General features: G+C 72.1%; 320 protein-coding genes and 1 pseudogene (2 of these 321 only partly in view). 152 read left to right on the top strand and 169 right to left on the bottom strand.

What is annotated here, in order from left to right; translation table 11 throughout:
- Both K4G22_RS26450 and K4G22_RS26445 read left to right on the top strand, forming a co-directional pair.
- Window positions 1-667, top strand: the end of a protein-coding gene (locus K4G22_RS26450) for a sodium:solute symporter family transporter (RefSeq protein ID WP_228082958.1). Its footprint begins 839 nt before the window's first position; only the last 667 of its 1506 coding nucleotides appear in the window; its start codon lies beyond the left edge, outside the window; it ends in the stop codon at window positions 665-667.
- 34 nt (window positions 668-701) lie between these two features.
- Entirely contained in the window at window positions 702-1394 is a 693-nt protein-coding gene (locus K4G22_RS26445) for a TetR/AcrR family transcriptional regulator (RefSeq protein ID WP_228082957.1), read from the top strand.
- A 374-nt stretch (window positions 1395-1768) separates the two neighbouring features.
- On the opposite strand, the gene K4G22_RS26440 is transcribed toward K4G22_RS26445, so the two are convergent.
- On the bottom strand, window positions 1769-2128 hold the full coding sequence (locus K4G22_RS26440) for a barstar family protein (protein WP_228082956.1): 360 nt from the start codon (window positions 2126-2128) through the stop codon (window positions 1769-1771).
- A 228-nt stretch (window positions 2129-2356) separates the two neighbouring features.
- Between K4G22_RS26440 and K4G22_RS26435 the strand changes: the two genes are divergently transcribed.
- Window positions 2357-2815 carry a VOC family protein gene (locus K4G22_RS26435; RefSeq protein WP_228082955.1) on the top strand — a complete coding sequence of 153 codons (459 nt, stop codon included), beginning with the start codon at window positions 2357-2359 and terminating at the stop codon, window positions 2813-2815.
- 68 nt (window positions 2816-2883) lie between these two features.
- Here K4G22_RS26435 and K4G22_RS26430 read toward each other — a convergent pair whose 3' ends face one another.
- The 4 genes from K4G22_RS26430 to K4G22_RS26415 all read right to left on the bottom strand — a co-directional run bounded on the left by K4G22_RS26430 (window position 2884) and on the right by K4G22_RS26415 (window position 6547).
- Window positions 2884-3357, bottom strand: a complete 474-nt coding sequence (locus K4G22_RS26430) for a VOC family protein (RefSeq protein ID WP_228082954.1) — start codon at window positions 3355-3357, stop codon at window positions 2884-2886.
- A gap of 108 nt (window positions 3358-3465) precedes the next feature.
- The gene (locus K4G22_RS26425) at window positions 3466-4242 is read right to left on the bottom strand and encodes an MBL fold metallo-hydrolase (protein WP_228082953.1); all 777 of its coding nucleotides are present in this window, start codon (window positions 4240-4242) and stop codon (window positions 3466-3468) included.
- Window positions 4243-4694: 452 nt separating this feature from the next.
- On the bottom strand, window positions 4695-5804 hold the full coding sequence (locus K4G22_RS26420; protein ID WP_228082952.1) for a Gfo/Idh/MocA family protein: 1110 nt from the start codon (window positions 5802-5804) through the stop codon (window positions 4695-4697).
- Window positions 5801-6547, bottom strand: coding sequence for a sugar phosphate isomerase/epimerase family protein (locus K4G22_RS26415; protein ID WP_228082951.1), 747 nt, complete (start codon window positions 6545-6547; stop codon window positions 5801-5803). Before K4G22_RS26415 ends, K4G22_RS26420 begins: the two co-directional genes overlap by 4 nt.
- Window positions 6548-6945: 398 nt before the next feature.
- On the opposite strand from K4G22_RS26415, the gene K4G22_RS32050 reads away from it, so the two are divergent.
- From K4G22_RS32050 to K4G22_RS26390, 6 genes are all read left to right on the top strand, one after another.
- Window positions 6946-7020: a putative leader peptide gene (locus K4G22_RS32050; RefSeq protein WP_425336814.1), complete on the top strand. Its 75-nt coding sequence runs from the start codon at window positions 6946-6948 to the stop codon at window positions 7018-7020.
- Between the two features lie 223 nt (window positions 7021-7243).
- Window positions 7244-8380: an ABC transporter substrate-binding protein gene (locus tag K4G22_RS26410; protein WP_228082950.1), complete on the top strand. Its 1137-nt coding sequence runs from the start codon at window positions 7244-7246 to the stop codon at window positions 8378-8380.
- Window positions 8377-9264, top strand: a complete 888-nt coding sequence (locus tag K4G22_RS26405; RefSeq protein ID WP_228082949.1) for an ABC transporter permease — start codon at window positions 8377-8379, stop codon at window positions 9262-9264. The genes K4G22_RS26410 and K4G22_RS26405 overlap by 4 nt, the downstream gene beginning before the upstream one ends.
- Entirely contained in the window at window positions 9240-10025 is a 786-nt protein-coding gene (locus K4G22_RS26400) for an ABC transporter ATP-binding protein (RefSeq protein ID WP_228082948.1), read from the top strand. Before K4G22_RS26405 ends, K4G22_RS26400 begins: the two co-directional genes overlap by 25 nt.
- Window positions 10022-11398, top strand: a complete 1377-nt coding sequence (locus tag K4G22_RS26395; protein ID WP_228082947.1) for an LLM class flavin-dependent oxidoreductase — start codon at window positions 10022-10024, stop codon at window positions 11396-11398. The genes K4G22_RS26400 and K4G22_RS26395 overlap by 4 nt, the downstream gene beginning before the upstream one ends.
- A gap of 120 nt (window positions 11399-11518) precedes the next feature.
- Entirely contained in the window at window positions 11519-12658 is a 1140-nt protein-coding gene (locus K4G22_RS26390) for an LLM class flavin-dependent oxidoreductase (RefSeq protein WP_228082946.1), read from the top strand.
- Window positions 12659-12719: 61 nt separating this feature from the next.
- On the opposite strand, the gene K4G22_RS26385 is transcribed toward K4G22_RS26390, so the two are convergent.
- Window positions 12720-13532 carry a thioesterase II family protein gene (locus K4G22_RS26385; RefSeq protein WP_228082945.1) on the bottom strand — a complete coding sequence of 271 codons (813 nt, stop codon included), beginning with the start codon at window positions 13530-13532 and terminating at the stop codon, window positions 12720-12722.
- A gap of 254 nt (window positions 13533-13786) precedes the next feature.
- Here K4G22_RS26385 and K4G22_RS26380 point away from each other — a divergent pair, with 254 nt between their 5' ends.
- Together K4G22_RS26380 and K4G22_RS26375 are read left to right on the top strand one after the other, a co-directional pair.
- Window positions 13787-15064 (top strand): FAD-binding protein, encoded by a 1278-nt coding sequence (locus K4G22_RS26380; protein ID WP_228082944.1) that lies wholly within the window; start codon window positions 13787-13789, stop codon window positions 15062-15064.
- 79 nt (window positions 15065-15143) lie between these two features.
- The gene (locus K4G22_RS26375; protein WP_228082943.1) at window positions 15144-15386 is read left to right on the top strand and encodes a DUF2630 family protein; all 243 of its coding nucleotides are present in this window, start codon (window positions 15144-15146) and stop codon (window positions 15384-15386) included.
- Here the strand turns inward: K4G22_RS26375 and K4G22_RS26370 are convergent, their stop codons facing one another.
- Window positions 15387-17360: a protein-arginine deiminase domain-containing protein gene (locus tag K4G22_RS26370; protein WP_228082942.1), complete on the bottom strand. Its 1974-nt coding sequence runs from the start codon at window positions 17358-17360 to the stop codon at window positions 15387-15389.
- A 132-nt stretch (window positions 17361-17492) separates the two neighbouring features.
- On the opposite strand from K4G22_RS26370, the gene K4G22_RS26365 reads away from it, so the two are divergent.
- The 3 genes from K4G22_RS26365 to K4G22_RS26355 all read left to right on the top strand — a co-directional run bounded on the left by K4G22_RS26365 (window position 17493) and on the right by K4G22_RS26355 (window position 20473).
- Window positions 17493-18824 carry a sensor histidine kinase gene (locus K4G22_RS26365; RefSeq protein WP_228082941.1) on the top strand — a complete coding sequence of 444 codons (1332 nt, stop codon included), beginning with the start codon at window positions 17493-17495 and terminating at the stop codon, window positions 18822-18824.
- Window positions 18825-18869: 45 nt separating this feature from the next.
- Entirely contained in the window at window positions 18870-19541 is a 672-nt protein-coding gene (locus K4G22_RS26360; protein WP_228082940.1) for a response regulator, read from the top strand.
- A 113-nt stretch (window positions 19542-19654) separates the two neighbouring features.
- On the top strand, window positions 19655-20473 hold the full coding sequence (locus K4G22_RS26355) for a TrmH family RNA methyltransferase (protein WP_228082939.1): 819 nt from the start codon (window positions 19655-19657) through the stop codon (window positions 20471-20473).
- Between the two features lie 7 nt (window positions 20474-20480).
- On the opposite strand, the gene K4G22_RS26350 is transcribed toward K4G22_RS26355, so the two are convergent.
- From K4G22_RS26350 to K4G22_RS26335, 4 genes are all read right to left on the bottom strand, one after another.
- Entirely contained in the window at window positions 20481-20750 is a 270-nt protein-coding gene (locus tag K4G22_RS26350) for a hypothetical protein (protein ID WP_062214039.1), read from the bottom strand.
- 115 nt (window positions 20751-20865) lie between these two features.
- Complete coding sequence (locus tag K4G22_RS26345) at window positions 20866-21075, bottom strand: DUF397 domain-containing protein (RefSeq protein WP_228082938.1); 210 nt, start codon at window positions 21073-21075, stop codon at window positions 20866-20868.
- A gap of 234 nt (window positions 21076-21309) precedes the next feature.
- Window positions 21310-23232 (bottom strand): AMP-dependent synthetase/ligase, encoded by a 1923-nt coding sequence (locus tag K4G22_RS26340; RefSeq protein ID WP_228082937.1) that lies wholly within the window; start codon window positions 23230-23232, stop codon window positions 21310-21312.
- A 69-nt stretch (window positions 23233-23301) separates the two neighbouring features.
- Window positions 23302-24609: an acetyl-CoA C-acetyltransferase gene (locus K4G22_RS26335; protein WP_228082936.1), complete on the bottom strand. Its 1308-nt coding sequence runs from the start codon at window positions 24607-24609 to the stop codon at window positions 23302-23304.
- A gap of 136 nt (window positions 24610-24745) precedes the next feature.
- Between K4G22_RS26335 and K4G22_RS26330 the strand changes: the two genes are divergently transcribed.
- The 4 genes from K4G22_RS26330 to K4G22_RS26315 all read left to right on the top strand — a co-directional run bounded on the left by K4G22_RS26330 (window position 24746) and on the right by K4G22_RS26315 (window position 29183).
- Complete coding sequence (locus K4G22_RS26330; RefSeq protein ID WP_228082935.1) at window positions 24746-26077, top strand: 3-oxoacyl-ACP reductase; 1332 nt, start codon at window positions 24746-24748, stop codon at window positions 26075-26077.
- Window positions 26078-26084: 7 nt separating this feature from the next.
- Window positions 26085-26963: a MaoC/PaaZ C-terminal domain-containing protein gene (locus K4G22_RS26325; protein WP_228082934.1), complete on the top strand. Its 879-nt coding sequence runs from the start codon at window positions 26085-26087 to the stop codon at window positions 26961-26963.
- Between the two features lie 201 nt (window positions 26964-27164).
- Window positions 27165-28184: a peptidoglycan-binding protein gene (locus tag K4G22_RS26320; RefSeq protein WP_228082933.1), complete on the top strand. Its 1020-nt coding sequence runs from the start codon at window positions 27165-27167 to the stop codon at window positions 28182-28184.
- Between the two features lie 156 nt (window positions 28185-28340).
- A complete protein-coding gene (locus tag K4G22_RS26315; RefSeq protein WP_228082932.1) occupies window positions 28341-29183 on the top strand; it encodes a S1 family peptidase in 843 nt (280 codons plus the stop codon).
- A gap of 56 nt (window positions 29184-29239) precedes the next feature.
- Here the strand turns inward: K4G22_RS26315 and K4G22_RS26310 are convergent, their stop codons facing one another.
- Window positions 29240-29908, bottom strand: a complete 669-nt coding sequence (locus K4G22_RS26310) for a TetR/AcrR family transcriptional regulator (protein ID WP_228082931.1) — start codon at window positions 29906-29908, stop codon at window positions 29240-29242.
- 119 nt (window positions 29909-30027) lie between these two features.
- Between K4G22_RS26310 and K4G22_RS26305 the strand changes: the two genes are divergently transcribed.
- The 3 genes from K4G22_RS26305 to K4G22_RS26295 all read left to right on the top strand — a co-directional run bounded on the left by K4G22_RS26305 (window position 30028) and on the right by K4G22_RS26295 (window position 33349).
- Entirely contained in the window at window positions 30028-30486 is a 459-nt protein-coding gene (locus K4G22_RS26305) for an SCP2 sterol-binding domain-containing protein (RefSeq protein ID WP_228082930.1), read from the top strand.
- Window positions 30487-30493: 7 nt separating this feature from the next.
- Complete coding sequence (locus K4G22_RS26300; RefSeq protein ID WP_228082929.1) at window positions 30494-31708, top strand: acyl-CoA dehydrogenase family protein; 1215 nt, start codon at window positions 30494-30496, stop codon at window positions 31706-31708.
- A gap of 483 nt (window positions 31709-32191) precedes the next feature.
- Complete coding sequence (locus tag K4G22_RS26295) at window positions 32192-33349, top strand: serine hydrolase domain-containing protein (protein WP_228082928.1); 1158 nt, start codon at window positions 32192-32194, stop codon at window positions 33347-33349.
- 8 nt (window positions 33350-33357) lie between these two features.
- On the opposite strand, the gene K4G22_RS26290 is transcribed toward K4G22_RS26295, so the two are convergent.
- Both K4G22_RS26290 and K4G22_RS26285 read right to left on the bottom strand, forming a co-directional pair.
- Window positions 33358-34224, bottom strand: a complete 867-nt coding sequence (locus K4G22_RS26290) for a glutathione S-transferase C-terminal domain-containing protein (RefSeq protein WP_228082927.1) — start codon at window positions 34222-34224, stop codon at window positions 33358-33360.
- A gap of 302 nt (window positions 34225-34526) precedes the next feature.
- Window positions 34527-35681, bottom strand: coding sequence for an LLM class flavin-dependent oxidoreductase (locus K4G22_RS26285; protein ID WP_228082926.1), 1155 nt, complete (start codon window positions 35679-35681; stop codon window positions 34527-34529).
- Window positions 35682-36087: 406 nt separating this feature from the next.
- Here K4G22_RS26285 and K4G22_RS26280 point away from each other — a divergent pair, with 406 nt between their 5' ends.
- From K4G22_RS26280 to K4G22_RS26240, 9 genes are all read left to right on the top strand, one after another.
- Window positions 36088-36903 (top strand): GntR family transcriptional regulator, encoded by an 816-nt coding sequence (locus K4G22_RS26280; protein WP_228082925.1) that lies wholly within the window; start codon window positions 36088-36090, stop codon window positions 36901-36903.
- Window positions 36904-36923: 20 nt separating this feature from the next.
- A complete protein-coding gene (gene atzF, locus K4G22_RS26275; RefSeq protein ID WP_228082924.1) occupies window positions 36924-38726 on the top strand; it encodes an allophanate hydrolase in 1803 nt (600 codons plus the stop codon).
- A gap of 253 nt (window positions 38727-38979) precedes the next feature.
- A complete protein-coding gene (locus tag K4G22_RS26270; protein ID WP_228082923.1) occupies window positions 38980-42108 on the top strand; it encodes a glycosyl hydrolase 115 family protein in 3129 nt (1042 codons plus the stop codon).
- Between the two features lie 58 nt (window positions 42109-42166).
- Window positions 42167-43021 (top strand): formate dehydrogenase accessory sulfurtransferase FdhD, encoded by an 855-nt coding sequence (fdhD, locus tag K4G22_RS26265; protein WP_228082922.1) that lies wholly within the window; start codon window positions 42167-42169, stop codon window positions 43019-43021.
- A 156-nt stretch (window positions 43022-43177) separates the two neighbouring features.
- On the top strand, window positions 43178-44011 hold the full coding sequence (locus tag K4G22_RS26260; protein ID WP_322785138.1) for an aldo/keto reductase: 834 nt from the start codon (window positions 43178-43180) through the stop codon (window positions 44009-44011).
- A 225-nt stretch (window positions 44012-44236) separates the two neighbouring features.
- Window positions 44237-44827, top strand: coding sequence for a sigma-70 family RNA polymerase sigma factor (locus K4G22_RS26255; protein WP_425336753.1), 591 nt, complete (start codon window positions 44237-44239; stop codon window positions 44825-44827).
- Window positions 44824-45561 carry an anti-sigma factor gene (locus K4G22_RS26250; protein ID WP_228082919.1) on the top strand — a complete coding sequence of 246 codons (738 nt, stop codon included), beginning with the start codon at window positions 44824-44826 and terminating at the stop codon, window positions 45559-45561. The genes K4G22_RS26255 and K4G22_RS26250 overlap by 4 nt, the downstream gene beginning before the upstream one ends.
- 160 nt (window positions 45562-45721) lie before the next feature.
- On the top strand, window positions 45722-47290 hold the full coding sequence (locus K4G22_RS26245) for a molybdopterin-dependent oxidoreductase (protein WP_228082918.1): 1569 nt from the start codon (window positions 45722-45724) through the stop codon (window positions 47288-47290).
- A 64-nt stretch (window positions 47291-47354) separates the two neighbouring features.
- On the top strand, window positions 47355-48041 hold the full coding sequence (locus K4G22_RS26240) for a fasciclin domain-containing protein (RefSeq protein ID WP_425336752.1): 687 nt from the start codon (window positions 47355-47357) through the stop codon (window positions 48039-48041).
- A 10-nt stretch (window positions 48042-48051) separates the two neighbouring features.
- Here the strand turns inward: K4G22_RS26240 and K4G22_RS26235 are convergent, their stop codons facing one another.
- From K4G22_RS26235 to K4G22_RS26225, 3 genes are all read right to left on the bottom strand, one after another.
- Window positions 48052-48822, bottom strand: coding sequence for a class I SAM-dependent DNA methyltransferase (locus K4G22_RS26235; protein WP_228082917.1), 771 nt, complete (start codon window positions 48820-48822; stop codon window positions 48052-48054).
- 64 nt (window positions 48823-48886) lie between these two features.
- On the bottom strand, window positions 48887-49192 hold the full coding sequence (locus K4G22_RS26230; protein WP_228082916.1) for a 4a-hydroxytetrahydrobiopterin dehydratase: 306 nt from the start codon (window positions 49190-49192) through the stop codon (window positions 48887-48889).
- A 69-nt stretch (window positions 49193-49261) separates the two neighbouring features.
- Window positions 49262-51397, bottom strand: a complete 2136-nt coding sequence (locus K4G22_RS26225; RefSeq protein ID WP_228082915.1) for a phage holin family protein — start codon at window positions 51395-51397, stop codon at window positions 49262-49264.
- Window positions 51398-51547: 150 nt separating this feature from the next.
- On the opposite strand from K4G22_RS26225, the gene K4G22_RS26220 reads away from it, so the two are divergent.
- Both K4G22_RS26220 and K4G22_RS26215 read left to right on the top strand, forming a co-directional pair.
- Entirely contained in the window at window positions 51548-52324 is a 777-nt protein-coding gene (locus tag K4G22_RS26220; RefSeq protein ID WP_228082914.1) for an MBL fold metallo-hydrolase, read from the top strand.
- A gap of 5 nt (window positions 52325-52329) precedes the next feature.
- Window positions 52330-52956 carry a DedA family protein gene (locus tag K4G22_RS26215; protein ID WP_228084236.1) on the top strand — a complete coding sequence of 209 codons (627 nt, stop codon included), beginning with the start codon at window positions 52330-52332 and terminating at the stop codon, window positions 52954-52956.
- Window positions 52957-52986: 30 nt separating this feature from the next.
- Here the strand turns inward: K4G22_RS26215 and K4G22_RS26210 are convergent, their stop codons facing one another.
- Window positions 52987-53595, bottom strand: a complete 609-nt coding sequence (locus K4G22_RS26210) for a hypothetical protein (protein WP_228082913.1) — start codon at window positions 53593-53595, stop codon at window positions 52987-52989.
- Between the two features lie 179 nt (window positions 53596-53774).
- Complete coding sequence (locus tag K4G22_RS26205; protein WP_228082912.1) at window positions 53775-54827, bottom strand: MBL fold metallo-hydrolase; 1053 nt, start codon at window positions 54825-54827, stop codon at window positions 53775-53777.
- Between the two features lie 160 nt (window positions 54828-54987).
- On the opposite strand from K4G22_RS26205, the gene K4G22_RS26200 reads away from it, so the two are divergent.
- Complete coding sequence (locus K4G22_RS26200; RefSeq protein WP_228082911.1) at window positions 54988-55803, top strand: methyltransferase domain-containing protein; 816 nt, start codon at window positions 54988-54990, stop codon at window positions 55801-55803.
- Between the two features lie 778 nt (window positions 55804-56581).
- Here K4G22_RS26200 and K4G22_RS26195 read toward each other — a convergent pair.
- The 13 genes from K4G22_RS26195 to K4G22_RS26135 form a co-directional block, all read right to left on the bottom strand.
- Window positions 56582-57061 (bottom strand): anthrone oxygenase family protein, encoded by a 480-nt coding sequence (locus K4G22_RS26195; RefSeq protein ID WP_228082910.1) that lies wholly within the window; start codon window positions 57059-57061, stop codon window positions 56582-56584.
- 110 nt (window positions 57062-57171) lie between these two features.
- Window positions 57172-58161, bottom strand: coding sequence for a zinc-dependent alcohol dehydrogenase family protein (locus K4G22_RS26190; RefSeq protein WP_228082909.1), 990 nt, complete (start codon window positions 58159-58161; stop codon window positions 57172-57174).
- The gene (locus tag K4G22_RS26185; RefSeq protein ID WP_228082908.1) at window positions 58158-59018 is read right to left on the bottom strand and encodes a carbohydrate ABC transporter permease; all 861 of its coding nucleotides are present in this window, start codon (window positions 59016-59018) and stop codon (window positions 58158-58160) included. The genes K4G22_RS26190 and K4G22_RS26185 overlap by 4 nt, the downstream gene beginning before the upstream one ends.
- A complete protein-coding gene (locus tag K4G22_RS26180; protein WP_228082907.1) occupies window positions 59015-59974 on the bottom strand; it encodes a carbohydrate ABC transporter permease in 960 nt (319 codons plus the stop codon). Before K4G22_RS26180 ends, K4G22_RS26185 begins: the two co-directional genes overlap by 4 nt.
- 46 nt (window positions 59975-60020) lie before the next feature.
- On the bottom strand, window positions 60021-61376 hold the full coding sequence (locus K4G22_RS26175) for an ABC transporter substrate-binding protein (RefSeq protein ID WP_228082906.1): 1356 nt from the start codon (window positions 61374-61376) through the stop codon (window positions 60021-60023).
- A 91-nt stretch (window positions 61377-61467) separates the two neighbouring features.
- Entirely contained in the window at window positions 61468-62229 is a 762-nt protein-coding gene (locus K4G22_RS26170; RefSeq protein WP_228082905.1) for a DeoR/GlpR family DNA-binding transcription regulator, read from the bottom strand.
- A 286-nt stretch (window positions 62230-62515) separates the two neighbouring features.
- Entirely contained in the window at window positions 62516-62740 is a 225-nt protein-coding gene (locus K4G22_RS26165; RefSeq protein WP_228082904.1) for a LapA family protein, read from the bottom strand.
- A 73-nt stretch (window positions 62741-62813) separates the two neighbouring features.
- Window positions 62814-63230, bottom strand: a complete 417-nt coding sequence (locus K4G22_RS26160) for a CBS domain-containing protein (RefSeq protein ID WP_228082903.1) — start codon at window positions 63228-63230, stop codon at window positions 62814-62816.
- A gap of 111 nt (window positions 63231-63341) precedes the next feature.
- Complete coding sequence (locus tag K4G22_RS26155; protein ID WP_228082902.1) at window positions 63342-63851, bottom strand: DinB family protein; 510 nt, start codon at window positions 63849-63851, stop codon at window positions 63342-63344.
- Entirely contained in the window at window positions 63848-65860 is a 2013-nt protein-coding gene (locus tag K4G22_RS26150; protein ID WP_228082901.1) for a prolyl oligopeptidase family serine peptidase, read from the bottom strand. The genes K4G22_RS26155 and K4G22_RS26150 overlap by 4 nt, the downstream gene beginning before the upstream one ends.
- Before the next feature lie 50 nt (window positions 65861-65910).
- The gene (locus K4G22_RS26145; RefSeq protein ID WP_228082900.1) at window positions 65911-67323 is read right to left on the bottom strand and encodes a M20/M25/M40 family metallo-hydrolase; all 1413 of its coding nucleotides are present in this window, start codon (window positions 67321-67323) and stop codon (window positions 65911-65913) included.
- The gene (locus K4G22_RS26140; RefSeq protein ID WP_228082899.1) at window positions 67316-68152 is read right to left on the bottom strand and encodes a M55 family metallopeptidase; all 837 of its coding nucleotides are present in this window, start codon (window positions 68150-68152) and stop codon (window positions 67316-67318) included. Before K4G22_RS26140 ends, K4G22_RS26145 begins: the two co-directional genes overlap by 8 nt.
- 23 nt (window positions 68153-68175) lie before the next feature.
- Window positions 68176-69072, bottom strand: coding sequence for a helix-turn-helix domain-containing protein (locus K4G22_RS26135; RefSeq protein ID WP_228082898.1), 897 nt, complete (start codon window positions 69070-69072; stop codon window positions 68176-68178).
- A gap of 127 nt (window positions 69073-69199) precedes the next feature.
- On the opposite strand from K4G22_RS26135, the gene K4G22_RS26130 reads away from it, so the two are divergent.
- The gene (locus K4G22_RS26130) at window positions 69200-69991 is read left to right on the top strand and encodes an NAD(P)H-dependent oxidoreductase (RefSeq protein ID WP_228082897.1); all 792 of its coding nucleotides are present in this window, start codon (window positions 69200-69202) and stop codon (window positions 69989-69991) included.
- 48 nt (window positions 69992-70039) lie between these two features.
- Here the strand turns inward: K4G22_RS26130 and K4G22_RS26125 are convergent, their stop codons facing one another.
- A complete protein-coding gene (locus tag K4G22_RS26125; protein WP_228082896.1) occupies window positions 70040-70510 on the bottom strand; it encodes an SRPBCC family protein in 471 nt (156 codons plus the stop codon).
- Window positions 70511-70707: 197 nt separating this feature from the next.
- On the opposite strand from K4G22_RS26125, the gene K4G22_RS26120 reads away from it, so the two are divergent.
- Window positions 70708-71745, top strand: coding sequence for an Rv2578c family radical SAM protein (locus K4G22_RS26120; RefSeq protein ID WP_228082895.1), 1038 nt, complete (start codon window positions 70708-70710; stop codon window positions 71743-71745).
- A gap of 28 nt (window positions 71746-71773) precedes the next feature.
- Here K4G22_RS26120 and K4G22_RS26115 read toward each other — a convergent pair whose 3' ends face one another.
- The 10 genes from K4G22_RS26115 to K4G22_RS31720 all read right to left on the bottom strand — a co-directional run bounded on the left by K4G22_RS26115 (window position 71774) and on the right by K4G22_RS31720 (window position 146839).
- Window positions 71774-72529 carry a Clp protease N-terminal domain-containing protein gene (locus K4G22_RS26115; protein ID WP_228082894.1) on the bottom strand — a complete coding sequence of 252 codons (756 nt, stop codon included), beginning with the start codon at window positions 72527-72529 and terminating at the stop codon, window positions 71774-71776.
- A 114-nt stretch (window positions 72530-72643) separates the two neighbouring features.
- Complete coding sequence (locus tag K4G22_RS26110; RefSeq protein ID WP_425336751.1) at window positions 72644-76633, bottom strand: discoidin domain-containing protein; 3990 nt, start codon at window positions 76631-76633, stop codon at window positions 72644-72646.
- 440 nt (window positions 76634-77073) lie between these two features.
- Window positions 77074-78057 (bottom strand): NAD-dependent epimerase/dehydratase family protein, encoded by a 984-nt coding sequence (locus K4G22_RS26105; RefSeq protein WP_228082893.1) that lies wholly within the window; start codon window positions 78055-78057, stop codon window positions 77074-77076.
- The gene (locus K4G22_RS26100) at window positions 78054-78647 is read right to left on the bottom strand and encodes a dTDP-4-dehydrorhamnose 3,5-epimerase family protein (RefSeq protein ID WP_228082892.1); all 594 of its coding nucleotides are present in this window, start codon (window positions 78645-78647) and stop codon (window positions 78054-78056) included. Before K4G22_RS26100 ends, K4G22_RS26105 begins: the two co-directional genes overlap by 4 nt.
- A 26-nt stretch (window positions 78648-78673) precedes the next feature.
- On the bottom strand, window positions 78674-79786 hold the full coding sequence (locus tag K4G22_RS26095) for a DegT/DnrJ/EryC1/StrS family aminotransferase (RefSeq protein WP_228082891.1): 1113 nt from the start codon (window positions 79784-79786) through the stop codon (window positions 78674-78676).
- Window positions 79787-79800: 14 nt separating this feature from the next.
- On the bottom strand, window positions 79801-81045 hold the full coding sequence (locus K4G22_RS26090; protein WP_228082890.1) for a class I SAM-dependent methyltransferase: 1245 nt from the start codon (window positions 81043-81045) through the stop codon (window positions 79801-79803).
- 153 nt (window positions 81046-81198) lie between these two features.
- Window positions 81199-94347, bottom strand: a complete 13149-nt coding sequence (locus tag K4G22_RS26080) for a type I polyketide synthase (RefSeq protein ID WP_322785137.1) — start codon at window positions 94345-94347, stop codon at window positions 81199-81201.
- A gap of 37 nt (window positions 94348-94384) precedes the next feature.
- Window positions 94385-112036, bottom strand: coding sequence for a type I polyketide synthase (locus tag K4G22_RS26065; protein WP_228082889.1), 17652 nt, complete (start codon window positions 112034-112036; stop codon window positions 94385-94387).
- Window positions 112037-112103: 67 nt separating this feature from the next.
- A complete protein-coding gene (locus K4G22_RS26060; protein WP_228082888.1) occupies window positions 112104-134381 on the bottom strand; it encodes a type I polyketide synthase in 22278 nt (7425 codons plus the stop codon).
- A gap of 26 nt (window positions 134382-134407) precedes the next feature.
- The gene (locus K4G22_RS31720; RefSeq protein ID WP_425336813.1) at window positions 134408-146839 is read right to left on the bottom strand and encodes an SDR family NAD(P)-dependent oxidoreductase; all 12432 of its coding nucleotides are present in this window, start codon (window positions 146837-146839) and stop codon (window positions 134408-134410) included.
- A gap of 462 nt (window positions 146840-147301) precedes the next feature.
- Between K4G22_RS31720 and K4G22_RS26035 the strand changes: the two genes are divergently transcribed.
- The 4 genes from K4G22_RS26035 to K4G22_RS26020 all read left to right on the top strand — a co-directional run bounded on the left by K4G22_RS26035 (window position 147302) and on the right by K4G22_RS26020 (window position 151747).
- Window positions 147302-147838 (top strand): PH domain-containing protein, encoded by a 537-nt coding sequence (locus tag K4G22_RS26035; RefSeq protein WP_228082887.1) that lies wholly within the window; start codon window positions 147302-147304, stop codon window positions 147836-147838.
- On the top strand, window positions 147835-149388 hold the full coding sequence (locus K4G22_RS26030) for a PH domain-containing protein (RefSeq protein WP_228082886.1): 1554 nt from the start codon (window positions 147835-147837) through the stop codon (window positions 149386-149388). Before K4G22_RS26035 ends, K4G22_RS26030 begins: the two co-directional genes overlap by 4 nt.
- A gap of 123 nt (window positions 149389-149511) precedes the next feature.
- Complete coding sequence (locus K4G22_RS26025) at window positions 149512-150279, top strand: thioesterase II family protein (protein WP_228082885.1); 768 nt, start codon at window positions 149512-149514, stop codon at window positions 150277-150279.
- Between the two features lie 196 nt (window positions 150280-150475).
- Window positions 150476-151747: an activator-dependent family glycosyltransferase gene (locus K4G22_RS26020; RefSeq protein WP_228082884.1), complete on the top strand. Its 1272-nt coding sequence runs from the start codon at window positions 150476-150478 to the stop codon at window positions 151745-151747.
- 79 nt (window positions 151748-151826) lie between these two features.
- Here the strand turns inward: K4G22_RS26020 and K4G22_RS26015 are convergent, their stop codons facing one another.
- Genes K4G22_RS26015 through K4G22_RS26000 form a run of 3 tightly spaced genes read right to left on the bottom strand, consistent with a single transcriptional unit; the run spans window position 151827 to window position 202678 of the window.
- On the bottom strand, window positions 151827-167225 hold the full coding sequence (locus K4G22_RS26015; protein WP_425336750.1) for a type I polyketide synthase: 15399 nt from the start codon (window positions 167223-167225) through the stop codon (window positions 151827-151829).
- 11 nt (window positions 167226-167236) lie between these two features.
- Window positions 167237-192454, bottom strand: coding sequence for a type I polyketide synthase (locus K4G22_RS26005; protein ID WP_228082883.1), 25218 nt, complete (start codon window positions 192452-192454; stop codon window positions 167237-167239).
- Window positions 192455-192490: 36 nt separating this feature from the next.
- Entirely contained in the window at window positions 192491-202678 is a 10188-nt protein-coding gene (locus K4G22_RS26000; protein WP_228082882.1) for a type I polyketide synthase, read from the bottom strand.
- A gap of 633 nt (window positions 202679-203311) precedes the next feature.
- On the opposite strand from K4G22_RS26000, the gene K4G22_RS25995 reads away from it, so the two are divergent.
- Window positions 203312-204379 carry a glucose-1-phosphate thymidylyltransferase gene (locus tag K4G22_RS25995; RefSeq protein ID WP_228082881.1) on the top strand — a complete coding sequence of 356 codons (1068 nt, stop codon included), beginning with the start codon at window positions 203312-203314 and terminating at the stop codon, window positions 204377-204379.
- On the top strand, window positions 204376-205371 hold the full coding sequence (gene rfbB, locus K4G22_RS25990; protein WP_228082880.1) for a dTDP-glucose 4,6-dehydratase: 996 nt from the start codon (window positions 204376-204378) through the stop codon (window positions 205369-205371). The genes K4G22_RS25995 and rfbB overlap by 4 nt, the downstream gene beginning before the upstream one ends.
- Before the next feature lie 43 nt (window positions 205372-205414).
- Here rfbB and K4G22_RS25985 read toward each other — a convergent pair whose 3' ends face one another.
- Window positions 205415-206824 (bottom strand): NDP-hexose 2,3-dehydratase family protein, encoded by a 1410-nt coding sequence (locus K4G22_RS25985; protein WP_228082879.1) that lies wholly within the window; start codon window positions 206822-206824, stop codon window positions 205415-205417.
- An 849-nt stretch (window positions 206825-207673) separates the two neighbouring features.
- Between K4G22_RS25985 and K4G22_RS25980 the strand changes: the two genes are divergently transcribed.
- From K4G22_RS25980 to K4G22_RS25940, 9 genes are all read left to right on the top strand, one after another.
- On the top strand, window positions 207674-210484 hold the full coding sequence (locus K4G22_RS25980) for a helix-turn-helix transcriptional regulator (protein ID WP_228082878.1): 2811 nt from the start codon (window positions 207674-207676) through the stop codon (window positions 210482-210484).
- A 72-nt stretch (window positions 210485-210556) separates the two neighbouring features.
- Window positions 210557-211147 (top strand): hypothetical protein, encoded by a 591-nt coding sequence (locus K4G22_RS25975; protein ID WP_228082877.1) that lies wholly within the window; start codon window positions 210557-210559, stop codon window positions 211145-211147.
- A 146-nt stretch (window positions 211148-211293) separates the two neighbouring features.
- Window positions 211294-211545, top strand: coding sequence for a hypothetical protein (locus K4G22_RS25970; RefSeq protein ID WP_228082876.1), 252 nt, complete (start codon window positions 211294-211296; stop codon window positions 211543-211545).
- Window positions 211508-212041 carry a DUF6879 family protein gene (locus K4G22_RS25965; RefSeq protein WP_228082875.1) on the top strand — a complete coding sequence of 178 codons (534 nt, stop codon included), beginning with the start codon at window positions 211508-211510 and terminating at the stop codon, window positions 212039-212041. The genes K4G22_RS25970 and K4G22_RS25965 overlap by 38 nt, the downstream gene beginning before the upstream one ends.
- A gap of 5 nt (window positions 212042-212046) precedes the next feature.
- Window positions 212047-212895, top strand: coding sequence for a helix-turn-helix domain-containing protein (locus K4G22_RS25960; RefSeq protein ID WP_228082874.1), 849 nt, complete (start codon window positions 212047-212049; stop codon window positions 212893-212895).
- A gap of 259 nt (window positions 212896-213154) precedes the next feature.
- Window positions 213155-213913, top strand: a complete 759-nt coding sequence (locus tag K4G22_RS25955) for a hypothetical protein (RefSeq protein WP_228082873.1) — start codon at window positions 213155-213157, stop codon at window positions 213911-213913.
- Between the two features lie 21 nt (window positions 213914-213934).
- Complete coding sequence (locus K4G22_RS25950; protein ID WP_228082872.1) at window positions 213935-214828, top strand: phosphotransferase; 894 nt, start codon at window positions 213935-213937, stop codon at window positions 214826-214828.
- Window positions 214771-215259 (top strand): class I SAM-dependent methyltransferase, encoded by a 489-nt coding sequence (locus tag K4G22_RS25945; protein WP_228082871.1) that lies wholly within the window; start codon window positions 214771-214773, stop codon window positions 215257-215259. The genes K4G22_RS25950 and K4G22_RS25945 overlap by 58 nt, the downstream gene beginning before the upstream one ends.
- A gap of 25 nt (window positions 215260-215284) precedes the next feature.
- Window positions 215285-215815, top strand: coding sequence for an HAD domain-containing protein (locus K4G22_RS25940; protein ID WP_228082870.1), 531 nt, complete (start codon window positions 215285-215287; stop codon window positions 215813-215815).
- Between the two features lie 68 nt (window positions 215816-215883).
- Here K4G22_RS25940 and K4G22_RS25935 read toward each other — a convergent pair whose 3' ends face one another.
- From K4G22_RS25935 to K4G22_RS25920, 4 genes are all read right to left on the bottom strand, one after another.
- Window positions 215884-216627 (bottom strand): protein kinase family protein, encoded by a 744-nt coding sequence (locus K4G22_RS25935; protein ID WP_228082869.1) that lies wholly within the window; start codon window positions 216625-216627, stop codon window positions 215884-215886.
- 83 nt (window positions 216628-216710) lie between these two features.
- A complete protein-coding gene (locus K4G22_RS25930; RefSeq protein ID WP_228082868.1) occupies window positions 216711-217742 on the bottom strand; it encodes a transcriptional regulator in 1032 nt (343 codons plus the stop codon).
- A gap of 22 nt (window positions 217743-217764) precedes the next feature.
- Window positions 217765-217959 carry a DUF397 domain-containing protein gene (locus tag K4G22_RS25925; RefSeq protein ID WP_228082867.1) on the bottom strand — a complete coding sequence of 65 codons (195 nt, stop codon included), beginning with the start codon at window positions 217957-217959 and terminating at the stop codon, window positions 217765-217767.
- Window positions 217956-218777: a helix-turn-helix domain-containing protein gene (locus tag K4G22_RS25920; protein WP_228082866.1), complete on the bottom strand. Its 822-nt coding sequence runs from the start codon at window positions 218775-218777 to the stop codon at window positions 217956-217958. The genes K4G22_RS25925 and K4G22_RS25920 overlap by 4 nt, the downstream gene beginning before the upstream one ends.
- A gap of 208 nt (window positions 218778-218985) precedes the next feature.
- Between K4G22_RS25920 and K4G22_RS25915 the strand changes: the two genes are divergently transcribed.
- From K4G22_RS25915 to K4G22_RS25900, 4 genes are all read left to right on the top strand, one after another.
- Window positions 218986-219177: a hypothetical protein gene (locus K4G22_RS25915; RefSeq protein WP_228082865.1), complete on the top strand. Its 192-nt coding sequence runs from the start codon at window positions 218986-218988 to the stop codon at window positions 219175-219177.
- Between the two features lie 85 nt (window positions 219178-219262).
- Window positions 219263-219634 carry a DUF7848 domain-containing protein gene (locus K4G22_RS25910; protein WP_228082864.1) on the top strand — a complete coding sequence of 124 codons (372 nt, stop codon included), beginning with the start codon at window positions 219263-219265 and terminating at the stop codon, window positions 219632-219634.
- Between the two features lie 21 nt (window positions 219635-219655).
- A complete protein-coding gene (locus K4G22_RS25905; RefSeq protein ID WP_228082863.1) occupies window positions 219656-220084 on the top strand; it encodes an NUDIX hydrolase in 429 nt (142 codons plus the stop codon).
- 36 nt (window positions 220085-220120) lie between these two features.
- The gene (locus K4G22_RS25900; RefSeq protein WP_228082862.1) at window positions 220121-220510 is read left to right on the top strand and encodes a hypothetical protein; all 390 of its coding nucleotides are present in this window, start codon (window positions 220121-220123) and stop codon (window positions 220508-220510) included.
- Window positions 220511-220538: 28 nt separating this feature from the next.
- On the opposite strand, the gene K4G22_RS25895 is transcribed toward K4G22_RS25900, so the two are convergent.
- On the bottom strand, window positions 220539-221336 hold the full coding sequence (locus K4G22_RS25895; protein ID WP_228082859.1) for an aminoglycoside phosphotransferase family protein: 798 nt from the start codon (window positions 221334-221336) through the stop codon (window positions 220539-220541).
- 179 nt (window positions 221337-221515) lie between these two features.
- Between K4G22_RS25895 and K4G22_RS25890 the strand changes: the two genes are divergently transcribed.
- The 4 genes from K4G22_RS25890 (at window position 221516) to K4G22_RS25875 (ending at window position 225511) form a co-directional block, all read left to right on the top strand.
- Complete coding sequence (locus K4G22_RS25890; protein WP_228082858.1) at window positions 221516-222760, top strand: serine hydrolase domain-containing protein; 1245 nt, start codon at window positions 221516-221518, stop codon at window positions 222758-222760.
- A 140-nt stretch (window positions 222761-222900) separates the two neighbouring features.
- Window positions 222901-223908: an ABC transporter ATP-binding protein gene (locus K4G22_RS25885; protein ID WP_228082857.1), complete on the top strand. Its 1008-nt coding sequence runs from the start codon at window positions 222901-222903 to the stop codon at window positions 223906-223908.
- Window positions 223909-223949: 41 nt separating this feature from the next.
- Window positions 223950-224720 (top strand): ABC transporter permease, encoded by a 771-nt coding sequence (locus K4G22_RS25880; RefSeq protein ID WP_228082855.1) that lies wholly within the window; start codon window positions 223950-223952, stop codon window positions 224718-224720.
- Entirely contained in the window at window positions 224717-225511 is a 795-nt protein-coding gene (locus K4G22_RS25875) for an ABC transporter permease (RefSeq protein WP_228082854.1), read from the top strand. Before K4G22_RS25880 ends, K4G22_RS25875 begins: the two co-directional genes overlap by 4 nt.
- Before the next feature lie 72 nt (window positions 225512-225583).
- On the opposite strand, the gene K4G22_RS25870 is transcribed toward K4G22_RS25875, so the two are convergent.
- Window positions 225584-226729, bottom strand: coding sequence for a glutathione-independent formaldehyde dehydrogenase (locus tag K4G22_RS25870; protein ID WP_228082852.1), 1146 nt, complete (start codon window positions 226727-226729; stop codon window positions 225584-225586).
- A gap of 118 nt (window positions 226730-226847) precedes the next feature.
- Between K4G22_RS25870 and K4G22_RS25865 the strand changes: the two genes are divergently transcribed.
- From K4G22_RS25865 to K4G22_RS25830, 8 genes are all read left to right on the top strand, one after another.
- Entirely contained in the window at window positions 226848-227363 is a 516-nt protein-coding gene (locus K4G22_RS25865) for a GNAT family N-acetyltransferase (protein ID WP_228082844.1), read from the top strand.
- Window positions 227364-227415: 52 nt separating this feature from the next.
- Window positions 227416-228192 carry a TetR family transcriptional regulator gene (locus tag K4G22_RS25860; RefSeq protein ID WP_228082842.1) on the top strand — a complete coding sequence of 259 codons (777 nt, stop codon included), beginning with the start codon at window positions 227416-227418 and terminating at the stop codon, window positions 228190-228192.
- Between the two features lie 146 nt (window positions 228193-228338).
- The gene (locus K4G22_RS25855) at window positions 228339-229307 is read left to right on the top strand and encodes an HpcH/HpaI aldolase/citrate lyase family protein (RefSeq protein WP_228084231.1); all 969 of its coding nucleotides are present in this window, start codon (window positions 228339-228341) and stop codon (window positions 229305-229307) included.
- A gap of 692 nt (window positions 229308-229999) precedes the next feature.
- Entirely contained in the window at window positions 230000-230647 is a 648-nt protein-coding gene (locus K4G22_RS25850) for a phosphatidylserine decarboxylase (protein ID WP_228082841.1), read from the top strand.
- A 61-nt stretch (window positions 230648-230708) separates the two neighbouring features.
- Window positions 230709-231488, top strand: coding sequence for a CDP-alcohol phosphatidyltransferase family protein (locus K4G22_RS25845; protein ID WP_425336812.1), 780 nt, complete (start codon window positions 230709-230711; stop codon window positions 231486-231488).
- A 141-nt stretch (window positions 231489-231629) separates the two neighbouring features.
- Complete coding sequence (locus K4G22_RS25840; RefSeq protein WP_228082838.1) at window positions 231630-232274, top strand: MBL fold metallo-hydrolase; 645 nt, start codon at window positions 231630-231632, stop codon at window positions 232272-232274.
- Window positions 232275-232362: 88 nt separating this feature from the next.
- Window positions 232363-233148: an exodeoxyribonuclease III gene (locus K4G22_RS25835; RefSeq protein ID WP_228082836.1), complete on the top strand. Its 786-nt coding sequence runs from the start codon at window positions 232363-232365 to the stop codon at window positions 233146-233148.
- Between the two features lie 138 nt (window positions 233149-233286).
- On the top strand, window positions 233287-233709 hold the full coding sequence (locus tag K4G22_RS25830) for a DUF6278 family protein (RefSeq protein ID WP_062214124.1): 423 nt from the start codon (window positions 233287-233289) through the stop codon (window positions 233707-233709).
- A gap of 116 nt (window positions 233710-233825) precedes the next feature.
- Here K4G22_RS25830 and K4G22_RS25825 read toward each other — a convergent pair whose 3' ends face one another.
- The 3 genes from K4G22_RS25825 to K4G22_RS25815 all read right to left on the bottom strand — a co-directional run bounded on the left by K4G22_RS25825 (window position 233826) and on the right by K4G22_RS25815 (window position 236592).
- Window positions 233826-234590 (bottom strand): GntR family transcriptional regulator, encoded by a 765-nt coding sequence (locus K4G22_RS25825; protein WP_228082834.1) that lies wholly within the window; start codon window positions 234588-234590, stop codon window positions 233826-233828.
- 65 nt (window positions 234591-234655) lie between these two features.
- Window positions 234656-235396: a hypothetical protein gene (locus K4G22_RS25820; RefSeq protein ID WP_228082833.1), complete on the bottom strand. Its 741-nt coding sequence runs from the start codon at window positions 235394-235396 to the stop codon at window positions 234656-234658.
- A gap of 137 nt (window positions 235397-235533) precedes the next feature.
- Window positions 235534-236592, bottom strand: coding sequence for a helix-turn-helix transcriptional regulator (locus tag K4G22_RS25815; RefSeq protein WP_483414801.1), 1059 nt, complete (start codon window positions 236590-236592; stop codon window positions 235534-235536).
- A gap of 127 nt (window positions 236593-236719) precedes the next feature.
- On the opposite strand from K4G22_RS25815, the gene K4G22_RS25810 reads away from it, so the two are divergent.
- Window positions 236720-237151 carry a DUF3224 domain-containing protein gene (locus tag K4G22_RS25810; protein ID WP_228082829.1) on the top strand — a complete coding sequence of 144 codons (432 nt, stop codon included), beginning with the start codon at window positions 236720-236722 and terminating at the stop codon, window positions 237149-237151.
- 128 nt (window positions 237152-237279) lie between these two features.
- Window positions 237280-237786, top strand: a complete 507-nt coding sequence (locus K4G22_RS25805; protein WP_228082828.1) for a general stress protein — start codon at window positions 237280-237282, stop codon at window positions 237784-237786.
- A 28-nt stretch (window positions 237787-237814) separates the two neighbouring features.
- Here K4G22_RS25805 and K4G22_RS25800 read toward each other — a convergent pair whose 3' ends face one another.
- The 3 genes from K4G22_RS25800 to K4G22_RS25790 all read right to left on the bottom strand — a co-directional run bounded on the left by K4G22_RS25800 (window position 237815) and on the right by K4G22_RS25790 (window position 240747).
- Window positions 237815-238579, bottom strand: a complete 765-nt coding sequence (locus K4G22_RS25800; RefSeq protein ID WP_228082826.1) for a class I SAM-dependent methyltransferase — start codon at window positions 238577-238579, stop codon at window positions 237815-237817.
- 61 nt (window positions 238580-238640) lie between these two features.
- Window positions 238641-239423: an SDR family NAD(P)-dependent oxidoreductase gene (locus K4G22_RS25795; RefSeq protein ID WP_228082824.1), complete on the bottom strand. Its 783-nt coding sequence runs from the start codon at window positions 239421-239423 to the stop codon at window positions 238641-238643.
- 22 nt (window positions 239424-239445) lie between these two features.
- On the bottom strand, window positions 239446-240747 hold the full coding sequence (locus K4G22_RS25790) for an enolase C-terminal domain-like protein (RefSeq protein WP_228082822.1): 1302 nt from the start codon (window positions 240745-240747) through the stop codon (window positions 239446-239448).
- Between the two features lie 289 nt (window positions 240748-241036).
- Between K4G22_RS25790 and K4G22_RS25785 the strand changes: the two genes are divergently transcribed.
- The 3 genes from K4G22_RS25785 to K4G22_RS25775 are packed head-to-tail and all read left to right on the top strand — an operon-like array spanning window position 241037 to window position 243699.
- The gene (locus tag K4G22_RS25785) at window positions 241037-241819 is read left to right on the top strand and encodes a FadR/GntR family transcriptional regulator (protein ID WP_228082820.1); all 783 of its coding nucleotides are present in this window, start codon (window positions 241037-241039) and stop codon (window positions 241817-241819) included.
- 45 nt (window positions 241820-241864) lie between these two features.
- Window positions 241865-242848 carry an aldo/keto reductase gene (locus tag K4G22_RS25780; protein ID WP_228082819.1) on the top strand — a complete coding sequence of 328 codons (984 nt, stop codon included), beginning with the start codon at window positions 241865-241867 and terminating at the stop codon, window positions 242846-242848.
- The gene (locus K4G22_RS25775; RefSeq protein ID WP_228082817.1) at window positions 242845-243699 is read left to right on the top strand and encodes an amidohydrolase family protein; all 855 of its coding nucleotides are present in this window, start codon (window positions 242845-242847) and stop codon (window positions 243697-243699) included. The genes K4G22_RS25780 and K4G22_RS25775 overlap by 4 nt, the downstream gene beginning before the upstream one ends.
- Window positions 243700-243742: 43 nt before the next feature.
- Here K4G22_RS25775 and K4G22_RS25770 read toward each other — a convergent pair whose 3' ends face one another.
- Both K4G22_RS25770 and K4G22_RS25765 read right to left on the bottom strand, forming a co-directional pair.
- The gene (locus K4G22_RS25770; RefSeq protein WP_228082816.1) at window positions 243743-245014 is read right to left on the bottom strand and encodes a cytochrome P450; all 1272 of its coding nucleotides are present in this window, start codon (window positions 245012-245014) and stop codon (window positions 243743-243745) included.
- A 155-nt stretch (window positions 245015-245169) separates the two neighbouring features.
- Window positions 245170-245844 (bottom strand): AAA family ATPase, encoded by a 675-nt coding sequence (locus K4G22_RS25765; RefSeq protein WP_228082814.1) that lies wholly within the window; start codon window positions 245842-245844, stop codon window positions 245170-245172.
- Between the two features lie 441 nt (window positions 245845-246285).
- Here K4G22_RS25765 and K4G22_RS25760 point away from each other — a divergent pair, with 441 nt between their 5' ends.
- Window positions 246286-247548 carry a glycoside hydrolase family 99 protein gene (locus tag K4G22_RS25760; protein WP_228082812.1) on the top strand — a complete coding sequence of 421 codons (1263 nt, stop codon included), beginning with the start codon at window positions 246286-246288 and terminating at the stop codon, window positions 247546-247548.
- Window positions 247549-247758: 210 nt separating this feature from the next.
- Here K4G22_RS25760 and K4G22_RS25755 read toward each other — a convergent pair whose 3' ends face one another.
- Complete coding sequence (locus K4G22_RS25755; RefSeq protein ID WP_228082811.1) at window positions 247759-248604, bottom strand: hydrolase; 846 nt, start codon at window positions 248602-248604, stop codon at window positions 247759-247761.
- A gap of 459 nt (window positions 248605-249063) precedes the next feature.
- Here K4G22_RS25755 and K4G22_RS25750 point away from each other — a divergent pair, with 459 nt between their 5' ends.
- Window positions 249064-249978, top strand: a complete 915-nt coding sequence (locus K4G22_RS25750) for a GNAT family N-acetyltransferase (protein ID WP_228082810.1) — start codon at window positions 249064-249066, stop codon at window positions 249976-249978.
- On the opposite strand, the gene K4G22_RS25745 is transcribed toward K4G22_RS25750, so the two are convergent.
- Window positions 249956-250993 (bottom strand): aldo/keto reductase, encoded by a 1038-nt coding sequence (locus K4G22_RS25745; protein WP_228082809.1) that lies wholly within the window; start codon window positions 250991-250993, stop codon window positions 249956-249958. The genes K4G22_RS25750 and K4G22_RS25745 overlap by 23 nt on opposite strands.
- Before the next feature lie 107 nt (window positions 250994-251100).
- Here K4G22_RS25745 and K4G22_RS25740 point away from each other — a divergent pair, with 107 nt between their 5' ends.
- Entirely contained in the window at window positions 251101-251721 is a 621-nt protein-coding gene (locus tag K4G22_RS25740; RefSeq protein WP_228082807.1) for a TetR/AcrR family transcriptional regulator, read from the top strand.
- Window positions 251722-251982: 261 nt separating this feature from the next.
- Here the strand turns inward: K4G22_RS25740 and K4G22_RS25735 are convergent, their stop codons facing one another.
- Window positions 251983-252537 carry a DinB family protein gene (locus K4G22_RS25735; protein ID WP_228082805.1) on the bottom strand — a complete coding sequence of 185 codons (555 nt, stop codon included), beginning with the start codon at window positions 252535-252537 and terminating at the stop codon, window positions 251983-251985.
- Between the two features lie 108 nt (window positions 252538-252645).
- Here K4G22_RS25735 and K4G22_RS25730 point away from each other — a divergent pair, with 108 nt between their 5' ends.
- The 3 genes from K4G22_RS25730 to K4G22_RS25720 all read left to right on the top strand — a co-directional run bounded on the left by K4G22_RS25730 (window position 252646) and on the right by K4G22_RS25720 (window position 256915).
- The gene (locus tag K4G22_RS25730; RefSeq protein ID WP_228082803.1) at window positions 252646-254442 is read left to right on the top strand and encodes a gamma-glutamyltransferase family protein; all 1797 of its coding nucleotides are present in this window, start codon (window positions 252646-252648) and stop codon (window positions 254440-254442) included.
- Between the two features lie 134 nt (window positions 254443-254576).
- Window positions 254577-255950: a hypothetical protein gene (locus K4G22_RS25725; RefSeq protein WP_228082801.1), complete on the top strand. Its 1374-nt coding sequence runs from the start codon at window positions 254577-254579 to the stop codon at window positions 255948-255950.
- A 140-nt stretch (window positions 255951-256090) separates the two neighbouring features.
- On the top strand, window positions 256091-256915 hold the full coding sequence (locus tag K4G22_RS25720) for an inositol monophosphatase family protein (RefSeq protein WP_228082800.1): 825 nt from the start codon (window positions 256091-256093) through the stop codon (window positions 256913-256915).
- 41 nt (window positions 256916-256956) lie between these two features.
- Here K4G22_RS25720 and K4G22_RS25715 read toward each other — a convergent pair whose 3' ends face one another.
- A complete protein-coding gene (locus tag K4G22_RS25715; protein ID WP_228082799.1) occupies window positions 256957-257550 on the bottom strand; it encodes a GNAT family N-acetyltransferase in 594 nt (197 codons plus the stop codon).
- 207 nt (window positions 257551-257757) lie between these two features.
- Here K4G22_RS25715 and K4G22_RS25710 point away from each other — a divergent pair, with 207 nt between their 5' ends.
- Both K4G22_RS25710 and K4G22_RS25705 read left to right on the top strand, forming a co-directional pair.
- Window positions 257758-259194, top strand: a complete 1437-nt coding sequence (locus tag K4G22_RS25710; protein ID WP_228082797.1) for a phytoene desaturase family protein — start codon at window positions 257758-257760, stop codon at window positions 259192-259194.
- A gap of 123 nt (window positions 259195-259317) precedes the next feature.
- Window positions 259318-260460: a glycerate kinase gene (locus K4G22_RS25705; RefSeq protein ID WP_228082795.1), complete on the top strand. Its 1143-nt coding sequence runs from the start codon at window positions 259318-259320 to the stop codon at window positions 260458-260460.
- 338 nt (window positions 260461-260798) lie between these two features.
- On the opposite strand, the gene K4G22_RS25700 is transcribed toward K4G22_RS25705, so the two are convergent.
- The 4 genes from K4G22_RS25700 to K4G22_RS25685 form a co-directional block, all read right to left on the bottom strand.
- Window positions 260799-261923 (bottom strand): hypothetical protein, encoded by a 1125-nt coding sequence (locus K4G22_RS25700; RefSeq protein WP_228082793.1) that lies wholly within the window; start codon window positions 261921-261923, stop codon window positions 260799-260801.
- A 385-nt stretch (window positions 261924-262308) separates the two neighbouring features.
- Complete coding sequence (locus K4G22_RS25695; RefSeq protein WP_228082791.1) at window positions 262309-262989, bottom strand: GNAT family N-acetyltransferase; 681 nt, start codon at window positions 262987-262989, stop codon at window positions 262309-262311.
- Between the two features lie 100 nt (window positions 262990-263089).
- Entirely contained in the window at window positions 263090-263662 is a 573-nt protein-coding gene (locus K4G22_RS25690; RefSeq protein ID WP_228082790.1) for a hypothetical protein, read from the bottom strand.
- Window positions 263659-264807, bottom strand: coding sequence for an ROK family glucokinase (locus K4G22_RS25685; protein WP_228082789.1), 1149 nt, complete (start codon window positions 264805-264807; stop codon window positions 263659-263661). Before K4G22_RS25685 ends, K4G22_RS25690 begins: the two co-directional genes overlap by 4 nt.
- 269 nt (window positions 264808-265076) lie before the next feature.
- On the opposite strand from K4G22_RS25685, the gene K4G22_RS25680 reads away from it, so the two are divergent.
- On the top strand, window positions 265077-266096 hold the full coding sequence (locus tag K4G22_RS25680) for a LacI family DNA-binding transcriptional regulator (RefSeq protein WP_228082787.1): 1020 nt from the start codon (window positions 265077-265079) through the stop codon (window positions 266094-266096).
- A 123-nt stretch (window positions 266097-266219) separates the two neighbouring features.
- Here K4G22_RS25680 and K4G22_RS25675 read toward each other — a convergent pair whose 3' ends face one another.
- The 3 genes from K4G22_RS25675 to allB form a co-directional block, all read right to left on the bottom strand.
- Window positions 266220-266666 carry a guanyl-specific ribonuclease gene (locus K4G22_RS25675; RefSeq protein ID WP_228082786.1) on the bottom strand — a complete coding sequence of 149 codons (447 nt, stop codon included), beginning with the start codon at window positions 266664-266666 and terminating at the stop codon, window positions 266220-266222.
- A gap of 109 nt (window positions 266667-266775) precedes the next feature.
- Complete coding sequence (alc, locus tag K4G22_RS25670) at window positions 266776-267942, bottom strand: allantoicase (RefSeq protein WP_228082784.1); 1167 nt, start codon at window positions 267940-267942, stop codon at window positions 266776-266778.
- Between the two features lie 11 nt (window positions 267943-267953).
- Entirely contained in the window at window positions 267954-269408 is a 1455-nt protein-coding gene (gene allB, locus K4G22_RS25665; protein ID WP_228082783.1) for an allantoinase AllB, read from the bottom strand.
- 153 nt (window positions 269409-269561) lie between these two features.
- Here allB and K4G22_RS25660 point away from each other — a divergent pair, with 153 nt between their 5' ends.
- From K4G22_RS25660 to aceB, 3 genes are all read left to right on the top strand, one after another.
- On the top strand, window positions 269562-270350 hold the full coding sequence (locus tag K4G22_RS25660; protein WP_228082781.1) for an IclR family transcriptional regulator: 789 nt from the start codon (window positions 269562-269564) through the stop codon (window positions 270348-270350).
- Window positions 270351-270736: 386 nt separating this feature from the next.
- Window positions 270737-271357 carry a nucleotidyltransferase family protein gene (locus K4G22_RS25655; protein ID WP_228082779.1) on the top strand — a complete coding sequence of 207 codons (621 nt, stop codon included), beginning with the start codon at window positions 270737-270739 and terminating at the stop codon, window positions 271355-271357.
- 81 nt (window positions 271358-271438) lie between these two features.
- Complete coding sequence (gene aceB, locus K4G22_RS25650; protein WP_228082774.1) at window positions 271439-273034, top strand: malate synthase A; 1596 nt, start codon at window positions 271439-271441, stop codon at window positions 273032-273034.
- 39 nt (window positions 273035-273073) lie between these two features.
- On the opposite strand, the gene K4G22_RS25645 is transcribed toward aceB, so the two are convergent.
- Entirely contained in the window at window positions 273074-273847 is a 774-nt protein-coding gene (locus K4G22_RS25645) for a class I SAM-dependent methyltransferase (RefSeq protein ID WP_228082772.1), read from the bottom strand.
- Between the two features lie 117 nt (window positions 273848-273964).
- On the opposite strand from K4G22_RS25645, the gene K4G22_RS25640 reads away from it, so the two are divergent.
- Window positions 273965-274441 (top strand): Lrp/AsnC family transcriptional regulator, encoded by a 477-nt coding sequence (locus tag K4G22_RS25640; RefSeq protein ID WP_228082770.1) that lies wholly within the window; start codon window positions 273965-273967, stop codon window positions 274439-274441.
- A 43-nt stretch (window positions 274442-274484) separates the two neighbouring features.
- Here the strand turns inward: K4G22_RS25640 and K4G22_RS25635 are convergent, their stop codons facing one another.
- From K4G22_RS25635 to K4G22_RS25605, 7 genes are all read right to left on the bottom strand, one after another.
- On the bottom strand, window positions 274485-275756 hold the full coding sequence (locus K4G22_RS25635) for a sulfite oxidase (RefSeq protein WP_228082768.1): 1272 nt from the start codon (window positions 275754-275756) through the stop codon (window positions 274485-274487).
- A 144-nt stretch (window positions 275757-275900) separates the two neighbouring features.
- Complete coding sequence (locus K4G22_RS25630; RefSeq protein ID WP_228082766.1) at window positions 275901-277280, bottom strand: 8-oxoguanine deaminase; 1380 nt, start codon at window positions 277278-277280, stop codon at window positions 275901-275903.
- Between the two features lie 48 nt (window positions 277281-277328).
- Complete coding sequence (pucL, locus tag K4G22_RS25625) at window positions 277329-278219, bottom strand: factor-independent urate hydroxylase (RefSeq protein WP_228082765.1); 891 nt, start codon at window positions 278217-278219, stop codon at window positions 277329-277331.
- Window positions 278220-278223: 4 nt separating this feature from the next.
- Window positions 278224-279075 (bottom strand): 2-oxo-4-hydroxy-4-carboxy-5-ureidoimidazoline decarboxylase, encoded by an 852-nt coding sequence (gene uraD / locus K4G22_RS25620; protein ID WP_228082764.1) that lies wholly within the window; start codon window positions 279073-279075, stop codon window positions 278224-278226.
- A 93-nt stretch (window positions 279076-279168) separates the two neighbouring features.
- Entirely contained in the window at window positions 279169-279573 is a 405-nt protein-coding gene (locus K4G22_RS25615) for a helix-turn-helix domain-containing protein (protein ID WP_228082762.1), read from the bottom strand.
- The gene (locus K4G22_RS25610) at window positions 279570-279872 is read right to left on the bottom strand and encodes a YkoF family thiamine-binding protein (RefSeq protein WP_228082760.1); all 303 of its coding nucleotides are present in this window, start codon (window positions 279870-279872) and stop codon (window positions 279570-279572) included. The genes K4G22_RS25615 and K4G22_RS25610 overlap by 4 nt, the downstream gene beginning before the upstream one ends.
- Before the next feature lie 89 nt (window positions 279873-279961).
- The gene (locus K4G22_RS25605; protein WP_322785135.1) at window positions 279962-280360 is read right to left on the bottom strand and encodes a DUF5955 family protein; all 399 of its coding nucleotides are present in this window, start codon (window positions 280358-280360) and stop codon (window positions 279962-279964) included.
- 418 nt (window positions 280361-280778) lie between these two features.
- Between K4G22_RS25605 and K4G22_RS25600 the strand changes: the two genes are divergently transcribed.
- Window positions 280779-281675 (top strand): hypothetical protein, encoded by an 897-nt coding sequence (locus K4G22_RS25600; RefSeq protein ID WP_228082759.1) that lies wholly within the window; start codon window positions 280779-280781, stop codon window positions 281673-281675.
- 6 nt (window positions 281676-281681) lie between these two features.
- Here K4G22_RS25600 and K4G22_RS25595 read toward each other — a convergent pair whose 3' ends face one another.
- Genes K4G22_RS25595 through K4G22_RS25580 form a run of 4 tightly spaced genes read right to left on the bottom strand, consistent with a single transcriptional unit; the run spans window position 281682 to window position 286681 of the window.
- On the bottom strand, window positions 281682-282863 hold the full coding sequence (locus tag K4G22_RS25595; RefSeq protein WP_228082758.1) for an XdhC family protein: 1182 nt from the start codon (window positions 282861-282863) through the stop codon (window positions 281682-281684).
- Between the two features lie 16 nt (window positions 282864-282879).
- Window positions 282880-285282 (bottom strand): xanthine dehydrogenase subunit D, encoded by a 2403-nt coding sequence (pucD, locus tag K4G22_RS25590; protein WP_228082754.1) that lies wholly within the window; start codon window positions 285280-285282, stop codon window positions 282880-282882.
- A 2-nt stretch (window positions 285283-285284) separates the two neighbouring features.
- Complete coding sequence (locus tag K4G22_RS25585) at window positions 285285-285803, bottom strand: (2Fe-2S)-binding protein (protein WP_228082753.1); 519 nt, start codon at window positions 285801-285803, stop codon at window positions 285285-285287.
- Window positions 285782-286681: an FAD binding domain-containing protein gene (locus K4G22_RS25580; RefSeq protein ID WP_228082752.1), complete on the bottom strand. Its 900-nt coding sequence runs from the start codon at window positions 286679-286681 to the stop codon at window positions 285782-285784. Before K4G22_RS25580 ends, K4G22_RS25585 begins: the two co-directional genes overlap by 22 nt.
- Window positions 286682-286975: 294 nt before the next feature.
- Between K4G22_RS25580 and K4G22_RS25575 the strand changes: the two genes are divergently transcribed.
- On the top strand, window positions 286976-288613 hold the full coding sequence (locus tag K4G22_RS25575) for a PucR family transcriptional regulator (protein WP_228082750.1): 1638 nt from the start codon (window positions 286976-286978) through the stop codon (window positions 288611-288613).
- A gap of 236 nt (window positions 288614-288849) precedes the next feature.
- Complete coding sequence (locus K4G22_RS25570) at window positions 288850-289629, top strand: hypothetical protein (RefSeq protein ID WP_228082748.1); 780 nt, start codon at window positions 288850-288852, stop codon at window positions 289627-289629.
- A 325-nt stretch (window positions 289630-289954) separates the two neighbouring features.
- Here K4G22_RS25570 and K4G22_RS25565 read toward each other — a convergent pair whose 3' ends face one another.
- Window positions 289955-290656 carry a GntR family transcriptional regulator gene (locus K4G22_RS25565; protein ID WP_228082746.1) on the bottom strand — a complete coding sequence of 234 codons (702 nt, stop codon included), beginning with the start codon at window positions 290654-290656 and terminating at the stop codon, window positions 289955-289957.
- A gap of 149 nt (window positions 290657-290805) precedes the next feature.
- Here K4G22_RS25565 and K4G22_RS25560 point away from each other — a divergent pair, with 149 nt between their 5' ends.
- From K4G22_RS25560 to K4G22_RS25550, 3 genes are all read left to right on the top strand, one after another.
- Window positions 290806-291630: a (2Fe-2S)-binding protein gene (locus K4G22_RS25560; RefSeq protein WP_228082744.1), complete on the top strand. Its 825-nt coding sequence runs from the start codon at window positions 290806-290808 to the stop codon at window positions 291628-291630.
- A 180-nt stretch (window positions 291631-291810) separates the two neighbouring features.
- Window positions 291811-292803, top strand: coding sequence for a DUF2637 domain-containing protein (locus K4G22_RS25555; protein WP_228082742.1), 993 nt, complete (start codon window positions 291811-291813; stop codon window positions 292801-292803).
- 61 nt (window positions 292804-292864) lie between these two features.
- Complete coding sequence (locus K4G22_RS25550; protein ID WP_228082741.1) at window positions 292865-293347, top strand: DUF456 domain-containing protein; 483 nt, start codon at window positions 292865-292867, stop codon at window positions 293345-293347.
- Between the two features lie 22 nt (window positions 293348-293369).
- On the opposite strand, the gene K4G22_RS25545 is transcribed toward K4G22_RS25550, so the two are convergent.
- Together K4G22_RS25545 and K4G22_RS25540 are read right to left on the bottom strand one after the other, a co-directional pair.
- Window positions 293370-293894 (bottom strand): methylated-DNA--[protein]-cysteine S-methyltransferase, encoded by a 525-nt coding sequence (locus tag K4G22_RS25545; RefSeq protein ID WP_228082739.1) that lies wholly within the window; start codon window positions 293892-293894, stop codon window positions 293370-293372.
- 100 nt (window positions 293895-293994) lie between these two features.
- Window positions 293995-295449 (bottom strand): AlkA N-terminal domain-containing protein, encoded by a 1455-nt coding sequence (locus K4G22_RS25540; protein WP_228082738.1) that lies wholly within the window; start codon window positions 295447-295449, stop codon window positions 293995-293997.
- Between the two features lie 338 nt (window positions 295450-295787).
- Here K4G22_RS25540 and K4G22_RS25535 point away from each other — a divergent pair, with 338 nt between their 5' ends.
- Entirely contained in the window at window positions 295788-297149 is a 1362-nt protein-coding gene (locus tag K4G22_RS25535) for a cytochrome P450 (protein ID WP_228082737.1), read from the top strand.
- Window positions 297150-297175: 26 nt separating this feature from the next.
- Here the strand turns inward: K4G22_RS25535 and K4G22_RS25530 are convergent, their stop codons facing one another.
- Window positions 297176-297643, bottom strand: a complete 468-nt coding sequence (locus K4G22_RS25530) for a PPOX class F420-dependent oxidoreductase (protein ID WP_228082730.1) — start codon at window positions 297641-297643, stop codon at window positions 297176-297178.
- Window positions 297644-297712: 69 nt separating this feature from the next.
- Window positions 297713-300109 carry an endopeptidase La gene (gene lon / locus K4G22_RS25525; RefSeq protein ID WP_228082728.1) on the bottom strand — a complete coding sequence of 799 codons (2397 nt, stop codon included), beginning with the start codon at window positions 300107-300109 and terminating at the stop codon, window positions 297713-297715.
- 240 nt (window positions 300110-300349) lie between these two features.
- Between lon and K4G22_RS31710 the strand changes: the two genes are divergently transcribed.
- Complete coding sequence (locus K4G22_RS31710) at window positions 300350-300478, top strand: LPFR motif small protein (RefSeq protein ID WP_265590253.1); 129 nt, start codon at window positions 300350-300352, stop codon at window positions 300476-300478.
- Window positions 300479-300490: 12 nt separating this feature from the next.
- Here K4G22_RS31710 and K4G22_RS25520 read toward each other — a convergent pair whose 3' ends face one another.
- Entirely contained in the window at window positions 300491-301309 is an 819-nt protein-coding gene (locus K4G22_RS25520) for a helix-turn-helix domain-containing protein (RefSeq protein ID WP_228082727.1), read from the bottom strand.
- 216 nt (window positions 301310-301525) lie between these two features.
- On the opposite strand from K4G22_RS25520, the gene K4G22_RS25515 reads away from it, so the two are divergent.
- The 14 genes from K4G22_RS25515 to K4G22_RS25455 all read left to right on the top strand — a co-directional run bounded on the left by K4G22_RS25515 (window position 301526) and on the right by K4G22_RS25455 (window position 314350).
- Window positions 301526-303175, top strand: a complete 1650-nt coding sequence (locus K4G22_RS25515; RefSeq protein ID WP_228082725.1) for an acyl-CoA dehydrogenase family protein — start codon at window positions 301526-301528, stop codon at window positions 303173-303175.
- A 218-nt stretch (window positions 303176-303393) separates the two neighbouring features.
- On the top strand, window positions 303394-304041 hold the full coding sequence (locus K4G22_RS25510; protein ID WP_228082724.1) for a hypothetical protein: 648 nt from the start codon (window positions 303394-303396) through the stop codon (window positions 304039-304041).
- Complete coding sequence (locus K4G22_RS25505) at window positions 304041-304547, top strand: hypothetical protein (protein WP_228082723.1); 507 nt, start codon at window positions 304041-304043, stop codon at window positions 304545-304547. Before K4G22_RS25510 ends, K4G22_RS25505 begins: the two co-directional genes overlap by 1 nt.
- A gap of 213 nt (window positions 304548-304760) precedes the next feature.
- Window positions 304761-304844: a putative leader peptide gene (locus K4G22_RS32045; protein ID WP_312846103.1), complete on the top strand. Its 84-nt coding sequence runs from the start codon at window positions 304761-304763 to the stop codon at window positions 304842-304844.
- Between the two features lie 156 nt (window positions 304845-305000).
- On the top strand, window positions 305001-306695 hold the full coding sequence (locus tag K4G22_RS25500) for a nitrite/sulfite reductase (protein ID WP_228082721.1): 1695 nt from the start codon (window positions 305001-305003) through the stop codon (window positions 306693-306695).
- On the top strand, window positions 306692-306877 hold the full coding sequence (locus K4G22_RS25495; protein WP_228082719.1) for a hypothetical protein: 186 nt from the start codon (window positions 306692-306694) through the stop codon (window positions 306875-306877). The genes K4G22_RS25500 and K4G22_RS25495 overlap by 4 nt, the downstream gene beginning before the upstream one ends.
- An 11-nt stretch (window positions 306878-306888) precedes the next feature.
- Window positions 306889-307605: a phosphoadenylyl-sulfate reductase gene (locus K4G22_RS25490; RefSeq protein WP_228082717.1), complete on the top strand. Its 717-nt coding sequence runs from the start codon at window positions 306889-306891 to the stop codon at window positions 307603-307605.
- Between the two features lie 41 nt (window positions 307606-307646).
- On the top strand, window positions 307647-308192 hold the full coding sequence (gene cysC / locus K4G22_RS25485) for an adenylyl-sulfate kinase (protein WP_228082715.1): 546 nt from the start codon (window positions 307647-307649) through the stop codon (window positions 308190-308192).
- Window positions 308193-308218: 26 nt separating this feature from the next.
- The gene (gene cysD, locus K4G22_RS25480; protein ID WP_228082713.1) at window positions 308219-309154 is read left to right on the top strand and encodes a sulfate adenylyltransferase subunit CysD; all 936 of its coding nucleotides are present in this window, start codon (window positions 308219-308221) and stop codon (window positions 309152-309154) included.
- Entirely contained in the window at window positions 309154-310506 is a 1353-nt protein-coding gene (locus tag K4G22_RS25475; RefSeq protein ID WP_228082711.1) for a sulfate adenylyltransferase subunit 1, read from the top strand. The genes cysD and K4G22_RS25475 overlap by 1 nt, the downstream gene beginning before the upstream one ends.
- 213 nt (window positions 310507-310719) lie before the next feature.
- Entirely contained in the window at window positions 310720-311841 is a 1122-nt protein-coding gene (locus tag K4G22_RS25470; RefSeq protein WP_228082709.1) for an ABC transporter substrate-binding protein, read from the top strand.
- Window positions 311842-311893: 52 nt separating this feature from the next.
- Window positions 311894-312685 (top strand): ABC transporter ATP-binding protein, encoded by a 792-nt coding sequence (locus tag K4G22_RS25465; RefSeq protein ID WP_425336811.1) that lies wholly within the window; start codon window positions 311894-311896, stop codon window positions 312683-312685.
- On the top strand, window positions 312672-313586 hold the full coding sequence (locus tag K4G22_RS25460; protein ID WP_228082705.1) for an ABC transporter permease: 915 nt from the start codon (window positions 312672-312674) through the stop codon (window positions 313584-313586). The genes K4G22_RS25465 and K4G22_RS25460 overlap by 14 nt, the downstream gene beginning before the upstream one ends.
- Window positions 313583-314350 carry a sirohydrochlorin chelatase gene (locus K4G22_RS25455; RefSeq protein WP_228082703.1) on the top strand — a complete coding sequence of 256 codons (768 nt, stop codon included), beginning with the start codon at window positions 313583-313585 and terminating at the stop codon, window positions 314348-314350. Before K4G22_RS25460 ends, K4G22_RS25455 begins: the two co-directional genes overlap by 4 nt.
- Window positions 314351-314362: 12 nt before the next feature.
- Here K4G22_RS25455 and K4G22_RS25450 read toward each other — a convergent pair whose 3' ends face one another.
- From K4G22_RS25450 to K4G22_RS32040, 3 genes are all read right to left on the bottom strand, one after another.
- Window positions 314363-314869: a winged helix-turn-helix domain-containing protein gene (locus K4G22_RS25450; RefSeq protein WP_228082701.1), complete on the bottom strand. Its 507-nt coding sequence runs from the start codon at window positions 314867-314869 to the stop codon at window positions 314363-314365.
- Between the two features lie 27 nt (window positions 314870-314896).
- Window positions 314897-315796 (bottom strand): TauD/TfdA dioxygenase family protein, encoded by a 900-nt coding sequence (locus tag K4G22_RS25445; protein WP_228082699.1) that lies wholly within the window; start codon window positions 315794-315796, stop codon window positions 314897-314899.
- Between the two features lie 313 nt (window positions 315797-316109).
- Window positions 316110-316247: a putative leader peptide gene (locus K4G22_RS32040; protein ID WP_425336749.1), complete on the bottom strand. Its 138-nt coding sequence runs from the start codon at window positions 316245-316247 to the stop codon at window positions 316110-316112.
- A 347-nt stretch (window positions 316248-316594) separates the two neighbouring features.
- Between K4G22_RS32040 and K4G22_RS25440 the strand changes: the two genes are divergently transcribed.
- Together K4G22_RS25440 and K4G22_RS25435 are read left to right on the top strand one after the other, a co-directional pair.
- Window positions 316595-317101, top strand: a complete 507-nt coding sequence (locus K4G22_RS25440; RefSeq protein WP_228082698.1) for a cysteine dioxygenase — start codon at window positions 316595-316597, stop codon at window positions 317099-317101.
- 52 nt (window positions 317102-317153) lie between these two features.
- Window positions 317154-317549, top strand: coding sequence for a rhodanese-like domain-containing protein (locus tag K4G22_RS25435; RefSeq protein ID WP_228082696.1), 396 nt, complete (start codon window positions 317154-317156; stop codon window positions 317547-317549).
- Between the two features lie 401 nt (window positions 317550-317950).
- Here K4G22_RS25435 and K4G22_RS25430 read toward each other — a convergent pair whose 3' ends face one another.
- Window positions 317951-318946, bottom strand: a complete 996-nt coding sequence (locus tag K4G22_RS25430) for an NAD-dependent epimerase/dehydratase family protein (protein ID WP_228082694.1) — start codon at window positions 318944-318946, stop codon at window positions 317951-317953.
- Between the two features lie 91 nt (window positions 318947-319037).
- Between K4G22_RS25430 and K4G22_RS25425 the strand changes: the two genes are divergently transcribed.
- The 3 genes from K4G22_RS25425 to K4G22_RS25415 all read left to right on the top strand — a co-directional run bounded on the left by K4G22_RS25425 (window position 319038) and on the right by K4G22_RS25415 (window position 320682).
- Window positions 319038-319235: a hypothetical protein gene (locus K4G22_RS25425; protein WP_228082692.1), complete on the top strand. Its 198-nt coding sequence runs from the start codon at window positions 319038-319040 to the stop codon at window positions 319233-319235.
- 164 nt (window positions 319236-319399) lie between these two features.
- On the top strand, window positions 319400-320077 hold the full coding sequence (locus tag K4G22_RS25420; RefSeq protein WP_342399149.1) for a phosphotransferase: 678 nt from the start codon (window positions 319400-319402) through the stop codon (window positions 320075-320077).
- A gap of 44 nt (window positions 320078-320121) precedes the next feature.
- Window positions 320122-320682 (top strand): GNAT family N-acetyltransferase, encoded by a 561-nt coding sequence (locus K4G22_RS25415; RefSeq protein ID WP_228082689.1) that lies wholly within the window; start codon window positions 320122-320124, stop codon window positions 320680-320682.
- A gap of 10 nt (window positions 320683-320692) precedes the next feature.
- Here the strand turns inward: K4G22_RS25415 and K4G22_RS25410 are convergent, their stop codons facing one another.
- The gene (locus K4G22_RS25410) at window positions 320693-321922 is read right to left on the bottom strand and encodes an SAV2148 family HEPN domain-containing protein (RefSeq protein WP_228082688.1); all 1230 of its coding nucleotides are present in this window, start codon (window positions 321920-321922) and stop codon (window positions 320693-320695) included.
- Between the two features lie 123 nt (window positions 321923-322045).
- On the opposite strand from K4G22_RS25410, the gene treY reads away from it, so the two are divergent.
- Window positions 322046-324472 carry a malto-oligosyltrehalose synthase gene (treY, locus tag K4G22_RS25405; RefSeq protein ID WP_228082687.1) on the top strand — a complete coding sequence of 809 codons (2427 nt, stop codon included), beginning with the start codon at window positions 322046-322048 and terminating at the stop codon, window positions 324470-324472.
- 8 nt (window positions 324473-324480) lie between these two features.
- Here the strand turns inward: treY and K4G22_RS25400 are convergent, their stop codons facing one another.
- Both K4G22_RS25400 and K4G22_RS25395 read right to left on the bottom strand, forming a co-directional pair.
- Window positions 324481-325404, bottom strand: a complete 924-nt coding sequence (locus K4G22_RS25400) for an aminoglycoside phosphotransferase family protein (protein ID WP_228082686.1) — start codon at window positions 325402-325404, stop codon at window positions 324481-324483.
- A gap of 40 nt (window positions 325405-325444) precedes the next feature.
- Window positions 325445-325966, bottom strand: coding sequence for a DinB family protein (locus K4G22_RS25395; protein ID WP_228082685.1), 522 nt, complete (start codon window positions 325964-325966; stop codon window positions 325445-325447).
- A 251-nt stretch (window positions 325967-326217) separates the two neighbouring features.
- On the opposite strand from K4G22_RS25395, the gene K4G22_RS25390 reads away from it, so the two are divergent.
- A complete protein-coding gene (locus tag K4G22_RS25390) occupies window positions 326218-327138 on the top strand; it encodes a lytic polysaccharide monooxygenase auxiliary activity family 9 protein (protein WP_228082684.1) in 921 nt (306 codons plus the stop codon).
- 112 nt (window positions 327139-327250) lie between these two features.
- Here K4G22_RS25390 and K4G22_RS25385 read toward each other — a convergent pair whose 3' ends face one another.
- Entirely contained in the window at window positions 327251-327814 is a 564-nt protein-coding gene (locus K4G22_RS25385) for an FHA domain-containing protein (protein ID WP_228082683.1), read from the bottom strand.
- A 207-nt stretch (window positions 327815-328021) separates the two neighbouring features.
- Between K4G22_RS25385 and K4G22_RS25380 the strand changes: the two genes are divergently transcribed.
- The 3 genes from K4G22_RS25380 (at window position 328022) to K4G22_RS25370 (ending at window position 331816) form a co-directional block, all read left to right on the top strand.
- Window positions 328022-328942, top strand: coding sequence for a GNAT family N-acetyltransferase (locus K4G22_RS25380; RefSeq protein ID WP_228082682.1), 921 nt, complete (start codon window positions 328022-328024; stop codon window positions 328940-328942).
- Window positions 328943-329011: 69 nt separating this feature from the next.
- The gene (gene treZ, locus K4G22_RS25375) at window positions 329012-330805 is read left to right on the top strand and encodes a malto-oligosyltrehalose trehalohydrolase (RefSeq protein WP_228082680.1); all 1794 of its coding nucleotides are present in this window, start codon (window positions 329012-329014) and stop codon (window positions 330803-330805) included.
- A gap of 42 nt (window positions 330806-330847) precedes the next feature.
- The gene (locus tag K4G22_RS25370; RefSeq protein ID WP_228082678.1) at window positions 330848-331816 is read left to right on the top strand and encodes a carbohydrate kinase family protein; all 969 of its coding nucleotides are present in this window, start codon (window positions 330848-330850) and stop codon (window positions 331814-331816) included.
- Here K4G22_RS25370 and msrB read toward each other — a convergent pair.
- The 4 genes from msrB to K4G22_RS25350 all read right to left on the bottom strand — a co-directional run bounded on the left by msrB (window position 331770) and on the right by K4G22_RS25350 (window position 335096).
- Window positions 331770-332186: a peptide-methionine (R)-S-oxide reductase MsrB gene (gene msrB / locus K4G22_RS25365; RefSeq protein ID WP_228082677.1), complete on the bottom strand. Its 417-nt coding sequence runs from the start codon at window positions 332184-332186 to the stop codon at window positions 331770-331772. The genes K4G22_RS25370 and msrB overlap by 47 nt on opposite strands.
- 46 nt (window positions 332187-332232) lie before the next feature.
- Window positions 332233-333627 (bottom strand): UDP-N-acetylmuramate--L-alanine ligase, encoded by a 1395-nt coding sequence (gene murC / locus K4G22_RS25360; RefSeq protein ID WP_228082676.1) that lies wholly within the window; start codon window positions 333625-333627, stop codon window positions 332233-332235.
- An 80-nt stretch (window positions 333628-333707) separates the two neighbouring features.
- Window positions 333708-334175, bottom strand: a complete 468-nt coding sequence (locus tag K4G22_RS25355; protein ID WP_228082675.1) for an indole-3-glycerol phosphate synthase — start codon at window positions 334173-334175, stop codon at window positions 333708-333710.
- Between the two features lie 138 nt (window positions 334176-334313).
- Window positions 334314-335096, bottom strand: coding sequence for a dihydrofolate reductase family protein (locus tag K4G22_RS25350; protein WP_228082673.1), 783 nt, complete (start codon window positions 335094-335096; stop codon window positions 334314-334316).
- Between the two features lie 66 nt (window positions 335097-335162).
- On the opposite strand from K4G22_RS25350, the gene zapE reads away from it, so the two are divergent.
- From zapE to K4G22_RS25335, 3 genes and pseudogenes are all read left to right on the top strand, one after another.
- The gene (zapE, locus tag K4G22_RS25345) at window positions 335163-336263 is read left to right on the top strand and encodes a cell division protein ZapE (protein WP_228082671.1); all 1101 of its coding nucleotides are present in this window, start codon (window positions 335163-335165) and stop codon (window positions 336261-336263) included.
- A 135-nt stretch (window positions 336264-336398) separates the two neighbouring features.
- Window positions 336399-337695: pseudogene (locus tag K4G22_RS25340) on the top strand (MbnB/TglH/ChrH family RiPP precursor modification enzyme).
- 5 nt (window positions 337696-337700) lie between these two features.
- On the top strand, window positions 337701-338606 hold the full coding sequence (locus K4G22_RS25335; RefSeq protein WP_228084229.1) for a TIGR04222 domain-containing membrane protein: 906 nt from the start codon (window positions 337701-337703) through the stop codon (window positions 338604-338606).
- Between the two features lie 59 nt (window positions 338607-338665).
- Here K4G22_RS25335 and hemQ read toward each other — a convergent pair whose 3' ends face one another.
- A complete protein-coding gene (gene hemQ, locus K4G22_RS25330) occupies window positions 338666-339376 on the bottom strand; it encodes a hydrogen peroxide-dependent heme synthase (RefSeq protein ID WP_228082669.1) in 711 nt (236 codons plus the stop codon).
- 5 nt (window positions 339377-339381) lie between these two features.
- Window positions 339382-340779, bottom strand: coding sequence for a protoporphyrinogen oxidase (gene hemG / locus K4G22_RS25325; protein ID WP_228082667.1), 1398 nt, complete (start codon window positions 340777-340779; stop codon window positions 339382-339384).
- A gap of 130 nt (window positions 340780-340909) precedes the next feature.
- On the opposite strand from hemG, the gene K4G22_RS25320 reads away from it, so the two are divergent.
- On the top strand, window positions 340910-341974 hold the full coding sequence (locus K4G22_RS25320) for a DUF4349 domain-containing protein (protein ID WP_228082665.1): 1065 nt from the start codon (window positions 340910-340912) through the stop codon (window positions 341972-341974).
- Between the two features lie 39 nt (window positions 341975-342013).
- Here the strand turns inward: K4G22_RS25320 and hemE are convergent, their stop codons facing one another.
- Window positions 342014-343045, bottom strand: coding sequence for a uroporphyrinogen decarboxylase (hemE, locus tag K4G22_RS25315; protein WP_228082663.1), 1032 nt, complete (start codon window positions 343043-343045; stop codon window positions 342014-342016).
- A 132-nt stretch (window positions 343046-343177) separates the two neighbouring features.
- Between hemE and K4G22_RS25310 the strand changes: the two genes are divergently transcribed.
- The 7 genes from K4G22_RS25310 to K4G22_RS25280 all read left to right on the top strand — a co-directional run bounded on the left by K4G22_RS25310 (window position 343178) and on the right by K4G22_RS25280 (window position 350422).
- Window positions 343178-343771 (top strand): DUF3000 domain-containing protein, encoded by a 594-nt coding sequence (locus tag K4G22_RS25310; protein WP_228082661.1) that lies wholly within the window; start codon window positions 343178-343180, stop codon window positions 343769-343771.
- 202 nt (window positions 343772-343973) lie between these two features.
- On the top strand, window positions 343974-344633 hold the full coding sequence (locus K4G22_RS25305) for a response regulator transcription factor (RefSeq protein ID WP_228082660.1): 660 nt from the start codon (window positions 343974-343976) through the stop codon (window positions 344631-344633).
- 102 nt (window positions 344634-344735) lie between these two features.
- Complete coding sequence (locus K4G22_RS25300; protein ID WP_425336748.1) at window positions 344736-345998, top strand: HRDC domain-containing protein; 1263 nt, start codon at window positions 344736-344738, stop codon at window positions 345996-345998.
- A 126-nt stretch (window positions 345999-346124) separates the two neighbouring features.
- On the top strand, window positions 346125-347336 hold the full coding sequence (locus tag K4G22_RS25295) for a thiolase family protein (RefSeq protein WP_228084227.1): 1212 nt from the start codon (window positions 346125-346127) through the stop codon (window positions 347334-347336).
- A 46-nt stretch (window positions 347337-347382) separates the two neighbouring features.
- Complete coding sequence (locus tag K4G22_RS25290; RefSeq protein ID WP_228082658.1) at window positions 347383-349509, top strand: 3-hydroxyacyl-CoA dehydrogenase NAD-binding domain-containing protein; 2127 nt, start codon at window positions 347383-347385, stop codon at window positions 349507-349509.
- A 10-nt stretch (window positions 349510-349519) separates the two neighbouring features.
- Complete coding sequence (locus K4G22_RS25285; RefSeq protein ID WP_228082656.1) at window positions 349520-349945, top strand: PIN domain-containing protein; 426 nt, start codon at window positions 349520-349522, stop codon at window positions 349943-349945.
- 75 nt (window positions 349946-350020) lie between these two features.
- Complete coding sequence (locus K4G22_RS25280; protein ID WP_228082652.1) at window positions 350021-350422, top strand: VOC family protein; 402 nt, start codon at window positions 350021-350023, stop codon at window positions 350420-350422.
- On the opposite strand, the gene K4G22_RS25275 is transcribed toward K4G22_RS25280, so the two are convergent.
- From K4G22_RS25275 to acnA, 11 genes are all read right to left on the bottom strand, one after another.
- Window positions 350391-351278, bottom strand: coding sequence for a sigma-70 family RNA polymerase sigma factor (locus K4G22_RS25275; protein ID WP_228082650.1), 888 nt, complete (start codon window positions 351276-351278; stop codon window positions 350391-350393). The genes K4G22_RS25280 and K4G22_RS25275 overlap by 32 nt on opposite strands.
- Complete coding sequence (locus K4G22_RS25270; RefSeq protein WP_228082648.1) at window positions 351275-351667, bottom strand: VOC family protein; 393 nt, start codon at window positions 351665-351667, stop codon at window positions 351275-351277. The genes K4G22_RS25275 and K4G22_RS25270 overlap by 4 nt, the downstream gene beginning before the upstream one ends.
- 155 nt (window positions 351668-351822) lie before the next feature.
- Window positions 351823-353739 carry a 1-deoxy-D-xylulose-5-phosphate synthase gene (gene dxs, locus K4G22_RS25265; RefSeq protein ID WP_228082646.1) on the bottom strand — a complete coding sequence of 639 codons (1917 nt, stop codon included), beginning with the start codon at window positions 353737-353739 and terminating at the stop codon, window positions 351823-351825.
- 158 nt (window positions 353740-353897) lie between these two features.
- Window positions 353898-355127: a sugar ABC transporter permease gene (locus tag K4G22_RS25260; RefSeq protein WP_228082644.1), complete on the bottom strand. Its 1230-nt coding sequence runs from the start codon at window positions 355125-355127 to the stop codon at window positions 353898-353900.
- Entirely contained in the window at window positions 355124-355942 is an 819-nt protein-coding gene (locus K4G22_RS25255; RefSeq protein WP_228082643.1) for an ATP-binding cassette domain-containing protein, read from the bottom strand. The genes K4G22_RS25260 and K4G22_RS25255 overlap by 4 nt, the downstream gene beginning before the upstream one ends.
- Window positions 355943-356053: 111 nt before the next feature.
- Complete coding sequence (locus K4G22_RS25250) at window positions 356054-357166, bottom strand: sugar ABC transporter substrate-binding protein (protein ID WP_228082641.1); 1113 nt, start codon at window positions 357164-357166, stop codon at window positions 356054-356056.
- Between the two features lie 281 nt (window positions 357167-357447).
- Window positions 357448-358629: an ROK family transcriptional regulator gene (locus tag K4G22_RS25245; protein WP_228082640.1), complete on the bottom strand. Its 1182-nt coding sequence runs from the start codon at window positions 358627-358629 to the stop codon at window positions 357448-357450.
- A gap of 201 nt (window positions 358630-358830) precedes the next feature.
- A complete protein-coding gene (locus tag K4G22_RS25240; RefSeq protein WP_228082639.1) occupies window positions 358831-359754 on the bottom strand; it encodes a carbohydrate ABC transporter permease in 924 nt (307 codons plus the stop codon).
- A gap of 49 nt (window positions 359755-359803) precedes the next feature.
- Window positions 359804-360724: a carbohydrate ABC transporter permease gene (locus K4G22_RS25235; RefSeq protein ID WP_322785134.1), complete on the bottom strand. Its 921-nt coding sequence runs from the start codon at window positions 360722-360724 to the stop codon at window positions 359804-359806.
- A 142-nt stretch (window positions 360725-360866) separates the two neighbouring features.
- A complete protein-coding gene (ngcE, locus tag K4G22_RS25230) occupies window positions 360867-362279 on the bottom strand; it encodes an N-acetylglucosamine/diacetylchitobiose ABC transporter substrate-binding protein (protein ID WP_228082637.1) in 1413 nt (470 codons plus the stop codon).
- Window positions 362280-362560: 281 nt separating this feature from the next.
- Window positions 362561-365281 (bottom strand): aconitate hydratase AcnA, encoded by a 2721-nt coding sequence (gene acnA, locus K4G22_RS25225; protein WP_228082636.1) that lies wholly within the window; start codon window positions 365279-365281, stop codon window positions 362561-362563.
- Window positions 365282-365616: 335 nt separating this feature from the next.
- Here acnA and K4G22_RS25220 point away from each other — a divergent pair, with 335 nt between their 5' ends.
- A complete protein-coding gene (locus K4G22_RS25220) occupies window positions 365617-366489 on the top strand; it encodes an aminoglycoside phosphotransferase family protein (protein WP_228084226.1) in 873 nt (290 codons plus the stop codon).
- 1052 nt (window positions 366490-367541) lie between these two features.
- Here K4G22_RS25220 and K4G22_RS25215 read toward each other — a convergent pair.
- Complete coding sequence (locus K4G22_RS25215; protein ID WP_228082635.1) at window positions 367542-367931, bottom strand: GntR family transcriptional regulator; 390 nt, start codon at window positions 367929-367931, stop codon at window positions 367542-367544.
- A gap of 1 nt (window position 367932) precedes the next feature.
- Window positions 367933-368916 carry a DUF1648 domain-containing protein gene (locus K4G22_RS25210; RefSeq protein ID WP_228082634.1) on the bottom strand — a complete coding sequence of 328 codons (984 nt, stop codon included), beginning with the start codon at window positions 368914-368916 and terminating at the stop codon, window positions 367933-367935.
- 189 nt (window positions 368917-369105) lie between these two features.
- On the opposite strand from K4G22_RS25210, the gene K4G22_RS25205 reads away from it, so the two are divergent.
- Window positions 369106-370635: a helix-turn-helix domain-containing protein gene (locus tag K4G22_RS25205; RefSeq protein ID WP_228082633.1), complete on the top strand. Its 1530-nt coding sequence runs from the start codon at window positions 369106-369108 to the stop codon at window positions 370633-370635.
- A gap of 152 nt (window positions 370636-370787) precedes the next feature.
- On the opposite strand, the gene K4G22_RS25200 is transcribed toward K4G22_RS25205, so the two are convergent.
- Complete coding sequence (locus tag K4G22_RS25200; RefSeq protein ID WP_228082630.1) at window positions 370788-375728, bottom strand: hypothetical protein; 4941 nt, start codon at window positions 375726-375728, stop codon at window positions 370788-370790.
- A 692-nt stretch (window positions 375729-376420) separates the two neighbouring features.
- On the opposite strand from K4G22_RS25200, the gene K4G22_RS25195 reads away from it, so the two are divergent.
- The 3 genes from K4G22_RS25195 to K4G22_RS25185 all read left to right on the top strand — a co-directional run bounded on the left by K4G22_RS25195 (window position 376421) and on the right by K4G22_RS25185 (window position 379070).
- Window positions 376421-377899 carry a hypothetical protein gene (locus K4G22_RS25195; protein ID WP_228082629.1) on the top strand — a complete coding sequence of 493 codons (1479 nt, stop codon included), beginning with the start codon at window positions 376421-376423 and terminating at the stop codon, window positions 377897-377899.
- A 397-nt stretch (window positions 377900-378296) separates the two neighbouring features.
- Window positions 378297-378569, top strand: coding sequence for a hypothetical protein (locus K4G22_RS25190; protein WP_228082627.1), 273 nt, complete (start codon window positions 378297-378299; stop codon window positions 378567-378569).
- Between the two features lie 84 nt (window positions 378570-378653).
- On the top strand, window positions 378654-379070 hold the full coding sequence (locus tag K4G22_RS25185) for a winged helix-turn-helix transcriptional regulator (protein WP_228082625.1): 417 nt from the start codon (window positions 378654-378656) through the stop codon (window positions 379068-379070).
- Between the two features lie 392 nt (window positions 379071-379462).
- Here the strand turns inward: K4G22_RS25185 and K4G22_RS25180 are convergent, their stop codons facing one another.
- Complete coding sequence (locus K4G22_RS25180; RefSeq protein WP_228082624.1) at window positions 379463-380194, bottom strand: class I SAM-dependent methyltransferase; 732 nt, start codon at window positions 380192-380194, stop codon at window positions 379463-379465.
- A 200-nt stretch (window positions 380195-380394) separates the two neighbouring features.
- On the bottom strand, window positions 380395-381264 hold the full coding sequence (locus K4G22_RS25175; RefSeq protein WP_228082622.1) for an isocitrate lyase/PEP mutase family protein: 870 nt from the start codon (window positions 381262-381264) through the stop codon (window positions 380395-380397).
- A 127-nt stretch (window positions 381265-381391) separates the two neighbouring features.
- Between K4G22_RS25175 and K4G22_RS25170 the strand changes: the two genes are divergently transcribed.
- The 5 genes from K4G22_RS25170 to K4G22_RS25150 all read left to right on the top strand — a co-directional run bounded on the left by K4G22_RS25170 (window position 381392) and on the right by K4G22_RS25150 (window position 386809).
- Window positions 381392-382657: an Nramp family divalent metal transporter gene (locus K4G22_RS25170; protein WP_228082620.1), complete on the top strand. Its 1266-nt coding sequence runs from the start codon at window positions 381392-381394 to the stop codon at window positions 382655-382657.
- A gap of 67 nt (window positions 382658-382724) precedes the next feature.
- Window positions 382725-383960 carry an arginine deiminase gene (locus K4G22_RS25165; protein WP_228082619.1) on the top strand — a complete coding sequence of 412 codons (1236 nt, stop codon included), beginning with the start codon at window positions 382725-382727 and terminating at the stop codon, window positions 383958-383960.
- A 171-nt stretch (window positions 383961-384131) separates the two neighbouring features.
- Window positions 384132-385130 (top strand): ornithine carbamoyltransferase, encoded by a 999-nt coding sequence (gene argF / locus K4G22_RS25160; protein ID WP_228082618.1) that lies wholly within the window; start codon window positions 384132-384134, stop codon window positions 385128-385130.
- A gap of 65 nt (window positions 385131-385195) precedes the next feature.
- The gene (locus K4G22_RS25155) at window positions 385196-385765 is read left to right on the top strand and encodes a GNAT family N-acetyltransferase (RefSeq protein WP_228082617.1); all 570 of its coding nucleotides are present in this window, start codon (window positions 385196-385198) and stop codon (window positions 385763-385765) included.
- 279 nt (window positions 385766-386044) lie between these two features.
- On the top strand, window positions 386045-386809 hold the full coding sequence (locus K4G22_RS25150; RefSeq protein ID WP_228082616.1) for an alpha/beta fold hydrolase: 765 nt from the start codon (window positions 386045-386047) through the stop codon (window positions 386807-386809).
- Between the two features lie 4 nt (window positions 386810-386813).
- On the opposite strand, the gene K4G22_RS25145 is transcribed toward K4G22_RS25150, so the two are convergent.
- The 8 genes from K4G22_RS25145 to K4G22_RS25110 all read right to left on the bottom strand — a co-directional run bounded on the left by K4G22_RS25145 (window position 386814) and on the right by K4G22_RS25110 (window position 396867).
- Complete coding sequence (locus tag K4G22_RS25145; RefSeq protein WP_228082615.1) at window positions 386814-387458, bottom strand: NADPH-dependent F420 reductase; 645 nt, start codon at window positions 387456-387458, stop codon at window positions 386814-386816.
- 461 nt (window positions 387459-387919) lie between these two features.
- The gene (mmuM, locus tag K4G22_RS25140; RefSeq protein WP_228082614.1) at window positions 387920-388825 is read right to left on the bottom strand and encodes a homocysteine S-methyltransferase; all 906 of its coding nucleotides are present in this window, start codon (window positions 388823-388825) and stop codon (window positions 387920-387922) included.
- A gap of 4 nt (window positions 388826-388829) precedes the next feature.
- A complete protein-coding gene (locus tag K4G22_RS25135) occupies window positions 388830-389753 on the bottom strand; it encodes an LLM class F420-dependent oxidoreductase (protein ID WP_228082613.1) in 924 nt (307 codons plus the stop codon).
- Window positions 389754-390114: 361 nt separating this feature from the next.
- Window positions 390115-392868 carry an AfsR/SARP family transcriptional regulator gene (locus tag K4G22_RS25130; RefSeq protein ID WP_228082612.1) on the bottom strand — a complete coding sequence of 918 codons (2754 nt, stop codon included), beginning with the start codon at window positions 392866-392868 and terminating at the stop codon, window positions 390115-390117.
- A 125-nt stretch (window positions 392869-392993) separates the two neighbouring features.
- Complete coding sequence (locus K4G22_RS25125) at window positions 392994-394262, bottom strand: MFS transporter (RefSeq protein WP_228082611.1); 1269 nt, start codon at window positions 394260-394262, stop codon at window positions 392994-392996.
- A 45-nt stretch (window positions 394263-394307) separates the two neighbouring features.
- On the bottom strand, window positions 394308-395303 hold the full coding sequence (locus K4G22_RS25120) for an aldo/keto reductase (RefSeq protein ID WP_228082610.1): 996 nt from the start codon (window positions 395301-395303) through the stop codon (window positions 394308-394310).
- Window positions 395304-395359: 56 nt separating this feature from the next.
- Window positions 395360-396121, bottom strand: a complete 762-nt coding sequence (locus K4G22_RS25115) for an IclR family transcriptional regulator (protein ID WP_228082609.1) — start codon at window positions 396119-396121, stop codon at window positions 395360-395362.
- Window positions 396118-396867, bottom strand: a complete 750-nt coding sequence (locus K4G22_RS25110) for a thioesterase II family protein (RefSeq protein WP_228082608.1) — start codon at window positions 396865-396867, stop codon at window positions 396118-396120. Before K4G22_RS25110 ends, K4G22_RS25115 begins: the two co-directional genes overlap by 4 nt.
- A gap of 1210 nt (window positions 396868-398077) precedes the next feature.
- Here K4G22_RS25110 and K4G22_RS25105 point away from each other — a divergent pair.
- The 3 genes from K4G22_RS25105 (at window position 398078) to K4G22_RS25095 (ending at window position 400908) form a co-directional block, all read left to right on the top strand.
- Window positions 398078-398815, top strand: coding sequence for a helix-turn-helix transcriptional regulator (locus K4G22_RS25105; RefSeq protein WP_228082607.1), 738 nt, complete (start codon window positions 398078-398080; stop codon window positions 398813-398815).
- Between the two features lie 33 nt (window positions 398816-398848).
- The gene (locus K4G22_RS25100; protein ID WP_228082606.1) at window positions 398849-399658 is read left to right on the top strand and encodes a helix-turn-helix transcriptional regulator; all 810 of its coding nucleotides are present in this window, start codon (window positions 398849-398851) and stop codon (window positions 399656-399658) included.
- A 152-nt stretch (window positions 399659-399810) separates the two neighbouring features.
- A complete protein-coding gene (locus K4G22_RS25095) occupies window positions 399811-400908 on the top strand; it encodes a polyprenyl synthetase family protein (protein ID WP_228082605.1) in 1098 nt (365 codons plus the stop codon).
- A 24-nt stretch (window positions 400909-400932) separates the two neighbouring features.
- On the opposite strand, the gene K4G22_RS25090 is transcribed toward K4G22_RS25095, so the two are convergent.
- On the bottom strand, window positions 400933-402312 hold the full coding sequence (locus K4G22_RS25090) for a class I SAM-dependent RNA methyltransferase (RefSeq protein WP_228082604.1): 1380 nt from the start codon (window positions 402310-402312) through the stop codon (window positions 400933-400935).
- A 212-nt stretch (window positions 402313-402524) separates the two neighbouring features.
- On the opposite strand from K4G22_RS25090, the gene K4G22_RS25085 reads away from it, so the two are divergent.
- Both K4G22_RS25085 and K4G22_RS25080 read left to right on the top strand, forming a co-directional pair.
- Window positions 402525-403187: a potassium channel family protein gene (locus K4G22_RS25085; RefSeq protein WP_228082603.1), complete on the top strand. Its 663-nt coding sequence runs from the start codon at window positions 402525-402527 to the stop codon at window positions 403185-403187.
- A 61-nt stretch (window positions 403188-403248) separates the two neighbouring features.
- A complete protein-coding gene (locus tag K4G22_RS25080; protein ID WP_228082602.1) occupies window positions 403249-403914 on the top strand; it encodes a potassium channel family protein in 666 nt (221 codons plus the stop codon).
- A 46-nt stretch (window positions 403915-403960) separates the two neighbouring features.
- On the opposite strand, the gene K4G22_RS25075 is transcribed toward K4G22_RS25080, so the two are convergent.
- The 7 genes from K4G22_RS25075 to dut all read right to left on the bottom strand — a co-directional run bounded on the left by K4G22_RS25075 (window position 403961) and on the right by dut (window position 410168).
- Entirely contained in the window at window positions 403961-404734 is a 774-nt protein-coding gene (locus K4G22_RS25075; protein ID WP_425336747.1) for a DUF3159 domain-containing protein, read from the bottom strand.
- Window positions 404735-404738: 4 nt separating this feature from the next.
- Window positions 404739-405140: an OB-fold nucleic acid binding domain-containing protein gene (locus K4G22_RS25070; RefSeq protein WP_228082601.1), complete on the bottom strand. Its 402-nt coding sequence runs from the start codon at window positions 405138-405140 to the stop codon at window positions 404739-404741.
- A gap of 30 nt (window positions 405141-405170) precedes the next feature.
- Window positions 405171-405851: a response regulator gene (locus tag K4G22_RS25065; protein ID WP_228082600.1), complete on the bottom strand. Its 681-nt coding sequence runs from the start codon at window positions 405849-405851 to the stop codon at window positions 405171-405173.
- Entirely contained in the window at window positions 405826-408396 is a 2571-nt protein-coding gene (locus K4G22_RS25060) for an ATP-binding protein (protein WP_228082599.1), read from the bottom strand. Before K4G22_RS25060 ends, K4G22_RS25065 begins: the two co-directional genes overlap by 26 nt.
- A gap of 63 nt (window positions 408397-408459) precedes the next feature.
- Window positions 408460-408765 carry a DUF6343 family protein gene (locus K4G22_RS25055; protein WP_228082598.1) on the bottom strand — a complete coding sequence of 102 codons (306 nt, stop codon included), beginning with the start codon at window positions 408763-408765 and terminating at the stop codon, window positions 408460-408462.
- Between the two features lie 124 nt (window positions 408766-408889).
- The gene (locus tag K4G22_RS25050; RefSeq protein WP_228082597.1) at window positions 408890-409654 is read right to left on the bottom strand and encodes a DUF3710 domain-containing protein; all 765 of its coding nucleotides are present in this window, start codon (window positions 409652-409654) and stop codon (window positions 408890-408892) included.
- Window position 409655: 1 nt separating this feature from the next.
- Window positions 409656-410168, bottom strand: a complete 513-nt coding sequence (gene dut / locus K4G22_RS25045) for a dUTP diphosphatase (RefSeq protein ID WP_228082596.1) — start codon at window positions 410166-410168, stop codon at window positions 409656-409658.
- A gap of 186 nt (window positions 410169-410354) precedes the next feature.
- Here dut and K4G22_RS25040 point away from each other — a divergent pair, with 186 nt between their 5' ends.
- Window positions 410355-410807 (top strand): DUF3093 domain-containing protein, encoded by a 453-nt coding sequence (locus tag K4G22_RS25040; RefSeq protein ID WP_228082595.1) that lies wholly within the window; start codon window positions 410355-410357, stop codon window positions 410805-410807.
- A gap of 19 nt (window positions 410808-410826) precedes the next feature.
- Here K4G22_RS25040 and K4G22_RS25035 read toward each other — a convergent pair whose 3' ends face one another.
- The 3 genes from K4G22_RS25035 to K4G22_RS25025 form a co-directional block, all read right to left on the bottom strand.
- Window positions 410827-411126 carry a DUF4193 domain-containing protein gene (locus tag K4G22_RS25035; RefSeq protein ID WP_062214304.1) on the bottom strand — a complete coding sequence of 100 codons (300 nt, stop codon included), beginning with the start codon at window positions 411124-411126 and terminating at the stop codon, window positions 410827-410829.
- A 295-nt stretch (window positions 411127-411421) separates the two neighbouring features.
- Window positions 411422-412714: a sensor histidine kinase gene (locus K4G22_RS25030; RefSeq protein WP_228082594.1), complete on the bottom strand. Its 1293-nt coding sequence runs from the start codon at window positions 412712-412714 to the stop codon at window positions 411422-411424.
- Window positions 412715-412717: 3 nt separating this feature from the next.
- Window positions 412718-413371 carry a response regulator transcription factor gene (locus K4G22_RS25025; RefSeq protein ID WP_228082593.1) on the bottom strand — a complete coding sequence of 218 codons (654 nt, stop codon included), beginning with the start codon at window positions 413369-413371 and terminating at the stop codon, window positions 412718-412720.
- A 293-nt stretch (window positions 413372-413664) separates the two neighbouring features.
- Between K4G22_RS25025 and K4G22_RS25020 the strand changes: the two genes are divergently transcribed.
- Window positions 413665-413826 carry a hypothetical protein gene (locus K4G22_RS25020; RefSeq protein ID WP_228082592.1) on the top strand — a complete coding sequence of 54 codons (162 nt, stop codon included), beginning with the start codon at window positions 413665-413667 and terminating at the stop codon, window positions 413824-413826.
- Window positions 413827-413917: 91 nt separating this feature from the next.
- Here the strand turns inward: K4G22_RS25020 and K4G22_RS25015 are convergent, their stop codons facing one another.
- The 3 genes from K4G22_RS25015 to K4G22_RS25005 are packed head-to-tail and all read right to left on the bottom strand — an operon-like array spanning window position 413918 to window position 416718.
- Window positions 413918-414745: an inositol monophosphatase family protein gene (locus K4G22_RS25015; RefSeq protein ID WP_228082591.1), complete on the bottom strand. Its 828-nt coding sequence runs from the start codon at window positions 414743-414745 to the stop codon at window positions 413918-413920.
- A gap of 46 nt (window positions 414746-414791) precedes the next feature.
- Entirely contained in the window at window positions 414792-415919 is a 1128-nt protein-coding gene (locus K4G22_RS25010; RefSeq protein WP_228082590.1) for a ferrochelatase, read from the bottom strand.
- Window positions 415920-415935: 16 nt separating this feature from the next.
- Window positions 415936-416718 carry a hypothetical protein gene (locus K4G22_RS25005; RefSeq protein ID WP_228084302.1) on the bottom strand — a complete coding sequence of 261 codons (783 nt, stop codon included), beginning with the start codon at window positions 416716-416718 and terminating at the stop codon, window positions 415936-415938.
- Window positions 416719-417102: 384 nt separating this feature from the next.
- Here K4G22_RS25005 and sepH point away from each other — a divergent pair, with 384 nt between their 5' ends.
- Complete coding sequence (gene sepH / locus K4G22_RS25000) at window positions 417103-418152, top strand: septation protein SepH (RefSeq protein WP_228082589.1); 1050 nt, start codon at window positions 417103-417105, stop codon at window positions 418150-418152.
- Between the two features lie 10 nt (window positions 418153-418162).
- On the opposite strand, the gene K4G22_RS24995 is transcribed toward sepH, so the two are convergent.
- Entirely contained in the window at window positions 418163-419002 is an 840-nt protein-coding gene (locus K4G22_RS24995) for a sulfurtransferase (protein WP_228082588.1), read from the bottom strand.
- 84 nt (window positions 419003-419086) lie between these two features.
- Here K4G22_RS24995 and K4G22_RS24990 point away from each other — a divergent pair, with 84 nt between their 5' ends.
- Complete coding sequence (locus K4G22_RS24990; RefSeq protein ID WP_228082587.1) at window positions 419087-419872, top strand: VOC family protein; 786 nt, start codon at window positions 419087-419089, stop codon at window positions 419870-419872.
- Window positions 419873-420088: 216 nt separating this feature from the next.
- Here the strand turns inward: K4G22_RS24990 and K4G22_RS24985 are convergent, their stop codons facing one another.
- From K4G22_RS24985 to K4G22_RS24970, 4 genes are all read right to left on the bottom strand, one after another.
- Window positions 420089-420766 carry a thymidine kinase gene (locus K4G22_RS24985; RefSeq protein ID WP_228082586.1) on the bottom strand — a complete coding sequence of 226 codons (678 nt, stop codon included), beginning with the start codon at window positions 420764-420766 and terminating at the stop codon, window positions 420089-420091.
- A gap of 16 nt (window positions 420767-420782) precedes the next feature.
- Window positions 420783-421988 (bottom strand): alkaline phosphatase family protein, encoded by a 1206-nt coding sequence (locus K4G22_RS24980; RefSeq protein WP_228082585.1) that lies wholly within the window; start codon window positions 421986-421988, stop codon window positions 420783-420785.
- A gap of 86 nt (window positions 421989-422074) precedes the next feature.
- Window positions 422075-422662 carry a DUF5998 family protein gene (locus K4G22_RS24975; RefSeq protein ID WP_228082584.1) on the bottom strand — a complete coding sequence of 196 codons (588 nt, stop codon included), beginning with the start codon at window positions 422660-422662 and terminating at the stop codon, window positions 422075-422077.
- Window positions 422663-422738: 76 nt separating this feature from the next.
- The gene (locus tag K4G22_RS24970; protein WP_228082583.1) at window positions 422739-425438 is read right to left on the bottom strand and encodes a bifunctional acetate--CoA ligase family protein/GNAT family N-acetyltransferase; all 2700 of its coding nucleotides are present in this window, start codon (window positions 425436-425438) and stop codon (window positions 422739-422741) included.
- Window positions 425439-425532: 94 nt separating this feature from the next.
- Between K4G22_RS24970 and K4G22_RS24965 the strand changes: the two genes are divergently transcribed.
- On the top strand, window positions 425533-425823 hold the full coding sequence (locus K4G22_RS24965) for an HPr family phosphocarrier protein (RefSeq protein ID WP_228082582.1): 291 nt from the start codon (window positions 425533-425535) through the stop codon (window positions 425821-425823).
- Between the two features lie 161 nt (window positions 425824-425984).
- Here the strand turns inward: K4G22_RS24965 and K4G22_RS24960 are convergent, their stop codons facing one another.
- The 3 genes from K4G22_RS24960 to K4G22_RS24950 all read right to left on the bottom strand — a co-directional run bounded on the left by K4G22_RS24960 (window position 425985) and on the right by K4G22_RS24950 (window position 429614).
- A complete protein-coding gene (locus K4G22_RS24960) occupies window positions 425985-426662 on the bottom strand; it encodes a GntR family transcriptional regulator (protein ID WP_228082581.1) in 678 nt (225 codons plus the stop codon).
- Window positions 426663-426885: 223 nt separating this feature from the next.
- Window positions 426886-428253 carry a M16 family metallopeptidase gene (locus tag K4G22_RS24955; RefSeq protein ID WP_228084224.1) on the bottom strand — a complete coding sequence of 456 codons (1368 nt, stop codon included), beginning with the start codon at window positions 428251-428253 and terminating at the stop codon, window positions 426886-426888.
- A 17-nt stretch (window positions 428254-428270) separates the two neighbouring features.
- A complete protein-coding gene (locus tag K4G22_RS24950) occupies window positions 428271-429614 on the bottom strand; it encodes a M16 family metallopeptidase (protein WP_228084223.1) in 1344 nt (447 codons plus the stop codon).
- A 147-nt stretch (window positions 429615-429761) separates the two neighbouring features.
- On the opposite strand from K4G22_RS24950, the gene K4G22_RS24945 reads away from it, so the two are divergent.
- Complete coding sequence (locus K4G22_RS24945) at window positions 429762-432212, top strand: DNA gyrase/topoisomerase IV subunit A (protein WP_228082580.1); 2451 nt, start codon at window positions 429762-429764, stop codon at window positions 432210-432212.
- A gap of 33 nt (window positions 432213-432245) precedes the next feature.
- On the opposite strand, the gene K4G22_RS24940 is transcribed toward K4G22_RS24945, so the two are convergent.
- The 8 genes from K4G22_RS24940 to K4G22_RS24905 all read right to left on the bottom strand — a co-directional run bounded on the left by K4G22_RS24940 (window position 432246) and on the right by K4G22_RS24905 (window position 443430).
- Window positions 432246-433385, bottom strand: a complete 1140-nt coding sequence (locus tag K4G22_RS24940) for a CobW family GTP-binding protein (RefSeq protein ID WP_228082579.1) — start codon at window positions 433383-433385, stop codon at window positions 432246-432248.
- A gap of 138 nt (window positions 433386-433523) precedes the next feature.
- Window positions 433524-435284 (bottom strand): glycosyl hydrolase family 28-related protein, encoded by a 1761-nt coding sequence (locus tag K4G22_RS24935; protein ID WP_228082578.1) that lies wholly within the window; start codon window positions 435282-435284, stop codon window positions 433524-433526.
- Window positions 435285-435340: 56 nt separating this feature from the next.
- Window positions 435341-436942 carry a glycoside hydrolase family 13 protein gene (locus K4G22_RS24930; RefSeq protein ID WP_228082577.1) on the bottom strand — a complete coding sequence of 534 codons (1602 nt, stop codon included), beginning with the start codon at window positions 436940-436942 and terminating at the stop codon, window positions 435341-435343.
- Window positions 436943-436962: 20 nt separating this feature from the next.
- Entirely contained in the window at window positions 436963-437847 is an 885-nt protein-coding gene (locus tag K4G22_RS24925; protein WP_425336810.1) for a carbohydrate ABC transporter permease, read from the bottom strand.
- Window positions 437844-438728, bottom strand: coding sequence for a carbohydrate ABC transporter permease (locus K4G22_RS24920; RefSeq protein WP_228082575.1), 885 nt, complete (start codon window positions 438726-438728; stop codon window positions 437844-437846). Before K4G22_RS24920 ends, K4G22_RS24925 begins: the two co-directional genes overlap by 4 nt.
- A gap of 1 nt (window position 438729) precedes the next feature.
- Window positions 438730-440097: an ABC transporter substrate-binding protein gene (locus K4G22_RS24915; protein WP_228082574.1), complete on the bottom strand. Its 1368-nt coding sequence runs from the start codon at window positions 440095-440097 to the stop codon at window positions 438730-438732.
- A gap of 101 nt (window positions 440098-440198) precedes the next feature.
- A complete protein-coding gene (locus K4G22_RS24910) occupies window positions 440199-441218 on the bottom strand; it encodes a LacI family DNA-binding transcriptional regulator (protein ID WP_228082573.1) in 1020 nt (339 codons plus the stop codon).
- 94 nt (window positions 441219-441312) lie between these two features.
- On the bottom strand, window positions 441313-443430 hold the full coding sequence (locus K4G22_RS24905) for a DNA gyrase/topoisomerase IV subunit B (RefSeq protein WP_228082572.1): 2118 nt from the start codon (window positions 443428-443430) through the stop codon (window positions 441313-441315).
- Window positions 443431-443858: 428 nt separating this feature from the next.
- Between K4G22_RS24905 and K4G22_RS24900 the strand changes: the two genes are divergently transcribed.
- Window positions 443859-444089, top strand: coding sequence for a DUF7455 domain-containing protein (locus K4G22_RS24900; protein WP_062214325.1), 231 nt, complete (start codon window positions 443859-443861; stop codon window positions 444087-444089).
- A 353-nt stretch (window positions 444090-444442) separates the two neighbouring features.
- On the opposite strand, the gene K4G22_RS24895 is transcribed toward K4G22_RS24900, so the two are convergent.
- The 5 genes from K4G22_RS24895 to K4G22_RS24875 form a co-directional block, all read right to left on the bottom strand.
- On the bottom strand, window positions 444443-446059 hold the full coding sequence (locus K4G22_RS24895; protein WP_265590252.1) for an RNA polymerase sigma factor: 1617 nt from the start codon (window positions 446057-446059) through the stop codon (window positions 444443-444445).
- A gap of 294 nt (window positions 446060-446353) precedes the next feature.
- Window positions 446354-447328 carry a FadR/GntR family transcriptional regulator gene (locus K4G22_RS24890; protein WP_322785133.1) on the bottom strand — a complete coding sequence of 325 codons (975 nt, stop codon included), beginning with the start codon at window positions 447326-447328 and terminating at the stop codon, window positions 446354-446356.
- Window positions 447329-447492: 164 nt separating this feature from the next.
- Complete coding sequence (locus tag K4G22_RS24885) at window positions 447493-449415, bottom strand: ABC transporter ATP-binding protein (protein ID WP_228082569.1); 1923 nt, start codon at window positions 449413-449415, stop codon at window positions 447493-447495.
- A gap of 124 nt (window positions 449416-449539) precedes the next feature.
- The gene (locus tag K4G22_RS24880) at window positions 449540-450280 is read right to left on the bottom strand and encodes an NUDIX hydrolase (RefSeq protein WP_228082568.1); all 741 of its coding nucleotides are present in this window, start codon (window positions 450278-450280) and stop codon (window positions 449540-449542) included.
- Between the two features lie 27 nt (window positions 450281-450307).
- A complete protein-coding gene (locus K4G22_RS24875) occupies window positions 450308-451462 on the bottom strand; it encodes a DUF4192 domain-containing protein (protein WP_228082567.1) in 1155 nt (384 codons plus the stop codon).
- A 133-nt stretch (window positions 451463-451595) separates the two neighbouring features.
- Between K4G22_RS24875 and K4G22_RS24870 the strand changes: the two genes are divergently transcribed.
- Window positions 451596-453797 (top strand): RecQ family ATP-dependent DNA helicase, encoded by a 2202-nt coding sequence (locus K4G22_RS24870; RefSeq protein WP_228082566.1) that lies wholly within the window; start codon window positions 451596-451598, stop codon window positions 453795-453797.
- 9 nt (window positions 453798-453806) lie between these two features.
- Here the strand turns inward: K4G22_RS24870 and K4G22_RS24865 are convergent, their stop codons facing one another.
- From K4G22_RS24865 to K4G22_RS24855, 3 genes are all read right to left on the bottom strand, one after another.
- Entirely contained in the window at window positions 453807-454511 is a 705-nt protein-coding gene (locus K4G22_RS24865) for a ribonuclease HII (protein WP_228082565.1), read from the bottom strand.
- Between the two features lie 13 nt (window positions 454512-454524).
- Entirely contained in the window at window positions 454525-455190 is a 666-nt protein-coding gene (locus K4G22_RS24860; protein WP_228082564.1) for a histidine phosphatase family protein, read from the bottom strand.
- A gap of 62 nt (window positions 455191-455252) precedes the next feature.
- Entirely contained in the window at window positions 455253-455861 is a 609-nt protein-coding gene (locus K4G22_RS24855; protein WP_228082563.1) for a YdbC family protein, read from the bottom strand.
- A 272-nt stretch (window positions 455862-456133) separates the two neighbouring features.
- Here K4G22_RS24855 and K4G22_RS24850 point away from each other — a divergent pair, with 272 nt between their 5' ends.
- On the top strand, window positions 456134-456664 hold the full coding sequence (locus tag K4G22_RS24850) for a TerD family protein (RefSeq protein WP_228082562.1): 531 nt from the start codon (window positions 456134-456136) through the stop codon (window positions 456662-456664).
- A 100-nt stretch (window positions 456665-456764) separates the two neighbouring features.
- Here K4G22_RS24850 and K4G22_RS24845 read toward each other — a convergent pair whose 3' ends face one another.
- Both K4G22_RS24845 and nrdR read right to left on the bottom strand, forming a co-directional pair.
- Window positions 456765-459650 carry a vitamin B12-dependent ribonucleotide reductase gene (locus tag K4G22_RS24845; protein WP_228082561.1) on the bottom strand — a complete coding sequence of 962 codons (2886 nt, stop codon included), beginning with the start codon at window positions 459648-459650 and terminating at the stop codon, window positions 456765-456767.
- Window positions 459651-459754: 104 nt separating this feature from the next.
- Window positions 459755-460264 (bottom strand): transcriptional regulator NrdR, encoded by a 510-nt coding sequence (nrdR, locus tag K4G22_RS24840; RefSeq protein ID WP_425336746.1) that lies wholly within the window; start codon window positions 460262-460264, stop codon window positions 459755-459757.
- Window positions 460265-460743: 479 nt separating this feature from the next.
- On the opposite strand from nrdR, the gene lexA reads away from it, so the two are divergent.
- On the top strand, window positions 460744-461373 hold the 5' portion of the coding sequence (gene lexA, locus K4G22_RS24835) for a transcriptional repressor LexA (protein ID WP_228082560.1). 120 nt of this gene lie beyond the right edge of the window; 630 of the gene's 750 nt are visible here — the first part of the coding sequence; it begins with the start codon at window positions 460744-460746; its stop codon lies off the right edge, out of view.

The raw sequence follows: 461373 nt of genomic DNA, 5'->3' as shown, positions 1-461373 counted from the left end.
CACCGTGGTGGGCGACCGCGCCGCCGAAGGCCCCATCCTCTACGTGCTGTTGGGCCACCACGCCCCGACCTGGCTGGCCGTGGTCGTCCTCGCCGGCCTGCTGGCCGCCAGCCTGACCACCATCGGCGGCATCCTGCTGGCCACCTCGTCCGTGGTGGTCAGGAACGTGTTGCGGGTGGACGCCGGCGCCAGCGCGATGACCCCCCGGGTGCTGCGCGCCACCCGCGTCACCATGCTGCCGATCGCCGTGGCGGCCACCGTGGTCGCGCTCCGCGTCCCGCAGACCGGCATCCTGCTGACGCTCACCTTCGACCTGCTGCTCGCCAGCCTGATCGCGCCCTTTGTCCTCGGCACCTTCTGGCGGCGCGGCGGGGCGCGGGCGGCTGGCGCGGCGATCGTGGTGGGCATCGCGGTGCGGTTGGTGTGTTTTGTGCTCACCCCCACCATCTATGGCACCGAGAACACCCTGCTCCATGTCTCCAACGACATCCTGTCGGAATCGATCGACGGCTGGTCGACCTTCCTCGCCGCGGGGGCCTCGTTGCTCGCCTATCTGACGGTCGCCGCGCTCAGCCCGGCCACCGATCCCGCCGGGCCGCCCCCGTCCGCGCCCTCGGCCCCGGCCGCTCCCCGTTCCCCCGACGCCGACCTGGCACCGGCCCGCTGACCACCGGGCGGGGCGCCCCTGGCATCCTGGTGCGGTGAGCACCAGTGTCCCGGGGCGCCCCCGGCTCGCACAGAAACGCCGGCCCGGCACCACACCGAGAGACGAAGTCCTCGACGCGGCCGGGGAGTTGTTCACCACCCGCGGCTATGCCGCGACCTCGACCCGGAAGATCGCCGAGGCCGTCGGCATGCGTCAGCCGTCCCTCTACCACCACTTCAGAACCAAGGACGACATTCTGGAGGCCCTGCTCAGCGGCACGGTCGCCGGCCCGCTGCACATCGCCGACGCGCTGGCGCGACTCCCCCTCGCCGCGCCCGTCCGGCTGCACGCGCTCTGCCACGCCGACGCCCTCCAGCTGTGGACCAGCCCCTGGAACCTGGGCATCCTCTATCTCCTGCCCGAGGTCCGCACCGAACGGTTCGCCCGCTTCCACGAGCAGCGGAACGCGCTGCGGCTGCGCTATCGGGAGCTCTCCCAGGCCGTGTTGGACGAGATCCCGACGCCGCCGACCGACGGCTACCGGGCCGATCCGGCGGACGACACGGTCTTCCGGCTGACAGAGACCCTCCCCAACCTCCGCGCCGACGGCCTCGGCCACCCCGACCAACCCCTCCGCACCGCCGACCTGGCCCTTCACACCCTCGCCTGGCCCGGCGCCCCCACCGCACTCCACGCCGCTTCGGCACAGGCCCTGCAACAGGCGGCCTCGCCCACCCACCACACCTGACCGACCAGCGACTGAACCGACCAGCGCGGGCCGCTGGGCACGGCGCCCGCTGGTCACGAGGGCCCCAGGGCCCGGCGGCCACGACACCGCCGGCCATCCGGCGCGGGATTCGGACCCCGGCAAGCCGCAGGGGCCGCGACTACGCGGGCCGCTGCCCGCCACGGAGCCCCGCGGGCCAAATCCTCCGACGCCGCCGGCCATCCGGCGCGGCTACCCGGCCAACGGGTCTGGCGGAGCCAGCCGTCCGTCATGGGGTCATAACGCACCGGCCGTCCAACGCATCGAACGCCGGGCACATGACTCGCGGTGACCGCCACGGCGGCGACTACCCCTCGCCAGGGACATGCCACGCCCGGCAAGCCGCAGGGGCCGCGTCAGTCGGCCAGCAACACCACCCGCAGGGGGACCCGCCCACGGCCGGCGCCCCCCGCGCTCCCCGCGCTCAGCCGCTCCAGGGTCTCCAGCAGCTCCGCCCGTTCCCCGGGGTGGTCGGCCAGCAGCGCCTCGGCGTGTTCGACGACCAGGAGGCAGCGCTCCGCGCCCAGCCAGCGCAGATCCCGCAGGCAGTCGATCAGGGCATCCCAGTTCCATCCGAAGTAGTCAGGGAGCCGGAGCTCCTCCTGGAACCGGGCGAACACCCCGTCCCGATCACCCATCCGCCGACCGTCGAGCCGCGCCACATAGAGCAGGCCGCTCTCCGGCGCCACCTCGTCCACCGGCAGCCGATCCACCATCGTGCCCCTCTCTCACCATCCGTCACCCGCCCACCGGGCAGGGCGCGAACACGTCGCGCCCAGCGCACCCCCACACGCTCACGCCGGCGCGCCCAGCGCACCGCGCGCCCAGCGCACCGCGTGCCCAGCGCACCGCGTGGCCAGCGCACCGCGCGCCGTACCGTCCCCCGCCGGCGAACCAACGGATGATAAGCCCCGGACCCCACCGTTCACCTCGAAGGATCCTCCATGGCGAACCAGTCCTTTCCCGCGCCCACGGCCGAACAGGGCCTCTTGGTGGCCCACTTCCTGACCGTGCGGGACGTGGCCCGTGCCCGCCACTTCTACAGCGAGGTCCTGGGCGGGGAGATCGTCCTCGCCGAGAACCCCTGCACCGTCAGGCTCGCCAACACCTGGATCATCATGAACCCCTGCGGCGGGCCCACCCCCGACAAGCCAGGCATCAGCCTCGCCGCGCCAACCGATCCCGACACCGCCTCCGCCTTTCTGAACCTCCGGGTCGCGGACATCCAGGCCCGTTATGACGAATGGCGCGGCAGGGGCGCCGAGTTCGTCACGGAGCCCCTGGACAGAGGGGCGGAGATCCGCTGCTATCTGCGCGATCCCGATGGCTATCTGATCGAGGTCGGTCAAGCGACCGGGATGCTCCACGGCCACTACGTCGAGGCCGGCAACAGCGAGAAATGACGGCTGGGGGCCGGAGGCCGCGAACCGGGGGCCGTGCCGCCCCCGGCTCCCGGCCGGTGCTCGTGCGATCAGCCCGCGTACGCGTCCTTGAGTCCCTGGATGTCGATCTTCTTCATGCCGAGCATCGCCGCCATCACCCGCTGGGACTTCTCGGGGTCGGGGTCGGCGATCAACTCCGTAAGGACCTTCGGCACGATCTGCCAGGAGACGCCGAACTTGTCCTTGAGCCATCCACACTGGACCTCCTGCCCGCCATCGGCGGTCAGCTTCGTCCAGTAGTTGTCGACCTCCTCCTGGGACTCACACTCCACATAGAGCGAGATCGCCTCGTTGAAGGTGAACTCGGGGCCGCCGTTGAGACCGATGAACCGCTGCCCGAACAACTCGAAGGCCACCGTCATCACCGAGCCCGGCTCGCCGGGCCCCGACTCTCCGTAGCGCTGGATCTCCAGGATGCGGGAGTTGTCGAAGATCGACGTGTAGAGCCGCGCCGCCTCTTCCGCCTGCTGATCGAACCAGAAGTGCGTGATGATCTTCTGCATGCCGGACTCCTCGTCCTCGACGTGTGGGAACTGCCGAGGGATAGACCGTTCCTGGGCGCAGAACTCATCGGCGTGCGAACGACGGAACGAGCCGCTTGGCGGGGGCGGTCAGCGGACACCAAACTGGCGGGCCAGCCGGGTGGCCTCCGTTGGCGGTCCGGCGATGGGGGCGCCGTGGCCGGGCAACAGCAAGGTCTCGTAGGGGAGTTGATCGATCCGGTCGAGCGCGGCAAGGGCGGCGGCCCCGTCGTGCGTGAACCCGCGAGGGACCAGGCAGGGGCCGATGTGTCCGACGATGCGGTCGGCGGCGACCAGGGCGTCACCGGTGAAGAGCAGGCTCCGCTCGGGGAAGTGGAAGGCCGTGGAGCCGGGGGTGTGCCCGGGGAGCGACAGCGCCATGGGGCGCCCGGGCACGGACTCCAGCCGCTGGTCCGCAGCGAAGGCGGTGGCCCCGGCGACGGGGCGCGCGGTGAAACCGCCCTTGCGCGCGACGTGCAGCGGGATCGCCAGCGCGGCGGGGCGACGCAGCAGATAGCGGGCGAGGGAGCGCTCGGGCTTGGCGTGCCGGAACGTGCTGCGCGGGCCGTCGCGGAGGATGGGCGCGTCCTCGGCGTGCACCAGGACGGCGGAGCCGGCGCCATGGAGCGGGGCGGCGAGGCCGGTGTGGTCGGGATGGGCGTGGGTGAGCAACACCGCCCGGATGTCCTCCAGATCATGCCCGATGCTCACCAGATAATCCCGGAGCTGGCCGAGATGCGCGGGAAGACCGGCATCGATCAGGATCAGCCCCTCATCGGAGCGCACCAGATAGAAGTTGACCGCTTCATCGCCCATGCGGTGAACGCCGGGGGCGACCTCCATCGGGGGCGTCTCTCTGCCGGGCATCCGTCCTCCAAGGTTGGGGCAGGGCTACCGCGCGGTCGCGATCGCGGGGTCGCGGAGCGCGCGACGGCCTCGCCGGAGGCCGTCTCCCAGAGGTTCGGCAACGAGCGGGTTCCGCTGAAGGCCCTGGACGGCGGAGATCCGAAACGGCAATCCCTGTACGGAGAGTGAACCCCAACGGGTGATTGCGACTCTCTGTGATCACGCGTAGCGTCTAGGACGTGGGTGGCGCCTTCGGCAGGGAAGGCCGCAGCCGCCGGGCCAGGGTGCGGGGCCGGGCGGCTGCGGGCGGTCGGCGCGGCGCCGGGAGGTGACGCGCCTGGCCCGAGAGAGAGGAGGGGCAGAGGAGTAGACAGCGGAGGACGAAGGAGCCGAGAAGGAGGAGCCGGGACGAAGGAGCCGGGAAGGAGGAACGAGCGGAGAGAGGTGGCGCGGCGTGGGGAGATGCCGGTCGGTCAGCCGAGTTCCGCGGCGTAGGGGTCCCAGTCCTCGGGCAGCGGGCTCGGGGCGGGAAGGGGGGTGTCGACGCTCTCGTCGGTGAAGGTGTGTGCCTCGGCCGAGTCCGTGATGGCGGCCATGGTGCGCAGCACATGGAGCGCCAACTCGCCGGAGGCGCGGTGTGGTTGGCCGGTGCGCAGGGCCCTGGCCATCTCCAGGACACCGATGCCTCGGCCGGCGGTCGTCCCGGTGACCGGGAGGTCCTGCCACTCGTCGGAGTCGTTGGCCCTGACCTGGACGGGGCCGGTGAAGGTGTTGGGGTCGGGCACGGCGAGGGCGCCCTCGCTGCCGATGACCTCGAACATGATCCGGCGGTTGGCCGAGTCGAAGCTGAAGACCGAGGCGGCGCTCGGGCCCGAGTGGAACTCCAACAGCGCGCTCACATGGGTGGGCACGTCAACGGGGAACTGCTGGCCCGCCTTGGGGCCCGAGCCGGTGACCCTGCGGTCGCGGCCCCGGCGGGCGGTGGCGGCGACCCTCGCCACGCCACCGAAGAGAGCGACCAGGGAGGTGAGGTAGTAGGGGCCGATGTCGTAGAGCGGCCCGGCGCCCGGCTGGTAGAAGAAGGCCGGGTCGGGGTGCCACCCCTCGGGGCCCAGGCTCTGCACGGCGGTGTGTGCGGCTATCGGGGTGCCGATGTGGCCGGCCCGGACGGCGCGGAGCGCGGTCTGTATGCCGGCGCCGAGGAAGGTGTCGGGAGCGTTGCCCACCAGCAGTCCGCGTTCGGCGGCCCGTGCCAGCAGCTGTTCGCCCTGTTCGGGCAGGGTGGTCAGGGGCTTCTCGCCGTAGATGTGCTTGCCCGCCCGGACGGCGGCTTCGGCCACCTCGGCATGGGCGGCGGGCACGGTGAGGTTGACGACGATCTCGACCTCGGGCACCGCCAACACCGTGTCCAGATCGCCGGCGACGGGCACCTGGTGCTCGGTGGCCACCCGGGCGGCGCGCTCGGTGTCCAGGTCGGCGACGGCGAGCACCCGGGTGTCGGGGAAGCTGGTGAGGGCCTTGAGGTAGGCGTCGCTGATGACTCCGGCGCCGACGACTGCGACGCCCACGGGGCCGGTGGTCATGCGGGCTCCAGGGTGGTGAGGTAGGCGCGGCTCGCGGCCAAGGCCTCGAAGAGGTCGGTGTCACAGCTGTCGAGTTCGACGATGCGCAGCGCGTCGGGGGCGGCGGCGAGGATGTCGCGCACCGGCATCACTCCGGCGCCGACGGCGAGATGGGCGCCGTCCCGGGTGAGGGGCCCGTCCTTGACGTGCAGGGCCCGCACCCGCTCGCCCAGGTCGGTCAACAGGCGGGGGACGTCGGCACCGCCGAGGGCGGCCCAGTAGGTGTCCAGCTCCAGGAAGACGGCGGGGTCGAGGAGTTCGGCGAGGAGTTCCAGGGCGTGGCGGCCCTCGATCACCGGCTCCAGTTCCCACCAGTGGTTGTGGTAGCCGAGCTGGATGCCGTGGGTGGCGGCCTGCTGGGCCAGTCCGTTGAGCAGGTCGGCGGCGCGGGCGATGCCGTCCCGGGTGGTGAAGTCCTCCTCGGGGATGCCGGCGGGGACGATGGCGGCCTTGGTGCCGATGGTGTTGATCGCGTCGAAGACCGGCCCCGGCTCGTCTTCCCTGACCAGGGCGACAGCGTGGATGACGGGGACGGTGAAGCCCAGGTCGTCGGCCACCCGGCGGAAGCCCGTGGGGTCGTTGGTGGGGTCATAGGGTTCGACGGCGGTGAATCCGATGTCGGCGATCCGGCGCAGGGCGCCGTCGCGATCGTTCGCGATCGCCTCGCGCACGGTATAGAGCTGAACGCCCAGTGGTTCGGGCATGGTCACTGCCTCCAAGAGGTGAACCTGCAATACAGCCAGAGAGGACGATAATGCGCTTTTCACTCTGAGGACTAGAGGGTTTCGATCATCGATCGCCGCGCCATACCGAACGATTGCCCGCCCCCGTCGTCCGGCCGGCGCGCGGCCGGCCGGTGTCGGGCGCGGCGCGGGCGCGTCCTCGAAAGCGAGGACGCACGTTCGCACCTGGCGCCATGCCATACCGATTTCACATGGCGTTCCAACACCGCAAGAGATGCCCAACTAACGTGCCTCATAAGGGAGTTGGACGTCACAACATTGCCGCCTCATGTCCTCCGCACCAAGCGCGTCCCGCCCCCGCGACGGACCGGTGTGAGGTGTCTTGACCCTTCGCGCAGACGTTCGCTACGTTCCCCGACATGCGGACCTCCGAGCGTTTCACCGAGCGCCGCGCCGTCGACCTGATGCGCGTGAGCACCGCCATCTGTCACTGACCCCCGCGCTCCGCTCCCCGGCCGCGCCCCCGCATCGACGCCGCTGCGGCAGCCGTTCACCGGCTCAGGCGCACTCCCCCCAGCCGACGGGCCCCTCCGCCCCACCGGCCGGCTTCCCCTGCCCACCGACGCCACGCGCCCCCGCGCCACGCGGCGCCCGTCCTGGCGCCGGTCGAACCGTCGCACGGCCCCTGCGGCGATTCCTCACCTCTTGGAACCACCTATGCCCAGGTATGGATCACCCCCGCGTCTCCGTGGCGCCTCGCGCCCCGCCGTCCTCGGCACCGCGCTGCTGCTCGGCTCCCTGCTGTTGACCACCGGCTGCGCCGACGACACCGCGACCGCGAGCGCCTCGGACCTCGCCGACACCCCGATCCCCGACACCGTCTCCCCCGACACCAAGCTGACCATCGGCACCCCGGAGATCGAGGTCGCCCTCGAACTCTCGGGCCTCATCGACGAGATCCCCTTCGAAGTCGAGTGGGCCAACCTGAGCGGCGGACCCCAGTGCTCCGAGGCGTTCCGGGCCGACTCCCTCGACATCTGCTCGGCGGCCGAGATCCCGTCCATCCACGCCCACTGGACGGGGTTGGACACCAGGCTGGTGGCCGCCGAGTTCCGCGACGACCCGATCGCGCACCCCATCTACGAGCTGGGCGTCGCGCCGGGAGTCGAGGTCGAGGAGCTGTCCGACCTGCGCGGCAAGAAGATCGCCTTCAGCCCCGGCCAGGCCCAGGGCGCCCTGATCCTGCGCGTGTTGGACGCGGCCGGACTCGGCCACGACGATGTGGAGTTGGTCGAGCTGCCCAGCACGGGCGACGTCTACCCCACGGCGCTCGGCAGCGGCCAGGTCGAGGTGGCGCCGCTGGGCTCGGTGCACATCCGCCGCTACGCGGAACAGTACGGCGACGAGGGCGGCAGCCTGATCCCGCACGGCCTGCGCGACGACCCGGGCCATCTGTGGGTGCCCACCTCGTCGGTGAGCGATCCCGAGAAGGCCGCCGCCATCAGGGAGTTCGTCAGGATCTGGGCCCGCGCCCAGCTCTGGATCGACGAGCACCCCGAGGAGTGGATCGAGGGCTACTACATCGCCGATCAGGGCCTCTCCTACGAGGACGGCGCCTATCTGGTCGAGCAGAGCGGCCACCCCGACATCCCGGCGGACTGGACGGACGCCATCGAGCGGCAGCAGCAGACGATCGACCTGCTGGCGGCGGAGTTGGACAACGAGTCGTTCGACGCGGAGATCCTCTTCGACCGCCGCTTCGAGGCCGTGGCCGCCGAAGCCTGGTCCGACGCCGTCGCCGCGACCGGCGGCCCGGCGGCCGGCGACGCGGCCGAAGGGGGTGACGAGGGATGAGCACCGAGCTGTCCAAGCCGGCGGTCACCGGCCCCGATGCCCCGCCCGAGCCGGCCCCCCGGCAAGCCGCGGCCACCCGCCCCGCCGCCACCCGCCTCAGGCGGCGCCGGCGGCGTCTCGGCCCCGGCCGCCCCATCCCGTTCGGCTGGGCCATCGGCCCCGCGCTGCTGCTGGCCGTCTGGGCCATGGGCTCGGCCGCCGGGCTGATCGACGAGCGGAACCTGTCGGCGCCATGGGACGTGGTCGCCACCGCTGGGGAGCTGATCGAGGAGGGCCGGCTCCAGGACCACCTGTGGGCGTCGACCGAACGCGCCCTCTCCGGTCTCGCGTTCGGCGTCGCCGCCGGTCTTGTGCTGGCGCTGGTCGCCGGCCTCAGCCGGCTGGGCGAGGGGGTGATCGACGGTCCGGTGCAGATCAAGCGGTCGATTCCCTCGCTGGCGCTGATCCCGCTGCTGATCCTCTGGTTCGGCATCGGCGAGTCCATGAAGGTCATCACCATCACCCTCGGCGTGCTGGTCCCGATCTATATCCACACCCACCACGGGCTGCGCGGCATCGACAGCCGCTATGTGGAGCTGGCCGAGACCCTGCGGCTGAGCCGGTGGGCCTTCCTGCGGCATGTGGTGTTGCCGGGCGCGCTGCCCGGATTCCTGTTGGGCCTGCGGTTCGCCGTCACCTCGGCGTGGCTCTCCCTGGTGGTGGTCGAACAGGTCAACGCGACCAGCGGCATCGGCTACATGATGGAGCTGGCGCGCACCTACGGCCAGACCGACGTCATCCTCGTGGGCCTGGTGGTCTACGGACTGCTGGGCCTGATCTCCGACGGCCTGGTGAGGCTCGCGCAACGAAGGGCACTGTCATGGCAGCGCACGCTGGCGGACTGACGGCCGCCGCACCGGCCGGCTCCGCGGTGCACATCGCCTCGCTGACCCGACGGTTCGGCGAGCGGCGGGTGTTGGACGGGCTGGATCTCGACATCGCGTCCGACGAGTTCGTGGCCCTGATCGGGCGCAGCGGCTCCGGGAAGAGCACGCTGCTGCGCGTTCTGGCCGGCATCGACCACGAGGTGACGTCCTATCAGGAGCTGGCCGCGCCGGAGAAGGTCTCCGTGGTCTTCCAGGACGCCAGGCTGCTGCCCTGGAAGCGGGTCCTGGACAACGTGGCGCTTGGCCTCGGCGGCCACGACGCCGAGGCGCGCGCGAGGACGGCGCTGGCCGAGGTCGGCCTTGAGGGGCGGGAACGGGCCTGGCCGGTGGAGCTGTCGGGGGGCGAGCAGCAGCGCGTCGCGCTGGCCCGCTCGCTGGTGCGTGATCCCGAACTGCTCCTGGCGGACGAGCCGTTCGGCGCGCTGGACGCGCTGACGCGGCTGCGGATGCACACGTTGCTCCGTCAGCTCTGCGCCCGGCACCGGCCGGCCGTGCTGCTGGTCACGCACGATGTGGACGAGGCGATCGCGCTGGCCGACCGGGTGGTGGTGCTGGACGAGGGCCGGATCGCCGCCGATCTGCCGGTGGACCTGCCGCCGCCGCGCAGCCCCGGCACCGCGCGCTATGCGGCGCTCCGCACCGAGCTGCTCACCCTGCTGGGTGTGGACCCGGCCGGCGACTCCGTCAGCCCCAGCGTCGAGGAGGGCGAACTCCCGTGACCCGTCAGGCAGATGAGCGCTCGCGCCGTCAACTGCACCTCAACCTCTTCATCTACCCGGGCGGTCACCACGAGGCAGCCTGGCGCTACCGGGGTTCGGCGCCCGAGCGCCTGTTGGACATCCACTACTACCAGGACATCGCGCGCCGAGCCGAGGCGGAGAAGTTCGACGGGATCTTCCTCGCCGACGGTCCCGCGCTCGCCGACAACGTCCGTTACGCCAGCAGGTTCCGGCTGGAGCCGTTCACCTCGCTGGCGACCCTGGCGGCGGTCACCGAGCGGATCGGGCTGATCGCCACCGCCTCCACCACCTACTTCGAGCCCTACAACCTGGCCCGTCTCCTCGCCTCGCTCGACCATCTGAGCAAGGGCAGGGCCGGCTGGAACATCGTCACCACCGGCGCGCCGCAGGCGGCGGCGAACTTCGGCCTGGAGGCCCATCCGGCGCACGCCGAACGCTACGACCGGGCGCGGGAGTTCGTCGAGGTGGTCAGCAAGCTGTGGGACAGCTGGGAGGACGAGGCGCTGGTCGCCGACCCGGCGTCCGGGCTCTTCGCCGACACCGACCGGGTGCACCCCATCGAGCACCTGGGCCGGCACTTCACGGTGCGCGGGCCGCTCAACATCCCGCGCACGCCGCAGGGCCGCCCGGTCTATGTGCAGGCCGGCTCGTCCGAGGACGGAAGGGCGTTCGCCGCGCGCTTCGCCGAGGCGGTGTTCACGGCCCATCAGACCCTGGCCAGCGGGCAGGAGTTCTACGCCGACCTGAAGCGGCGCGCGGCAGCCGCGGGGCGTGACCCCGACCAACTGCTGGTGCTGCCCGGCATCAGCCCGTTCATCGGCTCGACGGAGGCCGAAGCCCGGGCGCTGCACGCCGAGTTCGACGAGCTGACGCAGCCGGAGTACTCGTTGCGGATGCTGGACCGCGTCCTGGGCGTGCGGCTGACCACCGAGCAGCTGGACGGCCCGGTGCCGCGCGAGCTGATCGAGACCGGCGGCGAACGCGGCAACGGCAGCAGGTTCCAGGTGATCCTCGACATCATCGACCGCGAACAGCCCACCGTGCGGCAGCTGTTGCACCAGCTCGCCGGGGCCAGGGGTCACCGGGTGGTCACCGGCACCCCGGAGCAGGTCGCCGACCAGATCCAGGAGTGGTTCGAGAACGGGGCCGCCGACGGCTTCAACATCATGCCGCCCTGGCTGACCGGCGGCTTCGACGTCTTCGCCGAGCAGGTGGTGCCGATCCTGCGGCAACGCGGCCTGTTCCGATCCGAGTACACCGGCAGCACACTGCGCGAGCACTACGGTCTGCCCCGCCCGGCCGGCCGGTCGCCGAGCCAGCCCGCCGACAGGCTGGTGCCCGCAGCGCGCTGACGGACCACCGCCGCCCGGTCGTCGACGCGGGGGACGGGACACCCGTGGCCTCCCCGCCCCCCGTCCCCCGCCCGTCGACCGGCCGGTCACCCGAGTGAACCGCCACTGAGAGGGGTGCGCATGTCGCACGAGTCCGTGCCGCTGTCCATACTCGACCTGGTCCCCATCAGCTCCGGAGGCACCGCCGGCCAGGCGCTGCGCAACACCGCGGATCTGGCCCGGCACGCCGAGGAGTTGGGCTACCACCGCTACTGGCTGGCCGAGCACCATCTGGTCCCCGGCGTGGCCAGCTCGCAGCCCGCCCTGGTGATCGGCCTGATCGCCGGCGCCACCCGGCGAATCCGGGTGGGTTCGGGCGCGGTCCAGCTCGGCCACCAGACGGCGTTGGCGGTGGTGGAGCAGTTCGGCATCCTGGACGCCCTCGCCCCTGGCCGCGTCGATCTGGGCCTCGGCCGCTCGGGCCATCGGGCGAAGCGGGGGCACGAGGCCGACAAGCCCAGGCCGGAGCCCGCGCCCGTCGAGGCGCGCGAGGTCGAGGGGCTGTTGATCCCGCCTCCCTTCAACCCGGGAAAGCTGCTCGCCTCGCCCCGATTCGCCGTGCACCAGCGGCTGTTGCACGCGCCGGGCTCCGAACCGCGCGACTACGCCGAGCAGGTGGACGAGATCCGGGCGCTGCTGGACGGCACCTACCGCTCCCCCGAGGGTCTTGACGCGCATGCGACGCCGGGGGAGGGCGCCGACATCCAGCTGTGGGTGCTGGGCAGCAGCGGGGGCGAGAGCGCCAGGGTCGCCGGCGAACGGGGCCTGCCGTTCACCGCCAACTACCATGTCAGCCCCGGCACCGTGCTGGAGACGGTGGCCGCCTACCGCAAGGCGTTCGTGCCGTCGGCCGAGCTGTCCGAGCCCCTGGTGCAGGTGTCGGCCGATGTGGTGGTGGCCGAGGACGAGGCGACGGCGCGCCAGCTGGCCAGCGGCTACGCGCCCTGGGTGCGCGCGATCCGGGACGGGCGCGGCGCCATCCCGTTCCCGACGCCGGAGGAGGCCGCGTCGCTCAGCTGGACGGCGGAGGAACGGCGGCTGGTCGCCGACCGGTTGGACACCCAGTTCGTCGGCACCCCGGGCCAGGTCGTGGAGGGGCTGACCCGGCTGCGCGCGGCGACCGGCGCCGACGAGCTGCTGATCACCACCATCACCCACGACCACGCGGACCGGGTCCGGTCCTACCGGCTGCTCGCCGAGGCCTGGGGCACCACCGGCTGACCCGCTGGCGCACGCCGCCGCCGGGCCGTCGCACGGGACGGCCCGGCACCGGGGGAGGGCCTCAGCGCGCGGCGGAGTCCGGCAGGGGCGAGGACGCCAGCGCCGCCGCCACCCGCCGGGCCACCGCCTCCCAGTGGTCGGCGAGGTAGAAGTGGGCACCGGGGAAGGTGTCCAGGCTGAACGGCCCCTCGCTCAGCGGCGCCCAGGCCCGGCCCTCCTCCTCGTCGACGCGCGGGTCCACATCGCCCAGCAGGACGTGCAGCGGGGCGCGCAGCGGCGGGCCAGGGCGGTGGCGGTGGGTCTCGATGGCCGTGTAGTCGCCCCGCAGCGCCGGCAGCACCATGGCCACGATGCTCGGGTCGCGCAGCACCGCCGCATCGGTGCCGCTGAGCGAAACCACCTCGGCGATCAGCCCGTCGTCGTCGCGCTGGTGCACCGTCTCGGTGCGGTGGACCGTCGGTGCGCGACGCCCGGAGAGGAAGAGCCCCTGGGCGACCAGCCCGTCGGTGGCCTCGAAGCGGCGCGCCACCTCGTAGGCGAGGACGGCGCCCATGCTGTGCCCGAAGAAGGCCAACGGCCGGTCGGCGAAGGGCCGGAGCGCCAGGTGGGCGGCGTCGGCGAGCAGTTCGACGCTGGGCAGCGGCGGGTCCGCGATCCGGTCCTGTCGGCCCGGGTACTGGACGGCCAGCACCTCGGCGGTGGGCGCCATCAGCTCGGCGAAGCGGAAGAAGTAGCTGGCGGACCCGCCGGCGTGCGGCAGCGCCACCAGCCGGAAAGGCGCGTGCGGGTTGGGGTGGTAGCGGCGGACCCAGTCGGTGTTCCCGTTGGCCCGGCCGCCCGGCCCTGCGGTCGGCCCACTGCCACGCTCGGCCATCGACGACACCCTCCCCGTCTCCCCTCCCGTGGCCTGGCCGGCCCCGGATTCTCGGGAACCATCAGAGCTCATGGCCGCGACCCGGCGCAGCAACGGGCCCCGGAAATGGCCGGTTTCCGACGCTCGCCCGCCGGGCGGACGGGGTGAAGCCGTCCGGCCGCGCGCCCGGCCTCGGGAGTCGCGGCCCGGAACGCCGGGGGGCGGAAGGCCGGGGGCCCTACGCGTCCCCCTGGGTTCCGTAATACCGTCGACACATGCAGACCACCGGGGCTCTGGCCCACAACTGGGCCGGAAACATCACCTTCGGCGCGGCTCGGCTGCACCGGCCGACCTCCATCGACGAGCTGCGGCGTATCGTCGCCGGCGCCGAGCGGGCCCATGTGCTGGGCAGCGGGCACTCGTTCAACACGATCGCCGACACGGCGGGCGATCTGATCCGGGTGGACAGGTTGCCCCGCCGGGTGGAGATCGATCGGGACCGCCGCACGGTCACGCTCAGCGCCGGCCTGCGCTACGGCGAGTTGACCGCCGAACTCCACGCGGCCGGCCTCGCGTTGGCCAATCTGGCCTCGCTGCCGCATATCTCGGTCGCCGGCTCGGTCGCGACCGGCACCCATGGCTCGGGGAACGAGCGGCGCGGGCTGGCCTCGGCGGTGCGGGCGATGGAGTTCGTCGGCCCGGACGGCGAGACGCACACCGTCGACGCCGAGTCCGATCCGGAGCGCTTCCCCGGCGCGGTGGTGCATCTGGGGGCGCTGGGCGTGGTGACGGCCCTGACCCTGGAGACGGAGCCGACCTTCGAGGTGGCCCAGTGGGTCTACACCGGGGTGCCGCTGGACGCCGTGGCCGCCCACTATCCGGAGATCTCCGCCAGCGCCTACAGCGTCAGCGTCTTCACCGACTGGCACAGCGGCGAGGCCACCGTCTGGCTCAAGCGCCGCACCGACCGGGAGGACGCCGGACGGCCGGGCGAGCGGTGGTTCGGCGGCACGCCGGCCGCCGGGCCCTGGCACCCGATCCCCGGGATGCCGGCCACCTTCTGCACCCGGCAGGGAGGCGTGCCGGGCCCGTGGCACGAGCGGCTGCCGCACTTCCGCTCCGAGTTCACGCCCAGCGGCGGCGAGGAGTTGCAGTCCGAGCTGTTCCTGCCGCGCGAACGGGCCGCCGACGCGGTGGCGGCGCTGCGGGAGATCGCGGCCCAGTTCGCCGGGGTGCTCCAGATCGCCGAGATCCGCACCATCGCGGCGGACGAGCTGTGGCTGAGCCCGGCGCAGGGCCGGGACTCGGTGGCCCTCCACTTCACCTGGGTCAAGGACCAGGCGGCGGTGCTGCCGGTGCTCGCCGCCGTCGAGTCCCGGCTGCTGCCGCTGGGCGCCCGCCCGCACTGGGGGAAGCTCACCTGCGCCACCCCGGCGACGGTGGTGGAGCTCTTCCCCCGGTTCGCCGACTTCCGGCGACTGGCCGCCTCACTCGACCCCGAGGGGTGCTTCCGCAACGCCTTCCTGGACGCGCTCTTCGACGCCGCCCCCTGAGGCCCCCGCCCGCCCGGGGGCAGCGGCGGCCGGCCGGCGCCGAATGGCCGACCACGGCCGGCCGCCCTACCCTGACGACATGGACGACCAGGACATTCTGGCCCGTGTCGACGAGCTGGTCTCGGAGGAGCGGGCGCTGCGCGAACACGGCACCGGGCGCGGCCTCGGGGAGGACGAGCGGCTCCGCCTCAGCGATCTGGAGGTGCGGCTCGACCAGTGCTGGGATCTGCTCAGGCAGCGCCGGGCCCGGGCCGAGTTCGGCGACGACCCGGACGGCGCCGCCCAGCGCCCGGCCCGCGAGGTCGAGGGCTACCAGTCCTGATCAACGCCACCAGGCGAGATCGTCGGGCAGCTGACGGAACGCGTTGGTCACGCAGTGCACATTGCCACCGACCGTTCCCACCCCGTGTGCGTACTGCCAGTCGTCGACCCAGGCGACATCCACGCCGTGCGGGGCCAGCGCCTCCTCCGTGGCGCGCTGGAAGATGTCGCGGCCCTCGGCGTCGGCCGGCGCGTGCGGCTTGGGCGACAGGTAGGTGTCGGTGCCCGGCTGGAGTCCGTTGGCTATCGCCGGCAGGTAGTTGGCCACGATGTCCTGGCGCGGGTAGTCGGGGATCTCCAGGCGGTGGAAGAGCGCCGGCACCCGCACGATCTCGTCGTCGGTGAGCCCCAGCTCGGCGGTGAGCACCTCGATGGCGGCGTTCACCCCCTCGGTGGCCAGCCGCTGGCCCTCGTGCAGCTCCGGCAGCTGGAGGGCCTCGGCCACGGTCGCTTCGGGATGCGGGTTGTTCTCCTGGGCCACACCGCGCACCACGGGCTGATCGCCGAGGCCGGCGTCCACCAGCTCGTCGAGCAGCTCCCAGCCGAGCTCCGGGTCGGCGACGAGCGCGGCCCAGCCCCGCTCGTTGTCCGCCGGCACGAACGACAGGAACTCGTCTATGTGCCCGACCCCCAGCCAGCTGGTGTCCACCGCGAGCGGGTCCTGCTCGCCCTGCGCTGCGAGCAGCCCCGTGAACTCCGCGTCGGGCGCCGCTTCGGCGCCGTCGGAGCCGTAGAGCACCCGGCCGGTCGGGTAGGCCCCCTGCTCCGTGGCGTGCGGCGGGGCGACGAGGAAGTTGCCGGTGGAGCTGAACGAGCCCCAGAGCAGGGCCCGTTCGTCGTCGCCGACGCGGTCCTCCCGGTACTGCTGGACGCCCGCGACCCCCGGGCCGCGGAAGACCGAGAAGATCGGCCGGCCGGCGTCGCGCAGCGGGAACTCCTGACTGCTCTCCTCCGGCATCACATCGGCTGACCGCAGCAGCACGCTGATCCGGCGCTGCTCGCCGTTCGGGCCCGGGGCGACCGCGTAGCCGGTGATGAACTGGTCCCGCATCCAGGGGTCGCCGCCGGTCGGGTAGTCCACCAGCTGGTCGTCCACGCCGGCGGCGGCAAGGCCGTCGCGCAGCTCCGCCCGGAAGGTCTCCTCACCCTCGTGTATCGGCTCGGCCGGCGTGATGGGGTCGTAGCCCTCGCGTTCAGCCTGCTCCGGAGTGGTGCCGTTGTCGCTGACCACCACCCGGTCGATCGGCATCAGATCGTGGGTGAGGAGCAGCGGCGCGACGCGTAGCCGCACCCGGTCGGTCTGGGTGGAGTCGCCGTCGGTGACGGTCAGCGTGACGTCGACCAGGCCGTTCCAGAGCTCCGGATCGCGGACGACGTCCGTTGCCTCAAGGGCCAGTTCGACGCCGTCCCTGAGCTGCCTCGCGGTCAGTTCGGTGTCCTCGGTCAGCGGGGCGTACGCGGCGTCGGGGCCGCGGAGGAAGAGCCGGGTGTGCGGCGCTGAGGCCTCGTCCACGGTCACGGTGGCGCGCGCGTCGTCGCCGACGCCGCGCGCCGGGGTCACCCGAAGCGGCGCCAGATCCTCGGCGTCGGCGGCGCCGTTCACCTGCTCGTCGGCGCCGTCGTGACACGCGGCCAACTGCTCGTCGGGCAGCCGCTGCCCCTCGGGGACGAGGACACCGCAGCGCACCGCGTCGTCGTCCACGTTGGGCAGCACGATCGCGCCCCTGCTGTCCGTCCAGGTGTCCTTCTCCGAGGCGTCCTGCTCGGTGACCCAGCCGTCCCTGTCCGTGTCGGCCAGCAGATGACCTCCCCCGTCGGCCCTCTGATCGCCGTGGGCCCGCACCCCGACGCCGACCGCGACCGCCGTGGCCACCAGCAGGGCGCCCGCCGCCCAGGGGGCGGTCCGGCGCGCTCGGGTGGCTCGGGGCGGGCGTGGGGCCGAAGTCGTCGCGGCTGTCTCGTCGTTGTTGTGCATGCCCAGTAGCCTGCCGCCGCCCGGGCGTCCGGGGCATCGGCCCTTCGGCCGGAGGAAAGCCCGCCGCGCGGCGAAGGTCTCTGCCATTCGGCAGAGGCGGGAGGTACATCCGACCTCCTAAGCTGCGTTCGGATGTACGAGATGCGGGGGATGCGAGAGATGCAGGGGATGCGCGAAATGCGGGGAGGCGCCTGGGTGGGTCCGGCGATCGTCGCCCTGGCGGTGGCCTGGGCCGGCGTCGACGTGTCGGCCGTCGGATGGCTGATCGTGGCGCCGGGCGCGCTGGCGATCGCCGCGGCGGGCCTCGCGCTCTACCCGCCGCTGGCGTGGCGGCCGGCGCTCCGCAGGGGCGGGCTGGCGGCGCTCGGCGCCGCCGCAGCGCTGCTGTCGCTGATCGCCACCGCGGCGTACGGGGGTTCGGCGCCTAACCAGGCTGCCCTGTGGTGGTGCGCCGAGACGGTGGGCCTGCTCGCCCTCTTCCTCCTGGTGGTGCGGCGCCCGCCGCCCGGCGGGTGGGCGCTCGCCGGTGCACCGCTGGCCGTGGCCGTCACCGTGCTGCCGCTGCGTCTTGGGCTGCGGATGGATCCGCCGGCCGAGCCCGCCGAGTTGCTGGCGCTCTGCCTGACCTGGGCCATGCTCGGGCTCGCCGCCGTGGCGGCCGGCCGCTATCTGAGCCTGCTGGACCGCCGGCGGCTGCGGGCGGTCGCGGCGGCGCGGCGCGAGCAGCGCCTGGCGCTGGCGCGCGATCTGCATGACTCCGTGGCGCACGAGGTGAGCGGCATGCTGGTGCAGGCGCAGGCGGGCCGGCTGGTGGGCGCCTCGGATCCGGCGGTGGCGCTGGCCGCGCTGCGCCGCGTCGAGGAGGCCGGCCAGCGCGCGCTCGCCTCCCTGGACCGCTCGGTCCGGATGCTGCACGACGACGGCACGGGGCCCGATCCGGATCCTGAAGCGGCGGAGCCGGGGCTGGCCGATGTGGCGGCGTTGGTGGAGCGCTTCGGCGCCGGCCTCCCCGCTGAGGTCATCTGGGACGCGGATCCGGCGGCGTTCGCTCCGGCGCCTCCGGAACGGCTTTCGGCGTTGGCCCACCGGGTGGTGCTTGAGGGGTTGACCAACGTTCGCCGGCACTCGCCGGACGCCATCCGGATCGAGGTCGCGGTGCGGCGCGAGGCCGACGCGCTGTGCGTCAGCGTGACGGACGACGGCCGGGGCCGGCCTGCCGGCGGCCGGCGGGGCAGCGGCCTCGGCCTGCCGGGGCTGACCCGCGCGGCGCGCGAGATAGGCGGGTCGTGTACGGCGGGCCGGACGGACGAGGGGCGTTGGCGTCTCGCGGCCCATCTGCCGCTGCCTCCCCTCACAGCCGCTGCCCCCACAGCCGCTGCCCCGACAGCCGCAGCCCCGGCCACCGCATCGGTCACCGCATCGGTCACCGCCCGGCCGGCCCTCGGAGCGGAGCCGGACCGGTGACCGCCTCCCCCACCAGCTCTCACCAGCTCTGACAGCATGATGGGCATGACGACGCGCATCGTGATCGCCGATGATCAGGAGCTCATCCGACATGGATTCCGGTTGGTGCTCGACGCCCAGCCGGACATGACCGTCGTCGGGGAGGCCGCCGACGGCGTCGCCGCGCTGGAGGCCGCCCGCCTGCTCCAGCCCGATGTGCTCCTCGCCGACATCCGGATGCCCAGGCTGGACGGGCTCGAAGTGGTGCGCAGGCTGGCAGGGCCAGGCGCCGAGCCGGGCCCCCGGGTGGTCGTGGTCACCACCTTCGACCACGACGAGTATGTCCAGTTGGCGTTGCGCGACGGCGCCGCCGGCTATCTGCTCAAGCGTGCCGGGCCGACGCTCCTGGTGGAGGCGGTGCGGGCGGCGATGTCAGGCGAGGCGCTGCTCAGCCCCTCGATCACCGTGCGCCTGCTGCGCGATCTGAACGCCCGCACCACCGACGGGCGGCGGACGGACGAGCGCACCGACCGGCTGGCCGAACGGCTGACCGAACGGGAGAAGGATGTGGTGCGGCTGGTGGCCGCCGGGCTCACCAACGCGGAGATCGGCGCGGAGCTGTTCATCTCCCCCGGCACGGTGAAGACACATCTGGCGAGCGCCCAACGCCGGCTCGCCGTCCGCAATCGCGTCGGGCTGGCCGCCTGGGCGTGGCGCGCCGGCCTGGCCGAGGCATGAGGGAGCCGGCCGCCTCGGCGAACGGTGCTGCGGCGGTGGGGCCGCTCGGGGTACCGTCTTCGGGCGGAAGCAGAGCAGCTCTTGGCGCGAGTCTCACAAGGCGGGGAACAACGGTGGCGGTGCGGCGGATCACGACCCGGAACGCGCGCTTTCAACAGTGGCAGGCACAGCTGACCAACCGCACCAAGCGACAGCGCGCCGGCGAGTTCCTGGTGCAGGGTGTGCGGCCGGTCTCCCTCGCGGTGGAGCACGGCTGGCCAATCAGGACGCTGCTCTACGACGCGGAACGCGAGCTGAGCCGCTGGGCGCGGGGCCTGCTCGGCGAGGTGCCGGCCGAGCAGGTGGCGATGGCACCCGAGCTGCTGGCCGAGTTGGGCGAGAAGGACGAGGGCGCCCCGGAGCTGATCGCGGTCGCCGAGTTGCCGCCGGACGAGCTGACGCGAATCCCGGTCGGCCCCGACTTCGTCGGCCTGGTCTTCGACCGGCCGACCAGCCCGGGCAACATCGGCAGCGTTGTCCGTTCGGCGGATGCGTTCGGCGCGTCGGGCGTGGTGGTGACGGGCCATGCGGCCGATGTCTACGACCCCAAGTCGGTGCGGGCCAGCACGGGTTCGCTCTTCGGCCTGCCGGTGGTGCGCAGTCCCGGCCACCGGGAGGTGCTGGCCTGGCTGGACGGCGCGGGCCGGCACGGGCGGGCGGTGACGGTGGTGGGCACGGACGAGGGCGGCTCGGCCCCGGTGGACGCCTTCGACCTGACCGGCCCCGTGTTGCTGCTGATCGGCAACGAGACCAGTGGGCTGAGCACGGCGTGGCGGGAGCGCTGCGACACGCTGCTCTCCATCCCGATGACCGGCACGGCCAGCTCGCTGAACGCGGCCAACGCGGCGAGCGTCGTGCTCTACGAGGCGGCCAGGCAGCGCCGCGCCCGGTAACGAACCGTCAGTAGCAGATGAAGAGTTGGGCCGGCGAGTCGCGCAACAGCGGCCACGGGTAGCCATGGGGGCAGTGCCGCCCGTGGTGCGGATGCCAGAAGCGGCCCTCAGGCGTGCCGCAGAAGGCACAGGCCCACACCGGGGGCCGCCCTGGCACCGTGACGTCCGGCCACAGCGCCCGCCCGCACCGGCCACAGGCCGGCTGTCGGGGCGTCAGCGGCGGAACGGCGACCGGTCGGGGAAAGAACGGAAAGGCGTTGAGCACATCGTCTGGCACGCCCGTATCCTTCTGGCCGATCGCCTCCTTGCTCCCCCGCTACGCCGCCCGTTCCACCGAACGAATGACAGACCCCGGCCCCCGGCGGCGCATTGTTGCCCCGCCGAGAACGGGGTCAACCGGCACGCGCCGGTGTCTCCATCGCGCCGACAAAGGCCCGCCAGGCCGCCGTCGAGACGGCGACCACCGGGCCGCCCGCGCGCTTGCTGTCCCGTAGCGGAACCTTCCCGCGCGCGCCTCGTGCGACCTCGACGCAGTCCCCGCCGGAGGCTCCGCTGTAGCTGCTCTTGCGCCAGGCCAGAACGTCCGTACCGTGCTGAGCCATATCCATGTCCTTCGCACGAACTCGATCACCGTCAGAGGCACATCGGGGACCGTGCGTCAGCCCCGGCCAGATCGTAGGACATCCCAAGCCCAACGGTTAGTGCGGCAACTCGCCCGTTAGCCAACCGACTTCAGTCTCCCCAGGGACCGACCCAAACGGAACGCGCCCCCTCGCGTGGCGCGTCGATGGGTGCCCGTCCGGCTACGGAGAGCTCGCGGGCCGACGGGGCCGGGCTCAGGAGTAGAGGCGTTCGATCTCCTCGGCGTAGGCGGCGGCGACGGCGGCCCGGCGGACCTTCAGGGACGGGGTCAGCAGCCCGTTGTCCTCGGTGAACTCCCCCTCGACCAGAGCGAACCTCCGGATGGACTCAGCCCGGGAGACCGCCTCGTTGGCATAGTCGACGGCCTGTTGGACGGCGGCCAACAGCTCCTCGTCGGCGCGCAGTTGGTCGACGGGGGTGTCCAGCGGCCGGTTCCGCACCCGCAACCAGTGGTCCCTGGCCTCCGGTTCGAGGGTGATCAGCGCCGCCACATAGGAGCGCCCCTCGCCCACCGCCATGCACGGGCCGATCAGCGGACGACCGCGCAGCCGGTCCTCCAGGAGGCTCGGCGAGACGTTCTTGCCGCCGCTGGTGACGAGGATGTCCTTCGCGCGCCCCGTGATGGTGAGATAGCCGTCCTCGTCGAGGCGCCCCAGATCCCCGGTGCGGAACCAGCCCTCGTCCAACACCGCGCGGCTCGCGGCCTCGTCGCCCCGGTATCCGCCGAAGATGGTGCTGCCGCTGATCTGCACCTCGCCGTCCTCGGCGATCCGCACCGAGATGCCGGGCACCGGCTGCCCGACGCTGCCGAAGCGGGGCGCCAGCGGCGGGTTGAGGGTGGCGGCCGAGGTGGTCTCGGTCAGGCCGTAGCCCTCGTAGATCAGGATGCCGCAGCCGAAGAAGAACAGGCTCAGCCGAGGGTCGAGCGGGGAGCCGCCGCTGACGGCGCACCGCAGCCGGCCGCCGAGCGCGGCCCGGACACGGCGGTATACCAGCAGGTCGTAGAGCGCCTTCGCGGCGCGCAGCCTCAGCCCAGGGCCGGGTCCGGTGCCCCGGTAGGCGCGCAGCTCGGCCTCGGCCCAGGCGACGGCGATCCGGTCGGCCCGGTCGAACGAGGCGCCGCGCCCGAGGCGTTCGGCGGTGGCCCGCCCGGTGTCGTGGATCTTCTCGAAGAGATAGGGCACGCCGACCACGAACGTCGGCTGGAACGAGGCCAGTTCCGGGCGCAGCTCGTCGGGTTTGACGCTGGGGCAGTGGCCGATGACCACCCGGGCGAAGACGCAGGCGAGTTGGATGGTGCGGCCGAGGACATGGGCCAGCGGCAGGAAGACCAGGGTGCTGGGCGTCTGCCCGGTGACCTCCCGGAAGACCGGGATCAGCAGTTCGACCAGGTTGGCGGACTCGGCGTGCAGGTTGGCGTGGGTGAGGACGCAACCCTTGGGCCGCCCGGTGGTGCCCGATGTGTAGGTGAGGGTGGCGACGCTCTCCGGGCCCAGTGCGGCGCGGCGCGCGGTGACCTCCGCCTCGGGTGTCTCGCGGCCCCTTTCGACGAGTTGCCCCACGGCGTCCTCGTCCAGCCGCCAGACGGTGGGGCGTTGGGAACCCTCGGGAAGGCCGGCGAGGGCGCGTTCGGCGGTCTCGGCGTGCTCGGCGGTCTCGACGATCAGCTGGCAGGCGCCCGAGTCCTCGACCAGCCAGGCCAGTTGGTCGGCGGAGGAGGTGGGGTAGACGGGGACGCACTGGCCGCCGGCGGCGAGGATCGCGAAGTCCAGCACGGCCCACTCGTAGCGGGTGCGGGACATCAGCGCGACCCGGCCGCCGAGGGGCAGCCCGGCGGCGATCAGCCCCCTGGCCACCCCGGTCACCAGCTCGGCGAACTCCCGCGCGGTGACCGGCACCCAGCGCCCGGCCTCCTTGCGCCGCATCACCACCGCGTCGGGCGCCTCGGCGGCGTTGCGGAACGGGATGTCGGCGATGCTGCCCTCGGTGGGCGGGGGCACCAGCGGCGGCACCGAGACCCGCCGCACCCCCGTGCCGTCCCTGATGGTCTCCGGCACCGCCCGTTCGGTCCAGCCGCCGCGTGCCCGCACGCGGGCCATGTCTCGCCTGATGCCCATCTCGCTCTCCTCAGTACTTCGCCCGTCGGGTTCTCTCGGACCACACCGTTCCCCACTTTCGTGGGCAGGTCAGCGTTCCAGCAGCGCCGTCACCCCGAGTCCGCCGGCCGCGCAGACGGAGATCAGTCCGCGCACCGGCGGTTCGTCGGGGCCGCGTTCGGCCGCGCGCCGGCTGAGCAGCTTGGCCAGCGTCGGCACGATCCGGGCGCCGGTGGCGGCGAACGGATGGCCGCAGGCCAGCGAGGAGCCGACGACGTTGAGCCGGTCACGGGCCACCGTGCCCACCGGGGCGTCCCGGCCCAGCCGGCGCGCGCAGTAGTCGGGATCGGCCCAGGCCGCCAGGGTGGCCAACACCTGGGAGGCGAACGCCTCGTGCAGCTCCAGCAGGTCGATGTCCGCCAGGCGGAGCCCCGCCGCGTCCAGCAGCCGTGGCACCACCTGGACCGGGGCGGTGAGCAGCCCGTCGGGGCCGTCCACGAAGTCGACGGCCCCGGTGCGGGCGTGGCTGAGGTGGGCCAGCACCGGCAGCCCCCGGGCGGCGGCCCACTCCTCGCTGGCCAGCAGCACGGTCGCCGCGCCGTCGGTCAGCGGCGTCGAGTTGCCGGCCGTCATCGTCGGTTCGGGGCCCTCGACGCCGAAGACCGGGCGCAGCCGGGCGAGGCGCTCGGGGGTGCTGTCCGGGCGCAGGTTGGCGTCCCGGTCGAGCCCCAGGAACGGGGTCGTCAGATCGTCGAAGAAGCCCTCCTCGTAGGCGGCGGCGAGCCGCTGATGGCTGGTGGCGGCGAGCCGGTCCTGGTCGGCGCGGGTCACCCCCCACTCGGCGGCGGTGCGCGCCGCGTGCTCCCCCATCGAAAGGCCGGTGCGCGGCTCCGCGTTGCGGGGGATCTCCGGCACCAGCTGCCCGGGGCGCAAACCGCCGAGCGAACGGGCCCTGGCCCGTACGCTCTTGGCCCGGCGGGTGCGCAACAGAACGGTGCGCAGCCGGTCGTCGAGCGCCAGCGGCACATCGCTCGCGGTGTCGACGCCGCCGGCGACACCCACTTCGATCTGCCCGAGCGCGATCTTGTTGGCGACCAGGATCACGGCCTCAAGCCCGGTGCCGCACGCCTGTTGGATGTCGAAGGCGGGGGTGCGTCGGTCAAGCGCGCTCCCCAGCACCGTCTCCCTGGCGAGGTTGAAGTCCCGGCTGTGTTTGACCACGGCGCCGGCGACGAACTCGCCCAGCAACTCGCCGCGCAGCGCGAAGCGTTCGACCAGCCCGGCCAGCGCGGCGGAGAGCATCCGCTGGTTGGAGGCGGTGGCGTAGGCGCCGTCGGAACGGGCGAACGGGATACGGTTTCCGCCGAGAATGGCCACCCGGCGTCCGGTCACGGTCAACGCGTCACTCCTTCGTCTGCGAGTCTGCCCACCGCACACCGGCAGGGTGGGCCCGGGCGGGGGGTCGGCCCCTTGTGAGGCCGAGGGCACGGGTTTAACTTGTCAGTAGACTTACCCTTCGGTAGGGAGGAAATCAATGGCGGACCGCTACCTGTCCTTCGCGAGCACCCGGGTCGGCGCCCGGCTCACGCGCCGGCTCGGGCTCCCGAGCCCGGTGCCGCTGCGTCGGCACCGGCGCGGTGCGCCGCTGGTCACCGGGCCCGTGGTGGTGGGGAGCGCCGAGCGCGCCCGCGCCGAGGGGGCGCTGCGCGAGGTGCTCGACGCCGGCGGGGTCACCGTCGACGCGCGGTCCCCCCGTCCGGCGGCGCTGCTCTTCGACGCCACCGGCATCGCCTCGGCGGCCGAACTCGACCAGCTGCACGCCTTCTTCCACCCCCGGCTGCGCCGCCTCGCGCCGCACGGCCGGGTGGTGGTGCTCGGCACGCCGCCCGAGGACACGGCGCGGCCGGCGCAGGCCGCGGCGCAGCGCGCCCTGGAGGGCTTCACGCGCTCGCTGGCCAAGGAGCTGCGCGGCGGAGCCACCGCCCATCTGCTGCTGCTCGAACCGGGCGCCGAGCGCGCCGAGTCGATCGAGTCCACCGTCAGGTTCGCGCTCTCCGCCCGCTCCGCCTATGTCTCGGGCCAGACCCTGCGCCTGATGGCGGGCGCCCCCGACGGCCCCGAGGTGGACTGGGCGCGCCCGCTGGCCGGCCGCACCGCGCTGGTCACCGGCGCCGCCCGGGGCATCGGCGCGGCCACCGCCGAGGTGCTGCACCGGGACGGCGCCCTGGTGCTGTGTCTCGACACCCCGGGCCAACGGGACGAGCTGCGGCGGGTCGCCGCCCGAGTGGGCGGTGTGCCCATCCCGTTGGACCTCACCTCGGACGAGGCGCCCGACCAGCTGCTGACCCAGTTCTTCGAGGCGAGCGGCTCGTTGGACGTTCTGGTGCACAACGCCGGGATCACCAGGGACCGCACGCTGGCGCGGATGCCGGTGGACGACTGGCGCGCGGTGCTCGACGTCAACCTGATCGCCGTGGAACGCCTCACCGAAGCGCTGCTGCCCCGGCTGAACCACGGCGGCCGGATCGTCTGCACATCCTCCATCAGCGGGCTGGCTGGCAACATGGGCCAGACCAACTACGCGGCCAGCAAGGCCGGGTTGATCGGCCTGGTGGAGGAGCTGGCGCCCATCGTCATCGACCGCGGGATCACCGTCAACGCCGTGGCGCCCGGCTTTGTCAAGACCCGGATGACGGCGGCGGTGCCGTTCCTCGTCCGGCAGGCCGGGCGGCGGCTCAACAGCCTGGGCCAGGGCGGGCAGCCGGTCGATGTGGCCGAGGCGGTCGCCTATCTGGCGGCCCCCGGCACCAGCGCGGTCAGCGGCCAGGTGCTGCGGGTGTGCGGCCAGGCGCTGTTGGGGGCGTGAGGCGGCGATGCCGGCCCCCGAGCCACCGCTCCCCCGCCCGCCCGCGCTGCCGCTCAGCTACGCCAGGGCGCTGCTCCCCCGGCCCCACCGCGCGTCCAGCGTGCCGGACCGGGTGCTCGGCCTGCGGGCGGCCAGGGCCGATCCGGCGCGGCTGGCCCGCTACCGCCGGCTCTGCGCCTTCCCCGATCCGGCCGCCCTCCCGCCCTGCTACCCGCACCTGTTGGCGTTCCCGCTGACCATGGCGCTGCTCACCGCGCGCGACTTCCCGTATCCGCCGCTGGGCCTGGTGCACACCGAGAACGTGGTGGAGCAGCTCAGGCCACTCGCCGCCGACGAGCCGCTCGCCCCCCGCGTGTGGGCCACCGCCGCGCGCCCCCACCCCCGGGGCACCGCCTTCGAGGTGCGGGCCGAGGCCAGGGACGCGCGGGGCGCGGTGGTCTGGCGGGCCAGCAGCGGCTATCTGCACCGGCGGGGCGGCGGCGCGCGGGAACCGCGGCAGCCGACCGTCGACACCGCGGCCGTCAACTCACCGGCCAGCGGCGAACGTTGGGAGCTGCCGGCCGCGCTCGGCCGGCGCTACGCCGCGGTCTCGGGCGACCGCAACCCGATCCATCTGCACCCGCTGACCGCCCGCCCGTTCGGCTTCCGCCGCCCCATCGCGCACGGCATGTGGAGCAAGGCCAGGGCCCTGTCCGCGCTCTGGCCGACGCTGCCGGACGCGTTCGCCGTCCATGTCCGGTTCCTGGCCCCCGTCCTCCTGCCCGCCCGCCCCACCTTCGCCGCCACGGCGGAGGGCCGCGACCGGACGTTCACCCTGACCGCCGAGGACGGCCGCGTCCAGCTGACCGGCACGGTCTCCCCACCGCCCGCCCCCTGCCTCCGCTGAACCGGAACCGGCCATCCGGGGCCGGCCCCGCCCGCCGGGGAAATCCCCAAGTCCGAAGCTGTCTACGGGCGTTGACTGGCGCCCCCGTTCCGGCCAAGGTGGGGGACGAACCCCGGGCCGGTGCGCCCGGGTGCCCCCACCGCCCGTCCACGCCGAAGGCGCTCGATCGCCGTGGACGAGGCCGACGAAGGAGGACTCGACATGTGCGAAGACCACAGCGGCTCCGCCGCCCACCCCGCCGCCCAGCGGGCCCACGGCATCTCCCGAAGAGGCATGTTGGCCGGCGTCGGCGCCGGCTTCTCGCTCGCCCTGGTCGCGGCGGCCGGCACCGCATCGGCGAACAGCGGCGCGCCCGGCGCCGAGAGCGGGTTCGACGCCGACGGCGCCGACGGCATCGGCGTGCTCGCCCTGAACGGCGCCTGGTGCAACCCCACCCAGGGCACCTTTCCCGCGGGCGGCCACTTCGGCGCCCCCAGGGGCAGCGGGAGCCACGCCGGCCAGGACATCTCCAACTCCTCCGGGACCTTTGTCTACGCGGCTGCGGCCGGCACGGTGATCCGGCGCGGCGTCGCCGTGCTCCCAGGACGCACGGGCAACGGCATCGTGATCCAACACGCCGGCGGCCTCTTCACCTACTACGGCCACCTCAACGCCTTCCGGGTGAACCTCAACGCCCGGGTCAGCGCCGGCCAACGCATCGGCGACATGGGCACGACCGGCAATGTCACCGGCCCGCACCTGCACTTCGAGACCCACTCGGGCAGCCTCGGCAACGCCGTGAACCCGGTGCCGTTCGCCACCGCGCGCGGCGTCAACCTCCAGCGCGGCTGGTCGAGCATCAACCCGGGCGCCTCGGGGCAGCGGGTGCGCGTCATCCAGCACCTGCTCAACCAGCGGGGCGCGAACCTGGCCGTCGACGGCGACTACGGCTCCGTCTCCAGCGGCGCCGTGCGCACCTTCCAGTCCGGCAACGGCCTGGTGGCGGACGGCCAGGTGGGCCCGCTCACCTGGCAGAAGCTGGTGTACTCGCTCCAGCAGGGCGCCAGCGGCCACCATGTCCGCGCGCTCCAGGCCGGGCTCAACAAGCGCAGCGCGGGACTGGCCGTCGACGGCGGCTTCGGCGCGGTGACCAACACGGCGGTGCGCACCTTCCAGAGCGGGAACCGCCTGGCGGTGGACGGCCTGGCCGGGCCGGTGACCTGGCGGGCGATCGTGGGCTGACCCCGCTCCCGGAGAGGAGCGCGCAGCAGGCGGGCGGACGTCGGGAGTTGGCCGAAAAGGGCGCCCTGACAGGGTGTCGGAGCCGGAGCGCCAGAGCCCACAATTTGTCAGGGGCACGTCGAGTTCGCGACGGCCCGATCTCCTTCAGGAGGACTCGTGAGCACGGAACACCCCCGGCACGCCCCGCTCCTCGCACGTCCCCCACGCCTCGTGGCCGCGCTGTCGGCGCTGGCGGTCCTGGTCTCGCTCCTGACCCTGTCCGCCGCCGGCGCCGCCACGGCCGCCGGCACCGCCTCCGCGCCCTCGAACGCCGTCCCGGCCACCCCCGGGACGGCGTTCGACGCCGGGGCGACGGCGGTTGACACCGGGGCAACGGCGTTCGACGCCGATACGACGGCGGCTGACGCCGGGGCGACGGCCGAGGGGGCCCAACCCCTGCTGGCCGGCGGCACCCAGGTGTACTCCTCCACCGGCCACACCTGCACCCTGGCGGTGAACCTCCGGATCAGCGGCTCGGCCTTCGGCCTGCTGCCGGGCGCCTGCACCGACACCTATCCCGACTGGTACGCGGACCCGCAACGGACCATCCGCCTCGGCCCGACCGTCGACTCCCAGTTCACCCACGGCATCTTCGCCTACCAGAACGCGACGATCCCGGCGGAACAGACCCGGGTCTGTGGCGGCGGCGACATCATCGACTCCGTCGGCTATCCCGCGTTGGGCCAGACGGTCACCACCGGCTCCACCGCCACGGGGTGCCGCAGCGGGACCATCTCCGCGGTCAACGTCACCGTCGACTTCGGCAACGGATGGGTCATCAGCGGCCTGATCCGAACCAACCTCTGCTCGGAACCCTATGACTTCGGCAGCGGGCTGACCGCCGGCACCATGCTGATCGGTATCCCCGTCGGCGGCAGCGGCAACTGCTCGGTGGGCGGCACCACCTTCTACCAGCCGATGGCCCCGGTGTTGGCCCAGTACGGCGCCACCATCATCTGACGCCCCGGCCATGCCGGCGCCCCCGGCCCGGGCCCGCGCGCGGCGGAAGCGCGGGCTCAGGCCGGCGGGGTCCAGACCTCGCCGTCGAGCACATCCCGCATGCCGACCCAGACCATGTTCATCAGGCGCAGCGCCACCCGCTCGGACGGCTCCTCCGGGTGCGCCTCCATCCAGTCGGTGAGCGAGTCGGCCGCGCCCACCAGGGCCGAGGCCACGAAGTCGGCGTCCTCCTCGCCGAGTCGCCCCTCGACCCCGCGCCCCTCGCCCCCGTCCCCTTCGGCGTCGGCGATTCCGCGCCACACCAGGCCCCTGACCTCGTCCATCACCGCACCGCGCGCCTGCGTCAGCTCCCCGGCGATGGCCTCACCGAGCTGGGGCGCCTGCCGGTGCAGGACGACCCAGCTGTCCCGGTGCTCGGCGACAAAGCCGAAGAACGCCGAAAGCCCCCGCCACAGGCGGAGTTCGGGCGCGTCGCCGCCGTCGGCCGCCTGCCGGAAGGCCGCCGTCATGGCGGCCGAGGCATGCCGGATGCACGCGGCGAACAGGGCCTCCTTCGACCCGAGGTAGAGATAGACCATGGGCTTGGAGATCCCCGCCACCTCGGCGATCTCGTCCACCACCGCCGCGTGGTAACCCCGTTGGGCGAACACCCGCAGCGCCGCCTCGACGATCTCCCGCTCGCGCACGCTCCGGGGGAGACGTCGCCTGGGCTTCTCATCAGTCAATCTTGTCAGCATCCCCGTATCGGACGTAATCTTACTTCTCAGTAAGTCTACTTGACGGTAAGTACAGCGCGCGCCTGCGCGCCGGTACGCCGGGCGACATCGGTAAGGATGGACGAGCCATGGCCGACAGCGGTTCCGACCTCAGCGATCTTGACTTCGCCCAGGTCACCCCCGAGGAGTTCACCGCGCTGGTGAAGCGGACCCCGGCCAGGGAGTTGAGCCGGCTGCTGCACGGCGAGCAACGCGCCCGGGTGCTGGGCGAGGTGTTCGCCCGGATGGAACAGCGGTTCAAGCCGGAGAACGCCGGCTCGCTCAGCGCGGTGATCCGCTGGGAGATCACCGGCGAGTCCCTCGCCGTCTACGAGACCAGCGTCGCCGACGGCGTCTGCACCGCGCGCGAGGGCGCCCACACGGAGGAGCCACGGGTCACGCTCACCCTGTCCGACGTGGAGTTCCTCCGCCTCGCCTCCGGAAACGGCAGCCCGGTCACGATGTTCATGACCCGCAAGATCCGGATCGCCGGCGATATCGGCCTGGCGTCGGGGCTCGCCCGGCTCTTCGACATCCCGAGGGGCTGACCGCGCCATGACCGGATTCTCTCTCGAACTCAGCCAGGAACAACGGGACCTGAAGGAGTGGGTGCACGGCTTCGCCACCGGCGTGGTCCGCCCGGCGGCGAAGGAGTGGGACGAGCGCGAGGAGACGCCCTGGCCCGTGATCCAGGAGGCGGCCAAGATCGGGCTCTACGGCTTCGAGTCCCTGGCCGAGATGTTCGGCGACCCCTCGGGGCTCTCCCTCCAGATCGCCAACGAGGAGCTGTTCTGGGGCGACGCCGGGATCGGCATGGCCCTCTTCGGCACCTCCCTCGCGGTGGCCGGGATCTTCTCGGCCGGCACCTCGGAACAGCTGGTGGAGTGGGTGCCGCAGTGCTTCGGCGACGCGCGCGAGCCCAAGGTCGCCGCGTTCTGCGTCTCCGAGCCGCAGGCCGGCTCCGATGTCGCGGCGATGCGCACCAGGGCACGCTATGACGAGGCCGGGGACGCGTGGGTGATCAGCGGCCAGAAGGCCTGGATCACCAACGGGGGCATCGCCGACGTCCATGTCGTGGTGGCCAGCGTGGACCCCGAGTTGGGCGCCAGGGGACAGGCCGCGTTCGTCGTCCCACCGGGCACGGCGGGGCTGACCGCGGGGCCCGGCATCAAGAAGCTGGGGCTGCGCGCCTCGCACACCGCCGACGTCTTCCTCGACGAGGTGCGGGTGCCGGGCCACTGCCTGTTGGGCGGCCGGGACCGACTGGAGCGGCGGCTGGCCCGCGCCCGGGAAGGCGGCCGGGCCAAGGGACAGGCGGCGATGGCCACGTTCGAGGTGTCCCGCCCGACGGTCGGCGCCCAGGCGCTCGGCATCGCCAGGGCGGCCTACGAGTACGCCCTCGACTACGCGGGCGAGCGGGTCGCCTTCGGCCGCCCGATCGTGCGCAACCAGTCCATCGCCTTCGCCCTCGCCGACCTGCGCACCGAGATCGAGGCGGTCAGGCTGCTGATCTGGCAGGCCGCCTGGATGGGCCGCAACGAGAAGCCGTTCACCGCCGGCCAGGGCTCCATGTCCAAGCTCCGCGCCGGCGAACTGGCCGTCCGCGCCGCCGAACAGGCCGTCCAGATCCTCGGCGGCGCCGGCTACAGCCGGGACCACCCGGTGGAACGGATGTACCGCGACGCCAAGATCTACACCATCTTCGAGGGCACCAGCGAGATCCAACGCCTGGTCATCGCGCGCGCCATCACCGGCCAGCACATCCCGTGAGGTCCGGGTCGAACAGCCCCGGCCGGATGCCGGGGCGGGGCGCGGCTCCACGGTCAGGTCGACGATCTCCTCCGCGACGTTCGGGGTGTGGGCGGTCGCCTCGGCCCGAACCCTGGCCGAGGCGTCGGGATCGCTCGCATCGTGGATGGCGCTCAGCCATCCACAGGAGCAGAAGCCGGCGAAGAACGGCCCGTGGCGGTCGCGTTCCCGCCGTGGCGTCGGATGCTGCCGGACATGCCAGACCTCGGCCAGATGCGCGGGTACGTCGTGGGCACGTCCACGACGCCAGGGGAACCAGGCCATGAGGCCATTATCGGGATCGCTCGCCGACGGGGGGGGTAACCCCCGTTCCCCCGGGGGGGAGTGCCGGATGGGCCGGCGCGCGTTCCGCTGGTGGGATGGGTCGCGGCCGTCGGCTCCTGAGCGAGCCGACCGCGGGGCGCCCCTCGGGCGGGCCGGCATCCCGAACGGAGGAGAGATCCCATGCGTGTGTGTGGCAGGCGTCCGCGCGGCCCGCTCGTCCTGACCGTCCTGACCGGCCTGGCCGCCCTGCTGCTGGCCGCCTCGCCGGGGCCGGCCGCGACGGCGGAGCCGCGAGCGGCCGATCCGCTCCAACAGCGGGTGGACGCGATCCACGACACCGGGGCCGTCGGGGTGTTCGCCGAGGTGACGTCGCCGGGCGCCGGGGCCAGCGCGCGCGCCGGGACGGCCGATCCCGGCACGGGGCGGCCGATGCCGTGGGACGGCGGGTTCCGCATCGGCAGCGTCACCAAGACCTTCACCGCGACGATCGTGCTGCAACTCGTCGGCGAGGGCGAACTGTCCCTGGAGGACACCGTCGGTCAGTGGCTGCCAGAAGTGGTCAGGGGCAGCGACTACGACGGCGGCCTGATCACCGTCCGGGACCTGCTGCGCCACACCAGCGGCCTCCCCGAGGCCGGCCCCGAGATCCCCGCGCTGCACAGCGCGGAGGGCTATCGGGCCGAGCGGTTCCGCACCTACTCCCCCGAGGAGTTGGTGCGGCTGGCGATGCGGCACCCGCCGGCGTTCCCCCCTGGCACGGACTGGGGGTACTCCAACACCAACTACGTTCTGGCCGCGATGATCATCCAGGAGGTCACCGGCCGGAGTTGGGCCCGGGAGGTGGACGAACGGATCATCCAGCCGCTGGACCTGTCGGACACCGTCGTGCCCGGCGCCTTCCCCTTCGTTCCCGGCCCGCACGCCCGCGCCTACGCCTCGTTCGGCACCGAGACCGACACCGACGTCACGGTGCTCAACCCGAGCATGGCCGTCGGCGCCGGCTCGATCATCAGCACCGCGCAGGATCTGAACCGCTTTCACACCGCGCTGCTCGGCGGCGACCTGCTGGCGCCGGCGCGGCTCGACGAGATGACGACCACCACGCCGGCGCCCGCGCTGGGCGTGCGGTACGGACTCGGTCTGGCCGAGATCCCGCTGTCCTGCGGCGGCGAGTTCTTCGGCCACTTCGGGGAACTGCTCGGCTACCACACCTGGGTCGGCGTCACCCGGGACGGGACCCGGAGCGCCACGGTGTATGTCACCAGTGACGGCGGCGAGGACACCCAGGAGGCCATGCGCACCCTCGTCGACCGGGAGCTGTGCGGGGCCCCGTCCTGAGCCACCGGTCAGCGGGTGAGAACGTTGGGGGCCGCGGTCCAGTCGATGATCTGGACGGCGGCCCCGGCGGCTTCCAGGCCACGGCAGCAGTGCTCGTGGCGGCGGGCGATGTCGGCGAGGCGGAGCTGGTCGCCGAAGGCGGGGATGGCGCGGAGGCGGCGGACATAGGCCCACAGCCTCGGGTGGTCGGCGATCCGCCGCACCGCGTCGGCGCCCAGATGGCAGCGGTGGACGGTGTCCAACTGGACGAGCGCGACCCAGAGTTCGACGTCGGCGGCGGTCAGGGTCCGCCCCAGCAGGAACGGGCCTGTGGTGAGGCGTTCCTGGAGTTCGGAGAGGGTGCCGAGGAGCCGTTCCAGCGCTCGTTCACCGGCTTCGCCGGCGCCCGCCTCGCCGGCGAGCTGGGCCGCCTCGGCGATGTCCTGTTCGCAGCGCACCGTCAGCGCGTCGATCGCGGCCTCCTCGCCGCGCGGACGCAGCTCGGGCAGCCCAGGGCGGTGGAAGCGGAGGCTGAGGTCGGCGAGGATGTCGGGCACGTGGTTGCTGACCAGGCGCCCGGTCCAGCGGTCGACCAGGGCGGGGCCGAGGGCCGGGCCGGTGAAGCCGTGCACCGTGGCCGCGTAGGCGTCGCGCAGCACGGCATGGCCGCGCTCGTCGTCCGGCAGCGCCGGCAGCATCGACATCGGCAGCCGTTCGGCGAGTTCGAGCAGTCCATGGGTGATCGCGACGCGCAGCCCGCCGGGACAGGACAGCGACACATGGAGTTGGTAGCGGTGTGGCGCGGGGTAGTGCCCGCTCTTGGCGTCCGGGCCGATACGTTCACGGATGACGGAAGGGGCTGCGGCGGTCGGTGAGTTCGGCATCGTCTCGGGCATGGCTCTCCCTCAGGGACGTCTACACGAAAAGGCACGGGGGCAGGAGAGAGGGGCGGTCGTGGGGCGGGACCCACGACCGCCGTGCGGCAGGCGTTAACCAGCGCTACAGACGCGCAGCAGATCGATATGACGCCGGCATGTCAACAGCCGGGGGGCGGGAGTCGCTGGCGCGGTCAGGGCGAGGAGGGGGGCAGCGTGCCGCGCCTCCGTCGTACCCTCCGCCATGGCGCTCCGTCCGTTCCGTCAGACGTGACCCGGGACCGGGCCTTCCGTGGGATTGTCCGGCTCAGGACGGAGAGCCGTCAAGGGGTCGCGACGGGTGTCGGCGAGCTCACCGCGTCGGACGGCCGCGCGGTGGCCGCGGCGCGGGCGTCGCGCCTGGCCACCTCGGCGCGGACCAGGGGGATGACATGGCGCCCGAAGTCGATGGCGTCGTCCAGCAGGTCGTAGCCTCGGGCCGAGATGATGTCCACACCCAGGTCGTAGTAGTCCAGCAGCGCCTCGGCGACGGTCTCGGGGGTGCCGACGAGCGCGTTGGAGTTGCCGGCGCCGCCGGTGGCGGCGGCGGTCGGGGTCCACAGCGCGCGGTCGTAGCGCTCGCCCTGCTCCGCGATGGCCAACAGCCTTTGGGAGCCCGTGTTCTCGGGCGAGCGGGGATCGACGGAGCGCCTGCGGGTGGTCGCCCCCGAGGCGGCGCGGGCGCGGATGGCGCCCACCGTGCGGTGCGCCTTCTCCCAGGCCAGCTCCTCGGTGGCGGCGATGATCGGGCGGAACGCGACCTGGATCCGCGGGGGTTGGGCGCGCCCGGCGGCTGCGGCGGCGCGGCGCACCTCGGCGATCTGCTCGGCGGTGCGGGCCAGCGGCTCGCCCCAGAGGCAGTAGATGTCGGCCTCCGCGCCGCCCGCGGCGTAGGCGGCGGGCGACGAGCCGCCGAACGACACGCGGGGGCGCGGCCGTTGGACGGGGAAGACATCGCTCACATAGTCCTGGAACTGGTAGTGCGCGCCCTCGTGGTCGAAGGGCTCGTGGCTGGTCCACACCCGCTTGACGATCTCGATGTACTCGCGGGTGCGGTCGTAGCGCTGGTCCTTGGCGAGGGTGTCGCCCTCCCTGCGCTGCTCGTGGTCGCTGCCACCGGTGATGAAGTGGACGGTCAGCCGGCCGCCGCTGATCCGGTCGAGGGTGGCGAAGGCCCGCGCGGCATAGGTCGGATAGGAGACGTTGGGCCGGTGGGCGAGGAGGATCTGGAGGCGGTCGAGGCGGGCGGCGAGCAGGGCCGCGCCAGCGGCCGGGTCGGGCGAGCCGGAGCTGTAGGCGAACAGCACGCGGTCCCAGCCGTGGTCCTCGTGGGCCCGGGCGAGCCGGAGGGTGTAGTCGGGGTCGAAGGAGGCACCGGAGCGGGGGGTGGTCTCCGAACCGTCGTTGGTCGCGGCGATACCGAGGAATTCCACGGGCATGGCGAACGCTGCCTTTCGGCCGGGTCGCCTCCGTCAGGGAGGCGGGGTGTCGGGAGAGGTGGGACGCGCGGGCGTGGGGCGCCGCGTCCCGGGAGGAACCGGGTGCGGAAGGGTGGCCGGTCGCTGAGGCGGGGCGGGGGTCGACTCAGCCGGCGATGGCGCGGCGACACGCGGCGGACCACACGCGACCGAAGTCGATGTGGTCGCGGGTGACCAGAAGCCGCGGAAACCTCATGCCCACCAGTGGAACAGCGGCCGGCGCCCGCGTCAACCGCCTGTCCACGGGCCGGGCGGGCGGCGATCGGCGGCCCGTGCGCGGCGTCGTAACATGCGGGCCCGATCCGTAACATGAGCGCAATCCGACGGTCGGAACGCTGGTAACGGGTGCTTCCTACGGTCGCTTTCCATGGATGCACCGCTGTATGCACCCTCGTCCACAGCGGCCGAGGAGGCCACGGAGACCGCCGGGGTGCCCCCCGCCGAGCAGGCGGACGCGCCGGATGACGCGTCGGCCGTGCCGCAGGTGGCGGCCGTGTCCGGGGCCAGGGCCGGCCGGGACCGCAGGGCCGAGGCGCACGCCGCGCTGCGCGAACTGCTGCTGCGGGGCGCGTTCGACGTCCGCGAGCGGCTCGTCGAGGTGCGCCTCGCCGAGCGGCTGGGGGTGTCCCGCACTCCCGTGCGGGAGGCGCTGGTGCGGCTGGTCGCGGACGGTCTCGTGGAGCGGCGCGGGGAGGGCTACTACCCGGCGCGCCCCGACCTGGACGAGCTGCGGGATCTCTACGAGCTGCGCGTCACCGTCGAACTGCGGGGCATCGCACGGGCGTTGGAGTCCCCCGGCGTGACCCATGACGTGCGCCTGCTGGTGCCGCTGCGGGACCGGTGGCGGGCGCTGAGCGCCCAACCCCCGGCGCCCGAACCGGGTTTCGTCGCCCAGGACGAGGACTTCCACCACACGCTGCTGCGCGCCTCGGGCAATCCCCGGCTCACCGAGGCGCTGGAGTCCGTGAGCCGCCGCATCCGGCCGGTGCGGATGTACGACTACCTCACGGCCGACCGGGTGCGCAGCACCATCGTCGAGCATTTGGAAATCGTCGAGTTGGTGCTCGCCGATCGACTCAGCGACGCCCTGACCGCGTTGCACCGCCATGTGGGCGAGTCCCTGGAGGTCGTCGAGGAACGGGCCGCCCACGCCCTCGCCCAACAGGCCCTGCGCGGCCACTGATCGCACCCCAGGAGAGTCCCGTGAGTCACGCCCCCGCCGTCCCCGACCGCCCGACCGCCGGAAGGCGGGGAGCCGTACCCCGGGCCGTCCCCCGGGCCGTCCCCCGGGTCGAGGAGAGCCTGCGGCTGCTCGCCGACGGGGCCAGGCCCGAGGCCTGGATCGCGCTCCGGGAAGCCGGCGAACTCCGCGCCGAGGCGGCGGAGTTGGACGAACGCGCGGCGGCGGGTGAGCCGCTGCCGCTGGCCGGCCTGGTGTTCGGCGTCAAGGACAACATCGATGTCGCGGGGCTTCCCACCACGGCCGGCTGCCCCGGCTACGCCTACCAGCCGAAGGAGGACGCGCCGGCCGTGGCCCGGCTGCGGGCCGCGGGCGCCCTGGTGGTCGGCAAGACCGCCCTCGACCAGTTCGCCACCGGGCTGGTCGGCACCCGCAGCCCGCATGGCGCGGTGCGCTCCGCCGGGGATCCCGAGCGGGTCAGCGGCGGTTCGAGTTCGGGCTCGGCGGTGGCGGTCGCGCTGGGCATCGTGGACTTCGCACTGGGCACGGACACGGCTGGTTCGGGCCGGGTGCCGGCGGCGTTCCAGGGCATCGTCGGGCTCAAGCCCACCCTGGGCCTGGTGCCGACCGAGGGCGTGGTGCCGGCCGCCGCCTCCTTCGACTGTGTGACGGTGCTCGCCCGCTCCGTGCGCGCCGCCGAGGAGGTCGGCGCGGTGCTCAACGCCGGCCCGCCCGACGCGGGCGGCCGGGTCTGGCCGACGGACGCGCCGCTGGCCGCGCCGCCGGCGCCGGTGGTGGCGATCCCCTCGCCCGCGGGGCTCGGCGCGCTCGACGCCGACTGGCTGGCCGCGTTCGACGGCGCGGTGCGCCGTCTGGAAGCGGCCGGCGCGCGGACCACGACCATCGACATCGGCCCGTTCCTGCGCGCCGCCGCACTGCTCTACGACGGCGCCTTCGCCGCCGAGCGGTATGCCGCCGTGGGGGCGTTCCTGGACGATCAGGCCACCGGCCGGGCGCCGGGCGTCGACCCGCGGGTGCGGTCCATCATCACGGCGGCCGGCCGGCTGCCCGCCCACCGCTACGCGGCGGACCGGGCGCTGTTGACCCGGCTCCGCCACGAGGCGCTCGCGCGACTCGACGGCTGTGACGCGTTGCTGCTGCCCACCGCGCCCGAGCACCCGACGCTGGCCGAGGTGGCGGCCGATCCGATCGGGGTGAACAGCCGTCTCGGGGTGTTCACCAACTTCGTGAACCTGCTGGACCTTTCGGCGGTCGCGGTGCCGGCCGGCGAGGTGAGGGGCGGCCCGTTCGGGGTCACCGTGATCGCCCGCGCGTTCGCCGACCGGGTGGCCGGCGATATCGCCCGGCTGCTCACCGGCGAACCCGAGGGCGCGCCGGGGTGGGGCCCGCCCGGGCTGCCGCTGGTCGTCTTCGGCGCCCACCTCTCCGGCCAGCCGTTGAACCACCAACTGACAAGTGTCGGGGGTCGGTTGGTGGAAGAGGTGGTGACGGCCCCCGAGTACCGGATGGTGGCGCTGCCGGGCGAGCCCGCCCGGCCCGGGCTGGTGCGGGTGGCGCCCGATGAGTTGGGCCACTCCCTCGGCGGGGAGCTGTGGTCGCTGCCCGCCGCCGCCCTCGGCGCCTTCCTGGCCGCGCTGCCCGCGCCCATGGCCCTGGGCCGCGTCCGGCTGGCCGACGGCCGGGCGGTCACCGGCTTCCTCTGCGAGCCCCATGCGACGGCCGGCGCGCCCGACATCTCCCGGCACGGTGGCTGGCGGGCGTATCTCGCCACGCGCGCCCCGCGCCGGGCGGTCGCAGGCGGGTAGCGGGGGCGGCGGGCCGAGCCCGCCGGACGCACGGTGGGCGGCCTCACCCGTGCCCCGCGCCGGGGCGGAGCACGGGTGGCGCCCGGCCGGTTCGCCGGGCCGAGGCACTGAAAACTTTTCGGCCACGGGACCCACAACACCCGCTGGACAGGCGCCCGTTGCGTGCCTCTTGACCCGTCGTGAGCACGTCATTAGCCTTCCGGAACTGCCCCGATAATTATCGGTGACCCCCTCAACGCCCGGAGCTGAAATCATGACGAGCCGGCGTGCCTTTCTGAGCATCCTTCCGCTCACCGTCGCTGCCACCGCCGTCCCCACCGTCACCCCCGCCCACGCCAGGCCGGCCGACCGGCGCGACGCCTTCATCTCCTCCACCTGGCGCCCCGGAAGCCTGCCCCTGGTCGCCGAAGGGCGGGCAACCCCGATCCTGGTCAGCGACGACGACTTCCCCGGAGTCGTCCGCGTGGCCGAGGACCTGCGCGCCGACATCGAACGTGTCACCCATGTCGCACCCGAGATACTGCGCGAGCCGGCCGGGCGGATGGACGTCGCCGTCATCATCGGCACCATCGGCCGGAGCCCGCTGATCGACCGGCTCGTCGAGTCGGGCAAGCTCGACGTCGACGGGATCGAGGGCCGCTGGGAGACCAGCCGCCAGCAGGTGGTGATCGACCCGCTGCCGGGGGTCAGACGCGCCCTGGTGCTGGCCGGCAGCGACCAGCGCGGCACCATCTTCGGCGTCTACGAGGTCTCCCGGCAGGCCGGCGTCTCCCCCTGGTACTGGTGGGACGATGTGCACACACCGCACCAGGACGCCCTCTACGCGCTGCCCGGCAGGCACACCCAGGGCACGCCGGCCGTCAAGTACCGGGGCTTCTTCATCAACGACGAGAACCCGGCCCTGGGCACCTGGGCGCCCGCGTTCTTCGGCCCGGGGCACGCGCCCGGCTACGAGGGCGGGTTCAACAGCGGCTTCTACGCCAAGGTGTTCGAGGTGCTGCTGCGGCTGAAGGGCAACTACCTCTGGCCGGCGGTCTGGGGCCGCGCGTTCGCCGAGGACGACCCGGCCAACCACGCCACCGCCACCGCCTACGGCGTGGTCATGGGCACCTCGCACGAGGGCCCGATGATGCGCGGGATCGAGGAGTGGAACCGGCACGCGGTGCCGGCCCAGCGGGACGAGGACGGCGACATCGTCACCCCGGGCAGCGACCCGTACGGCGGCACCGGCGAGTGGAGCTTCCGCTTCAACGGCGAGGCCATCAAGCGGTACTGGGCCGACGGCGTGCGGCGGATGGTGGACGAGGGCTTCGAGGGCGTGGTCACCCTCGGGATGCGCGGCAACGGCGATGTCAGCCTCCCCGACGGGGACGGCATCGAGCTGATGGAGAGCATCATCGCCAGCCAACGCGAGATCCTGGACGAGCTGACCGACGATGCGTTGACGGGCATTCCACAGGTCCAGACGCTCTACAAGGAGGTTCAGCACTACTGGGACGAGGGCCTGCGTCCGCCGGACGACGTCACCGTGATCTTCTGTGACGACAACTGGGGCAACCTGCGCAAGGTGCCGGACCCCCGGCTGCCCGAGCGATCCGGTGGCTACGGCCTCTACTACCACTTCGACTATGTGGGCGTCGGCCGCAACTACAAGTGGGTCGACACGATCAACCTGGCGAGCACCTGGGAACAGCTCCACCTCGGCTACCGCTACGGCATCGACCGCCTCTGGGTGGTCAATGTGGGCGACCTCAAGGCCGAGGAGATGCCGCTCCAGTTCTTCCTCGACTACGCCTGGGACCCGGAGCGCCTCGACATCGAGGCGCTGGGCGCGTGGGAACGGCGGTACGCCCAGGAGAACTTCGGGCCCGAGCACGCCGAGGCGATCGCCGAGGTGCTGCACACCTACGGGGTGCTCCAGGCGCGCAGGAAGCCCGAACTGCTCAACCGGCGGATCACCGTGGACCCGGAGAAGGACCTGGCCACCGACCCGAGCGCCGTCGTCCACGACGACCAGGCCACCCCGTTCAGCCTGGTCAACTACCGGGAGCTGGAACGGGTGACCGCCGAATGGGAGGCACTGGACGCCCGGGTACAGCAGATAGGGGACGGGCTGCCGGCGGACAGCCAGGAGGCCTTCTACCAGCTGGTGCAGTACCAGGTGGAGGCGACGGCGAACCTCTATGCCCTGCGGGCCGCCGAGTTCACCAGCCTGCACTACGCGGAACAGGGCCGGCTGGCCACCAACGAGCTCGCGGACGCCACCGACGCCAGGTTCGCCGACGACCAGGCGATGTCGGACTTCTACAACAACGAACTGGCGGACGGGAAGTGGGCCGGCTTCCAGACCCAGCCCAAGATCGGCTACGGCGACGTGGAGCGCTACGGACCCGACGCCCCCTGGCAGCAGCCGCAGACCCCGGACCACGTGGCCCTGCCGGACGCGGTGTTCCCCCCGGTGCGACGGATCGAGCCGGTCGCCGGGGCCGAGTTGGGGGTGGCCGTCGACGGGTCGACCGACTGGTGGCCGCATGCCACCAGCCCCGCCGTGCTGCCCGCGTTCAGCCCCTACCAGAGCCACCCCCCGCAGTATGTCGAGGTGTTCAACCGGGGCAGCGAGCCCTTCGACTACCGGATCACCGTGGCCGAGCCCTGGCTCACGGTCAGCGAGCCGACGGGGACGGTCGCCGACCAGGTGCGGGTGGAGCTGTCCGTCGACTACGACGCGGCACCGGTCGGCCGGCACACCGTGCCGGTCACGGTCTCCGGCGCCGGCCGGGAGGTCGAGGTGGTGGCCGAGGTGGACAACCCGGGCACGCCGCGCCGCCGGCTGCACGGCTTTGTCGAGGCGGGCGGCTATGTGTCGATGGAGGCCGCGCACTACACCCGCGCCGTGCACACCGCCGGGATCTCCTGGCGGACGCTGCCCGATCTGGGCCGCACCGGTGCCGGCGTCACCCCGTTCCCCGTGACCGCGCCGCGCCAGACCCCCGGGGGGCGCGGGCCGCGCCTGGAGTACGAGTTGACGCTCTTCACCTCGGGCACGGTGCGGGTGCTGTCCTATCTCTCCCCCCGCAACAACGTGCTGCCGACCGACGGTCTCAGCTATGCCGTCTCCTTCGACGACGAGGCACCCCAGTCGGTGAACATCACCGCGCTCACCGGGTCGGATGACCAGAACATGAACCCGCAGTGGGCGCGCAACACCTCGGACAACGCCACCGTGATCACCACCGAGCACACCGTCTCCGAGCCGGGCCGTCATCTGCTCAAGTTCTGGATGGTCGACCCGACGGTGGTCGTGCAGAAGCTGGTGGTGGACACCGGCGGCCTCCGCCCCAGCTACCTCGGCCCGCCGGAGAGCCTGCGCGCCCGCGACTGAGCTGGCCGGGCCCGCGCCACCGACCCCGGGGGCGCGGGCCGGTGCCATGATGGCTGGCATGGGACGGGTCACCGAACGCCGCCGCGTCATCAGGGTCAGGGACGGGGTCATCGACACACGGGCCGACACACTGGTCGGCGAGGAGCCGCTGGAGATCCGGGTGAACGGACGCCCGCTGGCGATCACCATGCGAACGCCGGGCGACGATTTCGCCCTGGCCTGCGGCTTTCTGGTGAGCGAGGGCGTGCTGGCGGAGCGGGACGAGCTGGCCAGGATCGCCTACTGCGCCGGCGCGACGGGCCCCGAGGGCGGCAACACCTACAACGTCGTGGATGTGCGGCTCGCCGACGGGGTGCCGCCGCCGGACGCCTCGCTGGCCCGGCAGGTGTACACCACCTCGTCGTGCGGGCTGTGTGGCAAGGCCAGCCTGGACTCGGTGCGCACCACCGCCCGCTGGCCGCTGCCGCTGCCGGCGGGCCCGGCCATCGATCCCGCCGTGCTGGCCGAGCTGCCGGGACGGCTGCGCGCCGCCCAACGCGTCTTCGACCGCACCGGCGGACTGCACGCGGCGGCGCTCTGCGCGGCGGACGGCACGCTGCTCGACGTGCGGGAGGACGTGGGCCGGCACAACGCGGTGGACAAGATCGTCGGGCACGCGCTCCAGGCCGGCGCCCTGCCGCTGCGCGACGCGCTGCTGCTGGTGTCGGGGCGGGCGTCGTTCGAGCTGGTGCAGAAGGCGGTGATGGCCGGCATCCCGGCGCTGGCCGCCGTGTCGGCGCCCTCGTCGCTTGCCGTCGATCTGGCGGCCGAGGCGGGAATGACCCTGGTCGGCTTCCTGCGCGGCACCTCGATGAACGTCTACAGCGGCGCCGAGCGACTCGTCGGGCTCGCCGACACCGCCCGGGAACACTGAGCGTCGTCCAGGTGTTCGGTCAAGGGGCCTCCCTGCCCGGCGGTGGATCGCACCGGACGTCCAGGCATGGGTGCGACCCATCGTGGAATATGAAGACAGAATGCGCAGAACCACCGCTAAACGATCCTGGGCGATCAGAAAAGGACCAAACAGCACGTGAGTAGCGTCCCCCAAGTCACTCTGAACAATGGCGTGCAGATGCCGCAGCTCGGTTTCGGCGTCTGGCAGGTTCCGGACGACCAGGCCGAGATCGCGGTCGGTCAGGCCCTCGCCGCCGGGTACCGAAGCATCGACACCGCCGCCATATACGGCAACGAGGAGGGCACCGGCCGGGCGCTGGCGTCCTCAGGACTGCCGCGTGAGGAGCTGTTCGTCACCACCAAGCTGTGGAACACCGACCACGGCCACGACAAGGCGCTCGCCGCCTTCGACCGCTCGCTCGGCAAGCTGGGGCTCGACTATGTCGACCTCTATCTGATCCACTGGCCGGCCCCCGCCCACGACAACTACGTCGAGAGCTGGAAGGCGCTGGAGCAGATCCTGGCCGACGGCCGGGCCCGCGCGGTCGGCGTCTCCAACTTCAAGCCCAAGCATCTGCGCCGGCTGCTGGACGAGACGGACATCGTGCCCGCGCTCAACCAGATCGAGCTGCACCCCAACTTCCAGCAGGCCGAGTCCCGCGCCTTCCACGCGGAGCACGGCATCGCCACCGAGGCGTGGTCCCCGCTGGGCTCGGGCAAGGGCCTCCTGGACGAGCCCGAGCTGGCCAGGATCGCGGCCAAGCACGGGCGCACCCCCGCCCAGGTGGTGCTGCGCTGGCATCTCCAGCTGGACAACGTGGTGATCCCCAAGTCCGTCACCCCGGCGCGGATCACCGAGAACTTCGACGTGTTCGGCTTCTCGTTGGACGACGAGGACCTCGTCGCGATCGCCGCGCTCGACACCCCGAACCGGGTGGGCGCCGACCCGGACGAGGCCAACTGGATCTGAGCGAACCTCCCTTGACCGGGCCGCCTCCCGTCAGCGGAGACGGCCCGGTGGCGTATCCGGAGCCGCGCGGGCCGAAGCCGGAAGCGCTTCGACTCGTTGACCCATCCGTGGCCGGCGCGGCGACGAATGGGAAGCGAGCCGGTCAGTCCACCACGGAGGAACCATGACATCACCCCCGAGCAGTCCGTCCACCGGGACGCCGTGTCGGCGGCGCGGAGGTGCCTCGTGGTGAGGAAGCCGGCCCGGACGGTGGCCCCGGCGCGGGCGGCCGTGCCGGATCTGGGGGCGCTGCTGGCCGAGGTCGCCAAGGGCGACCACGACGCCTTCGCCGCCGTCTACGACGCCGTCGCCGGGCCCGTGCTGGGGCTGGTGCGCAGCGTGCTGCGGGATCCGGCGCAGTCGGAGGAGGTGGCGCAGGAGGTGTTGCTCGACGTCTGGCGGCAGGCCGCGCGCTACCGTCCCGAGCGCGGCTCGGCCATGGCCTGGGTGATGACCATGGCGCACCGCCGCGCGGTGGACCGGGTGCGGTCGGCGCAGGCGTCCAGCGACCGCGAGCGGCGCGCCGCGCTGCTGGACCGGACGCCCCCGTTCGACGAGGTGACGGAGCAGGTCGAGACCCGGCTGGAACGGGAGCAGGTGCGGCGCTGCGTGGGTTCGCTCACGCCCAGGCAGCGCGAGTCGGTGACCCTGGCCTACTACCGGGGCCTCACCTACCGCGAGGTGGCCCAGCTGTTGTCACTGCCGCTGGGTACGGTGAAGACGAGGCTGCGGGACGGGCTGATCCGGCTGCGGGACTGCCTGGGGGTGACCGGATGAGCGAGCGATACGAGGCCGAGTCGCACACGCTGAGCGGCGCCTACGCGCTCAACGCCGTCTCCGACGAGGAGCGGGCCCGGTTCGAGCGGCATCTGCGGCGCTGCGAGGCATGCGCCCATGAGGTCGCCGAACTCGCCGAGACGGCGGGGCGGTTGGGCGTGGCGGCGGCGCGGGTGCCGCCGCGGGCGATGCGGGAGACGGTGCTGCGGCGGATCGGCTCCGTGCGGCAGGAGCCGCCGGCCGGCCTGGTGCGGCGGCTGACGCCCAGGATGTCCAGGTTCGCCCTGGCCGCCTGTCTGGCCGCCGCCGTCCTGGCCGGCACGACGGTGTGGCAGTGGCAGGAGGCCGAGCGGGCCAGGGAGGGGGTGGAGCGCGCCGAGCGGCACGCCGACGCGTTGACGCGGGTGCTGGCCGCGCCGGACGCCCGTATCACCACGGGCGAGTTGCCCGGCGGCGGCACTGCGACGGTGGTCCTCTCCCCCGGCCATGACCAGGCGGCGTTCCTCGCCTCCGGGCTGCCCGAACCGCCGGCGGACCGGGTGTACCAGCTGTGGTTCGACGACGCGGGCACGATGCGCCCGGCGGGCCTGCTGGATCCGGCCGCCGGCGACAGCGCGCTGCTGATGGACGGCCGGGTCGACGGGGCCGGCGGCATGGGCATCACGGTGGAGCCGTCCGGCGGCTCACCGCAGCCGACCACGGAGCCGCTGGCCACGATGGCCTTCGCCGGCTAGTGCCGGGTCAGCGCGGGGTCGCCCTCTCCGGCCTCCCCGAACGGCCTCGCCTCTCTGAACGACTTCTCTGAACGACCTCTCTGAACGCCCTCCGAAGGATTCTCTGGAGATTTCTTCTTCTCCGACCCATCCGGGGGGCGTTGGGGCCCGAAGCAGGGGTGTGAGGGACAGAGACAGGTTGCTGAGAGGGGCGTTGGCCGCGCTGGCCGGTCTGCTGGCCGTGGCGGCCGGCTTGGCGGTGGCCGAACTGCTGGCCGCCGTGGCGGTGCGGCGCGAGGCCGGGCCGGTCACGGCGGTGGGCGGCGCGGCGATCGACCGGACGCCAACCCCGGTGAAGGACTGGGCGATTCGCACCTTCGGCGACCAGGACAAGCTGGTGTTGCGGCTGGGCATCCTCGCTGTGCTCGCGCTACTCGCCCTGCTGGCCGGGGTGTTGGCACGCCGCTGGCGGCGGCTGGTGGCCGGCGTGGCGGTGGCGTTCGGCGGGGTCGGCGCACTGGCGGCGGCCGAGCGTCCGGACGCCGGCGGCTGGGACTTCCTGCCCTCGCTGCTGGGCGCCGTGGTGGCGGCCGGCACGCTGTGGGCGCTGGTCGGCGCGTTGGCGCCCCCCGCGTCCCCCGGTATCTGGGCCGGTGGCGCCGGGCGGCGGCGCTTTCTGCTGGCGGCCGGCGCGGTCGCGGTGGCCTCCTCGGGCGCCGGGCTGCTGGCGCGGTGGCGCAACGCCGCCGACGCCGCCGAGGTGGCGGCGTCCCGCGAGGCGCTGCGGCTGCCGCCGCCCGCTTCCCCGGCGCCGCCGCTGCCGCCGGGCGCGGCCCTGGACATACCGGGCGTCGCCCCGTTCCGTACGCCCAATGGCGACTTCTACCGGGTGGACACCGCGCTGACGGTGCCCCGGGTGGATGTCGACACCTGGCGGCTGCGGATCCACGGCCGTGGGGTCTCCCGCCCTGTGACGCTGAGCTTCGCCGACCTGCTGGCGCATGAGCTGGTGGAGCGGCGGATCACCCTGACCTGTGTCTCCAACGAGGTCGGCGGCCCCTATGTGGGCAACGCCAGTTGGCTGGGGGTGCCACTGCCCGAGCTGCTGCGCGCCGCCGGCGTGCGCCCGCCGCAACAGGGCGGCGAGGCGGACCAGTTGGTGGCCAGGTCGGTGGACGGCATGACGCTTGGCACCCCGTTGTCCGCCGTGTTCGACGGCCGGGACGCGCTGTTGGCGATCGGGATGAACGGGGAGCCGCTGCCGTTCGAGCACGGCTATCCGGCCCGGATGGTGGTGCCCGGGCTCTATGGCTATGTCTCCGCCTGCAAATGGCTGGAGGAGTTGGAGCTGACCACCTTCGGCGACTTCGACCCGTACTGGGTCAGGCGCGGCTGGGCGGTGGAGGCGCCGATCAAGACCCAGTCGCGGATCGACACCCCCCGGGGCTTCGCCGATCTGCGGGCCGGCGAGACCGTCCCGGTGGCCGGCGTCGCCTGGGCCCAGCACACCGGCATCGACCGCGTCGAGGTGCGGGTGGACGAAGGCCCTTGGGAGGAGGCCGAGTTGGCCGACGAGGACTCCGTCGACACCTGGCGCCAGTGGCACTGGCGCTGGACCCCGGAGGCGGGCTCGCACCGCATCGAGGTGCGCGCCACCGATCGCGAGGGGGCGACCCAGACCGCCGACCGGCAGGGCACCGTGCCCGACGGCGCCACCGGACGCCACTCGGTGGTGGTGCGGGTGGACTGAGCCGGCCGGACCGAACCATCTGACTGAACATCATTTTCGTTACATCACAAGGGAGTTGTATCTCATGCGTATCACCATGAACCGAGCCCGCCGAACCGCCGTCGCCGTGGTGGCAGCCGCCGCGCTGCCGCTGAGCCTGGCGGCCTGTTCCTCCGACGACGACTCGGACGACCAGAACGAGAGCTCGGAGAGCTCGGGAAGCGACGACGGCGCCGCCGACGAGGACGGCGGCACGGACGAGGCGCCGCCGGAGGAGGACGCCTCGGGCGACATGGCCGCCGAGCCGTTCGGCCCCGCCTGCGCCGCCGTTCCCTCGGACGGGGCCGGCAGCTTCGACGGCATGGCCCAGGACCCGGTGGCCACCGCCGCCAGCAACAACCCCGAACTCTCCACACTGGTGAGCGCGGTGGAGGCGGCCGGCCTCGGCGACACCCTCAACTCCACGGAGAACCTGACGGTGTTCGCCCCGGTGAACGCGGCGTTCGCCGAGATTCCCGAGGAGGACCTCAACGGGCTGCTGGCCGACCCCGACGCGCTGGGCGGCGTCCTCACCTACCACGTGGTGGGCGAGCGGCTGGCGCCCGAGGACCTGACCCAGGGCTCCTTCGAGACCCTCCAGGGCGAGACCGTGACGGTCTCGGGCGAGGGCGAGTCCTGGCAGGTCAACGAGGCGTCCGTGGTCTGCGGCAACGTGCAGACCGCCAATGCCACGGTCTATCTCATCGACGGGGTGCTGATGCCGCAGGGCTGACGCGTCAGGGCTACGGCGCCACCCGTTCGCTCCGGCGGGCGAAGACGATGATCTCCGGGCTGTGTTCGGGGTCGAACGGGTTGCCGTCCCAGTCCCCGTACCGCTCCGCCACCTCCAGCCCCGCCTCGGCCAGAAACGCGTCGAGCTCGGACACGTCCAGGAACCGCAACGTGCTCGAACTCTCGTCGTCACGCGGCCAGTCGGGGCTGGAGAAGGTGGTGGAGAAGGTGACCGTCCCCGCCAGCGCCTCGCCGGGAGCGGGGCTCAGCACGCGGTGCTCCATCCGCACCAGGGCGCCGTCCGGGGCCCTGGTGGACGCGCCGTTCTCGGGCGTCCAACGCTCCCAGACGCGGACCGCGGGATTGCGGGTCTCGAAGGCGAACCGGCCGTCCCTGGTGAGGAGTTGACGCACGGCGGCGAGCGCGGCGCGCAGCTCCTCGTCGTCCACCAGCACCTGGAAGGCGTGGCCCGTCATCACCGCCAGGTCGAACTCGCCGTGCCAGTCGACGGTTTCCAGATCGCCCTGGACCCATTCGACATCGGTGCGCCGTCGGGCCTGTTCCAACATCCCCACGGCCGGGTCGAGTCCACAGAGCCGGCCGGTGTGTCCGGCGTCCCGCGCGCGGTGCAGCAGCATCCCCGTGCCACAGCCGATGTCCAACACCGCGCGCGCCGCCAGCACACGCGGCAGATAGAAGGGGGAGTCGCCCCTGGACTCCCAGGGGTGGAAACGGTCGTAGAGCGCGGCGAGATCAGCGTCGGCGAACTGGTGGTCGGCCATGGGCGTCAGTATGCGACGGGCCCGCCCCCCGTTCCACCGCTTAGTTCCCGGCGCCGGGCGGCCGTCAGCGGGCGCCGTGGGCGGGCGCGATCTCCTCGATACGGGTGGCCAGTTGGGTGTCCAACTCGGTGACCTTGCCGCCCACGCTGTGGGTGTTGACCGAGACGCCCAGCTGGTCGTAGGTGACCGTCAGGCTGGCGTGGTGGTCGAGCTCCTCCTGGATGGTCGACACATGCACCAGCATCGCCACGGCGGCCGGCGGACCGTCCAGGGTGTACTCGCGCACCAGCCGATCGTCACCGAACGACCAGCCAGGCAGGCCGCTGAGGACCTCGCCGATCTCCACCTCGTTCAACGGCTTCGGTGCCATGGCCGCTCTCCTCCACTCACGTTCCGAGCACGTTCCCCGCCAGCGTAGGCCCGCCAGGGGCGATCCGCGCTACGAGGCGGCCCGCGCGGGGGCGCCCGCCGGATCGGGCCGGCCGGTGGCCGCCTCGTCCAGCCAACGGCGCAGCACCCGGTGCAGCGCCTCGGCGCCGACCAGCTCGCCGTCCCGAGCGGGCGGCGACAGCGCGTGGGGGGACATCAGGAACGCCCGGCTCTGCGCGCCGCCGAGGCCGCCGTGGCAGCCGATCTGCTCCTCGAAGGCGTGCACCGTGCCAGCGACCGGATCGTAGGCGGAGTTGACCATGATGTCCGCGCAGTGCCGGAACCCGGCGGTGCGCCGCACCGCCTCCGCCGCCCCGGGGCCGAACGGCGCGAGCGGGTCGGCCCCCTTGATCTCCCCGCTGGCCAGCCGGTGTTCGGCCTCGCCCGCGCCCAGCACCACCGGGCCGTGGAGCGCGTCCCACACCAGCAGGAACCCGATGCCCTGATGCTCGGCGAGGGTCCGCAGCAGCGCCGGATAGCGACCGTCGATGGCCTGCCGATCCGCGCGCCCCGGCAGGTCGGGAAAGGACACCAGGCCCAGGTTGCCCGAGGCCAGCACCACGGGCGCGGTGTCGGAGCCGGGCTCGTCACGCTCCCGGGGCGGCGGCTCGGCCGGCTCCTCCGGACGGTGCAGCGCCACCCGGGCCGCGCCCCTCGCCTCGGCCCCGCTCTCCTCCCGGCGCGGCATCCTGGGCACCGGCTGCCCGCAGCCGATCCGCACCAGCTCCTCAAGGCCGTGCCCGAACGCGCCGGCGAACGTCGGCCCGTGGCTCTGCCCGTGGTCGGAGAGCAGCACCAGGTGGTAGGGGCGCGGCGCGTGGTCGACGGCCTGGGTGATCAGCTCCACGCAGCGGTCGAGACGGGCCAACACCTGCCGGGTGTCCCGGCTGTGGGGGCCCGAGTGGTGCGCCACCTCGTCGTAGGCGACCAGATCCGCGTAGACCACGCCACGCCCGTTGAGGATGTCGCCCACCACCGAGGCCGTGACCACGTCCCGCTGCACCACCGTGGCGAACGCCCGGATCAGCGGGTAGAGACCGCCCCTCGACACCCGGGGCCGCACCCCGGCGAGCCGGGCGCGGAGCGACTGGCCGACCTCCCGCACCAGCTCGGCGACGAACGATCCCGCGGTGCGCGCGGCGTGCGCGGGATCGGAGAAGTAGGCGAAGTAGCCGGCCCTGGAACGCTGGCCGGCGCGCCGCCTGGCCGCGACCGAGAGCACCAGCGCCGCCTGTCCGGCGCCGCCGGTGAAGAGGTTGCCCCGGCTGGCGCCGTCCTCGGCGAGCAGCCCGGCGCTCCCTGACCGCGCCTGCGCCCTGCGCTGCAACTCGGCGGCGCTGGACGGCCGGTTGCTCACCAGCACCTGCCCGGTCTCCTTCTCGTACCAGCGGAACGCCGGCACGTCCTCGTTGCTGCCGTGCAGGATGCCGAGCTGGGAGGCACCGGTCTGGCTGGACCAGTCGGTGCGCCAGCCGGTCAGCCGATGGGTGTGCGCGCAGAGCCCGGCCAGCGTCGGCATCACGGGACGCTCACCGATGATCGCCCCGCGCAGCACGCCGAGCCCGATGCCGTCCAGCTGGAGGATGACCATGCCGGCGGCCCGGCTCCGGGGCTTCGGGGTGGAACGCCGGGAGCCCCATGAGCGCAGTCCGGCCATCCGGCGCAGCCGGCGACTGGCCGCGCCCCGATCCCTGACGGCCAGGAAGGCGCTGGTCGCCGACGACGTCACGGAGGTGGCGGCGGCGACCACCACGGCGGTGCCCGCGCCGGCCTGGCCACGGCCCGGCACCGCGCTGAGCGCCAGCAGCATCAGTGAACCGTTGAGCAGGAACACCAGGGAGCCGAGCGCGAGGGCGGGCACCAGCAGCAGCGCGCGCACCAGCCACGGCCACACCAGGGCGTTCAGCAGGCCGAAGAACCCGGCGCCCAGCGCGGCCGTGAGCCCCACCCTGGTGAGGCTGTCGCCGTCGGCCGACTGGAGGTGGAAGTCCGGCAGCAGCAGGGCGAGCACGATCAGGGTGACCGTGGCCACCGCCCATACCGCCAGGACACGCAACACCGCCGCGCCCGCGTTCCGCCACCCGCCCACCGCCGCACCGCCTCCGTTCCGGTTCCCGATCCGCTGCCCGCCGCGCTCCTCTGCCATCCTTACCGATCAGCGGGGTCCGGCGTCGGAGCGCCCCCCTTTCTCCCGCCGCCGCCCCGCGCGCCACCTGGCATCCTTGACCGGGGCCGACCGGCCCGACGTCCCACCGACCCGCCACCGACCGAACACGCGATCGAGGGAGGAGCGCCCATGTCCGTGGAGATCACCTGGTGGGGTCATGCCACGGCCACGGTCCGCGACTCCGGCACGGCCGTGCTCACCGATCCGCTGCTCACCCGCCGCTGCGCCCATCTGAGACGCCGCCGGGGAACGCTGCCGCCGCCCCGGGCCCGCGACGTGGACCTGGTGCTGGTCTCCCACCTGCACCGGGACCATCTGCATCTGCGCTCGCTGGCCACCCTGCCCGCCGGCGTCCCGCTGGTGCTGCCGCGCGGCACGCTCGACGCGGTGCCGGCGCTGCGCCGGCTGGCCCCCCGGCCGCACTTCTGCGAGCTGACCGCGGGAGATCGGCTGACCATGGGGCCGATCACGGTGCGGGCGGTGCCCGCCGAGCACGACGGGCGACGGATGCCGTTCGGGCGGCACCGGGCGGCGGCGCTCGGCTTTGTCGTCGAGGGCGAGGCCAGGACCTACTTCGCCGGGGACACCGACCTCTTCGGCGGGATGGCCGAGGAGGTCGGCCCGGTCGACTCGGCGCTGCTGCCGGTCGGCGGCTGGGGCCCGGGACTCGGCCATGGCCACCTCAACGCGGAACGCGCCGCCGAGGCGCTGGCCAGGCTGCGGCCCCGCACCGCGGTCCCGGTGCACTACGGCACCTACTGGCCCCTGGGCATGTCGGCTGTGCGCCCGCACGAGTTCCACGCCCCCGGCGACGAGTTCTACCGGCACGCCGCCCGGCTGGCGCCCGATGTGCGGGTGCACCGGCTGACCCACGGGGAGAGCGTGCGGCTGGCGGTGGCCGGGTGACGGCGATGCCTGTGGCGCTGGCCGGCGCCGCGCTGGCGGCGGAGGAGACGGTCAACAGCGAGAGCGCCCAGCAGGCCATCGGCTATCCGTCGCTGTTCGCGCTGGTGCTGCTCGGCTCGCTGGTGCCCGTGGTGCCGACCGGCGCGCTGGTCAGCTCGGCCGCCGTGGTCGCCGTGCACCACAGCGATCCGGTGGTCACCTCGCTGCTGGTCTGGGTGGTGGCGGCGGGCGCCGCGTTCCTCGGCGACACGGCGCTGTTCCTGCTGGGCCGCCGGGGGTCCCGCTGGCTGGACCGGATCAGCGCCCATGTCTCCCCGGCGACGCTGAAGAACGCCCAGCGGCGTCTTGAACGCCAGGGCACCGTGCTGCTGTTGGTCTCCCGGCTGGTCCCGGCCGGCCGGCTCCCCGTGATGCTCGCCTGCCTGGTCTCCCGGACCCCCGTCCATGTCTATCTGCGCGGCAACCTCCCGGCCACGATCGCCTGGGCCGGCGTCTACGGGCTCCTCGGCGTGGTCGGCGGCGCGCTCTTCCCCCACCCCTGGCAGGGCGTGGTGGCCGCCATCGCCCTCACCCTCCTGATCGCCGCCCTACCCCGCCTCCGCCGCCGCCCCGCCACCCCCGAGGGCGACTGACGCCCCGGCCCGCGCCTCTCGGCGTGCTCGCTAGGCGCGGGCTCGAAGCCAGTCGTCGACCGCGGGAACGCTGCTCCGCACGTTGTCGTTGACGTCCTGCACATCCGATGCCGCCTGGACGAGATTGCGTGATGTGACACCGGACGACCACGTCATCTCAAAGCCCTTCATCGGTTCGGGCAGCGCCGCGAGGGTCGCCTCCGTCTCCAGCCAGGGGCTGTCGCCCGTTCCCTCGCAGGACAACGACAGGTGCGTTCCGTCGAGGGTGCCCGCGCAGACATCACCGTTCGGGTAGGAGGCGACGAACAGCGCCGCGCCGTCGTCCACCAGAAGCATCTGCCCGCCCTCGCCGCTGCTCTGGTCAAGGTAGTAGCCCTCGAACGGGGTGGAGGCGCTCTCCTGGTCGTCGGTGGCCCCCGGCTCCTCCGCTATCTCCGGCTCCGCCGAGGCGGCATCGGTCTCCTCGGAAGGCTCCTCGGTCGCCGCCTCGGCCTGCTCCGGCGCGTCCTCGCTCTCCTCGGCGTCCACGCTGGCCCGCGCGTCGTCGCTCCCTTCACTCTCTTCGTCACTACTGCAACCACTGACCATCAGGACCGCAGCCAGCGCGGCGGGAGCGACCAAGCGTATGGGCCTGTTCATAAGCACCTCTCGAACGATGAATGTCGGACACCGCACGCTACACATCGAAGGAAGTGCCGCAACACGCCGTTCGCGTAAGTGAATTACCTTAAAGTCCACCAGATGCCGCAAACGCCTGCCCGAGGGCAGACCAGGTCCACGGAATCGCTTCAAAGCCTTCACGCCGGGCATCCGGGCGGTCAGGGGTCGCGTTCGAGGACGCGGCTGGCGCCGATGGGGAGGTCCCAGAGGTCCTCGGGCGCGCGGCCGGCCGCGCGCCAGGCGGCGCGGACGCGGACCAGCGGCTCCAGCGGAGGCTCGGCGGAGAGGGAGAACGTGCCCCAGTGCATCGGGGCCATCAGCGTCGCACCCAGGTCCTGACAGGCGCGGACGGCCTCCTCGGGGTCGACATGGACGGGCCGCAGCAGCCAGGGCGGGGCGTAGGCGCCGATCGGCAGGAGCGCCAGGTCGATGCCGGGATAGCGGGCGCCTATCTCGGCGAACCAGTGGCCATAGCCGCTGTCCCCGGCGAAGTAGACCCGCTGGCCAGCGCCGTCCGAGAGCACCCAACCGCCCCAGAGCGTCCGGCAGGTGTCCAGCAGCCCGCGCCGCGACCAGTGGTGGGCCGGCACGAAGTCGAACCGCACCGGCCCGCCGGCGGCGGGGAGTTCGGCGCTCTCCCACCAGTCGAGCTCGGTCACCCGGGTGAAGCCCTTGCGGCGGAACCAGTCGCCCAGCGCCGCCGGCACGAAGAGCGGGGTCAGCCGGGGCAGCCGTTTGAGGGTCGGCGCGTCCAGGTGGTCGTAGTGGTTGTGCGAGATCACCACGGCGTCCACCGGCGGCAGCGCGCTCCAGGGCACGCCGACGGGTGTGAGCCGCGGCGGGGTGCCGAGGATCTTGCGCGACCAGACGGGGTCGGTGAGCACCGTCAGCCCTCCGATGCGGACCACCCAACTCGCGTGCCCGGCCCAGCTGACGGCCACCGTGTCCGGGCCGACGTCCGGCACCGGCTCGGGCGCGACCGGCAGCCCGGCCGCGGCGTAACGGGCGGAGGCGCCGGGGCGCAGCGCGCCCTGCCGGACGGCCCGCAGCATCGGGCGAAGCCCGGGCAGCGGCTCGGTGAGCCGGTCGGCGAAGCCGCGCGGCCAGAGCCGCCGCTGGAAGAGCGGGCGCGGCGGGGTCGACCGCCGGCCACCCGGATCGGCGCTGGCGGCCGGCCCGGGCCGCTCGGTTGGTTCCGTCCGGTCCGTCATGGGGCCCCTCTCCCAACGCGCGGCGACTCACGCTTTCAGCGCAGCACGGCCACGCCTGGGGGCCATCCGGGCGGCCCGGCCCCCTGGGCCGATCCAGTGACGGCGTCCATGATACGGAACGATATTGACCGGACTCTGAGACGAGGGGGAGGGTGTCGGCATGTCGAAGACGCCTCAGGAGTCCCGTTACGTCCATGGGCACCATGCCTCGGTGCTGCGCTCCCACCGCTGGCGCACCGCGGAGAACTCCGCCGCCTATCTGCTGCCCGAACTGCGCCCCGGGCAGGCCCTGTTGGACATCGGCTGCGGCCCTGGCACGCTCACCGCCGACCTGGCGGGGCGGGTGGCCCCCGGGCCCGTGACCGCCGTGGACCACGCGCCCGGCATCCTGGCGGCGGCCCGCGCCGAGGCGGAGTCCAGGGGCCTCACCGACATCCGTTTCGCAACGGCCGACGCCCATGCGCTGGCCTTCGACGACGACTCCTTCGATGTCGTCCACGCCCACCAGGTGCTCCAGCATCTCCCCGACCCGGTGCGCGCCCTGCGCGAGATGCGCCGGGTCTGCCGCCCCGGCGGAGTGGTCGCCGTCCGGGACGCCGACTACGCGGCGATGACGTGGTTCCCCGAGCACCGGGGCCTTGACACCTGGCTGGAGCGCTATCGGCGGGTGGCGCGGGCGGAGGGCGGCGAGCCGGACGCGGGACGCAGGCTCTTCGCCTGGGCCAGGGCGGCGGGCTTCGGCGAGATCACCCCGACCGCCTCGGCGTGGTGCTTCGCGGACGAGGCCGACCGCGCGTGGTGGAGCGGCCTGTGGGCGGAGCGGACGACCGCCACCCCCTTCGCCGACCTCGCCCTCCTCGGCGGCCACGCGACCACCGAGGACCTGCACGCCACCGCCACCGCCTGGCACACCTGGGGCACCGACCCCGACGGCTGGTTCCTCGTCCCCCACGGCGAACTACTCTGCCGGCCATAGCCCTCCAACCACCGGCGACCGCGCGACGGCGCGACCGCGCGAACGGCGGCGAGAACGACCGGCGCGGCCGGTGGTCGGTACCGCTTGGCGCCAACGCGGGAGCGCGGAGCGCGCCAGCGCGAACACCCGACCGACCGTCCCGGCCGGTGGCCGGGAGCGCGGACGGCGCGGACGGCGCGGGAGCGCGGACGGTAGCCCCGCGCACCAGCGGGAACGCCCCGGGCGGCCGTCCCGGCCGGTGGCCGGGAGCGCGCCAGCGCGGACGGCGCGGACGGGGACAACGACCGCCCCTGCCTGTAGCCCCGCGCGCCAGCGCGGGTGGGGGCCGCCGGCGTGCCCGGTGGTCGGTGCCGCTTAGCGCCAGCGCGCAGCGATCAGCCGCAATGCCGGGCAACAGCACCGCACCCCCGGCCAACGGCCCGCGCGCCAGCGCGAACACCCAACCGGCCGCCCAAAACACCCCCCGCCGGCGACCGCGCCCCAGCGCGGGAGCCCAGGCGGGGAGAACGGCCGCCCCGGGCCGGTGGGCGGGAGCCCCGGCGGGGGAACCGCTGGCCCGGCCAGTAGCCGAACGCCCCGGCGGGGAAGAACGGACGACCCGGCCAACAGCCCCGCGTGCCAGCGCGGACGACCCGGCCGCCCGCCCGAACACCCCCCGGCGACCACGCCCCCGGCGCGGGAGCCCGGGTGGGGAGAACGGCCGTCCCGGCCGGTGGGCGGACGCCCAGGCCGCCGGTTCGGCCGGTGGCCGGTACCGCTTGGCGCCAGCGCGCAGCGATCAGCGGGGCCACAGGTGGAGGCCGACGGCGGAGAGGAGGACGGTGGCCGTGCCGGAGGCCGTGCGCAGCGCGTTGAAGTGGGCCCAGCGGGGGGCGAAGTCCTGCCAGCTGGTGGCGGGGTCGGCGGTGCCCGTGGCGAGGGCCTCGTTGAGGGGGACGTTCACCGCCACCGTGGGCAGGAAGGCGCCCACCGCGTAGGTGACCGCGGCGGCGACGAAGGCGAGGGCGGCGGCTCGGTGGCCGAGGGCCAGCAGCGCGAGCGCGGTCGCGATCGCCGTCAGCGGCACGGCCATGAAGGGCGTCAGGAAGAGCGGGTTGAGGATCTTGGCGTTCATCGCCCGCATGGAGGCGACCGCCCGCTCGGGCTCCAGGGTGTTCAGGCCGGGCAGCACCGACACGGAGAACGCGAAGAACGTGCCGGCGACGACCGCCGCCAGTACCAGGGTGAGGAGCGCGCCGAGCAGGGCCAGAGTGGTCATGTGGCCCAGTCAAGCGACCGCCGCCGGCCGCGCCCATCCGCCACGCTCTCGACCGCATAAGCGAGCGTCTCGGGCGGGGCGGCCGGGCGGCGCCCAGCGGTGACGCCCGCTCAGGGGCGGACCACGATCTTCCGGCCGACGCCCGCGGCGAAGCGGTCAAGGGCCGCCGGGTAGTCGTCCAGCGGCAGCCGGTCGCTGATGAAGACGCCGGGGTCGAGGACGCCGGTGGCGAACAGCTCCGCGGCGCGTTCGTAGCTGTGCAGCACCGCCATCGAGCCGGTGATGGTGATCTCCTGGTTGTAGATGCGGTAGGGCTCGATGGTGGCGGTGGTGGCGTAGTCGGCGACGCCGAATTGGAGGAAGGTGCCGGCCTTGGCCACCCGGCCGAGGCCGTCCTGGATGGCCGCCGCGTTGCCCGTGGCGTCCACCACGATGTCCCAGCCCTGGGGGCGGTCAAGCTCGTCGGCGTTGCCCGCCGTGTTGGAACAGCCCAACTGACCGGCTGTGGCGAGCCGTTCGGGGTTGATGTCCACCACGTCGACGGCGCTGGCGCCGGTCCGTTTGGCCAACTCCAGCATCATCAGGCCCATGGTGCCCGAGCCGTAGATCAGCACCCGGGCGCCGAGCGTGGAGCGCAGCACGTCGTAGCCACGCACCGCGCAGGACAGCGGCTCGATCAGCGCCGCGTCCTCCGTGGCGACATGGTCGGGCAGCGGCACGCAGTTGGCGACGGGGGCCACCGCGTACTCGGCGGCGCCGCCGGCGACGGTGACGCCGATGGCGGCCCACCGGTCGCAGAGGTTGCTGTGGCCGCTGCGGCAGTATCGGCACTCGTGGCAGTAGAGGGAGGGGTCGACGGCGACCCGGTCGCCGATGGCGCGTTCGTGGACGTCACCGCCCACCGCGACCACCTCGCCGGCGAACTCGTGCCCCGGCACCACGGGCAGCGTCGGGGCGAACTCGCCCTGTCGGATGTGCAGATCGGTGCCGCACAGTCCGCAGGCGGCGACCCTGACGACCACCTCGCGGGGGCCGGGGGCCGGGTCGGGCACGGTGGTGACGGTGACCGTGCCCACGGACTCGATCAGGGCGGCTTTCACTTGACTGCTCCTAGCGAGAGGCCCTGGACGAGTTTGTCCTGGGCGGCGAAGCCGGCGGCGAGCACCGGCAGCGAGATGGCGATGGCGGCGGCGGACAGCTGGGCGAGGAAGAGGCCCTGGCTGGTGATGAAGCTGGTGAGGAAGACCGGCGCGGTCTCGGCGACGACGCCGGTGAGCACCCGGGCGAAGAGCAACTCGTTCCAGCTGAAGATGAAACAGATCAGCGCGGTGGCGGCGATGCCGGGCAGCACGATCGGGGCGATCACCCGGCTGAGCAGCACGGGCAGTCGGGCGCCGTCGAGTTGGGCCGCCTCAATCACCGAGATCGGCACCTCGGCGAGGAAGGACTGGAGCATCCACACCGCGATCGGCAGGTTCATGGAGGTGTAGAGGAGGACCAACAGCCAGATGTTGTCCAGCAGTCCGGTGTTCTTGGCGAAGAGGTAGATGGGCAGCAGCCCGGCCACCACGGGCAGCATCTTGGTGGAGAGGAAGAAGAACAGCACATCGCGCCAGGCCTTCACCGGCCGGATGGAGAGCGCGTAGGCGGCGGGCAGCGCCAGCAGCAGCACCAGCGCGGTGGACGCCAGCGAGGCGGTCAGCGAGTTGATCAGAGGTGGCCAGGGGTCGGTGCCGGTGGAGGCGCCGAAGAACTCCCGGTAGCCGTCCAGGGTGAGGGGCGCGGTGAGGGCCGGCGGGTTGCTGGCCGCGTCCGACTCGGCGTGGAAGGAGGTCAGCACCATCCAGGCGACGGGCAGGAAGAAGACCAGGCCGGCGAACCAGGCCAGCAGGCCGAGCAGCGTGCCCTTGGCGGAACGTGGCCTGGTGCGGGAGGCGGTGGGCGTCGGGGAGCTCATCCTCGGCTGCCCTCCTCTCGGAAGAGCGAGGACACCACGCGCAGCGCGAACACGGCGATGGCGATGGAGCCGAGCACCACCAGCACGCCGGCCGCCGAGGCCACGCCGTAGTCCTGCGCCTGGTAGAACTCGCGGTAGATGACATAGGGGAGGTTGGCGGTGTCCAGGGCGCCGCCGGTGAGGGTGAAGACGGCGTCGAAGTTCTGCACGATGTAGATCGAGCCGAGCAGGGCGCCGAGTTCGAGGTAGCGCCGCAGGTGCGGCAGCGTGAGGTAGCGGAAGATCTGCCAGTCGCCCGCGCCGTCGATCCTGGCCGCCTCGGCGAGTTCGGGCGGTCGGCTCTGTAGTCCGGCGAGCAGGATCAGCATCATGAACGGGGTCCACTGCCAGATCAGCGAGACCTCGACGGCCAGCAGCGGCATCTCCGATATCCAGTCCGGCTGGGGCGCGGTGAAGCCGAACAGGTCGCCGAACTTCGCCAACATGCCGTTGAGCAGGCCGTATTCGGGGTTGAACAGCAGATGCTTCCACATCAGCGCGGCGGCGACGGGGACCAGCAGGAACGGGGTGATGGTCATGGTGCGGACGAGGCCGCGTCCCCGGAAGCGGCGGTCGAGCAGCAGAGCCAGGGCGAGCCCCAGCAGCAGGCTGACGATGACCACCGTGGCGGTGAGCAGCGCCGTGGTGAACACGGCGCGCCGCAGGCTGGCTTCGCCGAGCACCGTGTCGTAGTTGTCGAACCCGGTGAAGGCCCGTTCGTCGGGGTAGAGGGCGTTCCACTCGAAGAGCGAGATCACCAGGGTCGCGGCGAACGGGAGTTGGGTGACCAGGATGAGGAACACCAGGGCGGGCAGCAGCGGCGCCCTGGTGGACCAGGCCCTGGCCCGGCTCCGGCCGCGGGCCGCCGTCCCCTGGGGACGGCGCGGCCCGACGGCGTCGTGCGCGGTCGTGGTCACCGGCCCACCGCCCTTGCGGGGTGGGCGCTTCGGAGGGTGGTGGTCATCAGCCGCGGTACCTCTCCGCGACCTCGTCGGCGAGCCGCTGGGACGCGGCCAGGGCGTCCTCGACGCTCTGCTGTCCCGCGATGGCGCCGCTGATCTCCTGGGAGACGCGGGTGCCGAGGTCGGCGAACTCGGGGATGCCGACGAACTGCACGCCGGGCGCCGGGCGTTCCTGCACGCCGGGGCTGATCGGGTCGGCCTCGTTGATGGCGTTCCTGGTCACCTCGTAGAACGCCCCCGCGGCCTGCTGGTAGTCGGGGTTGTCGTAGGTGGAGGAGCGCTTGCCGGCCGGCACGTTCTCCCAGCCGAGGGTCTCGCCGACGAGCTCCTCGTACTCGGTGCCGGACGCCCAGGAGATGAACTCCCAGGCGGCGTCGGCGTTGTCGGACGCCTTCTGGACGCCCCAGGCCCAGGTGTAGAGCCAGCCGGAGCTCTCGGTCTGTTCGACGGGCGCCGCGACATAGCCGATCTGGCCGCGCACCGGCGAGTCCTCGGCCTCCAGGGAGCCGGCCCCGGCGGTGGCGTCGTACCACATGGCGGTGTTGCCCTGGACCATGTTGTTGAGGCATTCGGCGTAGCCGGCCTGGGCGGCGCCCGACTCCCCGTGCTCACGGACCAGTTCGACATAGAACTGGACCGCCTCGACGAACTCGGGGTCGGTGAGCCTGGCTTCCCAGTCGGCGTCGAACCAGGTGCCGCCGAACGTGTTGACGACGGTGGTCAGCGGCGCGATGACCTCGCCCCAACCGGGCAGCCCGCGGAGGCAGATGCCCTTCATGTCGGCCTCGGCGCCGTCGATCTGGGCGGCGAAGTCGGCGACCTCGGTCCAGGTGGGCCGGTCCGGCATGGTCAGCCCGTGTTCCTCGAACACGTCGGTGCGGTACATCAGGAACGACGACTCGCCGTAGAACGGCTGGGCGTAGACGCTGCCGTCCTCGCCGGTGAGGGAGGTCTGGATGGGTTCCAGGATGTCGTCCACGGCGTAGTCGGCGTCGTCGGCGAGGTAGTCGTCGAGCGTGTGCAGCCAGTCGTTGCCGGCGTAGATGGGTGTCTCGTAGTTGGAGATGGTGGCGACGTCGTACTGACCTGACTGGTTGGCGAAGTCCTGGCTGATCTTGTCCCTGACCTCGTTCTCCGGCAGGACGGTGAAGTTGACCTCGATGCCGGTCTCTTCGGTGAAGTGCTCGGCCGTCAGCTGCTGGAGTTGGGTCATCTGGGGGTTGTTGACCATCAGCACGTTGATGGAGTCGCCGTCCGACGAGCCGGAGCCGCCGGCTCCGGAGCAGGAGGTGACCAGCATTCCGGCCGCCGTGGCGACGGCCAGGGCGCACCGGGTGCGTCGGGACGAAAGGGACATGGGGGGTACTCCTGAGGTGGTGGAAGCCGTGCGGGATCACCCCACCCGCTCGGCGGGTGGGCACGGTTCGGGTCGGTTGGGGTCGGTTGGGTCAGACGCGGATGACCTGGGGCCCCTGATGGAGGTAGCGGTGGGCCTCGGCGGCCGGGAGGCGCACGCTGGTGACGATGGTGTCGAGGTCGGAGATCTCGGCGAACCGGCAGAAGCTGGCGGCGCCGAACTTGGTGTGGATGCCGGCGAACACGCGGCGCCTGGAGGCCAGCACCGCCTGCCGTTTCACCTCGGCGACGGCCGGGTCGGGGGTGGTGAGGCCGTGTTCCCTGGAGATGCTGTTGGCGCCGATGAAGCCCAGGTCGATCACGAAGCCGGCGAGCATCTTGGTGGTCCAGCTGTCCACCGTGGCCAGCGTCGCCTCCCGGACCCGGCCACCGAGCAGCAGCACGGAGAACTCGCTGACCTGCGCCATCGAGCTGGCCACCGCCAACGAGGCGGTGACCAGGGTGAGTCGGCGGTCACGCGGCAGGCATTCGGCGATCAGCTGCGGGGTGTAGCCCTCATCGACGAAGATGGTCTCGGCGTCGCCGACCAGCTCGGCCGCCGCCGCCGCGATACGCCGTTTCTCCGGCACATGGCGGGTGGAGCGCGCGGCCAGGGTGGTCTCGAACCCGGCGCTCTCCACCGGGTAGGCGCCGCCGTGGGTGCGGCGCAGCAGTCCGTGCGCCTCCAGCACCCGCAGGTCGCGGCGGACGGTTTCCCGTGCCACCCGCAACTCCTTGGCCAGCTCCGCGACCTCGACGGAGCCCGCGCGGCGCGCCGCTCTGACGATGGCGCGCTGACGCTCTACCGCGGTCACTCTGCCTCCACGACGGTCCGGTCTCTCCCAGCTGTGTGCCCGGATGGGCCCGTACGGAGATTTGTACCGTCGGAAAGCGCGGTGGAACAGGGTGCCGTCCCCGGAGATCATGCCCGGTTGTGCCCGTTCTCCGCCGTGGACGGCGGGCGGACAGCGCAGTTCAGGGGCGCATGGAGAGGCGGGAGTGCCGCCCGGCTCGCCCGTTTCACACCGGTACCCCGCCCGCTCCGGGCCCGGACGCGCGGAAACTGCCCGAGCGGGTGTGGGCGCGACCGAACAGGCGCGTTCAGCGGCGCCTGGCGGCGTAGACGCCGCAGAGGGCGCCGATGGCGAGGGTGAAGAGCAGCGCCAGCCACAGCGGCATGGTGACCTCGGGGATCAACAGCCTGATCCGGGTCTGGCGGGTGTTGCCGAAGATGAAGATCAACGTCACCACGGCGATCACCAGCATGATGATCCGGCCGGGAGTGAAGAACTCGTTGGTCCGTGGGGCTCTCGTCCTGGTCGTCATGTCCCCAGGATGAGAGCGAAGGCGGCCGTCCGCCCGCCGAGCCGGGAAGGGGGACGACCGCCCGGGTGGACGCTCAGGCGTAGACGCGCTCGACGAACTCGGCGAGCTGGTCGTCGCTCAGCACACGGGCCAGGTCGGCCTCGCTGATCATTCCGGCCAGGCGCTTGTTCTCGTCGATCACCGGCAGGCGGCGGATCTGGTGCGTCTCCATCTCGGCGAGCACCTCGTCCACGTCGGCCATGGTGTTGATCCAGCGCGGGGTGCCCTGGCACAGCTCCCCGGCCGTGACCTTGCCCGGATCGCGGCCGGCGGCCACCACCCGCACCACGATGTCACGGTCGGTGACGATCCCGCAGAGGCGTTCGTCGACATCGCTCACCGGCAGGGCGCCCACGTCCAGCTCGCGCATCAGCTGCGCGCCCCGGTCGAGGCTCTCGGTGGCGGGAATCCACTGCGCGCCGGGGTTCATGATGTCCGCGGCGATGGTCATGAGGGGTCCCTCCTCGAAGATTCGGTTGGATGGTTCTCATGCCTCCACACCATGCTCCCCGCTCCACCCCGTCTGCGCCATTCGGGTGATCGCCGCGACCATCCGGCGGCCTCACTCCCCCACGGTGCCGTCCGCCAGCTCCCGGGAGACGTCCAGGTGGCCGAGGTGACGTGCGTACTCCTGGAGGAGGTGGAGGAGGATCCAGCCCAGCGTGGGTGGGGTCTCCGCCGTGCCGTCGAACCGTCCACCGATCGCCGCGCGTTCGGTCAGCTCGGCGTCGCCGATGGCCTGTCGGGAACGTTCGGCCTGCTCCCAGTAGCGGCGGCGCAGTTCGGCCACGGTGATTCCCTCGGGCAGCGTCCAGCGCCCGTCCGCGTCATGGTCGTCCCAGGGGCCGTCGACCGGCTCCGCGCGAAAGCCCCAGACCAGCCAGCGGCGCTCCATCAGCGTGAGATGCCAGACCAGTTGGGCCGGGGTCCAGGCCGATGGCACCCTGGCGGTGCCGAGTTCCTCCTCGTCGAGCCCGGACAGCTTGTCCCAGAGCGCCCTTCGGCAGGCGTCCAGGTAGCCGATCAGCAGGGCGCGGGGGTCGGTGATCTCCCGGCCGGGTCCTTCCGTCATCGTGACTCCCTGCCACCGTCGAGGTCCAGCGGTGGGACGTCGTCCCTCTCCAGCCCGAACGCGTGGACGTAGAGGGCGAGTTCGGCCTCAAGGGCACGTTCGATGGTGGCCGCGCGGCGGAAGCCGTGACCCTCGCCGGCAAAGCTCAGATACGCGTGCGGCACGCCGCCGCCCGCCACGGCCGCCAGCAGCCGTTCGGCCTGGTCGGGCCGGCAGATCCGGTCGTCGAGGCCCTGGAGCAGCACGAAGGGGGCGACGATCCGTTCGGCGTGGTGGACGGGGGAACGCTCCCGGTACCGGTCGGGCACCTCGTCCAGCGGGCCGATCAGCGACTCCAGATAGTGCGACTCGAAGTCGTGGGTGCCCTCCCGCGACCAGCTGACCATGTCCAGCAGCGGATAGATGATGGTGCCGGCGGCATAGAGGCCGGCGGTGTCCTGGTCGGTGAGCGAGGAGGCGGTGGTGTAGCCGCCGGCGCTGCCGCCCCTGATGGCGAGCCTGGCCGGGTCGGCCGCGCCCTCGGCGACCAGGCCGCGGGCGACGGCGGCGCAGTCCGCCACGTCCACCACGCCCCAGTTGCCGCGCAGCCGCTCGCGGTAGGCGCGGCCGTAGCCGGTGGAGCCGCCGTAGTTGACCTCGGCGACGCCGATGCCGCGCGAGGTGAAGTAGGCGATCTCCAGGTCGAGGGCGAGCGGCACATGGCTGGTGGGGCCGCCGTGCGCCCAGATCACATAGGGCGGCGCCGCGCCTGGCGGCCCGGTGAAGCGGGGGTGGCGCGGCGGGTGCACCCAGGCGTGCACCTCGCGCCCCTCGGGGTCGGCGAAGACGCGGGCGACGGGCCGGGAGTGGTGCTCCGGGTCGACCCGGTCCTCGTGGTGCTCGGCGAGCACCCGACAGTGCCCGCTGGCCGTGTCGAGGCAGACCACCTCGTAGTCCCGGTCGGGTCCCGCCGCGACGCCGATGACGCGCTCGTCGTGCACGGCCAGCGTGGGCCACCACGCGGTCCAGGGGCCGGCGGCGTCCGCCAGGGTGCCGGTGGCCGGATCGAGCACGGAGAGCCGCGAGGTGCCGAGGCCGTGCAGCACCGCGATGGTGCCGTGCGGCAGCGGGACCATCCAGCGCAGCCCGATCCGCCACAGCGCGTCGCCGAACTCCTCCTGCCGCTGGCAGAGGTTGGTCACCTGCCCGGTGTCCGGATCGATCCGGTGCGGCTGCCACCAGCCCTCGCGGTCGGTGAGCGCCAACAGGCCGCCGTCCGAGGCCCATTCGACCTGGGTGACGGACTCGGCCTGGCCGCCGGCGAGGATGCGGGGCGGGCGGAGCCGGCCGTCGTCCGCCACCTCGGCCAGCAGCAGCTCGGTGCCGTCCCAGGGCATCCTGGGGTGGTCCCACGCCAGCCAGGCGATCCTGGAGCCGTCGGGCGAACGGCGAGGGCCCGTGACGAAACGGTGCCGGTCGTCCGTCAACTCCCTTACCGCCGAGCGGTCTTCGGCGGCCGAGCCGTCCAGCGGCACGGCGACGAGCAGCCGGCGCAGATCGCTCGGCCCAGGCCCGGTGAACTCCTCCAGCACGCACCAGACCTCGTCGCGTTCGGGCACCACCACCGGATCGCACCAGCGGAGCCCGCCGCCCACCTCCGAGGTCGGGGTCAGCGGCCTGGGCGCCGCCCCCTCGGGGGCGTCCGGCTCCAGGGCGTGGAGGCGCTGGTCGGTGAAGTCGGTGAAGACGACCAGCGGGCCGCCCTCGGGGCGCGCCGCGCCGGCCCAGGGGAAGCCCCCGTACTCGATGACCCGGTTGCGGACGTTCCAGGGCGCCGGCAGCACGGAGACCGGCGCGGCGTCCCCCGGGCGCAGCCGCAGCAACGCGCGCCTGCCGCCCTCGGCGGGGCGGGGCGCCGTCCACCAGATCTCGTCGCCGACGACGCCCAGCGCCTCGGGGCGCCCGTCGTGCTGGGCGACCAGCCCCGCGTCGATGGGTGAGGGCCAACTTCCGTACGGAGCCTGGGGCATGACCGATGTCCTCCCGAGTCTGCGGTGGTGTGGCGGTAGCTGATGGCGCGTCAGAGGGCGCGCAGCGCCCGGTCCAGCACACGGGTGCCGAAGTGCAGGGCCTCGACCGGCACCCGCTCGTCGACGCCGTGGAACATCGCCTGGTAGTCGAAGCCTTCGGGCAGCCGCAGCGGCATGAAGCCGTAGTTGGTGACGCCGAGGCGCGAGAACTGCTTGGCGTCGGTGCCGCCCGACATGCAGTAGGGGACGACATGCGCCTCGGGATCGAAGTGCAGCAGCGCGTCACGGAGCACGCCGTAGGTGGGCGCGTCGACGGGTGCCTGGAGCGGGATCTCGTGGTGCAGGAAGTCCCAGTCGACGTCGGGGCCCGTGAGTTGGTCCAACGTCGCGGCGAACTCCCGTTCGGTGCCGGGGAGTACGCGCCCGTCCACCTGGGCGCCGGCGCTGCCGGGGATCACGTTCACCTTGTAACCGGCGTCCAGCATGGTGGGGTTGGCGCTGTTGCGGACGGTGGGGGCGAGGAGCTCGGCGGCCGGCCCCAGCTGGGCGAGCAGCCCGTCCACCGAGGCGGCCAGCCGCTCGGGGTCCGGGTCGTCGAGGTCGGGCAGCGGCACCCCGTGGAGGGTGGCCAGCTCGGTGAGCCCGGCGCGGACGGTCGGGGCGAGCCTGACGGGCCAGCGGTGTTCGCCGATCCTGGTGACGGCGGCGGTCAGCCGGGTGACCGCGTTCTCCGCGTTGATCTTGGAGCCGTGTCCGGCGCGGCCCCGGGCGGTGAGGGTGAGCCAGGCGGTGCCGCGCTCGCCGGCGGCCAGCGGGTAGAGGCGGCGGCCCTCGCCGGCGTGGAAGGTGAACGCGCCGGACTCGCCGATGGACTCGGTGCAGCCGTCGAACAGCCCGGCGTGCTGTTCGGCGAGGAAGCCGGAGCCGAAGGACGCGGTGTCCTCCTCGTCGGCGGTGAAGGCCAGCACCACCGAGCGCCGGGGGCGCACGCCGGCGCGGGCCCAGGCGCGCACCACGGCGAGGACCATGGCGTCGGCGTCCTTCATGTCCACCGCGCCCCGGCCCCAGACCACCCCGTCGCTGATCTCACCGGAGAACGGGTGGACCTGCCACTCGTCGGGGTCGGCCGGGACCACGTCCAGATGGCCGTGGACGAGGAGGGCGTCGGCCGAGGGGTCGCTGCCCTCGATCCGCGCGACCACGTTGGTGCGGCCGTGGGACTTCTCCAACAGCGTGGGCTCGACGCCGACTTCGGCGAGGCGCTCGGCGACGTACTCGGCGGCCGGGCGCTCGTGCCCGTCGCCGCCGCCCCGGTTGGTGGTGTCGATCCTGATCAGCTCGGAGGTGAAGCGCACCGCCTCGTCCAGCGCCCGGGCGTCGACATGCGCCGGCCCGTCGACGGGCGCCCGCGCCCCGGTGGACGCCTTGGCCTGGGTGGACGTCGGGGCCTGGGGCTCAGCCATACCATTCCTCCACGGCGGCGGACACCATGGTGGTGACCGTCTTGAAGCAGCGAATTCCCTCGTACATGGTGGGCGCCGTGTAGGCGACGCGCCGCTCGGCGATCTGCTCCACGCCGGGGACCAGCGCCGCCGCGCCGGCCAGCTGTTCGGCGTCGAAGTCGATCTCCACGGTGCGCGGCCTGGGCTCGGCCGGGGCGTGCCGCACCGCGAGGGCGGCGGCGCGGGTGGCGCCCTCGGTGATGTCGGCCGCGGTGCGGCTGGGGGTGCGGCAGATCGCCGCATAGCGGGAGACATGATCCTTGACCGCGACGCCCACCGCGTCGGGGGCGTAGCCCTTGGCGTCCTCGCAGGTCAGATCGTCCCCGGTGACCAGCACCACGGGGGTGCCGTACTCGGCGGCGACCAGCGTGTTGAGCAGGCCCTCGCTGGCGCGCACCCCGTCCACGAAGACGCCGGTGAGGGAGTTCCCCAGATAGGTGTGGGCCAGCACCCCGGGCGCGCCGGCTCCGGTGTGGTAGCCGACGAACGCGATCCCGTCCACGTCGCCGTGTTGGACGCCCTCGACCATGCTGAGGTCCTTGTGCCGGCCGGTGAGCAACTCGGCCCGGTCGTCGAGCTGTTCGAGCAGCAGGTTGCGCATGGTCATATGCGCCTCGTTGACGAGGACCTCGTCCGCGCCGCCGGCGAGGAAGCCGGCGATGGCGGCGTTGACGTCCGAGGTGAGCATCGGCCGGCAGCGCTGCCACTCGGGGGTGCCCGGCAGGCAGTCGGCCGGCCAGGTGACACCGGTGGCGCCCTCCATATCGGCGGAGATAAGGATCTTCGTCATGGGGGGAGACGTTACCGCCGCGCTCAGCCCACAGCCAGATCGCGCGCGCCCCCGCGTGCGCCGTTCACCTCCTCGGCGAGCCGGCGCAGGGCCTCGACGCCCTCGGTGCCGGGGGCGGCGCTGAACACCTGGAGCTGCTGCCCCATCCGGCCTGGCAGCGGCGGCACATGCAGCGTCTCGTAGTCGAGCTCAAGCGGGCCGACCACCGGATGCCAGAAACGCTTGCTCCCCACCCCGCACATCCGCACGTCCCCGGCCGCCCAGCGAGCCCTGAAGTCCGCACTGTGCTCGGCCAACTCGGCGACGAGCTCGGCGAGTTGGCTGTCCTCGGGGTAACGCCCCACGGCGTGCCGCAGCAGGGCGACCACCTCCTGGCAGCGCTCCGGCCAGTCGAGGAAGGTCTTCTTCGCCGAGGGGTCGAGCAGCAGGTAGCGGGCCTGGTTGCGGTCCCTGACGGCCGGCTCGTCGAGCCGGCCGAAGAGGGCGGAGCCCAGCGCGTTCCAGGCGAGCAGCTGGAGCCGCTCGTCGATCACCACGGCCGGCAGCTCGCCCATCCCGTCCAGCACCCGGCGCAGCCCGGCCGTGATCGGGCCAGGCGAGGGCGCGGGGCGCGGGAGGACGGCGCGCGGCCGGTTGGCCAGCGCCACCAGATGGGCGCGCGCGGTGTGGTCGAGGCGGAGCGCCCCGGCCAGCGCGTCCAGCACCTCGGCGGAGGGCTGGTTGGCCCGCCCCTGCTCCAGCCGCACGTAGTAGTCCACACTGATCCCGGCGAGCTGCGCCAGCTCCTCGCGGCGCAGGCCACGCACCCGGCGGCGGCGCGCGCCGCCGATGCCCACGCTCTCCGGGGCGATCCGCGCCCGGCGTGCCTGGAGAAAGGCCCCCAACTCCCGGCCGCTGTCCCTGAGTGTCTCCGACGCCATTTTCTCAGTATGTCCCCCGTACGCGTTCGCGGCCCCGCGAGGGTGGTACCGCCGTTACCAGGAACGCCGGTCCGCCGGTCACACCGGGCTCTGGCTGGGGCCCGGCCGAGCTGCGAGAACTGTGGGCATGACCACGCATGACAACGCGGCCGGGACCGGCCGCAAGGTGTTGATCGTCCATGCCCACCCCGAGCCCCGTTCGCTGACCACCTCGCTCGCCTCCTTCGCCGAAGCGGAGCTGCGCGCCGCCGGCCACCAGGTGCGGACCTCCGACCTCTACGCGATGAAGTGGAAGGCGTCGGTCGACGGCGACGACTACCCCGCCCACGACCCCGCCGAGCGGCTCGATGTGGCCAGCGCCTCCCAGCTGGCGTTCGACGGCGGAACGTTGACGGCCGACGTGCGGGCCGAGCAGGAGAAGCTGCTGTGGGCCGACGCCGTGGTGTTCCAGTTCCCGCTGTGGTGGTTCTCGGTGCCGGCGATCCTCAAGGGCTGGTTCGACCGGGTGTTCACCGCCGGCTTCGGCTATGGCGACAGCTCGATGCCCAAGTACGGCGACGGCACCCTGGCCGGCCGCCGGGCGCTGATCTCGGTGACCATCGGCGCCGGCGAGCCCTCGCTCTCCGGACGCGGCATCCACGGCCCGCTGGCCGAGGTGCTCTTTCCGCTCCAGCACGGGGTGTTGTTCTTCACCGGTCTCACCGTGCTGGAGCCGTTCCCCGTCCATGACGCGACCGACCTGGACGAGGAGGGATTCGCCCGGGTGACCGCGGCCTACCGGGAGCGGCTGGCGGGGCTCTTCACCGAACGGCCCGTGCCCTATCTGAGCCTGCGCGACGAGGACTACACCCGGGATCTGGTGCTGCGTCCCGGCAGGGAGCGCCCCGGCACGGCGGGGATGAGCCTGCACGTCGGCTGACCCGAGGCCGGGGGCGGTCTCGTCCGCCCCCCGGCCTGGGGGCCGGCGTCAGGAGGGCCGGCTCTCCTTCTCCACCTCGGCCGCGAGGTTGGCCAGCAGCCGCTCGTAGACGCCCTTGAGCACCCGGGGCGCGAAGATCCCCTCGAAGAAGCCGCCGATGCCGCCGGAGCCCTCCCAGACGGTCCGCACCGTCACATCGGTCTCCTCGGCGCGGCCCTCCGCGGCGGCCGGGGCCGTGGTCCAGGTGGTGACCAGGGTGGAGTTCCGGTCGGTCTCGACCAGGGTGCGCTCCTCCGGTTCCGAGATCTCCAGCAGGCAGGAGCGCACCCGCTTCTTGGTGGCGTGCAGCTTCAGGAAGACCACGGTGCCCTCGCCGTGGCCGCCCTCGCGGACCTCGTAGTCGGTGAACTCCTCGGGCAGCAGCCGGGGGTGGACCTCCCTGAAGTCGGCGAGGGCGGCGTACACCTCCTCCGGCCGCGCCGCGATCTCCCGGCGTGCGACAACCTCGATCTGCGCCATGCGAGCACTCCCCATGCGTCGGTGAACCCGTGTGTCGGTGAAACCCGTTTGTCGGGCGGTGTGTTGGACGGTGCGTCGAGCAGATGGAACCTTCGACAAGCCTTCCACTTCGGACGTCCCCGACCAAATCGGCTTGACACCTCGCCTTCGAACCTGTGTTCTATTACCGAGAACACGGCGGCGAGGAGGGTTCACCCATGCGCTGGAACCAGCTGAGCGAGGGATCGGCGGGGGCACCCCCCGCGCTCTTCGGCAGCGATGTGGTCAGCCGGACCATCGACACCCCCGAGTTCCGGGGCGTGACCTTCCACGAGGTGCGCGCCAAGTCCATCGTCAACCGCGTGCCCGGCGCCTCCCGGATGCCGTTCACCTACACCGTCAACCCGTACCGCGGCTGCACCCACGCCTGCGTCTACTGCTTCGCCAGGAAGACGCACGGCTATCTGGACCTCGACACGGGGCTCGACTTCGACACCCAGATCGTGGTCAAGGTGAACGCGCCCGAGCTGCTGCGCCGCGAGTTGGGCGCCGCCCGCTGGCGCGGCGAGCACATCGCGATGGGCACCAACGTCGACTGCTACCAGCGCGCCGAGGGCCGCTATCGGCTGATGCCGGGGATCATCGCGGCGCTCAGGGATCGGGCCAACCCGTTCTCCATCCTCACCAAGGGCACGCTGATCCTGCGGGACCTGCCGCTGCTGCGCGAGGCCGCCGCCGTCACGGAGGTGGGGATCTCCGTCTCCGTCGGCCTGCTGGACGAGACGCTGTGGCGCGCGGTCGAGCCGGGCACCCCGGCGCCCGAGCGGCGGCTCGACATCGTCCGCACGCTCCGCGAACACGGCATCCCCTGTTCGGTGTTGATGGCCCCGGTGCTGCCCTATCTGGCGGACTCCCCCGACCAGCTACGGCGCACGGTGCGGGCGATCGCGGAGGCCGGCGCCTCCTCCGTCACCCCGCTGGCGCTGCATCTGCGCCCCGGGGCCAGGGAGTGGTACATGGCCTGGCTGGCGCGACACCATCCGCGCCTGGTCCGCCGCTACGAGGCGCTCTACGCGGATGGCGCCTACGCCCCCAAGTGGTATCAGCGGCGGATCACCCGCGAGGTGCACGAGGCCGCCGCCGAGTGCGGGATAGGCCCGAGCCGGCCGGGCGCGCACCGCTCCCCCGAGCCCGCGGCCCCCGTGGAGCCCGCGCCCACGCCGGCGCCGGCGGACACCCAGCTGACGCTGATGTGATCCGCCGACGCCGTGCCCCTCGGGCCGGTCAGTCCCCCTTGACCAGCTGGCTGAGCAGGTCCGTCACAAACGCCTCGGCCCCCGCCTTGTCGATGCCCAGGCCGTGCAGCGGCCCCTCGCCGTCCTCGAACTCCAGCAGCGCCAGCAGGATGTGCTCGGTGCCGATGTAGTTGTGCCCGAGGCGCAGTGCCTCCCGGAAGGTCAGCTCCAGGGCCTTGCGCGAGCCCGCGTCGTAGGGGATCAGCGCGGGCACCTCGCCGGCGGCTGCCGGGAGGGTGGCGACCAGCGCCTCGCGCAGCGCCTCGGGGGTCACCCCCCGGCTCTCGATGGCGAGCACCGCGACGCCCTTGGGCTCGGCGAGCAGCCCGAGCGCCAGATGTGCCGGTGTGATCTCGTCGTTGCGCGCCGCGTTGGCCTCGTTCTGCGCCGCCATCACCACGTTCTTCGCCCGGGTGGTGAACCGGCCGAAGCCCTGGCTCGGGTCGAGCCCGGCGCCGTCCTCGGCACTCGCGCCGCCCTGCCCTGCGGGGTCCTTGGGCACGAACCGCTTCTGCGCGGCCTGCCTGGTCACGCCCATGCTGCGGCCGATCTCCGACCAGGAGGCGCCGGAACGGCGGGCCTGGTCCACGAAGTGGCCGATCAGGTGGTCGGCCAGCTCACCCAGGTGGTCGCCGGCGATCACGGCGTCCGTGAGCTGGTCGAGTGCGTCGGTGTGCACCTTCTTGATCGCGTCGATCAGATCGTCGAGTCGTACGGGATAGGCCATTCCCACGGGTTCCGTCATGCTGTCAACCTTAGGTTGACACCCCGGGAAGTGTCAACCGTCGGTTGACACTTCCCGGGGTGCCGGGCCGCCCGGAGAGCGCCGGACGGCCCCGCCCTGTCCCTCGACCTCTCGCTAGGGGTTGAGGTGGAACTCGAAGGTGGAGGTGGTGTTGCGGAAGTCCTCCGCGTTGCCGTCGAGCACCAGGTTGTTGAACGTGGCCTCGCCGACCGCCGGCCCCTGACCGGCCTCCGCCATCTCGTTGGCCCAGACGCCGATCCCCGACTTGTGGTCGTAGGCGTCACCGCTGCGCCGCGCGCCGCTGATGGTGACGTCGGTGAGGATCGTGTCGGCCACCGGGTACTCCGCCTGGCCGCCGACGTAGTTGGTCTGGAACATGATCCCCACATAGGTGGGATCGACGATGTCCACGTCGGAGACCCTGATGCCCTGGAACACCTCCGAGGCGGAGAAGAGCCAGATGCCGGGGAAGACCTGGTCGCCCCAGAAGTGACCGCCGGCTCTCTCGATGGTGATGTTCTCGAAGTTGGTCGGGATCTCACCGAATCCGTTCATCGGGTAGCCGAAGTCGAGCGAGCTGATGGTGATGCCCGAGTAGACCAGGGTGTCCGCGATACGGATGTTGCGGAAGGTGTTGTCGTAGCCGCCGTAGACCGCCAGGCCAGCCGCGCGCCAGGTCAGCAGCGAGGTCAGGTTCTCGTAGACGTTGCCGGTCTCGTCGGCGCCGCCCGCGTCGATCGCCGAGAACAGCGCGAAGCTGTCGTCGCCGGTCGCCCGCGCCTCGTTGTTGGTGACATGGTTGTCCGTGCTGCCGTTGGTCATGTTGAGGCCGTCGGCGAACAGGTTGCGGATGCGCGAGTTGCTGATGGTGACGCGGTCGGTGTTGGCGCCCCAGTAGAGGCAGACCATGTGCTCGACCCAGATGTCGTCGATCACGATGTCCGCGACATTGGAGAAGTCGAACACCTTTCCTGGGCCGTCGATCCGCGAGGTGTAGTTGCCGAAGTAGGCGAAGTGCGCGAACCGCGAGCCGCCGGCCGTGGAGTCGGCGCGGAAGCCGATGTCCGTGTTGGTCTGGGTGGTCGGCGCGTGGAAGCGGGTGTACCAGACGCCGGCGCCCACCACGTCGACCGCGCCGCCGTAGACCTGGAACTTGTTGGACGTCTCGTAGTCGCCCGGCGGGAGGTAGACGCCCTCCAGGGTTCCGGTGGTGTCCATCCGCACCCGGTCGAGCGCGTTCTGCACGTCCTGGTGGGTGAAGCCCTCCGGCTCGGTGTAGGCGGCCGGGTCCGGGTTGGGCAGCGGCGCCACCTGCTCCAGGCTGATGAAGTCGATGGCGTACTCGGTGTCGTTCTCCGCGTCCTTCTGGAGCCTGATGGTGCTGCCGGCCGGCACGGTCCGGTCCAGCAGCAGATGCGCCTCGTCATAGATATGGCGCGGCCCGCCGCTGCCGGGCGAGTTCCCCGGGTTGGCCTCGTCCCCGTACAACCAGGCGTAGCGCGAGGTCAGTTGGAGCGGGGCGTGCGGCTCGCCGTCGATATAGACGTTGAGGGTGCTGTCGATCCCCTCGCCGCTCGGGCTGTCGGGGATGGAGAACCGGGTGACCAGGGTGTTGGTGCTCGCCCCGGTGGTGAACTCGACATAGTCCCCGGTCGATTCGAGCGTCACGGCTTGGCGGTTGGACGCCTCGCCCGCGATGTCGCCGACGTCCCGGTTGGGGCCGACCACCTCGGCGCCGCCGCCGGTCGTCGCGTCCTCCGCCTCGTACATCGAGTACGGCATCTGCGCGCCGCGCCCGACCGCGAACGAGCGGGTGTCGGTGTTGTTGCCGCGCTTGGCCGGGATCTCGTTGGCGTCCGCCGAGACCGTGGTGTCCAGGGTGAACGAGCCGTCCTGTGCCGTCCAGCTCCCCAGCGCGATGGCCGATGTGGTGCTGCCGGCCGCGATCACGCCGTTGAACTCGCCGGTCAGCGTGGTGTCGCCGATCGCCAGGGTGATCTCGTGGGCGCCGGCCGTCGTGTCCAGGGTGCCCCGGTTGGCCAGCCGCACCGAGAAGTCGACCTCGTCGCCGGCCGACGGGTTCGCCGGATCCCAGGTGACGCCGGCCACCACCAGATCGGCGCTGGCCACCGGCTCGACCACGACCGGCTCGGGGCTCTCGTAGGTGTTGTTGTCCTCGTTCTGCTCGACCACGGTGTTCTCCGGGTCGACCACGGCGCTCACCGTGAGCTCGCCCGCGGGGAACACGCCCACCTCGGCCGAGACCTCGGCGGTTTCGCCCGGCTCAAGCCCCTCGACCTCGGCGGTGGCCTGCTCGTCCCCGTTCACCAGGAACGCCACCTCGGTGGCGGACGAGGCGACGGGGCCGCTGTTGCGCACGGTCGCCGTCAGGGTCACCGGGTCGGACTCCAGCGGGGCGGGCGGCGTCGCGGTCAGCGCGACCACCTCAAGGTCGGGGTTCGGGGCCGGCTCGCCGTGCACCTCCAGCTCGGCGACCTGCCCTGCGGGCGCACCGGAGTTGGCGGTGATGGCCAGCCGCACATCGGCTGCCTGGCCGCTGACCGGGATGGTCACCGTGTTCCCGGTGGTCGGGGAGAAGGCGTAGTCGGCGGCTGCGACCAGCGTTTCGAAGCCGCCCGAGCCGGAGCGGCCGAGCACCGCGATCCGCTGGGTGCGGTCGCCCCAGGCGCTGCCCGGGTTCAACCGGACTACCACCGAGTCCAGTTCGGCCTCGGCGCCCAACTCGACGGTCAGCTCGCTCGGATAGGCGCCCCCCTCCCAGTAGGTGTCCGTGTCACCGTCGTTGGCGTTGGCCGCGACAAAGGTGTGCACGAAGGAGGACGCGCTGATCGGCTTGCCCCGCGCCAACTCAACGGCCTGGGCGTTGAGTTCACCCTCGTGGGTGACCGTCTCGCTGTCCGCCGAACGGTTCCCCGCCGCGTCGAGCGCCCGCACCGTGTAGCTGACGGTGGCGTCCGCCGGCTGGGTGTCGGTGTGGGTGGTGGCGTCGCCGGGGACGGTGGTGCGCAGCACCCCGTCCGCCCAGATCTCGTAGCCGGCCACTCCGGTGTCGTCCTCGGCGGCCTCCCAGCTCAGGCCGATCTGTCCGGGCTCGGCGACGGCGCTGGTCAAGGCGCCGGGTGCGCTGGGCGCCTCGGTGTCGCCCTCCGTCGGGCCGTAGATCTCCAGCTCGCCCAACTGGGCGGCGTCCTGCTCGGTGTTGCCGGTGACCCACACCCGCACATGGCGGGCGGTGGTGTTGTCGAAGGCCAGGGTCACCGTGTTGTCGCCGGCCTCGGCGTCGAAGAGCGCCTCCTCGGCCGGGGTGAGGTCGGTGAACTCCGTGCCGTCCTGCGACACCTGGAGCGTCAGCGTCTGGGTGCGCGGCTCGAAGTCGCCCGGCAGGCCGAGCACGATCCGGTTCAGCGGCACCGAGGCCCCGAGGTCGGCGCGCACCCACTGCGGCAGTTCGCCGCTCTCGCTCTGCCAGTAGGTGCTCCGCTCGCCGTCGCCGGCGAGGGGGGCCTCGCCGCCCTCGGCCGAACTGCTGGCGGTGAACGTCGCCCCGAGCGCCAGGTTCTCCTCCGACTCGGCGGCCCTGTTCACCTCCAGCTCCGCCAACTGGGCTTTGTCCGCAGCGCTGTTGGCCGTGATCTCCAGCCGGACGAACCGGGTGCGCTGCGCGGGCAGCGGAATCGTCACCCGGTTCTCCGAGCCCTGCTCGAAGGCGTGGGTCGCGGCGTTGGCCAGCGTGGTGAAGGTGGTGCCGTCCATGCTTCCGTGCACGGCGACCGTCTGCTCCCTGCTCTCCCAGTCGGCCGGCAGGCTGAGCACCACGCCGTCGACGCGGGCCACCTCGCCGAGGTCGACGGCCACCCACGCGGGGAACTCGTCGGCGGCGCTCTCCCAGTAGCTGCCCTGGTCGCCGTCGGTGACATGCGCGGCGAGGCGCTCGCCGTCGACGCTGCTGGCCGTCGCTGGCGCCCCGGCGGCCAACCCGGTGTCGCTGGCGGTGGCGACCCCGGCGGTCAGTCCACCCCCGATCATCAGCATGGCGGTGAGCGCGGCGGCTCCGGCCCGCGCTCCCAGACCTCTTCGTCTCATCCCTGGCCTCTCATCCCTGTGCCCTCATCCCTGGCAGGCGTCCCTGGCCCATCCCGACGGCACGCATGACCATGCATCGTGCGCGCATGATTTTGCGTATTGACATCAGAGAGTTGCAGGAGCATGCCAAGGTGTCCACAGGTCGCGCACGCCTTCTTGCTCGCCAACTCGGCGGCCCCGCCAACTGGTTGCGCGCGGCACGCAAACGACGTGACCCCGTTGAACTGCCGCTTACGCCCGTCCTCGACACGCCGGGCCGACAACCCGCAAGAACCGCAAGGAATTTGCGTCAACGCCGAGGCGCCGGATCGCCGACATCCGGCGGTCACGGCACGGAGGCGGCATGGCGGATGACCGGCCCCCGAAGCGCCACGGGCAGCGCGAAGGCCCGCCCGCCCCCGGTGGTCGGGGCGGGCGGGCCGGGTCGGGCGGTCAGGTGTTCAGCGGGCCTCGGCCGCCGTGTGGCAGTGCTCCACGGTCTCCCGCAGCGCCTCCGACAGCGGCGTCCGCGCGCGCCAGCCGGTCACCGAGGCGAACCGCGACGGGTCGATCACCACGTCGCGGAAGTCCGTCGTCTCCGCGTACTCCGGCGGATCCACCGAGAGGACGGGCACCTCCGGCTTGCCGGTGCGCTCGGCGACCAGCCCGGCGACCGTGCGGAACACGTCGCCGAGCGGGGAGCCGACGCCCGTGCCCAACAGCCAGTGGCGGCCGGCCAGCGCGTCGACGTGGCCGAGCGCGGCGACCAGCGCGCGCGCCACGTCCCGCACGGGGAGCAGGTCCCGGCGGACCGTGCCGTCGTGCCACATGGTGATCGGCTGCCCGGCCAGGGCGCGCCCCGCCATCAGCGAGACGACCCCCTTGTCCCTGGTCTCCGGGTGGGCGCTGGGCCCGAACACCGTGGGCAGCCGGATCGAGGCGCCCCGCACCAGGCCGGCGGCCGTGGCGTCCAGCACGATCCGTTCGGCGGCCAGCTTCTGCCGGTCGTACTCGCCCTTGGGCTCGTCCGGTTCGCTGCCGTCCAGCACCGCCTTCTGGGAGGGGCCCACCTGGGAGCAGGCGCCGACGAACAGCAGGCCAGTCCCGGGGCGGTCACGCAGCGCCCGCACCACGTCCCGCACCAGATCGACGTTGACGCGTTCGGCGGCCTTGTCGCCGTCCTCGATCCGCCAGCTGGACGAGCCGGCGATATAGGCGATCGAGTGGATGACGACATCGGCGTCGGCGACCGCTTCGGCCACGGCGCCCGGCTCGGTCAGATCGGCGGTCCGCACCTCGACGTCGGCGACCGCGTCGGCCGGTGGGAGCGCCTCGCGGCGGGCGACGGCCCGGACCCGCAGGGGCTCGCGGGCCAGCTCGGCGAGGATCGTCGAGCCGACGAAGCCGGTCGCGCCCAGCAGCACGACGCGCGGTCGGTCGCTCACAGCGTCAACTCCAGTTCCCGGCAGCGGTCGTAGTCGGGCAGCAGCCCTCGTTCCCCGGCCTCGGCCAGGGTCGGCGCCTCGGCGTCCCGCTGGGACAGCAGATGGGGTTCGGTCGCCACCGGCAGACCGATCGCCGGATCCAGCGGGGAGACCGTCAGCTCGTTGGCCGGGACGTAGTGGCCCGGCATCACATAGACCACGATCGAGTCGTCCTCCTCGGCCTGGAAGGCGTGCCCCACGCCGACCGGGATGTACACCGCGCGGCCGGTGTCGCCGCCGAGCTGGTGCTCCGTCCACCGGCCGAAGGTGGGCGAGCCCACCCGGAGGTCCACCATGAAGTCCCGCACCCGGCCGTGGGGGCTGTAGACGTACTTGGCCTTCCCCGGGGGCACGGCCGTGTAGTGGATGCCCCGCAGCACTCCGGCGGCCGACACGTTGTGACTGACCTGGCCGACCGTGAACAGCGGTCGTCCGGTGGCCTCGGCGAAGGCGGCGCCTTCGAACGGCGTGGTGAACAGGCCGCGTTGGTCCCGGTAGACGGGCGGCGTGAACGCGAACGCCCCCTCGATGTCCAGCTTCTCGATGTCCACAAGCAACTCGCTTTCTGGCCTCGGGCCTACAGACCGCTCAGCACGTCGCGCAGCGCGCCGATGACCTTGTCCTGGGTGTCGGTGGGCAACGAGGGGTACATCGGCAGCGAGAAGATCTCCTTCGCCAACCGCTCCGTGACGGGGAGCGAGCCCTCCCGATACCCGAGGTCGGCGAATCCCGACATGGTGTGCACCGGCCAGGGGTAGCTGATGTTGAGCGAGATGTCGAACCGCTTGAGCGCCTCGATGATGTCGTCGCGGCGCGGATGGCGGACGACATAGACGTAGTAGACATGCGTGTTGCCAGGGCTTGTCCTCGGCAGCAGCAGGCCGTCGACGTCGCCCAGCTCCTTCTCGTAGCGGCGCGCCACCTCGTTGCGGCCGGCGACATAGGCGTCCAGGCGGGTCAGCTTGCGCCGCAGGATCTCGGCCTGCACCTCGTCCAGGCGGGAGTTGTGTCCCGGGCTCCGCACCACGTAGTAGACCTTCTCCATGCCGTAGTACCGCAGTTGGCGCATCGCCGCGTTCACCTCCTCGGACGGGCTGATGACCGCGCCGCCGTCGCCGTAGGCGCCGAGGACCTTGGTCGGGTAGAAGGAGAACGCCGCCGCGTCGCCCATCGAGCCGGCGATCCGCCCGTGGTGCCGGGCGCCGTGCGCCTGGGCGCAGTCCTCCAGGATCTTCAGCCCGTGCCGCTCGGCCAGCCGCTCAAGCGGCGCCATGTCCACGCACTGCCCGTACAGGTGCACCGGGACCAGCGCCTTGGTCCTGGGCGTGATGGCCGCCTCGACCTGGTCGGTGTCCATCAGGAAGTCGTCCTCGCGGACATCGACGAAGACCGGGGTGGCACCGGCGCCGACGATCGCGATCACGGTGGGCGCCGCCGTGTTCGAGACGGTGATGACCTCGTCGCCGGGACCGATACCGAGGGCCTCCAGGCCCAGCTTGATGGCGTTGGTCCCGTTGTCGACGCTGGTGCAGTGTCCGACACCGTGGTAACGGGCGAACTCCGCCTCGAAGTTGTTGACGCTCTGGCCGAGGACCAACTGGCCGGATTCGAAGACGGTGGAGACGGCGTCCAGGATGTCCTCCCGTTCGCTGCCGTACTCGTCCAGGTAGTCCCATACACGCGTGGTCACGTCGTTCTCTCCTGTTACTTGGCGGTCACGATGTCGAGCGTCGGCAGCGCGAAGACCAACTTGCCGCCGCCTGCCATGAACTCCGTCTCCCGTTCGACGAAGCCGGCGCGGTAGATCCAGGGGAGAACGAGGAGTTGGTCGGGGCCCAGCGCCTTCGCCTCCTCCTCGGTGACCACGGGGATGCCGCTGCCGGGCGAGAACCCGCCGGCCTTCCCCGGGCTGACCTCGCCGATGCACGGCAGGTCCTCCTCGGTGAGGCCGCAGTACTGGAGGATCACATTGCCCTTGATGGACGCGCCGTAGCCGACGGTGAGCCGGCCGGCCTTCCGGCTGCTGTCCAGGAACTCCCGCAGCTGGTCGCGGTGGTCGCGGACGCGGGTGGCGAACGCCTCGAACGGGGCCATGGTGTCCAGCCCTCCGGCGGCCTCGATCCGGCGCAGCTCCTCGATGCCGGCCTCGTCCACGCGGTAGCGGGTGGGGGACTTGGCGAGGATGACGCAGAGGCTGCCGTTGTAGACCTCGGTGATCTCGGCCCGCACCACCGTGAAACCGACCCGGTCGGCCATCCACTCGATCTGGCGCAGCGCGTAGAGCTCCAGATGCTCGTGACACATCACGTCGTAGGCGGTGGCGTCGATCATCGACGTGAGGTTGCTGACCTCGATCATCCACACGCCGTCGTCGGCGAGGATGGCGTGCACATCGCGCATGAAGCCCATCGGGTCAGGCAGGTTGTAGAACATCGCGATGGAGGTGACGATCTTGGCCTTGCGGTCGCCGTACCGCTCCTGGAACTTCTCCCGGGTGAAGAAGTCAGGGATCAGCTCGATATGCGGCGGATAGAACTCACGCAGCTTCTCCCCGGTGGGATCCACGCCGACCAGTGTGGGTCCATCGGACGGATACGCCTGGAGAAGAGTGGAGTCGTTGCTGCCGATGTCCAGGACCAGATCGGTGGATTCGAGATCCACCACCCGCAGGACCGCCTCGACCTTGCTCCGCAGATGGTTGATCATGTACGGCCGAATTCCTGACCGGTACTCGTAGTGGTCCCCGTGGATCATCGTCAGATCAGCGGTGTGCCGCAACTGGACGAGTCCGCAGCCGTCCGGGGAGCATCTGACCAGGTCAAGCGGCCCCGTTGGCACCACCTCCGCCCGGCTGCGCGGGAAGATGCTGGTCAGGGCCTGGTCGCCCAGATCGATCACGGGAATGAGGGAGCGGTTGCCGCAGACACGGCATGCGGAGATGGCGGTCATGTGTTCTCCAACCGACGTGCGGAACGTCGTGTCGCTACGGATGCTGTCGAGCTGCGGCGGGGGCGCTTCCCGCCAGCAGTGTTGTGGATCGAAAATCGGCCCAGCACCCCTAACCGGGCGCTGAACACCCCTAACCGCGCCGGATCGCGCGGGTCACTGCCCGGCGCCTGACTCCCTGCCGAACTCCTCGTTGATAAAGGCGAAGATCTCGTCGTCGGTCGCTGAGTCGAGATCCGTGGCCGCGTCCGCGCCGCCCGGCTCCGTGTTGTTCCACTTCGCCATGAGGGCGTTGAGCCGGGCGGTGATCTTCGTCCGGGTCAGGTTGTCGGCTTCGAGACCGACCAGGCCGACCTCAAGACGTTCCAGGTCGTCCAGCACCGAACCCCCGCTCTCCGGGGCGAGTTCGGCGCGCAGGTGCTTGGCGAGAACCGCCGTGTTCGGCTGGTCGAAGACGATGGTCGCCGGTAGCCGCAGACCGGTGGCGGTGCCCAGGGCGTTGCGCAGTTCCACCGCGGTCAGCGAGTCGAACCCCAGGTCCCTGAAGGCGCGTTCGGCATCGACGGCGCTCGGGTCTGGCAGCCCGAGCACGGCGGCGGCACGGGTCCTGATCATGTCGACCAGCAGCCGGTGCTGGTCCGCCTCGTTGAGCCGGGAGAGCTGGTCGGCGAGCGGGGGACCGCCGGGCGCCGCCGCCGTATCCGCCGTCCGCAGCGCGCGCACCTCGGGCACGTCGCTCAGCAGCGGGGACGGCCGGGCGGAGGTGAAGCCCGGGATGAACGCCGCCCAGTCCATGTCGGCGACGGCGAGCGCCGTGTCGTCCAGGTCGAGGGCCCGGTGCAGCGCGGAGATCGCCAGGTCGGGGCGCATCGGGGGGACGCCGCTGCGGCGCATGCGCTCGGCGGCGGAGCCGACCAGCCCGCCCTCGGCCCAGGGGCCCCACGCCACGGAGGTGGCGGTCAGCCCGGCGGCGCGGCGCCGCTGGGCGAGCGCGTCCAGATAGGCGTTGGCCGCCGCGTAGTTGCCCTGGCCCGGGCTGCCGAAGACCCCCGAGGTGGAGGAGAACAGCACGAACGCCGACAGTTCACGGTCCTTCGTCAGCTCGTGCAGATGGATCGCGGAGGCCACCTTGGGCCGGAAGACGGTCTCGAACCGCTCCGGTGTGAGCGAGGCGAGCACCCCGTCGTCCAGCACACCAGCGGTGTGGAAGACCGCGTCGACCTGGTGCTCGTCGAGCAGCACCGCGAGGGCGTCGCGGTCGGCGACGTCGCAGGAGGCGACGGTGACCCGGGCCCCGAGCCGCGTCAGTTCGTCCCGCAGCTCCGGGGCACCGGGCGCCGCCAGGCCGCGCCTACTGGTGAGCAGCAGATGCTCGGCGCCCAACTCGCCCAGCCAGCGGGCGAGACGACCGCCCAACGCGCCCGTGCCGCCGGTGATCAGAACGGTGCCCGACGGGTGCCAGGGCCGGCCGGCCCTGGTCGTGCCGGCCGGCACGAAGCGGCGGGCGAACGTTCCCGAAGGGCGGATCGCGAGCTGGTCCTCTCCCAGATCGCCGGCGAGGACGGAGACGAGCCGGCCGATCTCCGAAGTGCCGACCTCCGCCGGCAGATCCACCAGGCCGCCCCAGTTCTGCGGCTGCTCAAGGCCGGCCACCCGGCCCAGGCCCCAGATCGCCGCCTGGTCGGGCCGGATTCCGTCGGCCTGGTCGTGGCCACCGCCACCGACGGACACGCCCCCTCGGGTGAGGCACCAGAGCGGCGCGTCGACGGCGTCCTGTACCGCGCGGACCGTTCGGGTGAGCCCCGCGGTCACTCCGCTGCCGAGCGGGGTGTCGTCCAGCGCGAGCAACGACACCACGCCGGCGATCTCGCCGGTCGGCTCGTCGACGACCTCGGCGCCGTGGGCGCGCAGCCCGTCGACCACCGCGTCGACGAACTCGGTCTCCCGCTCCGGACGCAGCACCAGCCACCGTCCGCCGAGGACAGGCGCGGCGACGTCGGAGAGCTGCGTCCAGTCGACGCGGTAACGCCAGGAGTCGGCGGTCGACTTCTCCACCCGGTCCCGACGCCAGGAGGTGAGCGCGTCCCGCGCGGACTCGTCGAGCTCGATGTCCCCGTTCTCCACGGCCTCCCAGAACTCGCCATCGACGGCTTCCTGTTCGGCGGGGGCGAACTCGGGCCAGTAGCGCTGACGTTGGAACGGGTAGGTCGGCAGCTCGACCCGCCGTCCGCTCAACCCCCAGTCGACGTCCACGCCGTTGACGAAGGCTTCGCCCAGGGAGAGCAGCATCCGCTCCATACCACCCTGGTCACGCCGCAACGTGCCCAACACCACCGCCTCGGCCCCCGCGTCCTCCACCGTCTCCCGCAGACCAACGCCAAGGACCGGGTGGGCGGACACCTCGACAAAGGTGCTGAACCCGTCCGCGAGCAGCGCCTGGGTGGCGCCCTGGAAGTCGACCGTGTTCCGCAGATTCTCGAACCAGTACGCGGCGTTCAACCCCGCCGTGTCGATCAGGCCGCCCGTCAGCGCCGAGTAGAACGGCACCCGACCGGACTTGGGCGCGACCGGCGCCAGCACATCGAGCAGTTCGTCCCGGATCACCTCGACCTGAGCGGAGTGCGAGGCATAGTCCACGGCGATACGACGAGACCGCTCAACCGACCCCAACACCGTTTCCAAGCCGGCCACTTCACCGGCCACCACCACCGAGTTCGGACCGTTCACCGCCGCAACCGACACACCCACCGGCAACTCCAACTGATCCACCGGCAGCGGCACCGACACCATCCCACCACCACCAGCGAGCCGGCCAGCGATCAACCGCGACCGCAACGCCACCACCCGCGCACCATCCCCAAGAGACAACCCACCCGCCACCACCGCAGCGGCAATCTCCCCCTGCGAATGACCCACCACCGCAGAAGGCACCACACCAAACGACTCCCACACCCGCGCCAACGACACCATCACCGCCCACAACACCGGCTGCACCACATCAACCCGCGACAACAACCCCTCATCAGCGAGAGCTACCTCAAGGTCCCAGTCCACAAAAGGCTTCAGCGCCTCACCACACGCCAGCATCGACTCCCGGAACACCGGAGACGACTCCCACAACCCCGCCGCCATCCCCAACCACTGCGAACCCTGACCAGGGAAAACCATCACCACACCACCACCGACAGCACCAACGGACCCCGACACCACCGAAGCCGCCGGCACACCCGAAGCCAACGCCGCCAACCCCGCACGATCCCCGCCCACCACCACGGCCCGATGCTCAAACACCGAACGACCCGCCAACGAGAACGCCACATCGGCAACATCAGCATCCACCGACGCCAACCGACCAGCAGCCTCCCGCACCGCACCCACCGAACGCCCCGACAACACCCACGGCACCACACCCAACCCAGGCTCCGACACCGGAGCATCGCCAACCTCCGGCGCCTCCTCCACAATCACATGCGCGTTCGTCCCACTCATGCCGAAGGAGGAGACGCCCGCCCTTCTGGTGCTGCCCGAGTCCCAGGGACGGGTCTCGGTCAGCAACTCCACCGCGCCCTCCGACCAGTCGACATGGGGGGTGGGCTCGTCCACATGCAGCGTCTTCGGGAGCGTCCCGTTCCGCAGCGCCATCACCATCTTGATCACGCCGCCCACGCCGGCGGCGGCCTGGGTGTGGCCGATGTTCGACTTCAACGACCCCAGCCAGAGCGGACGTTCGGGGTCGCGGTCCTGGCCGTAGGTGGCCAGCAGCGCCTGCGCCTCGATCGGGTCGCCCAGCGTCGTCCCCGTGCCATGCGCCTCCACCACGTCCACATCGGCGGTCGTGAGCCCCGCCGACGCCAACGCCTGCCGGATCACCCGCTGTTGGGACGGACCGTTCGGCGCCGTCAGACCGTTGGACGCGCCGTCCTGGTTCACCGCCGAACCGGCCACCACGGCAAGCACCGGATGCCCGTTCCGCCGCGCGTCCGACAACCGCTCCAGCACCAGCATCCCCGCGCCCTCGCCCCAGCCGGCGCCGTCGGCCGCCGCCGCGAACGACTTGCACCGCCCGTCCTCGGAGAGCGCGCGCTGCCGCGAGAACTCCACGAACCCGACGGGGGTCGACAGCACGGTCACCCCGCCGGCCAGCGCGAGGGAGCACTCCCCCTGGCGCAGCGCCTGCGCGGCCAGATGCAACGTGACCAGCGAGGAGGAGCAGGCGGTGTCCACCGTGACGGCCGGGCCCTCAAGGCCGAGGGTGTAGGACACCCGGCCGGAGAGCACGCTGGGCGAGTTGCCGGTGCTGACATAGCCCTCGAACTCCGAGCTGTTGGACGCGGCGCCGAGCAGCGCGCTGTAGTCCTGATAGGTCACCCCGGCGAAGACTCCGGTGCCGCTGCCGCGCAGCGTCACCGGGTCGATGCCGGCGCGTTCGACGGCCTCCCAGCTCGTCTCCAGCAGCAGCCGCTGCTGCGGGTCCATCGCGAGCGCCTCGCGCGGCGAGATCCCGAAGAAGCTCGCGTCGAACTGCGAGGCGCTGTCCAGGAAGCCGCCCTCGCGGGTGTAGCTGGTGCCGGGCTTCTCGTAGTCGGTGTCGTAGAGGGCGTCGAGATCCCACCCACGGTCGGTGGGGAAGCCGGCGACGGCGTCCTGTCCCTCGGCGACCAGCCGCCAGAGGTCCTCCGGCGATCCCACCCCGCCGGGGAAGCGGCAGCCCATGCCGACGATCGCGATCAGCTCGTCGCCGTCGGTGTGCCGTCGCACGTCGATCTCGCCGGCGGTGCCCGCGCGTCGGGCGATCAGATCGTCGAGGTGCAGGGCGAGACCCAGCGCTGACGGGTAGTCGAAGACGAGGGTGGCGGGCAGCCGTACGCCGGTGGCGGCGGTGAGCCGGTTGCGCAGTTCGACGGCCGTCAACGAGTCGAAGCCGAGGTCACGGAAGGCTCGCGCGACGTCGATGGCCTGGGGCGACGGGTGCCCGAGCACCGCCGCGGCCTCCTCGCGCACCAGCTCGACCAGCGCGTCCTTGATCTCCTGGGCGTCCAGCCCGGCGAACCGCTCGTCAAGAGCCCCGGCGCCCTCGTCCGCGTCGGACCGCACCGTGAGCGCCTCGCGGACCTCGGGCAGTTCGGACAGCAGCGGGCTGCGGCGGACCGCGGTGACCAGCGGCGCGAACCGTGCCCAGTCGACGTCGGCGACGGTCACCGCGGCTTCGTCGCGGTCCAGCACCCGCTGGAGTTCGGCGACGGCGTCTGCTGGCGCGAGGGCACGCAGGCCCTGTTCGCGGAGCCGGTCGGCGTCCAGCGGGCTGTCGTCGAGCTCCCATGGCGCCCAGGCCACCGAGGTAGCGCGCCAGCCTCGCGCGCGCCGGGCGTGCACGACCGCCTCCGCGCCGGCGTGTGCGGCGGCGTAGGCGCCAAGGCCGGGGTTGCCCCAGGTGGCGGCGGTGGAGGAGAAGACGACAAACGCGTCGAGAGAGTCCCCGAGCAACTGGTCGAGGAGGCGCACGGGCGTGGCCTTGGCGGCCATCGCCTCGGCGAGGCGGCGCGGCGTCAGCGCGGACAGGGGCGTGGGCTCGTAGAGCGCGCCGGCGTACACCACCGCGCGGACCGGGGTCCCCTCGTCGGCGAGGCGGGTCACCAACTCCTCGGTCCGGGCGGGGTCGTCGAGCGTGACGACCCGGTCGGCGCCGTTGCCGAGCAGCCAGTCGGTGATGATCTCGCCGTGCGCGCCGCCGGTGACCAGCACGGTGCCGCTGGGGCGCCACGCCGCGTTCTCCCCGGTGGGGACGCCCGTGTCGGTGACCCGCACCAGCCGGCGGGCGAAGGCACCTGACGTGCGGATCGCGACCTGGTCCTCGCCTTGCCCGGCGAGCACAGCGGCCAGCCTCGCGCGCGCCCGGACGTCCGGGTTCGCGGGCAGATCCACCAGCCCGCCCCACCGCTGCGGGTGTTCGAGCGCGGCCACCCGGCCCATGCCCCAGACGGCGGCCTGGTCCGGGTCGACGACCGGATCGTCGCCGAGGCCGGTGGCGACCGCGCCCTCGGTCAGGCACCACAGCGGCGCGTCGATCGCGGCCTCGTCCATCGCCTGAAGCAGCGCGAGCAGTTCGGCAGGATCGGCGACGGTGGCCAACACGCCGTCCGCCGGGGCGAGTTCGGCTGGGCCGTCGACTCGTCGGAGCTCCGCTCCATGGTCGGCGAGGGCGGCGAGACCTGGGTGGCCCTCGGGGCCGACCAACAGCCAGGTGCCGCTGAGGCGCGGCGCGGGCGCGTCGTCCAGGCTCTGCCAGCGGTCCCGGTAGCGGATACCGGCCGTCGCCTGGCCGAACGTGGGCCAGAAGCCCTGGCGTTGGAAGGCGTAGGTGGGCAGGTCGACGCGGCGGGCCCCGGTGCCGGCGAAGACGGCGGGCCAGTCCACCCCGGCGCCCTGGGCGAAGAGCGTGCCGACGCCGGTCAGCAGCGTCTCGACCTCGGGCCGGTTCTTACGCAGCGCCGGCGTTCCCTCGGCCATGGCGGAGAGCACCCCGTCCGGGCCGATCTCCAGGAACGAGGTCGTCCCCTGGCCGCGCAGCCACTCCACGGCGTCATGGAAGCGGACGGCCTCCCGGACGTGCCGCACCCAATAGGCGGCATCCGTCTGAACCGGCTGCCCCGCGATCGGAATCTGAGCCGGACGGTAGGTGAGCGTCTCGGCGACCGCGCGGAACTCCGCCAGCATCGGGTCCATCAGATGCGAGTGGAACGCGTGGCTGACCGAAAGCCGCTTGTGCTTCCACCGCCCCGCCAACTCCACCACAGCCGCCTCATCACCCGAAAGCACCACCGCATCAGGCCCGTTGACGGCGGCGATCCCCACCCCGTCGACCAGCAGCGGAAGAACCTCGGCCTCCGGCGCCTGGACGGCCACCATCGCGCCGCCCTCGGGCAGCGCACCCATCAACCGACCCCGAGCCGCCACCAGCACACAGGCGTCGTCCAGCGACAACACCCCCGCCACATGAGCGGCGGCGATCTCACCGATCGAATGCCCCGCCAAGAACTCCGGCCGCACCCCCCAGGCTTCCACCAACCGGAACAACGCCACCTCAACAGCGAACAACCCCGCCTGAGTGAACTCCGTCCGGTCCAGCAGCGCGGCGTCATCCCCGAACACCACCTCCCGCAACGGACGCGACAACTCACCGTCCAGCTGGGCGGCCACCGCGTCGAACGCGTCCGCGAAGACCGGGAACGCCTCATACAACTCCCGGCCCATGCCGGGGCGTTGACTGCCCTGACCGGAGAAGAGAAAGGCGCGGGCGCCCGGCACGGCTGCGGGAGCGCCGTCGCGCGCCACGGCGGCGAGGCCGGCCAGCGCCGTCTCCCGGTCGCCCGCGACGACGACGGCCCTGTCATCCAGGTCAGCACGTCCCGTCGCGGCGGAGAAGGCCACGTCGAGCACGGTGCTGGTCGGGTCGCTCTCCCAGTGCGCCAGCAGCCGGGCGGCCTGGGCGCGCAGCGCCTCGGACCCGCGGGCGGAGACGACGATCGGCAGGGCGGGCAGCGGCCTCGGCGCCTCCGGACGAACGGTCGGCTCTTCCCCGGCCGCCTCCTCGATGACCACATGCGCGTTGGTGCCGCTGATCCCGAAGGAGGACACCGCCGCCCGGCGCGGCCCGTCGGTCACCCAGTCGCGCGCCTCGGCGAGCAGCTCGACGGCGCCGGCTGACCAGTCCACATGCGGCGTCGGCTGATCCACATGGAGGGTGCGGGGCAGCACGCCGTTGCGTATCGCCATGACCATCTTGATGACGCCTGCGACGCCAGCGGCGGCCTGGGTGTGCCCGATGTTGGACTTCACCGAGCCAAGCCACAGCGGCCGGTCCGCGTCCCGGTCCTGCCCATAGGTGGCCAGCAGCGCCTGCGCCTCGATGGGGTCGCCCAGCGTGGTGCCCGTGCCATGCGCCTCGACGATGTCGATCTCGTCGGGGGTGAGGCGGGCGTTGGCCAACGCCTGCCGGATCACCCGCTGTTGGGACGGACCGTTCGGCGCCGTCAGACCGTTCGAGGCGCCGTCCTGGTTCACCGCCGAACCGCGCAGCACGGCGAGCACCGGATGCCCGTTGCGGCGCGCGTCCGACAGCCGCTCCACCAGCAGCAGGCCGACCCCCTCGCCCCAGCCCGTGCCGTCGGCCGCCGCCGCGAACGACTTGACGCGGCCGTCCACGGCGAGGCCGCGCTGGCGGCTGAAGTCGAGGAACGCGCCGGGCGTGGACATGATGGTGGCACCGCCGGCGATGGCCAGGGAGCACTCCCCGGCGCGCAGCGCCCGCATCGCCAGGTGGAGGGCGACCAGCGAGGAGGAGCACGCCGTGTCGACGGTCAGCGCGGGGCCCTCAAGGCCAAGGGTGTAGGAGATGCGGCCGGAGAAGACAGCGGCGGCGTTGCCGGTCCCGATATAGCCCTCGACCTGCTCCTCGCTGTTGAGCAGCATCGGCAGGTAGTCCTGACCGTTGGTGCCGGCGAAGACCCCGGTGTCGCTGCCGCGCAGGCTGACGGGATCGATGCCGGCCCGTTCCAGGGCCTCCCAGGCGGTCTCCAGCAGCAGCCGCTGCTGGGGGTCCATCGCGAGGGCCTCGCGCGGCGAGATCCCGAAGAACGCCGGGTCGAACTCGCCCGCGTCATGCAGGAATCCGCCCTCGCGCGCATAGGTGGTGCCGGCGTTGTCGGGGTCGGGGTCGTAGAGGGCGTCCACGTCCCAGCCCCGGTTGGTCGGCAGCCCCGTGACGGCGTCGGCGCCGGCGGCGACCAGCTCCCACAGCTGCTCCGGGGAGCCGACGCCGCCGGGGAAGCGGCAGCTCATGGAGACGATGGCGATCGGCTCGTCGTCCGCACCGCCGTGGGCCGAGGCGTCGGTGACCGTCGCCTGACCGAGGAGTTCGGCCAGCAGATGGCCGGCGAGGGCGGTGGGCGTGGGGTGGTCGAAGATCAGGGTGGCTGGCAGCGGAAGTCCGGTTTCGGCGCTGAGCCGACCGCGCAGTTCCACGGCGGTGAGGGAGTCGAAGCCCAGCTCGCGGAAGGCCCGGCCGGCGGCGACGGCCTCCGCGTCGGCGTGGCCGAGCACGGCCGCGGCCTCGGCACGGACCAGGGTGACCAGCTGCCGTTCCCGCTCGGCGGCGGGCAGCGCGGCCAGCCGAGCGGCGAGCTCCGAGCCGTGCCCGGTGGCCGCCGGCGTCGCCAACGCCTCGCGTGCCGCCGGCAGTTCGTCGAAGAGCGGCCGGGTCCTCGCGGACGCGAAGGCGGGCGCGAAGACCGACCAGTCCACGTCGGCGACGGTCAGCAGCGTCTGGTTCTCGTCGAGGGCACGTTGGAGCGCGGCGACGGCCAGCCGCGGTTCGAGGGCACGCAGACCGCGCCGCCGCAGCCCGTCACCCTCCTCGACCGCCATACCGCCACCCGCCCAGGGACCCCAGGCGATCGACGTCGCGGCCAGACCACGAGCCCGACGACGCTCCGCCAGACCGTCCAGGAACGCGTTCGCCGCCGCATAGGCACCCCCACCACCACTCCCCCACACACCAGCGATCGACGAGAACAACACAAACGCGTCCAACTCCCGCTCACCCAACAACTCATCCAGATGACCGGCACCCACCGCCTTCGCCGCCAACACCTCCGCCAACTCCCCGGCCGACAACTCGGCCAGCGGCGCCGACCGGCTCACCCCGGCCGCATGCACCACGGCCGTCAACCCGGGAAGCCCCGCCAACAACCCCGCCACCGCATCCCGGTCGGCCAGATCACACGCCACCGCCCGGATCCCCGACGGCAGGCCATCGGCCACACCACTACGGCTGGCCAACACCACATCCTCGGCACCACCCGCCCGCAACCAGTCGGCGACCTCCCGACCCAACGCCCCGGTACCACCCGTCACCAACACCGTGCCACGCGGTCGCCACGTTCCACCCGCGGTGATGGGCTCGTGGGACGCGTGGACCAGTCGGCGCGCAAAGACGCCGGCGGACCGGATGGCCACCTCGTCCTCGGTGCCGGCGAGCACCGACGCCAGCCTGGCGCCCGAACGCTGGTCCAGCCGCTCCGGCAGGTCGACCAGACCGCCCCAGTGCTCGGGGCGCTCCAGGCCGATCACCCGGCCCAGGCCCCAGAGCGCCGTCCCCCACGGGTCCGGGGCCCGATCGGACCGGCCCACGGATACGGCGCCCGATGTCGCGATCCACAGCGGAACCTCAAGTCCGCGCGCCAGCTCGACGGTGGCCGCGACGTCGGTGAGCAGCGAGATGACACCGTCGACGGCGCCCAACGCGGGCAGCGCGTGCGGCTCGGCGACCACGGACTCGGCGCCGTGCGCGGCGAGCAGGCCACCGATCTCCTCGGCGCGCTCTGATCCGGCCGGGGCCACGATGACCCACCGCCCGGAGAGAGCCGAAGAACCGGCGTCGGTGCGCGGCTTCCAGATGGTCCGGTAGCGCCAGGAGTCGAGGACGGACTCCTGCTGGCGCTGCCGCTTCCAGGCGGAGAGGGCGGGCACCACGGCGCCAAGGGCCTGGGCCTCGATATCGAGGGTGGCGGCCAGCCCGTCGGTGTCCTCGCGCTCGATGGCCTCCCAGAAGGCGGATTCGACCGCGTCGACCGGGGCGCCTCCGGTGAGGGTGGTGAAGGACGTGGGCCAGTAACGCTGGCGTTGGAAGGCGTAGGTGGGCAGGTCGACGCGGCGGGCCCCGGTGCCGGCGAAGACGGCGGGCCAGTCCACCCCGGCGCCCCGGGTGAAGAGCGTGCCGACGGCGGTCAGCAGGGCCCGCGCCTCGGGGTGGTCCCCGCGCAGCGCCGGCGTTCCCTCGGCCATCGCGGAGAGCACCCCGTCGGGGCCGATCTCCAGGAACGTGCCCACGCCCTGATCGCGCAGCCACTCCACCCCGTCGTGGAAACGGACGGCCTCCCGGACATGCCGCACCCAGTACTCGGCGTCGACTATCGAAGGCTGCCCCGCGACCGGAATCTGAGCCGGGTGATACGTGAGCGTCTCCGCGACCGCGCGGAACGCGTCCAGCATCGGGTCCATCAGATGCGAATGGAACGCATGGCTGACCGAAAGCCGCTTGTGCTTCCACCGCCCCGCCAACCCCACCACAGCCGCCTCATCACCCGAAAGCACCACGGAATCAGGCCCATTGACCGCCGCGATATCGATGCCCTCGGTCAGCAGCGGCACCACCTCGGCCTCCGCAGCCTGCACCGCCACCATCGCGCCACCCTCAGGCAACGCACCCATCAACCGACCCCGAGCCGCCACCAGCACACAGGCGTCATCCAACGACAACACCCCCGCCACATGAGCGGCGGCGATCTCACCAATCGAATGCCCCGCCAAGAACTCCGGCCGCACCCCCCAGGCTTCCAGCAACCGGAACAACGCCACCTCAACGGCGAACAACCCCGCCTGAGTGAACTCCGTCCGATTCAACGTCGCCGCGTCATCCCCGAACACCACCTCAAGCACCGGCAGTTCGAACCGATCACAGACCGCGTCGAAGGCGTCCGCGAACACCGGAAACGCCCCATACAACTCCCGCCCCATACCGCACCGCTGACTCCCCTGACCCGAGAAGAGAAACGCCAACCGCTCCGACTCCTCCCCCACCACACCCCGCACCACCCCGGCCACCGAACGGCCATCCGCCAACGCCTCAAGACCAGCCACCAGACCATCCCGGTCCCCAGCCAGAACCATGGCACGGTGGTCAAGCGCCGCCCGGCTGGTCACGGCCGAGAACGCCACATCGGCCAGCGGGGCCTCGACCGCGTCAAGCAGCCGGCCGGCCTGCGCGGCCAACGCGGCCGGCGAGTGGCCGGAGACCAGCACCGGGTAGACGTCCAACGGCGTCCCCGCCGCCCCGGGCTCGACCGGCTTCTCGTCGGCGCGCTCGTCCTCCGGCGCCTGCTCGACGATCACATGCGCGTTGGTGCCGCTCATGCCGAAGGCGGACACCCCGGCCCGGCGCGGCCCGTCCGACTCCCAGGGCCGCGCCTCGGTGAGCAGCTCCACCGAGCCAGCCGACCAGTCCACCTGCGGTGACGGCTCGTCCACATGCAGGGTCTTCGGCAGCAGGCCGCTGCGGATGGCCATGACCACCTTGATGACCCCACCCACCCCGGCGGCGGATTGGGTGTGGCCGATGTTCGACTTCAACGAGCCCAGGGCCAGGGGACGTTGACGGTTCTGCCCGTAGGTCGCCAGCAGCGCCTGCGCCTCGATCGGATCGCCCAGCCTGGTGCCGGTGCCATGCGCCTCGACCAGGTCCACATCGGCGGTTGACAGGCCGGCGCTGACCAGCGCCTGGCGGATGACTCGCCGCTGCGACGGGCCGTTCGGCGCCGTCAGGCCGTTGGACGCGCCATCGGAGTTGACCGCCGAGCCGCGCAGCACCGCCAGCACCGGATGCCCGTTGCGCCGCGCGTCCGACAGCCGCTCCACCAGCAGCAGACCGGCGCCCTCGCCCCAGCCCGTGCCGTCGGCCGCGCCGGCGAACGCCTTGCAGCGCCCGTCCTCGGCGAGCCCGCGCTGCCGGGAGAACTCGATAAACGTGCCAGGTGTGGCCATGATCGTCGCGCCGCCCGCCAGCGCCAGCGAGCACTCGCCCTGCCGCAGCGCCTGCGCGGCCAGATGCAGGGACACCAGCGAGGAGGAACAGGCGGTGTCCACCGTCACCGACGGGCCTTCGAGACCGAAGGTGTAGGACAGCCGGCCGGAGACGACACTGGCCGCGTTGCCCGTCCCGACATGCCCGCCCAGCTCGTCCTGCGCGAACATCAACAGCGCCGCGTAGTCCTGGCTGTTCGTCCCGACGAACACCCCGGTCCGGCTGCCGCGCAGGTCAACGGGGTCGATGCCGGCGCGCTCGACGGCCTCCCAGGCGGTCTCCAGCAGCAGCCGCTGCTGGGGGTCCATCGCGAGGGCCTCGCGCGGCGAGATCCCGAAGAACGCCGGGTCGAACTCGCCCGCGTCATGCAGGAATCCACCGACCCGGGTGTAGCTGGTGCCGGGACTGTCCGGATCGGGGCTGTACAGCGCGTCGGTGTCCCAGCCCCGGTCCGTCGGGAACTCCGAGACGGCGTCCTCTCCGTTGGCGACGAGTTCCCACAGATCCTCGGGGCCACGGACCCCGCCGGGGTAGCGGCACGCCATGCCGACGATGGCGATGGGTTCCTGATCCCGTGACTCGACCTCCTGCAGACGCGCACGAGTGCTGTGCAGATCCGCCGAGACGCGCTTGAGGTAGTCGAGCAGCTTCTCTTCATTTGTCGCCATTGCCATCCACCCAACGCAATCGAAAGGTCGTGCCGAGTCAGGAGAGTCCTAGCTCTCGGTCAATGAAGTCGAACACCTCGTCGGAGGTGGCCGAGTCGAGCGTTCCCGCCACGCCTTCGGGCGCTTCGCTCTCCTTGCTCGTCCACTGCGAGAGCAGCGAGCGCAGCCGCACGGTGACGCTGGCGTGCTCGCTGTGCTCAAGGTCGGCCGAGTCCACCAGCGCGGCCAGCCGATCCAGCTCGGCCAGCACCTGGACGGCCGAAGTGCCGTGTTCGTCGGCCAGGTTGGCGAGGAGGTGACCCGCCAGTGCGGAGGGGGTGGGGTGGTCGAACACCAGCGTGGCGGGGAGCCGCAGCCCGGTCGCCGCCGTGACGGCGTTGCGCAGCTCGACCGCCATCAGGGAGTCGAACCCGAGATCCCGGAACGCCCGGCCGGCCGGTACCCCCGTCGTGTCGGCGTGGCCCAGCACCCGGGACGCCTCGGCGCGGACGATGCCGACGAGGTGCCGCTCCCGCTCCGCCGGCGTCATCCCGGCCAGTTGGACGGCGAGTTCGGCGGCCAGGTCCTGCCCGCCTTCGGCACCGTCCTGGCCACCGTCGGCAAGCGCCTCCCGCACCTCCGGCAGGTCGCCGATCAGCGGGCGCGGCCGGACGGCGGCGAACGCGGGGGCGAAGACCGACCAGTCCACGTCCACCACCGTCAGGCACGTCTGGTTCTCGTCGAGGGCGCGTTGGAGCGCGGCGACGGCCAGCCGCGGTTCGAGGGCACGCAGACCGCGCCGCCGCAGCCCGTCACCCTCCTCGGCCGCCATACCGCCACCCGCCCAGGGGCCCCAGGCGATCGATGTCGCGGCAAGACCACGAGCCCGACGACGCTCCGCCAGACCGTCCAGGAACGCGTTCGCCGCCGCATAGGCACCCCCACCACCACTCCCCCACACACCAGCGATGGACGAGAACAACACAAACGCGTCCAACTCCCGCTCACCCAACAACTCATCCAGATGACCGGCACCCACCGCCTTCGCCGCCAACACCTCCGCCAACTCCCCGGCGGACAACTCGGCCAGCATCGTGGAACGGCTCACCCCGGCCGCGTGCACCACGGCCGTCAACCCGGGAAGTCCTTCCAACAACGCCGCCACCGCATCCCGGTCGGCCAGATCACACGCCACCGCCCGGATGCCGGACGGCAGGCCATCGGCCACACCACTACGGCTGGCCAACACCACATCCTCGGCACCACCCGCCCGCAACCAGTCGGCGATCTCCCGACCCAACGCCCCGGTACCACCCGTCACCAAGACCGTGCCACGCGGCGACCAGGGCTGCTTGACAGCTCCGTAGGGAGCTCGTGCGATCCGCCGCCCGAAGACGCCGGTGGACCGGACGGCCGTCTGGTCCTCCGTTCCGGCCAGCACATCGGCCAGTCGGGACAGCACCGCCCCGTCCAGCTCCGCCGGAAGATCCACCAGGCCACCCCAGGTGCCGGGCCGTTCCAGGCCCAGCACCCGGCCCAGGCCCCAGACCGCGGTCTGGGCCGGATCGACCGGGGCATCGGCCACGGTGACCGCGACGGCGCCTCGGGTGACCAGCCAGAGGGGCGCGTCCCAGTCGGCTGCGGCGTCGACGAGCGCGGCCTGGACGGGGTCCCCACCGGCCGTGGCCCGCAGCGACAGCACACCGGCCAGCTCACCCGTCCGCTCTGTCACGACCTCGGCGCCGTGCTGGGTCAGCCCGGCGACCACGGCGTCCGCCCAGCTCTGCTCGCCCTCGGGCCGGAGCACCAGCCAGCGGCCGGCGAGCGACGTGGCGGGAGAATCGGACAGGGACTTCCAGGTGACCTGGTAACGCCACCCCTCGGCCGTCGCCCGCGCGCTCCGCTCCGCGCGCCAGGCACGCAGCTCGGGCAGCACCGGTTCGAGCAGATCGGTGAGTTCACCGTTCTCGACGGCACTCCAGAACGCGGTGTCCTCGGTACCGCCGCCGGCGACGGCGGCCTTGGGCCAGTAACGCTGGCCCTGGAACGGGTAGGTGGGCAGGTCGACGCGGCGGGCCCCGGTGCCGGCGAAGACGGCGGGCCAGTCCACCTTGACGCCGTGCACGAAGAGCGCACCGACGCCGGTCAGCAGCGTCTCGACCTCGGGCCGGTTCTTACGCAGCGCCGGCGTTCCCTCGGCCATGGCGGAGAGCACCCCGTCCGGGCCGATCTCCAGGAACGAGGTCGTGCCCTGGTCGCGCAGCCACTCCAGCGCGTCGTGGAAACGGACGGCGTCCCGGACATGCCGCACCCAGTACTCGGCGTCGGTTTGGACGGGCTGCCCGGCGACCGGAATCCGAGCCGGGTGATACGTGAGCGTCTCGGCCACCGCACGGAACTCCGCCAGCATCGGGTCCATCAGATGCGAGTGGAACGCGTGGCTGACGGAAAGCCGCTTGTGCTTCCACCGCCCAGCCAACTCCACCACGGCCGCCTCATCACCCGACAGCACCACGGAATCAGGCCCGTTGACGGCGGCGATGTCGATGCCCTCGGTCAGCAGCGGCGCCACCTCGGCCTCCGGCGCCTGCACCGCCACCATCGCGCCACCCTCGGGCAACGCACCCATCAACCGACCCCGAGCCGCCACCAGAGCGCACGCGTCGTCCAGGGCGAGAACGCCGGCGACATGAGCGGCGGCGATCTCACCGATGGAGTGCCCCGCCAGGAACTCCGGCCGCACCCCCCAGGCTTCCAGCAGCCGGAAGAGCGCCACCTCAACGGCGAACAACCCCGCCTGAGTGAACTCCGTCCGATTCAGCAGCGCGGCGTCATCCCCGAAGGCGACCTCGCGCAACGGACGCGGCAACTCACGGTCCAGATGGGCGGCCACCGCGTCGAACGCGTCCGCGAAGACCGGGAACGCCTCATACACCTCCCCGCCCATGCCTGGGCGTTGACTGCCCTGGCCCGAGAAGAGGAACGCGGTGACGGACGCCCGAGCGGTACCGGTCAACGAGGCCCGGCCGTCGGCGACGGCCTCAAGCCCCGCCCGCAGCGCGGCCTCATCCGCGCCCAACACCACCGCACGGTGCTCCAGCACCGAACGCGTGGTCACCGCCGAGAACCCGAGATCCACCGGACGCACCCCGTCGAGCGCCACCAGCCGCGCGGCCTGGGCCCGCAGCGCCTCAGCGCTGGCACCCGACAGCACCACGGGCACCACGGGCAGCTCCACCCGCGCCGGCTCCGAGTCCGGCTGCTGCGGGAGCGACGGCTCGGGGGCCTGCTCGATGATCACATGCGCGTTGGTGCCGCTCATGCCGAACGAGGAGACGCCCGCACGTCGAGTCCCCGACGACTCCCAGGGACGGGCCTCGGTCAACAACTCCACCGAGCCGGCCGACCAATCCACCTGCGGCGAGGGCTCATCCACATGCAACGTCTTCGGCAACACCCCATGCCGCAGCGCCATCACCATCTTCATCACGCCACCCACACCCGAAGCCGACTGCGTATGACCGATGTTCGACTTCAACGACCCCAACCACAACGGCCGATCCCCATCACGCCCCTGCCCATACGTCGCCAACAACGCCTGCGCCTCAATCGGGTCACCAAGACGCGTCCCCGTCCCATGGCCCTCCACCACGTCCACATCCGACGTCGACAACCCAGCCGACGCCAACGCCTGCCGAATCACCCGCTGCTGCGACGGACCATTCGGCGCCGTCAAACCATTCGACGCACCATCCTGGTTCACCGCCGAACCCGCCACCACCGCCAACACCCGATGCCCATTCCGCCGCGCATCCGACAACCGCTCCACCAGAAGCAGCCCCACGCCCTCACCCCAACCCGTACCATCCGCAGCCCCAGCAAACGCCTTACACCGCCCATCAACCGACAACCCACCCTGACGCGAAAACTCCACAAACGTCCCCGGCGTCGCCATCACCGTCACCCCACCAGCCAACGCCAACGAACACTCACCCGACCGCAACGCCTGCACCGCCAAATGCAACGCCACCAACGACGAAGAACACGCCGTATCCACCGTCACCGCAGGACCCTCAAGCCCAAACGCATACGACAACCGCCCCGACACCACACTCGCCGCATTACCCGTCCCCACATGCCCACCAACATCCTCCCCACCCAACACCAACAACCCCGCATAATCCTGACTATTCGTCCCCACAAACACACCCGTCGCACTCCCCCGCAAACCCGAAGGCGCAATACCAGCCCGCTCAAACAACTCCCACGACGTCTCCAACAACAACCGCTGCTGCGGATCCATCGCCAACGCCTCACGCGGCGACACCCCAAACAAACCCGAATCAAACAACGCCGCCCCCGAAAGAAAACCACCCACACCCGTCGCACTCACCCCAGGCCCCTCACCCGCCAACAACCCACCCACATCCCAACCACGATCGGTGGGGAACTCCGCAATGGCATCGCCACCACCAACCACCAGATCCCACAGCTCCTCAGGCGAACCAACCCCACCCGGATAACGGCACGCCATACCCACGATCACGATCGGATCGTCATCCACCGAGACCACGGCGGTGCCAGGCCGCTCCTCGGAAAGCTCCGCGACCTCCCCGGAAAGCTCCCGCAGCAGATACTCGGCCAACGCCTCCGCGTTCGGATAGTCAAACGCCACCGTCGCCGCCAACCCCAACCCCGTCTCCCGCATCAACCCATTACGCAACTCCACAGCCGTCAACGAATCAAAACCCATATCCCGGAACGCACGCCCCGTCTCCACCTCCCCACCCGACACAAACCCCAACACCCGAGCCACCTCACCACGAACCAAACCCAACACCTCACGCGAACGCTCACCCGCCGACAAACCAACCAACCGACCCACCAAACCAGCACTCTCCCCCGACACCCCCACCGCCAACGCCTCAACCACCTCAGGCAACTCACCAATCAACGGACGCGACCGAGCCACCGACAACGCCGGCCCAAACACCGACCAATCCACATCAACAACCGTCACACTCTCCTCACCATCACCCACCACCTGACCCAACGCCGCCAAAGCCACCCCAGGCTCCAACCCCACCAACCCACGCCGACGCAACACCTCACCCGTCTCACCCGCCGCCATACCCCCACCAGCCCACGGACCCCAAGCAACCGACGTCCCCACCAAACCCCGAGCCCGGCGCGCCTGCACCAACCCATCCAGGAACGCGTTCGCCGCCGCATACGCACCGCCCTCGGCACTCCCCCATATGCCGGCGATGGAGGAGAACACCACAAACGCGTCCAACTCCCGATCACCCAACACCTCGTCCAACACCACCGCACCACCAACCTTCGCCCCCACCACCACATCCCACTCCTCCCGCGAAACCTCCCGCAACAACGAACTCCGACTCACCCCCGCCGCATGCACCACCGCGGACAACCCAGAAAGCCCCGCCACCACACCAGCCACCGCATCCCGATCCGTCACATCACACGCCACCCCCACCACCCGCTCATCCACCACACCCACCGAACCCGAACGACTCAACAACACCACCCGCTCAGCACCCGCACCCACCAACCACCCAGCCAACTCCGTACCCAAACCACCCGAACCACCCGTCACCAACACCGTCCCACGCGGCACCCAACCCAACCCCGACCCCCGCCGAGGAGCACGCACCAACCGACGCCCATAAACCCCAGAACCCCGAACCGCCACCTCATCCTCAACACCAAAACCACCACCCAACACACCAACCAACCGACCCAACACCCGCTCATCCACCCCACCCACCGGCAAATCAACCAACCCACCCCAACACAACGGCTCCTCCAACCCCAACACCCGACCCACACCCCACACCGCCGACTGACCAGCCACCACCACCCCATCCGAACGCCCCACCGACACCCCACCCCGCGTCACCAACCACACCGGCACCCCCAACCCACAACGCACCACATCCACCACACCCCACGCCTCCCCCGACCACAACACACCAGCCACCTCAACCCCCACACCCACATCCCAACCCACATGCACCCTCACCCCAAGACCACGCAACCCCGAAACCACATCCTCACCCACACCCACAGCCACCCACACACCCGACAAACCCCCACCCAACACCCCACCACCCAACGGAGACCACACCACCCGATAACGCAACCCCGACACCACCGACTCCACACCATCCCGACGCCGCCACTCCAACACCGCAGCCAACGCCTCCTCCCCCAACCCCAACTCCCCACGCTCCACCGCACCCCAAAAACGACCACCATCAACCAACCCACCCCCACCAACCACCTCAGGCCAAAAACGCACCCGCTGGAAGGGATAGGTGGGCAGGTCGACGCGGCGGGCACCCGTGCCATCGAAGACGGCGGGCCAGTCCACCTTGACGCCCTGGACGAAGAGCGTGCCGACGCCGGTCAGCAGCGTCTCGACCTCGGGCCGGTTCTTACGCAACGCGGGAACGCCATCCGCCATCGCGGAGAGCACCCCATCCGGGCCGATCTCCAGGAACGAGGTCGTCCCCTGTTCGCGCAGCCACTCCACCCCGTCGTGGAAACGCACCGCGTCCCGGACATGCCGCACCCAATACTCGGCGTCGACCACCGAAGGCTGCCCGGCGACCGGAATCTGAGCCGGGTGATACGTGAGCGTCTCCGCGACCGTACGGAACTCCGCCAGCATCGGCTCCATCAAATGCGAATGGAAGGCATGGCTGACGGAAAGCCGCTTGTGCTTCCACCGCCCCGCCAACTCCACCACAGCCGCCTCATCACCCGAAAGCACCACGGAATCAGGCCCGTTGACCGCCGCGATATCCACACCCTCGGTCAGCAACGGCGCCACCTCGGCCTCCGCCGCCTGCACCGCCACCATCGCGCCACCCTCGGGCAGCGCACCCATCAACCGACCCCGAGCCGCCACCAGCACACAGGCGTCATCCAACGACAACACGCCGGCGACATGCGCGGCGGCGATCTCACCAATCGAATGCCCCGCCAAGAACTCCGGCCGCACCCCCCACGACTCCACCAACCGGAACAACGCCACCTCAACAGCGAACAACCCTGCCTGAGTGAACTCCGTCCGGTCCAGCAGCGCGGCGTCATCCCCGAAGACGACCTCCCGCAGGGGACGGTGAAGGTGTGTGTCCAGATGGGCCGCTACCGCGTCGAACGCGTCCGCGAACGCGGGGAACGCCTCATACAACTCCCGTCCCATGCCGGGGCGTTGACTGCCCTGGCCGGAGAAGAGGAACGCGGTGACGGACGCCCGAGCGGTACCGGCCAGCGAGGCCCGGCCGTCGGCGACGGCCTCAAGCCCCGCCCGCAGCGCGGCCTCATCCGCGCCCAACACCACCGCACGGTGGTCCAGCGCCGAGCGGGTGGTCACCGTCGAGTAGCCGAGATCCAGCGGACGTACTCCATCGAGCGCCACCAGCCGCGCGGCCTGGGCCCGCAGGGCGGCTTCGCCGCGCCCGGACAGGACCACGGGCACCACGGGCAGCTCCACCCGCGCCGGCTCCGACGGATCGGCGACCGCCGGGGCCTGCTCGATGATCACATGCGCGTTTGTCCCGCTGAGACCGAACGAGGAGACACCCGCACGTCGCGTCCCCGAGGACTCCCAGGGACGGGCCTCGGTCAACAACTCCACCGAACCGGCCGACCAATCCACCTGCGGTGACGGCTCATCCACATGCAACGTCTTCGGCAACACCCCATGCCGCAGCGCCATCACCATCTTCATCACGCCACCCACACCGGAAGCGGCCTGCGCATGGCCGATGTTCGACTTCAACGACCCCAGCGCCAGCGGGCGCTCCCGGTCCTGCCCATAGGTGGCAAGCAGCGCCTGCGCCTCGATCGGGTCACCCAGACGGGTGCCCGTGCCATGCCCCTCCACCACGTCCACGTCCGACGTCGACAACCCGGCCGACGCCAACGCCTGCCGAATCACCCGCTGCTGCGACGGACCATTCGGCGCCGTCAAACCATTCGACGCACCATCCTGATTCACCGCCGAACCCGCCACCACCGCCAACACCTCATGCCCATTCCGCCGCGCGTCCGACAGCCGCTCCACCAGAAGCAGCCCCACGCCCTCACTCCACCCCGTGCCGTCCGCGGCTCCGGCGAACGCCTTGCAGCGCCCGTCGATCGACAGGCCGCCCTGGCGCGAGAACTCCACAAACATCCCCGGGCTGGGCATCACCGTCACTCCGCCGGCCAGAGCCAGGGAGCATTCGCCGGATCGCAGGGCCTGCACGGCCCAGTGCAAGGCGACAAGGGACGAAGAGCACGCCGTATCGACCGTCACCGCGGGGCCCTCAAGCCCGTACACATAGGACAGCCGTCCCGAGGCCACGCTGGGGGCGACGCCGGTGGCGAGGTGTCCCTCGACGGCCTCCAACGTGCTGCCGAGCAGGCTGACGTAGTCGGAACTGCTCATCCCGACGAACACGCCCGTCGAGCTTCCCCGCAGCTCCTCCACGTCGAGCCCGGCGCGTTCGAACAGCTCCCACGAGGTCTCCAACAACAACCGCTGCTGGGGATCCATCGCCAACGCCTCGCGCGGTGAGATACCAAAGAGTCCGGCGTCGAACTCCCCCGCGCCGTGGAGAAAGCCGCCCCGCGCGGTCGCCGAAGTGCCGGATCCACCGGCGCCGGTGTCGACCAACGAGCCAAGGTTCCACCCTCGGTCGGTGGGGAACTCGGCAATGGCATCGCCACCACCAACCACCAGATCCCACAGCTCCTCAGGCGAACCAACCCCACCCGGATAACGGCACGCCATACCCACGATCACGATCGGATCGTCATCCACCGAGACCACGGCGGTGCCAGGCCGCTCCTCGGAAAGCTCCGCGACCTCCCCGGAAAGCTCCCGCAGCAGATACTCGGCCAACGCCTCCGCGTTCGGATAGTCAAACGCCACCGTCGCCGCCAACCCCAACCCCGTCTCCCGCATCAACCCATTACGCAACTCCACAGCCGTCAACGAATCAAAACCCATATCCCGGAACGCACGCCCCGTCTCCACCTCCCCACCCGACACAAACCCCAACACCCGAGCCACCTCACCACGAACCAAACCCAACACCTCACGCGAACGCTCACCCGCCGACAAACCAACCAACCGACCCACCAAACCAGCACTCTCCCCCGACACCCCCACCGCCAACGCCTCAACCACCTCAGGCAACTCACCAATCAACGGACGCGACCGAGCCACCGACAACGCCGGCCCGAACACCGACCAATCCACATCAACAACCGTCACACTCTCCTCACCATCACCCACCACCTGACCCAACGCCGCCAAAGCCACCCCGGGCTCCAACCCCACCAACCCACGCCGACGCAACACCTCACCCGTCTCACCCGCCGCCATACCCCCACCAGCCCACGGACCCCAAGCAACCGACGTCCCCACCAAACCCCGAGCCCGACGGGACGAGATAAGCCCGTCGAGGAACGCGTTCGCCGCGGCATAGGCGCCGCTCTCACTGCTTCCCCATATGCCGGCGATGGAGGAGAACACCACAAACGCGTCCAACTCCCGATCACCCAACACCTCGTCCAACACCACCGCACCACCCACCTTCGCCCCCACCACCACATCCCACTCCTCCCGCGAAACCTCCCGCAACAACGCACTCCGACTCACCCCCGCCGCATGCACCACCGCGGACAACCCAGAAAGCCCCGCCACCACACCAGCCACCGCATCCCGATCCGTCACATCACACGCCACCCCCACCACCCGCTCATCCACCACACCCACCGAACCCGAACGACTCAACAACACCACCCGCTCAGCACCCGCACCCACCAACCACCCCGCCAACTCCGTACCCAAACCACCCGAACCACCCGTCACCAACACCGTCCCACGCGGCACCCAACCCAACCCCGACCCCCGCCGAGGAGCACGCACCAACCGACGCCCATAAACCCCAGAACCCCGAACCGCCACCTCATCCTCAACACCAAAACCACCACCCAACACACCAACCAACCGACCCAACACCCGCTCATCCACCCCACCCACCGGCAAATCAACCAACCCACCCCAACACAACGGCTCCTCCAACCCCAACACCCGACCCACACCCCACACCGCCGACTGACCAGCCACCACCACCCCATCCGAACGCCCCACCGACACCCCACCCCGCGTCACCAACCACACCGGCACCCCCAACCCACAACGCACCACATCCACCACACCCCACGCCTCCCCCGACCACAACACACCAGCCACCTCAACCCCCACACCCACATCCCAACCCACATGCACCCTCACCCCAAGACCACGCAACCCCGAAACCACATCCTCACCCACACCCACAGCCACCCACACACCCGACAAACCCCCACCCAACACCCCACCACCCAACGGAGACCACACCACCCGATAACGCAACCCCGACACCACCGACTCCACACCATCCCGACGCCGCCACTCCAACACCGCAGCCAACGCCTCCTCCCCCAACCCCAACTCCCCACGCTCCACCGCACCCCAAAAACGACCACCATCAACCAACCCACCCCCACCAACCACCTCAGGCCAAAAACGCACCCGCTGAAACGCATAGGTCGGCAACTCGACCTGACGAGCCCTCGTACCGTCGAACAGTGCACCCCATTCGATGTCAAGGCCGTTCACATAGAAAGTGGCGAGAGCCGTGAAAAGCGTCTCGACCTCGGGCCGGTTCTTACGCAACGCGGGAACGCCATCCGCCATCGCGGAGAGCACCCCATCAGGGCCGATCTCCAGAAACGTGCCCACACCCTGCGCGCGCAGCCACTCCACCCCGTCATGGAAACGCACCGCGTCCCGAACATGCCGCACCCAATAAGCGGCATCCGTCTGAACCGGCTGCCCCGCGACCGGAATCTCCGCCGGACGGTAGGTGAGCGTCTCGGCCACCGCGCGGAACTCCGCCAGCATCGGCTCCATCAGATGCGAGTGGAACGCATGGCTGACGGAAAGCCGCTTGTGCTTCCACCGCCCCGCCAACTCCACCACGGCCGCCTCATCACCCGAAAGCACCACGGAATCAGGCCCGTTGACGGCGGCGATGTCGATGCCCTCGGTCAGCAGCGGCAGAACCTCGGCCTCCGGCGCCTGCACCGCCACCATCGCACCACCCTCGGGCAACGCACCCATCAACCGACCCCGAGCCGCCACCAGCACACAGGCGTCATCCAACGACAACACCCCCGCCACATGCGCGGCGGCGATCTCACCAATCGAATGCCCCGCCAAGAACTCCGGCCGCACCCCCCACGACTCCACCAACCGGAACAACGCCACCTCAACGGCGAACAACCCCGCCTGAGTGAACTCCGTCCGATTCAGCAGCGCGGCGTCATCCCCGAAGACGACCTCCCGCAACGGACGCGACAACTCACGGTCCAGATAGCCGGCGACCGCGTCGAACGCGTCCGCGAAGACCGGGAACGCCTCATACACCTCCCGCCCCATGCCCAGCCGCTGGCTGCCCTGGCCGGAGAAAAGGAACGCCAGCCGGCCGGTGTCGTGCGTGTCGCCGCCGCGTACGACGCCGGCCGCCGAGCGGCCGTCGGCCAGGGCGTCAAGGCCGGCGTCGAGTGCCTCCAGGTCGCCGGCCAGCACGACGGCGCGGGTGTCGAGGGCCGAGCGTCCCGTCGCGGCGGCGTAGGCGAGGTCGATCAGCCGCTGCTCGGAGTGGTCAGCGGTGTGCGCTGCCAGCCGTGCGGCCTGTTCACGAAGGGCGGTCTCGCCGCGTCCCGACAGCGCCACGGGGACGACGGGCAGCTCCACCCGCGCCGGCTCCGCCGGATCGGCGACCGCCGGGGCCTGCTCGATGATCACATGCGCGTTGGTGCCGCTCATGCCGAACGAGGACACGCCCGCACGTCGCGTCCCCGAGGACTCCCAGGGACGGGCCTCGGTCAGCAGCTCCACCGAACCGGCCGACCAATCCACCTGCGGCGAAGGCTCATCCACATGCAACGTCTTCGGCAACACCCCGTGCCGCAGCGCCATCACCATCTTCATCACGCCACCCACACCCGAAGCCGACTGCGTATGACCGATGTTCGACTTCAACGACCCCAGGGCCAGCGGGCGCTCCCGGTCCTGCCCATAGGTGGCAAGCAGCGCCTGCGCCTCAATCGGGTCGCCAAGACGGGTGCCCGTGCCATGGCCCTCCACCACATCCACATCCGACGTCGACAACCCGGCCGACGCCAACGCCTGCCGAATCACCCGCTGCTGCGACGGACCATTCGGCGCCGTCAAACCATTCGACGCACCATCCTGATTCACCGCCGAACCCGCCACCACCGCCAACACCCGATGCCCATTCCGCCGCGCATCCGACAACCGCTCCACCAGAAGCAGCCCCACACCCTCACCCCAACCCGTACCATCCGCAGCCCCAGCAAACGCCTTACACCGCCCATCAACCGACAACCCACCCTGACGCGAAAACTCCACAAACGTCCCCGGCGTCGCCATCACCGTCACCCCACCAGCCAACGCCAACGAACACTCACCCGACCGCAACGCCTGCACCGCCAAATGCAACGCCACCAACGACGAAGAACACGCCGTATCCACCGTCACCGCAGGACCCTCAAGCCCAAACGCATACGACAACCGCCCCGACACCACACTCGCCGCATTACCCGTCCCCACATGCCCACCAACATCCTCCCCACCCAACACCAACAACCCCGCATAATCCTGACTATTCGTCCCCACAAACACACCCGTCGCACTCCCCCGCAAACCCGAAGGCGCAATACCAGCCCGCTCAAACAACTCCCACGACGTCTCCAACAACAACCGCTGCTGCGGATCCATCGCCAACGCCTCACGCGGCGACACCCCAAACAAACCCGAATCAAACAACGCCGCCCCCGAAAGAAAACCACCCACACCCGTCGCACTCACCCCAGGCCCCTCACCCGCCAACAACCCACCCACATCCCAACCACGATCGGTGGGGAACTCCGCAATCGCATCACCACCACCAACCACCAGATCCCACAACTCCTCAGGCGAACCAACCCCACCCGGATAACGGCACGCCATACCGACGATCACGATCGGATCGTCGTCCACCGACGCGACGGCGCCGGGTGCGTCGGGGGCCGTGCGCTGGTCGGTGCCGGCGATGGAGTCGGTCAGGTGCTCGGTCAGCGCGCGGGCGTTGGGGTAGTCGAAGACCAGGGTGGCGGGCAGTGGCATGCCGGTCTCGCCGGTCAGGCGGTTGCGGAAGTCGACGGCGGTCAGCGAGTCGAAGCCCAGGTCGCGGAAGGCCACGTCGGTCTCCACGGCCTCCGGTCCCGCGAAGCCGAGCACGGCGGCGGCCTCCGCGCGGATCAGGGCCTCAAGACGGTGGGCGAGCTCGGCGCGCGGCAGGTCCCAGCGGCCGGTGGGCGACTGTTCGGCCATGGTGGCGGCGGTCAGTGCCTCGGCGGCCTCGGGAAGGGCGTGGAGGAACGGGCGGGGCCTGGTGGCGGCGAGCGCGGGGGCGAAGACCGACCAGTCCACGTCGGCGACCGTCAGGCTGGCGCGGTCGTCGCCGACGGCGCCGTGCAGCGCGTCGATGGCGAGGGCCGGCGGGAGGGCGCGCAGCCCTCGGCGGCGGAGCTCGGTCTGGGTGTCGGCGTCGGCGGCCATGCCGACCTCGGCCCAGGGGCCCCAGGCCAGCGCGGTGGCCACCAGGCCACGGGCGGCGCGGTGTTCGGCGAGCGCGTCGAGCGAGGCGTTGGCGGCGGCGTAGGCGGCGAGTTGGGCGCTGCCCCAGATGCCGGAGATGGAGGAGAAGAGGACGAACGCGTCCAGGTCCCGTTCGGCGAGGAGTTCGTCGAGGTGGAAGGCGCCGTGCACCTTGGCGGTCATGACGCGGGCGAGGAACGCGGCGTCGGTGTCGTCGACGGTGGCGGCGTCGCCGATGCCGGCGGCGTGCACGACGGCGGTGAGGTCGTCGAGGTCGCTCTCGTCGATCTGGCGGATGGCGGCGGCCAGTTCGTCGCGGTCGGCGACGTCGCAGGCGATGGCGGTGACCCTGGGGTCGGGCTCGGCGAGGGTGCCGCGCCGGCTGAGGGCGACGACATGGGCGGCGCCGGAGTCGAGCAGCCAGCGGGTGACGGCGGTGCCGAGGGCCCCGGTGCCGCCGGTGATCAGCACGGTGCCGCGCGGGGCCCAGCCGGCGCCGGTCCGGGTGCCGGGGGCGCGGACGAGTCGGCGGGTGTAGACGCCGGAGGCGCGCACGGCGAGCTGGTCCTCGGTGCCGCCGAGCGCGGCGGCCAGGTGGGCGAGGGAGCGCGCGTCGGGGTCGGCGGGCAGGTCGATCAGGCCGCCCCAGCGTTCGGGGAGTTCGAGGGCGACGGCGCGGCCATAGCCCCAGGTGGCGGCCTGGCGGGGGGCGCGGAGCGGGTCGGAGCGGCCGGTGGAGACGGCGCCCGAGGTGACGGCCCACAGCGGCGCGCCCGGGTGGGCGCGGACCAGGTCGAGGGTGGCGGCGAGCCCTCGGGGCAGGACCGGGTGGTCGGGGTGCGGGCTGTCGTCGAGGGTGAGGAGGGAGAGGATGCCGCTGAGGTTGTCGAGGGTGTCGTGGTCGGGGAGCGGCTGCCGTGGGTCGGCGACGACGGCGTGGGCGCCGGCGGCGGTGAGGGCGTCGACGTAGGGCTCGCAGGGCCGGTCGCTGACGATCAGCCAGGTGCCGGTCAACTCCTGTGCGGGGGTGTGGGGTTGCCAGGTGACGCGGTAGCGCCAGGAGTCGACGGTCGAGGTGGCTCGGCGGTGTCGGCGCCAGGAGGCGAGCGCGGGCAGGGCGGGGGCGATCTCGTCGAGGTGCTGTGGGTCGATGGTGTCGGCGAGCGGGGTGAGGTCGCCCTGTTCGACGGCGTGCCAGAAGTCGCTGTCCTCGGCGGTGCCGGGGGTCTCGGTCGGGGTGGCGCTGCCGGTGGGCCAGTAGCGGTCGCGTTGGAAGGCGTAGGTGGGGAGGTCGACGCGGCGCGCCCCTGAGCCGGCGAGGAGCGTCGTCCAGTCGGGGCTGACGCCTCGGGTGTGGAGCGCGGCGACGGCGGCCTGGAGGGTGTCCGCGTCGGCGGCGCGGCCGGTGCGGAGGGCGGGGACGAACTGTCCTGGGGTGGCGCCGGCGAGGCAGTCCTGTCCCAGCGAGGAGAGCACGCCGTCGGGGCCGATCTCCAGGAACGTGGTGGCGCCCTGGGCCGCGAGTTCGCGGACGCCGTCGAGGAATCGGACGCAGTCGCGGACGTGGCGGGTCCAGTGGTCGGCGGAGGCGAGTTGTTCGGCGGTGGCGACGCGGCCGGTGAGGTTGCTGACGAGGGGGATGAGCGGCGGGTGGTAGGTGAGGCCGGCGGCGACCCGGTGGAAGTCGGCGAGCATGCCGTCCATCAGGCGGGAGTGGAAGGCGTGGCTGACGGCGAGCCGTTTGGTGGAGCGGGCGGGGAAGGCGGCGACTACGCCCTGCACGGCGTCCTCGTCGCCGGAGATCACGACGGACTCGGGGCCGTTGACGGCTGCGATGTCGGCGCGGTCGCCGAGCAGGGGCCGCACCTCGGCCTCGCTGGCGCGCACGGAGAACATGGCGCCGCCGGCGGGGAGTCGCGCCATGAGTCGGCCTCGGGCGGTGACCAGCGCGCAGGCGTCTTCGAGGGAGAGGACGCCGGCGACATGGGCGGCGGCGATCTCGCCGATGGAGTGGCCCGCGACGAGGTCGGGGCGGATGCCGAGGGACTCGACGACTCTGAACAGCGCGACCTCGACGGCGAAGAGCGCCGGCTGGGCGTGGTCGGTGCGGTTGAGCGTTTCCGTGTCGTCGCCGAAGACGATGTCGCGCAGGGGGCGTTGGAGTCCCGTGTCGAGCAGCGCGCAGCAGGCGTCGAACGCCTCGGCGTAGACGGGATACGTCTCGTACAACTCCCGGCCCATGCCGAGGCGTTGGCTGCCCTGCCCGGCGAAGAGGAAGGCGGTTCTGCCGGGGGTGCGGGTGCCGGTGCGGAGGTGGGCGGCCGACTGGCCTTCGGCGAGGGCGCGCAGCCCTTCGACGAGGGCGGTGTGGTCGGCGGCGACGACGGCGGCGCGGTGGTCGAAGGCGGTGCGGGTGGTGGCCAGGGAGTGCGCGAGGTCGGCGACGGTTGGCCGCGCGTCCTTGGGGCGGGTGTCGAGGTGGTGGGCGAGGTGGGCGGCCTGGGCGCGCAGGGCTTCGGCGGTGCGGGCGGAGAGCGTGACGGGGAGCGGTCCGGTGGGTGGTGCGGCGGGTGGGCTGTCGTGGTCGGCGGGTTGGGGCGCGGCTTCCAGGATGGTGTGCGCGTTGGTGCCGCTCATGCCGAAGGAGGAGACGCCGGCGCGGCGGGGCGCCCCGGTGTCGGGCCAGGGGGTGGCGTCGGTGAGGAGTTCGACGGCGCCGGCGGTCCAGTCGACGTGGGGGGTGGGTTCGTCGATGTGCAGGGTGGGGGGCAGCAGCCCGTGGCGCAGGGCCATCACCATCTTGATGATGCCGGCGACGCCGGACGCGGACTGGGTGTGCCCGATGTTGGACTTGATGGAGCCGAGCCACAGCGGCAGGTCGGCGGCGCGGTTCTGGCCGTAGGCGGCGATGACGGCCTGGGCCTCGATGGGGTCGCCGAGCCTGGTGCCGGTGCCGTGCGCCTCGACGGCGTCGACCTGGTCGGGGGTGAGGCCGGCGTCGGCGAGTGCCTTGCGGATGACGCGCTGTTGGGCGGGGCCGTTGGGCGCGGTCAGGCCGCTGGACGCGCCGTCCTGGTTGACGGCGGAGCCGCGCACCACGGCGAGCACGGGGTGGCCGTTGCGCTGGGCGTCGGAGAGGCGTTCCAGGACGAGCAGCCCTACGCCTTCGCCCCAGCCGGTGCCGTCGGCGGCGGCGGCGAAGGTCTTGCAGCGGCCGTCGGGGGCGAGTCCTCGCTGGCGGGAGAATTCGAGGAACGCGCCCGGGCTGGCCATGACGGTGACGCCGCCGGCGAGCGCGAGTCCGCATTCGCCCTGGCGGAGGGCCTGGACGGCGAGGTGCAGGGCGACGAGGGAGGAGGAGCAGGCGGTGTCGACGGTGACGGCCGGGCCCTCGACGCCGAAGGTGTAGGAGAGGCGTCCTGAGATGACGCTGGCGGCGTTGCCGGTGGCCAGGTGTCCGCTCTGGTCGTCGGCCGAGGCGGCGACGAGGGAGGCGTAGTCCTGGCTGTTGGTGCCGACGAAGACGCCGGTCTGGCCGCCGCGCAGGGTGGCGGGGGCGATGCCGGCGCGTTCGAACGCCTCCCAGGAGGTTTCCAGGAGGAGCCGTTGCTGCGGGTCCATGGCGAGGGCCTCGCGGGGCGAGATGCCGAAGAAGCCCGCGTCGAAGTCGGCGACGTCCCTGAGGAAGCCGCCCTCGTTGGCGTAGCTCTTGCCCGGCTGTCCTGGTTCGGGGTCGTAGAGCCCTTCGAGGTCCCAGCCGCGGTCGGCGGGGAAGCCGTCGATGGCGTCGCCGCCGCGGGCGACGAGGTCCCAGAGGTCCTCCGGGGTGCGCACTCCGCCCGGGTAGCGGCAGCTCATGCCGACGATGGCGATGGGCTCGGTGCCCTGGCCTTCGAGTTCGGTGACGCGCTGGCGGGCCTGCCGGAGCTCGACGGTCATCCACTTGAGGTGGTCGAGCAGCTTCTTCTCGTTCATGACCTCTCCGACGCCCTCGCTCGTACCGTTCCTGAAGTGGCCGTTCCCGAAGTGGCCGTTGCCAGAGTCACTGTGTCTTCCCAAACTCTTCGTGGATGAGATCGAAGATCTCGTCGGCCGTGGCATCCTCGATGCTTCGGTCGGTGGCTGCCGGTTCCGTCCACTCGTTCAGCAGGTTCCGCAGGCGCGTGACGGTGTCCGCGCGCTCGTCGTCGGTGGCCTTCGCCATCGCGCGGGCGAGGCGTTCGACGTCGTCGGTCACGTCGCTCTCCGCCGGGGCGAGTCCTTCGGCGAGGTGGCGGGCGAGCGCGGTGGGGGTCGGGTAGTCGAAGATCAGCGTGGTGGGCAGGCGCAGGCCGCTGATGGTGCCGAGGCGGTTGCGCAGTTCGACGGCCGTGAGGGAGTCGAATCCCGACTCCAGGAATCCCCGGTCGGGTTCGATGCGGTCGGCCGACTCGTGGCCGAGCGCGGCGGCGGACTCGGTGCGGACCAGCCGCAGCAGCTCGGGCAGCCGTTCGGCTTCGGGGAGCGTGGCGAGGCGGGCGCGCAGCGGGTCGGCCGCGTCCTCGTCGGCCGGTGCCGGGGTGGCGGCGGGCGGCGCGACGTCGTCGAGGAACGGTCGGGGCCGCGCCGCGGTGTAGACGGCGGTGAACGCCTCCCAGTCGACGTCGGCGACGGTGACGGTGGTGTCGTCGCGGTCCAGGGCGCGGCGCAGCGCGGTGACGGCCAGTTCGGGTGCCATGGCGCGCAGGCCCCGGCGGCGCAGCGCGCCCGTGTCGTCGACGGCCATGCCGACCTGGGCCCAGGGGCCCCAGGCGACGGCGGTCGCGGTCAGCCCTCGGGCCCGCCGCTGTTCGGCGAGCGCGTCCAGATAGGCGTTGGCCGCCGCATACGCCGCCTGCCCCCCGCTGCCCCAGACGCCGGCGATCGACGAGAACAACACGAACGCGTCCAACTCCCGTTCACCCAGCAGCTCGTCGAGATGCGCCGCACCGAGCACCTTGGCCGCCATCGTCTCGCCGATGGCCGTCAGGCTGGTCTCGGCGAGGGGGGCGGCGACGCCGACTCCGGCGGCGTGCACGACGGCGGTCAGGTCGGGCAGCCCGTCGAGCAGCGCGGCGACCGCGTCCCGATCGGTCATGTCACAGGCGACGATGCTCACCCGCTCCCCCAGCTCGGCACGCAACGCCTCCGCACCCGGAGCCGCCACACCACGCCGACTGGTCAACACCACCCGCCCAACACCAGAGGCCACCAACCAACGCGCCACCTCACCGCCAAGACCACCCGTCCCACCCGTCACCAACACCGCACCACGCGGAGCCCAGGAGCGGCGTGGTGCGGCGTCGAGGTTGGCGTGGGCGAGGCGCCGGGCGAAGGCGCCGGCCGGGCGGACGGCGACCTCGTCCTCGGCGCCGGAGAGCGTGGCGATCAGCCGGGTCCAGGCGCGCGGGTCGGGCGCCGGCGGCAGGTCGACGAGGCCGCCCCAACGGGTGGGCTGGTCAAGGCCGATGACGCGGCCGAGTCCCCAGGTGAGGGCTTGCGCTGGGCTGGCCTGGCGGTCGGCGCCGCCGACGGAGACGGCGCCGGACGTCACCAGCCACAGGGGGGCGTCGACGCCGGCGTCGAGCAGGGCCTGCGCCAGGGTGACGGTGTCGGCGAAGCCGACGCTGCCGGCGGGGTGGGGGCGCTCGTCGACGGCGAGGAGGGAGAGCACGCCGGCGACGGCCGGGTGGGTTTCCAGCTCCTTGGCGATGAGTCCGGCGAGCAGATCGCGGTCGGTGCCCGCGGGTTGGACGGCGACGGGGTCGGCGCCGTGGTCGGCGATGGCCGCCGAGGCGGCGTCGGCGAGTGCGCCGGCGCCGACGACGAGCCAGGTCCCGGTGAGGGCGGCGGTCGCGGTGTCGGTCAGCGGCTTCCACTCGACGCGGTAGCGCCAGGAGTCGGCCGTGCTGTGGGCGCCGAGCTTGCGGTGCCAGGAGGAGAGGGCGGGCAGCACGGCGGTGAGGGGGGTGTCGGGGGTGATGTCCAGGGTGTCGGCGAGTTCGGCGAGGTCGCCGCGTTCGACGGTCTCCCAGAAGCGGCTGTCCGCCGTCTCGGCGGCCGGCGGTGTCGCCGGGGCGAGCCAGAACCGTTCGCGTTGGAAGGCGTAGGTGGGCAGGTCGACGGGGCGGCCGGTGAGCAGCGCGCGCCAGTCGGGGGAGATGCCTCGGGTGTGGAGCGTCGCCAGGGCGGTGAGCAGGGTCTCCGCCTGGGGCCGGTCGCGGCGTTGCAGGGGCAGGAAGTCGCCGATGGCCGACAGGGCGGCGTCCGGGCCGAGTTCGACGAAGGTGGTGACGCCGGCGGTGCGCAGCTCCTCGACGGTGTGGTGGAAACGGACGGTGTCGCGGACGTGCCGCACCCAGTAGTCGGCGTCGACCCGTTCGGGTTGGCCGCCGACCGGGATGGTGGCCCGGTGGTAGGTGAGGCCGTCGGCGATGCGGCGGAACGCGTCGAGCATGGGGTCCATCAGGTGGGAGTGGAAGGCGTGGCTGACGGTCAGCCGCTTGTGCTTCCACCGGCTGGCGAGCGCGAGGACGGCGTCCTCGTCGCCGGAGAGCACGACGGCGTCGGGCGCGTTGACCGCGGCGACGCAGACGCCGGCGCTGTCGCCGTCGCTGTCGCCGAGCAGGGGCAGCACCTCGGCCTCGCCGGCCTGGACGGCCACCATGGCGCCGCCGGCGGGGAGTCGCTGCATCAGTCGGCCTCGGGCGGTGACCAGCGCGCAGGCGTCTTCGAGGGAGAGGACGCCGGCGACATGGGCGGCGGCGATCTCGCCGATGGAGTGCCCGGCGACGGCGTCGGGGCGGATGCCGAGTGACTCGACGAGTCGGAACAGCGCGACCTCGACGGCGAACAGGCCGGCCTGGGCATGGCGCGTCTGGTGCAGGTCGTGGTCTTCGGCCGGTCCCCCGGTGTCGGACGGATCGCCGAAGACGATGTCGCGCAGGGGGCGTTGGAGTCCGGTGTCGAGCAGCGCGCAGCAGGCGTCGAACGCCTCGGCGTAGACGGGGAACGTCTCGTACAACTCCCGGCCCATGCCGAGGCGTTGGCTGCCCTGCCCGGTGAAGAGGAAGGCGAGGCGGCCGTCGGTCCCGGCGACGCCCCGCACCACGCGGGGCGGGGTGTCGCCGGCGGCGATCGCTGCGAGCCCGCGCAGCAGTTGGGCGTGGTCGGCGGCGAGGACGGCGGCGCGGTGGTCGTGTGCGGCGCGGGTGGTGGCCGTGGCGTGGGCGAGCTCCGGCAGGCTGGGGCGTTCGGACCGGCCGGGGTGTTCGGGGCCTTCGACGTGGTCGAGGTGGGCCAGGAGCCGGGCGGCCTGGGCGCGGAGCGCGGCGGGGCCACGGCCCGAGACGAACACGGGAGCGACGGGCAGGGTCGGCGTGGGCTTCGGGTCGGCGGGGGCGTCGGCGGGCGGTGCCTCTTCGAGGACGGTGTGCGCGTTGGTGCCGCTCACGCCGAACGCGGAGACGGCGGCGCGCCGGGGCCCTTCGCTGTCCCAGGGCCTGGCCTGGCTGAGGAGTTGGACGCCGCCGGTCGACCAGTCGACATGGCGCGTCGGCTGTTCGGCGTGCAGGCTGCGGGGCAGCGTGCCATGGCGCATGGCCATGACCATCTTGATGACGCCGGCGACGCCGGCGGCGGCCTGGGTGTGCCCGATGTTGGACTTCACGGAGCCGAGCCACAGCGGCCGGTCCGCGTCCCGGTGCTGGCCGTAGGTGGCGAGCAGCGCCTGGGCCTCGATGGGGTCGCCGAGCCTGGTGCCGGTGCCGTGGGCCTCGACGACGTCGATCTCGTCGGGGGTGAGGCGGGCGTTGGCCAACGCCTGCCGGATGACGCGCTGTTGGGCGGGGCCGTTGGGCGCGGTCAGGCCGTTGCTGGCGCCGTCCTGGTTGACGGCGGAGCCGCGCACGACGGCGAGCACCGGATGGCCGTTGCGCCGCGCGTCGGAGAGGCGTTCGACCAGCAGCATGCCGACGCCCTCGCCCCAGCCGGTGCCGTCGGCGTCGTCGGAGAACGACTTGCAGCGGCCGTCCTCGGCCAGGCCGCGCTGCCGGGAGAACTCGACGAAGACGCGGGGGCTGGCCATCACGGCGACGCCGCCGACCAGGGCCATGGAGCACTCGCCCTGCCGCAGCGACTGGGCGGCGTAGTGCAGGGCCACCAGCGAGGAGGAGCAGGCGGTGTCCACGGTGACGGCTGGGCCTTCGAGGCCGAGGGTGTAGGAGACGCGGCCGGAGGCCACAGCGGTGGCGCTGCCGGTGAGGAAGTAGCCCTCGGTGCCTTCGGGGGCCTCGGTGAGGTCGGCGCCGTAGCCGGAGGGTGAGACGCCGACGAAGACGCCGGCCTGGGTGCCGCGCACCTCGGTGGGGTCGATGCCGGCGCTCTCCAGCGCTTCCCAGGACGCCTCCAGCAGCAGCCGCTGCTGCGGGTCCATGGCGAGGGCCTCGCGGGGCGAGATGCCGAAGAAGCCCGCGTCGAAGTCGGCCGCGTCCGGGAGGAAGCCGCCCTCGGCCGTGTAGGTGCTGCCGGCGCTGTCGGGGTCGGCGTCGTAGAGGGCGGTGACGTCCCAGCCCCGGTCGGTGGGGAAGCCGGTGATGGCGTCGGTGCCGGCCGCGGTGAGCCGCCACAGCTCCTCGGGGGAGCGGACGCCGCCGGGGTAGCGGCAGCTCATGCCGACGATCACGACGGGGTCGTCGGCCGTTTCGGCGTGGCCCAGGGCGGTCGGAGTGTCGGCCAACGGGTCGCCGGCGCCGAGGAGTTCGGTGCCGAGCAGCTCGGCGAGGGCCTCGGCGGTGGGGTGGTCGAAGACCAGGGTGGTCGGCAGGGCGAGGCCGGTGGCGGCCTGGAGGCGCTGGCGCAGTTCGACGGCGGTCAGCGAGTCGAAGCCGAGGTCGCGGAACGGCCGGTTGGGGGCGACGTCGACGGTGTCGGCATGGCCGAGGACGGCGGCGGCCTCGGCGCGCACCAGTTCCGTGAGATGGCGGAGGCGTTCGGCGGGCGCCAGCGGCGCCAGGGTGTGGGCCAGCTCGGGCGCGCCGGATTCGACGGCGGGGTCGCCGAGTTGACGGACCTCGGGGAGGTCGGCGATCAGCGGCCTTGGCCTGGCCGCGGCGAAGGACGGCGCGAAGCGGTCCCAGTGCACGTCGGCGACGGTGAGCTGGGTGCGGTCCTCGTCCAGGGCGCGCCGCAGGGCGCGGATCGCGATATCGGGTGCCAGGGTCGGGAGCCCCCGGCGGCGGAGCTGCTCGTCGGCCTCGCCTTCGGCTGCCATGCCGACCTGGGCCCAGGGGCCCCAGGCGACGGCGGTCGCGGTCAGCCCTCGGGCCCGCCGCTGTTCGGCGAGCGCGTCCAGATAGGCGTTGGCCGCCGCATACGCCGCCTGCCCCCCGCTGCCCCAGACGCCGGCGATCGACGAGAACAACACGAACGCGTCCAACTCCCGTTCGCCCAGCAGCTCGTCGAGATGCGCGGCACCGAGCACCTTGGCCGCCATCGTCTCGTCCATGGCCGCCAGGCTGGTCTCGGCGAGCGGCCGGGTCTCGACCGCGCCGGCGGCGTGCACGACGGCGGTCAGGTCGGGCAGCCCGTCGAGCAGCGCGGCGACCGCGTCTCGATCGGTCATGTCACAGGCGACGATGCTCACCCGCTCCCCCAGCTCGGCACGCAACGCCTCCGCACCCGGAGCCGCCACACCACGCCGACTGGTCAACACCACCCGCCCAACACCAGCACCCACCAACCAACGCGCCACCTCACCACCGAGACCACCCGTACCACCCGTCACCAACACCGCACCACGCGGAGCCCAGGAACGGACGACGGGGCCGAGGGGCTGGTGGGCCAGGCGGCGCAGGAACACGCCGGAGGAGCGGATGGCGAGTTGGTCCTCGTCGCCGGCGCCGAGCGCGGTGGCGAGCCGGGCGAACGTCCGGTCGTCGGGGCGTTCCGGCAGGTCGACGAGGCCGCCCCAGCGGTCGGGGTGTTCCAGGCCGACGACGCGGCCGAGGCCCCAGACGGCGGCCTGCGCGGCGGCGGTGACCCGGTCCGCGCGGCCGGTGGAGACGGCGCCCGAGGTGGCGATCCACAGCGGCGCCTCAATGCCGGCGGCGCCGAGGGCGCGCACCGATGCGGCGGTCGCCAGGGTCGCGGCGCGCGGATCGGCGGTGGCGTCGAGCGCCAGCAGGGAGAGCACGCCGGTGAGGTCCTCGGCGGGCATGTCGGCGAGCGCGGCGGGGAGTTGGTCGGGGTGGTCGACGCTGACGACCTGCGCGTCGGGCAGCGCTTCGGCGGCGCGGGACGCCCAGGAGTCGGTGCTGCCTGGCGTGTTGAGCACAAGCCAGCTGCCGGTGAGCGCCGGCGGGGTGCCGGTGAGCGGCTTCCATTCGACGCGGTAGCGCCATGGCTCGTGGGTGGCTTCCCGCCGCCGCTGGTCGCGCCAGGCGGTGACGGCGGTGCGGGCGTCGTCGTCCAGGGCGAGTTCGCCGGTGTCGATGGCGGCCCAGAGGGCGCCGTCGTGGTCGGCCGGTGCGGTGCTCTCGGGCCAGAACCGGGTGCGCTGGAAGGGGTAGGTCGGCAGCGTGACGGGGCGGGACCCTGGCACCAGGGCCGCCCAGTCGACGGCGGTGCCGCGCACATGGAGGGTGGCGACGGCGGTGAGCAGCGTCTGGACCTCGGGCCGGTTCTTGCGCAGCGCCGGCGTTCCCTCGGCCATGGCGGAGAGCACCCCGTCGGGGCCGATCTCCAGGAACGTGCCAACGCCCTGTGCGCGCAGCCACTCCACGGCGTCATGGAAACGGACGGCCTCCCGGACGTGCCGCACCCAGTACTCGGCGTCGACTACCGAAGGCTGCCCCGCGACCGGAATCTGAGCCGGGTGATACGTGAGCGTCTCCGCCACCGAACGGAACTCCGCCAGCATCGGCTCCATCAGATGCGAGTGGAACGCGTGGCTGACGGAAAGCCGCTTGTGCTTCCACCGCCCCGCCAACTCCACCACGGCCGCCTCATCACCCGAAAGCACCACGGAATCAGGCCCGTTGACGGCGGCGATGTCGACGCCGTCGGTCAGCAGCGGCAGCACCTCGGCCTCCGCAGCCTGCACCGCCACCATCGCGCCACCCTCGGGCAGCGCACCCATCAACCGACCCCGAGCCGCCACCAGAGCGCAGGCGTCATCCAGGGCAAGAACGCCAGCCACATGCGCGGCGGCGATCTCGCCGATCGAATGCCCCGCCAGGAACTCCGGCCGCACCCCCCAGGCTTCCAGCAGCCGGAAGAGCGCCACCTCAACGGCGAACAACCCCGCCTGAGTGAACTCCGTCCGGTTCAGCAGCGCGGCGTCATCCCCGAAGACCGCGTCCCTGGCCTGCGGTTGGAGCCGGGCGCAGACCGCGTCGAAGGCGTCCGCGAAGACGGGGAACGCGTCATACAACTCCCGTCCCATGCCGGGCCTTTGGCTGCCCTGGCCGGAGAAGAGGAACGCGAGGCGGCCGGTGCCGGCGAGGCCGGTGACCGGTCCTGGGCGGCCGTCGACGAGGGCGTCGAGCCCGTCGCGGAGCGCGTCCCGGTCGCCGCCGAGGACGACGGCGCGGTGGCTGAGCGCGGATCGTGTGGTGGCCAGCGAGTGGACCAGGTCGCCCAGGTCGCCGGTGACGGCGTCGCGCAGCGCCGCGGCCTGGGCCGCGAGCGCCTCGGGGCCGGCGGCGGACAGCACCAGGGGCAGGAGCGGCGGCAGCGTCCGGCCGGCCGCCGGGCGCGGTGCCGGCGTGGGCTCGGGCGGTGCCTCCTCCAGGATGACATGGGCGTTGGTGCCGCTCATGCCGAAGGACGAGACGCCGGCCCGGCGCGGGGCGTCGGCCACCCACTCCCGCGCCTCCGTCAGCAGCGCGACGGAGCCGGCGGACCAGTCGACGTGGGGGGTCGGTTCGTCGATGTGCAGGGTGGGCGGCAGCACGCCGTTGCGCAGCGCCAGGGCCATCTTGATGACGCCGGCGACGCCAGCGGCGGCCTGGGTGTGCCCGATGTTGGACTTCACCGAGCCAAGCCACAACGGCCGGTCCGCGTCCCGGTCCTGACCGTAGGTGGCGAGCAGCGCCTGCGCCTCGATCGGGTCGCCCAGCGCGGTGCCCGTGCCGTGCGCCTCCACCGCGTCCACCTCGCCGGCGGTGAGGCCGGCCGCTTCGAGCGCCTGCTGGATGACGCGCTGCTGCGACGGCCCGTTCGGGGCGGTGAGTCCGTTGCTGGCGCCGTCGGAGTTGACGGCGGAGCCGCGCACCACGGCGAGGATCCGCTGGCCGTCGCGGCGCGCGTCGGAGAGCCGCCGCACGACCAGCAGGCCGGCGCCCTCGCCCCAGGCGGTGCCGTCGGCTTCGGCGGCGAACGCCTTGCAGCGGCCGTCGGCGGCGAGGCCACCCTGCTTGCTGAACTCCACGAAGGCCGCCGGGCTCGACATCACGGTGACGCCGCCGACCAGGGCCGTGGCGCACTCGCCCTGCCGCAGCGACTGGGCCGCCCAGTGGAGCGCGACCAGCGACGACGAGCAGGCCGTGTCGACGGTGACGGCGGGGCCTTCGAGGCCGAAGGTGTAGGAGAGGCGGCCTGAGACCACGGCGGCGGCGTTGCCGGTGCCGAGGAAGCCGTGCACATCGTCCGCCGCGTCCTTCAGACGGGTCACGTAGTCCTGGCCGTTGGTGCCGATGAAGACGCCGGTGCGGCTGCCGCGCAGCGTGGAAGGGGCGATCCCCGACCGTTCGAACGCCTCCCAGGCGGTCTCCAGCAGCAGGCGCTGCTGGGGGTCCATCGCGAGGGCCTCGCGCGGCGAGATCCCGAAGAACGCCGGGTCGAACAGGTCGGCGTCGTGCAGGAAGGCGCCCTCGCGGGTCACGACGGACTCAAGGCCGTCCCAGCCACGGTTCTCGGGGAAGCCGCTGGTGGCGTCGCCCTCGTCGAGCAGCAGCCGCCACAGTTCCTCGGGCGAGGTGACGCCGCCGGGGAAGCGGCAGGCCATGCCGACGATCGCGATCGGCTCGTCGGCCGCGATCGCGGCGACGGCGCGGGGGGCGGCCGGTGTCCCAGCGGTGCCGGTGCCGCGCAGGTGTCCGGCGAGCGCGGCCGGCGTCGGATGGTCGAAGACCAGCGTCGCCGGCAGCGTCCGGCCGGTGGCGGCGGCGAGCCGGTTGCGCAGCTCGACGGCGGTCAGCGAGTCGAACCCGAGGTCGTTGAAGGCCCGTTCGGGGTCGATGGCGTCGGGGCCGCCATGCCCGAGGACCGCCGCGACCTGGGTGCGCACCAGCGTGACGAGATCCCGTTCGCCGCCGCCCTGGGCCGGTACGGCCTTGACGTCCTGGGCGGGGGCGGCCGGCGCCAGATGCGCGACCAGCGGGTTGGGGCGGGCCGCGGTGAACTCGGGGAGGGTACGCGCCCAGTCCATGTCGGCGATGGCGACGACGGTGTCCTCGTGGTCGATGGCCTGTCCCAGCGCGGCGAGCGCCAGCTCGGCCGGCATCCTGGGCACGCCGCCCCGGCGCACCCGTTCGGCGGCGGCGGCGCCGTCGGCCATGCCGCCGGCCCAGGCGCCCCAGGCGACGGAGACGGCCGGCAGCCCCGCGGCGCGGCGCCGTTCGGCGAGCGCGTCCAGACAGGCGTTGGCCGCCGCGTAGTTGCCCTGGCCGGGGTTGCCCATGACGCCGGCCAAGGAGGAGAACAGCACGAAGGCGGACAGCTCGCGGCCCCTGGTCAGCTCATCCAGGTGGCGTGCGGACGTCACCTTGGCGCGGAACACCGCCTGGAAGCGGTCGGGTGTCAGCGCGTCGAGGACGCCGTCGTCGAGGACACCAGCGGTGTGGAAGACGGAGTCGACCGGGTGTTCGGCGAGCAGCGCGGCGAGCGCTTCGCGGTCCGCCGCGTCACAGGCCGCGATGGTGACCCGCGCGCCGATCGCGGTGAGTTCGGCCGCCAGCTCGGCGGCGCCGGGCGCCTCGGCGCCCCGGCGGCTGATCAGCAGCAGGTGTTCGGCTCCGGCGGTGGCGAGCCAGCGGGCGGTGTGCGCGCCGAGGGCGCCGGTGCCGCCGGTCACCAGGGCGGTGCCGGTGGGCGTCCAGGTGCGGGCGGGGGTCGCCTCGCCCAGCGGGGCGCGGACCAGCCTGCGGCGGAAGACGCCGGACGGGCGGATCGCGACCTGGTCGTCGCCGGCCGTGCCGGCGAGCACGCCGCCGAGTCGGGTGGCGGCGCGCCCGTCCAGGGTGGCCGGCAGGTCGATCAACCCGCCCCAGCGCATGGGCTGTTCCAGGCCGATGACCTGGCCGAGCCCCCAGACGGCGGCCTGTGCGGCGTCGAGGTCCCGTTCGGCGGGAGAGACGGCGACCGCGCCCCTGGTGGCGAGCCAGAGCGGGGCGTCGATGTCCAGCGCGGCCAGCGCGCGCAGCAGCGCGACGGTGCTGAGCACCGGCGGCGGAACGTCGCCCTGGCCGGTCTCCGCCGGACTGGCGACGACCGCCAGGACGCCGGCGATCGGCGTGAGGGCCCGCGTGATCAGGCCGGGTTCCTCGATGTGCACGACGGTGGCGCCGCAGCGCGCCAGCGCCTCCTCGACATCCGGGTGCGCGGCGCCGACCAGCAGCCAGGTGCCGGTGAGCGCGGGCGAGGCGACGCCGGTGGCCGGCTTCCAGTCGACGCGGTAGCGCCAGGAGTCGACGGCGGAGTGGGCGCGGCGCTTCCTGCGCCAGGTCGCGAGGGCGGGCAGGACGCCGGTGAGCTGCTCGTCGCTGGTGTCCAGGGCGGTGGCGAGCGCCGCGAGGTCCTCGCGTTCGACGGCGTCCCAGAACCTGGCCTCGACGATGTCGCCGGCGGCAGCGCCCAACTCATCGGCGGGCGGCGCCGGCCAGTACCGCTGGCGCTGGAAGGGGTAGGTCGGCAGGTCGACGCGGCGGGCGCCGGTCTCGGCGAAGAACGCGGGCCACTCAGGCGCCATGCCGCGCACCTGGAGCCCGGCGACGGCGGTCAGCAGCGACTCCACCTCGGGCCGGTTCCCGCGCAGCGTCGGCACGCCGTCGGCCATCGCGGACAGCACCCCGTCGGGGCCGATCTCCAGGAACGTGCCCGCGCCCTGTGCGCGCAGCCACTCCAGCGCGTCGTGGAAGCGGACGGCGTCCCGCACATGGCGTACCCAGTACGCGGCGTCGGTCTGGGCGGGCTGGCCGGCGATCGGGATGGTCGCGCGGTGGAACGTCAACGCCCCGACGGCCGCCCTGAAGGCGTCCAGCATGGGGTCCATCAGAGGCGAGTGGAAGGCGTGGCTGGTGGACAGCCGCTTGTGCTTCCACCGCCCGGCCAGCTCGACCACCGCCGCCGCATCGCCCGACAGCACCACGGAGTCGGGGCCGTTGACGGCGGCGACGGCCACCCCTTCGGTCAGCAGCGGCACCACTTCGGACTCGGCGGCCTGGACGGCGACCATCGCGCCGCCCTCGGGCAGCGCGCCCATCAGCCGGCCGCGCGCCGCGACCAGCACACAGGCGTCGTCGAGGGTCAGCACGCCGGCGACATGCGCGGCGGCGATCTCCCCGATCGAGTGCCCGGCCAGGTAGTCGGGCCGCACCCCCCAGGCTTCCAGGAGCCGGAAGAGCGCCACCTCGACGGCGAACAGCGCCGGCTGCGCGTACTCGGTGCGGTTCAGCGTCTCCGCGTCGTCACCGAACACCACGTCCCGCACCGGCAGTTCGAACCGTTCGCAGACCGCGTCGAACGCCTCGGCGTAGACGTCGAACGCCTCGTGCAGCGCGCGGCCCATGGCCAGCCGCTGGCTGCCCTGGCCGGTGAAGAGGAACGCGAGCGCGCCGGCGCCACGGGTGGTGCCGCGCACCACGGAAGGGGACTCGGCGCCGGTGGCGACCGCGTCAAGACCCGCGACCAGGCCGGCGAGGCCCCGCTCCCCCGTGCCGATGACGACGGCGCCGTGCTCGAACGCGGCGCGCGTGGTGGCCAGCGAGAACGCCACGTCCAGCGGCGCCACGTCCGGCTGCCCCGCCGCCAGTACGGTCCGCACCCGGCGGGCCTGCTCGCGCAGCGCCGCCTCGTCGCGCCCGGACAGCACCAGGGGCAGCGCGGGCAGCGTCCGCCGGGCGCGCGGCGCGGCCGGCTCGTCGGCCGGCGGCTGCTCCAGGATGACGTGAGTGTTGGTGCCGCTGATGCCGAACGAGGAGACCCCGGCCAGCCTCGGGCGGCCCTCGTCCCGCCAGGGCCGCGCCTCCGTCAACAGCCGCACCTCGCCGGCCGACCAGTCCACATGCGCGGTCGGCTCGGAGACGTGCAGGGTCCGTGGCAGCAGTTCGTGGCGGAGCGAGAGGACCATCTTCATCACGCCGGCGATGCCCGAAGCGGCCAGCGTGTGACCGATGTTGGACTTCACCGTGCCCAGCCACAGCGGCCGGTCCGCGTCCCGGTCCTGGCCGTAGGTGGCCAGCAGCGCCTGCGCCTCGATCGGGTCGCCAAGACGGGTGCCCGTGCCATGCGCCTCCACCACGTCCACATCCGAGGCGGCGACTCCCGCGTTGGCCAGCGCCTGCCGGATGACCCGCTGCTGCGCCGGCCCGTTGGGCGCCGTGAGGCCGTTGGACGCCCCGTCGGAGTTGACGGCCGAGCCGCGCAGCAGGGCCAGCACGGGGTGCCCGTTGCGGCGGGCGTCGGAGAGCCGTTCCACGACGACGATGCCGACGCCCTCGGCGAAGCCCGTGCCGTCGGCGTCCGTGTCGAACGCCTTGCAGCGCCCGTCGGCGGCCAGGCCGCGCTGACGGGAGAACTCGATGAACCCGGCGGGCCCCGACAGGATCGTCACGCCACCTGCCAGCGCGAGGGTGCACTCACCCTGGCGTAGCGACTGAACCGCCAGGTGCAGCGCCATCAGCGACGAGGAGCACGCCGTGTCCACGGTCAGCGCCGGGCCCTCAAGGCCGAGGGTGTAGGCGATCCGGCCGGACAGCACGCTGGCGGTGTTGCCGGTCAGCAGATAGCCCTCGGTGCCCTGGGAGTCCTGCTCCAGCAGCGAGGTGTAGGTCTCGCCCGTGTTGCCGACGAACACCCCCGACCGGCTGCCGCGCAGCGACTTCGGGTCGATGCCGGCCCGTTCGACGGCCTCCCAGCAGACCTCCAGCAGCAGCCGCTGCTGCGGGTCGATCGCCAGCGCCTCACGCGGGCTGATCCCGAAGAACTCCGAGTCGAACTGGGTGGCCTCCCGCAGGAAGCCGCCCTCCCTGGTGTAGGAGGTGCCCTCCTGGTCGGGGTCGCTGCTGTACAGGGCGTCCAGGTCCCAGCCGCGGTCGTCGGGGAACCCGGCGATGGCGTCGCCGCCGGTGACCAGCAACTCCCAGAGTTCCTCTGGCGATTCGACGCCGCCGGGGAAGCGGCAGCCGAGCGACACGATGGCGATCGGGTCGTCGTCCTCCGGCGCGGCGACCGCGGCGACCTCGGGGGCCGTGCCCACGGCCGGGACGCCGCTGTCGGTGATCCGCTCCCGCAGATGGTCGGCGAGCGCGGTGGGCGTCGGGTAGTCGAAGACCACGGTCGCCGAGAGCCGAAGACCGGTGGTGACGTTGAGGCGGTTCCTGATGTCCACGGCGGTCAGCGAGTCGAAGCCGAGGTCACGGAACGGGCGGCCCGGCTCCACCGCGTCGGCCGAGGCATAGCCGAGAACGGCGGCGGCCTGCCCCCGCACCACGTCCAGCAGCACCCGGTCGCGCTCGACGTCGCTGAGCCCGGCGAGCCGCTGCTCAAGCGACGTGCGTTCGGGCAGCGCCCTGACCTCGACGAGGTCGGAGACGAGCGGGCTGCGGCGCGCCGCGACAAAGCCCGGGTGGAACGTCTCCCATCGGATGTCGGCGACGGCGACCGTGGTGTCGTCCAGATCCAGGGCGCGGTGCAGCGCCGAGATCGCCAGGTCCGGGTCCATCGCGGGTACGCCCTGCCGCAGCAGGCGCTCCCCGACGGCCCCGTCGGCTGAGCCGCCGCCGCCCCAGGGGCCCCAGGCGATGGACGTGGCGGTCAGCCCCTCGGCGCGGCGCTGTTCGGCGAGCGCGTCCAGATAGGCGTTGGCGGCGGCGTAGTTGGCCTGCCCGCCGTTGCCGAGCGTGCCGGCCGCCGAGGAGAACAGCACGAAGGCGGACAGCTCTCGGTCCCTGGTCAGCTCGTGCAGATGCCGGGCCGCCTCCGTCTTGGGCGCGAGGACGCGGTCGAAGCGCGTCGCGTCCAACTCGTCGAAGACCCCGTCGTCGAGGACGACGGCCGCGTGCACCACCGCGGTCAGATCGGGGAGTTCGGCGAGGAGTGCCGCGAGGGCGTCGCGGTCGGCGACATCGCAGGCGGCGACGGTGGCTTCGGCTCCCAACGCGCGTATCCCGTCGCACAGTTCCTCGGCGCCCGGCGCGGCAGGGCCACGACGGCTGGTGAGCACCACACGCGCGGCGCCGTTCTCGGCGAGCCAGCGTCCGATCCGTCCGCCGACCGCTCCGGTGCCGCCGGTGACGAGGACCGTGCCCGAGGGCTGCCAGCCCCTGGGCGTCCCGCCGCCGGCGCGCGTGAACCGCCGGGCGTGCACGCCGTCGGCACGGACGGCGACCTGGTCCTCGCCGCCGAGTCCACCGGAGAGCACGGTGGCGAACCGTGCGATGGCCCGCTCGTCCGTGACCGCCGGCAGGTCGACGAGGCCACCCCACGCCTGCGGGTGTTCCTGGGCGACGACCCGGCCAAGTCCCCACAGCTGCGCCTGCGTCGGGCTGTCCAGACGCTCACCGCCGACGCTCACCGCGCCGCGCGTCGCCACCCACAGCGGCGCTGCGATCCCCGCGTCCCCGAGGGCCTGCACCAGGGCGACGGTGTGGGCCAGGCCGTATGTCACGGCCCGATGCCCGGGCAGCGGGCGTTCGTCCGCTCCGGCGAGGGACAGCACACCCGTCAGGGCCTGCCCCTCGGTGACCTCCCGCAGCCGCTCGGCGAGCGCCGCGCGATCCGGCGAGGCATCGCCGAGTTCGAGGGTGAGCGCCGCCTCGGGCAGCGGGTTCTCCGCTCCGGGAACGGTGACGACCAGCCAGGTGCCGGTCACCGCCGAAGCGGGCGCGGCGATCGGCTTCCAGGTGATCTGGTAGCGCCACGAGTCGGCGGTCGACTTGTTCCGCCGGGCCTGACGCCAGTCGGTGACGGCCCGCAGCGCCTCCTCGTCGAGCCCCAACTCGCCGCTCTCCACGGCCTCCCAGAACTCGGTGTCCAGTGCGGGCTGCGCCTCCAGCCAGTAGTGCTGACGTTGGAACGGGTAGGTCGGCAGCTCGACCCGCCGTCCGGAGAGGCCCCAGTCGACGTCGACGCCGTTGACGAACGCTTCGCCGAGGGACAGCAGCATCCGCTCCATGCCGCCCTGGTCACGCCGCAACGTGCCCAACACCACCGCCTCGGCGCCAGCCTCCTCCACCGTCTCCCGCAGGCCAACGCCAAGGACCGGGTGGGCGGACACCTCGACGAACGTGCTGAACCCGTCGGCGAGCAGCGCCTGGGTGGCGCCCTGGAAGTCGACGGTGTTCCGCAGGTTCTCGAACCAGTACGCGGCGTTCAACCCCGCCGTGTCGATCAGCCCGCCCGTCAGCGCCGAATAGAACGGCACCCGACCGGACTGCGGGGATACCGGCGCCAGCACATCGAGCAGCTCATCCCGGATCACCTCCACCTGAGCGGAGTGCGAGGCATAGTCCACGGCGATACGACGAGACCGCTCAACCGACCCCAACACCGCTTCCAAGCCGGCCACTTCACCGGCCACCACCACCGAGTTCGGACCGTTCACCGCCGCAACCGACACACCCACCGGCAATTCAAGGTCCCGCACCGGCAGCGGCACCGACACCATCCCACCACCACCAGCAAGCCGGCCAGCGATCAACCGCGACCGCAACGCCACCACCCGCGCACCATCCCCAAGAGACAACCCACCCGCCACCACAGCGGCAGCGATCTCCCCCTGCGAATGACCCACCACCGCAGAAGGCACCACACCAAACGACTCCCACACCCGCGCCAACGACACCATCACCGCCCACAACACCGGCTGCACCACATCAACCCGCGACAACAACCCCTCATCCCCCAGAGCTACTTCAAGATCCCACTCCACAAAAGGCCTCAACGCCTCACCACACGCCAGCATCGACTCCCGAAACACCGGAGACGACTCCCACAACCCCGCCGCCATCCCCAACCACTGCGAACCCTGACCAGGGAAAACCATCACCACACCGGCACCGACAGCACCAGCGGAACCCGACACCACCGAGGCCGCGTTGGCATCATCGGCGAGCGCGTCCAGCATCGCCGCCAGCTCCGCCGGGTCGTCGCCGACCACCACGGCACGCTGGTCGTGGGAGCCCCGGAGCGTCGTCAAGGAGTAGGCGAGATCCGCGAGTTCGGGGCCCGACTCCAGGGTGGACCTCAGCCGCCTGGCCTGGTCGCGCAGCGCCGGAACGGTCTTGGCCGACAGCACCAGCGGCAGCGCGGCCCCCGTGACGTCCGCCGGCGCCGGTTCCGGCTGTTCCGTCGCCTCCTCAAGGATCAGATGCGCGTTGGTGCCGCTGCCGCCGAAGGCGGAGACCCCGGCGCGGCGGGGGCGTCCCTCGCTCTCCCAGACGACCTGGTCGCTGAGGAGCGAGACCGCGCCCGTCTCCCAGTCCACATGGGGCGTCGGCTCCTCGGCGTGCAGCGTCCTGGGCAGCACACCGTTGCGCAGCGCCATCACCATCTTGATCACCGCTGCCACGCCGGCGGCGGCCTGCGTGTGGCCGATGTTCGACTTCAACGACCCCAACCACAGCGGGTGTTCGGGGTCGCGGTCCTTGCCGTAGGTGGCCAGCAGCGCCTGCGCCTCGATCGGGTCACCCAGCTTGGTGCCGGTGCCGTGGGCCTCCACCACATCGACATCCGAGGCGGCGACCCCCGCGTTGGCGAGCGCCTGCCGGATCACCCGCTGCTGCGCGGGACCGTTCGGCGCGGTCAGACCGTTGCTGGCGCCGTCCTGGTTGGTGGCCGAGCCACGGACGACGGCGAGGACCTGGTGCCCGTTGCGTCGCGCGTCCGAGAGCCGCTCGACCAGCAGCACGCCGACGCCCTCGCCCCAGCCGGTGCCGTCGGCGTCCGCGCCGAACGCCCGGCAGCGCCCGTCGGCGGAGAGCGCGCGCAGCCGGCCGAACTCGACAAACACTCCGGGGCTTGACATGACCATCACGCCGCCGACCAGGGCCATCGAGCACTCGCCCTGCCGTAGCGCCTGGCATGCCAGATGCAGCGCCACCAGCGAGGAGGAGCACGCCGAGTCGACCGTCACCGCCGGGCCCTCAAGCCCGAAGGTGTAGGAGATGCGCCCGGAGACCGCGCTGGTGGCGGTGCCCATGGCCAGGTGGCCCTCGATGCCCTCGGGGGCCTGCTGGATGTCGTCGGCGTAGCTGGAGCCCGACGCGCCCACAAAGACACCGGTGGCGCTGCCGCGCAGCGCGTCCGGCGTGATGCCGGCGCGCTCGACGGCCTCCCAGCTCGTCTCCAGCAGCAGCCGCTGCTGCGGGTCCATGGCGAGCGCCTCGCGCGGCGAGATCCCGAAGAACGCCGAGTCGAACTCGCCCGCGTCGTGCAGGAATCCGCCTTCCCTGGTGTAGGTGGTGCCGGGCCGCTCCGGATCCGGATCGTAGAGCCGCTCGATGTCCCAGCCCCGGTTCTCCGGGAACGGGGAGATGGCGTCGACGCCGTTGAGCACCAACTCCCAGAGGTCCTCGGGTGATTCGACGCCGCCCGGGTAGCGGCAGCTCATGCCGACGATGGCGAGCGGTTCGTCCAGCGCGGCCGTGGTGGCGGTGACGGCGCGGGTGTCCTCGTCCTCGCCGGTCAGCTCGGCCCTGATGAACGCGGCGACCTCGTTGGCGGTGGGGTGGTCGAAGACCAGCGTCGCCGGCAGGCGCAGCCCGGTGGCGGCGCCGAGCATGTTGCGCAGTTCCACGGCGGTCAACGAGTCGAAGCCGAGCTCGCGGAACGCGCGGCCTGGTCCGACCGCGTCGGCCGAGGCGTGGCCGAGCACGGCGGCGGCCCGCGCGCGCACGATGTCGAGGATCAGCCGGTGCTGTTCCTCGGCGTCGAGCCCGGCGATCCGCCGGGCCAGCTCGGACGGTTCCGACGCGGTGGCGCCGCCCTCGACGCTGGCGGCGGACAGCGCGACGACCTCGGGCAGTTCGGCGATCAACGGCCGCCGCCTGGCGAGGGTGAACGAGGGGGCGAACGTCTCCCAGTCCACATCCGCGACGGCGAGGAACGTCTCGTCGTGGTCGAGCGCCTCCCGGAGGGCGGCGATGGCCAGATCGGGCGCCATCGCGCGGACGCCGTGCCGGCGCAGGTTCTCCTCGGCGTCACCGATCGAGGCGATCCCGCCGCCGGCCCAGGCCCCCCAGGCCACCGAGGTGGCCCGCAGGCCGCGCTCCCGGCGCCATTCGGCGAGGGCGTCGAGGTAGGCGTTGGCCGCGGCATAGGCGCTCTGGCCACCGCTGCCCCACACACCGGCGTTGGACGAGAACAGAACGAAGGCGTCCAGCGGTTCGGGGAGCAGTTCGTGCAGGTTCCGGGCGCCGTCGACCTTGGCGGCGACGGTGGCGGCGAACTCCTCGGGCGTCAGATCGGCCAGCGGGACCATCGGCGCCACGCCGGCGGCGTGCACGACGGCGTCGATGTCCAGCCCTTCGACCAGCGCGGCGGTGGCCTCGCGGTCGGCGACATCGCAGGCCGCGATGGTCACGCGCGCCCCGAGAGCCGTCAGCTCGTCCCGGAGGGCGTCCGCACCCTCGGAGCTGGCGCCGCTGCGGCTGGTGAGCACCAGATGCTCGGCGCCGTCGGCCGCCAGCCAACGGGCCACATGTGCCCCCAGCGCGCCGGTGCCGCCCGTGACCAGCACCGTGCCACGGGGCCGCCAGGGCTGGCCCGGCAGCCGGTCGCCCAGCGGATCGTGGACCAGGCGGCGCACCAGCAGCCCCGAGTCCCGCACCGCCACCTGGTCCTCGTCGTCGATACCGGCCAGCGCGCCGAGTACCCGAGGCCACTCCGCCTCGCCCAACTCGGCCGGCACATCGAGCAGTCCGCCCCAACGCTCGGGGGCCTCCAGGCCGACGACCCGGCCAAGGCCCCAGACCTGCGCCTGCTCGGGATCGGTGACGGGCTGAACGGCGCCCCGGGTGACCAGCCAGAGCTTGGCGTCCGGCGTGGCGTCGGCCATCGCCTGGGCCAGGGCCAGAGCGGACAGGGCGGTGCCGAACAGGGACACCACACCGTCGAACCGCTCCTCGGTCAGCGCGTCCGCGCCCCCGACGACGACCCGGGCACCGGCCGCACCGAGCCGCTCGGCCCAGCCGGCCCGCTCGTCCTGGTCATCCCCGATGAGCAGCCAGGTGCCGGTGAGGGGTTGGGCTACGGGGTCACCGATCGGCTTCCACTGCACCCGGTAACGCCACCCGTCAAGAACCGAACGCCGCTCCCGCCCATCCCGCCACGCCGTGACCGCCCGCAACGCCTCCTCATCCAGCCCCAACTCACCACGCGCCACCGCCTCCCAGAACTCCCCGTCAACAGCCCCCTGTTCGGCGGGAACAACCTCGGGCCAAAACCGCTGACGCTGGAACGGGTAGGTCGGCAGCTCAACCAGCTTGCCGCTCAACCCCCAGTCCACGTCCACGCCATGGACGAACGCCTCGCCCAGGGAGAGCAGCATCCGCTCCATGCCACCGTGGTCACGCCGCAACGTGCCCAACACCACCGCCTCCGCGCCCGCGTCCTCCACGGTCTCCCGCAGGCCAACGCCAAGGACCGGGTGGGCGGACACCTCGACAAAGGTGCTGAACCCGTCCGCGAGCAGCGCCTTCGTGGCGCCCTGGAAGTCGACCGTGTTCCGCAGATTCTCGAACCAGTACGCGGCATTCAACCCGGCGGTGTCGATCAGGCCGCCCGTCAGCGCCGAATAGAACGGCACCCGACCGGACTGCGGGGATACCGGCGCCAGCACATCGAGCAGCTCGTCCCGGATCACCTCCACCTGCGCGGAGTGCGAGGCATAGTCCACGGCGATACGACGAGACCGCTCAACCGATGCCAACACCGCTTCCAAGCCGGCCACTTCACCGGCCACCACCACCGAGTTCGGACCGTTCACCGCCGCAACCGACACACCCACCGGCAGATCAAGGTCCCGCACCGGCAACGGAACCGACACCATCCCACCACCACCAGCGAGCCGGCCAGCGATCAACCGCGACCGCAACGCCACCACCCGCGCACCATCCCCAAGAGACAACCCACCCGCCACCACAGCGGCAGCGATCTCCCCCTGCGAATGACCCACCACCGCAGACGGCACCACACCAAACGACTCCCACACCCGCGCCAGCGACACCATCACCGCCCACAACACCGGCTGCACCACATCAACCCGCGACAACAACCCCTCATCAGCGAGAGCCACCTCAAGATCCCAGTCCACAAAGGGCCCCAGCGCCTCGCCACATGCCAGCATCGACTCCCGGAACACCGGAGACGACTCCCACAACCCCGCCGCCATCCCCAACCACTGCGAACCCTGACCAGGGAAAACCATCACCACACCACCACCGGAAGCACCCACCGCAGAGCCGGACACCACCGAAGCCGCCGGCACACCCGAAGCCAACGCCGCCAACCCCGCACGATCGCCGCCCACCACCACGGCCCGATGCTCGAACACCGAACGACCCGCCAACGAGAACGCCACATCGGCAACATCAGCGCCCACCGACGCCAACCGACCAGCAGCCTCCCGCACCGCACCCACCGAACGCCCCGACAACACCCACGGCACCACACCCGGGGACCGCGACACCGCAACCTCAACAGCCTCCGGCGCCTCCTCCACAATCACATGCGCGTTCGTCCCACTCACCCCGAACGACGACACACCCGCCCGCCGCACACCATCCGACTCCCAGGGACGGCTCCGCCCCAACACCTCGACGGCGCCCTCGGACCAGTCCACATGCGACGACGGTGCGTCCAGATGCAACGACCTCGGCAGCACCCGGTGCCGCAGCGCCATCACCATCTTGATCACACCCGCGACACCGGCGGCGGCCTGCGTGTGGCCGATGTTCGACTTCAACGACCCCAACCACAGCGGACGTTCGGGATCCCGGTCCTGCCCGTAGGTGGCCAGCAGCGCCTGCGCCTCGATCGGGTCACCCAGACGGGTGCCCGTGCCATGCGCCTCCACCGCGTCCACATCCGAAGCGGACAGCCCGGCGGACGCCAACGCCTGCCGGATCACCCGGCGTTGCGAGGGCCCGTTCGGCGCGGTCATCCCGTTGGACGCGCCGTCCTGGTTGACGGCCGACCCACGCAGCACCGCAAGCACCGGATGCCCGTTGCGCCGCGCGTCCGACAACCGCTCCAGCACCAGCATCCCCGCGCCCTCGGAGAAGCTGGTGCCGTCGGCCGCCTCGGCGAACGGCTTGCACCGCCCATCAGGCGCGAGGCCACGCTGCCGCGAGAACTCGGCGAAGAGTTCGGGCGTGGCCATCACGGTCACGCCGCCCGCCAGCGCCAGCGTGCACTCCCCCTGCCGCAGCGCCTGGGCCGCCAGATGGAGCGCCACAAGCGACGAGGAGCAGGCGGTGTCCACCGTGACGGCGGGGCCTTCCCAGCCGAAGCTGAAGGAGAGCCGACCGGACATCGCCGCGCCCGCGGTGCCGACCGCGAGGTAGCCCTCGCCGGCGTCGGGGTCGCGCTGGAGCAGATCGCCGTAGCCGCCGCCGGTGTTGCCGACGAACACACCGGTCCTTGTGCCGCGCAACGCCTCCGGGGCGATGCCGGCACGTTCCACGGCCTCCCAGGTCGTCTCCAGCAGCAGCCGCTGCTGCGGGTCCATCGCCAGCGCCTCGCGCGGCGAGATCCCGAAGAACCCCGGATCGAACTCGGCGGCGTCATACAGGAATCCGCCGTCACGCACATAGGTCGTGCCGGGCTGGTCCGCGTCGGGGTCGTAGGGCAGGTCCCAGCCGCGGTCCGTGGGGAAGGACGAGATGACGTCGCGTTCCTCGTCGACCAGCCGCCACAGCTCCTCGGCCGACCGCACGCCGCCGGGGAACCGGCAGCCAACGGCCACGATCGCGATCGGCTCGCGGGCGGCGGCGGCCAGCTCGGCGTTCTCCCGGCGCAGCCGCTCGGCTTCCTTCAGCGATGCCCGGAGCGCCTGGACGACCTGCTCATGAGACGTAGCCACTTATGATCTCCACACTTCGCGCGTCGTCACGATTCGGTTCCGCCGATAGCCAGGTCGACGAGGTCGGCGAGGTCCATCGCGTCGATGTCAGGGGAGCCGGCGGCGCCGGCGGTGTCTTGACCGGGGTGGGGGGACACTGTCCGAGTCGCGGTCTTGGCGGTGTCCGCCAGCGCGAGCAGCTGTTGGAGGATTCCGGCCTCGCGGAGCCGGGCGACGGAAACGGTGGTGAGCACCGAGCGCACCCGTTCGTCGTCGGCCGGGTCCACGGAGTCCGCCACGTCCGTGCCGGGCCCCGAGAGCCGCTCGGCCAGTTCGGTGGCGACGGCCAGCGGGGTCGGCGCGTCGAAGACCAGGGTGGCCGGCAGCCGCAGGCCGGTGGCGGCGCTGAGACGGTTGCGCAGCTCCACGGCGATGAGGGAGTCCAGGCCCAGCTCCTTGAAGGACCGGCTCTCCTCGACCGACTCCGGTCCCGGATAGCCCATCACGGCCGCCACATGGGTGCGGACGAAGCCCACCAGGGTCTCCACGCTGGCGCCCGCCATCGACGGCGCGCCGCCCTCGCTGACGGGTCCACGTCGAGGTGCCCTGACCAGGCCGGCCAACAGCCGTGGCAGGTTGCCGGCCTCGGCCTGGCCGCGCAGTGCCACGTTGTCGAGCCGGACGGGGGCGAGTACCGCGTCCTCGGTGGCGACCGCCGCGTCGAAGAGGGCCAGGCCCTCCGCCACGGACAGCGCGGCGATACCCGACTGGCTGTGCCGGTGCATCGACACGTCGTCCAGGCGGCTGGCCATGCCGCCCTCGTCCGCCCACAGGCCCCAGGCCAGGGCGGTGCCGGGGAGGCCACGTGCCCGCCGGTAGTGGGCGAGGGCCTCCAGCGTGGCGTTGGCCGCCGAGTAGCCGCCCTGGCCGAGTCCGCTGAGCCTGCCGCCGATCGAGGAGAACATCACAAAGGCGGCCAGGTCGCGGTGTTCGGTCAGCTCGTGCAGGTGGATCGCGGCCTCGGCCTTGGGCGCGAGGACCCGGCCGAGTCGGTCGGCGGTGGCCAGCTGGATGGTGCTGTCGTCGAGCACGGCTGCGGTGTGCACGACGGCCGTCAGATCGGGAACGCCGTCGAGCAGCTCCCGCAGCCGCGCCCGGTCGGAGACATCGCACCTGGGGACGGCCACCTCCGCGCCCAGCGCCCTGAGTTCCTCGGCGAGGGCGGCCAGCGGGGCGAACGTCTCGCCGCGCCTGCTGGCCAGGACCAGGCCGCGCACCTCGTGCTGTTGGACCAGGTGCCGGGCCACCGCCATGCCCAGGCCGCCGCTCGCGCCGGTCACCAGCACGGTGCCGGTCAGCCGGACGTCGCCTTCCGGGGCTGACGCGCGGGTCAGCCGGGGCACCAGCACGGTGTCCGTCCTGACCAGGAGTTCGGGCTCACCGGAGCGGAGAGCGGCGGCCAGGACTGAGCCGGCGACACCGTCGGCGCCGTCCGCGATGTCGAGCAGCACCACGGAGTCCGGGTGTTCCCGCTGCGCGGAACGGACCAGCCCCCACGCGGCGGCCTGGGCCGGATCCTCCTCGACCCCTCGTCCCACGACGACCAGCCGGGCCCGCGCGAACCGCGCGTCGGCCACCCACTGCTGGACCGACGCCAGCACCGAGGCCAGCACGGACCTGACCGCGCCGGGAACGTCCCCAGCGACGGTGCCGGGAAGAGGCAGGAACACGACGTCCGGCACCTCGGTGAGCGAGGCGAGATCGGGATGGTAGACCAGCGGTATCCCGGCGGACTCCAGCAGAGCGCCCAACTTGCGGTCGTCCGCGCCCAGCACGCCCCAGCGAAGGGACTCGGGCCGGACGGACTCCTCCAGGGCGGTCCACTCCACGCGGTAGAGCGACTCAAGGGCGCTCATCCCGGTCGCCTCGGTGGCCGGGCGCAGCGTCATCGAGGAGATGGTGGCGACCGGGGCGCCGGTGCCGTCGGCGACGAGCAGCGACATCACGCCGTCCCCGACCGGTGAGAGCCGCACCCGGAACCCGCCGACGCCACTGCCGTGCAGACGGGCGTCGGTCCAGGCGAACGGCATCCGTATCGGGCCGGCCGCGCCCTCCCGCTCCCGCAGGGTGAGGAGATGCAGTGCGGTGCCCAACTGGGCCGGGTGCAGCGCGTATCCGTCGGCCTGGGGCTGCTCGTCGATCTCGGCGAACAGATCGTCCCCGTGGCGCCAGGCGGCCCGCAGGCCGTGGAACGCGGGCCCGTAGTCGATGCCCTGGTCGGCCATGCGGTCGTACAGGCCGTCCAGCGCGAGCGGATCGGCGTCCTTCGGCGGCCAGACGGTGAGCTCGGCAGACGGCTCCGGGCCGCCGGCCGCCAGGGTGCCGCCGCACCGCCGGGTCCAGTCGGCGAGGTCGTCGGTGCGCGAGTAGAGAACGAACGGACGGCGGCCGGATTCGTCGGGCCCTCCGATGGACACCTGGATCTGCGGGCCGTTCTGGTCGGTGAGCGCGAGCGGGCTCTCCAGCGTCAGCTCTTCGACGAGATCGCAACCGACCTGGGCGCCGGCGTGCAGAGCGAGGTCGAGGAGGGCCGTGGCCGGCAGCAGGGGCGTGCCGCCGATGACATGGTCGGCCAGCCACAGTTGTGCGCCGGGCGACAGCCGGCCGCTGAGGATCAGGCCATCGCCATTGGCGAGCGTGACGGCCGCACCGAGCAGCGGATGCCCGGTCGCCTCCAGTCCGGCGGCCCCGAGATCAACCGACTGCGCGGAGGTGAACTCGGGCCAGTAGCGCTGACGTTGGAACGGGTAGGTCGGCAGCTCGACCAGCTTGCCGCTCAACCCCCAGTCGACGTCCACGCCGTTGACGAAGGCTTCGCCCAGGGAGAGCAGCATCCGCTCCATGCCACCGTGGTCACGCCGCAACGTGCCCAACACCACCGCCTCCGCGCCCGCGTCCTCCACGGTCTCCCGCAGGCCAACACCGAGGACCGGGTGGGCGGACACCTCGACAAAGGTGCTGAACCCGTCCGCGAGCAGCGCCTGGGTGGCGCCCTGGAAGTCGACCGTGTTCCGCAGATTCTCGAACCAGTACGCGGCGTTCAACCCGGCGGTATCGATCAGGCCGCCCGTCAGCGCCGAATAGAACGGCACCCGACCGGACGTGGGCGCGACCGGCGCCAGTACATCGAGCAGCTCGTCCCGGATCACCTCCACCTGAGCGGAGTGCGAGGCATAGTCCACGGCGATACGACGAGACCGCTCAACGGATGCCAACACCGTTTCCAGGCCGGCCACTTCACCGGCCACCACCACGGAGTTCGGACCGTTCACCGCCGCAACCGACACACCCGCCGGCAACTCCAACTGATCCACCGGCAGCGGCACCGACACCATCCCGCCACCACCGGCGAGCCGGCCAGCGATCAACCGCGACCGCAACGCCACCACCCGCGCACCATCCCCAAGAGACAACCCACCCGCCACCACAGCGGCAGCGATCTCCCCCTGCGAATGACCCACCACCGCAGACGGCACCACACCAAACGACTCCCACACCCGCGCCAGCGACACCATCACCGCCCACAACACCGGCTGCACCACATCAACCCGCGACAACAACCCCTCATCAGCGAGAGCCACCTCAAGATCCCAGTCCACAAAGGGCCCCAGCGCCTCGCCACATGCCAGCATCGACTCCCGGAACACCGGAGACGACTCCCACAACCCCGCCGCCATCCCCAACCACTGCGAACCCTGACCAGGGAAAACCATCACCACACCACCACCGGAAGCACCCACCGCAGAGCCGGACACCACCGAGGCCGCCGGCACACCCGAAGCCAACGCCGCCAACCCCGCACGATCGCCGCCCACCACCACGGCCCGATGCTCGAACACCGAACGACCCGCCAACGAGAACGCCACATCGGCAACATCAGCGTCCACCGACGCCAACCGACCAGCAGCCTCCCGCACCGCACCCACCGAACGCCCCGACAACACCCACGGCACCACACCCACGGACCGCGACACCGCAACATCGCCAACCTCCGGCGCCTCCTCCACAATCACATGCGCGTTCGTCCCACTGATGCCGAAGGACGACACACCCGCCCGCCGCACGCCGTCCGACTCCCAGGGACGGCTGTCGGTGAGGAGCTCCACGGCCCCCGCCGACCAGTCCACATGCTGCGACGGCGCGTCCACATGGAGCGTCTTCGGGAGCGTCCCGTTCCGCAGCGCCATCACCATCTTGATCACGCCAGCGAGGCCGGACACCGCCTGGGTGTGGCCGATGTTCGACTTCAACGACCCCAACCACACGGGGTGTTCGGGATCGCGGTCCTGGCCGTAGGTGGCCAGCAGCGCCTGCGCCTCGATCGGGTCGCCCAGCGTCGTCCCCGTGCCATGCGCCTCCACCACGTCCACATCGGCGGTCGTGAGCCCCGCCGACGCCAACGCCTGCCGGATCACCCGCTGTTGGGACGGACCGTTCGGCGCCGCGAGACCGTTGGACGCGCCGTCCTGGTTGACGGCCGACCCACGCAGCACCGCAAGCACCGGATGCCCGTTGCGTCGGGCGTCGGAGAGACGTTCGACGAGCAGCACGCCGGCTCCCTCCGACCAGGCGGTGCCGTCGGCCGCCTCGGCGAACGGCTTGCACCGCCCATCGGCCGCCAGCCCGCGCTGGAGCGAGAACTCGACAAACACGCCGGGCGACGCCATGACCGTCGCGCCGCCGACAAGGGAGAGGTCGCACTCGCCGCGCCGCAGCGCCTGCGCCGCCAGGTGCAGCGCCACCAGGGAGGAGGAACAACCGGTGTCGACGGTGACCGCGGGTCCCTCGAAGCTGTAGATGTACGACAGCCGTCCGGAGACGACGCTGCCGGTGGTGCCGGTCAGCAGATACCCGCCGAAGTCCTCCGACGCCTCATGCAGACGCGGCCCGTAGTCCTGCGTCATCGCCCCGACAAAGACCCCCGTCCGACTGCCCCGCAACGACCCCGGATCAATACCCGCCCGCTCGAACGCCTCCCACGACGTCTCCAACAACAACCGCTGCTGCGGATCCATCGCCAACGCCTCACGCGGCGAAATACCGAAGAACCCCGCATCGAACTCCGCCGCGTCATGCAGAAAACCCCCCTCCCGCACATACGACCGCCCCGCCACCCCAGGCTCCGGATCAAACAAACCCTCAACATCCCAACCACGATCAGTCGGGAAACCAGAGATCGCGTCCCCCTCCCCCAACACCAACTCCCACAACTCCTCAGGCGACCGCACCCCACCAGGGAACCGACACCCCATCGCCACCACCGCCACCGGCTCCTCATCACCCACCACCGCCAACGACTCCGCAACCACCTCGACCCTCAGTCCGAGGGCCTGGGTGCGGAGGAAGCCCGCCAGCGCGTTCGGCGTCGGATGGTCGAAGACCGCGCTCGGCAGCAGCCGCAGCCCGGCTGCCGCCGACAGCTGCTTGACCAGTTCGACGGTCGTCAGCGAGTCGAACCCGACGCTGCGGAACGCCTGGTCGGCTCGGACACCGTCCACACCGGTGTGGCCGAGCACGGCCGCCGCGTGCGAGCGGACCAACTCCAGGACGAGGGCGTGCTGTTCGGGCTCGGACAGACCGGCCAGTCGGGCCGCCAGCTCCCCGCGTTCGGCGGCAGGGCCGGACGTCGTCGTCTCGTCCGGCTCCGCGAACGCCGAGAGCAGCGCGCTGGGGCGGGCGATGGTGAAGGCGGGCGCGAAGCGGGCCCAGTCGATATCGGCGACGACGATGGAGGTCTCGTCGGCGGCGAGCGCCTGGCCGAGGGCCGCGACGGCCAGTTCGGGCGGCATCGGCACCACGCCCAGCCTGGCCCACTGTTCCGCGTCCGCCAGCTCAGCGGCCATGCCCTCGCCGCCCCAGGAACCCCAGGCGACGGAGGTCGCGGGCAGGTCGAGTGCGCGGCGGTGCGCCGCCAGGGCGTCCAGCACGGCGTTCGCCGCCCCGTAGGCGCCCTGTTGGGCGCTGCCCCAGACGCCGGCCCCGGAGGAGAACAGCACAAAGGCGCTCAACTCCCGTTCCCTCGTCGCCTGGTGCAGATACCAGGCGGCGTTGGCCTTCGGCGCCAGCACCGCTTCGACGCGCTCGGGGGTGAGATCGCTGATCGCCCCGTGATCGCCCACGCCTGCGGCGTGCACGACCACATCGAGGTCGGGAATGCCGTTCACCAGCTCGGCGACCGCGTCCGGATCCGACATGTCGCAGGCCGCGAACGAGACCATCTCGCCGAACTCCGCGTGGAGTTCGGCGGCGCCGGGCGCCTCGCCGCCGCGCCGGCTCGCCAGCACGATCCGTCGCGCGCCCTGACCGACCAGCCACCGCGTCACATGCCCGCCCAGGGCGCCGGTGCCGCCGGTCACCAGGCAGGTGCCGTTGGGCGACCAGGTCCCCGGCCTGGCGCTGCCGGCACGCTCAAGCCGCCGGCCGAAGACGCCGGACGGGCGGATGACCAGCTGGTCCTCGTCGCCGCCGAGAACGGCCGCGAGTCGGTGCAACGCGCGGTCGTCGTCAAGTCCCTCGATGTCGACCAGGCCGCCCCAGCGCTCGGGCAGCTGCAACGCGGCGCCCAGGCCGATCCCCCACACGGCGGCCCGTTCGGGGTTCGCCGCCCAGGCTCCACGGGTCAGGCACCACACGCGCGGCCCGGCTTCGGCGCGCAGCAACTCCACGACGGCGGCCGGAGACGGGTCGACGGTGAGCACCGCAGCGATGCCGTCCTCGGGCTCCGTCACCACGCGTGCGCCGCGCGATTCGAGAGCGGCGGCATACCGTTCGTCGCCGCCGATGAGCAACCAGGTGCCGGTGAGGGGTTGGGCTACGGGGTCGCCGATCGGCTTCCACTGCACCCGGTAACGCCACCCGTCAAGAACCGAACGCCGCTCCCGCCCATCCCGCCACGCCGTGACCGCCCGCAACGCCTCCTCATCCAGCCCCAACTCACCACGCGCCACCGCCTCCCAGAACTCGCCGTCGACGGCTTCCTGTTCGGCGGGGGCGAACTCGGGCCAAAACCGCTGACGTTGGAACGGGTAGGTCGGCAGCTCGACCCGCCGCCCGCTCAACCCCCAGTCCACGTCCACGCCGTTGACGAACGCCTCGCCGAGGGAGAGCAGCATCCGCTCCATACCACCCTGGTCACGCCGCAACGTGCCCAACACCACCGCCTCGGCCCCTGCGTCCTCCACCGTCTCCCGCAGGCCAACGCCAAGGACCGGGTGGGCGGACACCTCGACAAAGGTGCTGAACCCGTCCGCGAGCAGCGCCTTCGTGGCGCCCTGGAAGTCGACCGTGTTCCGCAGATTCTCGAACCAGTACGCCGCGTTCAACCCCGCCGTGTCGATCAGGCCGCCCGTCAGCGCCGAATAGAACGGCACCCGACCGGACTGCGGGGATACCGGCGCCAGCACATCGAGCAGCTCGTCCCGGATCACCTCCACCTGAGCGGAGTGCGAGGCATAGTCCACGGCGATACGACGAGACCGCTCAACCGACCCCAACACCGCTTCCAGACCGGCCACTTCACCGGCCACCACCACCGAGTTCGGACCGTTCACCGCCGCAACCGACACACCCACCGGCAACTCCAACTGATCCACCGGCAGCGGCACCGACACCATCCCACCACCACCGGCGAGCCGGCCAGCGATCAACCGCGACCGCAACGCCACCACCCGCGCACCATCCCCAAGAGACAACCCACCCGCCACCACCGCAGCCGCGATCTCCCCCTGCGAATGACCCACCACCGCAGAAGGCACCACACCAAACGACTCCCACACCCGCGCCAACGACACCATCACCGCCCACAACACCGGCTGCACCACATCAACCCGCGACAACAACCCCTCATCAGCGAGAACTACTTCAAGATCCCACTCCACAAAGGGCCCCAGCGCCTCACCACACGCCAGCATCGACTCCCGAAACACCGAGGACGACTCCCACAACCCCGCCGCCATCCCCAACCACTGCGAACCCTGACCAGGGAAAACCATCACCACACCACCACCGACAGCACCAACGGAACCCGACACCACCGAAGCCGCCGGCACACCCGAAGCCAACGCCGCCAACCCCGCACGATCCCCACCCACCACCACGGCCCGATGCTCGAACACCGAACGCCCCGCCAACGAGAACGCCACATCGGCAACATCAGCGTCCACCGACGCCAACCGACCAGCAGCCTCCCGCACCGCACCCACCGAACGCCCCGACAACACCCACGGCACCACACCCACGGACCGCGACACCGCAACCTCAACAGCCTCGGGCGCCTCCTCCACAATCACATGCGCGTTCGTCCCACTCACCCCGAACGACGACACACCCGCCCGCCGCACACCATCCGACTCCCAGGGACGGGTCTCGCTGAGGAGCTCCACGGCCCCCGCCGACCAGTCCACATGGGACGACGGCCGATCGAAGTGCAGGACCTTGGGCAGCGCCCGGTGCCGCAGCGCCATCACCATCTTGATCACACCCGCGACACCGGCGGCGGCCTGCGTGTGACCGATGTTCGACTTCAACGACCCCAACCACAACGGACGTTCGGGATCCCGGTCCTGCCCGTAGGTGGCCAGCAGCGCCTGCGCCTCGATCGGGTCACCCAGACGGGTGCCCGTGCCATGCGCCTCCACCGCGTCCACATCCGAAGCGGACAGCCCGGCGGACGCCAACGCCTGCCGGATCACCCGCTGTTGAGAAGGACCGTTCGGCGCCGTCAACCCGTTCGAGGCACCGTCCTGGTTCACCGCCGAACCGCGCAGCACCGCAAGCACCGGATGCCCGTTGCGCCGCGCGTCCGACAACCGCTCCAGCACCAGCATCCCCGCGCCCTCACCCCAGGCGGTGCCGTCGGCCGCCTCGGCGAACGGCTTGCACCGCCCATCAGGCGCGAGGCCGCGCTGGCGCGAGAACTCGACCAGCATGCCGGGGTTGGACATCACCGTCACACCACCGGCGAGGGAGAGGTCGCACTCGCCGCGCCGCAGTGCCTGCGCGGCCAGGTGCAGGGCGACCAGCGACGAGGAGCAGGCGGTGTCCACCGTGATGGCCGGGCCTTCGAAGCTGTAGATGTACGACAGCCGTCCCGAGGCGACGCTGCCGGTGGTGCCGGTCAGCAGATACCCGCCGAAGTCCTCCGACGCCTCATGCAGACGCGGCCCGTAGTCCTGCGTCATCGCCCCGACAAAGACCCCCGTCCGACTGCCCCGCAACGACCCCGGATCAATACCCGCCCGCTCGAACGCCTCCCACGACGTCTCCAACAACAACCGCTGCTGCGGATCCATCGCCAACGCCTCACGCGGCGAAATACCGAAGAACCCCGCATCGAACTCCGCCGCGTCATGCAGAAAACCCCCCTCCCGCACATACGACCGCCCCGCCACCCCAGGCTCCGGATCAAACAAACCCTCAACATCCCAACCACGATCAGTCGGGAAACCAGAGATCGCGTCCCCCTCCCCCAACACCAACTCCCACAACTCCTCAGGCGACCGCACCCCACCAGGGAACCGACACCCCATCGCCACCACCGCCACCGGCTCCTCATCACCCACCACCGCCAACGACTCCGCAACCGTCCGCGCGGTGGCGGGTGTGCCGGAGAGCAGTTCGGCGACGGCTTCGGGCGTCGGGTGGTCGAAGATCAGGGTGTTGGGCAGCCGCAGGCCGGTCGCCGCGCTGAGCACGCCGCAGAGGTCGACGCCCATGAACGAGGTGAAGCCGAGCGTGCGGAACGTCCGGTCGCTGGGGATGGCGGCGGGGCCGGCAGCGCCCAGCACCAACGCGGCCTGCTCGCGGACGAGTCGCAGGGCCTCGGCCTGGGTCAGGCCGGTGGCGTCGGCCGTCTCCACGTCGGGCGCCGGCTGCTGGGGTGCCGACTCTCCGAGCCAGTAGCGCTCGCGTTGGAAGGCGTAGGTGGGCAGTTCGACGCGGCGGGCGTCCGTGCCCGAGTAGTAGGCGTGCCAGTCCAGTGCGACGCCCCGGGTGTGCACGGTGGCAAGGGCGGTGAGCAGCGCCTCGGGTTCCGGGCGGCTCTTCCGCAACGCCGGCACGCCATCCGCCATGGCGGAGAGCACCGCGTCGGGGCCGATCTCCAGGAACGAGGTCGCGCCCTGTGCGCGCAGCCACTCCACCCCGTCGTGGAAACGGACGGCCTCCCGGACATGCCGCACCCAGTAGTCCGCGTCGGTTTGGACGGGCTGCCCCGCGACCGGAATCCGAGCCGGGTGATACGTGAGCGTCTCCGCGACCGCGCGGAACGCGTCCAACGTCGGGTCCATCAGATGCGAGTGGAACGCGTGGCTGACGGAAAGCCGCTTGTGCTTCCACCGCCCCGCCAACTCCACCACGGCCGCCTCATCACCCGACAGCACCACCGAATCAGGCCCGTTGACCGCCGCGATATCCACACCCTCGGTCAACAGCGGCACCACCTCGGCCTCCGCCGCCTGCACCGCCACCATCGCGCCACCCTCGGGCAACGCACCCATCAACCGACCCCGAGCCGCCACCAGAGCGCACGCGTCGTCCAACGACAACACCCCCGCCACATGAGCGGCGGCGATCTCACCAATCGAATGCCCCGCCAAGAACTCCGGCCGCACCCCCCAGGCTTCCAGCAACCGGAACAACGCCACCTCGACGGCGAACAACCCCGCCTGAGTGAACTCCGTCCGATTCAACGTCGCCGCGTCATCCCCGAACACCACCTCACACACCGGCAGTTCGAACCGATCACAGACCGCGTCGAAGGCGTCCGCGAACACCGGAAACGCCCCATACAACTCCCGCCCCATACCGCACCGCTGACTCCCCTGACCCGAGAAGAGAAACGCCAACCGCTCCGACTCCTCCCCCACCACACCCCGCACCACCCCGGCCGCCGAACGGCCATCCGCCAACGCCTCAAGACCAGCCACCAGACCATCCCGGTCCCCAGCCAGAACCATGGCACGGGTGGCGAGCGGGGATCGGGTGGTCGTCGTGCTGAACCCGTAGTCGATCGGCCGCGGGTCCTGGGAGGCGTCGACATGGTCCCGCAGTCGGGCGGCCTGGGCACGGAGCGCCGCCTGGCCGTGCGCCGACACCGACACAGCCACCGGCGGCGCCGGTTCGCGGGCGGGCACGGGAGGTTCCGGAGCGGTCGGCGGGGCCTCTTCGAGGACCAGATGGCAGTTGGTGCCGCCGACGCCGAACGAGCTGACGCCGGCGATCAGTGGGGCGTCGGGCCGGGGCCAGGGCGTGGTCTCGGTGACCACCCGCAGGTTGAGCGCTTCGAGGGGGACGCCGGGGGTGCGGTGGTTGAGCGTGGCCGGCAGGGCGCGGTGCAGGATGGCGAGGATGCCCTTGAGCAGGCCGGTGATGCCGGCGGCGCCCTCGGTGTGGCCGACGTTGGTCTTGGCCGAGCCGACGGGGAGCGGCACGGCGCGGCGGGTGCCGAGGGCGGCGCCCAGGGCGGCGGCCTCCACCCGGTCGCCGGCTCTGGTGCCGGTGCCGTGGAGTTCGACGTACTGCACCTCGTCGGGGGTGACGCCGGCGCGGGTGTGGGCGAGGTGGATGACCTCTTCCTGGGCGGCCTGGTGGGGGCTGCCGATGCTGTCGCCGCCGCCGTCGTTGTTGACGGCGCTGCCCCGGATGACGCAGAGCACCCGGTCGCCGTCGGCGCGGGCCGCCGCCAGGGTCTTGAGCACGACGATGCCGCCGCCTTCGCCGCGCACATAGCCGTTGGCGCGCTCGTCGAAGGTGTAGCAGAGGCCGTCGGGTGACAGGCCGCCGAAGCGGGCGGGCGCTGTGGTGCTGTGCGGGGAGATGATGAGGTTGACGCCGCCGGCCAGGGCGAGGGTGGACTCGCCGCCGCGCAGGCTCTCCACCGCGGTGTGGACGGCGACGAGCGAGGACGACTGGCCGGTGTCGAGCGTCATGCTGGGGCCGCGCAGGCCGAGCGTGTAGGAGACGCGGTTGGCGATGACTCCGCGCTGGAGGCCGGTGAGGCTGTGGGCGGTGAGCGCGTCGGCTCCCCGCTGGTAGGCGAGGGTGGCGTAGTCGTCCCAGATGGCGCCGACGAAGACGCCTGAGCGGCTGCCGGCGAGGGTGTCGGGGGCGATGCCGGCGTTCTCCAGTGCCTCCCAGGCGAGTTCGAGGGTGAGGCGCTGCTGCGGGTCCATCATCGTGGCCTCGCGGCGCGAGATCCCGAAGAAGGCGGGGTCGAAGCGGTCCACCTGGTCGAGGAACCCGCCGCGTCGGACACGGGCGGAGGGGTCCCAGCGGTCGGCGGGGGCGTCGCCGATGGCACTGGCACCGTCGCGGAGCAGCGACCAGTAGGCGGCGGGGTCGGGTGCGCCGGGCAGCCGGCACGCCATGCCGACGACTGCTATCGCGTCCCTGGCCCCGACTGTCGACTCCGGCCCCGCCATGTCCGATACGTGTGCCACGTGGACCTCCGCTCAGGGGAGTTCTCGCAGTCGCGGAACTCGTCGCAGCATGCGACCGAATCGGACTCTATGAATCGCCCCAGGCGCGGCCAACCCCTAGCGGGCCCCCTACGGCCCCTAGCCGTTTCGGCCATGACCTCGGGGTACTTCACCTGCGACGAGGCCGGCTCCGGGGGTTCGGCGGCGGGGTTCACGTCCGCTCGGGTTCGGCGGATCGGGCGCATGTGATATGCCTGTTCTGGCCATCCGTACCGGAGGACGGAGATCCGCTCCGTGGCCGACGGACACCCCGTGTGTGCCGGGGTGTCGTGGCGGACGGTGCCTGACGTTTCCACGGCTTCGGCCGTTCCCCGTCGATTCCCGGCTGAAGTCCTCGTCGATCCGTCGCGGTTCTCCGGGGCCAGCCCACGAGCCCACGCCCGTCGAGATTTCCCGGAGCTGATGATGGCCGATTCCGCGACCGACGTTCCTCCCGAACCGTCAGGGGTCGGCGGACCTCTGGTGCTGCGTCCGCCGAGCAGGCGGGTCGACCGCAGGTCGATCGGCTGGTGGACGGTGCAGGCGCTGGTGACGGTGCTGCCGCCGGTGGCGATCCTGTGCCTGCTCGCGGTGTTGATCACGCCGGCCCGCACCTGGCTGCTGCTGCCGGCGGCGCTCATCGGGGGGCCGGGCCTGGTCTATGTCGCGGTGATGCCGTGGTGGCGGTTCCGGGTGCACCGTTGGGAGACCACGTCGGACGCGGTGTTCACCCGGGCCGGCTGGGTGCGGCAGCAGTGGCGGGTCGCGCCGCTGGTGCGGATCCAGACCGTCGACACGGTGCGGGGCCCGTTGCAGCAGTTGTTCGGCCTGTCGACGGTCACGGTGACCACGGCTTCGGCGGCCGGCCCGGTGCGGATCGAGGGGCTCGACCACCGGCTCGCCAGGGATCTGGTCGACGAGCTGACGGAGAAGGCGCAGGCCGACAGCGGGGACGCGACATGACGGGCGGGGACGGCGCGGCTGGGCAGGACGCGACGGCCGAACCGGCCGCCGAGTGGCGGCGGTTGGACACCAGGATCATCCGGGCGGTCGGCGTCTGGGGGCTGCTGCTCGTGGTCGTGACGGTGGCGATCCTGTGGTGGCGCGGCGTGCCCTGGTGGGTGAGCGCCCTGGTGCCGGTGCCGGTGCTCGGCCTGTTGGGCTACGAGACGTTCCGCTGGTTCAAGACCTGGTACCGGGTGACGCCCGAGCACATCGAGTTGAAGACGGGGCTGCTGACCCGCTCGCATCGGTCGATCCCCCGGCAGCGGGTGCGCAGCGTGGATGTGACGGCCAACCCGGTGCACCGGATGCTGGGCATCGCCACGGTCGCGATCGGCACAGGTCACCGGGTGAGCTCCACGAAGAACGCGGTGCTCACGCTGGACGCGCTGCCGGTCGCCGACGCCGAGGCGCTGCGCGCCCGGCTGCTGCGGAACTCGGGCGCGGGCGAGGCGCGTCCGCTGGCGCGGATCGACTGGCGGTGGACGCGGTTCGCCCCGCTGTCGTTCGGCACCCCGCTGCTGGGGCTTGGCGCGCTGGGCTTCACCTACGAGACGTTGGACCTGCTGGGCGCCGATCCCGACAATGTGCTGATCCCCGATCTGATCGACTGGCTCGGCGGCGCCGATCTGCTGTTGGTGATCCCGCTGTTCGTGCTGGGCTACCTGCTGGCCGGCGCCGTCGGGACGCTCGGCTGGTATGTCGAGATGTGGTGGAACTTCCGGCTGGTGCGGGAGGAACACGGCGCGCTGCGGGCCACCCGGGGCCTGTTGGTGACGCGGTCGGCCACCCTGGAGGAGGAGCGGCTGCGGGGTGTGGAGATCGCCGAGCCGCTGCTGCTGCGCTGGGGTGGGGGCGCCTACACCTACGCGGTGGCCACCGGCTCGGGCACGATGGACGAGGAGACCAGCTCGTTCAACACCAGCGCGCTGCTGCCGCCGGCGCCGGTCGCCGAATCGCATCGGGTGGCGGCGATCGCGCTGCGGGAGGACGAGGATCCGACCAGTTCGGTACGGCTGATCCGGCACACCGGGCACGCGCTGCGCCGGCGGCTGCTGTGGACGTTCTGGGTGGGCACCGCGATCGGCGCGGTGCTGGTGCTGTTGGGCGTGCTGCTGACGCCGGTGCTGGCGCATATCGGGTGGATCTCGGCGCTGGCCGTCTATGCGACGGGCGCCCCGTTCGCCGTCGACGGCTACCGCAACCTGGGGCATGGCATCACGGGCCGCTATCTGGTCACGCGGCATGGCAGTCTCAAGCGGCGCACCATCGCGCTCCGTCGGGACGGGGTGATCGGCTGGCAGGTGACGCAGTGGGTGTGGCACCGGAAGTCGGGCCTCTGCCGGCTCACGGCGACGACCGCCGGTGGGCGCGGCGCCTATGACGTGAAGGACGTGCTGCTGGGCGAGGGGCTGCGGTTCGCCGACGAGGCGGTGCCGGAACTGCTGGGACAGTTCCTGGTCAGCGAGGGGCACGGGGGTGCGGAGGGCCCGGGGACGGGTGGGGCGTAGGGGAGGCTAGGGGTTGCCGAGGCGCGGGGGGCTCTGTCAGGTTCGGGCGTCGTAGAACGGTGGTACATCCGTCAGGTGACCGTCGTGGAACCCGTCGAAGTCTCCGAGAGGACACCCACGCAGATGCCTTCCACCAGCGACCGTTGGGTGCGGCGCTACCACCCGGCGCCGGAGGCGCGGACCCGGCTGGTGTGTCTGCCCCATGCCGGCGGGTCGGCGAGCTACTTCCATGGCGTCTCCAAGGCGCTCTCGCCCGCGATCGACGTGCTCGCCGTCCAGTATCCGGGGCGGCAGGACCGCGCCTCGGAGCCCGGTGTGCCGTCGATCGAGGAGTTGGCCGACCAGGTGGTGGCCGCGCTGCGGCCGTGGGCGGACCGGCCTTTGACGCTTTTCGGCCACAGCATGGGGGCCTCGCTCGGGTTCGAGGTGGGGATCCGGCTGGAGGCGGCGGGGGTGCGGCTCACCGCGCTGTTCGCCTCGGGGCGGCGCGCCCCCTCGCGCCACCGGCACGAGACGGTTCACCTGCGGGACGACGAAGGGCTGATCGCCGAGGTCAAGTCGCTGGCCGGCACGGCGTCCTCGCTGCTGGGCGACGAGGAGGTGCTGCGCATGGTGCTCCCCGCGATCCGCAACGACTACCGCGCCGCCGAGACCTACCGGCCGGAGCCGGGGCCGCGGCTGAGCTGCCCCGTGCTGGCGCTGGTCGGCGACCGCGACCCCAAGTGCACCGTGGACGAGGCGAGGTCCTGGGGCGAACACACCGGCGGCGCGTTCGAGTTGCGTGTCTTCCCCGGTGGCGGGCACTTCTACCTCAACGACTCCGTGCCGGCGATCCTCGACCTCATCAGGGAGCGGGCCGACCCGCGGCCGAGCGCCTCGCCCGCCGGCTGACGGCGGCGGCGCCGTTCAACCGAACCGGGTGCCTAGGGGGACGCCTAGGGGTATGCCGGGGTGGCACCCCGACCTAGGCTCGGCCGCGACCAGCGGAGCCCTTACGGAGGGTCTCGGCTCGGCCGCTCCCAGTAGCCGGTGCCCGGCACAGGCCCCAGGCGGACGGCCCCTGTTCACAGCCGAAAGAGGAAACTCGATGCGAGTCCTGTTTGCCACTGTTTCTGAGAACGCGCACCTGTACAACCTGGTGCCGACGGCGTGGGCGGCGCGGGCCGCGGGGCACGAGGTGCGTGTCGCCAGCCATCCGGCCGGCGTCGAGAGCATCGTCCAGGCCGGTCTGCCCGCGGTCGCGGTCGGAGCCGACCACCACCTGTACGAGGTGCTGGCGCAGTACGCGGGGACGGCGACCAAGGAGGAGAACACCTCGGTCGATCCGTACACCCTGCCCGACGAGGCGCTGACCTGGGAGTTCCTTCAGGGCTACTACGGGGCGATGGTCCATGTCGCCTATGGGCTGCTGAACGACCCGATGGTCGACGATCTGGTGGAGTTCGCCCGCGAGTGGCAGCCCGACCTCGTCATCTGGGACACCGTCACCTACGCGGGCCCGGTGGCCGCGCAGATCGTCGGTGCCGCGCACGGGCGGCTGCTGTGGGGGCCCGACGTGTGGTCGCCGATGCGCGACAAGTTCCTGAAGCTCCAGGACGAGCGCCCTGAGGCCGAGCGCTACGACCCGATGAAGGCGTGGCTGGAGCCGATCCTCCAGCGGCACGGCGGCACGTTCGACGAGTCGCTGATCGCCGGCCAGTTCACGCTCCACCACCAGCCGTCGAGCCTGCGCAGGACGGACACCCACACCGTGGACCACGGTGTGCAGTTCGTGCCCTACAACGGGCCCGCCGAGCTGCCCGAGTGGCTGCGCAAGGAGCGCCCGACGCGGCCCCGGGTCTGTCTGACGCTCGGCAAGACCCTCGAACTGGCCGACGACGACTCGTCGTTGGTCTCGATGCTGATCGAGGCGGTCGACGGTCTCGACATCGAGGTGGTCGCCACGCTGAGCGAGACCCAGCGCGCGGCGCTGGGGACGGTGCCGGAGAACGTGCGGCTGGTCGACTACACGGCGCTGCACCTGCTGCTGCCCACCTGCGCCGGGATCATCAGCCACGGCGGCGGCACCACGCTGGTGACGGCGATGCGGTACGCCGTGCCGCAGCTGATCGTGCCGCAGACCGGCATGGGCGAGTGCCTGTACGCGGCGACGAGGCTCCAGGAGTCCGGGGCCGGCCTCTACGAGCTGGCGAACGAGGCGAACGTGGCGAGCCTGCGGGAGAAGCTGACCAGGCTGGTGACCGAGGCGTCGTTCAAGGAGGCGGCCGACGGGCTGCGCCGGGAGATCCTGGCCGAGGCGTCGCCGGCCGAACTGGTGCCGGTGCTGGAGAAGTTGGCCGCCGAGTACCAGCGTTCCTGACCTGGCGCGGGGCCTCCCCCGCACGGCCCGCGTCCCCCGTTCCTCGCCGTGAGGACCGGGGGACGTTCCGCGTGTGGCCTCAGCGGCCCGGGGCCGGCAGCCGCGCCAGCCAGGTGTGGATCGCCTCGGCCGTGGTGCGGGCGTGGTCCTCCAGCATGGTGAAGTGGCCGCCCGGCACGTCGACCGTCTCGTGCGGCAGCTCCCAGTAGGACTGCCACTCCTCGGGCGCCGGCGGCTCCGCGTCCGGGCCCAGCGGGTACTCGGTGGCGCGCAGCAGCAGCGTCGGGGCCTGGATCGGCCGCGGGGTCCAGTAGCCGCCGAACATGCGCAGATACCAGCCCATCGCGGTCAGTCCCAGGCCGTCGAGGTAGCCGAACTCGTCGTCCCGGTCGTTGCCGCCCTGGATCAGTCCGGGGCGGACCCGCTCCACCACGTCGGAGGCGGCGGCCGGGTAGGTGTCCATCAGGATCACGCCGGCCGGCCGGATGCCCTCGCTCTCCAACTGGGCGGCCACGGCGTGCGCCAGCCAGCCGCCGGCAGAGGAGCCGGCGAGCGCGAACGACCCACCGCGCGGGTAGCGTTCCGCGATGGTCTCGGCCTGGAGCCTGGCCAGCGCGGCGACATCCTCGGCCAGCGCCTCGCCCGGCGCGTAGCCGGGGGCGGTCAGCGCCGTCACGTCCCGGTCGGCGACCTCCCGCATCGCCGCGGCGAACCGGAAGTACTGGAACTGGCCGGCCACGGCGCTGATCGACGTCAGGCAGACCAGCGCGGGGCCCTCCGAGCCGGTGGCGAACGTGGTGAGGGCCGGCCGCGCCGACAGTTCGGCGGGCGCGGTGAACGTCGGCCGCACCAGGGAGGCCGACATCAGCAGCCCGGCGGCCTCCTCGAACCTGCCGACGGCGTTGGCGTGCCGGTACATGCCGGCCAGCGAGTCGAGCGAGGTGTCGGCCGCCGGCGGGATGTCGGCGACGGCGCGCAGCAGGTCGCGTGCCTCGTCGAACTTGCCGAGTTCGCAGCCCTGCCGGTAGAGGCCGGCGATGGAGTCGGCGGCGTCGCGCGGGGCCGCCGTCGACGCCGTGTCGCCCTGGCCGGCGTCCAGTTCGGTGGACAGATGGCGCACCAGGGCCGACACCGAGCCGTGGTCGAAGACCATCCGCACGGGCAGCCGCAGTCCCGTCGCCGCGCCCAGCCGGTTGCGGAGTTCGACGGCGGCCAGCGAGTCGACGCCGTACTCGATGAAGCCGCGCTCGGGGTCGATCGGCTCGCCGTCCGTCCGGCCGAGGATGGTGGCCAACTGGCCGAGGACCAGCTCCCGCAGCGTCTCCGCCCGTTCCAGCGGGGCCAACCCGGCGAGCCGTGCGGCGAGATCGCCGGACGACTCGACGGCCGCGCGCCGCTCGGGCGGCACGATCAGGCCGCGCAGCGGCGGCGGCACGAAGCCGGTGGCCACGGCCTGGGCGCGCAGCGCCGGCAGATCGAGCCGCAGCGGCAGCACGACGGGGATGTCGGAACCGATGGCCGCGTCGAAGAGCGCCAGCGACTCCGCCTCGGAGAGGGCGAGGAGCCAGGACCCGTCCGCCGCACCCGCGCCGGGCCCCCAGGCCAGGGCGTGCGCCGGCAGGCCGGCGGCGCGCCGGTGCCGGGCCAGCGCGGCGCAGAAGTCGGCGGTGGCGGCCGGTTGGGCCGGCTCAGGGGCGCCGGGAGCGGCCGACGCGCAGGTGACGAAGAGCGACAGGCCCAGCTCGCTGGTCAACTCGTGGAGCAGCCACGCCTCCTGGCGCGCGGGACGGTCGTCGTCCCCCGCGTCGGGGAGACGCACCACGGCGGTCAGGTCCCCCAGCGGCGCGAGGAGCGCGGCGAGCGCGTCCCGGTCCGCGAGGTCGCAGGACACGGCCCGCGCCTCGGCGCCGAGTTCGGCGAGCGTGGACCGCAGCGCCGCGGTCTCCTCCGCGTGGTGCGCCCCGGGGCCGGCCAGCAGCACCCGGCGGGCGCCATGGGCGGTGACCAGCTGGCGGGTGATCAGCGCGCCGAGGGCGCTCGGCGCGCCGGTGACCAGCACGGTCCCCGTCAGCGGGGCGGGCCCCGCGCCACCGGGCGCGACGGGCGCGAGGCGCGGGACGAGCAGGGTGCCGCCGCGCACGGCGATCTCCGGCTCGTCGGTGGCGAGCGCGGCGGCGAGGGCCGCCGGCGTGGTGTCGTCGTCGATGTCGACGAGGACCAACCGGCCTGGCCGCTCCGCCTGGACGGACCGCAGCGCGCCCCAGACCGCCGCCGCGGCGGGGTCCTGGACGCCGCCGCCGGCGGGCGTGGCCCGCGAGGTGAGGACGGCGAGCCGGGCGTGGGCGAACGACTCGTCATCGAGCCGGTCGAGCCAACGGCGCGCCAGCTCCGGCGCGTGGCGCGGCGCCTCGCTTGGCGCTGAGCCCTCGGCGGCCGGCGCGGCCAGCAGGACCGTCGCGGGCGCCTCGTCGCCCAGGGCGGCGAGTCCGAGCCGTGCGACGGCCGGTGGGACGCCGCCCTCGGTGACGAGCGCCGCGTCCAGCGCGTCCGCCGCGCCCTCGGGGCGTCCCGGCAGCGCGGCCCAGTCCACGGTGTACAGCGGGCCGTGCGGCGCGGCGAGCGGCCGAGGGGGGAAGGGCCCCAGCCGCACGGTGTCCGCCTCGGCGACCGGCCGGCCCTCGGGGTCGGCGAGGACGAGCCGCACGGTGTCGGGGCCGGTCGGCGTCAGCCGCACGCGCAGCGCGCCGGCGCCGACCGCGTACCGCCGCACGCCACGCCACTCGACGGGCGACCTCGGCACGGCGGGCGCGTCAGGCGCGTCGAGGGCCAGCGGGTGCAACGCGGCGTCCAGCAGCGCCGGATGGATGCCGAAGGCCGCCCCATCGGCCGGTGATTCGAGCGCGATCTCGGCGAGCAGGTCGTCGCCGTCGCGCCAGGCCGCCCTGACGCCCTGGAACGCCGGGCCACAGCCGAGGCCGGCGGCGAACAGCCGGTCGTAGAGCCCGGCCACGGGGGTGGCGACGGCGCCGGGCGGCGGCCAGGCCACCAGGTCGAAGGACGGATCCCGCCCCGACCGGCCGAGCACCCCCGTCGCGTGCGGGGTCCACGGCAGGTCGTCGCCTTCCGCCCTGGCGTGGACGCGCAGCTCCCTGCGGCCCGTCGCGTCGGGCGCGGAGACCGTCAGCTGGATGGCGACGCCGCCGCGTTCCGGCAGGACGATCGGCGCCCGCTGGATCAGCTCGTCGACGGTGTCGCAGCCCAGCCCTTGGGCGGCGTGCGCGGCGATCTCCAGCAGCGCGGACGCCGGCACCAGCGCGGTGCCCGACGCGGTGTGGTCGGCGAGCCACGGGTGGGTGTCGCGGGCGAGCCGCCCGGTGAACAGCGCGCCCTCGGTGCCGGCGAGCGCCACCGAGGCGCCCAGCAGCGGGTGTTGGGCCGCGCCGAGGCCGACGGCGGTCATGTCGCCCCTTCCGCCAGCCGCCGGCGTTGGCCAGTAGCGGCGCCGCTGGAAGGCGTAGGTGGGCAGGTCGACGCGGCGGGCGCCGGTGTCGGCGAAGAGGGCCGCCCAGTCCACGTCGGCGCCGGCGACATACAGGGTGGCGACGGCCGTGAGCAGCGTCTCCGCCGCCGGCCTGTCGGGGCGCACCGTGGGTATCGGATCGGGCGGTTGGGGCGCCGCCGGGTCGGCGGCGCCGATCAGGACCAGGGTGCCGGCGCCCTCGGCGCGCAGCCACTCGGTCGCCGCCGCAAGCGCCTCGGCCGGCGGGCGGGCGTCGCTGGCCCACCGCGCCCAGTGGTCGGCGTCCACGTCCGCCGGCAGCCCGGCGACGGGAAGCCGCGCCGGCCGGTGGTGCAGCGACTCGGCGACCGCCTCGAACTCCTTGCGGAGTTGGGCGGCGTCGTCCTCGGCGAGGCCGGCGGTGCCGGCGGCGCGGTGCGCCTCGGCCAGCCGGCCGTGGGCGGCGACCAGCGCGCAGGCGTCGTCCAGGGAGAGGACGTCCGCCACATGGGCCGCCGCGATGGCGCCGATCGCCCGGCCGGCGACCAGTTCGGGGCGCAGCCCCCACGACTCCAGGAGTCGGTGGAGCGCCACCTGTGTGGCGAAGTGCCGGGCCGCACCGGGCTCGGCGTCGGGCGAGGCGAGCCGGAGGCGGTCGCCGACCGCGTCATAGGCGGCGGCATAGGCCGGGAAGGTGCTGTGGAGCCACCCGCCGGGCGCGGGCGACGCATCCCCTGAAGCGTCGGGGCCGTCGGCACCGTCGAAGTCGTCGAAGCCGTCGAAGCCGTCGAAGAAGAAGGCCGGCCGGCCCGTCGGGTCGACCTCGCCGAGCACGGCGCCGCCGTCGAGGACGGTGCGCAGCCCGCGCGTCAGGGAGTCCGGGTCGTGGGCGAGGACGACGGCGCGGTGGTCCAGCGCGGTGCGGGTGGTGGCGGCGGAGAACGCCACGTCGAGCAGCTCGTGGTCGCCGGCCGCGAGCCGGTCGGCCTGCTCGGCCAGCGCCGCCCGGCTCCTGGCCGACAGCGGCACGGGGACCAGCGGCAGCCGCCGCGTCCCCGCCGGCGGGGGCGGCGGCGCCGGCGCCTCCTCGACGATCACATGCGCGTTGGTGCCGCCGATCCCGAACGAGGAGACGGCGAACCGGCGGGCCCGTCCGTCGCCGGCCCACGGCCGGGGCTCGGTGAGGAGGCGGACGCCGCCCTCGTCCCAGTCCACCCGGGGCGTGGGCTCGGCGACATGCAGGGTGCGCGGCAGGGTGTCGTGGCGCATGGCCAGCACCATCTTGATGATGCCGGCGGCGCCGGCGGCGGCCTGGGTGTGCCCGATGTTCGACTTCACGGAGCCCAGCCACAGCGGCTGTTCGACGTCGTGCTCCCGGCCGTAGGTGGCCAACAGCGCCTGGGCCTCGATGGTGTCGCCGAACGCGGTGCCCGTGCCGTGCGCCTCGACGGCGTCGACGTCCCCGGGCAACAGCCCGGCGTCGGCCAACGCGGCCCGGATCACCCGCTGTTGGGCGGGCCCGTTGGGGGCGGTCAGGCCGTTGGATGCGCCGTCCTGGTTGACCGCCGAACCGCGCACCACGGCGAGCACCGGGTGGCCGTTGCGCCGCGCGTCGGAGAGCCGTTCCAGCAGCAGCATCCCGGCGCCCTCGGAGAAGCCCATGCCGTCGGCGGTCGAGGAGAACGCCTTGGAGCGTCCGTCCGGTGCCAGCGCCCGTTGCAGGCTCATCTCGACCAGCACGCCGGGCGCCGCCATCACGGACACGCCGCCCGCGAGCGCCAGCGAGCACTCGCCGTCGCGCAGCGCCCGCGCGGCGAGGTGCAGGGTCACCAGCGACGAGGAGCAGGCGGTGTCGACGGTCAGCGCCGGGCCCTGGAGCCCGAAGGTGTAGGAGACCCGTCCCGAGGCGATGCTGCCCGAGGTGCCGGTGCCGACATAGCCGTCGCCGCCGCTCTCGGACTGCTGGAGCATGGTGGCGTAGTCGTGGTACATCAGGCCGGCGAAGACCCCGGTGTCGCTGCCGCGCAGCGTCGCCGGATCGATGCCCGCGCGTTCGAACGCCTCCCAGGACACTTCGAGCAACAGGCGGTGTTGCGGGTCCATCGCGAGGGCCGCGCGCGGCGAGATGCCGAAGAACTCGGGGTCGAAGTCGGCGACGCCGTCGAGGAATCCCCCGGCCCTGGTGTAGCCGGCGTCGGGCTGCTCGGGGTCGGCGTCGAGGAGCCGGCTGATGTCCCAGCCCCGGTCCTCGGGGAACGGGGTGATGCCGTCGCCGTCGTCGGCGACCAGCCGCCAAAGGTCCTCGGGCGAGGTGACGCCGCCGGGGAAGCGGCAGGACATGGCAACGATCGCGATCGGCTCGTCGTCGGCGGCGGCGGCGACACCGGCCGGGGCGGGGGGCGCGGTGCCCGGGGCGGCGCCCAGGAACTCCTCGATCAGATGGGCGGCGAGCACGTCGGCGGACGGGTAGTCGAAGACGAGGGTCGCCGGCAGCCGCAGACCGGTGGCGTCGGCCAGGCGGTTGCGCAGCTCCACTGCGGTCAGCGAGTCGAACCCGAGGTCGGAGAAGGCGCGTTCCGGCTCGATCGACCGGGCGCTGCCATAGCCGAGGACGGTGGCGACGGTGGCGCGGACGATGTCGAGGACCAACGCGCCTCGGTCGTCCTCGGGCAGCGCGGCCAGGCGTTCGGCCAGGTCACCGGAGACAGGGGTGGCCTCGGCCGCCCGGCGGGTCGGCACCCTGACCAGCCCGCGCAGCACCGGCGGGACGAGACCGCCGGCGGCCCGCGCGGTGAGCGAGGGCAGGTCGAGGCCGATCGGCACCAGCGTGGGCCGGCCGCTGGCGAGCGCCGCGTCGAAGAGGCGAAGGCCCCGTTCGTCGGTGAGCGGCACCACGCCTGAGCGGTTCATCCTGCGGCTGTCAGAGTCGGCCAACTCGCCGGTCATGCCGCCGTTCTGCGCCCACATGCCCCAGGCCAGGGAGGTGCCCGGCAGGCCCTCGGCGCGCCGCAGCTCGGCGAGCGCGTCGAGGAACGCGTTGGCCGCCGCGTAGTTGCCCTGCCCCGGGCTGCCCAGGATGCCGGCGGCCGACGAGTACAGCACGAAGGCGGAGAGTTCGCGTTCCCTGGTCAGCTCGTGCAGATGCCAGGCCGCGTCCACCTTGGGGCGCAGCACGGCGGCCAGTCGCTCCTCGGTGAGCGCGGTGATCACGCCGTCGTCCAGGACACCGGCGGTGTGCACCACGGCGCTCAGGTCGGGGACGGTGGCCAGGAGGGTGGCGAGCGCCTCGCGGTCGGCCGTGTCGCAGGCGACGAACCGGACATCGGCTCCCAACGCGCGCAGTTCGGCGGCCAGTTCGTCCGCGCCGTCGGCGAGCCGACCGCGCCGGCTGACCAGCAGCAGGTCCCGCACGCCGTGCCCGGTGACGAGGTGGGTGGCGACCAGCCGGCCCAACGAGCCCGTCGCGCCCGTCACCAGGACGGTGCCGTCGGCGCGGAACGCCGGCGTCGGGTCGGCCGGCGCGTCGGCGGCCGGGACGCGCACCAGGCGGGGCACGGTGACCGCGCCGTCCCGGACGCGGAGTTGGGGTTCGCCGGTGGCCAGCAGCCGCCCCCAGGGCGGCTCGGTTCCGTCGGTGTCCACCAGCACGAAACGGCCCGGGTTCTCGCTCTGCGCGGAGCGGACCAGACCGGAGACCACCGCGTGCCCGAGTTCGGGCCGGACGGCCAGCAGCAGACGGGAGGAGGCGAACCGCTCCTCGGCCAGCCAGCCGCGCAGCAGACCGAGGGTGGCGGCGGCCAGGTCGTGGGCGTCAGCGACGACGGAGCCGGCGGACGGAGCGGCCGGCACCACGGCGACCGCGACGTCGGGTGTCCCGCGCAGCGTGGTGGGATCGAAGCCGTCGAGCAGCACCGGTTCGTCCGCCGTCGTGGCCTCTCCTGCCGGCGCGTGGACCCAGTCGACCGCGAACAGCGCGTCATGGGCACCGCCGCCGGACCGCAGGGCGTCGGGGGCCAGCGACCGCATCACCAGCGAGTCGACGGTGACCACGGGCAGGCCGGCGGGGTCGGCCGCGCGCAGGGTGATGCCCTGGCCGCCGTTGGGGGTGAAGCGGACCCGCAGCGTCCCGGCACCGGCGGCGTGTAGCCGAACGCCGGTCCAGGCGAAGGGAATGCGGCCCTCGCCGACCCCCATGCCCTGGTCACCGCCGTCGAGCGCCTCCAGTGCCAGGGCGTGCAACGCGGCGTCGAACAGCGCCGGGTGGAGCCCGAAGTGCTTGGCGTCGTCGGCGGGCAGGGCGACCTCGGCGAACACCTCGACACCGGCGCCGGTTTCGCGCCGCCAGGCCGCGCGCAGGCCCTGGAACACGGGACCGTAGGCGAAGCCGAACGCGCCGAGCCGCTCGTAGAGACCGTCGACGGGCAGCGCGGTGGCGTCCGCCGGCGGCCAGCTGCCGAAGTCCTCGACGTCCTGGACGCCGTCTGCGGCACCGGTGGCCAACTGGCCGGTGGCGTGCCGGATCCACGGGCCGTCCGGCGGCCCGTCGTCGGGCCTGGAGTGCACGGCCACGGGGCGCCGCCCCATCGCGTCCGGCTCTCCCACCGTCACCTGGAGCGCCACGCCACCGCGTTCGGGGACGATCAGCGGCGCCTCCAGGGTGAGTTCCTCCAGCCGGTCGCAGCCGACATGGTCGCCGGCGTGCACGGCCAGATCGACGAAGGCCGTTCCGGCGAGCAGCGCCGAGCCGGCCACGGCGTGGTCGGCGAGCCAGGGATGGGTCCGCAGCGAGAGCCGACCGGTGAGGAGGAAGCCGCGCCCGTCGGCGAGGGACACGGAGGCGCCGAGCAGCGGATGGTGGGCGGGCCCGATGCCGGCCGATGTCACATCGCCGACGCCGCCCGACTCGATCCAGTACCGCTCGCGCTGGAAGGCATAGGTCGGCAGGTCGACAGCACGCGCCCCCGTGCCGGCGAAGACCCGCTCCCAGTCGGGGGCGAAGCCGGCGACATACACCCGGCCGAGCGCCTCGACCAGCGCCTCGGCCTCCGGGCGGCTCTTCCGCAGCGCCGGCACGCCATCCGCCATCGCGGAGAGCACCCCGTCGGGGCCGATCTCCAGGAACGTGCCAACGCCCTGTGCGCGCAGCCACTCCAGCGCGTCGTGGAAACGGACGGCCTCCCGGACATGCCGCACCCAGTACTCGGCGTCGACTACCGAAGGCTGCCCGGCGACCGGAATCTCCGCCGGACGGTAGGTGAGCGTCTCCGCGACCGCGCGGAACGCGTCCAGCATCGGGTCCATCAGATGCGAGTGGAACGCGTGGCTGACGGAGAGCCGCTTGTGCTTCCACCGCCCGGCCAACTCCACCACGGCCGCCTCATCACCCGACAGCACCACGGAATCAGGCCCGTTGACGGCGGCGATGTCGATGCCGTCGGTCAGCAGCGGCAGAACCTCGGCCTCCGGGGCCTGGACGGCCACCATCGCGCCACCCTCGGGCAACGCACCCATCAACCGACCCCGAGCCGCCACCAGCACGCAGGCGTCATCCAGCGACAACACCCCCGCCACATGAGCGGCGGCGATCTCACCAATCGAATGCCCCGCCAAGAACTCCGGCCGCACCCCCCACGACTCCACCAACCGGAACAACGCCACCTCAACGGCGAACAACCCCGCCTGAGTGAACTCCGTCCGATTCAACGTCGCCGCGTCATCCCCGAACACCACCTCGCGCAACGGACGCGGCAACTCACCGTCCAGCTGGGCGGCCACCGCGTCGAACGCGTCCGCGAACGCGGGGAACGCCCCATACAACTCCCGCCCCATGCCCAGCCGCTGGCTGCCCTGGCCGGAGAAGAGAAACGCCAGCCGGCCTCGGACGCGGGTGCCGACCCTCGCCGTGGAGCGGCCCTCGGCGAGCGCGGTCAGCTCACCGACCAATTCCTCGCGGTTCGCCACCGCCAGCACCGCACGGTGTTCGAGCGCCGCCCGGGTGGTGGCCAACGAGTAGGCCAGATCGACCAGTTCGACCTCGGGATGGGTCCAGTCCAACAGCCGGGCGGCCTGTGCGCGCAGCGCCTCCGCCGTAGCTCCCGACAGCGGCACCGGGATGACGGGCGGGGCCGTCACCTGGCCGCGTTCGGCCCCGTCGGCCCGCTCGCCCGGGGGCTCCTCCAGGATCACATGCGCGTTGGTGCCGCTGACGCCGAAGGCGGAGACGCCGGACCGGCGCGGCCTCCCGGTCGCCGGCCACTCGACGGCCTCGGTGACCAGCGACACGGCGCCCTCGGCCCAGTCCACCTGCGGGGTGGGCTCGTCGACATGCAGGGTCCTGGGCACCAGGCCGGCCCGCATCGCCAGCACCAGCTTGATGACGCCGGCCACCCCGGCGGCCGTCTGGGTGTGGCCGATGTTGGACTTCACCGAGCCCAGCAGCAGCGGCCGTTCGGGGTCGCGGTCCTGGCCGTAGGTGGCCAGCAGCGCCTGCGCCTCGATCGGGTCACCCAGACGGGTGCCCGTGCCATGCCCCTCCACCACGTCGATATCGGCCGGTGTCAGCCCGGCGTTGGCCAGCGCCTGCCGGATCACCCGCTGCTGCGAAGGGCCGTTGGGCGCGGTCAGCCCGTTGGACGCGCCGTCCTGGTTCACCGCCGAGCCCCGGAGGATCGCCAGCACCGGGTGCCCGTTGCGCTCCGCGTCGGACAGCCGCTCCAACAGGACGACGCCCGCGCCCTCGCCCCACGCGGTGCCGTCGGCCGCACCGGCGAACGCCTTGCACCGGCCGTCGGCGGCCAACCCTCGCTGCCGGGAGAACTCGACAAAGACCCCGGGGTTCGCCAGCACCGCGACACCGCCGGCCAGCGCCATGGAGCACTCGCCCTGCCGCAGCGCCTGGGCGGCCCAGTGCAGCGCCACCAGCGACGAGGAACAGGCGGTGTCCAGGGTGACCGCCGGGCCCTCAAGGCCCAGCAGGTAGGAGATCCGGCCGGAGAGCACGGCGGCGGCACTGCCCGTCAGGAAGTAGCCCTCCGCGCCCTCGGGCACCCGCGTCAGGTTGGTGGCGTAGCCGGAGGACGAGGCGCCGATGAACACCCCGGTCCTGCTGCCTCCCAGCCCGTCCGGCCTGATGCCCGCACGTTCGAACGCCTCCCAGGACGTCTCCAGCAACAGCCGCTGCTGCGGGTCCATCACCAGCGCCTCGCGCGGGCTGATCCCGAAGAAGCCGGCGTCGAAGTCGGCCGCGTTGCCCAGGAACGCCGCCTCGCGGCTGTAACTGGTGCCCGGATGGTCGGGATCGGGATCGTAGAGCGCGTCGGTGTCCCAGCCCCGGTCCTCGGGGAACGGGGTGACGGCGTCGCGGCCCTCGGCGAGCAGCGCCCAGAAGTCCTCGGGCGTCAGCGCGTCGCCGGGGTAGCGGCAGCCCATGCCGACGATGACGATCGGATCGTCGTCGGTGGCGGCGACGGTCGCCGTGGGCCCCGCCGTGGCCGGACCGGTGACGCCGCCGAGGCGCTCGTTCAGAAACGCGGCGACGGCGCCCGGCGTCGGATGGTCGAAGACCAGCGTGGTGGGCAGCTTCAGCCCGCTGTCGGCGGCCAGCCGGTTGCGCATCGAGATGGCCGTCACCGAGTCGAAGCCGATATCGCGGAACGCCCGCCCGGACTCGATCTGCCCCGCCTCGGCGAAGCCGAGCACCGCCGCCGCGTGCTGGCGCACCAACTCCTCAAGGGCGCGCAGCCGTTCGGCGTCGGCCAGGCCCGCCAGGCGGTCGGCGAACGAGGTGTCTCCGGACGCCGTGCCGGACGCGTCCGGGTCGGCGAGCGCGGCCCGCACCTCGGGCAGCTCGTCGAGCAGCGGACGGGGCCGGCTCGCCGTGAAGGCGGTGGCGAACCTGGACCAGTCCATATCGGTCACGGAGAGCAATGTCTCGTCGAGGTCGAGCGCCTGCTGGAGCGCGGCCACGGCCAACTCCGGGGCCATCGGCACCAGCCCACGGCGCCGCAGGTGCTGCTCGGCGTCGCCGTCGGACGCCATGCCGCCCTCGCTCCAGGCACCCCAGGCGATGGAGGTCGCGGACAGCCCACGTTGCCGCCGACGCTCGGCGAAGGCGTCCAGATAGGCGTTCGCCGCCCCATAGGCGCCCTGTCCGGCGCCGCCCCACACGCCGGCGTTGGACGAGAACAGCACGAAGGCGTCCAGCGGCTCGGCGCCGGGAGCCCCGTCCAGCAGCTCGTCCAGGTTGTTGGTGCCGGCCACCTTGGCGGCCAGCACATCGGACAGCAGCGCGGGGTCGGTGTCGATCAGCGGCACCAGGGGCGCCGTGCCCGCGGCGTGCATCACGGTGCGCACGGGGCCGCCCGCCTCGGCGAGGCCGTTCAGCAGGGCGGCGAGGGCCGCGCGGTCGGCGACGTCACAGGCGGCGACGGTGACCCGCGCGCCCAATGCGCGCAGCTCGGCGGCGAGTTCCGCGGCGCCGGGCGCGTCCTCGCCCCGGCGGCTGGTGAGCACCAGATGCTCGGCGCCCCGCCCGGCCAGCCAGCGGGCGACCTGCGCGCCCACCCCGCCCACACCGCCGGTGACGAGCACCGTGCCCTGTGGCGTCCAGTCACGGGGCGCCGGTGCCTCGGGCGCCGGCGCGTGCACCAGCCGGCGGGCGAAGATCCCGGACGGGCGGACGGCCAGCTGGTCCTCGGCGTCGATCCCGGCGAACACCCGGGCCAGCCGCGCCACGCCTCGGTCATCGAGAACGGCCGGCAGGTCCACCAGGCCGCCCCACCGCTCCGGGTGCTCCAGGCCGACGACGCGGCCGAGCCCCCACAGCAGGGACTGCTCGGCGTCGGCCAGCGGGTCGGAACGGCCGATGGAGACGCCCCCTCGGGTCACGAGCCACAGCGGGCACTCCAGGCCCGAGGCGACCATCTCCCGGACGAGGTCAAGCGTGCCGTCGAGATCCAGCGCCGCGACCACTCCGGCGACGGGCCCGCCCGCCTCGACGACCGAAGCGGCCACGCCCGGCACGTTCTCGGGCTCGGCCCCGTGCTCGCGCAGCGCCCGCAGCACCGGATCCACCGACTCGGACGAGTCGCCGACCACCAGCCAGCGGCCGGACAGCTCAGCGCGCGCCGGTTCGCCCACCGGCCGCCACACCACGCGGTAGCGCCAGGAGTCCACCGTCGACTTCTCCACCCGGTCCCGACGCCAGGAGGTCAGCACCGCCCTGGCCGAGTCGTCGAGCGCGATCTCGCCGCTCTCGACGGCGGCCCAGAACGCCATATCGCCCTGCCCCTCGGGCAGCGGCGCGGCCGACGCGGCACTCAACTCGGGCCAGTAGTCCTGCCGTTGGAACGGGTAGGTCGGCAGCTCGACCCGCCGTCCGGAGAGGCCCCAGTCCACGTCCACGCCGTTGACGAACGCTTCACCGAGGGAGAGCAGCATCCGCTCCATACCACCCTGGTCACGCCGCAACGTGCCCAACACCACCGCCTCCGCGCCCGCCTCCTCCACCGTCTCCCGCAGACCAACGCCAAGGACCGGGTGGGCGGACACCTCGACAAACGTGCTGAACCCATCAGCGAGCAGCGCCTTCGTGGCGCCCTGGAAGTCGACCGTGTTCCGCAGATTCTCGAACCAGTACGCCGCGTTCAACCCCGCCGTATCGATCAGCCCGCCCGTCAGCGCCGAATAGAACGGCACCCGACCGGACTGCGGGGATACCGGCGCCAGCACATCGAGCAGCTCGTCCCGGATCACCTCCACCTGCGCGGAGTGCGAGGCATAGTCCACGGCAATACGACGAGACCGCTCAACCGACCCCAACACCGCTTCCAGACCGGCCACTTCACCGGCCACCACCACCGAGTTCGGGCCGTTCACCGCCGCAACCGACACACCCACCGGCAGATCAAGGTCCCCCACCGGAAGCGGCACCGACACCATCCCACCACCACCGGCGAGCCGGCCAGCGATCAACCGCGACCGCAACGCCACCACCCGCGCACCATCCCCAAGAGACAACCCACCCGCCACCACCGCAGCCGCGATCTCCCCCTGCGAATGACCCACCACCGCAGACGGCACCACACCAAACGACTCCCACACCCGCGCCAACGACACCATCACCGCCCACAACACCGGCTGCACCACATCAACCCGCGACAACAACCCCTCATCCCCCAGAGCCACTTCAAGATCCCACTCCACAAAGGGCCTCAGCGCCTCGCCACACGCCAGCATCGACTCCCGGAACACCGGAGACGACTCCCACAACCCCGCCGCCATCCCCAACCACTGCGAACCCTGACCAGGGAAAACCATCACCACACCACCACCGGAAGCACCCACCGCGGAACCCGACACCACCGAAGCCGCCGGCACACCCGAAGCCAACGCCGCCAACCCCGCACGATCCCCGCCCACCACCACGGCCCGATGCTCGAACACCGAACGACCCACCAACGAGAACGCCACATCGGCAACATCAGCGTCCACCGACGCCAACCGACCAGCAGCCTCCCGCACCGCACCCACCGAACGCCCCGACAACACCCACGGCACCACACCCACGGACCGCGACACCGCAACCTCAACAGCCTCCGGCGCCTCCTCCACAATCACATGCGCGTTCGTCCCACTGATGCCGAAGGACGACACACCCGCCCGCCGCACGCCGTCCGACTCCCAGGGGCGGCTCTCCGCCAGGAGGGAGACGGTGCCGGGAGACCAGTCGACCTGGTGCGAGGGCTCGTCCAGGTGCAGCGTCCTGGGAAGCACCCGGTGCCGCAGCGCCATCACCATCTTGATCACACCCGCGACACCGGCGGCGGCCTGGGTGTGACCGATGTTGGACTTCACCGAGCCCAACCACAGAGGGCGCTGGGGATCGCGGCCCTTGCCGTAGGTGGCCAGCAGCGCCTGCGCCTCGATCGGGTCACCAAGACGGGTGCCCGTGCCATGCGCCTCCACCGCGTCCACATCCGATGTGGTGAGCCCGGCCGCCGTCAACGCCTGCCGGATCACCCGCTGTTGGGAAGGACCGTTCGGCGCCGTCAGACCGCTGGACGCGCCGTCCTGGTTCACCGCCGAACCGCGCACCACCGCAAGCACCGGATGCCCGTTGCGCCGCGCGTCCGACAACCGCTCCAGCACGAGCATCCCCGCGCCCTCGGAGAAGCTGGTGCCGTCGGCCGCCTCGGCGAACGGCTTGCACCGCCCATCAGCCGCCAACCCCCGCTGCCGCGAGAACTGCACAAACACACCCGGCGTCGGCATCACCGTCGCACCGCCGGCCAGCGCCAGCGAACACTCGCCCCGGCGCAGGGCGTTGGCGGCCAGATGCAGGGTGACCAACGACGACGAACAGGCGGTGTCAACGGTCACCGCCGGGCCCTCAAGGCCGAACGTGTAGGAAATGCGACCGGATGCGACGCTGTTCGAAGTGCCGGTGGCGATAAACGACTCGGAACCTTCCGGCACATCCATCAGCAGCGACGAGTAGTCCTGGTACATGACGCCGACGAAGACGCCGGTGCGTGAGCCCCGCACCCGGTGCGGAGCGATGCCGCCGCGTTCCAGGGCCTCCCAGGCCGTCTCCAGCAGCAGCCGCTGCTGCGGGTCCATCACCAGCGCCTCGTTCGGGGAGATCCCGAAGAACGCCGGGTCGAAGCCGGCGAGCCCGCTGATGAACCCGGCCTCCCACGCCTGCTCGGCGGCTGGCAGATCGGGGTCGGGGCCACCGAGCGCGTCCAGGTCCCAGCCCCGGTCGGTCGGGAACGGGGCGATCCCGTCACCGTCGGAGGCGACGAGCGACCACAGCTCGTCCGGGGAGGTCACGCCACCAGGGAACCGGCAGCTCATCCCCACGATGGCGATCGGCTCCCGGTCGGCGCTCTCGACTTCGCGGAGCTGCTGGCGCGTCTGCGCCAGATCCGTGGTGACCCGCTTCAGATAGTCGCGAAGCTTGGCTTCGTTGCCCATCAAACTTCTCCCTCTCAGGACGAACCCAGCTCGCTGTCGATGAAGTTGAAGATCTCGTCGTCCGAGGCGGCCTGGATGCGGTCGGCGACGGCGCCCTCGTCGTCCGTGTCGGACTCCTCGGAGGCACCCCAGCCGGAGAGCAGGGCCTCAAGGCGGGCCTTGACATCCGCCATCACGGTTTCGTCGGCCGAGGAGGACAGCGCGGGCAACGCGATCCGCAGGCGGTCCAGTTCGGCGAGGACCACGGTGGTCTCGTCGGGCAGGATCTCGGTGCGCAGATGGCGCGCGAGGACCGTCGCGCTCGGGTAGTCGAAGAGCATGGTGGCGGGCAGCCGCAGCCCCAGTTCGGCGTTGAGTCCGTTGCGCAGTTCGACGGCGGTCAGCGAGTCGAAGCCGAGATCGAGGAAGCCGCGCGAGGTGTCCACGGCGTCCGGAGAGCCATAGCCGAGGACGGCGGCGACATGCCCGGCGATGAGGCCGACCAGTGCGCGTTCCTGCTCGGCCTCGGACTTGCCGGCCAACTCCTCGGCCAGCGCTGAGACATCGGTACCCGAGGCGGCCTCGGCCCGGCGGCGGGCGGGGGCGCGAACCAGACCACGCAGCAGCGGCGGAACGGGGCCGGCGGCCAGCGAGGCCGTGTCCAGACGCATCGGCACCAGCAGCGGAAGGCCGTCCGCAGCCGCCGTGTCGAACAGCTCAAGACCCTGCTCCGAGCTCAGCGCCATCAGCCCGGATCGGCCCAGTTGGGCCGTGTCGGCGGTCATCCCGCCGGACTCGGCCCACAGCCCCCAGGCCATCGACACCGCTGGCAGCCCGGCGGCACGTCGATGCTGGGCCAGTGCGTCCAGGAAGGCGTTGGCCGCCGCGTAGTTGGCCTGCCCCGGCCGGCCGAAGGTGGCGGCTGCCGAGGAGAACAGGACAAACGAGCGCACCTCCTGATGGGCCGTCATTTCGTGCAGGTTCCAGGCGGCGTCCACCTTGGGCCGCAGCACGGTGGCCAGCCGATCAGGCGTCAGCGAGCCGATCGTGCCGTCGTCCAGCACGCCGGCCGAGTGCACGACCCCCGTGATGGGGGTGTCGAGCGATGCGATCACCTTCGCCAGGGCGTCGCGGTCCGCGATGTCGCAGGCGGCAATGGTCACCTCGGCACCGAGGTCGGCCAGCTCCGTTTCCAGCTCGCGCGCCCCGGCCGCCAGCGGACCGCGCCGGCTGAGCAGAACCAGGCGGCGAACCCCGTGTTGGGCGGCGAGGTGCCGTGCGACGAGGCCGCCGAGCATCCCGGACGCGCCGGTGACCAGCACGGCCCCCGTTCCGAAGTCGACCGGTTCACGGTCGTCCTCGACGTCGGCTCTGGCGAGCCTGGGCACGCGGATCTCCCCGTCGCGCAGCAGGAGTTGGGGCTCGCCGGTGGCGAGCGCGCCGGCCAGCGCCTGGTGTGAGGCGGACGCCTCGTCGAGATCGACCAGGACGAGTCGTCCCGGCTCCTCGGACTGGGCGCTGCGCACCAGCCCCCACACCGGCGCGTGCGCCAGATCGGGCACATCGCCCGCCCCGGCGGCGCCCCGGGTGACCAGCACCAGTTCGCCGCCGTCCAGCGGGGCGGCCAGCCACTCCCGCACCGTGGCGAGCGCGCGTGCCGTGGCCCGGTGCGCCGCCTCGACCACCGGACGGCCACCGTCCTGAGCCGGGGCGAACGAGACGAAGACCCGGTCGGGCGTGCTGCCGCTGGCGACCAGCGCGTCCAGATCGGGGTACGCGTCGACGCCGTCGCCGGCGATGCCGAAGTCGTCCGGGCCGACGACGGCCCAGGTCTCCGGGGTCTCGGGCGCCGATGGCAGCGCCGTCCAGTCGACCCGGAACAGCGCGTCATGCCGCCGTGCCCCGCCGGCCACCCGCATCTGCTCGGGGTTGAACGGGCGGGTCAGCAGGGAGTCGACCGCCGCGACCGGCAGCCCCGCCGGGTCGCTGAGGTGGAGCGAGACGCCCCCCTCGTCGTCGGTGACCAGGCGGGCCCGGAGCGTGGTGGCGCCCGAGGCGAAGAGCGTGACGCCCTGCCAGGCGAACGGCAACCGGGCCGCTTCGCCCCGACCGTCTCCTTCTTCGTCCCCCGCGCCGCCGCCGGCCATCAGGGCGTGCAACACCGAGTCCAGCAGCGCCGGGTGCAGACCGAACGAGCCGGCCTCGTCGGCGGGGAGGCTCACCTCGGCGAACAGTTCACCGTCCTGCCGCCACAGCGACCGCAGCCCCTGGAAGAGCGGGCCGTACTGGAAGCCGCTGGCGTCGAGGCGCTCGTAGAGCCCGTCGACAGCCACCCGTTCGGCGCCCGGAGGCGGCCACGCCCCGTCGCTCTCGAAGGCGGGCGCGGCGGCCGGCGCGAGGAGACCGGCGGCGTGACGGACCCAGCGGCCGTCGTCGCCCGAGGCGTGGATCGTCAGGGAGCGGCGGCCGTCCTCGCCGGGCGCGGCAACCGATACCTGGAGCGCGACGCTGCCGGTCGCGGGCACCACAAGCGGCGCTTCGAGCGTGAGGTCGTCGACCTTTCCGCATCCGACCTGGTCTCCGGCGTGGAGGGCGAGTTCGAGCATGCCGGCCCCTGGGAGGAGCACGGTGTCGGCGACGGCGTGGTCGGCGAGCCAGGGATGGGTCCGCAGCGAGAGCCGGCCGGTGAAGAGGTACCCGTCGTCGTCGGCGATGGGCACGGCGGCACCCAGCAGCGGGTGGTCCGCGGGGGCCAGCCCCATCGCCGTCGCGTCGCCAGCCAGGGCCGCACCGGCCTTGGGCCAGTAGTGCTGCCGCTGGAAGCGATACGTCGGCAGCTCGACCAGCTTGCCGCTCAACCCCCAGTCCACGTCGACGCCGTTGACGAACGCCTCGCCGAGGGACAGCAGCATCCGCTCCATACCACCGTGGTCACGCCGCAACGTGCCCAACACGACCGCCTCGGCGCCGGCCTCCTCCACGGTCTCCCGCAGGCCAACGCCGAGGACCGGGTGGGCGGACACCTCGACGAAGGTGCTGAACCCGTCGGCGAGCAGCGCCTGGGTGGCGCCCTGGAAGTCGACCGTGTTCCGCAGATTCTCGAACCAGTACGCCGCGTTCAACCCCGCCGTGTCGATCAGCCCGCCCGTCAGCGCCGAATAGAACGGCACCCGACCGGACTGCGGGGATACCGGCGCCAGTACGTCGAGCAGCTCGTCCCGGATCACCTCCACCTGCGCGGAGTGCGAGGCATAGTCCACGGCGATACGACGAGACCGCTCAACCGACCCCAACACCGTTTCCAAGCCGGCCACCTCACCGGCCACCACCACCGAGTTCGGACCGTTCACCGCCGCAACCGACACACCCACCGGCAACTCCAACTGATCCACCGGCAGCGGCACCGACACCATCCCGCCACCACCGCCGAGCCGGCCAGCGATCAACCGCGACCGCAACGCCACCACCCGCGCACCATCCCCAAGAGACAAACCACCCGCCACCACCGCAGCAGCGATCTCCCCCTGCGAGTGACCCACCACCGCAGAAGGCACCACACCAAACGACTCCCACACCCGCGCCAACGACACCATCACCGCCCACAACACCGGCTGCACCACATCAACCCGCGACAACAACCCCTCATCGTCCAGGGCCACTTCAAGATCCCACTCCACAAAAGGCTTCAGTGCCTCGCCGCATGCCAGCATCGACTCCCGGAACACCGAGGACGACTCCCACAACCCCGCCGCCATCCCCAACCACTGCGAACCCTGACCAGGGAAAACCATCACCACACCCTGGCCAACGCCTGCCCCTACAGACCCCGACACCACACCGGCACCCGGCACACCCCGCGATACGGCGCCCAAGCCGGCGACCATCCCGGCAGGGTCCGCACCGACCACCACGGCCCGATGCTCGAACACCGAACGACCCGCCAACGAGAACGCCACATCCGTCAGCGACACGTCCGCGTCCACCCGCTCCACCAGCGCCGTGGCCTGCTCAGCCACCGCGGCTGCGGAGCGCCCCGTCACCACCCACGGCACCACACCGGAACCGGTGTCCGGGCCCGTGTCCGCGCCCAACTCCTGTGCCGGCTCCGGCACATACTCGATGATCGTGTGCGCGTTCGTCCCGCTGATCCCGAAGGACGAGACACCGGCCCGGCGTGGCCGTCCTTCCTCGGCCCACGGGGTCGGCTCGGTGAGCAGGGACACGGCACCCGCGTCCCACTCCACATGCGGCGAGGGCTCGTCCACATGCAGGGTGCGGGGCAGCACTCCGTGACGCATCGCCAGCACCATCTTGATCACACCGGCCACACCGGCGGCGGCCTGGGTGTGACCGATGTTCGACTTCACAGACCCCAGCCAGAGCGGACGTTCGGGGTCGCGGTCCTGCCCGTAGGTGGCCAGCAGCGCCTGCGCCTCGATCGGGTCGCCCAGCGTCGTCCCCGTGCCATGCGCCTCCACCACGTCCACATCGGCGGTCGTGAGCCCCGCCGACGCCAACGCCTGCCGGATCACCCGCTGTTGGGACGGACCGTTCGGCGCCGTCAGACCGTTGGACGCGCCGTCCTGGTTGACCGCCGAACCGGCCACCACGGCAAGCACCGGATGCCCGTTCCGCCGCGCGTCCGACAACCGCTCCACCAGCAGAATTCCCACGCCCTCCGACCAGCCGACCCCGTCGGCGGACGAGGAGAACGCCTTGCAGCGTCCGTCCGGTGCCAGGGCGCCCTGACGGGAGAACTCCACAAAGGAACCGGGGCTGGCCATGACGGTGACGCCGCCGGCCAACGCCATCGAGCACTCGCCCTGCCGCAGCGCCTGGATCGCCCAGTGCAGCGCCACCAGCGACGAGGAGCACGCCGTGTCGACGGTCACCGCTGGGCCCTCAAGCCCGAAGGTGTAGGAGACCCGGCCCGAGGCGACGGAACCGGTGCTGCTGGTGGCGAGGAAACCGTCACCGCCCTCGGGCGACGCCTGCACCACACCGGCGTAGTCCTGGTACATGACGCCGACGAAGACGCCGGTCCGGCTGCCGCGCAACGACGCCGGCTCGATCCCGGCCCGCTCGAACGCCTCCCAGGACGTCTCCAACAGCAGCCGCTGCTGCGGGTCCATGGCGAGCGCCTCGCGCGGCGAGATCCCGAAGAAGACCGGATCGAACTCGGCGGACCTGTGCAGGAAGCCGCCTTCGAGGCCGGCCAGCGCCTCGGTGTCCCAGTTCCGGTCGACCGGAACCGCCCCCACGGCGTCGCCGCCTTCGGTGAGCAGCCGCCACAGGTCCTCGGGAGACTCGACGCCGCCCGGATAACGGCAGCTCATGGCGACGATGGCGATCGGGTCGTCATCCACGGCGACCACCGCGCCGGTGGTGGAGCCCGCGCTGTCGTCGACGGAGTCCGTCATCTCGTCGCGCAGGAAACCGGCGAGCGAGACGGCGCTCGGGTAGTCGAAGACCAGGGTGGCGGACAGCCGCAGCCCGGTGGCCGCGTTGAGCCGGTTGCGGAGTTCGATCGCGCTCAGCGAGTCGAACCCCAGGTCGGTGAAGGCGCGTTCGGGGTCCACATCGGACGGTCCCGCATGCCCGAGGACGGCCGCGACCTCGGTGCGGACCAGCGTCAGCAACGCGGCGGCGCGCTCGGCCGCGTCCAGCCCGGCGAGCCGGTCGACCAGGGCGCGATCGCCGGAGGCCGTCCTCCGGGTGCGGCCCCGCCCCGTCAGGCCGCGCAGCAGCGGCGCGGCGCCAAGCGGGGGCTCCAGCCGCATCGGCACCAGCAGGGGCGCGTCAAGCGAACGCGCCGCGTCGAAGAGGCGCAGGCCCTCCTCGGTGCTGAGCGCGTCCGGGCGCTCCCCGGCCATGCCGGCCGACCAGGCACCCCAGGCCAGGGACTGCGCGGGCAGCCCGGCGGCGTGCCGGTGGACGGCGAGCGCGTCCAGGAAGCTGTTGGCCGCCGCGTAGTTGCCCTGGCCCGCGTTGCCGAAGACGCCGGCAGCCGACGAGAACAGGACAAAGGAGGTCAGATCGAGGTCGCGCGTCAGCTCGTGCAGATGCCAGGCCGCGTCCACCTTGGCGCGCAGCACCGTGTCCACCCGCTCGGGTGTGAGCGAGGTGACGACGCCGTCGTCCAGCACACCGGCCGAGTGCACCACCGACGTCAGATCCGGCACGGTGGCGAGCAGCGCGGCGAGCGCGTCGCGGTCGGCGACATCGCAGGCCACCGCCCGCGCCTCGGCGCCGAGTTCGGACAGTTCGGCGACCAGCTCGGCGACCTCGGGGGCAGCGGGGCCACGCCGGCTGGCCAGCACCAGGCTGCGGGCACCGTGCTCCGTGACGAGATGGCGGGCCAGCAGCCCGCCCAGCGCGCCGCTCGCACCGGTGACCAGGACCGTGCCGTCGACACCGACCGGCGCCGCCCGCCCAGCCTCCGCCCGCTCCCTGGCGAGCCGGGGAGCGAAGGTCTCGCCGTCCCGGACGACGATCTCGCTTTCGTCCAACTCCAGCAACCCGGCGGGGAGTTCACCCTCGATATCGTCGGTGGCCACCAGCAGGAAGCGGCCCGGCTCCTCGGCCTGTGCCGACCGGATCAGTCCCCATGCGGCGGCGACGGGCAGGTCGGCCTGCGGGCTACCGGTGAACACCAGCCGCGAACCGTCCGACCGGTCGTCGGCCAGCCACTCCTGGAGCAGACCCAGCACACGGTGCACCACGGCATGCGCCGAATCGGCCACCGCGCCGGCACCGGCCAGCGGGACGACCACGACATCACCGCTGTCAGTGCGGGTGTCGGTGTCGCGGAGATCCGCCAGGGGGCGGCCCTCGGCCAGCACCGGCCAGTCGGCCGCCGGCGAGGCCGGCACCCGCACGGGCACCAGATCCACCCGGTAGAGCGAGTCCATCGCGGTCGCCGACCGGGCCGGAGCCGCCGGGATCGGCTTGAGGACCAGCGAGTCCACCCCCGCGACCGCCATGCCCGCCGGATCGGCCAGCGTCAACGACAGGGCGTCCCTGCCCGCCGGCGCGAGCCGCACCCGCAGCGCGGTGGCGCCTGTGGCGGCGACCCGCACACCCTCCCAGCTGAACGGAAGCCGCGCCGAGTCGAAGAACGACCCCGCCGCGATGGCGTGCAACACGGAGTCCAACAGCACCGGATGCAGCGTGAACCCACCGTCGTCGTCCACTCCGACCTCGGCGAACACCTCGTCACCGCGTGTCCACGCGGCCCGCAGGCCACGGAACGCGGGGCCGTACTCCAGTCCTGACGCGGCCAGATCCTCGTAGACCCCGTCGACATCCACCGCTTCCGCACCGGTCGGCGGCCAGACGGCCAGACCGTCCACGGCGATCTCGGCCCGGTCGGAACCGTTGTCGATACGACCGCTCGCATGCCGCACCCAGCTGTCCGTGGCATCGGCCTCGACCCGCGAGTACAGGCTGAGCGCCCTGCCGTCCTCCGCGTCCGACGCTGACACCCACAGCTGGACCGCGACGCCGCCCCGCTCGGGCAGTACCAGCGGGCTCTCCAGGGTCAGCTCGGCCACTCGGCTGCATCCCGCCTGGTCAGCGGCGCGAACCGCCAACTCCAGCAGGGCCGCCCCGGGCACCAACACCGCACCGGCGACCACATGATCGGCGAGCCAGGGGTGGGTTTCCAGAGAGATACGCCCTGTGAAGAGGTGTCCGTCGTGGTCGGCGGTGGCGACGGCGGCACCCAGCAGTGGGTGGTCCGCGGTGCTCAAGCCGATCGCGGACACATCACCCGGCCGGGCCGCCGGAGCGCTGGGCCAGTAACGCTGCCGCTGGAACGGATAGGTCGGCAGGTCCAACCGCGCCAACCCCGTCTGCGGGAAAAGCACACCCCAGTCCGGGGAATGGCCGTGCGCGTGCAGCACCGCCACCGCCCGCAACAACGTCTCCGCCTCCGGCCGCTCCCGACGCAGCGACGCGGCGAAGACACCACCAGCCACGATGTCCTGGGCCATCCCGGACAGCACCCCATCCGGGCCGATCTCCAACAACGTGCTGACACCCTCGCCGTCCAACCACTCCACCGCATCGTGGAAACGCACCGCATCCCGAACATGCCGCACCCAATACTCGGCATCCGTCTGAACCGGCTGCCCCGCGACCGGAATCTGAGCCGGGTGATATGTGAGCGTCTCCGCGACCGTACGGAACTCCGCCAGCATCGGGTCCATCAGATGCGAGTGGAAGGCGTGGCTGACGGAAAGCCGCTTGTGCTTCCACCGCCCCGCCAACTCCACCACGGCCGCCTCATCACCCGACAGCACCACGGAATCAGGCCCGTTGACGGCGGCGATATCCACGCCGTCGGTCAGCAGCGGCAGAACCTCGGCCTCCGGCGCCTGGACCGCCACCATCGCACCGCCCTCGGGCAGCGCACCCATCAACCGACCCCGAGCCGCCACCAAAGCGCACGCGTCGTCCAACGACAACACCCCCGCCACATGCGCGGCGGCGATCTCACCGATCGAATGCCCCGCCAGGAACTCCGGCCGCACCCCCCAAGCTTCCACCAGCCGGAAGAGCGCCACCTCAACGGCGAACAACCCCGCCTGGGTGAACTCCGTCCGATTCAGCAGCGCGGCGTCATCCCCGAACACCACCTCACGGACGGACAGCTCGAACCGATCGCAGACCGCGTCAAACGCCTCCGCGAACACCGGGAACGTCCCATACAACTCCCGGCCCATACCAAGCCGTTGACTCCCCTGACCCGAGAAGAGAAACGCCAACCGACCACTACGAGCCTCACCCGTCACCACCCGAGCCGAAGAACGCCCCTCAGCCAGAGCCGACAACCCCTCCCGCAACATGCCGGCATCACCAGCCAACACCACCGCCCGATACGGCAACGCGGCACGCCCCAACGCCAACGCATGCCCCAACTCGACCACACCAGCCTCAACACCACCCAACCGCACCGCCTGCGCCAACAACGCCTCCGACGAATGCCCCGACAACACCACCGGCACCAACGGCAAAGGCGATTCCGCTACTTCAGTCGAATCCGGCAGAGACTCCGGCTGTTCGATGATCACGTGCGCATTGGTACCGCTGATACCAAAGGAAGAGATACCCGCTCGGCGGGGACCTTCGGCAGTCCATTCCCTGGCTTCCGAGAGGACCTCGACCGCGCCGGCCGTCCAGTCCACATGCGACGACGGCTCCTCGGCATGCAGCGACTTCGGCAACACCCCATGCCGCATCGCCATCACCATCTTGATAATCCCCGCAACACCAGCCGCAGCCTGCGTGTGACCGATATTCGACTTCACCGACCCCAACCACAACGGACGGTCTGTCTCCCGACCCTGCCCATACGTCGCCAACAACGCCTGCGCCTCAATCGGGTCACCCAACGTCGTCCCCGTCCCATGACCCTCCACCACATCCACATCCGCCGCCGACAACCCAGCCGACGCCAACGCCTGCCGAATCACCCGCTGCTGCGACGGACCATTCGGCGCCGTCAAACCATTCGACGCACCATCCTGATTCACCGCCGAACCCGCCACCACCGCCAACACCGGATGCCCATTCCGCCGCGCATCCGACAACCGCTCCACCAACAACAACCCCACACCCTCACCCCAACCCACACCATCAGCACCATCCGAAAACGCCTTACACCGACCATCAACCGACAACCCCCGCTGACGACTGAACCCCACAAACGTCCCCGGCGTCGCCATCACCGTCACCCCACCAGCCAACGCCAACGAACACTCACCCGACCGCAACGCCTGCACCGCCAAATGCAACGCCACCAACGACGAAGAACACGCCGTATCCACCGTCACCGCAGGACCCTCAAGCCCAAACGTATAAGACACCCGACCCGACGCCACACTCCCCGTACCACCCGAACCCACCGAACCCTCAACCGCATCCGACGTATTCTCCAACAACGCCGCATAATCGTGATACATCACCCCAGCAAAAACACCCGTCGCACTCCCACGCAACGACACCGGATCAATACCCGCCCGCTCAAACACCTCCCACGAAGCCTCCAACAACAACCGCTGCTGCGGATCAATCGCCACCGCCTCACGCGGAGAAATCCCAAAGAACCCAGGATCAAACTCCCCCGCATCCCTCAAAAACCCACCCTCACGCGCATAACTCGTCCCCACATGATCCGGATCCGGATGATACAACCCCTCAACCTCCCAACCCCGATCCAACGGAAAACCAGAAACCGCATCAACCCCACCAACCAACAACTCCCACAAATCCTCAGGCGAACCAACCCCACCCGGAAAACGGCAACTCATCCCCACAATCGCCACCGGCTCATCCGACACCCCCACCACCGCAGGAACAACCGCACCCGAACCCGCGACCTCACCACCACCCAACTCATCACGCAGGAACCGCGCCAACTCCACCGGCGTCGGATAGTCGAAAACCAGAGTCGCCGGCAGCCGAAGGCCGCTGGCCGTGTTGAGTCGGTTGCGCAGCTCCAGGGCGCTCAGCGAGTCGAAGCCCAGATCGGTGAAGGCCCGATCGGGGGCGATCGCGGCTGGCCCCTCATGGCCGAGAACCACGGCCACCTCGGTCCGCACCAAGTCGAGCAGGGCGCGGGAACGCTCCGCGTCGGGCAGGCCGGCAAGACGACCGGCCAACCCGCTCTCCGTCACAGTGCGGCGAGCCGGGCCACCCCGCACCAACCCACGCAACAGCGGCGCCACCTCGGACCCACGCAACCCCGCCAGATCCAACCGCATGGGGACGAGGACCGGCGAGTCGATCGCGGATGCCGTGTCCAGGAGACGCAAGCCCTCCTCGGCGCTCAGCGCATCCGGACGTTCCCCGGCCATCCCTATCGACCAGGCACCCCAGGCGAGTGATTGGGCGGGAAGGCCGAGAGAGCGGCGATGAACAGCCAACGCGTCCAGGAACGAGTTCGCCGCAGCGTAATTCCCCTGCCCCGCATTACCAAACACACCAGCCGCCGAAGAGAACAACACAAAACGACGCAGACTCATACCAGCCGTCGCCTCATGAAGATTCCACGCCGCATCAACCTTCGGCCGCAACACCCCACTCACCCGCTCCGGCGTCAAAGACGAAATCACCCCATCATCCAAAACCCCCGCAACATGCACCACCGAATCCACCACAACACGATCCAACAACCCCTCCAACGCACCACGATCCGCCGCATCACACGCCACCACCTCAAACTCCACCCCATGCGCATACAACTCCGCAGCCACCTCAGCCGCCACCGTCCCCCGACGACTCGCCAACACCAAACGACGCACCCCATGCTCCACCGCCAAATGACCCGCCACCAAACCACCCAAACCACCAGAAGCACCCGTCACCAACACCGACTCACCCCACCCCACACCACCACCCTCAACATCACCCGAACCCTCAACACCATCACCCTCAACACCCGCATCCACCGCCACCCGCACCAACCGAGGCACCCACACCACACCCCCACGCACCGCCACATGCCACTCCCCCGCACCCACCACACCAGCCACCAACCCCAACGACACCTCACCCGCAACCCCCTCCACCAACACAAACCGCCCCGGCTCCTCCGCCTGCGCCGCACGCACCAACCCCGACACCGCAGCACCCACCACATCCCCAGGACGCACCACCACCACCAACAACCCCGAACGCTCACCCCTCAACAAACCCAAAACCCGCCCCACCTCACCATGCACACCCTCAACCACCGAACCCCCACCACCAACCTCAACCACCTCAACATCACCCAACCCACCAACATCCCCAACCCCAACCGAAGACTCAACCCACTCCACCCCAAACAACCCCTCATGAAAACCACCAGACAACCCACCCACCTCAAACCGCCGCAACACCAAAGACTCCACCACCCCCACCGGAACACCCCCACCATCAGCCAACAACAACGACACCGCATCACGCCCCACCCCACGCACACACACCCGCAACACCGACGCACCCACCGCCGACAACGAAACACCCGACCACGAAAACGGCAACAACCCCTCCCCACTCACAAAATCCCCCACCCCAATCGCATGCAACGCCGAATCCAACAACACCGGATGCAACCCAAAACCACCCACATCCCCAACCCCATCCCCCACCACAACCTCAGCAAAAACCTCATCCCCACGCCGCCACGCACCCACCAACCCACGAAAAGCCGGCCCATACTCCAACCCCTCATAAAACCCCGAAACATCAACCGCCACCGCACCCACCGGCGGCCACACAACCAACCCCTCACCCCCACCAACACCAGAACCAGCACCAGCACCAGCACCAGCACCAGCACCAGCACTCACCACACCACTCGCATGCCGCACCCACCCCTCACCCACCCGCGAATAAAACCCCACCACCCGACCACCAGAAGCATCCACACCACCAACCGACAACTGCACCACCACACCACCAACCTCAGGCACCACCAAAGGCGCCTCCAACGTCAACTCCTCAACCAACCCACACCCCACCTCATCCCCAGCCCGCAACACCAAATCCACCATCGCCGCACCAGGCAACAACACCAACCCAGACACCACATGATCAGCAAGCCAGGGGTGGGTTTCCAGAGAGATACGCCCTGTGAAGAGGTGTCCGTCGTGGTCGGCGGTGGCGACGGCGGCACCCAGCAGTGGGTGGTCCGCGGTGCTCAAGCCAATCGCGGACACATCACCGGGCCGGGCCGTCGGAGCGCTGGGCCAGTAACGCTGCCGCTGGAATGGATAGGTCGGCAGGTCCAACCGCGCCAACCCCGTCTGCGGGAAAAGCACACCCCAGTCCGGGGAATGGCCGTGCGCGTGCAGCACCGCCACCGCCCGCAACAACGTCTCCGCCTCAGGCCGCTCCCGACGCAGCGACGCGGCGAAGACACCACCAGCCACGATGTCCTGGGCCATCCCGGACAGCACCCCATCCGGGCCGATCTCCAACAACGTACTGACACCCTCGCCGTCCAACCACTCCACCGCATCGTGGAAACGCACCGCGTCCCGAACATGCCGCACCCAATACTCGGCATCAGTCTGAACCGGCTGCCCCGCGACCGGAATCTCCGCCGGACCGTAGGTGAGCGTCTCCGCCACCGAACGGAACTCCGCCAGCATCGGGTCCATCAGATGCGAATGGAACGCGTGGCTGACCGAAAGCCGCTTGTGCTTCCACCGCCCCGCCAACTCCACCACAGCCGCCTCATCACCCGACAGCACCACAGAATCAGGCCCGTTGACCGCCGCGATATCCACGCCCTCGGTCAACAGCGGCACCACCTCGACCTCCGGCGCCTGCACCGCCACCATCGCACCACCCTCAGGCAGCGCACCCATCAACCGACCCCGAGCCGCCACCAGCACGCACGCGTCATCCAACGACAACACCCCCGCCACATGAGCGGCAGCGATCTCACCAATCGAATGCCCCGCCAAGAACTCCGGCCGCACCCCCCAGGCTTCCACCAACCGGAACAACGCCACCTCAACGGCGAACAACCCCGCCTGAGTGAACTCCGTCCGATTCAGCAGCGCGACGTCATCCCCGAACACCACCTCACGGACGGACAACTCAAACCGATCACAGACCGCGTCAAACGCCTCCGCGAACACCGGGAACGCCCCATACAACTCCCGGCCCATACCAAGCCGTTGACTCCCCTGACCCGAGAAGAGAAACGCCAACCGACCACTACGAGCCTCACCCGTCACCACCCGAGCCGAAGAACGCCCCTCAGCCAGAGCCGACAACCCCTCCCGCAACATGCCGGCATCACCAGCCAACACCACCGCCCGATACGGCAACGCGGCACGCCCCAACGCCAACGCATGCCCCAACTCGACCACACCAGCCTCAACACCACCCAACCGCACCGCCTGCGCCAACAACGCCTCCGACGAATGCCCCGACAACACCACCGGCACCAACGGCAGGTCCGGGGAGACCGTGCCGGCCTCAACAGTCGATTCCGGCAGTGCTTCGGGCTGCTCGATAATGACGTGCGCGTTGGTGCCGCTGATGCCGAAGGAGGAAATGCCCGCCCTCCGCTTGCCCTGGGCCTCCCACTCCCTGGCTTCCGAGAGGACCTCGACCGCGCCGGCCGTCCAGTCCACATGCGACGACGGCTCCTCGGCATGCAGCGACTTCGGCAACACCCCATGCCGCATCGCCATCACCATCTTGATAATCCCCGCAACACCAGCCGCAGCCTGCGTGTGACCGATATTCGACTTCACCGACCCCAACCACAACGGACGGTCTGTCTCCCGACCCTGCCCATACGTCGCCAACAACGCCTGCGCCTCAATCGGGTCACCCAACGTCGTCCCCGTACCATGCCCCTCCACCACATCCACATCCGCCGTCGACAACCCAGCCGACGCCAACGCCTGCCGAATCACCCGCTGCTGCGACGGACCATTCGGCGCCGTCAAACCATTCGACGCACCATCCTGATTCACCGCCGAACCCGCCACCACCGCCAACACCGGATGCCCATTCCGCCGCGCATCCGACAACCGCTCCACCAACAACAACCCCACACCCTCACCCCAACCCACACCATCAGCACCATCCGAAAACGCCTTACACCGACCATCAACCGACAACCCCCGCTGACGACTGAACCCCACAAACGTCCCCGGCGTCGCCATCACCGTCACCCCACCAGCCAACGCCAACGAACACTCACCCGACCGCAACGCCTGCACCGCCAAATGCAACGCCACCAACGACGAAGAACACGCCGTATCCACCGTCACCGCAGGACCCTCAAGCCCAAACGTATAAGACACCCGACCCGACGCCACACTCCCCGTACCACCCGAACCCACCGAACCCTCAACCGCATCCGACGTATTCTCCAACAACGCCGCATAATCGTGATACATCACCCCAGCAAAAACACCCGTCGCACTCCCACGCAACGACACCGGATCAATACCCGCCCGCTCAAACACCTCCCACGAAGCCTCCAACAACAACCGCTGCTGCGGATCAATCGCCACCGCCTCACGCGGAGAAATCCCAAAGAACCCAGGATCAAACTCCCCCGCATCCCTCAAAAACCCACCCTCACGCGCATAACTCGTCCCCACATGATCCGGATCCGGATGATACAACCCCTCAACATCCCAACCCCGATCCAACGGAAAACCAGAAACCGCATCAACCCCACCAACCAACAACTCCCACAAATCCTCAGGCGAACCAACCCCACCCGGAAAACGGCAACTCATCCCCACAATCGCCACCGGCTCATCCGACACCCCCACCGTCACGGGACCGGCTGTGTCGCTCACGGAGCCGATGAGTTCGTCCCGCAGATAGGCGGCGAGCACCGTGGTGCTGGGGTAGTCGAAGATCAGGGTGGCGGGCAGCCGCAGGGTGGTGGCCGTGTTGAGTCGGTTGCGCAGCTCCAGGGCGCTCAGCGAGTCGAAGCCCAGATCGGTGAAGGCCCGATCGGGGTCGATGTCCGTCGCGCTTTCGTGGCCGAGGACCGCGGCCACCTGGCCGCGCACCAGGTCGAGCAGGGCGCGGGAACGCTCGGCGTCGGGCAGGCCGGCAAGGCGACCGGCCAACCCGCTCTCCGTCACGGTGCGCCGAGCCGGGCCACCCCGCACCAACCCACGCAACAGCGGCGCCACCTCGGACCCACGCAACCCCGCCAGATCCAACCGCATGGGCACCAGGACCGGAGAGCCGACGGCGACCGCGGTGTCGAGCAGACGAAGCCCCTCCTCGGCACTGAGCGCGGTGTCGCGCGGCATCTTCGCCTGCCGCCCCATTCCATCGCTCTGGTCCCACAGCCCCCAGGCGAGTGATTGGGCGGGAAGGCCGAGAGAGCGGCGATGAACAGCCAACGCGTCCAGGAACGAGTTCGCCGCAGCGTAATTCCCCTGCCCCGCATTACCAAACACACCAGCCGCCGAAGAGAACAACACAAAACGACGCAGACTCATACCAGCCGTCGCCTCATGAAGATTCCACGCCGCATCAACCTTCGGCCGCAACACCCCACTCACCCGCTCCGGCGTCAACGACGAAATCACCCCATCATCCAAAACCCCCGCAACATGCACCACCGAATCCACCACCACACGATCCAACAACCCCTCCAACGCACCACGATCCGCCGCATCACACGCCACCACCTCAAACTCCACCCCATGCGCATACAACTCCGCAGCCACCTCAGCCGCCACCGTCCCCCGACGACTCGCCAACACCAAACGACGCACCCCATGCTCCACCGCCAAATGACCAGCCACCAAACCACCCAAACCACCAGAAGCACCCGTCACCAACACCGACTCACCCCACCCCACACCATCACCCGAACCCTCAACACCCGCATCCACCGCCACCCGCACCAACCGAGGCACCCACACCACACCCCCACGCACCGCCACATGCCACTCCCCCGCACCCACCACACCAGCCACCAACCCCAACGACACCTCACCCGCAACCCCCTCCACCAACACAAACCGCCCCGGCTCCTCCGCCTGCGCCGCACGCACCAACCCCGACACCGCAGCACCCACCACATCCCCAGGACGCACCACCACCACCAACAACCCCGAACGCTCACCCCTCAACAAACCCAAAACCCGCCCCACCTCACCATGCACACCCTCAACCACCGAACCCCCACCACCAACCTCAACCACCTCAACATCACCCAACCCACCAACATCCCCAACCCCAACCGAAGACTCAACCCACTCCACCCCAAACAACCCCTCATGAAAACCACCAGACAACCCACCCACCTCAAACCGCCGCAACACCAAAGACTCCACCACCCCCACCGGAACACCCCCACCATCAGCCAACAACAACGACACCGCATCACGCCCCACCCCACGCACACACACCCGCAACACCGACGCACCCACCGCCGACAACGAAACACCCGACCACGAAAACGGCAACAACCCCTCCCCACTCACAAAATCCCCCACCCCAATCGCATGCAACGCCGAATCCAACAACACCGGATGCAACCCAAAACCACCCACATCCCCAACCCCATCCCCCACCACAACCTCAGCAAAAACCTCATCCCCACGCCGCCACGCACCCACCAACCCACGAAAAGCCGGCCCATACTCCAACCCCTCATAAAACCCCGACACATCAACCGCCACCGCACCCACCGGCGGCCACACAACCAACCCCTCACCCCCACCAAAACCAACACCAGCACCAGCACCAGCACCAGCACTCACCACACCACTCGCATGCCGCACCCACCCCTCACCCACCCCCGAATAAAACCCCACCACCCGACCACCAGAAGCATCCACACCACCCACCGACAACTGCACCACCACACCACCAACCTCAGGCACCACCAAAGGCGCCTCCAACGTCAACTCCTCAACCAACCCACACCCCACCTCATCCCCAGCCCGCAACACCAAATCCACCATCGCCGCACCAGGCAACAACACCAACCCAGACACCACATGATCAGCAAGCCACGGATGCGACTCCAAAGAAATACGCCCCGTGAAGACGACCGAGTCGTCACCGGCCAGGCCGACGACAGCACCCAACAGGGGATGGTCGGCGGCGCCCAGACCGACCGCGGACACATCGCCCGCGCGGTGTGTGGCAGCGGTGGGCCAGTAACGGTCCCGGGCGAAGGCATAGGTGGGTAGTTCGACGAGGCGGGCCCCCGTCAGCAGCTGCGGCCAGCGGGCGCCAAACCGTCCCGCACCGGCGAGCGCCAGGTCCACCTCGGGCCGTCCGGCACGCAGCAGCGGAGTGCCGTCGGCCATGGCGGAGAGCACCCCATCCGGGCCGATCTCCAGGAACGAGGTCGCGCCCTGTGCGCGCAGCCACTCCACGGCGTCGTGGAAACGGACGGCCTCCCGGACATGCCGCACCCAGTACTCGGCGTCGACTACCGAAGGCTGCCCGGCGACCGGGATCTGAGCCGGGTGATACGTGAGCGTCTCGGCGACCGCGCGGAACTCCGCCAGCATCGGCTCCATCAGATGCGAATGGAAGGCATGGCTGACGGAAAGCCGCTTGTGCTTCCACCGCCCCGCCAACTCCACCACGGCCGCCTCATCACCCGAAAGCACCACGGAATCAGGCCCATTGACCGCCGCGATATCCACACCCTCGGTCAACAGCGGCAACACATCGGACTCCGCAGCCTGCACCGCCACCATCGCGCCACCCTCAGGCAACGCACCCATCAACCGACCCCGAGCCGCCACCAGAGCGCACGCGTCGTCCAACGACAACACCCCCGCCACATGAGCGGCAGCGATCTCACCAATCGAATGCCCCGCCAAGAACTCCGGCCGCACCCCCCACGACTCCACCAACCGGAACAACGCCACCTCAACAGCGAACAACCCCGCCTGAGTGAACTCCGTCCGATTCAACGTCGCCGCGTCATCCCCGAACACCACCTCAAGCACCGGCAGCTCGAACCGATCACAGACCGCGTCGAAGGCGTCCGCGAACACCGGAAACGCCCCATACAACTCCCGCCCCATACCGCACCGCTGACTCCCCTGACCCGAGAAGAGAAACGCCAGGGCGCCCGACGTTGAGGTTCCGGTTGTCGTGCCGTCCGCCAGGTCGGCGAGGCCGGCCAGCAGGCGCTGGCGGTCCTGGCCGGCGACGACGGCCCGGTGCTCCAACTCGGAGCGGGTGAGCAGGGTGTGGGCAACGTCGTTGGGTCGGAGTTCGGGCCGCGCGCTGACGAAGGCGTGGAGTTGGGCGGCCTGGTCGCGCAGCGACTGGGGCGTGCGGGCGGAGATCACCCAGGGGGCGAGGACATCGGTGTCCGGGCCCTCCGTGGTCTCCAGCGCCGGGGGCTCCTCGATGATGGTGTGCGCGTTGGTGCCGCTGATGCCGAAGGAGGAAATGCCCGCCCTCCGCTTGCCCTGGGCCTCCCACTCCCTGGCTTCCGAGAGGACCTCGACCGCGCCGGCCGTCCAGTCCACATGCGACGACGGCTCCTCGGCATGCAGCGACTTCGGCAACACCCCATGCCGCATCGCCATCACCATCTTGATAATCCCCGCAACACCAGCCGCAGCCTGGGCGTGTCCGATATTCGACTTCACCGACCCCAACCACAACGGCCGATCCCCATCACGACCCTGCCCATACGTCGCCAACAACGCCTGCGCCTCAATCGGGTCACCCAACGTCGTCCCCGTACCATGCCCCTCCACCACATCCACATCCGCCGTCGACAACCCAGCCGACGCCAACGCCTGCCGAATCACCCGCTGCTGCGACGGACCATTCGGCGCCGTCAAACCATTCGACGCACCATCCTGATTCACCGCCGAACCCGCCACCACCGCCAACACCGGATGCCCATTCCGCCGCGCATCCGACAACCGCTCCACCAACAACAACCCCACACCCTCACCCCAACCCACACCATCAGCACCATCCGAAAACGCCTTACACCGACCATCAACCGACAACCCCCGCTGACGACTGAACCCCACAAACGTCCCCGGCGTCGCCATCACCGTCACCCCACCAGCCAACGCCAACGAACACTCACCCGACCGCAACGCCTGCACCGCCAAATGCAACGCCACCAACGACGAAGAACACGCCGTATCCACCGTCACCGCAGGACCCTCAAGCCCAAACGTATAAGACACCCGACCCGACGCCACACTCCCCGTACCACCCGAACCCACCGAACCCTCAACCGCATCCGACGTATTCTCCAACAACGCCGCATAATCGTGATACATCACCCCAGCAAAAACACCCGTCGCACTCCCACGCAACGACACCGGATCAATACCCGCCCGCTCAAACACCTCCCACGAAGCCTCCAACAACAACCGCTGCTGCGGATCAATCGCCACCGCCTCACGCGGAGAAATCCCAAAGAACCCAGGATCAAACTCCCCCGCATCCCTCAAAAACCCACCCTCACGCGCATAACTCGTCCCCGCATGATCCGGATCCGGATGATACAACCCCTCAACATCCCAACCCCGATCCAACGGAAAACCAGAAACCGCATCAACCCCACCAACCAACAACTCCCACAAATCCTCAGGCGAACGCACCCCACCCGGAAAACGGCAACTCATCCCCACAATCGCCACCGGCTCATCCGACACCCCCACCACCGCAGGAACAACCGCACCCGAACCCGCGACCTCACCACCACCCAACTCATCACGCAAGAACCGCGCCAACTCCACCGGCGTCGGATAGTCGAAGACCAGAGTCGCCGGCAGCCGGACGCCGGTCGCGGCGGAGATTCGGTTGCGCAGTTCGACGGCCGTCAGCGAGTCGAAGCCCAGATCGCCGAAGGCGCGGTTGACCTCCACCTCCTCCACGGAGGCATAGGAGAGCACGCCGGCTATCTGGACGCGGACGAGGGAGACCAGCTCCTTGAGCTGCTCGGCCGGGGCCAGGCCGCTGAGCCCGGCGAGGCCGGCGTCCCCGGTGACATCCGTGACGACGCGGCGGACCCGGGTGCGGACGAGGCCCCGGAAGAGCGGGGAGAGCGCGGCTCCGGACGCGGCTTCGGCACGCAGCGCGGCGAGGTCGAGCGCTATCGGGATGAGGACGGCGTCGTCCCTGGTGAGCGCCGTGTCGAAGAGGCGCAGCCCGTCCGCGGTGGAGAGGGCGCCCACGCCGGAGCGGGCGATGCGGCCGAGGTCGTCGTCGCCGAGGGTGTCGGACATGCCGGCCTGGCCCCACAGGCCCCAGGCGAGGGACTGGGCGGGCAGTCCGAGGGAGCGGCGGTGGCGGGCGAAGGCGTCGAGGAACGAGTTGGCGGCGGCGTAGTTGGCCTGTCCGGCGGCGCCGAAGACGCCGGAGGCGGAGGAGAAGACGACAAAGGCCGAGAGGTCGTGGCCGGCGGTCAGCTCGTGCAGGTTCCAGACCGCGTCGGCCTTGGGGCGCAGTACGGCGCTGACGCGGTCGGGTGTCAGGGAGGAGACGATGCCGTCGTCGAGGACGCCCGCCGTGTGCACGACGGCGCGCAGGGGGGTTCCGTCGAGGAGCGCGGCGAGGGCGTCGCGGTCGGCGACGTCGCAGGCGGCGACGGTCACCCGGGCGCCGAGCGCGGTGAGTTCGGCTTCGAGCCCTTCGGTGAGGGTGCCGCGTCGGCTGACGAGGAGCAGATCGGTGGCGTGGTGCTCGGTGACGAGGTGGCGGGCGAGCAGTCCGCCGAGCGCGCCGGACGCGCCGGTGACGAGGACCGTTCCGCCGGTGAAGGGGGCGGGACGGGTCGACTCGTCCGGGGTGGTGGAGGTGTCGCGCGCGCGGGCGAGGCGGGGCACCAGGACCTGGCCGTCGCGGACGGCGACGTGGGGTTCGCCGGAGGCGAGTACGCCGGCGAGGAGTTCCGGGGTGATGTCGTCCTCGTCGCCCTCGACGACGAGGAAGCGGCCGGGCTCCTCGGCCTGGGCCGCGCGGACCAGGCCGGAGACGGCCGAGCCTGTGGGGTCGTCGGGGAGGGTGAGGAAGACCAGTCGGCTGGTGGCCGGTCGCACGGACTGGAGGAGCCGCAGGGCGCGGGCCGTCTCGGTGTGGACGGTGACGGCCGGTGCGCCGTGCGGGCGGACGGGCACCAGCACCGCCTCGACGTCCGATGCGGCGCCCGGGTCGCTCTCGGTGTCGGTCTCGGTGAGGGTGTGCCAACGCCCCGGTGTGGTCGGGGAGATGGCGACGGGAACCCATTCCAGGGTGAAGAGCGAGTCGCTCTGGGCCGGCTGGGCGGTGTCGGCGGTGAGTGGGCGCAGGACGAGGGAGTCGACGGTGGCGAGGGGGGCGCCGGTGAGGTCGGCGAGAGTGACGGCGACGGCGCCGGAGCCGGCGGGTCGCAGCCGTACGCGGGCCGCTGTGGCGCCGGTGGCGGCGAGGGAGACGCCGGACCAGGAGAACGGCAGGTGGGCTCCTTCGCCGAGGAAGGAGCCGAGGCCGAGGCCGTGCAACGCCGAGTCGAGCAGCGCCGGGTGGAGGCCGAAGTCGGCGGTCGGGGTGTCGATGGCGATCTCGGTGAACACCTCGTCGCCGCGTCGCCAGGCGGCGCGCAGCCCCTGGAACGCGGGGCCGTAGGCGAAGCCGGCGTCGTCGAGTCCCGCGTAGTAGCCGGTGACGTCGATGGGTTCGGCGCCGGGGGGCGGCCATTCGGTGAGGGTTTCCTCGGGGCGGTCGCCGACGGCGAGTTGGCCGCTGGCGTGCCGGACCCAGGGGTCCTCGCCGCCCTCCGGGCGGGAGTAGAGGGTGAGGGCGCGGCGCCCGGTGGTGTCGGGGGCGGCGACGGCGAGTTGGACGACGACGGCGGTGGTCTCGTCGAGGGTCAGCGGGGTTTCGAGGGTGAGTTCCTCGACGAGGTCGCAGCCGACCTGGTCGCCGGCGCGGATGGCGAGTTCCACGAGGGCGGCGCCGGGCAGCAGCACGGTGCCGCCGACGGCGTGGTCGGCGAGCCAGGGGTGGGTGGCGAGCGAGAGCCGGCCGGTGAGCAGGGAGCTTTCGGCGTCGGCGAGGGTGACGGCGGCGCCGAGCAGCGGGTGGTTGGCGGGGTTGAGGCCGGCGGCGCCGATGTCGCCGAGCCAGGTCGCGGGGGCGTCGAGCCAGTAACGGGTCCGCTGGAAGGGGTAGTTGGGGAGTTCGACGCGGCGGGGTCGCGCTCCGGCGAAGAACGCGGCCCAGTCGACGGCCGCGCCGTGGGCGTGGACGCGGGCGAGTGCGGCGACCACGGAGCGGTCCTCGCGCAGCGCGGCGGTGAACGCGCCGTCGGTGACGCACTCCTGGCCGAGCGCGGACAGCACGCCGCCGGGGCCGAGTTCGAGGTAGGAGGTGACGCCCCGGTCCTCAAGCCAGCGCATGACGTCGTGGAAGCGGACGGCCTCGCTGACGTGGCGCACCCAGTAGTCGGCGTCGGGGGCGACGGGTTCGCCGGTGAGGTTGGAGATCAGGGGGATGCGGGGTTCGGCGTGGTCGAGGGACTCGGCGACGGCCCGGAAGTCGTCCAGCATCGGGTCCATCAGGTGCGAGTGGAAGGCGTGGCTGACGCGCAGCCGCTTGTGCTGCCAGCGCGCGGCGAGTTCGAGCACGGCGGTCTCGTCGCCGGAGAGCACCACGGCCCGGGGGCCGTTGACGGCGGCGATGCGGACGCCTTCGGTGAGCAGCGGCAGGACGTCGTCCTCGGCCGCCTGGACGGCGACCATGGCGCCGCCCTCGGGCAGCGCGCCCATCAGTCGGGCGCGGGCGGAGACGAGGGCGCAGGCGTCGTCGAGGGACAGCACTCCGGCGGCGTGTGCGGCGGCGATCTCGCCGATGGAGTGGCCGGCGACGAACTGGGGGCGCACGCCCCAGGAGGCGAAGAGGCGGTAGAGCGCGACCTCGACGGCGAAGAGGGCGCACTGGGCGTACTCGGTGCGGTTGAGCAGTTCGGCGTCGGTGCCGAACACGACGTCGCCGACGGGCAGTTCGAAGCGGGCGCAGACGGCGTCGAAGGCTTCGGCGTAGACCGGGTGGGCGGCGTGCAGGGCGCGTCCCATGTCGAGTCGCTGGCTGCCCTGTCCGGTGAAGAGGTACGCCAGTTTGCCGCCGGTGACGGCGGTGTCGAGGGTCTGGAGTCCGGCGGTGAGGTCGGCCAGGGTGCGTCCGGAGAGCGCGGCGCGGTGTTCCATGGCGGCCCGGGTGGTGGCCAGGGAGTGGGCGAGGTCGACCGGGTCGAGGTCGGGGTGGTCGGCGATGAGGGTCGTCAGCTGGTCGGCCTTGGCGCGCAGGGCGGTCGCGCTGCGGGCGGAGAGCGGCCAGACGACCTCTTCCGGCGGGGCGCCGGCGCCCTGGTCCCCGTCGGCGTCGCCTTCGGCGTCCTCTTCGGCGGCCGGCTCGGGGGGCTGTTCGAGGATGACATGGGCGTTGGTGCCGCTGATGCCGAAGGAGGAGACGGCCGAGACGCGGGGTCGGCCGGTCACCGGCCAGGGGCGTTCCTCGGTGAGGAGCTTGACGGCGCCGGCCGACCAGTCGACGTGGGGGGTGGGTTCGTCCACATGGAGGGTGCGGGGCATGGTGCCGTGCCGCATGGCCATGATCATCTTGATGACGCCGCCGACGCCGGCGGCGGCCTGGGTGTGGCCGACGTTGGACTTGAACGAGCCGAGCCACAGCGGTCGTTCGGCGTCCCTTTCCTGGCCGTAGGTGGCGAGCAGGGCCTGGGCCTCGATGGGGTCGCCGAGGGTGGTGCCGGTGCCGTGGGCCTCGACGATGTCGACCTGGCCCGAGCTGAGGCGGGCGGCTTCGAGGGCCTGGCCGATGACGCGCTGCTGCGCCGGGCCGTTGGGGGCGGTCAGCCCGTTGGAGGCGCCGTCCTGGTTGACGGCGGAGCCGCGCACGACGGCGAGGATCTGGTGGCCGTTGGCCTGGGCGTCGGAGAGGCGCTCCAGGAGCAGCATGCCGACGCCCTCGCCCCAGCCGACGCCGTCGGCCGCGCCGGCGAACGACTTGCAGCGGCCGTCGGCCGCGAGGCCGCGCTGCCGACCGAAGTCGACGAAGGGTCCCGGGGTGGCCATGACGGTGACGCCGCCGGCGAGCGCGAGCCCGCATTCGCGCTTGCGGAGCGCCTGGGCGGCGAGGTGGAGGGCGACCAGGGAGGAGGAGCAGGCGGTGTCGATGGTGACGGCGGGCCCTTCGAGGCCCATGGTGTAGGCGACGCGTCCGGAGGCGACGCTGTAGGCGTTGCCGTTGCCGAGGTGCGCTTCGACGCCTTCGGGGACGTCGAGCGGGCGCGCCAGGTAGTCGTGGTACATGACGCCGGCGAAGACGCCGGTGCGGCTGCCCCGGACGGTGGTGGGGTCGATGCCGGCCTGTTCGAAGGCTTCCCAGGACGCTTCGAGGAGGAGCCGCTGCTGGGGGTCCATCGCGAGGGCCTCGCGCGGGGAGATGCCGAAGAACGCCGGGTCGAAGTCGGCGGCGTCGTAGAGGAAGCCGCCCTCGCCCGTGTACGCGTCGCCGCTGAGCGCGCTGGTGTCCCAGCCCCGGTCGGTGGGGTAGGCGGCGACGCCGTCGCCGCCCTGGGCGACGAGTTCCCACAGGTCGTCGGCTGAGGTGATGCCGCCGGGGTAGCGGCAGCTCATTCCGACGATGGCGATGGGCTCGGTGTCCCTGGCGTCGGCCTCCTCCAGGCGCCTCCGCACCTGTCGCAGGTCAGCGGTCACCCGCTTGAGGTAGTCGAGAAGCTTGCCCTCGTCTGTCACCAACGCACTCCTCAGCCGAGTCCGACCCGTGGCGGGTCAGGAAAGTCCCAGTTCTTTGTCGATCAGGTCGAACAGCTCGTCCGCGTCGGCGGTTTCGACGTCGGTGTCGGCGTGTTCCTTGGTCTGGGCCGCGTTCCAGCGGCCGAGGAAGTCCCGCAGCCTGGCGTCGATCGCCGACCTGGCGCCGTCGTCCAGCGGGCCGCCGGCGAGCGCCGCCTCCAGCCGGTCGAGTTCGGCGAGGCCGGGGACGACCTTCGGCACGCCGTCGAGCAGGATCGCGCCCCGCAGGTGGGTGGCGAGCGCGCGCGGCGTGGGGTAGTCGAAGACGAGGGTGGCGGACAGGCGCAGTCCGGTGGCCGCGTTGAGCTGGTTGCGCAGTTCGACGGCGGTGAGCGAGTCGAAGCCCAGCTCGGTGAACGGCTGGTGTTCACCAACGGCCTCCGCCGCGCCGTGTCCGAGGATCGCGGCGGCGAGGGCGCAGACCAGGTCGACCAGGGCCTGTTCGCGTTCCGACTCCGGCAGTCCCGCGATGCGTTGCTTGAGCGTGTCGGCCGTGCCGGTGTCGGCCTCGCGGGCCTTGCGGACGCGGGGCTTGACTAGTCCGCGGAGCAGCGGCGCGACCTGCCCGTGGGCGCGGGGCGCGGCGAGGTCCATGCGCATCGGGAGCAGCAGGGGCTCGCCGAGGGCGAGCGCGGTGTCGAAGAGGGCGAGCCCCTCGTCGACGGGGAGGGCGGCGACGCCGGCGCGGGTGATGCGGTCGAGGTCGCCGTCGTCGAGGGTGCCGCCCATGCCGCCGCCGGCCCACAGGCCCCAGGCGAGGGAGGTGGCGGGCAGCCCTTGGGCGTGGCGGTGTTGGGCGAGCGCGTCCAGGTAGGAGTTGGCCGCGGCGTAGTTGCCCTGGCCCGCGCCGCCGAAGACGCCGGCCGCTGAGGAGAACATGACGAACGCCGACAGGTCGAGGTCGCGGGTCAGTTCGTGCAGGTTCCGCACGGCGTCGGCCTTGGGCTTGAGGACGGCGTCGAGGCGTTCGGGGGTGAGCGCCGTGACGATGCCGTCGTCGAGGACGCCCGCGGTGTGCACCACGGCGGTGGGCGGGAGTTCGGCGAGCAGCGCGCGGGTCGCCTCGCGGTCGGCCACGTCGCAGGCCCGGACGGCGACGGTGGCGCCTCGGGCGGTGAGTTCGGCGGCGAGGTCCGCCATGCCGGGCGCGGTGTCGCCCCTGCGGCTGGCGAGGACGAGATCGCGGACGCCGTGCCGGGTCACCAGGTGGCGGGCCATCAGGCCGCCGAGCGCGCCGGAGGCGCCGGTGATCAGCACCCGGCCGGAGAGGTCGGGGGTGTGGTCCCGCTCGTCGGTGGCGACGCGCGCGAGGCGGGGCGCGTGTGCGGTGGTGCCGCGCAGCGCGAGTTGGGGTTCGGTGCCGGTGAGGGCGAGGACGGGCGGCAGCACCTTGGCGGCGTCCTCGTCGCCGATGTCGACGAGCGCGATCCTGCCCGGGTTCTCGGACTGCGCGGAGCGCAGCAGCCCCCAGGCCGCCGCCTGGGCGAGGTCGGTCGGGGTGCCGTCGGGGGACGCGGCGCCTCGGGTGACGACGACCAGCCGCCGGTCCTCGTACCGTTCGTCGCCGAGCCAGTCCCGCACGAGGCGCAGCGCCTGGTGCGTGGCGGTGCGGGCGGTGCCGCCGGTGGCGGCCACCAGCACGGCGTCGGGGAGGCGGTCGAGCGAGGCGAGGTCGGGGGCGGCCGAGCCGATGCCGAGGTCGTCGGCGCCGATCACCGCGTGGCTGGGCGGGGCGTCCCTGGGGATCGGGACGGGTGCCCAGTCGAGGCGGAACATCGACTCGTGGAACGAGGCGGCGGCGGTGCGGAGTTGTTCGGGTGAGACGGGCCGCAGGATCAGGGATTCGATGGTGGCGACGGGGGCGCCGGTGCCGTCGGCGATGGTGAGGCGCACGGTGTCCTGCCCGGCGGGCGACAGGCGGACGCGGAGGGTGCCGGCGCCGACGGCGTGCAGGGTGACGCCGTTCCAGGAGAAGGGGAGCCGGCCCTGTTCCGCGTCCTGGGTGAGGCCGCCGAAGGGGATGGCGTGCAGCGCCGCGTCAAGCAGCGCGGGGTGGAGTTCGAAGCGGGCCGCGTCGGCCTGGACGTCGCCGGGCAGGGCCACCTCGGCGAGCACCTCGTCGCCCGACAGCCAGGCGGCGCGCAGCCCTTGGAACGTCGGGCCGTAGGCGAACCCGCCGGCGGCCAGGTCGGTGTAGAGGTCGTCGACGGGGATGGCTTCGGCGCCCGGCGGCGGCCAGCTGGATTCGGCCGCCGGTTCGGGGGCGGTGCCGGGCCTGAGGAAGCCGGCGGCGTTGCGGGTCCACTCCTCGTCGGCCCAGCCGCCCCGGTCGATCTGGGAGTAGAGGGCGATGGGGCGGCGGCCGTCGGCGGGCGCGCCGATGGCGATCTGGATGGCGACGCCGCCTCGTTCGGGCAGCACCAGCGGTGCTTCCAGGGTGAGTTCCTCGACGCGGGGGCAGCCGATGTGCTCCCCGGCGTGGAGGGCGAGTTCGAGCATCCCGGTGCCGGGGAGGAGCACGGTGTCGGCGATGGTGTGGTCGGCGAGCCAGGGGTGGGTGCGCAGGGAGAGCCGGCCGGTGAAGAGATAGCCGTCGTCGTCGGCGACGGGCACGGCGGCGCTCAGCAGCGGGTGGTCGGCGGGGGCCAGCCCCATCGCGGTGGCGTCGCCGGCGAGCGCCGAGCTGATCTTGGGCCAGTACCGCTGCCGCTGGAAGCGATACGTCGGCAGGTCGACCCGCCGGCCGCCGGGCACCAGCGCCGACCAGTCCACGGCGACGCCGCGTACATAGACCCGCGCCAGCGCGGTCAGCAGGCCCCTGACCTCGGAGCGTCCCGATCGCAGCGAGGGAACGAAGCCCTCCATCGCGGACAGCACCGCGTCGGGGCCCAGCTCCACGAAGTCCGAAGCTCCGGCCTCCCGCAGCGACTCGACGGCGTCATGGAAGCGGACGGCGTCCCGGACATGTCGCACCCAGTACTCGGCGTCGACCACCGATGGCTGCCCGGCGACGGGAATCCCGGCGGGGTGGTAGGTCAACGTCCGGGCCACGGCGCGGAACTCGTCCAGCATCGGGTCCATCAGCCGGGAGTGGAAGGCGTGGCTGACGCGCAGCCGCTTCCGCTTCCACTCCGGCGCCCGTTCGAGCACCGCGAGTACGGCCGCCTCGTCGCCGGAGAGCACCACGGAGTCGGGGCCGTTGACGGCGGCGATGTCGACGCCGTCGGTCAGCAGCGGCAGCACGTCGGCCTCCGCGGCCTGGACGGCCACCATCGCGCCGCCCTCGGGCAGCGCGCCCATCAGCCGGCCCCGGGCCGCCACCAGCGCGCAGGCGTCGTCCAGCGACAGCACCCCCGCGACATGCGCGGCGGCGATCTCGCCGATGGAGTGCCCCGCCAGGAACTCGGGCCGCACCCCCCACGACTCCACCAGCCGGAACAGCGCCACCTCGACGGCGAAGAGCCCGGCCTGAGTGAACTCCGTCCGGTTCAACGTCGCCGCGTCATCCCCGAACACCACCTCAAGCACCGGCAGTTCGAACCGGTCACAGACCGCGTCGAAGGCGTCCGCGAAGACCGGGAACGCGTCATACAACTCCCGGCCCATGCCCGGACGTTGGCTGCCCTGTCCGGAGAAGAGGAACGCCAGCCGACCCGTGCCCACCTCACCGACCACCGCGCCCGGCGCGCCCTCGGCGACCGACCGCAGCCCCGTCAGGAACTCGGCGTGCTCACCGGCGACCACCACCGCACGATGTGCCATCGCCGATCGCGTCTCCACCAGCGAACGCGCCACATCCGCCGGCGACTCGTCCGCGTCCACCCGCTCCACCAGCGCCAACGCCTGCGCCCGCAACGCACCGGGCGAACGGCCCGACACCACCCACGGCACCACACCTGGCCCCGCGTCCGCGACCGCCTCGGGCGCGGGCTCGGGCGCCGGCTGCGGCACGTACTCGATGATCGTGTGCGCGTTGGTCCCGCTCACGCCGAACGAGGAGATCGCCGCCCGGCGCGGTCCGTCCCGCCAGGGCCTGGCCTCCGTCAGCAGCTGGATGTCGCCGCTCGACCAGTCGACATGCGGCGAGGGCTCGTCCACGTGGAGGGTTCGGGGCAGCACGCCCTCCCGCATGGCCAGCACCATCTTGATGACGCCGGCGACGCCAGCGGCGGCCTGGGTGTGCCCGATGTTGGACTTCACCGAGCCAAGCCACAGCGGCCGGCCCGCGTCCCGGCCCTGGCCGTAGGTGGCGAGCAGCGCCTGCGCCTCGATCGGGTCGCCCAGCGTGGTGCCCGTGCCATGCGCCTCGACGACGTCCACATCGCCGGCGGAGAGCCCCGCGTTGGCCAACGCCTGCCGGATCACCCGCTGTTGGGACGGGCCGTTCGGCGCGGTCAGGCCGTTGCTGGCACCGTCCTGGTTCACCGCCGAGCCACGGAGCACGGCGAGCACCGGATGCCCGTTGCGCCGCGCGTCCGACAGCCGTTCCAGCAGCAGCACGCCCGCGCCCTCGCCCCAGCCCGTGCCGTCGGCCGCCGCCGCGAACGGCTTGCAGCGGCCGTCGGCGGCGAGGCCGCGCTGGTGGCTGAACTCGATGAACGCGCCGGGCGTCGACATCACGGTGACGCCGGCCGCCAGCGCCAGCGAGCACTCGCCCTGGCGCAGCGCGTGCGCCGCCCAGTGCAGCGCCACCAGCGAGGAGGAGCACGCCGTGTCGACGGTCACCGCCGGGCCTTCGAGGCCCAGCGCGTAGGACACCCGCCCGGAGAGGACGGCGGCGGCGTTGCCCGTGCCCACATAGCCCTCGGTGCCGTCGGGCGAGAACGCAGCCAGCAGGGGCCCGTAGTGCTGTCCGTTGGTGCCGGCGAACACGCCGGTCCTGCTGCCGCGCAGCGAGTCGGGGTCGATGCCGGCGCGCTCGAACACCTCCCAGGAGGTCTCCAGCAGCAGCCGCTGCTGGGGGTCGGTGGCCAGGGCCTCGCGGGGTGAGATGCCGAAGAACGCCGGGTCGAACTCGGTGGCGTCGTAGAGGAATCCGCCGGTGCGCACATAGCTGGTGCCCGCGCGTCCGGAGTCCGGGTCCGGGTCGTAGAGGGAGTCGATCTCCCAGGCCCGGTCGTCGGGGAAGTCCCCGACCGCGTCCCGGCCCTCGGCCAGCAGCTCCCAGAACTCCTCGGGGGTGCGGGCCTCGCCGGGGAAGCGGCAGCTCATCGCGACGATGGCGATCGGGTCGTCGTCCACGGGTGCGGCGACGGCGGTCTCCTCGCCGACGGCGTCCGTGGTGCCGGTGATCTCCGTGCGCAGATACGCGGCGAGGGCCACGGGGGTCGGGTAGTCGTAGATCAGGGTGGCCGGCAGCCGCAGGCCGGTGGCCGCCGTGATCTGGTTGCGGAGTTCGACGGCGGTCAGCGAGTCGAAGCCCAGATCGCTGAAGGCGCGGCGCGGCGACACCGCGTCGGGGCCCGCGTAGGCGAGCACGCCGGCGACCCGGGTGCGGACCAGATCCACCAGGACCCGGTCGGCCTCGGCTGGCGAGAGACCGTCGAGGGTAAGGCCGGTGCCCCGGTCGGCGACGACGCGGCGGACGGTGCCGCCGACCAGCTTGCGCAGCAGCGGCCCCACGGTCGCGGCGGTCAGCCGTCGGGTGTCGAGACGCATGGGCAGCAGCAGCGGGGTGTCCGTGGCGATGGCCGTGTCGAAGAGGGCCATGCCCTCGTCCGCCGAGAGCGCGTCGATGCCGGCGCCGGCCATCCTGGCGAGGTCGGTCTCGTCCAGCCGGGAACTCATTCCGCCGCCCTGTTCCCACAGGCCCCAGGCGAGCGAGTGCCCGGGGAGGCCGAGTTGGCGGCGGTGGGCGATGAGCGCGTCGAGGAAGGAGTTCGCCGCCGCGTAGTTGGCCTGGCCCGCGCCGCCGAAGACGCCGGCGCCGGCGGAGAACACGACGAAGGCCGACAGGTCGAGGTCGCGGGTCAGTTCGTGCAGGTGCCAGGCGGCGTCGACCTTGGGGCGCAGCACGGTGGCCACCCGCTCGGGGGTGAGGGAGGAGACCACGCCGTCGTCGAGCACGCCGGCGGTGTGCACCACGGCGGTCAGGTCTGGGACGGTGTCGAGCAGCGCGGCGAGGGCGTCCCGGTCGGCGACATCGCAGGCGACGGACCTGACCAGGGTGCCGTGCGCGGCGAGTTCGGCGGCGAGCCCGTCGGCGAGGGAGCCGCTTCTGCTGGCGAGGACGAGGGTGCGGGCGCCGTGCCGGCGGGCGAGGTGGCGGGCGACCAGGCCGCCGAGCTGCCCCGACGCGCCGGTGACGAGGACCGTGCCGTCCAGCAGGACGGGCGTGGCCGCTTCGGCCGAGGCGCGGGCCAGCCGGGGGACATGGGCGCGGCCCTCACGGATGGCGATCTGGGGTTCGTCCGAGGCGAGCGCCGAGGCGAGCAGGGCGGGTGTGGTCTCGCCCTCGACCAGGAGGTAGCGGCCTGGTTCCTCGGTCTGGGCCGACCGGACGAAGCCGGCGACGGCGGCGCCGGCGAGGTCGCCCGGCCGGTACTGGAAGACGACGCGGTCCGCCGCCGGGTCCTGCGACTCGGCGAGCGCGCGGGCCACCTCGGCGTGCACATGGGCCACCACGGGCGTCTCGTCGCCCACCGGGACGACCCGCACCAGGCGCACCCCTTCGGGCGCGGTGTCTCCGGCGGGCGGCAGGGTGAGCGGCGGCCATTCCACGTGGAACAGCGACTCGTGTCTCCCGCCGCGCAGGTGCCTGGCGTCCCAGGCGCGCAGCGCCAGCGTCTCGACGCCGGCGACGGGCAGGCCGGCCGGGTCGGTGACGGCCAGGGAGACGGTGTCGTCGGTGAGTTCGGTGATCCGGACGCGGACGGACGAGGCCCCGGTGGCGAACACCGAGGCGCCCGACCAGGACCAGGCGGCCCGCTCGTCGCCGAGCGCGGCGGACAGCAGCGCGGGGTGCAGCAGATGGCCGGCGGCCCGCTGGCCCTCGGGCAGGGTGACCTCGACATGGCGGTGCCGGCCTTCGCGCCAGCTGCCGTCCGGCTCCTGCCGGGCGCCGGGCGGCGGCCAGGCGCTGGGGGACACCGGCTCGGCGGCGTGCGGGGCGAGGGTGCCGGTGGCGTTGCGGACCCATTCGTCGTCGCCGTGCTCGCCACGCGAGTGGACGCTCAGGCTTCGCCGGTCGGAGTCGTCGGCCGCGCCGACGGTCACCTGGATCACCACGCCGCCGCTGTCGGGGAGGACGAGCGGGGTGGCGACGACCAGCTCCTCGACCCGCGCGCACCCCACCTGGTCCCCGGCGTGCAGGGCGAGTTCGAGGAACACGGCGCCCGGCAGCACGGCGTGGCCGTCGACGCGGTGCTCGGCGCACCACGGCAGGCTCTCGTGGGACAGCCGTCCGGTGAACAGGTGGCCGTCCGCGTCGGGCAGTTCGACGGCGGCGCCGAGCAGCGGGTGGTTGGCCTGGGCGAGGCCGATCGAGGTGGGGTCGCCGACGGGGGCGAGGCTGGAGCGCAGCCAGTACCGCTCGTGCTGGAAGCCGTAGGTGGGGAGGTCGACGACGCGGGCCCCCGTGCCGGCGAACACCGCGCGCCAGTCGGGGGCGTGGCCACGGGTGGCCAGCCCGCCCAGGGCAAGGAACAGCGCGGTGACGTCGGGGCGTCCGGCGCGCAGCGCGGGGTGGCCGTCGGTCATGGTCGACAGGGTGGCGTCGGGGCCGATCTCAAGGAAGTCGGTGACGTCCTCGCCGCGCAGCCACTCCACCGCGTCGTGGAAGCGGACGGCGTCCCGGACGTGCCGCACCCAGTACGCGGCGTCGACCGTCGAGGGCTGCCCGGCGACGGGGATCTCCGCCTGCTGGTAGGTCAGTTTCTCCGCGACGGCGCGGAACTCGTCCAGCATGGGGTCCATCAGGTGCGAGTGGAAGGCGTGGCTGACGCGCAGCCGCTTCCGCTTCCACTCCGGCGCCCGTTCGAGCACCGCGAGTACGGCCGCCTCGTCGCCGGAGAGCACCACGGAGCGGGGGCCGTTGACGGCGGCGATGTCGACGCCGTCGGTCAGCAGCGGCAGCACGTCGGCCTCCGCCGCCTGGACGGCGACCATGGCGCCGCCCTCGGGCAGCGCGCCCATCAGGCTGCCGCGCGCCGCCACCAGCGCGCAGGCGTCGTCCAGCGACAGGACGCCGGCGACATGCGCGGCGGCGATCTCGCCGATGGAGTGGCCGGCGAGCAGGTCGGGGCGGAGGCCGAAGGACTCGACGAGGCGGAAGAGCGCCACCTCGACGGCGAACAGCGCCGCCTGGGTGTGCTCCGTCTGGTTCAGCGACGCCTCGTCGTCGCCGAACACCACGTCTTTGAGGGGGAGTTCGAAGCGTTCGCAGACGGCGTCGAACGCCTTGGCGTAGGTGGGGAACACCGTGTACAGCTCGCGGCCCATGCCGAGGCGCTGGCTGCCCTGGCCGGAGAAGAGGAAGGCGAGCCGGCCGGTGTCGACCGCGTCCTCGACGAGGTCGTCGGCCGGGGCGCCTTCGGCGATCCGGCCGAGGGCGGTGAGCAGCGCCGCCCGGTCGGGCACCACGGCGACGGCGCGGTGCTCCAGCGCGGCGCGGCTGGTGGCGGTGGCGAACGCCAGGTCCAGCGGGGCGAGTTCGGCGCGCTCGGCGACATGGTCGCGGAGCCTGGCGGCCTGTTCGCGCAGGGCGCGTTCGGTGCGTCCGGAGAGGACGAAGGGAAGAGCGGGCAGGGTGACGGTGGTCTCCGTCTCGTCCCGTGCCGGCTCGGCGGGTGCCTCCTCGACGATGGCGTGCGCGTTGGTGCCGCTGACGCCGAAGGCGGAGACGCCGGCCCGGCGGGGGCGGCCCTCGGTGGCCGGCCAGCTCTCGGCCTCGTCGAGGAGCGAGACGGCGCCGGCCGTCCAGTCGACCTGGGGGGACGGCTCGTCCAGGTGCAGGGTCTTGGGGAGCAGCCCGTGGCGGAGGGCCATCACCATCTTGATGACGCCGGCGACGCCCGCGGCGCACTGGGTGTGTGCCAGGTTCGACTTGGCCGAGCCGAGGCGCAGTGGCGTCTCCCGGTCCTGGCCGTAGGTGGCGAGGATGGCCTGGGCCTCGATGGGGTCGCCGAGCACGGTGCCGGTGCCGTGCGCCTCGACGACGTCGATGTCGCCAGGCGCCAACCGGGCCTGGGCCAGCGCCTGGTGGATGACGCGCTGCTGGGCCGGGCCGTTGGGGGCGGTCAGCCCGTTGGAGGCGCCGTCCGAGTTGATCGCCGAGCCGCGGAGCACGCCGAGCACGAGATGGCCGAGGCGCTGGGCGTCGGAGAGGCGCTCCAGCAGCAGCACGCCGACGCCCTCGCCCCAGCCGGTGCCGTCGGCGGCGGCGGCGAACGACTTGCAGCGGCCGTCGGCGGAGAGGCCGCGCTGCCGGCTGAAGCCGATGAACGCGGTGGGGGTGACCATCACGGTGACGCCGCCGGCCAACGCCAGCGAACACTCCCCCTGGCGCAGCGCCTGACTGGCCAGGTGGATGGCGACCAGGGAGGAGGAACAGGCCGTGTCCACGGTGGCGGTCGGGCCTTCCAGGCCCAGCTCGTAGGCGACGCGGCCGGCGACCACGGAGGCGGCGGTGCCGGTCAGCGCGTAGTCCTCGATGCCCTCGGGGGCGTCCTGGACGCCGACGCCGTAGCCGGACGAGGAGGCGCCGGCGAACACGCCGGTCTGGCTGCCGCGCAGCGACGCCGGGTCGATGCCGGCGCGTTCGACGGCCTCCCAGGAGGTTTCCAGCATCAGCCGCTGCTGCGGGTCCATGGCGATGGCCTCGCGGGGCGAGATGCCGAAGAAGCCGGGGTCGAAGGAGGCGGCGTCGGTGAGGAAGCCGCCCTCCCTGGTGTAGCTGGTGCCCTGGTTCGCGGGATCGGGGTCGTAGAGGGAGTCGACGTCCCAGCCCCGGTCGTCCGGCATGCGGGAGACGGCGTCGCCGCCGCTGGCGATCAACTCCCAGAGCCCTTCGGGGGAGTCGATGCCGCCGGGGTAGCGGCAGCTCATCCCGACGATCGCGATCGGCTCCGAGGCCCGGTTCTCCATCTCGCGCAGCCGCGCCCGCGTCTGCTGGAGATCCGTGGTCACCCATTTCAGGTAGTCACGGAGCTTCGCCTCGTCCGCCATCCCGATGCCACCTCTCCACGCGCCGTCGGCGGTCACCACACGGTCGACATCCACTGCGCGGGCCTTCTCACCAGGCACAACGTCCCGGTGCACCCACGAATTACCGGGCCAGTCTTCAGACAGCCGGGAGAACGCGGCAACCCCCTACGCACCCCTGCGCGGGGGGCTGGCCAGGGGCCTTCGGAACCGTCGCCACCCCCTGCGGAAGCGGGCCGGAACGGGCCGCTCCCAGCCGCCGCCGGCCGCCCCGGCGGAGCCGGAGAACGGGCTCGGGGACGGGCTCGGGGACGGGCGCCGGAGCGGGCGTCCGAGCGGCGGAGGCGGAGGGTAATCGACGGGCGGGAGCGCGGAAACCCCTAGGGTCCACTGTCCGTGGTGCGGCGCCGGCGGACGCCGGTCGGCGAGCGCCGCTAGGGGTTCCGGGCGCGTCGGCGCACGCGTAGCTTCGCGAGTGGCCCGGCACTTCACACGGCGACGGCGGGGGACGCGTTCCCCCGCCGAGCACCACCCGGGTGGGTTGGCCGGCGGCCTTCCCCGAGCGGGAGCGACGGGCGCTCTCCGACCCACCCCACCGGCCCCGCGTGCGCCACGGCGCGGCCACGGGGCGTCCACGGAAGGAACCCGATCACCGGCATGAAAGCACTCGTACTCGCGGGCGGTACCGGCAGCAGGTTGCGGCCGATCACGCACACCGCGGCCAAGCAACTCGTTCCGGTGGCGAACAAGCCGGTGCTCTTCTACGGCATCGAGTCGCTGGTCGCCGCCGGCGTCACCGACATCGGGATCATCGTGGGCGACACGGCCGCCGAGATCCGCGCCGCGGTCGGCGACGGCGGCGACTTCGGCGCCAAGGTCACCTACATCCCGCAGCACCAGCCGCTGGGGTTGGCCCACGCGGTTCTCGTCGCGCGCGACTATCTCGCCGACGACGACTTCGTGATGTACCTCGGGGACAACTTCATAGTCGGCGGGATCAACGACCTGGTGCGGAAGTTCCACGACCGGCGGCCCGACGCCGACATCCTCCTGACGCATGTGGACGACCCACGGGTCTTCGGCGTGGCCGAGCTGGACGAGAGCGGCCGGGTGGTGCGTCTTGAGGAGAAGCCGGAGAAGCCGGCCAGCGACCTGGCGTTGGTCGGGGTCTATCTGTTCACGCCGGCGGTGCACGAGGCGGTGCGGGCCATCAGCCCCTCGGCGCGCGGCGAGTTGGAGATCGTGGACGCCATCCAGTGGCTGATCGACCAGGGCCTGGTGGTGCGTTCCACCACCATCTCCGGCTACTGGAAGGACACCGGTAACGTCACCGACATGCTGGAGGTCAACCGGTCGGTGCTGGAGACGGTGGAGCCCTGTCAGCACGGGACGGTGGACGCGGAGACGGAGATCATCGGCCGGGTCCGCGTCGAGAGGGGCGCGGTGGTGTCGCAGTCGCGGATCGTGGGCCCGGCCGTGATCGGCGCGGGCACGACGGTGCGGGGCTCCTATGTCGGCCCCTCCACCTCCGTCGCGGAGAACTGCGTGATCGACGGCAGCGAGATCGAGTACTCCATCGTGCTTGAAGGCGCCTCGATCGAGGGCGTCGGCCGGATAGAGGCCTCGTTGATCGGCCGGAAGGTGCGGGTGACGCGCGCCGGCCGGGCGCCCCGCGCGCACCGCTTCATCCTCGGCGACCACAGTAAGGTGCGGATCACCCCATGAGAGTCCTGGTCACCGGCGGCGCCGGTTTCATCGGGTCCTGTTTCACGCGCATGCTCCTCCAGCCGGGCGCCCCGCTGTCGGCCGCCGGCGTCACCGTGCTCGACGCGCTCACCTACGCGGGCAACCGGGACAACCTGGCGGCGGTGGCCGACGATCCCCGGCTGACCTTCGTGCACGGCGACATCAGGGACGCCGACCTGGTCCGCGACCTGCTGCCGGGACACGACGCGGTGGTGCACTTCGCCGCCGAGTCCCACGTGGACCGGTCGATCGAGGGCGCCGCCGAGTTCGTCAGCACCAATGTCGGCGGCACCCAGACACTGCTGGACGCGGCGCTGCGGCAGCCGTCCACCACGTTTCTGCATGTCTCGACGGACGAGGTCTACGGTTCCCTCGCCGAGGGGTCGTGGACGGAGGACCATCCGCTGCTGCCCAACTCCCCCTACGCGGCGTCCAAGGCGTCGTCGGACCTGATCGCGCTGGCCTACCACCGCACCCACGGCCTCGATGTGCGGGTCACCCGCTGCTCGAACAACTACGGGCCCTACCAGTTTCCCGAGAAGGTCATCCCGCTGTTCACCACCCGGCTGCTGACCGGCGGCGAGGTGCCGCTGTACGGCGACGGGCGGAACGTGCGGGACTGGCTGCACGTGGAGGACCACTGCCGGGCGCTGGCCGCCGTGTTGCTGGGCGGGCGCGCCGGCGAGGTCTACAACATCGGCGGCGGCGCCGAGCTGTCCAACCGGCAGCTCACCGAGCGGCTGCTGGCCGCCTGCGGCGCGACCTGGGACCGGGTGCGGCAGGTCGCCGACCGCAAGGGCCACGACCTGCGGTACTCGGTGGACTCCACGAAGATCCGCGAGACGCTCGGCTGGGCCCCCCGGCACACCTTCGACCGGGGCCTGGCGGCGACCGTCGACTGGTACCGGGAGCGTCGGGACTGGTGGGAGCCGCCGCACGCCGAGGCGGCCGGCCCCTCACCCGCGCGCTGACGCCACCGCGCGGCCCGGCGGTGCGTCCGCCGGGCCCCGCCCGTCAACCGGCCGTGGCGAGCGCCGCGTTCAGGCAGGCGAGCAGCGTCCTGGCCTCCACGTTCACATAGTGCCCGTGCTGGGCCAGCGAGGTGAGCTGGCCTGGCGTGACCCAGCGGAACTCGGCGGGCGGCGCGAGCGCCGTCTCCGCCTCGTCCGCGTGCACCAGCAGATAGCGACTCTCGGCGTTACGGAACCGGCCGCCCTCCTCGGAGTGCACGGCCTCGTACCAGACGCGCCCCGGGTCGGCGTCGATCACCTGGTCGAGGAAGAGCGGGCGGCGCTCGGGCGGATGGTGCGCGTGGTTGCGCGGGGTGGACTGCACCGTGGGGCTGAACTCCGCCGGACTGCGCAGCCCCGCCTCGGCGCGGGCGTGCGTCAGCACATGCAGAACGCCCTCGAACCGCCGGGTCAGAAAGGCCGTGACGCCCAGGCCGTGCGGCTGGAGCAGCGGCTGCGACCAGCCGGTCACCTCGCGGTTGCCCGCCTCCACGGAGACGCCCAACACCCGGAAGTACCGGCCGTCGTCGTGGTCGATGGACTCGTCGCCGCGTTTCCAGTCGCGAACCTCGTCCAGCGGCATCAACTCGGCCCTCACCTCCCGCCGACAGCGCGCCTCGGTGATCCAGGAACGCAACTCGGCGTCGGTGTGGAGCGCGCCCTCCTCGCCGTCGGGCAGCGGCGCGCAGGCCAGCACCGTGCGGGAGTCCATGTTGATGACGTTGTCCTGGTGGAGCAGCGCGGCGATCTGCCCGAACGTCAACCACCGGTAGTCTGCGTCCTCTGGGACCTCGCCGATCGCCTCCACGATCATGTTGCGGTTGCTCTTGCGATAGAACCAGGAGCCGTGCTCCGACTGCATCGAGTCCACCAGCACCCGGCCGCGCTCCGGCTCGGTGAAGAAGTCGATGTACTTCACCTTCGCGCCCTTGTGCACCCGCCGGTAGTTGCTCCTGGTCGCCTGGACGGTGGGCGAGAGCTGGAGCAGATTGACGTTGCCCGGCTCCATCTTGGCCTGCATCAGGCAGTGGAGCACCCCGTCGAACTCCTTGACCAGGATGCCGAGGATGCCCACCTCGGGCTGGCAGATGATGGGCTGCTCCCATTCCCGGTGCACCCCCGAGTCCTTGTGGACCCGTACCCCCTCGACGGAGAAGAAGCCGCCGCTGCGGTGCCTGAGGTTCCCGGTCCCCGGCTCGAACGACCAGCCGTCCAACTCGGCGAACGGCACCGGGTCGACGCGGAAACGGTTCGCGCCCGCCCGTTCCGTCAGCCAGCCCGACACGTCCTCGGTGCTCAGGTCGGCACCCTCGGTCGTCGCGGCCGAGCTGGCGAAGCGGGCGGCGACCGACGGCTCGCGTCGCGACCGCAACACGGGGCCGCTGCCTGCGGGCGGGGCCAGTGGAATGGACATCTCGCAGCTTCCAATCGGCGTTTCCACGGTGTTCCGGGCGGAAGCACCCACCCTCGCAGGGCATTCGAGGAGGGAATTGCTTGCCGCTCGGCCGTATGAGCATCGGCGGATGAGAGTGACGGAAGGAATAAGATCTGCGCGGCCATTGCTTCCGCAAAGCCCCGGCCCCGTTGGGGTTCTGACATGGCTTCCGGGACGCCGAACCCGGACGAAGCCTACTGATCGGAAAAGGCGCACAGACACCCCCTAGAGCCCCCTAGGGGTGGACCCCTGGACCAGCCTCCACCCCACCCCTGGCGGTGACTCTCCGCCACACCGCGTCTCGCCCGCCCCGCCGGACAGGGCGCCCGAGACCGGCGGGCCGGACCCGGCACCATCGACATAAGCGCTTGTCAGAGCGGGTCCCGGGGCCTTCGCCCGCACGCCTCCACACCACGGTCCGCCACGTCGGAGAACACCGGGTGCAACCGCCCTGACCAGCCAAGGGCCCTCCCGACGCCCCCTGCACCCCCTCCTGCCGCCCGGCTCGACCGCCCCGAGAATAGGGGGGTCGCGTCAAACCCACTAAGGGTTTACAGGGGAGGGAGGCGCAACTAAGGTGCAAATCCTAAGCGAGTTGGGGGAAATTCGTGACCGGCCTTCACGCGAGGGAACGAATAGCGACGAGGGCGTTGCATCGGCGGCACGTGGCAGCACGTGCGCCGCAGCGTTGAGTTGCTGTTTGTCGTCAACGCCGGTCAACGGGGAGAGCCATCAGCAAAGGCGCCCGCAGTCGCGGTTGCGCCGCAACGACCATGCCGGCGTTCCCCCCTCATCGTGGATGCGGTAAATCGGGGAAAGGCATCGGCAGTGGCGTTGGTAGAACGTGACCACGAACTGAGAACACTGAACGAGCTGTTCGCGGAGACCAACCGCGGACGCGGCAGGATCGCACTCGTCAGCGGAGCGGTGGCGAGCGGCAAGTCCGAACTTCTGCACGCGCTCATCGACGAGTGTGCCGAGCGCGGCGCGCAGGTGCTCACGGCCACCGCAACACGCGGCGAGTCCGACGCGCCGTTCGGCGTGCTGCGGCAGCTCCTCGACCAACTGGAGCTGCCCGCCGAGCTGGCCGCCGGCCTGGCCGAGCCCAGCCTCAGCCAGGAGACACTCCAGATGGTGGCCACCGAAGTGGCCAGGCACGGACGTGCCGCGCCCCTGCTGGCCTGCGTCGACGATGTGCACCACGCCGACGAACCGTCGCTCGCCGCGCTGTCGCAGCTGGTCAAGCGCTTCAGATCGGTGCCCATGCTGCTGGTGCTCACCGAGTCCTCCTCCCACTGGTCGGTGCACCCGGCACTCCGCATCGAGCTGGTCCGCCAGACCAACTTCCGGCGCGTCCGCCTCGCCCCGCTCAGCCTTGAGGGCGTCGCCGAGGTCCTCGGCCGACACCTCGCGCAGCCGGCCGCCTGGAACCTGGCCCAGCGCACCCACAGCGCGACGGGCGGCAACCAACTCCTGGTCAGGGCCGTCGTGGAGGACTACATCGACGCATCGGAGCCGGCGGAGCCCGACGGCCCGCCCACGCTGGGCGAGAGCTTCCGCCAGGCCGTCCTCACCTGCCTGCACCGCGGCGCTCCCGAGACCCTCCAGGTCGCCCAGGCGCTGGCGGTGCTCGACACCACCGCCTCGGCCGACCGCGTCGCCGCCCTGCTGGACCGCCCCGCGCACATGGTGACCCGGGCGCTCCAGGCGCTGGCGTCGGTGGGACTGGTCGAGGCCGGGCACTTCCGCCATCCGCAGGCCCGCGCCGCGGTCTACGACGCCTTCACCACCGAGCAGTTGACCGAGCTGCACACCCGCGCCGCCCGGCTGCTGCACGACGCCGCCGGCGACGCCACCGAGATCGCCGACCACCTGGTGGCCGCACGGCACGTCGAGGAGGACTGGGCGGTCACCGAGCTGCGGCGCGCCGCCGAGAAGGCCCTCGCCGAGGACGACGAGGCCGCCGCCTCCCGCTACACCGAGTTCGCGCTGTCCGCCCGCACCGACCCCCAGCAGCGGGCGACGCTGCGCTTCCTGCTCGTCCAGGCCGAGTGGCGCGTCAACCCTGAGGGCGCCGCCCGTCATCTGCCGCTGCTGTACCAGGCGCAGCGCGAGGGCGGCCTCGACCCGGCCCAGACCGCGGTGCTGCTGCGCGCCGCCCTCTGGTACGGGCATCTCACGGAGGCGCGCGAGCTGGTCGCCTGGCTGACGCGCCCCCAGGACAGCGGCGGGGGAGGCGTCGAACCGTTCACCAGCACCGTGGCCTGGCTCCGGCACGACTACCCGCAGTTCCTCCAGCCGGTCGCCGACAGCGCCGCCAGGATCGCGGCGATGCCGCTGCCGGAACCGGGCCAGATCGGCTCGACGCCGCCAGGCCAACAGGCCCAGGCCACCACGATGTTGAGCGCGCTGCTGAGCAACGGCCGGGACGAGGACGGCCGCTGGACCCGGGTGGCCGAACAGATCCTTCAGACCACCACGCTCTCCGACGCGGCGCTTGAGGCCATCATGGCCGCGCTCCAGACGCTCATCGTCACCGAGCAGCTGGCCACGGCGGCACGGTGGTGCGACACCCTGCTGGAGGAGGCCAGGGAGCGCGACGTCGCCTGGTGGCAGGCGGCGCTGTCCAGCTGCCGCGCCGAGATCTGCGTGCGCAACGGGGAGTTGGCCGACGCCGAGCACCACGCGCTGCGCGCCCTCAAGCTCGTCGGGGTCCGCGGCTGGGGCGTCGCGGTGGGCGCCCCCATCAGCGTGCTCCTCGAAGTGGCCGCCGCCATGGGCGACTTCGAGAGCGCCCGCAAGTACCTGCGGGAACCCGTGCCCGAGGCCCTGTTCGAGACCCGCTACGGGCTGCCCTACCTGCGGGCCCGGGGCCGCTACTACCTGGCGACCGGCCAACTCCAGGCCGCCCTGGAGAACTTCCGCTACTGCGGCGACCTGATGCTCGCCTGGGAGCTGGACGCGCCGGCCTTCGTGCCGTGGCGCAGCGACCTCGCCGAGGTGTACCTGCGGCTGGGCGAGCACGAACGCGCCCAGCAGCTCGCCAAGGAACAGATCGACAGGTCGGGATCGTCCACCTCCCGCGTCTACGGCTACTCCCTTCGCGTGCTGGCCGCGACGGCCAACCGCAGGGCGCGCCTCGGGATGCTCAAGGAGTCGGTCGAGGTGCTTCAGGCCCGTCGCGACCGGCTGCCGCTGGCGCAGGCCCTCACCGACCTGAGCCGGGTGCACCACTCGCTCGGCGACTTCGGCAAGGCCCGGATGATCTCGCGGCGGGCCCGGCGGCTGACCAAGGAGTGCCAGGCCCAGCGCCCCACCCCGAAGGAGGAGGCGGTGCGGTCAGGGCAACTGCTGATGGTCGTGCCCGAGGACACCGAGACCTGGACACCGGAACCCCCGCCCCACCCCCGCCCCCGGCCGGCCGAGTCCGCCGAAGGCCCCGTGCTGACCCTCTCGGAACGCCGGGTCGCGACGCTGGCGTCCCTCGGCTACACCAACCGGGAGATCTCCGGAAAGCTGCACATCACGGTGAGCACCGTGGAGCAGCACATGACCAAGGTCTTCCGCAAGCTGCGCGTCAAACGGCGCACCGACCTGCCGGTGGACCTCGAACTGCGCGAGGAGCGCTCCGCGCTCTGACGCCCCCGCCGCTGCCGCCGGGACCGGCGGCAGCGGCGGTACGCTGGGCCATCGCGATCGAACGGGGGGCCGGTGCGGGGGCGACGGCTGATATCGGGTGTCCAACACGCCAGCGTCGGCGGGCTGTTGGTGATGTGGTTGATCTGCCTGCCGGTGGCGGCGTTCGTCGTCCAGCTGGTGGAGGACGTCCCCGTGCGGGGAGCACGGGTCGTCGCGGCGGCCTTCGACCTGCACGGCGAGCGGGGCACCGTCACCATCGTCGAGTCACGGGAGGTCCGCGAGGGCGGCGGCCGAGGCGGCAGCCACATGGCCACCCACTGCTTCGGCGTCTTCACCCCGTCCGACGGCGACCCACCCCTGCCCGACACCCGCGTCCACGTCGGCGGCTGCGAGGAGGGCAAGGTCGTCGACGCACGGCTGATCCGCGAGGACCTGAGCAGCTGGGTGATGCCCAACGAGCAGGACGAGGCGTACACCTTCGGCCACGGCTGGGGCACCCCCCTGCTGCTCTTCCTCTTCATGGGCGCCTTCCTCCTGCTCGCCGGCGGCCCCTTCGTCCTCTGCGCGATCCTCTTCCCCATCATGATCACCACCACCCTCATCCACCGCGCCCGCACAGACGCGACCGCCTCCGCCGACGTCACCGACACACGAGGGGGGTGACGCGGCGCAGGTCAGTCCACCTTCCACCGCCGGAATGTCGTGGGTGGCCGGATCAGGGCCCGCGCCAGACCCGCGCCGTTGACGCGCCGTCGCCCTTCCTGGAGAGTCTGGCGGTCCCCGCACTGCGCTTGCCTCGGGAGGCCGCCGTGGTTCTACGGTTCATCGGTATCGACCCGGAAACCGGCGGAGGCAACTGCCCCGCCGTCTGGCTCGACGACGCCAGGAAGGAACTGGTACTGCAAGGATGGCGAGCCGACGATGAGATGCTGGCGCACACCCAACGTGACAGCCCCTTGCCCGACAACGAGGCGGTCATCCGCCTCCCGTACCGCATGATTGACATCATCAGGAAGGCCATCGATGACGCAGAAGCCATCGACCGTCCCCAGCTTCGATGAGCTGCTGTCCTCCGCTGAACGTTCGGCCCTGCACCTGGAAATGCGCGATACGTACGCCGTCAAGGAGGAGGCACAGGAGCGAAGGTTGTGGGAGTCGGGGAGATGGACTCCTGCCGATGGCCAGAAGGCCCTCGCCAGTTGGATGAACCTGGTGGCCAGTACTACGGCTCGCGGGGTGGTCGTGCGTCGGGCACGCATCGTTTCCGAACCTGTCACCAGCTACGTCCGTTACGAACACGCGCTCACCCCCCTGAATATCGAAGCCGGGGAGAGCGTGCGGTGGCTGGCACGCCGGCGAGCCATCGGTATCCCGTTGCCCGCCGCGGACTTCTGGCTCATTGACGAGCGGGTGGTGCGCTTCAACCACTTCTCCGGCGAGGGTGAGGCCGTCGAACCCGAGATGAGCCACGCCGCCGATGTCGTAGCGCTGTGCTCCTCCGCGTTTGAGACGGTGTGGAGTCGGGCCGTCCCCCACGAGAAGTACGCGATTTCCTGATCTGCATGGCCGCGTCAACGTTCTCCAGCGCCCAAGCGGCCCGTGAGGCCCTTGCCGCACGCCTGGCGCACCTTCGCCAGGATGCCGGCCTCACCGGCCGCGAACTGTCGGCCAGGTGTGGTTGGCACCCAGCGAAGACCACACGCATCCAGAAGGCCAGGATCACCCCCAGTGACGCGGATATCCGGGCTTGGTGCACGGCGTGCGACGCGGAAGATCACGCCGTCGACCTGATCGCCACCGCCAGGACTGTGGACTCCATGTATCTGGACTGGCGCCGGCTCCACAGGACCGGGATGCGGAAGACCCAGGAGGACTTCTACGGGCTCCACCAGCAGACGGAAGTCTGCCGCTCCTACGTCTCCAACGTGGTCCCCGGCTTTCTTCAGACACCGGCCTACGCCACCGCGCTGATGAGCGCGATCACGAGCTTCCAGGGCACGCCCGACGACGTCAGCGAGGCAGTGGCCGCACGCCTGGCCCGCGGGAGATTACTTCGTGAGGTAAACCACCGCTTTGTGATCCTCATCGAGGAGTGGGTGTTGCACTCGCGGGTTGGGTGCGAGAAGACCATGGCTGATCAACTCTCGTACCTGCTCGCGGTCATCCCGCTCGCTTCTGTCTCGCTCGGGGTCATTCCCATGACGGCCCGACGCTCTGTCTGGCCGCTCGAAGCCTTCACCCTCTACGACCGAGGCCGAGCCGTGGTCGAAACGCTGACGGCCGAGATCAACGTCACCCGGCCTCGGGAACTGGCCGACTACTTCAACGCGTTCGGAGAGCTGGCGCGCATGGCCGTCCATGGCGACGACGCACGAGCCCTCATCAACTCGGCGCGTGACTCACTGGGGTGAACGATCCGCAATCATCCGCAACTTCGTTGAGTGCTGTCGGCCATCCTCTCTACGGTTGTTGACGAACCGGACGCCCCGTCCGGCTTCATCCGGTCCGAGCACCCCATGTCACGGGGCCACGCGTGCCCGTCCATGCCACCCGGTGTCCCCACCGCCCTCCGGCGCATGTCCACCGCTGTGGCTCCGCCCTGCCCGAGAAGCCGCCACCGCGTCTGCGGCGGATTGTTCACTCATCCAGGAGTTCAAGGAGGTCGCACATATGACCGCTACCGCCCCACCCACCATCAGCGTCGAGCTGCCCGAGGCGTTCGACCCGCGCTGGTCCCGTCTGCCCGGTGTCACCGTGGACGGACCTGCCCTGGCCATCGATCCGGCCGAGTACTTCTTCCGCTTCGACTCCGCCTCCTGGCTGATCTGCGAATGGCACCTGGTCCGCGATCAGCTCCTGAACGTGGCGGAGACGGCCGAAGCCGCCCTGGAGCAGACCGCTCTGGAGTTCATCCGGAGCAACGGTCGATCCACCACCGATGCCGCCGAGGTACTCACCATCGCTTGGCAGGTGTACTCCTACCTGTTCCGCGACGAGTTGCTCCCGGTCAGCGGCCTGGCGCAGATCGGCCGCGACGAGCTGCGGATGCTGCGTGAGGCCGCGACGCTCATGGCGCTGAACAAGGTCGAACCGGACGGCACCATCTCCAACATCGGCCCGTGCTGGTTCTTCCCCGCCGCCACTTCGGTTGTCTTCGACCTGGACGAGACGACCGGCGGCATGATCGACGAGGTGTACCACAGCACGTGGTTCAACGAGTCGCGCCGGGTGGAGTCCATCAAGGCACACGCGGCCCTCGGCGGCCGGCTCGTGCACGGCTGCCAGTCCGTTCCCGACCAGTCCGGAGGCGCCTGCCTGCCCTACGGCGCCTCCGTCGAGACCTTCCGCACTGACCTGCGAGCCTTCCGCGACGAGTGGCTGACGGCCGTGTACGCCTGCCGCGTCAGCGGCATCCCGACCAACAGCTGACCGCCGAAACGGAGTTCTCCTATGGACACCACGGATGTGACCGCCCTGCTGCCCGGCCTCCTGGCAGACGCGGGCCTGCCGAACAATCCGGTTCGCCAGCCGATCCGGGTCTGGGCCCGCTCCGGCGTGGAACGCCTGACGTTCCCCCGCGCCACGTCCGTGGTGTTCAAGTACGCCGAAGCGCCCTTCGACCGCGAAGACCACGCTCTCGGAATCGCGGCAGCGGCCGGGCTCCCCGTCCCAGCCGTTCACGCCGCCCGCCACACCGAGCGCCTGTTGGGGATGCTGATCGAAGACCTCGGCGAACCGGTTCGCGAGGCCGACGACCTCGACGGCGCCACCGCGGCCGTCCAGATCCACCGCGTCGCCGCCCAGGGGCTGCCTCGCCTCGGTGAGGCCGAACTCTCCGCCCTCCCGCAGAAGATCGCCCGCCGCCTGGCCCGCTACGGCGCCACCGACGACGCCCACTCCGCCGCGACCGCTCTGACCCGTGCCGCCGACGTCCGCGCCAAGGGTGCCGAACTGCCACCGTTCGGGCTGGTGCACTCCGAGTTCCACCCCACTTCCCTCCACGTGAATGCTTCGGGCCTGCGCGTGCTGGACCTGGCGCGCGCCTTCACCGGCCCCGGCCTGCTGGACCTGGCCTCCTGGCACGGCACCACCAGCGCCCCCGACACCGACCGCACCCACACCCTCATCAGCTCCTATGTGCGGGCCGGCGGCCTCGCCGCCGAAGTCCTGGCCGAGCGGGGTGGCCTTGACGTCGCCTCCTGGGCCCTGGGGTGGCACCGTGTCTGGGTGGCCGAGTGGTTCACCCAGCAGATCGGTCTGGGCTGGGCCGAAGGAGCCGAGGACAGGTGGACGACCGTCATCACCCGCCACGTCCTGGACGCCGCCGAGCTGCTGAACGTCTGATCCCGCCCAGCCGTCTGGAGCTCACCAGGCGGCCCGGCGTCGGCCCCGACGCCTCGCTTCTCGGCGACCTGACCGGTGCCCTGGTGGTCGAACTCGGCTGCGGCAGCGGCCACAACCTCGCCCACCTCACCACCCGCGGCGCCCATTGCATCGGCATCGACCGCGACCCCTTCAAGGTCCACCGAGCCCGCACCCTCTATGGCCACCTCCCCCGCCTGCGCTTCCGCCACGGGGACGCCTCAGATCAGCTGCGCAGGCTACCGACGGGCTCCGCCGACGTCTGTCTCTCGATCTTCGGAGCGTTCTCCTTCGTCGCTCCCCGCCCGCTCCTGGCCGCCACCGCCAACGCGCTGCGGCCCGGTGGACAACTCCTCATCGTCCTTCGCGCCGACGACCACCACGACTACCTCACTGTCCTCACACGACGCTGACCAGCGGGCACCAGGGAGAACCAGCGTGATCCTCTACCTCGACATCGACGGAGTCCTCATCCCCGGACCGGACGACCACGGCAACCCGCCTTCCACCCACGAAATCCACCACGTCACTCCCAGCGGGTACGACAAGCCGGTAAGGATATGGCTGGACCCTGACCATGGCCCCCAACTCGCTGCCCTTGTGGCCGACACCGGCCTGACCCCGGTCTGGTGCACCAGCTGGCGCGAGGACGCTTCGCGCCTCATCGCCCCCCTCTTGGGTCTCTCCGAGTGGCCGCATGTGTCCCTCCCCCAACTGCCGCTGACCACCAGCCATCCCGACGGCTACCTCTGGAAACGTGATCACCTCATCGAGCACGCCGCCAGAGCCCCATTCGTCTGGATCGACGACGACTTCGCCCCCGCTGACCATGCCTGGGCCGACGCCCGCACGGCCAGCGGTCCACCCACCCTCCTCGTCCAGCCGCAACACCGCACCGGGATACAAGCCGAACACCTCCGGACGGTCCGCGCCTGGGCGACGTCGCACGCGGCGACGCGACCGCGCTGAACACGCGCCCGGAGGGTGGTGGCTGCTTCTTGTGCCGCCGCGGCCAAAGGGGTTCGGGGCGCGGGTGCTCAGAGGATGTCCGTGATGCCCCGGTGGTTGGCCCAGCTCTCGATCGCGTCGGCCATGGCCTTGAGCCACGGTGCATCGGGTTTCCGCAGGGCGCGCACGCGCGTCATTCGGGCATAGGCGACGGCCCAGGCATCGATCGCCTTCGGGTCCGCCCCACTCCAGGCCGGACAGCCGGCCGCCCAGGTCTCAGCCTCCTCCGGGGAGTGCCCGCCGGCGACAAGCTGGGTAACCAACAACGCCGGGTCGATAAACGCCGCACCCCTCGTGGGCCAAGCCCAGTCCACGACCCAGTTCCGCCGCTCGCCGATCAGCAGGTTGCTGGGGTTGATATCCCCGTGCAACAGCGTGTCACCACGGAAAAAAGCGGGCGCGCCTTCGTCAGCCCACCAGTCCCACCGCTCCTCACGCCATCCCAGAGCGGGCTCCGGAAGCGCAAACTCCCCAACGCGGTTGATGAGTTCAACCACGGTAGGGAGATCCGAAGCCCCGGGCAACAGGTCCGACCGCCGGCCCTCAACACGCTCGAACCCCAGGACGACCCATCGCGTGTCCTCGACGGACCACAGCACGGCGGGAGCCAGAGCCCGGACAAAGGGATTGATCGCCTTCTCCCGAAACATCTGATCCCGCCGACCGCCGGGCTTGTTGCGCATGGCCTTGACGAAGAACGGTCCGTTCTCACACTCCACGATGGCCGTGAGATCCGAACCGAAACCACGCTCGGTCGGCACGACGGCGTCCACAGCTCCGGTATACGGCCTGATCAACGCCAGCAGCTCAGGCTCCGGAGCGGAGCGCGCTCCTCGCTGGTGGGCTGGCAGCGGCGTCAGAAGGTCACCCCGGCGCGTTTGGCCAGGCGGGTCAGGCGGGGGTTGCTGCGGCGGTGCAACGAGGTGAGCACGCGGACGAGTTCCTGGCTCGTCGGGTGGACCCGGGCCATTTCCGGCGCCACATCCCAGGCGTCTTCGAGCGACGCGAGGGCCGCGTCGCGGTCACCCAACGCGAGGTGCGACCGGCTCAGACTCATGTGCAGCGGCCCGATCCTGGTCGCGGGCAACGACGTGCCGGCCCGCAGCAGGTCGTCGGCGGTCTCCAGCGCGTCGCGGTACTCCTCCATGTCGGAAGCGGTGGAGATGACGTGCACCGCCGTGTTCTCCGGGCCGAAGTGGATACCGTGGTCCGCGATGTCCGCCGGGAACTCGGCCGCCGCGCGCCACGCGGCGTCGACATGTCGCCGCGCGGTCCGCTGATCCTTGATCCGGCCGGCGAGCGTGAGCCCACGCAGGTGCAGGATGCCCAGGCCATAGGCCCGATCCCGCCCCCGAAGGGTCGACTCAGCCTCGACGACGGCCTGGTCGACAACGGCCAACCCACCGGCGAAGTCGCCCGAGTTGAGGAACGCGCCGGCCTCGTCACGGGCCGCAACCGTGGCGGCGATCGGCCGGGCCCGCTCGGCGGCGAGCCGCTGCTTCATGACGGCCAGCTCAGCCAGATGCATCCACCGGTGCCGGGCCGCCAGCCAGTACACCACGCTGTAGGTATCGGCGACCCGCCCCCAGGCGTCCGGCGACTGGGTCGCATGCGCGTGGTTGGTCCCATCGGCCAGCACACCGGGAAGCTGCCGCAGGACGGCACCCAACCGAGTCCGGTGACGGTGCTCATTCAGCGCGGCCAGCTGCTGCGGCAGGTCCTCGGGGTGCGGGGGAGGCGAATCGGGACTGTCAATGAGTCGAATGGCGTGCGCCAACGCCGCCAGACTGCTCACGTCGACCCGCTTGACGGAGGCCGTGCGCAGCAACTCCGCGTACGTCAGCCCCATCGTCCGGGCCAACGCGGCGGCCATGCTCTGAGACGTCACACGGTCTCCGATCCAGAACGCGTCAGCGCTGCTTCAGAGACGCGACGAACGCCACCCAACTCGGGGCAGGAACCATCAGCACGTCGGACCTGGTCTTGCTGTCCCTCACCGACACCGCGTCGGAGAAGCCATCGGCGACCTCAACGCAGTTGTTATCGCCCCCGTCGCTGTAACTGCTCTTACGCCAACGAGCATCGGTGAGGTCCGGGGTGTTCATGGCTTGCTGTCCTCCAGGATCTTGCTGATGAAGTTCACCGAGGCTGAGGGCGTCAGCGCCAGATCACGAAGCCGATCGTAGGACAGCCGGAACTTCGTGACCTCCTCGGAATCCTCATACAGGGTCCCAGAGTTGTTGCCCTCCATCCAGGCAACGGAACTGCCATCTTGCTGCCAGAGCAGCGCCAGCGATCCACCCATCAGCGGATGCACCCCGGCGCTGAAGGGCAGCACCTGAAGAACGATCGAGGGCAGATCTGCGGACTTGATCAGGTGACTCAACTGCTCGCGCCAGACCTCGGGATCGACAGTGGGCCGCATGAGTACCGACTCGTTGATGATGAAGCGGGCGCTGGGGGCCGGGGTCCGGTGCAGCAGGTACTGACGGCCGATGCGAGCGCTGATCTGGGACTCCAACTCATCCTGCGTCCAGCGTCCGGGAGCCGAGGAGAAGAGCACCCGCGCGTACCCCTCGGTCTGGAGCAGCCCAGGGATTACCTCCGAGTACCGATGCATGATGGTGGCCGTGGCTTCGTACTGCATAAACAGCCGGTAGCGGTCCACGATCACCTCGTCCTTGGCCAGCTTCCACAGCTGCCGTAGCAGGGTGTCCGTCTCGTAGTAGCCGTCGAGGTCTTCCATCACCGTCCGTTTGGAGAGACGGTCGCCGTTCTCCAGGCGGTTCAGGTAGCTGCGTTCGTAGCCGGTGTCCTCCGCGAGCTGGCTGAGGGACTTGCCCGCCTTCTCGCGCAGGCTCTTGAGCATGTAGCTCAGCACATCCCGCGCGCTTGTCGGCTCTTCGTCGATCTGTTCTGTCATCTCGGCCTTACTCGCTGTCAGACGTGGGGGACAACACCTGGAGGGCTTCAAACGGCCTGTCAGCGGCCAGGTTTGGGGTACCAATGAGCACCCGGGTTCCCCAAGTACACACTGTGGCGCAGTGCTTACGGGACCAGAACCCGGAAATCTCCTGCAACTGCTCGAACAGTTCGAGAGTGCGATCACCTACAGATCTGGAGATGACAGCATGTATCAACCTATCGCCCGTTTTCTTTCGCGTCGGGCCAGCGACAGCTCCGACGCCGGGGAACCCCAGGTGGAGGACGGGGCGGAGCCCGAGCCGGAGGCCGACCCGCACGCGGAGTTGCGGGCGCGGCTTCGGGCACGGAACGCGGCCAGCGAGAGCAACTACCGCGTGAAGAGTGGTGACGTGCCGTGAGTTGCCCGGAGTTCGTCCCCGCCCCGGGGCACCTCGCCTACCGCGAACACAGCACGCGGGCCTACCGGTTCGAGGCGGCGACGCCGTGACTCGTGACCCCATCATCAAGGGTGCGGACTGGGTGCTCACGGACGAGCACGGGCCGGGGGCGCCGGATGGCATCTACGCCGTGGAGTGCATGGTCTGCGCCGCCCGCTCCCCGCTCTTCGACAACGACGCGCACCCCGTTGCCGTGTGGGCGATCCAGCACACGGCCCAGAAGCCGGACCACGACCTCTTTCTCGCGCGGGCGGAGAAGCACTGGCGGGTGGTCCGCCGCCGGCACGAGGACGAGAACCCGGGGGCGGCGCCGCAGAAGCCCGTGGTCGCGTTCATGGACCGGGCGTTCGGGCCGGCGTTCGTCGGGCTGATGTGCCTCTGCACCGCCCTGACCGGCTATCTCATCGCACTCAACTGACCAGCGAGGAAGCACCACTTCATGGACACCAGTCCGCCCATGTCGTTCATGGTTCTGGCCACCACGCGGGACGGGCACCTGCTGATGGTGCAGGGTCCGAACGGCTGGACGCTGCCGCACGGCACCGTTCCGCCGAGGCACTGCCCGGTGCTCACCGCGCGGCGGACGTTGATGGACACCACCGGGTACGACCGGGGCGTCACCGACGCCTACGCCATCAGCGTTACCCACCGGCCCGCCGTCTCCCTCACCTATGTGCTCGACGGCGGGCACACGCCGACCGTCCCGGCCGGCGTGAACAAGCACCTCCCCGCCAACGCCGGTTGGCTCCCGCTGCGCGAACTCCACGAGCCGCCCCCCATCGTCCGGTACGCCCTCACCGCCGCCGCGCAGCGGCGCCGCGTCCCGGTGCTCATCAACGGCGAACGCCCCGACGCCGCCTACACCTGACCGAACGACCGAACGACCGGAAGAGAAGGAACAGAGATGTCCCAGCAGACCCGCGTGATCGTCCTCGTCACCACCCGCAACGGGTACGTGCTCCTCCACCGCGACCAGCTGCCGCAGGCGACCGTCCCGGCGCACGGCGACCTCGCGCTGACCGGGCGGCTCGCGCTCGCCCGGCAGACGGGGCACCTGACCGACATCACCCATGCCTGGACGGTTCAGTCGATCGGTCCGGACAACGACGGCGAGCTGTGGGTGCTGGACGGCGGGATCCATGACACCGTCCCCGATGTCACCGAGGACACCCACCCGCACGCCCGCTGGGCGCCCATCACCTCCCTCACCGTCAACACCGAGCCGACCGCACCCGTCCAGGAGGCGCTCGACGCCATGGAGGCGGGCGTCGGCATCCGGATTCCGTCCAGCTGACGGGGCGGGGCGGCGGTGGCCCGTTCGCCTATGCGAAGAGGTGGCGATGGGCGCGGCTCCAGGCCGCCCGACGGCGCAGTTCGGTGAGGCGGCCGTCGGCCACCCAGCCGCGTTGGGGCTCCTGACCACGCTCGGCCAGGTCGGCGACCAGGGTGGCGGTCTGTTCCTGGACGTCGATGACCGCGTCGACCAGCCCGCCCGTCGAGTCCAGCCCGTCCGTCGAGTCCAGACCGTAGGCGTCCGCGAAGACCTCGACGCGGTGGCGGCGGTCGGGGGGCGCGGGGTGGCGCAGCCAGCGGAGGCACTCCTCGTCGTCGCGGAAGGGGGCCGCGTACTCCAGGGCGTAGGCGACATCGTGCGCGGGGGCGGCCGGGCGGGCATAGTCCCAGTCGAGCAGGCCGACGGGGTCCGCGCCGTCCCAGACCACGTTCCAGGGGCCGAAGTCGCCGTGGCAGATCACTTCGCCTTCGCGAAGCCCTGCACGGCCGGTGCACCAGGCGAGCTCCGGCGGCGGGCGGAAGGCGGCGACGGCGTCGTGGTAGGCGCGCAGCAGTCGGGCGAAGGCCCGCAGCCCGTCGTCCGGCACGATCCGCGCCCAGCCGTCGGCGCCCGAGTCCCCCGGCAGGTGGGTGAGGACCTCGCGGCCCTCCTCGTCGACGCCCAACACCCGTGGCGCATAGGGGAATTCGACGCGTTCCAGGTGGCGGAGCAGGGCGTGGACCGATGGGCTCCACGGGTGGGTGGGACGACGCACGGTGTCCCCCACGCGGACCACCGTGCGGTGCGGCGCGTCCTGAAGTACCTCGGGTTCGGGTGTCTCCGTCACGGGGCGACCCTCCCAGGCGTCAAAGGCGACGGCCACCCGTTATCCACCGGCCGGCCCGGGGGATAGCCCCACCCCGCAGTGGCGGGTGGACCGCATGGTGGCGGGGGCGGGCCGTTTCTACCGTGGATCACGCACCTGTTGATCTTGCATGGGCGGCGACGCCGAGGAGGCATTTTCCGATGAGTCTTGCCAGGAGCGGACGGCTGACGCGGGCGTGGTTGTGGACGGCGTGCGCCGGGGTGGTGGCGACGGGGGCGGCCATGGCGCTGCTGCCCAACGGGGCCGCCGTCGGGTCCTCGGCCGGCGGGGGCGACCCGGGGCGTGAGTCGCGTCTGCAAAGGGAGGCGGAGCTGGTGGTCGACGCGGGCGCCACCGGGCTGACGGTGGCCGTCGAGAGCGCGTCGGACGAGGAGGAGCGGGCCAGGGCTGGGGTGGCCGAGCTGGGCACGGAGCAGCAGGTGCCCTGGAACGCGTACTACCGGATCGGCAGTGACACCAAGACCTTCACGGCGGTGCTGATGCTCCAACTCGTCGACGAGGGACGGGTGGAGCTGTCCGACACGGTCGAGGAGTGGCTGCCGGGGGTGGTGGCCGGCGAGGGCAACGACGGCAGCCGGGTGACGGTGGCGAACCTGCTGCGGCACACCAGTGGGCTGACCAACTACACGGATCTCCTGTTCGGCGACCCCGATCTCCTCACGCCGGAGAACTACCACGAGGAACGTTTCCTGGTGCGATCGGTCGAGGAGAAGGTGGCGCTGGCGATGACCGAGCCGCCAGGCTGGGTCCCGGACGCGGCGGACCCGGTGGGCGAGACTCGGTGGGCGTACTCCAACACCAACTACCTGCTGGCCGGCATGATCATCGAGGAGGCCACCGGGCACAGCTGGGAGCGGGAGGTGCACGAGCGGATCGTCGAGCCGCTGGGCCTGAGGCACACCTTCTCCCCCGGCACCTCGGCCTACGTCCCGGAGCCCACCGCCCACGGCTATCTCCAGTTCCCGGGGGAGAGCGAGCTGACGGACACCACGCTCCAGGCCGATGGCGGCGCGGACGGTGGGTTGATCAGCACCCCCGACGACATGAACACCTTCCTGCGGGCGCTGCTGGACGGCACGTTGCTGCCGCCGGAGCGGCTGGCGGAGATGCAGGAGACGGTGCCGGCCGACGTGTTCGGCGAGGGCGCTGGCTATGGCCTGGGCCTGGTCTGGGCGCCGCGCTGCGGTGCGGGCGAGCCGGGTCTCTGGTTCCACGGCGGGACGTCGTTCGGCACGGTCTCCGAGGGCGCCGTCACCGAGAACGGCGAAGCCGCGGCGAGCGCCGCCGTGTTCACCCTCCGCTTCGAGGACACGGAACAGCAGGACGCCCAGGACGAGGCGACGCGCACCATGATCGACAACGCCCTCTGCGACAGCGGGCGTTAGGGCATCTCGTTCGCCGCCGGGGGTGGGCCCGTTGCCGGTCGCGGGCCCACCCCCCTATGCTCAGCGTTGGCTCCTCAGGGCTGGAGCCCCAGACGTGACGTCGATCGGCCCCGCCCTGCGTGGTCGATGGGGAGTCCGTCGTGCACGCACGCACAGCAGCGTCCGAACCGATCATCACCACGCGGAACCTGGGCAAGTCCTACGCCTTCTACGAGCAGCCGCCGAGCCTGCTGGGCGCCTTCCGGAGCCTCTTCCACCGCAGGCTCACCACCGTTCCGGCGGTCGAGGACCTGAACCTTGAGGTGCGGCGCGGAGAGATCGTCGGCCTGCTGGGGCCGAACGGCGCGGGGAAGACCACCACCGTCAAAATGCTCTGCGGACTGCTGGTGCCCACCACGGGCAGTCTGCGCGTCTGTGGCGAGTCGCCAACGAATCGCTCCTACGCGTTCCTGTCGCGGATCTCCGTGGTCTTCGGCCAGAAGTCGATGCTCTGGTGGGATGTGTCCACCCGTGAGTCGTTCAGGATCCACCGGAGCATGTACGAGATCCCGGGCGGCGACTTCTCGGAAATGGTCCAACGACTCGGTGAACTGCTGGATATCGGCACCATCCTGGACACGCCGGTGCGTCATCTCTCCCTCGGCCAGCGAATGCGCTGCGAACTCGCGCTGGCCCTGCTGCACCGACCGGCTCTCCTGTTCGCCGACGAGCCGACCATCGGTCTCGATGTCGAGGCCAAGGCGATCGTGCGGAACCATCTGCGGGAGATCAACGCCACGTTCGGCACCACGGTTGTCCTGACCAGTCACGATATGAACGATGTGGCGGCGCTCTGCGACCGCGTCGTCATTGTCAGGGACGGTAGAGCGGCGTTCGACGGGGATCTCGCCGCGCTACGCGCCCGGGCGAATCTCACCAGGGAAGTGGAACTCACCTACCGGGACGCTCCTCGGATTCCGATGGAGGTGCTCCGGGCGTCGGTCGAAATCGGAACGCACCGCGTTCGGTTGCGACTCGACACGGAACCGGTGGGGATGCTGGTGCGGGCCGCGACGCGTTGGGGCGATCTCGTCGATATCCGGATCATCGAGGCCGGGCTCGATGAGGTCATGGCCAAGGTGTTCAGCGGCAACGGACCAGACGCGTGACGCGCCACGCCCTTCGACGCGACGCGCGTCTTCTCCGCTCCGTGTTGCGCCAGGAAATCCAGATGATCGCCCAGTACCGCTGGTGGCTGTTGGCGATGCAGGCGAGCGTCGTCGTCCTACCGCTGATTTCCCTCCTGGTATGGCGAGGTGCCATCTCCCACGGCGCAAGGCCCCCGGTCACCCGGGAATACCTGACGACCTATCTGGTTCTCGTGAGTCTGGTCACCATGCTCACATCGAGCTGGACCGCGAGGTTCCTCGCGGAGAGCATTCGCCTGGGACGCCTGAACACCTGGCTGGTCCGGCCGTGTTCCACCCATCTGGCCGCCGCGGCCAACAACATCGGCGAGAAGGCCGCGAAGCTCGCCACGCTGCTGCCTCTTGTCGCCGCCCTGGTGGTGGCCTTCCAGGGCGACTTCGATCCCCCGGCCGAGCCCCGACGTTGGCTGCTCTTCGCCTGGGCCCTCGCCATGGGCGCCACGATGACCTTCAGCCTCGACATCGTCGTCGGTTCACTCGCCTTCTGGTGGCAGGACATCAGCGCCGTCGACCGGTTCCGGCAACTGATCACGCTCCTCCTTTCGGGCGCGCTCGTCCCCCTGGCGGTCATGCCTGCCGCCTGGGGTCCGTTTCTCGCTGTCCAGCCCTTCGGCTATATCGTCGCGTTTCCCATCGACACACTGCTGGAGCCGAGCGCCGTCACCCTGCGGGCCGGGCTGGCGATTCAGCTGGGTTGGACGCTGCTTTCCCTCGGAGCCGCCCGTATCGTCTGGCGCCGAGGGCTTCGCCGCTACCAGGGGGCCGGCGCGTGAACCTCAGAACCGCGCGGGTCACGTTCCGGGTGTGGCGACAGTTGGTGCGTCAGGCGCTGATGCGGGATCTCCAGTTCCGTTCGCAGGCGTGGACACACCTGGGCGCGAGCGTGGGAGAGCTGGCCGTCGGCATCCTTCCGGTGCTGATCCTTACCGGACACCCGGGCACGGACCAGGCGATCCCACGGGAGTCCGTTCTCGCCGTCGGCATCTTCGCCATCACCACGGGCCTGATGGACTGCTTTGTCACGCCCGGCCTGCGCGCGTTCGACCTCGCCGTTCGTCGGGGCGAGTTGGACCTCGCGATCATCAGGCCCGTACCGACGTTCTTCTACGCGGTGCTGCGCTGGATCCAGCCGACCGAGCTGGGGAGGTGTCTCACCGGATTCGCGATCCTCGCGATCGCGATCCAGGAATTCGATATCCGCCCCGATCCCCATGCCATGGTGTGCGTGCTGGTGTGGGCACTCGTCGGATCCTTCGCCTACTGCGCGTTCTGGGCCAACCTGGCCTTTGCCGCCTTCTGGGTACGTTCCGTCGAGCCGGTGAACGAGTTGGCCGCCGCCTGGCGCGGCTCAGGACAGTATCCGCGGCAGTTCTTTCCGCGCACGTTCCAGGTCGTTCTCGTGTCATTCGCTCCGGCCGCGCTCAGCGGCTCCTATCCGGCGCAGCGGTTTCTCGACCCGAGTTCTTCCCTTGTCCTCGCACCCGTCGTGCTGCTCGCCTCGTTCTCCCTCACGGCGCTGGTGTGGCGGCGGGGGCTCGCTCGATACGACAGCGCGAGCAGTTGAGGGCGCGGCCACGGTCGCGGTGACCGGAGAGGTCCCGCCCCGTCGGACGGGGCGGGACGGGGCGCGCGCGGGTCAGACGGCGCTGAGTTCGGGCTTGAGGAGGACCTTGGTCCAGCCCTCGGCCCGCTTGTCGAAGCGGTCGTAGGCCTCCGGCGCCTGGGCCAGCGGCAGCCGGTGGGAGACCACGAAGCTGGGGGTGGCCCGGCCGGCGATGATCAGATCACGCAGCTGCCGGTTGTACGCCTTGACGTTGGCCTGCCCGGAGCCCATCCGCAGGCCCTTCTCGAAGAACTTGCCGATCTTGACGAGGAGTTGACCGTGCTGGGCGCTCTCGCTCGGGCCGCCGGGGTCCTCCGGGACATAGAGCCCGACGACGCCGAGGGCGCCGGTGGGGCGGACCGAGTCGATCAGCGTGTTGAGCACGATGGCCGGCTGTTCGTCGCCCTCCTTGACCGTCGCCTGGTAGCCGACGGCGTCGATGCCCTTGTCCGTGCCCTCGCCGCCCGTCTGGTCCTTGATCTGGGCGGCGGCGTCGGCCTTGGAGTAGTCGATGGGAATGGCGCCGATGCGCTCGGCCAGAGCCAGCCGGTCCGCCTGCCGGTCCACCACGAAGACCTTGCTCGCCCCGCGCAGCAGCGCCGAGTAGGCCGCCATCAGACCGACCGGGCCGGCGCCGAAGACACTGACCGTCTCGCCCGGGCTGACATCGGCCAGCTCGGTGGCGTGGTAGCCGGTGGGGAAGATGTCCGCCAGCAGCGCGAAGTCGTCCTCGTGCTCCTCGCCGGGAGGCAGCGTCAGGCAGTTGAAGTCCGCGAAGGGGACGCGCAGGTACTCGGCCTGGCCGCCCCGGTAGGGGCCCATGGAGACATAGCCGTAGGCGCCGCCGGCGAAGCCCTCGTTGACCGTGAGACAGAATCCGGTCTTGCCGGCGAGGCAGTTCTTGCAGAAGCCACAGCCGACGTTGAACGGGAGGACGACGCGGTCACCCTTCTTGATCCTGGCCACGCCAGGACCGACCTCCTGGACGACGCCCATGTTCTCGTGGCCGAAGACGATGCCCGACTCGGCGCCGGTGCGGCCCTCGTACATGTGCAGATCGGATCCGCAGATGGCACTGGTGGTGACCCGGATGACCACGTCGTTCGGATCCTCGATCCGCGCGTCGGGTACGTCCTCCACAGTCACGGAGTAGGGCTCCTGGTACACGACCGCCTTCACAGTTACCTCCAGGCACGCACGTTCTTGCTCCTTTTGGGGCACTTTGCTCCACCGTAGTGGCGCCCGGCCCACCCGGCGACCGGGGCGACGCGCCTCCCCGCGGCGCTACCGTGCCGCCATGGACACCGCGATACGACCGATGACCGAGGGTGACGCGCCGGCCGTCGCCGATCTGCGGGTGGCCGGCTGGCGGACGGCGTACCGGGGGCTGATGCCGGCGGAGTTCCTGGCCGGGCTCCGCCCCGAGCGGTTCGTCCGCTGGCTGGGGACGCGGCCGACGCTGGACGGGCATGTGGTGGCCCAGCGGCCGGGCGGCGAGCTGCTCGGCTGGGCATCGTCCGGGCCCTACCGGACGGACGGCGACGGGGACGGCCATGGCGACGGCGAGTTGTACGCCCTCTATGTCCGCCCCGACGCCTGGGGCGGCGGCGTCGGCCGGGCGCTGCTGGCGGCCTCGCGCGACCGGCTGGCCGCTCGGGGGCACCGCAGGGTGCGGCTGTGGGTGGTGGTCGGCAACGAGCGCGCCCAACGCTTCTACACGGCGGCCGGGCTGCCACCCGACGGGCGACGCCGCGAGGAGCGGATCGGCGAGACACTGGTGGCCGAGGAACGGCGCACCGCTCCGTTGCCCTGAGTCGCCTCACGCGCCCGGAACAGGGGGTATCCGGGAGCGTGGGACGCCGCGCATGGAGTACGTTCCCTGCATGGCTCGTCCCGTGAAGTCGGCTCGCACCCAGCAGTCCTCCCAGCGCCGCAAGGTCCGCCGCGAACTCGCGGCGGCGGCCCTGGAGTTGTTCGCCACCAAGGGGTACGAGGCCACCACGGTCGACGAGATCGCCGCCACGGCCGGCGTCGCCAGACGGACGTTCTTCCGCCACTTCCGGTCCAAGGAGGAGGCGATCTTCCCCGACCACGACGACACCCTGGAGCGGGTCCAGGCGGTGCTGTTGGGGGCACCGGCCCAGGAGAACCCGATCGACACGATCTGCCGGGGGATCAAGGAGGTGATGCGGATGTACGCCGCCTCACCCGCCCTCTCGGTGGCCCGCTACCGGCTGACCCGCGAGGTGCCGGCGCTGCGGGAACGCGAGATCGCCTCCGTCTCCCGCTACGAACGGCTCTTCACCCGCTACCTGTTGGCGGAGTTCGACGAGCACTCGCACCTCGGCGACGAACCACTGCTCGCCGAGGTGGCCGCCTCGGCGGTGGTGACGGCGCACAACCACGTGCTGCGCCGCTGGCTGCGCCGGGAGGGGCAGGGGGACGTGGAGGCGGCGCTCGACCACGCGTTCACCATCGTGCGGCGTGCCTTCGGTGACCTGCCGTCCGGTGCGGCCAGGGGCAACCCGCCGGCGGCCACGGCGACCAGGAACGGCGAGGTGCTGGTGACGGTCGCCAGGACGGACGCGCCGCTGCCCGAGGTGATGAAGGCCATCGAACAGGCCCTGCACCAGCGGCGGTGACCGGCGCTGTCAGTGGCACGTCGTATCGTCGACGGCGTTCGTAGCGCTGTATGTCGCGAAGTTCGTCGCTGTCCGTCTCGCTGTCCGTCTCGCTGTCCGTCTCGCTGTCCGTCTCGCTGTTCGCCGGCTTCTCGAAAGGCCCCTCGATGACCGCCGTTCCGCCGCCCGTTCTCCGGCCCCGCCGTTCCTGCCTCGCGGTTCCCGGCAGCAACCCGCGCTTCCTGGAGAAGGCCCAGGGCCTGCCGGCGGATCTGGTCTTCCTCGATCTGGAGGACGCCGTCGCCCCCTCGGCCAAGGAGGAGGCCAGGCGGCTGGTGGTGGCCGCGCTCAACGAGGGCGACTGGAGCGGCAGGACGCGCGCGGTTCGCGTCAACGACTGGACCACGCACTGGACATACCGCGACGTGATCGCGGTGGTCGAGGGCGCCGGGGCCCGGCTGGACTGCCTGGTGCTGCCCAAGGTGCAGAGCGCCGAGCAGATCGTCGCGCTGGATCTGCTGCTCACCCAGATCGAGCGGGCCGTGGGCCTGGAGGCCGGCCGGATCGGCATCGAGGCCCAGGTGGAGAACGCCAGGGGCCTGCTCGAAGTCGAGGCCATCGCGGCGGCCTCCCCCCGCCTGGAGACGCTGGTCTTCGGGCCCGCCGACTTCATGGCCTCGATCGCGATGCGCACCCTGGTGGTGGGCGAGCAGCCGCCCGGCTATCCGGCGGACGCCTACCACCACATCCTGATGCGGATCCTGCTGGCCGCCCGCGCACACGGCCTCCAGGCCATCGACGGGCCCTATCTCCAGATCAGGAACCCGGACGGCTTCCGCGAGGTGGCGGGCCGCTCGGCCGCGCTCGGCTTCGACGGGAAGTGGGTGCTCCACCCCGACCAGATCGAGGCGGCCAACGAGATCTTCGCGCCGTCCCAGGCCGACTACGACCACGCCGAGCTGATCCTGGACGCCTACGCGCACGCGCTGTCGGCGGCGGGCGGCGCCAGGGGAGCGGTGATGCTGGGCGAGGAGATGATCGACGAGGCCAGCCGGAAGATGGCGCTGGTCGTCGCCGGCCAGGGCCGGGCGGCGGGGCTGACCCGCACCTCCGCCTTCACACCGCCGGCACGCTGACGGCGCGGCGCCACGGGAGGCGCCGGGGTGCCGGGGGCACCGGGCTGTCGGGGGGTCGGCGGTGCGCATTTCGGCCATCCGGGCACAGTGCGGGCCCGGCACACCCCGTCCGCCACAATTTTTACCTGATCATGAACCGCGGCGAACGGGCCCGTTCGAGAACCACCCGCGATCGGGCGGCGACCCTCCGTGCCATCGCGGGCGCCCCGCGCTCCCCCATCCCCGGCACACCGCCCACACCCCCCGGACACCAGGGCCGCGCCGAAGCGCGGGCCACCGTGGTTCGACCGACGCGACCAGCGCGAAGAGCCGGTGAGCACCGCCCACACGCGCCGGATTGACCGAAACACACCAGAGCATCCATGCCCGCCCCGAGACCGAGGCCGCCCGCCGGACCCCACCGGCCCGCCCGCGCACGGCGATCGGGCCACCACGGAGCGAAACGGCCATGTGACCGATCCGTGAGAGAACCACCAACAATCGGAAGATGATCTTCAGCCAGTCCCCCGCGGGCCCGCCACGCCCACCGGGCAGATTGTCCTTTTCACACCCTGGTCAGCGCCCGTTCCACGACCGCCGAATGACGTCGATGGGCCCGCTGGCTTGCCGAGTTACCGCCGGGGACCTATAGCATCGGGAGTAAGCCGCTTCGCTGTGGACGGGTGCGGCACTCACCGCTACGAAGGTCTCTCATGCCTCACCGCTCATCCTCTTCCCCCAGCGGCCGGGTACGTCTGGCCCGCGGCGCGTCCGCCTGGCTGCTGCCCACGGTGGCCGCCGCGGGCGTCAGCCTCGTGAAGGCGCGCCGGTCCGGTCGTTGGGCGGCGGCGGCCGTGCCGACCACCGCGCTGGCCGCGGGAATGCTGTGGTTCTTCCGGGACCCGGAACGGGAGATCTCCCAGGGCCGGCTGATCTCACCGGCCGACGGGGTGGTGCAGAGCATCACCGACTGGCCGGACGGCAGGATCCGGGTGGCGATCTTCATGAGCCCCCTCAACGTCCACGTGAACCGCGCCCCGGCGGCCGGCACGGTCCGCTCCGTCGAGCACATCCCGGGCGGCTATGTCCCGGCGTTCGACAAGGAGAGCGAGAACAACGAGCGGGTGGTCTGGCGCTTCGACACCGAGCTCGGCGATCTTGAGATGGTGCAGATCGCCGGCGCCGTGGCCCGCCGGATCGTGCCCTATGTGCCGCAGGGCTGCAAGGTCGAGCAGGGCGAGCGGGTCGGCCTGATCCGCTTCGGCTCCCGGGTCGATGTGTACCTCCCCGAGGGCATCGAACCGGCCGTCGAGGTCGGCCAACGCACTACGGCGGGAGTGACACGCCTTGACCGTGATTGACCGCAAGTCCGCCCGTGAATGGGCGAGGGCTGACGAGGAGGGGGACGGCGAGGCCGACGACATGCCGTTCTCCATGCGGCTGTCGATAGCGGACACGCTCACCCTGCTGAACGCCACCTGCGGCTTTCTCGCCGTCTACTTCACCACCACCGGCGTGCTGATCCCGCACCTCACGAACAGCGGAGACGCTGGCGTGGTCCGCAACAACGCCGCGACCGCGGTGCTGTTGATGCTGCTGGCCTCGGTCTTCGACCTGTGCGACGGGCTGGTGGCGCGCAAGCTGCGGGCCTCGCCGATGGGCGCCGAGCTGGACAACCTCTCCGATCTGATCAGTTTCGGTCTGGCCCCGGCCTACTTCGTGCTGGTCTGGGGGATGGTGGTCGGCGATGTCCATGAGCCGCTCTCCGCCCTGGCGGCCACGGTGGTGCTGCTCGCCGTGGTGCTCCGGCTGGCCAGATTCTCCTGTGTGACCATGCCGCACGGCGTGTTCCAGGGCATGCCAAGCCCGTTCGGCGCGCTCACCGTGGTCTCCATCGTGCTGCTGGAGCTGCCGTTCACGCCCACCCTGCTGGCGATCGGCGGCGTCGCCTGGCTGATGGTGAGCCGGGTCGAGTACCCCAAGCCGCGCGGCACGCTGGCCGTCGCCATGCTGGCCTGGATCGTGCTCAGCATGACGCTGCTCACCGCCTGGGCCTTCGACGCGCCCGGCGGGCTGCTGATGCTCCAGACCGCCTGCTCGCTCCAGCTGGTGCTGGGCGCGGTGATCCCGCTGTTCGCCATGTGCCGCCGGGTCTTCGCGTTCCGCGACAACCGCCGCGAGGCGCGCGCCGCCCAGTCCTGAGCCGGCGGCTCCCTTTTTCGCACCTTTCCGAACTTCTCAGAGCTCTTCCGAACTCTCCCGAACCCGGTCGCGCGGCAGGAGGCGCGGCCGGGTTCGTGGTCGCTCCGGCGACTGTCAGCGGCCCGTTGCACAATGGCCGACATGGAGTTGACCAAGAAGGGCCACGCCTGTGTGCGGCTCACAGAGCAGGGCCGCACGCTGGTGATCGATCCGGGCGGTTTCAGCGAGCCGGACGCCGCGGTGGGCGCCGACGCCGTGTTGATCACCCACGAGCATCCCGACCATCTCGACGAGGGCCGGCTGCGGGCCGCGCTGGACGCCGATCCGGGGCTTGAGATCTGGACGTCGCGCGCCGTCGCCGATCTCCTCGCCGGCGCGTTCCCGGGGCGGGTGCACACGGTCGGCGAGGGCGACGCCTTCGAGGCGGCCGGCTTCCGGATCGAGGTGCACGGCCAGCTGCACGCGGTGATCCACCCCGATCTGCCCCGCATCGCCAACATCGGCTTCCTGGTGGACGAGGCCGTCTTCCACCCGGGCGACGCGTTGACGGTGCCGGGCCGCCCCGTGTCCACGCTGCTGCTGCCCCTGCACGCCCCATGGAACAAGTTCTCCGAGGTGGTCGACTATGTGCGCGAGATCGACCCAGAGCGGGCCCTCGCGGTGCACGACGGGCTGCTCTCCGACGCCGGCCTCGCCGTCTACGGGCGGAATCTGAGCCCCCAGGGGCTCAGCATCGGCCAGGCGTCCTTCGCCCGGCTGACGCCCGGGGAGTCCGTCACCGTCTGACGCCCGACCGCCCTCTTCACCCGTCCCCCCTCTTCACCCGTCCGCCCGTCGAGAGCCCGCCCCGCAGTCCCTCCCCGAAAGAGCCGTCATGCGCATCGCCACCTGGAACGTCAACTCGATCACCGCGCGCCTTGAGCGGCTGCTCGCCTGGCTGGAACGCAGCCAGACGGATGTGCTGTGCCTACAGGAGCTGAAGTGCGACGCCGCCGCCTTCCCCACCGAGCCGCTGCGCGCCGCCGGGTATGAGGCCGCGGTGCACGCCGGCGGCCGGTGGAACGGCGTGGCGGTGCTCTCCCGGGTCGGCCTGACCGACGTGGTGGAGGGGCTCACGGGCGGCCCGGCGTTCAACGACGCGGCCGAGCCCCGCGCGGTCGGGGCCACCTGCGGCGGGGTGCGCGTCTGGTCCGTCTATGTGCCCAACGGCCGGGAGGTCGGGCATCCGCACTTCGCCTACAAGCTGGCCTGGTTCTCCGCGCTGCGGGAGACGGTCGCCAAGGACGCGGCGGGCCCGGTGCCGTTCGCCGTGCTCGGCGATTTCAATGTCGCGCCGACGGACCACGACGTGTGGGACATCGGGGAGTTCGAGGGCGCCACCCATGTCACCGAGGCGGAGCGCACCGCGCTGGCCGAGCTGCGCGCCACCGGTCTCTCCGATGTGGTGCCGCGCCCGCTCAAGTACGACCGCCCGTTCACCTACTGGGACTACCGACAGCTGTGCTTCCCGAAGAACCGGGGCATGCGGATCGATCTCGTCTACGGGAACGCCCCGTTCGAGGCCGCCGTCTCGGACGCCTATGTGGACCGGGAGGAGCGCAAGGGCAAGGGCGCGTCCGACCACGCCCCGGTGGTGGTGGATCTGACGACGGCCGGCTGAGCCCCGCGACGCCGGGGAGCAAGTCGCCCGAGTCGCGTCGCCGTTGCCCGTCGGCGCGGCCGGCGAAGGCGGCGCGACGGATGGCGGGAACCGCGCGCCGCTTGGGCCAAACCGGGCCCGGGGTGCGACCCTTGGGGCATGAACATCCCTTTCCTGGACAACTGGCGCAAGCGGCCCGCTCCCGCGACCGACGCCTGGTCGGACACCGAAGGGGTGGCGGAGTTGCTCTCCGAGTGCGAGCTGTTGCGCGACCGCGCGCAGCGGGCCGGCCTGGTGCTGGGCGACACCCCGATCTCCCTTGAGGCGCTGGACCAGCTGGTACCCCGCTGGCGGGACGACCCGGAGGAGTTGCCCTGGTTGGCCAACGACGCCGGCCTCTACCTCGGCACGGTCATCGTGCGCACCGTGCCGGGCGCCCGCTGGGGCCCGGGGCCCGACGGGCAGCCCGTGGTGGTGATGGCCTCCGGGCGGCAGGTCGATGTGGCGGCCACCGGGCAGCAGTGGGCCGAGGCCGGCTCGCCCGAGCTGTCGCAGGTCTACGCGGAAGTGGCCGAGTCCTAGGGCATGGGCCTGCCTTGACCGGGGCCCGCCTCGCACGGGGGCTTTGCACGGGGGCTCTGCACGGCGGCTTTGCACGGGGCGCCGGATCGGGGGCCGGCGGGCGGCCCCCGGGCCGGTCAGCCGCCGAAGGCGATGGCGTACTCCAGCCGCCAACGGTCCCCCGGCACGACGGTGTCGGAGGTCTCGACCGGCCGGTCGTCCGCGTCGTAGTGGGTGCGCTCGACGGAGGTGACGCACTGCCCCGGCGAGCAGCCGAGGGCCTCCGCCTCGGCGCCCGTGGCAGGGCGCGAGCCGACCACCTCGCGGGCCCGCACCACCCGCACCCCGATCGCGGCGAAGCGGCCCCGCACACCCCTGCGGGCATAGGGGCCACGCTCGGGATAGACCACGTCGGTGTCCTCGGTCAGGGCCAACGGCTCCCAGCTGGTGGCCAGTTGCAGCGGGCGGCGATCCGCGAGGTACTCGTACTGGGTGCACATCACCGGCTCCCCCAGCGCCACCCCGAGACGCTCGGCGATCCCCGGCGGCGCGACGGTGGGCGTGGAGACCGCCTCCCAGCTGACCTCGGGATGCTCGGCGATGCCGCCGGCCAGGGCCTGGACGCTGGCCGAAAGCGGCGAGTCCACGGCGCCCGTGGACCGCAGCAGCGAGCCGATCGGGGCCCGGTCGCTGACGAAGACCCCCCGCCCGAACTGGCCCGTGGCATAGCCGGCGGCCTTCAGGACCCGCACCGCGCGGTCCACCGTCTGGTCGCTGGCCCCGAAAGTGCGCTTCAGCTCCGCCCGGGACGGAATCCGCGCCCCCACCAGCAGCGCCCCCTCGTCGATCTGGCGGCGCAGATCGTCTGCGATGCGCTCATACATCGGCCGGCCGTCGCCCATCCACGTCTCCCTTCCGCGGAGTACGACGCGTCCGTACCCGCCAGCCCAGGCTACGTCACGCCGCGTCAGAGTTCCTTACTGGTGGTGAGCTTGGGCGCCGGGGTGATGGCGATCTTGGTGACATCGTCGACCAGTTCGACCAGATCCGCCCCGTATGCCTGGGAGTTGATGACCTTGAGCAGCAGACAGAATGTGCCGCCCGAACCATACTTGCGCGCCAACTTCACATGGTGCCTGGCCAGATAGCGGGTGGCCGCCTGGTTGGTGACGGACCGCTGGCCGCAGGCCAGGAAGACCGGCCGGTCCTGCTGTCCCGCGGTGATCCGGGCCAGCAACACATACTCGGTGACGCCGGAGTCCAGCCGGTAGCGTTCGGAGCCGATGCCCAGGGCCCAGCGGTCGGGCCCCTCGGACTCGGTGTTCACCGACACGCCGGGCAGCAGGCTGCTCAGGTGCGCGGCGGTCCGGCGGTTGGCCATCGGTCCGCCCAGGCAGAACTCGGTGCGCTCGCCGAAGCCCTGGCGGGGGCTCTCTCCCGATATCAACTGGGGTGTCGCGCCACAGTTCCTGATCACGGCGGCCAGTTCGAGCAGGGCCAGCACGTCGTTGCGGGTCACCGCGCCGTCGGCGGTGGTGTCGCGGCCGACGACCAGCAGGCATTCGGCGTTGTCCGGCAGCCCGAAGAAATCCTGGAGGCGGCGCCTCGCGCGGGCGGCCAGCCGGCCGCGCGCCCACCCTCCGAGCGCGAGAGCGACCAGCGCGGCGGCGGCCACCGCGATCACCAGTAGAAGCGCGTCTTCATCCATGGCCGGGAATCTACCGGTGCCCGACACGGGGGACGAGCCCTGGCGAGAACCGGACGGAACGAGGATCAGGCGGAGCGCGTTGCCCATCGGACGGCGCACGGTTGCTGAAGCGCGCCGGGAACGGGTGGCTCACGCCGTCACTTTCCAGCCAGTCTCTCGGAGTCCCCAGGGGCCGGGCTCGCGTCCGGTTCGCCCTCCTCAGTGGTGGGTTGGGCACCCTCGGGAACGGCATAGCGATGGGCCAGGCCCCGCACCGTCTCGGCCACCGCCGCGCGCAGCGACGCGGGCGCCAGCACCTCGGCCTCGACGCCGAGGCGCAGCAGATCCCCGACCGCGATCACCTCCGTCTCCACGGGGAGTTCGACCCGCAGCCACCCCTCGGGCGTCGATGGTTCCGCGCCGTTCAGGGCCTCGGCGCCGGCCGCCCCGAAGAACATGGTCAACAGCTTGGCGCCCCGGGGCGATATCCGCAGCGTGGCCCGTTGGCGGAAACGAGCCTCCGCCAGCCGGCGCGTGGACGCGGCCCAGTGCGCGCCCAGATCGAAGCCGGCGGGCCGCTCGAAGGTGGCCGCGGAGAGCCGCACGGTGTCGAGACGGGAGACCCGGTAGGTCCTGGCCTCGTCGTCCGGCGCGCCCCGGGTGGCCAGCAGATACCAGATGCCGCCCTTCAGCACGAGCCCCAGCGGGCACAGCTCCCGCTCGCCCGAGCGGCGCCACCCCCGGTACTCGACCGCCAGGACGCGCTGGTCCCAGACCCCCTGGGCGACGGTGGCCAGCCGGGGCACGGACTCGGTCTCGCGGAACCAGCCGGGCGCGTCGAGGTGGAACCGCTCGGCGACCCGAGCGGCCCTGGCGCCCAACTCGGCTGGGAGCGCGGCGCGGAGCTTGAGCTGTGCCGCCGCCAGCTCGGCGCCAAGGCCCAACTCGCTGGCGGGGCCCGGCATTCCGGCGAGGAAGAGGGAGTCGGCCTCGGCGTCGGTCAGCCCGGTGAGCCGGGTGCGGTAGCCGTCGAGCAGCCGATAGCCGCCGGCGGGGCCCCGCTCGGCGTAGACGGGGACGCCGGTGGCGGCGAGCGCCTCGACGTCCCGGTAGACCGTGCGGACCGACACCTCCAGCTCCGCGGCCAGCTCGGGGGCGGTGAGCCGGCCCCGGTTCTGGAGCAGCAGCAGGAGCGAGAGCAGACGGTCGGCACGCATGGTGCCCATGATGCGCTCATCCGACCGCTTACCTGACAGGAGATGTCAGGTTCGGCGAGCAGAGTGCCTCTCGTCCGCCTCGCTCGGAGGGTCCGCGCGGGTGGCGGGACACGGAAGAGAGAGCACTATGAGCACGTCGCCTGTCTCACTGACCGGTGAGTTCACCCATGCCGACTGGGCGGAGCGCTCGCTGGGCGCGGAGGACACGGAGACGACGCCCAGGCTGGCGCACGCCTCGGTGCGGAACGCGTTCTCGGGTGGGATCGTGGCGGCCGACACCCGCTGTGAGTACACGATCGCCTACACGGACGGGGCGGCCGGCCGGTTCACCGGTCTTGAGCTGGTGGTCGGCGAGGTGGAGGGGCGCGCGGGGAGCTTCGTCCTGGAGGAGCGTGGCGGCTTCGACACGGCGGGCGTGGTGGAGTGCGCGTTCACGGTGGTGCCTGGTTCCGGCACCGGCGCGCTGACCGGGCTGACGGGAAGCGGAAGCTTTGTCCACCGGCCGGGGATGACATCGACCCCCTACGGCTTCTCGTACGAGCTGCCCACCGAGGGCTGAGGAGCTGGGCACTCAGGCGGGGAGGTGGTGCGCGCCGGCGCGTTTGCGGGGGGACGCGCCGGGGCGCACCCTGGGCTGAGGGGAGGCAGCGGAGCGACCTGGGGGACGGAGCGAAAGGAAGCCGCGCGATGTCCCGGATCTCGAATTTCCAGCAGGTGTCTCTGAAGGAGGCCGGCGCCGCCGCCTCACGCCCGGTGGTCGGCTCCTACCCGGACTACGACGGCGCCCAGCGGGCGGTGGACTTCCTCTCCGACGACCAGTTCCCCGTGGAGCGGACCGCGATCGTGGGGACGGATCTGCGGATGGTGGAGACGGTGTTGGGCCGGCTCACCAGGGGGCGCGCGGCGATCGCGGGCGCCGGCACGGGCGCCTGGTTCGGCCTGCTGGTGGGGCTTCTGTTGTCGCTCTTCGCCGACAGCGGCACCAGCGTGCTGCTGCTGATCCTGAGCGGTGTGATCTACGGCGCGCTGTTCGGCACCGTTTTCGGCTTCGTCGGGCAGGCCATGACCGGTGGCCAGCGGGACTTCGCGTCCCGCAGCCGGATCGTGGCCGCGCACTATGACGTCGTCGCCGACCAGGAGGTCGCCGAGGACGCCAAGAACCGGCTGATCAAGCTCGGTTGGCGGGAGAGCTGACGCCCCGGCCGCTCAGGGCTTAGCCGGATCAGCCCGTGCGGGTGGCCTGCCAGATCTCCTCGCTCGGCCAGTCGTGGGCCCAGTCCGCCGAGACCTCCGGGTAGTCGCGGTGTGCCGGCCTCGGCGCCTGGATCTCGATCAGATCGTCCACCGTGAACCCGCTCTCCCGCAGCAGCCGGAACATCGCGCCGTGCGGCAGGTTGAACTCGACGGCCCGGCCCCAGTCGGTGCGGTGGGTGGTGAAGTACGGGCGGAGCAGCCGGTTCGTGGCCTGTCCCGCGGCGGGCTTGCAGGCCGCGAAGAGCGGCGACGGCCGGCTGAACGCCAACCGTCCGCCGGGGGCGAGCACCCTGGCCGCCTCCGGGATCCAGCGGTAGGGGTCGCACCAGAGGGAGGCGCCGTAGTCGCTGATGGCCAGGTCCATGGTGGCGTCCGGCACCGGGAGCCGCTCGGCGTCGGCGAGCAGCAGCGGGAAGTCGAGGCCGAACTCCGTCAGCAGGGCGCTGGCGGTGGCGAGTTGAGCGGTGGAGAGATCGATTCCGATCGGTCTGGCACCGGCTCTGGCCAGCCAGGCCGACACATAGCCGGTGCCGCAGCCGAGTTCGATCGCCTGCTGACCGGCGATGTCGTCGGGGAACATCCGCACCTGGGACTCGGGGCTGGCCCACAGGCCCCAGACCGGCTCCGTCCTGGCCCAGTGGTCACGGGCCAACGGGCCGTGTGCGGCGGCGCGTTCCTCGTCCCAGTGTCGTTGGTTGACGGCGACGTGCGCGGCGGTCGGCGAGTTCACCATGCCCACAGGACAGCACCGAGGGGCGTCCGCGCTCCAGCCGTTTTCGGGCCTGGCCGCGCCGTCAGCGGGGCCGCAGCCGCAGGCTGTGCATTCCGCCGTCGACGGCGACGGCCGTGCCGGTGACGGCGCCTGCCCTGGGGCTGGCCAACTGGGCGATCGCCTCGGCGACCTCTTCGGCGGCGACCAGCCGCCCGGTGGGTTGGCGCGCCTCCAGCGCCGCCCGTTCCGCCGCCGGATCGTCCGCCGCCGCCAGCAACCGCCCCACCCAGGGGGTGTCGACCGTGCCTGGGTTGACGCAGTTGACGCGGATGCCGGCGCGGACGAGGTCCGCCGCGGTGGCCCGGGTGAGGGCCAGCAGCGCGCCCTTGGTCGCCGAGTAGAGCGCCCGGTCGGGAAGCCCGGTGGTCGCGGCGACGGAACAGGTGTTGACGATGGCCGCGCTGTCCGAGGCGCGCAGCCGGGGCAGCGCGGCCCTGGTGACCCGGACCACGCCCAACAGGTTGACGTCGAGCACCCGGTGCCACTCGTCGTCCGGGTTGTCCTCGATGGTGCCGGCGGCGCCGATGCCCGCGTTGTTGATCAGGATGTCGAGGCCGCCCAGCGCCTCGGTGGCGTCGGCGACGGCGGCGCGGACGGAGGCGTCGTCGCTCACATCGGCCCGGAAGCCGAGCAGCGGCGCCGGCACGTCGGGGTCGAGGTCGAGGCAGGCGACGGTGGCGCCGCGCGCGGCCAGCAGGGTGGCGGTGGCCAGGCCGATGCCGGAGGCACCGCCGGTGACCAGCGCGGTCAGGCCGGTGAACTCCCCTGGCGGAGTGTGGGCTTCGGGACGATCGGAGGGGTTCATGGCTGTTTCACGGCTCCCTTGTTCACGCGTCGGCCCGCCAGACCGGGCCGTCCGGATAGCGGTGGGCGGCGACGGACTCGGGCCGCAGCCGGGCGCCGAGCCCGGGGGCCAGCGGCGCGGTGTAGCGGCCGGCCCGCACCTCGACCGGCTCGGTGAAGTGCTCGTGCAGATGGTCGACATACTCGATCACCCGGTCCTCGGTGCTGCCGCTCACCGCCACATAGTCGAACATGGCGAGGTGCTGCACCATCTCGCAGAGCCCCACGCCGCCGGCGTGCGGGCAGACCGGGACGCCGAACCTGGCGGCCAGCAGCAGGATGGCGACGTTCTCCGTGACGCCGGCGACGCGGCTGGCGTCGATCTGCAACACGTCGATGGCCTCGGCTTGGAGCAGTTGCTTGAACATCACCTGGTTCTGGCAGTGTTCGCCGGTGGCCACCCGGATGGGGGCGACCGCGTGCCGGATCGCGGCGTGGCCGAGGATGTCGTCCGGCGAGGTCGGCTCCTCGATCCAGTAGGGCGCGTGCGGCGCCAGCGGGCGCAGCCGTTCGATGGCCTCCTCGACGCCCCACGCCTGGTTGGCGTCGATCGCGATCCTGATGTCGGGGCCGACCGCCTCCCTGGCCAGGCGGACGCGCCGCAGGTCGGCCTCCGGATCGGCGCCCACCTTGAGCTTGATCTGGGTGAAGCCGTCGGCGACCGCCTCCTTGGCGAGGCGGACCAGCTTGTCGTCGGTGTAGCCGAGCCAGCCGGGGCTGGTGGTGTAGGCGGGATAGCCCGATTCGAGCAGCAGCGCGGTGCGTTCGGCGCGGCCTGGTTCGGCGGCCCGCAGGATCGCGAGGGCCTCGTCGCGGGTGAGGGCGTCCCGCAGATAGCGGAAGTCCACCAGGTCGACGAGCTGTTCGGGGGTCATCTCGGCGAGCAGCCGCCACACCGGCTTGCCGGCCAGCCGCCCCGCCAGATCCCAGACGGCGTTGTCGACGGCGGCGGCGGCCATGTGGATCACGCCCTTGGCCGGCCCGAGCCAACGCAGTTGGCCGTCGCCGGTGAGGCGGCGGGAGAACGCGCCGATGTCGGCGAGGAGATCGGCCACCGGCAGGCCGACGACCAGCGGGGCGAGCGCCCGCACGGCCTCGGCCTGGACCTCGTTGCCCCGGCCGATGGTGAAGGCCAGGCCATGGCCCTCGGCGCCGCCGCTGGTGCGGACGGTGACATAGGTGGCGGAGTAGTCGGGCTCGGGGTTCATCGCGTCGGAACCGTCGAGCTGGCGGGAGGTCGGGAATCTGACGTCGGACACGTCGAGCGCGGTGATCTGCTCAGTCATGGGGCCTGCCGGGGCTGTTCGGAGGTGGGCGTCGGAGCCTCGGGGAGGCGGCCGGCGACACCGCGCAGAGCTGTCAGCGCCGCCCGACGAAACCCCGAGACATGGGATCTATTGATAGGCCCGAGCGCCGTCCGCGTCCAGCCCTCGCAACAAAACCACAGGTTATTGGGGTGGTTGACAGTTCACCGGGGGACCGGAGATCACACCCCCTCCCCGAAGATAGGATCTTTCTGTTAGGGTCCTGCATCCCCAGGCCCCGCTCTCCACGGCCCGCACCGAGGTGGACCAGATGTCGCTGACCGACAACGCCATCGTCCGTATCCGAGAGCTGATCCAGACGGGCGCGCTGCCCCCGGGCGCCAAGCTGCCGCCCGAGCAGCAGCTTGCGGCGGAGCTGGGTCTCTCCCGCAATCTGATGCGGGAGGCGGTCAAGGCGTTGGTGGTCGCCCGGGTCCTGGAGATCCGGCGCGGCGACGGCACCTATGTGACCAGCCTCCAGCCGAGCCTGCTGCTTGAGGGCCTCGCGGTCGCCGTCGAGCTGCTGCACGGCGAGACCCTGCTCGAACTCACCGAGACCCGAAGGCTGTTCGAGCCCGTGGCGACCGGTCTCGCCGCCCGGCGGATGACGCCGGAGGCGCTGGCCGTGGTGGCCGACGAGCTGGACGCGATGCGGGCCGCCCGCGACGATGTCGAGTTGCTGGTCCACCACGACGCGGCGTTCCACCGGGCGGTGTTGGCCGCCACCGGCAACGAGACGCTGATCTCGCTGCTGGACGGCATCTCGGGGCGCACCCTGCGCGGCCGGATCTGGCGCGCGCTGGTGGACGAGCACGCCTCGGAGCGCACCCTCGCCGAGCACGAGGCGATCTATCACGCGCTCGCCGACGGGGACGCTTCGCTGGCCCAGGCCACGGCGCTGGTGCATGTGAGCAGCACCGAGCACTGGCTGCGACGCCATCTGGAAATCCAACGGGACCTGGACGCGGCCCCGAGCGAGGAGAGCCATGCCGACGAAGCCGATCCCCTGTCGGATCCCACGCCCGCCGACGACCGAGCGGGCGGCACCCGCTGACGCTGCCCCGGCGCACACGCCGGGCGTGCGCGCCGGGGCACCCCGATGAAGGCCGCCGGCGGGCGCGCCCCGCTCGGCGGCTCGGGCGTCACCGTCGGCCGGCTCGCCCTGGGCACGGCGCCGCTGGCCGGCCTCTTCACCCCGGTCTCGGAGGCGGCGGCCGAGGAGACGCTGACCGCCGCCTGGGACGCGGGCGTCCGCACCTTCGACACCGCGCCGCACTACGGACTCGGCGTCTCCGAGCGACGCCTCGGCGCGTTCCTGCGGGATCGGCCCCGCGCCGACGTGGTGGTCTCGACGAAGGTCGGCCGGCTGCTGCGGCCCGGCTTCTCGCCACCAGGCACCGACGGGTTCCACGGCGTGCCGACGGATCTGACCCGGGTGTGGGACTTCAGCGCCGCCGGCGTGCGGGCCTCCCTGGAGGAGAGCCTGGAGCGCTCCGGGCTCGACGCCTTCGACCTGGTGCTGCTGCACGACCCGGACGACCACGGCGAGCAGGCCCTGAACGAGGCGTATCCGGCGCTCGCCGAGCTGCGCGCGCAGGGCGTGGTGCGGGCCATCGGCGCCGGGATGAACCAGACGGAGCTGCTCACCCGTTTCGTCACCGACGCCGACCTCGACTGTGTGCTGGTCGCCGGGCGTTACTCGCTGCTCGACCGGCGGGCCGCCGGCGAGCTGCTGCCGGCCTGCCTCGCCCGGGGCACGGGGGTGTTGGTGGGGGGCGTGTTCAACAGCGGGCTGCTGGCCGACCCGCGCCCCGGCGCGACCTTCGACTACGCGCCGGCGCCCGAGCCGGTGCTACGCCGGGCGCGGCGACTCGCGGAGGTCTGCGCCGCGTTCGGGGTGGCGCTGCCGGCCGCCGCGATCCAGTTCCCCTGGCGGCATCCAGCGGTCAGCGGGGTGGTGCTGGGGGCGCGCAACGCCCGCGAGGTGACGGAGAACGCCGCGCACGCCGCCGCCGAGATCCCCGAGGAGCTCTGGCGCGCGCTGGACGCGTTGGCCCCTGACGACGAGGAGGGCCGGGCATGAGGCGGATCGACGCGCACCACCACATCTGGGATCTGTCCCGCCGCCCCCAGCCATGGCTGCTCGATGCCGGGCTGCCAAAGCTGCACCGCACCTTCGACATGCGGGAGTTGACGCCCACGGCCACCGAGGCGGGCGTCGTCGGCACGGTGTTGGTGCAGGTGCTGCCCAGCGTGGCCGAGACCCGCGAGTTCCTGGCGCTGGCCGCCGCTGATCCGCTGGTCCAGGGGGTGGTCGGCTGGGTGGATCTGACGGCGGGCGGCGGCGCGGTCGCCGAGGCGATCGCCGCACTGCGTGCCGGGCCGGGGGGCGATCGGCTGGTCGGCGTCCGCCATCTGGTGCAGGGCGAGCGCGACCCCGCCTGGCTGGCCGGCCCCGGCGTGCGCGCCGGCCTCGCCGCGGTGGCGGAGGCGGGCCTGGTCTATGACCTGCTGGTGCTGCCGCACCAACTCCCCGCCGCCATCGAGGCGGTGCGGGCGCTGCCGGGACTGCGGTTCGTCCTGGACCATCTGGCCAAGCCGCCGATCGCCTCGGGCGAGCTGCTCCCCTGGGCCGGGGACCTGCGGCGGCTCGCGGCGGAACCGAACGTCAGCTGCAAGCTGTCCGGGCTGGTCACCGAGGCCGGCGGGGCGGGGTGGACGACGGAGCGGCTGCGCCCCTACGCGGAGGTGGCGCTCGACGCGTTCGGCCCACGCCGACTGCTGTTCGGCTCCGACTGGCCGGTCTGTCTCGCCGCCGCCTCCTACGGAGACGTGGTCGACGCCGCAGCGGAGTTGACCGCGCGGCTGACGGCGGACGAACGCGCCGACGTGTTCGGCGACACGGCGCGCCGGGTGTACGGGCTCGCGCCCTGAGCGCGCGGGCCTTCCGCCGCGCTCCCCCTCGGGGCCGGGGGGCTCACCAGGCCACCGGCAGCTCCCTGGGCCCGGCCAGCAGGGAGCCGGTGCGCCAGGGCACCTCCTCCCGTGGGACGGCCAGGCGCAGCGCGGGCAGCCGGGTGACCATCAGCTCCAGGCCGATCCGCAGCTCCTGCCGCGCCAGATGCGCGCCCAGGCAGTAGTGCGCGCCGGCGCCGAAGGCCAGATGGCGGGACGCCTCCGTGGACTCGGGACGGAGGGTGTCGGGGTCGGCGAAGACCCGCCCGTCCCGGTTGGCCGCCGACAGATCCACCACCACCGGCGATCCCGCGCTGATCGGGGTGGAGCCGAGGACGACGTCCTCGGTCGCATAGCGGGGCAGCGTGGAGCCCAGGATCAGCGGGACGAAGCGCAGCATCTCCTCCACGGCGCCGGGGATCAGCTCCGGGCGCCCGCGCAGGAGCTCGGCCACCTCGGGGCGCACCGCCAGCAGATAGCACATGTTGGCCAACTGGCAGGCGGTGGACTCGAATCCGGCGTTGAGCAGTTCGGCGGCGATCGCGAACAGCTCGCCCTCCCGAATCCTGCCGGTGTCCCGCGCCCGGACCAGATCCGTGAGCAGATCGTCGCGCGGCTCGGCCTGGCGGCGCGCGGCGAGCTCCGCGACATAGCCCCGGAAGGCCACCGTCCGGCTGGCCACCTCCTCGTCCCTGGCGACATAGGAGAGCACGGCGCCCGCCCAGTCGCTGAACCGGCGCCGCCCGTCCTCCGGCAGCCCGAGCAGATCGCAGCTGACCCGGATCGCCAGCGGGGTGGCGAACAGCGCGACGAAGTCGGCGGGTTGGGGAGCGGCCGATAACACCGCCAGCTGCTCCTCGGCCAGCCGGCGGGTGTGCTCGCTCATCCGCTCCACCCGGCGGGCGGCGAACCGGCGGCTGACCACCTGACGCAGCCGCGTCTGCTCGGGCGGGTCCAGCGCCACCATGCCGCCGCCCGTCCTGGCCAGCGGGCGCATCCGGGGGTGGTCCCGGCCCATCGCCTCGGCGACGCTGAACCGGGGGTCCGTCAGCGCCATGCGCACCTCCTCGTGGCCGGTGGCCAGCCAGCACGGCTCGCCGTACGGCAGCCGCACCCGGATGGGCGGGCCCTCCCGGAGCGCGGCATAGTCGGGATGCGGCGCCAGATCGGTGGTGTCCCCGAAGGGATAGGCGCGTGGCGCCTCCGTCGGTGCGCCGCCCTCGGGCGGTGTCGCGCCGGGCGACTCCGGGGAGCCGCGCCGGGCCGGGCACGGGGATGACGCTCCGTCTACCACGGGTATCGGGCCTCCTTCGCCAGTCTGCGATAGCAGCACTTTCGCCAACTGGGGCCGAAGGTCACGCAATTGCCCACTTTTTCATGCCATCGAGTGATGGTTGCGACCTGCCGCCGTCCCTCCCACGCATGGGCCTACAATGCCCGACCCGGCTGTCAGGGCCGCCCCACCCTGGGGTAGTCGTCCGCCGCGGTCGAGCCGTCGGGCTCGGCCGCGAAGCGGAGTAAGGACCGCGCGGCCACCGGCCGGTCGAGCAGGATCACCGAGCCGCAGCCGGGGGGCAGCCGCCCGGCCTCCACCCGCGCCACCAGGCGGGCCATCGCGCGCCGATGCCGGCGGAAGGCGTAGGCGGAGACGGCTCGCCCGCGCCTGGCCTGCCCGGCCAGCGCCTCGTCCGGGGGGACGTCGACGAGCAGCAGATGGTAGGGCCGGCCCCGGCGCCTGGCGTGCCAGGCCAGCCAGCCGCGCACCCACGGCACCCGGCCGCAGTCGTGCACCAGGACCGGCGCCGAGCGGCGCAGCGCCCACGCCATCCGGGCGTAGTGCGCCAGCCGCACCACGGGACGGTAGGCGGCATAGGGCAGCCGGTGGGCGAGTCTGCGGTCCCAACGCCGGCGTACGTCCTGGGAGTCGACGGTGATCACGGAGTCGCCCCGGCCGTCGGGGCCGACCGCGCGCCGCATCAGCGTGGACTTGCCACAGCCGGGCAGCCCGCTGATCACCACCCGGTGGCCGGCGGGCCAGCACAGGGAGAGCGGCCCTTCCAGGGGATCGCCACGGAGGTCACGGACGCGGGGCCAGGCCGGGTCGGCCACGGTCTGCTGGTTCATTTCGCCCTTTCACCCTGGTCGGCCTCAGGCCGCCGTGGCTGATTCTGCCCGTTGATCACCGGTGGCGGAGGCGGGCGGAAGCAACTGGCCATCTATCAGCGGGGGATGGCCCAAAAGACATCGATGCTGACCGGGCCTGCCCGCTTCCGATCGGCGCGCCGCACGTTCAACGCACAACGGGCCAGGAGCCGTTCCCGTCCGGCCCCACCAGACACCCGACAACCGGCCCCAGTCCGGCCCGGCCGAACCCCGGCCGCGCCCCCGGCCGGACGCCGGCCCGGCCGCGAAGCGAACCGGAGGAGCCCCCGCTCCCCCACGGCCGGTCAATTCCCGGAACTCATCAGGTTTTTGCGTGGATCGTCTCAGTTATTGCAGACCCTTAACCTCGTCGTTACGATGCGCTGCAATCACTCGCGGAATTCCCCCACCGGAGAGGTCCACATGGGTATCTCACGCCGCGCATTCGTCACTTCCGCCCTCGCCGCAGCCCCGGCCGCCGCCCTGGTGACGTCCCTCGCCTCCCACAGCAGCGCCGCCCCCGCCACCAGGGCGGCGGGCACCCGAGCCCTGGGCGATGTGGTGGGCAAGATCACCACCGGCTACCAGGGCTGGTTCGCCGCGCGCGGCGACCAGGCCCCCATCGACGGGTGGTGGCACTGGTCGCACAACTGGTCGCAGCCGCCGTCCGCAACCAACCACGCGCTCATGAGCTGGCCCGACATGCGGGAGTACAGCAACGTCTACCCGACCGCCTTCGCCGACCTCGGCGGCGGCGGGCCCGCCACGGTGTTCTCCTCACACGACGACCAGACCGTCGACGTCCACTTCCGGTGGATGCGGGAGTACGGCATCGACACCGCGGCGCTCCAACGCTTCAACCCCAACGGCTCCGAGGGCCCCACCCGCGACGACATGGCCGAGAAGGTCCGCGCCGCCGCCGAGACGCACGGGGTGAAGTACTACATCATGTATGACGTCACGGCCTGGGACGACATGCAGGAGGAGGTCAAGGCCGACTGGACGGCCAAGATGCGCTCCCACATCTCCTCCCCCGCCTACGCCATGCAGGACGGCAAACCCGTCGTCGGCATCTGGGGGTTCGGCTTCAACGAGCCCAACAAGACGTGGCCGCCCGAGGTCTGTCAGGACGTCATCGACTGGTTCCACGCCCAGGACGTCTACCTCATGGGCGGCGTGCCCACCCACTGGCGCACCGGCACCCAGGACTCCCGGCCCGGCTTCATCGAGGTCTACCGCTCGCTCGACATGCTCTCGCCCTGGATGGTGGGGCGGCTCACCAACCTCGCCGACATCGAGCACTTCTACCAACACGTCAACACCCCCGACCAGGCCGAATGCGACGAGCACGGCATCGACTACCAGCCATGCGTCATCCCCGGCGACAACTCGCGACGACACCGGCTGCACGGCGACTTCATGTGGCGGCAGTTCTACAACCTGACGCGGATCGGCGTGCAGGGCCTCTACATCTCGATGTTCGACGAGTACAACGAGGCCAACCAGATAGCCAAGACGGCCGAGACCCAGGACGACATCCCGACCGACTCCGGCTTCCTCGCCCTCGACGAGGACGGCACGTTCTGCACCTCCGACTACTACCTCCGCCTCACCGGCGACGGCGGGCGGATGTTCCGGGGTGAGATCCCCCTGACCGAGGCCCGCTTCACTCCCCCGGCCGGCTGACCCACCGGCGGCTCGGGGCCCGGGCCCCGAGCCGCCCCCCGGCGAGGGGGCGGTCGCCGCAGCCGGGTCGGGGCCTGAGCCGCTGACGCTCGACGACCCGGCGGGCCGGAGCCGGTTCGTGCCCGGTGGCCGCCGAGACGAGATGACGGCCGCCCGGGGAGCGCGTGCCACCGCCAGTTCCCCGGGCGACCGAGTCCAATTCCGGCCCGCTCAGCAGCCGGTGCGGGTGGTGCCGACCGCGATGTCGTCGTACCAGAGGGTGTCGGCGCCCTCGCCGTAGCTCTCCCAGCCCAGGCGCAGATCCACCACCTCGGGCGCCCAGTCGGCGCGGTTCAGCCACTGCCCGTCGACGTCGTGCGTCGGCACCCCGTCCACCACCAGCCCGACCACCTGCTCACCGTTGAACCAGGTCTCCAACAGGCCGTTCGCGCCGTCCAGTTGGTACTCAAGGCAGACCCACTCGTCGACCGGAAGCGGCTCGCTCAGCGCGACGCCGGCCGGGCTCTGCTCGGGCAGGGTCGCGTCGTCGGACTCCCGGTTCCACTGGAGCGCGGCGTTCTGGCCGCCCATCCGCAGGTCGCGGGAGTTGTCGGCGACGTCCTCCATGGCCAGGAACGTCACGTGCTGCTGCGGGAGTTCGGTGGTGTGCCGCACCCAGAAGCGGACGTAGAGGCCGGCTTCGGTGTCCACATCGGCCAGCTCGGTGCCGACGAAGACGTGGTTGCAGTAGCCGTCGGCACCGTCGATCCGCAGCGCCTGCCCGCCGTCGCGCCCCGCCTCGGTGTCCACGGTCGCCGTCCCCGTGCCCGAGCAGTCCCGTGTCTCGACGCCCCAACGGCCGGCCGGGGCACCGCCGTCCATCTCCTCGAAGTCCTCGCAGAAGCCGTCGGTCCCGCAATCGGCGGCGGCGGCGCCGACCAGTCGGGCGCCCGGGTCGGCGCCCAGCGCCGTGGAGACGCCGGTGGCGGTCAGTGCCACGGCCAGCGCCACGGCGGCGGGCACGCGCAGCCGGCGCCCGCGCCGGGGAGCGCGCGGCGGGGTGGGGGGAGGCGTCATGTCGGAACTCCTGATCGTGGGGGCGTGGTCGCGCGCCTGATACTCAAGAGAGTGTGGGGTGGGAGCGCTCCCACCCACTGACGTTAACGCGGGGAACCCCGGCGGTCCAGAGCCGCGCACCGGATTCTCCCGCGAAGCGCCAGGCACCGTCGACCGCCACCGCGCCGGGCGCTGACCTGGGAGGATCGGGTGGTTCAGGGCCCCGGCAGGGCGGCTGCGGTGGGATTTCTTTACCGGCTCTTGGGAAGGGCCCGTCGCCTACGGTCCTTCGATCGGGGCGCGGGGTGCGGCTCGTCGACGACGCCCTGACCCGTGGCATCGGCCGGGCGCGCGGCGGCCACGCGGCAGCGGCCCCCGAGGAACGCACCCGGACGCCCTGCCGCCCCCCGAGTCGACAGGGCGGCAATCTAGAGTAGGGCGACGGTGGTTGGGGTCCGGGGCTCCGAAGGGTGGTGGGCCGTGGTGGACGAACGGCGGTACCGGCGGCGGCTCTTCGTCGAGCCGGACGATCTGCGGGAGACGCAGACACTGGCCCAGCGGCTCTGGGACCGGCCCGGTCGCTGGCATCCCGGCGAACTCGCCTTCTTCCGAAGGCAGTACGCGACGCCACCGCCGGGACACCGCACGGCGCTCTGGGCGGACGCGGACGGCACCACCGTGGCCTGGGCCTGGAAGAAGCCGCCCGCCGCGTTGGACCTCCAGCTGGATCCGGATCGACTGGACGTGCTGACCCCGCTGCTCGGCTGGTTCGACGAGGTCGCCGAGGGGCGTGCCCGGTCGGTCACCGTGTTGGACGCCGAGACGGAGCTGATCGAGGCGTTGCACGCGCACGGCTACCGGCGGCGCGACGAGGGGCTTCCGTTCTTCGTCCATCTGCGGCGGGATCTGGCCGAGTTGCCCGCGCTCCCGCCGCTGCCGCCCGGCTACCGGGCGGGGCCGGCGTCGGCGGCCGACGACCCCGAGGCGCGGGCGCGCGCGCATCGCGCCGCGTTCCCCGCCGCCACCGGCTTCACCGGGGCCGACCACCGCCGGATCACGGCGAGTTGGCCCTACCGCCCGGAGACGGACTGGCGGGTGACGGCCGCCGACGGATCGACGGCGGCCTTCGCGCTCGCCTGGTACGACGAGGGGACGCGGACCGCCGCGCTGGAGCCGGTCGGCACCGTGCCTGGCCATCGACGGCTGGGGCTGGCCCGGATCGCGATGCTCGGCGCGCTGCACGCCGCCCGCCGGCTGGGGGCGCGCACGGCGCGGGTGTGCGCGCGGGGCGACGCCGCCGCGCCCGCTGCGGCTGCGGCCTATGCCGCGCTCGGGTTCCGACCGTTCGCCCGCAACATCAGGCTGGACAACCTCAGCCGGCCAACGGGGGGTTGAGGCGGGTGAAGCCCTCCTGTCGGCGGTAGGGGTAGTACGGGTAGGGCGCGGTGCGCAGGCTCGCCGCGTCGAGGCGGGCGACCTGTTCCGGGGTGAGCGCCCAGCCCACCGCGTCCAGGTTCTGGCGGAGTTGCTCCTCGTTGCGGGCACCGATGATCACGGAGGAGACGGTGGGCCGGCGCAGCAGCCAGTTGATGGCGATCGCCGGGACGGTGCGCCCGGTCTCCGCCGCCAGCTCGTCCAGCACATCGGTGACGCGGTAGAGCTGTTCGCCCTCGACGGGCGGGCCGAAGTCCGCGGTGCGGTGGAGCCGGCTGTCGGGCGGCAGCGGGGCGCCCCGGCGGATGCGGCCGGTCAGCCGCCCCCAGCCGAGCGGGCTCCAGACCAGCGCGCCCACGCCCTGGTCCCGGGCGAGCGGCATCAGCTCCCACTCGTAGTCCCGGCCCACCAGCGAGTAGTACACCTGGTGCGCCACATGCCGGTTGCGGCCGTGCCGGTCGGCCGAGGCGAGGGACTTCATCAGCTGCCAGCCGGAGAAGTTGGAGGCGCCGGTGTAACGGATCTTCCCGGCGCGCACCAGGTCGTCGAGGGTGGTGACCACCTCGTCGACGGGGGTGGCGGCGTCGAAGGCGTGCAGTTGGAAGAGGTCGACGCGGTCGGTGCCGAGCCGGCGTAGCGCGGCGTCGACGGAGGCGATCAGACGGGAGCGGGAGCTGCCGGCGTCGCCCGGCCCCTCGCCGGTGGGCAGCGCCGCCTTGGTGGAGATGAGCACCTGGTCCCGGCGCCCCTTGATCGCGGCGCCCAGCACCTCCTCGGCCGCGCCGTCCGAGTAGACGTCGGCGCTGTCGAACAGGGTGAGGCCGTGTTCCAGGCAGATGTCGACCAGGCGGCGGGCCTGCCGCTCGCCGGTGTCGCCCCAGGCGCTGAAGAGGGGGCCCCGGCCGGCGAACGTCCCGGTGCCGAAGCCGAGTTCGGGAACCTTGAGCCCCGACGAGCCGAGCTGGCGGTACTCCATGAGCGGGTCCTCCCGACACCGACAGCCGCTTAATGGGGCTGCCGTTCCATTAGAATGCTGAGGAAGCTAGCACGAACCATCCCGCTAATGAAACCGGAGTCCCGTTAATGGTGGAGAACGCTGCCGAGCCGGGGACGGCACGGCCGGGCGGACGGACGGCCCGGGTCCGCGAGGCCGTGCTGCGCGCGACCGGCGACGCGCTGATCGAGCACGGCTTCGCCCAACTCGACCTCGGCGACATCGCGCGCCGCGCCGAGGTGGGACGGACCACCGTCTACCGCCGCTGGGGCACGCCCACCGGGCTGGTCACCGACCTGTTGACCGAGATGGCCGAGACCTCGCTCCCCCGCTCCGACACGGGCTCGCTGCTCGGCGACCTCAAGGCCAACGGGCGCCTGGTGCAGCGGACGTTGACCGACCCCCGGCAGGGACCGCTCTTCCGCGCGGTGATCGCCGCCGCGTCCTGCGATCCCCGCACCGCCGACGCGCTGCACCGCTTCTACCGGGTGCGGATCGCCGAGTGGATGCCCTGCGTCCGCAAGGCCGTCGAACGAGGGGAGCTCCCGTCGGACACCGACGCGGAGGAGGTCATCCGCGCCGTGTCCGCGCCGCTCTACTACCGGCTGCTGGCCAGCGGCGACCCCATCGACGAGGCCGTCGCCGACCGCGCCGCCGAAGCGGCCACCGCGGCGGCCCGCGCGGGGGCGTACCGCCGGGTCGCGCGGTAGCCGCCGCGGGGCCGGGCGCTGGGGCGGGGCCGGGCGCTGGCGCGGGGCTTTTTCAGGGATACGGGGCCTCTTCGGGGTACGGGGACTTCTCTGGGTACGGGGACTTCTCTGGGGCACGGACCCACCACGCGCGGGCCGGTCCGTGCCGACCGGTCACCTTGGCCGGCCCCGCCGGGCGCCGGCTCAGCCCTTCGGGGAACGGCGCTGCCGGGCCGTTCCCCGACGTGATGGTGTGGTTCCCGGCAGCCGGCCGCCCACCGCCTACGGGAGGTCGGCGGGTCGGGCGAGGTCGGGCGAGGCCGCCGCACGCATCAGGCGGAGTTGGCCGATTTCCGCGACGTTCTTGGTCAGTTCGGTGTTGACCCAGGCGAGTTGGTGCGTTCCGGGGTAGCGGGGGCCGTCCCGCCAGGGGAAGGTGGCTGGGGCGGCGAGGGTGGACGGGTCGAGGGTGGTGAGGGTGTCGAGCCATTCCGCGCGCAGGGCGCGGAGCCATGCGACGGTCGGCTCGCCGGGGCCCGGCCAGCGGATCTCCTCGCGCTCCCGGGGCGTGCGCCCCCGCGCGTGATCCATGGTCACGCTCCACCACCAGCCGATATGCCAGCTGAGCCAGCCGATGGTGGGCACCGGGACGGGGTCGGGTTCGGTGTCGGCCCAGTCGGGGACCCAGATGCCGTCCGCGCCGAGGTGGAGCGTCCAACAGAGAGGACCCGGCTCCCAGAGGAAGTCGTCGGGTTCCAGTCGCTGGAGGTGGTAGTCGAAGAGCGCCCAGGTGAGGTCGAACTGCCAGCGGCACAGTTCCGCTTCGGGTGTGGTCATGGCCCGATCCTGGTGTGCCGGCGGCCGGGGAGGAAAACGGTTATCGCGTCGATCGGTCCAGGCCGGCGGGCCTGTCGGGGGCGCGCGCCCGGCGCGTATGCTCCGCGCATGTTCACCACCCGGCCCACCCTGCGGGGCACTTTCGGCATGGTTTCCAGCACTCACTGGCTGGCGTCGCAGTCCGCGATGGCGGTTCTGGAGGACGGTGGCAACGCCTTCGACGCCGCCGTGGCCGCCGGCTTCGTGCTCCAGGTGGTCGAGCCGCATCTCAACGGCCCGGGTGGGGACGCGCCGATCATCGTCGCGCCGGCCGGCGGCGAGGTGCGGGTGCTGTGCGGGCAGGGGCCGGCGCCGGCCGGGGCCGACATCGCGCACTACACCGGTCTTGGGCTCGAACTCGTCCCGGGCACCGGCCCGTTGGCGGCCGTGGTGCCCGGCGCCTTCGACGCCTGGCTGACCTTGCTGCGCGACCATGGCACCAGGGATCTTGAGCAGGTCATCGGCTATGCCATCGACTACGCCGAGCGGGGGCATCCGGCGGTCGAGCAGATCGGACGGACCGTGGCGAGGGTCCGGGAGCTGTTCGAGAAGGAGTGGACCAGCTCGGCCGAGGTCTATCTGCCCGGCGGTCGCGCCCCGGCGCCCGGCGCGCTGATGCGCAACCCCACGCTGGCCGCCACCTGGCGGCGACTGCTCGCCGAGAGCGCGGCGGCCGGCACGACCCGCGAGGCCAGGATCGACGCGGCCCGCCGGGTCTGGCGCGAGGGCTTCATCGGCGCGGCCATCGTCGACCACGCGGCCCGCCCGGCGATGGACTCCTCGGGTGAGCGGCACGCCGGCGTGCTGACGGGGGACGATCTGGCCGGCTGGTCGGCCGGCTACGAGGAGCCGGTGCGCTACCGGTGGGGCGACTGGACCCTCTGCAAGGCGGGCCCGTGGTCCCAGGGGCCGGTACTGCCGCAGCAACTGGCGCTGCTGGACGGCGGACTGGACGCTTCCGCTTATGGCACGCCGGATTATGTGCACACCCTGATAGAGGGGAGCAAACTTGCCCTGGCCGATCGGGAGGCGTGGTACGGGGACTCGGCCCCTGTGCCGCTCGACGCGCTGCTCTCGCCCGGCTACAGCGCCGAGCGTCGCCGGCTCGTCGGCGAGCGCGCCTCGTTCGAGTTGCGCCCGGGGGCACCGGACGGACGGGCGCCCCGGCTGCCGCGCCTGACCGAGCGGTTGTTGTCCGGGGCGGTGGCACCCGCCGGCACGGCCGGCTCCGGCGAGCCCACCGTGGGCGTCGACGGCGAGACCAGGGGCGACACCTGCCATGTGGACGTGGTGGACCGCTGGGGGAACATGGTGTCGGCGACGCCGAGCGGCGGCTGGCTGCAATCCAGCCCGGTGATCCCCGAGTTGGGCTTCCCCTTGGGCACCAGACTGCAAATGACCTGGCTGGAGGAGGGTTTGCCGTCCTCCCTTGCCCCGGGGCGCAGGCCACGCACCACGCTGAGCCCGACGGTGGCGCTGCGCGGCGGGGAGCCGACGCTGGCCTTCGGCACCCCGGGCGGCGACCAACAGGACCAGTGGCAGGCGCACTTCTTCCTCGCCGTGGCGCTGCGCGCGCCGGTGCGCGGCGGCCTCGACCTACAGGGCGCGATCGACGCGCCCAACTGGCATCAGGACGGGTTCCCCAGTTCGTTCTTCCCGCGCGACGGGGTGCCTGGCGCCGTCACGGTGGAGGCGCGGATCGGCGAACAGGTCATCGAGGAGCTGCGCCGGCGCGGCCACCTGGTGACGGTCGGCGGGCCGTGGACTGAGGGGCGTCTCTGTGTGGTGGGACGCGATCCGGAGTCCGGCGTGCTGTCGGCGGCGGCCAATCCTCGGGGGATGCAAGGTTATGCCGTGGGACGCTGAATCGCCGGCGCGTCCGCTTGGGGCACCGAACGACGGCGTGCGTCAACGCGCCGCCTACGAAAACGTTCTGTAGCCCGCCGGAAACAAGCCCCGTAACACGGCACGGGTTCAGTACGCCCATGCATGATGTGCCCATGCCTGACGCGTCCATGACGGAACGCGAATGGAATGTCCGGTTGACGGCGTTCTGCGTCGAGCTGCGGGCGCTGGCCGACGCGCTCGATCCGACGTCCGGCTGGTTCGCGGCCTTCGACCGCCGTAACGGCGCGGAGCTGTCCGCCTGGCTGGCCGGCCGGGCGTTGCCGCCGTGGGACGCCGTGGCCGATCTGGTGCAGGACCTCGCGGTCCGGGGCGGCCCAGAGGAGGCGCGGCGCGCCACGGGGCGGCTGCGCGCCCACTATGTGGCGGCGGTCCGGGCCCATGACGAACTGCCGGGCGGGCAACGGGCGTTGACCCTGCTGCTGGCCGACCTCGACCGGACGCGAGCTGAGCTTGACGCGCGGCTGCGGATGTTGGCGCACGCCGAGGAGACGGCGCGGCGGCTGGGGCAGCTGCCGGAGGCGGAACGGCTGACCGGGCTCGCCGAATGGGCGCGGGACGATCAGGAGCGCATGGTGGCCCGCCGCGCCGAGGCGCACGCCCGGCTTGTGCGACTCTCCGAGCGCCCCCCGGGCACCCTCCCCCGCACCCGCACGGCGCAGGGGGCCACGGCGACCCCGACGCCCCCGAGGGACCCGCCGGCGGCCGAGGCGCCCGTCCCGGCTCGCAAGCGGGCCAAGCAGACGCGTCGACCCCGTGGCGCGCGGTTCGCCGGGATCGAGGAGCCGGACGAGCCAGGGCCGACCCAGGCGCCCGAACAGGTGCCGACGGCCGCCCCTGAGCCGGCGCCGCCGGCCGGCGCCCTCGTCCGGCCGCCCAGCGGCTCCCGGTTCGCCGGCGCGCTGCGGGACCAACGGCCGACGCTGGAGGAGCGGGTGAGCCAGGCCGACCGGGAGGCGGCGGCCAGGACCGTCGACCAGCTGCGGGAGCTGCGGGCGCGGGGGCAGAGCGGGGCGGCGCACGGCCTGCTCTCCGAGGCGGCGGGCGGCTCGGCCGTCCGACTGGCGCTGCTGCTGGCCGAGTTGGAGCGGGTCGATCTTGGCGCCGAGACGACCACGCTGCTGTGGGAGGCGGGTTCGCTGCCGCCCGAGGCCCTGGCTGCGGCGGCCGAGGCGCTGTCCCTTGCCGGTCGGGAACGGGACTGCGACCAGCTGCTGCGGCAGGGGGCGGCGCGGCCGGCCGCCGAGGTCGGCTCGGTCGCCGCCGCGCTGCGCGAGTTCGGCCTCGGCCGTCAGGCGGTGACGCTGCTGCGGGGGCTGGTGCGGGCGCGCACCGCCGAGGAGGCGGCGCAGGCGGCGCGCACCGCGCCCGATGTGCTGGTGCCGATCCTGCTGGCCGCCGCCCGCGAGGTCTCGCCCAGCCACCACTTCGCGGTGACCAGCGAACTACGGCGCGCGGGTGTGGCCTGAGCCGGCGCGCACCCCGGCGCGCACCCCGGCGCGCAAGCGGCGCGGGCGGCGCGGGCGGCGGAATCGGCCGCTTCACCCCCTCTCGGCCGATCCGCCGTTCCTGGGCGTGATTCGATGGGCGGGTGAGAGCGGAAGAGCTGGTGAGCCCAGTGACAGAGGCGATAAGGACGGTCGCGGCGCGGGAGATCCTCCCGCGCTGGCGGCAGTTGGCGGACGACGAGATCTCGGTGAAGACCGGGCCGCACGATCTCGTGACGGTCGCGGACCAGGCCGCCGAGCGATCCCTCACGGCCATCCTGACGGCGCTGCTCCCCGGCTCGGTCGTGGTCGGCGAGGAGGCGGTGCACGAGGATCCGTCGCGCTACGCGGCGCTTTCCGGCGACGCCCCGGTCTGGATCGTGGACCCGGTGGACGGGACCAGGCCGTTCGTCCGGGGCGAGACCGGGTTCTGCACGCTGGTGGCGCTGGCCCACCACGGGGAGCTGCTGGGCTCCTGGACGTACGCGCCGGCGCGCGAGCTGTTCGCGCACGCCTGGCGTGGCGCCGGCGCATGGCTGGACGGGGTACGACTGCACGCCGGCGCGCCCGACCACACACGTCCGCTGAGGGTGGCCCACTCACACCCCGACTACACCTCGCCACAGCAGAAGCGCGCCCTGTCGGCGCTGGTGACCGAGGGGGTGACCGCGCGCCCCTGCGGAGCGGCGGGTCTTGAGTATCTGGCGGTCGCCCGGGGCGAGTTGGACGCCATCGCGTTCGACTGGGAGAACGCCTGGGACCACGCGGCCGGACTCCTGCTGGTCCGCGAGGCGGGCGGCCTGGAGCTGACCCGCGACGGCTCCCCGTTCCGGCTGGCCGGCGAGAACGACATGCCGTTCACCGCGGCCCGCGACAAGGCCACCGCCCAACGGCTCGTCGCACTCTTCCGCTCGGGCGACGCGGGCGGTGTCGTGGGCGCGCGATAGCGCCGCCGGCGGGCGCGGGCCGAGGCCGCGCACGTCCCGGGTCAGGCGTGGGAGTCGAGCGGCTGACTGAACCTGCGGCAGATATGGACGCGCTGGAACCGCGCACGCATCTCGGCCTCGCGGTCCAGTCCGGCATGGCTGAAGACCGTGATCGGACGCAGCCCGGGCCGGGGGCGCTCCACCGCCCGCTCCGGCTCGCCCTCGTCCACGTACGCGTTGGCGTAGACATGGAGATAGTGGTCGCTCTCCTGGAACCCCATGGCGTGGTACCAGGCGAGGCTGGACGGCTGGTCACGCGTCCAGGCGTCCAGGGTGGTCGCCCCCGCCGCCTCGGCGCGGGCCCGGGCCTCGGCCAGCAGCGCGGTGGCGATGCCCTGACGCTGAGCGTCGGGATGCACGGCGATGGTCTCGATGGTGGCCAGCCGATCGGCCATCGTGAGGTCGAGACAGCCGACCACCGCGTCCCGGGCCGGCCGTTCCTCGTCCACCGCGACCAGGGCGAAGCCCGGCGGTGGGGTGGCCGGCTTGGCGATGAGCACATTGTCGTAGTACGGGGTGTCCAGGAAGGAGAGCACCCGGCAGCGCAGCCAGGACCGTTCGTCGGCCGGCCGATAGGCACGCACGAGATGACTCATGCGCCCCACTCTGGGCGTCAACTCCCGTACCGGGCAACGGATTATCCGTCCGCGGGGCGGGTCGCGGGGCGGGTCGCGGGGCGGGGCACGGGACGGGACGCGGGACGGGGCGCGGGAGAGGACGGGGGCGGCCCGGCGGCAGAGGCGGCGGCGTATCCTCGGGGTGCTGTTCCGCCTGTAGCTCACCGTTGAGGGGAGAGCCGTACGTTGCCTGCGTTGCGTGACGTGGTCGTGGTGGGAGCCGGGCCGAACGGGCTGACGGCCGCCGTGGAGCTGGCCAGGCGCGGGATGTCGGTCGCGCTCTTCGAGGCGAAGGAGACCGTCGGCGGCGGCGCCAGGACCGAGGAGCTGACGCTCCCCGGCTTCCGGCACGACCCCTGCTCCGCCGTCCATCCGATGGGCGCCGGCTCGCCCGCGTTCAACGCGATGCCGCTGGAACGGTACGGACTCGCCTGGGTGCACCCGGAGTTGCCGCTGGCGCACCCGTTCCCGGACGGCGGCGCCGCCGTGCTGGCCAGGGCCGTGGGCGAGACGGCCGCCAGCCTGGGCCCCAGGGACGCCGCCGCCTACCGCCGCCTGCTCGCGCCCTATCTGGGACGGTGGGAGACGCTGGTCGGCGACTTCCTCAACGTCCCCTGGGACGGGCTGCCACGCGATCCGCTGCTGCTGGCCCGCTTCGGTCTCACCGGCACCCCGCCCGTCTCCTGGCTGGTCAGACGCTTCCGCGACGACCGGGCCCGAGCGCTGCTCACCGGGCTCGCCGCACATGTGATCGCCCCGACCTCCACGCCGGCGACCGGCGCGGTGGCGCTGGTCTTCGCGCTGGCGGCGCACGAGGTGGGGTGGCCGATCGCCAGGGGCGGTTCCCAGGCCATCTCCGACGCGCTGGCCGGCTATCTGCGGGACCTCGGCGGGGAGATCCACACCGGCGTCGAGGTCAAACGGCTGGACGAGCTGCCGCCCGCGCGGGCCTATGTCTTCGACACCTCCCCCACCGCGCTGGCCCGGATCGCCGGCCTCGGCAGCGCCTACCGGCGCTTCCGCTACGGCCCCGCCGCCTTCAAGATCGACTACGCGTTGGACGGGCCCGTGCCCTGGACCTCTCCCGAGGCGCGCCGCGCCGGCTCGGTCCATCTGGGCTCCAGCAGCGGCGAGATCACCGAGGCGCTGCGCGCGGCGGCGGTCCGGGGCGAGGCCCCCGAGGTGCCGTTCCTGGTCACCTCCCAGCCGACCCTGTTCGACCCGAGCCGGGCGCCCGAGGGCAAGCATGTGTACTGGGCCTACGGGCATGTGCCCAATGGTTGGACGGGCGATCTCACGGACGCGGTGGAGCGCCAGATCGAGCGGTTCGCGCCCGGCTTCCGCGATCTGGTGCTGGCCCGAGCGGTCGCCGGGCCGCCGGAGTTGGCCCGGCGCAACGCCAACTACGTGGGCGGTGACATCGGCTGCGGCGCGTTCGCCGGCACCCAGACGATGTTCCGGCCGCGCATCGGGCTCCGGCCCTACGCCACCCCGCACCCGGCGGTCTTCCTCTGCTCGTCGGCGACCTGGCCGGCGCCGGGGGTGCACGGGATGTCGGGACACAACGCCGCCAAGGCGGTGTGGCGCCAACTCCGCCGTGGCACCCCGGCGTTGTCCGGGTAGCACCGCCGGCTCCCCGGTACGCCCCCGGGCGGTGTGACCGGCGAGGCACTCGGCGACCGTGGTGTGCGGCGGTGGAGCCGGATAGGGTCCGTGTTCGACCGCAACGACCACAGGGACCGCAGAATGACGCAGAGCTGGCGCGTGCTGATCGCCGCCGACAAGTTCAAGGGTTCGCTCACCGCCGCCGAGGTGGCCGAACATGTCACGGCCGGTATCCGCCAGGTCCGCCCCGAGGTCACGGTGACCGCGCTGCCGGTGGCCGACGGGGGCGACGGCACGGTCGACGCCGCCGTGGCCGGTGGCTTCACGCCGGTCGAGGTCGAGGCGACCGGGCCGCTGGGCACGCCGGTCGCCGCGCGGTTCGCGCTGCGCGGGGACACCGCGGTGGTGGAGATGGCGCAGGCCTCGGGCCTTGTGCTGCTGCCGCCGCGCACCTTCGCGCCCATGACCGCCACCACCTTCGGCACCGGCGAGTTGATCGCCGCCGCGCTGGACGCGGGCGCCCGCCGGATCATTCTCGGCGTGGGCGGCTCGGCCACGACGGACGGCGGCGCGGGGATGCTGATGGCGCTGGGCGCCAAGCTGCTGGACGACGACGGGGACCCGGTGCCGCTCGGCGGCGGACCGCTGCGCGAGGTGGCGTCCGTTGACCTCTCCGGGCTCGATCCCCGGCTGAAGGACACCGAGTTCGTGCTGGCCAGCGACGTGGACAACCCGCTGTGCGGGCCCATGGGAGCCGCCGGGGTCTACGGTCCGCAGAAGGGCGCCGACCCGCTGGAGGTCGAGGTGCTGGACGGGGCGCTCTCCCACTTCGCCGAGGTGCTGGAGCGGGTGGAGGGCAGCCGGGTCGCCGAGCTGGCCGAGGCGCCGGGCGCCGGCGCGGCCGGCGGCGTCGGCTTCGGCGCGCTGATCGGCCTGGGCGCCACCTTCCGTCCCGGGATCGAGGTGCTGCTCGATGTGCTGGGGTTCGCCGAGGCGCTGGCGGACGCGGATGTGGTGATCACCGGGGAGGGCTCGCTGGACGAGCAGACGCTGCGCGGCAAGGCCCCGGCCGGCGTGGCGGCTGCGGCCCGCGCGGCCGACCGGCGGGTGCTCGCGGTCTGTGGCCGACTGGCCATCGACGCGGAGGCCCTGGCCGGGGCGGGCATCGAGGCCGCGTACCCGCTGACCGCGCTGGAGCCAAACCCCCGCCGCAGCATGGACAACGCGGGCCCCCTGCTGCAACGCGTGGCCGCCCAACTGGCCACCGACCACCTCGCCCCCTGACCCTCCCGGCGTGTGCCGGCCCCCACGGACAACCGACCGGGGCGCGGCGCACGGACGGCACACGCCGAGGCCGGCGCGGCAGCGGCCGGCGACATGGCCCCGTGGGCGCCCCACGCGGTCGCCTCCGGCGGCAGCCGGCCCGCCGAGGGCCGACATGGCGTCGACGGGATGCCCGGTCGGTGAACGGGCCACGGCCGTCAGGGAGTCAGGGAGTTCGGCCCGGAGCCGGAGGGCGCGACGGTCGAGATCGTTCTGATCGGCCATGGCCGGGACCGGCGGCCGGGGACCTCGGCGCCGCCTTCGACCACCTGGAGATCGTCGACGGCTGACGAGACCCGTCAGTCGGGAGGCGCGCCGGCGTCGGCTATTCGGTGGTGGCGGGCCTCCGCACGGGCCGTGGCGAGCAGGAGCAGCGTCAACGCCGCCACCCCGCCCACGATCAGCGCGGTGTGCGGCGAGAGGGTGCGCAGCCGATCGGCGGAGACCGGATCGGCCGCGCCGAAGCCGTCGACGGAGATCTCCAGCCGGTCTCGCACCTGGGCCCGCTCGTGCGGCCCGAAGGACATCCGGCCCAGATCCCGGCCGGTACCCACCTCGACGACGCCGTAGTTACGCCCGGTGGGGCGGTCGTGGTAGCGCCCCTCGCGCTCCACCGTGGTCGACACGACCTCGGCGACCGCACGCTCGCCGAAGACCTCGTGGTACGCCAGCACGCCTCCGGACGTCGTGGTGACCAGGACCACCCCGCCGACCAGCCCGGCCATCAGGCCGGTGCCGGGCCGCAGCGGCCTCGGCAGGCCCGCGCCACCGGCGGAGTACCCCCAGGCGAGCAGCCCGAGGAAGGGCGCGGTGGCGAGCAGGATCAGATACGAGCCCTGGGGCCACCACAGCGTCAGGCCGAACGAGGCCAGCCAGGCGGCCAGGACGCCGGCCAGGGCCAGCGAGCGCGGGCCGCGCAGCCCGCTGCCGCTGGGGGGCGGCCGAAGCGCGGCCAGCAGCGCGTCACACCGCTCGACCGCAGCCATGGCATGGGCCAACTCGGGGCCGCGCGGGCGCAGTTCCCGGCCGCGCGCGGCCTGGCCGTGCCGGTGGTTCTCCGCCTTCGCCGCCGCCCGCAGCTCCCCGACGCCACGCTCCAGGGCGGGTATCAGCTCGCGCCACGCCGGCTCGAACGCCCGCCGGAAGGCCAGCCACTCCTCCCTGTGCCGCGCCTCGGCCCGGCGCCCGGCGCGCCCCGGGCTCGGCAGCGAGCGCCACCAGGACGCGCTCGCCCGCCGGGCCTCGCCCGGCTCGGCCGCCGAGAGCTGGCCGGCCTTCGCGAGCACGCCCATGGCCGCCAGCGTGGTCGCCGCGAGGCGGTCGGCGACCTCCGCCACCTCCAACAGCCCGCTACGGCCTCCCTCGCCGTATCGCTCGGCCAACGTCCGCATCCGGCTGGCCACCTCCTTGACCGGGAGAACCACAGGCCAGGCCCCTCCTCCCGCGCCACCTCGGCCTCGGGCCAACGCCTGGGCGGCTCCAGGAACGCCACCGCCGTGATCCAGCACAGAGCGCCGAGCGCCGCCGCCCAGATCAGCGCGAGCCACCAGGAGACCCCACCGGCGGACGCCGCCAGGACCCCGCCCACGAAGAGCGCCACCGCCAACGGCCCGAGCGCCGCGCCGCGCCGCCCCCGCACGACCGCCGCGCCCGACGGCCTTCGGACCGCCGATCCTCGAAGCCACCCCATGACTTCCCCTCCCCCACGGCCGACCGACCCCCGGCCGGCCCGAACTCGACTGACCACACACCGTAGTCGGCCCCACTGACAACGGGCCCGAGGCGACCGCTCAAGGCCCCGACGGGCCCTCAGTCCACGATCAGCAGCGCCTCGGCGCCGACCGGGCGGTAGCCGGCGGCCTGGAAGGTGCGGACGCTGCGGGCGTTCCCCGGCGGCTGCTGGGACCACACCAGCTCGCCCGCCGGCACCAGTTGGCGGGCCGCCAGGGCCAACTCGCGTCCCAGTCCTCGTCCCCTGGCGGCCTCGTCCAGTTCGATCGCCACCTCGTGGCGGCCGGCGACGCCCGCGCCCATCACCAGCACCCCGCCCTCGGGGGTCGTCCACACCCGCACGCGGTCACGGAACTGACGGGCCCGCACCACCCGGGGGTGGTCCGTCGCGCTGATCTCGGTGAGGTCCAGCGCCGGCCGCCCCGGCAGGGCCGGCGCCACCGTCAGCAGGTCCACGCAGTTGACCCGGCGTCCCGTCCTGGCGCCGAACGCCGTCAGGAAGGCGGGCCCCAGCGGGGCCGCCAGCGGGTCGGGCGAGGCGGCCCGCAGCGTGGTCCGCACCCACTCCGGGTCCTGGTCGGTGAAGATGACGGCGTGCGCGGTCATGCCCAGCACGCCGGCGTCCCGCGCGTTGGGCGGCGGGATCACCGTGAACCCGCCGTCGCCCGGCGGGAACTCCCCGCGCGCGGCGGCCCGCAGCACCCGCGCCAACTCGCTCTCGCCGGCCGCCTCGTCACTCCCCGGTGCCGCGCCCACCATCGTCCGTCCCCTCTCCGACCACCGACCGGAAACCCCCGGCGGGGCAGGAAACCCCGTGGCCCGGGACCCATGATCGCAACCCGGGCCCCGGCGCCGGCTGTCAGGGTTCGGTGGTGGAGACCGCGTAGACGCGGGGCCGCTCCTCCTTGGTGAGGTCGACCGTGATGGCGACCTCGGGCTCCTGGTCCGACTGGCGTACCACCGTGCCCGCGTAGACCCGGTCAGGATCGTCGAAGGCCCAGCCGACCTGGTCCGCCTCCTCCTCGGAGATGGTCACCGTGCCCTCCGCCAGGCCGGCCCTGCTGGTGCCCAACGACTCGAGGAAGCCGCTGAGTTGGCTCGGTGAGCAGCGGAACTCCACATACATGGTGCTGCGGTCCCAGGAGTTGGTCTCGAAGTGCCCGACATAGGCCGAGCCGCCCGGGATCGGGATGTCGTAGATGCGGCGCTGAACCTTGCTCGGCCACTCGTAGACCAGGGTCCGCGCGGAGGCGGAGCGGGCCTTGTCCTCGCCGCTGTCCCGGCTCTGGTAGGCGGAGAGCACCATATAGCCGGCGGGGATGGCGATCAGCAGCAGCACCGTCAACGCCACCAGCCAGCGGTGGCGCGGCCGGTGCGGCGGCCGTTGCGGCACGCCGGGGGAAGTAGTGCTGGCGCCCAGCGTGCCGGTCACGCGTCCCCCGCCCATCCGCGCGGCGTCAACCGCAGCTCGAAGGCGGGGCGATGGGCCCGCTCGGCCCTGCGTCGGTTGGCCCTGCGGAACCGCCTGGCCACCAGCCGGGCCAGGTCGGCCGCGCCCACCATGCCGGCGTCGGCGCCGAGCGCGGCCCGCACGATGGTCGCCTCGGGCCGGTAACCCCGCCCGGTCAGCTGCCGTTTGAACGCCTCCCTGGCCGGGCCGATCAGCAGCTCGTCCGCGTCGCTGACCCCGCCGCCGACGACGAAGCGCGCCGGGTCGAGCGCGGCGGCCAGGTTGGCGATGCCGACGCCGAGCCAGCGCCCGATGTCCTGGAGCAGCTCGACGCACATCGCGTCGCCCTCGCGGGCCAGCTCGGTGATCAGCGGGCCCGTGATGTCCCCGATCTGGCCCTCCACCCGGGCCAGGATGTGGTGGGCCACCGGGGAGTCGGCGGCGGCCAGCTCGCGCGCCTCCCGCACCAGCGCGTTGCCCGAGCTGTACTGCTCCCAGCAGCCGCGGTTGCCGCACGGGCAGCGGTGCCCCTCGGGGACGACCTGCATGTGCCCGAACTCGCCGGCCACGCCGAAGGCGCCGCGCTTGACCTTGCCCGACTCCAGTATCCCGCCGCCGATGCCGGTGCCCAGGGTGATCATCACCAGATGGTCGGCGCCCCGGCCCGCGCCGAAGCGCCACTCGCCCCAGGCGGCGGTGTTGGCGTCGTTGTCGACCATGATCGGAACGGCCAGGCGAGACGCCAGGGCCTCGCGCAGCGGCTCGTTGCGCCAGGCCAGATGGGGGGCGAAGAGCACCGTGGAGCGGTCGGCGTCCACCCAGCCGGCCGCGCCGATGCCCACCGCGTGCACATCGTGCCGGTCCGAGAGGTCCAGCACGAGTTCGGCGATGGTGTCCTCGACGACCTTGGGGCTCTTGGACTTCTCGGGCGTCTCGGTGCGCAGCCGCTCCAGGATGGTGCCGTCCGCGTCCACCACACCGGCCATCACCTTCGTGCCGCCGATGTCGATCCCCACGGTCGGCACCCGGGGCGCGGACAGATGTGAGGAGCGCTCGCGGCTGGCGATGGCGCGTAGCACGGAAGCCCGCGCCGTCTGGCGGTGCGCACGCTCACGGTAGGTACTCATCGGCTCGATTGTGCCCTACGCCGGCGAAGGGTGGCGGGCTGCCCACCGGCTGGCGGCGGACCGGCCAACGCCGGGCGGCGCCCCGGTGACGCCAGGGGCAACGGGCGACGACCGGTCGGGGAACGGGGGTGCGCGGTGCCGTCGGGCGGGCAGGACGCCCAGGCCGCCTGACGGGGGACCGCCCGATTGTCGTAGCCGCGCTCCGGGGATCATTGCGGACAGCCCGCCCGGTGCGCCGAGCGTGCGGCCGGTCATCCGAGGAGGTCCGCTTGAAACGCCCGACCATGCGGGACATCGCCGATCGGGCGGGGGTCACCAAGGCCGCCGTGTCCTTCGCGCTCAACGGTCGGCCCGGCGTCTCGGAGTCCACCAGGGGACGCATCCTGGCCATCGCCGAGGAGTTGGGCTGGCAGCCCAGCAGCGCGGCCAGGGCGCTCTCCGACGGCAGGGCCGGAGCGTTCGGCCTGGTCATCGACCGGCCGGCGCGGACGCTTGGGATCGAGCCGTTCTTCATGCAGCTGATCTCCGGCATCCAGGCCGAACTGGCGCGGGACACCACGCCGTTGCTGCTCACCATGGCGGAGGACCAGGCGGCCGAGATCGAGCTGTACCGCTCCTGGTGGGCGCGGCGCGCGGTGGACGGGGTGTTCCTCGTCGATCTCCAGGTGTCCGACGCCAGGGTCGCGGTGCTGGAGCAGCTGGGCATGCCGGCGGTGGTGATCGGCGGGCCACTGGGCACCGGCCGGCTGCCGGCGGTCTGGAGCGACGACGCGGCGGCGGTGGCCGTCGCCGTCCGGCATCTGGCGGATCTCGGGCATCGGCGGCTGGCCAGGGTGTCAGGGCCCGCCCGGCTGCGCCACACCTCGGTCCGGGCGGTGGCCTTCGACCAGGTGACCGCCGAACTCGGCCTGGCCGGGCGGACGTTGGAGGCGGACTACAGCGGCGACGGCGGTGCGGCTGCCACCCGGGAGCTGCTGTCGGGACCTTCGCGGCCGACGGCGATCCTCTACGACAACGATGTGATGGCCCTCTCCGGGGTGACGGCGGCGCAGGGGCTCGGCCTCCGGGTGCCGGCCGATGTGTCCGTGATGGCCTGGGACGACTCCGCGCTCTGCGAGCTGGTGCATCCGCCGCTGACCGCGCTGAGCCGGGATATCGGGGCCTATGGAGCGCGGGCGGCGCAGCGGCTGCGCGCCGCGGCGGGCGGCCGGTGTCTCGGCGACCTCCAGGACGCGGCGCCCTCACTCACCCTGCGCGGCTCGACCGCGTCCCCACCGATGGGGGACTGACCCGAGACCCGATCTCACACGTTCGGGTGAACCTTCCGGCCGCGCCCGCTCGGGGAGGGGTGCGGCGCCGGGACCGGTGGGGGCGGTCCCGGCGCCGCTGTGGGGGGACAGTGGTTCGGGGGATCAGCAGCCGTGGTCGATCAGGTCGAACGAGGCGTAGTGATCCGCGGTGTAGTAGTCCTCCTGGGAGGAGTCGCCGGTGACGATCCGCCGTGCGCCGCGGTCGTCGCTGCCCGGCGTCTCCACGGTGTACTCCTGGTAGTAGCCGGTGGGTTGGTCGGGCAGCAGGCCCTCACGGTTGTAGAAGGTGCCGCCGTCCTGGGGGTGGGGGAAGGGGCCGCCCCGCTCGATCAGGTCGAGGGTGTCGTGGGCCTGCGCCGGCAGGCCGCTGTAGCAGATGTCGCCGAAGGCGAACGGTGCGAAGGCCGAGGCGGTGGAGGTGGGGGCAGGGATGGGGGTGGGTGCCGCGGTGGCCGTGGCCTGGCCGCCCACCAGCAGAGTGGCGAGCAGTGCGCCGAGGGCGCCGGCGCGTGCGCCCCTGGCGGTCCTGGATACGCGATTCATGCCCATGCCAACCAGTTGACGCGCGTAGCGTGACCCGCGTCAACCACGCATCAGGGATATTTCCCAGGAATTCACACAACCGCGACGCGACGCCCACCTCGCGGTCGCGGAAGTATCAGTCCCCGAGGGCCTGTTGACGCTCCCGCAGCCGTCGCCGGCCGCGTTCGGTGAGGCTACCGTGCAGCCGCAGCCTGGCGACGCCGCCGTCCGGGTGGACGTCGAGCCTGGCGTGGGTCGCCGGGGGCACGTCGTCGGGCAGCACGAACCGGTGCACGGTGTCGGGGAGCAGCCGGGTGCGGGGCAACACCTGGTGCCAGGAGCCAGCCGGTGCGGTGGCCGCCCCGCCCGACGGGCCGTCCCAGAGGGAGAGTTCGGCCCAGCCGGGGGCGTTGCCCCGGTAGCAGCCGGTGTCGATCTCGACCGCCCGCACCACTCCCTGCTCGGCGAGCCGGTAGCGGAGCCAGTCGTGCCCCGAGTCCCGGCGGCGCGCGGTCTCCCAGCCCTCGTCCATGGTGCGGGGCCGGCCCGGGTAGATGGTGTGCGCCGGAGGCGAGTAGAAGGAGTTGGACGCGTCCTCCACCAGGCCGCCATGGGCGAGCGCGGCCAGGTCGAAGGTGCCGAGGGCGGCCAGCCAGTCGGGGTCGGCCAGCGGCACGCCGTGCACCCGGAGCCGGGCGATGCCGCCGTCCGGGTACTGGCTCAGCCGCAGATGGGTGACCGGGGCGCCCGCGAGGGGCGCCAACGGGAAGGCGTGCGCCGCGTGGCCGCCGATCTCGGTGCGCGGCACCAGCTCCGTCCACCCGGTGTCGGGCCCGAACAGCTCCTCGGGTCCCGGGGTGCCGGGCCTGGCGGTGCCCTCCACGCGGACCGCGCGGGGGTGGTTCCCCCGGAAGTGCGCGGTGTCGACGACGATGCCGTGGAGCCGCCCGGGAACGCCGAGGCGGATCAGCGCCCAGTCGTACTCGTCGGCCGAGGGATGCGGGTGCTCACCGTGGCTGCCCCGGCGCCTGCGGGTCTCCCAACCGTCCATCACCTTGCCCTTGTTGCCGAAGGCCGCCGGGTCGAAGACGGCGCGCCCCGGGGCGAGGAGATTCTCCCGTTCGGCGAAGAACTCGTCGTTGGCGGCCGTCACACAGCCGCCGATCGACCGCACGGCGAGATCGGGCAGCCGGGTGAACGGCAGATCCCTCAGGTCGACGGTGCGGTAGTCGGCATAGGGGTCGCCGCCGCCGTAGGGGGCCGCGTGGCCCGGGAACACCGTGCTGGTCCCATCCGCTGTCATACCGTCCGTTGTCACGGCGCAGCCGTCCTCTCGATCAACCGGCCGATCGGCGCGGGGGCCGGATGCGCCCCGCCCGAGTCCTGCCCGGTCTCGGTCTCTTCTCCCACGAATCCCACAGCTCCCGCTGCTCCTGCCGCCGCGGTTTCCGCGGTCTCCAGGATGGGTCGCCCGCGCAGCCAGGTGGCGCGCACCACGCCCCTGAGCGTGCGGCCGGCGTAGGCCGTCACCGGGTTGCGGTGGTGCAGCGCCGCCGGGTCGACGGTGAAGGTGGCCTCCGGGTCCAGCACGGTGATGTCGGCGTCCCGGCCCGGCTCGATCGCGCCCTTGTGACGCAGGCCGGCCAGCCGCGCCGGGGCGGTGGACATCCATCGCGCCACATCGGCGAGTTGGTGGCCGCGGGCGCCGGCCGCGGTCCAGATGGCCGGGAGGCCCAGCTGGAGGGAGGAGATCCCGCCCCAGGCGGCGCCGAAGTCCGGCACCTTCAGGTCCACCGTGCACGGTGAGTGGTCGGAGACCACACAGTCGAGGGTGCCGTCGGCGAGCGCGGCCCAGAGGGCGTCCTGGTTGGCGGCCTCCCTGATCGGCGGGCAGCACTTGAACTCGGTGGCGCCGTCGGGGACTTCCTCGGCGGTCAGGGTGAGGAAGTGCGGGCAGGTCTCGGCGGTGACGGCGACGCCCGCCGCCTTGGCGTCGGCGATCAGGGGCAGCGCCGAGGCGGCCGAGAGGTGCAGCACATGGACACGGGCGCCGAGTCGGTCGGCCAGCGTGATCAGTCGCTCGATCGCCGCGTGTTCGGCGCCGGCCGGCCGGGAGGCCAGAAAGTCGACATAGCGCCGACTTCCCGTGACCTCGGGCGCGGCGGCGAGCCGCTCGGGGTCCTCGGCGTGCACGATCAGCAGCCCGTCGAAGGCCGCGATCTCCGCCAGCGCCTCGGCCAGCCCGGCGGGGTCGAGCGCGGGAAACTCCTCGACGCCCGAGGGCGAGAGGAAGCACTTGAAGCCAAAGACGCCGGATCGGTGCAGGGCCCGCAGCCGGCCGGCGTTCTCCGGCACGGCGCCGCCCCAGAAGCCGACGTCCACCCAGACGCGGCCCCGCGCGGCGGCCCTCTTGACGGCCAACGCCTCGGGGCTGACGGTCGGCGGCACGCTGTTGAGGGGCATGTCGAGCAGGGTGGTGACACCGCCGGCCGCCGCCGCCCTGGTCGCGGAGGCGAAGCCCTCCCAGGCCGCGCGCCCGGGGTCGTTGATATGCACATGGGTGTCGACCAGCCCGGGCAGCAGCGCCGCGTCGCCGTAGTCGACGAGGCGGGCGCCAGGGGGCGGCGGGGCGTCGTGCGAGAGCAGCGCCTCGATCCGCTCCCCGGCGACCGCGACGCAGGCGGGGCGGGTGCCGGTGGGGGTGACCACCCGGCGGGAGCGGAGGAGCACATCGATCGGCCGCGCGGGGAACGCGTCTGCCTCGGACAACCGGCCACTCCTCAGCGCTCGCTGACGACATCACTTTCCATGCGTTCAACGTTTTGTTGAAGCCGGTCAGGGTTCGATGGTCGACGGACCGGGGCGGCCCGTCAAGGGCCGGTAGGCTCTGGGGGACCGCTACCACCGAATGAGGAACGCGACGTGCCGCCGTCCGACGTGCGCAAGTCCTCCGCCAGCGGCGGGGTTCAGTCTCTTGAGCGGGCCTTCGGGCTGCTCGAACAGATGGCCGATGCCGGCGGCGTCACCGGGCTGAGCGAGCTGGCCAGCAGCAGCGGGCTGCCGCTCCCCACCATCCACCGCCTGATGCGCACCCTGGTCGCCTGCGGCTATGTCCGCCAACAGCCCAACAGACGCTATGCGTTGGGCCCCCGGCTGATCCGTCTGGGCGAGGCAGCCGCCCGCCCGCTGGCCACCTGGGCGCGCCCTTATCTGGCCAGGCTGGCGGCCGAGACCGGCGAGACGGCCAACATGGCGCTGCTCGACGGGGACGACGCGGTCTATGTGGCACAGGCGCCCTCGCGTCACTCCATGCGGATGTTCACGGAGGTGGGCCGGCGGGTGCTGCCGCACGCCACCGGCGTCGGCAAGGCGCTGCTCGCCGGGCTGAGTGATGACGAGGTGCGGGCGCTGCTGCGCCGCACCGGGATGCCGGCGATCACCGAGCGCACCCTGACCTCGCCCGACGCCTTCCTGCGCGAGCTGCGCATGGTGCGGACGCGGGGCTTCGCGGTGGACGACAACGAGCAGGAGATCGGCGTGCGCTGCCTCGCGGTCCCGCTGCCGCACGCCCCGACCCCGGCCGCCATATCCGTCTCGGGCCCGGCGGGCCGGCTGACGGACGAGGCGGTCGAGAAACTGGCCCCCCTGCTGCGCGAGGTCGCCCACGAACTGGGCACGGCCCTGGCCGCCGAGCCGGAGGCAGACGGCTGACCCGGTGGCCTCCGGCCCGGCAGAGCGGTGACGCCCAACTCAGCGAGGTGACGGCCACCGGCCCGGCAGGGCCTTTACCTCCAACCCGAAGGAACAGCGGACGGATGAGACCGCGCCGGAGGCGGACCGACAAGGCAGCGGCACAGCCGGCCCCGCCGCCGGGGGGATCCCGTCAGACGGCCGCCGCGCTGGCGGCGGGCCGCTGAGACGGGTGGCTTCCGCCGGCGCCTGGGGCCCCTGACCGCTCGATCGCGGGTGCCTGCCGCTCGGGGCGGCACTCGTTGTCGCCTGGTCACCGGGGCGGGCGGCGGACGCCGGCACAGCGGCTACCCCGCCCCGGCCGTCCGCCTCGCACGGCTTGGCGCCGCGGGCCTACGCTGGCCGGCATGACGGGTGCGGCGGCGGTGGCCGGGGTGGTGTTGGCGGCCGGCAGCGGGAGGCGGCTGGGCGGGCGGGTCAAGGCGCTGCTGGAGCATGAGGGGCGCCCCCTGGTGGAGTTGACGTCCGGGGCGTTGCGCGCGGCCGGTTGCGCGCCGGTGCTGGTGGTGTTGGGCGCCGGCGCGGACGAGATCCAGGAGCGCGCGTCGCTGGGCGCCTGCCGGATCGTGCGCAACCCGGACTGGGCCTCGGGGATGGGCTCCTCGTTGCGCGCCGGGCTCGCCGCGCTGGACGCGCTGGCCGAGCCGCCGGCGGGCGCGCTGGTGGCGCTGGTCGACCAACCGTGGGTGGGCGTCGAGGCGATGGCCCGGGTGCGGGCGGCGTTCCGTTCCCCGGCGTCCCTGGCCGCGGCCGGCTATGGCGGGCGGCGCGGGCATCCGGTGCTGCTGGGGGCCGACCACTTCGCCGGGGTGGCCGCCGCCGCGCGCGGCGACCGGGGCGCGCGCGACTATCTGCGGGCGCACCAGGATCGGCTCACGCTGGTGGAGTGTGGGGATGTGGCGGTTCCAGACGATATCGACCAACCGGCCGACCTGCGCAGGCTGTCAGGACCGCCATCGGATCGTTGATCTTCCACGATGTAGAAACTACTATCCATTTCCAGGTCTTATGTCGTAGTGAACCAGTGAACCGTAGTGAAGGAGTGACCCATGTCAGCCGTCACCGTGGAAGCTCGGGACCGGGTGTCACGCCAGGACGAGGTGCTCACCCCGCAGGCTCTCGACTTCCTCGCCGAGCTGCACCGGCGGTTCACCCCGCGCCGGGACGAGCTGTTGGCCCTGCGCGCCCGGAGGCGGGAGGAGATCGCCCGCACCGCCCGGCTGGACTTCCTGCCCGAGACGGCCGAGGTCAGGGACGGCGACTGGTCGGTCGCCCCGGCGCCGCCCGCGCTCCAGGACCGCCGGGTGGAGATCACCGGGCCGACCGACCGCAAGATGACGGTCAACGCGCTGAACTCGGGCGCCCGGATCTGGCTGGCGGACTTCGAGGACGCCCTCTCGCCGACCTGGGCCAATGTGATCGGCGGGCAGCTCAGCCTGGCCGACGCCTTCCGTCGGCGGATCGACTTCACCGACGAGCGCGGCAAGGAGTACGCGCTGCGCCCCGACGCCGAGTTGGCCACGGTGGTGACCCGCCCGCGTGGCTGGCATCTGGACGAGCGGCATCTCACCGTCGACGGCCGCCCCGTCCCCGGCTCCCTGGTGGACTTCGGGCTCTACTTCTTCCACAACGCGGCCCTGCTCGCGCGGGAGGGCCGGGGCCCCTACTTCTACCTGGCCAAGCTGGAGTCCCATCTGGAGGCACGCCTCTGGAACGAGGTGTTCCGCTTCGCCCAGGACGCGCTGGGCGTCCCGCAGGGCACCATCCGGGCCACCGTGCTGATCGAGACGGTCACCGCCGCGTTCGAGATGGAGGAGATCCTCTACGAACTGCGCGAGCACGCCTCCGGGTTGAACGCGGGCCGCTGGGACTACCTGTTCTCGATCGTCAAGAACTTCCGCGACGGCGGCGAGCGTTTCGTGCTCCCCGACCGCAACGCGATCACCATGACGGCCCCCTTCATGCGTGCCTACACCGAACTCCTGGTGCGCACCTGCCACAAGCGCGGCGCGCACGCCATCGGCGGCATGGCCGCTTTCATCCCGGCCAAGGACGCCGAGGTCAACAAGGCCGCGTTCGACAAGGTGCGGGCCGACAAGGAGCGGGAGGCGGGCGACGGCTTCGACGGGTCCTGGGTGGCGCACCCCGGCCTGGTGCCCGTCGCCGAGGGCGCCTTCGACGCGGTGCTCGGCGAGCGGCCCCACCAGAAGGACCGGCTGCGTCCCGAGGTCAAGGTCACCGCCGAGGAGTTGCTCGACATCGGCTCGGTGCCGGCCCGGCCCACGGCCGACGGGCTGCGCAACGCGGTCCAGGTCGGCACCCGTTATCTCCAGGCGTGGCTCGCCGGCCGGGGCGCCGTCGCGGTCTTCAACCTGATGGAGGACGTGGCCACCGCCGAGATCTCCCGTTCGCAGATCTGGCAGTGGATCAACGCCGAGGTGCTGCTCGACAACGGCGAGCGGGTCACGCGGTCCTATGTCCGACAGGTCGCCGCCGATCAACTGCTCGCCATCCGCGATGAGTTGGGCGAGGACGCCTATGTGGAGGGCGGCTGGGAGCGGGCCTTCGACCTGCTGATGGAGATCGCGCTGGACGAGTCCTATGTGGACTTCCTGACGCTCCCGGCCTACCAGTTGCTCGACTGACCGCCGTCTCGCACCGTCGCCCCCCGCCCGGTCGGCGGGTCAGCCGACCAGCCGCAGGGCGACGGTGCGCAGGCCGCCCCTGGCGCCCTGGTGGTCGCCGACGACGCGCAGCCCGGCCGTCCGGCACTGCCGCTTCACCCACTCGTGGGAGAGGCGCAGCTTGCGGTAGCTGCTGGTGCGCAACGTCCAGTCGTCGCCCGGGTCCTGGCGGGTGTGCACCAGATCGTGGACGACCACCGTGTAGGCGTTGTCGTCGTCGGGGTACTCCAGAAAGCTGGTCATGATCCGGTCGCCCGTGGCCCGGACCGGAAGGAAACGGTCGGTACCGGTCAGCGCGACGGTCAGATCGCGGTACGACAGCACGGCGACCCCGTCCGGGGCCAGCGCGGCGGCGACATCGTTGAGCAGAGCCGCGACATCGCCCCGGCTCGGCAGATGGGTCAGGGTGTCCCCGAGACAGACCACGGCGTCCGCCGTGCCGGCGGGGACCCGCTCGCGGAGCACCGTGCGCACATCGGCCAGCACCGGGCGCACCGCCGGCACCTCCCGCGCGTAGTCGGTCAGTTCGGCCAGCAGCGGCCGGCTGAGATCCACGGCGAGCACGGTCCCGAAGCCCAGCGACGCCAGCGCCAGGCTGGTGTGGCCCGGGCCGCAGCCCAGATCGACGGCGAACCCTCCCCCCGTCCCCGGATCGACCCCCAGGTCGACGAGGAGCTCCCGCTGGGTGGGCACAAGACCGGGGACGTCACCGCCCAGCATCCAGGTGTAGTGCTCGGCCAGGAGACGGTCGTAGTGATCGACGGCGGGCGTCATGGGCGACTCCTTCTGCGACAGCGGGCGGTGCGGGAGTACCCCAGGAACCTAGCCCGCGCGACGGGTCTCCGGTGACCGCACCGAACGCTGTTCGGAGTTGACCGGAGAATGGCCCCCATGGACGACATTGATTCGGCGATACTCGGTCATCTCCAGCGGGACGCACGGCTGACCAATCGGGAGCTGGCGCGCCTGGTCGGAATCGCGCCCTCCACTTGTCTGGAGCGCGTCCGTGGTCTGCGCGCCCGCGAGGTGATCACCGGCTACCACGCGGCCGTCAACCCCAGGGCGCTCGGGCGCTCCGTGCAGGCGCTGATCTTCGCCCGGCTGCGCCCGCTGACCAGGGAGGTGATCGACAGCTTCGAGAGCTATCTCGCCAAGCTGCCCGAGGTGCGCTCCGTGATGGTCGTCTCGGGGGACGAGGACTTCGTGGTCCATGTGTCCGTCACCGATATCGAGCATCTGCACGGCTTTCTGATGGACCGCCTCAGCGCCCGCCGCGAGGTGGTCAGCTTCCGCAGCTCGATGATCTACCGGGAGACCAGCACCCGGGTGCTGACCGCCTTCGGCGACGCCGACGGGGACCGCGCCTGACGCGGTCCCCGTCGCCCGGCCGGCGGCCGGCACTCCCCGGTGCTCAGCCGGTGACCAGCACCGGGTGACGCACCACCGCGTCGAAGAGGTAGCCCTGGGCGTTGAAGACGGAGCGCTCGGGCTGTCGCCGCCCGGCCGAGTCGGTGGCGCGCGCCAACAGGGTCGCCGCCCCAGGACGGCGCGGCGTCCACGGCAGGGACCAGCGCACCCAGCCGTCGCGGCGCGGCACATCCGTCAGCCGCGCCGGCTGCCACCGCCCGCCGCCGTCCGTGCTGACCTCGACCGAGCGGATCACCCCGGCGCCCGACCAGGACCGGCCGGTCAGCCGGTGGGTGCGGCCGGCCGCGAGCGGCGCGTCGAAGGGCAGCTCGAAGGCGCTCTTGACCGTCTGCCGGGTCAGCGGCGCGCTGCCCTCCTCCGGGTGGTCGGGCCCGAAGAGGCGGTAGAGATCGGTGTTCCACGGGGAGTAGAGCGGCTCGGCCGACACCTCGATGTCCCCCACCCACTTGATGGAGGCGATGCCTACCCAGGACGGCACCAGCACCCGCACCGGATGGCCGTGGTCGGGCGGCAGCGGCTCACCGTTCATCTCATAGGCCAACAGCACGTCGTCCAGTGCCTTGGCCAGCGGCAACGGGCGGCGCACCCGGCCCAGTTCGGCGCCGGACGAGTCCACGAACGGGTCGTCGAGACCGCGCGGCTGGACGTCCACGGCGTCCCGTCGCAGCCCCGCGCGGCGCAGCACCTCGCCCAGCCGCACGCCGCGCCAGCGGGCGACGCCGATGGCGCCCAGCTGCCAGGCGGTGCCGGAGACGGCCTCACCCTGCTGGGAGGTATAGAAACTACGCCCGTTGCCGGCGCACTCCACGGCGGCGGTGTGCACGGTCACTGGCAGCGCGCGCAGCGCGTCCAGATCGAGTTCCACCTCGCCGCCGCTGAGCCCGCTCCCCCACACCCGCAGCCGCCAGTCCGCCGCCGCGATCGTCGGGGTGCCGGTGTGGTTACGGACGAAGAACAGCTCGTTGGGCGTGTGGTAGCCGGTGCCACGCAGCGCCGACCAGCGGGTCTCCGCGTTGGTGCCGTGCACCACGAACCGGTCCTCGGGCAGCGGCTTGACGATGCCGGGCGCGGGATCCGCCGCCGGCCCGGCCGCCGAGGCCGGCGGCGCCAGGGCCAGCGACGAGGTGGCGGCGACGGCGCCGCCGGCGGCGAGCAGCCGGAGCAGATCCCTGCGCTCGATCCCGTCGGCACGCGCGGTGCCGGCGAGGAACTGGCGCAGCCGACGGCGGTCGTAGCGTCTCTCGTTGATCGTCATGGCCAAGCATCCTGGGCCCGGCGCCGGGCCCGGCGCCATTGCGCCACATTGCGATGCCGTGAACAAATGCCGTGCACCGTATCGATGCACGGTATCCATGCACGAGCTCCGTGCACGAGTCCAGGCGCGGCGAACGTCGAACGATCAGCCGTGCGCCGCGAGTTGGGCCAGCCGCAGGGACTGGGCCCTGGCCTCGGCCGCGACGGCGGCCTCGTCGGCCGTGCGCAGCTCGCCGTTCTCCACCACGGGGACGCCGTTCACCAGGGAGAGCGTGATCGGCGCCGGCGGGCCGAGCACCAGCGCGGCCACCGGGTCCTCGATGGTGGAGTGGCCGAGACCGTCCAGCCGCCACAGCACCAGATCGGCCAGCTTGCCCGGCTCAAGCGAGCCGATCTCGCCCTGCCGGCCCAGCACCTCGGCGCCGCCCATGGTGGCCAGGCGCAGTGCCTGGCGGACCGTCAGCGCCTTCTCCCGGCCGGGGCCGAGGCGGTTGATCAGCAGGGCGTTGCGCAGCTCGGTGTGCAGCTCGCCGGACTCGTTGGACGCGGTGCCGTCCACGCCCAGGCCCACCGGCACGCCGGCGGCCAGCATCTCGGGCACCCGGGCGATGCCGGCGGCCAACCGCGCGTTGGACGAGGGGCAGTGCGCGACGCCGGTCCCGGTGCGGGCGAAGGCGGCGATGTCCGCGTCCGTCATATGCACGCAGTGCGCCATCCACACGTCGTCGCCGAGCCAGCCGGTGCTCTCGAAGTAGGCGGTCGGCCCCATCCCGAACCGCTGCTCGCAGAACGCCGCCTCCTCCACCGTCTCCGAGCCGTGGGTGTGCAGCCGCACCCCGAGACGGCGGGCCAACCGGGCGGACTCCCGCATGAGTTCCGTTGTCACGGAGAACGGCGAACAGGGCGCCACGGCGATCCGCAGCATCGCTTCGGGGGCCGGGTCGTGGTGGGTGGCGACGGCCAGCTCGGTGGCGGCCAGCGCCTCCTCGGTGGTCTCCACGGCGAAGTCCGGCGGCAACCCGCCCTGGGACTGCCCCAGGTCCATCGAGCCACGGGCCGCGGTGAACCGCACGCCCAGCTCGCTGGCCGCGCGGATCTCGGCGCCCAGCAGGTCGCCGGCCCCGCGCGGGAAGACATAGTGGTGGTCCATGGCGGTGGTGACGCCGCCCCGCGCCATCATGGCCAGCGAGGCGCGGGCCGCCGCGTGGACCATGGGCTCGTCGATCCTGGCCCAGGTGGGGTAGAGGGCGACCAGCCAGTCGAAGAGATGGGCGTCCTGGGCCAGCCCCCTGGTGAGCCACTGGTAGAAGTGGTGGTGGGTGTTGACAAGGCCCGGCGTGGCGAGATGGCCGGCCGCGTCGATCCTGCGCTGGAACGGGCCGAGTTCGGCGGGCGCGGAGCCCGGACCGACGGCGACGATCCGGCGGCCCGCGAGCACCAGATACCCGGGCGCGTGCTCGGTCTCGGCGCCGTCCATGGTCGCGATGGCGCAGTTCTCGATCAGAATGCGTGGCTCGTCGGTCACACGGTCACCTTCTTGGGCGGGAACGGGTCGGAGTGGGGTTGGGAGCGGTCAGGGGCGGGTGAGCTCGACGGGAATGCGCTCCTGCGCGCCGTCCCGCAGCACCGTGGCCTCGATCAGGCCGAAGGGCCGATCGGTCGCCACATAGACCGCACCGTCCCCTGTTCCGTTCTCGATTCCGAAAGGACTCAAATCAACCAGGAAATGGTGCTTGTTGGGCAGAGAGAGACGTATTTCCTGCACCCCCGCAATACGTTCGATCACTGCCGAACCCATCTCGAAGAGTGTCTGCTGGAGCGAGAGGGAGTAGGTGCCGGTGAACGCCGCCAACAGCTGTTCCCTGGCGGCGGCGTAGGCCGCGTTCCAGTCGGTGGCCCCGACCGTCTCGGCGTCCTCGGCGGCATGCCGCCAGCACGCGGTGACCTCCGTGGCCAGCACCCGGTCCGTGGTCTCCGCCAGCGTGGTGTAGCGGTCCCTGACGAAGCCGTGGAACTCGGAGTCCGTGGTGTTGAGCACGGTCAGCCCGGTCAACCCCGAGAGCACCTCGACGCGTTCGCCGTCGTAGGAGACCCGGACCGTCCTGGTCTCCTGACCGCTCCGGACGAAGGAGTGCCCGCCCAACCGCTCCCAGCGGTGCTCCTCGATATCCGCCACCACGCGGTGGATGGTGGGCTGGGAGTCCACGAAGTGGCACGCGAGCCGGGCCCCGAAGTCCTCCGGCGAGGCGATGCCGTGCTCCCTGGCGAAGGCGTAGACGGTGTTCTTGGCCGTGTCCGTCGGCAGCACCGCCTCGTTGGAGCCCTCCCGATGCACCCGCTCCATCGCCCCGGAGAACGCCAACGAAACGGTGAGATCGGTGAGTTGGTGGGTGTCACCAGCCCTGCCCACCCGGACCACCCGGGTCTGCGCCTTGCCGTACTGGTTCTGGCCGAGCACCGGCATGGAATCAGCTCCCTCGATAGACGGAATAGCCGAACGGGTTCAACAGCAGCGGGATGTGGTAGCGCTCGCCCGCGGTGACGGCGAAGGCGACCGTGGCCTCGGGGAAGAACGCCGTGCCGGTGCCGCCCCCGGTGAGGTAGGGCTCGACGGCGAAGGTCAGCCGGGCCGCCAGGGCGCCGCCCGGCAGCGGCGGCAGCGTGGCACAGCGCCCGTCCGCGTCCGTGCGCCCCTCGGCGTGCGGGCGCCAGTCCGCGCCCTCCCCCCGGCCGGCCTCGCGCACCGCGAGGCGCACCACGATCCCGGCGGCCGGCCGGCCCGCGCTGGTGTCCAGCACATGGGTGGAGACGGCGACCGGCGTCTGGACCAGCCGGGTCAGCCGCAGCCGGTTGATCTTGCCCAACTCGGCGCGCGCCACGGCCGCCTCACGCACCGGATCGTGGTCGAGGCGGGCGAGCAGCGCCTCCCGCATCGCCTCCCCCGTCAGCCCGCTGGCGCAGATCAGGAAGACCCGGCCGAAGCGCTCCTGATAGCTGATGTTGAGGTCGAGCAGGGCCTCCCGCACCGCGCTGTCCGACTCCGCGAGACCGCTCTGCTCACGCGCCGACGTGGGGTCCCCCGGCTTGGGTCGGCCGATCGGCGGATGGCCGGCCACCGCCTCGTCGAAGCCCTCGGCCGACAGCCCGGCCAACGCGGCGTCCTGGGTGGCCAGCAGCGCCGCCAGATCGGCGAACGGGCGTGCGGCCAGCAGCTGTTCACCCCAGGCGGACGCGGCACAGACATGCCGCAGCGTCTCCCTGACGGCGTTCTCCGGGGCGTGGTTGAGCCAGGTCAGCCCGGGTTGCGGAGGCGAGGTCATGGGGCCAGCTAAGCCGCAGGACCGACGGGCGTCAACAGTTTGTTGAAGTGCGCGGCGACGCGGCGCCCTCGGTGGCCCGCCCGCCCCGGCCCGTCAGCCGCCGCTCGCGCGGTTGAGGTAGTTGTAGACGGTGAACCGGCTCACCCCGAGGGCGCCGGCCACGGTCTCCACACCGTGGCGCATCGCGAACGCGCCCCGGTGTTCCAGGCCGCGGACGATCCGCTGCTTGGTCCGCCGGTCGAGATCGGCCAGCGGCCGGCCGTGCCGCCTCCTGAGATCGTCCAGGAGGTGCTCAAGGGAGTCGGAGAGCAACGGCAGCCGCACCGCGGCCACGGTGGCGCCCTCCCAGCGGAGGGGGACATCGTCCTCGCCCGCCTCCGTCGGGCCGACCAGCTCGCCGCCGATGGCGTCCAGCAGCGGGGCCACGGCCGCGAGGAAGCGCGCCTCCTCCGACTCGTCCGCTTCGTGCGCCCCTTCGGGCACGACGGGTCCGCTCATGCGGGGAGCCCTCCGTCCACCGCCGGCGCCGAGCCCTGCTGCCCGTCCTGCTCGCCGCTCGCGCCAAGGGCGTTGACCTGGAGGGATATTCGGGTGGCGCCGGCGGCGATGGCCTGGCGCAACAGGGCGTCCACACAGGAGAACACCGCCTCGGGCGTGCCCTCGGCGGTGTTCCCGAACGGGCCCACCTCCACCGCCTCCAACTCGGCGGCTCCCACCACCTCGCGCGCCACCACGGCGTGCGGTGGGGATTCGTCCAGGTCGAAGGGTTCGGTGGTGAACTCGAGTCTCAGTCGCACACGGCCAACCTAACCCGGTGCCGGACGCCCGCCACGCCGGCGCCCGCACCCGTCGTCACGCCGTCCGCGCACCGATCAGGGGCACCGGGTCAGAACCCGGCGCCCGCTCCCTGCCCCCGCCCGACGCCCGGACGGGGAACGGACATCCAGGAACCGCCCTGGATGCGATAGTGCGGGACGCCGAACAGCTCGACGGCCCTACGAAACTCCGCGACGGCCGGCGCCAGCGCGCTGACCGAGCCGAGCGCCGCCGCGATCACCAACAGCGCCTGCCCCAGCGCCACCTCGTCGGGAACCCCGGAGATCGACAGCTCGTCGAGCCGCGCCAACTGGCCTTCGGCGACCTCGCGGTCGGCGAGCGCCGCGCGATAGCCGCCCAGCTCGCGGCGCAGCCGGTGCACGGCCGCGCGCAGTGTCGTCACCCGGGGGTCGAGCCCGGCCACCGGTACGCCGCGCACCGTGTGGGCCGTCTCAGCTTCTCCTGCCACTCAGCCCTCCCCTGCCCGTCTCTCGTCGCCGCCGCCCGAACCCGTCGCCTCGGCCACAGACGACGAACTCAAAGCGACAAGACCCAGCAGGGAAAGTAAATATCACTGTCCGCGCATCACGCCATACGGAGGGCTAGATTGCGTGTCACATTCCGATGAACAATGTTCTCCGGTCGTTCCCCGGTCTCCTCCGGGTGGGGTTCGGAGTTGTTCGGGGGGCGCTCGGGCAGAAGAGCGAGGGGAGTTCCAGCATAGGACCGTATGGTCATAAGAAGTGCGACGGGCCCTGTGAGAATCCCGTCAAGAAGTTCCGTCCGGGGAGCGAGAGATGGCGAAAAGCGTGGTGACACGGTGCCCCGTGTGCCGACGTGAGCACCGTTACATCCCGCCGGAGTACCCATGTGCCTGCGGCGCCCCCGTGACGCTCCCGGTGGCGGTCGACAGCCGGCCGGAGCGGGTGGCCTTCCGCTCCTGGGCCGACGCCTGGACCGAGGTGGAGTGCCCGGCGTGCGGGGAGCCGGGGCAGTGGCCCCAGCCGGGCTTCGACTGCCCCTGCGGGGCCGCCGTGCGGCTCACGCCGCTGGCTCCCCTGATAGCCGGCGGAGTTGAGGGCACCGCGCCGGACGAGAAGGAGGCGCTGGGCGAGTTGGACGCGGTGGACGGGCCCGTCGTGCCCTCGCAGCGCAGGCGCGCGGCGGTGGACGAGCCGCCGGTGGCGAAGGGTTCAGGACCGGCGGGCCCGCTGCCCCGGCGGCGCCGTGGCCCGGCCAGGGCCCGGCGCCCGGCCGCCGAGGGCGGCGGGGGGCCGGCCGCCAACTCCGGCTCCGGGGGCCGGATCGCCAGGGACTTCGCGGTGGGCCGGCGCGCCGCGCGCGGCTCGGCCGAGGAGGAGACGGACCCGACGGCCGCCGTCGCGGCGCGCGGCGTGTTCCGCCCGTTGACCATCAGGACCCGGTACGACGCGGTGGCCTGCGCCGCGCACTTCCTGCGCTGGCTGGGCTTCGCCGGCGTGCGCACCACCGTCCCCAGGACGGCGTCCGGGCTCGACCTGCGCGGCCCCTCCGTCGTGGGCCTGGTGGACACCAGCACCCAGCCGACGGGGGACGAGGAGCTGGAAGTGCTGTGGCTGCACGGCCTGTTGAGCTCCTCGCAGCCGGTGGCGTTCTCGCTCGCCGGCTACCGCAGGAACGCCAGGGACAAGGCGGAGGGGCTGGGGCTGCCCCTGCTGGTGCTGGACCTCAGCGGCACCCCGCAGCCCGTCAACGAGTCGGCCGAACTGCTGCTCCACCTCGGCCCGGACGCCAACCTGGACTGACCGGGATCAGCACCACGCGGACCGAACGGGCTCCGTGCGCGTCCGGACCGAGCGCTCAGGGCGGGGGGAGGGGCCCTGGTCCGGCCGCCGGCGGTCGGCGAAGGCGTCGCCCGCCGGGTCACGGTGGATGGGCATCCGGCCGCCGGTGAGCGGCGCGCCGCTGCCGCCCCCGCGCAGCGCGACGATCTCGGCCGCGATGGAGAGCGCGGTCTCGGCGGGGGTGCGGGCGCCGAGGTCGAGCCCGATCGGCGAGCGCAGCGTGGCGAGTTCGGCCTCGGTGACCCCGGCCGCCCGCAGCCGGCGCAGCCGGTCCTCGTGGGTGCGGCGGGAGCCCATGGCGCCGACATAGCCGAGCGGCAGCCGCAACGCGCGCACCAGCAGCGGCACATCGACCTCGGGATCGTGGGTGAGCACACAGACGGCATCGCGGTCGCTCAGTCGCTGGGCATCGAGGTAGCGGTGCGGCCGGTCGACGATCACCTCGTCCGCCTCGGGGAAACGCTCCGGGGTGGTGAACACCGGACGGGGGTCGCAGACGGTGACCCGGTGGCCGAGCAGGGCGCCGACCCGGCTGAGCGCGACGGCGAAGTCGACCGCGCCGAAGACCAGCAGCCGGGGCGGCGGTTGGCGGGTCTCCACCAGCAGCGTCTCGGGGCCGAGCCGCACCGTGCCGGTGCGCCCCTCGGCGCGCATCGCCCGCGCCCGCGCCAGCGCGGCGAGGTCGTACTCCCGGCCCCGCCCCAGGGTGCCGCGCACGGTGTCGTCCCACCCGCACAGCAGCAGCGTGCCAGGGCCCCGGAGCGAGCGGACCAGAGCGACCGGCTCGCCGTCGGTGACGGCCGCCAACGCCCTGGCCAGCAGCGCCCGTTGGGGCGCGGTGACGACCGGGGTGACCAGCAGCTCGACGGCGCCTCCGCAGGTGAGCGCGGGGGCGAACGGATCGGCCGGGTCGGCCGCGTAGTCGACCAGACGCGGAACGCCCTCGTCGAGCGCCTGGCGGCACTCCTCGAAGAGGGCGCCCTCCACACAGCCGCCCGAGACGCTGCCCAGCGCCCGTCCCGTCGCGTCCACGGCCAGCGCCGCGCCCGGACGGCGCGGCGCGCTGCCGCTGACGCCGACCACCGTCGCGACCGCGAACACCCGGCCGCCGCGGCACCAGTCGGCCAGCTCCGTGGCGATGTCCAGCATGACCGGCCTCCTTCGCTCAGCCCCTGGCCAGGTGCTCCGGCCGCACCGGCACCCGGGTCAGGTCCAGTCCCGTGGCCTGCCGGATGGCGGCGACGATCGCCGGGGTGGCCGACAGGGTGGGCGCCTCGCCCACGCCGCGCAGCCCGTACGGCGCGTGCGGGTCGGCCAGTTCCAGCACGTCGACGGGCATCGGCGGGGTGTCCAGGATGGTGGGGATCAGATAGTCGGTGAAGGACGGGTTGCGGATGGTGCCGTCCGGGCCGACGAGGATCTCCTCCAGCACCGCGAGGCCGAGCCCCTGGGTGCTGCCGCCGTGGATCTGGCCGCGCACCGCCTGCGGGTTGATGGCCCGGCCCACGTCCTGGGCGGCGGCCAGCTCCACCACCTTGACCAGGCCGAGCTCCACGTCCACGTCGACCACCGCGCGGTGCGCGCAGAACGAGTACTGGACATGCCCGAAGCCCTGCCCGGTCACCCGGTCGAACGGTTCGGTCGGCCGGTGTCGGAACTCCAGCTCCAGATCGATCGCGGTGTCGCCCAGCACCTCGGCCAGCCCGGCCAGCACCGTGCCGTCCTCGGCCAGCACCGCGCCGTCGGACAACCGCAACTCCGCGTCCGACCAACCCGGATGCTGATCGGCGAACCGCTCCCTGCCCAGTCTCAGCACCTCGGCGCGCACCGCGACACAGGTGTTCCGCACCGCGCCGCCGGTCATATAGGTCTGCCGGGAGGCGGAGGTGGATCCGGCCGAGCCGACCCTGGTGTCGGCCGGCAGGATGCTCACCTGGCCCACGCCCAGCTCGGTGCGGGCGATCTGGGCGTGCACGGTGACGCCGCCCTGCCCCACCTCGGCCATCGCGGTGTGCACGGTGACCTGCGGCTCACCGGCCGTGACGGCCAGCCGCACCCGGGCCGTCGAGTAGTCGTCGAAGCCCTCGGAGAAGCCGACGTTCTTGATGCCGACGGCATAGCCGACGCCGCGCACCACGCCCTCGCCGTGGGTGGTGTTGGCCAGCCCGCCGGGCAGCGCGCGCAGGTCGACGGTCGGCAGTCCCCCGCCGTCAAGCGCCTCCCAGGGGCGCTCGGGCGGCAGCGGCCTGGCCTTGACCAGGCGGAGCAGCTCGGCGACCGGGGCCGGCGCGTCGACCCGTTGCCCGGTGGGCAGCGCGGTGCCCTGGCTCAGCGCGTTGCGCTGCCGCAGCTCCACCGGGTCCAGCCCCAGGGCGGCGGCCAGCTTGTCCATCTGCGCCTCGTAGGCGAAGCACGCCTGTACCGCGCCGAAGCCGCGCATCGCGCCGCAGGGCGGGTTGTTGGTGTAGAGCCCGACCGCCTCCATCGCCACATGCGGCACCCGGTAGGGCCCGACGCCCAGCGAGGCGGCGTTGCCGACCACGGCGGGCGAGGACGAGGCGTAGGCGCCGCCGTCGAGCACGATCCGGCCCGTCACATAGACCAGCCGGCCGTCCCTGGTGGCGCCGTGTTCGTAGGTCAACCGGGCCGGGTGGCGGTGCACATGGCCGAAGAAGGACTCGTACCGGTTGTAGACCATCTTCACCGGGCGGTCGGCGCGGAGCGCCAACAGGCAGGCGTGGGCCTGCATCGAGAGGTCCTCGCGGGCCCCGAAGGCGCCGCCGACGCCGGCCAGGGTGAGCCGCACCCGCTCGGGCGGCAGGCCCAGCACCGGGGCGAGCTGCCGCTGGTCCACGTGGAGCCACTGGGTGGCGACATAGAGGTCGACGCCGCCGTCCTCGGCGGGCACCGCGAGGCCGGACTCGGGCCCGAGGAACGCCTGGTCCTGCATGCCGACGGTGTAGCTGCCGCGCACCACCACCTCGGCCTCGGCGCGGGCCGCCTCGACATCGCCGCTCACCACGGGCTGGACATGCACCACATTGGGGTGCGGCACATGCTCGGCGTGGTGATCGTCGCGGTCCGGGTGGAGCACGGGCGCTTCGGGCGCGGTGGCACTGGCCTCGTCGTGCACCACGGGCAGCGGGACGTAGTCGACCCGGATCCGCTCGGCGGCGCGGCGGGCGGTCTCCGGGTGGTCGGCGGCCACCAGCGCGACGGGCTCGCCCTGGTAGCGGACCCGGTCGACGGCGAGCACCGGCTGGTCCTGGAACTCCAGGCCGTAGTGGGTGGCCGCCGGCAGATCGGCGTGGGTGAGCACGCAGTGCACACCGGGCACGGTCAGTGCCTCGCTGATGTCGATCGCGCGGATCTCGGCGTGCGCGTGCGGGCTGCGGAGGGTGTGGCCCCAGAGCATGTCCTGGTGCCACAGATCGGAGGAGTAGGCGAACTCGCCGGTCACCTTGAGCACCCCGTCCGGGCGCTGCGGGGAGGTGCCGACGCCGCCCTCGGTCCCCTGGCCGGCGCCGGCGCGCTGGGTCAACCCGGCGGGGGGTGGCACCACGCCCATGGTCAGGGCCTCCGTTCGGGGGTCAGGCCGGACGTCCGCGTGGGTGCCGGCGCGTCCGGCGTCCTGGTGGCGGCCAGCCGGACGGCGTCCAGGATGTTCTCGTAGCCGGTGCAGCGGCAGAGGTTGCCGGAGAGCGCCTCCCTGATGTCCGCGTCGGCGGGACGGGGCACCCGCTCCAGCAGCTCCTCGGCGGCCAGCAGCAGCCCCGGGGTGCAGAAACCGCACTGCACCGCGCCCGCCTCCACGAATGCCGCCTGGAGCGGGGCGAGTTGTCCATCGGGATCGGCCATGCCCTCGACGGTGCGGATCTCGGCGCCCTCGGCCTGGCCGGCCGCGACCAGGCAGGCACAGACGAGGTCGCCGTCCATCCGGACCGTGCAGGAGCCGCACTCGCCCTGTTCGCAGGCGTTCTTGGATCCCGGCAGCCCGAGCCGTTCGCGCAGGACATAGAGGAGGCTCTCGCCCTCCCACACGTCATCCGCGCTGTGCGGGCGCCCGTTCACCGTGAGTTCGAGCCGCATGGCGTGCCTCCTTCAGGCATCGTCCGGGCGCGCCAGGCCCAGTCCAGGGTGCGGCGGGCCAGCACCCGTACCGCGGTGCGGCGGTAGTCGGCGCTGCCCCGCACATCGTCGATGGGGGAGCAGGCTTCGGCGGCCAGCTCGGCGAACCGCCTGGCGGCGGCCGGCGGCGGTGGCCGCCCGTTCGTCCAGTGGTCGCCCTCGGCCAGCACCCCGGCCAGGAACTCCTCGGCGGCCGTGGCCCTGATCGGCGTGGGCGCCGCCGAGCCGACGCCGGTGCGCACGGTGCGGGTGTGCGGGTGCAGGGCCACGGCGAACGCGCAGACGGCGATCACCATGGCGTTGCGGGTGCCGGCCTTGGCGAACTCCTGGGGCCCGCGCGCCCGGTCGACCGACACCCCGCTGATCAACTCGTCGGGGGCGAGCACCGTGCGTTTGGGTCCGGTGAAGAAGCCCTCGACGGGCACGGTGCGCTCACCGCGCACGCTGGCCAGCTCCACCCGCGCGCCGGCGGCCAGCAGCGCCGGATGGGCGTCCCCCGCCGGCGAGCCGGTGGCGAGGTTGCCGGCGACGGTCGCCCGGTTGCGGATCTGCGGCGAGCCGACCGTGCGGGCGGCGAGGGCCAGCCCCGGCAGCTCGACGGCCAGCCGGTCGATCACCGTGCGGTAGGGGACGAGGGCGCCGAGTCGGACGGTGTCGTCCGTGGCGCGCCACTCGCGCAGCTCGGCGATCCGGGTCAGGTCGAGCAGCCGCTCCGGCCGCCGTCGGCCGAAGTTGATCTCCACCATCACATCGGTGCCGCCGGCCAGCGGGACCGCGTCGGGGTACGCCGCCCGGAGGGCCAGCGCCTCCTGCCAGGTGGCCGGACGAAAGAACTCCATCGGTCGCTCTTTCCGCGTCGGTACGGGCGGGGAGTCGGTACGGGCGGCAACGGGATCGACTGGGGGCGGGCGCCGGGCACAGCGCCTCGCCGGCCCTCCGCCCGAGGCGGGCGCCGTCGTTCGCCGTCGCGCGCTCCAGTACACCGCGGCCGGGACCGGGAGGGCAGTCACCGAAGGGCCGAAGCACACGACGGGAGGAGTTACCGTTCTTGTAGGTTCATACGAACACACGGGCTCGGCGTCTCCGTGGAGGCGGGCCCGCCAGGCCGACACGCGTCCCCGAGGAGCGGCCACGTGCGACTGCGCGCCCTGCTGGAGTCCGACCGCCTCGGACTGCGCCTGCTGAGCGGCGAGGCCGAACTCGACCGGCCCGTGCGCGGGGTGATGACCACCGATCTGCGGGACCCCAGCCGCTATCTGCGGGGCGGCGAGCTGGTGCTCACGGGCCTGGCCTGGTGGCGCGGCCCCGCGGACGCGGACCCCTTCGTGCGGACGCTGGTCGACGCCGGGGTGGCCGGACTGGCCGCCGGCGAGGTGGAGTTCGGCGCGGTGCCCGACGAGCTGGCCGTGACCTGCGCACAGCACGGGCTGCCGCTCTTCGCGGTCGCCGAGGAGGTGGGCTTCGCCGAACTCACCGAACATGTGGTCCGCCAGGTGTCGGGCGAGCGCGCCGGCGATCTGGCCGCCGTGGTGGACCGGCACCGGCGGCTGATGTCCGCCGGCCCGGCCGGCGAGGGACCGCGCGCGGTGCTGGCCCTGCTGGCCTCCGACCTCGACCTGTCCGCCTGGCTGTTGACCGCCACCGGGCGGGAGATCGCCGGCGCGACCGACGATCCGCTGCCGCCCGGCGTCGGCCCGGCGCTGGCGGCCGGGCAGCTCGCCGCCCTGCGCGCCGGCCGGCCCGGCCCACACCGGGTCGAGCCGCCGGCGGGGCAGGGGGTGTACTCCGTCTTCGCGGTCCGGGGCGACGAAGCGGCGCCTGGCGCCACGCCGCTCGCCGACTGGCTGCTCGCCGTCCACGCCGACGCCGCCGACTGGCCGTCCGAGCGGCTCGACCTGCTCGCCGGGGTCGCCGATCTGGTGGCCGCCGAACGGGACCGGCGGGAGGCCGCGCGCGGAGTGCGCCGCCGACTGGCCGGACAGATCCTCGACCTGGTGACGGCCGGCGCCGCGCCCGCCGAGATGGCGGCCCGTCTCCGGGTCGCCGCCTCGGTGCCGCTGCCCGGCGGGGGCGACCCGGACTGGCAGGTGGTGGTGGCCGAACTCCGCGACCCGGGCGGCGAGTCGGCGTCAGGCCCTGCGGCCCGCGCGGTCCTGGAGGAGCTGCTCTGGGACCCCACCTCCCCCGAGACCGGCTGCGCCGTCGCCCACACCGAGGCGGAGGCGGTGGCGCTGGTCCCGGTCTGCCGTCTGGCCGAGGCGGGCACCGCGGGCGCGCCGCTGCGGGCCGAGGCGATCGCCGGCGCGATCAGCCGTCCGCTGGCCGCTGGGCTCGGCGACGGCGCCCGGCTGACGTTGGGCGTCAGCGCCGCCGTCTCGTCGGCCGGCGGGCTGCGCGGGGCGCTGGAGGAGGCCAGGCACGCCCGCCGGGTGGCCGCCGCCAGGGGCGGCGCGGTGTCCGTCGCCGGGCACGAGGAGCTGGCCTCCCATGTGCTGCTGCTCCCCTTTGTCCCCGACGACGTGCGCCGCGCGTTCACCGAACGGCTGCTGGCGCCGCTGCGCGCCTACGACGAGCGGAACAACGCGGCGCTGCTGCCCACCCTGAAGGTCTTCCTTGAGGAGGACGGCTCCTGGACCCGCTGCGCCGCCCGGCTCCACCTCCATGTGAACACGTTGCGCTACCGCATCGGCCGCGTCGAGCAGTTGACCGGACGCGATCTGCGCCGCCTTGAGGACGCGGTGGACTTCCTGTTGGCGCTCCGGCTGGAGTGACCCACCACGAATGGCCGATTCACGACCCAACCGCAGCGCATAACGCCCTGACCGGGGAAGGTACTTGTGAACTGGTTCACGCTCCCCTCTTGGCCGGGCGCCGTCTCTCATGCTGAGATGCACTCACATCACGAGGGGCTAGGGTGCGTCGTTTGCGTCGCGAGCCCGCGAAGATCCAAACGACGTGCCCTGACAGCACAACGACGCGCTGAGAGGGCAATGTGACGGATACCGCCGTGCCACATCCGGTTCTGGAGACGGCGAGCGGAACCGCGCTCGAAAGTGCGGTATGGCGGCTGCGGTCACGAGGCTGTTGGGAGGACGCGGCGGCGCTCCTCGATCCCACCGCGAAGGACCAGCCGAGGTCGGCGCTGCTCCGCGCCCGACTGCTGGTGGAACGCTGCATGTTCACCAGCCAGGGCTGGGACCGCGCCGAAGAGGCGCTGCGGGCCGCCGAGTCGATGGCGCTCACCGACGAGGAACGCGGCACCGCCGCCTGCGAGCGCGGCTATCTCGCCTACACGGCAACGCTGTTGCGCGTGCGCGACCGCGCCGACGAGGCGCGCGCCGCGCTGGGCCGCGCGGCGGCGCTGCTGGCGCCCGGCTCCCCGGGACGACCACTGCTGGACTTCCGGCGCGGGCTGATGGCCGAGCATGTGAGCGGCAATCCGCAGGCGGCGGAGACGGGCTACCGCCGCGCCCACAACGAGGCGCTCAGCAGGGGGGACGCGCTGCTCAGCTCCTACACCTGGCGCCATCTGGCGGCGCTGGCGCTGGAGAACGGCGAGGTGGCGGAGGCGCGGCACGGCTTCGCCGAATCGCTGCGGCTGCGCGAGGAGTTGGGCTTCCTGGTCGGCATCGCGCCGGCCCTGGTCGCGCTCGCCGGCGTGCAGCCACCGCAGGAGGCCGACCGGCTGCGCGCCGAGGCGACCCGCCTCTTCCGCCTGCTCGGCGAGGTGCCCCACTGGCTGGCCCCCCAACTGGCCCCCGCCCCCACCGGCGACCGGACCGACTGACACCGCCCCGGCACGGGGGCGGATCGCCCGCCTGGCGACGGTGCCAGGGCCGGGCAGCGGCCGGAACGGCCGCCCGGCCACGGCAGGCCCGACCGTCGCACCGGACACCAGGACAACCCGCCGCCTGGCGACGGCGGGCGAGCTGGGCCCCGGACGGGATGCCACGGCACCAGCCCACCCGCCGACGGCAAGCCCCGCCGTCGGGCCAGGGCGGCCCGGCCGGCTGATGGCCGTCGCAGCGGACGTACCGGCCAGCGCGGGGGAAAGGGGGGCAAGGGGGTCGGCCCGCCATCCGACGGCGTCGGACGACAGCCGACGCGTCCCGCTACGCCGCCAGGTGGGCGCGGGCCAGGCGTTCGACCGTGACGAGGTCGCCGCAGGCCAACGCGTCGAGCAGGAAGCCGTGTTGGCGGGCGTTGGTGACGAGCTCGACGCAGCCGGCAGGGCGTCCGCCGACGCGCGGGCTCTGGGCCTTGCGGTGCATCTCCTGGGCGACGGCGACCAGATGACGGTTGCCCGTCAGGCCGAGCAGCTCGCGGTGGAACGCGCGGTCCGCGTCCGCGTAGCCCGCGCGGTCGCCGAGCAGCGCGACGCGGACCGTCGCGTCGGCCAGCGGGCGCAGTTCCTCCCAGCGTTCCCGGGGCAGCGTGCGCCCGAGCGCGAGCAGGGCGGGGATCTCCAGGGCGGCGCGCACCTCGGCCACCTCGGCCAGATCGCGCTGGCTGCGCCCGGTGACCCGGAAACCCCGGTTGGGCACCGTCTCCACCACGCCCTCGCTGGCCAGCCGCTGCATCGCCTCCCGCACGGGGGTGGCGGAGACGCCGTACCGCTCGGCCAGCAGCGGCGCCGAGTAGGTCTCGCCCGCGGCCAGCTCGCCGCTGGCCAGGGCGTCCCGCAGGGCGGCCAGCACCTGGGCCCTGACCGAGTAGCGCTTCGGCAGGGACCGGGGGCGCACCGGCAGCGGTGAACGGCGCCTGGGCGGGACACGGCCAGCCACGGGCCCGGCCACCGAAATGGCCGATTCCATTCGGGTGGGTTCCATCTGTCCGCTCCATCCCTCCTGCCCCCGAATCAAGTGGGTTCCAGCACCCTAGGCGGAGTTTCCGCACCGGCAAACCCCAGACCTCGGTCAGGTAAGGTAAGGCTTACCTGTACCAGTAACGGATCGGTGGCCAGATGACCGTGCCCGCGTTGACCACCACAACGCCGCTGACCCCCGCTTTCGCCCGGGTGACCGAGGCGATGCCCACGTTGCGCGTCGTCGAGGGCGAGCCGCGTTCGGGTGCGGGCTGGACACGGGCCGACGACCTGGCCGCAGGGGGCGCGGCGCTGGACGCGTTCCTCGTCGAGGAGGCCGAGCAGGCGCGCGCCGCCTACGGCCGGGATGCCAGGCCCGACGTGGTCGCCAGTTTCGCGCTGCACCGGTACGCCTGGCCGGCGGCCGTGCTCTTCACGCTGCCCTACTTCCTGCTGCGCCGGGTGCCTCGGCTGGCGCCCGAGGATGTCGCGATCCGGCGCGCTCCGACCGGGCTCACCGTCCGCGTCACCGCGTTCGCCTGCCTGCCCGACGACCCGTCAGCCGGTCACCCCGGGGCGCTGGTCGTCCCCGACGAGGAGGCGCTGCGCACCGAGGTACGACGGGCCGCGGCCGAGCATCTCGGCCCGCTGCTGGACGCCTTCGGCCCGAGGATGCGCCGCAGGGCCCGCGCCCTGTGGGGGGTGGCCACGGACGAACTCGCCGAGTCCCTCTGGTACTTCGGCCATCTGCTGAACGACGAGGCGCGCGCCGTGCGGGAGTTGGAGCTGCTCCTCCCCGGGAACACCGCGCCGTTCCGCGCCGACGCCGGCTTCCGCGAGTTGGCCGGGCCCGCCGACGAGCCGCTGCGCACCCGGGACCGGGCGAGCTGCTGCATGTACTACACGCTGCGCCCGGAGAACACCTGTGTGACCTGTCCGCGGATGTGCGACAGCGACCGGGTGGAGCGCCTGACCGCCGGTTGATAACAGATCATCCGGCGCCTGGCGGCAAGTTCCCCCAAATTACCACTCGTTGGTGGCATTACGCCCGAATTGGAACTGACGGGGCCTCAGGTAGCATCACGCTTTCTCGAAACAGCTGGAATCCGAGAGCGCCCGGCCTCGCCGGGCGCACGGCACACCCGGGCGAGGGGCAACATCGCGGTGAAGGTGACGGACATGCAGTTCAGTTGGGTGTTGGCGGCGGGCATCCTGCTGGTGGGTTTCCTGGCCGCCACGGCCCTGCTCACCCGGGGCCGCAAGCCGGCGGGGGAGGCTCAGGAGACGGACTCCTGGGAACGCCTTGAGGCCCAACGGCGCCGGCGTGAGCGGGTGTACGCCTCGGCCTCCTACACGCTGCTGTTCTGCTGCGCCGGGGTCGCGGCGGCGCTGTCCTTCCAGGGCCTGGTCGGCTTCGGCCGCGAGAACCTCGCGCTCTCCGGCGGCTGGGAGTACCTGGTGCCGTTCGGCCTCGACGGCGCGGCGATGTTCTGCGCGGTGATCGCGGTGCGCGAGGCCAGCCACGGCGACTCGTCGATGGGCTCCCGGATGCTGGTGTGGCTCTTCGCCGGGGCCGCCGCCTGGTTCAACTGGGTGCACGCGCCCAGGGGTACGGGCCACGCGGGCGCGCCGCACTTCTTCGCCGGCATGTCGCTCTCCGCGGCGGTGCTCTTCGACCGGGCGCTGAAGCAGACCAGGCGGGCCGCGCTGCGCGAGCAGGGCCTGGTGCCCAGGCCGATGCCGCAGATCCGGTTCGTCCGCTGGCTGCGGGCCCCGCGTGAGACCTTCGGCGCCTGGTCGCTGATGCTGCTTGAGGGGGTGCGCACCCTGGACGAGGCGGTCGAGGAGGTGCGCGAGGAACGCCGCAAGAAGGAGGAGGCCAAGCTGCGCCGGCGGGAGCAACGCCAGCTGGAGCGGGCCAGGTTGCGCGCGATCGGCGGCGGCCAGCAGCGGCTCTTCGGGCGTGGCAGGCGACAGTTGGGGGTCGGCATGCCGCCGGCGTCCGCGTCCGAGCCGGCCGCCCTTGAGGCCGCCGCGGCGCCCAGAGCGCTCCAGGGCCCGGCGGCGGACGGCGACGCCGGCTCGATGTCGACCGCCGCGCCCCGCCTCGACTCGCTTGAGGAGAAATTGGCCAGAATCGAGCGCCAGTTCGGCTAGTCGAGAGCGCTCTCCCGCCCCCGGGGTGACGCGCCCCGGGGGCTTGGGGCAGCCTTGGCCCATGGGGACCTGGCAGACGGCGCTGGTGGGCGCGGTGATGCTCTGCGGCCTGCTGGCCACCGCGCTCCCCCATGTCCCGAGCACCCTGGCCGTCTGGGCCGGGGTGTTCTGGTGGTCGTCCGCGGACGGCACCACCCGCGCCTGGTGGGTGCTGGTCGGCGCGACCGCGTTGCTGCTGATCAGCCAGGTCGTCCGCTGGCTGCTGCCGTCCGGCGCCAGTCAGGTCGCCGAAGTCCGCACCAGGCAGCTGCTGTTCGCCTCGGGCACCGGGACGGCCGGCTTCTTCCTGCTCCCGGTGGTCGGCGCGGTGCCGGGCTTTGTCGCCGGCCTCTACGGTTGGGAGCGGGTGCGGCTGGGCGGGCACGGCTCCGCCTGGGCCTCCACCCGGGACATCCTGCGCACCACGGGCCGCTACACCCTGGTGGAGCTGTGCGCCTGCCTGTTGGTGGTGGGTCTGTGGCTCGCGGTGCTGCTGCTCAGCTGACGGCGAGGCCACGGGCCACGCCTCAGCCCAACGCCACGCCCTCGTGCACCAGCAGCTGCCGCTTGCGGTCCAGGCCGCCCGCGTAGCCGGTCAGCGAGCCGTTGGCGCCCAGCACCCGGTGGCAGGGCCGGATCAGGAGCAGCGGGTTGGCGCCCACCGCGCCGCCGACCGCGCGCACCGAGCGGGGCGGAACCCCGATCCGGGCGGCCAGCGCGCCATAGGTGGTGGTCGTGCCGAGCGGGATCTTGTCCAGCGCGGCCCAGACCTGTTGCCGGAACGGGGTGCCGGCCGCCTCCAGCGTGAGGGTGAACTCCGTCAGCTCGCCGGCGAAGTACGCGTCGAACTGCTCGGTCGCGCCACGGAAGTCCGGGTCGGCCCGCACCCAGTCCGGCTGGACACTCGCGCCGCGCCGCTGGTCCGGCACGGTGACCGACGCCAGCACGCCGGGGCGGGGGCCGGCGATCAGCAGATCGCCGAGCGGGCTGGGGTGGATGGTGTAACGCACGGTTCTCTCCGTTGTTCTGCGGGTGCGGTGGGTCCGGGTCATGGGGTGGTTGTTGGTCCGGTGTTCATCGACCAGCCATCGACCGGCCATCCGGCGGTCATCGGGCGGCGTCAACTCGTCACCGGGGGGAGTCGATTTTCGGTCAGGCGATGGCCCACCACAGATGGTGCAGGGCGTAGGAGCGCCAGGGGCGCCACTCCTCCGACTCGTCGACCGTCGCGCCGATCGCGGCCAGCCCGTGGCGGACGGCGGCGTCCCCCGGCAGGAAGACATCCGGGTCGCCCAGGGCCCGCATCCGCACATAGCCGGCCGTCCAGGGGCCGATACCGCGCAGCGCGCGCAGCCGCCGCTCGGCCTCGTCCCGGTCGGCCCCCGGGCTGAGCTGGACGCGGCCGTCGGCGAGCGCGGCGCCCAGGGTGCGCAGGGTGGCGCGGCGCGCGGCCGGCATGCCGAGTTCGGCGAGTTCGGCCTCGGCCAGCGCCGCCGGCTCCGGGAAGAGATGGGTGAGGCCGCCGTCGGGCCGCCCCAGCGGCTTGCCCAGCGCGGCGACCAGCCGGCCGCCCAGGGTGCGGGCCGCGCCCACCGTGACCTGTTGGCCGAGCACCGCCCGGATCGCCAGTTCGTCGGAGCTGACGGCGCCGGGCGAACGCAGCCCCGGCGCCTTCGCGACCAGCGGCCCGAGCCGTGGATGGCCGCCGAGCCGCTCGGCCACCGCGTAGGGGTCGGCGTCCAGGTCGAAGAGGCGACGCAGGCGCTGGACGGCGCAGGTCAGATCGCGCAGATCGCTGAGGTACAGCCGGCAGGGCAGCCAGCGGCGGCCCGGGGCGCCGGCGCTCTCGGCCACCTCGGCGATGCCGCCGCCGTGCGGCAGCGCCAACGTGCGCCGGTAGACGCGGGCGCCTGGCGCGCCGAGCGTCTCCTCCACGCCTGGCAGCGCCCGGCGGGCGAGGAAGTCGAAGACCTGCCGCGCGGCGTAGGCCCCCCGGTAGGCGAGCCGCAGCGGAACGCCGGCGCCCTCGACGGGCTCGGCGCGGCCGGCCGCGGGGGCGGCGGCGCGCAGCGCGCTGGGGGTGCGGTCATAGGCGTCGCGCAGGGTGTCGTTGAACTGGCGGACGCTGGTGAAGCCGGCGGCGAAGGCGATCTCGGTGATCGGCAGTTCGGTCGTCTGGAGCAGGACCCGCGCGGTGTGGGCCCGCCCGGCCCTGGCCAGCGCGATGGGCCCGGCCCCCAGCTCGGCGACCAGCTGCCGCTGGACCTGCCGGGTGCTGTAGCCGAGCCGGCCGGCCAGGCCCGCGACGCCCTCCCGGTCGACCACGCCGTCCCCGATCAGCCGCATCGCCCGGCCGACCAGGTCGGCCCTGACGTTCCACTCGGCCGATCCCGGCACGGCGTCGGGGCGGCAACGACGGCAGGCCCGGAAGCCCGCGCCCTGCGCCGCCGCGGCCGAGGCGAGGAAGCGGACGTTGGCCCGCTTGGGCGTGGTCGCCGGGCAGCTGGGACGGCAGAAGATCCCGGTGGTCAGGACGGCGGTGAAGAACACCCCGTCGAATCGCTCGTCGCGGCTGCGCACCGCCTCGTACCTGCTGTCGTCGTCCATCACCCGTCCAGTGTGCGACGCCTCCGGACGTCGGCACTGGCGGGAATCGGACAGGGAGGTACCGGCCGGGGAGCGGCGGCGCGCAACACCGCGACCAACCACCGAGGCAACGTTCACGGCAGCGAACCGGCCCGACGGCCAACCAGGGGGCAAAGCTTCTCGATCCGTAGCCATTGAAACCTGTTCGAGGGGTGCGGCAGCACGTAGCATGACGAGGAACCGGCCGGAGCGCCGCGTTCCCACGACCACGGGAACGCCTCGACGCTCCCCGGTCCGGGGGGCCGGGGGATGCGTGCGACAGCCAGAAATCGCCTCAAACACCGCACGGGGGACACAGTATGTCGATATCCGAGCAACAAACCGTGCCCAGGGCACCTGGGTCCATTCCGGTCCTCGGCCACACGGGGGCACTCTGGCGGGACCCGCTGGGCTGGCTCCGCGAGTGCTCGGGGCAGGCCGGCGTTCTGGAGCTGAAGTTGCGCGGACGTCGAGGCTATTTGGTTGCCGATGCGAAGCTTGCCCAATCGGTGCTGACCAATGTCAGCGATTTCGACAAGGGCGGGCAGATCGCCGAGCAGGCTCGCGCGGTGCTGGGGAACGGCCTGCTCACCTGCCCGGCCTCCGAACACCGCAGGCAGCGGCGGCTGATGCAGCCGGCGTTCACCCGCGAGCGGGTCGGCGAGGCCGGCGTCGTCATGGTCGAGGAGGCCGAGCGGCTGGCCGGCTCCTGGCGGGACGGCGAGCGCCTCGACCTGCTGCCACTGCTGAACCGGCTGACCCAACGCGTCACGATACGTTCCCTGTTGACCAGCTTCGACCTGTCCAGCATCGACGAGATGGTGAGCGTCTTCGACCGGCTACTCGACGGCGAGGTGTTCCGGCACGCGGTGCTGCCCGAATGGGCGCGGAACCTCCCGCTGCCCTCGGCCCGCAGGTTCGCCGCCGCCGTGGCGGAGGCGGACGCCACCTGCGCCCACGCCGTGGCGAGCGCGCGGGCCGATCCGGACGCCGGCGGGCTGCTGAACGCGCTGATGGAGAGCGTGGCGGGCGAGGAGGCGCTCTTCTCCGACGAGGAGCTGAAGGCCCAGGTCGTCACGTTTCTGGCGGCCGGCACCGAGACCACGGCCAGCGTGCTGGCCTGGTTCTTCCACCGGGTCGCCGAGGACCCGGCGCTGCGCGAGCGGCTGCACGCGGAGCTGGACACCGTCCTCGACGGCCGCACCGCCACCGCCGACGACGTGCCGCTACTGCCGTTCACCAACGCGGTGTTCGCCGAGACGCTGCGGGTGCACTCCCCCACCTGGATCATCGCCCGCTGTGCGACCCGGGAGGTGGAGCTCGGCGGGCACCGGTTCCCCGAGGGCACCGAGTTCTATGTCAGCCCGTACCAGCTCCACCACGATCCGGAGGTCTTCCCCGATCCCGAGCGCTTCGACCCCGACCGGTGGACCAAGCGCTCAGCGCTGGTGCCGTCCGCCGGCTATGTGCCGTTCGGCGCGGGCGCGCGGATCTGCATCGGCGCCAGGTTCGCCCAGCACGAGGCCGTCATCGCCGTCTCCGCGCTGGCCGGCAGGTGGGACCTGCGGGCCGAGCCCGACGCCCGGGTGCGGCCCAAGCCGCGCATCGTGATGGCCCCACACGGCCTCGTCCTGCGTGCGCACGACCGACGTGCGACCGCCGCCCGGGGCGGTACCGCCTAGGCGTTCGCGTACTGGTCCTTCGCGAGCTAGTCCTTCGCGAGGCGGGCCGGGAAGCCGCCGGTGGCGAGCGGGCCCCAGCGGCGCGGGGTGACCCGGATCAGGGACTTGCCCTGCCGGGCCATGGCCTCCCGGTACTCGGCCCAGTCCGGGTGCTCGCCCGCGATGTTGCGGTAGTACTCCACCAGCGGCTCGATCGCCTCCGGCACATGCAGCACCTCGGCCTCGCCGTCCACCTGCACCCAGGGGCCGTCCCACTCGTCGGACAGGACCAGGACGCTGACCTCGGCGTCCCGCTCGGCGTTGCGGGTCTTGGCCCGCTCGGGGTAGGTCGACATCACCAGCCGGCCGGCGTCGTCCACGCCGCAGGTCAGCGGGGACGCCTGCGGAGAGCCGTCGGAGCGCCGGGTCAGCAGGACGGCGCGGTGCCTGGCCCGGACGAAGTCCAGCAGGCCGTCGAGGTCAACGCGGGTGTTGGTCGCGATCGAAGGACTCATAACCGCAGACCCTACGCCCCTCCCGCCCATCGGCCTCGCGGCGATGGGCGGAGGGCCGGGCCCGCCGGCTCAGGCGGCCAGCGGGACGGCCGACTCGGCCGGGGCCAGCGCCAGTTCGAGCACCTGCCGGACGTCGGAGACCGGATGCACCCGCAGATCGGCGAGCACCTCGGCCGGCACGTCGTCCAGATCCGGCTCGTTGCGGAGCGGGATGACCACCGTGGTCAGCCCGGCGCGGTGGGCGGCGAGCAGCTTCTGCTTGACACCGCCGATCGGCAGCACCCGGCCGGTGAGCGAGACCTCGCCCGTCATGGCCACCTCGGGCCGCACCCGGCGCCCGCTGAGCAGCGACGCCAGGGCCGTGGTCATGGTGACCCCGGCGCTCGGGCCGTCCTTGGGGACGGCGCCGGCCGGCACATGGAGGTGGATGCCGCGCTCCCTGAGGTCGCCGACCGGCAGCTCCAGCTCCGCGCCGCGTGACCGCAGATAGGAGAGCGCGATCTGCCCCGACTCCTTCATCACGTCGCCCAGCTGCCCGGTGAGGGTGAGCCCCGAGCCGCCCGTCTCCGGATCGGCCAGCGACGCCTCCACATAGAGGACGTCGCCGCCGGCGCCGGTGACCGCGAGCCCGGTGGCGACGCCCGGCACCGCGGTGCGCTGCCGCCCCGGCTCCTGGGCCGCCTCGGGCGTGTGGTGCGGCCGACCGATCAGGCCGCCGAGCCCGTCCTCGGCGACGGCGTACGGCAGGGTCAGCTCGCCCAACTCGGCGCGGGCCGCGACCTTCCGCAGCACCCGGGCGACCGTGCGCTCAAGGCCGCGCACCCCGGCCTCCCTGGTGTACTCGCCGGCCAGCTTCCGGAGCGCCGACTCGTCGACGGTGACCTCGTCGGCCGCCAGACCCGCCCGCTCCAGCTGCCGGGGCAGCAGGTGGTCCCGGGCGATGGTGACCTTCTCGTCCTCGGTGTAGCCGTCGAGGCGGACCAGCTCCATCCGGTCCAACAGGGGCTGCGGGATGGACTCCAGCACATTCGCCGTGGCCAGGAACACCACGTCGGAGAGGTCCAGCTCGACCTCCAGATAGTGGTCCCTGAACGTGTGGTTCTGCGCCGGGTCCAGCACTTCGAGGAGCGCCGCCGTCGGGTCGCCCCGGTAGTCGGCGCCGACCTTGTCGATCTCGTCGAGCAGCACCACCGGGTTCATCGAGCCGGCCTCCTTGACGGCCCGGACGATCCGGCCGGGCAGCGCGCCCACATAGGTGCGCCGGTGGCCCCTGATCTCCGCCTCGTCGTGGACGCCGCCGAGGGCCACCCGGACGAACTTCCGCCCCATGGCGCGCGCGACGCTCTCCCCCAGCGAGGTCTTGCCGACGCCGGGCGGCCCCACCAGGGCCAGCACCGCGCCGCCGCGCCGGCCGCCGACCACCTTGAGACCGCGCTCCTCGCGCCGCTTGCGCACGGCCAGATACTCCGTGATCCGCTCCTTGACGTCGGCGAGACCGGCGTGGTCGGCGTCCAGCACGGCCCGCGCGCCCGCGATGTCGTAGGCGTCGTCGGTGCGCTCGTGCCACGGCAGTTCGAGCACGGTGTCCAGCCAGGTGCGGATCCAGCCGCCCTCGGGGCTGGCCTCGGAGGCGCGCTCCAGCTTGTCGACCTCCTTGAGCGCGGCCTCGCGGACCCGCTCGGGCAGGTCGGCGGCCTCGACGCGGGCCCGGTAGTCGTCGCCCTCGTCCTCCGCCTCCCCGTTCAGCTCGGCCAACTCCTTGCGGACGGCCGCCAGTTGGCGGCGGAGCAGGAACTCGCGCTGCTGCTTCTCCACGCCGTCCTGGACGTCCTTGGCGATGGACTCGGTGACCTCCTCCTCCGCCAGGTGCTCGCTCAGCCAGGCCGTGGCCTGCCGCAGCCGCTCCACCGGGTCCAGCGTCTCCAGCAGGGTGCGGCGCTGTTCGGCGCCGAGGAAGGGGAGATATCCGGCGTTGTCAGCGAGGGCGCCGACCTCGTCGATGCCCGCCACCCGGTCCACCACCTGCCAGGCGCCGCGCTTCCGCAGCCAGCTGGTGCTCAGCGCGCGGTACTCCTTGACCAGCTCGGCGACGGCGCCCGGCAGCGGGTCGGGCACCGGCTCCGCCACCGGGCCGACCTCCACCCACAGCGCCCGCCCAGGGCCGGTGGTGCCGGTGCCCACCCGCACCCGGCGGATGCCGCGCACCAGGGCGCCGGGGTCGCCGTCGGCCAGCCGGCCGACCTGCTCCACCCGGCCCTCGACGCCGATGGCCGGGTAGTTCCCGTCGATCCGCGGCACCAGCAGCACACGCGGCTTCTCCCCCCGGGGCGCGGCGGCCTGCGCCGCCTCGACCGCGGCGCGCACCTCGGCGTCGGAGAGTTCGAGCGGCACCACCATGCCGGGCAGTACGACCTCGTTCTCCAACGGCAACACCGGGAGAGTGAGTACGTCGAACGATGCTTCCATGACGTCTCCCTTGGCAGGCAAATTGAGCTATGCCGACTCAATGCTGGAGACCCGTCCGGATGTTCCCGACGCCAGGACGTGTTCGCTGTGGGCGATCAACGAAACGGGAGCGCCCGTTTCGGCACGGATGGTTCGGACATCCGAGACAGCTCAGGACAACCGGCGATCGCCAAAGGATCGCCAAGGAGTCAGCAAGGGACCAGCAAGGGACCGACGAAGACCTATCGGAGGAGAGAACCCATGTTCCGCGCCATCGCCGATCTGCTGCGCATGGTGGGCGGCGCCATCGCCACCCTCGTCACTCTGCCCTTCCGGGCGATCGCCCGCCTCTTCGGCGGCGCGTCCGACAGCACGCGTGGGCGCCACTGACGCGCCGGGGCGTCACAGCTCGCGCAGCGCGTCGAACAGGAAGTCCGTGGTCGCGGCGGGCGGCAGCGCCTCGACGGAAAGGCGGTTCATCACATGGCGATACTGCTCGACCTCGGACGGCTTGTCCGGGTAGGCGCCGCCGGTGAGCTGCTCCAGATAGACGACGTCCGACAGCTCACCGCCCGGCGGGCGCAGCAGCGTCACCGGGCCCGCGATCGCCGAGTGCGCCCCGGCCGTGAACGGGACCACCTGCACGGTGACATGCGACAGCCGGGAGACCTCCAGCAGATACTCCAGCTGCCGGCGCATCAGCCCACGGCCGCCCATCGAGCGGCGCAGCGCCGTCTCGTCGATGACCACCCACAGGAACGGCGGCTGGGGCCGGCGCAGCACCTGCTGCCTGGCCATCCGCAGCCGTACCCGGCGCTCAAGGCGCTCCTCCTCGTCGGGCACCAGGGACATCACCGCGCGGGCGTACTCCTCGGTCTGCAACAGGCCGGGGACGAACTGCAGCTCGTAGCCCCTGATCACGGTCGCGGTCTGCTCAAGGCCGAGATAGACGTTCAACCAGCTGGGGACGATGTCGTGGTAGAACTGCCACCACCCGTGGGTGTTGGACTGGCGGGCCAGGGCCAGCAGGGTGACGCGCTCCGCCTCGTCGGCGACGCCGTAGTAGGTGAGCAGGTCGAGGACATCGCGCGCCTTGAAGCCGGTTCTCCCCATCTCCAGGCGGCTGATCTTGGAGTGCGACCCCCGGATGCGGCGCCCCGCGTCCGCGCCGGTGATGCCCTGGGCCTCCCGCAGGGCGCGCAGCCGGTTCCCGAGGACCATCCGGGGCACAGTTGGCCCTGTCTGTCGAAAGTCCAAAGCCACCGGCGACACTCCGAACTCGTCGACCGTGCTATCGGAATCCAGTTCCAACTCCATCGGTCGCTCCCTGCCGTCGCCGCGAACGCCTCACTGTACTAGGGCAGTCGGCGAACGGTAGCCCCTGATGAGCGGGTTCGAGGGATGGCGCGCCCCCTCGACGGCGCCTAACGTGGCGCCATGACGCCCAGCACCCACACGGTCACCAATCAGGTCCCCCCCTTGATCGACTACGACGTGTTCGGTCAGGACGCCGTCCTCTCCGAGGGCTTCGCGCGGCTGGTCACGCCCGAGGCGGCGGCCGAGGCGGGCGCGGAGCTGACGGAGCTCGGCCGGGCGGCCGGCTCGGCGGAGGCGGCCGAATGGGGGCGGCTGGCCAATGAGAACCCTCCTGTCCTGCGGGTCTTCGATCCGCGCGGGCATCGGATCGACGAGGTCGAGTTCCATCCCGCCTGGCATCAACTGCTCGACCGGGCGGTGTCGTCCGGGCTCACCGACGCCTGGACGTGGCCATCGGGCCAACTGCGTAGGACGGCTGGTTTTCTCGTCTGGAGCCAGGTGGAGGCGGGGCACGGCTGCCCCGTCTCGATGACGCATGCGGCGGTGCCGGCGCTGCGCGCCACCCCCGAGTTGGCCGCCGTCTGGGAGCCGCTGCTCACCTCCCACCGCTACCAGCCAGGGCTCGACGTCCCGGCCACGGCCAAGGCGGGCGCGGTCGCCGGCATGGGGATGACGGAGAAGCAGGGGGGCTCCGATGTGCGGGCCAACACCACCAGGGCGGAGCCGGCGGGCGATCCCGGCCTCTACCGGCTGACCGGGCACAAGTGGTTCTGCTCGGCGCCGATGTCCGATGTCTTCCTGGTGCTGGCCCAGGCGCCCGGCGGGCTCAGCTGCTTCCTGCTGCCCCGGGTGCTGCCGGACGGCACCCGCAACTCCTTCCGGCTCCAGCGGCTCAAGGACAAGCTGGGCAACCGCTCCAACGCCTCGTCCGAGGTGGAGTTCGACGGCGAGACGCTGGCCTGGCTGGTCGGCGAGGAGGGGCGTGGGGTGCGCACCATCATCGAGATGGTGGCGGCCACCCGTCTCGACTGCGTCACGGGCTCGGCGGCGATCATGCGGCAGGCCGTCGCGCGGGCCACCCACCACGCGGCGCACCGTTCGGCGTTCGGCGGCCCGCTGATCGACAAGCCGCTGATGACCAATGTGCTGGCCGATCTGGCCCTTGAGTCCGAGGCCGCGACGGCGCTGGCGCTGCGCCTGGCCGCCGCGGTCGACGCGGCGGCGGACGGCAGCGCCCATGACCGCCACCTGCTGCGGCTGGCGCTGCCGGCCGCCAAGTACTGGGTCACCAAACGCTGCACGCCGGTGGCGGCCGAGGCGCTCGAGTGTCTGGGCGGCAACGGCTACGTGGAGGAGTCGGGCCTGCCCAGGCTGCTGCGCGAGTCCCCGCTCAACTCCCTCTGGGAGGGCTCGGGCAATGTCCAGGCCCTGGACGCGCTGCGCGCGCTGCAACGGGAGCCGGGCGCGCTCAACGCGTATCTGGTCGAGGTGGGCCAGGCCGCCGGCGCCGACCACCGGTTGGACGCGGCGCTCAAGGATCTGCTGACCGAGCTGTCCGATCTGGAGGGCGTGGAGGCCAGGGCACGCCGGGTGGTTGAGCGGCTGGCGCTGGTGCTCCAGGGCTCGCTGCTGGTGCGGCACGCCCCGCCCGAGGTGGCCGACGCGTTCTGCGCCTCCCGGCTGGGCCGGAACTGGGGCGACAGCTTCGGCACCCTCCCCGGCGGGTCGCTGACCGCCGTGGTCGAACGGGCCCGCCCCCTTCCGGAGTAGGAGGAGCAACGGGGCCCCGGGGGGCAGCGGGCCAAACCACGGCCCGGCCCGGCGGGAACACCGAAGCCGCCAGGCCGGGCGGGCGCCGGGCGCGGCTGGCCCCGTGCGGCGGTCGCGTTCCGCCAACTGTCAGGCCATCGGGCACGTTTGGAAGGTTTCGATTGGGTAACGCGTCCTGATGACAACCTCGCTGAGAGGATCTCTGCGAAAGGGACGTCATGACGATACTGATCATCATCCTGAGCCTGGTGGTCCTCGCGGCCCTGGTGCTGGGTGGGCTGGCCGCGACGGGACGGCCCCTGCCGACGATGGCCCCGGGTGGCGGCCTGCTGCGGCGACGCTTCGGCCCGGAGTACGAGCGCGCCGTGGCACGACACCAGGGGGACACCAGGGCCGCCCACAAGGAGTTGGCCAGCCGGCTGCGGCTCCACCGCCGCTTCCGCGCCCGCTCCCTGCCCGCCGAACGGCATGACGCGTACCGGGCCTCCTGGGCCAGGGCCCAGGAGCAGTTCGTCGACTCCCCGGCCGGCGCGATCGCCGAGGTGGACCAGTTGCTCAACCGGCTGATCCGGGAGCTCGGCTACCCGTCGGACGGCTACGGCGAGCAGTTGGCCGCCGTCTCCGTGCACCATCCGCACCAGGTGGACGGCTATCGCCGGGTGCACACCCTGGCGAGCCGGGAGGATCTGGCCCGGGCCATGGCGGAGCGCACGGAGGAGCTGCGCTCGTCGCTGCTCGCCGCCCGCGAGCTGTTCGACGCGCTGCTGGCGGGGAAGCCGGCCGCCGACGAGAGCGCGGACACCGAGGCGGGGGGCACGCCGGCCGAGGCCACGGGCACCACGCAGAGCCGAGGAGGCGACGTCTGATGAGGCTGACCGAACGTCTCAGCAAGAACCGCGCCGATGACGCGCCCCGCGCCGAGAGCCAGGAGGCCCCGACGGCGCCGGAATCCCCGAAGGACCTTCCCGAGGGCGACACCGGAACCCCCCAGCCGGTGGCCGCCGCCGACCAGCGGCCAGGAGGCTCCGCTCCCGACCACACCCCTGACCCCATGGTCGGGAGCGGGGAACGCCGCGCCGTGGGCCCGCTGTTCACGCCCGAGGAGGCGGACCGGCTGCGCGCCGAGGTCAAGGGCGCGGTCGCCGGCTTCGTCGACGCCCCCCGGGAGTCGGTCGCGGCGGCGGACGCCGCGCTCGAACAGGCGGTGGCCCGCCTCACCGAGGAGCTGGCGAACCGGCGCCGCGCGCTGCGTGACGGCTGGCAGGGCCCGGTGGACGCGCCCGACGCCGGCGACGCCGCCGGCGACACGGAGGCCCAGCGCACCGCACTCCGCGACTACCGGGACCTGCTGGAGCTGCTGATCCGGATCTGACCGGACCGGCCCCTCTCCGTCCCCCCACCGAACGGCCCCTGGGACCCCACACCTCGGGGCCGTTCGCGATGCCGGGACCCGGTCGGGAGGGTGCCAGGGGGGCGTGCGCCACGGAGAGTGAGACCCCCTTCACCCCGTCCATGATGCAGGACACCCGCGTCCACATATTGGACGGTGGTGGACGGCGGGGTCACCGCGTGCAACGCTGCCGTCATGTCGCGAGCGGGAATTGCCTTGGTGAGTCGCCGCCATGTGGATCTCGGTCGAATGTCAAGCGCCATCTGTCCGGTGTCCTAGTTCGCGCCGAGCCGCACGGTTCGTCCCGCCCGCCGAGCTCCCGGCTCCCTCCGCGCCTTCCTGCTGTCTTTTCCTCCCGACTCTGCCCTGCCCGCCGCGATGTCGCGCCGGTCCCCAGGACGGAGCGTCCCTGCTGCCCGCAGAAAGACCGTGATCATGTCGGACTCCGCCAAGAAGCCCGTCGGCACCCCCCGCCGCAAGGTCGGCCGTCACCGCGGCGAAGGCCAGTGGGCCGCCGGGCACATGACGCCTCTCAACGCCAACGAGCAGACGAAGAAGGACGACAACGGTCTCAATGTGCGGACACGCATTGAGACGATCTACGCGCACCGGGGATTCGACTCGATCGACGGCGCCGACCTGCGCGGCCGGATGCGCTGGTGGGGTCTGTACACCCAGCGCAAGCCGGGGATCGACGGCGGCAAGACCGCGATCCTGGAGCCCGAGGAGCTGGACGACGAGTTCTTCATGCTCCGCGTCCGCATCGACGGCGGGCTATTGACCACCGAGCAGCTGCGGGTGATCGGCGAGATATCACAGGAGTTCGCGCGCGGCACCGCCGACATCACCGACCGGCAGAACGTCCAGTACCACTGGATCCGCATCGAGGACATGCCGGAGATCTGGCGGCGCCTTGAGGGCGTCGGCCTCTCCACCACCGAGGCGTGCGGCGACACCCCCCGGGTGATCGTGGGCTCCCCCGTCGCCGGCATCGCGGCCGACGAGATCATCGACGGCACCCCGGCCATCGAGGCCATCCAGCGCCGGGTGATCGGCAACAGGGCCTACTCCAACCTCCCGCGCAAGTTCAAGTCGGCGATCTCGGGGTCACCGCTGCTGGACGTGGTGCACGAGATCAACGACATCGCCTTCGTCGGCGTGGTCCACCCCGAGCGCGGCCCGGGCTTCGACGTGTGGGTCGGCGGCGGTCTCTCCACCAACCCGAGCCTCGGGCAACGCCTCGGCGCCTGGGTCCCGTTGGAGGAGGTCGCCGACGTGCACGAGGGCGTGGTCGGCCTCTTCCGCGACTACGGCTACCGGCGGCTGCGCACCCGCGCCCGGATCAAGTTCCTGCTGAAGGACTGGGGCGTCGCCAAGTTCCGCCAGGTGCTGGAGGACGAGTACCTGCTGCGCCGGATGGTCGACGGCCCGGCGCCCGAGCAGCCGCCCAACGACTGGCGGGACCACATCGGCGTGCACCGGCAGAAGGACGGCCGGTTCTACCTGGGCTTCGCGCCGCGCGTGGGGCGGGTCGACGGCACCACACTCGCCAAGATCGCCGATCTCGCCGAGGCCCACGGCTCGCACCGGGTGCGCACCACCGTCCACCAGAAGATGCTGATCCTGGACGTGCCCGAGGACCAGGTCGAGCAGCTCGCCGACGGCCTGGAGGCGTTGGACCTCACCACCCGCCCCTCCTCGTTCCGGCGCGGCACCATGGCCTGCACCGGCATCGAGTTCTGCAAGCTCGCCATCGTGGAGACCAAGAGCCGGGGCCAGTGGCTGATCGACGAACTGGAGCGCAGGCTCCCGGACTTCGCCGAGCCCATCACCATCAACATCAACGGCTGCCCCAACTCCTGCGCCCGTATCCAGGTCGCCGACATCGGCCTCAAGGGCCAGCTGGTCACCGACGACGAGGGCAAGCAGGTGGAGGGCTTCCAGGTGCACCTCGGCGGCTCCCTCGGCCTCGACCCCGGCTTCGGCCGCAAGGTGCGCGGCCTCAAGGTCACCGCTACCGGTCTCGCCGACTACGCGGAGCGGGTGCTGCGTGCCTTCGAGGCCGGGCGCGAGCCCGGGGAGCGCTTCGCCCAGTGGGCGGCCCGCGCCACCGAGGAGGAGCTCACGTGAGCGAGCGGGCCGCGCCGTTCTACTGCCCCTACTGCGCCGACGAGGATCTCCGGCCCAGCGAGGCCGGTCACGGCGCCTGGGAATGCGGCGCCTGCAACCGGGCGTTCCGACTGTCGTTCCTGGGCCTGTTGGCCAGCGGTCTCACCCGCCCCGTCGCCGACGACGGCCAGGACGCCAGCTGAAGGAGGGCACGTTGGACACCACCACCAGCCGATCCGCCGCACGCGTCGAGGAGTTGCGGGACCTGGCCGAGCGCGCGGGCCGCGAGCTTGAGGACGCGGACGCGGTCGACATCCTGCGTTGGGCCACCGACACCTTCGGCGACCGGTTCTGCGTCACCTCGTCGATGGAGGACGCCGTCGTCGCCCATCTGGCCTCCCGCGCCAGGCCGGGCGTCGACGTGGTGTTCCTGGACACCGGCTACCACTTCCCCGAGACCATCGGCACCAGGGACGCGGTCGCCACCGTGCTGGACGTCAACGTGCGGACGTTGACGCCGGCCAGGACCGTCGCCGAGCAGGACGCCGAGTGGGGCCCCCGGCTCCATGAGCGCGACCCCGACCGCTGCTGCGCGCTGCGCAAGGTCGCCCCGCTGGAGCGCGGGCTCGCCGGCTACGACGCGTGGGCCACGGGCCTGCGCAGGGACGAGTCCCCCACCCGGGCCGACACGCCCGTGGTCGGCTGGGACGCGCGGCGCGCGCTGGTGAAGATCGCCCCCATCGCCCGCTGGACCCAGGACGACGTGGCGGCGTATGTCGCCGAGCACGGCGTGCTCACCAACCCGCTGCTCCAGGACGGCTACGCCTCGATCGGCTGCGCGCCCTGCACCCGCAGGGTCGCCGAGGGCGAGGACGCGCGGGCCGGCCGCTGGGCGGGCCTGGGCAAGACCGAGTGCGGGTTGCACGGCTGATGACCAGGACCGAAACGGCGCGGGACGCGAGGAGTGGGGACATGGCGACGGTCGAGCGTGGTGCCACCGTCTGGCTCACCGGGCTGCCCAGCGCGGGCAAGACCACCATCGCCGAGGCGCTGGCCGCCCGGCTCGCCGACGAGGGCCACCGGGTCGAGGTGCTCGACGGGGACGAGATCCGCACCTTCCTCTCCGCCGGGCTCGGCTTCTCCCGGGAGGACCGGCACACCAACGTCCGGCGGATCGGCTTCGTCGCCGAACTGCTCGCCTCGCACGGGGTGAAGGTCCTGGTGCCGGTGATAGCCCCCTACGCCGACAGCCGCGAGGCCGTCCGCAAGCACCACCAGGCGGGCGGCACCGGCTATCTGGAGGTGCATGTGGCGACCCCGGTCGAGGTCTGCTCGGAGCGCGACGTCAAGGGCCTCTACGCCCGGCAGGCCAGCGGTGAACTGACGGGGCTGACCGGCGTCGACGACCCCTACGAGGCGCCGGCGGACCCGGATCTGCGGATCGCGGCGCACGAGCAGACGGTCGCCGAGTCCGCGTCGGCGCTGCACGCGCTGCTGACCGACCGGGGGTTGGCGTGATCGAGGACGAACGAAAGGACTCCTCCATGAAGGCGGCACTCTCGATCACCGACGAGGTCGGCGGGCCCTTCGCCCTCTCCCATCTAGATGTGCTGGAGTCCGAGGCGGTCCATATCTTCCGCGAGGTGGCGGGCGAGTTCGAGCGGCCGGTGATCCTCTTCTCGGGCGGCAAGGACTCCATCGTCATGCTGCACCTGGCGCTCAAGGCGTTCGCGCCCGCGCCGCTCCCGTTCGCCCTGCTGCACGTCGACACGGGGCACAACTTCCCCGAGGTCATCGCCTACCGCGACGCGGTGGTGGCCAGGCACGGACTGCGCCTCGAAGTCGCGCTGGTGCAGGACTTCATCGACAGGGGCGAACTGCGCGAGAGGCCCGACGGAACGCGCAACCCGCTACAGACGGTGCCGCTGCTGCACGCCATCGACGCACACCGCTTCGACGCGGTCTTCGGCGGCGGGCGGCGCGACGAGGAGAAGGCCAGGGCCAAGGAGCGGGTGTTCTCGCTGCGCGACGAGTTCGGCGGCTGGGACCCGAGGCGGCAGCGGCCCGAGCTGTGGCAGCTCTACAACGGGCGGCACGCGCCCGGCGAGCACGTCCGGGTGTTCCCGCTCTCCAACTGGACCGAGCTGGACGTCTGGCAGTACATCGCCAGGGAGAAGATCGAGATCCCGGCGATCTACTACGCGCACCACCGCGACGTGTTCCGGCGCGACGGCATGTGGCTGGCCCCGGGCGAGTGGGGCGGCGCCAAGGGGGCCGAGACGGTGGCCAGCCGCCAGGTGCGGTACCGCACCGTCGGCGACATGTCCTGCACCGGGGCCGTGGAGTCGTCGGCGGAGACCATCGAGCAGATCATCGCCGAGATCGCCGCCTCCCGGCTGACCGAACGGGGCGCCACCCGGGCCGACGACAAGCTGTCGGAGGCCGCCATGGAGGACCGCAAGCGCGAGGGGTACTTCTGATGACCGGCCAGAGCGCCGCCGACACCGCCGACAGCGCGGCGATATCCGCCACCTCGCTGCTGCGGTTCGCCACCGCCGGATCCGTCGACGACGGCAAGTCCACGCTGGTGGGGCGGCTGTTGCACGACTCCAAGTCGGTGCTGAGCGACCAGCTGGCGGCCGTGGAGCTGGCCTCCCGCAACCGGGGCCAGGAGGCGCCCGATCTGGCGCTGCTCACGGACGGGCTGCGCGCCGAGCGCGAGCAGGGCATCACCATCGACGTGGCCTACCGCTACTTCGCCACGGCACGCCGGCGCTTCGTCCTGGCCGACACCCCCGGGCATGTGCAGTACACCCGGAACATGGTGACCGGCGCCTCGACGGCCGAGTTGGCGATCATCCTGGTGGACGCCCGCAACGGCGTGGTGGAGCAGACCCGCCGGCACGCGGCGGTCGCGGCCCTGCTGCGCGTCCCGCAGGTGGTGCTGGCCGTCAACAAGATGGATCTGGTCGACTACGCGGAGCCCGTCTTCGCCGCGATCGCCGCCGAGTTCACCCGGTACGCCGCCTCCCTCGGCGTCCCCGAGATCACCCCGATCCCCATCTCGGCGCTCGCGGGCGACAACGTGGTGACCCCGTCGGCCACCATGGACTGGTACGGCGGCCCCACCGTGCTCGAACACCTGGAGACGGTGCCGGTGGCGCACGACCCGTCGCGGGATCCGGCGCGCTTCCCCGTGCAGTACGTGATCAGGCCGCAGTCCGCCGCACACCCGGACTACCGGGGGTACGCGGGCCAGATCGCGTCCGGCGTGCTGCGGGTGGGCGAGCGGGTGACGGTGGCCCCCTCGGGCCGCGGCAGCGTGATCACCGGGATCGACGCGCTGGGCCAGTCGGTGGATGTGGCGTGGGCCCCGCAGTCGGTGACGCTCAGCCTGGCGGACGATCTGGACATCTCCCGGGGCGATCTGATCGCCCCCGCCGACAGCGCGGCGCCGACCAGCCAGGACCTCACGGCCACCGTCTGCCATCTGCACGACCGTCCGCTGACCCCGGGCGCCCGGGTGCTGCTCAAGCACACCACCCGCACCGTCAAGGCGATCGTCAGGGAGATCCCGTCCCGGCTGACCCTGGACGATCTCTCCCAACACCCCGAGCCCGGACGGCTGGTGGCCAACGACATCGGCCGGGTGGTCGTCCGCACCGCCGAGCCGCTGCCGGTCGACCGCTACGCGGACTCCCGCGCCACCGGCTCCTTCCTGCTGATCGACCCGGCCGACGGCGCGACGCTGACCGCCGGCATGGCGGGCGAGGCGTTCGCCGACCCGTCGGGCGGCGCCGAGGCGGCCGACGAGGACGGGTGGGACTTCTGATCATGCCGAGGGATGTCTTCTCCACCTTCGCCAAGGAGGGCGGACGGGTGGGCAGTGGGTCGCTTGGCAGCGGCCACGGCGGCATCGCGCGATGTGCGGGCTCTCGTTGACGCCTCCCGCGTCTTCCGGCCCGTCCTTCCGATGCCCGTAAGCCCACCCCTTCCCCCGCGCCGCAGGTCCGTGGCGCGGGACCGCCGAGAGGAACCCCGAGCCATGACCGCTCCCCGCCCCGTGCGTCGCAGAACCCCGCTGGTCGCGCTGACCTCCCTGACGCTGCTGTTGGCACCGCTCGCCGCCTGCGGTTACGGCTCCGACTCCGACGACGACGAGCCCACGCCGACCAACAGCGCCAGCGGCCCCGCGCTCTCCACCGACGAGGTGCGCGTCGGCTACTTCGCCAACATCACGCACGCGACCGGCGTGATCGGTCTGGAGAACGACGGGCTGATCCGCGAGGAGCTGGGCGGCACCGAGGTGAAGACGCAGATCTTCAACGCCGGTCCGTCGGCGATCGAGGCGCTGAACGCCGGGGATCTGGACATCACCTTCATCGGCCCCAACCCCGCGATCAACGGCTTCGCCGGCTCCGGCGGGCAGAGCCTGCGGGTCGTCTCCGGCGCGGCCTCCGGCGGCGCCTCGCTGGTCGTCAACCCGGACACCGTCGCCAGCCTGGACGATCTGGCGGGCAAGCGGATCGCCACCCCGCAGCTCGGCAACACCCAGGACGTGGCGCTGCTCAGCTACCTCAACGACCAGGGCTTCGAGGTCGACCCGCAGAGCGGCTCGGGCGACGTCTCGGTGCTGCGGATCGCCAACTCGGAGATCCCGGCGGCCTTCGACGGCGGCGACATCGACGGCGCCTGGGTGCCGGAGCCCACCGCGGCCAACCTGATCAGCCGGGGCGCCGAGACCCTGCTGGACGAGGGCGAGCTGTGGGACAACGGCCAGTACGTGGTCACCCATGTGATCGCCGCCCAGAGCTTCCTGGACGAACACCCCGACGTGGTCGAGGCCGTGGTGCGGGGCGTGGTGCGCACCAACGCCTGGATCAACGAGAACCCGGACGAGGCCAAGAGCGTCTTCAACGGCGCGCTCGGCCGGCTGCCCGGCGGCAACGAACTGCCGGCCGAGGTGCTGGACCCGGCCTTCGAGAACGTCGAGTTCCTCAACGACCCGCTGGCCGAGACGCTGCTGGTCGGCGCCGAGAACGCCACCGAGGTCGGCCTGTTGGACGAGACGGACCTGACCGGCATCTACGACCTGTCGATCCTCAACTCGGTGCTGGCCGAGGCCGACCTGCCCGAGGCCGGCGACGCCGGTCTCGGCGTCGGCTGAGCCTCCGTCCCCTTCCGCTCACGTTCACCCCAGGAGGTGACTTCCGATGGCCATGGCCCTCGACAGCTCGGTCGGTGAGGACGCCGCAGCCGAGGCCGCTTACGCCGTGCGGTTCGAGCATGTGTCGAAATCCTTCGGCCGCCAGGGCAAACAGCAACTCGTGCTGGACGACATCAGCCTGGATGTCGCTCCCGGGGAGTTCGTCACGCTGATCGGCGCCTCGGGGTGCGGCAAGTCGACGCTGCTCAACCTGGCCGCCGGTCTCGACGCGCCGTCCGCGGGGGAGATCTCGGTCCCCGGCGGGCGCCCGGCGCTGATGTTCCAGGAGCACGCGCTGTTCCCGTGGCTCACCGCCGGCCGCAACGTCGAGTTGGCGCTGCGGCTGCGCGGGGTGCCCAAGGCGGAGCGGCGCCCGGAGGCGGAGCGGCTGCTGAGCCTGGTGCGGCTCGGCGGCAGCTACGACAAGCGGGTGCACGAGCTGTCCGGCGGCATGCGGCAGCGCGTGGCACTGGCCAGGGCGCTCGCCCAGGCCAGCCAACTGCTGCTGATGGACGAGCCGTTCGCGGCGCTCGACGCCATCACCAGGGACGTGCTGCACGAGGAGCTGACCCGGATCTGGTCCGAGACCGGCGTCTCGGTGCTCTTTGTGACGCACAACGTCCGGGAGGCGGTGCGGCTGGCCCAGCGGGTCATCCTGCTCTCCTCCCGGCCGGGCCGGATCGTCACCGAGTGGCGCGTCGACATCGAGCAGCCCCGCCGGATCGAGGACGCCGAGGTCTCCGCGCTCTCCGTGGAGATCACCGAACGACTCCGGGAGGAGATCCGCCGCCATGGCCAGCAGTGAGACCGCGTCCCGGGAGACGAAGGAGCCACGGGAGACCGGAGGCGATCTGGCGGGCCTGGAAGCCGGCCTGGACGCGCTGGAGAGCCAGGCGACGGCGGAACGGACCCCCGTCGGCAAGATCCTGCTGACCAAGGTGCTGCCGCCGTTCGTCGCGGTCGGCCTGGTGCTGACGGCCTGGCAGATCGCCTACTGGTCGGATGTGCAGCCGGACTACCTGCTGCCCAGCCCGGGCGACGTGGGCTCGGTCTTCCAGGACATGTGGCGTGAGGGCACCCTGCTGGAGTACATCTGGACCAGCGTCTCACGTGGCCTGCTCGGCTTTCTGATCGCGATCTGCGTGGGCACCCCGCTGGGGCTGCTCGTGGCGCGGGTCAAGCTGGTGCGGGCGGCGATAGGTCCGGTGCTGACCGGCCTCCAGTCGCTGCCCTCGATCGCGTGGGTGCCCGCCGCCATCATCTGGTTCGGGCTGACCAACGGCACCATCTACGCGGTGGTGCTGCTGGGCGCGGTGCCGTCGATCGCCAACGGCATCGTCGCGGGCGTCGACCAGATCCCGCCGCTCTATCTGCGGGCCGGCCGCACCCTGGGCGCGCGCGGGCTGACCAGCGTGCGGCATGTGCTGCTGCCGGCGGCGCTGCCCGGCTACCTGGCGGGCCTCAAGCAGGGCTGGGCGTTCTCCTGGCGGTCGCTGATGGCGGCCGAGCTGATCGTCCACTCGCCCGATCTGGGCACCGGGCTCGGGCAGCTGATGGAGAACTACCGCACCATGCAGAACATGTCGGGGGTGCTGGCCACGATCATCCTGATCCTGGTCGTGGGCGTCGCCATCGACCTGCTGTTCTTCTCGCCGCTGGAGCGCCGGGTGCTGCGCTCCCGTGGGCTGTTGGCCAGGACGACATGACCGGCCGGCCACCGACGCTGTTGATCGTCGCGCATGGCAGCAGGGATGCCCGCCATGCCGCGACGGTCACCGCGCTCGCGGCCCGGGTGCGCACGCTCGCCCCCGGAGTGTCGGTGGCCCATGGTTTCCTGGACTTCGCCGCGCCCCGCGTCGAGACGGTGCTCGCCGGGCTGCACGCGTCCTCGCGGCGCGAGGTGGTGGCGCTGCCGCTGCTGTTGAACCGCGCCTTCCACGCGACCACGGACATCCCGGCTGTGCTGGCCGGCGAACAGGCCAGGCTGCCGGGGCTCTCGGTGCGGCAGGCCGCGGTGCTGGGGCCCGACCCGCTGCTGACGCGGGCCCTGGAGCGGCGGCTGGCCGAGGCCGACTCCGCTGCCCTGGCGCGCCGTTCGGACACCGGCGTGGTGCTCGCCTCGGCCGGCACCTCGGATCCGGCGGCGCGCGCCGCGCTGGAGCGGGTCGCCGCCGGCTGGCGGGCGAGCGCCGGTTGGGGCGCGGTGGTCTCCGCCTACGCCTCGGCGAGCGCACCGGACCCGGCCCAGGCGGTGCGCGCGCTGCGCTCCGCCGGCCTGGGCCGGGTCGTGGTGGCGCCCTATGTGATCGCGCCCGGGCGGCTGCCCGACCGGATCGCGGCCGGCGCCCGCGAGGCGGGCGCCGACGTGTTGGCTCCGGTGCTGGGTGCGGCTCCCGAGCTGGCGGAGCTGCTGGTGCGCCGCTACGCGGCGGCACGTCGGGAACGACGCACCGCCGCGCTGGTCGGCTGACCGTGGCCTGATTCAGCCGGTGGCCGGCACGTACTTGTAGCCGACCCGCCGCACCGTGACGATGCGCTCCCGGTAGGACTCGCCCAACTTGCGGCGCAGCCTGGCGATATGCACGTCCACGGTGCGCTGGTCCCCCACCGGGCCGTAGCCCCAGATGGTGGCGACCAGCTGCTCCCTGGTGTAGACCCGGTGCGGGTGTCGCACCAGGTGCGCCAGCAGCTCGAACTCCAGATAGGTCAGCCGCAGCGGTTCGCCGTCGACGGTCGCGGTGCGTTCCTCGGTGTCCACCACGATGCCGCGGCCCCGGCCGGGGGTGGCGGCGGCCGGCTTGGGCGCGGTCAACGCGCCCTGGGCGGCGAGCAGTTCGCTGAGCTGCGCCGGCTGGGTCCCGGCGGGGGCCAGAACCAGATAGCCGACGAGCGGCACGGAGCCGTCCGCCTGGTCCTGGCTCTCCGGTGCCAGGGTCACCGTCACGTCGGAGAGTTCGGACAGATCGGGGAGCGCGGTGAGGTGCCGCATGGGTGGCTCCTTCCTTGGGTTAAGGGGTCAGGCCGCCGCGGCGGGGGTGTAGTGCTCCGCGTCGTCGCCTTCGACGACACGGCTGCGTTCACCGTCGATACCGACGGGCACGTCTCCGGCGACGGTCACCCGGTGCAGCAGGCGCGGCAGGGTGCCGTAGTCGTCCGGGGCGTAGTGCTGGGTGCTGCGGTTGTCGAAGAGGACCAGGTCACCGGGGGCCCAGCTCCAGCGCACCACGTTCTCCGGGCGGATCACGTAGTTCTGGAGTATGCGCAGCAGATCGCGCGAGTCGTCGGCGTTCAGGCCGACGAGGCGCTGTGCGAACCCCCCGATGAAGAGGCCGCGTTCACCGCTCTCCGGATGGACCCGCACCACCGGGTGCGCCGTGCGGTACTTCCGGGAGACGAACCGACGCCGGTGCTCGGCGGCCTTGGCCGTCCTCGGCTCGGCGTAGTAGTGGTCGTTGGTGTGCTCCGCCCACAGCCCGTCGGCCAACTGCCGCAGCGCGTCCGGCAGATCGCGGTAGGCGGCGGCCGAGTTGGCGATCAGCGTGTTCCCGCCGTAGGGCGGCACCACCAGGCTGCGCAGGGTGGTCGCCTTGGGCGGGGTGCGGAGGAAAGTGACGTCGGTGTGCCACCGGTTGGAACGGATGCCCTCCTCGCCGTTGACGGCGAGCACGTGGGGCTGGCCGTCGGCCGAAGGCACGGTGGGGTGCGCGGTGGTCAGCTCGCCGAAGAGGGAGGCGAACCTGAGCTGCGCCGCGTCGTCCAGGTCCTGGCCCCGGAAGAACAGCGCCTTGTGCTCGATCAGTGCGCCGTTGACCTCGGCGACGACGCCGGGGTCGAGGGGGCGGGAGATGTCGACACCGAGGATCTCGGCGCCGATCCGGCCGCCGATCCTTCGAATGTCAAAGCCACTGCCGGTCATGTCTGTTGCTGCCTTTCCCTGATGCCTGATGCCTGATGGAAATACTCATCACTGTGGGGTGGGACACATTGGTCCCCAGGCAGCCGAGAAATCCCCTGGCTCACCGACCGAGAAGGCGCCTACCGGACGTCTACCGGCCGGATCGACCACCGGATCGACGGCATCCGAAAAATCCGGCGGAATGCCGGACGAGAGGTTCGGGACACCGGACCGGAAAAGCGGCGAAATGCGACGAACACCTCCGCGGGACTACGGCGGAGGGAAGAGCGTCACGCGAAGGCGCGTAGGGGAAGTGCGTCGGCTGGATGCTGTTTCAGCAACCGACGGCACAGATGGCGCTGGCCTGCCGCCGAAGATCGACGTGCAGCCGCGTTACGAGAAAGTCAGCTTGACTCACGATAAGTGAGCATGCCAGCAACACCGAGGTGACGTCAAGATATTGGCGATCCATCTCACATCACGGAACGCGGCCCGTCCGCGTTCCGATATTCCAGGAATATGGCCCGGCTTGACCTGGCCGGGCGGGGCACGGTAAATCTTTCGCCATGACGACGGGCAAGCGCCTTTTCTCGCGATGCCATGTGGACCTGGTCCGCGTGGCCAGCGCGCTCTGTCGTCGCGGCTCCAGCTGAGCCGCCGAGCCCGCGCCGCCGGCTCCCCCTTCTCTCTCCTCGCGTGCCGACTCGGGGCCCGCTGCCCCCGGCCCGCTCCGCACGGGTTCCCGCGCCGCCTTGCCCGCCGGGGCGAGGCGCGCGCCCCCGCACCCCCCACCTGCACCACACCGCCTGCGAGGTCCGCATGTCGACATCCGCCCCCGCCCTGCCCGCACCGCCCCAGGACCCGCGCACGCCCCAGGAGTTGGCCGCCACGGTGCGCGCCTTCGCCGCCCGCCGCGCGCTCTGGGAACCGCTGGTGCGGTTCACCACCCCCGACCGCTGGTACCACCGCCTCGACACGGGCGCCGAACACGAGGTGTGGCTGCTGACCTGGCTGCCGGGCCAGGGCACCGAGATCCACGACCACGGCGGCGCGTCCGGCGCCTTCGGCGTGGTGCGCGGCACCCTCACCGAGCGCTCCTTCGCCCCGCCGGAGGCCGGAACGACACGCGGGCCCGGCGTCCGTTCGCTGCCCACCGAGGGGCTACGCTCCTTCGGCCCGCGCCATGTGCACGAGGTGACCAACAGGGGCGAGCAGCCCGCCGTCAGCATCCACGCCTACGCGCCGGCGCTGACCACCATGTCGTACTACACGGAGATCGCCGAGGGCCGCCTGCGGCTCGACCGCACGGACCCCGTCGAGAAGTGACGGAACCCTCCCGGCGGGCGGCCGGGCAGTGACGAGAGACAGGGCGGCACCCATGACGGAACACCTCGGCATAGCGGCCCAACTCGCCGCCGCGCGCGCCACCCTGGACCGGGTGACGGCGCTCCGGGCACACCAGGAGGCGGCCGGGGGCGCGGTGCTGGTCGACACCCGCACCACGCCCCAGCGGGACCGGGACGGCACCGTCCCCGGGGCGCTCGTCATCGAGCGCAACCACCTGGAGTGGCGGTGCGACCCGGGCAGCGGCGCGTCGGTGCCGGAGGCGACGGACACCGGGGTCCGCTGGATCCTCTTCTGCGACGAGGGCTACGCCTCCTCGCTGGCGGCGGCGTCACTCCGCTCCCTCGGCCTCCACCGGGCCACCGACCTCATCGGCGGCTTCCAGAGCTGGCGCGCCGCGGGCCTCCCCCTCACCCCACCGAAACGCTGACGCGCCCGCCGCGCGCCGCCGGGGGCGTTCGCACGAGCGGGAGTTGCTTCCGGCCCCACGCCCCACGGCTACGCCGGCGAGCGCACCCCGACGGCAGCGCCCAAACACCAGCACCGTTGTCGGCCCCCGGCAACCCACGGGCGCACCACGCCACCACCGCCCCACGCCCCACCGGCCGCGCCGGACGAGGCGCGCAGCCGTCGGGCACCTCACGGCAGCGCCCGACCGCCCGCACCATGGTCGGCCCCCCGCCGGCATCGGCCCCGGCGCCCCATGGCCGGCCCACCGCGCCAGCGCCGCGCAACGGCCCGCTGGGCCAGTGCCGTTGCCAACCGCCCACGGGGCCCGCACCGGCCCCGGTACGGCCCGCCACGTCGGCGCGGCGCCGCGCGGCGGACCGCTCAGCGCCGCGCGGCGGAAAGGGCTGCGGCCTCCTTGTCCGGTGGGAGGCCGACCCGGGAGCGGGTCGAGCCGAGCTGGTGGTCCGGGGCCAGCGTGCCGAGCCAGGCCCACGTGTCCCGGACCGTCTCGGCCAGCGGCCGGACCGTGAGCCCGGCGGCCAGCGCGCGGCTCACGTCCGAGCCGTGCAGGGCCTGGTGTTCGGGGCCCGGCGGGAGCCAGGCCGGCAGCTCGGTCCAGGGCGCGATCTCGGCGGCCAGCACCACCTCGGGGTCGGCCCAGCACAGCACCGCCTCGGAGCCGGTGACCGCGCGACAGGTTTCGAGCAGCTCCCCCATGGTGGCCGCGCCCGGCGGGCTGACCAGGTCGAAGGGGCCGCCGCGCCCCCGCGCCGCCGCGTCCAGCGTCCACCGCGCGACATCCCTGATGTCCAGGTACTGAAGGGGCAGTTCACGCGGTCCGGGCGCCAACACCTCGCCGCCGGCGGCGATCCTGGAGAGCCACCAGGGCAGCCGGCCGACGTCCTCGCCCGGCCCGAGCAGCAGCCCGCAGCGCACCAGCAGGCTCCGTTCGGCGCCGAACTCCCGTTCCACGGCCAGCTCGCCGCCACGCTTGTCCAGGGCGTAGTCGCGGGCCTCCGCGTCCGGCGACCCGTCGACCACCGGGCTGGACTCGTCCGCTCCCGACGGCGCGGGCCAGGTGTAGACGGAACGGCTGGAGACATAGCTGTAGTGGCCGGCCCTGTCGGCCAGCAGCCGGGCGGTGTCCCGCACGGCCGTCGGCGCGTGGCTCCAGGTGTCGACCACCAGATCCCACGCGCCGTCCGCCAGGGCGGCAAGCCCGTCGGACGCCGTCCGGTCGCCGCGCAGCGCCCGCACCCCTGGCGGCGCGGGGGTCCGTCCCCGGTTGAAGACGGTGACCTCCCAGCCTCGGGCCAACGCCTCGTCCACGATCGCGGGCCCGGCGAACGCCGTCCCGCCCAACACCAGTACCTTCATGGCCCTACCCTGCCCGCCCGGCCGGGCCCGTGGAACGCCCCTCGGCTCTCAGCGCATTCGCTGACAGCCGAGGGGCGGCGATAGTTGACCCATGACTTCCGCACCGCAGAGCTGGGCCCGCGCCAGGCGGCTCGATGCCGACCGGATGGCCGACGGCGTCCACTCCCGAACCGGTGTCCGCCTGACCGTCGAGGGCCCCTGCCCCGGCGGCCAGGTGGGCGCGGCCTGGTGCCGCGTCAGCCAGGGTTGGCCCCGCTCGGCGCCCTGGCACGCACACTCGCTGCGTTAGCCGAAAGCCCAGGTAGGACAACTACATGCGGCTCCCGGCTGCCTGGCGATCGCACGCACCAGGACACCTCGCTACCGGGCAAACCCCGACTGACGCGGCACTTGCGCTGGCCGGACGGCCACCGTTCCGTCCTCAAGTGGCGGCCGGGCAGTCGGGCGACGGCGATGCGGGCCGGACCGCTCGCGGTGGTCGAGGCGCTGCGGCTGGCGGACTATCCGGCGCCGGCCACCGAGTTGGTCGCCCAGGTGGACGACGCGGTGGTCACCGTGCAGGAGCTGCTGCCCGGCACGAAGGTCGACCGGCTCGACCAGCACGGTCTCGACCAGGCGCTCGCGCTCAACCAGGCGCAGGCAGGACGGCTCGCGGACCGCCCCGACATCCCGGCGGTGGCCCTGCACCTGCGGGCGGACGGGCCGGGCTACTGCCTGCACGAGCCCCTGCGCCGGCACAACCGCAGGGCCGCCGCACTTGAGGGCTGGGTCGCCGCCGTCGGCGCCGACTGCCCGACGCTTCTGGAGGGCCCCGACGCCGTGCACCAGGACTTCCACCCCGGCAACCTGCTGGCCGCCGAGGGATCGATCACCGGAGTCATCGACTGGGACGGCGCCGCCCGTGGCGATCACCGGTTCGACCTGGTCACGCTGCGCTTCGGCGTCCAGGGGAAGGACATGGACCCGGCCGTGGCCCGGCGTCTGGACGCGATCCTCGACACGCTGCCGGACGAGGTGCTGCGGCCCGCCTGGGCCCATATGAGCCTGCGCATGGTCGACTGGGCCATCAGGCACTTCACCCCGGCCGACGTGGAGTCCTGGCCGGACCTCGCCGAACAACGCGTCCGCTGAGCCCCGCCGGCGGCGCCCCGGGCGAGCCCTCTAGGCTCGGCCGGATGAACGACCAACTCAGGGCCGGCTCGGCGGCCGGGGCCGAGCTGCTGTTGCGACGCTGGGCCGAGAGCGATCTGCCGGCCGTCCGCGACGCCTTCAACGCACCGGGAATGTACCGGCAGTTCGGCTCAACCGTGGAGAGCGGCGAGGTGGACGACGCGGCGGCCGGGCGGTGGATCGGCCGGGCCGAGCAGCGGTGGGCGGACGAGAGCGCCTTCTCCTGGGCCGTCACCGAGGGGCCCAGCCTGCTCGGCTGTGTCTCCGTGAGCCAGGTCAACCATGTGCACGACAGCGGCTGGGTGGCGTACTGGACCGTCCCCGCCGCCCAGGGCCGGGGCGTGGCGACGGCGGCCGTGCGCGCGCTCAGCGCCTGGTGCTTCGACGAACTCCAGCTGTTCCGTCTGGAGTTGGGCCACCGGATGGACAACCCGGCGTCCTGCCGGGTGGCCCTGGCCGCCGGCTACCGGGCGGAGGGGCGGCAACGCGCGAAGCTCCGTTACGGCGCCGTCCGCCACGACGTCGAGACCCACGCCCGCCTGGCCACCGACCCGGCTCCGGGCTGAGCGGCCCGCGTCAGGAGACCGCCCGGGAGTGCTCCCAGGCCCACTCGAACTCCTCCCGGTAGGTCTCGAAGAGGCTCAGCTCGCCGTCGGCCGCCGGGGAGTCCCGCTGCACGATCTCCCGCCCGGCGCGGCGCAGCACCAGCGCCGGGGTCTCCACCCCACGGCTTCGCCGCAGATAGGACTGGATCACCGCGACCCCGTCGGCACCGTCGCCGTCCACGAAGTAGGCGCTGAACCTGGGCGTCTCGTCGAACACATGGATCTCGAACGCCTCTTGATCCCGCAGCCGGGCGCGGATCCGCCGGACCTGGAGGATGTTCGTCTCCACCGCGCGGGCCAACTCACCCCGCTTCAGGCTGAGTTCACGCTCGCGGCGGCGCATGGCGCCACTGGCGGGGTTCAGGAAGAGCAGCCGGGTGCGGCAGCCGGACTCCGCCAGCCGGGCCAACCGCCGCCCCGGGTAGTTCTGCACCAGCAGGCCGAGCCCTATGCCCATCGCGTCCAACCGCCGCGCCCCGGCGAACAGCTCCTCGGCCGGCAGCTGCCGCTGGAGGCGCACCCGGTCCGGATGCACCCCGGCCACATCGGTGAACCGGTCGCCCACCAGCTGCTCCACCACATCGGCCGGCAGCCGCCCGTCCGCCGGCGGGGTGCCCGAGTCCAGCAGCCTGAGCAGCCGGGAGCAGCCCCGCTCGGCCTGCTCCAGCACCGCCCGGTTGATACCCCGGTTGCGGCTGACGGCGCTGCGCGCCACCTCCAGCTCGTCCAGCGTCAGCTCCACCTCGCGCCGGTTGTCGAAATACGGCGCGAAGCACGGCCAGTGCTGCACCATGAGTTCACGCAACTGAGGCAGGGTCAGAAAGGCGAGCACCGTGTCATCGGCAGGATCCAGCAGATGCCCCTTGCGGCGACTCACCTCGCGCAGCGCCGCGGCGCGCTGCACCCACTCCTGGCCGGTCGGGCCGGCCGCCGCCATCTCCCACTCGGGGCCGTGCACCGGCTCGTACACCGGACGCAGCACCGCGCCCACCACGGACCGCAGCCGCTGCTCGACCAGGTTGAGCCAGACATACGCGCGCCCGGCCCGCTCCACCCGCAGCCTGACCTCCGACCAGTCCTCCGCGCTCCACTCCAGATCGGCCCCCATCTCCATGGGGCGCGGTACCGGAACGGCCCCGGCCGCCGCCTCGGCGGCCTCGCCGCCGTTGCCCGATGGCAGCTCCAGGCCCGAAGAGCCCACCGTTCGTACCACCTTCCGCGCCACTGATGGATCAAGGAAGCCTACTGTGGCACGTCCCCACCACGCAGCAAGATCCGGAATCCCCCGCGCTTGCCGTCCGTCGGCCCGGGGCAGGCGAAGCGCATGACGCCAGCACGGGTGCCCACGTCAACCTACCGACTCCATATCGGCCCCGAGTTCCCGTTCGCCGCCGCCGAGCGGCTGGTGCCGTACGCGGCCTCGCTCGGCGTCTCCCACCTCCACCTCTCCCCCGTGCTGGACGCGGTGCGCGGCTCCGAGCACGGCTACGACGTCACCGACCACCGCCGGGTGCGCCCCGAGCTGGGCGGCGAGGACGGGCTCCGTCAACTCGCCGGGGCCGCGCGCCGGCACGGGCTCGGCCTGGTCCTGGACATCGTGCCCAACCACATGGCGCTGCCCGCCGACACCAGCGCCAACGCCCCGCTCTGGGAGCTGTTGCGGAACGGGCCGACGGCGGCGACCGCCCCCTGGTTCGACGTCGACTGGGACGCGGGCGAGGGCCGGCTGCTGCTCCCCGTGCTGGGCGGGCCGCTGGGCGAGGAGCTGGGGCGACTGTCAGTGACCGACGGTACGCTCCGTTACGCCGAGCATCGCTTTCCCCTCAACCCCGGCACGGAGGAGCTGCCCCTGCCCGATCTCCTGGACGCCCAGCACTACCGCCTCGCCTGGTGGCGTCTGGGGCGCAGCGAGCTGAACTACCGCCGCTTCTTCACCATCAGCGATCTGATCGGCGTCCGGGTGGAGGATCCGGAGGTCTTCGAGGCCAGCCACGCCCTGGTGCTGCGACTGCTCGACGAGGGGGTGATCGACGGGCTGCGCGTCGACCATCCGGACGGCCTGGCCGACCCGGGGGGCTATCTGCGCCGGCTGCACCGGGCGACGGACGGCGCCTGGATCGTGGCCGAGAAGATCCTCGCCTCGGGCGAACAGCTGCCCGGCGTCTGGCCGATCGCGGGCACCACGGGCTACGACGCCCTCAGACACCTGGACGCCCTCTTCATCGACCCCGAAGGGTGGACCGAACTCACCGAGCACTACCGCGCGTTCACCGGCGCGCCACCGGACCAGGGCGGCGCCTGGGACGCCACGGTGCGCCGCGCCGCCTACCGCATGATCAACCACGAGCTGGTCGCCGAGCGCGAACGGCTGCTGCGCACCGCCCTCCGGGTCTGCCGCGAGATCCCCGGCCTGCGCCAGCGGGACCACGCCCCGTGGGCGCTGCGCACCGCGCTGATCGAGCTGCTGGTGCGGCTGCCCGTCTACCGCCCCTATGTCACGGGCGAGGCCCCGCCGTCCCCGGTGGACGAGGCGCTGCTGGCCACGGCGGCCGACGGGGCACGCGCCGCGTTCCAGGTGCCCGCCGAGGCCACCGCCGTGGCAACGGTGCGCGATCTGGCGCTCGGCCGGTTCGGCGAGGGCCAGGACCGGACGGACTTCCGCGTCAGGTTCGCCCAGGTGTCGTCGGCGCTGCGCGCCAAGGCCGTGGAGGACACCGCCGGTTACCGCTATGCCCCGCTGCTCTCGGCCGCCGAGGTCGGGAACGACCCCGGCTCCCCCGCGCTGCCACCGGCCGCCTTCCACGCCTTCTGCGCCCGCCTGCAACGCGACTGGCCGCTCACCGGCACGGTGTTGACCACGCACGACACCAAGCGCAGCGGCGATGTCCGGGCCGCCCAGGCCACGTTGACCGAACGCCCGAGGGACTGGGCCGCGTTGGTCACCCAGGTCACCGAGGCGACCGCCGCCACCGGGGTCAGGCCACCGGATCCGCACCTCGCCTGGACCACCTGGCAGACGGCCTTCGGCCTGGGCGGCCAGGACCGGGAACGGCTGCTGGCCACCCTGCTCAAGACGGTCCGCGAGGCCGCCCTCCACACCAGCTGGACCGAGCCCAACGAGGAGTACGAGACCGCCGTCGAACGCTTTGTGCTGGCCGGCCCCTGCGGCCAGCCCTTCGAGCAACTCACCGAGTTCGCCCTGCGGTTGGCCCCGGCGATCCGGGCCAACGTGCTGTCGGCCACGCTGCTCCACCTGGCCATGCCCGGGGTGCCCGACATCTACCGGGGCAGCGAGGGGCACTACCTGGCGCTGGTGGACCCGGACAACCGCCGCCCGGTGTCACCGCCCGTCGCCCGGCTCGCCGCCCTCGACGCGCTCGGCGGCGACGACGCCCCGGAGGAGAGCCTCGACCTGGCCGACGAGAAGCTGTGGCTGACCGCCACCGCGCTGCGGCTGCGCCGCCGACACCCCGAGTGGTTCGACCAACGCGCGGGCTATGAGCCGCTGTTCGCCGAGGGGGCGGCGGCCGACCACTGCGTGGCGTTCCGCAGGGGCGAACGCGTCGTCGTCGCCGCGACCCGCCTCTCCCACCGCCTCACCACCACCGCCGGCGGCTGGACGGACACCCATCTCGCGCTGCCCCCCGGCGACTGGCGGGAACAGCTCAGCGGCGACCGGCACACCGACGCCACCCCCCTCGCCCTCCTCTTCGCCACCCGCCCCGTCGCGCTCCTCGTCAACCAGGACTGACCGCGGGGTCAACCGCCGGCCGTCGCGACGAGGCGTCGCAGCGCGGCCCGCGCCGGCGGACCCCAACTGGCCTTGCCGCCGGGACGGCCGTGCACGCCGGCGTCCCCGATGAGGATGCCGACAAGTGCGCGTGACACCGCCACGCCCCGGGCCCGCCGCAGGGTCGCGGCGTCCGGGGCCGGCCGGTAGGCCGCGTGGAAACGGTCCAGGACACCGTCCGGCAGCAGCGTCCACGCGGCGGAGAGATCCCAGGCCGGATCGCCGGCGCAGAGGTCGCCGAAGTCGATGACGCCACGGATGGCGCCGTCAGCGGTGAGCACATTGGCCGGATGCAGGTCGGCGTGGATCCACAGCGCGGGGCCCGCCCAGTCGGGCGCGGCGGCGGCGTCCTCCCAGACCGCGCGGACGGCGTCCGGGTCGGGGATCAGCCCCAGCTCGACGGCCGACGCGAGGTGCTCGACGAGGGAGCCGGCGTGGTCGGCCAACGGCCCCCCACGGTCGCGCCCCGCCGGCGCCCCGGCGGGGGCGGGCCCGTGCAGAGCCGTCAGAAAGGCGGCCAGGGCGTCGGCCGCCTCCTCGCCCCGCGTGACGGGGGCACGGTCGGCCGGCTCACCCGGCACCCAGGTGGTGACGATCCAGGGCCGGGGAAACCGCTCCGACGGCTGACCGAGACGCCGTGGGACGGGCACCGGCAAGGGGAGGCGTGGGGCCAGGGCCGGCAGCCAGTCGTACTCCTTGCGCACCAAGGCGTCCGCGGCGAGCGTCGCCCAGGGCAGGCGGACGGCGAGATCCTCGCCGAGCCGCCACAGCTGGTTGTCCCAACCCCGCGCACCGAGCGCCAGGGGCCGATCCGCCAGATCGGGATGCTGATCACGCAGCAGCCCCCGGACCAACTCCGCGGTGATCTCGATCCTGTTCCGCATGTCCGTCATGGCCGTCAACCCTATGGGCCCGCCGGCAGGTCACCCGGCTCTAGTAGTACCCCTTCGTCCCGTCGAGCAGTTCCCGCACGATGTCCGCGTGCCCCGCGTGCCGTCCGGTCTCCTCGATGAGGTGGATGAGCATCCAGCGAAGGTTGGCCTGGCCGGCGCGGTACTCGGAGTTGCGGCCGACATCGTCCAGGGAGGCCGCCGCGACGATCTCGTCGCTGCGGGCGCACTGCGCCTCGTAGTCCGCGAGCAGCTCCCGCAACGTGGCGCCGTCGGTGCGCCAGTCGGCGTCCTCGTCGTCTTCCGTCTCGTCGAAGGACGGGTTACCCGCCCCGTCTCCCCCGAGGAACACCACCTCCAGCCAGGTGTGCTCGACCCATCGCATATGGCGGATGAGCCCGGCGATCGTCATCGCCGGCGAGGTCGGGACGACGGAGCGGTGCGCGTCCGCCTCGCTGAGGCCGTCGCACTTCCATCGCAGAATCCGCCGCTGGAGTTCCAGCCAGCCGACCAGCGCGGTGCGCTCGTCGGCCTGGAACGGGGGACGTTCAAGGGAGGGAACCATGCCGGCGCACGCTAGCGTGCCGGCCTCCCGCTGTCGCCGGGTTTTCCGTCGACGTACGGCACCGAACGCCCCGCCCGGCGCCCGGCTCCGGCCCGGCGGCAGACCGGATCGGACGGCCGGGTCGGTCGCGATCAGGTAACGCACATGTCTTTACACGCGCCTCCGCTTGGCACTACCGTCCCGAATTGGGAGCGCTCCCACAGGTTCCTGGTTGACCCCCCACCTCATCACGGCGAAAGGGACGCAACGCGATGAGAGACCAGAAGAAGCGCCGAGGAGCCCTGCGGAAGCTCGGCCTGTTGACCGTGGCCGCCAGCCTGCCGGCCATGACGGCCGTGGTGTTCACCGGCGGCAGCGCCGCCGCGCACGGCGCGCCCATGGACCCGGGCAGCCGCACCTACCTGTGCTGGAAGTACGGCGTCAACGAGACCGGCGCCATCGACCCGGCCAACCCCGCGTGCGCGGCGGCCCTGGAGGAGGGTGGCCAGAACGCGTTCTACAACTGGTTCGCCGTGCTCCGCTCGGACGGCGCGGGACGCACCGAGGGCTTCATCCCCGACGGCCAGCTCTGCAGCGGCGGCGCGACCGTCTACGACTTCTCCGGCTTCGACCTCGTCCACGAGGACTGGCCCACCACCCACCTCACCTCGGGTGCCGACTGGGAGTTCACCTACAACCCCTGGGCCCACCACCCCGGCACCTTCCACCAGTACGTCACCGTCGACGGCTGGGACCCCACCACCCCCCTCACCTGGGACGACCTCGAAGACACACCGTTCCACTCCGAGACCGACCCGCCCTACCGGGGTGGCGTGGGCGACGCCGAGTCCGAGTACTACTGGGACGCCCAACTCCCCTCGGGCAAAACCGGACAGCACATCATCTACACCGTGTGGGAGCGCTCCGACAGCGAGGAGACCTTCTACGGCTGCTCCGATGTCGTCTTCGACGGCGGCAACGGCGAGGTCACCGTCCCCGGTGGGGACACCGCCGCCTCCCCCGAGGTGATGAACGAGTTCACCGCGCCGCTCGACCTCGAACACGGGGAGCACGCGGAGCACGGGGAGCACGGTGCCCACCACACCGAGGCCGCGTCGCACGCCACCGCGGTGAGCACCGGCGCCGCCGCCAGGACCGCGTTCCAGCAGCTGCTGTCCGGCACGGCCGGCTGAGCCGCCCGCCCGCGCGGTAGCACCCCCGAACTCCGGCCTGTCGTCCCACCTCCCAGCCCCCGCTAGGGCGACAGGCCGGCTTCGGGGTTTCCGGGTGCCGGGGAGGGGCCGCTCAGGGCTGGGGTTCGCGGGGCGCCAGCCGGTAGGAGACGGCGCCGAAGCGGACCTGGTCCCCCGCGCGGACCGGGATCGTGTCGACGACGCGGCGCCCGTTGACCCAGGTGCCGTTGGCCGAGCCCAGATCGCGCAGCGTCCAGCCGGCGGCGGTGCCGCGCAGCTGGGCGTGGTAGCGGGAGACGCTGGCGTCGTTCAGCCGCAGTCCCGATCCCGAGGCGCGCCCTATGGCCAGCGGCCTCGGCCCAGGAGCCGGCAGCACCAGCTGCGGCAGCCGCTCCGCGCGCCAGGCGAGCCGGAGGCGCTGGTGGAACGCGGAGATCCGGGTGACCGAGCCCAGCAGCCAGCCCCTGGGCGGCTCCACCTGACGTTCCGGCAGATCGCCCAGGACCGCGACCAGTTCGTCCGGGTGCCGGGCCGCCAGGATGCGTTCGATCCGCCTGAGCAGGGTGTCGGGCGACAGCCGCCCCTCGGCCATGCTCTCCCTCAGCACGTCGAGCGCCTGCTCCCGGTCCGCGTCGGAGATGCGCGGCTGCTGAGCTTCGGACTCGGGCGGGGTCATGCCGGGATTCTCGGTGACGGTCAGCCCGGCTGTCCACATCTCCTTTGCCGTCGTCCCGATGATCGGTTAATGTGCGTGCGACGCCCAACGGACTGGGAAGGAGGCGGACATCGTGAACCGTACTGATCACTCGTGCTTCCGCCGCCTCTCATCTGGGCGTTCGTCTGGCTGACCGGAAGCGCGTGACGCCTTTCCGGAAGGACCCCCATGACCGATCTGGTCATTCGCCCCCTGGCTGACGACGAGACCTCCGCCCTGTTCCACACCCTGTCGGACCCCGGCCTGGTGGGCCGCGCGCTGCTGTCGCCGCCGTACGACCGCTTCGAAACCGTCGCCGCCGGCGGCGAGTACCGCCCCGACTGGACCTGGCTCGCCCTGCGCGGAGACACCGTGGTGGCCCGCGTGGCCTACTGGGGCGCCGAGACGGACGAGCGCCCCAAGGCGCTGGACTGGTTCGACTTCACCGACCGCGAGGCGGCGGTGGCCCTGCTCAAGGCGACCCCGTTCGACGCCGAGTACGAGCTGATCCTGCCCCCCGACTGGCGCGAGAACCCGGCGACGCTGGCCGCGGCCGAGGCCAGGATCGAGGCCGCGACCGACGCCGGCTACCAGACGTTGACCGAGCGCTTCCGCTATGTCTGGACCCCCGAGAACGGGCTGCCCGAGCGCCCGCGGCGGCTGGAGTTCCGGCCGGAGCCGGACGACGCGGTGCTCTTCGACGTGCTGCGCCGGGTGCACAGCGACACCAGGGACCACCACGCCCTGCGGGCCATCGAGCGACACGGCCCCGACGGGGCGGCCCAGTCCGAGATGGACTTCATCGACTGGCTCCCCTCTGGTCGTGCGGCGCTGCGGCTCGCCTACACCCCCGAGGGCGAGTTGGTGGGCATTCAGATCCCGGGGCACAACCCGGCTGGGCCCTGTGTGGGGCTGATCGGGGTGGTGCCCGAGCAGCGGGGGCACTCCTACGGCTACGACCTGCTGGCCGAGTGCACCCACACCCTGGTGGCGGAGGGGGCCCAGCGGATCGCGGCGGCCACCGACGTGGGCAACAGCGCCATGGCCGCCTCGTTCGCCCGGGCCGGTTATCCGATCGCACAACACCGCTACTGCATGACCGCGGACTAGTGCCGCGTCGTTGACGCCGCCCGGCGGGGGGTCTGGCCTGAGCCCGCCGGGCGGCACAGCATGGATGCCATGTCGGTTGAGGTATCCGAGGTATTCCAGGCGTCCGAGGCGGTCCGGGTGTTCGAGGTATGGGCGCCGCACGCCCGCGAGGTCTCGCTCCAGCTGAACGGCCGCCCCCGGCCCATGCGCCCGGCGCCCGGTGGCGAGGGCTGGTGGGAGGTCGAGGCCGAGGCCCGCCCGGGGGCGCGGTACGGGTTCGCGTTGGACGGCGGCGAGGTGCTGCCCGACCCGCGCGGGCGGGCGTTGCCCGAGGGGCCCGAGGGCCTGAGCGCGGTGGTCGATCCGACGGGCTTCGCCTGGCGGCACTCGTGGCAGGGCCTGGCCCTCGACGGGGCCGTCCTCTACGAGCTGCACATCGGCACGTTCACCGCCGCCGGCACGTTCGACGGCGCGGCCGAACGCCTGGGCCACCTGGCCGACCTGGGCGTCACCCATGTCCAGCTGATGCCGGTCTGTCCGTTTCCCGGGCGGCACGGCTGGGGCTATGACGGGGTGGCGCCCTGGGCGGTGCACGAGCCCTATGGCGGGCCCGAGGGGCTTTACCGCTTTGTCGACGCGGCGCACGGGCACGGCCTCGGCGTGGTGCTCGACGTGGTGCACAACCACCTCGGCCCCTCGGGCAACCGGCTGCCCGCGTTCGGCCCCTACTTCACGGAGCGGCACCACACCCCGTGGGGGGCGGCGGTCAACCTGGACGGCCCGGGATCCGACCAGGTGCGCGCCTACTTCGTGGGCAGCGCGCTGGCCTTCCTGCGGGACTACCGCCTCGACGGGCTGCGGCTTGACGCGGTGCACGCCCTGGTGGACGACAGGGCCGAGCATCTGCTCGCCGAACTCTCCGCGGCCGTCGAGGCGTTGGCGGAGGCGGAACGCCGGCCGCTGTTCCTGATCGCCGAGTCGGACCGCAACGACCCGCGCACCGTCGCGCCCCGCTCGTCGCACGGGCTCGGCCTCGACGCGCAGTGGAACGACGACTTCCACCACACGTTGCACTGCGCCTGGACCGGCGAGTCCCAGGGCTACTACGAGGACTTCGCCCGCGCGCCGCTCGCCGCCCTGGCCAAGACGCTGACGTGTGGCTTCTTCCATGACGGCGGCTTCTCGGCGTTCCGCGGCCGACGGCATGGGCGGCCCCTGGAGCGGTCCGGGGTCCAGACGCACCGGCTGGTGGGCTACGCCCAGACCCACGACCAGGTGGGCAACCGCGCCCAGGGCGACCGGCTCGCCGCCCTGCTCGGCCCGGTGCGCGCGGCGCCGGTCGCCGCCCTGGTGCTGTGCGGTCCGTTCACACCGATGCTGTTCATGGGCGAGGAGTGGGGCGCCACCACACCCTGGCAGTACTTCACCGACCATCAGGACCGGGAGCTGGCCGACGCGGTCCGCGACGGGCGGCGGCGCGAGTTCGCCGCGCACGGCTGGACGGCGACCGAGGTGCCCGATCCCCAGGATCCGGCCACCCGGGACCGCTCCTGCCTGGACTGGGACGAGCCGCTGCGGGACGGCGCCAAGGCGGCGCTGCTCGACTGGAGCCGCCGGCTGGTCGCGATCCGGCATCGCCATCTGCCGCCCGGACTGCGCCTGGACCAGGTGCGGGTGGAGTTCGACGAGACCGACCGCTGGCTGGTGCTGCACAACGGGCCGCTGACCGTGGCCGTCAACCTGGCGCCCGAGCCGAGGGTGCTCCCGCTGGGCCCCGGCCCGTTCACCTCGCTGGCCGCCACCCACCCCACCGCGCACCAGGAGCCGCCCCGAGGGGAAGTCGCGCTGCCGCCCAACTCCGCCCAGGTGCTGCTGCGCACCTGAGGGGTACGCTGACAGCTCGTCGGAGAGCGGGAGGACGACGCGATGAGGCGGAGCGCGCGGGGGCGGATCCTCGTCGTGGGTGGCTCGGGGGTGGACACCATCGTCCGGGTCGAGCGGCTCGCCGTGCCGCCGGGCGACACCCTGCACGTCGAGCCCATCAGGGACTACGTCGCGCACACCGGCACCGGCTACGCCCTGGGGTTCCAGGCGCTGGGGTGGCCGACGACCCTTCTCGACTATCTGGGCGACGATGTCCCCGGGCGGCTGGTCCGTGACCGGTTCGCCGCCGCCGGGTTGGACTTCGTGACGCTCCCCGCGCCGGCCGGCACCCCGCGCAGCGTCAACCTGGTGGACGCCGAGGGCCGGCGGTTCTCGTTCTACGACGGTCGGCACCCGGCGGACCTGACGCTGCCCCCCGATGTCGCGCTGCCGCTGGTCGACCGCGCCCGCCATGTGCATGTGGGACGCAGCGACTTCAACCGGGCGCTGCTGGCCGAGCTGGCGGGGCGGCGCGGGGTGACCACGTCCACCGATCTGCACGACTGGGACGGGGTGCGGGAGGACACCCATCCGTGGGCCTTCGGCGTGGACCACGTCTTCCTGAGCGCCGCCTCGATCCCCGGCCGGGTGCCCGAGGTGCTGCGGATGATCCTGGCGCGCGGCCGGGCCCGCCTCGCGGTGGCCACCGACGGCGCGAACGGCTGCCATCTGCTGGCCGGGCCCGAGGCGGGCGGCGACGGGGAGGTGCGGCACTTCCCCGCGGTGACGCCGCCGCGCCCCGTGGTGGACAGCAACGGCGCGGGCGACGCGTTCGCCACCGCGTTCCTGCACACCCTGTTCGACGGTGCCCCGCTGGAGCGCTGTGTGCACGCCGGCCTGACCGCCGGCGCGTTCGCGGTCACCCACCATGGCACCCACGAACGGCACATCACCGCCGAGGAGTTGGCCGCCGGAACGGCCTCCGTTACGCCGGGCCCCCGGTCGGGTCCAGCCGCACCGCGATCGAGTTGATGCAGTAGCGCAGGTCGGTCGGGGTGTTGTAGCCCTCGCCCTCGAAGACGTGCCCGAGGTGCGAACCGCAGGTGCGGCAGAGCACCTCGGTGCGCGGCCGTCCTGGCAGCGAGGTGTCCGACCTGGTCTCCACCGCTTCGCTGTCCGCCGGGTCGAAGAACGACGGCCAGCCGCAGTGCGACTCGAACTTGGTGTCGGAGCGGAACAGCTCGGCCCCGCACGCCCGGCACTGGTAGATCCCGGCGGTCTTGGTGTCCGTGTACTCGCCGGTGAACGCGGGCTCGGTGCCCGCCTCGCGCAGCACCCGGTACTCCTCGTCCGACAGCTGCTCGCGCCACTCCTCGTCGGACTTCTCCACCTTGTACGCCATGGTCTCTCCTCCGTACTTCTGACTGCCGGCCCGACGGGAACCGGACCTAGGGGGCGAGCCGGGCCAGAATCCGCGGGCCCAGCTCGGTGACATCACCCGCGCCCATGGTGAGAACCAGATCACCCGGCCTGGCGATTCCCGCGACGGTGTCGGGAACCGCGTCCATTTCGGCGACCGCCTCGACCGTGGCGCCGTGGACGCGGGCGGACTCGATGATCAGCTCGCTCGTCACCCCGGGGATCGGGTCCTCCCTGGCCGGATAGATCTCCAGCACCAGGCAGGAGTCGGCGAGCGCCAGCGCCTGCCCCATCTCCGTCGCCAACTCCTTGGTGCGGCTGAAGAGATGCGGCTGGAACACCACCAGCACCCGGCCCTCGCCCGCGCCCGACCTGATCGCCTCCAGATCGGCGGCCATCTCCGTGGGGTGGTGCGCGTAGGAGTCGATCACCCGCACCCCGGCCGCCTCGCCCTTGGGCTGGAGCCGGCGGCGCACGCCGGTGTAGCCGCCCAGCGCGCGGGCGAGATCGGCGGCCGGCACCCCGGCGGCGACGCCGGCGGCCAGCGCGGCGACGGCGTTGTGCGCGTAGTGCCGACCGGGCACCGCGACGTCGAACGTCAGCTCGCCGCCGTCGATCACGACGGTGACCTCGCTGGTCAGCCCCTTGGGCAGCAGCCGCACCACCCGGACGTCGGCGTCGGGCGCCTCGCCGTAGGTGACGATGTTCAGCCCGGCGCGGCCCGTCAGCCGGGAGGTGAGCTCGCGGGCGCCCTCCTGGTCCGCGTTGACCACCAGCGTGCCGCCGGGGCGCACCCGCTCGACGAAGGTCTCGAAGGACTCGTGGATCTCGTCCATCGAGGCGTAGTTGGCGTGGTGGTCGAGCTCCACGTTGAGGACGATGGCCACCTCGGGCCGGTAGTGGTGGAAGCTGCGGTCGCTCTCGTCCGCCTCGGCGACGAAGAGGCCTCCGGTGCCCTGGGCCGCGTTGGAGCCAGGGGCGTCCAGATCGCCGCCGATCGCGTAGGAGGGGGAGAGCCCGAGGGCGGTCAGGCTCACGGCGAGCATCGAGGTGGTGGTGGTCTTGCCGTGGGTGCCGGCCACGGCGACGGCCCGCGTCCCGGCCATCAGCGCGGCGAGCGCCTCCGCGCGGTGGATCACCGGCAGCGCCCGCCCGGCGGCCTCGACCAGCTCGGGGTTGTCCTGCCGGATGGCGCTGGACACCACCACACAGCTGGCGTCGGGCGCGAGCTGGTCGGCGCGGTGCCCGATCCGGACGTCGACCCCCACCGCGCGCAGCGCGGCGACCGTCTCCGACTCGCGGGAGTCGCTGCCGCCGACCCGCGCGCCACGCTGGGCGAGCAGCTTGGCGATGCCCGACATGCCGGCGCCGCCGACGCCGATGAAGTGCGGTCGTTCCATGGCGGGCGGGATCGCCGTCGTCATCCGTGAGTCTCCCTGCTAGGCGTGTGCGCCCCGATTGTCGCACCCGGCGGCGGACGGGAGGCGCAGCCCGACATGTCGGGCTACTCGCCGTGCGCGAACAGCTTGAGCACCGGCACGCCGACCTTGTGCCGGGCGCGCGAGGCCCAGTCCCGGTGGAACAGCTCCTCCACATAGTGCGGGGCGGTCAGCACCACCACCTCGTCGGCCCCGGTCCGCTCCACCACGGAGGCGAGCAGCTCCAGGGGATGCTCCTCGATCAGCTGGCCGACGGCTTCGGCGCCGGTGGCGCGCAGCGCGTCGAGCGAACGTTCGAGGCCGCGCCGCGCCGGGGGCAGCGCGTCGTCCCCCTCGGGCTCGTCCGGCTCCCTGGCCGCGTCCCCGAACTCGCCGAGCGCCACGTCGTCGAGGGCGCGCAGCAGTTGGTCCTGCTCGCCACGCGGCTGCATCAGCACCACGAACGACTGCGACTCGTCACCGTGCAGCGTGGTGACCATCTCGACATCGGTGGGCACCATGGCCTTCTCGATCATCAGGACCGTCGTGATCACGATTTGCGCCCTTCGTCTGCGAGGTCCGCACTCCCGGCGGAGGACCACCACGGGCCGCGGGAGACACGGCGTTGCGCCCTTCAGTCTGCCCACCCCAGGATAAGCGGAACGTCACATTCCGCAGATTGTCAGACCCACTCAGACCGCCCGATACCGATGGAAGAGGAACCCCTCGTCCTCCAGCAGGTCGGTGAGCCGGAACGCGTGCGGCTCCGGGACCTCCGGGCCGCTCGTCACCCGGGGTGCCGCGCCGATCGCAAGCCGGGGCGCGACCGTCAGACACAGCTCGTCCAGCGCCCGCGCGCCGGCCAACGCGCCCAGGAGTCTCGGGCCGCCCTCGCTCAGCAGCCTGCGGTAGCCGCGCGCCGCCAACCCCGCCCTGATCAGGGCGGGTTCGGCACACGCGCCATCCCCGGCGAAGAGCACCTCGACGCCGGCCTCGGCGGCGGCTGCCAGCCGCTGAGGCGGCGCCTTCGCTCCGGTGACCAGCAGCGTGGGCACCACGGGCTCGGTGAAGAGCGGCCAGGAGAAGTCCAGGTCGAGGCCGGCGCTGACCACCGCGATGGCGGGCGCGGGGGCCTGCCCGGCCGCAGCCCTGCGCTCGGCGAACTCGGCGCGCGCCCGCGCCGGCCGGTAGCGCTCCCGCCGCACCGTCTCGGCGCCCACCACCACCGCGTCCGCCAGCGCCCGCAGCACCCCGAACACCCGCATGTCCGCCGGTCCTGAGAGCGGCTGGGAACGCCCCTCGTGGTGCGCGGCGCCGTCCAGCGAGGTCACCATGTTGGCGCGCAGCCAGCAGCCGTCGGACGCGACCGGCTCCGGGTAGGCGTAGGCCTCGGCAAGCCCGGAAAGACCCGAAAGGGTGGAGAGCTCGCCCAGCGGGACGGCCGCCGCCTCGGGCGGGGGGAACAGACGTCGCATGGGCGGCAGTGTGGCACACCGGGCGCGGCCGGCCAGGACCGCCCATCTGGCGTAAACTGGGAGATCGTGTCCACCAGCAGCGCACCCCACTCCGACGACCGCCAGGGCCACCACCAGGGCGAGCCGGCGGCCCTCAGCGCCCGCGACCCCGAGGTGCCGGCCGGCCGGCTGGTGGCCGAGATGGTGCCGCCGCCGCGTTTCGACACCGTCCGGTTCGACACCTATGTCCCGGACCCCCAGCAGCCCAGCCAGCGCGCCGCCGTCAAGGTGCTGGAGGACTTCGCCGCCGGTCTCGGTCCTGGCGGCGGCTCGTCCGGCGGGCAGCGCGGGCGGTGGCGGCCCTGGGGCCGCAGGCCCTCCCCGACGGCCGAGCCGCGCGGGGTCTATCTGGACGGCGGGTTCGGCGTCGGCAAGACCCATCTGCTGGCCTCGCTCTGGCACGCCACGCCGGCGGCGCCCGAGGAGAAGGCGTTCGGCACCTTTGTCGAGCTGACCAACCTGGTGGGCGCGCTCGGCTTCCGGGAGACGGTGCGCACCCTGGGCGACCACCGGCTGCTCTGCGTCGACGAGTTCGAGCTGGACGACCCGGGCGACACGGTGCTGGTGTCCTCGCTGCTCTCCCGGCTGGTCGCCGAGGGCGTGGCGCTCGCCGCCACCTCCAACACGCTGCCGGACCGGCTCGGCGAGGGACGGTTCGCCGCCGCCGACTTCCTGCGCGAGATCCAGGGCCTGGCCGCCAGGTTCCGGCCGGTGCGGATCGACGGCGAGGACTTCCGCCACCGTGGCCTGCCCCGGGCGCCGAGGCCGCGTCCCGACGCCGAGGTGATCGCCACCGCGCGGTCCACACCCGGCGCCACCCTGGACGACTTCGGCGTGCTGCTCGACCATCTGGCACGGGTGCACCCCAGCCGTTACGGAGCGCTCTGCGACGGGGTGCGCGCCGTCTGTCTGACCGGCGTGCGCCCGGTGCCCGACCAGAGCACGGCGCTGCGCCTGGTGGTGCTGGCCGACCGGCTCTACGACCGCGAGATACCCGTGCTCGCCTCGGGCGCCCCGTTCGACGAGCTCTTCAGCCAGGAGATGCGGGAGGGCGGCTACCGCAAGAAGTACTTCCGCGCCGTCTCCCGGCTCACCGCCCTCGCCAGGGACGCCGGCGCGCTGCGCTGACGCCCGCCGCGGAACCCCGCGCCAAACCTCTGGAATGCCTCAAATCCAAGCGGTTACCGGATTGGTCCCCACGCCCCGGGGGATGAAGGGAACAGCGCGCCGGGTACCGTCGGGCGGCGCGAACGGGGAGGTGCCGTGGGCACATTGGGGTTGGGCATCGGATGGCGCCCTGAGCTGGCCGACGTGATCGAGGGCCTGCCGGACATCGACTGGGTCGAGGTGGTCGCGGAGAACATCTGCGCGGACCACGTTCCCGCGCCGCTGGCCCGGCTGCGCGAGCGCGGCGCCACGGTGATCCCGCACGGGATCGGGCTTGGCCTCGGCGGCGCCGAACGCCCGGCGCCCGGCCGGCTGATGGCGCTGGCCGGGCTCGCCGAGGCGCTGGCGGCGCCGCTGGTCACCGAGCACATCGCCTTTGTCCGCGCCGGTGGCCCGCTCGCCGGGACGCCGAGGATCGAGGCCGGCCACCTGCTGCCCGTGCCGCGCACCCGGGACGCGCTCGACGTGCTCTGCGCCAACGTGCGGATCGCCCAGGACGCGCTGCCGGTGCCGCTGGCCCTGGAGAACATCGCGGCGCTGTTCTCCTGGCCGGACGAGGAGTTGACCGAGGCCGAGTTCCTGAGCGAGCTCGTCGAGCGCACGGGGGTGCGGCTGCTGATCGATGTGGCCAACCTCCATACGAACCAGGTGAACCGGGGCGAGGACCCGGCCGAGGCGCTGGACGCGCTCCCCCTCGACGCGCTCGCCTATGTGCATGTCGCGGGCGGCGTCGAACGGGACGGTCTGTGGCACGACAGCCACGCGCACCCGGTGCCGCCGCGTGTCCTCGACGTGCTCGGCGAGCTGTGCGACCGCGTCCGGCCCCCCGGGGTGATGTTGGAGCGGGACGACGGCTTCCCGCCGCCGGCCGAGCTGGCCGCCGAACTGGCCGCGATCCGCGCCGTGGTGGAGTCCGGGACGGTGAGCCGTGCCTGAGCCCGCCGTCTCCCCCGCGCCGCCGGCCGAGCCGGCGGAGCCGGCCGCCGCCCGGCGCCGACTGGCGCTCGCCCAGGCCGAGTTGCTCACCGCGCTCACCGGCGGCGGCCCGCCGCCGGCCGGCTTCGACGCCGGCCGCCTCCGGGCCCAGTCCGCCGCGCTGGCCGCCAAACGCGCCCGGGTGCTGGCGAGGGTCGCCCCCGAGCTCCCCGAGATCCTCGGCGACGGCTACCGCGCCGAGGCCCGCCGCTATGCCGCGCGGCACCCGCTGACCGGCGGATACCACCAGGACGCCATCGCCTTCGTCCGGCAGCTGCTGGCCGAGGGCCGACCGGCCGACCCCGCCGCCCGCGAGCGGCTCGGCCGTTGGCTGGCCGGGGGACAGGGCGACGACCGGCGCCGCCGGTCGGTCCGTGGCCTGTGGAGGGCGCCGCGCCAGCGGCGCGAGGAGAGGTGAACGCGATGCTGTTGCTGCTCGTACCCGGGGTGCTCGCCCTGTGCTGTCTGCTGGTCGCGCTGCGGCGCCGGGCCAGGGCCCGGCTGGCGCGGGGGGTCCCCGACGGCAGGGTGCACACCATGGCGGAGTCCGCCTTCCTGGCGGGCGGCGCCGGCCGGGTGGCCGACACGGTGATCTACGGGCTGGTCACGAAGGAACGCGCCACCATCGAGGACGAGCAGTTCGTGGTGGAGCGGCCCAAGGCCGACGACGCCCTGGAGCGGGCGGCGCTCCGCACCTGCGGCAACGACTGGTACACGCCGCTGACGAGGGTGCGCGCCTCGCTGGTCGCCTCCCCCGAGGTGCAGGCCATCGGCGCGACGCTCACCGCCAGGGGTCTCCTCTTCGAACCCCGGCGGCAGGCGGCGTGGCGGCGCGCCATCTGGCTCACCCGCGTCCTGGGGGTACTGGGCCTGCTGACCCTGCCGTACGGTTTCGCCACCTCGGCGTTCGACGATCCCATCGCGCTGACCGGGCCTGGCTGCGCCCTGGTGGCCCTGATCGGCTCCTTCGTCGCCGCGCCCACCCCATCGGCGCTGACCGACGAGGGGAACCGGGAGCTGTGGCGGCTGCGCCGGACGGTCCCGTTCGTCACCCTGGGCGCGCCGGCGGCCCTGGCGCTCACCGGCGCGATGGTGCTCGAACCGGCGCTGCGCACGCAGTTCCAGTCGGCGCAGACGGGCGCCGCCCCGGTCGCCGCCGGCGGCGTCGCGCCCCTCTGGGGCGCCGGCTGCGGCGGCGACGCCGGCACGGGCACCGGCGGCTCGGACGGTGGCGGCGGGGACGGCGGCGGTGGAGACGGCGGTGGCGGGGACGGCGGCGGCTGCGGTGGTGGCGGCGGGTGCGGGGGCTGTGGTGGCTGCGGCGGCTGACCGGCGCGCGCGCCGGCCAACCGTCGACCCGTCAACCCCGCCCGCCGGTTGAGCCCGTCTCAGGCGAGCCCGGCTACCAGCTCGGAGACCTCCCGGCGGCGCCCCGTGTAGAACGGGACCTCCTCCCGGACGTGCAGCCTGGCCTCCGAGCCGCGCAGATGACGCATCAGGTCGACGATGCGGTGCAGCTCGTCGGCCTCGAAGGCCAGAATCCACTCGTAGTCACCCAGCGAGAACGAGGCGACGGTGTTGGCCCGCACATCGGGATAGCCCCTGGCCATCTTCCCGTGGGCGGCCAGCATCGCCCGCCGCTCCTCGTCCGGCAGCAGATACCACTCGTAGGAGCGGACGAAGGGGTAGACGCTCACATAGTCGCGCGGGGTCTCGTCGGCGAGGAACGCCGGGATATGCGACTTGTTGAACTCCGCGGGCCGATGCAGCGCCATGTTCGACCAGACCGGATCGAGGAGCCGGCCGAGACCGGTGCGGCGGAAGAGGTTGTACGCCTCCTGAAGGGCGTCGGCCGTGGCGGCGTGCCACCAGATCAACACATCGGCGTCGGCGCGGAGCCCGGACACGTCATAGGTGCCCCGGACGACCACGTCCTTGGCGGCCAGCTGATCGAACAGCCCGGTCACCTCGTCCGCGAGCCCGGCCCGTTCCTCGGGCAGCGCGTCCCGCAGCCGGAACACCGACCACAGCGTGTAGCGGATGACCTCGTTCAGTTCCTTGGCGCGCTTGCCGGCGGGCTTCTCGGGTGCGTTCGTCATGGCGCCTATTCTCCCGCCTCGCCCCTCGGCCCGGTCGGCAGGGTGCGCAGCAGCTCGGCCGCCGCCTGCTCGGCCCCGCCGATGCAGGCGGGCACGCCCACCCCGTCGTAGGCCGCGCCGCAGAGGCCGAGCCCCGGCAGCCCGGCGAGGTAGCCGCGCACCCTGGCCACCCGGGAGTCATGGCCGACGGTGTACTGCGGCAGCCCCTGCCACCAGCGGCTGACCACGTGGTCGACGGGCTTGGCGCGCAGCCCGACCGCCTCCTCCAGATCGCCCAGCGCCACCCGCACCAGATCCGTGTCGTCCCACTCCAGCGGGCTCTCGTCGGCGTAGCGCCCCACCGAGGCGCGCAGCACGAAGAGGCCGGGGTCGGCGGCGGCGGACCAGTCCCACTTGCCGCTGGTGAAGGTGGCCGCCTTGACGGTGCGGCCGTCGACGGCCGGCACCAGGAAGCCGCTGCCGCGCGGCAGCCGCGCCAGCTCCGAGCGGCGGAAGGCCATCGTGACCAGCGCCATCGAGGAGTACTCCACGGCGGCCAACTCCCCGGCTGCGGCCGGCGCCTCGGCCGCCAGCAGCCGGCCGGCGGCCGGCGCCGGCACCGCCAGCAGCACCCCGTCCGCGACCAGCGAACGGCCGTCGTCCAGCGCGGCGGCCCAGCCGCGCGCGGTGCGCCGCAGCCCGGTGACGGTGACCCCCGTCTCCACCACGGCGCCGCGCCCGGCGACGTTCTCTGCGACGGCGGCGGCGAGCGTGCCGACGCCGCCCACGATGCCGGTGAAGACCGGGGTGCCCGCGGCCGGGGACTCGCGCCGAAGCGAGCGGACGGCGGCCAGCAGCGAGTCGTGTTCGCGCGCCGCCTCGTAGAGCTTGGGCACGGCCGCGCGCAGCGAGATCCGGTAGGCGTCGCCCGCGTAGACCCCGCCGAGCAGCGGATCGACCAGCCGGTCGACGACCTCGGACCCCATCCGGTCGGCGACCAGACGCCCGATGCCGATGTCGTCCGACAGATCGAGCGGCGGCAGTTCGGCGTCCCTGGCGATCCGGGCGAGACCGGCGTCCGAGAGCACCCCGGCCAGCGCCGCCGCGCTCGACGGCACCCCCATCACCTGCCCCTGCGGCATGGGCCGCAAGGTCCCGCGCGACCAGATCGCGGCGCTGGTGACCCTGGGCGGACGCAGCGCCTCGCCGAGACCGACGGCCTCCGCCAGCTCGATGGCCTCCGGCCGTCTGGCGAGCAGCGACTCCGCCCCCAGGTCGACCTGGACACCGGCGAGCCGGCCGGTGTGGAGTTTGCCGCCGAGGCGCCGATCCGACTCCAGGAGGGTGACCCGGACTCCGGCGGCGAGCAGCCGATGGGCGGCGGCGAGACCCGAGATCCCGCCGCCGACGACGATCACATGCATGGCCTCTACTGTCGCAGACGCCGCACCGAGTCTGACGCGTGACCTCATCGGAACCCCTTAGCGACAACCGGACCTCCGTGCCATCCGTCCAACGGGTGACAACAGGTCATCGCGACAAGGGGGTTCCGTCATGCGGCAACGCACAGGGGCAGGGCGACGCCACAGACCGGGGACGGCACTGGTGGCCCTGCTGGCCGGTGGGCTGCTGCTCGCCGGCTGCACCTCGTCGTCCGACTCCGCCACCTCGGACGAGGGGGGCGCGGGCCAGGCCGACATGCGGGTGGATGAGGAGCGGTCCGAGGCCGGCGGCGCCGACGAGGCCGCCCCCGAGGACGGCGACAACGGCGAGGCCGGTGAGCGCGGGAGCCTGGAGGACATCGGCACCGTCTCCGAGGTGCCGGACCCCAGCCAGCTGATCCAGTCGGCGTCGATCTCCGTGGTGGTGGAGACGCTCGCGGACGGCCACGCGGAGGCCGTCCGGCTGACGCAGCGGGCCGGCGGCTATGTGAGCGACGAGTCGACCAGCGGCGGCGAGGGGGGCATCCAGTACTCCATGCTGACGCTGCGCGTCCCCGCCGATGAGTACGCCCCCCTGCTGACCGAGCTGTCCGATCTTGGCGATCTGACCCACCGGGAGCTGACGACCGAGGACGTGGGCGACGAGATCGTCGACGTGGAGAGCCGGCTGGAGACCCAACGGGAGAGCATCGAACGGGTGCGGGCCCTGATGGACGAGGCCGAGTCGCTGGAGGACATCGTCCGCCTGGAGTCCGAACTCAGCAGGCGCCAGGCCGAGTTGGAGTCGCTTGAGGCCCGTATCGCGAGCCTGCGGGGCGACACCGCGTTGGCCACCATCTCCCTGGAGCTGATGGTGGAGGACGAGGTCGAGACCGAGTCGGAGAAGGACGACGACCGGCCGAGCGTGGTGGACGCGCTCGGCGGCGGCCTGGAGTTCGTCTGGCTGCTGCTGGTCTGGCTGGCGATCGCGGTCGGCGCCTCGCTGCCGGTGATCGCGCTGCTGGCCCTGCTCTGGCTGCTCTGGCGACTGCTCGGCCACCGGCTGCCGCTCGACCGGCTGACCCGAGGCCGCCACCCCCGGCACATCCAGCCGCCCCCGCCGGTCACCGCGCCGCCGCCGCTGACCAGCCCGGGGAAGACCCCGGACGAGGAGCGCGGCAACGAGCCCGAAGCCTGACGCTGGCGGACGGGGGACCGCGCCGATCCCCCGCCCGCCCTACCCGGCGGTGCGCTCGTGGACGTGCGCGACGAGCCGGGTCAGCGCGTCCGGGTCGGTGTCGGGAAGCACCCCGTGGCCGAGGTTGAAGACATGGCCCGGCAGATCGCGCGCGGCGGCCAGCACCTCGTCCGCCTGCTCCTGGACCGCCGCCGTGGGCGCGAACAGCACCGCCGGATCGAGGTTCCCCTGCAACGCCTTCCCAGGCCCGACCCGGCGCGCGGCCTCGTCCAGCGGCACCCGCCAGTCGACGCCCACCACATCGGCGCCCGCCTCGCCGAGCAGGCCGAGCAACTCCCCCGTGCCCACGCCGAAGTGGATCCTCGGCACCCCGTGGTGCGCCACGGCCGAGAACACCTTGGCCGAGGCGGGCAGCACCGCGCGCCGGTAGTCGGCGGGGGCCAACGCGCCGGCCCAGGAATCGAAGAGCTGCACCGCCGAGACGCCGGACTCGATCTGCACCGAGAGGAACGCGGCGGCGATCCCCGCCAGCCGGTCGACCAGCTCGGCCCACAGCTCAGGGGCGCCGTACATCATGGCCTTGGTGTGCTCGTGGTTGCGCGAGGGCCCGCCCTCCACCAGATAGCTGGCGAGGGTGAACGGGGCGCCGGCGAAGCCGATCAGCGGCACGTCACCCAGCTCGGCCACCGTGCCCCGCACGGCCTCCGCCACATAGGAGACGTCCGCAGGATCCAGCGGGCGCAGCCGCGCCAGGTCGGCGCGGGTGCGGATCGGCTCGGCGATCACCGGGCCGACGCCCGGCTTGATGTCGAGGTCGACACCGATCGCCTTGAGCGGCACCACGATGTCACTGAAGAGGATCGCCGCGTCCACCCCGTGCCTGCGCACCGGCTGGAGCGTGATCTCGGTGACCAACTCCGGGCGGGTGCAGGAGTCCAGCATCGCGATCCCCTCGCGGGCCTTGCGATACTCGGGAAGCGAACGCCCGGCCTGACGCATGAACCAGACGGGGGTGTGCGGCACCGGCTCGCGACGGCACGCCTTCAGAAACGGGGAGTCGGTCACAGTCACAGGGGAAGTCTCGCACGGTGGGCGGTTCGGTCCGCGCGCACGGGTGTGGCTACCGGCGGCGGGCGGCCCAGGCGCCTAGGGTTACCCGCCATGGCAGCGTCTCGCACTCATACGGCGGAGGAGTCAGCGGATATGAGCGACCCCGGGGCTGGGGCACCGTCCGCCTTCCGGCAGGCGGTGGCCGCGCTCAGCGCGGCCAGGCCGCGCCCCGAGGTGACGCTCTCCCCGCTCCCCCCACCCCGCAGGCTGGCCCCGCACGCGCACGCGCTGGGCGCCACGGTCACCGAGGGCGGCGAGGAGCTGGCCGACGGGCGCTTCGTGCTGCTGCACGATCCGGCGGGTGACGACAGCTGGCGCGGCGACTTCCGGGTCGTCACCCTGGCCAGGGCCGATCTGGAGCCCGATCTCGCGGGCGACCCGCTGCTGCCCGAGGTCGCCTGGTCCTGGCTGATCGAGGCGCTGGACGCCAGGGCGCTGCCGACCCACGCGCCCAACGGGACGGTGACCAGGGCGGATTCGGCGTTCTTCGGCGGCCTCGCCGAGCGCCGTGGCCAGGCCGAGCTGGAGCTGCGGGCCTCCTGGACCCCGGCCGACCCCGCCGATGTCGCCGGACACCTCCTCGCCTGGTGCGGCCTGCTGGCGCAGTGCGCCGGCCTGCCCCCGGAGGCCGGCACCACCACCGCCGTCACCGCGCTGCCCCGCCGCCGAGGGCCCCGTTCCGACTGACGGTCCCGACCGGTCACGCCGAGCCCCCGGGCGGCGGACGACGCGCCGGCTGTCAGGGCGGCGATGACGAATCACCGGTTCGTGATCATTCCTAAAGGCCCGGAACCTTCCTGCCGAAGAGGTCTGTGACCCTTCCATCCGGATCGCCCCGACTCCTCCCCGAGGAGTTCGGATCCTTCCCACCCACTTCCCGGGAGGCCCGGTGTCTGTTCTCCTTGAGCACCCCGCAAGCCTGGTCGCCTACCGCCCTAACAAGCCGACGGCCATGGTCGTCGTGGCCGACCCTCGCGTCCGTTCCACCGTGACCCGCCATCTGTGGGCTCTCGGAGTTCGGGACGTGATCGAGGCGTCGTCGATCGCGGAGGCCCGCCCCAGAGTCGCCAACCCGCGCGATATCTGCGTTGCCGACGTCCACCTGCCCGACGGTTCGGGCCTGACTCTGTTGTCCGAGACGAGGGCCGCCGGCTGGCCCAACGGTCTCGCCCTGTCCGCCGCCGACGACATCGGCGCGGTGCGCAACGCCCTCGCCGGTGGCGTCAAGGGCTATGTGGTCACCGGCACCCGCAACAACCTCGGCCCGCCCGGCCGGCCAGGGGCTGCGCATATCGGCGCCGCCTCCCGTATGCACCGCCGTCAGCCCGGTGCCCCGTCCCACCAGGGCGGCTTCCGTGAGCTGTCCGGCCGGGAGGTCGAGGTGTTGCGGCTGGTGGCGGAGGGCCAGTCGAACAAGGCCATCGGCGTCTCCATGGGGCTCTCCGCCCTCACCGTCAAGAGCCACCTGGCCCGCATCGCCCGCAAGCTGGGCACGGGGGACCGCGCCGGCATGGTCGCCGTCGCCCTCCGCACCGGCATCATCCACTGACCCCAGCTCCCCGCACTCCTCCTGGCGCACGTCCCGTACGGGGCGTGCGCCAGGAGCACGAGGAGACGTTGTGCTCCATGAGCGCACAGTTACCCTTGACAGGTGACCGACGCCCAACAGATCACCGAGACAGCGCCCGAACTCCCCTCCGCTGAGCCGTCGGGGCCCGTTCCGGTCCCCCTGCTCGCGCCCAGGGAGGGCGTTCCCCCGGTGATCGCCGACGAGGCCGCGCTCGCCGAGGCGATCGCAGCCTTCGGCTCCGGGTCAGGGCCGGTCGCCGTGGACGCGGAGCGCGCCTCCGGCTACCGCTACGGACAGCGCGCCTATCTGGTGCAGCTGCGCCGCGCCGGCGCCGGCACCGCGTTGATCGATCCGGTCGCCTGCCCCGATCTCACACCGCTCGGCGACGCCATCGCGGACGCCGAGTGGGTGCTGCACGCGGCCACCCAGGACCTTCCCTGCCTGCGCGATATAGGCATGCGCCCCGGCATCCTCTTCGACACCGAACTCGCCGGCCGGCTGGCCGGGTTCGCGCGCGTCGGTCTTGGCGTGATGGTGGAGACGGTCCTCGGCTACAGCCTGGAGAAGGGCCATTCCGCCGTCGACTGGTCGAGCCGTCCGCTGCCCGAGCCCTGGCTGCGGTACGCGGCGCTCGACGTGGAGCTGCTGGTCGATCTGCGGGACGCCCTGGAGGAGGAGCTGCGCCACCAGGGAAAGCTGGCGTGGGCCCTTGAGGAGTTCGCGGCGATCGCCTCGGCGCCGCCCGCCCCGCCGCGCAAGGAGCCCTGGCGGCGCACCTCGGGCGTCCACAAGGTGCGCAAGCGCCGGCAGTTGGGGGTGGTGCGCGAGCTGTGGGCGGCGCGGGACGAGACGGCCCAGCGGCGGGATCTGTCCCCCGGCAAGGTCCTCTCGGACGCGGCCATCGTCGCCGCCGCCCAGGCCCTGCCGAAGGACACCAGGGCGCTGGTCGCGCTGCCCGGCTTCGGCCACCGCACCAACAGGCGCCAGTTGCAGCAGTGGCAGGCCGCCGTCGACCGGGCGCTTGAGCTGCCCGAGGGCGAGCTGCCGCCGACGACGCAGCCGCCGCAGGGCCCGCCCCCGCCGCGCGCCTGGGCCGAGCGGGATCCGGTCGCCGCGGCGCGGCTCTCGGCGGCCAGGGCGACGATCACGGCGCACGCCGAGGAGCTGCGGATGCCGCAGGAGAACCTGTTGACGCCCGAGGTGGTGCGTCGGCTGTGCTGGGAGCCGCCGGTCGAGCTGACGGTGGCGGCGATCGGTGCGGCGCTGCGCGGGCTCGGGGCGCGTGACTGGCAGATCGGGCAGACCGCCGAGCGGCTCGCCGAGGCGTTGGCCGACCCGAGCTGAGCAGCGGTTTCCGGCCCCCCGGGGGCGGTGGGACGGCACTGGACGGTGGTCCGCTCTTGCCCATCGGTTACCCGCTAGTAGCATGGGCGGTGGATCGAATGTCTCGGCGTGGAGAGAGAGGGCATCGTGCCGCGTACCGTCAGGGACGTCGTCTTTGTAGATGGCGTCCGCACCCCGTTCGGCAAGGCGGGTCCCAAGGGGATCTACCACGAGACCCGCGCCGATGACCTCGTCATCAAGTGCGTCCGCGAGCTGCTGCGGCGCAATCCGCAGCTGCCGCCGGAGCGGGTCGACGATGTGGCGCTCGCCGCCACCACCCAGATCGGCGACCAGGGGCTGACCCTGGGCCGCACGGCCGCGCTGCTGGCCGGGCTGCCGCAGAGCGTGCCCGGCTACTCCATCGACCGGATGTGTGCCGGCGCGATGACGGCCGTCACCAGCAGCGCGGGCGCCATCGCCTTCGGCGCCAGCGACATCGCGATCGCCGGCGGCGTCGAGCACATGGGCCGCCACCCGATGGGCGAGGGCGTCGACCCCAACCCGCGCTTCGTCTCGGAGAAGCTGGTCGACGAGTCGGCCCTCTTCATGGGCATGACCGCGGAGAACCTGCACGACCGCTTCCCGCACCTGTCCAAGGCCCGCGCCGACGAGTACGCGGTGCGCAGTCAGGAGAAGGCCGCCAAGGCATACGCGGACGGCAGGATCCAGCCGGATCTGGTGCCGATCTCGGTGCGGCGCACCGAGGGCGAGGGCGAGCTGGGCTGGGGCCTGGCCACGGCGGACGAGCCGATGCGCCCGAACACCACCCTGGAGGGCCTGGCCAGCCTGAAGACGCCGTTCCGTCCGCACGGCCGGGTCACCGCCGGCAACGCCGCCGGGCTCAACGACGGGGCCACGGCCTCCGTCCTCGCCGGCGAGGACATCGCCGAGGAGCTCGGCCTGCCGGTGAAGATGCGGCTCACCTCCTTCGCCTTCGCCGGCGTCGCGCCCGAGGTGATGGGCTTCGGCCCGATCCCCTCGACGGAGAAGGCGCTGTCCAAGGCCGGTCTGACGATCGACGACATCGGCCTGTTCGAGATCAACGAGGCGTTCGCCGTGCAGGTGCTGGCGCTGCTCGACCACTACGGCATCGCCGACGACGACCCCCGCGTCAACCAGTACGGCGGCGCGATCGCCTACGGCCATCCGCTGGCCTCCTCCGGGGTGCGGCTGATGACCCAGCTGGCCCGCCAGTTCGAGGATCAGCCGCAGGTCAGGTACGGGCTGACCAGCATGTGTGTCGGCATGGGCATGGGCGGCACGGTCATCTGGGAGAACCCCCACTGGGAGGGCAAGTGAGGGCCGGCGCGGAACATTGGGCGAGCGAGACGACGAAGGAGTCACAGTGAGCACCGCCGAGACGCTGCGTTCAGCGGCCGAGGTCTTCCCCGACGAGGTGGTCACGCACGCCACCGTGCGCCATCTGCAACTGCCGCACGAGACCGGCCGGTTCGCGCTGATCACGTTGGACAACGGCTTCGACCACAAGAAGCCGACCACCTTCGGCCCCCGGTCGCTGGCCAACCTGGACGCCGCGATCGACCAGGTCGAGGCGGAGGCCCTGGCCGGTGAGATCGTCGGCATCGGGCTGACGGGCAAGCCGTTCGTGTTCGCCGTGGGCGCCGACCTCAAGGGCGTCGAGGTGCTCAGCGAGCGCCCCCAGGCGCTGGCCATCGGCACCGGCGGGCACGACGTGTTCCGCCGGTTGAACGGGCTGGCCGTGCCCACCTTCGCCTACTACAACGGCGCCGCGCTCGGCGGCGGCGTCGAGGTGGGCCTGCACTGCACCTACCGCACGGTCTCCGAGTCGATCGCCGCCTTCGCGCTGCCCGAGGTCTTCCTCGGCCTGGTCCCCGGCTGGGGCGGCTGCACGCTGCTGCCGAACCTGATCGGCGCCGACCGCGCCGTGACGGTGATCGTGGAGAACGCGCTCAACCAGAACCGCATGCTCTCCGGGCCCAAGGTCTATGAGCTGGGCATCGCCGACGCCATCTTCGAGGCGGCGGACTTCCTGGAGCAGTCGCTGCGCTGGACGTCGGCGGTGCTGCGCGGCGAGATCGAGGTCGGCCGGCAGGACCCGGACCGGGGCGAGGCGTGGGACCAGGCCGTGGCCAGGGGCCGGGGCATCGCCGACGAGAAGGTGCATGGCGCGGCCCCCGCCGCCTACCGCGCGCTGGACATCATCGCCCAGGTGCGCAACGGCGACCTGCGGGCCGGCTTCGAGGCCGAGGACGCCGCGCTCGCCGATCTGATCATGGGCGACGAGCTGCGCAGCGGCCTCTACGCGTTCAACCTGGTGCAGCGTCGGGCCAAGCGCCCGGTGGGCGCCCCTGACAAGTCGCTGGCCCGCCCCGTCACCAAGGTCGGCATCGTGGGCGCCGGGCTGATGGCGTCCCAGCTGGCGCTGCTCTTCGTCCGGCGGCTGAAGGTGCCGGTGGTGCTCACCGACATCGACCAGGAGCGCGTGGACAAGGGCGTCGGCTGGGTGCACGAGCAGCTGGACATGCTGCTCCTCAAGGGTCGCCTCAGCCAGGACGCGGCCAACCGTCTCAAGGCGCTGGTCACCGGCTCGTTGGACAAGGCGGAGGCGTTCTCCGACGCGGACTTCGTGATCGAGGCCGTCTTCGAGGAGATCGGCGTCAAGCAGCGGGTCTTCGCCGAGCTGGAGGCCGTCGTCCCCGAGCACGCGATCCTGGCCACCAACACCTCGTCCCTCTCGGTCACCGAGATGGCGTCCCAGCTGAAGCATCCGGAGCGGGTCGTCGGGTTCCATTTCTTCAACCCGGTCGCGGTGCTGCCGCTGCTGGAGATCGTGCGCGCCGAGCGCACCGATGACGCCTCGTTGGCCACCGCCTTCAAGGTCGCCAAGGAGCTGAAGAAGTCCGCGGTGCTGGTCAAGGACGCGCCGGCCTTCGTGGTGAACCGCATCCTGACCCGCTTCATGGGCGAGGTGCTCGGCGCCATCGACGAGGGCACCCCGGTCGAGGTGGCGGACGGTGCGCTGGCGCCGCTCGGCCTGCCGATGTCGCCGATGGTGCTGCTCGAACTGGTCGGCCCGGCCGTGGCCCACCATGTCGCCGGCACCCTGCACGAGGCGTTCCCCGACCGGTTCGCCGTCTCGGAGAACCTCGGCCGGGTGGTGACGGCCGGCAAGCGCACCCTCTATGTCCACGACGGGGGCAAGCCCGAGCTGGATCCGGAGGTGGCCGCGCTCTTCCAGGTCGGCGACCAGGTCCTCAGCGAGGAGCAGGTCCGCGCCAGGGCGTTGGACGCCATCGCCGAGGAGATCGGCCTGATGCTGGACGAGGGCGTCGTCGCCGAGGCGCAGGACATCGACCTGTGCCTGCTCACCGGCGCCGGCTGGCCGTTCCACCTGGGCGGGATCACTCCCTACCTCGACCGGGCCGGCGTCTCCCAGCGGGTGCTGGGCCGGCGGCTGCTGGCCCCCGGCGTGGCGAGCGTGCCGGAGTAGGGTCCGTGAGGTGACGGACGAGCAGGAACGCGCGGCGTCCGACCCGAGCCACTCGGGTCGGACGCCGCTGCTGTTGGTGGACGGCGCCAACGTGGTGGGTTCGGTGCCGGACGGTTGGTGGCGCGACCGGCGGGGCGCTGCGGAGCGGCTGCGGGATCGGCTGCGCGGCTATCCGGAGGCCGTGGAGGTGGTGCTGGTGGTGGAGGGCGCCGCGCGCGGCGTGGCCTCGGTGCCCGGGGTGCGCGTCGAATCGGCGCCGGGCAGCGGCGATGATCTGATGGTCGAGCTGGTGCGTGCCGAGGCGTCGGGGCGCCCCTGCCTCGTGGTCACCGCGGACCGGGAACTGCGGGAGCGGGTGAGGGCGTTGGGCGCCGAAACGCTGGGCCCGCGGCAGCTGCTCGAACGCGTCTCGAATATTTCTCCCGAGGAGCGATGAGTTTCCGCGAGGCCCCTGGTCTGTCCTGGTGAATGCCACCGCACACGGCGGTGGCCACCTGCCGAGGGAGTCCTCATGTCCACGATGGTCTTTGTGAACCTGCCGGTCGCGGACCTGGAGCGGTCCAAGGAGTTCTTCACCAAGCTGGGCTATTCGTTCAACCCCCAGTTCTCCGACGAGAACGCGGCCTGTCTGGTGATCAGCGACACCATCTACGCGATGCTGCTGGTGAAGCCGTTCTTCAAGACCTTCACCAAGAAGGAGATCGCCGACGCCACCACCCACACCGAGGTGATCGTGGCCCTGAGCGCCGACAGCCGGGAGGCCGTCGACGAGCTGGTGGACCGGGCGCTGGCCGCCGGCGGCCAGCAGACGATGGACCCGATGAGCGAGGGCCCCATGTACGGCCGCAGCTTCCAGGACCTGGACGGCCACCAGTGGGAGGTCATCTGGATGGACCCGTCCGCGGTGGCCTAGGGCACGTCGTTTGGATCCTGGCGAGTTGGGCCGGGTCGATGACGATATGGATGTCGGTGATCCGGCCGTCGCCCACCGTGAAGGCGATGGTGGAGAGCGGGGTTCCGTCGGGGCGCCAGGACAGGTAGCCGAGGGCGCCGCCCACCAGCACCGGGCGGTGGCGGACAGCGGTGCCGGAGAACCTGCGGGCGCCGGTGGCGACTTGGGTGGCGCCGAGGGTGACGACCACGCCGTCGGCGGTGTCCACGGCCAGCCGCACATTCGGGTCGAGGACACGGAGCAGCGCCTCGAAGTCGCCGCTGAGCGCGGCGGCGCGGAAGGCCCGGACGACCTCGCGGTCCTCGCGTCCCGGCCCCGCCGGCCGGTCCTTCGCCTGGACCTTGCGGCGGGCGCGGCTGGCGATCATCTTGCTGGCGTCGGCCGACCTGCCCAGGATCTGGCCGATATCGCGGAAGGGGACCGCGAACATGTCGTGCAGGACAAGGGCCAGGCGTTCGTTGGGGGTGAGCGAGTCGAGCACGACGAGCAGGGCGCGGCCGACCGAGTCGGCTCGCGCGGCCTGCTCGTCAGGGGCGGGGGTGTCGTCGGGCGTCACCACGAGGTGGGCGACGTCCTGGCCGTAGGCGGTCTCCGGGTGGGCCTGGCGGGATCTCAGCAGGTCAAGGCTGAGGCGGCCGACCACGGTGGTCAGCCAACCGGCCAGGTTGTCGATGGTCCCCTGGTCCTGGCGGGAGAGGCGCAGCCACGCCTCCTGCACCACATCCTCCGCGTCGGCGTGCGAGCCCAGCACGCGGTACGCGACGGCGCGCAGCCGACCGCGCTGGGCTTCGAACGCCTCGGTCAGGGGGACGGTCATGGCTTTCGCTGCTGGCGGAGCGAGACGCGGTTGCCGTCCGGGTCCAGCGCCTCGACGCGGATGCCGAACGGATAGTCCTCGGGTTCGGGCTGTTCGAAGACGACGCCGCGTTGGCGCATGATCTCGAAGTCCGCCCGCAGATCGTCGGATTCGAGGATCAGCGGCCCTGGCGAGACGATCCCTCCCTCGTCGCCCGGCTGACCCGCCGCTGCCGCGTGCGACCACAGGAGGATATGCACCGGGCTGTCGGGAGCGCCGACGGTGAGGAAACGCCCGTCGGGCCCGGGGAAGTCGACCCGCTTCTCCAGGCCGAGCCCGCCGGCGTAGAACTCCAGCGCGCGGTCCTGGTCCGTGACATAGACCGTGGCGAACATGAGGTTGGTCAGCATTCGTGTTCTCGATTCACTCGTTGGTGATGAGACAACCGTTCGCATCCGGTTGTCTCCCCCATGACGAGTGCCGAGGCGAGAAGGTAACAGGACCGCGCGGACGGGCCCCCAACCCGCTCGGGGTGGGGGCCCGTCCGCCGTTCTCGACGTTCCGGTCAGTCGGTGCCGAAGGCCGCCGCGCCGGCCGCGTCGAGGCGGCCTTCGAGGCGGGCGACGAGGCCGGTGACCTGCCGGGCGATGGCGGGGCCCGTGAGGCCGGCCTCGGCCAGCATCTCGGGCCTGCTGCCGTGGCCGAGGAACCGCTGGGGGATGCCGAAGTCCCGCAGCGGCACATCCACATCGGCGTCGCGCAACGCCTGCGCGATGGCCGAACCGACGCCACCCGCCCGGCCGTTGTCCTCCACCGTGACCACCACGCGGTGCTCGGCGGCGAGCCCCGGCAGCGCCGGGTCGACGGGCTTGACCCAGCGCGGGTCCACCACCGTGCTGCTGATGCCCTGCTTGTTCAGCAGCTCGGCGACCTCCAGGCAGACCGGGGCCAGCGCGCCGACCGAGACCAGCAGCACATCCGGGCGGTCCGTGTCGGCGGCGCGCAGCACGTCCATGCCGCCGACCGTGCCGACCGACGCCACCGGGGCGCCCACCTTGCCCCTCGAATAGCGGACCACGGTGGGCGCGTCGTCGACCTCCACCGCCTCCCGCAGCTGGGCGCGGAGCTGATCGGCGTCGCGCGGCGCCGCCAACCGCAGCCCCGGCACGCACTGGAGGACCGACATGTCCCACATCCCGTGGTGGGAGGCGCCATCTGGCCCCGTGACCCCGGCCCGGTCCAGCACAAACGTCACGCCACAGCGGTGCAGCGCGACGTCCATCAGCAGTTGGTCGAAGGCGCGGTTGAGGAAGGTGGCGTAGACGGCGAAGACCGGATGCAGCCCGCCCGTGGCCAGACCGGCGGCCGAGACCGCGCCATGCTGCTCGGCGATGCCCACGTCGAAGACCCGGTCGGGGAACTCCTCGGCGAACCGGCCGAGGCCGACCGGACGCAGCATCGCGGCCGTGATGGCGACGACATCCTCCCGCTCCCGGCCGAGACGCACGATTTCCTCGCCGAAGACCGACGTCCAGTCGGCGCCGGAGGCGGAGACCGGCTGGCCGGTGTCGGAGTGGATGACGCCCACCGCGTGGAACTGGTCGGCCTCGTCCTCCCGCGCCGGCTGGTAGCCGCGGCCCTTCTCCGTGAGGCAGTGCACGATCACCGGGCCGCCGAAGCGCTTGGCGCGCTGGAGCGCGGACTCCAGCGCCTGGATGTCATGGCCGTCGATCGGGCCCACGTACTTGATGCCCAGGTCCTCGAACATGCCCTGCGGGGCGATGACGTCCTTCAGGCCCTTCTTCGCGCCGTGCAGCGTGCCGTAGATCGGGCGGCCGACGACGGGGGTGCGGTTGAGCATCTGCTTGCCCCGCTCCAGCCACCGCTCGTACCCGTCCGTGGTGCGCAGCGTGGCCAGGTGGTTGGCGAGGCCACCGATCGTGGGCGCGTAGGAGCGCTCGTTGTCGTTGACCACGATCACCAGCGGGCGGTCCTTGGCGCCGGCGATGTTGTTGAGCGCCTCCCAGGCCATGCCACCGGTCAGCGCGCCGTCGCCCGTCACCGCGACGACGCGGTTGTCCAGACCGCGCAGCTGGTTCGCCTTGGCGAGGCCGTCGGCCCAGCCCAGCACCGTGGAGGCGTGGCTGTTCTCGATGATGTCGTGCTCGGACTCCTCCCGGGAGGGGTAGCCGGAGAGGCCGTCCTTGGTGCGCAGTCCGGAGAAGTCCTGGCGGCCGGTGAGCAGCTTGTGCACATAACTCTGGTGGCCGGTGTCCCAGAGGATGCTGTCGGCGGGGGACTCGAACACGCGGTGCAGGGCGATGGTCAGCTCGACCACGCCGAGGTTGGGACCCAGATGGCCCCCGGTCTTCGATACGGCGTCGATAAGGAACGTACGGATCTCTGAAGCCAGCTCCTCCAACTGCACCGGGGTCAGCCGGTCCAGATCGCGGGGTCCCGAAATACCGGTCAGCAACGACACCGTTCCTCCTCGCGTCGGGGCACTAACACCATCCGGAGAGTCTAATGCGGCCCGGCCGTCACGGGGATCCCAGCTGCGCATTAAGTCACCCGAGCCACTGCTGGCCCGGGTGACGGTAAACCGGTGTGAACCGACATGGAGGGGTGCAACTGGTGTAACTAAGTGCGTCCCGCTGTGCGTTGCGTCTTTCTGGAGACGGAGTCCAGCACGACGGCGACCAGCAGCACGGCGCCGGTGATCATGTACTGGATCTCGCTGGCCATGCCCATCAGGTTGAGCCCGGTGGTGATGGACTGGATGACCAGGGTGCCCAGCAGCGCCGACCACACCCAGCCGCGTCCGCCGAAGAGGCTGGTGCCGCCGATGACGGCGGCGGCGATCACGTTCATCAGCAGGTTGCCCGAGCCCAGGCTCTTGGACGCGCCGCCGGCCTGGGCGGCGTAGAACAGGCCGCCCAGGGCGGCCAGCGAGCTGGCGATGGTGAACACGGTGAGCCGGACGCGCGCCACGTTGATGCCGGCCCTGCGGGCGGCCTCGGCGTTGCCGCCGACGGCGAAGATCTGCCGCCCGTAGGTGGTGCGGCGGATCATGAAGTCGGCGAGCAGCAGGATGCTGAGGAAGATCACCAGGGCCAGCGGGAGACCCCGGTGCTGGTTGAGGGTGTAGGCGGTGACGAAGGCGGCCACCGCCACCAGGCCGACCCGCAGGGCGATCTCGCTCAGCGGGCGGGTGGGCAGATCGGCGGCCTGCCGGCGGCGTTCCTGGAAGACCAGGGCGCCGAGGTAGCCGACGGTGAGCACGGCGGCCAGGCCGTAGGCGGCGGCGATGTCGGTGAAGTAGAAGTTGTTGAGGTCCCGCACCAGGCTGTCGCGGGGGATGTTGATGGTGCCCTCGTCGCCCATCACCCAGATCTGGAGGCCGCTCCAGCCGAGGAAGCCGGCCAGGGTGACCACGAAGGCCGGCACTCCGATCTTCGCGAAGAAGAATCCGTGGATGGTGCCGACGGCGGCGCCGGCGAGGATGGCCAGGCCGATGGCGACCAGGTCGTTGACGCCGTGGCTGACGGAGAGGACCGCCCAGATGGCGGCGGACAGGCCGGCCATGGAGCCGACGGAGAGGTCGATCTCGCCCAGCAGCAGCACCAGCACGATGCCGACGGCCATGATGCCGGGGCCCGCGATATAGACGCTGATGTTGCTGAGGTTGCGCGGGGAGAGGAAGGTTCCCGTCTGCGCCTCGAAGACGACGGCGATGATGATCATGCCGATCACCACCGGGATGGAGCCCAGCTCCCCTCCGCTGATCCGGCGGCGGAAGTCCTCCACATAGCCGGCGAGGCCGCGTTCCCGCACCAACAGCCGGGGGTCGGGCGCGAGTTTGTCGCTCATTCTGCTGATTCCTCCCCCTGCGGGTCCCCGTCGTCCGTGCCGTCCTTGCGGAGGCTGCGGCGGGTGACCGCGTTGTCGGTGGCGCCGGTGATGGCGGCGATGATCTCCTCGCCCGTGGTGTCGGCGGCCCGGAAGACGCCGTTGTTGCGGCCGAGTCTGAGCACCGCGACATCGTCGGCGACGGCGCGGACGTCCGCCACGTTGTGGCTGATCAGGATGACGCCGAGGCCGCGGTCGCGGAGGCGTTCCACCAGGTCGAGCACCTGGGCGGTTTGCTCGACGCCGAGCGCGGCCGTCGGTTCGTCGAGGATGACCACCTCGGGCGAGCCGACCAGGGCGCGGGCGATCGCCACCACCTGGCGCTGGCCGCCGGAGAGCGAGGCGACGGGGATGCGGACGCTGGGGATGCGGATGGAGAGGGTGTGCAACAGGTCCCGGGCCTCGCGTTCCATCGCGACCTGGTCCAGCACATGGGCTCTGCGCAGCTCCCGGCCGAGGAAGAGGTTGGCGACCACGTCGAGGTTGTCGCAGAGGGCGAGGTCCTGGTAGACGGTGGCGATGCCGAGGTCCTGGGCGTCGTGCGGCTTGGTGATGCGCACCGTCTCGCCCTTCCAGACGATGCTGCCACTGTCGATCGGGTGGACCCCGGCGATGGTCTTGATGAGGGTGGACTTGCCGGCTCCGTTGTCGCCCACGAGGGCGGTCACCTCACCGGGGCGGATCTCCAGGTCGACATCGGTCAGCGCCTGGACGGCGCCGAACCGTTTGGAGACACCGTGCAGCGCCAGAACGGGTTCGACGGGTTCGTCGGGCATCAGGATTCCTTCGTGGTACCCCCGCGCGGGGACGGGGCGGCAACGGACTCCCGCGGAGCTGGCCCGGGCCCGGCGTCCGGGTGGACAGAACGGGGCCCGGGCGTTCCGGGGTCAGCCGATGCCGGCTTCCTGGCAGGCGTCGGCGAACTCCGCGGTGCAGATGTCGCCGGGCGCGTAGAACTCGTCGGCGATCACGGTGTCGTTGATGGTGTCCACGGTGACCGGGACCGGCTCAAGCAGGGTGCTCGGGATACCCGAGTCGGTGGGGCTGTCGACGCTGTCGGGCGCCAGGTCGGCGATGTCCTCGCCGTTCAGCAGCCGCACGGCGATCTCGGCGGTGATCTCGGCCTCGGCGCGCAGGCCCTTGTAGATGGTGAAGGTCTGCTCACCGGCGATGATCCGCTGGAGACCGGCGAGTTCGGCGTCCTGGCCGCCGACGGGCACATTGGTGATCCCGGCCGCCTGGAGGGCGTTGATCACACCGGCGGCCATGCCGTCGTTGGCCACATAGACGGCGTCGAAGCCGTCGTCGCCGAGCGACTCGATGGCGGCGTTCATCTCCTCGTTGGCCAGCGCGGCGTCCCAGCCGTCGATGTCCTGGGAGAAGACGATTTCAGCGCCGCCCTCAAGGACCGACTCGGCGCCGCTCTTGAAGAGGGCGGCGTTGGGGTCGGTGGGCGAACCGTTGATCATCACGACCCGGGCGCCGTCGGCGTCCTCGCCGAGGGCGTCGAGCACGGCCTGGCCCTGGAGTTGGCCGACGGCCTCGTTGTCATAGGAGACATAGGCGTTGATCGGGCCTTCGGCCAGCCGGTCGTAGGCGACCACGGGCACGCCCTCGGCTTCGGCCTCCTCGACCCAACTCGAAGTGGCGGAGGCGTCCACCGGGTCCAGGATGATGACGTCGACGCCGCCGGTGAGCATCGCGTCGAACTGCTGCTTCTGGAGGTTGGTGTCCTCGCTGGCGTTGCTGTACTGGACCGTACAGTCCGCGCACAGCTCGCTGATCTTGCCCTCGATGTAGGGGCGGTCGAAGGACTCGTAGCGCGTGGTGGAGTCCTCGGGCAACAGCAGGCCGATCGTGCCGCCGCCGTCTCCGCCGTTGCCCTCGTTGCCCTCGTTGCTGTCGTCATCTCCACCGCCGGCCTCTCCGCAGGCGGCCAGCGCCACCGTCAGGGCCAGGGAAGCGACACCTATCCCGACAAATCGCAGTTGTTGACGCATCGTTACTCATGCCTCCCGCTCGGGCCGCTACTTCGCGGCCATTCGGTCGGACGAGAGCTAACTCCGGCGGCTTGTTGGCGTCAATACATAAATCCATCTTCAACCAAATCGATACCTTCCCTTAGACTCGAAACGAAGGTTTGGGGATCGATATCGGCGGGCATTAAAGGGCGCCCCTGCTCGATGGAAAATGACGGCTTGGCTTCCGTTCTGTTCGTTTTACCTCTTGAACCTTCAACCAGGCGATCGGGCAGGCGCGTCGGCCGTCGGACCCGGGCGCGTCAGGTGTCGAATCCGCCGCCCAACAGCATCCCGTCGCCCATCTCCCGCAGCACCAGGGCCAGCGCCCCGAGCACCTCGGCTCGCGGGCCCAGGGCGCCGGCCGCGAGGGTCAACTGCCGGGCGGCGCTGGGGATGGCGTACCGTCCGACCGACTCCCTGATCGGTCCGAGGGCGATCTCCCCCGCCTCGGCGAGATCGCCGCCCAGCACCACGCGGCTGAGGTTGAGCAGGTTGCACAACTGCGCCACGGCGGTGCCCACATGGCGGGAGATGTCGCCGATCACCCGCCGGCAGCCCGGGTCGCCCTCGCGGGCCAGCTGCACCACGCGCTGCATGGTCAACTCGGGGCCGTGGATGGGGTGGAGCAGCGGCAGCACATGCCGGGCGGCGGTGAAGGTCTCCAGGCAACCCCGGTTGCCGCAGCGGCAGACCGGCCCCGACTCGTCCAGCGTGACATGGCCGATCTCGCCCGCGGTGCCGCCCGGTCCCCGGTAGATCCGGCCGTCGATCACCAGCCCGGCGCCGACGCCGCTGGCCACCTTGATATACGCCAGATCGCCCGAACCACGGCCGCTCCCCCAGACCGACTCGCCCAGGGCGCCGAGGTTGGCGTCGTTGTCCACATGCACCGGCACGCCCGTCCTGGCCGCCAGTTCGTCCCGTGGGTTGGTGCCGCGCCAGCCGGGCAGTATGGCGGTCGAGCCGATGGTGCCGCTGGTGATGTCGATGGGGCCAGGGACGCCGAGACCGATGCCGATGATCTTGGAGCGGTCCACGCCCGCCACCGTGAGCAGCCGCCCGACGAGCTTCTCCGCCCGGTCGAACCCCTCGTCGGCGGACGCGTCCACGTCGACCGGCTCGGCCTCCTCCGCCAGCACCTGGTGCGCGAGGTTGCCGACGGCGACGCGCAGATGGGAGTGGCCGAAGTCGACGCCCACCACGATCCCGGCGTCGCCGGAGAGCGAGACGCTGCGCGCCCGCCGGCCACCGGCCGAGGTGGAGCGCACCTCGACGGTGCCCAGCTCCTTCAACTCCCGAACGATGTTCGAGACCGTGGCCGCGGAGAGTCCCGTCGTTCTGGCGATGTCCGCCTGGGTGAGCGATCCGGCGGCGCGGACCGCCCGTATCACCCGCTCCAGGTTGGCCCGGTGCAGCGAGGACTGCGATCCCGGAGTCTTCACGCTTCACTCCACTTCCGATAACCGAGCTTCCCGTCACCCGGCGGGAGAACGAGGCTCCCGCCGGCCGCCCCACCAGCGACGGGAGACGGCGCCGGGCCCACTATAGGAAGTTCAGACCGGCCCCGGGGGGTCGGTAACGGAATCCGTGGACCGGCGACCGCCCCCGAGGCGGCGTGTCGGATGGTCTCGGCCCGACGTCGGCTAACGGATCGCCCCCGCCGTCAGCCCGCTCTGCACCTGCCGCTGGAAGGTCACATAGACCACCAGCACCGGCATCATCGCCAGCGTGACACCGGCGTAGAGGGCACCCCAGTCGCCCTCGTAGCCCTGCTGCACCATCAGCGCCGCCAGCCCCTGGGGCAGCACGGCGTCGTCCGGATCGCCGACGTTGAGCACCCGGGGCAGCACGAACTGGTTCCACTGCCCGAGGAAGTTGAAGATGCCGATGCTGATGAGGCCCGGTTTCGCCATCGGCATCATGATCTGGAAGAACGTCCGGCTGTGCGACGCGCCGTCCAGCGTCGCGGCCTCCTGTACCCCGCCGGGCAGCGTGCGGAAGAACGACACCAGGAAGAAGATGGTGAACGGCAGCGAGTAGGCGATATAGACGACGATCAGCCCGGGACGGGTGTTCAGCAGGCCGAAGTTGTTGAGGACGAAGAACAGCGGCACCAGGGCCAGGAAGATCGGGAACATCATGCCGCCGACGAACAGCAGATGGATCGCCCGGCTCCCGGGGAACGTGAACCGCGCCAGCACATAGGCGGCCATGGCGCCAAGCAGCATGGTGCCGGTGAGCGAACCCGCCAGGATGATCAACGAGTTGAGGGCGTAGCGGCCGATGTTGGCGGACGTCCAGGCGTTGCTGAAGTTCTCCCAGTGCAGGCCGGTCGGCAGCCCGATGGGCTCGGAGACGAGATCCCCGTGCGCGCGCAGGCTGTTGACCACCACCAGCAGCACCGGGGCCGCCGCCATCACCAGCCACAGCACCAGGAAGGAGTGCGAGAAGACGTTGAGCACGGCGCCGGTCGCCGAGTCCCGCCGCCCGGCGGCGGGGGTTTCACCGGCGCCGGGCGCCGACGGGTCGCCGGTGGACGGGTCCCCGGTGGGTCGGGTGAGACTCATCTGCGGTGCTCCCAAGGGCAGTCGGGGGTAACGAGGGGCGCGGCCACGGTCAGAACTCGATCCGCTCTCGGCGGCCAAGACGCATCATCACCGCGGCGAACAGCAGGGTGATGAGGAAGAGCGCCACCCCGATCGTGGTGGCGTAACCGGCCTGCGCGTCCCGGAAGGACTTCTCGAAGAGATAGCTCGGCAGCACGTCCATGCCGTGTTCCGGAACCATCACATTCACCAGAGCGAACGCGTCCAGGGCCTGGATTCCCATATAGATCCAGCCCGTTCGCACCGTCTCCCAGGTCAACGGGAAGGTGATCCGGAAGAAGGTGACGGAACGGCCGGCGCCGTCCAGCCTGGCCGCCTCGTAGATCTCGGTGGGGATGGCGCTCATCGCGGCCGAGAACAACACCACATAGAAACCGACGAAGGACCAGCACAGGACGACCAGGACACACCAGATCGCCCAGGAGCTCCCCAGCCAGTCCTCGCGGGTCCAGGAGTCGAGGCCCACCGTCTCAAGACCGGCGTTGAGCGCGCCGCTGCGCGGGCTGTAGATCCTGGCCCAGATGACCGCGATGATCGCCAGCGAGAGCACCTGCGGGAAGAAGTAGACGATCTTGTAGAGCTTGGAGCCGGCGACCCCGGACACGCCGTGGCCCCGGCTCCGCCCGCCCGCGCTCAACATGTAGGCAAAGAAAAGCCCCATCGCCAGCGTGATCAGCGGGGCGATCACCAACAACAGCACGCTGTTGCGTGCGGCGTCCCAGAACTTGTCGTCGTTCCACATCCTCTCGTAGTTGTCGAACCCGACGAAGTTGTAGTCGCTGCTGTATCCCGTCCAGTCGGTCATCGAATAGAAGAACGCCTGGAGAAACGGCGAGACGACAAAGAGGCCGTATACCAGAAGCGGGAGGGAGAGAAACCAGACGATAAAGCGGTACTGGTCCAGCTTCCGGTATCTCCGGTCGTAACGCACGCTCTGTGGAGTGAACCGGGGCGGCAAGAAGAACGCCGCGGTCAGTCGCAGTCTCATACCCAGGGAAAGACGGTCATCCGCCTGTTTCCTCCCTGGCGCAGCCTTTTCCTCAGCAACGTTCATGCCGCCGCCCCCTCACCGCTCAGACGTGCTGGAACTTCTGGATCGAGTCGTCTTGCGCGGTGGCGTCCGCCGCGCGCTGACAGCGGTTGATCGCCTCCTCGGGGTCGATGTCGCCGGCCATCATGGTGGCGATGGCGCCACCGACCTCCTCGTTGTTCAACTGCTTGTACCAGTCGGGCAGTCGGGGCACGATCAGGCTGTCGCCGGCGGCCTCGAAGGCCTCCTTGGCGCTGGCCAGCCCCGGCGGGAGGTCCAGATCGTCGGCCGCGCCGCGGACACAGGTCAGCGAGGAGACCAGCTCGGTGAAGTTCCTGGCCGACGCCTGCCCCAGCATGATGCGCAGGAACTCCAGGCCGCCATGGGGATTGGCGGCGTCCGCCGGGATGAAGAACGGCTCACCGGCCGAGGCCCAGAGCGTCTCGAAGGGCATGGCGTCGGACGAGTCGAGGCCGGTGGGCGGGCCGACGGCCATGTCGAAGTCCTCGGGCGTGTTGCGCCGCGACTCGTTCTCCACCCAGGAGCCGTTGGGGATGAACAGCGCGCGGTACTCGTTCCACTCGTCCTGCGACTCCTCGTGCGTCATGCCCGGGCTGCCCCGCAACACATAGCCGCGCGCCGCCAGTTCGTGGTACGCCTCGAACGCCGACTTGACCGCGTCATGGCGCCAGGCGTTGGGCTCCAGGTTGTCGATGGCGCGCATCACGTCGGCGCCGCCGATCTTGGCGATGAACGGGTAGAGGGTGAAGTTGAAGTAGTACGGGTACTGCCCGGCGTAGGTCCAGCCGGCCATGCCCTCGCGCTTCGCCGCCTCGCAGACCGCGAGCATCTCGTCCCAGGTGCGCGGGTACTCGACCCCCAGGCGATCCAGGGCGGTCCGTGAGTACCACTGGCCGTAGACGGTGAAGGCGTAGTTGAGCCGCCAGACCTCCTGGCTGCCGAACTGGCCCATCTCCACGGTGCTGGGCATCAGGGTGTCACGGATGGTCACGTTCGGATCGTCAAGGGAGGGCGCGTCCAGCAGTTCGTTCAGGTCGAGTACCTGGTCGTTGCGGATCAGCGCGGCGATGTCCATCGCGTCGGCCCCGCCGTTGTTGATCACATCGGGCGGGTCGGCCTGGACCATCCGGGGCTGGAGTCTGCTGGCGATCTCCTGGGTCTTGTCGTGCTGGACGCTTCCGTAGGTCGCCTGGTAGATCTCCTCGGCGTCCAGCGCGTACTGGTCGCCGAACCCGCCGTCGAAGATGACCACTTCGAGTTCGGCCTCGGGGTCGACACCGAACGGGTTGTCGTCGGTCTCCTCACCCCGCTCGACGGGACCGTCGTCGCCGCCGCCGCTGGCGCAGCCGGCCAGCGCGCCCACGGCGGGCACGGTGAAGAGCCCGGCGGCGGCGGAACGGGTGAGCAGAGAACGGCGGTTCAGGTTGGACCTCATGCGCAGCCTCGCCTTCCTGAGGGGAGTCGGACGGATGGCCGCCGACTGCCCGACAGGTATAGTCCACTTGACGCGTACGCGGAAGATCGTGAACGAAGATCGCCTGGAGGCTTTTCCGAGTTGAGATCTCCGCGACACACATCGAGGGCCGGCCACGTCCGAGTGATTCTCGGAACGGTGGCCGGCCCTCGCGTTGACCAGGCGCTATACCGCGCGGACGGTTGACTCGGCTGTCACTGGGGGCGCTTGGGCCCCTCAGACCCCGTCAACCTGGCGGAAACTCACTTGCGCAGCAGCGAACGCAGCACGTACTGCATGATGCCGCCGTTGCGGTAGTAGTCCGCCTCGCCCGGGGTGTCGATGCGGACCGTGGCGTCGAACTCCACGCCGCTGTCGGCGGCGACCCGGACCGTGCTCGGCACCGAGCCGTCGTTCAGCGCGGTGACCCCGGTGATGGAGAAGGTCTCCTCGCCGGTGAGGCCAAGCGACGTCGCCGTCTCGCCCTCGGGGAACTGGAGCGGCAGCACGCCCATCCCGATCAGGTTGGAGCGGTGGATACGCTCGTAGGACTCGGCGATCACGGCCCGCACGCCCAGCAGCGCGGTGCCCTTGGCCGCCCAGTCCCTGGACGAGCCCGAGCCGTACTCCTTGCCGGCCAGCACCACCAGCGGGATGCCCGCCTCCTGGTAGTTGCTTGAGGCGTCGTAGATGAACGAGACCGGAGCCTCCGGCTGGCTGAAGTCGCGGGTGTAGCCGCCCTCCGTGCCGGGGGCGATCTGGTTCCGCAGCCGGATGTTGGCGAAGGTGCCCCGGATCATCACCTCGTGGTTGCCGCGCCTGGACCCGTACGAGTTGAAGTCCCGCCGCTCGACACCGTGTTCGGTCAGGTACTTGCCGGCCGGGGTGTCCGCCTTGATGGCGCCGGCCGGCGAGATGTGGTCGGTGGTGACGGAGTCGCCGAGCTTGGCCAGCACCCGCGCCCCGGCGATGTCGACGACCGGGGAGGGGTTCTCCCGCATGCCCTCGAAGTACGGGGGCTTGCGGACATAGGTGGACTCCGGGTCCCACTCGAACGTCGAACCCGTCGGGATGGGCAGCGCGTTCCACTGGGCGTCACCGGAGAAGACGTCGGCGTAGCTCTCCCCGAACATCTCCTGCCCGATCGCCGAGGCCACGACCTCCTCGATCTCCTGCTCGCTGGGCCAGATGTCCCGCAGGTAGACCGGCTTGCCCTCGGGGTCGGCGCCGAGCGGCTCGCTGGTGATGTCCACCTTCATCGAGCCGGCGATGGCGTAGGCGACCACCAGGGGCGGGGACGCCAGATAGTTCATCTTGACGTCGGGGTTGATCCGGCCCTCGAAGTTGCGGTTCCCGGAGAGCACCGAAACCACGGCCAGATCGTGCTCGTTGACCGCCTGGGAGACCTCCTCGGGCAGCGGGCCCGAGTTGCCGATGCAGGTGGTGCAGCCGTAGCCGACCAGGTTGAAGCCCAGCTTGTCCAGGTAGGGCGTGAGGCCGGCGCGGTCGTAGTAGTCCATGACGACCTTGGAGCCCGGCGCCAGGGTGGTCTTCACCCACGGCTTCCTGGTCAGGCCGCGCTCCACCGCCTTCTTGGCGAGCAGCGCCGCGCCCACCATCACCGAGGGGTTGGAGGTGTTGGTGCAGGAAGTGATGGCGGCGACGGTGACCGCGCCGTGGTCCAACTCGAAGCTGGCGCCATCGGCGGTGGTGACGGTGACCCGCTTGGTGGGCGTCCCGTTGCTGATCGCCGGCGCGTCGGAGGCGGGGAAGGACTCCTTGCCCGCCTCGTCGGCGTCCGCGTCCGGCACATAGGCGCGCACGTCGTCGGCGAACTTGGCGGCGGCCTCGGCCAGCACGATGCGGTCCTGGGGCCGCTTGGGGCCGGCGATGGACGGCACGACCGTGGCCAGGTCCAGCTCCAGGTACTCGCTGAACTCCGGCTCGTGCGAAGCGTCCAGCCAGAGGCCCTGCTCCCTGGCGTACGACTCGACGAGCGCCAGCTGCTGGGCGTCGCGGCCGGTCAGGCGCAGATAGTTGATGGTCTCCCCGTCGATCGGGAAGATGGCGGCCGTGGAGCCGAACTCCGGCGACATGTTGCCGATGGTGGCCCGGTTGGCCAGCGGGATCGAGCCCACGCCCTCGCCGTAGAACTCGACGAACTTCCCGACGACGCCGTGCTTGCGCAGCATCTCGGTGATGGTGAGCACCAGGTCCGTCGCGGTGGTGCCGGTGGGCAGCTCGCCGGTGAGCTTGAAGCCCACCACGCGCGGGATCAGCATGGAGACCGGCTGGCCGAGCATCGCGGCCTCCGCCTCGATGCCGCCGACGCCCCAGCCCAGCACGCCGAGACCGTTGACCATGGTGGTGTGCGAGTCCGTGCCGACCAGCGTGTCGGGGTACGCCTGCCCGTTGCGGACCATCACCGTGCGGGCCAGGTGTTCGATGTTCACCTGATGCACGATGCCGGTGCCGGGCGGCACCACCTTGAACTCGTCGAACGCGGTCTGGCCCCAGCGCAGGAACTGGTAGCGCTCGCGGTTGCGGCCGTACTCCAGCTCCACGTTCTGCTGGAAGGCGTTGGCGGTGCCGAACTTGTCGGCGATCACCGAGTGGTCGATGACCAACTCGGCGGGGGCGAGCGGGTTGATGCGCGCCGGGTCGCCGCCCAGCTCGCGCACCGCCTCACGCATGGTGGCGAGATCCACCACACAGGGCACGCCCGTGAAGTCCTGCATGATCACCCGCGCCGGCGTGAACTGGATCTCGCGGCTGGGCTGTGCGCTGGCATCCCAACCGGCCAGGGCCCGGATGTGATCGGCGGTGATGTTCGCCCCGTCCTCGGTACGGAGCAGGTTCTCCAGCAGCACCTTCAGGCTGTACGGCAGGCGGGCGGCGCCCTCCACCTTGTCCAGCCGGAAAATCTCGTACGACTCGTCGCCCACCCGCAGGGTGCTGCGAGCGTCGAAGCTGTTCGCCGACACGACTGTCTCCTTCACCACATGATTTCGCGCGTTCTACCGCAATCCTGCCGTGCGCACCGGGCCACCACTCGCTAAGGGAACCCTAAGTAGTCCCCGTGCAACGAGAGCGCCGACAGGCTGCTTCCGGCTTTCCGCCGTCCAAGATATCTCGATGTCGAGATAACTCTACCGCATCCGGTCCGGGGGGCGGGTGCGGCGGCGGCGCCGGTGGTAGACGGAGGCGAGAGCCGGCGGCGGTGGGCCGCGAGCTCCACGAGGGGCCCGGCCGGGGAAAGGCGGTGGACAGGACGCCTGGGAACGGGAAACTGGCAGGTGTGGAAGGACAGTTGGTGGATGTGGCGAGCGTGACCACGCGGCTGGTCGGCCGGTTCGGCCCCGGCGTCGCCGCGTGGTGCGCCGAGGCACCGCGCCTGATCGCACGGCTCGCCTCCCGTTGGGGCCTGACCCTCGGTGCGCCGCTCCCCGACGGCGCCTCGTCCGTCACGCTGCGCTGCCGATGGCCCGACGGCACGCCCGCCGTGCTCAAGCTCAGCCCGGAACGGGCCCTGCTGGTCGAGCAGACCGGGATGTTGGAACGCTTCGCCGCGTCGGGCCGGGTGCCCGCCGTGCTGGCCCTGGACGAGGAGGCGGGCGCCATGGTGCTGACGGAGATCGTGCCCGGAACGCCGGCCGAGCACCTGCCCGCCGCGTCGCTGCCGGCACGGTGGGCGGAGCTGCTCGCCGCGCTGCACGACGTCCCGCCACCGGCGCGGCCGACGCGGACGCTGCGGGGCCGCATGGACGAGTCCTTCGCCCGGGTCGGCCGGCGGCTGTCCGATCCCGCGATCGGCGCCCGGCTCGACGCCGCCGCGTGGGAACGGGCCATCCGGCGGTGTGGGCGGCTGCTGGACACGGCGCCGACCACCGTGCTGCTCCATGGCGACCTGCACCTGGGCAATGTGCTCGACGGTGGCGCGGAGCGGGGGCTGATGGCCATCGATCCGAAGGCGTGCGTGGGCGATCCCTGCTTCGACGCGGTGGACTACGTGGTGGCCGGCGCCGGTCTTGAGGGCGTCGAGGCCCGCTGCGCGCGGGTCGCGACGGCGTGCGGACTCGACGGCGACCGGCTCCACGCCTGGAGCCGGGTGATCGCCCCCTTCGCGGCCGTCGCCCACCTCGGCGGCGACGGCCCCGAGCCGACGATCGCCGAACTGCTGGCCCTGACCTGACACCACGCGGGGCCCGGCGCGGAGCCCGGCGCGGAGCGCCGGGGAGGGCGGAGGCGCGGGGCCCGGCGCCCAGCGCCGGGGAGGGCGGAGGCGCGGAGCCCGGCGCGCAGCGCCGGACGCAGGGGCGCGGGGCCCGGCGCCCAGCGCCGGGGAGGGCAGCGGCACGCCGCGCCGGACGCGGGGCGCCACTCGGGCGCCAAGCCCAGGAACGCGACGCGCCGCTGGGGTGGCTAGCCCGGGAGGGCGGCGGCTCAACAACCCACCGGACCGGGGCGCCGCCAGGCGCGGGGCGCCGCCGGCCGTGACAGACGCGGGAGGGCGGAGGCGCGACGCGGCGCTGGGACGACGAGCCCGGGAACGCACAAGCTCAACAACCCACTGGCGCAGGGGCGCCGCCAGGCGCAGGGCGCCGCTGGGGCGAGCAAGCCCAGGAACACGACGCGCCGCTGGAGTGGCGAGCCCGGGAGGGCGGCGGCTCAACAACCCACCGGACCGGGGCGCCGCCAGGCGCGGAGCGCCGCCGGCCGTGACAGACGCGGGAGGGCGGAGGCGCGACGCGCCGCTGGGATGGCGAACCCGGAAGGGGGGCGGCTCAACAACCCACCGGACCGGGGCGCCGCCAGGCGCGGGGCGCCGCCGGCCGTGACAGACGCGGGAGGGCGGAGGCGCGACGCGGCGCTGGGACGACGAGCCCGGGAACGCACAAGCTCAACAACCCACTGGCGCAGGCCGCCGCCAGGCGCAGGGCGCCGCTGGAGTGGCGAGCCCGGAGGGGGTGGCGGCTCAACAACCCACTGGCGCAGGGGCGCCGCCAGCCGCGAGGAGCGTGGGAGGGCGGAAGCTCGGTGAGCTGAATCAACCCGGTGCTCGCGGTGTGCCGTTAGCCGGTGGTCCCGCGCGGGTGGCCAGGTGACCGCACTCGTCTGCCCGGCGGCCCACTGCCCGAGCGGGCCTGCGGCCCGGGCCGCAGGCCCGACGCCCAAAGCCGGCGCGGCCGGCGGCGGCGCCCCGCGGTCCCCGCCGGAGGCGTCCGGCGGGGGGCGTCGGACCGGTCAGATGTCCTCGGCCGGTCTGGGGGTGGCGTGGGCCGGGAGTTGGGTCTCCACCAGGTGGAGGATCTCGTGGTCGCCGAGGCCCTGCTGGCGGGCCTCGGCGACCAACTCGGCGGCGAGGCCCACCAGACGGGCGCGGCGGGGCGCGTCCGTGCGCCCGGTGATCACCGTGCCGCGCCCCCGGCGCACCTCCACCAGGCCCTCGTCCCGCAGGCGTTGGTAACCCCGCAGCACCGTGTGGACGTTGATCCCGAGGGAGCTGGCCAGCGAACGGGCCGGCGGCAGCCGCTCCCCCGCGGTGGCGGTGCCGTCCGCGATGGCGCCCCGCACACAGCCGGCGATCTGTTCGCCCAGCGGGACGGGCGAGTCGGGCGTGACCCGGAACAACATCTCAGACCGCACCCCCACGCCGGCGTTCCGCCAGCCCGTTGAGCAGCGCGGCGGCCGTCTCGGCGTCGTCGACGGTGACCACGAACGCCCGGCCGTCCGCCAGCCGCACCGAGAGCGCCTCCCCCGAGCGCAGCACAAGACCGGAGGCGCCGGCGCGCACCCGGTACCCCCAGCCGCCGAAGTCGGCGACCGGCCTGACCTGCCGGACGCTCGCGTCCACCACCCGCTCCATCGGCACCGAGACCCGGGGCCTGGGCAGCAGCGGCAGATCCACCAGCACACCCCGCTCGGAGACGGTGACCCGGGCGGCGGCGCAGGCGCCGACCAGCACCGCGATCACCAGCACCGCGACCATCGACACGACGAATCCGGGCCCCCAGTCCCCCATCGCCAGCGGCACCACGCCGGCCAGCGCCGCGAGGACGGCCCCCGCGACCAGCGCGCGCGAGCCGACCGAGCGGCTCCAGACGGCGTTCTCGCCGTCGCGCAGCGGCATCGCGGGGACCGGGGTCTCGGCCGCGTCGGCCCACGGCGCGCCCTCGTTCGACGCACCGCCCCGACCCGCCAGGAGCCAGGCTCCCCAGCCGACCAGGGCCGCGAGGCCGAAGATCAACGGCAGCCACCACAGCGGCGTCTCGGCCGCCGCCGGGTCCGTCAGGTCGGCGTTGACGATCAGCGTGCGGGTGAGCAGGACGCCGGTGACGGTGGCGACCGCGGCTCCGACAGCGACCAGCGGCCTGGGCGGCGCGAAGCGGCCGAGCCGCACGGACAGGACCATCACAAGGCCCGTGAGCACCAGGGTGGCCAGGCCGCCGATCACCGCGAGATCGCGGGAGACGAAGCCGTCCGCCGTGCCGGAGCCGTCGAAGTGGGTCGCCACCCGGTCCGGCAGTCGGTCGTAGAGGCGGATCGCGGTGATGAGGTAGGCGGTGGAGGCCACCGCGAAGGGCACGGCCACCAGGCCGATGTCTCTGGCTCTGCTCATGTGCTCTCCCCTGACTCGCCGGCGCCCGTCCCGGCCGAACCACCGAAACCAGCCCCGCCGTTCGCAGCCGCTCACAACAGTTGTTCGCATTCAATGAGAACAAGTAGAACATACGAGATGCCGGCGTGTCACCACCCGAATGGAGCACCCGGGGAGGAGCAATCTCATATGTGAGATAGGCTCGTACTCATGATCGATGACTACCTGGCCCGCATCGGACAGCTCATTCGGGACGCACGCCAACATCGTGGCCTGACACAGTCCCAGCTCGCGGAGGCGCTCAGCACCAGCCAGAGCGCGGTGAACCGTATCGAACGGGGAAACCAGAACATCAGCCTTGAGATGATCGCCCGAATCGGCGAGGCGCTCGACAGCGAGATCGTCTCGCTGGGTTACGCCGGTCCGATGCATCTGCGCGTCGTCGGCGGCAGACGGCTGCACGGCAGCATCGATGTCAAGACCAGTAAGAACGCGTGCGTGGCGCTGTTGTGCGGCAGTCTCCTCAACTCGGGCCGCACCGTGCTGCGTCGCGTCGCCAGGATCGAGGAGGTCTTCCGCATCCTGGAGGTGCTCAACTCGGTCGGCGTGCGCACCCGTTGGATCAACGAGGGCGCCGACCTGGAGATCGTGCCGCCGGCGGAGCTCGACCTGGACGCGATCGACCAGGACGCGGCCCGGCGCACCAGGAGCATCATCATGTTCCTCGGCCCGCTGCTGCACCGGATGGACCGGTTCAAGATCCCCTACGCCGGCGGCTGCGACCTCGGCACCCGCACGGTCGAACCGCACATGATGGCGCTGCGCCGATTCGGCCTCGAAGTCACCGCGACCGACGGCGTCTACCACGCGACGGTCAACCCGGAGACGAGCCTGGACCGCCCGATCGTGCTGACCGAACGCGGCGACACCGTCACGGAGAACGCGCTGCTGGCCGCCGCGCGGCACGATGGCACCACGGTGATCCGCAATGCCTCGTCCAACTACATGGTTCAGGATCTGTGCTTCTTCCTTGAGCAACTGGGCGTGGCCATCGAGGGCGTGGGCACCACCACGCTCACCGTGCACGGCGTGCCCGAGATCGACCGCGATGTGGACTACTCCCCGTCCGAGGACCCGGTCGAGGCGATGAGCCTGATCGCCGCCGCCGTGGTCACCGAGTCCGAACTGACCATCCGCCGGGTGCCGATGGAGTTCCTGGAGATCGAGCTCGCGGTCCTGGAGGGCATGGGCCTCGACCACGACCTCGGCCCCGAGTACAAGGCGGACAACGGCCGCACCCGGCTGGCGGACCTGACGGTGCGGCCCTCCAAGCTGGAGGCGCCGATCGACAAGATCCACCCGATGCCGTTCCCCGGCCTCAACATCGACAACGCCCCGTTCTTCGCGGCGATCGCGGCCACCGCGCATGGCTCGACCATGATCCACGACTGGGTCTACGACAACCGCGCCATCTATCTCACCGACCTCAACCGCCTCGGCGGCCGACTCCAACTCCTGGACCCGCACCGGGTGTTGGTCGAAGGCCCCACCCGCTGGCGGGCGGCCGAGATGATGTGCCCGCCGGCCCTGCGCCCCGCCGTGGTCGTGCTGCTGGCGATGATGGCCGCCGAGGGCACCTCGGTGCTGCGCAACGTCTATGTGATCAACCGGGGTTACGAGGACCTGGCCGAACGGCTGAACTCCGTCGGCGCCCAGATCGAGACCTTCCGCGACATCTGACCGGCCCGACGCCCCCGCGCCCCCTCCGACGCCGTGGAGACGGCAGGGCGGAGGGGGCGCGGTGGCGTCTCTGGCGGGCGGCCGGCTGAACGAAGCGGGGCATCGCGGCCCGGGGCCGGTGCCGACGGTGCGGGCGCCGGCCCCGGGTGGGGTCATGCCCGGGAGTCCAGATTCCCCAGGATGAGGAGGTCTCCTGGAGCGTAGGCGGTTTTCAGGACGAGGTTCTTGCCGGCGGGGAAGAGGAGGTTCTGGAGGGCGAAGACAGATGCCTCGTTGAAGGAGATGTTCTCAACGGCGTCCTTGACCTTGTTCGGCAGCAGCGTGCGCAGCTGCCCGGCGAGGTGGTTCTTCACGTCCGCCTCACCCGCAGAACAGCTGTTCTCGCTCTGTAGGTTGTGGATCTGGATGCTGGGGGTAACGGTCGCGTTACCGATCTTGATCCCTTGGTCAGGCGGATCGGTGACGGTGATCGAGTAGACCGCCGTGGCGGTGAGGGTCGCCTTCACCGTGGCCTTCGTCCAGAGGCGTTCCGGATCGCAACCGTGTTCATAGTGGCAGCCGTAGTACATGAATTCGATCGGATACTCCTCCATCTCCAGCCTGGCAACCAGATTCCCCTGCTCCTGCCGTTGGAAGTGGAAGTCGGACAGGGTGATGTTGGCGGCGTTCCGGTTCTCCTTGCTGAAGAGGAAGTGGAAGGTAACCTCACCATTGAAGTTCATCCAGCGCCTCGGCCATTCGATGTCTCCGGAGAGGGTGCCGCGAATCCTGGTCCGCCACGCCTTGTTCCCTTCGGTGGGGGCCATCGGTTCGGTCCAGAGGTTCGGGGAGTTGAAGCCCTTGCCGACGATGTCGCGGAACAGGATCTCGCTGTTGATGAGGAGTGCGGCGTCGCTGCCTTCGGGCAGCGGTTCCGTGATGGCGAGTGTCGGGTCCAGATCCGCCCTTCCCTCCGTGGCGATGAAGACGAAGAGGACGTCCTTCTTTTCGCTGGTCTCCTTCGCCGTCACCTTGAAGGCGGTCGGCTTGAGGGAATCGTAAGTCGAGATCTTGGTGAGGTCGATGGTGTTGATGTGGTACTCGACATCGTTCTGGTAGTAGGCGTTCTTGATGGCCAGATTGGCGCCCTCCAGATTGTCGAGTTCGAGGTTCTCGGCGCGAAACTCCCCCTTCTTGACAACGAGGGCCACCGCCTTGGTGCCGCCCTGCGTGTTGACCTTCCCCGTGAGGACCTCAAACGGGACGGTTCCCTTGATCCTCGGCTTCTTCAGCGGGTCGATGGGCTTTGGCTTCTTGCTCCAGGTGACGTCGTTTTCGTTGAACGGGTCCTGCTTCCAGTCCCACTCCTCCGAAACCTTCTTGCTCCCGGTGGTGACGGAGCCGGAGCGAACGTTCTGAGTGAAGATGGCGCTGGCCTTCTGCCCGTTGTCGAAAGTGACCTCGGGTTTTTCGAGCTTCATGACGACCTTGATGGCCTCTCCATACAATTCGTCGTCGTGTTCATGCATGTAGCCGCTCCAGCCGGCGAATTCGAAGTCCATCTCACCGCCCGGATGGTCCGTGGCGTACAGCTTCTCCAGGATCTTGTTGACCTGGACGCGGTCCATGCAGAGGACGGCGTCCCAGCCGTTGAGCGCGCTCTGGACACGGTAGATGTCCTGGACGAGGCCGTTCTCGCTCATGCCTGGTGCCATCCCGGCGACCCGGGCGACCTGCTGGTCGGCGAGTTCGAGCAGGTCGGTATCGGCGACCGTCGGGGTGGGCCGCTGAGCTTCGATCCAGAAGTCGAGTTCGATGTCGACGGTGCTCTGGTCGAACTCAAGGTTCTTGTTGGCCGGGTCGTCGGGAAGGCTGATCTTCCAGGTGCTGAACGGGGTGACGCGGGTGATCTTGTCCACGAGCGGACCTGGCTGGTCGCCAAAGGTCAGCTTGTTGGTGCCACGGTCGTACCGGAAGGGCCCCAGGATGCGCGGGACCGTGCTGAACGCGAAAGAAGTGCCCTTCTTGTCGCGGTCCCGGAAGGGGTTGCCCTGGTAGGTCAGGGCAATGATGTGGCTGCCCTCCCCCTTCTTGATGCCCTTGATCCGGGCGACAACCTTGTCGACCCGGACGACGGTGTACTCGCCGAACCGGTAGTCGTCCAGCGGGATCTCGAACTCCCACTCCTTCTTGTACAGGGCGGCATGGGGAACCTCCCTGACGGCGAAGGTGATCGGCTCCCGCACCTTCTGGGGCAGCGGCTGGAGGTTCTGAATGCCCTTGAGGATGCTCCTCTGCTGCTCAACCATGGTGTCCAGCAGGGCGTTCAAGGTGAAGTTCCTGATCGGCTGGGGCTCGCCGAGGTACTCGTACTGGATGGCCGCGTCCTGGGTCTGGAGGGTCTGCCCCAGTGCGGTGAGGGCGTGCTTGACGCGCAGCTCCGCCTCGCCGGTCAGGCCGATGAGGTCGACGCCGTCGAGCTCTGGGGCCTCGGTGTCATCCAGGTGCAGCTTGCCGAACAGATCGTCCAGCCGCTTGTGTTGCCGGTCGCCGAGGTCCTTCTTCAGGAGGGCGGCGTCGATCTCCATCTGGAGTTGGGAGAGATGGGCCTGGGCCTCGATCCACGCCTTGCCGCGCAGGGTCAGGATCGCGAAGGCCGCCGTCAGATCGGCGCCGTGCTGCCGCAGTTCCTCAAGGTTGTTCAGGGGTTCCAGCGCGTTGGAGAAGGTGGTCTTGAACTCCTCCCACTCGGCCGACGTGGGCATCCGCAGGTCGCCGCTGAGGCCCTTCATGCGCTCGTGCACGTCCTTGATGTCACTGAGCTGGCCGTACAGCTTGCCGGAGATCTCGCCCAGGGCCTTCAGAACGGCCTGCAGCCGCTTGAGGTTCTTCGCCATCGTGGAGAGCTTGTTGGCCGCGTCGGACGCGCCCGCGCCGGCGCTCCTGATGTCGCCGACGGCCGAGAAAACGATCTTGGCGATCTCGATGCTGAAGGTCACCCACTTCATCTCCTCCATGGCCTTGATCTTGGCGTGGAGAGCGTTGACCTGGGTGCCGACCTCGGCGACCTGCTGTTCGACGGACGCCTGAAGGTTCAGGACGTCCACCCCGGTGGCCTTGTAGTCGTTCTGCTTCTGCTCGATGATCCGCCGGTGCTGCTGGCTCAGGTCTTCCTCGTGCTCCTTCAGAGCGCCGATGTAGTCCCGCAGAAGCGTGCCGGTGGCCTTGATGTTCTTGTTGATCGTCTCCTGGTTCTTCGCCGCCAGTTCCTCCGCACGGCGGGCCGCGAGCTTGTTCTCCAGGTTCCGCACCTCCCCCTTGAGGTGCTCCGCCGAGTTGAGAAGCCCTGCGACCAGGTCCCTGTAGGAGTCGTACTTGAAGTAGGACACCTCGACGGCCGGCGTCAGGAACTCCGAGGCGGCCCGAGCCAGATACAGCGCGCGGGATCGCACCGCCAGCAGCTCACGGCTCTCGGTGTCGGCGGGGATGATGCCGGCCAGCCACTCAAGGAAAGCCCGGCCGAGCGGGTGCGACGTGGAAGCGTGCTCGCCACGTGACTGGAGCAGCGATTCGGCGGCCACCAACGCGCACTGGGTGCTGTTGGCCAGCGAGTCGACGAGCTGAGCCGACGGGCGGGTCAGCACGGCCGTCTCGACGTTCACCAGGTAGCGGCCGGTGGTCGGGTCGGGTTCGCCGGGGGTGGAGAGGCGCAGGCCGTCCACCAACACCTGGCGCTGCGGGGCGGCGGGGCCGCTCTCGATGCCCAGGCCGCCGGACATGCGGCCGGCATGGATCTCGACTGCGGCCGAGGCCGGGACGCGCACCACCGGCAGGGTGGTCTCGGATCCGGTGTCGATGATGTGGGAGACCAGCCGCACCTTCTCCGTGCCCGGCAGTTCGACGGTGCCCGAGGCTTCCATGACGTGGGCCATCGCGGTCAGCGACTTCACCCCTTTGGGCTGGCCCACCCGGATGCGGGAGAGGTTGAGGCGTTCCTGGTAGACGTCCACGGTCGGGGTGCCCAGGGTCGAGAGCAACGCCCCGCCCGGTGCCGGGTAGACGTCCTTCCAGTCCGGCTCGGGGCCGGCCAGCGCCAGGCGCACCCCGGGGCTGTACTTCTGTAGCAACCCGCCCCGTGTCATCCGGTTCACGGAAGCGGCGACCCTGGGGTCGCGGCAGAGGGTGTCGATACCGGTCAGCGTGACACCGATGGGCACCACCTTCCGCAGGCCGCTGGCCTTGGGCCCGCCGGATAGATAGGCGGCGAAGATGCTCTGGTTGGCCTGCGCGTACTCGTCGTCGATCCACTCCCCCCGCTCGACGCTTCTGGTCAGCTCCGGGTCCCGGCTCACGGCCGAGATGGCGCCGTACCGCTCCACCATCACCGGCCCGTTGGGGCCTCCCGTGTGGGGCAGGGTGTACTCCCTCATCTGCCAGGCGTCCTGGCCGCTGATCTCCTCGGCACCGTCGGCGAGCGCGGCGAAGCCCTTGGCGACCTTCTCCTGGAAGGTGGTCCGGCTGTACGCGAAGACCTGGTAGATGACGTCGCCGCGCGTGATCCTGGAGACGAAGTGCGTCCCGAAGCGGTAGGAGAAGTCCAGGTACGCCCTGGCGTTCTCCACGGAGGACCGCGTGCCAGCCACGGGCAGCGCGGCGATCTCCTTCCGTCCCTCCTCGGTGAGGTAGTGGGCCGGGTCGCCGCCCTGGGTCACCAGGGGGTGCTCGGCTGTGCTGGTCTCGCGCACGATCCGCGCCAGCAGGTAGCCGTGCTGCTCGTCCAAGCTGACGCCCAGCCGCCTGCCCAGGGTTTCAGCGGCGCTCTTCGCGTCCGCGTCTCCCAACACCAGGGGCCCCGCGGGCACCTTCCCACGCCCGTCCATGCCCAGAACGACGTCGCAGCCGTACAGCGTGCTCACCAGGCTCGCCGCGTCCGGATGCACCGTGACGTACATCCCGTGCCATTTGTTGTCTCCCACCACCGGATTCGGATCCACGGCCACCGTGGCCGCCTTCTCCGGCGAGAAGAACGGATGTCCGACCGGATCCGTGTGATCCCACGGCCGGTATCCGAACAACAGATTTACGCTGTCTCCGATATGAAGTTCGCTCGACACCTGCGTCCCATTCTGAGGTGGAAATTCCCAACTGAGCGCAACACGGTACAGAGGTAATTTCCCTGCGGGCAAGCCAGCGCTGGGCGAATCGTCTTTCGGCTATGCGGAGACCTCACGAATTCGAAGGCTGTTTCGAGACTTTCCATGCGGGCTCTCCCTCAGCAGTTCAACGCCCACCCACGCTCCGCACCCGCCCAGGCCACGGACACCCGGTTGCCCCCGGCGCGGACACCAGAGCCAGGCTCACCTCGGTCGGCCCGGTCCAGGTGCCGCGTCAACCACCGTGCTCTACCCCGCGAAAACCGCCGACCACGGACCTCTTTGGCCAGGCCGTCAGGGGTGCGGTGGGGGCTCACGTCAACGATCGGCACGAACCTGATAGCCGACGTTTCGACGCGCGGCTATTCCGGTAGTTACACGGTGCATCTGATCAGGGCCGGGAGAACACTGAGGGGCGGGGTGCCGCTGGACACCGGGCCGGGGCACGGCATCCGTGTGTGGTGCGTGACCGGGACGATCCGTTGATCGGGCCGCCATCCGACGGTCGAAATGCGAAAGCAAGGACATCGGACCCTTTCTCCGCGTGCCCGCCTGGCGCATGCCGTCAGGCCCGAACGTACTGGCGCCACCGTTCGACTGAGCGACCGATCGACCACGCGGGGTCGGTCGGACATCCGTCCGGAGGAGCATGTGTGACGAGCACACCAGACGCCAAAGCGATCCTCGACTTCCTGGGCAAGCGGGTCACCCTATCGACGAGTTCGACGCCACAACTCGCGGGCCAGATGGACAAGGCCGCCGGAACCAAGGAGCGAGAGCGGAAGAAGGCGTTCCAGAAGAAGCAGAAAGAAGGCGAGACCAAGCCGGGAGACACCTACGAGCCCCTGCGCCGCAAACCGGGACTCCGCGCCCTCCCCGACCGGGAGCTGGGCGGTCCGGTGCGGGTGACGCTCTGGGATGTACTACATCATCTCGCCCGGGCGTTCGGGCTCTCCCAACGTGGTGCGTCACGGGGACTGGCCGAACACTGGGGCAGCCTCAAGTACTGTCAGGCCCTCGGTTCGGGCGCCGGAAAGCAGCTCATGCTCTCGGAGGAGGGCAGGCGCATCGCGGCGCACTACAAGGCGCTTCAGTCCGAGGAGTTGGGACACGCGTTCGCGTTGGCCATCAGCGAGCAGATCCTCACCCGCCGTTATCCCGACCACAGCGTGTCATTTATCCGTGCCGACACCGCGTTGCGCAGCGGCTGGTCATTGACCAGCGGGGACAAGTCCAAGTCCAAGGCCAAAACAGTGGGCTACTCGTACCGCCCGCATTTCCTGGCCGAGGTCTGGAAGCCCGGTGAGTCCTCGCGTGTCTTCCCCATCGTGAGCAAGGGCAACCACAGCGACCGGAAGAAGGTGTACGAGCAGCTCGCCTCGGCGGCGGTCCACGCTGACGGACTGCACATCGGTGCCTGGAACGAAACACCCGCGCTGATCTTCGCCACCGAGATCCCGCTGGACAAACCTCTCACCATTCACGCGCTGCACGCCGACGGGCCCGGCGGATGGCTGCGGATTCCGGAGGGCACTCCCGCCAGCGATATCGGCCTGCCCATCGGGGACCGAAATCCGCCCATCGGGATCACCATACCCGGGCAGGGCGGCATCTCCGACACCTCGGTGCCCGGCTGCCAGGTCGGGCCCGAATATCACGCGTGGTTTCAGCGCGCTCTCGCCCGTGTCGGAGCGGCCGGCCTGACGGCTTTCGCCGGTGACGGGGAGTCCACCGCCGCACTGCTCACCCAACGCCAGGGCAGCGATTTCTTCCAGGGCTTCGCCCATGCAGCCGCTGGCAGCGTCCAGGACGTCAGCTACAAACTGCGGGGTGAGCTCTTCGAGGGGACGGACCATGTCTTCCGGCTCAACGGCCAACGAATTCAGGCGTTTTCCGGAGTGGCGACAGACCTACTCGATGTCCTCGTCACCCGGGAGCGGGACAAACGGCAGGCGGATATCGCCGCGTACCGGCAACGGGTGCACGACCGGAGGGCCAAGCCGCACGGGACGTTCCCCGATCAGGAGTGGGGTGGACTGATTTCGATCAGCAGGGACGGGACGGTGTTGGCCATGCGAAGGATCGCCGCCTTCAAGGACGACCGGGCTCCATCGGTGGCCGCGCGGCCGTAGATCCGGAGCCGGAGAGCCGATGTCGGTGAGACGCGGCCGCTCGTCCCCCCCGAGCGGCCGCGCGTCCCGGTTCTCCGGCGCCGAGTGCCGGGCCCGCCCGTGGTCAACGGGTGGCCGAACAGACGCAGTCGGAGGTGGCGCGGCGACCGTCGCGACTGGCGCTTCTCCGTACCGGCGCGGCGCCAGAGGGCCGGTCGCCCGCCATTGGTGCGGTATATGGCGGGTTCTCCGAAGAAGACCGCGCATTCTCGGCCAAGGGCGGATGATCGGGGAAGCGGGGCTTCCGCTCGTGGTGCTTCGGTGAACCGGTCGGGTGCGTCGGGGCGCATGACCGAGCGCCATCCGGGGGACAGTGATCAGCAGGACCGGTTACCCGGCAGCGGTGAGGAGTTCCGTCATGGACCAGGCACTGGACAACAGACTGGACAACCGGCTGGACAGGAAGACCACGCGGCGCACTCGGGTGCTGTTCGCGGCGACGGTCGCGATCGCCATGGCCCTGTCCCCCGTGTTCTTCCTGCACGAGCTGCTCGTCGGCGCCCTGGGGCTGGTCGTCACCGGCCTGGTCACCAGGGACCGCGAGGGCGCGGCGGCCAGGACGGCCACGGTGGTCTTCGCCGGCCTGCTGGCCGGCAGCCTTCCCTATCTCCTGCTCGCGGCAGTGAGTTAGGGCGCGCCGGTGCGCCCACGGCCGCGGGGGCGGCCGGGGGCGCACCATGGGAATACGCGCCGTTCTCTGGTATCCAGGGACTTCATGGATACTGGCTTCGATCACGAGAAACACGGCTGCTACGACGTCTTTTCACGCGACTGCCCCCCTCGCGCCGTGCTGGAGTTGATCGCGGGCAAGTGGACCATGCTCGCGCTGGTTGCCCTGGCGGACGGCCGGGCCATGCGCTTCAACGAACTGCGCCGCCGGCTCGACGGCGTGACCCAGAAGATGCTCACCCAGACCCTGCGCGCGCTGGAACGCGAGGGCCTGCTCACCCGAACCGTCTACCCCACGGTGCCACCGCGGGTGGAGTACCGGCTCACCGCGCTGGGCGGCGAGATAGCCAAGCTGGTGACGCGGATCGCCGCGTGGAGCACCGCCAGCATCGACGAGATCCGCGCCGCCCGAGCGGCCTACGACCAACGGCTACACCACACCCCGCGCCCCCTCAGCGCGTAGCGCTGGCCGCGCCGGCCAGGCGGAGTGCTGGCCGCACCGGCCGGGCGGAGTGCGGGTCGCGCCGGCCGGGCGGGGGGCGGCGGTGACTTCGCCGACGGGCAGTCGCACAAGCCAGACGGGACATCGGCCCAACCGGCCGCGACCGTAACCGCACCTCCAGCACGAAGTGCTCGCCACACCGGCCAGGCCGTTGCCTTGGCGAGGCGGGGGGCGATGTTGGCCGAGTCGGCCAAGCGAAACGCTGCGCGCGCCGGCGGTCGGGGGGTGCCATACCAAGAGCCAGCGAGACGGGACGAGGCCACACCGGACGGGCGACAGCCCAGCGTCGCGCGAAGCGCTGGCCGCGCCGGCCAGGCGGAGTGCTGGCCGCAGCGGAGGGGCGGCGGCCTGGGCTAGGGTGCGCGGCGGAAGATGGCGGCCCAGAGGAAGGGTTCGCCGAAGGTGGCGGCGTCGGGTGGCTGGTCGCGCATGCGGCGGAGTTCGATCTCGGTGAGGTCGGAGAGGATCCACCGCAGTTCGTCGGCGGTGTAGGCGAGGCCGCCGTGGAGGCCGGACTGTCGGTAGAACGCGGCGTCCGGCAGTTCCGAGCCCATAGCGCCGGTGGCGAAGCAGCTGAGGACCAGGTGGCCGCCCGGGGCGAGGACCCGGTCGAGCAGGGAGAGGTAGCTGACGCGGCGGTGCGGCGGCAGGTGGTGGAAGCAGCCCGAGTCGTGGACCAGGTCGTAGGGGCCGGTGAGTTCGGCCGTGGTGAGGGCGAACGCGTCGCCGGTGTGGAAGCGCACCTCGGCGCCGTGGGCGGCGGCTCGTTCGCGGGCCCAGGCGATGGCGGCGGGTGAGAGGTCGACCGCGTCCACCGCGCAGCCCCTGGCCGCCAGATGGAGCGCGTTGCGGCCCGGGCCGCAGCCGAGGTCGAGGGCGCGTTCCGGGACGATCAGGCCACGGTCGAGCGCGTCCACCAGATGTTCGTCCGGCTTGTCGACGAAGAACGGAACGGGCCGGGAGCGGTCCGCGTAGAAGGCGTCCCACCAGTCGCCGGCGTCGGCCGTCCAACGGTCGGCGCCGGGGGCGAACAGCCCGTCAAGCAGCTTCAGCACATCGTCGACGGTGCGGATGGTCCGGTTCATCCGAGCTCCTCTCACGCTGCCGGAACGCTAGCCATCGGCGGGGAGAGAGGCCAGTTCAGCAGGGGTACAGCGGGGCGCGAGGCGGGAGTTGGGGGGCCGGGTGGCCGGCCGTCGGCAGGCGGGGAGGCGGCCCGGCCGAAGGGGTGGCGCGGGCCCCGCCGGGGGGCCGGAGGGCGGCTTTCCCGGCGGGGCTGGGAGGGTCAGTTCGCGGGGCGGGCGCGGGGCGGGGCCTCGGCGCGCATCAGGGCGTCGAGTTCGCCGTATTCATAACCGCGTTCGAGGGATTGGTAGGTGCCCTTGGTGAGGAGTTCGGCGGCCGCGCGTTCGGCGACGGCGTAGGCGGACTGGGCGAGCCCGGAACCCACGCTGACCCGGGCGGCGCCGGCCGCCGCCAGTTCGGCGATGGCGGGGGCGCCGGGCCCCGCCAGCACATTGACCGGGGCGTCCAGTCCGTCGACCAGGGTGCGGACGATCTCGGGGTCGGTGACGCCGGGCACGAAGACGCCGCTGGCGCCCTCGTCGAGGTAGGCCCTGGCCCGTTCCAGGGTGGCGTCCAGCAGCGATCCGCCCGCGCCGGCCCCGCGGAGGAAGACGTCGACACGCGCGTTGAGGTAGAGCGGCACGCCGACCTCCTCGGCGGCTCCGCGGGCGGCGGCCAGGCGTTCCCGCTGCTCGGCGACGGGGCGCAGCGCCGTGGTGCCGTCGTGTGCCGAGTCCTCCAGGTTGACGCCCACCGCGCCGGCAGCCAGCACCTGGCGGATGGTCTCGGCGACGCCGGCCGGGTCGGGCGCGTAGCCGGACTCGATGTCGGCCGTCACCGGGACGTCGACGGCCGAGACGACGCGGGCGATCAGGTCGACGGCGAGTGTCCTGGCCAGGACGTCGCCGTCGGGGGCGCCGAGGGACCAGGCGACGCCTGAGCTGGTGGTGGCGACGGCGGCGGCGCCGGCCCTCGCCACCAGGCGAGCGCTGAGCGCGTCCCAGGCGTTGGGCAGGACCAGCGGTTCCGCTCCATGGTGGAGGCTGTGCAGGAGTCGGGCCTTGGTGACCCGGTTGGCTGTCTCGCTCATGGGGCCAGTAGAGCAGTGTGGGGCGGGTGGGGCTGGCGGTTTCCGGACGGAGGAGTCTCCGTGGCGCGGGGCGGTCGGCAGGGGGTGAGGTGGCCTGAAAGTGGCGGCGCTGGGCAGACTCCGAGGCGTGGCGACGACGCACGAGAAGTCTCAACCCCCCACCCGACGCTGGCGGTTGATCGGCCCTGGCCTGGTGGTCGCGGTCACGGGCGTGGGTGCCGGGGATCTGGTGGCGACGATGGTGGCCGGCAGTCGGTACGGCTACACGCTGCTGTGGGCGGCGGTCGTCGGCTGTCTGATCAAGGTCGCGCTGGCGGAGGCGACGGGCCGTTGGCATCTGGCCACCGGGCGCACCGTCTTCGACGGCTGGCGGACGATGGGCCGCTGGACCACCTGGTATTTCGGGATCTACATCGTGGTGTGGGGCTTCGTCTACGGGGCCACCGCGATGTCGGCGAGCGGGCTGCCGCTGGTGGCGCTCTTCCCCGACGGTCCCTCGCTGCGGTTCTGGGGCGCGCTGGCCGGGGTGTTGGGGCTGTTGTGCGTCTGGTTCAACCGCTATGCGGTGGTGGAGAAGATCATGATGGTCTTCGCCGGGCTGATGTTCGTGGTGGTGGTCGGTCTCGCCGTGCGGGTCGGTCCGGATCTGGGCGCGCTGGGCGGTGGGCTGTGGCCGACGCTGCCCGACGGTTCGGTGGTGTACACGCTGGGGCTGATCGGCGGCGTGGGCGGCACGATCACGCTGGCCGCGTACGGCTACTGGGTGACGGCCAAGGGATGGCGCGGCCCGGCGTGGATGCCGATGATGCGGTTGGACAACCGGATCGCCTATGTGACCACGGGTGTGTTCGTGGTCGCCATGCTGGTGGTGGGCGCCGAGCTGCTGCACTCCCTGGACATCGCGCTGACCAGTGGCGATCGAGGGCTGCTGGATCTGGGCGACGTGTTGGAGGAGCGCTTCGGGCCGGCGACGGCGAACTTCTTCCTGTTCGGTTTCTTTGCCGCGTCGTTCAGTTCGGTGATCGGCGTCTGGCACGGGGTGAGCCTGCTGTTCACCGACTTCGTGGTGCGCACCCGGCCGGATCGGGCCGGGCGGGTGGCTCTTGAGGGCGACCGGGAGCGTTCGCTGCCGTTCCGGGCCTATCTGCTGTGGCTGACCTTCCCGCCCATGGGGTTGCTCTTTCTGGACCAGCCGATCGGCCTGGTGATCACCTATGGCGTGTTGGGCGCGTTCTTTATGCCGTTCCTGGCGCTGACGCTGCTGTGGCTGCTCAACACCGGTCAGGTGCCGTTGCGCTGGCGCAACGGCCGGATCAGCAATCTGGCGCTGGCCGGGTCCGGGGTCCTGTTTCTGGTCCTGTGTGTGCAGCAGATCCGTGACCTGCCCTGGTGAGGCGGACGGCGGCCCTGGTGTTCGGCGGGACGGGGAAGGTGGCCCGAAAGGGGCGCAGAATGGGGGCATGACCTTCCATGTCGACTCCGAGACCGGCCGGCTACGCCGAGTGATCCTCCATCGCCCCGGTCTCGAACTCAAGCGTCTGACGCCCACCAACAAGGACGAGTTGCTCTTCGACGATGTGCTGTGGGTGCAGCGCGCCCAGCAGGAGCACGACATCTTCGCCGAGTTGCTGCGCAGCAGGGGCGTCGAGGTCCGGCTTCTCGGCGATCTGCTGGCGGAGAGCCTGGACGTCCCCGAGGCCCGCGCCCTGGTGCTCGACCGGGTCTTCGACGAGCGGGAGTACGGTCCGCTGGCCACCGCTCCGCTGCGGGAGATCTTCGAGGCGCTGCCCAGCGCCGAGCTGACCGAGGCGCTGATCGGCGGGATGACCAAGCGGGAGTTCCTGGAGCGCTACCCCGCGCCCCCCTCGGTGCGGCTGCATGTGATGGAGCCGGACGAGTTCCTGTTGAACCCGCTGCCCAACCACCTGTTCACCCGGGACACCTCGGCCTGGGTCTACGACGGGGTGGCGATCAACGCGATGCGGTGGCCGGCGCGCCAGCGGGAGAGCGTGCACTTCGAGGCGATCTACCGCCACCATCCGCTCTTCGCCGGGGCGACGGGGGGCCCGTTCCACTACTGGTCGGCGCCGCACGGCGCGCATCCGTCGACCATCGAGGGCGGCGACGTGCTGGCGATCGGCCGGGGCGCCGTGCTGGTGGGGATGAGCGAGCGGACCACGCCGCAGGCGGTCGAGCAGCTGGCCAGGCGGCTCTTCGCGGCCGGCTCGGCGCGCACCATTGTGGCGCTCGACATGCCCAAGCGGCGGGCCTTCATGCATCTGGACACGGTGCTGACCATGGTGGACGGGGAGACGTTCACCCAGTACGCCGGGCTCGGCATGCTGCGCTCCTACACCATCGAACCAGGCGTGGGCGGCCAGGAGTTGACCGTCACCGACCATCCGCCGGAGCATATGCACCGGGCGATCGCCGAGGCGCTGGGGCTGGGCGCGATCCGGGTGCTGACGGCCACCCAGGATCCGCACGCGGCGGAGCGCGAGCAGTGGGACGACGGCTGCAACGTGCTGGCGGTCGAGCCGGGCGTGGTGGTGGCCTACGAGCGCACCGTGACGTCCAACACGGAGCTGCGGCGCAACGGCGTGGAGGTGCTGGAGATCCCGGGCAGCGAGCTGGGGCGCGGCCGGGGCGGCCCGCGCTGCATGAGCTGTCCGATCGAACGCGAGCCCGTGTCCTGAGGCCGGGCCCCCGGTCCTGAGTGTCAGCACCCCGCCCGGCGTCGCGTGGTCGACGTCGGGCGGGGTGACATCCGAGGGCATTGCATAACCATAAGATGCGACGTATATGATTGCACCCGCATCGGGACAACCTCGACGCTCAGCAGCGAGCACAGATCGGAGCCCTCGTCCATGGCGACAGATCTCACCGGCCGCCACCTGCTCAGGGAGCTGGACCTCACCCCGGCCGAGTTCCGTCATCTGGTGGAGCTGGCCGGCCGGTTGAAGGCGGCGAGGCGCTCGGGGACCGAGGTGCCCCGGCTGACCGGCAAGCACATCGCGCTGCTGTTCGAGAAGAGTTCCACCAGGACCCGCTGCGCGTTCGAGGTGGCCGCCGCCGACCAGGGCGCGCGCACCACCTATCTGGAGCCGGCCAGCTCCCATATCGGCTACAAGGAGTCGGCGAAGGACACGGCCCGCGTCCTCGGCCGGATGTTCGACGCCATCGAGTACCGGGGCACCGCGCAACGGACCGTCGAGGAGCTGGCGGCCTTCTCCGGGGTACCGGTCTACAACGGGCTCACCGACGACTGGCACCCCACCCAGATGCTCGCCGACGTGCTCACCATGACCGAATGCCACGCGGGGCCCTGGGAGCGGATCGCCTACGCCTACCTCGGCGACGCCCGCAACAACATGGGCAACTCCTACCTGGTCACCGGCGCCCTGCTGGGCATGGACGTGCGGATCGTCGCGCCGCGCCAGCTGTGGCCGGAGGACGCCGTGGTCGCCAGGGCGCGCGAGCTGGCCGAGGAGACCGGCGCCCGGCTCACCCTCACCGACGACGTCCCCGAGGGCACAGCGGGCGTCGACTTCGTGGCCACCGATGTGTGGGTCTCGCTGGGCGAGCCGGTGGAGCGGTGGCAGGAGCGGATCGAGCTGCTCCACCCCTACGCGGTGACCGCCGAGGTACTGGCCGGCACGGGCAACCCGGAGGTCCGGTTTCTGCACTGCCTGCCGGCCTTCCACGATCTGGGCACCGAGCTGGGCCGCGCGCTCCACGAGCGGCACGGTCTGGACTCCCTGGAGGTGACGGACGAGGTCTTCGAATCCCCGGCCTCGGTCGTCTTCGAACAGGCGGAGAACCGGCTGCACACCATCAAGGCGCTGCTGGTCGCCACGCTCGGCTGAACTCCCCACCGGGGCGGAGTAATTGGGTGGCGAGCGCGGTACGGCGGTTGGTTGGATGCCCTCCCATGGACCTCACGGACAACGACGCCCCTGAGTCAGGCACCCCTCAGCCGCTGATCGGGGCCCTGGTGCGGCTCCGCCCCATGGAGCCGGCGGACGCCAAGGATCTGTGGCGCTGGCACAGCGACCCCGAGGTCACGCGCTGGCTGGACATGGAGCCGCCGCAGTCCCTCGCCAGGACGGAGCACAGGTTCGCCGAGCCCAGGACGAACACCTTCGAGAAGACGCTGTTGATGATCGAGCGCCGCGACAACGGCCGGCTGATCGGCGTCTGCGGGCTGCGGGACGCCAGCCCCGAGACCGGTCGCGCCGAACTCGACATCTACATCGGCGAGAAGGACTGCTGGAGCCAGGGCTACGGCACGGACGCGCTGCGCGCCCTGTGCCGCTGGGGCTTCGACCAGATGCGGCTCCACCTGATCGCGCTCTGGGTGGTCGTCGAGAACGAACGGGCCGTCCGCGCCTACGAGAAGGTGGGCTTCGTCGTGGACGGCCGCCACCGCCAGTGCTTCCGAGGCGCCGGCCGCTGGCACGACATGCTGCTGATGAGCCTGCTGGAGGGCGAACTGCGTTAGGCCGGTCGCCGCCTGGCCGGGCCGAGCGGGAGTCGGGCGACGCCGAGCGCCATCAGCACCACTCCGACCCCGGTGCCCCCGGCGCGGGCGGCATCGGCCGGCGGGACGAGCGGGGCCCGCCCGGCGGCGGGTGCGCCCGCGCGCGAGGCGGCGTCCGACCGTACGCGCCGTGTGCGCCGGCGTGCGCGCCTTGGCCACGCGTCAGCTCGCCTCCGGTCGGGCGTGACGTTTCGCCGGACCCCGCGCGCACGGAGGATACGCATGGAACGATGGCTGCCCGTGACCTCGAATTCGCATCTCGCCCACGATGTGGCCGGCGACGGCCCCGCGCTGCTGCTGCTCCACTCGACGGTCTGCGACCGTCGGATGTGGGACCCGCAGTGGCGGATACTGATCGACGCGGGTTTCCGCGTGGTGCGCTGCGACTTCCGGGGCCATGGGGACAGCCCGGCCGCCGACCGCCCCTACCGCGACGCGGAGGATGTGCGGGATCTGCTGGACGCGTTGGAGATCCCACAGACGGCCCTGGTGGGCTCGTCGTTCGGCGGCGGGGTGGCCCTGGAGGTGGCGGCCCGCTGGCCCGGGCGGGTCACCGCGCTCGCCCTGTTGAACGCCGCCCCACCGCTCGATCCGCCGACGGCGGGGCTGGCCGCGTTCCGGGCCAGCCAGGCCGAGTTGATCGAGGCCAGCGAGCTGGCCAGGGCGGTGGAGCTGAATGTCGCCACCTGGCTGGGCCCCGAGGCCGACGGCAACACCCGGGCCATGGTGCGGCTGATGCAGCGGCACGCCTTCGATGTCCAGTGGGCCGCCGAGGAGTTCGCCACGCCGAGGGCCGACTACCGGCTGAGCCAGGTGAAGGCCAAGACGCTGGCCATCTCGGGCGGGCACGACCTGCCGGACTTCCGGCGCACCGCCGCCGCGATGCCCGGGCTGCTGCCGAACGCCCGGCATCGCGAGCTGCCCTGGGCCGGTCATCTGCCCAGCCTGGAGCGGCCGGCCGAAGTCGCGGCGCTGCTCGTCGAGTTCCTCCGGCAGGCCGCCTGACCGCTCAGCCGGCGGCCACGGGCCGCACCACCCGGACGTTGAAGCCGACGCCGCCGGTGGCGCCCGCGATGCCCATGAAGAGCAGCGCGAAGTGCTCCTGGCCCCGCCCGGTGGCGATACCGCCGAGATCCAGCTGGCTGGACTCGTCCCAGCCGAGGTCCGTCAGCAGCCCGGCGACGGTCCGCTTGGCCTCGGCGCTGTCGCCGGAGAGGAAGACGGTGGTCGGCTCGGGCAGGGCCTCGGGGGCGACCATCACCGTGGAGTCCATGGTGCAGAGGGTCTTGACCACCGGGGTCCCGGGGAACTCCCGCTGGATCAACTGGCCGAGGCTGACGTCCAGATGGCCCAGATCCCAGTCCTCCGTGAGGGCGACCCCGATATCGATCAGCACCTTGCCGGCCAGCGCCTCGGCGCCGATCGTCGTCAGCATGGCGAGCGAATCGCCGCCCGGCGTCGCGTTGACCAGGACCTCGCTCCGTTCGACCGCTTCCGCCCAACCCACCACCGGCTGGGCGAGTTCGGTGCGCTCGGCGGGCTGCCGGGAGCCGAACACCACCCGGTGTCCCGCGCGCGCCCAGCCGTCGGCCACGGCACGTCCCACATGTCCCGTGCCAAGAACGCCTATCCGTGTGCTCTCTGTGTCCGCCATGCCCAGAGACTAGGCAGCCGCGCCGAGCGCCCGCCTCGGCCATCCGGCCCAACTCCCGTGGTCCCGGGGGCTTACGGCCCGGGCAGGACGAGCGACGGCCGAGCGCCCGTTACGCGGGGCCCCCGCGCCCGCGCCGCCCGGGCGACCGGCCGTCGCGGCGCCCCCGTCCCTCCCGTTCCGGCGCTCTCCCCCAGGAGAGCGGCGGAAGGGGCCTGGTCCGCGCGCATGGGTGGTGCGGGGAGGCATGTCCCAGCGCGCGGACGGGTGGGCGCCACGGCCTCCGCCCTGCACTGCGGAGGTGCGCCGCCCAGAGAATTGTGGCGCACTCCGCTCGAACACCGTGAGTATTCGGTCAACCCAACGACGTTGTGCGCCTCTTCAGCTACCGAACGTGAGGCTTAACGGTGGGGAATCCCGGGCGTTTCGACGGCCCCTGGCGCCGCGGGGAGATCGTCCGGATTTCAGGGGTGCAGCACCCGCGCCAGGGCCGCGACCCGGTCAGGGCCGACGCGGCAGCAGCCGCCGATCAGCCGGGCCCCCGCCGCCCGCCAGGCGCGGGCGTGGGACGGCTGGAACGTGGCCCGGCCGTCCCAACGGCCGTGCGCGGCGTCCCAGTTCTCGCCCGAGTTGGGGTAGGCGACCACCGGTTTCCCGGTGACGGCGGCGGCCGTCGCGACGGCGGGGGCGACGTCCTCGGGCCGGCAGCAGTTGACGCCGACGGCGACGATCTCCGGCGCCTCGGCCGCCACGGCGAACGCCTCGGCCAGCGGCTGCCCGGCGCGGGTGCGGGCCCCCGCCACCGTGTAGGAGAGCCAGGCCGGGACCCCGCAGCCGGCGACCACCCGCAGCAGGGCCTCGGCCTCCGTGCTGTCGGGAACGGTCTCCAGGGCCAGCAGATCGGGCTCGCCGGCCAGCAGCGCCGCCACCCTCGGCGCGTGGAAACGCGCCAACTCGGCGACCGAGAGGCCGTAGTCGCCCCGGTACTCGCCGCCGTCGGCGGCCACCGCCCCATAGGGGCCGACCGAGCCGGCCACCCAGGCGTCCCTGCCCTCGCGGACGATCGCCGCCCTGGCCAGCCGCACGCTGTCCCCGATCAGCCGGGCCGCCGCCACCGGGCCCACCCCCCGGCCCGCGAAGCCGCCGAGGGATGCCTGGTAGCTGGCCGTGGTCACCACCTGGGCGCCGGCCCGCAGATAGGCGGCGTGCGCGGCGATCAGCCGCTCGGGATCATCGGCCAACAGCCGGGCCGTCCACAGCGGATCGGTCAGGTCGCTGCCGAGCGCGGCGAGCGGGACCGAGAGCCCACCGTCCAGCAGCAGCGTCCCCGACGCCGGGGTGTCCCGCTGGAGCGGTGCGGCGGCCGGCATCGGCTCAGTCCAGCTGGGAGCCGACCTGGGAGGCGATCAGCTCCAGGTGGTCGAGGTCGTCCAGATCCAGGATCTGGAAGTAGACCCGCTGGCAGCCCGCCTCCCGGTAGACGCCGATCCTCTCGACCACCTCGGCCGGCGTGCCGGCCAGGCCGTTCTCGCGCAGCTCGTCGGCGTCCCGGCCGATGGCGGCGGCCCGGCGGGCCACCTCGGCGTCCGTCCGGCCCACGCAGGCCACCAGCGCGTTGGAGTAGACCAGCTCGTCCGGCTTGCGGCCCGCCTCCTCGGCGGCGGCCCTGACCAGGGCGAACTGCTCGGCGCTTGCCGCCGCGGACTGGAACGGGATGTTGAACTCGTCGGCGTACCTCGCCGCGAGCCTGGGCGTGCGGACCTTGCCCATGCCGCCGACCAGCACCGGCACCCGGTCCTGCACCGGCTTGGGCAGCGCCGGCGAGTCCGTCAGCTGGTAGTGCTCGCCGTCGAAGGAGAACGTCTCCCCCACCGGCGTCCCCCAGAGCCCGGTGACGATGGCCAGCTGCTCCTCAAGGCGGGGGAACTTCTCCTTGGGGAACGGGATGCCGTAGGCCGTGTGCTCCTCGGCGAACCAGCCGGCGCCCAGGCCGAGTTCGACCCGCCCGCCGGACATGGCGTCGACCTGCGCGACCTGGATGGCCAGCACACCCGGCAGCCGGAAGGTACCGGCCGTCATCAGCGTGCCGAGCCGGATCCGGCTGGTCTCCCTGGCCAGGCCGGCCAGCGTCACCCAGGCGTCGGTGGGCCCGGGCAGCGGATCGCCGTCGCCCATCCGCAGATAGTGGTCGGAGCGGAAGAAGGCGTCGAAGCCGAGCTGCTCGGTGGCCTGGGCCACCGCCAACAGCGTCTCGTAGCTGGCGCCCTGCTGCGGTTCGGTGAAGATACGAAGATCCATGGTCCTATTCTGCGCCTCGCCCCCGCCTGGAGCGTGTCCGCCCCGGCCCGTCGGCCGGCGCCAGGACTGCGGCACCGCGAACGGGGTAGGCCGTACCGCGAGCCGTTCGCCCTGGTCACCGGGGAGAGGCCGGCCGGCTCCTGGAGGGTTCCGGGGAGGTGGACGGTGGCCGGCCAGGGCGCGTCGCTCGGCTGGCCGCCGGCCCGGGCGCTGAGCAGGGTGTCCAGGTCGAGCTGGCCCGGGTCGCCGATGCCCAGCGGGCCGGGCGGTGCGTCGGCGCCGCGAGCGAGGTAGGGGCCATCCGCGGCGGCCCCACAGGGTCAAGCCCATCCGGGTGTCGACGAACGGGACGTCGTCGCCCTCAGCCGGTGAGATAGCGATCGGTGATTCGCACCCGCAAGTGGCTGTTCTCACGGCTGTTGAGGTCCTCGATCACGGCCTTGGCCTGCATCTCCTCGACATGCGCGCTCTCCTCCCTCCCGAGACCGCGCAACGCCTCGGCGCGCCAGGTGCGCTGCTGGGCGGCGACAAACGGGTCGAACGGCTGCTCCGCCGCGTGCGCCATGCCGCGGTCGCTCCAGCGCTCCGCCTCCTCGTACTCCGCGACCTCCAGGTAGTACTCGGTCAGCACGCCGGCCGCCATGGTGCGCTCGTAGGGCACGTGGGCCGAGGCGTAGTTGTCCAGCAGGATGCCGAGGGCCGTGGCGTGGTCCCCCAGATAGAGGTGGCAGCGCGCCAGGTTGTTGGTCAGCTGGATGCGGAACGCCTCCTGGCCCTCGTGGAGGATCTCGGTCAGCGTCTCCTCGGCGAGGGCCTTCGCCTCCTCAAGCCGCCCGATCGACCCCAGGCAGGGCACCAGGTTGGCCGTGAGGGCCAGCGCCTCCGAGGTCTCGCCCAGCGAGCGGAACAGCTTGATCCCCCAGCGCAGCAGCTCGGCGCCGCGCAGCCCCTCGCCCTGCTGCCCCCACATCTTGCCCAGCTGCCCCAGCGCCACCGCCTCGGCGAACCGGTCGTCCCGCCGGCGGGCGATGGTCAACGTCAGCTCGCAGAGCCGGCGTTGGGCGCCCCAGGCGAGCCGGGTGCCGAAGTACGTCTCCAGCGCCCTGGCGCTCTGGAGGGCGAAGTCCGAGAGCGGGACACCGCCCAGCTCGTCACCCCCGTCGAACTCAGGGGCCGACAGCTGCTCGGCCAGCGCCAGCACGTCCTCCATCATCTCGTCCGCCCAGGGCAGCGCCTCGTCCACCGAGGTGAACAGCCGCCCGGCCGGGAAGCGGTCGGCGCCCTCGCGATAGCGGACGCGGTAGTTCTTGGGCAGCGCCAACGGCTGGTTCAGCCGGTAGAGCGAGCCCACGTACCAGTTGGCCAGCGCGGCGAGCCGGGCGACCAGCCACTCCTCCGGCATCCTGGCCGCCTGCCAACCGGCCGCCGAACGCACCAGATCGTGCAGGGTGTACACCTCGGGGCGCGGGCTGTCGGCGATCCGCGCGTCGGTCAGCCGGTCGAGCGCCGCGCCCGCCTCCCGCGCCGTGCTGCCCACCATCGCCGCCACCGAACCGGGCGAGTAGGAGCGCACCACCGAGGCGCCGAGCGCCGGGAAGATCTCGGTGGCCAGCCGCTCGTCGGCGGGCGAACCAGCGGCGAGCTGGTCGATGCTGACCATCAGGCTGGCCCGCAGATCGAGGTCGTCCGCCATCAACTCGTCCATCCGGCGCCGCTCGTCGCGCAGCCGCTCGAGGAAGTCCGCCACCCGCCAGTGCGGGCGGGCCGCCATCCGGGTCGCGATGATCCGCAGCGCCAACGGCAACCTGCCGCAGAGCCGCGCCAGCTCGGCCCACTCGTCGGCGTCGCCCCGGTCGTCCGCCGCGCCGGCGATGGCCCGCACCATGGTGGTGGCCTCGCCGGTGCTCAGCGCTTCCAGATGCAGCCGGTGGCCCGCGATCGCGCCGGCGAGCAGCGAACGGCTGGTGACCAGCGCCGCCGCCCCCGCCTCCGTGGGCAGCAGCGGCGCGACCTGCGCCGAGTCCATCGCGTTGTCCAACAGCAGCAGCACCCGCCGCCCGGCCAGCTCCCGCTGGTACACGCCGACGACCTCGGAGTCCTGCGGCATCTCCTTGCCCGGACGCCCCATCGCCGCCAGCAGCACCTGGCACGCCTGACCGACGGCGAGCGGCGCGTTCCTCGGATCGGCCCCGCGCAGATCCACGTAGAGCAGCCCGTCGGGGAAGCGGTCCACCAACTCGCGGGCCACCCGCACCGCGAGCGTCGACTTGCCCACGCCGCCCGAGCCGTCGATCAGGCAGACCGTCGGCGCGGCCGACGCGTCGGTGAGCCAGCGTCTGAGTCGGCCGGACTCCACCGCCCTGGCCACGAACGTGCCGATGCCCGCCGGCAGCCCCACCGCAGGGCCCGGCTCGTCCGGCGCCGAGGCCAACTCGGCCAGCTCGGCGAACTCGCCCGAGCCCCACCCGCGGTCGTGGTCGGGACCTGCCTCGGCATCCTCCAGGCGCTCCAGCTCCTCGATGGCCGTCCACTCGGAGGGGTCGGGCGGCACCGCGCTGGCGCGGCTCTCCGGGCACGAAACGGGGGAACGTTCGCCGCCCGCCGGCCGTTCGACGGCCAGCCGCAGCTCGGAGCGCCGCTCCAGCACGGCCAGCCACAGCCGGCGCAGCCGCAGCCGCTCGGTGGAGCGCAGCGGGCAGTCGGGCAGCCCCATCAGCGGGTTGCCCGTCCACAGCGGCAGCACCCGCTCCAGCGCGGCCAACGCCGCCTCGGGCCCTGCCAGCGCCGGCGTCCCGGCCTGTTCGAGCGCCCTGGTGAACCGCCCCAGATCGGTCTGCTCGGGCGTGATGTCCAGCAGATAGCCGCCCGGCACCGTGCGGATCGCGCCCTCGGGCAACACCCGGCGCAGCCTGGCCACCTGGCCGCGCAGCCGGCTGGCCGCCGCTGCCGAGGCCCGGGGCCCCCACAGCCGCGCCACCACCTCGCTCGTGCGCACCGGTTCGCCCGGGCGCAGCGCCAATGCGGCGAGCGTGGCACAGGTCAACGGCGCCGTGATCGGCAGCGCGGCACCGTCGTCGTCCAGCACCCGCACCACGCCAAGGAGCCGGATGTCCAAGGCAACCCCCAACGAGAACTCGCCACCGACTCGGCACGGCCGATGGCTCACTGACCCCCGTCAACGTCCTCTTCAGAGCTGCGATCCTCGCACGCCCGTGGACTGGTGAAAAGCCACCCCGCCCCCTACTTCGGCCCTGGTGCCGCCTCCCGCTCGGCCTCGGCCATCCGCCGCTCGGTGACGAAGCGGCAGCCGACGAGCAGCGCGAGGGTCAGCAGCGCCATCGACGCGAAGACGGCGGGCAGCCCGAACAGGTGCGCCACCAGGCCGCCGACGCCGGCGCCCAGCGGGCCGACACCCCACGCGAGGAGGCGATAGCCGCTGTTGACCCGCCCGAGCAGCCGGTCGGGGGTGATCCGCTGCCGCAGCGACACCGTGATCACGTTCCACAGCACGATCCCGAAGCCGCCGACGAAGAACCCGACCGCGATCGCGATCGGATCGCTGGTCACCGCGGGGATACCGAGCAACACCGCGCACGAGACGACGGTCAGCGGCAGCGAACGCCCCCGGCCGATCCGGCGCTCGATCCGCTCCGCGACCAACGAGCCGACCAGGCCCCCCGCCGCGGCGGCGGTGAACAGCAGGCCGAACGCGGGCTCGGAGAGCCCCATCGACGAGTCAGGGCCGACGGCGAACAGCACGAAGACGGCGAACACCGCGTTGGTGGCGAAGTTGAACACCCCGGTCATGATCGCCAGCGCCCGCAACAGCCGGTGCCGCCACAGGAAGCGCAGCCCCTCGGCGATATCGGCGCGGAGCGTGGTCCGCTCCTCGCGCGCGACCCGGAAGCGGCCGGGCACCAGCAGCAGCGCCCCGACGGCCAGCGCCCACAGCGCCACCGGCGCGCTGAAGGTGAGCAGCAGGCCGGTGGCCGTCAGAAAGCCGGCCAGCGGCGGGCCGATGAACTCGCTCGCGGTCATCTCGGCCGCGTACAGCCGCCCGTTGGCCCTGGACAGCTGGGTACGGTCCACCACCTGCGGCACGATCGACTGGGCCGAGGTGTCGTACAGCGTCTCGGCGACCCCGATGCCGAACGCGACCGCGTAGAGCGCCCCGATGGACTCCACGTCCAGGGCCGTCGCCAGCACCAGGCCGCCGAGCAGCACGATCCGCGCCGCGTTGGCGGCGAGCATCACGCGCCGCCGGTCGAGACGGTCGGCGAGCGCCCCGGCCGGCAGCGCGAAGAGCAGCCACGGCAGCGCCAGCGTGACGGCGAGACCGGCGATCAGCGTCGGGGAGCGGGTCACCTGGATCGCCGCCAGCGGCAGCGCGACCCGCGCGATGCCGTCGGCCAGGTTCGACAGCCCGGAGGATGTCCAGAGCCGCCAGTAGGCGGCCCCCAACGGCGGCCGGGGCAAGGGCGGTTGGCCGGACACCGGGTCGCTCGACATGGGCCAAGACTTCCACGGCCCCCGACCGCCGGGCCAGCGGCCCGGTCAGCCGTCGACGAGGCGGAGGGAGTTGGCGTCGTAGCGGTTCCCGGCGATCCGCCCGGGCGGTGCGGCGGCCTCGATGGCGGCGCGCTCCTCGGGGGACAGCTCGACGGCCAACGCCGCCACGTTCTCGGCCAGATAGCGCTGCCGCCTGGTGCCGGGGATCGGCACGACGTCATCGCCGCCTTCGCCCTGGTGGTGCAGCCAGGCCAGCGCCAGCTGGCCGGCGGTGACGCCCTTCGCCTCGGCCAGCTCGTCGAGCCGCGCGACGATCGCCAGGTTCCGTTCGAGGTTGCCCTCGGCGAACCTCGGCTGGCCGCGCCGCAGATCGTTCTCGGCCAGCCCGTCGACGGAGCGGTAGCGGCCGGTCAGAAAGCCGCGGCCGAGCGGCGAGAAGGGAACGAGGCCGATGCCCAACGCGCGGCAGAGCGGGGCGATCTCCGCCTCCAGATCGCGGGTCCACAGCGACCACTCGCTCTGTAGCGCGGCGATCGGATGCACCGCGTGCGCCCGTCCGATGGTCGCCGCGCCCGCCTCCGAGAGCCCGAGGTGGCGGACCTTCCCCGCCCGCACCAACTCGGCCATGGCGCCCACCGTCTCCTCGATCGGCACCAGGGGATCGACCCGGTGCTGATAGTAGAGATCGATGTGGTCGACCCCGAGACGGCGCAGCGAGGCGTCGCACGCCTGCCGGACATAGGCGGCGTCGCCCCGGATCCTGGCGGGCTCGCCCAGGCGGTTGGCGAAGCCGAACTTGGTGGCCAGCACCGCCTCGTCGCGGCGCCCGGCGACCGCCCGGCCGACCAACTCCTCGTTGTGGCCGGCCCCGTAGAAGTCGGCCGTGTCCAGCAGGGTCACCCCGAGATCGAGGGCGCGCCGCACCGTGGCGATGGAGTCGCCGTCGTCCGACGCGCCATAGGCGTGGCTCATGCCCATGCACCCCAGGCCCTGAGCGGATACCGCCAGGGCGCCGAGCCGCCGGATGGGAACGTCGATCATGCCGCTGCCTCCTGGAAGTCGGGACCAGAACGCTAGGCGTTGAAGCGCGCTCCAGGTCAAGCCGTGGCCGTCTCCCCCGGGTAGGAGCCGACCAGCGCGTCGCCGATCCGCGCCGCGGTGTCGATGACCGCTCTGGTCAGCGCACGGGCCGGGCTGGCCGGCACCTCGACGGCGGTACCCGACACCACGACCGCGGCGACGACCCGTCCGCCGGCGGCCCGGCTCCACACCGGCGCCGCGACCGAACTGGCGGCGGGGACCAGCGGATCGGGGCCGTTCGCCCAGCCACGGCCCCGCACCCTGGCGAGCTGGGCGGCGGTGAACCTGGCGCCGCGCAGCCCCTCGTACAGCTCGTCCGGCTCCTCCCAGGCGAGCAGCACCTGGGCGGCGGGCCCGGCCCGCAGCGACCGCGCGGTGCCCGGCGGAACCCTCGGGGTCTCGGGCCGACCGCGCTCCGAGGAGGCCACGCACACGTTGAGGTCGCCCCGGCGCCTTACGAGCCGGGCGTCGAGACCCGTGTGGCCGGCCAGCTCGGCGAGCATCGGCTCGGCGAGGCGCGGCAGCCGGTCGCGGTGCGCCTCGACCGCCAGGCTGCCGAGCCGGGGCCCGAGCGCGAACCGGCCGGCCTCGTCCCGGGAGAACAGCCCGAGACGCTCCAGCGCCCTGGCGAGCCGGTGCACGGTGGGGCGGCTGAGGCCGCTGCGGGTGACCATCTCCGAGAGCGTCGCCGGCCGCCGCGCCACGACGCCCAGCAGCGTGGACGTCTTGTCCAGCACGCCGACCCCGCTGTTCGGCGGCGGGGAGGTCGCCGTGCTCACCGCCTCGGCACCAGACGCGCACGGATGTCGTCGATCAGCGGCTCCCGCTGGTCGAGCAGGTAGAAGTGGTCGCCGGGAAGCTCCAGGGAGTCGAAGCCGAGCGGGGCGAGATCCGCCCACCGCTCGACGGCCGCCCGGTCCACCTCGGGGTCGGCGTCGCCGACGTACCCGACCACCGGGCACGGCAACGGCACCCCCGGCCTGGCCCGGTAGGCGGCGACGGCGGCGAAGTCCGCCCGGATCGCGGGGAGCACGAGTTCCCGCAGGCCTGGCTCGTCGAAGAGCGACGCGTCGGTGCCGCCGAGCCGACGGACCTCGGCGACGACGCCCTCGTCGTCGAGCTCGTCGCGGGACGGGTCGACGGTGTGCGGCGGGCGGCGGCCCGACACCAGGAGCAGGCTCGGCGCGACCCCGTACCGCTCCACCAGGCGCAGCGTCAGCTCGTACCCGACCGAGGCCCCCATGCTGTGGCCGAAGACGGCCAGCGGCAGGTCCGTCCAGCCCTCGACGGCCTCGGCGAGGGCGTCGGCCAGCTCCTCCACGGTGCCCAGGCACGGCTCGGCAATCCGCTCCAGCCGGCCGGGGTAGCGGGCCACCAGCACCTCCACGTCAGGCCCGAAGGCGCTCCCCCAGGAGTGGAAGAAGCTGGCGGTCCCTCCGGCGTGCGGGAGGCAGAGCAGGCGCAGCCGGGGCACCCCCACCGGTGCGTATCGGCGCAACCAGCGGCTCTGGGTATCTACTGCCATGATGCTTCGGTCTCCTCGCTGGGGTGAGGGCGTCCCGGGGAGCGCGGGCCGGCCGGAGCCGCGCTCGGGCGGGGGCCGACCTGGCGCCGCGAGGATGACCGCTGTTCCGACGGGAACACCGCCGGCGCGGATGACTTCCATGAGACGGGAATGCCTTCTTGACGCCCATGCAACGGTGCGCGTGGGGTGCCGGGCAATGGTCTCTTCAGGAAGCTGCCACGTCGGAACGGCCGCCGGTGACTTCTCCCGTCGGGACAGCGGGACAAGGAGTTCCAACCGCTGGGAACGCCCCGCCGACGGCCGGGCGATGGAGCGGGCCGGCCGAGTTCGACTTCCGTCCGGTCCTCATCCGCTCACCCCCGTCTCGTCGGCCGCCGAGCGACGGGAATTCGCCGTCTTTCGCTCGCCATGGAGCCATGGCGCCACCGGGTACGACGTGACGCGGCGGTCAATCCGCTTTGCCCGATTCCTACAACCATCGGATCGGGCCCGAAACCCGGGAGTACCGACATCCAGACTGACGGTTCATCACATTGGAAGGGTTCATGTCAGGTTGAGCTTCGAGCGCGGAAGGAGAATCCGATGATTCCGCGAACGAGAGACCGAGGGACCCGTCGCCCCGCACCCGGGCCGCCGGACGAGGCAAGGTCCGGAACAGCTCGGGTCGCCGCCGGGACGACCGGCGCGGCTACGCTTTCGCGAACCATCGAACCGGTGATTCCCGGCGCCGGCCCCCTGCCGCACAGGCGCCTTGTTTCCGGGCAGAAGGCGGAAGAACCCGGCCACCACGCCTACGCATTCGCAAATTAACGTAAGCATTCCGGCGCCATCAATGGCAACTTGCTGCCAAGGAGGGAGCCGGAGCAACCCTGACCCGACCCGTTAGACTCACCTATCGTTCAGCCGTAGGGTCACGGCCGCCCCGGAGGGCACAGGGGCAGCGCTGGGCGACCTCGGGCCATCGACAGGCGAACATGACCACTTCGCAAAAGCTTGAGCGATAGACAAAGCAACTGCCGCACGCCGACAAACGTCCTGGGGTGCGATAAGGGCTTGACCGGGGAAGTCGCTCGCCAACATAGTCACGGCATATTCACGCCTGGGGGGGAACGTGGCCAAACTACTGGCAATGCCTGGGGAGTCCGCTATAAGAAGCGTCTCCACTGCCTCTGTGTCGCACACCGCACGCGCTGCCGGCACACACGAGGCCGTGGACAGCGTGGAGAGAAAGCTGCTCGAAGCGCACGCACTGGTGGACTCCATTGTCGCGACACACGCGGCGGCGGAGAAGCGACAGCCGGTGACGACGGTGGGCGACGACCACGGCTCCGTGCACGACGCCCTGACCACGTTGCTCGGCAGCGCCAAGTACGCGGTCGGCGTGATACTGCCGCACGGCGGCGAGCAGACCGAATCCGTCCTGGCGGCGATCCGCGACCACGGCGCGGACCGGCCGGCGTCCGTGATGCTGCGTCTGCTGTGCACCCCCGAGGTGCTCGACAGCACGGCCCTCGGGGAGCAGGCCCGGCGCGTCGACCGCTCGGCGGTGCGGGTCCTGGAGAGGGACGCCCACGCGGCGCTCATCGTCGACGGCCGCGTGGCCCTCACCTGGTCGGCCCGCTCCTCGCTCGACGGAGCGGCCACCCTGGTCACGGACCTGGCCACGGCCAAGGCACTGGACCTGCTCTTCGCCCGCGTATGGCGGACGGGGCGCCCGCTGGCGGAGTACCTGAGGACGCGGGAACGGCTGGACACCGACATGACGCGGCGCGTCCTGCTCTCCCTGCGGGCCGGGCACACCGACGCCGTGTCGGCGAGCGCGATGTCGGTGTCCCTGCGCACCTACCGACGACACGTGGCGAAGATCATGCGGGACATGGGGGCGGACTCCAGATTCCAAGCCGGCGTCCGAAGCGTCGAGTTGGGGCTGCTACCGGCCCGACGCTGAGGCGCTCGACCACACGAGACGGGAGGTCGTGGGTTGAAGAGATCGAACGGGCCGGGTTCGGAGCCACACCGTCCGTCCGGCCCCGGGGGTGCCGGCCGCGAACACACGCCCGACGAGCTCAAGCGCGAACTGCTGGCGCTCCGGTCCCTCATCGAGTCCACCGCGGTCAGGCACCGCGCGCGGTTCTCCCAGAGCACGCTGGTCGAGGAGCTGAGGCCGACGGAGGTCCACCCCACGATCCAGGCGCTGATCGGCGAGGCGACCACCACGCTTGAGGTGGCGCTGAGCGGCGACGCCGACTTCGCCGAAAGCGCCTACGACGCGCTGCGGAAGACACTCGGCGCGCGCGGTCACTCGGTGCACACCCGGCTGCTGTGCGGCGCGGCGTCGCTGGACGAGGCGTTCGTCCGCGACTCCCTGGCCGCCGGCCACGGGCTTGAGGTGCGCACCACCGAGATGCCGCCGCTGTCCACGGTCGTCCTCGACAGCTCGGTCGCCCTGGTGAGCGTGGGCACGGCCGGCGCCTCGCGGGCCTCGCTCATCAGGGCCGAGACCCCGCTGCGGGCCGTCCACACGCTCTACGACAACGTGTGGGGCTCCGCCACCCTCCTGACCAGGCGCATCCACTTCGGCGACGTGGCCAGGAGAGACACCGTCGGACAGGTGCTCAGGCGGTTACGCGACGGGGTGACGGACGAGGTGGCGGCCCGCGAGCTCGGCATGTCGGTCCGCACCTACCGGCGCTATGTCGCCGAGATCATGGCGCTGCTCGGCGCCGAGTCGCGCTTCCAAGCCGGCGTCTACGCGGCGGAGTTGGGCCTGTTGCCCACGCAGGACCGCTGACCGCGACGGCCGGTGTCGCCGGCGGGATGGCAGCAACCGGCCAGCGACCTTGTCCGCCCCGAGGCCGTTGACCAGCCTGGGAGGGGTGCCGGTCCGCTCCGTCCGGCGTCCTGGGAGAGCGGGCCGGTGGACTCGTCGAGTGGAGTGAGTTCATGGCAGTGCATCAGTTCCGGCGCGACCCGCTGCGTTCCGATTCCGTTCCGGTCCAGGGCTGGCGGGTCGGCTCCCACGCGGTGCTGCGGAAGCTCTACGGCGGCCCCCGCCGCCGGCTCAGGCCGGCCGAACGGGAGGTCGAGCAGCGGCTGCGCGGCGGTCTCGAAGCCGTGGAGGAGGAGCTTCGCCTCGCCGTCACCACCGACGTCGACCCCCGGATCGCCGAACTCGCCAGCCACATAGCCGCCGCCGGCGGAAAGCGGCTGCGTCCGCTCCTCGCCCTGCTGGCCGCCGAGTTCGGCGACCCGGCACGCGAAGGGGTGGTGCGCGCCGCGGCCGTCGTGGAACTCGTCCACATCGCCTCCCTCTACCACGACGACGTGATGGACGCGACGGACACCAGGCGCGGCGTGGAGAGCGCCAACTCCCGCTGGGGCAACCAGCTCGCCGTGCGCGGCGGCGACTGGCTGCTGGCCCGCGCCGCACGACTCGCCGCCGACCTCGGGCAGCACGCCGTCCGCCACAACTCCCAGGCCGCCGTCCGGCTCGTCGAGGGACAGTTCCGCGAACTCCTCGGCCCTGGGCCGGACGAGGATCCCGTGGACCACTACTTCGAGGTCATCGCCGGCAAGACGGTGGAGCTGGTGGCCATGTCCCTGCGGATCGGCGCGACCCAGTCGGCGGCACCGGCGGAGTACACGGAGGTGCTGAGCGAGTACGGCGCCAACCTGGGCGCCGCCTTCCAGATCTCCGACGATCTGATAGACCTCATGTCACCCCCGGGGGTGAGCGGCAAGGAGCAGGGCAGGGACCTGCGGATCGGCGTGCTCAGCCTCCCCGTGCTGCTGGCCCGCGGCGACCACAGCCGGGAGGGGGCCGAGCTGCGGTCCCTGCTCGAAGAGGGGCCGATCACCGACTCCAGGACCCACCGGAGCACCCTGAAGCTCTTCCACGACTCCCCGGCCATCGCCAGGACCCGCGCCATGATGCACGAGCGGGTCGAGCGGGCCCGCGCGGGACTCGCCTCGCTGCCGGAGATCCCGGCCCGGGCGGCCCTCGACGCGATGTGCGACTTCGTGGCCGACCGGACCGCCTGAACCGGACCGCCTGGCCCCCCCGCCCTACGCGCCCTCGGCGTCCGCCGCCCGGCGGCGCTTCGCCACCGGCTCCAGAATGGCCACGCACTCCAGATGATGGGTCATCGGGAAGAGGTCGAAGGCCCGCAGGAAGCGCGGCACATAGCCGGCCTCGGCGAAGTTCCGCAGATCCCTGGCCAGCGCCGCCGGATCACACGCCACATAGGCGATCCGCCGCGCGCCCAACCCGGCGACGCGTCGCACCACGGCACCGCCGGCGCCGGCCCTCGGCGGGTCGAGCACGACCAGATCCGCCTCGGTGATGCCGGTCGCCGGGAGCACCTTGGCCACCGGACCGTGTTCCACCCGCACCCGGGGATAGCCGGAGAGGTTGTGCTCGGCGTCCCGCACGGCGCGCTTCGATGCCTCGATCCCCACCACCGCGCCCTGCTCCCCCATCCGCTGGGCCAGCGCGCCGGCGAAGAGGCCGACGCCGCAGTAGAGGTCGAGCGCCGTCTCGCCCCGGCGCGGGATCAGCCCGCGCATCACCGCGTCCACCAGCACCTCGGCGGCCTGGGTGTGCCCCTGCCAGAACCCGCCGCCGCCGACCCGCCAGGTGTGGTCGTCGGCCCGCTCCCGGACGAACGCCCGGCCGTGCACCCGGTGCACCGGCTGGTCGCCGCCGCGCCCGTTCGCCGGCTCGGCCCGCATCACGGAGACCGGGCGGTCCAACTCCACGATCGGCAACCGCTGTTCGGGGCGCGGCGTCAGCACCACCAGACGGTCGTGGGAGCCGGTCGCCGCCACCGCGTCGATCGAGGCCATGCCGGGCCACTCCCGCCGCTCGATGCCCAGCTCGGTGACGCCATCGGCCGCGATCAGACAGCGGTCGATCGGCTCCACCTCGTGCGAACGGTGCCGCCGCAGGCCGGCCCTGCCCTCCTCGTCCACCGCGTAGCTCACCCGGGTCCGCCAGGCCGGCACCTCGCCGGCCGGCACCTTGTCCCCTGGCGCCGGCTCCACCGTGCCGTCCCACCCCGCCTGTTCGGGGGTGAGGCCGGCCAGCTGGGCCAGCTGTTCCGTCAGCACCTCGCCCTTGAGCCGCCGCTGCCCGCCCGGCCTCACATGCTGCCAGTCGCAGCCGCCGCAGCGCCCGGGCCCGGAGAACGGGCAGGGCGCCGGCACGCGGTCCTTGGACGCCTCGTACACCTCGACGGCGTCGGCGCGCAGATAGCGGGAGTCCTCCCGCCCCTCCGTCACCCGGGCCAGCACCCGCTCCCCCGGCAGGGTGTGCCGCACGAACAGCACCCGCCCCTCCGGGGTCCTGGCCACGCAGTGCCCCCCGTGGGCCACCGGGCCGACCTCGACCTCGTACTCCTGGCCGACCAGGGAGGCCGCCTTGCTGGACGCGGGTTCGGTGGGCATGACGGTGCGGCTCCAGAAGTTGGCGCGGATCTGCGGGACGGGCTCGCCCGACGGGGGCCCGGCGCGCTTCGTGCGGAAGGAGGCCCGGGCAACCGGGCAGCGGCGGACAAGTCTACGGCCGCTCGTGACAGGCTTACGCCCACCGGGCCCGACGCCCGCCCGAAAGCGACGGGGAGAGGCGGCCGGTAGCGTGGTGAGCGCGGAGGAGACCTATGCACATCGTGATCTTGGGCTGCGGCCGGGTCGGGGCGACCCTGGCGCACGGGCTGGAGGAACGGGGGCACTCGGTCGCCGTGATCGACAAGGACCCGACGGCGTTCCGCCGTCTCGGCTCCCGGTTCGCGGGGCGCCGGGTGACCGGGCTCGGCTTCGACCGGGACACCCTGGTGGAGGCGGGGCTGCCGGAGGCCGGCGCGTTCGCCGCCGTCAGCAGCGGGGACAACTCCAACATCATCGCCGCCCGGGTGGCGCGCGAGGTCTTCGGCGTCCGCCATGTGACGGCCAGGATCTACGACTCCCGCAGGGCCGAGGTGTACGAGCGCTTCGGCATCCCGACGGTGGCCACGGTGCGCTGGACGGCCGACCAGATGGTCCGCCGCCTGCTGCCGGCCGGCGCGGAGCCGCTGTGGCGCGATCCGAGCGGCGAGGTGCAGCTCTCCGAGGTGACGCTGGCCCCGTCCTGGATCGGGCACGAGCTGCGCCGCTTCCAGGAGGCCACCGGGGTTCGGGTGGCGTTTGTGACCCGCCTGGGCGAGGCCACCCTGCCGACCGTCGGCATGGTGCTCCAGGAGGGCGATCTGGTGCATGTGCTGATGTACCGGGACCAGATCGCCGAGGTGGAGGCGGCCTGCCTGCGCGGGCCCGAGGCCCGATGACGGGCACGCCGATCGACGCACGGACCGACGCACTGACCGACGCACTGAGGGAGGCATCCCGATGAGGGTGGTGATCGCGGGAGCCGGCGCGGTGGGACGCTCGGTGGCCACCGAACTGCTGGAGAACGGGCACGAGGTCCTGCTGATCGACCGGGACCCGGTGGCGGTCTCCGTCGAACGCGTGCCGGAGGCCGAATGGCTGCTGGCCGACGCCTGCGAGATCGCCACCCTCGACGAGGCCGCGCTGGAGCGCTGCCAGGTGGTGATCGCCGCCAGCGGCGACGACAAGGCGAACCTGGTGGTCTCGCTGCTGGCCAAGACGGAGTACGGGGTGCCCCGCGTGGTCGCCCGGGTCAACCACCCGGCCAACGAGTGGCTCTTCAACGACTCCTGGGGCGTCGACGTGGCGGTCTCCACGCCCCGGCTGATGTCCGCGCTGGTCGAGGAGGCGGTGAGCGTCGGGGATCTGGTGCGGCTGATGCGCTTCAGCCAGGGCGAGGCCAACCTGGTCGAGCTGACCCTGGCCGAGGGCGCGGCGCTGGCCGGCACGCGGGTGGGCGAGGTGGCCTGGCCGCAGGACACCGCGCTGGTGACGATCATCAGGGGCAACCGGGTCCTGATCCCCGACCCGGACGACGCGCTGGCCGCCGGCGACGAGCTCCTCTTCGTCGCCACCGGCAGCCGGGAGGCCGAGCTGGAGCAGCTCCTGACCGAAACCCTTCCCTAGGCCCCGGAGGCCCGGGAGGTACCCCGATCCGCCGGGGACGGCGGGCCTAGGTGTTCTGGGAGGTGGACCCCGGGCCCCGGCTGGGCAGCGGGTCGGCCGGGCCCAGGGCCGGCTCCTTCGCCGCCTCCTCGGCCGCCTTCTCGGCGGCCTCCCTGGCCTCCCACTCGGCGATCACATCGATCGGCGCCGGCGCCTTCACCAGGATGATCCAGGTGAAGTAGACCGCCACCAGGAACGGCGGAATGCCGAGGGCCACGCGCAGCCAGCCGAGTTGGGTGGCGTCCCCCCAGAAGTAGATCGGGAAGGTGATGGCCGACTTGGTCAGCAGGATGCCGCCCCAGACATAGCTGGACTTCACATAGGCCCGCCTGCGCCCCGGGTTGCGGGTGCGCCAGGAGAGGTTCTCCCGGAAGATCGGGCCGAGCAGCAGCCCCAGCAGCGGCCAGCCCACGGCGGCGCTGAACAGATAGGCGACGCTCAGGCACAGCGTGTAGACCATGCCGGGCAGATAGAAGTTCTTGGCGTCGCCGGAGATCATCGCGAAGGCCGCGCCGAAGGCCACGCCGAAGACGCCGCTGAGCGCGTGCTTGACGCTGTCCCGCCGCACCAGCCTGGCCAGTGCCATCAGCGCGGACAGGCTGACCGCGCCGATGGCCGCGGGGTTGATCTCCCGGGTGATGGTGAAGATCAGCACGAACACCAGACCGGGGACCGTGGTCTCCACCATCCCGCGCACCCCACCGAAGGCGGCGAAGAACGCCTCCCTGGTGGCGGCCTCGTCCGGTGTCTGGGCGGCGATCTGACTGTCAGGTGAGGTCACCCGGCTACTCCTGTCCACGGGGTTGCAGCTGGTATCGGGGATTGAACAGCACCGGCTTGCCACCTGTCACGGTGATCCGCCCGGAGGCGACCATCGTGCGGCCCGGCTCCACCCCGGCTATCGCACCTCGGCCCAGCCACACCACGTCGAGGCAGGCGCTGCCGTCGTCCAGCCGCGCCTCAAGGGCCGGCATCCCGGCGACGCTCCGCTCCCGCACCTCACGCAGCGTGCCGGTGACCCGCACCACCGCGCGCCCGGCCGACGCCTTGGCGCAGTCGCCTATCCGGGTGCACGGCGCCGCCGCCGGCTCGGCCACCAGATCCTCGCCGGGCCCGCCCGTTCCCGAACGCCCCAGCAGACGCCTCAGACGCCCACCGCGCTTCCCGGCGCGGCCTTCCGCAGTCATGCCTTCAGCGTAACGTGGCCCCGCGCCGCCTCACGGCTCGAAGCGGTATCCCATCCCCGGCTCGGTGATCAGATGACGCGGGTGCGACGGGTCGGCCTCCAGCTTGCGCCGCAGCTGCGCCATGTAGACCCGCAGGTAGTTGGTCTCCGTGAGGTGGGTGGGGCCCCAGACCTCAAGCAGCAGCTGCTTGTGGCTGACCAGCTTGCCCGTCCCCCGGATCAGCACTTCGAGCAGATGCCACTCGGTCGGGGTCAGCCGCACGTCGCGACCGGCCCGGTGGACCTTCTTGGCCGCCAGGTCGACGGTGAAGCCGACCGTCTCCACCACCGGCTCCTCCTCCGCGTGGACCGGGTCGGAGCGGCGCACCGCGGCGCGCAGCCGGGCCAGCAGCTCGTCCATCCCGAACGGCTTGGTGACGAAGTCGTCGGCGCCCGCGTCCAGCGCCTTGACCTTCTCCTCCGAGGTCTGCCTGGCGGACAGCACGATGATCGGCACCCGGGTCCAGCCACGAACCCGGGTGATCACCTGCACCCCGTCCATATCGGGCAGGCCCAGGTCCAGGATGATCACATCCGGATGGTTGGCCGCCGCCACCCGCAGCGCCGTGGAACCGTCGGCCGCCGTGTCCACCTGGTAGCCGCGCGCCTTGAGGTTGATCACCAGAGCGCGGAGAATCTGCGGCTCGTCATCGACCACGAGCACCCGGTGCATGGGCTGTCGTTCCTTCCGGTTCAGCCGCCGCGGCAGTCGCGGTCGGCAGGGTGAGCACCATGGTCAGCCCGCCGCCCGGGGTGTCCTCGGCGTCCAGCGTTCCGTGCATGGCCTCGGTGAAACCACGGGCGACGGCCAGGCCGAGGCCGACGCCGTTACCGCGCGGGGTGTCCCCGTGCCGCTGGAACGGCTCGAAGATCCGGCCCCGATGGCTGGCGGGCACCCCGGGGCCCCGGTCCACCACCCGCAGCTCCACGCGGTTGCCCAGAGTGCTCCCGCTGACCAGCACCGGCTTGTCCGCCGGGCTGTACTTCACGGCGTTCTCCACCACGTTGGCCACCACCCGCTCCAGCAGCCCCGGATCGGCGGCGGCGAACGGCAGCGACTCCGGTATGTCCAGGAGAACGCTGTCCTCGGCGATCCCGCGCAGCGCGCCGGGCACCACCTCGTCCAGGTCGATCTCCCGGATCAGCGGCGTGACCGTGCCGGTCTGGAGCCGCGACATGTCCAGCAGGTTGCCCACCAGCTGGTCGAGCCGGTCGGCGCCCTCCTCGATGCTCTCCAGCAGATCGGCCTCGTCCTCCGGCGACCAGGCCACGTCGTCGGAGCGCAGCGAGGAGACGCTGGCCTTGATCGCCGCCAGCGGGGTGCGCAGATCGTGCGAGACGGCGGCCAGCAGCGCGGTGCGGATGCGGTTGCCCTCGGCCAGCTTGTGGGCCCGCACCGCCTCCTCCTTGAGCCGCTGCCGGTCCAGGATGGCGGCGGCCTGCGCCGCGAAGGCGCCGAGCATCCTGCGGTCCTCGGCCGGCAGCACCCGCCCGGAGAGCGCCAGCATGGTGTTGTCGCCGATCGGTACATCCACGTCGGCGTCCTTGGGCACCTGCGGCGGCCGGACGTCGTCCCTGGCCGAGACACTGCCCACACAGCTCCACCTGCGGTCCGCGATATCCCGCTCCAGCAGCGCGGCGCAGTCCATCCCGAAGGTCTCCCTGGCGCGCTCCAGCAGCGCCGCCAGGGTGTCGTCACCGCGCAGCACGCTGCCGGCGAGCAGGGTCAGCGTCTCCGACTCGGCGCGCAGCCTGGCCGCCTGCTGGGTCCGCCGGGCCGAGCGGTCCACCACCGTGGCGACGGCGGTCGCTATGGCGAAGAAGACCACGATGGCGACGATGCTGTGGCCCTCGGCGATGGTCCACTTCCGCACCGGATTGGCGAAGTAGTAGTTCAACAGCAGCGAGCCGACCGCGGCCGACACAAGACCGGGGTAGAAGCCGCCGGTCAGCGCGGCCAGCACCGTGAACGACAGGCACAGCAGCACATCGCTGGAGAACTCGGCGCCCGGCTCGGGCGAGTCCAGCAGCATGGCCAGCAGCACGGGGCCGCCGAGGCCGATCAGCCAGCCGCTGATCGTCCGGGCCCGCCCCAGGCGGGCGCCGTGCGCGGCGGGCAGCCCCCGCCCCTTCGCCACCTCGTCGTGGGTGACGATATGCACGTCGATGTCCGAGCCCGACTCGCGCGCCACCGTGGCCCCGACGCCGGGGCCGAAGACGTACTGCCAGGACTTGCGGCGGCTGGAGCCCAGCACGATCTGGTTGGCGTTGGCGGCCCGCGCGAAGTCCAGCAGCGCGCTGGGCACGTCGTCGCCGATCACATGGTGGAAGGTGCCGCCGAGCTGTTCCACCAGGGTCCGCTGGGTCGCCAGCTCGCGCGGCGACGCCGAGCTGAGGCCGCCGGAGCGGGCGATATAGACGGCGAGGATCTCGGCACCCGAGCTCTTGGCCGCCATCCGCGCCGCCCGGCGCAGCAGCGTGCTGCCCTCGGGGCCGCCGGTCAGGCCCACCACGATCCGCTCCCTGGCGTGCCAGGTCGACCGTATGCCGTGCTCGGTGCGGTAGCGGCGCAGATAGCCGTCCACCCGGTCGGCCGTCCACAGCAGCGCCAGCTCGCGCAGCGCGGTGAGGTTCCCCGGGCGGAAGTAGTGCGAGAGCGCCGCGTCGACCTTGTGCGGCGGGTAGATGTTGCCGTGCGCCAACCGCCGGCGCAGCGCCTCGGGCGCCATGTCCACCAGCTCGATCTGGTCGGCGCCGCGCACCACCTCGTCCGGCACGGTCTCGCGCTGCCGTACCCCGGTGATGGAGTGCACCACGTCGCAGAGCGACTCAAGATCCTGGATGTTGACGGTGGAGATCACATCGATCCCGGCGGCCAGCAGCTCGTCTATGTCCTGCCAGCGCTTCTCGTTCCGCACCCCGGGGGCGTTGGTATGGGCCAGCTCGTCCACCAGCGCGACGGCCGGGCCACGGCGCAGCACGGCCTCGGTGTCCATCTCGGACGAGGGCCCGCCGGGGCCGTCCACCAGCAGCCTGGGCACCTCTTCGAGGCCCTCGATCAGCTCGGCGGTCCGTGGCCGGTCGTGGTGCTCGACGGCCGCGACCACCAGGTCGGTGCCGCGCGCCGCGCGGCGGTGGGCCTCGGAGAGCATGGCGTAGGTCTTCCCCACCCCCGGGGCCGCTCCAAGGTAGATCCGTAGTTCACCGCGGCGTGCCATGGTCCCCATTGTCGTCGCTCAGCGCCGGAACCCCGTCACGCCCTTCCAAACGCCGCGCGAGGCCTAGAGCCGCGCGTCGGGCGGACGCGAGTTCGCGGCCCGCTCCCTGGCCTGCCTCCTGCGGCGCAGCACCACCAGCAGGTCGACCACGGCGAACACCGCGGCGACCGCGCAGATCAGCGTGATCACCCGCAGCGCGTCGGGGCCGACCGCGTCGCCCTCCTCGGAGCGCGACCACCAGACGCCGAACACCACCGTGCCGGCCAGGAAAAGCGGCGTGAAGATGGCGGAAAGCAGCAGCCGAAGCCGGAGCGCGCTCAGCGCTGTGGTCGGTTCGGTGCCGGTGCGGGCATGCCGTCCTCTGCTCATCGGGCCTCCAGGCGGGATGAGCCGAGTACCCGGCGGGCCCGGTCGACACACGTGTCGCGGACTTCCCCAGCCGGGCCGGCCGACGGGCCGACCCGGCGTCAGTGACCACTCGTGTCCCTAGGGCCTAACGGACCTCGGAGATCTCCGGGCCGCGCCGCAGCTTGTCGAGGCCGCCGGCGAACCGGGACACCGGGGTCGCGTCGTCCGGCTCCGCCTGCTCCTTCTTGACCCCGTCCGGCACCATCTGGGCGTCATCGGGCAGCTTGAGGACGATCGGGTCGCGGGGGGCCATCGGCCCTTCGCCGCGCACCACCACGGTGTCCTGGAAGATCTGCTCCAGCAGGCCGGCGGCCTGCGGCTGCACCGCGCCCTGCCCGGAGATCACCCCGCGCAGGAACCAGCGGGGCCCGTCGACGCCGACAAACCGCACGACCTGCGTACCTTGCTTGCCGTCCGGCAGCTTCACCGGCACCCTGGCCCGCAGCTCCCAGCCCAGCGGGCCCTCGATCTCCTCGATCACGCCACCCTGTTGGGTGATGCCGGAGCCGATCTCCTCCCGGACCTCGGCCCAGATGCCCTCACGCCGGGGCGCGGCGAACGCCTGGAGCTGCACGGCGCTGTCCTTGAGCACCACGGTGGCGGCGACGATCGCGTCCCCCGCGACCTCGACCCGCAGCTCCATGCCCTGGACGCCGGGCACGAAGATGCCCCCGAGATCCACCCGGCCCTCGGCCGGCTTGGAGACCTCACTCACGTCCCAGGGCCCGTCGGGGCGCGGGGCCGGCTCCAGCTTGACCCGGCGCACCTCGTCCTCGTCCGGAGTCTCGTCGGCGGTCGCCTCGACCGCTTCCTCGGGCTCCGCGTCTCGCTTGCGACGACGTCCGAACACGTCACTGTCCTTTCCGGTCGGCAGTCCCGCCGGGACCAACCGCAGCATAGGAGTTCCCGGCGTCGGCGTGGCCACCCGTGGAGCCGAAGCCCCCGGTGGCCCGCGCCGATCCCGGCAGCTCCGCGACCTCGTGAAACCGCACCGTCTCCACGCGCTGGACGACCAGCTGGGCGATGCGGTCGAAACGCTGGAACCGCACGCTCTCCCGTGGGTCCAGATTGATCACAATGACCTTGATCTCCCCACGGTACCCGGCGTCGATGGTGCCCGGCGCGTTCACCATCGCCACCCCACACCGGGCGGCCAGCCCGGAGCGCGGGTGTACGAAGGCCGCGTACCCGTCGGGGAGGGCGATGGAAACCCCCGTCGGCAGCACCGCGCGCTCGCCGGGCGCCAGCTCGGCCTGCTCGGTGGTGACCAGATCGACCCCGGCGTCGCCCGGGTGTGCCCTGGCCGGCAGGGGCACCTGGGGATCGACCCGCCGGATCAGCACGTCGAGAGGGCCGCCGCTCATCGGGCCACCTCCGCTCGGCGACCGGCCGGAAGGGCGGGAGACGGGGCAACAACGCCCCACCGGGGCAACGGAATCGGATGCCTCAGGCCCGGGGCCGAGGTCCGCGACAGGGTCTGGACCACACTCACGATGGAGACCCTACCGCCGCTGGCCGAGCGCGGGGGCGAGCCTGCGATGCTTGGGCCCATGAAGGCGTATGACGAGCGACTGACCGTGCCCCGATCCTGGTGGCTGATGGCCCTGATGGGGGTTCTGCTGCTGGGCGTGGCGCTGGTTCCGCTGGGCCCGGTGGCGCTGCTGGCCGGGATGGCGGGCGGGGGCGCGCTGATGGGGATGGCGCTGAGCACCTACGGCTCGGCCAGGATTCGTGTGGCGGCCGGCTCGTTGATCGCTGGTGACGCCAGGATCCCGATGAGCGCCCTTGGTGAGGCCCGGGCGCTCAACGCCGATGAGGCGCGCGCCTGGCGCACTCACCGAGCGGATGCCCGGGCTCATATGTTGCTGCGGGCGTACATTCCCACGGCGGTCCGGGTCGAGGTGTCCGATCCCGAGGATCCCACTCCCTACCTCTACCTCTCGACCCGTCGGCCCGAACGGCTCACCGCCGCCCTGGCCGCTGCCCGCCCGGACGCGAGCTAGACGTCGGTCCGGGCGGTACTCACGCCGCGCAGTCGCGGCAGATCGGCTGACCGTCCTTCTCGTCGGCCAGCTGCGACCTGTGGTGGACCAGGAAGCAGCTCATGCAGGTGAACTCGTCGGCCTGACGAGGCAGCACCCGGACCGACAGCTCTTCGTTGGACAGGTCGGCGCCTGGCAGCTCCAGGCCCTCCGCCTGCTCGAACTCGTCCACATCGACCGTGGACGCCGACTTGTCGTTCCGTCGGGCCTTCAGCTCCTCGATGCTGTCCTCGTTGACATCATCGTCGGTCTTACGTGGAGTGTCGTAGTCGGTTGCCATTTCGTTCTCCCCCTCCGGGTGTCTGTGATGTCTCAGCGCACGTAACGCGCGGGGGGTCGGAATTTGTGCCCGACCCAAGGCGGAGATTTTGCCTCACATCAAGTCCTGTTACTCAATCGACACCCAACCGAACGCCTGAAGAGGTGATCATTCCGGCTGTCGATCGCGCCGCGAACCGGCCAAAAGACCCGTCCCGGCCAGTGGGCGCACGCCTAGGGGCGCGCGCGTATGCGATTGATCACATCTCCTTCTTTCCCGTCCCCGGGCTCCCTCAGACCGGCACTCGGACCGGACCTCACACCGGAATGGTGACGCGCATCACGAGGCCACCGCCCTCGCGCGGCACCGCCTGAACGTAGCCCCCGTGGGCCCGCGCCACGGATCTCACGATGGACAGCCCGAGGCCGACGCCCTTGTCACTGCCCGTGCGCTCGGTACGTAGCCGCCGAAAAGGCTCAAACATGTTGTCGATCTCGTAGGCGGGCACCACCGGCCCCGTATTCTCCACCACCAGCATCGCCTGTCCTGACCTGGCCTCCGTGTCGACCCGCACCCAGCCGTCCGACGGCAGGTTGTAGCGGACCGCGTTCTGCACCAGGTTGAGCGCGATCCGCTCCAGCAGCACGCCGTTGCCCTGGACCCAGACCGGATCCCGGCTGCCCACCAGCTCCACGCCACGGGACTGCGCCTCGCCCCGGGTCTGCTCGACCGCCCGCGCGGCCACCTCGGCGAGATCCACCGGCTTGTGGTCGATGATCTCGTTCTCACTGCGGGCGAGCAGCAGCAGGCCCTCCACGAGCTGCTCACTGCGCTCGTTGGTGGCCAGCAGGGTGTTCCCCAGCTGGATCACCTCGGGCGAGGCGGCCGGATCGGAGAGCTGCACCTCCAACAGCGTGCGGTTGATCGCCAGCGGGGTGCGCAGCTCGTGGGACGCGTTGGCGACGAACCGCTGTTGCGCCGTGAACGCGCGATCAAGCCGGTCCAGCATCTCGTCGAAGGTGTCGGCCAGCTCCTTGAACTCGTCGTCCGGGCCGTCCAGCTCGATCCGGCGATGCAGGTCCGAGCCGGCGACCTGGCGCGCGGTGCGGGTGATCCGGCCCAGCGGCGAGAGCACCCGGCCGGCCATCACATAGCCGAAGGCGAACGCCGCGACGGCCAGACCCAGCAGCGCGAGCAGCGAGCTGCGCAGCAGCTGGTCGAGCGCGATGGAGCGCTGGAGATTGGAGCAGCCCTCCAGCCAGCTCTGGAACTCCGCAGCCGTGACCCGCCCGGTGATCCCCTCGCAGACGTCCGAGGTGATGGTGACCTCGGTGTTGGTGCTGAACTCGAAGGGCGGCTTGCTGCCGTTGTGCAGGGCACGGGCCGCCAGCAGATAGATGATCGTCAGCAGCACCACGCCCGCGATCAGGAACATGCCGCCGTACAGCAGGGTCAGCCGGATCCGGATGGTGGGCCGGAACCAGCTGCGCTGCTGGTCGACGTCGCCCGGCTCCCACTGCGGCTTGGGCGGGGCACTGATCCGGGGCGGCGGCCGGGAGCCTGGCGGGTTGGGGGGCTTCGGGGGGAACCGCGGAGGGAAGGAGGTCATGGCTCAGATCCGGTACCCGGCGCCCGGCACCGTGGTGATCACCGGCGGATCGCCCAGCTTGCGGCGCAGCGTCATCACCGTCACCCGCACGACGTTGGTGAACGGGTCGGTGTTCTCGTCCCAGGCCTTCTCCAGCAGCTGCTCGGCGGAGATCACCGCGCCCTCGCCCCGCATCAGCACTTCGAGCACGGCGAACTCCTTGGGCGCCAGCTGGATCGACCGGCCGCCCCTGGAGACCTCGTGGCGGTTGGGGTCAAGCGTGATCCCGGCCCGCTCCAGCACCGGCGGCAGCGGGGCGGTGGCCCGCCGGCCCAGCGCCCGCACCCGGGCGATCAGCTCGGTGAACGCGAACGGCTTGGGCAGGTAGTCGTCGGCGCCGATCTCAAGGCCCTCGACCCGGTCGCTGACATCGCCGGACGCCGTCAGCATCAGCACCCGGGTGGGCAGGCCGCTGGCCACGATGTACCGGCAGACGTCGTCGCCGTGCAGCAGGGGGAGATCCCGGTCCAGCACCACCACGTCGTAGTCGTTGAGATCGATGCGCTCGGTGGCGGCGGCGCCGTCGTACACCACATCCACGGCCATCGCCTGCCGGCGCAGCCCCGTGGCCACGGCGTCGGCGAGCAACTGCTCGTCCTCCACGACGAGTACGCGCACGTGCGGTCCTTCTCTCTGGCTCCCTGGCACGGCCTCGCTGACCGCGCCTGATCCATCCTGCCCGCAACCCGCGTAAGCCGGTGGTAAACGGCATGGACGGACCCCGCCATCAGGGTTTTCCCGGTGGCGAAGGTTTCCGGCGCTCGCCGGTAGGGGAGTACCAGTCGTACACCCCGTGACCACCCTTCAAGGGCGGTAAGCCACCCCCGCGCTGCCGACCCGAGCGGGCCCGCTGTGGTCGCACCCACCCCCGGCACCCCCAGTGCCGCCGATCGAAGACGAGGGGGCGCACCATGGACGCGTTCACCGCTGGAATTCTGCAGCGTATCGAGAACACTCAGTCCGATCTGCACCGCGCTCGTGCAGCCGGAGATCTGTTCACCATGGATGTGGAGCAGTCGGAGCTGGACGACCTGCACCGACTGGCAGAGGAGCACGGCGTCCGGGTCGGCTGAGGGACGGCCACCCGACGCGAAGGACGGCGGGGCGCCCCGGGAGAGATCCCGGGGCGCCCCGCCGTCCGGCGTGTCCGGCCGTGGGCCGGCCTCAGTCGTGCCAGGCCCCCAGGCCGTCCAGCAGCGGCTGTAGCTCCTGGAACACCCCGGGGCTGGCCGCCACCGTCAGATCGCCGTCCGGCGGCCCGCCGACCCGGCCGCCCGTCGACGCGCCGCCCTCGCGGGCGATCAGATCGCCGGCCGCCAGGTCCCAGGGCATCAGGCCCCGTTCGTAGTAGCCGTCCAACCGGCCCCCGCCCACGTCCGCCAGATCGATGGCGGCGGAGCCCGAACGGCGGATGTCCCGCACCTGGGGGATCAGCCGCGCGGCCAGGGCGGCCTGGGCGGTGCGCACCGTGGCCACATAGTTGAATCCGGTGCCGATCAGCGCCTGGTCCAGCGCGGGGCTCGGCCGCACCGTCATGGGCTGCGGCAGCCCGGCGCCCGAGGTCCGCACGGCGCCGCCGCCGAGGGTGGCGTGGTAGGTCTCGCCCCGCATGGGCGCCTCCACGACCCCGACGACGACCCGGCCGTCCAGCTCGGCGGCCACCGACACCGCCCACTGCGGCAGCCCGTAGAGGTAGTTGACGGTGCCGTCCAGCGGGTCGATGATCCAGCGGACCCGGCTGCTGCCCGCGCTCGCCCCGCTCTCCTCGCCGAGGACGGCGTCGTCCGGGCGGTGTTCGGCGAGAAAGCCGGTGATCAGGTTCTCGGCCGCGACGTCCATCTCGGTGACGATGTCGATCGGGCTCGACTTGGTCGCCGCGACCCCGAGGTCGGCGGGGCGGCCGTCACGCAGCAGGGTTCCGGCCCTGGCCGCCGCCTCCTTGGCCAGCTGAAGCAGCTGGGCCACCAGCGCGGCATCGGGTTGCTCGGACAAGGGTTCTCCTCGGGCGGAACGTCGGGGGTTCTCGTACGGGGCCGGCTCAGGCGAACGGGCTGTCGGCGCCGGCCGCCGCGGGCTTGGCGACCCGGCCGGCGCAGCAGCCGGACGGGCACAGATCGTGGCTGGGGCCGCGCTCGCCCAGCGCGGGCCGGTCGGGGGCCTGGCCGCGCTCGGTGGCCGCGCGCTCCAGCACCAGCTCCCGCAGCGCGGCCACAAAGCGGGGGTGGGCGCCGACGGTGGCCGACCGGACGGCCGCGATGCCGAGCTTCTCGGCGGTGGCCAGCGCCTCCGTGTCGAGGTCGAAACGGACCTCCATATGGTCCGAGACGAAGCCGAGCGGCACCAGCACCACCGAGGTCACGCCCTCGTCGCGCAGCTCCCGCAGCCGGTCGTTGACATCCGGTTCGAGCCAGGGGACGCGGGGCGAGCCGCTGCGCGACTGGTAGACCAGCTCCCAGGCGCGCTCGACGCCCGTCTCCTCGCCGAGCCGCCGGACGATCGCCCCGGCCGCGTCCAGATGCTGCGCCACATAGGCGCCGCCGGGCCCGTGTTCGCGCGGCGGCCCGGAGAACTCGGCGGCGGAGTCCGGGATGGAGTGCGTGCAGAACAGCAGCCTGGCGCCGTCCCGCGTCTCGGCCGGCAGCTGGTCCAGGGCCTGACGGGCGCCCTCCACCATGGTCTCCAGAAAGCCGGGGTGGTTGTAGTACAGGCGGAGCTTGTCCACCCGGGGCAGCGGAAGGCCCTCCTCGCGGAGGGTTCCCAGCGCCGCCGCCAGATCCTCCCGGTACTGGCGGCAGCCGGAGTAGGAGGCGTAGGCGCTGGTCGCCAGGGTGAGCACCCGACGCCGGCCGTCCCGGCCCAGCTCCCGCAGGGTGTCGGTGAGATACGGGGACCAGTTGCGGTTGCCCCAGTACACCGGCAGGTCCAGGCCGATGCCGGCGAAGTCCTCGCGCAGGGCGGCCAGCAGCGCGCGGTTCTGCTCGTTGATCGGGCTGACTCCGCCGAACAGGTGATAGTGGGCGCCGACCTCGGCGAGACGTTCCCTGGGGATGCCCCGGCCTCTGGTGACGTTCTCCAGGAACGGCAGGACGTCGTCCGGGCCCTCGGGGCCACCGAACGAGAGCAGCAGCAGGGCGTCATAGGGCTGGGCAGTGAGCACACCTTCCATGTCAGCGATCCTGCCACTAGCCGGTCGGCGGCTCGGCGGCGCCGTCCCCGGTCGGGGCCGGCGCCGTGCTCTCAGCGGGTTCGGTGGGTTCGGTGGGCTCGGGCGCCGTCGGGTCGCTCTCCGGGGTCGAGGGGTCGGTCGGCGTGCCGGGAGTCTCCGGGTCCGCGGGGCCGGTCGGCTCGGGCGGGGTGGGGGCCGTCTCCGGATCGGCCGGCCCGTCCTGCCGCTCCTCACGGCCGTCGGGGGCCTCGGACTCCTCCTCCTGGCGCTGCTCCGTGCCGGTCTCGGCCGGCCCGGGCTCGCCCTCCCCCGGCCGGGCGTCCCGCTCGTCGCGGCCGAACAGCTCGCCGACCGAGGTGCCGCCGCCCCGCTCCTCCCCCCACCAGCCGGCGAACGAGGAGCCAGCGGCCAGTTCGATCCCGGTGATCGTCGCCATGGCCAGCGCGAAGACGCCGAAGGCGACGGCGAGCCGGCGCCGGAGCCGGGCGCGGCGGCCAGGCGGCCTCGGCGGCTCGGCGACGGGCGTCGGCGGCGCGGGGACGGACCTGGCCCCGCGGCGGTCAAGGGCGTGCTGGTAGACGGGCCCGCCGGCGGTGGCGACCACGCTGATCAGCCCGGCGCCGATCACCGTGCCGTAGACCCCGAGCCCGGAGGCCAACAGCGCCCCCGTGACCGTCGCCGCCGCGCTGGCCACCACCTGCGCCCAGGTCAGCTCGATGCGCGGACGTCTGGGCCCGTCCCCGCCGGATCCGGGCTCCGGAGCCGGCTCGTCCGTGTTCTTTACCCTTGCTTCGACCATTCGCCTCAACCCGCACACTCTTCACACTGGATCCACGTGAATGACCCGGGAAGAGGGCAGAAAGTTCCGAAATCAGGGGTTCTGTGAGACTTGCCACCCGAAGCGGCACCGGATCGACCCGCCAACTCCCTTATGGGTGGAGAACTTCGACAGCGTGGCGCCGACCCCACATGGCCCTAATGGAGTAGTGTGACCACACCTGGTCTCGGCCCCATCCGCTCCGTGCGGCGCATCACGCTCGCGCCGGTCACCGCACGTGGCAAAGTGGCGACTGTGCCATAACATCGGTGTCAGACCACGGCCCGACACGCCGGGCAAGTCGGCAAGGTTGTGGCGGGCTGCGCCCGGGCAAGTCACACTCGTCTGGCAGGAGCAGCGACGTAGGTGACGTCGGCAGGCACCACCCGGGAGGTCCTCGTGCCCGAACTGCGTGTCGTGGCCGTGAGCAATGACGGCACACGCTTGGTGTTGAAGGCTGCCGACAACACGGAATACACCCTTCCGATCGACGAGCGGCTTCGCGCCGCCGTGCGCAACGACCGCGCGCGGCTCGGCCAGATCGAGATCGAGGTGGAGAACCACCTCCGTCCCAGAGACATCCAGGCGCGGATACGAGCCGGTGCGACGGCCGAGGAGGTCGCGCAGTTCGCCGGCATCCCGGTGGACCGGGTGCGCAGGTTCGAGGGCCCGGTGCTCGCCGAGCGCGCGTTCATGGCGGAGCGGGCCCGCAAGACGGCCCTGCGCCGCCCCGGCGAGACGGCGGGGCCGCAGCTGGGCGAGGCGGTCGCCGAGCGGCTGCTGCTGCGCGGCGCCGACAAGGACGCCGTCCGCTGGGACTCCTGGCGCCGCGACGACGGCACCTGGGAGGTCCTGCTGGTCTACCGGGTCGCCGGCGAGACGCACTCGGCGAGCTGGATGTACGACCCGCCGCGCCGGCTGGTCCAGGCCGTCGACGACGAGGCCAGGTCGCTGCTGGGCGAGACGGACGACACGCCCGAGCCGAGCACGCCGTTCGTCCCGCGCATCGCGCGCCTCCCCCGGGAGAGCGAGCGGCCCACGGCGCGGGTCACCCAGGAGCCCGCCTCCAGGGTGGACAACGACACGGACTCGCTGACCAGCCTGCTGGAGGCGGTGCCCAGCTTCCGTGGCGATCTCGTGGTGCCCGAGTCGCCGGCCCCCGCTGCCGGCGTCGAGGACGAGCCGGAGGCGCCGCCCGCCGGCGAGGAGAGCCCGGCGGCCAGGGGGCCTGCGGCGTCCGCCGGCTCCACCTACGCCGATGTCCTGATGCCGCGTTCGGTCGGCGGCCATCGCGACCGGCTGACGGGCACCACCGACCGGCAGGCCGAGGCCGACGGGGTGCGGCCCGGCCGCCGCGCCGCGGTGCCGAGCTGGGACGAGATCGTCTTCGGCACCCGGCGCAAGAAGAAGGACTGAGCCCCAGCGATCAGCCCGGCTCCGGGCCCCCGGCGACGGGGCGCCCGGGCCGGGCGGTCCACTCGCTCCAGGAGCCGGGGTAGAGCGCCGCCGTCACGCCGGCCACCTCAAGCGCCCACACCTGGTGCGCCGCCGACACCCCGGAGCCGCAGTAGACCCCCACCCCGGTACCGGGCGACACGCCCAAGGCGGCGAAGCGGTCGGCGAGTTCGGCGGCGGGGCGGAGCTGTCCCCCCGGTGTCACGTTCTCGGAGGTCGGGGCCGAGACCGCGCCCGGGATATGCCCGGCCACCGGGTCGATCGGCTCCACCTCGCCCCGGTAGCGCTCCCCCGCCCGCGCGTCCAACAGCACCCCTTCCCTGGCCAGTCGGGCCGCGCCGTCCGCGTCGAGCACCGGCAGGCCGCCTGGCGTCGGCACGAAGTCCCCCTCGGCCGGGCGCGGCTCCTCGGTGCTCAGCGGGCCCGTCCAGGCGGCGAGGCCGCCGTCCAGCACCCGCACCCTGGGGTGTCCCGCCCAGCGCAGCAGCCACCAGGCCCGCGCCGCCGCCCAGCCGTCCCCGGCGTCGTAGACCACCACGGGACGGCCCAGGGACACGCCGGCACGGCGCATCGCCGCGCCGAAGATCCCCAGATCCGGCAGCGGGTGCCGGCCCCTCTCGCCCGGCGGCCCCGCCAGCTCACCTGGCAGGTCGACATAGACCGCGCCGGGCAGATGGCCCGCCGCGTACAGCGGGCGGCCGGGCGGGCCGCCCAGGCGCCAGCGGATGTCCAGCAGAACGGGGTGCTCGGACGGCGGAGTTCCAGGGGCGGTGGCGGCGGCGAGTTCCGCTGCCGGGATGATCGCTGTCATGGCCCCATTGTCCCCGCGGGCGGGGGAGACTTGTTCGGAGCACCAGGGGGCAGGGGTGTGGATGGGTATCGAGGAGGGAGCAGGATGACCGAGGCAGCGAGTCCCCCGACGTCCGGGACGCACCGCTGGGTGAGCCTGATGGTCCGTGACCTGACGGCGGCTCAGCGGTTCTATGGGGAGCTGTTCGGCTGGGAGTTCGACGCAGGTCCGACCCAACTGGGTCCTTATGTCAGAGCGCTGCGCGACGGCCACCCGGTGGCCGGGATCAGCGAGTCCGCGGCGGGGGCGCACCAGGTGGTCGCGTGGCTGCCGTACATCGCCACCAGCGATGTCGACGCCACCGCCAGCCGGATCCGCGAGTGCGGAGGCACGGTGGCCGTGGGTCCGATCGAGGTGGAGCAGGTGGGGCGGCTGGCCATCGCCTCGGACGTGAACGGGGCCGCGTTCGGCCTGTGGCAGGGCGGACCGCGGCGCAGCGCGCCGTTCTACGGGCCGGCCGGCACGCCGGAGTGGAACGAGCTGATCACCGCCGACACCTCGGTGGTGAGCAAGTTCTACAGCGTGGTCCTCGGCTACGAGGCCACGCCCGAGCCCGCGCAGCCTGAGGGTCTCGACTACCTGACGCTCCGGTTGGACGACCGGCCGGTGGCGAGCATCCGCGGGGTGGGGGCGGCGGCACTGCCGCAGGACCGTGGTCCGCACTGGATCACGTACTTCTCCGTGCCGGATGTCGACGAGGGGCTCAAGGCGGTGGAGCGGCTCGGCGGCCGGGTGTTGGGCGAGCCCGAGGTCTCGCCGTTCGGCCGCTGGGCGAAGGTGGCTGACCCCGAGGGCGGGAACTTCGCGATCGTCCGACCGCCGGGCCGCTGAGCCTCCGGGCAGCTGGGTCGGCGCGGGTCGGGGCCTGTCTCCCGGATCTTCGTGGGCCAGCGGGCGGCTCCCTCAGCCGGGTGGTTGGGGAAGCCGCTCCCCCGGGCCCTCGGGGGCCGGGAGTGGCCCCCCGTCAGGCGCCGGATCGCGGCACGTGCGCCCCCGGACTTCGTCCGGGGGCGTCGCACGGGCCCGTCAAGGCCCGCCGGACAGGCTCTAGCTGTGCTGCCTGGGTACTCCTTCTGTGGGGAGTACCTCGGGGGAGAGTTGACCCGCGCCGGCCGTCACGGCGGTGAGCCTTCTGCGGTGGTGTCGGCGGCAGAGCACCTCGTACCCCACCTCGCCGCGTGGGCTGTCGGGGCCGCCCGAGACGTCGCCGACCACCACCTGGGCGCCCTCGACCACCATCCGCCCGCCGACCGTGCGCGCGTTGTGGGTGGCGCGGGCACCGCACCAGCAGAGCGCCTCGACCTGGAGGACCTCCACCCGGTCGGCCAGCTCGATCAGCCGCTGGGAACCGGGGAAGAGCTTGGTACGGAAGTCGGTGGTGATGCCGAAGGCGAACACGTCGATGCCGAGGTCGTCCACGACGCGGGCGAGCTGGTCGACCTGGCGCGGGGAGAGGAACTGCGCCTCGTCGGCGATGACGTAGTCGACCCGGCCGCCAGCGGTCAGATGGCGCACCAGATGGGCGTGGAAGTCGAACCCCTCGTCCGTCTCGGTGGCTTCGGCGATCAGGCCGAGCCTGGAGGAGATCCGGCCCACACCGGCCCGGTCGTTGCGGGTGAAGATCATGCCCAGCAGGCCGCGCGCGGAGCGGTTGTGCTGGATCTGCAGGGCGAGCGTGCTCTTCCCGCAGTCCATCGTGCCGGAGAAGAAGGCGAGTTCAGCCAAGGGAACGGGCTCCAGGTCAGGTGCGGACTTCCAGCAGCGGTACCAGCTGCTCGGCCGGGGTCAGGGAGCCGTGCATGCCGATCAGCGCCGACTCCCTTGGCTCGGTCTCACTGGCGATCACGGCGGCCTCGCCCGACATGGCGACGACCACATCGCCGATCCGGGGGCCGACCCTCGCCTCCACGCCCGCGCCCGGCGGACCGAACCAGCCAAGGGCGACGGCCTCGTCCCTGGTGACCACCCAGGCGTCCTCGGCGAGCACCTCGCGCCACACCGCGTGGACATCGGCGGCGGCGCCCGGCACCGCGTAGAGATGGCGGGCCCGGCCCTCCCCGCCGAGGTGGGCGACTCCGGCGCGGAGCTCCCAGTCGTGGTCGAAGTCGAACCTGGCTTCCTCGGTGCGGGGCACGTCGACCATGCCGTGGTCGCCCGTGACATACAGGACGGCGCGCGGCGGGAGGCGCTCGGCCAACCGCCTGGCCAGGGCGTCGACCCGGCTCAGCTGGGCGCGCCACTCCTCCGAGTCGACGCCGAACCGGTGGCCGGCGCCGTCGAGTTCGGCGTAGTAGGTGTAGACCAGGGTCTGCTCGGCCTCGGCGACCCTGCGGGCCGCCTCGTCGACGCGCTCCCACGGGTCGGAGCGGCCGAGGAAGGTGCCGCCGGAGAGGGCGACGCGGGTGAGCGGGGTGCGCTCGAAGTGCGGGGCCGACACCTGGCAGGCGGCCACCCCCGCCGTGTCGGCCCGGAGGAAGAGCGTGGGGTGCGGCTGCCAGCGGGACGGCTCCGTCCAGGGCTCCCAACGCAGCTGGTGCATCAGGACGCCGCTGTCCGGGTCGAGCACCCGATAGCCGGCCATGCCGTGCGCGGCCGGCGGCAGCCCGGTGCCCAGGGAGGCGAGCGAGGTGGCCGTGGTGGAGGGGAAGCCGACGGAGATGGGCTCCCCGGCGCCGGCGTTGGAGCCGGGCAGCAGCGAGGTCAGGAACGGAGCCACCGCCGGATGGGCGCGCAGCACCTCCCAGCCGAGCCCGTCGATCAGGAAGACACAGACCCGGTCGGCGGGCGGCAGCGCGAAGGCGCCTTCGTGCCCGGGAACGCCAAGACCGGTCAGGACCGCGGGCAGCAGATCGGCCAGCGAGCCGGTGCCGTAACGGGGGGCGGGCGCCAACGACGGATCGAGCGGGACCGGGCCGTGCGGCCAACCGCTGGGATGGGAAGGGGGCACCTCCCAACCGCCAGGTTGGGGTGGGGGCACCTCACCACCCCCAGGTTGGGGTGGGGGCACCTCCCAACCGCCAGGTTGGGGGAACATCACCTGCCGGCCACCACCGTCGCCTCGGAGAGGGCCTGGGCGAACTCCAGCGCCTGGCGCACCGTCTCGGGCCCGTCGCCCGCCTCGCTCACCCGCAGGGACAGGTCGTCCGCCGTGGAGGAGCCCGTGTAGCCGTGGTCCGCCTCGCAGTTGGGGTCGCCGCAGTTGGCCGGCTCCATGTCGATCCGGGAGACCGCGCCCCAGCCGATGGTGAGCACCACCTCGCGCGGCAGCGTGCCGGGGACATAGGACTGCGGGTCGGCGACCACCCGGCTGAGCACCACGGAGGAGATCCGCGCCAACTTGACCGACTCCGTCGACGTGGTCGCGTACGCGGTGGGCGTGTTGCCCTCGGCGGGCTGCTCGTCGGTGTGGCTGACGATGAAACGGGTGCCCGTCAGCACCAGCACCGTGGCGTGCCGGCGCACCTCGTTGCTGTCGAAGGTCGTCTCCTGATGGACGAGGAAGGAGGCGACGGGCTCCCGCCCCACGGCGGCCTCCACCGCCTCCGCGACCAGCGCGGGGTAGTAACCGCTGCGCTCGATCGCCTCCCGCAGCCCCTGGGACGTCGTACCGGTCTTCGCCATGCGCCCATCCTAAGGGGCGACTCGGACAGCACAGGGGGCGCGCGAGCCAGAACCCGGCACGCCGGGCGGGCGTTTCTCAGTAGGCGGGCAACCGGCGCGGGCCGAGATCAGGTCGCGGCGGCGGGGGCGCCACCCGCACCGAGGCGCCCAGCACGGCCACCCCCTGGTCAGCGACGACCACGGGTTCGAGTTCGACGGCGGTGATCTCGGGGCGGTCGTCCACCAGCCGCCCCAGCCGGCCCAGCAGTTCCTCCAGGGCCCCCGTGTCCACCGGGCGCGCGCCGCGCCAGCCGAAGAGGATGGGCGCGGCCCTGATGGAGCGGATCAGCGTCGCGACATCCCGGTCGGTGGCCGGCAGCAGCCGGTGGCCGACATCGCCCAGCAGCTCGGATGCCGGCCCGGCGAGACCGAAGGAGAGCGCGGCCCCGATCGCCGGGTCGACGGTGGCCCGCACCACCGTGTCCACGCCCCTGGCCACCATCGCCTGGACCGTGGGCCCGGTGTCGGCCGGATCGCCGAGCCGGTCGGTCAGTTCGGCGTAGGCGCGGCGCAGGTCGGCGGCGCCCGCCAGGTCGAGCCGGATGGATCCCGGCTCCGCGCGGTGCCGCAGCCGCGGCGCGGACGCCTTCAGCGCCACCGGGAAGCCCAGCGTCCGCGCGGCGGCCACGGCCGCCTCCGGCGTCGGGGCCGGCAGCGTGGGCAGCACCTCGATGCCGTAGGTGGCCAGCAGCGCGGTGACGCCGGCCGGTTCGAGCGCGGTGTCCTTGGCCCCCTCGGGAACGCTGACCCCGGCGAGCAGCCTGGCCGCCGCGGGCTCGTCGATGTCGTCGAACTCGAAGGCCCGCCCCCGGTTCTGGGCGCCGGCCCGCCACTCCGCGTGCCGCACCGCCTGCGCCAGCGCCCGCGCGGCGCGTTCGGCCGACGGGTAGGTGGGGATGCCGCGTTCGCTCAGCTCGCCGGCCAACTCGTCCAGGGCGAGTTGGGCGACCAGCACCGGCTTCCCGCTGTCGGCGCCGGCCTCGGCGGCGCGCAGCGCGGTCGCCAGGTCCTCGACGCCCAACTCGCCGCCGACCGTGGGGGCGACGGCGACGAGCACCGCGTCGGCTCCCGGGTCGGCGAGCGCGGCGGCCACCGCCGCGCCGAACTCGGCGGGCCCTGCGGCGTCCCCGAGGCCGTTCAGCGGCAGCGGGCGCAGCCGTTGGGCGCGGCAGGCGTCGTGCGCGATCAGGCCGATCGCCTGGGCGTTGCCCACGACGGCGACGCGGGGCCCGTCGGGCAGCGGCTGGTGGGCCAACAGCAACCCGATGTCGACCAGTTCGACGGCGGTGTCGGCCTGGATCGCCCCGGCCTGGCGGAGCAGCGCCGAGACCGTCTCCTCCGGTGTGTGGCTGGTCGGCACCATGTGCCCCAGCGGGGGCGCGCCGCCGCTGTGCCGGCCGCCGCGCACCACCACGACGGGCTTCCCCGCCTCCGCGCTGCGCCGGGCGAGGCGGGTGAACTTACGCGGGTTGCCGACCGACTCCAGATAGAGCAGGACGACGTCGGTGCGCTCGTCGGCGTGCCAGAACTGCAGCACGTCGTTGCCCGAGACGTCGGCCCGGTTGCCGGCCGAGACGAAGGTGGAGAGGCCACCGCCCCGGCTCTCCAACTCGTCGAGGACGGCGATGCCCATGGGCGCGGACTGGGTGAAGAGGCCGATCCGTCCCGCGGCGGGCAGCCGGGGCGCCGGGCTCGCGTTGAGGCTGATCGCGGGCGCGGTGTTGATCACGCCGAAGGCGTTGGGGCCGACGATCCGCATGCCCTGGGCGCGCGCCCGGCGCACCAGCTCGCGCTGTTCGCGCCGGTCGTGGCCGGCGGCCAGCACGATCAGGCCCTGGACGCCGCGCTCGGCGCAGTCGTCCAGCGCGGCGGCCACCTCGTCGGCCGGCACCGCCAGCACGGCGAGGTCGACGGTGCCGGGGATGTCCCGCACCGAGCGGAACGCCGGGGCGCCGCCGAGCACCTCGGTCTCGGGCGGCAGGGCGCGGTTGACGGCGTAGAGGCGGCCGGTGAAGCCGCCGGCGAGCAGCCCGGCGAGCACGGTGCGCCCCGCCCCGCCGGGTCGGCGGCCGGCGCCGACCACGGCCACGCTGCCCGGCGAGAGGAGGCGCTGCACGGAGTGGGCCTCGGCGCGCTGTTCGCGGGCCCGCATCACGGCCAGCGACTCGGCGGTGGGGGCGAGATCGAGGCTGAGGTGCACGGCGCCGTCAGCGAAGCTGCGCCGCTGGGAGTAGCCGGCGTCGGTGAAGACCTTGATCATCTTGCCGTTGGCCGGCAGCACCTCGGCCTCGAAGCGGCGCACCCCGCGCTCCCGCGCCACCGCGGCGATGTGCTCCAGCAGCGTGGAGGCCAGGCCGCGCCCCTGGTGGGCGTCCTCGACCAGGAACGCCACCTCGGCCCGGTCGGCCGGCGCCGAGGCGGCGCGGCCCGCGCGGTCCACCCGGTCGAAGCGGACGGTGGCGAGGAACTCGTCCCCGACGGTGGCGGCGAGCCCCACCCGGTCCACGTAGTCGTGGTGGGTGAAGCGGTGCACATCGCGGTCGGAGAGCCGGGGGTAGGGCGCGAAGAAGCGGTAGAACTTCGACTCGTCGGAGACCCGTTCGTAGAAGCTGACCAGGCGTTCCGCGTCCGAGGGGGCGATGGGTCTGATGTGGGCGGTGCCGCCGTCCCGAAGCACCACATCGGCTTCCCAGTGGGCGGGGTACGCGGGTTGGGCGGGTTGGCCGAGTGGTCCCATGGCATCAGCGTACGGTTGGCATGGTCGCAACGGGCGGCTCGGCGCCACCGCGCGACCATCCGGTCCAGCCACCCATCTCCCGGAGGACACACACATGGTCGAGCGCCGCGTCACCATCGGTTGGGCCGAGGGGCTCCACGCCAGGCCCGCGTCGATCTTCGTGCGGGCCGCCACCGCCACCGGTGTGCCGGTGACCGTCGCCAGGGCGGGCGGGGCGCCGGTGAACGCCGCCTCGATGCTCGCCGTCCTCAGCCTCGGCGCGCAGGGCGGCGAGGAGATCGTGCTGGCGTCGCCGGCCGAGGAGGCCCAGGCGGCGGAGGCGGCCCTGGAGCGGCTGGCCCGGCTCGTCGCCGAGGGGCTCGACGAGCTGCCGGAAACGGTATGAGGAAACGTCCCGGATAAACAGGCGGATCGGATTTCTGCTTTCGGGCAGCTTTCGGAAAGCTTTCCGTCAGCAGCCGGTCAGCTTTCGGTCGGTGAAATGGGCGCCGAACATTCTCGCGGCGCTTTTCGAGGACCGTCACCCTCCTGTGTATACGGTCGCTGTTAAATCTGACCGCGCACCGTGTTTACGGAAGGTTTCCGGTCTCTCACGACCTCGCCGTGGAACTGTCGGCGGGCCGGCCTCGTCCGCTCCAGCTGGGCGGCCGAAAGGGATCTGGCCCGCTCCGCGTCCCCCCGCGCGATGGCGTCCACCAGGGCGCCGCGCTCCTGCCAGAGCCCGACGGCCCTGGACAGCGGTTCGGCCGTGTAGAGCCAGGTGACCTTGCGGCGCAACTGCACCAGCAGATCGGTGAGTCCGGGGCTGCACGTGGCCTGCGCGACCGTCTCGTGGAACCAGTCGCCAAGCGAACGCAGATCCGCCTCCTGCCCCTGCCCGGCCCGCTGCCGACCGAGCCTGACCAGGCCCCTGAGCACCTTGAGGTGCGCCTCCGTGCGGCGTTGGGCCGCGCGGGCGGCGCCCAGCGGCTCCACCAGCGCCCGCACGTCCAGCAGATCCGCGGCCTCGCGGTCTCCCAACTGGGCGACACAGGCGCCGGCATGGCGCCTGGACACCACGAAGCCCTCGGACTCCAACGTCCGCAGCGCCTCGCGGACGGGGACCCGGGAGACGCCATAGCGCTGCGCCAGCTGCTCCTCGGCCAACCTCGCCCCCGGCGGCAGCACTCCGCCCACGATGTCGTCACGGATCGCCGTGCATACGGTGTGCGCGGAGATGCGCATAAACAACCCCCACAGACATAGCCGGCGTTGCCCTGTCGCATTACTACCGGGTCACTCCCACGAACTGTATGGCAAAACCCCGGGAATGCCGATAGGGCCCCTGCCGAGCGACCGCCTTTCGGTCGTTTATCCGAAAAAGCGAAGGGGACCGGTGGCCGTTCCGGTCCCCTGCCGCGCCGCGCACCGACTGGTCGTCGCCCGTCGGTATCGGTCCGTACGAGTACTAGTCGGTGAGCACCTCGACCTCGCCGATGCCCAGCTCCCGCACCGGGTCGGCGATCTGCTTGGCGTCGCCGACCAACACCGTCACCAGACCGTCCGGCGGGAAGGCCCGCACCACCGCCGCCGTCGCCTCCACCGTGCCGGTGTCGGCGAGCCGGGCGTAGAGCTTGGCCTGGTAGTCGTCCGGCAGTTCCTCCTCCACCTGGTCGGCCAGCGCGCCGGCCACGGCCGACGCCGTCTCGAAGCTCAACGGAGCGACGCCGACGAGGAACTGGACCGCCGTGTCCCGCTCCTCGTCGGTCAGCCCCTCGGCGGCCAGGGTGCGCAGCACCTGCCACAGGTCGGCCAGCGCCGGGCCCGTGACCTCGGTGGCCACCGAACCCCTGATGCCCAGCAGGGAGATGCCGTCCCCCCGGGCGCTGGAGCGCAGCACATGGGTGGACGCCCTGATCCCGTAGGTGTAGCCCTTCTCCTCGCGCAGCACCCGGTCGAGCCGGGAGGTGATGGTGCCGCCGAGGCAGTAGACGCCCAACCGGTGGGCCGGCCACACCGGGTCGTGCCGGTCCGGGCCGATCCGGCCGATCAGCACCTGCGTCTGGACCGCGTCGGGGCGGTGGACGATCACCACGCGGGACTCCTCCCACACCTGCGCCGGCGCCCAGCGGACGGACGCGGCCGGCGCGCCCTGCCAGACGCCCAGGGTCGCCTCCAGCACCGCGTCCAGGTCGATGCCGGTGAGATCGCCGACCACCACGGCGGTGGCGCCGGCCGGGCGGATGTGCGCGGCGTAGAAGTCGCGCACGTCCTTGGCACCGATGCCCCGCACGCTCTCGGCGGTGCCCTGGCGAGGGCGGGAGAGCCGGGAGCTCGCGGCGAAGAGCGTGGCGCTCAGCGTCATCGCCGCCCGCCTGGCCGGGTTGGCCAGCTCGTGCGGGATCTCGTCCAGCCGGTTGGCGACCAGCCGCTCGATCTCGTGCTCGGGGAAGGCGGGGGCGCGCAGCGCGTCCGCCACCAGCCGGAGCGCGCCGTCGAGGCGGGAAGCCGGCACCTCAAGGGAGACGCGGACGCCGACGTGGTCGGCGTAGGCGTCCAGGGTGGCGCCGCAGCGCTCCAGCTCGGCGGCGAACTCCTCGGCCGTGTGCCGGTCGGTGCCCTCGGACAGGCCCCGGGCCATGATCGTCGCCACGCCCTCCAGGCCGTCGGGCTCCGCGTCCAGCGGCGCCGTCAGGTTGATCTCGACGGCGATCACCTGCTGCCCCGGACGGTGACTGCGCAGCACGGTCAGCCCGTTGGGCAGCGTGCCGCGCTCGGGCGCGGGGAACGCCCACGGCTTGGCCTGTCCTGCGGTGGGCTGCGCGTGCAGCGTCATCTTCGGGTTGGGCTCGGTCACTTCTGCTCCCCCTCGGTCTCCGTCGCCTGCTCCTCGTCCGCTGTGGGCGTCGGCTCGTACACCAACACCCCCCGGTTGTCCGAGCGCAGTCGGGCCGCCGCCACCGCGCGGACCTCCTCGGGGGTGATCTCCAGGATCCGCCGCACGGCGGTCAGCGCCAGGGTGGCGTCACCGAACAGGACGGCGTACTTGCACAGTTCGTCGGCGCGGCTGCCGACCGTGGCCAGCCGGTCCAGCCACTCCCGCTCCAACTGGGCCTGGGCGCGCTCCATCTCCTCGGGGCTCGGCCCCTCCTCGGCGAAGCGGGTCAGCTCCTCCTCGACGGCCGCCTCGATCTCGGCGATCCCCGCGTCACCCGAGGTCTTGACGTCCAGCCAGCCCAACGAGGGCGCGCCGGCCAGCCGCAGCATGCCGAAGCCGGCCGAGACCGCGGTGCGGTCGTGGCGCACCAGCCGGTTGTAGAGCCGGGAGGACTCCCCGCCGCCGAGCGCGGTGAGCGCCAGGTCGGCCGCGTCGGCCTCCCTGGTGCCGTCGTGGGGCAGCCGGTAGACGGCCATCAGGGCGCGGGCCGGCACGTCCTCGTGGAGCTCCTCGCGCAGCTCCGCCCCGATCACCTCGGGCAACGAGCCGTCGCGCGGCGGGCGCTTGCCGTCGTGGCTCGGGATCGAGCCGAAGTACCGCTCCAACCAGGCCAGGGTCTGCTCCGGGTCGATGTCCCCGACCACCGAGATGACCGCGTTGTTCGGCGCGTAGTAGGTGCGGAAGAACTCCCTGGCGTCCTCCAGGGTGGCCGCGTCCAGATCGGCCATCGAGCCGATCGGGGTGTGGTGGTAGGGGTGCCCCTCGGGGAAGACCATCGCGGTCAGCCGCTCGAAGGCGGTGCCGTAGGGGACGTTGTCGTAGCGCTGCCTGCGCTCGTTCTTGACCACGTCGCGCTGGTTCTCCATGGACTCGTCGTCCAGCGCGCTGAGCAGGGTGCCCATCCGGTCGGCTTCCAGCCACAGGGCCAGCTCCAGCTGGTGGGCCGGCATCGTCTCGAAGTAGTTGGTGCGCTCGAAACTGGTGGTGCCGTTGAGCGAGCCGCCGGCCCCCTGCACCAGCTCGAAGTGGCCGTTGCCCTTGACTTGTTCCGATCCCTGGAACATCAGGTGCTCGAAAAGGTGCGCCAGTCCGGTGCGCCCGGGCACCTCGTGCCGGGAACCGACGTCATACCAGATGCAGACGGCGGCGACCGGCGTGAGATGGTCCTCTGAGAGCACCACCCGCAATCCGTTGGCGAGTCTGTGCTCGGTCGCGGTGAGCCCACCAACGGTATCCTGCGGGCTGGCCGTGTGGCCCATGGACATGAGGTCCCTTCGCTCGGTCGGTAGAGATGCCTGTCACCTTATGCAAGGTGAGCCAGGGCGTGCGAAGTTCCCGGTTGTCAGCGGGGCGGTCCACAATGGTCGCCAGCAACCCGCCCGCCTGTACGAAGGAGCCCTGCCGCGATGGCCCGCCGCAGCAAGCAAGCCCCGCCTCCTGAGGAGTTCGAGGAACGCATCCTCGACATCGATGTGGTCGATGAGATGCGGGGCTCCTTCCTGGAGTACGCGTACTCGGTGATCTACTCGCGCGCCCTGCCCGACGCGCGGGACGGGCTCAAGCCGGTACAGCGCCGCATCCTCTACCAGATGCACGACATGGGGCTGCGTCCCGACCGGTCCTATGTGAAGTGCGCCCGGGTGGTCGGCGAGGTGATGGGCAAGCTCCACCCGCACGGGGACTCCGCGATCTACGACGCGCTCGTCCGGATGGCCCAGTCCTTCTCGATGCGGCTGCCCCTGGTCGACGGCCATGGGAACTTCGGTTCGCTGGGGAACGACGACCCACCCGCCGCCATGCGGTACACGGAGTGCAAGTCGGCGCCGGCCGCCAGTCTGATGGTGGCCTCGATCGACGAGGACACGGTTGACTTCGCGGCCAACTACGACGGAAGCGAGCAGGAGCCGGCCGCGCTCCCCGCCGCCTACCCCAACCTGCTGGTGAACGGCTCCAGCGGCATCGCGGTGGGGATGGCGACCAACATGCCGCCGCACAACCTCGTCGAGGTGATCGCCGCGGCCCGCCATCTGATCCGGTATCCGAACGCGGATCTGGAGGCGCTGACCCGGCTCGTCCCCGGGCCCGACCTGCCGACGGGCGGTCGGATCGTCGGCCTGGACGGCATCAGGGACGCCTACCGCACGGGCCGTGGCACGTTCCGGATGCGCGCCACGGTCGCGGTGGAGAAGGTCTCGGCCCGCCGCCGGGGCCTGGTCGTCACCGAACTCCCCTTCGCCGTCGGCCCGGAGAAGGTGATCGCCAAGATCAAGGACCTGGTCAACGCCAAGAAGCTCCAGGGCATCGCCGACGTCAAGGACCTGACGGACCGGGAGAACGGCCTCCGCCTGGTCATCGAGGTGAAGAACGGCTTCAACCCCGAGGCCGTCCTGGCGCAGCTCTTCAAGCTGACGCCCATGGAGGAGACCTTCGGCATCAACAACGTGGCCCTGGTGGACGGCCAGCCGTTGACGATGGGCCTGCGCGAGCTGCTCCAGGTCTATGTCGACCACCGTTTCGAGGTGGTCAGGCGGCGCAGCGAGTTCCGGCGCACCAAGCGGCGGGACCGGCTGCACCTGGTCGAGGGCCTGCTGGTGGCGCTGCTGGACATCGACGAGGTGATCCGGCTGATCCGCTCCAGCGAGAACGCGGCCCAGGCCAAGGAGGCCCTGATCGGCCGCTTCGGTCTTTCGGAGATCCAGACGCAGTACATCCTGGACACCCCGCTGCGCCGGCTGACCAAGTTCGACCGGCTGGAGCTGGAAACCGAACGGGATCGGCTGACCGGGGAGATCGAGGAGCTGACCCGCATCCTCGACTCGGACGCCGAGCTGCGGAAGCTGGTCTCCGGCGAGCTGGCCGAGGTCGCCAAGAAGTTCGGCACCCCGCGCCGCACCGAGCTGGTCGAGGCCGAGGGCACACCGGTCGAGGTGCTCCCCCTTGAGGTCTCCGACGATCCCTGCCGGGTGTTGCTCTCCTCCACGGGGCTGCTGGCCCGCACCGCCGACGGGCACGCCTCGCTTGAGGAGGCGCCCAAGCGCGGCAAGCACGATGTGATCGTCTCCGCCGCGCACTCCACCATCAGGGGCGAGATCGGCGCGGTCACCTCGGCCGGGCGGCTGCTGCGGATCTCCGTGGTGGATCTGCCGGCGCTGCCCCCCGCCGCCTCGGCGCCCAGCCTGGCCGGCGGCGCCCAGGTGTCGGAGTTCGTCTCGCTCGGCGCGGACGAGCGGGTGGTCTGTCTGACCTCGCTGGACGAGTCGTCGCCGGGGCTTGCCATCGGCACGGAGGCCGGCGTGGTGAAACGCGTGGTGCCCGACTACCCGGCCAACAAGGAGGAGTTGGAGGTCATCGCGCTCCGCGAGGGCGACCGCGTCGTCGGCGCGGCGGAGCTGCGCACGGGTGAGGAGGATCTGGTCTTCATCACGGACGAGGCGCAGCTGCTGCGCTATCCGGCCGCCCAGGTCAGACCGCAGGGGCGGCAGGCCGGCGGGATGGCCGGCGTGAAGCTGGGCCAGGGAGCCAGGGTGCTCTCCTTCACGGTGGTCGATCCGGCGCGGGACGCCCTGGTGTTCACGGTGGCCAGCGGCTCGGGCACGCTGGACGACTCGCTGCGCTCGGCGAAGGTGACGCCGTTCGACCAGTACCCGCGCAAGGGCCGGGCCACCGGCGGGGTGCGCTGTCAGCGGTTCCTCAAGGGCGAGGAGCGGCTGGTCTTCGCCTGGGCGGGCGCTTCCCCGGCCCGCGCGGCCACCAAGGCGGGCGCCCCGGTGGAGCTGCCTGAGCCCGATCCGCGCCGCGACGGCTCGGGCGTCCCCCTGGCCAAGGCGGTGGACACGGTCGCCGGGCCGCTGGGCTGAGGCGGACTCCGGGGGCGCGGGCCCGCCGTCGGCTCAGCCGACGGCGGGCTCCCCGAAGACGGCCGGTTCCTCGAAGACGGCCGGCTCCTCGAAGACGGCCGGCTCCTCGGGGCGTTCGACATAGCGCGCGACCCGCCACCGGGCGTCCCGGTCCGCGTCTCCGCTCGCCGTCCCGTCCGCCGTCCGGTCCGCCGTCCCGTCCGGCTCCGCCGTGACGCAGCCGGCCAGCTCGGCGCGGAGCGCGGCGGCGTCGAGGCCGGTGCCGATCAGCACCAGGCCGGTGGTGTCGGGCCCGGCCGCCGGCGGCGGGTCGGGGAAGAGCCGCAGAAAGCGGCCCACCACATGCAGGGTGTAGCGCTCGGCGCCCAGCTGGACGAAGCCCTTGATCCGGTAGAGCCCCGGCCGCCTGGCGTCCAGGAAGTCCAGCAACCGGCCGGGATCCAGCGGGCGTCGGGCGTGGAAGCTGACGCTGCTGAACCCGCTGTGCGGGTGCCCATGCCCTTCGTGCCCCGCGTCGTCGGCCAGCAGGTCGGCGAAGGAGAGCTGCCTGGGCCCGTCCGCGTCCGTCCGCCTCGCCGGCGCTCCGTCCAGCAGCAGCCCCGGGTCCAGGCGGCCATGGGTGGTGGCCACCACGGGCGCCCCGCAGGACCGTTCGCGCAGCTCGGCCAGGAGCCGTTCGCCCGTTGCCGCGTCGACCAGGTCCGTCTTGTTGAGCACCACCAGATCGGCGAGGCCCGTGTAGCGGTCGGTGGCGGGCTGCCGCGCGCGGAGCGCGTCGTGCTCCACGGCGTCGATCAGCTGCACCAGGCCGCCGTAGAGGATCCGTCGGTCCTCGCTGGCGAGCACCATCCGCACCAGCGCCGGGGGTTCGGCCAGGCCGCTGGCCTCCACCACGATCAGGTCGATGGCGAGCGCCGGATCGGCGAGCCTGGCCAGCGCCTGGTCCAGCTCCTCGGTGTCCACGGCGCAGCAGAGGCAGCCGTTGCCGAAGGAGATCATGGAGTCCACCTGCCCGGCGACCGTCATGGCGTCCACCGGCACGCTGCCGAAGTCGTTGACCACGGCCCCGATCCTGACGCCCTGGGCGTTGGTCAGCAGATGGTTGAGCAGCGTCGTCTTGCCGGCTCCGAGGAATCCGGCGAGGACCACCACGGGGACGCGACCAGCGGCCACGGCTCCCCTCCCTTCACGTCCGTCTCCAGCGTCTGCGCCCGCCACCCTAGGTGATCCACCCGGGGAGGCGCCCCGACAGACCGGGGAGGTGCTGTCGGGGCGCCGGCCACGAGGGAGGTGAAACGCGGTCCCTGCCGGTTACTCGGGCTGGGGCCAGGTCTCGCAGTCGTCCCACTCGGTGTCAAGACCGGTGTTGCCACCGCCGTCGTTGATCGTCAACGGTGCGTTGCCGGTCGGGAACGGGCAGTTGTAGACACCCGCCACGCCGACGCCGGTCGCCGTGACGTTCTGCACGGTGACCTCGCCCGTGGTCTCCGCCTGGACCACCACGGTGCCCACGCCGTCCACCTCGGCTCCGTCGATGGTCACCCGGTTGGTGGCCAGTCCGGTGCCGCCGCCCGAGACGAACTGGAAGGCGCTCCACGGGCTGTCGAGGACCGTGGTGTCGGTGATGTTGATGTCGGCCTCGATCGCGTGGTTGTAGGCGTCGACCCGCAGTGCGGACATCGGGTGGTCCCAGTTGGGGTTGAGCGCCCCAGCGCTCACCAGCGTGTTGCCGTCCACCGTGATGGTGCCGGCCAGCGGGAAGAACGGCTCCATGAACGCCTGGTTGGAGATCGCGATGCCGCTGCCCAGCGCGTTGGTGTCACGGACGTAGTTGTTGGTGACCTGGATGTCCTCGCCGCCGTAGATGGCGATGCCGTTGGCCAGGTTGGGCTGGATCACGGTGTTGCTGTCGAAGCTGGCGCCGCTGTTGGCCTGGGGCAGCGACCACATCGCCAGCGCGTCGTCACCCGTGTTGCGCAGGTAGTTGTCCCGCACCTGGACGTCGTTGGCGCTGCCGTTGAGGTTGAGCCCGTCGGCGGCCATGTCGACGATGCGGTTCCGCTCGACCACCAGGTCGTCGTTGTTGCCCGTCATCCACAGGCCGACCTTGAGGTGCTGGAGCCACATCCCGGAGACCGAGGAGTCCGGGCCAAGGCTGCCGTTGACGAAGTTGTCCGGGTTGCTGTCCACCCGCTCGGTGACATCGCCGATCACGGCGAAGTCGCTGATGTGCACGTTGCCGGGGCTCTCGCCCTGGTTGACGAAGCGGGAGCTGTGCACCACCGAGTGCCAGGAGCCCGCCCCCTGGAGGGTGACGTCCTCCACATAGAGCGGCTGGTTCACCTGGTAGGTGCCCGGCGGGATCCACACCGTGCCGCCCCTGCCCTGCGCGACGGCCTCGACGAACGCCTGGCTGGAGTCGGACGCGCCGGTGGGGTCGGCTCCAAGATCCGTCACGTCCAGGGCCCCGGCCGGCGCCTCGGCGGGCGCGGCCACCTGCTCGAAGTCGGCGCTGTCCAGGGTGACCTGGCCGCTGGCCACGAAGGAGACGGTGTCCCCAGCCGCCAGGTCCTGGCCGAGCGGCAGCCGCTCGTGGGTGAAGAAGTGATGCGTGGTCGAGCCCGCTATCCAGGGTGCGTCGAAGTACTGGAACCGGTCGCTGAGCGGGATGGACTCCTCGACCGGCTGCCCGTTGACCTCGACGGTCAACGAGCCCTGGCCGCCCTCGGGGACGTTGTAGACGACGGTGGTCGCGTTGGCCGCCTCGGTGAGGGTGAAGGTGACGGACTGTCCCGCGGCGAGCTCGACGGCGCTGCGGCCCGACGCCTCGGAGGCGACGGTCCCCTGGGTGACGTCGGGCCCGATCACGGACCCGTCGTGCTCGGCGTCCTCCGCCTCCTGGGTGACGAAGGGGAGTTCGGCGCCGGCCAGCGGCGCGGCGTCGGCCGCGGGCCGGGGGGCTTCGCCCGCGTCGGCCGTCGCGGTGAAGCCGACGGTGCCCAACAGGATGGCGCCGGCCGAGGCCGCGCCGGCGGCGCGCCACCGCTTGCGCGATGGGTGGGGTGCGCTCATGAGAGTCCCTTCCTAAGGGGTGGTGGGGGTGTTGGCGGTCCGGCCGCCGGAGGTGTTCAGACCCGCAGCCAGACCGCCGTGTCCTGCGGCAGCAGACCCGCTTCGTCCAGCGGGCCGCTGCGCAGCAGCACGTGTGTGTGGGGAGGCAGCGCCAACGGCTCGGGCGCCAGGTTGACCGCGCAGACCAGGCCGTGCTCCCGCGCGAAGACCAGCGCGCCCGAGGGGGAGTCCAACCAGGTCAGGTCCCCGGTGGAGGCGGGCCAGGCGCGGCGCAGCCGCAGGCCCGTGCGGTAGAGCCAGAGCATGGACCCGGGGTCCTTCTCCTGGGCCTCGGCCGTGTGGTCGGCCCAGTCGTCCGGCTGCGGCAGCCAGGTGTCCGCGCCGCCGAAGCCGTAGGGCGCGGACTCCCCCGACCAGGGCAGCGGCACCCGGCAGCCGTCCCGGCCCGGGTCGATGCCGCCGGACCTGGCGTGCATCGGGTCGTTGATGCGGTCCCGTGGGATGTCCGCCTCCGGCAGGCCCAACTCCTCGCCCTGGTAGAGGTAGACGGCCCCCGGCAGGGCCAGCGTCAACAGCGCTGCGGCGCGCGCCCGGCGGGTGCCGAGTTCGAAGTCGGTCGGGGTGCCGAACCGCTTGGCCACAAAGGCGAAGCCGGTCTCCTCGCGGCCGTAGCGCGTGGCGGTCCTGGTGATGTCGTGGTTGGCCAGCACCCAGGTCGCCGGGGCGCCGACCCCGGAGTGCGAGGCGAGCGTGCCGTCGATGGAGGCGCGCAGCCGCTCCGGCTCCCAGGGGCAGCTGAGGAAGTCGAAGTTGAAGGCGGTGTGCAGCTCGTCGGAGCGCAGATAGCGGGCGAACCGCTCCACGTCGGGGAGCCACAGCTCGCCGATCAGCACGCCCTCGTACTCGTCGGCGATGGCCCGCCAGGCCCGGTAGATGTCGTGCAGCTCGTCGCGGTCCACATAGGGGTGGGGGTCGCGTTCCGGGTCGAAGTCCGGCAGTTCGGGGTCCTTGGCCAGCAGCGCGGCGGAGTCGATCCGGACGCCGGCCGCGCCTCGGTCGAACCAGAAGCGGAGGATCTCCTCGTGCTCCTGCCTGACCTGCGGATGGGCCCAGTTGAGATCCGGCTGCCCGGGCGCGAAGAGGTGCAGGTACCACTCCCCCGGGCTGCCGTCGGGGTCGGTGCTGCGCGACCAGGCGGGGCCGCCGAACTCCGAACGCCACGCGTTGGGCGGCTCGGCACCGTCCGCCCCGCGCCCGGGGCGGAAGTGGAACAACTCCCGCTCCGGGCTGCCGGGGGGCGCGGCCAAGGCGGCCTTGAACCACGCGTGTTCGGCGGAGATGTGGTTGGGGACCACGTCGACGATGGTGCGCAAGCCCTGCTGACGCGCCTCGGCGATCAGCTTCTCAGCCTCCGCCAGGGTGCCGAACGCCGGGTCGATGGCGCGATAGTCCGCGACGTCATAGCCGCCGTCGGCCAGCGGCGAGACGTACCAGGGGGTGAACCACAGCGCCTCGACGCCGAGTTCGGCGAGATACGGCAGGCGGGCCCTGACCCCGGCGAGGTCGCCGGTGCCGTCGCCGTTCCCGTCGGCGAAACTGCGGATGTACACCTGGTAGATGGCGGCGGAGCGCCACCACGCGGGAGGGTTGTGCGGCACGGAGTTTTCCTTTCGGGTGATCAGCCCTTGAGGCTGCCCGCCGTGAGGCCGGCGAGAATATGGCGCTGGAAGATCAGGAAAACCACCACCAGTGGAATGCTGGCCAATACCATTCCGGCGATCAGCATGTTGAGCGATGTCGTGTCCGCGATCCGTTGCAGATAGACGGTGATGGGCTGCTTCGCCGGATCGGGCAGCACCACCATCGGCCAGAGGAAGTCACGCCACAGAGCGCTGATGGACAGGATCGACACAACGGCGATGATGGGCCTGGACAGCGGCAGAATGATGCGCCACATGGTGGTGAACGCACCAGCACCGTCGATCCGCGCGGCATCGAGCAGCTCGTCCGGTATCTGGTCGAAGAAGTTCTTCAGCACATAGATGTTGAACGCGTTGGCGGCTGCGGGTAGCCATACGGCCGCCGGGTTGTTGATGAGGTTGAGCCCGAGAACGGGCACGTCGGTGACCGTGAGATAGGTGGGGATCAGCAGGGCGGTGGCCGGCACCATCAGGGTGACCAGCATCATGCCGAGCACGATCTTCCCGAACCTCGGGCGGAGTTTCGACAGCGCGTAGGCGGCCGGGAGCTGGATCGCGAGCCCGAGCAGCCACGCGCCACCGATCAGCACGACGGTGTTACCGAAGTAGCGTGCCAGTTCCAGACGGTTCCAGGTGTCCGAGTAGTTGCTCGGATGGAATTCCTCGGGAATGTAGGTCGGTGGGTTCCGAGCCAGTTCGGGAGAGCTTTTGAGACCACCGGTCACCATCCAGTAGAGCGGGATGATGAAGGCCACGGTGAACAGGATGATCGCGATGGCGAACAGGGACCAGTAGACCAGTCGGCCGCGAGTCGTCTTGAGTACGGCGGGGCGTACCAGCGTGCGCAACTGAGCCTCCCTCAGGTCTGCTGGCTGCGGGTGACCCGCAGATAGGCGGCGGAGAACACGGCGAGCACCAGCAGCAGGAGCAGACTCATGGCGCTGGCGGCGCCGAAGTTGTTGTAGACGAAGGCGTAGCGATAGATCAGCAGCATGACCGTGACGGTCGAGTCCTGCGGCCCGCCACCGGTCATCACGAACGGTTCCGTGAATACCTGCATGGTGGCCACGACCTGGAGCAGCAGCAGCATCAGGATGACGAACCTGGTCTGCGGAATGGTCACATGCCAGATACGCCGCCAGATACCGGCGCCCTCCAGTTCCGCGGCTTCGTACAGCTCGCCGGGAATGGTCTGTAGGGCGGCCAGGTAGATCAGCGTCGCCGTGCCCATATTGGCCCAGGTGGAGACGATGACCAACGAGATCAGGGCGGTACTGGAGGAGTTCGTCCAGTCCGAGGTGGGGAGCCCGACCGTGCCCAGGATCTCGTTGATCAGGCCCCCGTCCGGCTGGTAGAACCATCGCCACATCAGCGCGACGACCACCGGCGGCAACATCACCGGCAGATAGACCAGGACCCGGAAGTAGGCCCTCGCGTGCCGGAACTCGTTGATCAGCAGGGCGGTCACAAAGGGAACGCCGAAGCCGAGCACCAGGGCGTAGAGCGTGAATATCGCGCTGTTACGCCAGGCCGTCGCGAACAACGGGTCATCGAAGATATAGCTGAAGTTGTCAAACCCGACCCAGCTCGATCCGCGAACGAAGTTGACTTCCTGAAAGCTCAGGATGATGTTGCGAATGGCCGGGTACCAGGCGAAGAGCGAGAAGACCACGAGAGCGGCGCACAGGAATCCATAGGCGGTGACGTTCTCGCCCAGTCGCCGCCTGGTCTCGGGAGAGGCCATCTCAGGAGGCGCCGTAGATCCGGTTGACCTGGCTCTCCGCGTCGTCGAGGAGCGACTGGATATCGGAACCCTCGTTGGTCAACACGCCCTGCATCACGTTGTCCAGGGTCGCGTAGACCTCCTGGGCGTTCGGCGGCTCGATCCGTCCCTCGATCGAGGGGGCGCCCTCCATGAAGGGCTGCACATGCTCCACGGGCACGTTGGCGTACTGCTCCTTGAGCGCCTCGACGTTGTCGCGGATCTCGCCCTCGACCCAGATGTCAGGGGTGGGCGGCATCGGCAGCCCGACCGGCAGCTCGTCAGCCGCGCTCTCCTCGATCCGCCGCTCGATCTCGTCCGGGTTCACGAAGCGCCACTGGAGCCAGGTGAGGGCCGCCTCGATCTGCTCATCGGACGCGCCGGCGTTGATCATGTAGCCCTCGCCGCCGAGCAGCGTGCCGCCGCCGTCGGGTATCGGGGCCAGGCCGAGGTTCTCGTAGGTGCCGTCGTACTGGCGCACCAGGGTCGGCAGGTTGTCGGGGGCGGCCACGTACATGCCGAGCTGGCCGGCGCCCATCTGGACCATCACGTCCTCACAGGAGCGCATCTGGTCGCTGCCCATCGACTGGTCCTCCCAGCGCATGGCGCTGAGGTTCTCCAACAGGGCCAGGGTCTCGGGGGTGTTGAACGCGGCCCGCCAGCCGTCGCCGTCCGGCTCGGCCACCAGGCCGCCGGTGGAGTAGATCTCGGTGGTCAGGTGCCAGCCACCGGTGTTCTCGGTGGCGCACTCGCCGTAGCCCGTCACGCCGCCGCCGAGTTCGGCGATCGCCGCGGAGGCGGTGCGGACCTCCTCCCAGGTGGCGGGAGGGCTGTTCGGGTCGAGCCCGGCCTGCTCGAAGAGGTCGCGGTTGTACAGCAGACCCATGGAGTAGTTGGCGGTCGGGACGCCGTACTGCCGCCCCGCCTCGTCCTGGAACGCCTCGTGCAACTCGGGTCGTATCTGGTCAAGGTTGGGGTAGTCCGCCAGATAGTCCGTGATATCGGCCGCGTAGCCCTGCTCGATGATGCCGGCCGGGTCGGTGAAGTAGACATAGAAGACGTCTTCCAGGTTGCCGCCCGCGACCCGGGTGTTGAACGTCTCGGGCTCCATGAAGCCCTCGTGGGGGACGATGTCGATGTCGGTGTGTTCCGCCTCGAACGCCTCGATCTCGGCGAGGAACACCCGCAGTTCCCGCTCATCGGTGTTCGGCGGCTGCCCGTTGATGTGCAGCGTGACCTTGCCGTCGTCATCGCCGCCGTCGTCGTCCGAGGAGCAGGCGGCCAACGTGAGGGCCAGGACAGCGGTGGTGGCCAGACAGCGGCGGGTACGCCGGAATGCGCGACGTGTCATCGGGTGACCCCTTCGTGGGCACGGTCGTGAAGTGCCGCACACTCAACCACCGATGGCAGCGTCGCGCAATATCCTGCGCATCACTTGCAAAATATCGACTGCTAACCGCGACCTCGCCCGGGCGCCTGCCCCGTCGACTCCCGCACCACCAGCTCGGGCTCGAACAGCAACTCGTCGCGCCCGACGTCCCGTCCGCCGAACTGCGCGACCAACACCTCGACCGCCGCACGGCCCATCGCCTCGATGGGCTGACGCACCGTGCTGAGCGGAGGATTGGTGCAGGTCATCAGGGCGGAGTCGTCGAATCCCACCACGGAGAAGTCCTCCGGCACCGAGAGCCCGCGGCGCCGCGCCGCCCGGATCGCGCCGAGCGCTATCACGTCGCTGGCACAGATCACCCCGGTGGCACCGCGCTCCAACAACGTGGCCGTCGCGGCCTGGCCACCTTCCAGCGTGTACATGGCACGAGCGACCAGCTCGTCGGACAGCTCCCCGCCCCCGGCCTCAGCCGCGGCCCGCGCCGCGGCGAGCTTGCGCTGCGAGGGAATGTGATCGGCGGGGCCGAGCACGAGGCCGATCCGCTCGTGCCCCAGCGAGACCAGATGCCGCCACGCCTGCTCCACGGCCACCGAGTCGTCACAGGAGACCCGGGGAAAACCGAGCCCCGGCACCGACGCGTTGATCAACACCACCGGCAGCCTGCGCTCCGCGAGCAGCCGGTAGTGGTCGTGCGACGCGTCCTCCTGCGCGTAGTGCCCACCGGCGAACACCACGCCGGAAACCTGCTGCTGCAGCAGCAGATCGACGTAGTCGGTCTCCTGGATACCGCCCGGGGTCTGGGTGCACAGCACGGGCACCAGGCCACGCTGGGCCAGCACCCCGCCGAGGACCTCGGCGAAGGCCGGAAAGATCGGGTTCTGGAGCTCGGGCAGTATCAGACCGACCAAACGGCCGCGTTCGCCGCGCAGTTGGGTGGGGCGTTCGTACCCGAGCACGTCGAGCGCGGTGAGGACGGCCTGCCGGGTGGCCTCGGAGACCCCCGGCTTCCCGTTGAGGACCCGGCTGACCGTGGCCTCACTCACTCCCACCTTCTGCGCTACCTGGGCAAGTCGTCGCGTCATATCCGCAAGGCTAACGCAAATTGCGCAATTAAATTGCGTGCAGCCTTCAGGGATCTGACGACCGCCTGGCGGCGCGAACGCCGCCAGGGCCGCCTCAGGTGTCGATGCGGGAGCGGTCCAGCGTAGCCGCGGACGACGCGATGAACTCCCGTCGCGGCGCCACCTCGTTGCCCATCAGCAGGCTGAACGCCTCCTCCGCCGCCTCCAGATCGCCGATGTTGATCCGGCGCAACGTCCGCTTGCGGGGATCCATCGTGGTCTCCGCGAGCTGGTCGGCGTCCATCTCGCCCAGCCCCTTGTACCGCTGGATGGATTCCTTGTGGCGAACGTTCCGCCGCTCGAAGTCCAGCAGCGTCTGCCGCAGTTCGTTGTCCGAGTAGGTGTAGTGGTACTTGTCCTGCCCCCGCTTGGGGTTGCTCAACTCGATCCGGTGCAGCGGCGGAACAGCCGAGAAGACGCGCCCCTGCTCCACCATCGGACGCATGTACCGCTGGAAGAGCGTGAGCAGCAGACAGCGGATGTGCGCGCCGTCCACATCCGCGTCGGCGAGGAAGATCACCCGCCCGTAACGCGCCTGGTCGATGTCGAAGGTCCGGCCCGACCCGGCTCCTATCACCTGGATGATGGCTCCGCACTCGGCGTTCTTGAGCATGTCGGCGACCGACGACTTCTGCACGTTCAGGATCTTGCCCCGGATCGGCAGCAGCGCCTGGAACTCGCTGTTCCGCGCCAGCTTGGCCGTGCCCAGCGCGCTGTCGCCCTCGACGATGAACAGCTCGCTGCGCTCCACCTCGTCACTGCGGCAGTCCGCCAGCTTGGCCGGCAGCGAGGAGGACTCAAGCGCCGTCTTCCGCCGCTGCGCCTCCTTGTGCTGACGGGCGGCGATCCGCGTCCTGGCCGCCGCCACGACCTTCTCCAGCACCGCCCTGGACTGCTGCTTGTCATCCCGCTTGGTGGACGTCAGGAAGGACTTCAGCTCCTTGGACACCACCTGCGCGACGATCCTGGTGGCCGCCGAGGTACCGAGGACCTCCTTGGTCTGCCCCTCGAACTGCGGCTCCGCCAGCCGGACCGTGACCACCGCCGTGAGGCCCTCAAGGACGTCGTCCTTGGCCACGTCGTCCTCGGCCACCCGCAGCAGCTTGGCGGACCGCAGCACCTCGTTCACGGTGCCGCGCAGCGCCCGCTCGAAGCCGGCGATATGGGTGCCGCCCTTCGGCGTCGCGATGATGTTCACAAAGGAGCGCACCGTGCTCTCGTAGCCCGTGCCCCAGCGCATCGCGACATCCACGTCCAGCTGCCGGCGCACCTCGGTGGGGATCATGTGCCCCCGCTCGTCCAGGACCGGCACCGTCTCCTTGAACGCGCCCTGACCCCGCAGCCGCAACACGTCGCACACCGGGCGGTCGCTCGCCAGGTACTCGCAGAACTCGCTGATGCCGCCGTCGTACCTGAACACCTCGGTGGAGTGCTCGGCCCCGTCGATGCCCCGCTCGTCGCTCACCGAGATGGTCAGCCCGGGCACCAGGAACGCCGTCTGCCGGGCCCGGGCGTAGAGCGTGTCCAGGGAGAGCCTGGCGTCCTTGAGGAAGATCTGCCGGTCGGCCCAGTACCGGACCCGGGTACCCGTCCTGGACTTGGGGATCTTCCGGGCGGCGCGCAGGCCGCCCGTCGGCTCGAAGGGCGCGTCCGGGCCCGACTCGGTGAAGATCCCCGGCGTACCGCGCCGGAAGCTGATCCCGTGGGTCCTGGAGTTCCGGTCCACCTCCACGTCCAGGCGCGAGGAGAGCGCGTTGACCACCGAGGCGCCCACACCGTGCAGACCGCCGGAGGCCGCGTAGGAGCCGCCGCCGAACTTTCCGCCGGCGTGCAGCTTGGTCATCACCACCTCGACCCCGGAGAGCCCCGTCTTGGGCTCCACGTCGACCGGGATGCCCCGACCGTTGTCCCGCACCTCGACCGAGCCGTCCGCGTGCAGCAGCACCTCGATGCGGTCGCAGTACCCCCCGAGGGCCTCGTCGACCGCGTTGTCGATGATCTCCCAGAGGCAGTGCATCAGGCCGCGGCTGTCGGTGGAGCCGATATACATGCCGGGGCGTTTGCGTACCGCCTCCAGCCCCTCCAGAACCAGCAGGTGCCGCGCGGTGTAGTTGCCGCCCGGATCGGCCCCGGTCAGCAGTGCGGTGGACGGCACGGACGTGTCGGCGGTCACGCAGTTCGCTCCTCGCTGAATTCTGAGATGTGGCGGAGTACCGCTCAGAGGGTACCGAGGCCTTGTAGAGCGGTTGCGCAGCTCCCCGGCGAAGCTCAGGGTAGCTCAGGGTCGCTCATGTGTTCGATCGACGGAGGGGGTGACGTGTACATCACGTTCCCTTCGGGGCATGAACCCCTTAGGCTCCGGGCACGTCCTCCTGAACGAAAGCAGACTTCCGGGTACACCGAGGTAGCCGGGAACAAAACCACGAGAAAACGCGTATACCTAGCAAGCAACACCGCAATACGGCTCATTCGCCGCCACCGGGCTATGTCCGGTCAACTCGTTGGATGTTTTTCCGATGAGAAGCCGCGAGCGGGAACGTTCTCGGCCTGGTTGGATGTTGTCCCTGGTACGACAGCTCGTCGAGCTAGAGAAGAGGCGACGTGACTACTGTTCTGACTCCCGCGACCCCGCTGACCGCTGGGGACCGCTGCGATCGTTGCGGCGCCCAGGCATACCTCCGCGTGGTCCTCATCAGCGGCGGAGAGCTGCTCTTCTGCGCCCACCACGGCCGCAAGTTCCAGCCAGAACTCAAGAAGATCGCCGCTGAGATACAGGACGAGACGGAGAAGCTCACCGCGACTCCCGCAAGCGCACAGGAGAACGAGCGTTGACCTGACGTCTCGCAGTATCCCCATCCGACGGGCTCGGTCCGGTTGACGCCGGACGACGGGCGGTCCCCCTCAAGCCACCGAGGGCGACCGCCCGTTTCCGTCTGCGGCCCAGCGCCCCGGGAGCGCCTGACGTCGCTCTCCCGGCCTGAAACGATCTTCCCACGGCCTCGGACCACTCCCCCGCCGCCGCGGGCGCTCAGCGCCGCCCAGCGCCCCCTCCCGCTGCCCGCCGGGCCGGCCGGCCGCCCCTGGAAACACGCGAACCCGGTCGGCACCCCCGAGGGGGCACCGACCGGGCCATGAGCGAGGGCGCCGCGCGGCGCGTCAGGCGGAGTCAGTCAGGGTCAGGCAGATCAGTCGAGGTAGTCCCGGAGCACCTGGGACCTTGAGGGGTGCCGCAGCTTCGACATGGTCTTGGACTCGATCTGCCGGATGCGCTCCCGCGTCACGCCGTAGACCTTCCCGATCTCGTCCAGCGTCTTGGGCTGCCCGTCGGTCAGACCGAACCGCATGGACACCACGCCGGCCTCGCGCTCACTGAGCGTGTCGAGGACCGAGTGCAGCTGCTCCTGCAGCAGCGTGAAGCTGACCGCGTCGGCCGGCACGACGGCCTCGGAGTCCTCGATCAGATCACCGAACTCGCTGTCCCCGTCCTCACCCAGCGGGGTGTGGAGAGAGATCGGCTCCCGGCCGTACTTCTGGACCTCGACCACCTTCTCGGGGGTCATGTCCAGTTCCTTGGCGAGCTCCTCAGGCGTGGGCTCGCGCCCGAGGTCCTGAAGCATCTGACGCTGCACCCGGGCGAGCTTGTTGATCACCTCGACCATGTGCACCGGGATGCGGATGGTGCGCGCCTGGTCGGCCATGGCACGGGTGATCGCCTGCCGGATCCACCAGGTGGCATACGTGGAGAACTTGTAGCCCTTGGTGTAGTCGAACTTCTCCACCGCGCGGATCAGACCCAGGTTGCCCTCCTGGATCAGGTCGAGGAAGAGCATCCCCCGGCCGGTGTAGCGCTTCGCGAGCGAGACCACCAGCCTGAGGTTGGCCTCCAGCAGGTGGTTCTTGGCCCGCCGCCCGTCCTCGGAGATGATCTCCAGCTCGTGCTTGAGCTTGGGGGCGATCTTGTCGGCGCTGGCCAGCTTGTCCTCGGCGAAGAGACCGGCCTCGATCCGCTTGGCCAGCTCCACCTCCTGCTCGGCGTTGAGGAGGGGAACCTTGCCGATCTGCTTGAGGTAGTCCTTGACCGGGTCGGCCGTGGCGCCGGCCGCCGCCACCTGCTGCGCGGGAGCGTCGTCCTCGTCGTCGTCCGAGAGGACGAAACCCTCGTTCTCCTGCTTGCCCTCGGCGCCCTCGGCCGGTGCGCCGGCGCGCGCCGCCCGCTCGGCGGGCTCCTCCGAGCCCTCCTCCTCGCCCTCAAGGAACTCGTCGACCAGCTCCTTCTTGGGATCGGCGTTCTTGTCGGCCGCCTTCTTGGCGGCGGACTTCTTCGCCGGTGCCTTCTTGGCCGCGGACTTCTTGGCGGGCGCCTTCTTGGCCACCGCCTTCTTCACGGGTGCCTTCTTGGCTCCGGCCACCGAGGCCGAACCCTCGGCACCCGGCTGCGGGTCTGCCGCACCCGCGTCGTCTGGGGGCGCCAGCGCGGTGGCCTTCTTGGCCGGTGCGGTCTTGGCCGCGACCGTCTTGGTCGCGGTGCGCTTGGCCGTCGTCTTCGCGGCGACACTCTTCCGGGTGCGCCTGGGCGCCTCGGCGGCACTCACCATCAGCGTCACGCCCTCCTCGTCGAGGATCTGGTTGAGGCTGCGCAGAACGTTCTTCCACTGGGTTGACGGGATCTGGTCAGCCTCGAAGGCCCGGCGCACATCGTCGCCGGCGATCTGCCCCTCAGCCTTTCCCCGTTCGATGAGCGCCATCACAGAATTTGACTCGGCGATCTCTGCGGGGAGAGTACGGGAAGTGCTGGCCGACACGAACAACCTCTCGGAAACTCTGGGAACGGCTTAGGCCCGCTCACTGGTAGCGGGGCCACGACCGACGACTGGGGTGCGCCGACGGCTGTGGCGGGGCCCGCGGCGAACGGCTGATCCGCCCGCTGCTGCCACCTCTTGAATCATCGCGCTGGCCCCGGAAGCGTTACGCCGCTTTCACGTGTCCCGAGTCACATCGCACGCTCGACTGTAGCGGGCCATGGCAAACGCGTCGCCGGAGCCCTGCCCTGGGAGGCCCCGGCGACGCATGGTGGGCCGGCGTGCCGGCCGGTCGACTCAGTGCTCGCGCGGGGCGGGAACGACATGGTCCGCGCCGGGGGTCGTCGACGCGGAGGGAGCGTCCGAGGAGAAGGTGAGCAGCTGCCGCATCGCCGTCTCCGCCGCCGGCGGCTCGCCGGAGCCGATCGCGTCCACGATGCGCTGGTGCAGCGCGACGGACGCCTCGGTGGGGTGCTCGCAGCCGGAGGCGGCACCACCCGAGACCTGCAACGCGGAGGCGACGATCCCGGAGAGGTGTTCGAGCATCCGATTGCCGGCCGACTGCAACACCAGCCCGTGGAACTCGGCGTCGGCCCGGGCGAAGGTCAACGCGTCACCCTGCGCGAGGGTGTGGGTCATGATGTCCACCATGTCGCCGAGCCGCTGCTGGACCTCGTCCCCGGTGTCGGCGGCGGCCAGCCTGGCGGCGAGGGGCTCGATCGTCAGCCGCAGCTCGCACAGCTCACGACGCTGGTCCTCGCGCTGGGGGCCGAAGGCACGCCACTCGATGATGTCGGGGTCGAGGAGGTTCCAGTCGCCGACGGGGCGCACCCGGGTGCCGACGTTGGGGCGGGCGCTGACGAGGCCCTTGGCCTCAAGGACCCGGAGGGACTCGCGGACGACCGTGCGGGAGACCTCGAAGCGCTGCCCGATCTCCTCGGGAACCAGCGGACGGTCGGCCCCCAGATCGCCCGAGACGATCATCTGACCGAGCTGCTGGACGAGTTGGCCGTGCAGGCCACGGCCCCTGTTGCCCGCGGTGCGACGGCCGACGCGGCCCAACTCGCTGTCGCCGCTGTCCCAGGCGGGCGCGTTGGTGGTGCGGGCCGAGCCGGTGGACTCGGCGTAGGAGTAACGGTCGAACTCGCCCGGCCGGCCGGCGGTGCCGGAGTTGGCGGAACGAGTGGCGGTCATCATGGAGTGCGCAAGGGTAGTCACGCCTCCTTTGTCGGCGGCCCTCGTTGGCACCTTGAGGTCTTTGGTGAAAAGCACACGAAAGGGTGATCGGCGACTCCCGCATAATTGACGTCTAACCGGAAGGAAATGGACTCCCTCGCGCAAGGCCCAAAACCTGGCCGCCGAGAGCCGGCGCCGTGCGCTCGGGCCCGGGGAGAAGTCGCACGGCCGTGCGCCGACTTCGAACTCTTGTTGCGCGCCTACCGTGAGCCACCTCGCAGGCTGATCACGGCGTATCCGCACAGGAGCACGGCCAACGAGACGGCGAGCGCCCAGCCGATGGGCTGGGACGCCAGACGCACCGAGGCGGAGAGCCAACGGTCGAGCTCCGAGGCGACCGGGAGGGTGGTCATCGCCCCGAGGCGTTCGGGGAGCCCGTCCAGCGCCCGGCCGAAGGGACTGTCCAACGCCGCCCGCAGGGCGGGGGCGAGCACAAGCGGAACCGCGGCGACGGCCACGAGGCCCACCAGGCCCGAACGGAAGACGCCGGCCGCCAGCAACCCGGCCCAGGCGCAGCCGACGGAGAGCGCGGCGACGCTCTGGAAGGCGGCGCCCCAGGACTCAGGGGTCGGGCCACGCACCCCGAGCAGCAGCGTCAGGGAGATGGAGTTCAGCGCGATCGCGGCGGCGCAGAGCAGCAGCGCGGCCACGGCGGAGATCAGCGACTTGCCGGTGAGCAACGACAGTCGGCGGGGCACGGGCACACAGGCAGGGGCGAGAGCCGGGTAGCGGAACTCCTGGCCGAAGGCCAGTGCGCCCAGCAGCCCGGCGGCCATGGCGACGGGTGGCAGCGGCAGCGGCTCGGCCCAGCCGGTGAGCACCCGCTCGGCCGGCCAGGAGCCGGCGGAGGCGAGGACGACGGCGATGAGGAGGCCCGCCAGCAGGGCGGCGCCCATGACGAGCCAGCTGGTGTAGATGCCCGCCCACCGCCGGAGTTCATAGCGGAGGGGCCAACTCGGCCCGGCCGGCGAGAGGGCGGGCAGCGGCGGCGGCAGCGCCGGGCGCACGACCGGTCGACCGACCCTGGCCCCGGCCTCGGGGGCGACGGTCGCCACCGCGAGGGGGCGGGTAACGGCCTCGGGGGGCGCGGCGGAGGCGGCGGCGCCGGCCGCGGGCGCGGACCTGGCCAGGGTGGCCGAGGCCGTGGCCGGAGCCGTGGCCGCGCTGTCGACGGACACCGCTGCCGGGCGGGACTCCTGCGCCGGCACCACCCTGCCGTCCGCGCGGAGCAACGGCCCCGTGGGGGAACGGTCCCCGGCATCCCCGATCTCGTCGGCGAGTTGGTGCACGACGATGCGGTGCTCGTGGGCGATCTCGCCCACGGTGGCCGGATCGCCGCCGTAGACCGAGACCCGGTTGCCCGATTCCAGGACGACTTCGACCGGCTCCGTCGTGCGGAATCGCTGACGCAGCACCGCGGCCAGACGCTCGGCGTGCGGCGTGCGGACCGCCACCCTCGGCCGCAGGCGTGTCCTGGCGAAGTCCTCGACATGCTGGTCGGCGATCAGCCGCCCGGCCTCCATGCTCACCACCCGGTCAGCGACCCTGGCGGTCTCCATCGCGTCGGTCGTCGCGAGCAGCACGGCCCCGCCCTGCTCCGCGTATCCCCGCAACAGACCGTGGAGCCAGGCTCGTTCACGAGGGGAGAGCCCGCTGTCCGGTTCGTCCAGCACCAGGGTGTGGGGGTCGCCGAGCAGCGCGGCGGCGAGGCCAAGCCGTCGATCCATCCCCCGGGAGAACCGTCCGAGCCGCTGGTCGGCCAGGCCGCTCAGGCCCACCACCTCCAGCACCTCGTCGGCGCGGGCCGCCGGCACGCCGGCGGACGCGGCGAGCATGCGCAGCTGCCCGCGGGCGGACCGGTGCGGATGGCCCGGGACGTCCCCCAGCAAGGTGCCGATCTCCCGCTGCGGATGGGGCACTCGGGACAGCGGTCGCCCCCGGAAGAGCGCCACCCCACGGCCCGGGGAGAGTTGGAGCATCAGCCGCAGCGCTGCGGACTTGCCGGCCCCTGGCGGCCCCAACAGGGCGGTGATGCCACCCGGGCGGGCTTCGAAGGTGAGGTCGTCAACGGCGGGCGGCCTGCCACGCTGTGACGCGGTGGTGAGTCCGATGGCCTGGATCATCGATTCTCCCGTTGGTCGAGCACTCTGCACCATAACGGGACATATGGGATTTTCCTGGCGACTCGCGCGGTTTGTCGATCTCGACCACGGGCGAACGACCGCGGCCTCGCGACCTCCTGGTTCGTCAGACGTCGGGGCGGAGCATCGGGGGGTTGAGCACCGTGGCCCCGCCGGCCCTGAACAGCTGGGCGGGGCGCCCGCCCTGACGGGTCGTGGTGCCACCGACAGGCACCAGGAACCCCGGGGTCCCCGTCACCTTGCGGTGGAAGTTGCGCGGGTCCAACGAGACGCCCCAGACCGCCTCGTAGACCCTGCGCAACTCCCCCACCGTGAACTCCGGCGGACAGAAGGCCGCCGCTAGGGAGGAGTATTCGATCTTCGAACGCGCGCGCTCCACCCCGTCGGCGAGGATGCGCGCGTGGTCGAAGGCCAGCCGCTCTCCCGACGCCCCGTCGATATCCGCCAACAGCTCGCCGGTCGGCTCCCACTGGGCCCCGCCGGCGTCGCCACCCGGGGTGGGAGCCGGCAGGTCAGGGGCCAGTACCAGATGAGCCACGCTGACCACCCGCATCCTCGGGTCGCGCGCCGGCTCCCCGTAGGTGGCCAGTTGTTCCAGATGGGCCCCGGCGTGCCAGCTGCCAGCATCCTGGGTGCGCAGCCCCGTCTCCTCCGCCAGCTCGCGTGCGGCGGCGGACGCCAGATCCTCATCAGCCCGGACAAAGCCACCAGGAAGTGCCCACTGGCCCTGATAAGGGTCCTCACCGCGTCGAACCGTGAGCGCGCACAACGCGTGCCGCCGGACGGTGAGAACGACCAGGTCGACAGTGACGGCGAACGGCGGAAACTCCGACGGGTCGTAGGGCATGCCGTGATCATAGGTGCCCCACGAAGCTCACCGGAGCCGGTAGGCGGTCCACTGCCGACGCAGGCTCCTGCGCAGCGGCTCGGGATCGACCTCGTCGTTGCAGGCCTGGTGGAGCAGCCGCGCGAAGACGTACTCCGGGTCGAGGTCCAGAGCGCGGGTCCACGCCACTCGGGCGCTCACCGGATCCCCCATCGACCAGGCCACCCAGCCGGCCAGGGTGAGCGGAGCGGCGGCGTGCGACTCGAAGGAGCCCACACAGCGCCGCGCGAGCGCCCGCCACAGGCGCAGCGCCACCAGGGCCTCGGGGCCGTCCATCCAACCAGCCGTGAGATCGCGGGCAAGGCGATCCTGTAGCCCGAGGACAAGATGGGCCGCCTCGTCGGAGGTGAGCAGGGCGTCGTCCCTGGCGTCCGCCGCCGACTGCTCGGGATCCCTGGGAGCCGGCACCCGACGGAAGCGGCCCATCAGGCGCTCCGCCAGATCGACCGTGTCATCCCTGACCCTGGCCTGCTCGCCCGCCGGGCCGACCATCCTGGGCGCCAAACGCGCGGCCACGGCGTCCAGGGCACGCTCCTGCTGGATCGCCACCGGCCCGTCCAGCGGGATCAGCCGCTCACGCATCTCCTTGAGCGAGCCGCGGACGTGGACGCCGGCGAAGGCCGCCGCCGCGGCCATCGGCGAGCTGCCACCCCTGGGCAGGGCACCACCCTCGCTGGCGTCGTCCAGGCTGTCGGTGGCGCAGTACGAGAAGTAGCGCTCCTGAGACACGTAGAGCGCCTCGTAGACCGGCACGTCGAGATCGCCGCAAGCCGTCCGCAGCAGCTGGGCGAGCGGGCGGAGCCGCTCCGCGGCGTCCCGCACACGACCGCCCTCCGGCGGATCCTGGCAGAGGTAGGCGATGGCCGCGTCCGGCCGGACACCACGGGCGGAGCTGCTGTCCACCAGGCATGCCGCCAACTGCTTCGCGGCCTCCGCCCAGTTCTCCGCGTCCTCGGGGATGGCCGTCCTGATACGGCCACCCAGCTTGCCGCGCGGGCCGTGGAGCCCCAGCAGGACGATGGAGTCGTCCGGGTGGTAGCCCAGGATGTAGGGCAGGGCGTCCGCCAGATCAGCCGGGCCGCTCAGGGTGACCTGGTTGTCGGTGACGATGAGTTGCGAGAGGGGTTCGCTGTGTTGAGTCATGGAGGCAGAGTGCCTGCTTCGAGCCACATCATGTCGCGTTTTGTCCACAGGTCAGCGCGTCTGTCATAAGAATTACTGGTTATCCACAGGGCGGGTTCGCCAAGCTCGGGTTCGATCGGCTTGCATGGGCGCCATGTCAGAAGCCACCACGGGGTCGGCCCCGCAAGCAGTGAACGAACGGACCGAGGAGCTGCGCACCGCCGCGGACGCGGTGCTCTCCCGCCTGGTCGGCGACGACACGGGCGCCGCACGCCTCCGCCCCGACCAGTGGCGGGCCATCGAGGCCCTGGTCGCCGAACGGCGTCGGGCGCTCGTCGTCCAGCGCACGGGGTGGGGCAAGTCGGCGGTGTACTTCGTCGCCACGGCCCTGCTGCGGCAGGGCGGTGCCGGGCCCACGGTCATCGTGTCGCCGCTCCTCGCCCTCATGCGCAACCAGATCGCCGCGGCTGAGCGCGCCGGCATCCGCGCCCGCACGATCAACTCGGCCAACCAGGAGGAGTGGGAGGCCGTCCGCCAGGAGGTCGCGGACGGCCTCGTCGATGTCCTCCTGGTAAGCCCCGAACGCCTCAACAACCCGGACTTCCGCGATGGAGTGCTGCCCCAACTCGCGGCCAGCGCGGGTTTGTTGGTGGTCGACGAGGCGCACTGCATCTCCGACTGGGGGCACGACTTCCGGCCCGACTACCGGAGGCTGCGCACGATGCTCAGCGAACTCCCCGTTGGAGTTCCCGTGTTGGCCACCACGGCGACGGCGAACGCCCGGGTCACCGCCGATGTCGCCGAGCAGCTGGGCGCGGGCGACACCGGAGCGGAGACGCTGGTGCTGCGCGGTCCGCTGGACCGCGCCAGCCTGCGGCTCTCCGTGCTCCGGCTGCCGGACGCCGCCCACCGGCTGGCCTGGCTGGACGACCATCTGGACGGGTTCCCCGGCTCCGGCATCATCTACACGCTCACCGTCGCCGCGGCCGAGGAGGTCGCCGCCCATCTCACGGCACGCGGGCACCGCGTGACGGCATACACCGGCCGCACGGAGAACGCCGATCGCGAGGCGGCCGAGGACGATCTGCTGGCCAACCGGGTCAAGGCCCTCGTCGCCACCTCCGCCCTCGGCATGGGCTTCGACAAGCCGGATCTGGGGTTCGTGATCCATCTGGGCTCGCCCTCCTCCCCCATCGCCTACTACCAGCAGGTCGGCCGCGCCGGGCGAGGGTTGGAACACGCGGAGGTGCTGCTGCTCCCCGGCCCGGAGGACGAGGCCATCTGGCGCTACTTCGGCTCGCTGGCCTTCCCCCCCGAACACCAGGTGCGCCACACCCTGGACGTGCTGGCCGCGGCGGAGCGACCGCTCAGCCTGCCCGCCCTCGAAGCCCGCGTGGAGCTGCGCCGTTCCCGGCTGGAGATGATGCTCAAGGTGCTCGACGTGGACGGCGCCGTGCGTCGGGAGCGCGGCGGGTGGCGCGCCACCGGCACGCCCTGGCACTACGACGCGGAGCGCTACGCCTGGGTGGCCCGCCAGCGCGAGGCCGAGCAGGAGGCCATGCGCGAGTACGCGGCGACGGGCGGCTGCCGGATGGAGCTGCTGCGCGGGCAGCTGGACGACGAGGGCGCGGCGCCATGCGGGCGCTGCGACAACTGCACGGACATGGGCTTCGACGCACAGGTGGCGCCGGCGGCGCTGGAGGCCGCCACGGGAGAGCTGAGTCGCCCCGGGATCCCGGTGGAGCCGCGCCGGATGTGGCCCACGGGCCTGCCGGCGGCCGGTATCGCGCTCAAGGGCCGCATCCCGGTCGGCGAGCAGGCCTCCCCTGGACGTGCCCTGGGCCGCCTCTCCGACATCGGCTGGGGAGATCGGCTGCGGCCCCTCCTCAGCCAGGACGCCTCCGACAGCACCCTGCCGGAGGATGTCGCGGACGCGGTGGTCACGGTGCTCTCGGACTGGGCCCGCGGGCCAGGTGGCTGGGCCTCCGGGCAGGAGGGCGCACCGCCCCGGCCGGTGGGGGTGGTATCGGTGGCGTCCAGGAGCCGGCCCAGGCTGGTGGGATCGCTCGCCGACGGTATCGCCCGGGTCGGGCGCATGCCGGTGCTCGGTGCGGTGCACCAGGCCCACCACGATCGCGCCCCGGGCCGCAGCAACAGCGCCCGCCGGGTCCACGCGTTGCACGGGGCTCTGGAGCTGGGGCCCGAGCTCGCCGAGGCGGTCAAGACCCATCCGGGGCCGCTGCTGCTGGTCGACGACTTCACGGAGACCGGCTGGACGTTGGCGCTCGCCGCCCGGCTCCTGCGAGCCGCCGGCGCCGAGTCGGTCCTGCCGCTGGTCCTGGCGGTGCAGGGATGAGCGGCGGCGTCAGAACATGCCGAGTTGGCCGCTGTCCGCCAGGGACTCCGCCGCCAGGGAGTCACGGTGCGAGGGGAGCTTGAGATGACGCCAGCGAGGCAGCGCGTCCAGATAGGTCCAGGAGCGTCGGTGATGCGGGGTGGGCCCCCACTCCTCCAGCGCCGCACGGTGGATGGGCGACGGGTAGCCCGCGTTGGTGTCGAACCCGAATGCCGGGTGCTCGGCGGCCAGTTCGGCGACCAGCGCGTCCCGGTGCACCTTGGCGATGACAGAGGCAGCCGCCACGGAGACACAGGACTGGTCCCCCTTGATGACCGTGCGCACCCGCCAGGGCGCCCCGAGGTAGTCGTGCTTGCCGTCCAGGATGATCGCGTCGGGGCGCTCGGGAAGGTCGGCGAGCGCACGGGTCGCGGCCAGCCGAAGCGCCGCGGTCATCCCCAGCGTGTCGATCTCCTGCGGGCTCGCGTGGCCCAGCGCGTGATGCGTCACCCAGTCGCGCAGCACCCCGGCAAGCGCCGTTCTGCGCAGGGGAGTCAACAGCTTGGAGTCGGTCAGCCCCTCGGGCGGGCGCCGCAGCCCGGTGATCGCGGCGCAGACCGTCACCGGCCCGGCCCAGGCGCCGCGTCCCACCTCGTCGATGCCCGCGACCCATCTGGCTCCGGTGGTCGCCCGGATGGAGCGTTCGACACGATGGGTGGGCGGTTCGTAGGCCATGGCGGCGTTCACCTTACGCGCACCAGCCCTCGAAGGGGCGTTCGGGTGTGTGCCAGCGTTCGAAGGGCCGGTCGAGGTGATAGCGGCCATCCGCGCCGAGGACCAGCTGCCGGGTCTCGCCGTTCCCGGGGTTGGAGAGCGACTCGAACTCGGCGACGGTCCAGTGCAGCCACCGCATGCAGAACAGCCGCATGGTCAGCCCATGGGTCACCAGCAACACGTTCGGGGGATGCTCGGGCTCGTCGAAGCTCCGCCACAGGCTCTCAAGAAAAGCACCCACCCGGTCGTAGACATCCGCGCCCGACTCCCCCTGGGCGAAGCGGTAGAAGAAGTGGCCGTACGCGTCCCTGGCCCGCTTCTGCCGCTTCACGTCCGCGCGGTCCTGCCAGTTGCCCCAGTCCTGCTCGCGCAGCCGGGGTTCCTCCCGAGCCCGTGTCCGTACGGGGTCGAGGCCCAACGCCTGGAAGGTCTGATGAGTACGTCGATAGGGCGACACGTAGGCGGAGATCCGCTCCTCCCCGATGGTCTCGCGCAACTGCTCGCCCGCGGCCTGCGCCTGGCGCTGACCCTTCTCGGTCAGGTCCAGAGCGTGATCCGGTATGTGCTGGTACACCGAGTCGTCCTGGTTCCCCTGCGATTCTCCATGTCGCATGAGGATGATGCGCCGGGGCTGTGCCATGGCTCCAGCGTAGTTCGCCTCGCGGAAGCGAGCCGAGGCGGGCACCCGAACGGGAGGGGGGCTCACACCGTCCAGGACGGCTCCACATCGATCACGTCCCCGGTGATGGCCTCGATATCGGCGCCGGTCTGGGCGCGTAGCGCCAGCCGCTCCACCCGCTCGGTGCGGTACTTGGCCCGTTCGGCGGCGGACTTCCACATGGAGAGCACCAGAAACTCCCGCTCCGCCTCCGCCTCCGCGAACACGCCGCGCAACATCCCGGGGGAGCCGGCCATCGCCGGATTCCACACCTTCTCCTGCATCAGAGCGAAGTGCTCGGTCCGCTCCTCGTACACCCGTGTGTGGGCCACGCGCAGCAGGTCGGCGTCCGAGAAACGTGGCTCGAACCCCATCTTCACGTCGAATCTGTATTCGAAAAGACGAACGCGGAGGTCCTGGTAGCTCCCCTGTTGCGAGGCCGCCAGCCGGTCGTAGGAACGAGCCATGAAGGAGTCGTAGAAGGCGCGGCTCTCCCAGAAACCGAACAGGTGGACCACCCCGGGCTGGGAACGACTCCAGCCACCCCCCTGCGCCAGAAATCCGGGCTCGCCGAGCAGTCCCGCCCACTTCCGCTGGCCGCGATCAAAGCCGACCCGGTCAACCACGGCACAACGAATCCACTTGACCAGCACCGCGCCATCGTAAGGCCATCTCGCCCCGGGGGCGCACGGGTTCCACGATCACGCCCCCGCCAACCGTCCGCCCACGACGCCGAAACCGTTCCCCGTTCGGAACCCCTGGTCCGCGCCACCGGCGCAACAGCCGTGACACAGCCGTGTCCCAGGACCAATCCGCCCCGGGCGCCCGGTGGTTAGGGCACCCCGGAGATGGCGAGAATGGCCTTATGGGGGGTTCCGTCCCACACCATGGCGCGGCTCCTCCACCCGCACGGAAGGGATGTTTGGTGAGCCCATTCAACAAGGGGATCGAGACGGTCGAGGTCACCCTCCGCTGGGACCCGAGCCCCGCCGACGCCCCGCCCCACGATCTGGACCTCATCGCCGCGACCTACGAGGAGCAGGCTCCCCACGGCGTCCCGGCCTACCTCGTCCACTTCGACAGCCGCTCCCCCGACGGCACGATCACCCTCACCAGGAACAGCGCGACGGGCGTGGGTTTCGGCTCGGACGAGGTCCTGACCCTGGAGCTCGACCGGCTCGCCGACAACCTCACCCGCGTCGTGGTCGGCGTCGCCATCCAACAGCGCCACGGGCGGCGCACGTTCGGCGACATCGCCCGCCCCATCATCGAGGTCCACGAGGGCCACACCTCGCTCGCCGAGGACGATCTGGCCTCCGTCGCCTCCAGCACGGCCGCCAGCATCGCGGAGTTCATCAGGGACAGCTCCGGGAACTGGGCCTTCCGCAAGGTCTCCCGCGGCTTCGACACCGATCCGGACGGCTTCGCCACGGTCATGGGGAACGACCTCGCCTGACCCCGGCCCGCCGTCCACCCCGACGCACGCCGGGGGCGGTGGAGCCGAAACCAGCTCCACCGCCCCGACCAACGCGTCTACCGACGGCTCCCGTCCGGGATCAGCTGCAGCCGCTGGTGGACCCGCAGCCCTCGCACAGGTAGCAGCTGCCGGCCCTGCGCATCTTGGTGCCGCAGGAGAGGCAGAGCGGCGCGTCGGCGTTCAGCCCCAGTTGCATCTCCGCCAGCTCGGTGGAGCTGTGGGCCTCGATCGGCGCCGGCCGCGCCGCCTGTGTGGGAGCCGGTGCCGCCTGAGCGTCATCGGCCGGCCCCGACAGCCCCTGGAGCGGCGCCGACTGGGAGAGCCCCTCGACGTCCAGCTCCTCGTCGCCCGGCTCGTAGGAGCCCGTCTCCAGGTGGCGCTGCCGTTCGGCCGCCGTGTGGATACCGAGCGCCGACCGGGTCTCGAACGGCAGGAAGTCCAGCGCGAGGCGGCGGAAGATGTAGTCCACGATGGACTGCGCCATCCGCACGTCCTGGTCGTCCGTCATACCGGCCGGCTCGAAGCGCATGTTGGTGAACTTCGAGACATACGTCTCCAACGGCACCCCGTACTGCAGGCCGACCGAAACCGCGATGGAGAAGGCGTCCATCATGCCCGCGAGAGTGGACCCCTGCTTGGACATCTTCAGGAAGACCTCGCCCAACCCGTCGTCCGGGTAGGAGTTGGCCGTCATATAGCCCTCGGCGCCACCCACCGTGAACGAGGTGGTGATGCCGGGACGCCCCTTCGGCAGGCGCCGGCGGACCGGACGGTACTCGATCACCCGCTCCGGCTCGGCGGAGGCCGGCTGCTCGGTCTTCGCCGGCTCCTTCCGCTTGGCCGACAGCGGCTGACCGACCTTGCTGTTCTCCACATAGACGGCCAGCGCCTTGACGCCGAGCTTCCAACCCTGGAGGTAGATCTCCGCGACGTCGTCCGCCGTGCTGCTGCTCGGCATGTTGACCGTCTTGGAGATGGCACCGCTCAGGAACGGCTGGGCGGCGGCCATCATCCGCACATGCCCCATCGGGGCGATCGACCGCTCGCCCATGGCGCAGTCGAAGACCTCGTAGTGCTCCTGCTTCAGCCCGGGGGCGTTCACCACATTGCCGTGCTCGGCGATGTGGGCGACGATCGCCTCCACCTGCTCCGGCTGGTAGCCGAGCCGCTTCAACGCCTTGGGCACGGTGTTGTTGACGATCTGCATCGAGCCGCCGCCGACCAGCTTCTTGTACTTGACCAGCGCCAGGTCGGGCTCGATCCCGGTGGTGTCGCAGTCCATCATCAGACCGATGGTGCCGGTCGGCGCGAGGACCGACGCCTGGGCGTTGCGGAAGCCGTTCTTCCTGCCGAGCCGCAGCACGTCCTGCCATGCCTCGGTGGCCGCAGCCCAGACCGGGCCGTCCAGGTCGTCCACCCGGAGCGCGGTGTCGTTCGCCTCGGCGTGCTGCCGCATCACCCGGTTGTGGGCGTCGCTGTTGCGGGCGTACCCCTCGTAGGGACCGACCACGGAGGCGAGCTCGGCGGAGCGCCGGTAGGAGGTGCCGGTCATCAGCGAGGTGATCGCCCCGGCCAGGGCCCGGCCGCCGTCGGAGTCGTAGGCGTGGCCGGTGGCCATGAGCAGCGCGCCCAGGTTGGCGTAGCCGATGCCCAGCTGGCGGAAGGCCCTGGTGGTCTCCCCGATCTTCTCGGTCGGGAAGTCGGCGAAGCTGATCGAGATGTCCATCGCGGTGATGACCAGCTCGACGACCTTGGCGAAGCGCGCCGCGTCGAACGACTGGTTGCCCTGATCGTCGTCGGAGAGGAACTTCATCAGGTTCAACGAGGCGAGGTTGCACGAGGAGTTGTCCAGGTGCATGTACTCGCTGCACGGGTTGGACGCGGTGATCCGGCCCGACTCGGGCGAGGTGTGCCAGTGGTTGATGACATCGTCGTACTGAATGCCGGGGTCGGCGCAGGCGTGGGCGGCCTCCGCCATCTTGCGGAACAGCGTCCTGGCGTCCACCTGCTCGATGATCTCGCCCGAGATCCGCCCGCGCAGCCCGAAGGACGACCCGGACTCCACGGCCCGCATGAACTCGTCGTTCACCCGCACCGAGTTGTTGGCGTTCTGGTACTGGACGGAGGTGATGTCGTCCCCGCCGAGGTCCATGTCGAAGCCCGCGTCCCGCAGCGCGCGGATCTTCTCCTCCTCCTTGACCTTGGTCTCGATGAACGCCTCGATGTCCGGGTGGTCCACGTCGAGCACCACCATCTTCGCCGCGCGACGCGTGGCGCCACCGGACTTGATGGTGCCGGCCGAGGCGTCGGCGCCGCGCATGAAGGAGACGGGCCCCGAGGCGTTGCCGCCGGAGGAGAGCAGCTCCTTGGAGGACCGGATGCGGGAGAGGTTGAGGCCGGCGCCAGAGCCGCCCTTGAAGATCATCCCCTCTTCCTTGTACCAGTCCAGGATGGACTCCATGGAGTCCTCGACCGAGAGGATGAAACAGGCGCTGACCTGCTGCGGCTGCGTGGTTCCCACGTTGAACCAGACCGGCGAGTTGAAGCTGAAGACCTGGTGCAACAGCGCGTAGGCCAGTTCGTGTTCGAAGATCTCCGCGTCCGCGGGAGAGGCGAAGTAACCATACTTCTCGCCGCCGGCGCGGTAGCTGCGCACCACCCGGTCGATCAACTGCTTGAGCCCGGTCTCCCGCTGGGGGGTGCCGACAGCGCCACGGAAGTACTTGCTGGTAACGATGTTGACCGCGTTCACCGACCAGAAGTCGGGGAACTCGACGCCACGCTGCTCGAAGTTGATCGAACCGTCACGCCAGTTGGTCATGACGACGTCGCGCCGCTCCCACACCACCTCGTCGTAGGGGTGCACCCCCGGGGTGGTGTGGATCCGCTCAACCCGCAGGCCCTTGGCTCCCTTGCCGTTCTTGGCGCGTGAACCGCGTGCCGGGCCACTCGTCGTCTCAGTCATTCCGCCTCCCAGATCGGGCATAACGCCCTAGTGTGACCAGGTTTGACACCGGGTCACCGTGCTGTTTGTTGACTGTTGGCCGGCGCGCGTGGAGCGCGCCCCGGTCAGGTCTTGTCGGGGATCGCCTGGTCCGCGCCGTCGGCCCGGCGCTGGGCGGGCGCGCTCTCCGCGAATCCCTCGCGCAGTTCGGCGACGGCGGACTCGAAGTCCTCCAGCGACTCGAACGCGCGGTACACGGACGCGAAGCGGAGGTAGGCCACCAGATCCAACTCGCGCAGCGGACCGAGTATCGCCAGCCCCACATCGTGGGTGGACAACTCGGCGCTGCCGGTGGCGCGCACGGCCTCTTCGACGCGTTGCCCCAGCAGCGCCAGCGCGTCCTCCGTGACGGGACGCCCCTGGCATGCCTTCCGAACGCCGGCGATCACCTTGTCGCGACTGAAGGGCTCGGTGACGCCGCTGCGCTTGATCACCATCAGCGAGGCGGTCTCGACCGTGGTGAAACGCCTGGAGCAGTTCGGGCACTGGCGGCGACGGCGGATCAGCGTGCCGTCGTCGGCCGTCCGGCTGTCAACGACGCGGCTGTCGGAGTGGCGACAGAAGGGACAGTGCACAGCCCTCTCCCCTCTCCCAACTCGGTGACGCGGCGTAGTCACGCGGAGCGTCCTGGCATGGCGACGTCCTTCGCTCCGACCGCCGGGGCGGCCTCACGAGGCACTGCCAAGCATAGGCGATTCCCCGAGCCCACGGAGACCCGGGACCACAATTTGTGGGTGCCCGACGCACATCCAACCACTAGATCTGGGGTTGCCACGTCAACATCATCGGGGCGCGTGTCGCGACCCGGCGGACGCGGGACGGCCGGGCCGGCGCACGGCCGGCCCGAGGACGGAGCCGGTGGCGCCTGGGAGGCTACCGCACGCCCCGGTTACCGTTCGCACCCTGGCACCGGCTACCGTTTGCGACCAATACACCTATGGTCCGCTCCTCGGTGGCCGTTCGATGATATTTCACTCGAACGTGTGTTTGGCGCAACCTTTCGATACCAACTACCGTTGTCTGACTAGGGAGTACCACCTGAGAAGGGGCCGAAATGACCACCGCAGCAGACGACGCCATCACCGCCGCTGAGCGCCGCCAGGACCGGCTGGACACGCCAGGTGCTCCGGCCAGTCGCGCGATGCCCGGCCGGCCCCCCGGGATCCGGGCCGACAGCTCCGGGCTCACCGACCGCCAGCGGCGGGTCATCGAGGTCATCCGTGATTCCGTGCAGCGGCGCGGTTACCCGCCGTCGATGCGCGAGATCGGCCAGGCCGTCGGCCTCTCCAGCACCTCGTCGGTGGCCCACCAGCTGATGGCCCTGGAACGCAAGGGCTTCCTCCGCCGCGATCCGCACCGCCCCCGCGCCTACGAGGTGCGCGGTGCCGAGACGCCCGCCCCCCAGCCCACGGACACGGCCGGCAAGCCCGCCGCCTCGTATGTGCCCCTGGTGGGCCGGATCGCCGCCGGTGGCCCCATCCTCGCCGAGGAGTCCGTGGAGGATGTCTTCCCCCTCCCCCGCCAGCTGGTCGGCGACGGCGAGCTGTTCGTCCTCAAGGTCGTGGGGGACTCGATGATCGAGGCCGCCATCTGCGACGGCGACTGGGTGACGGTCCGCAGGCAGCCCGTCGCCGAGAACGGCGACATCGTGGCCGCGATGCTGGACGGCGAGGCCACGGTCAAG

The organism is Streptomyces profundus, assembly GCF_020740535.1.
Lineage (GTDB): Bacteria > Actinomycetota > Actinomycetes > Streptomycetales > Streptomycetaceae > Streptomyces > Streptomyces profundus.
The sequence above is the reverse complement of the archived record's forward strand: the minus strand, read 5'-3'. Positions and strand labels throughout refer to the sequence as shown.

Coding starts and splice junctions, on each gene's coding strand:
- K4G22_RS26440 (WP_228082956.1), bottom strand. CDS start 2,128: ATGGTGGATCGGCTGCCGGTGGACGAGGTGGCGCCGGAGAGCGGCCTG.
- K4G22_RS26435 (WP_228082955.1), top strand. CDS start 2,357: ATGGCGAACCAGTCCTTTCCCGCGCCCACGGCCGAACAGGGCCTCTTG.
- K4G22_RS26430 (WP_228082954.1), bottom strand. CDS start 3,357: ATGCAGAAGATCATCACGCACTTCTGGTTCGATCAGCAGGCGGAAGAG.
- K4G22_RS26425 (WP_228082953.1), bottom strand. CDS start 4,242: ATGCCCGGCAGAGAGACGCCCCCGATGGAGGTCGCCCCCGGCGTTCAC.
- K4G22_RS26420 (WP_228082952.1), bottom strand. CDS start 5,804: ATGACCACCGGCCCCGTGGGCGTCGCAGTCGTCGGCGCCGGAGTCATC.
- K4G22_RS26415 (WP_228082951.1), bottom strand. CDS start 6,547: ATGCCCGAACCACTGGGCGTTCAGCTCTATACCGTGCGCGAGGCGATC.
- K4G22_RS26410 (WP_228082950.1), top strand. CDS start 7,244: ATGCCCAGGTATGGATCACCCCCGCGTCTCCGTGGCGCCTCGCGCCCC.
- K4G22_RS26405 (WP_228082949.1), top strand. CDS start 8,377: ATGAGCACCGAGCTGTCCAAGCCGGCGGTCACCGGCCCCGATGCCCCG.
- K4G22_RS26400 (WP_228082948.1), top strand. CDS start 9,240: ATGGCAGCGCACGCTGGCGGACTGACGGCCGCCGCACCGGCCGGCTCC.
- K4G22_RS26390 (WP_228082946.1), top strand. CDS start 11,519: ATGTCGCACGAGTCCGTGCCGCTGTCCATACTCGACCTGGTCCCCATC.
- K4G22_RS26385 (WP_228082945.1), bottom strand. CDS start 13,532: ATGGCCGAGCGTGGCAGTGGGCCGACCGCAGGGCCGGGCGGCCGGGCC.
- K4G22_RS26380 (WP_228082944.1), top strand. CDS start 13,787: ATGCAGACCACCGGGGCTCTGGCCCACAACTGGGCCGGAAACATCACC.
- K4G22_RS26375 (WP_228082943.1), top strand. CDS start 15,144: ATGGACGACCAGGACATTCTGGCCCGTGTCGACGAGCTGGTCTCGGAG.
- K4G22_RS26370 (WP_228082942.1), bottom strand. CDS start 17,360: ATGCACAACAACGACGAGACAGCCGCGACGACTTCGGCCCCACGCCCG.
- K4G22_RS26365 (WP_228082941.1), top strand. CDS start 17,493: ATGTACGAGATGCGGGGGATGCGAGAGATGCAGGGGATGCGCGAAATG.
- K4G22_RS26360 (WP_228082940.1), top strand. CDS start 18,870: ATGACGACGCGCATCGTGATCGCCGATGATCAGGAGCTCATCCGACAT.
- K4G22_RS26345 (WP_228082938.1), bottom strand. CDS start 21,075: ATGGCTCAGCACGGTACGGACGTTCTGGCCTGGCGCAAGAGCAGCTAC.
- K4G22_RS26340 (WP_228082937.1), bottom strand. CDS start 23,232: ATGGGCATCAGGCGAGACATGGCCCGCGTGCGGGCACGCGGCGGCTGG.
- K4G22_RS26330 (WP_228082935.1), top strand. CDS start 24,746: ATGGCGGACCGCTACCTGTCCTTCGCGAGCACCCGGGTCGGCGCCCGG.
- K4G22_RS26325 (WP_228082934.1), top strand. CDS start 26,085: ATGCCGGCCCCCGAGCCACCGCTCCCCCGCCCGCCCGCGCTGCCGCTC.
- K4G22_RS26320 (WP_228082933.1), top strand. CDS start 27,165: ATGTGCGAAGACCACAGCGGCTCCGCCGCCCACCCCGCCGCCCAGCGG.
- K4G22_RS26305 (WP_228082930.1), top strand. CDS start 30,028: ATGGCCGACAGCGGTTCCGACCTCAGCGATCTTGACTTCGCCCAGGTC.
- K4G22_RS26300 (WP_228082929.1), top strand. CDS start 30,494: ATGACCGGATTCTCTCTCGAACTCAGCCAGGAACAACGGGACCTGAAG.
- K4G22_RS26295 (WP_228082928.1), top strand. CDS start 32,192: ATGCGTGTGTGTGGCAGGCGTCCGCGCGGCCCGCTCGTCCTGACCGTC.
- K4G22_RS26290 (WP_228082927.1), bottom strand. CDS start 34,224: ATGCCCGAGACGATGCCGAACTCACCGACCGCCGCAGCCCCTTCCGTC.
- K4G22_RS26285 (WP_228082926.1), bottom strand. CDS start 35,681: ATGCCCGTGGAATTCCTCGGTATCGCCGCGACCAACGACGGTTCGGAG.
- K4G22_RS26280 (WP_228082925.1), top strand. CDS start 36,088: ATGGATGCACCGCTGTATGCACCCTCGTCCACAGCGGCCGAGGAGGCC.
- K4G22_RS26270 (WP_228082923.1), top strand. CDS start 38,980: ATGACGAGCCGGCGTGCCTTTCTGAGCATCCTTCCGCTCACCGTCGCT.
- fdhD (WP_228082922.1), top strand. CDS start 42,167: ATGGGACGGGTCACCGAACGCCGCCGCGTCATCAGGGTCAGGGACGGG.
- K4G22_RS26250 (WP_228082919.1), top strand. CDS start 44,824: ATGAGCGAGCGATACGAGGCCGAGTCGCACACGCTGAGCGGCGCCTAC.
- K4G22_RS26240 (WP_425336752.1), top strand. CDS start 47,355: ATGCGTATCACCATGAACCGAGCCCGCCGAACCGCCGTCGCCGTGGTG.
- K4G22_RS26235 (WP_228082917.1), bottom strand. CDS start 48,822: ATGGCCGACCACCAGTTCGCCGACGCTGATCTCGCCGCGCTCTACGAC.
- K4G22_RS26230 (WP_228082916.1), bottom strand. CDS start 49,192: ATGGCACCGAAGCCGTTGAACGAGGTGGAGATCGGCGAGGTCCTCAGC.
- K4G22_RS26225 (WP_228082915.1), bottom strand. CDS start 51,397: ATGGCAGAGGAGCGCGGCGGGCAGCGGATCGGGAACCGGAACGGAGGC.
- K4G22_RS26220 (WP_228082914.1), top strand. CDS start 51,548: ATGTCCGTGGAGATCACCTGGTGGGGTCATGCCACGGCCACGGTCCGC.
- K4G22_RS26215 (WP_228084236.1), top strand. CDS start 52,330: ATGCCTGTGGCGCTGGCCGGCGCCGCGCTGGCGGCGGAGGAGACGGTC.
- K4G22_RS26210 (WP_228082913.1), bottom strand. CDS start 53,595: ATGAACAGGCCCATACGCTTGGTCGCTCCCGCCGCGCTGGCTGCGGTC.
- K4G22_RS26205 (WP_228082912.1), bottom strand. CDS start 54,827: ATGACGGACCGGACGGAACCAACCGAGCGGCCCGGGCCGGCCGCCAGC.
- K4G22_RS26200 (WP_228082911.1), top strand. CDS start 54,988: ATGTCGAAGACGCCTCAGGAGTCCCGTTACGTCCATGGGCACCATGCC.
- K4G22_RS26195 (WP_228082910.1), bottom strand. CDS start 57,061: ATGACCACTCTGGCCCTGCTCGGCGCGCTCCTCACCCTGGTACTGGCG.
- K4G22_RS26185 (WP_228082908.1), bottom strand. CDS start 59,018: ATGAGCTCCCCGACGCCCACCGCCTCCCGCACCAGGCCACGTTCCGCC.
- K4G22_RS26175 (WP_228082906.1), bottom strand. CDS start 61,376: ATGTCCCTTTCGTCCCGACGCACCCGGTGCGCCCTGGCCGTCGCCACG.
- K4G22_RS26165 (WP_228082904.1), bottom strand. CDS start 62,740: ATGACGACCAGGACGAGAGCCCCACGGACCAACGAGTTCTTCACTCCC.
- K4G22_RS26160 (WP_228082903.1), bottom strand. CDS start 63,230: ATGACCATCGCCGCGGACATCATGAACCCCGGCGCGCAGTGGATTCCC.
- K4G22_RS26155 (WP_228082902.1), bottom strand. CDS start 63,851: ATGACGGAAGGACCCGGCCGGGAGATCACCGACCCCCGCGCCCTGCTG.
- K4G22_RS26150 (WP_228082901.1), bottom strand. CDS start 65,860: ATGCCCCAGGCTCCGTACGGAAGTTGGCCCTCACCCATCGACGCGGGG.
- K4G22_RS26145 (WP_228082900.1), bottom strand. CDS start 67,323: ATGGCTGAGCCCCAGGCCCCGACGTCCACCCAGGCCAAGGCGTCCACC.
- K4G22_RS26140 (WP_228082899.1), bottom strand. CDS start 68,152: ATGACGAAGATCCTTATCTCCGCCGATATGGAGGGCGCCACCGGTGTC.
- K4G22_RS26135 (WP_228082898.1), bottom strand. CDS start 69,072: ATGGCGTCGGAGACACTCAGGGACAGCGGCCGGGAGTTGGGGGCCTTT.
- K4G22_RS26130 (WP_228082897.1), top strand. CDS start 69,200: ATGACCACGCATGACAACGCGGCCGGGACCGGCCGCAAGGTGTTGATC.
- K4G22_RS26125 (WP_228082896.1), bottom strand. CDS start 70,510: ATGGCGCAGATCGAGGTTGTCGCACGCCGGGAGATCGCGGCGCGGCCG.
- K4G22_RS26120 (WP_228082895.1), top strand. CDS start 70,708: ATGCGCTGGAACCAGCTGAGCGAGGGATCGGCGGGGGCACCCCCCGCG.
- K4G22_RS26115 (WP_228082894.1), bottom strand. CDS start 72,529: ATGACGGAACCCGTGGGAATGGCCTATCCCGTACGACTCGACGATCTG.
- K4G22_RS26110 (WP_425336751.1), bottom strand. CDS start 76,633: ATGAGACGAAGAGGTCTGGGAGCGCGGGCCGGAGCCGCCGCGCTCACC.
- K4G22_RS26090 (WP_228082890.1), bottom strand. CDS start 81,045: ATGACCGCCATCTCCGCATGCCGTGTCTGCGGCAACCGCTCCCTCATT.
- K4G22_RS26080 (WP_322785137.1), bottom strand. CDS start 94,347: ATGGCGACAAATGAAGAGAAGCTGCTCGACTACCTCAAGCGCGTCTCG.
- K4G22_RS26065 (WP_228082889.1), bottom strand. CDS start 112,036: ATGAACGAGAAGAAGCTGCTCGACCACCTCAAGTGGATGACCGTCGAG.
- K4G22_RS31720 (WP_425336813.1), bottom strand. CDS start 146,839: ATGGCGGGGCCGGAGTCGACAGTCGGGGCCAGGGACGCGATAGCAGTC.
- K4G22_RS26035 (WP_228082887.1), top strand. CDS start 147,302: ATGGCCGATTCCGCGACCGACGTTCCTCCCGAACCGTCAGGGGTCGGC.
- K4G22_RS26030 (WP_228082886.1), top strand. CDS start 147,835: ATGACGGGCGGGGACGGCGCGGCTGGGCAGGACGCGACGGCCGAACCG.
- K4G22_RS26025 (WP_228082885.1), top strand. CDS start 149,512: ATGCCTTCCACCAGCGACCGTTGGGTGCGGCGCTACCACCCGGCGCCG.
- K4G22_RS26020 (WP_228082884.1), top strand. CDS start 150,476: ATGCGAGTCCTGTTTGCCACTGTTTCTGAGAACGCGCACCTGTACAAC.
- K4G22_RS26000 (WP_228082882.1), bottom strand. CDS start 202,678: ATGGCGGACGAGGCGAAGCTCCGTGACTACCTGAAATGGGTGACCACG.
- K4G22_RS25995 (WP_228082881.1), top strand. CDS start 203,312: ATGAAAGCACTCGTACTCGCGGGCGGTACCGGCAGCAGGTTGCGGCCG.
- rfbB (WP_228082880.1), top strand. CDS start 204,376: ATGAGAGTCCTGGTCACCGGCGGCGCCGGTTTCATCGGGTCCTGTTTC.
- K4G22_RS25985 (WP_228082879.1), bottom strand. CDS start 206,824: ATGTCCATTCCACTGGCCCCGCCCGCAGGCAGCGGCCCCGTGTTGCGG.
- K4G22_RS25965 (WP_228082875.1), top strand. CDS start 211,508: ATGACGCAGAAGCCATCGACCGTCCCCAGCTTCGATGAGCTGCTGTCC.
- K4G22_RS25960 (WP_228082874.1), top strand. CDS start 212,047: ATGGCCGCGTCAACGTTCTCCAGCGCCCAAGCGGCCCGTGAGGCCCTT.
- K4G22_RS25955 (WP_228082873.1), top strand. CDS start 213,155: ATGACCGCTACCGCCCCACCCACCATCAGCGTCGAGCTGCCCGAGGCG.
- K4G22_RS25950 (WP_228082872.1), top strand. CDS start 213,935: ATGGACACCACGGATGTGACCGCCCTGCTGCCCGGCCTCCTGGCAGAC.
- K4G22_RS25925 (WP_228082867.1), bottom strand. CDS start 217,959: ATGAACACCCCGGACCTCACCGATGCTCGTTGGCGTAAGAGCAGTTAC.
- K4G22_RS25920 (WP_228082866.1), bottom strand. CDS start 218,777: ATGACAGAACAGATCGACGAAGAGCCGACAAGCGCGCGGGATGTGCTG.
- K4G22_RS25915 (WP_228082865.1), top strand. CDS start 218,986: ATGTATCAACCTATCGCCCGTTTTCTTTCGCGTCGGGCCAGCGACAGC.
- K4G22_RS25905 (WP_228082863.1), top strand. CDS start 219,656: ATGGACACCAGTCCGCCCATGTCGTTCATGGTTCTGGCCACCACGCGG.
- K4G22_RS25900 (WP_228082862.1), top strand. CDS start 220,121: ATGTCCCAGCAGACCCGCGTGATCGTCCTCGTCACCACCCGCAACGGG.
- K4G22_RS25890 (WP_228082858.1), top strand. CDS start 221,516: ATGAGTCTTGCCAGGAGCGGACGGCTGACGCGGGCGTGGTTGTGGACG.
- K4G22_RS25865 (WP_228082844.1), top strand. CDS start 226,848: ATGGACACCGCGATACGACCGATGACCGAGGGTGACGCGCCGGCCGTC.
- K4G22_RS25860 (WP_228082842.1), top strand. CDS start 227,416: ATGGAGTACGTTCCCTGCATGGCTCGTCCCGTGAAGTCGGCTCGCACC.
- K4G22_RS25855 (WP_228084231.1), top strand. CDS start 228,339: ATGACCGCCGTTCCGCCGCCCGTTCTCCGGCCCCGCCGTTCCTGCCTC.
- K4G22_RS25850 (WP_228082841.1), top strand. CDS start 230,000: ATGCCTCACCGCTCATCCTCTTCCCCCAGCGGCCGGGTACGTCTGGCC.
- K4G22_RS25845 (WP_425336812.1), top strand. CDS start 230,709: ATGCCGTTCTCCATGCGGCTGTCGATAGCGGACACGCTCACCCTGCTG.
- K4G22_RS25840 (WP_228082838.1), top strand. CDS start 231,630: ATGGAGTTGACCAAGAAGGGCCACGCCTGTGTGCGGCTCACAGAGCAG.
- K4G22_RS25835 (WP_228082836.1), top strand. CDS start 232,363: ATGCGCATCGCCACCTGGAACGTCAACTCGATCACCGCGCGCCTTGAG.
- K4G22_RS25830 (WP_062214124.1), top strand. CDS start 233,287: ATGAACATCCCTTTCCTGGACAACTGGCGCAAGCGGCCCGCTCCCGCG.
- K4G22_RS25825 (WP_228082834.1), bottom strand. CDS start 234,590: ATGGGCGACGGCCGGCCGATGTATGAGCGCATCGCAGACGATCTGCGC.
- K4G22_RS25820 (WP_228082833.1), bottom strand. CDS start 235,396: ATGGATGAAGACGCGCTTCTACTGGTGATCGCGGTGGCCGCCGCCGCG.
- K4G22_RS25815 (WP_483414801.1), bottom strand. CDS start 236,592: ATGCGTGCCGACCGTCTGCTCTCGCTCCTGCTGCTGCTCCAGAACCGG.
- K4G22_RS25810 (WP_228082829.1), top strand. CDS start 236,720: ATGAGCACGTCGCCTGTCTCACTGACCGGTGAGTTCACCCATGCCGAC.
- K4G22_RS25805 (WP_228082828.1), top strand. CDS start 237,280: ATGTCCCGGATCTCGAATTTCCAGCAGGTGTCTCTGAAGGAGGCCGGC.
- K4G22_RS25800 (WP_228082826.1), bottom strand. CDS start 238,579: ATGGTGAACTCGCCGACCGCCGCGCACGTCGCCGTCAACCAACGACAC.
- K4G22_RS25795 (WP_228082824.1), bottom strand. CDS start 239,423: ATGAACCCCTCCGATCGTCCCGAAGCCCACACTCCGCCAGGGGAGTTC.
- K4G22_RS25790 (WP_228082822.1), bottom strand. CDS start 240,747: ATGACTGAGCAGATCACCGCGCTCGACGTGTCCGACGTCAGATTCCCG.
- K4G22_RS25785 (WP_228082820.1), top strand. CDS start 241,037: ATGTCGCTGACCGACAACGCCATCGTCCGTATCCGAGAGCTGATCCAG.
- K4G22_RS25780 (WP_228082819.1), top strand. CDS start 241,865: ATGAAGGCCGCCGGCGGGCGCGCCCCGCTCGGCGGCTCGGGCGTCACC.
- K4G22_RS25775 (WP_228082817.1), top strand. CDS start 242,845: ATGAGGCGGATCGACGCGCACCACCACATCTGGGATCTGTCCCGCCGC.
- K4G22_RS25765 (WP_228082814.1), bottom strand. CDS start 245,844: ATGAACCAGCAGACCGTGGCCGACCCGGCCTGGCCCCGCGTCCGTGAC.
- K4G22_RS25760 (WP_228082812.1), top strand. CDS start 246,286: ATGGGTATCTCACGCCGCGCATTCGTCACTTCCGCCCTCGCCGCAGCC.
- K4G22_RS25755 (WP_228082811.1), bottom strand. CDS start 248,604: ATGACGCCTCCCCCCACCCCGCCGCGCGCTCCCCGGCGCGGGCGCCGG.
- K4G22_RS25745 (WP_228082809.1), bottom strand. CDS start 250,993: ATGGAGTACCGCCAGCTCGGCTCGTCGGGGCTCAAGGTTCCCGAACTC.
- K4G22_RS25740 (WP_228082807.1), top strand. CDS start 251,101: ATGGTGGAGAACGCTGCCGAGCCGGGGACGGCACGGCCGGGCGGACGG.
- K4G22_RS25735 (WP_228082805.1), bottom strand. CDS start 252,537: ATGACCACACCCGAAGCGGAACTGTGCCGCTGGCAGTTCGACCTCACC.
- K4G22_RS25730 (WP_228082803.1), top strand. CDS start 252,646: ATGTTCACCACCCGGCCCACCCTGCGGGGCACTTTCGGCATGGTTTCC.
- K4G22_RS25725 (WP_228082801.1), top strand. CDS start 254,577: ATGCCTGACGCGTCCATGACGGAACGCGAATGGAATGTCCGGTTGACG.
- K4G22_RS25715 (WP_228082799.1), bottom strand. CDS start 257,550: ATGAGTCATCTCGTGCGTGCCTATCGGCCGGCCGACGAACGGTCCTGG.
- K4G22_RS25705 (WP_228082795.1), top strand. CDS start 259,318: ATGACGCAGAGCTGGCGCGTGCTGATCGCCGCCGACAAGTTCAAGGGT.
- K4G22_RS25695 (WP_228082791.1), bottom strand. CDS start 262,989: ATGGTGGGCGCGGCACCGGGGAGTGACGAGGCGGCCGGCGAGAGCGAG.
- K4G22_RS25685 (WP_228082789.1), bottom strand. CDS start 264,807: ATGAGTACCTACCGTGAGCGTGCGCACCGCCAGACGGCGCGGGCTTCC.
- K4G22_RS25675 (WP_228082786.1), bottom strand. CDS start 266,666: ATGGGCATGAATCGCGTATCCAGGACCGCCAGGGGCGCACGCGCCGGC.
- alc (WP_228082784.1), bottom strand. CDS start 267,942: ATGACAGCGGATGGGACCAGCACGGTGTTCCCGGGCCACGCGGCCCCC.
- K4G22_RS25655 (WP_228082779.1), top strand. CDS start 270,737: ATGACGGGTGCGGCGGCGGTGGCCGGGGTGGTGTTGGCGGCCGGCAGC.
- aceB (WP_228082774.1), top strand. CDS start 271,439: ATGTCAGCCGTCACCGTGGAAGCTCGGGACCGGGTGTCACGCCAGGAC.
- K4G22_RS25645 (WP_228082772.1), bottom strand. CDS start 273,847: ATGACGCCCGCCGTCGATCACTACGACCGTCTCCTGGCCGAGCACTAC.
- K4G22_RS25640 (WP_228082770.1), top strand. CDS start 273,965: ATGGACGACATTGATTCGGCGATACTCGGTCATCTCCAGCGGGACGCA.
- K4G22_RS25635 (WP_228082768.1), bottom strand. CDS start 275,756: ATGACGATCAACGAGAGACGCTACGACCGCCGTCGGCTGCGCCAGTTC.
- pucL (WP_228082765.1), bottom strand. CDS start 278,219: ATGCCGGTGCTCGGCCAGAACCAGTACGGCAAGGCGCAGACCCGGGTG.
- uraD (WP_228082764.1), bottom strand. CDS start 279,075: ATGACCTCGCCTCCGCAACCCGGGCTGACCTGGCTCAACCACGCCCCG.
- K4G22_RS25615 (WP_228082762.1), bottom strand. CDS start 279,573: ATGAGCGGACCCGTCGTGCCCGAAGGGGCGCACGAAGCGGACGAGTCG.
- K4G22_RS25595 (WP_228082758.1), bottom strand. CDS start 282,863: ATGCTGGACATCGCCACGGAGCTGGCCGACTGGTGCCGCGGCGGCCGG.
- pucD (WP_228082754.1), bottom strand. CDS start 285,282: ATGGGCGTGGTGCCACCCCCCGCCGGGTTGACCCAGCGCGCCGGCGCC.
- K4G22_RS25585 (WP_228082753.1), bottom strand. CDS start 285,803: ATGCGGCTCGAACTCACGGTGAACGGGCGCCCGCACAGCGCGGATGAC.
- K4G22_RS25580 (WP_228082752.1), bottom strand. CDS start 286,681: ATGGAGTTCTTTCGTCCGGCCACCTGGCAGGAGGCGCTGGCCCTCCGG.
- K4G22_RS25565 (WP_228082746.1), bottom strand. CDS start 290,656: ATGGAATCGGCCATTTCGGTGGCCGGGCCCGTGGCTGGCCGTGTCCCG.
- K4G22_RS25560 (WP_228082744.1), top strand. CDS start 290,806: ATGACCGTGCCCGCGTTGACCACCACAACGCCGCTGACCCCCGCTTTC.
- K4G22_RS25550 (WP_228082741.1), top strand. CDS start 292,865: ATGGGGACCTGGCAGACGGCGCTGGTGGGCGCGGTGATGCTCTGCGGC.
- K4G22_RS25545 (WP_228082739.1), bottom strand. CDS start 293,894: ATGACCCGGACCCACCGCACCCGCAGAACAACGGAGAGAACCGTGCGT.
- K4G22_RS25540 (WP_228082738.1), bottom strand. CDS start 295,449: ATGGACGACGACAGCAGGTACGAGGCGGTGCGCAGCCGCGACGAGCGA.
- K4G22_RS25535 (WP_228082737.1), top strand. CDS start 295,788: ATGTCGATATCCGAGCAACAAACCGTGCCCAGGGCACCTGGGTCCATT.
- K4G22_RS25530 (WP_228082730.1), bottom strand. CDS start 297,643: ATGAGTCCTTCGATCGCGACCAACACCCGCGTTGACCTCGACGGCCTG.
- lon (WP_228082728.1), bottom strand. CDS start 300,109: ATGGAAGCATCGTTCGACGTACTCACTCTCCCGGTGTTGCCGTTGGAG.
- K4G22_RS31710 (WP_265590253.1), top strand. CDS start 300,350: ATGTTCCGCGCCATCGCCGATCTGCTGCGCATGGTGGGCGGCGCCATC.
- K4G22_RS25520 (WP_228082727.1), bottom strand. CDS start 301,309: ATGGTCCTCGGGAACCGGCTGCGCGCCCTGCGGGAGGCCCAGGGCATC.
- K4G22_RS25515 (WP_228082725.1), top strand. CDS start 301,526: ATGACGCCCAGCACCCACACGGTCACCAATCAGGTCCCCCCCTTGATC.
- K4G22_RS25510 (WP_228082724.1), top strand. CDS start 303,394: ATGACGATACTGATCATCATCCTGAGCCTGGTGGTCCTCGCGGCCCTG.
- K4G22_RS25505 (WP_228082723.1), top strand. CDS start 304,041: ATGAGGCTGACCGAACGTCTCAGCAAGAACCGCGCCGATGACGCGCCC.
- K4G22_RS32045 (WP_312846103.1), top strand. CDS start 304,761: ATGTCGCGAGCGGGAATTGCCTTGGTGAGTCGCCGCCATGTGGATCTC.
- K4G22_RS25500 (WP_228082721.1), top strand. CDS start 305,001: ATGTCGGACTCCGCCAAGAAGCCCGTCGGCACCCCCCGCCGCAAGGTC.
- cysC (WP_228082715.1), top strand. CDS start 307,647: ATGGCGACGGTCGAGCGTGGTGCCACCGTCTGGCTCACCGGGCTGCCC.
- cysD (WP_228082713.1), top strand. CDS start 308,219: ATGAAGGCGGCACTCTCGATCACCGACGAGGTCGGCGGGCCCTTCGCC.
- K4G22_RS25475 (WP_228082711.1), top strand. CDS start 309,154: ATGACCGGCCAGAGCGCCGCCGACACCGCCGACAGCGCGGCGATATCC.
- K4G22_RS25470 (WP_228082709.1), top strand. CDS start 310,720: ATGACCGCTCCCCGCCCCGTGCGTCGCAGAACCCCGCTGGTCGCGCTG.
- K4G22_RS25465 (WP_425336811.1), top strand. CDS start 311,894: ATGGCCCTCGACAGCTCGGTCGGTGAGGACGCCGCAGCCGAGGCCGCT.
- K4G22_RS25460 (WP_228082705.1), top strand. CDS start 312,672: ATGGCCAGCAGTGAGACCGCGTCCCGGGAGACGAAGGAGCCACGGGAG.
- K4G22_RS25455 (WP_228082703.1), top strand. CDS start 313,583: ATGACCGGCCGGCCACCGACGCTGTTGATCGTCGCGCATGGCAGCAGG.
- K4G22_RS25450 (WP_228082701.1), bottom strand. CDS start 314,869: ATGCGGCACCTCACCGCGCTCCCCGATCTGTCCGAACTCTCCGACGTG.
- K4G22_RS25445 (WP_228082699.1), bottom strand. CDS start 315,796: ATGACCGGCAGTGGCTTTGACATTCGAAGGATCGGCGGCCGGATCGGC.
- K4G22_RS32040 (WP_425336749.1), bottom strand. CDS start 316,247: ATGGATCGCCAATATCTTGACGTCACCTCGGTGTTGCTGGCATGCTCA.
- K4G22_RS25440 (WP_228082698.1), top strand. CDS start 316,595: ATGTCGACATCCGCCCCCGCCCTGCCCGCACCGCCCCAGGACCCGCGC.
- K4G22_RS25435 (WP_228082696.1), top strand. CDS start 317,154: ATGACGGAACACCTCGGCATAGCGGCCCAACTCGCCGCCGCGCGCGCC.
- K4G22_RS25430 (WP_228082694.1), bottom strand. CDS start 318,946: ATGAAGGTACTGGTGTTGGGCGGGACGGCGTTCGCCGGGCCCGCGATC.
- K4G22_RS25425 (WP_228082692.1), top strand. CDS start 319,038: ATGACTTCCGCACCGCAGAGCTGGGCCCGCGCCAGGCGGCTCGATGCC.
- K4G22_RS25420 (WP_342399149.1), top strand. CDS start 319,400: ATGCGGGCCGGACCGCTCGCGGTGGTCGAGGCGCTGCGGCTGGCGGAC.
- K4G22_RS25415 (WP_228082689.1), top strand. CDS start 320,122: ATGAACGACCAACTCAGGGCCGGCTCGGCGGCCGGGGCCGAGCTGCTG.
- treY (WP_228082687.1), top strand. CDS start 322,046: ATGACGCCAGCACGGGTGCCCACGTCAACCTACCGACTCCATATCGGC.
- K4G22_RS25400 (WP_228082686.1), bottom strand. CDS start 325,404: ATGACGGACATGCGGAACAGGATCGAGATCACCGCGGAGTTGGTCCGG.
- K4G22_RS25395 (WP_228082685.1), bottom strand. CDS start 325,966: ATGGTTCCCTCCCTTGAACGTCCCCCGTTCCAGGCCGACGAGCGCACC.
- K4G22_RS25390 (WP_228082684.1), top strand. CDS start 326,218: ATGAGAGACCAGAAGAAGCGCCGAGGAGCCCTGCGGAAGCTCGGCCTG.
- K4G22_RS25385 (WP_228082683.1), bottom strand. CDS start 327,814: ATGACCCCGCCCGAGTCCGAAGCTCAGCAGCCGCGCATCTCCGACGCG.
- K4G22_RS25380 (WP_228082682.1), top strand. CDS start 328,022: ATGACCGATCTGGTCATTCGCCCCCTGGCTGACGACGAGACCTCCGCC.
- treZ (WP_228082680.1), top strand. CDS start 329,012: ATGTCGGTTGAGGTATCCGAGGTATTCCAGGCGTCCGAGGCGGTCCGG.
- K4G22_RS25370 (WP_228082678.1), top strand. CDS start 330,848: ATGAGGCGGAGCGCGCGGGGGCGGATCCTCGTCGTGGGTGGCTCGGGG.
- msrB (WP_228082677.1), bottom strand. CDS start 332,186: ATGGCGTACAAGGTGGAGAAGTCCGACGAGGAGTGGCGCGAGCAGCTG.
- murC (WP_228082676.1), bottom strand. CDS start 333,627: ATGACGACGGCGATCCCGCCCGCCATGGAACGACCGCACTTCATCGGC.
- K4G22_RS25350 (WP_228082673.1), bottom strand. CDS start 335,096: ATGCGACGTCTGTTCCCCCCGCCCGAGGCGGCGGCCGTCCCGCTGGGC.
- K4G22_RS25335 (WP_228084229.1), top strand. CDS start 337,701: ATGCTGTTGCTGCTCGTACCCGGGGTGCTCGCCCTGTGCTGTCTGCTG.
- hemQ (WP_228082669.1), bottom strand. CDS start 339,376: ATGACGAACGCACCCGAGAAGCCCGCCGGCAAGCGCGCCAAGGAACTG.
- hemG (WP_228082667.1), bottom strand. CDS start 340,779: ATGCATGTGATCGTCGTCGGCGGCGGGATCTCGGGTCTCGCCGCCGCC.
- K4G22_RS25320 (WP_228082665.1), top strand. CDS start 340,910: ATGCGGCAACGCACAGGGGCAGGGCGACGCCACAGACCGGGGACGGCA.
- K4G22_RS25310 (WP_228082661.1), top strand. CDS start 343,178: ATGAGCGACCCCGGGGCTGGGGCACCGTCCGCCTTCCGGCAGGCGGTG.
- K4G22_RS25280 (WP_228082652.1), top strand. CDS start 350,021: ATGTCCACGATGGTCTTTGTGAACCTGCCGGTCGCGGACCTGGAGCGG.
- K4G22_RS25275 (WP_228082650.1), bottom strand. CDS start 351,278: ATGACCGTCCCCCTGACCGAGGCGTTCGAAGCCCAGCGCGGTCGGCTG.
- K4G22_RS25270 (WP_228082648.1), bottom strand. CDS start 351,667: ATGCTGACCAACCTCATGTTCGCCACGGTCTATGTCACGGACCAGGAC.
- K4G22_RS25260 (WP_228082644.1), bottom strand. CDS start 355,127: ATGAGCGACAAACTCGCGCCCGACCCCCGGCTGTTGGTGCGGGAACGC.
- K4G22_RS25255 (WP_228082643.1), bottom strand. CDS start 355,942: ATGCCCGACGAACCCGTCGAACCCGTTCTGGCGCTGCACGGTGTCTCC.
- K4G22_RS25250 (WP_228082641.1), bottom strand. CDS start 357,166: ATGCGTCAACAACTGCGATTTGTCGGGATAGGTGTCGCTTCCCTGGCC.
- K4G22_RS25240 (WP_228082639.1), bottom strand. CDS start 359,754: ATGAGTCTCACCCGACCCACCGGGGACCCGTCCACCGGCGACCCGTCG.
- ngcE (WP_228082637.1), bottom strand. CDS start 362,279: ATGAGGTCCAACCTGAACCGCCGTTCTCTGCTCACCCGTTCCGCCGCC.
- K4G22_RS25215 (WP_228082635.1), bottom strand. CDS start 367,931: ATGTTGTTCCGGGTCACGCCCGACTCGCCCGTCCCGCTGGGCGAACAG.
- K4G22_RS25210 (WP_228082634.1), bottom strand. CDS start 368,916: ATGAGCAGAGCCAGAGACATCGGCCTGGTGGCCGTGCCCTTCGCGGTG.
- K4G22_RS25205 (WP_228082633.1), top strand. CDS start 369,106: ATGATCGATGACTACCTGGCCCGCATCGGACAGCTCATTCGGGACGCA.
- K4G22_RS25190 (WP_228082627.1), top strand. CDS start 378,297: ATGGACCAGGCACTGGACAACAGACTGGACAACCGGCTGGACAGGAAG.
- K4G22_RS25185 (WP_228082625.1), top strand. CDS start 378,654: ATGGATACTGGCTTCGATCACGAGAAACACGGCTGCTACGACGTCTTT.
- K4G22_RS25180 (WP_228082624.1), bottom strand. CDS start 380,194: ATGAACCGGACCATCCGCACCGTCGACGATGTGCTGAAGCTGCTTGAC.
- K4G22_RS25175 (WP_228082622.1), bottom strand. CDS start 381,264: ATGAGCGAGACAGCCAACCGGGTCACCAAGGCCCGACTCCTGCACAGC.
- K4G22_RS25165 (WP_228082619.1), top strand. CDS start 382,725: ATGACCTTCCATGTCGACTCCGAGACCGGCCGGCTACGCCGAGTGATC.
- argF (WP_228082618.1), top strand. CDS start 384,132: ATGGCGACAGATCTCACCGGCCGCCACCTGCTCAGGGAGCTGGACCTC.
- K4G22_RS25155 (WP_228082617.1), top strand. CDS start 385,196: ATGGACCTCACGGACAACGACGCCCCTGAGTCAGGCACCCCTCAGCCG.
- K4G22_RS25145 (WP_228082615.1), bottom strand. CDS start 387,458: ATGGCGGACACAGAGAGCACACGGATAGGCGTTCTTGGCACGGGACAT.
- mmuM (WP_228082614.1), bottom strand. CDS start 388,825: ATGCCGGCCGCCGCACCGCTCCAGCGGGACACCCCGGCGTCGGGGACG.
- K4G22_RS25135 (WP_228082613.1), bottom strand. CDS start 389,753: ATGGATCTTCGTATCTTCACCGAACCGCAGCAGGGCGCCAGCTACGAG.
- K4G22_RS25125 (WP_228082611.1), bottom strand. CDS start 394,262: ATGTCGAGCGACCCGGTGTCCGGCCAACCGCCCTTGCCCCGGCCGCCG.
- K4G22_RS25120 (WP_228082610.1), bottom strand. CDS start 395,303: ATGATCGACGTTCCCATCCGGCGGCTCGGCGCCCTGGCGGTATCCGCT.
- K4G22_RS25110 (WP_228082608.1), bottom strand. CDS start 396,867: ATGGCAGTAGATACCCAGAGCCGCTGGTTGCGCCGATACGCACCGGTG.
- K4G22_RS25095 (WP_228082605.1), top strand. CDS start 399,811: ATGGCAGTGCATCAGTTCCGGCGCGACCCGCTGCGTTCCGATTCCGTT.
- K4G22_RS25090 (WP_228082604.1), bottom strand. CDS start 402,312: ATGCCCACCGAACCCGCGTCCAGCAAGGCGGCCTCCCTGGTCGGCCAG.
- K4G22_RS25085 (WP_228082603.1), top strand. CDS start 402,525: ATGCACATCGTGATCTTGGGCTGCGGCCGGGTCGGGGCGACCCTGGCG.
- K4G22_RS25080 (WP_228082602.1), top strand. CDS start 403,249: ATGAGGGTGGTGATCGCGGGAGCCGGCGCGGTGGGACGCTCGGTGGCC.
- K4G22_RS25070 (WP_228082601.1), bottom strand. CDS start 405,140: ATGACTGCGGAAGGCCGCGCCGGGAAGCGCGGTGGGCGTCTGAGGCGT.
- K4G22_RS25065 (WP_228082600.1), bottom strand. CDS start 405,851: ATGCACCGGGTGCTCGTGGTCGATGACGAGCCGCAGATTCTCCGCGCT.
- K4G22_RS25060 (WP_228082599.1), bottom strand. CDS start 408,396: ATGGCACGCCGCGGTGAACTACGGATCTACCTTGGAGCGGCCCCGGGG.
- K4G22_RS25055 (WP_228082598.1), bottom strand. CDS start 408,765: ATGAGCAGAGGACGGCATGCCCGCACCGGCACCGAACCGACCACAGCG.
- dut (WP_228082596.1), bottom strand. CDS start 410,168: ATGAGCGGCGGCCCTCTCGACGTGCTGATCCGGCGGGTCGATCCCCAG.
- K4G22_RS25040 (WP_228082595.1), top strand. CDS start 410,355: ATGAAGGCGTATGACGAGCGACTGACCGTGCCCCGATCCTGGTGGCTG.
- K4G22_RS25035 (WP_062214304.1), bottom strand. CDS start 411,126: ATGGCAACCGACTACGACACTCCACGTAAGACCGACGATGATGTCAAC.
- K4G22_RS25030 (WP_228082594.1), bottom strand. CDS start 412,714: ATGACCTCCTTCCCTCCGCGGTTCCCCCCGAAGCCCCCCAACCCGCCA.
- K4G22_RS25020 (WP_228082592.1), top strand. CDS start 413,665: ATGGACGCGTTCACCGCTGGAATTCTGCAGCGTATCGAGAACACTCAG.
- K4G22_RS25010 (WP_228082590.1), bottom strand. CDS start 415,919: ATGGAAGGTGTGCTCACTGCCCAGCCCTATGACGCCCTGCTGCTGCTC.
- K4G22_RS25005 (WP_228084302.1), bottom strand. CDS start 416,718: ATGGTCGAAGCAAGGGTAAAGAACACGGACGAGCCGGCTCCGGAGCCC.
- K4G22_RS24995 (WP_228082588.1), bottom strand. CDS start 419,002: ATGACAGCGATCATCCCGGCAGCGGAACTCGCCGCCGCCACCGCCCCT.
- K4G22_RS24990 (WP_228082587.1), top strand. CDS start 419,087: ATGACCGAGGCAGCGAGTCCCCCGACGTCCGGGACGCACCGCTGGGTG.
- K4G22_RS24975 (WP_228082584.1), bottom strand. CDS start 422,662: ATGGCGAAGACCGGTACGACGTCCCAGGGGCTGCGGGAGGCGATCGAG.
- K4G22_RS24970 (WP_228082583.1), bottom strand. CDS start 425,438: ATGGGACCACTCGGCCAACCCGCCCAACCCGCGTACCCCGCCCACTGG.
- K4G22_RS24965 (WP_228082582.1), top strand. CDS start 425,533: ATGGTCGAGCGCCGCGTCACCATCGGTTGGGCCGAGGGGCTCCACGCC.
- K4G22_RS24960 (WP_228082581.1), bottom strand. CDS start 426,662: ATGCGCATCTCCGCGCACACCGTATGCACGGCGATCCGTGACGACATC.
- K4G22_RS24955 (WP_228084224.1), bottom strand. CDS start 428,253: ATGACGCTGCACGCGCAGCCCACCGCAGGACAGGCCAAGCCGTGGGCG.
- K4G22_RS24950 (WP_228084223.1), bottom strand. CDS start 429,614: ATGGGCCACACGGCCAGCCCGCAGGATACCGTTGGTGGGCTCACCGCG.
- K4G22_RS24945 (WP_228082580.1), top strand. CDS start 429,762: ATGGCCCGCCGCAGCAAGCAAGCCCCGCCTCCTGAGGAGTTCGAGGAA.
- K4G22_RS24935 (WP_228082578.1), bottom strand. CDS start 435,284: ATGAGCGCACCCCACCCATCGCGCAAGCGGTGGCGCGCCGCCGGCGCG.
- K4G22_RS24920 (WP_228082575.1), bottom strand. CDS start 438,728: ATGGCCTCTCCCGAGACCAGGCGGCGACTGGGCGAGAACGTCACCGCC.
- K4G22_RS24915 (WP_228082574.1), bottom strand. CDS start 440,097: ATGACACGTCGCGCATTCCGGCGTACCCGCCGCTGTCTGGCCACCACC.
- K4G22_RS24910 (WP_228082573.1), bottom strand. CDS start 441,218: ATGACGCGACGACTTGCCCAGGTAGCGCAGAAGGTGGGAGTGAGTGAG.
- K4G22_RS24885 (WP_228082569.1), bottom strand. CDS start 449,415: ATGATCCAGGCCATCGGACTCACCACCGCGTCACAGCGTGGCAGGCCG.
- K4G22_RS24880 (WP_228082568.1), bottom strand. CDS start 450,280: ATGCCCTACGACCCGTCGGAGTTTCCGCCGTTCGCCGTCACTGTCGAC.
- K4G22_RS24875 (WP_228082567.1), bottom strand. CDS start 451,462: ATGACTCAACACAGCGAACCCCTCTCGCAACTCATCGTCACCGACAAC.
- K4G22_RS24870 (WP_228082566.1), top strand. CDS start 451,596: ATGTCAGAAGCCACCACGGGGTCGGCCCCGCAAGCAGTGAACGAACGG.
- K4G22_RS24865 (WP_228082565.1), bottom strand. CDS start 454,511: ATGGCCTACGAACCGCCCACCCATCGTGTCGAACGCTCCATCCGGGCG.
- K4G22_RS24860 (WP_228082564.1), bottom strand. CDS start 455,190: ATGGCACAGCCCCGGCGCATCATCCTCATGCGACATGGAGAATCGCAG.
- K4G22_RS24845 (WP_228082561.1), bottom strand. CDS start 459,650: ATGACTGAGACGACGAGTGGCCCGGCACGCGGTTCACGCGCCAAGAAC.